This is a genomic window from Neorhizobium huautlense (assembly GCF_030811685.1).
Classification (GTDB): Bacteria; Pseudomonadota; Alphaproteobacteria; order Rhizobiales; family Rhizobiaceae; genus Neorhizobium; species Neorhizobium huautlense_A.
This window is the reverse complement of sequence record NZ_JAUSRF010000003.1, coordinates 1-412,302: the sequence shown is the minus strand read 5'-3', so window position 1 is coordinate 412,302 and position 412,302 is coordinate 1. Positions and strand designations below refer to the sequence as shown.

Sequence of the window (412,302 nt, the reverse complement as noted above, 5' to 3'; positions counted from 1 at the left end):
ATGGGGCGAGAGTTTGCTGCCAGGCGGATGCCCCTGCGTGGCAGGCTTCAGCGAACCAGATGAGCGATGCAGGATCATCATCTTGTTGACGAACCAAGGCGAAACGCGGAAATGGCGCGCGGCTTCGCGATTACTATTACCCTCATTCACAAACGCAACGACACGCTCACGCAACTCCATCGGATGCGGTTTGCCCATGGCGCTTCTCCTTCCATGGGCAAAGTGAAACACAGATCAAGCAAAACCGTAATCCCGAATCCTGTTAGATGCGACACGCTTTAGCAAACTACATGACGAGCTCCATCATCGCCGGACGGCGTTGACCGCGCGGAAGGCATGGGGCCGGCCCTCCAGCCGGTGTCGCAACGTAGCGGCTATTGTGGCACAGCCGAGAAAGCAGGAAAGAGAGAGGTGCCTCCAAGAACTGTGCTCCCTCCGGGCAGCCTGAAATGATCTGGCAGGACCATTTAAAGGCTGAGATCCGTTGCACCTGCAATCGTCAGATCGTCGGACATCCACCCGGGAAATCGGAAATTCTAGATCTTGTGGATGTGGATAGGCGGAATCAATCGTACCTGCCCCTCATCTCATCACCCAAAATAACCGGCAAGCGGATGAAGACGACCTGATCCGGCTGGCGCAGGCTGTTGACAGCGCCGACCACCGCGGATTGCCCTGGCCGAGAGGTTGTAGATGGCCTGATCGCGGAATTATTTGCCAAGGCGGTGTAGACGAGGTCACCTTCCAGTTCGGCACGTTCACGACTTTCAAGAACATCGGCGATCCGGCAGGTGGGATAACGTTCGCGTAATACGGCGCGAACACTCATTTCGCGCTCCTATTGGCCAATCACGCTGAACATCCCGGAAATAATGATCATACCGCCAACGTCCTTGCACAACGGTCGGGCGCCGTCGATGGCCGGACGCCGGATTTTTTGGTCTTTCGGGCAGTTATAGGCGAAGTTCGGCGGTGTGCTGCGGCAGAAGGCGGCACTGCGGTGATCTTCCCTCTCCGCCTAAGCAAAAAAGGATCTGTCCGCGATCTCTCCTTCTAGCAATGTGCCTGCCCCGCACCTCTCCCGATTTCTTTCTTCTAGCCCATTTCCGCCGTGTATGGCCACCAGGGTGCAATTATCCCAAGCCACAGATAAAGCTCATTGACAGTCGAATTCCGGGCCTGGCGAGGCTGTAACTAAGCCATAAAACACGCTTTCAACGAATCATTTTCTCACGCATTCCTTATCTGTACAAGGCACCTGAAATACGCGTGAGAAAACCATGGCACAACGGCCGAGCGCCAATCAGCCGCCAGCACCCAGACGTCTCATCGGTTATGCGCGCGTCTCGACCGACGATCAGGTTCATGACGCGCAGATTGACGAGTTGCGCGCCGCCGGTTGTGAGCGGATTTTTCACGAGCACGGCTCCGGCGCCTCACAGGCACGACCGGTGCTGACAAGATTGCTCGGCGACTGACTGCCGGCGACGTGCTTGTCGTCTTCCGGCTCGATCGACTAGCTAGTTCGGTCAGCCATCTGTTGCAGGTGATCGAGGAACTTGAAGAGCGCGGCGTTCATTTCCGATCGATCCGCGATCCGATCGACACGTCTACACCACAGGGGATGTTTTCTCTTCAGGTCCTCGGCGCTGTCGCGCAGCTCGAACGGGCCCTGATTGCCGAGCGAACAAAAGCTGGTATCAAGGCGGCGAAAGCGCGTGGCAAGCTGCCGGGTAATCCCGGACTACGAGAGCGGCGGCCCGAAGCCATCAAGGCAGTCTCGAAGGCGCGGATAAGCTTTATCTCGATGAGCTGATCTCCTCCGCCCAAACTTTGCTGCCGATGGTGCGGCAGCTCCGGCCCCAACACAGCTGGGACAATGTCGTCCGGGTGCTCAATCGCCGGGGCCATGACTGGACGGTAGAACGCCTGCGCCGCGCGGTGCATGGGATGGTCCGCGAGAAGCTGGCCGATCCCGAGCTTCTGGCACGCTCGCCCCGTCGTGCCCCAGAAGATCATCTGATGAAACTGGTTGCAGCCATTGCCATTGCTGATCCTGGCCTGTCGCTACGCGATATCGCCGCCCAACTGGATCAAATGGGTGAGCGACCGGCGCGCGGTGGGCGCAAATGGCAGCCTTCCTCTGTGCGTCACCTGCTGGATGAGGCGCATCGGTTTGGCCTCATTCGTAATTGAGGGCGGGGAGCATCAGCTTGCCGATTGCCCGGCTTCTCGCGCGGCCTGTTTTGGACGCAAAGATTGCCAGCCTCCGCTTATAATGATGTCGCGGACGAGCTCCTGGTATTCGGTTTCCGCACGGAGATTTACGACTGACACCGCCCGCGTTGGTCGAGGTGCCTGATGATACATTTCGCCCGGCCCGCGCTCGAAGTGTCGGAAAGCTTCGCGAACGGAGGAAGAGAGCGGGGCCGTTTTGGGAGCCTCCTGAAAGAGGAGGCCCGCAGTGGCCGTAATGGTCACGGCTCGCCATGCCGGTGGAAGCCTGGCCAGCGGCGCCGCGCCTGTCGTGACTGACAGCCGTGGACCATAAGGCAGTGATAATCCCAGTGCAGCGATGTATGGCATATCGGAAAACTGGTGGCAGACGCAAACCAGCTTGAGAGCGCCCTGCTAAATCTTGCCGTCAACGCGCGTGACGCCATGCCGGATGGTGGACGCCTGACCATTTCCGCAACGCGTGTGGTGATTGAAGAGAGCGACATCGACCTGAAATCAGGCACCTACATCGCCATCACGGTCCGGGACACCGGCGTCGGGATGCCGCCGGACATCATCGACAAGGTTTTTGATCCCTTTTTCACGACCAAGCCGATCGGCCAGGGAACCGGCCTGGGGCTATCGATGATCTACGGGTTTGCGCAGCAATCAGGTGGCGCCGTTCGTATCGACAGCACACCGGGCGAAGGCACCGGTATCACGCTCTATCTGCCAAGCTCGGAAAATTCTGCAGAACATGATGATAACCAGGACAAGGCCGACGCTCCTGAAGGCAGCGGCCAGGCGGTTCTGCTGGTCGAGGACGACGATTCCGTGCGGATGCTGATCTCGGAAGTGCTGACCAGTCTGTCCTACAAGGTGCTCGAGGCGGCAGATGCCAATCTTGCCGTTCCGATCCTGCAGGGCCGCGCAGTGATTGACCTGATGATTTCGGATGTCGGTCTGCCCGGCATGACTGGCAGGCAACTGGCGGAAATCGCCCGCCAGCATCGCCCGGACCTCCCGATCCTGTTTGTGACGGGATATGCGGAAAACGCGATGACGAAGGCGAGTTTCCTTGGCACCAACATGGCGATGATCAGCAAGCCATTCGCGATCGATGTCCTGGCTGCAAAGATCAACGAGATGATCTCTTCTCCCGCAGTTGAAAGGACACCGTGACTGGCGTTAGGGATGCCTTGATAGACATGGGGCCATCAAAGGTTCCGACGTCGGTGATGACCGAGAATTCGCCACCTCAAAACTATGCCGGCTTACCGATCAGAGTGATGGCCGGTACGCGCGCAGCCATAAGACGTCGTGCCGAACACCCCTTGGAATCGGTAACGGCATGCGAGAGGTTTTGGCAAACGCGCTTGCGTGGTCGATGCCACTGGGTGATCGATCACGTTGCCTGAACTGCTCACAAAAGAGGCGATACGGCTCGGTCCCGCACGCCAAAGCAGCCAATCTTTCGAAAATCAGGCACGAAAATGGATGGCACGCGGATTGCTTCTCCTCTGTAAAATCCACAGGGGACGATCCTTGACGCCGTATCTGCCATTCCTTTGCATCGCGATCGGCTTCAGCTGGACGGGTTTCGCCTCGGTCTTCACATCGCGACCGAATATGTCTCCGCCGCATCTGGCCCAGTCGACGGCTGCCAACGGCATATTCCTGTGTGCGCTCATGCTCGCATTCATGGGGCGCGGATTGTTCACGGGCACCATTCTTGTGGTCGCAGGCATGGCACTCGCGGTCCTGCTGGGTCACCGCATATCCTTGCCGTGGTCGATCCTGATCGCTGCCGGCGGTTTTGTAGCCTATCTCTACGGCGCCGTCGGGTAAAAAAGATGGCGATGACGAATTCCGACCTGACGATTCTGGTCATCGATGAAAACACCATTCGTGCTTCCATCATCGAGGAAGGGCTGACCGAGGCCGGCCACAGCAATGTCACCGTCATTCATGAAGTGCAGGGCGTCGCCCGTATCATCGAGACGCTGAAACCGGATGTCATCATCATCGACATCGAAAATCCCAACCGTGACATGATGGAACACCTGTTCCAGCTGACCCGCACCGTCAGCCGGCCGATCGCCATGTTCGTCGATCGCTCCGATACAGCCCTTATCGAATCCGCCATGGATGCCGGCGTTTCGGCCTATGTGGTGGATGGCCTCAAGAAGGAGCGGGTGAAATCCATTCTCGACATGGCCGTCAGCCGGTTCAACGCCTTCAGCCGCCTGCAACGCGAACTCGCCGAAGCCAGGTCTGCCCTGGAAGAACGCAAGGTGATCGAGCGTGCCAAGGGTATTCTCATGAAGATGCGCGGCCTTTCGGAAGAGCAGGCCTTTGCGCTTCTGCGCCAGACGGCCATGAACGAGAAAAAGAAGATGTCCGAAATCGCCCAGAGTGTTGTCACCGCAGCGGGGCTTTTGATGTGATGGTTTCAATCGAGCCAGGGTTCAGAAAGAAGCCGGAGTGAACATGATGATGATGATGACCACTCAGGACAGAGACAGATTGTCCGCGCCGATGACCATGCGCAGCGACAGGCAGCGTGTTCTGCGCGCCGGCTTCATACCGCTCGTCGATGCATCGGTGCTGATTGCCGCCAGCGAATTCGGTTTTGCCGCGAAGGAAGGGCTGACGCTGGAACTGGTGAAAGATGTTTCCTGGGCCAATGTACGGGATCGCCTGGCATTCCGGCAGTTCGACATCGCCCATATGCTGTCCCCCATGCCGGTCGCTTCGATGCTGGGGCTCGGTTCCAACCCGTCGCCGACGATCACGCCCTTTTCGCTGGGGCGCGGCGGCAATGCCATCACGCTTTCGGTCAAACTGTTCGAACGCATGCGCGACGTCGCTGACATAACCGAGGATGCAGACGCTCTCGCCAACGCCAATGCGCTCGCAAAAACCATCGGCCAGATGAAGGCCCGCGGCGAGCCGTTGCTGACATTCGGTGTCACCTATCCGTTTTCCTCTCACAATTACGAATTCCGCTACTGGCTGGCCGCCGGCGGCATCGACCCGGATCGGGACGTCAGACTGGTGGTCGTACCGCCGCCGCTGACCTCCGATGCGCTGGAAGCCGGTGCCATCGACGGTTTTTGCGTCGGCGCGCCCTGGAACATGATCGCTTCGGAAAGGGGTGTCGGGCGCATCGTTGCCGCCAAACAGGATATCTGGCCGTCAGCACCGGAAAAAGTCATTGCCATGCGACCGGAATGGGCCGCCGCTCAACCGGACACAGTTTCCCGGCTGATCGTTGCGCTCGATGCCGCGGCCCGCTGGTGTGATCGTTCGGAAAATCACGACGCACTTGCAGAAGCATTGGCCGACCAGCGTTTCATCGCAGCACCGGTCGAAATCATCCGACGCGTGCTGGCCGGCGAATTCAGCCTTGATGCCAAGGGAAACCGCCGGATCATTCCGGACTATTTCCAGTTCCATCGGGATTTTGCCAATTACCCGAAACCCGGCCATGCACTGTGGATCTACAGCCAGATGATTCGCTGGGGACAGGTGCCCTATGGCGAGACGGAGCTTGCCGCCGCAGCCGGCACCTATCGGCCCGACCTCTACCGGGAAGCGCTCGGCACCGGTCCTACCGGCGATGACATCATCACCGAAGGTGACGAGAGTGGCGATCATTTTCTCGACGGGCACGTTTTCGACCCGTCGGACATGCCCTCTTATATCGAAAAATTTGACGTAAGTGCCGCAAAATCGGCTGGATCGGACAGGCGCAAAGCCTGACTTCGTGCCTGTTTCTGCTGCGGTGCATTTTGCATATGCACAAATTCTTTGCAGTGCCGCAAATACGCTGGCTTGGAGGCATCGTTGGGCAAAGTGAAATTTCCCCTTTGTTTTCCGTGACCTAAAGTAACAATTTGAAATTGGCACGCCGTTTGCAAAGCTTCTAGCGCACAGGTCAACGGCGACCGCTGCGGATAAGCGCACGATAGGCGCTTAACAAAGACATCGACGTCGCAAGGTTTTTGCTGCCCGGAACCCTCCCTCCGGCAGACGCAAATTCCGAGCGGCGTTTTTTTTTGCCCGAAATCCAGAAAACCGACCGATAAAACCAAGGGGAACGCGCATGACCAAGATTTCGACACCGGGTTTCAGCCGGCGAACGCTTCTCAAGACCAGCGCCACGGCGGCTCTGGTCGCAGCCGTCAAGACGGCCTTCCCATCCGGTGCCTTCGCCGCATCTGCCGGCCCGGAAGTCACCGGCGCAAAACTCGGTTTCATTGCGCTGACCGACGCGGCACCGCTGATCATCGCAGCCGAAAAAGGCCTGTTCGCCAAACACGGCATGGCGGATGTCGAGGTCGGCAAACAGGCTTCATGGGGCGCAACCCGCGACAATCTCGTGCTCGGCGGCGCGGCCAACGGCATTGATGGCGCGCATATACTCTCGCCGCTTCCCTATCTCATGCACACCGGAAAGGTAACACAGAACAGCAAACCGGTGCCGATGGCACTGATCGCCCGCCTCAACCTCGACAGCCAGGGCATTTCGGTCGCGAAGGAATATGCGCAAACCGGTGTTCAGCTCGATGCCTCGAAACTCAGGGAAGCCTTTGCGAAAAAGAAGGCGGCCGGCAACGAGGTGAAGGTGGCCATGACCTTTCCGGGAGGCACGCACGATCTGTGGATCCGTTACTGGCTGGCCGCCGGCGGCATCGATCCGAACACCGACGTTTCGACCATCGTGGTGCCGCCGCCGCAGATGGTCGCCAACATGAAGGTCGGCAATATGGACGCCTTCTGTGTCGGCGAGCCGTGGAACGAACAACTCGTCAATCAGGGCATCGGTTTTACCGCCTGTTCCACCGGCGAAATATGGAAAGGCCATCCGGAAAAGGCGCTCGGCATGCGCGCCGACTGGGTGGAAAAGAACCCCAATGCCGCCAAGGCCATCCTGATGGCTGTCATGGAAGCCCAGCAATGGTGCGAGGATTTTGCCAACAAGGAAGAGATGGCCGCCACCCTCGGCAAACGCCAATGGTTCAACGTGCCGCCCAAAGATGTGCTTGGACGCCTCAAAGGCGACATCAATTACGGCAACGGCCGCGATGTGAAGGCGACCGGTCTTCAGATGAAGTTCTGGAAGGACGGCGCATCCTATCCGTTCAAGAGCCATGACAGCTGGTTCGTGGCCGAGAATATCCGTTGGGGCACGTTCGCGCCGGATACCGACATCAAGGCTATCGTCGATGAGGTCAACCGCGAGGATCTCTGGCGCGAGGCGGCAAAGGATCTGGGTGTGGCTGCAGCCGATATCCCGGTCACCAGTTCGCGCGGCAAGGAAACGTTTTTCGACGGCAAGGTTTTCGACCCCGAAAACCCGTCCGCCTATCTCGAAAGCCTGCCGATCAAGGCTGCAAGTTGATTTCCCCGCCTCCGGCGCGTGGACGCGCGCGCCGGCTTTTTCTTCCCGTCTTATGGAGCGAGCCAATGTCCGCCCTGGCCAAACAAGAAAAACTTTCAGCGGTGCAAACCGCCAAACCGCAAACAGATCACGCCAATGTCGTGGCCTTCTCCGGCAAGCAGGCCGCGAAATTCGATTTCAGGCGCATGTCGACGACCGTCGTGCAAAGCACCGTGCCGCCGCTGGTCGTGCTGGCGATCATGCTTGGCATCTGGCAGGTCCTCTGTTCGGCGCCGGACGCCTCCCTGCCCTCGCCCCTGCAGGTGTGGACCGACGCGCATGACCTAATCGTCGATCCGTTCTTCAACAACGGCTCGCAGGATATCGGTCTCGGCTGGCGGGTGCTGGTGTCGCTGCAGCGTGTTGCCTACGGTTTTGGCCTTGCCGCCATTGCCGGTGTCATTGTCGGCGCCATCATCGGCCAGTCCGTCTGGGCGATGCGCGGCCTTGACCCGATATTCCAGGTTCTGCGCACCGTGCCGCCGCTTGCCTGGTTGCCGCTGTCGCTCGCCGCCTTCCAGAATGCCAATCCTTCGGCCATCTTCGTGATCTTCATCACCTCGATCTGGCCGATCATCATCAACACCGCCGTCGGCGTGCGCAACATCCCACAGGATTACCGCAATGTCGCGCAGGTGCTACGGCTGAACCAGATCGAGTTCTTCTTCAAGATCATGCTGCCTTCGGCGGCCCCCTACATCTTCACCGGCCTGCGCATTGGTGTCGGCCTGTCGTGGCTTGCCATCGTCGCTGCTGAAATGCTGACCGGCGGTGTCGGCATCGGCTTCTTCATCTGGGACGCGTGGAACTCGTCGCGCCTCTCCGACATCATCGTCGCGCTTGTCTATATCGGCGTCGTCGGCTTCGCCCTCGACAAGCTGGTGGCCGCGCTCGGCAAGATCATCACCCACGGCGCTTCGGCCGGTTGAGGGGAGCAATCATGAACGCCTATCTGAAACTCGACCATATCGACAAAAATTTCGAGCGCGGTGGCGTGCGCACCGAAGTCCTCAAGGGCATCAACCTGACGATTTCCAAGGGTGAGTTCGTGTCGATCATCGGCCATTCCGGCTGCGGGAAATCGACAGTGCTGAACCTGATCGCCGGGCTTACCCCGGTCTCATCAGGTGCAGTGCTTCTGGAAAACCGCGAGGTCAACGCGCCGGGGCCGGAACGCGCCGTCGTTTTCCAGAACCACTCGCTGCTGCCCTGGCTGACAGTTTATGAAAACGTCAATCTCGCCGTTTCCAAGGTGTTCGGCTCGGTGAAAAGCAAGGCTGAGCGCCACGACTGGGTGATGAGCAATCTCGATCTTGTGCAGATGGCGCATGCCAGGGACAAACGTCCCTCGGAGATTTCCGGCGGGATGAAACAGCGCGTCGGCATTGCGCGTGCGCTGTCGATGGAACCAAAGATCCTGCTGCTCGACGAACCGTTTGGTGCACTCGATGCCCTGACCCGCGCCCATTTGCAGGACGCGGTGATGGAGATCCATGCCCGCCTTGGCAACACGATGGTGATGATCACCCATGACGTCGACGAAGCCGTGCTGCTCTCCGACCGCATCGTGATGATGACCAACGGACCGGCCGCCCATATCGGCGAGCTGCTGGACGTTCCGATCACCCGCCCTCGCAATCGCATCGAGCTGGCATCCGACCGCACCTACCTCAAGTGCCGGGAGGCCGTGTTGAAATTCCTCTACGAACGCCACCGCTTCGTCGAAGCCGCGGAGTAACCACCATGACCCAGAAACTCGTCATCATCGGCAATGGCATGGCGCCGGGCCGCATGCTGGAACACCTGTTCGAACAGGCTCCCGGCCAATACCAGGTCACCATCTTTAACGCCGAACCGCGCGTCAATTACGACCGCATCATGCTCTCGCCTGTCCTCTCGGGCGAAAAGACCTATGAACAGATCGTCATCCATGGCGACGGCTGGTACATCGATCACGGCATCATGCTCTACAAGGGCCACCGAATCGTCGCCATCGACCGCACGGCAAAAACCGTCACATCGGATCACGGCGTTACCGAAAACTACGACAAGCTGGTGATCGCCACCGGCTCGGTGCCCTTCATTATCCCCGTTCCCGGCAAGGACCTGCCGGGCGTGATCAGCTACCGCGATCTCGACGATGTAGAAGCGATGCTGCTTGCAGCGCAGTCACGCGAAAAGGCCGTCGTCATCGGCGGTGGTCTTCTCGGCCTCGAAGCCGCGGCCGGCTTGGCGCAACGCGGCATGGATGTGACCGTGCTGCATGTCATGCCGACGCTGATGGAGCGCCAGCTCGATCCGGCCGCCGGTTATCTTCTGCAGAAAGCGGTCGAGGATCGCGGAATCAAGGTCATCTGCAAGGCCAATACAAAGGCCGTGATCGGCGACGGCAAGGTCGAGGGCGTCGAGCTGGACGATGGCCGCATCATTCCGGCAACGCTGGTGGTGATGGCCGTCGGCATCCGCCCGAATATCGGACTGGCCAAGGATGCGGGCCTTGCCGTCAATCGTGGCATTGTCGTTGATGCCGGCATGCAGACCTCGGATGGCGATATCTATTCGCTCGGCGAATGCGCCGAGGTGGACGGCATGGTTTACGGCCTTGTCGCGCCGCTTTACGAAATGGCGCGTATCGCCGCTTCGCATCTGGCGGGAGACGGCAAACCCGCCTTCGTGCATTCCGATACCCCGACGAAGCTGAAAGTCACCGGCATCGATCTTTATTCGCTCGGTGATTTTGCCGATGCCGACGACCGGCAGGAAATCGTTCTGCGCGATGCCACGGCCGGCATCTACAAACGCCTTGTCCTGAAGGACAACCGTATCATCGGCACCGTGCTTTACGGTGAAACCGGCGATGGCGCATGGTTCAACGATCTGAAGAAAAAGGCCGTCGACATTTCCGACATGCGCGACACGCTGATCTTTGGCCAGGCCTATCAGGGGGGCGCTCCGCTGGACCCTATGGCGGCCGTTGCAGCCTTGCCGGATGATGCGGAAATCTGCGGCTGCAACGGCATATGCAAGGGCAAGATCACCTCGACGATCACGGCGAAAGGGCTGACCTCGCTGGATGAAGTGCGCGCCCACACCAAGGCGTCCGCCTCTTGCGGCACCTGCACAGGGCTTGTCGAACAGCTGATGAGCCTGACGCTGGGCGATGCCTATAATCCGAAAGCCGTACAGCCGATGTGCCCCTGCACCGAGCTTGGCCATGACGACGTGCGCCGCCTGATCAAGGCCAAGGGCCTGAAAACAATTCCGGCCGTGATGCAGGAACTGGAATGGAAGACCTCCTGCGGCTGCGCCAAATGTCGGCCGGCGCTCAATTATTACCTCGTCTGCGACTGGCCGGATGAATATGCCGATGATTATCAGTCACGCTTCATCAACGAGCGTGTCCACGCCAATATCCAGAAGGACGGCACCTATTCGGTCGTGCCGCGCATGTGGGGCGGCGTCACCAATGCTGCTGAACTGCGCGCCATCGCCGATGTGGTCGACAAGTTTGAAATCCCGATGGTGAAGGTGACCGGCGGCCAGCGCATCGATCTTCTCGGTATCGAGAAGGAAGATCTGCCGGCCGTCTGGGCCGATCTCGGCAAGGCCGGGTTCGTCTCCGGTCAGGCCTATGCCAAGGGCCTGCGCACGGTCAAAACCTGCGTCGGTTCCGATTGGTGCCGTTTTGGCACGCAGGATTCCACCGGGCTCGGCATAAGGCTCGAAAAATTCATGTGGGGTTCGTGGACGCCGGCCAAGCTGAAACTCGCTGTCTCCGGCTGTCCGCGCAACTGCGCCGAAGCGACCTGCAAGGACATCGGCGTGATCTGCGTCGATAGCGGTTTCGAGATCCATTTCGCCGGCGCCGCCGGTCTCGACATCAAGGGCACCGAGGTTCTTGGGCTGGTCCATACCGAAAACGAAGCGCTCGAACATATCGTGGCGCTTGCCCAGATGTACCGCGAACAGGGCCGTTATCTGGAGCGCATATACAAATGGGCCAAGCGTATCGGGCTTGAGGAAATCCGCCGGCAGATCATGGCGGATCACGACAAGCGGCGCACCTATTACGACCGCTTCGTTTTCAGCCAGAAATTCGCGCAGGTCGATCCGTGGTCGGAACGGGTGTCCGGCAAAGACAAGCATGAATTCAAACCGATGGCGACGGTCGGTTTCCATCAGGCAGCGGAATAGAGGAGATGGACATGAACTGGTTTCCGATCGGTAATATTGCCGACATCCCGCTTCTCGGTGCACGTTGCGTGAAGACGCCGAATATGAAGATCGCGGTTTTTCGCAGTGACGAACATACGGCGCATGCGATCGAAAACAGCTGCCCGCACAAAGGCGGGCCGCTATCGGAAGGCATCGTGCATGGCACGTCCGTTACCTGCCCGATGCACAACTGGGTGATCTCGCTCGAAACCGGCAAGGCGCTGGGTGCCGATGAGGGCGAGGTAAGGGTGATCCCGATCCGAAACGAAGACGGAAAACTGTTCATCGCACTCGAAGCGGTGATGCTGGAAGCGGCGGAGTAAGACGCCATGCCCGTCGAGACAAAAACAACCTGCCCCTATTGCGGCGTCGGCTGCGGCGTTATCGCCACGGTGGCCAATACCGGCACGGTCACCGTAAAGGGCGATCCGGAGCATCCGGCCAATCTTGGCCGGCTCTGTTCCAAGGGGTCGGCGCTTGCCGAAACGATCGATCTCGACGGGCGACTTCTCTATCCCGAAATCGGCGGGAAGCGGGCGGATTGGGACACGGCGCTGGATCTGGTGGCGGCAAAATTCTCGCAGACGATTGCCGAGCATGGACCAGATTCCGTCGCCTTCTACGTCTCCGGCCAGTTGCTGACGGAAGACTATTACCTCGCCAACAAGCTGATGAAAGGGTTTATCGGCTCGGCCAATATCGACACCAACTCGCGGCTGTGCATGGCCTCGTCGGTGGCCGGGCACCGTCGCGCATTCGGGTCGGACACGGTGCCCGGCACTTATGAAGACCTCGAACTCGCCGATCTGGTCATCCTCACCGGCTCGAACTTGGCATGGTGCCACCCGGTTCTCTACCAGCGACTGGCTGCGGCGAAAACGGCGCGGCCAGACATGAAGATAGTCGTTATCGATCCGCGCCGAACGATGACCTGTGACATCGCCGACTTGCATCTGGCGATCAGGCCCGACGGCGATGTGGCGCTGTTTCTGGGCCTGCTGGCGCATCTTGCAAAAAGCCCGGCACTGAACCCCGATTACGTGACGGCCCACACCCAGGGGTTTGGCGCGGCAGTCTCAGCTGCCGCGATGCTCTCCATGCCAGCGCTCACGGAACGCACAGGCCTGACACCGGAGGAATTACAGCGGTTTTTCCACCTGTTCGAGACCACCGAAAAAACCGTCACCTGCTACAGCCAGGGTGTCAATCAGTCGTCTTCCGGCACCGACAAGGTGAACGCCATCATCAACTGCCATCTGGCGACCGGGCGGATCGGCCGACCGGGCATGGGGCCGTTTTCGCTGACCGGCCAGCCGAACGCCATGGGTGGCCGCGAGGTGGGTGGGCTCGCAAACATGCTGGCCGCCCATATGGCCATCGAAAACCCGGAGGACCGCGACCGGGTGCAGCGCTTCTGGGCTTCTCCGACGATCGCGACAAAACCCGGCCAGAAGGCGGTCGATATGTTCAAGGCTGTCGCCGACGGCCGCATCAAGGCTTTGTGGATCATGGCGACCAACCCGGTCGTTTCCATGCCGGATGCCGATGCGGTCAGGGCAGCGATCGAAGCCTGCCCCTTCGTCGTCGTGTCGGACATCTTGCGCGAGACCGACACGACCCTACATGCACATGTGCTGCTGCCATCGCTCGGTTGGGGCGAAAAGGACGGCACCGTCACCAATTCCGAACGGCGGGTTTCACGGCAACGTAGCTTTCTGGCATCCCCCGGCGAGGCAAAGGCAGACTGGTGGCAAGTGGCCGAAATCGCCCGGCGTATGGGCTTTGACGGCTTTGCCTACACGACGCCAGTGCAGATTTTTGCCGAACACGCAGCGCTATCGGCCTTCGAGAATGATGGTAGCCGTGATTTTGATATCGGCGCCTACGCCGACATGGATGCAACGGCCTACGGCGAGCTCAAGCCATTCCAATGGCCACAGCCGACCGGCAGAGTAAGGCAAGAAACCCGTTTTTTCGCCGATGGCGGCTTTTACCATGCCGATAACAAGGCGCGTTTTATTGCCGTGGAGGCGCCGGTCGAAACGGATCGAAGGGATGCCCGATACCCGCTGACGCTCAATACCGGCCGCATCCGCGATCACTGGCACACGATGACACGGACAGGAAAGAGTGCTCGGCTTTCCGCCCATATCGCAGAACCTTTTGCCGAATTTCATCCACGTGATGCGATGGACATCGGCCTCCGCCCCGCCGATCTGGTCAAACTCGAAAGCCCGCACGGCACGGTCATCACCCGTGTTCTTGTGAGCGAACGACAGGCGCGCGGCGACGTTTTCGTTCCCATGCACTGGAACGACCAGTTCGCTGCCACGGCGCGGATCGACACGCTGGTGTCACCGCTGACCGATCCGGTCTCCGGCCAGCCCGCTGCAAAAAATGTCGCGATTGCCGCACGTAGATTTGAGGCGGAAGTTTACGGTTTCGCGGTTTCCTCTGCGAAACCCGTCGCCCTCTCGGCCGATTATTGGGCGATCGCCAAGGCGGAAGGTGGCTGGCGCGCAGAACTGGCATTTCAGGAACCTGTCGAGGATTGGACGAGGTGGTGCCGCGCGGCGTTCGGCATCTCGGCCGGTATCGAGCCGCTCGGTTATGCCGATCGACAATCCGGCGAACAGCGTCTGGCCTTTTTCGATGGTGAAAGGCTGCTGGCCACCATTTTTCTCTCGCGCCAGCCGGTCGCCGTCGCGCGCAACTGGGCAGTCGGCCAGTTGCAGTCGCCCCATTTCGACCTGCGCAAGCGCTTTGCCATTATCGCTGGCCGACCCGGAGCGGACCAGCCCGATCCCGGCGCCACCGTCTGCTCCTGTTATTTGATCGGCGTCAATCGCATCATCTCCGCCATTCGCGGCGGCTGCCACAGTGTCGAGGCCGTCGGCCGCGAAACCAATGCCGGAACGAACTGCGGCTCCTGCCGCGCCGAAATCAGGGGGATCATCGATGGATGTCTTGCAGCCGCCGCGGAATAAAACACCGGCGCGAATGGCGCCTTTGGCAAAGCTGCCCGTCTTCTGGGCGCTGGAAGGCCGTCGTGTCATCGTTGCCGGCGGATCGGAGGCCGCCGCATGGAAAGCCGAACTGCTGGCCGCTTGCGGTGCGCACGTCCATGTTCATGCCGCAAGCCTCTCTGAGACATTCGCGACCCTGATCCCGCGTGGTACGGATCATCCGCAGGGCTGTCTCATCCATTACCATACGGAATGGACAGCAGCCGCCTTCGAAGGTGCCACACTGGCCATTGGCGACTGCGAAACCGAGACAGAGGCGCAAGCCTTTTTCGACACCGCGCGCGAAATGGGCGTGCCGGTCAATGTGATCGACAAACCTGCCTTCTGCCAGTTCCAGTTCGGCTCGATCGTCAACCGTTCGCCGGTCGTGGTCTCGATCTCGACGGATGGCGCAGCCCCCATCCTCGCACAGGCGATCCGGAGAAAGATCGAGACATTGCTGCCGCTATCGCTCAGGGGCTGGGCCGAAATGGCCCAGCGGCTGCGGGAAACCATCAATGACCGGCTTCAGCCCGGTCCTCAACGACGCGCATTCTGGGAACGTTTCGTCGATCGTGCCTTTCGTGCTGCACCGGATGCGAGCAGCGAAGCCGCGGTTCTGGACGACGCCATGCATGGCGCGGCACCCGCGCAAGACAGGGGACAGGTGACACTCGTCGGTGCCGGCCCGGGTGATGCTGAATTGCTGACCCTGAAGGCCGTGCGCGCCTTGCAGGCCGCCGATGTCATCCTCTTCGATGATCTGGTGTCGGACGAAGTGCTGGAACTTGCCCGCCGCGAGGCAAAACGCATGCTGGTCGGCAAGCGCGGCGGCCGGGAAAGCTGCCGTCAGGACGATATCAACGACATGATGCTGACGCTGACCAAGGCCGGAAAACGCGTGGTACGTCTGAAATCCGGAGACCCGATGATTTTTGGCCGTGCCGGTGAAGAAATTGCGTGCCTGCAGGATGCCGGCATTTCCGTCGATGTCGTGCCGGGCATTACAGCCGCCTGCGCCATGGCTTCACGTCTCGGCATATCTCTCACGCATCGCGATCATGCACAATCGGTGCGTTTTGTCACCGGGCACTCCCGCAAGGGCGTCCTGCCGGATCATCTGGATTGGGCAGGGCTTGCCGACCCGCATACAACAACAATTTATTACATGGCCGGCCGGACAGCCCGCGAACTTGCCGAAAAGCTGCAGGATGCCGGCCTTTCCGCCAACACGCCGGTAGCCATCGTGCAATCACTGACACGCGAAAACGAAAAGAGATGGCTAGGAAATCTGGGTTCGCTGAGCGCGGGGATGCGCGATATCGGCTTTGACCAACCCGTCCTTGTGGGGGTCGGCGCCGTATTTCATGACCAGATGAGACATACCGATTTCCGTATCGCTCAGTCGCACTGCTGAGTGGGACTGTAATCCTTGGCCATGCTTTTTGTCTTTGCTTTAGCTTCCGAATGCCACGCTCGGTAGGCTTTTCATGGTGAGTTGAACTTGGGTGGAGCGAGCCACGCCATATGACCGACTGCGGGGTTGACGCGCCGCCCATTGCAGATGCCGTCGTTGGAGACAGCGGCCAAATAGCCCGAGGGCTAACGTATGTTCATGTGTGTGCAGTTCGGCAGATAAGGGTCGGAACTCCTGCCCCCTCCACCCTTTGAAAAGCCTTGGAGTGGAGAATTTTTCGGGAACAGGTCGTGACCCGCTCACCGCGACTATGCCGGTCTGAAGCTCGTCACCACGGCGGGATCGGTTTCGATATACCCTGCCCCGATCAGATCGAGGCAATATGGTATCGCCGGAAAAACGGCGTCCAGAGACATTTTTATGGCCGCTGGTTTGCCCGGTAGATTAAGAAAGAATGTTTTTCCGCGTGTACCGGCTGTCTGACGGGATAGGATGGCTGTCGGGGTCTGTTTTAACCCTTCACGCCGCAGTAACTCACCGAAACCCGGCAATTCTTTTTCCAGCACCTGCGCCATCGCTTCCGGTGTCTGATCGCGCGGCGATGGGCCCGTACCGCCGGTGGTCAACACAAGTTCCGCACCCTGGTTGTCACTCAGATCGACAAGCGTATCGCGGACCGACATCACGCCATCCGCAATGACCACCCGCGTCAGTTCATAAGGGCTGGTGATTGCCGCCCTCAGCCAGGTCTCGATCGCAGGTCCGCTGATATCTTCGTAGACACCACGGCTGGCGCGATCCGAAATCGTCACGACAAAAATTCTCATCTCAGCATCCGTCAATCAGCGGCGCGAGCGCGTGGCTTACCAAAACCCAATTGTCTTCGAAATGCATAAAATATGATCTACAATCACAAAAAAAAACCCTGTCGACCGATGAAACGCAAACCGGAACGCTTATAAATTCAGCATTTTGTCATTTCACATTGCTCTGGATCAAAGAGGCCTGGGCGCGTTTTGCATAAACCATAAGCAAATGTCTTCGATCCGTACGAAGTGGATGCCTGCATGAACGACACCAGAACACTAGCGGAGAAAGCCAGTTTCCGCCAACGGCGCCGCCGCGAACTCCTGACTTTCGTGGTGCTTGCGTTTGGAATCTGGCCTGTCGTCGCCGTTGGCACCGTCGCCAGCTATGGCTTCATGGTTTGGGCTTACCAGATCGTCTACGGCCCGCCCGGCCCGCATGACATCACGCCTGCCCGCCCGAATTCAGCGGAATGACGGCCATGGGTCAGGTCGCCAGCACACGTCGTGGTTTTTTGACCGGAAGCGCCTTGCGTCACCGGCAAGGTTATTATCCGCCGGGCGTCACGAATGCATCCATCGGCAATTGTTCCGGTTGCGGCGAATGTGCCGAAGTCTGTCCGACCAAGGTCATTCTGATGCGCGACGGCGTGCCGACGGTCGATTTTCAGGCCGGAGAATGTACGTTTTGCGGCAAGTGTTCCGCGCGATGTCCCGAGCGGGTTTTCCCGCCTGAACCTGCCGCATCGTTCGCCCATCACGCGATGATCGCCGACAACTGCCTGGCCTTGAATTTCGTCGATTGCCAAGCCTGTCGTGATGCGTGCCCGACAACGGCCATCCGCTTCAAGCCACGGCTGGGCGGGCCTTTCGTGCCCGTGCTCGACACCGATCCCTGTACCGGATGCGGCGCCTGCATATCGGTGTGCCCCACCCAGTCCATCACCATGACGGCAAATACAATGGAGGTGGCGCATGCGTGAGCCGCAGCATCACATATCGAGCGCGGTCGTCGTCGTGCGGCCAGAAGCGGTCGAACGCATGTCCGCAGCACTCACGGAGATCGAAGGTGTCGAGGTTCATGCCACCGGTGTCGGCAAGATCGTCGTCGTCATCGAGGGGCCAAGTTCCGGCTTCCTTGGCGAAACACTGATTGGAATTTCGGCGATGGACGATGTCATCGCCGCACACATGGTTTTCGAACAGACAATGGCAGAGAAGGAGATGTCGGATGACGGCAGAACTCACGCGGCGTGATGTGTTGAAGGCACAGGCGGCTGCGATCGCAGCCTCGACCGCCGGCATCGCCATGCCGGCTGCGGCTCAATCCGTGCCCGGCGGCGTGGCATCGCTGGAGATCAAATGGTCGAAGGCACCCTGTCGTTTCTGCGGCACCGGCTGCGGTGTCATGGTCGGCGTCAAGGAAAACCACGTTGTCGCTACCCATGGCGACATGGAGGCAGAAGTCAATCGCGGCCTCAACTGCGTCAAGGGCTATTTCCTCTCGAAGATCATGTACGGCAAGGACCGTCTGACGACCCCGCTTTTGCGCAAGCGCAACGGCGTGTTCGACAAGGAGGGTGAATTCGAACCCGTCACCTGGGAAGAAGCCTTCGATATCATGGCCGAAAAGGCCAAGAAGACCTTGAAGGAAAAAGGTCCGACGGCGCTTGGCATGTTCGGCTCCGGCCAGTGGACGATTTTCGAAGGGTATGCCGCCACCAAGCTGATGCGCGCCGGTTTCCGTTCGAACAATCTCGACCCCAATGCCCGCCACTGCATGGCCTCTGCGGCCTACGGCTTCATGCGCACCTTCGGCATGGACGAGCCGATGGGCTGCTATGACGATTTCGAGCATGCCGACGCCTTCGTGCTGTGGGGCTCGAACATGGCGGAGATGCATCCGATCCTGTGGACGCGTCTGGCCGACCGTCGCCTCGGCCATGAGCATGTGAAGGTTTCGGTCCTCTCGACATTCACCCATCGCAGCATGGACCTTGCCGACATTCCGCTGGTTTTCAAACCCGGCACGGATCTGGCGATCCTCAACTATATCGCCAATCACATCATCCAGACCGGCCGCGTGAACCAGGCGTTCATCAACAAGAACACCAAGTTCATGCAGGCAAGGACCGATATCGGTTACGGCCTGCGCGCCGAACATCCGCTGGAAGTCAAGGCAACCGGCGCCGCCAAGGCTGCCGAAATGACGCCGATCGATTTCGAGGCGTTCAAGAAGCATGTTTCCGAATATACGCTCGACAAGGTCGCGGAACTCGCCGGCGTCGACAAGGGTTTTCTGGAACAACTGGCGGAACTTTACGCCGACCCGAAGATCAAGGTCATGTCGCTCTGGACCATGGGCTTCAACCAGCATGTGCGTGGCGTCTGGGCCAACCAGATGGTCTACAACATCCATCTTCTGACCGGTAAAATCTCCGAGCCGGGCAACAGCCCCTTCTCGCTGACAGGCCAGCCTTCGGCCTGCGGCACCGCTCGCGAGGTCGGCACATTTGCACACCGCCTGCCGGCCGACATGACGGTGACCAACCCGGAACATCGCAGCCATGCCGAGGAGCTTTGGAAGATCCCGCACGGCATCATCCCGGAAAAGCCCGGCTACCATGCGGTTGAGCAGGATCGCATGCTGCATGATGGCAAGCTGAACTTCTATTGGGTTCAGGTGAACAACAACATGCAGGCCGCTGCCAACAATAGCAACGAGGCCTATCTCGGTTACCGCAATCCAGAGAATTTCATCGTCGTCTCGGATGCCTACCCGACCGTGACCGCCATGACCGCAGACCTGATCCTGCCAGCCGCGATGTGGGTAGAAAAGGAAGGCGCCTACGGCAATGCCGAACGTCGCACCCATGTCTGGCATCAGTTGGTCAATGCACCGGGCGAGGCCCGCTCCGACCTGTGGCAGTTGGTGGAATTCTCCAAGCGCTTCATCACCGAAGAGGTCTGGCCGCAGGACATTCTCGACCAGAACCCCGACTACAAGGGCAAGACACTTTACGAGGTCCTGTTCCAGAACGGTCAGGTCGATCGGTTCCCGGCCAGCGAGATATCGCCGGATTACGAGAACCGCGAGGCCAAGGCTTTCGGGTTCTACCTGCAGAAGGGTCTGTTCGAGGAATATGCCAGCTTCGGTCGGGGGCACGGCCACGACCTTGGCCCGTATGACCTCTACCATCAGGTTCGCGGCCTGCGCTGGCCGGTCGTCAACAACCAGGAGACCAAGTGGCGTTACCGCGAAGGTTACGACCCTTATGTGAAGGAAGGCGAAGGCGTCAAATTTTATGGCCAGAAGGATGGCCGCGCCGTCATTCTAGCCGCGCCTTACGAGCCACCGGCAGAATCGCCGGATGACGAATTCGGCTTCTGGCTGGTGACTGGCCGTGTTCTCGAGCACTGGCATTCCGGCTCCATGACCATGCGCGTGCCCGAGCTTTACAAGGCATTCCCAGGCGCCCGCTGTTTCATGAACGGCGACGACGCACGCCGCCTCGGCATCAATCAGGGCGGACAGGTGAAAATCCAGTCACGGCGCGGCGAAATCATCAGCCGAGTGGATATCCGCGGCCGTAACCGCATGCCGCACGGCGTGATTTTTGTCCCGTGGTTCGACGCCAGCCAGTTGATCAACAAGGTCACGCTCGACGCCACCGACCCCATTTCCAAACAGACGGATTTCAAAAAATGCGCAGTCAAGATCCTTCCCGTCGCCTGAGCCGGCGTCTCTGGACACTTTTCGCGCTCGCCCTGTGTCTGGTAACGGGCACGGTGGCGATTGCGCAGACTGTCCCGCAACTATCAGGCCGCCCGAGCCCGATGGAAAACACCGGTGCGGAACCACTGCCGCGCTGGATCGTCGACGACATACAGCGGATGCGTAACTATCCGGACCAGCCACCGGTCATTCCCCATTCGATCGAGGGTTACCAGCTTTCGGTCAACACCAATCGCTGCATGTCCTGTCACCGGCGCGAAATGACCGAAGGTTCGGGCGCTCCGATGATCAGCGTTACCCATTACATGACACGTGAAGGCCAGATGCTCGCCGACGTTTCGCCGCGTCGCTATTTCTGCACGGCATGCCACGTGCCTCAGGCCGACACGCGCCCGCTGGTTCCCAACATGTTCAAGGACATGAGCGAGCTCGGCTTCAAACCGGCAGGATCTGGCCAATGATCGGAAAATGCAAAGCGATTCTTCTGTGGGTCTGGCGCGTTCTTTCCACGCCCGCAGGCACCCTCAGCCTCGGTTTCCTGACACTCGGCGGTTTCGTCGGCGGCATCATCTTCTGGGGTGCGTTCAACACGGCGCTGGAAGTGACCAACACGGAAGCGTTCTGTGTCGGCTGTCACGAGATGAAGGATAACGTGTATGAGGAGATGACGCGAACCGTGCATTTCTCCAACCGTTCGGGCGTGCGCGCATCCTGCCCGGATTGCCATGTCCCGCACCAGTGGACAAACAAGATCGCCCGCAAGATGCAGGCATCGAAGGAAGTCTGGGGCAAGATTTTCGGCACCATCAATACCCGCGAAAAGTTCCTCGATCATCGGCTTGAACTCGCCCAGCACGAATGGGCACGTTTGAAGGCAAACGACAGCCTGGAATGCCGCAACTGCCATTCGTCCATTGCCATGGACTTTACCAAGCAGACAAAACGTGCGGCCGAAATTCACACACGGTATCTTCTGACCGGCAAGGCGACATGTATCGACTGCCACAAAGGCATTGCGCATGAGTTGCCGAACATGGAAGGTGTCGATCCGGGCTGGAAAGTGCCTGCCGAACTGATGGGTAAGGCAGGAACTCACGGCCTGCAGGATACAGACCAGCTTGCGGCGTTTCTTGAGGGTGTGGAAGGCTGACGATATCAGAGTGATTGCAGATCGCCCGCCAACCAAAAGGCCACGATTTTATTATCGACGGCACACCGACCGTACGTGTCAAGGCATATGAGCGTAACGGGTGCATAGGCTTTGCAAGCAGCCAGCGATGGCAAGGAGACCGAACTTTATTCGACGTTGCTTTCTGTCTCGCAACCGCCGTTTAGCCTGTTTCTGGTTTCCTTGCAAAATCGCGGTTTGACCAGCGGGCTCAGCAAGGTGTTGGGCTTCATTTCCCTGAGCGTTCTCTGTTTCCCGACCGCTTTGACCGAAACATCCTCAATGTCCAATAAAGTTCGCGTCCCAGCTCCGTGATTGCATCATCCGCCCCTGACGGATTCCCGCCAGACCAGATCAGGGGTCATTCTGCAGAACCGACCACTATCCGTCATTGGCTGGCTCAGCCATAAAACGGCTTCCTCGGCAATGCGGTCCACCGGTTGGGCAAACGTGGTGAGCTGATAGGATGACCAGGAGGTTTGCTCGATATCGTCGAAACCGACGACACAAAGATCATCCGGCACGGCCAGCTTGAACTGGTGGCGGGCAGTGTCCATCAGGCCGCAAGCCAGTAGATCGTTGGCGCAGAAAATCGCATCGGGTCGGACCTCCCGCGTCAACAATCGCTGCGCCAGAACGACGCCGCTCTGGTAACGTGTCGCCCCGAAACGTTCGACGATCACATCCACGCCGAATTCCCGTCCAGCAGCACAAAACCCCTCTTCTCGAGCCATCAGGCTGGGGGTTCCGACATCGGAATTGGCGAAAGCGAAACTGCGACAGCCGGCGCGCTGGAACGCGATAAAGGCTTGTCGCGCAGCCTCCTGGTCACGCAGATTTATCATCAATGCCCCTGCACGCTCCTCGTCGCGATTGATGAGAACAAGTCGCTGACCGCTTTTCACACACAGATCGGTAATCGATTTCTCCGGCATTCCCGACAGGACGATAGAGGCATCGGCACGATAGCTGATGGCAAGTTTCAGGGCTTCGTCGACGCTTCTATCCGATCGATCCGTATTGATCAGCATGGCAATTTTCGACGCATTTTGAAGATGCCGGGAGATCGCCCGGATCAGGCTCGCCCGGTAAGGCGTATCCATCTCCGAGACGATGAGACAGACAAGGCCGCTTTCGTTGCGCATCAGCCCGCGAGCGAGATGATTGACGTGATAACCCAGCGCTTCAGCCGCTTCCAGGACGCGGCGACGCGTCTCCGCCGACACGCTGGCGCCGGGCGTGAACGTGCGCGAAACGGCCGAGCGCGACACCCCTGCCCTGTCCGCCACTTCCTTCGCGCTCACGAATATTTTCTGGCTCACGTGCAGCCTCCTCCGCTTTAAGTGCCTCTTTTTGCAAGCGAGTGCAACATCCGTGTGACAGGCCTTCGTGACATTTCATGATTCTGTACGGTATTTACGTGTTGACAATTCCCATAAACGCATGGAACCATTGCACACGCTTGCAAAAGCGGGACGATGTGGAGGCATCGTCGGAAATCTGGGAGGATTGTCATGCGTCTTGCTTTGATGGCATCGGTCGCGTTTGCCGGCCTGATGATGAATGCGTCGGCGACCAAAGCCGCCGAAGACCTCAACCTAATATGTTCCGCCGATGTGGTTATCTGCGAAATGATGCAGCAGATGTTCGAGAAGGACACCAGCATCAAGGTCAACATGGTGCGCCTGTCCTCGGGCGAAACCTATGCCAAGGTGCGCGCCGAGGCCCGTAACCCGAAAACCGACATCTGGTGGGCCGGCACCGGCGATCCGCATTTGCAGGCCGCATCCGAAGGACTGACCCAGGAATACAAGTCGCCGCATCTCGATGAATTGCAGGACTGGGCGAAAAAGCAGGCGGAAAGCTCCGGTTACAAGACCGTGGGCGTTTATGCCGGCGCACTGGGCTGGGGCTACAATACCGATCTCTTCAGCCGAAAAAATTACAAGGAACCCAAATGCTGGGCCGACCTGCTGGACCCTGCCCTGAAGGGCGAGATCCAGATGGCCAACCCGAACTCTTCGGGCACCGCCTATACGGCGCTGGCGTCGCTCGTTCAGATCATGGGCGAAGACAAGGCCTTCGATTATCTGAAACAGCTCAACGCCAATGTCTCGCAATATACCAAATCCGGCTCGGCGCCGGTGAAGGCGGCGGCGCGTGGCGAAACCGGCCTCGGCATCGTTTTCATGCATGATGCCGTCGCCCAGACGGTCGAGGGTTTTCCGATCAAGTCGGTCGCTCCTTGCGAAGGCACGGGTTACGAGATCGGATCGATGTCGATCATCAAGGGTGCCCGCAATCTGGACAGTGCCAAAAAATGGTATGACTGGGCGCTGACGGCGCAAGTGCAGTCGCACATGAAGGAGGCCAAATCCTTCCAGCTGCCGTCGAACAAAACGGCGGAAGTTCCCAAGGAATCGCCGCGCTTCGAAGACATCAAGCTGATCGATTACGACTTCAAGACCTATGGCGACCCGACCGAGCGGAAGAAACTGCTCGAACGCTGGGACAAGGAAATCGGCGCCAACGCCAACTGATCCCATCCGTCTTTGCCGCGCTTCGGCTGGCCGTGGCGCGGCATGATCGACTTGTCACGTGATGAGGTCGCATCGAACCATGCACAATCGCAATCGCAGACTGGATATCGTGCTGGCCCTTGGGCTTGCCGCCATGGTGTTTTTGCCGTGGTATCGCATCGAGCAGGGCTTTTATGCCTTCACATGGCTCTCGGATTTTCCGGGTGAGCCGGAGGCGGCACCCGGCATCCTGCAGATCCTTCTGCATGGCCGGGTCTGGCTGATCGCCGTTCTGATCGCCTATGGTCTTGCGCTTGGCGCCCGTTTGACAGTCGATCCGATGCGGCGCGGAAAACTGCTCGCTTTTTCCGGCGGTTTCGGCGTGCTTTTCCTCGCACTGCAAGGGTTGGCAATCGGCAGCACCGGTTTCACCTGGACGATCAGCGAAACCATCTTTGGTCAGCTTGCCGACGGCCAGCAATCGATGGGGGCTGGCGCCGTTCTCTCGGCCATCTGCTTCGTGCTGATGTTTTCCTTCGGTCTTGCCGAACGCGGTGTCATGCGCGGCGATGCCTTCGTGGTCGCCACCATTTCCATGCTCGTCTTTCTCGTCGCGGTCTTCGTGTTTTATCCGATTGGTTCGATGTTTATCGGCGCCTTTCAGGATTTCGACGGCTCCGTGAACTTCGACGGCTTTTCCCGCAATTTCGTCGATCCGTCGATCTGGAGCCTCGATTGCGTCATTGGCGGGGCACGTTGCGGCGTGGCATGGCGCACGCTGTTTCTCGCCATCATGACGGCGGCGGGTTCCACCGCACTTGGTCTCGCCTTCGCGCTGGTCGCCACCCGCACCCGCTTTCCGTTCAAGAAAGGCCTGCGGCTGCTCACCATCCTGCCGATCATCACGCCGCCCGTCGTCATCGGCCTTGCGCTGACACTTCTGTTCGGTCGCGCCGGTATCGTTACGCAGGGCCTGTCCTCCACCTTCGGCATCGAGCCGAGCCGCTGGCTTTACGGCCTGACCGGCATCTGGATCGCGCAGGTCCTGTCGTTCACACCGATTTCCTTCCTCGTGCTGATCGGTGTCGTCGAAGGCGTGAGCCCATCGATGGAAGAAGCGTCGCAGACCTTGCGCGCCAACCGCTGGCGGACCTTTTGGCGCGTGTCGCTGCCGCTGATGAAACCCGGTCTCGCCAACGCCTTCCTGATCGGCTTCATCGAAAGCATGGCCGATTTCGGCAATCCGCTCGTGCTCGGCGGCAGCCACGGCGTGCTGTCGACGGAAATTTTTTTCTCCGTTGTTGGTTCCCAAAACGATCCGGCCCGCGCCGCCGTGCTCGCCATGATCCTGCTCGGCTTCACGCTGTCGGCCTTCCTTGCGCAGCGCATCTGGCTGTCGGGCAAAAATTTTGCCACCGTCACCGGCAAGGGTGACAGCGGCGCGCATATCGCCCTGCCCCGGCCGCTGTCGATCGGCGTGCATGCCGTGGTCATTCCGTGGATGATCTTTACGCTCGTCGTTTACGGCATGATCCTGTTCGGTGGCTTCGTCAAAACATGGGGTCTTGATAACAGCCTGACGCTTGCCCATTACGCCAAGGCCTTTTCCATCACCTTCCGCGATGGATCGCTGGTCTGGACCGGGGTTGCCTGGAACTCGTTCTGGACGACGATGGAGATCGCCCTGATCGCCGCGCCGCTGACGGCAGCCGTCGGTCTCGCCACCGCCTATGTCATCGTGCGGCAAAAATTCGCCGGGCGCGAACTGTTCGAATTTGCGCTGATGATGAGCTTTGCCATTCCCGGCACGGTCATCGGCATCAGCTACATCATGGCCTTCAACCTGCCGCCGCTGGAAATGACCGGCACGGCGCTGATCCTGATCGCCTGCTTCGTGTTCCGCAACATGCCGGTCGGCGTGCGCGGCGGCATCGCGGCGATGAGCCAGCTTGACAAGAGCCTCGACGAAGCCTCGATGACATTGCGCGCCACCAGTTTCCGCACCGCCCGCAAGGTCATCCTGCCGCTGCTGCGACCGGCGATCACGGCAGCCCTCGTCTATTCCTTCGTGCGCGCCATCACCTCGATCAGTGCCGTCGTTTTCCTTGTCAGCGCCCAATACAACATGGCCACATCCTACATTGTCGGTCTGGTTGAGAACGGCGAATACGGCGTCGCCATCGCCTATTCCTCCATGCTGATCGTGGTGATGATCACCGTTATCACCGGTTTCCAGCTTCTGGTCGGCGAACGGCGGCTGCGGCGCGAAACCCGTGTCGCCGGTCTCAACCAGCCGCCCCTTCCCGTCATCTCCGAGGAGAAAACCGCATGACCCGAAATGCCGGTTCGGTCACATTCCAGAATGTCCGCAAGACGTTTGGCGCATTCACCGCCATCGCCGACCTATCGCTGACGGTGGAGCCCGGTACGCTCGTGACGCTGCTTGGCCCTTCCGGCTGCGGCAAGACGACGACCTTGCGCATGCTGGCAGGTCTCGAACACCCGACCGCCGGCAGCATCCTGATCGGCGGCAAGGATGTGACCATGCTGCCCGCCAACGAGCGCGACGTCTCCATGGTGTTCCAGTCCTACGCGCTGTTTCCGCACATGAACTCGCTCGACAATGTCGCCTACGGGCTTGAATCCTCGGGCTTGCCGAAAAAGGAAGCGCGACAGAAGGCCGAGCACGGCTTGGAACTCGTCGGCCTTGCCGGCATGGGCGGGCGGCTTCCGGCCGAACTATCCGGCGGCCAGCAACAGCGTGTCGCCGTCGCCCGCGCGCTGGTTCTCGAACCGCAGGTGCTTCTGCTGGACGAGCCGCTGTCCAATCTCGATGCCCGCCTGCGCCGGCGGGTGCGCACCGAAATCCGCGAGCTTCAGCAGAGGCTGCAATTTACCGCCGTCTATGTCACCCATGATCAGGATGAGGCGCTGGCCGTCTCCGACCAGATCATCGTGATGAAGGATGGCGAGATCGCCCAGCAGGGTTCTCCGCGTGAACTTTACGAGGCGCCCGCCTCGCCCTTCATCGCCGATTTTATCGGCGAGGCCAATGTCGTGCCTTGCGAGGTCATCGATATAAGCGGCAACGAGGCAACGATCAGCATCGAGGGTCTGCAACATATGGTGCCGGCACGCGGTGCGCGGCCCGGCAAAAGCCAGCTTGCGGTGCGCCCCAGCGCCATCACGCTGGAGCCGGCGGAGACGGCCGCCTTTCCCGGCCGGATCAGCCATGCCGCCTATCTGGGTGATCATATCGAATACGAGGCGGAAACGAGCGGCGGGACCTTGTTTATCGTGGACCCGTCGGTCGACCGCCCTCTCGCACCCGGCACCAATGTCGCGATCGGCTTCAAGAACCGCGGCATCGCCATCATCGCGCAGTGACGCGCCTTCAACCTTTCAAAGGACGGATTGCCCATGACAGCAGAAGACGAAGAGATCATCGCGCGCTGGAAACTGGCGGAACGGATCGCCGTCGAGGCCGGCAGCCACGCGCTCGGATATTACAATCGCCGCGAGACATTGGTGATCGAAAGCAAGGGCGATCCGCAGGATGTCGTATCGATCGCCGATCGCGAGGTCGAGGAACTGATCCGCAGCCGCACCGGCGAGGCTTTTGGCGCGGATGGTTTTCTCGGCGAAGAATATGGCCTGACCGGCGGCAATAGCGGCTTTACCTGGGTGGTCGATCCGATCGACGGCACCAGCCCCTTCGTGCATGGCATGCCGAACTGGTGTGTTTCGATCGCCGTCCTCTACAAGGGTGAGCCGGTCATCGGCGTCATCCATGTCCCGTGCCATGACGAACTCTATTCCAGCGCGCTCGGACAGGGCGCGACGCTGAACGGCAAGCCGCTGAAACTTGGGCAGCAAAAGACCATACGCAACGCGGTGACCGGCATCGGCGCAAACCATCATGTGACGCCGCAATCGGTCGCCAAGATCGTCGAGGACCTGCTGGCAAGCGGCGGCAATTTCGTGCGGCTCGGCTCCGGCGCGCTGATGCTGGCCTATGTCGCCGCTGGCCGCCTTGTCGGCTATTATGAGCCCTACATGCATGCCTGGGATTGCCTCGGCGGCTATTGCCTCGTGCGCGAGGCGGGTGGCTGGTTTCTACCGTTCCCGAGCGATGGCGAGCGGCTGACCAAGGGCGCACCGGTTCTGGCAACCGGCCCCGGCGCGACTAACGACCTTCAACGCATCGCCGGCATCGAACAGACAGGCGTCGCCGCCGCGTGACGGCATCGAGAATGCCGAGACCGGGGAGGGTCTCGGACAATACCGCCGGACGGCGGCAGGATTATTCATGGAAAGGGAGGAAATCGACCATGAAAACCGTTTTCGCATCAGTTCTTTCAACCGCAGCCTTAACGCTGATGGCATCAAGCGCGCTCGCCGCCACGGAAATCTCGTGGTGGCACGCCATGACCGGCGCCAATAACGAGGTCGTCGATCAGCTTGCCAAGGAGTTCAACGAGAGCCAGGCCGATTACAAGATCGTGCCGGTGTTCAAGGGCACCTATCCGGAAACGCTGAATGCCGGCATCGCCGCCTTCCGCGCCAAGCAGCCACCGGCCATCATGCAGGTCTTCGATGCCGGCAGCGGCGTGATGATGGGCGCTCAGGGCGCCATCGTGCCGGTCGCCGATGTGCTGGAAAAAGGCGGCTTCAAGTTCGACAAGGCGCAATATCTGCCCGGCATCGTCGCCTATTATTCCAAGCCCGACGGCACGATGCTGTCCTTCCCCTACAACTCGTCCTCGCCGATCCTCTATTACAACAAGGACGTGTTCGAGAAGGCTGGCCTCAACGCCGACACACCACCGAAAACATGGGGCGAAGTGTTCGAGGCGGCCAAGAAGATCAAATCCAGTGGGGCGGCCAATTGCGGTTTTACCTCGACATGGCTGACCTGGATCCAGACCGAAAACTTTGCCGCCTGGAACAATCTTTCCTATGGCAGCAATGAAAACGGCCTTGGCGGCACGGACGTCAAGCTGGCGTTCAATGCCGAGCCGTTCGTCAAACATTTCCAGTCGATTGCCGATCTCGCCAAGGATGGCACGTTCCGTTATGGCGGCCGCACATCGGAAGCCAAACAGCTATTCACCTCCGGTGAATGCGGCATCCTGACGGAATCGTCGGGCGGTCTTGGCGACATCATCAAGTCCGGCATGAAATACGGCATTGGCCAGCTACCCTATGTCGAAGGCGAAGGCCGGCCACAAAACACCATTCCGGGCGGGGCGAGCCTCTGGGTGTTCGCGGGCAAGAGCGATGCCGAATACAAGGGCGTCGCCACCTTCTTCAACTTCCTGTCGCAGACCAAAATCCAGGCCCGCCTGCATCAGGTCTCCGGCTACATGCCGGTGACGATGGCGGCTTATGAAGAGACCAAAAAATCCGGCTTCTACGACAAGAACCCCGGCCGCGAGACCCCTCTTCTGCAGATGATGGGCAAGCCGCCGACCGAAAACTCCAAGGGCGTGCGTCTCGTCAACCTGCCGCAGGTGCGTGACATCATGAACGAGGAATTCGAGTCCATGCTGGCCGGCAAGCAGGATGCCAAGGCGGCGCTCGACAAGGCCGTCGAACGCGGCAATGCGGCGATCCAGCAGGCCATCGGCAACTAAGCAATCTCCAGCCGTCCGCATGTGACCCCGCATGCGGACGGTGTTCCCGTGATCCGAGGAGCCTGCCCGTGCAAAGCACCGTCTTTCCGAACAAGATCCTTCCCTATTTTCTGGTCGCGCCGCAGATCGTGCTGACCATCGTGTTTTTCTTCTGGCCAGCCAGCCAGGCGCTTTACCAGTCGGCCATGCGGGAAGACCCTTTTGGGCTGCAGAGCACTTTCGTAGGGCTCGCCAATTTCACCACGATCCTGTCGGACGCCAACTATCTGCATGCGCTGCGCGTCACCGTCGTTTTCAGCGTGGCGACCGCACTGCTCTCGATGGGCATCGCGCTGCTTCTGGCGACAGCGGCCGATCTCGTCGTGCGCGGCAAAGGATTTTACCGCACGATGATGATCATTCCCTATGCTGTGGCCCCCGCCGTCGCCGGCATGTTGTGGCTGTTCATGTTCAACCCGGCTATGGGTACGTTCGCCTATATTTTACGACGCAACGGCATCGCATGGGATCCGCTTCTGAACGGCGATCAGGCCATGGCGCTGGTGGTCGTGGCCGCTGCATGGAAACAGATCAGCTACAATTTCCTGTTCTTCGTCGCGGGTTTACAGGCAATCCCTAAATCGCTGCTGGAAGCGGCCTCCATCGATGGCGCGCGCGGGTCCCGGCGCTTCTGGACCATCGTCTTTCCGCTTCTCGCGCCCACCACCTTTTTCCTGCTGGTCGTCAATACCGTCTACGCGTTTTTCGACACCTTTGGCATCATCCATTCCGTCACCGGCGGCGGGCCTGCAAAGGCCACGGAAACGCTGGTCTATAAGGTCTATAACGATGGTTTCGTGAACCTCAATCTCGGCTCGTCGGCCGCCCAGTCGGTCATCCTCATGGTCATCGTCATTGCGCTGACCGCCTTCCAGTTCCGCTTCGTCGAGCGGCGCGTGCATTATGGGTGAGGTAAAACCATGATCGAAAATCGCCCCATAGCCAGCCTGATGGCGCATCTGATGCTGATCCTCGGCATCATCATCGTCGCCTTCCCGATCTATTACACGTTCATCGCCTCGACGGCGCCGTCCGGCGCCATCATCCGGCCGCCGCTGTCGCTGCTTCCCGGCGGGCACATGATGGAAAACTATTCGGAATCCATTTCCGGCGGCGTCGAGCGTGTCGTCGGCGTAAGTCTCGAAAGGCTGCTGTTCAACAGCTTTGTTGTCGCGGTAGCGATTGCTATCGGCAAGATCATCATCTCTTTCCTGTCCGCCTTCGCGATCGTGTTTTTCCGTTTTCCCTTCCGCATGGGCTTTTTCTGGATGATCTTCATCACGCTCATGCTGCCGGTGGAAGTGCGCATCCTGCCGACCTACAAGGTGATCGTCGATCTCGGCCTGCTGAATACCTATGCCGGATTGACCCTGCCGCTGATGGCATCGGCAACGGCCACCTTCCTGTTCCGGCAGTTTTTCCTCACCATTCCCGGCGAGATGCTGGAAGCGGCGCGCATCGACAATGCCGGTCCGTTCCGCTTCATGAAGGATATCCTTCTGCCGCTGTCGATGACCAATATCGCGGCGCTGTTCGTGATCCTCTTCATCTACGGCTGGACGCAATATCTCTGGCCACTGCTCGTCACCGACAGGGCTGAGATGAACACGATCATCATCGGCCTGCGCCGCATGGTGGATTTCGCAGATGCCTCGACGCCGTGGAACTACGTGATGGTGACGGCGATCCTGGCAATCATTCCTCCCGTTATCGTCGTGGTGCTGATGCAGCGCTGGTTCGTCAAGGGTTTGGTGGAGACCGAAAAGTAATGGCTACGATTGAACTGAAAGACGTCCGCAAGGTCTATGGCACCAATATCGAGGCCATCAAGGGCGTGTCTCTCGACATCAAGGATGGCGAGATGATCGTTCTGGTCGGCCCGTCCGGCTGCGGAAAATCGACGCTTCTGCGCATGGTGGCGGGGCTGGAAAGCATAACGTCCGGCGACGTCACCATCGCCGGACGCCGCGTGAATAATCTCGAACCGTCGGAACGCGATATCGCCATGGTGTTCCAGAACTATGCGCTTTATCCGCACATGACAGTGCGCCAGAACCTCGCCTACGGCCTGAAAAACCGCAACACGCCAAAAGACGAGATCGACCGCCGTATTACCGAAGCGGCGCGTGCGCTGGAAATCGAACAGTTTCTCGAACGAAAACCGCGTCAGCTTTCCGGCGGTCAGCGCCAGCGTGTGGCCATGGGCCGCGCCATAGTGCGCAAGCCGGCGGCTTTCCTGTTCGACGAGCCGCTGTCCAACCTCGATGCAAAGCTACGTGTGCAGATGCGGGTGGAAATCCGCCGTCTGCAACGGTCGCTCGAAACCACATCCATCTATGTCACTCACGATCAGATGGAGGCGATGACGCTGGCCGACCGGCTGGTCGTGCTCAATGCCGGGCGCATCGAACAGGTCGGCACGCCGATCGAACTTTATGAAAAACCGGCCACCACATTTGTCGCCACCTTCATCGGTTCGCCATCCATGAACCTGATGCCGCTGGCCGGCAAAAAGGGAACGGGCGTTAACTGGCCCGCCAACGTGGCCACGATCGGCATCCGCCCGGAAGACCTCGTGATCGCCGATACCGTTGCGGGGAGCGGTTTTCGCGCAAACGTGCAGGTCATGGCGGTCGAACTGGTCGGCGCGGAAAGTTATGTCCATGGCGTGACGGAGGATGGCAGCGCCATCGTGTTCCGCGTACCCGGCCGCTCGGTCATCGCCATCGGCGAAACGCTGTCGCTTACTGCCGCAGCGGATCGTTTTCACCTGTTCGACGCCGAAGGCCGGCGTGTGGATACATGAGCCCCGCGAACAACCCATTTCCTGCCGCCGCTTGATTACCGTGGCAGCAGGAATATCATTAGACGGCTAATAACAATTCGATAGCATTCGACTGGAATGTCCATGCCCGTCATCATCGCTCTCATCGCATTGGCCGGCCATATCGCGCTCCTTCTCTGGGGCACACGCATGGTGCAGACCGGCATCCAGCGCGCCTTCGGCCCAAGCTTGCGATCCTTCCTCGGCCATGCACTGAGCAACCGCTTCAAGGCCTTTATTGCCGGCATGGGCGTGACGGCGGTTTTGCAAAGCAGCACGGCCACGGGCCTGATGGCGACCGGCTTTGCTGCCGGTGGGCTTGTCGATCTCGTGCCGGCGCTTGCCGTCATGCTGGGTGCCAATGTCGGCAGCACGCTGATCGTGCAGGTTCTGTCCTTCAATGTCGCAGCCGCTTCGCCGGCACTGATCCTGATCGGCGTGCTGATGTTCCGGCGGGTGCAGAACCCGCAGGTTCACGATCTCGGCCGGGTGTTCATCGGCATCGGCTTCATGCTGCTCGCCCTGCACCAGTTGCTGGTTGTGCTTGAAGAATATGCCGATACGCCCGGTTTCGCCTATGTCCTGAACGCCATTGCAAAAGCGCCGGCGCTCAGCCTGCTGCTGGCGGCGATCCTGACATGGGCAGCGCATTCAAGCGTTGCCGTCGTGTTGCTGATCATGTCGCTGGCAGGCCAGGGCTTGCTCGATCCCTATCAGGCCTTCGCGCTGACGCTTGGCGCCAATCTCGGCACCGCCATCAACCCTGTGGTGGAGGGACAATCCGGTGCAGATCTGTCGGCCCGGCGCGTACCGATCGGCAATCTCCTCACGCGCATGGTCGGCATCGCCTTGACCTTCCTGTTTCTCGACCAGATCGCCGCTGCGATGACGGCGCTCGATGGCAATGGCGCACGCATGGTCGCCAATTTCCACACGGCCTTCAATCTTATCGTCGCTGTCGTGTTCATGCCGGTGTTGACGCCCTTCGCCAATGCATTGGTCAAATACATGCCGCGCAGAATAGACGAAAGCGATCCCGGCAATCCGCGTTATCTCGATCCATCCGCCAAGGAAACACCGATCGTCGCCCTGCAGGCAGCCGCTCGCGAAGTCCTGCGGCTCGTCGACATTCTGGAGGACATGCTGGCCGGCACAAAGATCGCGATGGCCAGCACAGACCGTAAGGCGCTCTCGTCGCTGCGAAAGCAGGATACGGTGCTGGACCGGCTCAATACCGCGATCAAATATTACCTGACCTCGATCGACCCGGACGAACTCAGCGATGCGGACAAACAGCGACTGGAAGAGATCCTGATCTTTTCGACCGGGCTGGAACATGCCGGTGACGTTCTGGACCAGAATGTGCTGCCGCATCTGGCAAAGCGCCTGAGGCGCGGCATGAAATTTTCAAAGCCGGCAAAGCGCGAACTCGATGACCTGTTTGATCGGCTGGCGACGAATCTTCGTACGGCGGCGGCTTTGTTCATGTCTCAGGATGAACGCATGGCACGCATGTTGGCGGAAGAGAAAGTCATCTTCCGAAAGTCGGAACGCGAGGGAACGCGAGCGCATTTCGAACGATTGCGACAAGGTGATCTTGCATCGGCGGAAAGCAGTTCGCTGCATCTCGATCTGCTGCGTGATCTCAAGCTGATCAATTCCCATCTCGTGGCCGCAACTGCATATCCGGTACTGGAACAGCAGGGCGAACTCCTGCAAAGCCGGATCAGCGCTCGAGGCTGATGTTTTACACCGAAAAGCTTCCACGTCACGAGAGGGCGTCGCAGCTATCAGCGACCGCGCCACACCCCCGAACGACAAATTTGCAGTGCCCGTGAAAAATATGAGTGTTTAATTCGTCTTTGAGTTCGTGACCTATCCAGGAACTCGACGAGGCACCGATATGACAATGAACGGACGCATCGAACTCGAAGCCGCTGGCTCAAACCTGCCCGACGACACCCGCCCCGGAGCCATAAGCTCTTGTCGTTCGAGGCGACACAGCCAGCGCCTGGCGAAGACTGACAGGTAAGATACCCATGTCTATAACCTGGAAAGCCGCCGAAACGGCCAGTTTTCAAAGTTTCGCCAACTGCTACATGCGCGAGATCGATCAGGGGAAGGCGATCAACCATATCGTCGGTTCCAAGGCTGTCGATTGCGCGGAATGGCTGCTGAATGGCGACCACATCCTGCTCCGGGCGGAAATAACATCGCCCTCTCTTTGCGGTCCCCAGCATTTCGGCAGGATCTGGCGGCGCGCCTTGTCGGCGACAGCATGGCACGAGCTTGCCCCCATGCCGGCTTTGCAGGCGCTGATGCGCGAAGCGTACCGGAAACTGAACGGTGCAGGCGGCAATGCGCTGCATGGCTGCGAAACAGAACTTCTGCTGCGGGTGATGGACAGCCATCAGCAGATCCAAGTCAATATCGAACACGCGCTGACGAAGCCGGAGGACGGCGATCATTTCATTGCCGCCGAGCAATCTCTGGTCTTCGGGCACTGGCTGCACCCGACACCGAAAAGCCGGCAGGGGATGACCTTCTGGCAACAGGAGACCTATGCACCCGAATTTCATGGGCGTTTCCAGTTGCATTATTTTGCCGCGAGAACCGACCTCGTCACGCATGCATCGGCAAACCTGCGCATGGCCGACAGGATCGTCGCCGATATAGCACGTTCCGGCCCGAACGAAATCCGCCTTGCGGATGGCGAGACACTGCTTCCTATGCACCCACTACAGGCACAGGCGCTGCTTCTTGATGCCGATATCCAGGCGATGGTTTCGGACGGAGCATTGCGCAGTCTCGGCCCCGCAGGCCCGCTTTTCACGGCCACATCATCCGTCCGCACCGTCTGGAGCCGCGATGCGGACTGGATGCTGAAATTTTCGCTGCCGGTGCGCATCACCAATTCCGTGCGCACCAACGGCCGCGATGAGCTGGATGCCGGGGTTGCCATGGCAAGGTTGGTGGACCGCCTGCGGATCGACAGCCTGCTGCCCTCCTTCCGCATCATCAGGGATCCAGCCTTCATCACGCTCAATATACCGGGTCGCCGCGAAAGCGGCTTCGAGACCATTCTGAGGGAAAACCCTTTTCGCACACGCGGTGGCCCCGGCATCGTCACGCTGGCGGCCCTGACCGCCGATCCCCTGCCCGGCCGCCTGTCGCGGCTGGAGCGGATCGTGCGACAGGTGCATGTATCGGAAAGCGGCGCCATCGCCTCGACCGCCGCCACATGGTTCAGGCTCTACCTCACCTGCGCCGTCGAACCGTTGATTGCTCTTTACGACCGGCACGGTATTGCACTCGAAGCGCATCAACAGAACAGTCTTGTGGATCTCGCCACCGGTTATCCGCGCCTCGGTTATTACCGCGACAATCAGGGATTTTATCTTTCCGAACGTCACAGGCCGCTGATTGCCAAGGCCGTGCCGGAGACCGAAACGATCGGCTCACTCTATTTCCCTGAAGCTGAAATCCGTGACCGGTTTGCCTATTACCTGATCGTCAACCAGGTGTTTTCCGTCATCAGCCGCATGGCGCATGACGGGCTTGCCGACGAGATGGCTCTGTTGCGGATCCTGCGTGAGCATCTCGAAAACCTCGCAGTCTCGCTCAACGGCCTCGGACGCGATTTCATCCGGCATATTCTCGATGAAAACGACATCGGCACCAAGGCGAACCTTGCGACCCGGCTGGTGGATGTCGACGAACTGAGTTCGGCCAACGGTCATTCGCTTTACCGAAAGATGCCGAACCCGCTCAATCTTCCTGCCCTCACCATCACAGAGACGGAGAGGCCGCATGCCATTGCCTCTTGAAATCCCGGCTGAACCGCAGGACAGGGTCTCGCGGCAACTGGTTGCCGCCATCCTGTTCGAAGGTCTGGTATCGTTCCGCCGCGAACCACCCGACAGGCTCATATGGACACTTGATGGCCGGGAATACCGTTGCCGCGCCGCGCTCAGCGCCTTTGGCCGGCCGCGCATCGTCCCGCATGCCATCGAGATGAAGGGCGATCACGGCGTTTGGGTCTCGGCATCGTTGCCTGCCATCGTCATGGGCCTGCCCGGCAACGGCATCACACGCGGCAAGCTTTTGCGCGAACTCGAACATACGGTGGCGCTTTGCCAATGGAACGAGGACAGCGTTCCTGCCCGTGACCGCCGCACCATGGGGTTTGCCGATCTCGATGGCGCGCTGCATGAAGGCCATCCCTATCATCCCTGCTTCAAGGCGCGTTACGGTTTTACGCTCGATGATAACCGGCTTTATGGCCCGGAATCGGCAAAACCCTTCCGGCTGGTCTGGATACTGCATGCCCGGCAAAACGTCCGTCAGGTTTTGGGCACTGACGAGCAGACGTTCTGGCGACAAGAACTCGGTGCTGAAATCTGGAATGAAATCGATGCCGCCCGACAGGCGCGCGGGTTGAGCTGGCAGAATTTTGCGCTTGTCCCCATGCACCCGTGGCAATGGCGGCGCCTCAAGGATGGCGCGGGCCGTGAACTGATCGCCACCGGCAGGCTGCATGGGCTTGGCCAGTTCGGCGACCGTTATCTTGCCAGCCAGTCGCTGCGCACGCTGCACAATCTCGATCGCCCGCAGGCTGCCAGCATCAAACTGCCGCTCGATGTCGTCAACACTTCGTCGCGGCGCATTCTTGATCCGCATTCGGTCTGCACCGCGCCGGTTCTCTCAACCTGGATTGCCGGCATGGTGGATGGCGACCCGGCATTTTCCGATCGCTATCCGCTCGGCATTCTCGAGGAATATGCCGGCATCCTGGCGGAACATGGCGGCGAGCTTGCCGGGCAGATCGGCGCCATCTGGCGTCAAAGCGCCGTTGATGGGCTGGAACCCGGCGAGGCCGTCATTCCGTTCAATGCGCTGATGATGCTGGAGGCGGATCACAAACCTTATCTTCAGCCATGGATCGAGCAATACGGCCTGATGCCGTGGCTGAACCGCCTGCTGGAAGTCACCATCCTGCCCGTCTGGCATCTGCTCGTTCGTCACGGGCTGGCGGTCGAGGCGCATGGGCAGAACATGCTGCTGGTGCATCGTGACGGCTGGCCGGTACGGCTGATCTTACGAGATTTCCACGAGAGCGTCGAATTCTGCCCTGCCTTCCTGCGCAACCCTGACGCGGCACCGGATTTTCTGTCGCTCGATGCCCGTTACCGTGAGGCAGCGCCCGACCAGTATTACTGGACCGACAATCTGGACAGTTTACGCGAACTCGTGGCCGATACGCTGTTCGTCTACAATCTCGCCGAAATCGCGCATCTTCTGGAGCATGTCTATCAATTGCCGGAAAAGAGTTTCTGGCAGCGGGTGGAAGCCATCCTTTCCGCTTACGCGACGGAGCACGATGCGGCAGACCGGATGGCGGCACTCGGTTACGACCGGCCGGATGTGCTGACGGAATCGCTGCTCACCCGAAAACTGCTCGCCCGCGAGCCGGAATATCACCACACCGTGCCGAACGTGTTTGCGAAAGCGACGGCCGAACGGAGGATCATGCCATGATCAGGATTGGCGACCAGTTTTATGACAAGGCGCATTTCGATAGACGGTCCGCCGAACTCGGTAACCTGACCGGCATTTCGCCGGGTCTGCGTTATGCCGTGTGTTTTGCCGATACCGCCGAATGGCTGGCTCTGTTTTTCGCGATCCGCGATGCCGGCGCCAGCGTGTTGCCGATCCACCCCGGCACACCTTATGCAGCCGCGCGAAAGCTGGCTGTGCAGGCGGGTTGCGAACGGCTGCTTTACAACAGTTTTACGGGCGAGATCCTGCCTGACAGCGCCCCGAGAACCCCGGAAGGTGAATTGCTGCAGATGAGTTCGGGCACGACGGGTGCGCCAAAACTGATCGCCCGCACGTGGCAAAACATCGAGATCGAAATCGCCAGTTATGTGCGCACGTTCACGCTGCCGGAAACCATGACACCGATCGTTGCCTGCCCGACGACGCATTCCTACGGGCTGATCTGCGGCATTCTCGTGGGCCTGCATCGCGGCGTGACCCCGCATATCGTCGATACCGCCAACCCGAAACATATCCTGAAAGTGATGCGCGAAAGCGAGCGGCCCCTGCTCTATTCCTCTCCGGCCATCCTGCACATGCTGGCGCAGCTTCTGCCGACAGGCCAAAGAATGCATGCGGCGATGACCTCCGGCACGCTTTTGCCGGATCCGTGGTTCGTGCGCATCCGCGAAAAATGCGACCATCTTTTCCAGCAATATGGCTGCTCGGAAGCCGGCTGCATCGCCATCAACCCCGACCTGACCGCCGCGAGCGACATGGGCTACATTCTGCCTCACGCGGAAGCGGAAACCGGCGAGGATTTGGCAAGTGCTGCCGAAATCGTCATTACCAAGGATACGGGGCAACCAATCCACACCCGCGATCTCGGTTATCGCCGTGCCGATGGCATGCTGGTCTTCGTGTCCCGCATGGATGATATGATCAATGTCGCCGGCCTCAACGTCTATCCGAAGGATGTCGAGGATGCGGTGACGGCCATGCCGGGCATTACCGATGCCGTCGCATTTCGCAAAAGCGACCGTTTTGCCGGCGAGCGTGTTGCGCTGCTGTTCAGCGCGGAGTGCCCGGTTTCACCCGGTGCGCTGCGGGAGTGGCTGAGCCGACAACTCGCGCCGCATCAACTGCCATCCGAGATGATCCAAGTGGCAGAAATCCCGCGTCAGCCAAACGGCAAGATCAGCCGCTGCGACGTTGCCGAGCGCCATGCCGCCGGCGCCTTTCTTCCAGTCCAGACCGGAGTGGCCTCATGACCCGCGACGACATCCTTTCCGCCATCGAAACCGTGCTCAGCCAGCATATGGCGCATCCGCACATGCACGGTTTTGCCCCCGATGCCCGGCTGAACGAGGATCTCTATCTCGATTCCGTGCTGATCCTGCAGGTGTTCTTGAACCTCGAACTGGAATTCAACCTGGCCATGCCGGAAGAGGCGATCGCCAGCGCGGATATCCAGACGGTCGATGATCTTGCCGGCCTCTATCTGCCGAAGACACTCGCCCTGCCTGTGCCAAGCTTCCCGATGACCGGCGGTGATACGGATGAGGGCGTGCATGGCGAGGCCTATTACGACATCAAGGTCCATTGCTTCGTCAGTTGCGTATGCGATGGCCTGAAGAAGCGCGGTCTCGACCAGCGACCTTTTTATTTCGGCGTCTGGGACGCGAAATTCGCGGTCAGCGAGCGGTATCAGCTGCGCTACCATGCCGAAGATATCAGCCAGGAGTTTTTCCGCTCATGGTTCGAACGCCTTTACGGGGTCAATATGCATGAGTGGTATGATCCCGGCTTGAGCCAGGCGGATAATCTGGCGGTCATGACCGATCTCGTGGCCGGCCGTGGGCCAACGGATTCCGTCATGGTCATGCTCGACATGTTCCACATGCCGGAGCGCGAAAACAAGTTCAACCAGAACCCCTTCCCGCATTACCTGATGCTGCAGGAAACCGGTGATCCACAAACATGGTTCGTGCATGATCCGGATTATCGCTGGGAAGGCGTGATGGAGCGCGACAAAGTGATCCACGCAATCATGCAGCCAACCGTCGGCGGAGGTTATGCCTTCGATATTGCGCAAGCGCGTGCACCCGAGCCGGAAGACCTAAAGGCCTGGTTCGATGCTTGCTTCGTTGCGGAACAGAACCCCATCGCCGATGCTGTCCGCAGCATCGTCACCGCCCATCTGGCGGGCACGGATGGCCTCTCGCTCGCCGATCTGGAACTCGCCGTTCGTGAGCTGCCGGTGCTGACCATCCGCAAATACGCCTACGAGCACGGCTTTGCCTTCTTCTGGCGCGCGCTGAAACTGCCGTCCGGTGAGTTCGAGCTTTGGTGCGAGGAGATCGAGGCACTCGTGCAGTCGCTCAAGAGCCTGCATTACGCCTGCATGAAACTCTCGCAGAGCAGCGATCCCCCCCATGCACCGGCCGTCTTCGGCCAGCTGGATGAGGCGGACCGCATCGAAACAAAACTCAAGAACCGGCTCGGTGAGGTTTTCGCGCAATGGTGCGACGAAAACTGCGTGCCCTCACAGGGCAATCTTCGGAGGCTTGCCGGATGAACATTTCGCTTTGCACCATCACCTTCCGGCATCAGCTGATCTCGCTTGCCGAGATCGCCAATTTTGCCCGTGAAAGCGGTTTTGACGGCATCGAACTGTGGGGCGCCCATGCCCGCAATCTTGCGCCCCAGATGGACAAGGATGCGGATTGGCTGGCGGATTACGGCCTTGCCGTTCCGATGATCAGCGATTACCTGCCGCTTGAAGGCGATGACGATGTTCTCCGCCGCAAGACCGTCGAACTCTGCCGCCTTGGCCGGCGCTGGAAGGCGAAAAAGATCCGCACTTTCGCAGGCGGAAAGGCAAGCGCCGATACGACCGCCGACGAACGCCGGCATCTGGTAACGCGCCTGCGTGAAGTCGCCAAGATCGTCGAGAGCTACGGCATAGATCTTCTTGTGGAAACCCATCCGAACACGTTGGCCGATACCGCCGCTTCCACCATCCGGCTGATCGACGAGGTCGACCATCCGGCACTGGCGATCAATTTCGACATCCTGCATGTCTGGGAAGCGGGTGATGATCCGGTCGCGCTGCACCGGGCAATCGGCCGGCATGTCCGGCATTATCACCTGAAAAACATATCCGACCGTCGCCATCTGCACGTCTTCAGCCCGGGCAATGTCTATTCCGCCGCCGGTGACCGCAACGGCATGACGCCCTTGTTGGAGGGTGCGGTCGATTATGCCGATGTCATCGTCGGCATCCCCGCCCTGGCTGAGGCGGATATCTCGCTTGAATGGTTCGGTAATGACGTGTTTCACGTCCTCCGCCGCGATTGCGAAACCCTTCGCGCGCAATTCGGCTTTGAAAAAGCTTATCAATTCATTCCGAAAGCACGGATTTTACAAGCAGCGCCATAAAGCGACAAAATATGACTTCATAAATCATGTTTTTGCTGTTAGAGAGGTGCTCCGCGATCCGGGAACGGGCGCGTGAGCAACCTTTCAGTCAATCGAACACCTATCGGAAGACAGCGTGCAAGAACGACAAGCCAAGCAGCAACTGGATATCAGCCTTGAGGCCGATCCCCTTTTCATGGGACATCGCTCGGCGCTGATCAATTATTCGGCTCGCATTCTCGGCTCGCGGGATACGGCCGAGGACATCGTGCAGGAAGCCTATCTGCGCTTCGGTCTCGGCAACCTGCCGACCGAGACGGCGCGTCAGGGCCTCGCTTACCTCTACCGCATTGTCCGCAATCTTTCTCTGGACACGGTCAAGCGCCGCAAGATCGAGCAGCGTGCCCAGAACGACGACCCGCCCTTCTGGATCGTTCCGCGTGCGAGCGAAACACCCGAGCAGACGACGATGTTTTGCGACGAAGTCCGTATCGCCCAGCAGGTCCTTGCCGACCTTCCGCAAGATGTCCAGATTGCCGTGGAAATGCACCGGCATGGCGGTTGTACGCTGGAAGTGGTGGCCGAGCATCTCGGCATCTCGGTTGCCACGGCTCACAGGCATGTTAAAACAGCGATGGTAAAGATCGCCATTGCGCTTGACAGAAAAAATGCCTGATCAATTGCCAAAAACGGAAAATTTCCCCGCTTTAATCGTTTCTACTTCTGACAGACAAATTCGGGTAAGTGATTTTAGAGAATCCGAAGCGGGTATGATGTGACGCGGCACGACCAGATAGATGAAGAACTGCTGGAAGAGGCGATGGATTGGTTCCTGCGCCTGCGCGAGCCGTCGCGCTCAAGCAGCGATGAACAGGACTTCACTGCCTGGATCCGGCGCTCTCCACTGCATCAGGCGGCCTGGACAAAAGCCTGTCGCACCTGGGAAGTGATGGGCGAGACCAGTCCGGTCAACATGCCGGAATGGCAGAATCTGCGCCAACCCCGTTACGCCAGACCGCGTGGTATCGGGAGGCGTATGATTATCGGCGCCGGTCTCGCTGCTCTTGCCGCATGTCTCATCGCCATCGTGGTCGGACCAACGATCCTGATGCGAAGCCAGGCCGACTATATGACTGCAACCGCGCAGGTTCGTCGCGTCACGCTGGAAGATGGAACGATCGTCGACCTGAGCGCCACGAGCGCCATTGCGGTTGATTTTTCCGATGATGGACGGCGCGTCAAAATTCTTTCGGGCGAAGCATTTTTCGATGTGAAGCCGGACCCGTCCCGCCCCTTTATCGTCAATGTCGGCGGCGAACTCGATATCACCGTGGTCGGCACCGCTTTCGATGTGAATGTCACGCCGCAGCTCGCCACCGTGCAACTGGCACATGGCGCTGTGGACCTGTCCGCACCCAAGAATGGCGCGAGGATGAAACTTCGCCCCGGCGATTTCGCCAGCCTTGACCGGGACAGCGGCCATCTATCGAAGAGCAGTGTGGATGTCGATGCCATCGCTTCATGGCGCGACGGCAAGCTGTTCGTGCAGGATGTGCCGATCTCGTCCGTCGTGGCCACGTTGCAGCGTTACCATCCGGCATGGATCACCGTCGCCAGTGGCGAGCTTGGCGCACGCCGTGTCACGGGGCTCTATGATCTGTCCGATCCGGACCGGGCGCTGGAAGCACTCGTCAGCCCTTATGGTGCCAGTGTGCATCACGTTTCGCCCTATCTGCGCGTCCTCTCTCTGTTCTGATCGAGCAATTTTTAAAAAATCTTCGTATCGCATGAAAAATCCAGGAGCGCTGATCGTCTTTAACCTGATGCAGGTGTGGCGTGCGCAACAGGCCGATGAGGGAGAAGGAGCGGCATGACGCTTCAGGCAGGCGGGGAATGGTGGCAAAGGTCGAAGAGGGAAAAGCTCCTGGCATTCAGACTTTTGGCATCAGCCACGGGAAGCGCCGCCCTGTTGATGCAGGCACCGCTGGTGATGGCGCAGGAGCCGAGCCCCCACTTCAACATTCCCGCACAGCCGCTTGCCTCCGCCATCAACGTCTATGGCAGACAATCCGGCCTGCAAGTATCGCTCGCTGCCGCGACGTCGCAGGGCGTCACCTCTCGCGCCGTGTCCGGAAATCTCTCTGCGCAGGCAGCGCTCGGCCAACTTCTGGAAGGCACCGGCATTCCCTTCAGCATATCCAACGGTACCGCAGTCATCGGCCGCATGGCTGAGACGTCAGGCGGTGATGACGGGCAGGACGGCACCGTCCTTTCCCCCATCACCGTCGAGGGACAGCCGGTTGGACAAGGCGATGTCAGCGAGACCGTTATCGGCGCGGAGCAGCTGGAGAGGCTCAATCCCATCAATATCGCCGACGCGTTCCGCCAAGAGGCGGGTGTGCAGGTCGGCAGTTCACTGCCCATGTCCCAGAAGGTTTATGTTCGTGGCGTTGAAGAAACCAATCTGGCTGTCAGCATCGATGGCGCACGCCAGAACAACAAGGTGTTTCACCACAACGCCACCAATCTGATCGATCCGTCGTTCCTGAGAGCGGTAGAGATCGATTCCGGTATCGCGCCCGCGGATGCCGGCCCCGGCGCGTTGGCCGGCTCAATCAATTACATGACGAGGGATGTTGCAGACCTTCTGGCCGATGGCCAATCCGTCGGCGGCTTCGTCACCTCCACCTATAACTTCAACAGCGACACGGTGGTCACGGGCCTTTCAGCCTATGGCCGGAAAGACGGTCTGGACGTTTTCGGCTATTTCACCTTCGGCAAGGGCAACGAATTCCGTGGCGGCAACGGCGATGTCGTGGCGGGAACCGAAACCAACATGCTGAGCGGTCTCGGCAAGATCGGTTATGAGTTCGAAAGTGGCCACCGCATCGAGATCAGCCATGATCGTGTCGTGGATGATGCCCAGCGCCCCTATCGCGCCAATGCCGGCTCTGTCGATTCGGGCAGCAGCTGGGAAGAGCCGGAAACCCGTAATTATCGTCTGGAACGGCAGAACACGGTCTTCACCTTCAAGGACACAACACCGGAAGGATGGTGGGACCCGACCATCAAGCTTGGCTACGGATCAACCAAGGTCAGGGTCGGCATCTATAACGCCACCGGCTATCGCTACGACGACACCGGCACGACCGCGACCCTGAACGGCAAGTTCGAAAACAGGTTCTCTTTCGATATCGGCAACGTTGTCGCCGGTTTCGATTTCTACCGCGATCAGGCCGAACTGGATGATCCCGTCGATGCCGGCGCGGAAAAATCCCGCAACATCGGGCTTTATGCGCAAGCGCGCCTCGATCCGTGGGATCGCACGCGTCTGTCCTTCGGTGCTCGTGCAGACCACCAATGGTTCATCGGCGCGGACGAGACGAATTTTACGAATGCCGGTGTCAGCGCCAATATTTCCGGCGAATACGACTTGACCGATATTTTCACTGCCAAGGCCGGTTTCTCCCATGTCTGGGCAGGCGTGCCGCTGACGGAAAACTTCGTCATCAATCCGGGATGGGATTACGGGCCAGAGGGTCCCAAACCGGTGACATCCAACAACTACCTGATCGGGCTTGAGGCTGACCATAATGGCTTTACGGCGCAGGCGACCGTTTTTCGAACGGAGATCGATAGCGCCCGCACGCCCTTCTACCGCTACAGTGCTGCCGTCCCGGCGCCGTTTCCGGGCGCGCTACCGGCGCTCAGGGCCCGCGACCTCGTATCGCAGGGTTTCGAGATCGGCGCCGGCTACGAGTGGGCAACCGGTTTTGTGAAGGTCGGCTATGTGCATATCGACGTGGATGTCGATGGCCTGCCTGCCAATTCGGACAGTGGCAATTATCTGGCCACGCCGGTGGGCGACATCATCACCGTTTCGGCTGCGCACAGGTTTGAGGAATGGAACCTGACGATCGGCGGCGACATCGAAATCGCTCCGGAATACGACCATGTCGTCTCCGGTGCACCGCCTTACAAAGCCTATGAAGTCGTCAACGTCTTCACCCAATGGAAGCCGGAGCAGATGCCGCATTTCACCTTCCGCGCCGAGGTTAAAAACCTGTTCGACGCGAGCTATGCGGACCGCGCCACATACGGACAGGAATTCGGCAATGTAAGGCCCCTTTTCGAGCCCGGCCGCAGTTTCCTGATGAGCGCGAAAGCATCCTTCTGACCCGACAGACAAAGCGCCGACGGTCAAAGCCGACGGCACGAAAGGAGAAAAAATGATCGAAACCACCGCCACGCTTGAGACCCCGCATGCGGCAAAATACATCGCTCAGCTTTGCAAGCATTTTGCCCACAAGGTGGACATTACGCATTCCGAAGGCCACGGCGAATGCCGTTTCGTCTGCGGCACCGCCATCATGGACGCGGATGATACCTCTCTGCTGATCCGCGTGAGCGCAGCCGATGAGGCCCAGTCGGCAGAAACGCAGGATGTGGTCGAAAGACATCTGGTGCGTTTTGCCTTCCGCGAGGAATTGCAGCCATTGCAGTGGCAGACCGTCGCGAACCGGCTCGATTCCGGCACAGTCACCAGCGAGGGTTGATCCCATGCGATTTTCAGCTGTCTGCATCATAAGCATTCTATTGATGAGCGTCGCCCATGCGGCGCAGATCACGACAGCGCGCGGCCAGGTCGATATTGCCGAACAGCCGCAGCGTGTCGCCGTGTTCGATCTGGCCGCACTCGATACGCTCGACGCCCTCGGCATCAAGCCCGCCGGTGTGCCGGAAAAGCTCTATCTTCCGCAACTCGACCATCTCAAATCCGGCGCGGAAGCGGTCGGCAATATTTTTGAGCCGGATCTGGAAGCACTCAGCGCGCTCGCGCCCGATCTCATCGTGCTTGGCGGACGCTCCTCGCCGAAACTCGAATCCACCACCCGCGTGGCGACCAGCATCGACATGACGATGGATGGCGACGACCTGGTGGAACAGGCAAAACATCGGCTTGCAGATTACGGCGCTTTATTCGGCAAGCAGGCCGAGGCTCAGGTGATCACCTACGAACTGGACAAGGTGATAGAGACGGCCCGCACAGCCGTTGCCGGCAAGGGCAGCGGCCTTATCGTCATGACCAATGGCCCGAAGGTGACGGCCTATGGACCCGGCTCACGTTTCGGCTGGGTGCACACCACGCTTGACCTGCCCCCCACAGTGCCGGACATGCAGGCAGCCACCCATGGAGAAGCGATCTCCTTCGAATTCATCCGCAAGGCCAATCCGGACTGGCTGCTGGTGGTCGATCGCGCGGCAGCCATAAGCTCTGGCGAACAGGGCGCCCGCGCCACACTGGACAATGAACTGGTGGCGGGTACGACAGCATGGAAAAAGGGGCAGGTCATCTATCTTCCGGCCGCCGATTTCTACATCGCCGCCGGCGGCATCCAGGCGACGACGCGCGTCCTTTCCGCCATCGGCGAGGCGTTTTCGTCGGCAAGATGATCGCTCTCACATTCCGCAATCCGGCAACACTGCCGATATTGGCGAGCATCATGCTCACCCTGTTGTGCCTGATCAGCCTTGGCGTCGGCGCCGGCGGTACCTCGCTCGCCGATCTGTGGCACGCCTCGGGCGACACCGAAATTCTGGCGATCAGCCGGCTGCCGCGCACGCTTGCCGCCGTACTTGCCGGAGCAGGCCTGGCGATCGCGGGCCTGATCATGCAGGCGATCGCCCGCAACCGTTTTGTCGAGCCGGCAACTGCCGGAACCGCGCAATCGGCCGAACTCGGTATTCTACTGGTCACCATTTTGTGGCCGGCCGCAGCGCTGGGCTGGAAGGCGCTTGCGGCAAGCCTTGCCGCCGTCACTGGAACCGCCCTGTTTCTGATGACGGCGCACCGGCTGCCTGCAACCCAGCCGTACCTCGTGCCGCTGTTCGGCCTCGTCTATGGCGGCGTCATCGGTGCCGCCGCGACCTTCATCGCCTGGCAGACGGACCTGCTGCAATATCTGTCGGTCTGGAGCAATGGCGATTTTTCCGGCGTGCTGCGCGGTCGTTATGAACTTCTCTGGCTTGGCGCCATTCTGGTTGCCGTCGCATGGCTGATTGCCGATCGCCTGACGATCATGGCGCTCGGCCGCGAAACCAGCATCGGCCTCGGCATCGATTATGCGCGCATGCTGCAGATCGGTCTCGTTATCATCGCCGTGATTTCCGCGGTCACCGTCGTCGTCATCGGCATCATCCCGTTCGTCGGGCTGGTCGTGCCCAACCTTGTTTCCCGCCTGATGGGCGACAACATGCGTGCGACACTGCCCGCAACGGCGCTGTCGGGTGCAATCCTCGTGCTCGGCTGCGATATTCTCGGACGACTGATCCGTTTCCCTTACGAGATTCCCGTCGGCACGGTGATGGGCGTGGTCGGCGCCATCCTCTTCCTGTTTCTCCTGTTCCGCCGGCACACCGATGCATAACCGTGGCCTGATTATCCTGGCTTTGTCGGCCCTTGCCTGCATCGTCTGTTTCATGACGCTCGGGCTGCGCGGCAATCTCGCCTTCGTGCTCGAATTGCGGCTGGTCAGGCTGGCAGCGCTGGTCGAAGTCGGCATCGCAATCGCCATCTCCACGGTTGTGTTCCAGACCGTTACCGCAAACCGCATACTGACGCCCTCGATCATGGGGATCGATGCCCTTTACGTGTTCGGGCAAATTCTCCTGGTCTTCCTTTTCGGAGGATTGGCCTATGCGACGCTGGACGCCCGCCTGAAATTTTTCGGCGAGATCGTGTTGCTGATGACCATGGCGTGTGGCCTCATTCTGCCGATGTTGCGGGCACGATGGGATACGGGGCTGATGCTTCTGTGCGGCGTCGTGGTGGGCGTGCTGTTTCGCAGTCTGCATTCGCTTCTGGCCCGGCTGATCGATCCCAATGATTACGCGGTCGTGCAGACCGGCAGTTTCGTCAACTTCAACGATGTCGAAACGGACCTCGTTCTCATCGCCTCTCTGCTGACAGCGGCAGCACTGGCCGGCATCTGGCGTGCGCGCCATATCCTCGACATCGTCGCGCTTGGCCGTGACGCGGCGATCGGCCTCGGTATCGAATGGCGCAAGACCCAGATCGCCTGCCTTCTTCTGGTCTGTGCGCTGGTGGCCGTCTCGACGACGCTGGTCGGCCCGGTCGCCTTTCTCGGGCTGCTGCTGGTCGCCCTGTCCGAACGGATCGTCAAAACCCGCCGGCATGCGGTTCTGATCCCAGCCACGGCACTGGTTTCCATCATCGTTCTGGTCGGTGGGCAAACGCTGTTTCAGCACGGTCTCGGCAACAGTTCGACGCTTGGCGTCGTCATCGAATTTGCCGGCGGCGTGGTCTTTCTCATTCTGCTCTGGCGCGGGAGCCGCACATGATCCGTATCGAACAGGTCTCTCTGCAATACGGGGCCGCGGAAATCCTGAAAAATGTTTCCCTGACCATTCCGAAGGGCGGTGTGACCGCGCTAATCGGACCGAACGGCGCCGGAAAGTCATCGCTTCTCAGCCTCATCTCACGCCTGCAGTCGTTGCAGGCCGGTTCGATCACCATCGATGACCTGCCCGTCGATACGACCCCGAGCCGCGAAATGGCGAAAAAGATCGCCATTCTTCGGCAGGACAATCAGGTCGGCAGCCGACTGACGGTGAAGGAGCTGGTCGGTTTCGGACGTTTTCCGCACAATCGCGGACATGTGACACAGGCCGACGCCGACATGGTGGGCGAAGCGCTGAAACTTTTCGATCTGACTGACCTCGCCGGCCGCTTTCTCGAAACCCTGTCAGGCGGCCAGCGGCAACGGGCACTGGTCGCAATGGCTTTCTGCCAGGACACCGACTACCTGCTTCTTGATGAACCCCTGAACAATCTCGACATGTATTTTTCGCGCGAATTGATGCGCCTGCTGCGATGGATCGCCGATGAAAGGGGCAAGACGATCGTCACCGTCCTGCACGACATCAATTACGGCGGCGGGTTTTCGGATCGCATCATTGCGATGAAACACGGCCAGGTCGTCGCCGACGGGCCACCGCGCGAACTTGTCACCACGGAGACGCTCAGGCTCATCTATGGTTTCGACATCCCCGTCACACTGATTGACGGGCAGCCGGTGGCGTTGCCTTTCACGAAGTGACACCGGGCTCTATCCCTCAAGCGATCAATCCCTGCATTTTCAGCAAATTTTCCGCATCCCGCTGAAAAATATCCTCCCCCCGATCGTCATTAGCCTGAACGCATGCATGACGCCTGCGGATCGGCCTAATTTTGGAACAGGGGACGAGGAATAGAAATGTCGAGGGGCAATTTTCATATAGGTTCGAGGGGCCGCAGCTACGCTGTTCTGGCGGGAGTATCGCTGCTCGCTATGTCGGCCGCCGCACAGGCGCAGGAGACGAGCCGCGCGGAGCGCGATCAAACCGCGTCCGCGACGACACTCGGACCGATCGTTGTGACCGCTACGTCAGATGGCGAGCCCCCGAAAACAGGCACGGTCGGCCAACCTTCGGCAGCATATGCAGGAAACCAGGTTGCCCAGGGCGCTCGCATCGGCGCACTCGGCAACCGCTCGGTTCTACAGACGCCATTCAGCGTGACATCCTATACGGAAAAGCTGATCCGCGACCAGCAGGCGCAGACCGTCGCCGACATTGCCCAGAACGATCCGTCCGTCCGCCTGGACGCGCCGGGCTATAGCGAGCGCGACTCCTTTTTCATTCGCGGCTTTTCCGTGGTCAATCTCGACGTCCTTTACGACGGCCTCCCCTATATCGCCAATCCAAGGCGCAGCTTCGCCGAAAGCATAGAGCGGATCGAGATCCTCAAGGGCCCGACCGCCTTTGTAAACGGCGGCATCGGGCGTGTCGGCGGCACCATCAACCTGATCCCGAAACGCGCGGCGGACCAACCGCTGACCCGGCTCACCACCACCTACATGAGCGATAGCCAGTTGTGGACCCATGCCGATGTGGGCCGTCGCTTCGGTCCCGCCGGCGAATGGGGCATACGCGGCAACGCCGCCTACCGCTTCGGCCAGACCGGCATGGATCATAATGACATCGAGGTCGGCGTTGCCTCGCTGGGGATCGATTACCGCGGCGAAGATGTTCGCGCTTCGCTGGACCTGAACCACTCGACCCAGAATATCGACGCGCCGACATCTCTCTTCAATGCCGCCCGCCCCGGCATTGTCATCCCGGACGCTCCTGATGGAAAGATAAACACCGCAAGCCCGTTTGAATATCATGACAGCACGCACAACATGGCGGCTGCCCGTATCGAATACGATATTCTCGACAACACGACGATCTATGCCGCAGCCGGCGCGAGCCGTTACCGCGAGGATTTTCTGACCTCGTCCTATACGATCCAGAATGCGAACGGCGACGCGATCTCGGAGCTGGCTATCCAGCCGCAACAGATTCAGGGCTTTTCCGGCGAGATCGGCCTGCGTTCGGAATTCGACACCGGCCCGGTCGGACACAAGGTCAGCCTCTCGCTGCAGCAAAGTCTCAACGAAAATTATAGAGGCGGTTTCGTTCCCGGTGCACTCGGCCTTCCCGGCTCCTACCCTACCAACATCTACAATCCGATTTATCTGCCGGACGGATCGGTCAACATCGGTGCCCTGCCGCGATCAAGCGATCTGCCGCTTTTTGCCGATCTGCTTTCCACCAGCTTGGCGATCTCGGATACCTTGTCCTTCTTCGACGATCGCCTGGAAGTGACGGTAGGCGGTCGCTATCAGCAGATTCGCTCGAGAGGTTTCAACACCCGGCCCGACAGAGGTCCGGTCGGCGTGCAAAACTACTTTTACGAGGAATCGCGGTTCAGCCCTGCCGTGGCGGCAAACCTGCGCGTGACCGACAATCTTTCCGTTTATGCCAATTACGTCGAGGCGCTGACGGAAGGACCAATTGCTCCGGCGACCGCCGCCAATGCCAACGAAGTGTTCTCGCCCTTTGTCCATGACCAGAAGGAAATCGGGATCAAATATGATTTCGGTTCGATGGCGGTTACTGCGGCCCTGTTCGAGATCACACAGGAAAGCGGCTACACTGATCCGCTAACGAACGTCTTTTCTGTCGATGGTCTTCAGACCAACAGGGGCGTCGAACTGTCTGCGTTCGGCGAGCCGATTGATGGCGTTCGCCTTCTTGGTGGGGTGACTTTCACGCAGGCGAAAGCCGCGGGTGGAAGCCGCGTACCGGGCGTTCCAAAAACCACGATCAGCCTCTATGGCGAATACGACACGCCCTGGGTGGAAGGTTTTACCCTGACCGGTCGTGTCCTCCACAGCGGCAGCACCTATTATGACCGGGCCAATACCCAGAAGGTCGATGGCTGGACACGTGTCGATCTCGGCGCGCGCTACAAGACGGAAGGGTTGAACGGCAAGCCGGTCGAGATCCGGGCAAACGTCCAGAACGTCTTCGATGAAAACTACTGGGCGTCTTCGGCCCGCGGCTTCCTCGCCGCTGGCGCTCCCCGCACGTTCAAGCTGTCCGCGTCGTTCGATTTCTGACGCTGCGAACCTTTAGGCTTGCTTTGAACAACGAGATGGCCGCATCTGTGATGGTGGGGCCATCTCGGCAATCGAACGGGCAACCGCCTGCGGCGGCGATGCTCCGGCCGGCGCGTCGAGGGTGATCAACACCCGGCGAACGGCATCGCTAATCTCGGTATCCGGCTCGACCATCGGCAACCTGACGCCGGCTGAATCGCCGTGCAGGATGGCGCAAGCCGTCTTGATCACGGCGGCATCCCACTGACCGTGCGTCGCATCGAGAAGTGCTGCCATTTCACGCCGAAACTGACCGACCGCGCCCGCAAAGCCGCGCCCGATGGCCGCCAGCCGGAAGGGAAAAAGATTGCCGTAGGATGACATCATCCCGTGGCCGCCGCAGGCCAGAAAGGCGGGAAGATCAATCTCGTCTGCGCAATAATGGTGATAACGCCGGCGCAGCACCGGCTCGAGTTGCGCAAAGGCGGCAAGACGGCCTGCGCCATGACGAACCCCGACGACATTCTGCACGTCCGAAAGTGCCGAAAGCAGCATGGCGCCACCTTCGACGACCGTCCTGAGCGGATCATCGTCGATGATGACCGGCAGATGGGTTGCGCCGGCAATGGCTCGAAAGTGGGAGACGATGCCGGCCCTGGTCGGCTTGGAATAATAGGGTACCGTCACCAGCAATCCGTCCGCGCCAAGTTCCTGCGCGCGCTGGGTCAACATGATGCTGCGTTCGGTTGCGTAAGTGCCCGTGGCAACCAGCACCGCGAGCCGGCCCTCGGCCCGTTCAAGGCAGGTGGAAAGGATAATGTCGCGTTCGTCGTCGCTCAACGCATAACCTTCGCCGATAACATCGCAGATGATGACCGCATCGATACCGGCCCTGCGCTGGCAATCGACAAACGTCGCAAGGGCGCGGCGATCCACGGTGTCACCGGTAAAAGGCGTGATCAGCGCCGTAACCGTTCTGATGTTTGCAAGTCGTGCAGTCACCTTCGTCTCCTCGTTTCGCAAGACGGCATGACGTACGCCCGATGCGCATAGGAAATCGAGTGTATGCACAACAGAACCGCATAAAGCTTCCATAGCCGAACGACCACCACAAAGCCGAGCGCAAGACAGTTTCGTGCAGGTTTGGGTTGTTAGGCCTTCCTCGGTTTCACGAGGATGTCGATTATGACGATCATTGGTAGCACCACCTATTCATACGCCATCTATTCAGGCCTGACGGCCGGCAAATCCCAGACAAACTCCACACCATCGGAAAGCCCGGCGAACACACGCAGCACCGTATCTTCCGCCCTGACTGGCGGGCAGATCGGCTCGGACGACGGCGCTTCGGCAAAACTGTCGAGCGCGCTCTGGGACCTAACGTCCAGCAATGCCGCGAGCGCCAAGCAGGAAGACGTATGGCAGGATGGCGGCGAGACCCGCACCGATGCCGAGCAGGAATTCGGCGATCTGGCCAACAGGAGCCTCGCCGAAATCCTGCGCGCCAAATATCTCGAAGAGAAAAACCTGACCGAGGAAGATCTTGCCAGAATGCCGGCGGAACAGCGCGAGGCTATCGAGGCGGAAATCCGCGAGGCCATCAAGCAGGCACTCGGTATCGACACGCAGGACGGCGCAGATACTGCCGGAAACAGTGCAGCATAACGCAACGGATTAAGAACCTTTCGGCTTCAGGCCTGCCGGCCGTAATGGCCGGCATCCTTCCAGTCGAGCTTGAGCGAGGTCTTGCCGATCCCCGGATTAAACACGTTGGTCGGATCGAGTTCGCGGTAAAACGCCTTCAGGCTTTCGGCGGCTCCATAAAGGTGGCCGACATTGTGCTCCGCCGGATATTCCGCGCCGCGCGCCTTCAGCAGCGCCAGAATATCGTGTTTGATCGCCTCGCAATCCTCGCCCTTCTTCACCTGATATTCCTGATGCAGAACATGGCAGAAGAAGTGCCCGCAATACATTGTGAAATCGATCTTTTTTGCAATTTCCGGCGGCAGGCGCTCGAACCAGTCGATTGTGTTGCGCGGCAGGGCGATGTCGAGCGCGACGATATCCTCCACCGTTTTCGGATGCACGGCGCGATAACGCACCATCGCGCCCCCCACGGAAAACCGGTTGAGCAGTGCCGCAGCACCTTCCTTGTCATCGCATTCGAAATAGTCGCCGTTTGCTGACGGAAAACGCTCTACCAGATAGTCCCGCGCTTCATCAATTCCGGCATCTCCCATCTTCAAAAGCAGATGATGTTCAAAGCGATCGCGATATTCGTTCATGCGGCGTGGCAGATGATTGGGCATGCGGTCGAAGATGAATTGCAGGATGCGATCGCTGATCGCGCCGCCAAGTCCCAGCTTTTCGGTCAAACCATCGAAGCGGCTTTTCCACGAAAACGCCAGCGGCACCTTATCCGTGCCAAAGGCCTGAATGTAGACAAACAAGTCCTTGCCGTAACGCGCACTCGCATCATAGGCGGAGCGGTGCATGTATTCGCCAGCAATCGGTAGGTTGGCAAAACCGCCAAGAATGTCGCGGCGGATGGTTTCGAGCTCTGCCGGATCGTTGCTGCCGATATAAAACACCTGCGCCTCATCATCGGCGGCAAACGTATCGAGCCGCAACGCAAAGACGGCGAGCTTGCCGGCCGAGCCGGAGGCCTCGTAAAGGCGGCGCGGATCGGCATTGAAGCGTGCCGGCGTATCGGCGGAAATATCGCGGACATGGTCGCAATATTCATGGTCGGAAGCGTGGAGGTTCGAGACCTCGACGATATCACCTTCGTCGAAACGGCCCTCATCGAGCCGTCGCAGGATGTCTTCGGGCGCATCCCCCAGCGTTATGCCGAGATTGTTGACCAGTCGTAGCTCGCCATTCGCATCGACGCGGGCATAGAGCGCAAACTGCGTGAAGGCGGGGCCGCGCCGGATCAGCGCGCCGCCGGAATTGTTGCACACACCACCGGTCACGGAAGCGCCGATGCAACTCGAGCCGATCACCGAATGCGGTTCGCGGCCGATCGGCCGCAGCGCCTTTTCCAGCTGGTCGAGCGTCACACCCGGATGCGACACCACCTGCTGGCCGCGATTGACGAGATCGAGCCGCCGAAGACGCAGCGTGTTGATCACCACCACCGGCCGGTCATACCCTTCCGGCACCGGTGTCGAACCGCCGGTCAGGCCGGTATTGGCGGCCTGCATGATGATGACGACGCCGGCCTGATGGCAGGCCTGCAGCGCGCGCCACATCTCCACCAGCGTGCCGGGCCGCACCACGGCCACCGCCGCACCGCCGCCATAGCGGTATCCCTGGCGGAAACGCCGGGTTTCCGTGTCGCCTGTCAGCACATGGCGACGGCCAACGGCATCGCGAAGTTTTTCGAGAAGATCGTTCATTCCCTTCCCTGCCCTCAATAACTGGTGACTTTCATGGGCTCGGCCCCACCATTCTTGTAGCGCCCCGAAAGCGAAGCCAGCGTCGTCAGAAGCACGGTAACATCGGCACCGACCGCCACGAAGCTCGCACCCCTGGCGATGAAGCGGCGGTTCAGTTCCTCGTCGAAGGTGAGGATGCCGGCCGGTTTGCCGGCAGCAACGATGGTTTCGATCGCCTGATCGATCGCCGACAGAACCTCGTCGCTTTTCAGCGGCTTTCCGATATCCGCAGAAAGATCGGCCGGGCCGATGAATACACCGTCGACACCATCGGTTTTTGCAATGGCTTCAAGGTTTTCCAGCGCTTCCTTCGTTTCGACTTGAACCAGAAGGCAGATCTCGTCGCTGGCCTGCGCGGCATAATCGCTCACCGTGCCGTAACGTGATGCTCGCGCGACAATCGCGCCCATGCCACGATCACCGTTTGGGGGATAACGCACGGAGCGCACGCATTCGGCCGCCTCTTCCGGCGTATTGACCATCGGGATCAGTAGCGTGCGGGCACCGATATCGAGCAATTGCTTGATCATCCATTTGGATCCGACCGGCGGCCGCACCACCGGCTCGACCGGCAACCCATCCAGAACCTGCAGCTGCCGCATGATGCTGCGCAGATCGTTCGGCCCATGCTCGCCATCGATCACCAGCCAGTCGAAACCGGTGCGGCCGACGATATCGGCGACGACAGCCTCGCCGGTAGAGAGCCAAAGCCCGATCTGCTGCTGTCCGCTTCCAATGGCCGTCTTGAACTTATTCTCGCTCATGTCGCTCCCGTCACTCCTCGAATTTCGTGCATGAACACCTCCGATCAGACCGTCCTCAGCCCCGTGATCGGCGGCTTGAACACAATCGTCTTGGGGCCTGTTTCGCTGGCATTTCGCATGATGTCGGTGATCAGCCGTGCCGCGGCCTCTCCCATTGCCCGGCGCGGGGATTTGCTGGTCGCGATCGGTGCCGGCAGTGCCTCGGTCAGGTCGAGACCGTTGAAGCCGGCAAGCACGATCTGCGAGGGCACCGGAATGCCCATTTCCATGCAACAGAACAAACCGCCAGCCGCCATGTCATCATTGGAATAATAGATACAATCGATATCCGGGTTCGATGCCAGCAGCCGGGCGGTCAGCCGCTTGCCACGCGCGATAGACGAAAAACCGTCATCCACCTGCTCCGCCACGAAGGACAGCCCCTGGGCGGCCAGCACACCCGCGAACGCGGTCATGCGCTTCACCGCGCGAAGATCCTTTTCAAGGGCGCTGCCGACATAGGCGATCTTTCGGCGCCCCGCCGCCAACAGTGCCACCGCCATGTCGCGACCGGCCTCTCCGTGTGACAGGCCGACATTAAAATCCACCGGCGTGCCATCGAGATCCATCAGCTGGATGATAGGAATTCCCGCGCTTTTCAGCATGGCGACGGTATCGTCCGGCTGATCGAGCCCGGTCACGATGATCGCCGATGGCTGCCAGGACAGCATGTCGCGAATGATCTCGCGCTCTTTTTCTTCATCGTAATCGGAGATACCGAAAACCGCCTGCATGCCGGACCCCACCAGCCCCGCATTGATGCCCGACAGCACCTCCGGGAACACGGTATTGGACATGCTGGGCACGACCACCGCGACAAGATTGGTGCGCTGTGACGAAAGGGAAAGCGCCAGCCGGTTGCCGACATAACTCAACTTTTCGGCCGCTTTTCGAACCCGTTCACGGGTATCATGCGCGACATCGGAAGCACCGCGCAACGCCCGCGACGCCGTCATCTTGCTGACGCCGGCGAGTGCTGCAACTTCTTCCAGAGTGGATCTGCGCATCCCGAAAGGATCCCCGAAATTCCAGAGGCCGCATCGTGAGCGGCTGAGATAGTCATAGGGCGTTTGTGATCGAAGGAAAACCGTCCGCGCTTGACATAAACCAAAAAAATCGCCCATGTTACCGATACCGGTACCGTTATCAGGTGCCGAAACTTGTGTGGCTCCTGGGGAGGAAGCGCCGTGCAGGATACCGAAAAATCGACGATCATGACTGCCGCGCGGGCTGTTCGCCGCGCCAATTCCACATGCATGTCTTGCGTGAGAGAGATGGTGCGCGCACCGGCGCGGGCGGCTGCCGGCACCGGTGCAATCCGACATTCGTCCGATTGCACCCTGCCCCCGTTCGTGCATGCTAGGATGACCCACAGGTTGCAGGAAGCACCGGGAGCCCAGGGAGCATTATCCATGGCCGCATGAATGCCACGTGGTTTGAAACGAGGAGCGAACCACGCGGCGAAAAGATCGACGATGACATTGAGGCGACACTGGGAGGAGAAGCCGGAATGCATGTAATGATTCTGGGCGCGGCAGGCATGGTCGGTCGCAAGCTCACTGAACGAATTGCATCGAGCCCGCAGGTTCTGGGTGGCGAGATCACCCGGCTGACGCTGGTGGATGCCTTCCAGCCGCCGGTTCCGGCAGCACTGCAATCCATCACTAACGCGCAGACGGCGGATCTGGCCGATGCGACCATAGCCCCGAAACTGATCGCCACGCGTCCCGACCTGATCTTTCACCTCGCCGCCATCGTTTCCGGCGAGGCGGAAGCCGATTTCGACAAGGGATATTCCGTCAATCTCGACGGCACACGCGCCCTGTTTGAGGCGATCCGCCGTGAAGGCCTGAAGGAGCATTACGTTCCGCGTTTCATCTTCGCGTCGTCCATCGCCGTGTTCGGCACGCCCTTCCCGGACATCATCCCGGACGATTTCTTCACCACACCGTTGACCAGTTACGGCACCCAGAAGGCGATCGCCGAACTGCTGCTCGCCGATTATTCCCGTCGCGGCATTTTCGATGGCATCGGCATCCGTCTACCGACCATCTGCGTGCGACCCGGTGCGCCGAACAAGGCAGCCTCGGGCTTCTTTTCCAACATTCTGCGCGAGCCGTTGATCGGCCAACCGGCCATCCTGCCGGTCAGCGATCAGGTGCGCCACTGGTTCGCCAGCCCGCGCTCGGCGGTCGGCTTTTTCGTGCATGCGGCAACGATCGACAGCCAGAAAATCGGACCGCGCAGAAACCTGACCATGCCGGGGCTTTCGGCTCTCGTCGCTGATGAGATAGAGGCGCTGCGCCGTGTGGCTGGTGACAAGGCGGTGGCGCTGATCCGCCGCGAACCGGATCCGGTAATCGAGCGCATCGTCGCCGGTTGGGCCACGCAGTTCGATGCACGACGAGCCTCTTCGCTCGGTTTCAAGGCGGAAACGAATTTCGAAGACATCGTGCAGGCGCATATCGAAGACGAGTTGGAAGGCAGGATTGCATGACATTGGCGGATAAAAACGGACAGATCGCATTGGTCACGGGTGGCGGCACCGGTGTCGGGCGGGCGATTGCCAAGGCGCTCGGCGGTGCAGGCTACACCGTGGTCATCTCCGGTCGCCGCGAGGATGTGCTGAATTCAGCAGCGACAGAATTGGCGAATGAAACCGGAGCCGAGTTTCTGGCCGTTTCCGCCGATGTCGGCGACCCCGCCTCGGTGCGTGCACTGTTCGACAGGATTTCCGAAAAATACGGCCGGCTTGACCTTCTGGTGAACAATGCCGGTATCAACGTGCCCAACGTGCCGATGGAAGAACTCTCCTTCGAAGACTGGAACGCCATCGTCGCCGCCAACCTCACCGGTGCGTTTCTCTGCACCCAGCAGGCTTTTCGCATGATGAAGGCGCAAAATCCCCGCGGCGGTCGTATCATCAACAACGGCTCGATTTCAGCCACCACGCCGCGCCCCAATACGGCACCTTATACCGCCACCAAACACGCCATCACCGGCCTTACCAAATCGACTGCGTTAGACGGTCGGCATTTCGACATCGCTTGCGGTCAGATCGATATCGGCAATGCCTCGACCGAGATGACCCGCAAAATGGCGAAGGGCGTGGCGCAGGCCAATGGCGAGATCGCCATCGAGCCGACCATCGATGCCAGTCATATCGCCAATGCCGTCACCTACATGGCGAGCCTGCCGCTCGATGCCAATGTGCTGACGATGACGGTGATGGCGACAAAAATGCCCTTTGTCGGACGCGGCTGATCCATCCGCCAACGATCGCATGCAGCAGCAAGACAGGAATTCGTAAAATACCCAGGGAGGGAGCATGGCAGACGTTCAATTCACCGATGTCCGCAAATCGTTCGGCGCATTTCCGGTCATCAAGGGTGTGGACATCGAAATCGCCGATGGCGAATTCGTCATCCTTGTCGGGCCCTCCGGCTGCGGAAAATCCACGCTGCTGCGCATGCTGGCAGGCTTGGAAAACATTTCCGGCGGCGAGATCAGCATTGGCGGCAAGGTGGTCAACACGCTGCCGCCCAAGGAACGCGACATTGCCATGGTGTTCCAGAACTATGCGCTTTATCCGCATATGACGGTCGAGCAGAACATGGCGTTTTCGCTGATGCTCAACAAGGCACCGAAGGCGGAAGCCGACAAGCGCGTCAAATATGCCGCCGGCATTCTGGGTCTCGACAAGCTGCTGGAACGGTATCCACGCCAGCTTTCCGGCGGCCAGCGCCAGCGTGTCGCCATGGGCCGCGCCATTGTGCGCGATCCAAAGGTGTTTCTTTTCGACGAGCCGCTCTCCAACCTCGACGCCAAGCTTCGTGTCGCCATGCGCGCGGAAATCAAGGAACTGCACCAGCGGCTGAAGACCACCACGGTCTACGTCACGCACGACCAGATCGAGGCGATGACCATGGCCGACAAGATCGTCGTCATGCATGACGGCATTGTCGAGCAGGTCGGCAGCCCGCTGGACCTTTACGACCAGCCGGCCAACCTTTTTGTCGCCGGTTTCATCGGCTCGCCGGCCATGAACATGATCAAGGGAAAACTCGATCCGCAGGATCGCAGCCGTTTCATCGCCACTGACGGCACCATTCTGCCGGTCGCCAATGCCCCGGCAGAAGCCGTTGGCCGCGATCTCGTTTACGGCCTGCGTCCTGAATATATTTCGCTCGACGCCGACGGCATGCCCGTCGAGATCGTCGTGATCGAACCGACCGGTTATGAAACGCATCTGATGGTGCGGCTCGGCGGCATCGACGCCAATTGCGTTTTTCGCGAGCGCGTCAGCGCAAAGCCGGGCGAAGACCTGCGCGTCTCGATCGACGCCGCTAAAGTTCATCTCTTCGACGCAGAGGGCGGCAAGAGACTGACCGACTGATACCGCGCGGATGGCAACAGGCAGGAAGAGGAGCCTTCCCGTTTCATCATCCCCGTCGGCGCATTCTGCAAAACGAGAATGCAATGGCCGCCATTCACCAAGCGGGAGAGTGAATGCCGGGGAGCCTTTCCCGCATTTTGGAGGAGGAATATCATGACGATCAGAAGACGTGACTTTCTCGCAGCAACCGCCGCCACCGCCGGTGTCGCCGGTCTTGGCATCCGCCCCACATTTGCGCAGGCCGAACCGGCCTACAAACCGGAGAGCGGTGCAACCCTTCGGCTCTTGCGCTGGACGCCGTTTGTGAAGGGCGATGAAGACGCCTGGCTTGCCAATACCAAAAAGTTCACCGAGGCGACCGGCGTCGAAGTCCGTGTCGACAAGGAAAGCTGGGAGGATATCCGCCCCAAGGCCGCCGTTGCCGCCAATGTCGGCTCCGGGCCAGACCTCGTGATGTGCTGGTTCGACGATGCCCACCAGTATCCGGACAAGCTGGTGGATCTGACTGAACTCGCCAATTATCTCGGCGGCAAATACGGTGGCTGGTATGACGGCATGCGCGGTTACGCCGCTCGTGGCGACCAGTTCATTGCCATGCCGCTCGCCGCCATCGGCAATGCCGTGGTTTACCGCGACAGCCATATGAAGGCCGCGGGATTCAGCGAATTCCCGAAGGATACGGCCGGCTTCCTGGAACTGTGCAAGGCGATGAAGGCCAAGGGCACGCCGGCCGGCTTCCCGCACGGCAAGGCCGTCGGTGACGGCAACAACTATGCGCATTGGCTGCTTTGGAGCCACGGCGCGCAGATGGTGGATGCCGAGGGTAAGGTGACGATCAACAGCCCGGAAACGCTGGCCGCGATCAACTACGCCAAGGAGCTTTACGCTACCTTCATTCCGGGCACGGAAAGCTGGCAGGACGTCAACAACAACCGCGCCTTCCTCGCCGGACAGGTGTCGCTGATCGCCAACGGCGTTTCGGTCTATTACACCGCCAAGGGCGACCCGAAACTGGCGGAAATTGCTGCCGACATCCGCACCACCAATTTCCCGATCGGCCCGGTCGGCAAGAGCGTGGAACTGCACCAGACGAGTTCGCTGCTGCTGTTCAAGCACACCAAATACCCGGAGGCGGCCAAGGCCTATATCAAGTTCATGATGGAAGCCGACCAGATGAATGCGTGGCTGACCGGCTCCAGTGCCTATTGCTGCCAGGCACTCAAATCTTTCGCGTCCAACCCGATCTGGACCGCCGACCCGATCCACGCGCCCTATTCGCGTGCGTCCGAAACCCTGCGCCCGAACGGTTATGCCGGCCCGCTCGGTTACGCCTCGGCCGCCACCATGGCGGATTACGTTCTGGTCGACATGTTTGCTGCCGCCGTCACCGGCCAGCGTTCGCCGGAAGACGCCATGAAGGAGGCCGAACGCCGGGCCAACCGTTATTACCGCGTCTGACCTGACCACATGACGTCACGCGGCACGCCGAAACCTCCAAAGGTCGGCGTGTCGCCATCGCTGATCTGGAGGCCCTATCAGGAGGTTTGTCATGGCGACGGTGATTACCAAGGAAACGCGGGGGCCATTCACCTCGCTCTTGCAGAACAACAATGTGCTCGGCGCCCTGTTCATGCTGCCGGCGGCGATCTTTCTTTTGTGCTTTCTCACCTACCCGCTGGGATTAGGCGTCTGGCTCGGTTTCACCGATACCCGCATCGGCCGCGACGGCATTTTCATCGGGCTGGAAAACTACCAGTTCCTGATGGAAGACGACGTGTTCTGGCTGTCGGTGTTCAACACCGTGCTTTACACCTTTGTCGCCTCGGTGCTGAAATTTGCGCTCGGCCTCTGGCTGGCGCTGCTTTTGAACCAGCATCTGCCGTTCAAATCCTTCTTCCGCGCCATCATCCTCCTGCCCTGGGTGGTGCCGACCGTGCTGTCTGCGCTCGCTTTCTGGTGGATCTATGACGCACAGTTTTCGATCATCTCATGGTCGCTGATGCAGATGGGCATGATCGAAAGCCCGATCAACTTTCTCGGCGATGCCACCAATGCCCGCATCTCGGTGATCCTGGCCAATGTCTGGCGCGGCATCCCCTTCGTGGCGATCTCGCTGCTTGCCGGGTTGCAGACCATTCCCGCCTCGTTGCAGGAGGCTGCCTCACTCGATGGCGCCAGCGGATGGCAACGCTTTCGCTATGTCACCCTGCCGATGCTCACCCCGATCATCGCCGTGGTCATGACCTTTTCGGTGCTGTTCACCTTCACCGATTTCCAGCTCATCTACGTGCTGACCAAGGGCGGCCCGGTCAATGCCACACATCTGATGGCGACCTTGTCCTTCCAGCGCGGCATTCCCGGCGGCCAGCTGGGCGAAGGTGCAGCGATCGCCGTTGCCATGGTGCCCTTCCTGCTCGCCGCCATCATGTTCAGCTTCTTTGGCCTGCAACGCCGCAAATGGCAGCAGGGCGGACAGGATTGAGGGGGATAGACCGATGAACACGCAAACCACGACTACTCGCCCGACTGATACCGTCCTGACCGACAATGCCGAGGGTATGAGCTATCTCAACCGTCTGCCGCGCCGCGTCGTGACGCTCTACCTGCCGATGGCGGTCTTCACCTTCGTACTGCTGTTCCCGTTCTACTGGATGGCGATCACCGCGGTGAAACCCAACGACCAGCTGACCGACTACAACAATTACAGCCCGTTCTGGGTGGTCGGCGCCACGCTCGACCATATCAAATACCTGTTCTTCGAGACCTCCTATCCGGGCTGGCTATGGAACACGATGCTGGTGGCGGTCGGCTCCACGGCGCTGTCGCTGGTCGCCTCGGTGCTCGGCGCCTATGCGATCGAGCGCATCCGTTTCACCGGTTCGCGGCAGGTCGGACTGGTGATCTTCCTCGCCTACCTGATCCCGCCGTCGATCCTGTTCATTCCGCTCGCCTTCATCGTTTTCAAGCTGGGCATCTATGACAGCCGTCTGGCGCTGATCTTTACCTACCCCACTTTTCTCATCCCGTTCTGCACCTGGCTGCTGATGGGTTATTTCCGCTCGATCCCGTTCGAACTGGAGGAAAGCGCGCTGGTGGATGGCGCAAGCCGCTGGCAGATCCTCGTCAAGATCATCCTGCCGCTAGCAGTGCCGGGCCTGATTTCGGCCGGTATCTTTGCCTTCACGCTGTCGTGGAACGAATTCATCTACGCGCTCACATTCATCCAGTCCTCGGAGAACAAGACGATCCCGGTCGGTGTCTTGACCGAACTGGTGCGCGGCGATGTGTTTGAATGGGGATCCCTGATGGCCGGCGCGCTGTTCGGCTCGCTGCCGGTGGTGATCCTCTATTCCTTCTTCGTCGATTATTACGTGTCGTCGATGACCGGAGCGGTGAAGGAATAGGAGCAAGCACAAGCCGGGCGGTCGTCATGCCAACGTGAAGGCCGCCCGAAATGCTTCCAATGCGGCAACCGGATCACCCTTGGCAAAACTCTCCAGCGCTACCGGGCCGCGATACCCCATCTCGGCAAGTGCCCGGGCAATGCCGGAATAATTGATCTCGCCGGTTCCCGGCTCATACCGCCCCGGCACATCGGCCACCTGGACTTCGCCAATGAAGGCCAGGCAGGTGCGGCAGGTTTCGATCAGGTTCCCCTCGCCGATCTGCACATGATAAAGATCGAGATTGAGCCGCAGGCTTGGATGATTGACGCTTTCGACCAGTGCCAGCGTATCCTCCGCCCGACCAAAAGGCGTGCCGGGATGATCAACGGGCAGATTGAGATTTTCCAGCGTGTAAACGACGCCTTCCTCCGCCGCCATGTCGGCGATGCGTGCCAGCGTGTCGCGGGCTTTCAGCCACATGCGCCCGGTCGTGATTTCGCTCGGGGAACAGGCAAGCCCCCTTCGCCAAGACCGGTGCCATGCAGATTAAGCCGTGCGACGCCGAGCCGCTTGCCGACCTGTGCTGTCTCCCGCGCAGAACTTAACAATTCATCGGCACTTCCGTCATCGGCCAGACGGCCCGTCAGATAGCCGTTCATGATGGAAACCGGCTGTTCCTCGGCAAGCTCATGGTGCGCGAGAGCGCGTGACCACGCCCGGCCGCCACGCGATGGCGACAGCCGGGCAATCGAAAAGTGATTTCAGTCGCAATTCAATGCGCATACCAAGGCGTGGGTGCATACCCTTCGACCACGGCCGACATGCGCCCATCGCTGTGCTGGCGTTTGCGCACCAGCACACCCATGACCCGAGCCGCGGTCGAAAACGTCATCTCGTCCAAGGGACCTTCGCCTTGCCATGGTTTTGTCAGTTGTTCCGTCACGCCGCCAACGACATTGGCCGGCACGACATCCGTGCAGCCGCGCAGCGCGACAAACACGTCGGATATGGGGACAGAATCGGAACCGACGGCCAGAGCCGGCTCCGGATCGCCGATCTGCCAGTCTTCGTATGCTTCAAGTGAGTCGCGAAAATACTGCTGCAGGGTGATCGGCGCGTGACCATTTTCAAGCGCGGGAAGGATATGAGCCATCAGCTTTCTCCGTTTCTGCGTTGTGGGGGCAAGTCGACCAGTCCAGTCGTTTTACACGCCAATTGCCTTATCGTGAAGCCCCCGACCAAAGGCATGGCTCACGTCACGATACCCGGCTGGCGCTCAATGGTTTATGCGGTCAGCGAAAACATTCGCTGTGTCAGCCATTTACCGCAATAACGCTTCCGCTTGGCGCTTATCAGATGCCGGGGGGAAATTTTCCGGGCGTCGGGCAGCGAAATTCCATCCCCAAAAGATGGTGCGGCGCAACAATACATTTCCATAGATCGGCATGGATCATAGAAAGACTGATTTATTTTACAAATACCGGCGCATTTTCATTGAATGTACAGCAATGCGACTGTAACTTTTGCATCGATCACACCAACCAGGGAGATGAAAAATGATTGTTCGCACCGAAAAAACGCACGCTCTTTCCATCATTAACCTTGGCTGGTCCACCCTCCGTTGCTGCCAATCCGATTTTTGGCGAATGCAAAACGCATTCGACGCCAATCATTCAGAAGAGCAATCGGTTTTAGGCCCGGATGGGCAGGGTGAGCATCATGAACAGACAAGTCATTGAACACGCCGGAGTTCCTGTCGGCATTGCCGTTCAGCAGGGTGGCGATTATCGCTTCATCGCGGTGAAATTTCAGGTCATCGATCTTGACGAGCGCCGTTTCAACAGCCTGCTTGACCTCAGGACTGCGATCCGCGACCATGTCGCTCAAAACAGGGGCGCATTGGCAGCATGACCGATATCGATTTCGAAACGTCGCGGCGACCGAACGGCCACCGCAGCTTCCTGAAAGACAATAGCGGCAGCAACCGTTCCAAAGCGCCGTTGCTTCGCCGGTTGTTCTGCCTCAGTTCTCTGGTGCTGATCGGTTTCGGTGGCGCACTGCTGGTCGCCGGAGCACTTTGCAGGAGTGCATCGACGCTTCCCGAATGGATCGGGGCTGCCTTGCTGACCGCAGGCATGGTGGTGATGATTTTCGTGACGGGACGCACCGCAAAAACCACGAACAATCGTCGGCTTTAGCCCCTATCCTTCCGCGGTGGCTGCTCATCTTCATCACGGAATTTCGTCTCGTATGGCATGGTCATAATAGCCGTGGCGGCTGCCGCGGCTCCGAACAGCAATACGAGCGGAAACACGACCAGAAACGCCGGCAGGACCGGGTTCGATGCGCGCCCCAGCAAGCCCATCAGGCCACCGACATCCAGCAGGATGAGGGCCGCGCCAACAACAAGGCCGATCGTCATTCCGCCAAGCGCATTGAGCGCCATGAAGCGCAACATGTCACGGTGATCACGCCGCGCCGCCTCCGGGCTCATGCGCGGTTTGCGGTCGTTATGCAGACATGTCTGGTGCCCGCGCTGTCGATCCGCCCACCTCTTCAGAGGTCCGAGCGGATCGAAAAACCTTGCCATCTGAACGATCGGTACAAGCATCACGTCTCCTCCGCAGCCTGTCGATCGTCGATGTATATCAGATCTCGAAGAAGTTCTCGAACGATTCCGGGAAACTCTTGCGCGCCACCCGTTCGTCGATCCTGAGCATGGTCTGGTAGGAAAGCGGATCGAAATCCTTGTCCGCGGCCACGACTTCGCGACCCAGAAGAAGGTTGAGACGTGCGGCATCGAGATTGCCGCGCTCAAAGGGTTCGGCACCGAAGTGGTGCCACAGCGCATGCAGAAACGCCCCGTCGACGCGATGTTCGGCCATGCCGGGGCGTTTGCGCCGAGGGATTTCCTTCAGCGGCGTCACACCCTTGGGGTTGGCGCGGCGGATGGTGAACTGGATCCCCGTGCTTGGCATCCCGCCCGGAAAACCGCGATGTTTGGTCATTTCGGGCAGGTTTGCCATCGTCTTGATCCTTAAGTGTTTGCGACCTTGTCGGCCGTCTTGGTGTCGAAATCGGAAGCGTCGTGACGCTCGCGCAGCTGTTCGGACGGCTCACCGGATGTCCGGTTGACCATGCGCCCACGCTTCACGGCGGGACGCGCGAAAATCTCCGCCGTCCAACGTTGCAGGTGCTTGTAACCTTGAACTTCGAGAAAGTCACCGGCATCGCCATAGGCTTGGCCGAGCGCGAGGTTGCCATACCACGGCCAGATCGCCATGTCCGCAATCGTGTATTCGCTTCCGGCCATGAACTGGTTGTCGGCAAGGTGACGATCGAGCACATCGAGCTGGCGTTTGGTTTCCATCGCATAGCGGTCGATCGCATATTTGATCTTGATCGGCGCATAGGCATAAAAATGGCCGAAACCGCCACCGACGAACGGCGCAGAGCCCATCTGCCAGAACAGCCAGTTCATGGTTTCCGCGCGGGCACGCAGATCGGTCGGCAGGAAGGCGCCGAATTTTTCCGCTAGATAGATGAGGATGGAAGCGGATTCGAACACACGGATCGGCTCGCCACCACCCTTCGGGGCACGATCAAGAAGGGCCGGAATCTTTGAATTCGGATTGATTCCGACAAAGCCCGAGCCGAATTGGTCGCCCTGACCGATATTGATCAGCCAAGCATCATATTCGGCGTCCCTATGACCGGCTGCCAGCAGTTCCTCCAGCATGATAGTGACCTTGACGCCATTCGGCGTGCCGAGCGAATGAAGCTGCAGCGGATGTTTGCCGACCGGCAGTTCCTTGTCATGCGTAGGCCCGGCGATCGGGCGGTTGATATTGGCGAACTGACCGCCATTGCCCTTTTCCCAGGTCCAGACTTTTGGCGGCTCATAACCTGCGGGAAAATTGTCGGCGGAAGATTTTTCGGTCATCAAAACGGTCCTTTGCCTGGATAGCAGTTGGCGGATGAAAAACGCTGAAACCGCTATATAGGCAATCGGCCGCGTGGATGCACAGGTCAGACACCTGATCCACCGACAAAAATTGGAAATTTATTCCGTCACCGGCCCCATCAGGCCAATTCGACATCGCCTTCATGTGCGCTCGACAAGGTGCCGCCGGCCTGATGTACACGATGAGAGGCGGCAAGCCCGATATGCACGTTACCGGGTTTGCGCGCCGTTCCCTTCACCACATTCCATATTGCGCATGCAAAAGCGTGCGCTCGATGCCGCGCAATTCGGCCAACCCTTTCAGGCGACCGATGGCCGGATAGCCGGGCTGCGCGCCACGCGTCACGTCATCCAGAATTTCCTGACCATGGTCGGGACGCATCGGAATTTCGTGATCCTCCCGGCCCTCGTCACGGCGGCGTTTTTCTTCCTTCAGGAGAGCTGCGATGACCGCAACCATATCCGTCCCGCCTTCCAGATGTTCATCCTCGAAGAAAGAGCAAGGCAGGCTGTCTTCATCGCGTGTGACATTGCGCAGATGGACGAAGTGGATACGCGAGGCGAACCGGTTGGCAATTGCCGGAAGATCGTTGTCGGCACGCGCACCGAGAGAGCCGGAGCACAGTGTCATGCCGTTTGCTCGGCTATAGACCGTGTCGAGAATATAGGCGTAATCGGCCTCCGTGGAGAGAATGCGCGGAAGGCCGAGCAGCGGCCACGGCGGATCATCCGGATGGGCGCAGATGTTGATGCCGACCTGTTCGGCCACCGGCACGACCTCGCTCAGGAAATCGATCAGATTGGCCTGCAGTTTCTGCGCCGTGATGCCTTGATAGGTCCGCAGTTTTTCCAGCAACTGCTCGAGCGTATAACCATCCGCGGAACCCGGCAGGCCGGCACCGATATTGCGCCCGAGTGCTGCGATTTTCGCGTCGTTCATTTCGGAGAAACGTCGGGCCGCTGCATCCTGCAGGGCTTCCGGGTAATCGGATGCCGCATCCGGCCGTCTCAGGATGTTGATGTCGAAGGCAACGAAATCGGTCAGATCGAAACGCATGGCCCGCGCCGCATGGCGGGTTTCCCAGCGCAGGTCGGTGCGTGTCCAGTCCAGCACCGGCATGAAATTGTAGCAGACCGTGCGAATGCCGCTCGCCGACAGGCGGCGCAGGGTCTCTTTCCAGTTGTCGACATGCGTGCGCCAGTCACCGGTCTGGGTCTTGACGCTTTCTGAAACCGGCACGCTTTCCACCACATCCCAGAACAGGCCGCCGGCCTTGATCTCGGCATGGCGTTTGGCGATCTCCTCCACCGGCCAGACATCGCCGGTCGAAATGTGATGCAGCGCGCTGACAATGCCTTTTGCACCCGCCTGCGCCGCATCCTGCACGGTCACCTTATCGACCGGCCCGAACCATCGCCATGTATGTCTCATGCGTCTTGTCCCTTGATATTCATTTCAAAAATTGATGCAGTGAGAAGCCCGCGCCCTCCTCCGGCGCGGGCATGATCGATCAGCGGATCAGGCCCATCTCGGTCGGCAACCACAATGTGATGGCCGGGATGAAGGTGATCAGCACCAGCGCGATCAGCAGCGGCACAAGCCAGGGCAGGATCGCCATGGTCGTGCGTTCCACCGATAGTTTGGCAACGCGCGATAGGACGAACAACACCATGCCAAGCGGCGGGTGCAAAAGACCGATCATCAGATTCAGTGTCATGATCAGGCCGAAGTGAACCGGATCTATGTCAAACTGAAGCACGATCGGCAGCAGGATCGGCACGAGAATGGTGATTGCCGCGATCGTATCGAGGAAGCAGCCGACGAACAGCATCAGCAGATTGACGAGGATCAGAAAGATCCATTTGCTGTCCGTCAGACTTGTAATGGCAGTAGAGAGCAGCTGTGCCGTCTGGCTGACCGTCAGCAACCACGCGAAGACCGAGGCGGCAGCGACGATGAACAGCACGGATGCCGTGGTTTCGATCGTGTCGAAGGTCGCCTTGGCAAGTGTCTTGAACGTCATCGTGCGATACCGCACGAGTCCGAGGAAAAGCGACCAGAGCACGGCGGCAACCGCCGCTTCCGTCGGCGTGAACCAGCCCATGGTCATGCCGCCGATCAGGATGACCGGGGTCATCAGCGCCATGACGGCGGAGAAATCAAAGTACCAGTCGCAGGCGATCAGTACCGTGAGAGCGATCAGGATGGCCCAGTTGAGCGACAGACCGACAAGCGTCAGCAGATAGATGCCGAGCGGCACGGCCATGACAATCAGCACTTCCAGCGAAGCGCCGAAAAGGTTGCGCAGGCTGAACGGCGTGTCCGAACCCCATTGTTTCACATAGGCGAAGATCGCGACGGTCAGCATCATCAGCACGGTCATGACAACGCCCGGCACGATGCCGGCCATGAACAGTGCGCCGATTGAGACGTTTGCCATCATGCCGTAGATGACGAAGGGCAGTGATGGCGGAAAGATGGGCCCGAGCGTTGCGGACGCGGCCGTGACGCCGACAGCGGCCTCGACCGGATAACCATGATCCTTCATGGCCTTGATCTCGATCGTGCCGATGCCGGCGGCGTCCGCCAGCGCCGTGCCGGACATGCCGGAAAACACCACTGAGCCGATGATATTCACCTGCGCCAGGCCACCCTTCATCCAGCCGACCAGAGCGACCGCAAAGGAGTAGATGCGGCCGGTGACGCCGGCCGTGTTCATCAGGTTGCCAGCAAGGATGAAGAAGGGCACGGCCAGCAACGGAAAACTTTCCACGCCGGCAATCAGCCGCTGTGCGGCAATGATATCGGGGGCAACGCCGTAAATGACGATGTAGAGCAGTGATGACGTTGCCATGGAAACGGCGACGGGCAGGCCGAGCACCATCAGAAGCAGAAATGAACCGATAAGAAGAAGCATGGATCAGACCTCGGCGTGCTGGAATTCTTCGGGGCGCTCAAGCACCGAATAACCACGGCGCATGTTGGCAACGAACACCTGAATGGAGCGCAGGAACATCAGCACGAACGCGGCCAGAACAGTGTAGAAGACGATGTTGCGGGGCAGCTGGACCGTCACCATTTCCTCGTCCGCAACGATTTCCATGTACCGCCACATCAGCCATGAGCCGTAGGCGAAGAAACCGATACGGATGAGATCGACGACCGTTGCCATGATGCGGGTCACATGCGCCGGCAGGTAGTGGTAAAGCACATCCACCTGGATATGGCGCGACATGCGCACGCACGCGACGGATCCCAGAAACACCACGCCGATCAGGCAGTTGACGGCAATTTCCTCGGTCCAGGCATAACTGTCGTTGAGCACATAGCGGGTGAAGAACTGCAAGAATACGCAGGCCGTCATGGCCCAGAACAGGGCGAGCGTCACCCAATCCTCAATTGCGTAGATTTTCAGATCGACGTCGGCTGGCGCTTCATCGAAAGTATGCGCAAGCTCCTCAGGCGTCACCTGAGTGTGAATTTCCGGCTGCGTTGACATGGATTTCATCCCGTTAGATGAGGGGATGGCGCGGCCCGCCAGGAGCCGCGCCGGACGCCTTTACCTGATGGCGCGGATGGCTTCCCAGTCGGATTTTTCGTAACCGAACTCTTCGAACGTCACCTTTTCCAGAACGTTCTTTTCGAAGTCGGCCTTGTCGACTTCAACGACGTTCAGGCCACGCTTCTTGAAGTCATCAACGAGAGCCTTTTCACGCTCCTCGATGATTTTCGTGGTGCGCTCGGCAGCCTGCAGCATCACCTCGGTGAAGATCTTCTTGTCTTCATCCGAAAGGCTGGCCCAGCGGCTCTTGGAAATGACCGTGTTGAGGTGGTCAACGATGTGACCGGACAGAACAATGTTCTTCTGCACTTCGAAGAATTTTTTCGCCTCGATCGTGGTCAGCGGATTTTCCTGCGCATCGACCGTGCCGTTCTGCAAAGCCAGATAGACTTCGGCGAATGCAATCGGCGTGGTGTTGGCGCCGCAGGCGCGCGGCATGGCGAGATAGGCCGGAACATCCGGCACGCGCATTTTCACGCCTTTCAGGTCGGCGCAGTTGGCGATCGGCTTGTTCGACGTCGTGTGGCGGGTGCCGTAATAGCTGACGGCCGTGATGACGTTGCCCGTCTTGTCCTCATAGCCCTTGGCAAGACGCTTGAAGACATCGCTCTTGGTATAGGCGATCAGGTGTGCCGGATCGCGGAAGATGTACGGAAAGTAAGTGACGCCGATCGGCTTGTAGTCACGCGAGGCAAAACTGGAGCCGGAAATGATCATGTCGACCGTTCCGAGCTTCAGGCCCTGGTTGATATCGGCTTCCTTGCCCAGCTGCGATGCCGGAAAGACGTCGATCTTGTAGCGATTGTCGGTGCGCTTGGCGATTTCTTCCGCCGCCCAGACCGATTCCGTGTGGAACGGTTCGGACGTCTCGTAGACATGCGCCCATTTCAGCGCCGTCTGCGCCTGCGCGGTCATGGACGACGCCACGATCACTGCCGCTGCTCCCAGCAGCGTCTTGAACCTGAATGTCATGCTCTCCTCCCGAGTTGATTTCAGATCTGCATGGATAAAAATCCGCCGCCTCCTCGCGGCCGGATCAGTCTTCCCGTACCGGCTCCTCTCCAAAGCTTTCCGAAAATCTCTTCTGCGAGCGGGTCAGATGCTCGCGCATGGCGTGGCGCGCGGCTTCCGGGTCACCGGCAGCGATCGCATCACGAATGGCCGTATGCTCCTCCAGCGCCATCTGCCATGTGTGCGGTCCCTCGAAATAGCTTGCGAGCTTTTCAAAATAGGGAGACAGGCGGCGGTCGTAGATCAGGCCGGTAAAACGGTTAAGCGCCGAGTTACCGATAATGTCGGCAATCGCGGTATGAAAGGCGCGGTCGATGGAAAGCGCCTGATGTGAATCCTCCAGCGTCACGGCCATTTCCGCAAGAAGCGCGTCCAGCGCCGCAATATGTTCGGGACGCGCGATCCGTGCGGCCTCTTCGGCAATGGCACTTTCGATCAGGCAACGCGCCTGCAGAAGCTCGAACGGGCCGTCGCTGTCATCCGCCGGCAGAACGGCTTTCGTCGGTGGCTTGCGACTGACATAGACACCTGATCCCATGCGGATCTGGATCAGCCCCTCGACCTCCAGCACGATCAACGCCTCGCGCACGGTCGGCCGCGACACGCCCAACCGTTCCGCAAGCTCACGCTCCGCCGGAAGACGCTCGCCGGTCGGCAGCTCTCCCGTTTCGATAAGCGCGCGCAACTGTTCCGCGACCTGCCGGTAAAGGCGGCGCGGCTCCAGAGCCACAAACATGAAATCCTCCCGGCGCCGACAGTTCCTCCTCCGCAGCGCGTGTGGTCAGATTGTCTGACCAATTTACAGATGTCAATATTTCGTGAAGAAATTTGACCATTCCTATAGAGACACTACAGGAATGGTAAGTTACGGCGAGCGCGCGCGCTATCCGGCGGTCAAGCCAGCAGCGTCACACCGTATTTCAAGCCCAGCGCCACAAAGGCCTCACGCGTTGCCGGGTCGATCACCACCCCGTTTCTCTCGCGTTCGGCGGCCACCGCCCATTCCCTGTCACCGGGCGCCATCACCCGCTGGCCTTCGCGAACCGGCGAATTGCGCAGAACATCCAGATAACGCGTCATGCCGACATCAAATGTCGTCTGATCGCCAAATGCATCCGGCTTGATGGCGATGACGAAGGCACCCAGCCCACGCGGCGTCGCCATGTCATCCGACATCATGCCGGGAATATCGAAACTCAGCCGCATGCCGGTGACAACGGCGCTCAAGATCTCCGAAAGTCCGGCAAGCCCCGCGCCTTTAAAGCCGAATTCACCGCCGAGCGGCGCCAGCATGTCCACCGCTTCCGCGTCCCGCGTGTCGATGCCGCTGGCATCCGACGCCACGGCCTGCGGCAGTTCGGTCTCGGTGCTGCGATAAAGAAGCACGCGGTTGAACGGGATGGCGCTGGTCGCCATGTCCAGCAGCCACGGATTTTCCTGGGCCGACGGCACCGCGACGGCAATCGGATTGGTGCCATGAAACCGCTGCGCGCCCCCATGCAGACGCACAAAACTGTCGGAATTGCAGAAGGTGAAGCCGATAAAACCTTTTCGCGCCGCCTCCATCGAATAGGCGCCGGCCGGGCCGAAATGCGAACTGTTGCGAATGGCGACCGCACCGATGCCGAACTTGCCGGCAAGTGCCACGGCATGATCCATGGCCGTATAGGTCGCCAGTGCCCCATGCCCGTCGCCGGCATCCAGCGTTTCGATGGCGCCGAAGGCATTCACCACCTTCAGTTCCGGCGCCTTTTTGATACGACCACCCTCCAGCGCCCGGACATAATGGTCGAGCAGCCGCACACCATGGCTATCCACCCCATGGCGGGTGCCATGCATCATCGCCCTCGTTACCGCGTCGGCAGTCGCGTCATTGGCACCGCAAGCGACAAGCACCGACCGGCAGAAGCGATCAAGCTCCACCAGCGAAACATTTTTCGCACTCTGTTGATCCACCTTCTCATTTCCTCCCTTTTGCTCCTCTGATGCAAAGCTAGCGCACGGATGCGAAAACAGGAATGGTTTCGATGATGGCGCACGGTAGCATTCGACGCTAATGCTTCTGCAGCCCGCGTCGCTCCATCCGAAGGTTTGCCATGTCCAACCAGCCGTCCTCTCCTCTCGACCTCTCCACGCGGTTTCGCGGCTTTGATGCGCTGAACGAACCGCGCGTGGTCATCGACGAAGCGGTTCTCCGCCGCAATATCGAGGAGATGACAGCGCTTGTCGGCGGGCGTGCGGCGCTGCATCCGCATATCAAGACCCACAAGAGCCTCGAAATCGCCCGGTTACAGAAGGAAAATGGCGCTGCGGGCTTCACCACGGCGCGACCTTATGAAGCTGCCATGCTGCTGCGTGATGGCCTTTTCCCCGTCACTCTCGCCTATCCGCTCCTCAATCCGCAGATCATTGCCGGGCTTCTGCGCGAAGCGACAAGCGCCGAAGACATCCGCTTCATCGCCGATAGTGATGAGACCGTGGATGCCCTCATCGCCGGCGCGAAAGAGGCGGGCCGCAAGGCCACCGTCTTCATGAAGGTCGATGTCGGCCTGCATCGCTGCGGCGTAGATCCGAGCACGGATACGGCACTCAAAATCGCCGCCGCGATCACCGGCAATCCGGACCTCACCTTTGCCGGTCTTCTTTCCCATGCGGGCCATGCCTATGGCGCGGGCAATGCCGCCGCTGTCACCACGATCGCCGAAAGCGAGTTGGCGATCATGACCGCGATGCGCCAAAAACTTCAGAACGCAGGCATTGAAGTGCCGCGCGTATCCATCGGCAGCACGCCGACGCTGGTCAAAAATGCCGGTTTCGAAGGCGTGGATGAAGTCCGCCCCGGCAATTACGTGTTTTATGATCTGACCGCCGTCCGACTGGGACTGGTGGAACGCAACAATCTGGCGCTCGGCGTCGCCGCCCGGATCATCGCCGTCAACGACCATTATGCCATCGCCAATGTCGGCTCCAAAACCCTGTCATCCGATCTCGGGCCCCACGGCACCTCGGCGACAAAATCCTTCGGCGAAGCCTGGATGATCGGCCATGACACGCCGCTGCCGGTGGCCAAACTATCGGAAGAACATGCGTTTCTGGAGTTTTTCGACACACGTCCGAAGGTCGGCACGCCGTTATTGATCCTGCCGAACCATTCCTGCCCTGTCGCAAATCTCAGCGGCGGCATGTTGGCATTGGGTGGAGAAGACAGCCCGGCGCGGGAAATTCATGTCGAAGGCTTTGTCGGGAACTGGCGCTGACGGATATCCGCCATGCGCCATTCTTGGCGAGCACTGCACATGTGCTGCCCTGGCATCTCAATCTAAGCAACTGCGAATAAATGGCAGAAAAGTGACAGTTTGGATGCAATAAATAAACATGACAAATTTACTCAGATTCAAACTTGACTCTTTGATGCATGATTTCCTAGCTAGCCCTGAACACTTTCGGTGGGGAAACCAACTCGATTTCGGGGCACAGAATGCAATCAGGAAACTTCAAGTCGCGCCTACTCGTCTGCAGCACGGCAATGGCGTCGGTCATGTGCGCAACGACCGTCTTCGCTCAGGACGCAACGCAGCAGGATACCACGCAACTCAGCCCGATCGTGGTCGTCGGCCAAAGCGGCGGCATCAGCGCAGCCCCGGCATCCCCTTTGACCAAACGCACGGATCGGGCCGTGATCCAGCAGCGCATGGTCACCGATTTCAAGGACTTTGCCCGTCGTGTCGATGCCGGTGTCAACTTCAATCGGCAGACGAGCAGCATCAACCTGCGTGGCCTGCAGAACGACCGTGTCCTCACCGCCATCGACGGCATACGCGTGCCATGGCTGACGGATCCGCGCGATTCCGCCCGTGGCGGCTTGAACTCCTACGATTTCGATAGCCTGTCAGCGGTCGATGTCACCAAGGGTGCAGATTCCAGTCGTTATGGCTCCGGTGCCCTGGGAGGCGTGGTGCAGCTGAGAACGCTGAATCCGGAAGACCTGATCGACGGCAACAAGAACTGGGGCGCGCTCGCCAAGAGCACCTATGACAGCGCAGACAAAAGCTGGGGCAACAACGGCGCCATCGCCGGTCGTTTCAACGACACCTGGCTACTGGTTCAGGGCAGCTACAAGAACGGCAACGAAACAGGTAATGAAGGATCTGTCGGCGGCTACGGCCTCGCTCGCACGGAGCAAAATCCGGCCGATTTCGATCAGCGCAACCTTCTCGTCAAGATGCACCAGTATATCGATGGCGGTCATCGCTTTGGCCTGACAGGTGAACTTTTCAACCGCGACGAAGATGTCAGCAACATGCGCGACGTCGAAGGCGACAGTTCGATGCTTTACGAGCCGGGCACGCTGAAAACCGGCAACGAGACCGACCGCAAACGCATTTCGGCTTCCTACGACTTCATCTCGCCCGACAATTCCGACTGGGTGGATCAGGCAAGCATCGTCGCCTACTGGCAGAAGCAGACGCTTAACAACACCACCGATGGCATTCGCCTGCGTGATCCGCGCGCCGTCATTCCCGGAGACCCCTTCTATTACGGTTTTCCAGAAGGCGTCTACAAGCGTGACAACATGCTTGAACAGACCACTTACGGCTTCAGTGGCAATGCCGAAAAGCAGACGGAACTGGGCGGTGTATCGAACACATTCCGTTTCGGTGGCGAGATCTACTGGCAGGATACCCATCAGTATTCCGCAGGTGTCGACAATTGCCCGGATATCGACTGGACAACCATTCCGCAGATCATGGGGCCGCAGAGCTGCCGATTCCTGCATTCCAATTCGTCCGACATGCCTGATGTCGACAGCTTTGCGTTCGGTATGTATGTCGAGGACGACATCAAGCTTCTCAACGATCGCCTGACCATCACACCCGGCCTGCGTTTCGATTATTACGAACATTCGCCGAAAAACACCGCCGCTTACCAGGACAGCCCACTGTACGACACGGACTATCTGGAAGGCACAAGCGACGCCCGGTTTTCTCCGAAACTCCGTGCGGCCTTCAAGGCAACGAACGAACTCGAACTGTTTGCCCAGTGGTCGCAGGGTTTCCGCGCCCCGACGGCGCGTGAACTTTATCAGACCTACGGCGCACCGGGTTCCTATGCACGCGTCGGCAATCCGGACCTGAAGACCGAAACCAGCAATGGTTTTGAAATCGGTGCGAACTACAAGGCGACCGACTACAGCCTCTCGGCAACGGTCTTCAACAACTACTACCGCAATTTCATCGACACGGTGCAGCTTCAGCCGCCGGGCGGCGATTTCCCGATCAACGGTATCGAAGGTTACGCCAACCTCAACCGCGTGCGCATCTACGGCGTCGAGCTTTCCGGCGAATGGCGATTTTCTGACAACTGGCGCACATGGGGCTCGTTCGCCTGGTCGCATGGCAAGGACACCGGTACCGACAAGTACCTGAATTCGGTTGCACCGCTGCGCGCGATCACCGGGCTCGGTTATGCTGCCGAAAACTGGGGCACCGACGTCTCGCTGACCATGGCTGCTGCCCGCAACAAGACCAGCGACAACGGCTTCAAGGCACCGGGTTATGGCTTGGTGGATGCCACCTTCTGGTGGGAGCCCGAACAGGTCGAGGGCCTGAAAATCCAGGCCGGCGTCTTCAATATCTTCGACAAGAAGTATTTCAATGCCACTGACGTTCCAGACCTTGCGCCGGCAAGACTGGCCGCACAGGATTTCTACAGCGAAACCGGCCGCTCGTTCCGGGTATCGGTCACGAAGAAATTCTAAGTCCGCTCGGCTAAAAGACACAAGATCGGCCGGTCGTTGCACAGCGACCGGCCATTCCTGTTTTAGGCGCTCACAACCGCGCCTTCGTGCTGCGCGGCGTTGCCAAGAGCAGGTTCGTCTCGCTGGCGGTGATGCCCGGCACCAGCCGGATGCGCCGCAGAACATTGTCGAAATCGGCCAATGTCGCCGTACCAAGCTCGACGATCAGGTCCCAGCGTCCATTTGTCGTGTGGATTTCGGAAATTTCCGGAAAACCGCCAAGCGTCAGGATGACGCGATCCGCGACACGTCCCTCGATCTCGATCATCATGATGCCGCGCACCGGCAGTTCCACAGTGTCGGCCCGGAGGATCACCGTGTAGCCGATGATGTTGCCGCTCTTTTCCAGCTTTTCCATGCGCGCGCGAACGGTCGCCCGCGATGTTTTCAGATCGGCGGCAAGATCGGATATGCTGCGGCGTGCGTCGTGACGCAAAAGCGTCACCAGCTTGTGGTCGAATTCATCCATTGGCAGATTGATAAACCATGCCTCCGAAATGGAAAGCCATTTCAGCTTATTTGGCAAATATATCTATTCAATCTGCCAGCCTTCCATGATCTTTTTTCACCGAACGGAGTTTTCACATGCATTGCAGATTGATCGGTATTCCCCTTCAGGACGGCGCATCGCGGCTCGGCTGCGAAATGGGTCCGAGCGCGCTGCGTGTCGCCGGCATCCGCACGGCCCTGGAGGAACTCGGTCACGATGTGACGGATATCGGCAATGTCGTCATCGATGATGTCTCCGACATGCGCCATCCCAACCCTGCCCTGCGCAACTTGGCCCAGATCGTCGCCTGGACGAAACTCCTCACCGAAGTCGCCTATCGCGAAAGTGGCAACGGCATGCCGATCTTCATGGGCGGAGATCACGCTCTTTCCGCCGGCACGGTGCCGGGTGTGGCGCGGCGCGCCGCCGAACAGGGGCGCCCGCTCTTCGTGCTCTGGCTTGACGCGCATACCGATTTCCATTCGCTCGATTCAACGACCAGCGGCAATCTGCATGGCCTGCCGGTTGCCTATTATACCGGACGCGCCGGTTTCGACGGCTATTTCCCGCCGCTCACCCACAAGGTCGATCCGGCAAACGTCTGCATGATCGGCATTCGCAGCGTCGATACGGCGGAACGGGAGGCGATCAGGCAGACGGGCGTGACCGTTCACGACATGCGCACGATCGACGAACACGGCGTTGCCGTCCTGCTGCGCCGGTTTCTGGAACAGGTGGAAGCCGTTAACGGCCTGCTGCATGTCAGCCTCGATGTCGATTTTCTCGATCCGGCCATCGCGCCCGCCGTCGGCACCACCGTGCCGGGCGGCGCCACCTTTCGCGAAGCGCATCTGGTGATGGAAATGCTGCATGACAGCGGCCTCGTCAGCAGCCTCGACCTCGTCGAACTCAACCCCTTTCTCGACGAGCGCGGTCGCACCGCCACGCTTCTCGTCGATCTCACCGCCAGCCTGATGGGTCGCACCGTCATGGACCGTCCAACAAGGAGTTTTTGATGTCTGCCGAACAGAACCTCAACATCGTCCCCTTCGTCAGCGTCGAGAACATGATGGATCTCGTGCTTGCCACCGGCACGGAGACCTTCCTGCGTGAACTGGCGACCTATGTGGAAGAGGATTTTCGGCGTTGGGAACTGTTCGACAAGGTGGCCCGCATCGCCTCGCATTCGCGTGACGGCGTCATTGAGCTGATGCCGGCAAGCGACGGCCGGCTTTATGCGTTCAAATATGTCAACGGCCACCCCAAGAACACCCGCAGCGGTCGCCAGACGGTAACAGCCTTCGGAGTGCTTTCGGATGTCGACAGCGGTTATCCGTTGCTGCTCTCCGAAATGACCATCCTGACGGCACTGCGCACCGCCGCCACTTCCGCAATCGCCGCAAAATATCTCGCGCCGAAGGGCGCAAAAACCATGGCCTTGATCGGCAATGGCGCCCAGAGCGAGTTTCAGGCGCTTGCCTTCAAGGCCCTGCTGGGCATCGACAATCTGCGTCTCTACGATCTCGATCCAGCCGCGACGGAACGCTGCCGCAACAACCTTGCCGGTCTCGGCCTGACGATCACCGCCTGCCGATCGGCGGAAGAGGCGGTCGAAGGAGCGCACATCATCACCACCGCCACGGCAGACAAGCGCAACGCCACCATTCTCACCGACAACATGATCGGCCCCGGTGTGCACATCAATGCGGTCGGCGGCGATTCACCGGGCAAGACCGAACTGCATCGCGATATCCTGCTGCGCGCTTCGATCTTCGTCGAATATCCGCCGCAGACCCGCATCGAGGGCGAAATCCAGCAATTGCCGGCGGATTATCCGGTCACGGAATTCTGGCAAGTGGTGACGGACCAGAAGACCGGGCGTGACAGCGATGGCCAGATCACCCTGTTCGACAGCGTCGGTTTTGCGACCGAAGATTTTTCGGCGCTTCGCTACGTCTATGATAAGCTGCGCGGCAGCAATCGTTTCGAAAACCTCGATCTGGTGGCGGACCCCGACGAACCGCGCGACCTTTTCGGCATGCTGTTGCGGCGTGCGGCAATGCCGGCAATCAGCAAGTAACGTCGAGGCCATTTCTCGCAACGCAGCCGTTGATTGCACCGGCATGGAAACCTGCGCAATCAGCGGCAAGTATTTCATGACAAGCACGCGAAAATAAAAACAAATTTAGCCCTTCGGTGCCCCCGCGCAGATACATGCCCATATTCTTTAATTCAAATTTAAACTGAATGCCGTTCTGTCCGGCCCAGTGCTGCAGATTTCCTGACACCGCGCGCATGAAGCGTTGCGACCAAGCCCGTGCGGGCATGCCTTCATATCCCCTGCCCCACCGTCGCTTTCGTCGTCGAAGGAACATCTGCTTGTCCAAAAAAACCAATCTGATGACGCGCATCCTGCTTGCTGCGTCTTTCGTCGTGGTCGCCGCTTTCGCCGGCTTCTCGCTTTACATCGACAGCCTGCAGCGTCAGGCGGTCGCGGACTCTGTCGAACACAACATCGAATCCTCCGGCAAACAGGCCGCCCAGAGCATTGCCAACTGGCTGAACGGCCGCGTCATGCTGACGGACAATGTCGCCAAGGGCATGGAACAGGCTGCCGATGATGATGCGAAGCTTCTGATTTTGCAGAACGATGTGCTCAAGAGCCAGTTTCTCTCCACCTATTTCGGCGCAGCTGCAGACGGCAAGTATATCGAATGGCCGATGACCGGCGTCCCTGCCGGTTATGATCCGCGCAAGCGCCCGTGGTACCAGGCCGCCGCCAATAGCGGCCAGTCTATCCTGACAGAACCCTATATCAGCGCATCGACCAACAAGCTCAACGTCACGGCTGCCGTGCCTGTGAAGGTCAATGGCCAGATCGTCGGTGTAACCGGCAGCGATTTCTCGCTGGAATCGCTGGTCGCTGCAATCAAGTCGATCGACGCCGGTCCGAAAGGATACGCATTTCTCGTCAACAAGAGCGGCAAGGTCCTCATTCACCCGGATGAAAAGATGGTCGACAAGACATTGTCCGACCTTTTCCAGGGCAGCGTGCCGCCGATGTCGACAGCCGTCAGCGAAACGGCAAGTGCCGGCGAAACCAAGCTCGTCAGCTTCCTGCCCATCGCCGGCCTGCCGGGCGCGGAATGGAGCGTCGGCTTCGTCGTCGATGAACAGACCGCCTATGCCTCGATCGGCGAATTCCGCATCGCCGCCACGATTGCTACCCTGCTCGGCGTTGCGGCGATGATCGGCTTCCTCGCCACGCTGCTCAGCAGCCTCGTCGTCAAGCCCGTGACGCATATGACGGCTGCCATGGAAGAACTCGCCAACGGTCATCTCAACGTCGCCATTCCGGGTGAAAAGCGCACCGACCAGATCGGCTCTATGGCTGCGGCTGTTGCCGTCTTCCGCACCAATGCCCGCGAACGCCTGCGCCTGGAATCGGACGCCGAAGAGAACCGTTCGCTGACTGAGCAGGAACGCGCCGAACGGGAACGCATCGCTTCGCGCAACACCGCCGATGTCAGCTTCGCGGTCGATGCACTGGCCAAGGGACTTGCCCATCTGTCCGATGGCGATCTCGAATATCGCATCTCGACGCCCTTCGTCGCGGACCTTGATCGCCTGCGTGAAGACTTCAACACCTCCATCACCAAGCTCAACGCTGCGCTGACCAAGGTCGGCCACAACGCCCGCGCCATCGACGCCGGCGCCAGCGAAATCCGTCATGCGGCCGACGATCTCGCCCGCCGCACCGAACAGCAGGCCGCTTCGGTGGAACAGACGGCAGCAGCGCTCGAAGAGATCACCACCACGGTCAAGGATTCCGCACGCCGCGCCGAAGAGGTCGGCCGTCTGGTCAACCGCACGCGCGACAATGCCGAACAGTCCGGCAATGTGGTGCGCAACGCTGTCCGCGCCATGAGCGGCATCGAACAGTCGTCTTCGGAAATCTCCAACATCATCAGCGTCATCGATGACATCGCCTTCCAGACCAACCTTCTGGCGCTGAATGCAGGCGTCGAAGCCGCCCGTGCCGGTGAAGCCGGCAAGGGGTTTGCCGTCGTCGCGCAGGAAGTCCGCGAGCTTGCCCAACGTTCCGCCAAGGCCGCAAAAGAGATCAAGGCGCTCATCACCACGTCAGGCACGCAGGTGCAGGAAGGCGTGGCACTGGTCGGCGACACCGGCAAGGCGCTGGAGGCGATCGTTGCCGAGGTTCAGGAGATCAACGGCCATATCGCCGCGATCGTCACCGCTTCGCGTGAACAGTCCACCGGCCTTCAGGAGATCAACACCGCCGTCAACACCATGGACCAGGGCACGCAGCAGAATGCCGCGATGGTCGAGGAACAGACGGCGGCAAGCCACGGCCTCGCGTCGGAAGCCTCTGCGCTTAAGGAATTGCTGGCGCAGTTCCGTCTGGGGAATGCTTCGGTAGCACGAACCGCCTATAGCCGCGCGGCATAACTGCCCTTCGCATCAGAACGAAAAGATGGCCGGCGTCAAAACCGGCCATTTTTATTTGCCTGTGGTTGCTGAGACAGCGCAAGCGCCCGCGAGGCCGGGCATGTAGCGGCATGTGTAGATCTATCGATTGGGGAAAGGTTGCGCGCCACAAAGGCGCAAAACTTGCGCGTGGCGGCAGGAGAAGGTAGCGCGTACGCAATACAATAAAACGCGCAGGGGCTTTATGGCCTGCAAATCCTCAACGAAAGATAAACCGGAAGAAGATTTTCATGGAAACCGTCACTATCGAAACGCGCGCCGATTTTGCCCAGTGGGCCATCGAGCGGGCACGCGCCATCGTCGCGGATCAGGGTGGCAATCTGGCACTCGCCGCACGCGACATGCAGGACGACAAAATCGCCGAGACCGGCAATGCGCTCGGTCAGGCGATCGTCGATGCCCTGCTGGAAGTGTTTGACGGCCTTGCGCCGGAAGAGTGATCAAAAACCTTCGTAGGCACAGACCTACGAAGCAAGCTGCGCCGGATAAGTTTGCCGGTCGGCGGCAAGAAACAGCATTTCGCTGGCATCACACCAGCCATCCGGGCGCATTCCCCTGATTGCGTCCGGCCACTCGGCAATGCCGGCGGCGTTGACATAGCCCAGGCAATCGCCACAGGCGGCATCTTCGAAATGAAGGTAAGCCAGCCGGCCCGAAACGAGCTTTTCAATCGGACGCCACATAAAAACTCCTGAAAACTTACGTAATGCAGAACTGACAATGCATAGCGACGCTTGCGCGGGTCTGGTGACACGAATGTGACAATGGATCGCCGTTCGCTGTCATAATGCCGTCGCATGCTCGAATTCGTGAAGGGCATCGCACCGCTGCGGCTTGCAAAGCAAACAAACTTGAGTATCAGTGTCCAATTATAAGATCGGTGCAGCGGTTTTCCTAGCCGAGATCGCCGGCAGAAAGGGCATTTTCGTGGTCTCTCGTCGTCTCATTCGCTTTGTTTCTCTTGCTTTTCTGGGATTTGTTACCGCTTCCGGCGCCGCCCTGGCGGCCGAAAAAGGCAATCCGGACGCCAAACGCATCGTCTCGATCGGTGGCACGATCACCGAGATCCTTTATGATCTCGGCGCGCAGGACCGTATCATTGCCCGTGATTCCACCAGTTTTTACCCTGCTGCCGCCAATGCCAAACCGGATGTCGGTTACATGCGCGCCCTTTCCGCCGAAGGCATCCTCGGCCAGAAGCCGGATCTGATCCTGATGGAGGAAGGCTCCGGCCCGCCGCCTGTCATCGAGATCCTGAAAGCCAGCGAAGTGCCGATGGTGGTCGTCCCGACGCCGCCGGAAGCTGACAAGATCGGTCAGAAAATCCGTGACGTCGGTGCCGCTGTCGGCCAGTCCGACAAGGCGGAGACCTTGGCGACCCAGACCGAAGCCGGCCTGAAGGCACTTGCCGCCGACGTGGCGAAGATCAAGGCGGACAAAAAGAAGGTTCTCTTTGTCCTGTCGCTGTCGAACGGCCGCGTCATGGCCGGTGGTGCCGACACCGAGGCGGGCGCCGTCATCGAGATGGCCGGCGGCATCAACGCCGCGCCGACGATCAACGGCTACAAGCCATTGTCGGACGAAGCGGTCATCGCCGCCGCACCCGACGTCATCCTGTCCATGTCGCGTGGCGATCACTCCATCACGCCCGAGCAGGTGTTTGCGCTCCCCTCCATGCAGACGACGCCGGCTGCGCAAAACAAGGCGCTGATCTCCATGGATGGCCTGCTTCTCCTTGGTTTTGGCCCACGCACGCCGGAAGCGGCCCGCGCGCTTGCCGCAAAACTCTATCCGGAAGAGATCACGGCACCATGAAGGCGCTCTCCATGCCGCTGCGACCCGCGATCGATGGGGACAGAACCCATCAGGGCATTTTTGTCCTGATGGGCCTCGTCGTGCTGCTCGTCATCGCCTGTCTGGTCTCGCTCGGCGTCGGCCCGACCGGCGTCGGCCTTGCCGATCTCTGGTCCTATCTCACCGGCAATGCCGACAGCCTGACCACACAAGAACGCGTCATTCTCGAAGCCGTCCGCCTGCCGCGCACGGCACTCGGCCTTCTGGTCGGTGCAGGGCTTGCCGTCTCGGGCGCGATGATGCAGGGCCTGTTTCGAAACCCGCTCGCCGATCCCGGCATTGTCGGCGTCACCGCCGGCGCCGGCCTTGCGGCAGTTGCCGCCATCGTGCTTGGCAACGGCATTCTGGCGCCACTTGCATTGCTGCTCGGCGCCCAGTTCCTGCCGCTCATGGCCTTTTTCGGTGGCCTCTTCAACACCTGGGCGCTTTACGTGATCGCCACCCGTGACGGCCGCACCTCGACCACCGCCCTCATCCTCTGCGGCATCGCCATCGGCGCGCTGGCCATGGCACTGATGGGCCTGCTCATCTTCATGGCCGACGATCGCCAATTGCGCGACATCACCTTCTGGAATCTCGGATCGCTCGGCGGCGCAACCTTTGAGCGCGTCTTCTCCATCCTGCCATTCGTCGGCGCTGTGCTGGTCATCATTCCCTTTGTCGCACGCGGACTAGACGCGCTCATTCTGGGCGATGCCGCCGCTTTTCATATGGGCATACCGGTGCAGAGGCTGAAAAAGATCGTCGTTATCGCGGTGGCTGCTGCCTGCGGCTCCACGGTTGCGGTCGCCGGCTCGATCGGTTTTGTCGGCATTATCGTGCCGCATCTGTTGCGCCAGATCATGGGGCCGTCGCACCGTTTCCTGCTGCCTGGTTCGGCGCTCGGCGGCGGCGCGCTTCTGCTGATCGCCGATAGCGTGGCGCGGACCGTCGCGGCACCCGCCGAACAGCCGATCGGTGTCATCACCGCGCTTTTCGGCGCACCCGTCTTCCTGTTTCTGCTGCTCGGCAAAAACGGCATCAGCATGCGTGACCTGCCATGATCCTTGCTGAAAATCTCACCGTTTCCCGTGGCGGCCGCAACCTCATCACTTCGGTCGATATTGAACTGCGGCCCGGTTGCTTCACGGTCGTGATCGGCCCGAACGGCGCCGGCAAATCGACGTTGATGAAGGTTCTGTCGGGTGAAATGCAGCCGGACGCGGGTTTCGTTACCTATCACGGCAAGGATCTGCAAACCTGCCGGCCGGAAGATCTCGCCAAATGCCGTGCAGTCCTGCCACAAGCAACACAACTGGCCTTTCCGTTCACGGCGCTGGAAATCGCCCGCATGGGGGCAGTGGCACACGGCGCGCTGGACCCGACAGGACAGGCGAAAAAAGCGCTGACGCGCGTCGGCCTGCACGGTTTCGAACGCCGACCCTACCCTTCGCTGTCAGGCGGCGAGCAGCAGCGCGTGCAGTTCGCCCGCGCGCTTGCACAGGTCCCGACGGCCGTCAGCGATGGCGTGCCGAACGCGCTTTTCCTCGATGAGCCGACCGCAAGCCTCGACCTTGGCCACCAGATTTCGGTCCTGGAAACCGCACGCGATTTTGCTTCCGCCGGTGGTATCGTGCTGGCCATCCTGCACGATCTCAATCTGGCCGCCGAATTCGCCGATCACCTTGTGGTTCTGCATGGCGGACGGGTCATCAAGGCGGGCGTCTGCACCGACACGATCACCGACGACGTGATCGCAAAAGTCTACGGAATCGGCGGTGCGGTCGGCCGTCTGCCGGCGGCCCATATGCCGTATGTGCTGCCGCAATCACGGCACCGGTAACCGTCAGCCCTGAGGCCCGGAGCGAACCGTTTTTCGCCAGACAGGCAGCGCCTTCAGCGTCGTCACGGCACCGGCTTCGGGAAAGTCGCGGCCTTCGGTAACACGCAGCGCAATCATCTCGGCGATTTCCTCGATCGGCTGGCGAAAAGTGGTCAGCGCATAGCCGTCCCAGCCCGCCTGCTCGATATCGTCGAAACCGAGCACGCAGATATCCTGCGGGATGCTCATGCCAAAATCCTGCCGCGCGATATCCATGAAACCACAGGCCAGAAGGTCGGTGACGCAGAAAACGGCATCCGGCCGCGCAGCACCCGGCAGCAGCAGCCGTGCCGCTTCCGCGCCGCTGCGATAACTCGTGGCGCCGGTCTTGATCACCGGCGGCGGCTCGAAACCCGCCTTGACGGCGGCGGCGCTGAACAGGCGCTCTCGCGCCAAGAGGCTCGGCGAATTGTTGGTGGAGGAGACGATGGCAAAGGACCGGCAGCCGGCACGCGCGAGCATGTGCCAGGCGTCGTTCATGGCGCTCTCGTGGTCGAGATTGATGTGGTCGGCTTCCTCGATCTGCCCCTGCCGGTTGACGAGAATGACGTGCTGGCCGCTTTCTATACAGGTGCGCACCAGCGAGACAGGCGGTGCGCCGGACAGAACGATGGTGGCGGAGGCGCGATAGTTCAGCGTCTGGTGCAGCGCCGCACGGGAATCCGCCTCGTTGCCGGACGTATTGATGACCATGACGGCACGGCCGGCCGCCTGGATACGCCGGGTCAGCGCTTCCAGAAGTGCGGACTGGTAAGGCGCATTGAGGTCACCCCCGAGAATACAGATCGGCCGGCTTTTTTCCTGCGACAGGCCACGCGCTAGATGGTTGACGTGGTAGTTCAACTCTTCAGCGGCGGCCAGAACCTTGGCGCGGGTTTCGTCCGAAACGCTTGCCCCCGCAGTGAAGGTGCGCGAGACGGCCGAGCGGGAAACCCCGGCCCGGCGCGCAACCTCGCTTGCACTTGCAAAATTCTGCGGCGGCCGGTTGGTCATGCGACAGCCTTGTCCTTGTTTGCCTCGATCAGACGGATCATCTCCGCTGCGCGTTCCACCGCGTAGATCAGTTCCGGCTTCGGGGTTTCGAACCATTCGTCAGGATGCAGTTCACGCTTGTCACGCACATGGGCGATGGCCGATGCCAGTGTCGGATAAAGCTCCGGCATTTCCAGATGCAGGAACAGCGCGACGAGCGACACCGACCGGCTGCGGCCGGCGCGGCAATTGACGAGCACATTGCCCTTGTCGCGACGCGGATAGGACGGCTTGTCCGGAAAAGTCTGGCTGAGCGCGCCGCGCAGCAGATAATATCCCGCCAGCAACATCGTATCGGCATTACCCGCACCATCGACAAGGCCGAGCTTGTAATAACGCACAACACCGGGACCCGACCCGACCCGTCCATCTTCGACAGGCTGTTCGTCATCAACGAGGTTGACGTCAAGATTGACGGCGCAATTGACGATCACCTTGACGCCATGGCGTTCAAGAAGATCCGGGGAACTGGCCGCCTCACGACCGCCGATATAAAGATCGACATCCCAGCCGGGAAGGTTTTTCTGGATCAGGCTCAGATGAGGACGCTCGTAAATCGGAGAGGACGTCATGCCGCTTCTCCCTTGCGCTCGACCGGTGTGACGGCGATCTTCATCGCTTCGGAAAAGTCCGCGGCAATGCCGGGGGCTGCAGCAAAAATCTCGCCGCCCGTCAGCAATTCGCCTTCCACTGCCGGATAAGCACCTGTCACGCCGCCCGCTTCACGCACCATCAAAAGGCCGGCAAGGCAATCCCAGGCGTTCATGTAATATTCGGCATACCCATCGGTGCGGCCTTCGGCCACCCAGGCAATGGCCAGCGCACCCGAGGCGCCACGACGGATATTGGCGCCATTGGCAAACACGCGTTCCTGTGCGGCCAGATAATCCGCTGTCGCCACGCGCGGCGACCAGCCGATTTCGACAGAAGCGTTGGCGATCGTCTCTGTTGCAGCAACCGAGATGGACGCGCCGTTTTTGGACGCGCCAGCTCCCTTAGCTGCAAAATAGAATTCATCCGTGACGGGATTGAAGATCGCCCCCAGCAGCGTTTCACCCTTTTCGCAGAACGATATGCAAACGCAAAAATGTGGAATGCCGCGCGCAAAATTGGCGGTGCCGTCGATCGGGTCGATCACCCACAACCGCTCAGAAAGCGCACCACCGGCTTCCTCACCAAGAATGCCATCCTGTGGGAAGGCAGCGGTTATGGCGGCGCGAACATGGGCCTCCACCGCGCCATCGGCCTCGGTCAGGAAATCCTGACGGCCCTTGAGGGTAAAGTCGCCGGGTTTGCGGGTGCGAAAAGCGTCGAGCGCCAGCGCCCCGGCAGAAGCCGTTACGGTGCGCAGCAGGGCTTCGCGTTGGTTCAATTCATCGACAGTCAGCATGGGGTCTTTCGGCAGAGGGGTGGCGGGGCATCGTATGAGGAGCCCCGCCCTGTTTCGAATACGGAATATGCGGCGATTACTTCTTGTAATTCAAGGACCAAAGATCCTGCCAGTCCTGGCGGGCTTCCCAGTCGGCCTTGCCGGTGGAAGCGTTGTAGGACTGGATCTGATCGGCAATCTTGCCGACGCCCGACGGTTCGCCGTCCGGAAGACCGACGGTGGTGTTGGTCGACATCTTGCCGTCGATTGCCTGGGCGGCCATGCCTTCTTCGGTCATCATGTAATGGATGAACAGCTTTGCGGCATTCGGGCTTTTGGTGCCCTTTGCGATCAGTCCCAGCGACGGATAGTTCCAGCCGGAATAGGGGTTGATGCCGGCGCAGAGGCCGAGCTTCATGCCATCCTTGTTGTCGCGGAACTTCGCGGTCGAAAGCATGCCGACGAAGTTTTCCTTTGTGTCAGGCGCACCGACGGCTTCCGCAGCGGAGCTGTCGCTGTCGGTCAGAAGCGGGCTGTTGGCGGCAAGAGCCTTGACCCAGGCGGCGGTGGCGCTGTCCTCGCCGGTTTCCAGCGGCTTGCCGTAGAGTGCCTGATAGGCATCGGCGATCTTCTTGTCGGCATGGGCTTCCAGCTGGTTGAACCAGTCGGTGTAGGACGGCTTGCCGAGCGGATCCTGCATTGCCACCTTGCCCTTCCACTTCGCCTCCGTCAGCTGCCAGATATTGGTGATCGGGCAGCTGTCGTTGAGCGCGGTGTTGTAGCTCCAGACGGTCGGCTCCTGATAGACGACGAGCGGGTTCTGGAAGATTTCCGGGATGTCCTTGGCCAGATCCGCCGGCAGCCAGCTTTCGGCATAACCGGTCTCGATCAGCTGCGAGATGCCGGCCGGCGCATCGAGCAGGATCATCACGTCGGCCTTGATGTTGTTGGCCTGGGCTTCGCGGATGGCGATTTCCAGCGTGGTCGGCGCGTTGGCCTTGATGCCGGTCGCCTGGACGCCGTATTTTTCCGAAAAGGTTTTCGCCTGGGCGACGATCTTGCCACTGGAATTGTAGACGGTGATCGGCGCTTCCTTTTTCGCGGCTTCGATCAGGGCATTGAGGTCAAAAGCCTCTTCCGCGACAGCGCTTGTGGCACCCAGCGAAACGGCTACGGAAAGCATCAGGGAGGAAATCAGAGTGCGGGAAATTCTCATCGGTATTCCTTTGAGTGATGGAAACTAGGATTATTGAGGAGGTTATGCGGGTAAAAGTGCCGGACGGCTGATGCCGGCCGGTTGTGCCGCGCCTGTGGCGCGGATTTCGTTTTCCTCGATACGCCGGCCCTTCGCATCGAACAGATGCAGGCCTTCCGGCATGGCAAAACACGCGACCATATCGCCGGGCCTTGCCATCGGGCGCAGATGGGTGGCGTGAAACAGGCGCTCAGCGCCCAGCGAGAACTCCATGATCCAGCTGCCGCCGGTGGGCATGATGCTCTCGAGCCGGAGCAGGCCCAGCGGCACCGCATCTGCATTGGGCACAAGCGTGATCTCTTCCGGCCGGATGCCGACGGCGGTTGCGCCCGCAAGCGGCCGGTCACTGAACAGCCGGGAAGCGAGACCGCCCTGTGAGGATGTGTCGCCGAGATCGATCATGTTGATCGGCGGGTTGCCGATGAATTCCGCCACGAAACGGTTGACCGGCCGCGAATAGATATCGTCCGGCGCACCCACCTGCTGCAGGCGTCCGCCATTCATCACCGCAATCGTGGTCGCCAGCGTCATCGCTTCCCACTGGTCGTGGGTGACAAAAACGATCGTCGTGCCAAACTCTTCATGCAGGCGGCGCAGCTCGGCGCGCATTTCGAGCCGAAGCGTTGCATCGAGGTTGGAAAGCGGCTCATCGAGCAGCAGGATGTCCGGGTTGACCGCCAGCATGCGGGCAAGTGCCACGCGCTGCTGCTGACCGCCGGAAAGCTGTGCTGGATACCGCTTCGCGTAATCGCGAATCCGTAGTTTTTCCATCACGTCATTGACCTTGGCGCGACGCTCCGCTTCCGGCAGTTTGCGCAGGCGCAGGCCGAAATCGATGTTGCGTTCGACGGTCATGTGCGGCCAAAGCGCATAAGACTGGAAGACGAGGCCAAGGCGACGCTGTTCCGGCGGCACGAACGTGCCGCTGCCGAGACTGTCGACCACCCGGTCGCCGATCCTGATCTCGCCATCGCTTAGGTGTTCGAGACCGGCAATCATCCGTAATGTCGTCGTCTTGCCGCAGCCGGAAGGGCCGAGCAGGCACATGAACTCGCCGTTCGCGATCGTCAGATTGAGACCGTCGACCGCCAGCTGGCCGTGGCTGCCATAATTCTTGGTAACGTGAGTGAGGGTGATATCGGGCATGTCAGCTCTCCAGTCCCTTGGCAATACCGTTGCCGGTGAGACGGTTGATGAGAATGGTGCCGGCGAGCGCCAGAAGTGCGATCATCAGCACGACAGCGTTGGCAGCCTGGGTGTAGTTGTAATCGACGAGACGCAGCGAATAGGTGGTCAACACGTCGGTTGCCGGCACGGCGAGGATGATAAACAGGCTGACGCCCTTGATGCCGGAAATGAAGGGAAGCAGGATCGCGCTCGCAAGTGCCCGTTTCTGGATCGGCAGTACGATGCTGACCATGCGCCGCCACCAGCCGGCACCGGCAACACGCGCCGCCTCTTCCGGCTCCTTGCCGAGCTGCGCCATGGCCGCGATGCCGGAGCGGGAGGCAAACGGCATCTGATCGGCAATCAGCGCCAGAATGAGGATGATCGACGTGCCGTAAAGCGCCGGGATAGGGCCGCGCGGCACGGCAAACAACGTCAGAAAGGCGGCGGCGAAGGCAATGCCGGGCACCAGATAAGGCATGAAGGTAATCTGCCGCAGAAAGGCGCCAAGCGTGGCAAACGGGCTGCGGATGACGACATAACCAACCAGCAGGCCAAGCACGCCGGACGCAAGCGAAGCGGAGCCGATGATGATCAGCGTATTAAGTCCGGCGCTCCAGAATTCCGGCGTCAGGAGAATGCCATCGCGCAGCGCGACCGTATCGAGATTGGAGCCGATCCAGTAATCGAAGGTGAAATTTTCCGGCGTGAAACGGCCCGGTATGCGCATGATCGTGGACAGGAACAGCGTACCCAGCGGGATCACCACGCCGATCGCGAAAAAGACCAGAGCAAAACCCGTGGCCGGAAATTGCCAGCGACCGAGCGGCCGGCGGCGGTCCATCGCGCCCTTGCCGCCGACAATGGCGAAACGCCGTGCTTCACGCATCATGCGCGTATCGATGTAAAGCGTCAGCACGCCGATCGTCATGATGACAGCCGCCATCACCGCCGCCATGCCGGTCTGGCGTGTCGAGATCGCCCGGTAAAGCGAGGTGGACAGCGTATCGAAACCGACCGGCAGGCCCAGCACATAAGGCACGGCAAACTCACCGATACAGTCCGCGAGGATCAGCAGACCGCAGGACAGCAGTGCCGGGCGCATCAGCGGCAACACGATCTGGAAAGCGACGCGGCGGCGGCTGGCGCCGAGAATGCGCGCCGAATCCTCCAGCTGCGCATCCAAGCGCTGCAGGGCGCTGCCGAGAATAAGGATCACGAAGGGCGCATAATGCAGCGACAGGATGACGATCATCGGCAGGCGGCCATAGGCCAGCCAGTCGGGCGTCGCAAAACCGAGATTTTCCAGCCAGCCGGGCTGTCCGCCGACGGTGCGGTTCTTGAAAATCGTCGTCCACGCCAGCGCCAGCGTCCAGGTCGGCAGCATGAAGGGAATGATCAGCGCCGTCGCCAGCCAGCCGCGCCCGGCAAGTTCCGTGCGGTTGATCAGCCAGGCAAGCACGCCACCGACCGACATGGACAAAACGATGGCACCCAAGGCGACCGAGGCCGTGTTGAGCAGCGGCTGCCAGAGAAGAATGGACGACATGCGCGAGGCAAAGGCCCGCGTGAGATAATAGAGCGTCCAGGCGCCTTCCGGTGCCCTTGTGCGCGCCGCATCGCCGATCTGCACGATCGCCACATTGATCAGGATGGAGATGACAGGCGCGAGGATGAGAAACTAGAAGACGGCTGCAAGCAGAAACCCGATGGCAATCACCGGATCACGCATCGCGACGGCAAACCGATGGCGCAGTTTTTGGAACCGGAAACCGGCGTCCTGACGCCTTACTTGTTTGTCGATCGCCACCATGATGGCCGCCCCTTTTCTCATCTAACGAGGCAGGACCATAAGAACGATCAATGACAGCAGGATGACAGTTTGCACGTATGTGCATCAATCAATAATGCGATTTTTAGACTATTCCTGCGAATTTCAGGGAATTACGACAGGTTTTGAGCGACAACGCTGCTCTGCAGCAGGACAAAGATGCTCATATGTACAAGTGAGCATTTCCAGATTCTTGCCATGCACAGTTCATGACATGGCTTTAAATGACCGCGCCCGCATCATCCTCGATGACCTCACGATCATTTCTCCAGCAGCCTTTTTGGCCAGAGAAGTGGTAAGCGTAGAAATTACTGCTCCCGCCCAAAACCGCCGGAACGTTATCGATGCGCTCAGCAGAGCTTCGGATGCCGGGCTTTCGCCGATCAAGGGCTTGGTTTTGATGCAATCAGCCAGCGGGGCAAGGAATTCCACATGGAGGACCCACGAAGCGGCTATGCTTCGCTTTTTCCATCATCGCCTAAATCGCTGATTTTCATAATTAATATAGGCAATGGCTGGGGCGCCAGGATTCGAACCTGGGAATGCCGGTACCAAAAACCGGTGCCTTACCGCTTGGCGACGCCCCATCATCGGTTCGGCCCACATCACGTCCCAAGGGAATCTGCGAGCCGTTCGGATGCAGCCCATTAGCAAAGCTTTTCCGGCTAGGCAATCCATGTGATGGCAGCTTTTTCGAAAGCGGCCTTAACGCGTTGCCACACCGTCATTTTCGCTCAGGTTGCATCTTCACTAAAAGCGCTCCTGCCCTAACTTCCGCTGGTATCGCCGCCGGTCGGCGGTTCCCGGTGCGCATGCGCGGGAAAGGCGTTTGAAGTCGGCATGTTTGTGCATGGTGGAATTTGTTCATAAGCAAGCCCCTAAGAAAGCCTTATTGACTCTGGAGTGCGACGTTTTACCCATGAGCCAATGCGGCTAACAGCATAGAGGACCTTCATGAAATTCGGCACGAGCGGGCTGCGCGGCCTCGTTACTGATCTTCAGGGGCCTGCCACGGTTCTATATGTCACAGCGTTTGCCAGACACTTGCTCGACGCCGGTTTCGTGAAACCGGGAGACCGGATCTTTGTCGCCGGTGATTTTCGCCCGTCGACCCCATCGATTGCTGCGTCATGCATGGCCGCACTTCAACATGCAGGCCTGCAACCCATCAATTGTGGCGCTATCCCCACCCCGGCCCTGGCGCTTTATGCGATGTCTCAGCACTGCGCCTGCCTGATGGTCACCGGTTCGCATATTCCGGCGGACCGCAACGGTATCAAATTCTACAGGCCCGACGGTGAAATCGACAAGTCCGACGAAGAGGCGATCACCCGGATTGCGGCACGGATAGGCGACGAAATTTCCGACCTTTCGGCACTCCCCTCCACCAATCCGGACAGCAAGGCGGAAGAGCTTTTCCTGCACCGTAACGCCTCCATTCTTCCGGCGGGCGCGCTATCGGGATTGAAGGTTGGCGTCTATCAACACAGCACTGTCGCACGCGATCTGCTTGTCGACGTGATCGCCGGATATGGTGCACAGATCGTTCCGCTCGGCCGCTCCGACCATTTCATCCCGGTCGATACCGAAGCCGTCTCGACGGAGACGATCGACCTCATGACGGGCTGGGTTCGGGAACACGCGCTCGACGCGATCGTATCCGCCGACGGAGATGGAGACCGCCCGCTGATCGCCGACGAGACAGGCGCACCGCTGCGCGGCGATCTGCTCGGCCTGATTGTCGCACGTTTTCTCGATGCAAAACGTGTTGTAACCCCGGTCACATCCAATTCCGGGATCGAGAATGCCGGTGATTTCCGGGTCGTCAGAACCAGGGTCGGCTCACCGTTCGTAATCGAAGCGATGAACACGGCCATTGCCGCCGGTGACCAGGCTGTGATGGGGTTCGAAGCAAACGGCGGCGTGCTGCTGGGATCGCGTTTCACCACCCCGAATTCTACTTTAAGCGCGCTTCCGACACGCGACAGCTTTGTGCCCATTCTGGCGGCTCTCCTGCTTGCCGCCAAGGAACGTCGCCCGCTCTCGGAGATCGCCGCCGGTTTTCGCCTGCCCTATGCTCTTGCGGATCGCCTTGAAAACACTGCCGTTGAGAAAAGCGCTGCCTTGATGGCCCATCTGCGTTCCGCGCGCCGGAATCTGGATGCATTCATGGCGCCGGTCGGAACCGTTTCGGATATCAGCGATATTGACGGCCTGAGGATCACCCTTTCGGATCGATCCATCGTGCATTTCCGCCCCTCCGGAAATGCACCGGAAATGCGGTGTTATGTCGAATCCGAGGATGCCAAGACCGCCGCGTCGCTACTCGAAAAAAGCCTTGCCCTTGTCAGGAACTGGATGCGTAATCACTGATGTGCCAACATCCGCTCTCTCCTTCAGTTCAGACGTTTCAAGACCGGAGCCACACATGAGCCAGAAAATCATTCCCGTCATCATGGCCGGTGGCAAGGGAACGCGCCTTTGGCCGCTTTCGCGTTCGAGTGCACCGAAACAGTTCATTCAGGTCGTCGACGAAACCTCGCTGTTTCAGCAGACACTCGCGCGCGTCGCCGACAAGGCGATATTCGAGGCGCCTGTTGTCATCACCAACCAGGATTTTCGCTTCAACGTCGCCGAACAGGCGCGTGAAGCCGGTGTCGCCCTGTCCGCCATCCTGCTCGAACCGGTCGCTCGCAACACCGCCGCAGCCATTGCCGCAGCCGCCTATTACCTCGGCAGCCGGTTCGGAGACGGCGCATTGCTGCAACTGCTCGCCTCGGATCACGAAATCGACCCGGGTGAGGCATGGCAGGCGGCCATTGCCACTGCCCGCGATACGGCCATGTCCGGCAAGATCGTCACCTTCGGCATCGCCCCGACCGAGCCGGCAACCGGCTACGGTTACATCGAGCAGGGCGAACCGCTTGCCGGCGGCGCATATGCGGTCAAGCGTTTCGTGGAAAAACCAAACCTGTCCGTGGCGGAAGATATGCTGTCGTCGGGCGGCTTTCTGTGGAATTCCGGCATATTCCTGTCGCGCGCCGACCTTCTGCTCAGCGAATTGCAAACCTTTGCCCCGCAGGTCTGCAAGGCGGCCAAAGCGGCCGTGGAAAAGGCGACCGTCGACCTCGATTTCGTGCGCCTCGACCAGGAAACGTTCCAGACGAGCCCCGACATCTCGATCGATTACGCTGTCATGGAAAAGACCACCAATGCCGCAGTCGTGGCATCTTCCTTTGCCTGGTCTGATCTCGGCAGCTGGGATGCGGTGTGGAAACTCGGCGACAAGGATGACAAGGGCAATGTCGTCATCGGCAACGCGACCGTCGTGAACACGGAAAACTCGCTTGTGCTTTCCCGTGCATCCCACCTCGCCGTTCAGGGCGTCAAGGATGTCGCGGTCATCGCCAGCGAGGATGCCGTTTATGTGGGCCGTCTTGACGAGGCTCAGGAGGTCGGCAAGCTGGTCAGGCAACTGGCGGCGGTGAAGGCAACATCAAACCTGACGGAAACCCACCCGACATGTTATCGTCCCTGGGGTGGTTATACGTCCATTCTCAACGGCGACCGTTTCCAGGTGAAGCGCCTGTTCGTGTTGCCGGGCAAGAAACTGTCGCTGCAAAAACATTTCCATCGCTCCGAACATTGGATCTGCGTTAAGGGCACGGCGGAAGTCACGATTGGAAACACCGTCAGCATCGTTCGCGAAAACCAGTCGATCTACATTCCGCAAGGCGACCTGCATCGTCTCTACAATCCGGGCAGGATCGTTCTGGAAATGATCGAGGTACAGACGGGCTCCTATCTCGGCGAAGACGACATCGTGCGCGTCAGCGATGAGTTTGGCCGAGAATGACCCGACCATCATGACGCGGCTTTACAAGGCACGCGAGGGCATCCATGTCTGATGGCTCCATTGCGCCTGCGCACCTCACCGTGTGTGTCGTCGTTTACAAGCCTGACCGGCAGGATCTTGCGCGAACACTCGCGAGCCTTTCTTCAGCAATCGCTCACGCCGTGGATCTCGACGTGTCCGTGACGATCGTGGACAATTCGCCCGCTCCCGATCTGTCATCCTGGCTCAACGAAAACTTCGCCCAACTCCGCAGCACGTTGATCGAAGGTCACGGCAATATCGGCTTCGGGCGAGCGAACAATCTCGTACTACCGGATACGGGCGATTTTCATCTGGTGCTGAACCCGGATGTCGTGATGGCATCCGATGCACTCGGCAACGCTGCCCGCTTCATGCAGACACATACAAACTGTCTGCTGCTCACGCCGCTTGCCCGTTCCGGGGATGGCACGCGTCACTATCTGTGCAAGCGTTTTCCAAGCGTGCTGGACCTTGCCCTGCGCGGTTTCGCGCCGCGTTTCATCCGTGACCGGTTCCGATCGCGCCTTGATCGTTACGAAATGCGCGACGTGCAAAAGCACGGCGTTTATTGGAACCCACCGATCGTCGGCGGCTGCTTCATGTTTTTCCGTGGGCATGCAGTCCGGAAACTGGGCGGCTTTGACGACCGTTATTTCCTGTATTTCGAGGATTTTGATCTGTCGCTGCGTGTAGGTTCCGAAGGTGATATCGCCTACGCACCTGACGTTACTATTGTCCACGGCGGCGGCAATGCATCCCGCAAGGGCATCTGGCACATATATCAATTCAGCAAATCAGCCTTCAGCTTCTACCGAAGATGGGGCTTCAAGTTTTTCTAAACCTGTCGAAAAGTTGGTCACCGGCCTGCATTTACATTGTCACGTGTGGAGCATGGCAGCGGCGTTTTGCCGATATCTGACGACTGAAAAAATGCCGCACTGATTTTACTCCGAACCTCCCGATTCACGAGATGGGGGCTCTCGATTTCATGCGTGCAATCCGACCAATAGTCACGTATCGGTTGCCGCAGTTGCCGAAAGCCGCTAACTGAATGGGTAATCGTCACGAAAAAGGCCTTGCGATGTCATCCTTGCGGCCTATTTGGCGAATGGAATGCCGACGGACTATCGGATGTTGTGAGTTGCCGACGCGGCAATTCCGCGAAAACCAAGAGGAGTGCCTCAATGCCTATCGCAATGATGACGTCAGGCTGCGCGCTCCTTGGCCCTGACATGATCAGGAGATGATCCTCGCCGGCAACCGCCGTTCGCTTTTGGATAGAGAGCCCGCAAGTGCTGCTATCTGCCGGCTCGCGGACGATGCGCAATCGCGCAGATTGACCCCGGCGCGCTCAATAAATCTGCCTAATTCATTGTTTGATATCGATAATTGCACTCTGTCCCTGCAGGGGCATCTGGTGGGCTTTCAACAAGAGAAAGAGGACTGATGGCGAGGTTTGCGATCACGGGTGGAACGGGTTTTCTCGGCTCCGCATTGGCTCTGGAACTGCGTGCGCTTGGCCATGAGGTCATCTTTGCGACGCGCGGGCGGCATCCCATGTATGATACGCAGCGCTGGGTGGAATATGACCTGCAAGATGCGGCAACCGTCGCAAATATCATCGAGGCAAGGCCGGACGGCATTTTTCACTTGGCATGGTCGACCACGCCGGGTTCCGCTGAAAACGATCCTTCCGCGGATGCCAAGACCAATCTCGGCGGTCTTCTGGCCGTCTTCCAGCAGATCGCCAAGACCATGCCGGTGCCGCTGGTTTTCGTCTCGTCCGGCGGCACGGTCTACGGCAAGGCCAGACGACTGCCGATCCCGGAGGATCATCCGCTCGACCCGCTCAGTATCTACGGCGTCACCAAGGTTGCAGCCGAACAATACGCGGCCAATTTCCGCAAGCTGCAGGGGCTGGATGTTCGTGTCGCCCGGCTGAGCAATCCGTTCGGCGCCTCGCAATCACCGGCAAAGCTGCAGGGGGCTGCGTCGATTTTCGCCAGACAGGTGGTGATGGGCGAACCGGTCACAATCTGGGGCGATGGCAGCGTGGTCCGCGATTATATCGATGTTGGTGACGCGGCACGCGCACTGATCGCCATCATGACCGCACCGCCTTTGCCGATGGATCGGGTGCCGACCTACAATGTCGGCTCCGGCGATGGTGCCAGTCTCAACGAGCTTCTGCGCATGATCGGCGTCGCGGCAGACACGGAACCGAACGTGTCCTACGTAAAGGGCCGTTCGTTCGACATTCCGGCCAATGTGCTGGATATCGCGCGGCTGAAGGCAGACACCGGCTGGAAACCGCGATATTCGGTTCAGGAGGCCCTCGACCGGATGGTCGCGACCCTGAAACGACAGTTGAAATGAACGGAAATTCTGCCGCTGAGGTCCGCATCGCCGGGGTGATTGTTAGCTACAAGCCGGATCATCAGGCGTTGCTCGAACTCATCGAAGCGATAAGGCCGCAGGTTTCCGAACTCCTGATCGTCAACAATGGCGTTGCGACAGACCTGCCTTCATTGTCGCCTGAACTGCGCGTCGCCACGGAAAACCTTGGTGACAACCACGGCATCGCGCATGCACAGAATGTCGGCATCCAACATATGCTTACCGGTGGCGCAACGCATGTCTTGTTGTTGGATCAGGACAGCATACCGGCGCCGGATATGGTGCAGCACCTGTTGCTGGCGCTAGAGCGATTGCAGGCGTCCGGAAAACGCGTCGCGGCGGTCGGCCCCAGTTATACGGACGAACGGCAAGGCGAGGTAGCCCCTTTTGTCTACCGCAAGGGTCTTTCCATCGCACGTCGACCGATGTCTTCGGAAAATGACATGGCTGAAGCCGACTTTCTCATCGCGTCAGGATGCCTGATCCCGGCCGAGGCCTTTGCAAGGGTCGGCCTCATGGAAGAGGCGATGTTCATCGATTACGTGGATATCGAATGGGGTCTGCGCGCACAAATGCTCGGCATGAACTCTTTCGGGGTCTATACGGCAAAGATGCAGCACTCGCTCGGCGATGAATGGTTTTCATTCCGGGGACGGCGCATTCCGGTGCACAGTGCCCTGCGACACTATTATCATTTCCGCAATGCGCTGTGGCTGTGTCGTCGCCCTTGGATTTCGACGGCATGGCGGGTAATCCTGCTTTATCGCCTGCTGAAGCAATTCGCCTTTTTCAGTATTGTCGCCGAGGATCGCCGCCAGCAAGCCAGGATGATGACGCTCGGCATCTGGCACGGCCTGCGCAACCGCATGGGCAAGCTACAAGCTCAGTCAGCGATGGCTTCCAGAAACATGTCGCCATAACGTTTGAACTTGGTATCGCCCACACCGGCAATGCCAAGCATCTCGCGTTCGCTGGATGGCCGCTCGCGCGCGAATGCCACCAGCGTCGTATCCGGAAAGACCATGTAGGGCGCGATACCGGCATCCTTGGCGATTTCCAGACGCAGTTTTCGCAGGCGCTCGAAGAGAACGGCTTCGACCTCCGAAAGTCCCGCCCGGCTGTTGGCACCGGAACTCGAACCTGATGCCCTCGCCGCCTTGCGGTCGGCCCGCGTCTTGTCCTTGCGGAAAATCACCTGACAGCGTTTCTTGAACACATCGGCAGCGCTTTCGCGCAGGACCACAGCGCCGTAATTGCCGTGGTCGATACCGATATGGTCGAAGGCCAGCAACTGCCGGAACACCGACTGCCATGTCTGCACGGAATGTTCGCGCCCCGCACCAAAAACCGGAAACGCCGTGTGGCCGAATTTCTGCGTCTTCTCCGTCTCCTTGCCGATCAGGACGTCGATCAGATGGCCTGTGCCGAAACGCTCGCCGGTGCGGTAGACTGCCGCCAGCGCCTTGATCGCCGCATCGGTGCCGTCCCACTGTTCAACCGGCTGTCGGCAGGTATCGCAATTGCCGCAGCGCTGGCTAAAACGCTCGCCGAAATGCGACAGGATGGCGGTGCGGCGGCAGCCGGCGGTTTCGCAGATTGCCAGAAGCGCGTTCAGCTTGGCGCGCTCGATGCGTTTGGTCTCGTCGGAGGATTCCGCATTTTCCTCGATCATCCGGTGCCGCTGGACGATATCCTGCATGCTGTAGGTCATGAAGGTCGATGACGGCAGGCCGTCGCGGCCGGCGCGGCCGGTCTCCTGATAATACCCTTCCACGGAGGCCGGCAGGTCAAGATGCGCGACATAACGGACATTGGGCTTGTTGATGCCCATGCCGAAAGCGACGGTGGCGACGAGGCAAAGCCCTTCTTCCATGCGGAACGCTTCCTGAACCTCCGCCTTCAGTTCGGGCTCCATGCGCGCATGGTAATAACGTGCTCGAAAACCCTGTTCGTTCAGCCAGTTGCAGGTTTCTTCTACCTTGTTACGTGAAAGGCAGTAGACAATACCACTCTCGCCCTCGAATTTGTTCAGGAACTCAAGCAGTTGCTGGCGTCCGTTCGAGCGTTCGACGATTTCGTAATAGATATTGGGGCGATCAAAGCTGTCGACGAAAACCTTGGCATCGCCAAGGTCCAGAAGACGGATAATATCCTCGCGCGTGTGCGGATCGGCGGTCGCGGTCAATGCAATGCGCGGCACACCGGGGAACAGCGTTTTCAGCGTTCCGAGTGCCAGATAATCCTTGCGAAAATTGTTGCCCCACGTGCTGACGCAGTGACATTCGTCCACGCAGATCAGCGACACCGTTGTGCGACCAAGCATGTTCTGGAACGATGGCAGGACGATGCGCTCAGGCGTCACATAAAGCAGCTTCAGTTCGCCTGCATGCAGTCGCCGCCGCACCTCCGCATTCTGCTCGTCGCTCTGGGCGGACGAAAGGCAGGCGGCGGCGACACCGAGTGCCTTCAGGTCCTCCACCTGATCATGCATCAACGCCACAAGAGGCGAAACGACAATGCTCAGGCCATCGAGGCAGAGTGCCGGGATCTGGAAGCAGAGCGATTTGCCCTTGCCGGTCGGAAACAGCACGAGCGCGTCGCGCCCCTGCAAGACGGTGCGGATGACCTCTTCCTGCTGCCCGCGAAAAGACTTGTAACCCCAGACGGTTTCAAGCGCTTCGGTCGGATCGGAAAAAGGGCGCTGCATAAAACTCTCGTTTCGGAAACGTCAACGGCATTGCCGCTCCAGAAGGGACCGGCCGGCGGCAGGCACCTGACTCGGCACCAAACAATGAATGCCTGATCTAACCCGCCCGGTAGCCCGTTGCAAATCCGGGCTCCGGCAAAAACCACTCAAAAACCCAGAGTTGCACAACGCCCTGCAAGCGACAATAAATGGTTTTGCCGATTGATCTGCTGGGAGGAGTTCGAATTGGTTGATGTGCAGACCGACGTGGTTGTTGTCGGCGCCGGCCTTGCGGGCCTGGTCGCCGTGTGTGAACTGGTCAGGCGTGGCCGAAAAGTCATTCTTCTGGATCAGGAGCCGGAAAGCAGTTTTGGCGGACAGGCCTTCTGGTCGCTCGGTGGCCTTTTCATGGTGGATACGCCCGAACAGCGACGACTCGGCATTCGCGACAGCCTTGATCTTGCCCGTCAGGACTGGCTCGGCTCAGCCGGTTTCGACCGCGCGGAAGATTTCTGGCCGAAACGCTGGGCCGAGGCCTATCTACAATTCACCGCCGGCGAGATGCGCCCGTGGCTGCATGGGCTCGGCATGCGCTGGTTCCCGGTGGTCGGCTGGGCAGAACGTGGTGGCGGTCTGGCCGGGGATCATGGCAATTCGGTTCCGCGCTTTCATGTCACATGGGGCACCGGCCCCGGCACATTGGCCCCGTTCGTCGAAAGGGTGCTGGCCGCACGGGCCGATGGCCTCGTCGATATCCGCCACCGCCACCGTGTGACCGGCCTGCAGGTAACCGCCGGGTCCGTGACAGGTGTCACGGGTGAGGTTCTGGCACCCAGCGATGCCGAGCGCGGAAAACCGTCAAGCCGGGAGGTGCTGCAGAGTTTTGAGATTGCGGCTGCTTCGGTCATCGTTGCCAGCGGCGGCATCGGTGGCAACGAGACGCTGGTGCGCCAAAGCTGGCCAAGGGACCGGCTCGGCGAACCACCCAAAACGATGGTCTGCGGCGTGCCGCAGCATGTCGATGGATTGATGCTGCAACATACGGCGGCAGCCGGCGCGAACATCATCAATGCCGATCGCATGTGGCATTATACCGAAGGCCTGAAGAACTGGGATCCGATCTGGCCGAATCACGGCATCCGCATCCTGCCCGGCCCGTCTTCCCTGTGGTTCGATGCAGCCGGCAACCGGCTGCCGCTGCCCGCCCTCCCCGGCTTCGATTCGCTCGGAACATTGAAGGAATTGTGCAGGCGCGGATATTCGCATTCCTGGTTCGTGACCACACAACAGATCATCAAGAAGGAGTTCGCCCTTTCCGGTTCGGAGCAGAACCCGGACCTGACAGGCAAAAACATCCCGCTACTCCTGAGAAGCCGGTTGGGCCGATCGGCAACGCCGCCTCTGGAGGCGTTCAAGAACCATGGCGAGGATTTTGTCGTGGCCGATTCGCTGGAAATGCTGGTCGAGGGCATGAACCGGATCGGCGAGCGCCCGATCTCGCTGGGTCATCTGCGAACACAGATCGAGGCCCGTGATCGCGAACTGCAGAACACCTTTGCCAAGGACCTGCAGATCGTCGCCATGCGACAGGCGCGGGCCTATATCGGCGATCGTCTGATGCGTACGGCAAAACCGCACAAGATCCTCGATCCGAAAGCGGGACCATTGATTGCCGTGCGTCTGCACATCCTGACACGCAAAACGTTGGGCGGGCTGGAAACCGATCTGGATGGCCAGGTTTTCGGCAAGGACGGAAAGCCGATAATCGGCCTTTATGCCTGTGGCGAAGCGGCCGGTTTCGGCGGTGGCGGTTATCATGGATATCGCGCGCTGGAAGGCACGTTTCTCGGCGGCTGCATCTTTTCCGGCAGGGCCGCCGGACGCGCGGCATGAGGCCATTTCCAGTCACGCCATCTCAGCCCTCCATATTCATCAAACGCTCCTGCTCCGCCTCGTCGAAACGAAGCAGGCCGCCATTGCGGTTCCGCTTGACGCGCTTGACGTGATCCCGCGGACTGAGGCCCATCGTTCTGCGGAACATTCGTGAGAAATAATAGGGATCAGCATAACCGACTTCCGCGGCCGCCGCGGCAACCGGCATTCCGGTCTCCAGCAGGTGCATGGCGCGCTCCATGCGCTTGAGCTCCTGATATTTGCGCGGCGTCTGCCCAACCCTCTTCTTGAACTCACGCAGAAAATAATCGTCATTGAACGGCGACGCCTCAACGGCGTCCTCGGCGATATCCACATCGAGCGGATTGGCAGCAATCATCGCGACAGCCTTCATCACGGCCAGATCGAGCGCATCCGCTCCCTCGGCCTGATAGGTCGCGCTGTCCTGCCAACCGATAAACGCGTCCTCGATATAGGCGATCAGCAGATACATGAAGAGATGGTGCTGGCTGAGCGTGATCGATGATGGCGGCGCCGTCTGGCGATATTGTCGCACGAGCGGCTCCAGCAATGCCCATTTCTTCAAACGCACAACTGGCCGCAATCGCATCTGCGCGATGAGGTCATGTTTGCCGTAGATGTCGAGCGTAAAATGCTGGGCGATGCCGGTGTAGTTCATCTGCCCCTGATTCCATCCGCGAAACCGCTGGCCGCGCCGAACGAGCATCGCGTCGCCCGGCTGCATGACCCGGCGTTCCCCCTCGATCACATATTGCCCGCTCCCTTCCAGACAGATCACGAGATCCTCCACGGGGTTGGTCTTGTCGATCCTCCAGGTGCGTGAATGCTCCATCTTGATGGTGGCGCGCGTCAGGTTCAGCGCCAGCGCGGACGGCGTTATGCTGGAGAGAATACCACCTTCGATTTCGTCCATCTTTTTTCCCGCCTTTGTTTATTCATTCTGGGACGAAAATCCCATTATGTCACGAGTATTACAGCTCAAACGAGCAAATTGATCTTTGTTTAGATTGATAGCTAAGTGCCTGACGCATAACAGCCCTGCACTTTCCGGCTGGAGGAGGAATTGGATTTGCACAAAAATGTATTTGCCTTGAAAGGCCGGTTTTTGCCGCCCGGAGGCATGACATGAGGTCACAACGTTTGTTAGGTTACGCCTATCTGGCGCCCTATCTGATCGGCCTTGTCATCTTCACGGCCATACCGTTTCTGTCGTCGCTTTATCTCAGTTTCACCAGCTACGACCTGATGAGCAGCCCGCAATGGACCGGGCTTTCCAATTACCAAAGACTTTTCACCCGCGACCGCACTTTTGAAAAATCACTGAGCGTCACGCTTCTTTACGTGTTCAGCACGGTACCGCTGAAGCTGGCCTTCGCGCTCTTCATCGCGGCAATCCTGAATTACAAGCTGAAGTTCATCAACGTTTTCCGCACGGCCTTTTACGTGCCGTCGATCCTCGGCGGCTCGATCGCCATCGCCGTTCTGTGGCGTTACCTGTTTTCCACCGAAGGCCTCGTCAACATGGCGATCGCCACGCTGGGTTTCGGCCCGGTGGACTGGTTCGGCGATCCGACCAATGCGCTGTTCACCATCACGCTTCTGCGTTGCTGGCAGTTCGGCTCTGCGATGGTGATCTTTCTGGCCGCCCTGCAGTCGATCGACAAGTCGCTCTATGAGGCGGCCTCCATCGATGGCGCCGGCAAGGTCACGACCTTCATCTTCGTCACCCTGCCGCTTCTGACGCCGGTCATCTTCTTCAACCTCGTCATGCAGATGGTTCAGGCATTCCAAGAGTTCAATGGCCCCTACATCATCACGCAGGGCGGCCCGCTGAAATCCACCTATCTCCTGCCCCTCTACATCTACGAGGAAGCCTTCAAGAAGTTCAACATGGGCTATGCCTCGGCGATCGCCTGGGTGCTCTTCGCCATCATCATGGTCCTGACCCTCGTGGCCTTCTGGTCGTCGAAAAAGTGGGTCTATTACGCCGGCGACAAGAGGAGCTGAGCCATGACAGACATCCATTTGTCCAACACAACATCGATCCGCACACAAGACGAGGCCGCCGCCGCAAAGCGGGCTCGCATGGACCTGATCTCTTCGGTCGTCCGCTACGCGCTTCTCTTCGGCGTCGGCTTTCTGATGCTCTACCCGCTGATCTGGCTGGTCGGCGCGAGCTTCAAGACCAATTCGGAAATCTTTTCCGGCGCAGGCTTCCTGCCGAACAGCCCGACGGTGGAGGGTTATGTTCGCGGCTGGCAGACATCGACGCCCTATACGTTCGGCCGGTTTTTCTGGAATTCGTTCCTGATCATCCTGCCAAAGGTCATCGGCACGGCGATCTCCTGCACGATGGTGGCTTACGCCTTCGCGCGCTTCGATTTTCCGTTCAAGAAAATCCTGTTCGGCTCGGTCATCGCCGTCCTGCTTCTGCCCAATGTCGTCACCCGCATCCCGCAATATATTCTCTTCCGGGATCTCGGCTGGCTCGACAGTTTTCTGCCGCTCTGGGTGCCCTCGGCACTCGCGGGTGATGCCTTCTTCGTCTTCATGCTGGTGCAGTTTTTGCGCTCGCTGCCGACGGATATGGAGGAAGCGGCCCGTGTCGATGGGGCCAACAGCCTGCAGACGCTGGTCTTCATTGTCGTGCCCATGCTCGGCCCGGCGCTGGTCTCGGTCTGCCTGTTCCAGTTCATGTGGACGATGAACGATTTTCTCGGACCGCTGATCTACATCTCGTCCGTCGACAAATATCCGGTGAGCCTCGCGCTCAAACTCTCAATCGATACAACCGAAGCCTTCGAATGGAACCGCATCCTGGCGATGTCGGTACTGACGATCACGCCTGCGCTCGTCGTGTTCTTTGCAGCGCAACGCTACTTCATCGAAGGGATTTCTGCGGGAGGCAGGAAGGGCTGACATGGCACAGGTACAACTGAAAAATCTCGAAAAAACCTATAACAAGACCAACAAGGTCGTTCACGGCCTCAACCTCGATATCCATGACGGCGAGTTCATGGTTCTGGTCGGCCCGTCGGGCTGCGCCAAGTCGACGACGCTGCGCATGATCGCCGGCCTCGAGGAAATCACCGGCGGCGACATCCTTATCGGAGACCAGCGCGTCAACGACCTGTCACCAAGCAAACGGCAGATCGCCATGGTCTTCCAGAACTATGCGCTCTATCCGCATATGAAAGTGCGCGGCAATCTCTCCTTCGGCCTGCGGATCGCCGGCCGGCCGAAAGCGGAAATCGCAGCGGCAGTCGACAAGGTCGCGGAAATTCTGGAAATCGAACCTTTGCTCGATCGCCTGCCAAAACAGCTTTCGGGCGGGCAGGCCCAGCGTGTTGCGCTCGGCCGTGCACTGATCAAGAACCCCGGCGTCTTCCTGTTCGACGAGCCGCTGTCGAACCTCGACGCGAAACTGCGTGCCTCGATGCGCGTTCGCATTACCGATCTGCATCGCCAGATGAAGGCGGAAGGCAGTTCACCGACCGTCGTTTATGTCACGCATGACCAGACGGAAGCCATGACCATGGGCGACCGTATCTGTGTCATGCAGGCCGGACGCATCATGCAGGTCGCAACCCCGAAGGAACTCTACAACGCGCCGGCAAACCTGTTCGTCGCCGGCTTCATCGGCACGCCGGAGATGAACCTCATCGAAGGCGCCATGGAAGGCGGCGAATTCGTCATGGGCGGCCAGCGTCTGGCGCTCGGCAATGAACTGGGCGGCCGACTTTCCGGCCAGCCGGACCAGGCCGTGCTCGGGATTCGGCCCCAGCAGTTTTCGCTGGTGTCCGAAGGCCCGGCGCTGCGGGCCAAACTCGTCAACGCGGAGTTCATGGGCCACGAAGTCTACATGCATGCCGACTGCGAGGGGCATCGCCTGATCAGCGTCGTGGGTGCTGCGGAATTCGAGGCACGCGCGGAATCGGATGTCGTGCGCCTGCGCCCGGATCCAAAGACACTTCACATTTTCGATAAATCGGACGGCCGCAACGTTTCGCTGCTTGGAGGCAGCATCGCGGCCTAATTTCAAAGAGGAGGAAAACTTATGAAGGGCATATTGAAAACATCGGTCATCATGGCCGGTACGGCACTCGGTCTCATCGCCATGGCACCGTCAGCGGGAGCGGCGGAACTGCGCATGTCGTGGTGGGGTGGTGAGAGCCGGCATGTGGCGACACAGAAGGCGATCGCGGCATGTGGCACGAAATACGGTCACACGATCAAGGGCGAATTCACCGGCTTTGACGGCTATCTCGAAAAGCTGACCACCCAGATGGCCGGCAAGACGGAGGCCGACATCGTTCAGGTCAACTGGCCGTGGCTGCCGCTGTTTTCCAAGGACGGCACCGGCTTTGCCGATCTACGGACGCTGAAGGGCATAGACCTTTCGAACTGGACGGAAGCGGATCTGGCTTCCGGTTCGACGAACGGCGTGTTGCAGGGCCTGTCGGTCTCCACCAGCGGCCGCGTGTTCTTCTTCAACACGACAACACTCGAAAAGGCCGGCGTCGCCGTTCCGAAAACCTGGGACGAGTTTTTCGAAATGACCAAGACGGTCAAGGAGAAGCTGGGGCCGGATTATTACACGCTCAATGCCGTCAAGGAGACCGCGCATCTGCTGATGGCGCTGGTCATCACGCAGGCAACAGGCAAGGACATGGTCGACCCGAAGACCAACCGTGTCGCTTGGACGCCTGAGGAACTGGCCGCGGGCATCGGTTTCCTCGGCAAGCTGGTGGAAACCGGCGCGATCCGCTCGCAGAAACAGGAAGCGGCGGATGGCAACGTCAATCTGTTCGAAAAGCCGGCATGGTCGGAAGGCAAGATCGCCGGTTCCTACGAGTGGGATTCCACCTATTCGAAATATGCCGACCCGCTGAAGGAAGGTCAGGTACTGAAGCCGGTACCGATGCTGACCATGGCCAATGGCGTCACCGAAGGCGTGTTCCGCAAACCGTCCATGGTGTTCTCCATTTCGAAAAACTCGAAAAATCAGGAAGCGGCAGCACAGATCACCAACTGCCTGCTGAACGAACCCGAGGGCATCGATATTCTCGGCACCTCGCGTGGCATTCCGGCATCCAAGGCAGCCATGGCACGTCTGGCCAATACAGGCGAACCGGAAGTCCGCGCCGCCAACGATATCGTCATGAAAGCCAGCGGCCCGACGATTTCGCCCTTCAACGAAAACCCTGTCATTCGCGGCATCATCATCGATACGCTTGAAGAATATGCCTACGAGCAGATCGATGAAATGGAAGCGGCCGAACAGATCATCGAGGGCGTCAACGACGCGCTCCAGAAGTTCGACTGAGCGACAATGACGCCAGCCACCCGGCGCCATGCCGGGTGGCCACTGACCCGAGAGAGCCAACATGAATGAAGCCATTGCAGTTGCGATCTCCGCCCGGATCGCGGCCATAAGATTGCCTGTGCCCGGCGCACGCTACACCTTGCCACAACCGCTTGCCTGGCGGCTGTTCAAGGCCGGCGAAAACGAGAGCGCGCAAGAGGGGACCACCGAAAAGGTCGTGACGCTGATCGACGGGCTGGACACCGACACGCGTTATCGGCTTGTCATCGAAGGTTTTTACGACTTTCATTTTCAGACGCTCCCCTGCGCCGGCATGGTCAATGCTGCATATTTTGGACTTGTTGCCGGTACGGACCTCAACGATCTGGCGGCTGCAAAGGAGAATGCCGACAAGTTCAAAGCCGCTTTGGCTTACGTTCCGAGCGGCGGAACCCTTTATGTCGGGGCCGGCACGTGGACAACGCTGCCGCTGGCACTTCGAAGCGACATGACATTGCATCTGGCCGAAGGCGCCGTTCTTCGCGCGCCCAGCCTGCGCGACGGTTGGCCGATTCTGCCCGCCCGTAACGATGCCGGAAACATGCTCGGCAGCTGGGAAGGCTTGCCGGAAGCCTGCTTTGCCGCACCCGTACACGCCATCGGCGCGCAAAACCTGACGATCGAAGGCAAGGGCATTCTGGACGGCTCCGGAAATGCCGGCGACTGGTGGACATGGCCGAAGGAAACCCGCGACGGTGCGCGTCGTCCGCGCGGCCTGCATCTCGTCGGTTGCACGGATGTCACGCTTCTCGGCTTCACCATCCGCAATGCGCCGTCATGGACAGTACATCCGCAAGGGTGCAGCAGGCTGAAGGCGGTTGGGCTGCACATTCAGGCGCCGCATGACAGCCCGAATACGGACGGCTTCGATCCCGAGGGCTGCACCGATGTGCTGGTCGAAGGTGTGCGGTTTTCAGTTGGCGACGATTGCATCGCCATCAAGGCCGGGAAACGTGGCTCGGACGGCGAGGCAGATCATCTGGCAGAAACCCGCAATGTCCAGATCCGCCATTGCCTGATGGAGCGCGGCCATGGCGGGGTCGTCATCGGCTCGGAAATGTCCGGTGGCGTGCATGACGTGACGGTCGAGGATTGCGACATGATCGGCACGGATCGCGGCCTGCGCCTGAAGACGCGGCGTGGCCGAGGCGGAGTGATCAGCAACATCAACATGCGCCGTGTCATGATGGATGGCGTGCTGGTGCCGCTATCCGCCAACGCCCATTACTTCTGCGATCCCGACGGCCACGCCGATTGGGTCCAATCTCGCCAACCGGCACCGGTCGTGGAAGGCACGCCACAGATCGATGGCATCCTCGTCGAAGATGTCGATGTGCACGATCTGGCGCTAGCCGCGGGCGTTTTCCTCGGCCTGCCGGAAATGCCGATCCGTAACATCCGTATCCGCCGCCTTCGCATTCACTCAAACGATCCGAACGCGACCGCCGCACCGCCGATTATGGCGGATGGTGTTCGCGACATGCGTCACCAAGGCATTCTCTGCGAATACGCGGAGGTCGATTGCGACGACCAGAAACTTCTCTCACCCGACCCGATTTCCCTCCCGAACCTATTGGCCGCCTCATGAAACCCATCGACTATTTTGACCAATATTGCAGCCGCTATGAAGCCTACAAGAACGGCTCCTGGTGTTATGAAGACGGTTGCATCTATCGCGGCCTGGAACTGCTCTACAAGGCAACCGGCGAACAACGCTGGCTCGATCATCTCCTGCGTCTCATCGCCCCGCAGGTGGGAGCCGATGGCAGCCTCGCAGGTTACACGCCCGACGAGTTCAATATCGACAATATCCTGCCCGGTCGTGCCCTGCTGTTTCTCGGCCGGGAGACCGGCGACCCGCGCTACATGACTGCCGCAAAACGCCTGATCGACCAGCTGGACGCCCATCCTCGCATTCCCGCCGGCAATTACTGGCACAAGAAACGCTATCACTCGCAGGTCTGGCTGGACGGCCTCTACATGGGTCTGCCCTTCCAGGTGGAATATGCGCTGGCGACCGGAGAAACGTCGCGGATCAGCGATGCCCTGCAGCAACTGGCAACAGCCCTTGCCCTGACCGCCATCGGCGGCGGCATGCATGTGCATGGTTATGACGACAGCCGCGTGGAAAAATGGGCCGATCCCGTCACCGGCAAATCCCCGGCTGTCTGGGCTCGCGCCATGGGCTGGCAGGCGATGGCGCTGGTCGACATTTTCGCGGTTCTGCCGGACGACCATGCCACTGCGGCGCTCAGAAACCAGACTGCCCTTATCTTGAAGGCGATTGCCCAGCGACAGCAAGCATCCGGCCTCTGGCCGCAAGTTCTCGATGCCCCGGACCTCGAAGGCAATTACGAAGAAACATCTGCCTCGGCCATGTTCGCTTATGCACTGCTGCGCCCCGAAGGTCTTCATCTTGCACCATCGGAGGAGCAGGCACTTACCGCGGCCGGTCAAAAGGCAGTCGAGGCGCTGGTCGGTACTCGGCTTGTGACAGAAGCCGGAGAAACACGTCTCACCGGCATTTGTCAGGTTGCGGGTCTCGGCCCCTTCAATGGTCGGTATCGTGACGGCTCGCCCGCCTATTATCTCGTCGAGGAGGTCGTGGCGGACGACGCGAAGGGTGTCGGTCCGTTCATGATGGCCTATGGGCAAGCTGTCGCAGCCCTGCAGGATCAGGTTGCGCCAGCACGCCACTTGGCCTCTAACTGACGCCGCGATCCGACAAACGGGATCGCTTCGGAAAACTCGTGCTCCGCGCCTCGAAGGCTCGCACGGAGCATGATGTCAACTGAGCCTTGCCGGTGAATGATTTCCTGTCACGCAGTGGCAGGTCGCTCACCGAGGACAGCATCACGGTATGCGCAGCCATGGGAGGCGGGCATGTCTAGAAAGGGTATCGAATGACCAAACAGTTTTCACTCCATCCGGATCGGCTTTTTCCCGATGCGCCGGCGACCAAGGAGATCGCCCGCAGCCTCTACGCCAAGGTCGCCGATCTGCCGATCATCAGCCCGCATGGCCATACCGAACCGTCCTGGTTCGCCGACAATGCGCCGTTCGGTGACCCGTCCAGCCTCTTCATCGTTCCGGACCATTATGTTCACCGCATGCTCTACAGCCAGGGCATCCGGCTCGAAAGCCTTGGCATTCCGACCATTGACGGCACCGAGGTCGAAACCGACAAGCGCAAGATCTGGCGGATCTTTGCCGAGAATTTCCATCTGTTTCGTGGCACACCGTCCTGGCTCTGGCTGGCGCATGCCTTCACGGAAGTTTTTGGCATCAAGGAACGCCTGACTGCAGAAAGCGCCGACCGTTATTACGACCACATTTCCGAAGCCCTGCAGCGCCCGGAATTCCTGCCGCGCGCGCTCTTCGAGCGTTTCAACATCGAGGTGATCGCCACCACCGAAAGTGCGCTGGATGACCTGCGCCATCATCGAAAACTGTCGGAAAGTGGCTGGAAGGGCCGTGTGGTCTCGGCCTTCCGCCCGGATGCCGTAGTCGATCCGGAATATCCGAACTTTGCCGGAAACGTTGCAGAGCTTGGTCGCATCACCGGCAGCGACGTCTCGAGTTTTGCCGGATACCTCGCAGCGCTGCAGAACCGCCGCCAGTATTTCAAGGACGTGGCCGGGGCCACCTCGACCGACCACGGTCACGCCACCGCCCGCACCGAAAACCTGTCCGATGAAGACGCGGCGGCACTTTACCAGCGCGTGATCAGCGGCGCGGTTTCACCAGCCGATGCCGAGACTTTTCGTGGCCAGATGCTGACGGAAATGGCCAAGATGAGCGTGGCCGATGGGCTGGTCATGCAGATCCATCCCGGCGCATTCCGCGATCATAACCAGCAAATCTTTGCCCGTTACGGCAAGGACAAGGGCGCCGACATTCCGAAGGCGACCGATTATGTCAACAACCTCAAGCCACTGCTCGACCGGTTCGGTAATGATCCGCGCCTTACCGTCATCCTGTTCACGCTGGATGAAACCAGTTACGCCCGCGAACTGGCGCCGCTCGCCGGCCATTATCCGGCTCTGCGCCTCGGCCCGGCATGGTGGTTCCATGACAGCCCGGAAGGCATCCGCCGTTACCGCGAGCAGGTGACGGAAACGGCCGGTTTCTACAACACGGTCGGCTTCAACGACGACACCCGCGCCTTCCTCTCCATCCCTGCCCGCCACGACGTCGCGCGCCGCATCGATTGCGGTTTCCTTGCAAGGCTGGTGGCCGAGCATCGTCTGGAAATCGACGATGCCCACGAACTGGCCTGGGAACTGGCCTATAATCTCGCAAAGACGGCCTACAAACTTTAATTCTGCTGTCGTAATCGAGACCTGCATCCGCGTCCTGCAAGGGGCGCGGATTTTTTTCGCCCGCAAACACCGCGACACGCCACTGCGGCAAAAGATCGTTTGACAATAAGTATGATTTATTTAGCTTCGGCTCCGCAGGCATCGGAGGATGCCGCGATAAACGACGATATCGAAATCCTGTCGCGTTGCAGGTTGCGCGCCAATCCCTCGTGATCCGGCGCGAACGGTTCTGCGTGCCCGCATTGCAGACCATGACCGCTGACGCGTGCAGCAATTCCGGCTTTCGCCGGGCAACGGGTATAGACGCATGAAAATCACCAAGCTCACCACCTATATCGTTCCGCCGCGCTGGCTTTTCCTGAAGATCGAAACCGATGAGGGCATTTTCGGCTGGGGCGAACCGGTCGTCGAAGGCCGCGCGCTGACAGTTCAGGCCGCCGTGCACGAACTGGAAGACTATCTGATCGGCAAGGACCCGTTCCTGATCGAGGACCACTGGCAGGTCATGTATCGCGGCGGTTTTTATCGCGGCGGCGCGGTTCACATGTCGGCAATCGCCGGCATCGATCAGGCACTGTGGGACATCAAGGGCAAGGCGCTTGGCCAGCCGGTCCATTCGCTGCTCGGTGGCCAGGTGCGCGACCGAATAAAAGTCTATTCATGGATCGGTGGCGACCGCCCGTCGGACGTTGCGAACAATGCCAAGGATGTGGTCGCCCGTGGCTTCAAGGCGATCAAACTCAACGGCTGCGAGGAAATGCAGATCGTCGACACCAATGAAAAGGTCGAGAAAGCGGTCGAGACCATTGCCATCATCCGCGAGGCGGTCGGCCCGCATATCGGCATCGGTGTCGACTTCCATGGCCGCGTGCACAGGCCGATGGCCAAGGTGCTCGCCAAGGAACTCGAACCCTACAAGCTGATGTTCATCGAGGAGCCGGTGCTTTCGGAAAACCGCGAGGCACTAAAGGAAATCGCCAATCATTGCTCGACACCGATTGCATTGGGCGAACGCCTCTTCTCCCGCTGGGATTTCAAGCAGGTCCTGTCGGATGGTTATGTCGACATCATCCAGCCCGACCTTTCCCATGCCGGCGGCATTACCGAATGCCGCAAGATCGCGGCCATGGCGGAAGCCTATGATGTGGCGCTCGCCCCCCATTGCCCGCTCGGACCTATCGCCTTGGCTGCCTGCCTGCAGGTCGATGCCGTCAGCCACAATGCCTTCATTCAGGAACAGAGCCTCGGTATCCACTACAACAAGGGCAACGACATTCTCGATTACATCTCCAACAAGGAGGTGTTCCATTATGCCGATGGTTTTGTCTCGATCCCGCAGGGACCCGGCCTCGGCATTGAGGTGGACGAGCAATATGTGATCGAACGCGCCAAGGAAGGCCATCGTTGGCGCAATCCGATCTGGCGCCACGAAGATGGCAGTGTTGCGGAATGGTAGGATAACGGCGTAGCATGACAACGTTGGCCGGCGAGGAGGCTGGCCGACGTTTGCATTGTTATCGTCCGGCTTTCCGGTCGAGCCTGAGGGAGGATTGTATGAGAAACAGTTGTGCGGCGGGCGTGTCCCGCCGCTTTTCATGTGGTGGCGCATGAAAGCCGTCGTCATTCACAAGGAACACGACCTGCGTATCGAGGAGCGTGATGTCGGCGCACCCGGTCCCGGCGAAGTCCGCATCCGCCTGAAAGCGGGCGGCATCTGCGGTTCGGACCTTCATTATTACCACCATGCCGGTTTTGGCACGGTGCGTGTGCGCGAACCGATGATTCTTGGCCACGAAGCCTCTGGGGAAATCGCTGCCATCGGCGAAGGCGTCACCAATGTGACCGTTGGTCAGCGCGTTGCCATCAATCCCAGCCGACCGCAGGGTGATTGCGAGTTCATGCGCGAAGGCCAGCGGCAACACGCCATGGAGATGCGTTTCAACGGTTCCGCCATGCGTTTTCCGCATGTGCAGGGCCTGTTTCGCGAAGAAATCGTCGTCGAGGCCGAACAGGCCATCCCCGTTGCAGCCGACACGCCTTTCGAGGAAGCGGCGTGCTGCGAACCGCTTGCCGTTTGCCTGCATGCCGTCGAGCAGGCCGGATCACTGGTCGGCAAACGTGTTCTCGTCACCGGCACCGGCACGATCGGTTGCCTGACGATCCTTGCAGCCCGTTTTGCGGGCGCCGCCGAAATCATTGCCACCGACGTCTCCGACTCGGCGCTTGCGATCGCCAGAACGGTCGGTGCCGATACGGTTCTCAATGTGGCAACCCAGCCGGGGGCGCTAGCGCCTTATGCGGAAGGCAAGGGCCAGATCCACGTGGCTTTCGAATGCTCGGGCAATGGCACCGTGCTTGCCGGCCTTTTGAAGGTCGTGCGACCGCGCGGCACGATTGTTGCAGTCGGCATGGGAAATGACGTGACGCTGCCGATCAGCGCCATCGTCACCAAGGAACTGGTCGTGCGCGGCACATTCCGCTTCGATGCAGAATTCGCGCTGGCGGCAAAACTGATCTCGGATCGACGTATTGATGTGCGCGCCCTGCTGAGCGCACGGATCCCGATGGAAAGGGCGGTGGAAGCCTTCGATCTGGCCAGCGACCGCACGAAATCGATGAAGGTTCATCTAACCTTCTGAAACGCGATGACCAAGGCCGCGGCATCAGCCACCTTGGTCATCCATCAAAAAAATCAACCCGGCTCGCCGGGATGTTTGTGTATCGAGTCAACCCAATAGACTTGTTCGGGCTGTTCCACCGGCTCGATATCGGTGATGTTGACGACGACAGCTTCATTGTCGGAGCGCACCAGAACGCATTCCAGCACATTGTCCGGGTCGGCATTGATTTCCTGATGCGGCACATAGGGCGGCACGAAAATGAAATCGCCGGGTCCGGCCTCCGCCACATATTCCAGCCGGTCGCCCCAGCGCATGCGGGCCTTGCCGCGCACCACAAAAATCACACTTTCCAGCGCGCCGTGATGATGCACGCCGGTCTTGGCGTTGGGCTCGATCGCCACCGTTCCGGCCCAGATTTTTTGCGCACCGACACGGGCGTGGTTGATCGCCGCCTGCCGGTACATGCCGGGAGTCTGCGCGGTGTTGTCGTCCAGCTGGTCGCCCTTGATGACGCGGACACCATTGTGTTTCCAGCGGTCCTCCCCGTGGTGAGGATCGTGCTGATGATCATGGTGGTGATCGTGGCTTTCCGTCATGCAATCTCTCCCTTATCGCGACAGACGGAAACATCCTGCGTCAACGAATTGCTGAACGCAACCTTTGCGACCGGCAACCATGCCATTGAAAAAGCCGCCGGATTTACTGAGCGCTGCCCTGCCCAGCCTGCGCAATCAACGCATCCATGCGCGTCTGTGCGCGGGGTGGGAGCTTGATGGATGCGTAAGTCTCCGGCACGGTCGCTTCCCCCACCTTGATCATCATCACCATGCCCATGCCGATATGCGGCGAGCATTTGATGCCGTAGAAACCGACCTGATCAAACGTGGTTTCGAACTGCTCGTTGATCTTGCTTTTGAACCCTTCAGCACCCTCCGGGATCATCTCGTCAATGGTCGCGGCATTGTGGCTCTTGTGGGTGGGAACGAACACAACCTTGTCGCCGGGCTGGATTTCCAGATAATCCGGCTCGAATACCATCGGTCCCTTTTCACCGCGGTTCAGCATCTTGACCTCGAATGTCTCGGCCAAGGCACTGCCGGCGAATGCGAACAGGACAAGCGATGCAAGAAGGGCGGAAAAGGTTTTCATCATGTCAAATCGTCCTTTCTGGAAATAACGCGCTTGCGACCGTTTGGCCGGAATCGGACATGGCAGACGCCATCCTCGTCAGGCGCAACAATTGCATCCACGCCGAATACCGAGCTGATCATGTCAGACGTCAGCACTTGCTCTGGCGCACCGATGGCCGAAAGCCGGCCATGGTCCATGATCGCGATACGATCGCAGAACATGGCCGCGTGGTTGAGATCGTGCAGCGCCGCAACGACCGTCAGGTCCTGCCGGCGGACCAGATCGAGCAGGTCGATCTGGTGGCCGATATCGAGGTGGTTGGTGGGTTCATCGAGCAGGAGCACCTGCGGCTGCTGCGCCAGCGCCCGGCCGATATGCAGCCGCTGCCTTTCGCCGCCGGAAAGATGGTGCCAATGACGCTCGGCCTTGTCGACCATATCGACATTTTCGAGCGCGCCATCAACGATCGCATCGTCCTCCACCGACCAGCCGGACAGGGGCCCGAGATAAGGCGTGCGCCCGAGCTCGACAGCCTGACGGGCGGTGATGCGCTCCGCCGTTTCCGCCTGTTGCTCCACGAAAGCCAGTTTTCGCGCAACCTCGCGGCTGCCGATGGAGCGGATGGGCTGACCACCCATCAACACCTGCCCGGAAAGCGGCTTGCGAATGCCCGCCAGCATGGAAAGAAGCGTGCTTTTGCCCGAGCCGTTCGGGCCGATAATGCCGAGAAATTCGCCCGGTGCGACATCGAAGGAGACATCCCGGACGATATCCAGACTGCCGGCCGACCAGCAGAGGTTTTGAGCGGAAAGCTTCATGGCCGCGCCCTCTTCTGCCCGAGAATGAAGGCAAAGGCGGGTGCTCCGAACAGGGCGGTAATGACGCCGATCGGTAGAACCTGACCGGCGATGATGGTGCGTGACAGGATATCGGCAATGATCATGAACACGGCGCCGACCAGCGCCGTCACCGGCAGCAGGCGTCCGTGCCGGACACCGACGATCAGGCGTGCCGCATGGGGAATGACAAGGCCGACAAATCCGATGGAGCCGACCAGCGACACCATGGCCGCCGTCATGGCCGCCGCCGTGCAGATCAGGATGATCTGAACCCGGCGCACGCGAATGCCGAGCGAGGCCGCCGCCTGATTGCCGAAGGCAAAGGCATCGAGCGCGCGCACATGCCAGAGGCAGACAAGCAGACCGACAATGGTGACCGGCAGTGCCAGACCGACATCCGGCCAGCGCACGCCGGAAAGGTTGCCGAGCAGCCAGAACATGATGCCGCGCGCCTGTTCCGCCGTCGCCGATTTTGTGACGATGAAGGAGGTGATGGCATTGAACATCTGAGAGCCGGCAACGCCCGCAAGAATGATGGCATTGCTGCCGCTGCCGGCCCGCATGGCCAGCAAGCTGACGAGAACGAAGGCAGCGAGCGCACCCGCCAATGCGCCCATCGGCATGGTCAAGAGACCGGCACCCAGACCGAGAAGTGCGACCGCAACCGCACCGGTGGAAGCACCGGCTGAAATGCCCAGAATATAAGGATCGGCCAGCGGATTGCGCAGCAATGATTGCAGAACCGCACCCGCCAGGGCCAGCGATGCACCACAGCAGGCCGCGACAACGGCACGGCTGAGGCGATAACTCCAGACAATACCCTCATCCAGTGGTTCCAGCGGAAAGCCGGCATTGAACAACCGGTTGGCAATGGTTTTTGCGACCACATCGAAAGGAATGGCAGTTTCGCCGATCGCCGCGCCGGCAATCAGCGCGACGATGAGGAGAACAAGCGCCGTGATTGCGGCACCCGTCCCTCCGATTTTTGATGGAATGCGTTTCACGATAACCGCTTTATTTCGCCAGACCGGCAGCGGCGATGGCATCTGCCAGAACTTCCAGTCCTTCGATCGTGCGGATGGTCGGGTTCATGGCCTGTGCATCCATGTCGAAGACGTGACCTTCCTTGACGGCCGGCATCAGGCTGGCGACCGGATCTTCCTTGAGGAACTTGTGCTTGACGGCGACATCATCCGCCTGGAAGCGCCGACGATCCATCTTGCCGGCGATGATCATGGTCGGGTTGGCCTTGGCAATGGTTTCCCAACCAACCGTCGGCCACTCCTCGTCGCTTTCGATGACATTCTTGATGCCGAGCGCGGACATGATGTAACCCGGCGCACCGTGACGGCCGGCAACATAAGGATCGATATCCATTTCCGCGCTCGAGAACCAGAAGACGGCAGATAGCTTGCCTTCGGCGGATGCGATCTTCTTTCGCGCCGCTTCTTCTCGCGTCTTCAGGTCGGCAACGACTTCCTCGCCGCGATCCTGAACATTGTAGATTGCAGCCAGATCGCGGATTTCCTGATAGATCAGTTCCATCGAAAAGACGCCAGTGCGCACGCCATCGCCACCGCCGGAATTGTCCTTGCCGACGCAATCGGCCGGCGAAGTATAGACAGGTACGCCAAGCTCGGCGAACTGGGCCGGTGTTCCAACCACGCCTTCCGGGCCGATCTGCCACTGGAACTGTGTCGTCACCAGATCCGGCTTCTTGCCGATCACCGCTTCGAAACTCGGGTCGTTGTCGGCAAGGCGTTCGACCCTGGCATTGGTTTCCTCAAACCCTTTCAGAACCGGGCTGACCCAGAGCGCGGTGCCGACAACCTTGTCCGAAAGGCCGAGCAGATAAAGCACTTCGGTGACGCTCTGGCCGACGGACACGGTGCGCGACGGGGCCCGCTTGAAAGTCAGATCAAGGCCGCAATTCTTGATCGTCAGCGGATATTGGGTTTCGGCAGCGACGGCTGCGGTGGGCAAGGGAAGGCTGAAAATCGCGGATGCCAACAGGCCCGCGCAAGCCGAAAGGCGCGTGAGGTGGAACATGGTCTCTCCTAGAAGGGCACAATCAATGGAAAACAGCGGGACGCATCAGCGCGTCTGTCGCCAAAAGACAGCCGATATCGACGGACAAGGGATAAAGACCATGGAGTGCGCAAAAGCGCGGATAAATGTCATAACGTGATCCTCTTCCGGGCATCCCCGCCCGTAACGATAGCTCTCTGCTTGACGGCAGGTCTCCTGGCTCACGAACATGCTGTTCATCGGCCTTCCCATGCCGGTGAGGACACAGTGGCCAGATACCCGAAGGGCATCTCGAGGATGAACGGTGATCCGCTTACAGTTGCGGGGGCAGCCACGGCATTGGTCCTCATCAGGTCCGCACCGTATTCCCTATTAATTCCATTGCTTTCACGCTCTGGAAACCGTCGACGCTGACATAAGCGGCCGAAGTGCTTGCCGTCAATGCGAATAATGTATGTTATGTAATATCATTACATGTCAAGCGATGATGAGCGCCATCAACCGACATTGATGGAGGACAGCATGGTGGAGCGGGCGGTATGCAGATGCACCCGGCAGCTTTCCCGCGCCCTGGCAGGATCGCCGCTCTTCAGCCCGTCGATATAGGCGAGATGCTCGGCCAAAGCCCGATGATTGCGGTCCACCTCGTCCTTCTTGTTCCACTGATAGTGATAGTGGAAAATGACCGACATCACGCCCTGGATATTGCCGAGAAACCGGTTGGGGACGGCGCTATCGACAAGCTTGTGGAAACGGTGGTCGAGATCGGAAAATTCGCGGTTACGCCGATCGAAATCGGCGAGAAACGCCTGATGTTCCTCTTCCAGCAATGATAACTCGGCCCAAAGCGGATCGTCTTTCGGCAGCGCCACAAAACGATCGACGGCGCGAAATTCGATCAGCTCGCGCATGTCGAAAAGCTCGGCGACAAAATCGACAGTTAGCCCGAGCGTGCGCCAGCGCCCGTTGCTCTGCCGTTCCAGCAGGCCGAAATGGCTGAACTTGTTGAGGCAATCGCGGATGGCCGAGGTCGACACCCCGAACTGGCGGGCGAGATCAAGCCCGTTGATCACATGGCCGGGGCTGCAATCCGGCCCCACCAGCCAGGCCATGAATTTTCGCTCCACCATATCGGCCAGCGGCTCCAGATCGGCATCGGCGAGATAATCGCTGCGTTTCGGCAGGCGCAATTGGCTCTTGGCCCGCCCGTCGATGGTGATGATCTGCCGCATGGCCAGCGCCGAAAGCACGGCACGCACCGTGGTGCGGCTGATACCGAGTGTGGCCGCCATGGCCGGTTCCGATGGCAGAGGCGCACCCTCCCCCGCTCCGGCCAGCATATCGAGGGCCTGATTGTAGCTGCGCTTGAAAAGAGCGTTTGTTTTCATGACCGGGAGAGCGCCTTGAAACGACATTTGGCAGAAGCTGTTTTTTATGGCTGCTCTTTTTATATAAAAAACAAATTGCCTGCAAGGCGATTGTCTTTTATCCCAAAAGAACAGTTTTGACGCATGTTACGGGAGAGGAAGACATGCCACGCGGATTGTGCTGCCTGCTGCCTGCCAAACCTCAACCGGTCATTATTTCAAACAGTTATCAGACCAGGGCGGAGCATCCATGACCGGCATCATTTTACAGTTCGGCACCAGCCGTTTTCTCCAGGCGCATGCGGATTTTTTCCTGCATGAGGCAAGGCAGGAAGGGCAGAATGTTCTGCCGGTCATCATCGTGCAGACATCGGGATCGGCCGAGCGCGCCGGGCGGCTGGCCGCCTTTGCCGATCCAGCCGGTTTTCCAGTCATCATCCGGGGCCTGGAAGACGGCCAACCCATCGAGCGCACCGTTGCGGTGAAAAGCGTCGAGCGCGGCCTGTCGGTTGCCGGCAACTGGACGGAAGTCGTCGATCTGTTCTGCGAGCAGGCAGAATACGTGCTCTCCAATACCGGTGATTCCGGCTATGACATTTCTTCCGAAGCCAACGGCGCCGACCTGGACATTCTGTCGCCACGCCCGTCCTTCCCCGGCAAGCTTGCCCAGCTTCTTTTCGCCCGTTTCCAGAGAACCGCAAAGCCGCTCACGGTTCTCCCTTGCGAACTCATCAACGGCAACGGCCCGCTGCTGAAAGGCATCATCCGCGACCTTGCCCAGAAGAGCGGAGCGGATGCCGCTTTCCTGACATGGCTGGAAGAAAAGGTCATCTTCGCCAACACATTGGTGGACCGTATCGTTTCCGAACCGATCGAGACGGTTGGCGCGGTTGCGGAACCATATGCGCTCTGGGCCGTCGAACGCGCGCCGGGCCTCATCATGCCCTGCACACATCCATCGATCGTGCTCACCGACAAGCTTGAACCGTTCGAGCGACTGAAACTGCACATCCTCAATCTCGGCCATACCACGCTTGCCGATATCTGGCTGAAGGAAGGCCGGCCGAAAGGCGAAACGGTGAAGGAAATCCTTGCCGACCCGGCCATCCGCCAGCGGCTGGATGCCGTCTATCGTGATGAAGTCGTTCCCGGCTTTGCGGCCCACGGCATGGGTGAAGAAGCAAAAGCCTATGTCGAAACAACGATGGGCCGTTTCCTCAATCCCTATCTCGAACACCGCATCGCCGATATCGCCGGCAATCACGCCCTGAAGATCGAGCGACGCATCAAAGCCTTTCTCGACTGGGCGGGCACGCCCGCTCCGACCCTTGAAGCCATCGTCCACGCCACCGACAGGAAATCCGCATGAAGGCACTCGTCTGCGATGAACCCGGCCACCTCTCCGTCGTCTCGCGCCCGGAACCGGTGCGTGGAGAAAACGAGGTCAAGGTCCGCATCCGCCACATCGGCATTTGCGGCACGGATTTTCACATCTTTGCCGGCAAACATCCCTTTCTCGACTATCCTCGGGTCATGGGCCATGAATTGTCGGGAACGGTCGAAGAGGCACCGGCGGATAGCAGGCTGAAGACAGGCGATCCGGTCTATATCGTGCCTTACCTTTCCTGCGGCACCTGCAAGGCCTGCCGCAAGGGGCTGTCCAATGCCTGCTGCAATATTCAGGTTCTGGGCGTGCACAAGGACGGCGGCATGGCGGAATATCTCTGCGTGCCGGAACAGAATGTTGTCCCGACCGGCAATATTCCGCTCGCCGATGCGGCGATGATCGAGTTTCTGGCGATCGGCGCCCACGGCGTCAAACGCGGCATGATCACCTCTGAAGATCGTGTGCTCGTGACCGGTTCGGGGCCGATCGGCATGTCGGCGATCATTTTTGCCAAGGCGCGCGGCGCGCATGTGACCGTCATGGACACGCGCGAGGACCGGCTGAAATTCGCCGTCGATCAGCTTGGCGCGGATGCTACGATCTTTGCCGATGAAAATGCCGAGGCGGAAGCCGAACGCCAGACCGGCGGCGATTGGTTTGACGTTGTTATCGATGCCACAGGCAATGCCGTCCCGATGCAGCGCGGCTTTGGTTTTCTTAGCCATGGCGCGCGTTACGTGCTTTTGTCGGTCGTGCGGCAGGACATCACCTTTTCCGACCCGGAATTTCACAAGCGCGAGGCGACATTGATTGCCAGCCGCAACGCCCAGCCTGACGATTTTGCCGAAGTGGTTCGGCAGATCGAGGCCGGCAAGGTGCCGACCCGCGCGCTCAACACCCATACCGGACGCCTGGAAGATGGCGTTTCGCTTTTCGCCGATTGGTCGAAGCCGGAAGCCGGCGTGATCAAGGCGATATTGGAGATCTGACATGACAGTGAAAAAGACGCTGCGCCTCAACCCGCAGGACAATGTGGTGGTGGCTACCGCCGATCTGCCCACAGGCACGCCGATCGAGGGCGATGTCGTGGCCGTTGCGCGCGTGCCACGCAGCCACAAGGTATCGACCCGCCCCATCACCAAGGGCGAACCGATCCGCAAATTCGGCCAGATCATCGGGTTCGCCTCCACCGACATCAATCCCGGCGAATGGGTGCACGAAAAGAACGTTACCATGGGCGAGGATTTTGAGCGTGATTACGCTTTCGCCGCCGAAGCGAAACCGAAGGAAGTGCTTCTGCCCGGTGAAACACCAGCCTTTTTCCAGGGTTTTCGCCGCGCAGATGGCCGCGCCGGCACCCGCAATTTCATCGGCATCCTGTCGTCGGTAAACTGTTCCGCCACGGCGGTGGACTACATCGCCGAAGAAATCAACCGCTCCGGCATTCTGGACGATTACCCGGATATCGACGGTATCGTCGCCCTGCCCCACAGCCAGGGCTGCGGCATGGCCAACAAGGGCGAAGCCTTCGACGTGCTGTCGCGCACCCAATGGGGTTACGCCAGCCATCCGAATTTTGCAGCGACGCTACTGGTCGGCCTCGGCTGCGAGGTGTTTCAGATCCCGCGCATGAAGGAAACCTACCAGATTGCCGAGGGCGAACACTTTCAGTCGCTGACCATTCAGGAAACAGGCGGCACGCGCAAGGCAGTCGAGGCGGGTGTGGCAAAGATCAAGGAAATGCTACCCTTCGTCGCCCGCTCGCGCCGCGAACCGATTTCTGCATCGGAACTCTCGCTCGCGCTGCAATGCGGCGGCTCCGACGGCTACTCCGGTCTCACTGCCAACCCGGCGCTCGGTGTTGCCGCCGACATGCTAGTACGCCAGGGCGGCACGGCAATCCTTTCGGAAACGCCTGAAATCTACGGCGCCGAACACCTGCTGACCCGCCGCGCTGAAAGCGTCGAGGTCGGCCAGAAGATCGTCGATCTCATCGCATGGTGGGACGAATACACGACCCGTAATGGCGGCGAGATGAACAACAACCCCTCGCCCGGCAACAAGGCAGGCGGCCTCACCACCATTCTGGAAAAATCGCTCGGCGCCGTTGCCAAGGGCGGCAATTCCACTCTGCGCGGAGTCTACCGCTACGCCGAACGCATCGACCGCAAGGGGTTTGTCTATATGGACACGCCCGGTTACGACCCGGTGGCGGCCACCGGCCAGGTCGCCGGCGGCGCCAACATCCTCTGTTTCACCACCGGTCGCGGCTCCGCTTACGGTGGCAAGCCGGTACCATCGATCAAGCTCGCCACCAATAACGAGCTTTACGCCCGCATGACCGAGGACATGGACATCAATTGCGGTGATGTCATCGACGGTGTGAGCCTCGAAGACAAGGGCCGCGAGATTTTCGAGGTCATCCTCGACGTCGCCTCCGGCAAGAAGTCAAAATCGGAACTGCTGGGGTATGGCCGCCACGAATTCGTGCCATGGCAGATCGGCGCGGTGATGTGATTGCCGATGGGCCGTCGCTTTGTGGCGGCCCTCCGCCAGACGTCAAGGCACTGTTTCCAGATCTGTCTGCCGAAACTCGTCATGTGTGGCGAGTATCGGCACCTCATAGTATTTGGCACAGGCATAATGCAGGCAATCGCCAAGGTTTAGCCGGTTCGCGCCGCGCCCGAACTTATCAGCAGCCATAAGCACCAGACTCGTTGCCGTTTTCGCCGGCGGCAGATCACGTAGATCAATCCCCCGCTCTTTGAGAAAAGCCATCAGGAACGGCTCTATCTGTGAAACGGGTTGATTGAATTTGTCTGGCCGCGCCAAGGCCAAGGCGGCTTCAAGTACAGCGACCGCCGAAGTGATCGGCGCCTTTGCCGCGATCAACGCTTCCGAAATACGCTGAGCCTCCTGCTCATTGGATGCCAAGGCAATGATCGCGCAGGCATCCACATACATCAGCCTTCATCCCACATGCCGTCGAAAACGGATTTCGGCAAAGGTTTCGTAGCTTGCTCGGAAAGCGTGATACCGAATTTTTCTCTCAGCCGCTCAGCTGTTTCAATTGGCGTCTCGGCTTTGCGGCGCCGTTCGATCGCCTCCGTCATCGCGATCACGATGGCGTCGGTGATGCTGACATCCGCCATTTTCGCAAATTCGCGCGTCAATGCATCAGCTTCGCTGTTGTTGACATTAATAGGCAAAGCCACCTCCATGTAGATGAGCCGCAAGATCAATGTAGATCTTGCGACCACCAATGGCAATTGCGACCTACAAAAGCCCCCGCGCTGCCAGATTGCGCATCAGCGCGCCGACGCCAAATGTCCAGGGCGGGCAATCGGCGCAACGGGCCATGCGATTGACCAGACGGCCGAGTTCCGGCGCGCTGATTTCCACCCGGTCGCCCACTTCGTGGGTAAAACCCTGGCCGGGACCTCGGCGATCCTTGACCGGCGCGAACATCGTGCCGAGGAAAATCACCGCGCCATCGGGATATTGATGGTTGGGATTGAGCAACTGGCCCGCTAGGTCGGCGGGATCACGGCTGATGGCGTTCATGCGGCTGACGCCGTCCATGACAAAACCATCCTCGCCGGTCACTTTCAGCGAGACTTCGAGATTGCGCACCGTATCGAGCGTAAATGTCTCATCGAACAGGCGGATGAACGGGCCGATCGAGCAAGAGGCGTTGTTGTCCTTGGCCTTGCCGAGCAACAGTGCGGAGCGTCCCTCGATATCACGCAGGTTGACGTCATTGCCGAGTGTCGCGCCGACGATCGTGCCATCGGAACGGATGGCCAGCACCACCTCAGGCTCCGGGTTGTTCCATTCCGATTTCGGATGCAGACCGGCGAGAGCACCAGAACCGACGGACGACATCGGCTGCGCCTTGGTAAAAATCTCCGCATCCGGGCCGATGCCCACTTCAAGATATTGCGACCATAGTTTCATCTCGGTCAGCAGTGCCTTCACCTCGGCAGCCTTCTCCGACCCCGGCACAAGACCGGTGAGCTTTTCGCCCAGAACCGGCGCAAGGCGCTCGCGAACATTGGCGGCTTCGGCCGGATTGCCGCGCGTAAATTCCTCGATCACCCGTTCCAGCATCGAACCGGCAAAGGTGACACCCGCCGCCTTCACCGCCTGCAGGTCCACCGGCGCCAGAAGCGCGCCAAGACTGCCATCGAGAAAGTTTTCGAGCGCGCCGATCACCGGACCGCTTTCGTTCACCAGACGCGCGGCGATACCGTCGATTTCCAGCAGCGCGCTGGAGGTCGAGGCAATGGCCGAAATATCGTGCAACTGGCCGTCGCGATACAGAACCGGCAACGGGCCGCCGGCAGTTTTTGACCAGACACGGCCGATCAGAATCGCTTTGTCGGCATCTTTTGGCAGTATGGTTTCAGCCGAAAGTTTCAGAGCCAGAATATCGTTCGTCATCCCAAAATCCTCAAGCAGCCTTCGGACGGCCGAATGTGTAATCGGCAATCGATTGCGGTTTCATCTCGATCGAAAAACCGGGCGTCGATGGCGGCATGTAGGCGGCGTCCTTGATCACGCAGGGATCGACGAAATGTTCGTGCAGATGGTCGACATATTCGATCACCCTGCCCTCCTTGGTGCCCGATACAGCGATATAATCGATCATCGACAGGTGCTGCACGTATTCGCACAGGCCGACGCCACCGGCATGTGGCCATACCGCCTTGCCGAATTTGGCGGCGATCAGCAGCACGGCCAGAACCTCGTTCAACCCACCCATGCGGCAGGCATCGATCTGCACGATATCGATCGCACCTTCGGCGATGAACTGCTTGAACATGATGCGGTTCTGGCACATTTCGCCGGTCGCCACCTTCACCGGCGCGATCGCCTCGCGGATCTTCTTGTGACCCGCCACATCATCCGGGCTGGTCGGCTCCTCGATGAAGAAGGGCTTTGCGAAGGCCAGCGCGTTGACCCAGTCGATGGCTTGATCGACATCCCAGACCTGATTGGCATCGATCATCATGTAACGATCCGGACCGATCACCTCCCTGCAAATGGTCAGGCGGCGGATATCGTCTTCGAGATCACGCCCCACCTTCATCTTCACATGATTAAAACCGGCATCGACCGCTTCTTGCGCGAGACGACGCAGCTTGTCATCCGGGTAACCCAACCAGCCGGCCGAGGTCGTGTAGCAGGCATAGCCTTCCTTCTCCAGCGTCTCAATCCGTTCCGCCTTGCCGCTCTCGGCCTTGCGCAGGATTTCGATCGCCTCGTCGCGGGTCAGTGCATCGGTGAGGTAACGGTAATCGACGATATCGGCGATCTCTTCCGGTGACATGGTGGAGACGAATTTCCACACCGGCATGCCCGCTTCCTTGGCGAGCGCATCCCAGAGTGCATTGACGACGGCGCCGGTCGCGAGGTGCATTGCCCCCTTGTCCGGCCCGATCCAGCGCAGCTGACTGTCACCCGTCAGGTGCCGCCAGAATTTGCCGGGGGCGGCGCGCATTTCGGACAGATCCTTGCCGACGACGAGATGCCGCATGGCTTCGATCGCCATGCAGCAAATGTCGTTGCCGCGACCGATCGTAAAAGTCAGGCCGTGGCCGGAAATGCCTTCGCGATCGGTTTCGAGAATGACATAGGCCGCCGAATAATCCGGATCCGGGTTCATGGCGTCCGATCCGTCCAGACTTTGAGAGGTCGGGAAACGCAGGTCGAAAACGCGGAGATTGGTTATACGGGTCATGAGGCGGCCTCGTCTGTCAGAATGATAGGTTTTTTGCTGGTTCAGCGGTCGGCGACAAAAGTCTGTTTCTGGGTGCCGAGACCTTCGATGCCGAGTTCGACGACATCGCCGTCCTTCAGGTAACGCGGCGGCTTCAGGCCCATGCCGACGCCTGGAGGCGTGCCGGTGGAGATGACATCGCCCGGATGCAGTGACATGAACTGCGACAGGTAGGACACGAGGAAGGCAACGCCATAAACCATGGTCTTCGACGAACCGTCCTGCTGCTGTTCGCCGTTCACCTTCAGCCACATGCCGAGGTTCTGCGGGTCCGGCACTTCATCCTTGGTCACCAGCCATGGGCCCATCGGGCCAAAAGTGTCGCAGGATTTGCCCTTGGTCCACTGGCCGGAACGCTCCGTCTGGAAGGCGCGTTCGGACACGTCGTTGGTGACGCAATAACCGGCCACATAATCCAGCGCTTCGGCTTCCGTCACATATTTTGCAGTCTTGCCGATGACGACGGCGAGCTCGACTTCCCAGTCGGTCTTCTCAGAGCCGCGCGGGATCAGAACATTGTCATTGGGGCCGACGATGGCGGAAGACGCCTTCATGAAGATGATCGGCTCCGGCGGCACGGTCGCGCCGGTTTCTGCGGCGTGGTCGGAATAGTTGAGGCCGATGCAGATGAATTTGCCGGTGCCGGCAACGCAGGGGCCGAGACGCGGATCACCGTCCACCAGCGGCAGGCTTTTTGCATCGATCGCACCAAGCTTTGCCAGTGCATCGGGCGCAAGGGCTGCGCCGGAAAGATCGGCAACATGGGCGGAAAGATCGCGGATCTTGCCATCGGCATCGAGAATGGCGGGCTTTTCGGCACCGGGTGCGCCGTAACGGAGAAACTTCATGTCATCATTCCTTTCAGTACAAAGTCGGCATTCGCTAGAAAATCAGATACCCCAGCCGCCGTCGATACCGACGGCCTGTCCGGTCGTGTAGGTCGCACCTGCAAGATAGACGGCGAGATCGGCAATCTCTTCCGGTGTGCCGAGGCGACCCATCGGCTGGCGGGCGATGAAGGCAGCGCGCGCTTCCTCGTAATTGCCCTGCGCGCGCATGCGGCTTTCCAGAGACGGGCTTTCCACCGTGCCGGGGCAAATGGCATTGCAACGGATGCCCTGCGCCACGTAATCGGCAGCGACGGATTTGGTGAGCCCGATCACGGCTGCCTTGGTGATGCCGTAGGCGGCACGGTTCGGCACACCCTTGGAGCTGGAAGCGATCGAGGCCATGTTGATGATCGTGCCGTCGCCGCGCTCCAGCATGCCGGGCAGTACCGCCTTGATGGTGCGCACCATGGCGCGAACGTTGAGATCGAAGGCGAAATCGAGATCGCTGTCCGGCATATCCAGAACAGAACCGGCATGCACGAAGCCTGCGCAATTAAAGAGAACATCGACGGCGCCGATCTTTTCGAAGAATGCCGCAACAGTGGCAGCGTCGAGCACGTCGAGATGCGCCGTCTGGATATTGGCCTCGCCATCGAGCGTTGAAAGCGCCGCATTATTGATATCCGTCGCCCAGACCGTTGCACCCGCAGCGGCAAAAGCCAGCGCGCTGGCGCGGCCGATACCCTGGCCTGCGGCGGTCACCACGACGGTTTTTCCTTCAATTTTCCCGGTCATTTCGTCATCCTTATCAATCGAGGTGAAATACGTTTTCCATCATGGCCCACCATTCACCCTCTTTGCGGGTTTCGAACGGTTTCTGGCAGGGAATGCAGAACGACCACCATTCCTGGTTCTTTTCGCTCGCCGCCATCTTTGCCATGTCGGCCTCAAAATCCGTGCCGTGATATTCCCAGTAACCGAACAGCAGGTTTTCCGGCTCTTTCAGAAAAATCGTGTAATTCTTGATGTTGCAGCTCGAAATCAGTGCCAGAATTTCCGGCCACACAGTGGCGTGCAATTCCTTGTAGGTCTCGACCTTGCCCGGCTGCACGCCGATGACCATTCCCATTCTCTGCATTCGAAAAAGTCCTCACAATCGATAGAAACGGCGGGCATTACCGCCAAAGACGGCGTCGTGATCGGCTTTCGGCACGATCTCGCGGCATTGCGCGAACCAGCTGCCGTAACAGCCTGCCAGAAGCAGGACCGGCCAATCGCTGCCCCAGATCACGCGTTCCGAGCCGAACAGTTCCAGAATGGTCTCGATATATGGCCGCAGCGCCCGCGGATCCTGATCGCCCGCCTCGGTCAGAAGGCCGGAAAGCTTGCAGGACACATTGTCCAGTTCCGCCAGCCGCAGCATCGCGTGGCGCCAATCTGTAAAATGTCCGCTGGCGATGCGCGGCTTGGCACCGTGATCGATCACGATCGGCAGGCTCGGATGGCGGCGGGCAAAGGCATGAAGCGCCGACAAATGCGGCTCCAGAACCAGTGCATCTAACACCAGATGGTTGGCTATCATCGCCTCGACGGCCGGTTCGAGTGTCGGATCGTCGATCCAGTTTTCGTCGGCAATATCCTGCAGCATAGGTCGCAGGCCCTTCAGCTTTTTCGCCTTCGCAAGGTCTGCGATCACGTCCGGCGCATCGGCAGCCTTCATATCCACCCAGCCGACCACACCGAGAATGAAATCGTTCTCTTGCGCCAGACCCAGCATGAAACGCGTGTCTTCGACGCTCGGCATCGATTGCACCAGAACCGTACCGGTCACGCCCACCTTTTTGATCTCCGGCAGGAAATCGGTTGGCAGGAAGTCGCGATAGATCGCTTCCAGATCCGGCGGAGGCCAGCCGCCACTGCGATCCTTCAGCAGCCAGAAATGCTGGTGCGCGTCGATGACCATGGTGTCATGCTCCCTCGATCGGCGCATCGGCGGAAATCACGCCCTTTTCCTTCAACCGCGTCCAGAAGGAGGCCGGAATGCCCTGCTCGAACCAGCCGACATTGGCCTTCATCTGCTCGCCATTGCGTGCGCCTGAAACGACGGTGACGACGGCCGGATGCAGGATGGGGAATGCCAGCGCCGCCGCCTGCATGGAAACACCTTCGGCCTCGCAGGCCGCTTCTATCTCGTTGACGCGGGCGAGAATATCGGCAGGCGCCTCGGCATAATTGAACTTCTTGTTGCCGGCGAGCAGGCCGGAATTGAAGGCACCGGCGACAACGATGCCGACACCTTCGCGCTGGCAACGGTCGAGCAGGCCGAGACTTTCATGTTCCAGCAGCGTGTAACGCCCGGCGAGCATGGAAACATCGATATCGAATTCATCCATGGCCTCGGACACCGCCTGCCACTCGTTGACGCCGAGACCGACAGCCTTCACCAGCCCACTCGACCGCAACTCACCCAGCGCCTTGAAACCACCGCCCCTGGTCAGTTGGTCCCAGTAATGCTGGTGCCGGTCGCCATGGGTGGCGCGGCCGATATCGTGGACATAAAGAATATCCGGCGCAAACACGCCGAGCCGCTGACGGCTCGCCTCGAACGAGCGCATGATCGCATCATAGCTGTAATCATAGGTCGGGCGGAAAGGCAGCGGCGCCACATAGGCATCCTCTTCCGCTCCAACAGTCTCGTCCGGCACCATGATGCGACCGACCTTGGTGCTGAGAAGGTAATTCGTGCGCTCATGATCGGTGAGCATCGTGCCGAGGCGGCGTTCCGAACGCGTGTAGCCGTAGAACGGTGCCGTATCGAAATAACGGATGCCCGCCTCCCAGGCGGCATCGAAGGCGGAGAGCGATTCGGCATAGCTGGTCAGCCGGTAAAGATTACCCATCTGGGCGCAGCCCAGGCCCATCAACGTAAACGAGACATCGCGGTTGCGCAGCTTGCGCCTGTCGGAAACCTTCATCTTCTCAAATCCTGCTCGTCATGCCCGATCACGGTGGAATGAGACGCGCGGACCACAAGCCCGCGCGTCAAAAATCTGGCTCAGTAAAGAACGTTCTTGGCTTCCGGCTTGTCTATATTGTCCTTGGTGACGACAACGACGCCGGTATCGATTGTCTTCTCGACCTTCTGCTTGTCGAGGATCTGCAAGAGGGCTTCGACACCCTTTTCACCCATCTGGTAGGACCCCTGCACGACGGTCGCATGCAGCGTGCCGTCCTTGACGAATTCCTGCAGATCCTGATTGCCGTCGAAACCGATGGCGACAACCTTGCCCGCCTTGCCCGCCTGCTTGATGGCGCGGCCCATGCCGATTGCGGTCGGCTCATTGGCGCCGAAAATGCCCTTGAGATCGCTGTTGGCGGCCAAAACGTCGGTGGTCTGGTTGAGCGCCGTCGCCATCTGCGACTGCGAATAATACGGACCGACGATTTCCAGCTTGGAATTTGCCTTGATGTAATCGGTAAAGCCGCCGACACGGCCTATTTCGGAGCCTGCACCGGCGACATAGGACATGACGGCGATCTTGCCTGTCGTGCCGACCTTGTCGATCATCGCCTGCGCCGCCAGTTCACCGGCCTTGCGATTATCGGTGGCGAGGAAGGACTGGTAATATTTGTCCGCACCATCGGCCAGTTGGCTGTCGATGATGACGACCGGAATGCGGGCTTCCCAAGCCTTTTTCACGGCAGGCACGAGCGCATCCGGATCGGACGGAGCCAGCAGGATCGCGCCGACCTTACGGTTGACGGCGTTTTCCACCATGTTGACCTCATCGGCGATGGCGGATTCAGCCGCCGGGCCCTGAAAAGTCATGGTGTGTTTACCCTTGGCGGTGGCAATCGCCGCATCCGCACCCTTCTGGACATTCTGCCAGAAGGTGGAATTGACGGTCTTCACGATGACGGCGATTTCGGCCGCAGACGCGCCGGTGGCACCGGCAAAGGCGATGGCAGAGGCCATCAGGGCAATCGTCAGTTTACGCATGTTTCATCCTCCTCTTATGTTCCGGCCCTGCCGGGGCCGTTGCGGGGGAAGGCTCCCTCCTTCCCGTGCGGCATTTCCGAGAGCGGCAAACCGCTCCGTCTTCCTCAACGGCGGTTGCGCAACTGGTCGATCCACACGGTGACCAGAATGACGAGGCCGATGATGATCTGCTGGGTGAAGGCGGAGACGCCGTTCATGTTGAGGCCGTTGCGCAGGATGCCGATCACGAAGGCACCGATGACCGTGCCGGAAATCGTGCCCACGCCGCCGATCAGCGATGTGCCGCCGATGACGGCGCTGGCAATCGCATCGAGTTCATAGGCCACGCCTTCGTTCGGCTGGGCGGTGACGAGGCGCGACATCAGCACGCAGCCGGTGAGGCCCGCCAGCGTCCCGGACACCACATAGGTAAACACCGTCACGCGCGAAACGTTGACGCCGGAAAGACGTGCGGCATCGGCATTCGAACCGACTGCATAAATATATCGTCCAAGCACCGTGCGGTTCAGAACGAAGGCAGCACCGATGCCGATGACAATCATCAGCACGACCGGATAGGGAATGCCGGGAAAGGTCACCACCGGAAAGCCCATGTCGTCGATGCTTTCGATGCGAAACAGCGAACCGTTGCCCAATTCGCCAAAGCTCTCGCCGAGACCGGACACGGCGCGCGCGCCGGTAATCTGCAAGGCGACACCACGGGCGATCAGCATCATGCCGAGCGTGGCAATGAAGGGCGGCAGCCGCAATTGCGTGATGATCAGGCCGTTGATCAGGCCACAGGCCGAACCGGTCAGAATGCCGAGCAACATGCCGATCCAGATCGGCATGTTCAACTCCTTTACCGCAAGGGCTGCAACGACACCGGCCAGCGCCAGCACCGAACCGACCGACAGATCGATGCCGCCAGTGATGATGACATAGGTCGCGCCAATGCCGAGAAGCGCAATCGACGTCACCTGCAAGGCAATCGTCATGCCATTGCCGACCGTCATGAAGGCGCTGCTGGTCGCCGAAAAGATCGCGGCCAGCACGACAAGACTGCCGAGTGCTGCAAATTTCTGGATAATGTCCTTCTGGCGTTCGCTGAGGCGACGCCCCTTTGCTTGGGGCTGTGGCTGAGATTGCGGCTGCGCCGGCTTTTCAGTGGTCATATCGGCCAAAACGCATCTCCCTAGTCCGCACGCCGGCCACTGCCGGATGCGTAATGCATGATTTCTTCCTGATTGGTGTCGCGCGTGGTGAGCGTCGCGGTGATGCGGCCGCCATGAAACACGGCGACGCGATCCGACATGCCGAGCACTTCCGGCAGTTCCGAGCTGATCAGCACGATGCCGATGCCGTTTGCGGCAAGCTCATCCATGATCTGGTAGATCGCGAATTTCGCGCCGACATCGATACCGCGTGTCGGCTCATCGAAAAACATGATGCGCGGCTCGCGAAACAGCCATTTGCCGATGATGATCTTTTGCTGGTTGCCGCCCGAAAGCAGCCGCACCGGCTGGCTGAGGCCGGGCGTGCGGATATTGAGCAAATCGACGTAACGCTGGCTCGCCTCGCGGTGTTTTCTGCGATCGATGACACCTGCCGAATTGCTCACCGCCGGCATGCGCGCCATCACCAGATTGGCATCCACCGGCATTTTCACCGCCAGCCCCTGCGCCTTGCGGTCTTCGGAGAGATAGGCAATACCGGCTTCGATGGCGCTGCGCGGATCGGTAATCTTGAGCGTATCACCATCGAGCATGATCGTGCCGGCATCCAGCGGATCGGCACCAAAAATGACACGCGCCACTTCCGTACGGCCCGCCCCCATCAGCCCCGCAAAGCCCAAAATTTCACCGCGACGGATCTCGAAATTCACATCGGAAAACACACCCGCCCGTGTCAAACCGGAAACGGAGAAGATGACATCCTGTCCCGGTACGCGCGTAGGCTCGGGAAACTTGTCCTCCAGCGAGCGGCCGACCATACGGGCAACAATATCGTCGAGGGTGAGGTCGGCAAATTCGTCGGTGGAAATATAGCGGCCATCGCGCAGCACCGTGACCCGGTCGACAATCTCCGCCATCTCGTCGAGACGGTGCGAGATATAGATGATGCCGGTGCCCTGCCGCTTCAGGTCGCGGATGACGTTGAAGAGAAGCTGCGCCTCCTGCTCGGTCAGTGAGGAGGTCGGTTCGTCCATGATCAGCACGGTCGCATCCAATGACAGCGCCTTGGCGATCTCAACCATCTGGCACTGCGCGACGGACAGCGTGCGAACCTGCACATTCGGGTCGATATCGACGCCGAGACGATCAAGGCACCGTTTTGCATCGGCAAACAGTTTTTTTCGATCGACCAGCCAGCCGCGGCGCGGCTCGCGCGCCAGATAGATGTTTTCCGCCACCGTCAGGTGCGGCACGAGATTGAGTTCCTGATGGATGATGGCAATGCCGGCGGCTTCCGACTGTAAGGTCGAAGCGAACTGCACCGGTTCGCCCTTGAAGGTGATCGACCCCTCGTTCGGCTGGTAGACACCACTGATGATCTTCATCAGCGTCGATTTGCCGGCACCGTTTTCGCCACAGACCGCATGCACCTCGCCGGCGCGCAGATCGAAGCTGACGCCGGACAGCGCCTTCACGCCCGGAAATTCCTTCGAGACATTGTCGAGCTTCAGCAGAACCGGCCGCGCATCGATCGTGTCTGCCGTTGCCGGCATTCCTCCCATCGCGATCTCCTCCTCGCGCAAAAGCCTCCCGAGCTTTCGATGGGCAAACTAGGCCGTGAAAATAATATTGGTCAAGCCAATTATTCCACGCCGGCTTGCATTTTCCCAATTTTGGTCATCTATTCAATTTCAGACCGTATTTTCCGATGATTGGCCAGACCACGATGACCGATGCACGCCGCCTCTACCAGCAGATCGCCGATCAGGTGCGCCAATTGATCGTCAACGGCCAATATCCGCCCGGCTCGCGCCTGCCGGCCGAGCGTGAACTGGCGCAGCAACTGGGTGTTTCGCGCCCTTCACTGCGCGAGGCACTGATCGCTCTGGAAATCGACGGCACGATCGAGATCCGCATGGGATCCGGGGTCTACGTGCTCAATGCGGCCAAGCCGTCGACAGCCGGTCGTTCGCTTGGTGAAAGCCCGACAGAACTGATGCAGGCCCGCGCGGTCATCGAAAGCGCGGTCATCGTGCAGGCCACAGCGACGATGCCCGAAGCGACGTTGAAAACACTGCGGGATATTCTGACGGCAATGCGTGACGAGATCACGCAGGGGCGCAAACCGCTGGAGCAGGATCGCCAGTTTCATCTGGTGATTGCCGAAAGTGTCGGCAATTCGGTGCTTCATGAAATCGTCGCCAGCCTGTTCGATGAAAGGCACAGCCCGATGTCGGACCACATGCGCGGCCGTTTCGAAACCCCGGAGACATGGCAATTCGCGCTCAGCGAGCACGAGGCCATTCTGGCAGCACTGGAGATGAAAGATCCGCTTGCCGCACAGGTTGCCATGCATGCGCATCTGATGGCATCAAGCCGCCGCTGGGTGGAAAACTGATCGATCAGCCGGCGGCCGACCTGTTGCTGCCGACGCGTGACAACAGCACGACCGGCAGAATGGCGATGGCAACGATGGCAAGGGCCGCGATGGCCGCCTCCTCATAGGTGCCACGCGCCGCCTCGCCATAAAGATGGGTGGCGAAGGTTTCCACATTGAGCGGACGCAAGAGCAGCGTTGCCGGCAATTCCTTGACGCAATCCACAAAGACCAGAAGTGCGGCCGCCGAGATGGCCGTTTTCGAAAGCGGCAGGTGCACGTGGCGAAACGTGCCGGAAACCGATTGCCCGAGCGTGCGCGAAGCATGATCCAGCGAGTGCGGAATGCGCGAAAGACCGGCCTCGATTCCACCGGCCGAGATGGCCAGGAACCGCACCGTGAGCGCATAAACCACGGCAGCGCCGGACCCCATGAACAAGAGACCGGTGGAGACACCGAACCAGTCGAGTGCCGTGCGATCAATGAACCGGTCGAGACCGGCAAGCACGATCAACACGCCGATCGCAACGACGGTGCCGGGTGCGGCATAACCCATGCTCGACAGCCGCAGCAGCGTGGCGGATTTCCTGCCGGGCCGTATGCGGGCCGCATAGGCGATGACGAGGCCGAGAAGGATTGTGATGACCGTCGCCACCGTGGCGATGACGATCGTGTTCACCGCTTCATCCAGAATGCGCGGCGAAAGACCGGCAAAACGATAACGTTTCCACGCTTCCGTGACGAGGTAGATGGCCGGCGCCACGAAGCCGAGAAGAAGGGGAAGGCAGCCAAGCGCAAGGAAAACAAGCCCTTTGGTCGTAGCCACCTTCTGTGGCGTTAGCCCCCTGCTGCGGCGGGCGTCCGTGGCATATCGCTGTTTGCGCCGCGCCCAGCGCTCGATCCCGACAAGCGCCACCACGATCAGCAGCAGGGCCAGAGCGATCTGGGAAGCTCCCGGCAGATCGGTGCGGGTAATCCATGTCGTGTAGATCGACACGGTCATGGTCCGCACGCCGAGAAATTCGGCCGCGCCGACGTCGTTCAGCGTCTCCATCAGCGCCAGCGCCACACCGATCGCCACCGCCGGGCGCGCCAGCGGCAGCCCGACACGCCAGAACACGGCGCGACGGGACACGCCCAATGTGCGAGCGGCATCGATGAGATTGCCGGACTGGGTGAGAAACATCGCCCGCGTCGGAATATAGACGTAAGGGTAAAGCACGAAACCAAGCAGAAAAATGCAGCCGGTCATGGAGCGGACATCCGGCAACCGAAACTGTCGCGGACTTTCATACCCCAGCATCCAGCGGATCGCCCCCTGCACCGAACCGATCGGGTGCAGGATATCGAGATAGGCATAGGCGATGATATAGGTCGGCACGGCAAGCGGCAGCAGCAGCGCCCATTCGAGCACCCGCCGACCGGGAAAATCATAAGCCGTCACCATCCATGCGGTCGTGGTGCCAAGGACGGCGGTCACGACGCCGACACCGACAAGAAGGATCACCGTATCGACCATGGCCACCGGCAGGATGGTGGAAAACAGATGCGCCCAGAGACCGGTTGAGCCCTTCATCGCCTCCAGTACAAGCCCGAGCACGGGGAGGCTGACCATCAACGCCGCAAGAGCAGCCAGCAGCAGCCAGGTTCGGCCGGAACGAAGGCCGCGCCTCGCGTTCACCGGAGTGGCGACCGGTTGGCCGGAGTGTATCACAATGTTCACTGGAGACGGCCCATCACACGACGACGAATTGAACGACGTCATCCTCGGGCTTGTCCCGAGGATCTGCTGAGCCCGAGACAAGTGGACCTTGGCAGATCCTCGGGACAAGCCCGAGGATGACGGAAAGTGAAGGCAGAGCGCCTTTCAAGAGATGCGAAGGCGCCGCTTTCGAGACGCCTCGCTGTCCGTTAGTTGTCGAAGCCGACCTTGTCGACCAGCTCGCTCGCCTGCTTGCGATGACCGACGATTTCCGACAGCGGCTTGCCGTCGACCTTCAGTTCGCCAAAGGAAGCGATGATCGGGTCGATGGAGGCGCCAGCCTTGACCGGATATTCATAATTGGCTTCTGCGTAGATCTTCTGGGCTTCGTCGGAGACGAGATATTCCAGGAATTTCACGGCTTCGGCCTTGTTGGGCGCGTTCTTGGCAACGGCTGCGCCGCTGATATTCACCTGCGTGCCGCCGTTCTTGAAGGTCGGCAGGATGACCTTGATGGCCTCGACCCACTTGGCCTGTTCTTCGCCGCCCTTGCCGGACTTCATCAGGCCGACATAATAGGAATTGGCGATGCCGATATCGCAAATGCCGCCGAGAATGTCCTTGGCCACGTCGCGGTCACCACCGGCAGCCTTGCGGGCCAGGTTTTCCTTGACGCCAGCCAGCCACTTTTCAGTGTCCTCAGCGCCGTAATGGGCGATGTAGTCAGCAAAAAGCGCGGTATTGTACGGATGCTGGCCAGCGCGGATGCAGACCTTGCCCTTCCACTTCGGATCGGCAAGATCTTCATAGTTGAAGGATGCCAGATCAAGATCCTTGGCCGCGTAAAGCACGCGGGCGCGGTAGGACAGGCCGAACCAGTGGCCCTTGCCGTCGCGCAGTTCTGCCGGGATGGCCGAGCTCAGCACGGACGACTCGACCGCCTGGGTCACGCCCTTTTCGGACAAGTCGACCAGATTGCCGGCATCGACCATCATCAGGATATCGGCCGGCGAGCTTTCACCTTCCGAAGCAACGCGCTCGGCCAGACCATCCTTCATGAAGACGGTGTTGACCTTGGTGCCGGTGGATTTGGTGTAGGCCTCGATCAGCGGCGCGATGAGAGCCGGTTCGCGGGTCGTGTAAACGTTGATTTCAGCGGCCGACGCAAGCGACGGTGCGACGAACATCGATGTTGCGAGAAGCGTGGAGGCCAGAATGGCGGACGGTTTCATGATAACTCCCCCGTTAGAGAAACACGGAGGGTTTGCACCATTTCATGACGATGTCGGTCAAGTTTATTTTGTCAATTACAGGTGGAAATCACGCAGACGTTATCGATTTTTTGGATGCATTTACAACTATTGATCCACCATCAGAAAACAGCCAGCCGCTCCGGCCGAATTGAAATTCTCACCTCGGCGGTACCTGTCGGCAGTCTTTCCGAGACAACGGCTCTCAGTGGCGTTTCGAGACCCTCCACGAACAGAACAAGTTGCTCCGTTTCGCCATAAAAGACGCGCTCGCTGATGCGGGCCAACATATCACCGCCGTCGAGAGAGACGGAGATGTCGCGCGGACGAATATAAAGCGTTGCCGATCCCGTCGCCTGCGCTCCCGGCGAGACGGCAAAGCTGCCGAGGATGGTCTCGAATTTCCCGTCACGCCATTGACCGGGCACCTTGTTGAAGGCGCAGAAGAACTCGGCGGCATAGGCATTTTCCGGCCGGTCATGCAGGTCGTAGGGACTGCCCGCCTGCACGATTTCACCGGATCGCATCAACACCACCCGGTCACCGACCGAAAGCGCCTCCTGCGGATCATGGGTCACCATGATGGCGGTGGCATCCAGAGAACGCAGCAGCGACAGCGTATCGTCACGCACCCTGTCACGCAGCCCCTGATCGAGGTTGGAAAAAGGTTCATCCATCAGAATGACGGCCGGACGCGGCGCAAGCGCACGCGCCAGTGCCACGCGCTGCTGCTCGCCACCGGACAGCGTATGCGAAAAGCGATCGGCCAGATGCCGGAGCCCGATACGATCGATGATGTCGTCCGCGAGAGCCGCAGCCTCTGCCTTTGGCCGGCGTTTCAGGCCGAAAAGAATGTTGTCACGCACATCCAGATGCGGAAACAGCGCATAGTCCTGAAACACGAAACCGACACCACGTGCCTCCGGCTCAACGAAAGTCGCGCCATCGACTTCGCCACCATCGAGAAAAACGCGGCCCGAATCGACCGTTTCAACGCCGGAAATGATGCGCAGCAGGGTCGACTTGCCGCAGCCGGAATGGCCGACGAGCGAAACGATCTCGCCCTTGGCGATGTCGAGAGAAATGCCGTTGACGGCAGCCGTTGTTCCGAAAGCGCGACTGACATTCGCCAGCCGCACCGCGATATTTCCATTCATGCGCAACAATCTCCCCTTGCGGCGCGGAAACTGCCACAGCGCATCTCGCCGGTGAAGACCGGGCGCATCACAATGCAGGGAATTATGCCCGTTCAGGCTGCCGAGCGCGCGCCGGTCAGATAGTTTTCCAGCGCATCCACGGCGTCATCCAGCCTGCCGGAATTATCGATGGTGACAATACGACCCGGAAGGTTCGGCACGGAAATCGGCATTTCGCGGGCGATGCGGCTGCGGATATCCTCAGCCGTTTCCCGTCCACGCGACAACAGCCGCTCGACACGAATGTCCGGGCGCGCGGTAATCTCCAGCACGTCCATGCGGGCAAACTGCGAGGCGGCCTCGGAAAGCACAGCGCGGGAAAGGTTGGCGATGAGAATACCGCCCTTCTCCACATGTTCCGCGGCTTCCCGGCGCAGCGAATAACAAAGACCGTGCGCTTCCCAGTCGAGGCAGAATTCGCCTTCCTGACGCGCATCGGCGAAATCTGCGCGGGAAAGAACCTCGTGGTCCTCGTTATCGGGATCGGCATCGCGGGTGATGACACGCTGGGCAAAACGGATATCCGGCCGGTCCTGAAGGCGCGCGGCCACCGCCCGCATCAGCGTATCCTTACCGGCGCCGCTCGGACCGACAACCGCGATGAACAATCCGGATCGGTCAGCAGACACGATTGCCCTCCCGCCACACACCGACGACCACCGGCGGCAGGTCGCGCTCAGCGCGCACGCGCACCAGATCGGCACGGCGACCGACTTCGATACGGCCGCGGTCAGCGAGACCCGCCGCACGGGCAGGATTGTCGGAGATCAGACGCACGGCCTGCGGCAGATCGGCCAGCCCCTTGTCGAAAAGCACAAAAGCCGCCTGCATCATCGAAAACGGGATGTAGTCGGACGAGAGAATGTCGAGCGCGCCTTTTTCCAGAAGATCGAGCGCCGAAACATTGCCGGAATGCGAACCGCCGCGCACCACGTTCGGCGCGCCCATCAACACCTGCAAACCGGCCTCGCGCGACAGGACAGCGGCCTCGATCGTGGTCGGGAATTCGGCAAGCGCGATGCCAAGCTCGACGCCTTCGGCGACATGGGCAGCGGTCGCATCGTCATGCGAGGCAATGGCAATGCCGGCGCCGTGGCAAAGCTCGGCGATACGCTTGCGGTTACGATCCGAATTGGCCTCGGATTCGGCGATACGGCGGGTGCAGAAGGCATCGAATTCAGCATTCGAGAGTTTCTTCTTGCCCTGATAATAGATGCGGTAAGCTTCGAGGCTGACGAACTGGCGCTGGCCCGGAGCGTGGTCCATCAGCGAGGCCAGACGCACGCGATCATTGCCTTCCATCATGTCGAACTGCTCGGCGACATCCGCCATCGACACTTCGCAGCGCAGATGGATGAAATGTTCAGCACGCAGACGGCCGGCCGCATTTGCCTGCGAAATTTTCGTCGCCATGGCGGCCATGTCGGCCGGACCAAGATCGGTGTCGTCATCGATGCCGACGCGAAGGGCATCGAACACGGTGGTGATGCCGGAGCTTGCCACCTGTCCATCATGCGCCTGCAGCGCCGCATCCATGTTCCAGCGTACCTTTGGGCGCGGCTGAAAGTGAGTCTCCAGATGGTCGGTATGCAGTTCGACGCAGCCGGGCAGAAGGTAATCGCCGTTGAGGTCGATACCGGCATTCGAATGGCCGGTAGAGATATCGGCAATCTTGCCGTCGCGCACCAACACTCTGCCGGTGACGATTTCATCGGCGAGAACGATGGCGCAATTGGTGAAGATGGTTTCTTGGGTCATGATGTGTTCACAGCTTACGGAGCGTTTTTGAAACGCTCAAGGGAAGAATGCGGAAAGTGTCAGATCACCAGCTTGCGCAGCTGCTGAGACAGAAGGTCCATCAGGCTGACGGTGATGATGACGATGATGAGCATGGCGGAGGCCTGCGGGTAATAGAAGCCGCGAATGCTTTCGAACAGGACCTGACCGATACCGCCGGCGCCGATGACGCCAAGCACGGTGGCGGAACGGATGTTGGATTCCAGGCGATAAAGCGACAGCGAGATCCACAGCGGCAGAACCTGCGGGATGACGCCGAACAGAACCTGCTGCACACGCGAGGCACCCGTGGTGCGGATCGCTTCGACCGGGCGCGGATCGATGGCTTCGACAGCTTCCGAAAACAGTTTGGACAGCGTGCCGGTCGTGTGGATGAACAGCGCCATCACGCCCGCAAACGGGCCAAGCCCGACGGCCACAACGAAAAGAACGGCAAACACGACTTCATGGATGGCGCGGAACATGTCCATCAGGCGGCGAACCGGCTGGTTCACCCACCACGGCGCCATATTGTGGGCAGACAGGATGCCAAGAGGAATGGAGAAAGCCACGGCCAGGAACGTGCCCCAGAGCGCGATCTGCACGGTCACCACCATTTCCTCGAGATAGAAACGCCACTCGCTGAAATTGGGGGAGAGAAAACCGCTGGCATATTCGGCCATATTGCCGGCATCGGTGAAGAGATAGGTCCAGCGGCCCATTTCGGCCGGGCCCCAGCTATAAGCAAGCGCGGCAATCACGGCCAGAAGAATAAGACCGTTGCGCGAGCCACCGGGTTGTTTTGGCAGCGGCTTGGTCGTGGCGGTGTTGGTGGTCATCGTCGCGTCGCTCATGATGTTGGTCCCGTGCTGGAAGAGAGGCAGGCCCGAAAGCCTGCCCCATGGTCGGTCAGATCAGAGATCGGATCAGTTGGTGCTGACCTTGGCGAGTTCGGCTTCGAACTTGGTCTTCTGTTCCGTCAGGTCCTTGATCTTGGCCTCCTTGGCGCTCGCGTCGAGCTTGGCATCGCCCTGCGTCTGGGCAATCGACTTGGTCAGTTCCATGACGCGGATCGGCAGAAGCTGCGCGTCGCTGGAGGCGCGGAACGGTGCCCATTTCAGGCCGGCGAGGATCTTCTTTTCTTCTTCGACATTGCCCTTGGAATCCTTGGTACCGTAGGTCAGGAAGAATTCGCGGATCTTGGTCTTGTTTTCGTCCGAAAGGTCCTTGCGCCAGACGATCGGGTCAGCCGGGATCAGCGGCGAACGCCAGATTTCGCGGATGTTGTCATAGGCCTTCGGGTTGTTCTGCTTGATCAGCGCCATGCTCTCGGTGTTGTTGGCAGCAGCATCCACCTGCTTGTTGGCAACAGCCATGGCATTGGTTTCGTGGTTGGCATTGGTGACGTTCTTGAAGCATTTTTTCGGGTCGATGTTCTTGCTGGAGAACACGAAGGTCATCGGAACGAGGAAACCGGAGGTCGAGTTCGGGTCGCCGAGACCGAAGTTCAGCGACTGGTCGCATTTCAGAACATCTTCGATCTTCTGGATCGGGCTGTCCTTTGGAACGATGACGACGGACCAGTAGCCCGGCTCACCAGTGGAGGCGACGCTCTGCACGAACACTTCGCCATCGGCGCGGTCGACGGCTTCCATGGCCGACTTGTTGCCGTACCAGGCCATCTGCACCTTGTTGAAGCGCATGCCTTCGATGATGCCGGCATAGTCGGACGCGAAGAACGGCTTGACGTCGAGGCCGGTCTTTTCCTTCATGGCGTCGAGCAGCGGCTGCCAGCTGGTTTTCAGGTTCTGCTGGGATTCGGTCGAGATGATGCCGAAATTAATCGTGTCGGCCGCAAAGGCTGCGGAACTCATGGTGAAGACGACAGACATCGCCGCCATGCTTTTCAGTAGAGCGTTCATCTTATTTCTCCGAGTTTTCAAAGAGTGATCAGGCGAGCTCCAGCTCGGCCCGAGGACGTTCTCGCTCCGCGGCATGGGCGGCAGGAGCAGCTTGACCGGCCGGTGCATCCGGCAGGACCAGTTCTTCCGAAGCCGCACCATAAAGTTCGGCCAGGAATTCGTTGGAAAGCGCTGTGGACGGGCCGTCGTAAACGATCGCGCCGTCGCGCATGGCGATGGTGCGCGGGCAATAGCGCCGCGCATATTCCACCTGATGCAGGGAGACGACCACCGTGATGCCATCCTGCGAATTGATGCTGGACAAAACGTCCATGACGCGACGGGCCGAGGATGGATCGAGCGCCGAAATCGGTTCGTCGGCGATCAGGATTTCCGCTTCCTGCACCAGCGTGCGGGCAATCGCGGCACGCTGCTGCTGTCCGCCCGAAAGCGTGGAGGAACGCTGGGCAAACACCTGCGGAATACCGACGCGCTCCAAAGCGCGGTGTGCAAGCTGCTTTTCGTCGCGATTGAAAAGACCAAGCGTGCCGCGCCAGCGCGGCGTGCGGCCCAGATGGCCGATCAGCACATTGGTCATCACAGACAGGCGGCCGACCAGATTGAACTGCTGGAAGATGACCGAGACACGACCACGCTTGAGGCGCGGATTGATGCGGCCACCATCCTGACAGAGTTCGCCCAGAACATTGATACGGCCACCTGCACTGTCGGCCGTTTCGAGACCGGCAATGGCGGATCAAAGTCGACTTGCCGGAGCCGGAGGCACCGATCAGGGCAACCATCTCGCCGCGCTCGACGGTGAGGCTCACCTTGTCGAGGGCGCGGTTTTTGCCGAACGTTTTCGACAGGTTGGAAACGGTAATCGCGGACATTCTTCTTCCCCTGACATTGCGGGCTTCAAGAAACTCTGACGATGTTTCGATGATGTTTCAGCGACACTTGAATGAAACTTCTGTGTCAGCCTTCGTATTTCCCCAGAAACTCCTCGGCAGACAGGTCGCGAAAATCCTGCAATGCTTGAAACAACTGGTCGTGACCCCAGTCCCACCATGCAAGCGCGTCCATGCGCTCGCCGATACCTGAGGCAAAACGGTCGCGGATCAGCCTTGCCGGCACGCCGCCGACAATCGTGTAAGGCGCCACATCGCGGCTGACGACTGCCCCTGCCCCGATCACCGCGCCATTACCGATCTTGATGCCCGGCAGCACGGTGACGCCGTGACCGATCCAGACGTCATGGCCGATGACCACACGTTTGGCGCGGCGGGCGGCAAAAAACTCGGCCTCGTTTTCGGCACCATCGAAATAATCGCCGGCGCGGTAGGTGAAGTGATGCAACGTCGCCCGTTCGGTCGGATGATTGGTGGCGTTGAGGCGAACGGCAGCGGCGATATTGACGAACTTGCCGATATCAACACACCACACCATGCAATTTTCCCTCACATAGGAATAATCGCCCATCGTGGTGTCGGTGACGCTCGAACCTGCCGCCACTTCGGTATAGCGGCCAAGCTGGCTGTCGGTGACAACAGCCGTCGGATCGATGAAAGAAACGGTTGCGGAAAGATGCTTTTTCATCACGCGGCCCTCCGTGCCGAAAAGGCGGAAACATCGATGGTGCGGGTGGCCACCGCATCGCGCACCGGCTGGTCATGGAAGATGCCGAGAACAGCGGTGCCGGCATCCAGCTTTTCGCGGATCATCGAGATGACGACATCGCGGTTGGCGGCGTCGAGCGAGGCGGTCGGCTCGTCGAGCAGCAGGATCGGGTGATCGGTGATGAAACCACGAGCGATGTTGACGCGCTGCTTTTCACCACCGGAGAAGGTGGCGGGGGGCAGGTCGAACAGCGCTTCCGGCAGATGCAGGCGGTTGAGCACGCCGGCAGCCTTTTCCGCCGCCACAGTGCGATCGACACCACGCGACACCAGCGGTTCGGCGACGATATCGAGCGCCGAAACGCGCGGGACTGCGCGCAAAAACTGGCTGACGTAGCCGATGCAATCGCGCCGCAGATCGAGCACGAGACGCGGATCGCCGGCACCGAGATCATGTGCCTCGCCGGACACCCGGTCGCGGATGAGGATTTCGCCGCTGTCTATGGAATAGTTTCCATAGACCATGCGCAGGATCGAGGATTTGCCGACGCCGGACGGTCCGCCGAGCACGACACATTCACCGGCAAACAGTTCGAAATTCACATCGTTGACGACCGGCAGGATAACGCCGTCGCGCAGATGCATGGTGAAGGACTTTGCCACGTCGCGAACCGAAAGCAGCGCGTTGCCTGTCTCGTTTGATGAAACACTCATGATCACGACTCCAGGATCGAGGCGACGAGAAGCTGGGTATAGGGATGATGCGGATCATCGAGCACGCGGTCGGTCAGACCGGTTTCGACGATGCGGCCACTCTTCATGACGATCATCCGCTGCGACAGCAGGCGGGCAACGGCCAGATCGTGGGTGACGATCACCACCGCAAGACCGAGATCGCTGACGAGACCGCGCAGAAGATCAAGCACACGCGCTTGAACTGAAACATCCAGACCACCGGTCGGCTCGTCCATGAAGATCAGCCGTGGGCGGGTGACGAGATTTCGGGCAATCTGCAGGCGTTGGCGCATGCCACCGGAGAAGGCGACCGGCTTGTCATCGATACGGTCACCGGCAATTTCCACGCGGCCGAGCCATTCGGTGGCCGTGTGGCGGATCTCACCGTAATGACGGTCACCGATTGCCATCAGCCGTTCGCCGACATTGGCGCCGGCAGACACCCGCATGCGAAGACCATCGGCCGGGTTCTGGTGCACAAAACCCCAGTCGGTGCGCATCAGGAAACGGCGCTCGGCTTCCGACAGGTCGGCCAGATCGGGGAAACGCCCGTCGCGCATATTGTAACGGATGCTGCCGCTCGAGCGGTCCAGACGGCCGGAAATGCAGTTGAGCAGCGTCGTTTTACCGGAGCCGGATTCGCCGACAATGGCGACCACTTCGCCCGGCCAGACATCGAAGGAAATATCGGTGCAGCCGATGAAATCCCCGTACCGGCGCTCAAGGTCACGGACGGAAAGAATGGGAGAGGTCATGCCGCGTCCTCCTTGACGGTTTGCGCCCCGGAGATCGGCAGGCCGGGTCCACGATGACCTTCCTCGCGGCGTGTTTCGCAATGGTCGGTATCGGAGCAGACATACATGCGACTGCCGCGATCATCGGTCACCACTTCGTCGAGATAGACGCCGGTGGCGTTGCAAAGCGCACAGGGCTGTTTGAATTTCTGGACTTCGAACGGATGATCCTCGAAATCGAGGCTGACGACATGGGTGAAGGGCGGCAGGGCATAAATGCGCTTTTCGCGGCCGGCCCCGAATAGCTGCAGGGCTGGCGAGCCGTTCATTTTCGGATTGTCGAATTTCGGGATCGGCGATGGGTCCATGACATAGCGATCCTCAACCTTGACCGGGTATGCGTAGGTCGTGGCGATATGACCGTGCTGGGCGATATCCTCGTAGAGTTTGACGTGGATGAGACCGTATTCCTCCAGCCCGTGAATGACGCGGGTTTCGGTCTCGCGCGGCTCAAGGAAACGCAACGGCTCGGGGATCGGCACCTGATAAACGATGACCTGACCGGCAGACAGCGGCGCTTCCGGGATGCGGTGACGCGTCTGGATGACGGTTGCATCCGCCGTTTTCGTCGTCGTCGCCACATTTGCGGTCTTTGCGAAAAAGGCGCGGATGGAAACGGCATTGGTGGTGTCGTCGGCGCCCTGATCGATGACCTTCAGCACGTCATCAGGACCGAGGATCGCCGCCGTCACCTGCACGCCGCCGGTGCCCCAGCCATAGGGCATCGGCATTTCACGCGAGGCGAACGGCACCTGATAACCGGGAATGGCGATACCCTTGAGGATCGAGCGGCGGATCATCCTTTTAGTCTGTTCGTCCAGATAGGCGAAATTATATTCCGGAAGCGTCATTCTGCGGCCTCCCTCATCTCATCGTTTTTGGCCTTGGCCGTGTTCAGCGTGCGCAACAGGTCGAGTTCTGCCTGGAAATCGACGTAATGCGGCAGTTTCAGATGTTCGACGAAACCCGTCGCCTGCACGTTGTCGCAATGGGCGAGCACGAATTCCTCGTCCTGCGCCGGTGCCAGCCGCTGTTCGTCGAATTCATCGGCGCGAAGGGCGCGGTCAACAAGACTCATCGCCATCGCCTTGCGTTCGGACTGGCCGAAAACGAGACCGTAGCCACGGGTAAACTTCGCACCCTCCTCACCACCGCCGGTGAACTGCGACACCATCTGGCATTCGGTGACGCGGACCTGACCGAGAGATACGGCAAAACCGAGTTCCGGCACATCGATCTCGACATCGACCAGCCCGATGCGGATTTCACCGACAAACGGATGCGTACGGCCATAACCGCGCTGGGTGGAATATCCGAGCGAGAGAAGAAAACCCTCGTCGCCGCGCGCCAGTGCCTGAAGACGAACATCACGATCGGCCGGAAAAGCGGTCGGATCGCGGGTCAGGTCGCCCGGCTCTTCGTCGGACAACACGTCGCGTTCGATCAGGCCTTCATCGTTCAGGATATCGGTCACCCGAGGCGCACGACGCTCGTCTTCACGGGCACGGCGCAACGGTTCATCGACCGGTTCGTCACCAGCCATGGCCGGATCGATCAGGCGGTGCGTGTAGTCGAAAGTTGGACCAAGCAACTGGCCGCCCGGAATATCCTTGTAGGTGGCCGACACGCGGCGTTCGATGCGCATTTTTGCCGTATCGATCGGCCGCGAATTGCCGAAACGGGCAAGCGTGGTGCGATAGGCGCGCAAAAGAAAGATAGCCTCGATCATGTCACCGCGCGACTGTCGCACGGCCATGGCGGCGAGATCGGGATCGTAAAGCGAGCCTTCGGCCATGACGCGGTCGACGGCAAGCGCCAGCTGTCCGGTGATCTGTTCCAGCGTCAGCGCCGGTACATCACGATCGCCGCGACGGCGATCGGCCAGCAGACGATGGGCATTGGCAATGGCGGCTTCCCCGCCCTTGACGGCTACATACATGGCTCAAGCCTCCTCGATACGAGTGGTGCGCGGCAGGCCGATCGCTTCACCGCCACAGACCAGAAGCACATCCAGCCCAAGCGGATAGGCGGCGCGGTTTTCCGTCATGAAGGCCTCAAAACCCTGCGGCAGCCCGAGCGGCGTGATCACCTTTTCAGTTTCGATGCCGGGACCCGTCAGCCTGAGCGGCTCACCGCCAGCAAGGCTTTCGACCGGCAGAATCAGGGTGGCGGAACGATCCGGGTAGTCGCTGGTGCCGATTGGAAACTTTGCCCACGCTTCGACCGGGCTCATCTTTTCGAGCACGGCAAATGCGGCGCGAAAAACATCCGCCGTGCGCGGTGCACCGGTGTGAAACGACATCCAGCCGATGGCATCGTCATTGTTTTCCGGCTTTTCGAACCAGACCGGCGTGTCGTAATCGGCAAGCGTCAAAAGGATTGCCGCGGCAGCCTGAGAGAGAGGCGCCGGCGGCGTCACGAAACCGGAAAGATCGGCAACCGTACCGGGTTCACCCAGCGCATTCATGACGCGGCGAAAAACGCCTTGGGAATCCATCACCGGGTTTGCGAAACCACCTTCGAAAACATGGCCTTCCGAACGGGTATTGATCGAAACACTCATCAGTCTTCTCCCCGCACCATGGTGAAGAAGTCGACGCGCGTCGCTTCTGTTTCTTCTGCCTGAAGTTTCGCCTCTGCGCGGGCATGTTCCAGAGCCGGCTCGACGATTGCCTTCTCCACGCGGCCGATCCAGTCCGGTAACTGACGCAGTGCGTCGAGATGGGCGATCATGCGGGCCTTGTCTGCATCACGGCCGAGCACGATCGAATGGCCAAGTTCGCCGCTGTCCAGCCGCACGGTCGCTCGGGTCACACTCGCCTCACCAAGATTGAACGGCGCACCGCCGCCACCGATACGGCCGCGCAGCATGATGGCCCCGATTTCCGGACCGCGCACCGCGATGGCACCGGGCGCACCGGCTGTATTTTCTTTGTAAAGATCGGAGAGCATGTTGGCCGGCATGGACGCCATCGCATCCAGTGCCCGCTTTCTCCGCGCATTCGCTGTTTCTGCCGTCATGTCGCACCTATTTGTCTATTTGTGTAGACAACTAATCTAATCGAGGTTATAGGGCCTGGCCAGTGACAGCTTGATGACATTTCGCATTTTTATTGGAGTAAGTTCATGCACGCCCTCGATGACGGCATTTCCCGCTGGCGCCGCGTCGCCGACGCCATTCGCGCCGACATCGCGTCCGGCGTCATCGCTCAGCAGCTTCCGCCCGAAGTCGAGCTTGCCGAACGCCACGGCGTCAACCGGCATACGGTGCGCCGCGCGATTGCGGCTCTATCGACCGAGGGCCTTTTGCGCGCCGAGCGCGGCCGCGGCACATTTGTAAACGCCCAGCCGCCGCGCGTGATCTATCCGATCGGCGAGCGGGTGCGCTTTCGGGAAAACATGATGAAACAGTCGATCGAGCCGTCAGGCCGTCTGATCGGCGCGGAGCGGGTGGCCGCGGATGCGCGGCAGGCGGCACAGCTGAATGTCGCGGTCGGCGCGCCGCTACACCGGTTGGAGCGGCTGGCCGTGGTGGATGGCATGCCGATGTCGCGCTCCACCTCGCTGTTTTCGGCGGAACGCTTTCCAGACATCATTTCGGCCTATGCGGAAACCGGATCGATCACCCAGGCATTGCAAAAGTCCGGCGTCAGCGATTATCGCCGTCGCGAAACCCGCATCACAGCCGAACGTGTATCCCCCAACGACGCCGAACTGCTGCAGTGCGCCAGCGACGCCATCGTGCTGATCAGCAACGCCGTGGATGTGGACATGGAAGGCAAACCGGTCCAGAGCGTGCGCACGCGCTTTCTCGCGGACCGGTTCGAGCTTTCGTTCAAGCCCGAAGGCGATTGAGCCTCATCAGGCCCAGCTGCGTTCGAGAACGGAAATCCAGTTCTCGTGGCCGATCTTCTTCAGTTCCGCGTCATTGAAGCCGTGGCTACGCAGCGCCTCGACCAGCTTCGGCAGACCCGCCGCATCCTTCAATTCCGCCGGAATGGTCGTGCCATCGAAATCGGAACCCAGCGCAACACGATCGATGCCGATCCGTTCGGCGATATAGGCGACATGACGAACCAGCAGATCGAGGCTGGTATTGGCATCCTTGATGCCATCGTCACGCAGGAACAGCACGCCGAAATTGATGCCGACAAGACCGTCCGTATCGCGGATCGCGTCCAGCTGGCGGTCGGTCAGGTTGCGGCTGTGGTTGCAAAGCGCATGCACGTTGGAATGCGAGGCGACCAGCGGCGCGTTGGAGAGCTTGGCAATTTCCCAGAAACCGGCCTCGTTCATATGCGACAGGTCGACCATGATCTTCAGCTCATTGCAGGCGCGGATCAGGTCGCGGCCGGCTTCGGTCAGGCCCGGACCGATATCTGGCGTCGACGGGTAACGGAACGGCACACCGTAAGCGAACACGTTAGGGCGGCTCCAGACCGGACCGAGCGTGCGCAGACCCGCCTGATAGAGAACATGCAGCGCATCGAGATCGGCGGCGACAGCTTCTGCGCCCTCGATGTGGAAAACGGCCGCAAAACTGCCGGTTTCGATCGAGCGGCGGATATCGCCGGCCGTGCGGCACACCGTCACGCCCCCTTCGGAGCGGGCCTCGATTTCGAACAGAAGCCGCGCCATTGCCAGCGTTTCGTTGATGGCGTCAGGCTGCGACGGCGTCGGGTAGTCGCCATTGGCGTCCTTGGTCATGCTCGGCGAAGGAACATAGATGGCACAGAGGCCTCCGGCCAGACCGCCTGCCTTGGCGCGCGGCAGGTCGATATGCCCGCCATCCTCGCCTTCGAGAAAACGCTTGACCGGATCAGCGCCGCCGTCGCGTCGCAGGCGCAGCAGCACGTCGTTATGGCCATCGAAGATCGGGAGCAAATTGTTCAACATTTTCTGAAGTGTCCTGCCTGCGGCTGAAAGTTTCGGATATCGTTAAGTAGCTGGAGCAGCGGTCGCAAATGCAATCCGCGCATAACCTATTCGAAAAATGGAATTGGTAGGGCTGTAAACGCACTGTTAAGACGCCGCGGAATTGCGGCAAAATCTTGCCACCCCTTAAATCCCGGGGGTGGCGCATCAAGGGGAATACAGCAATGGTATCAAGACGCAACTTTCTGATCGGCGGTGCAGCCGTTCCGTTCCTGTCCTATCTCGAACTGGCCGAAACCGCCTTTGCGGCCACGCCGAAGGACATTCTGGTCGTTGCACAGCAGCTCGACAACATGACCAGCCTTGACCCGCATGAGGGTTTTGAGGCCGTCGGCGGCGAGATGATCAGCAACATGTACCAGAAGCTGGTGCGCGCCAACAGCGACAACCCCGATACGGTTCTGCCGGTCATCGCCGCTTCCTGGGAAGCCGATGCCGACAACAAGGTTTTCACCTTCAAGCTGGCCGATGCCAAGTTCGCCTCCGGCGCTGCCGTCACGGCAGACGACGTTGCGTTCTCGCTGCAGCGCGCCATCAAGATGAACAAGAGCCCGGCCTTCATCATCAACCAGTTCGGCTTCACGGCTGAAAACGTTGAAGCCCGCATCGTCGCCAAGGACGAAAAGACCGTCACCCTGACGACCGAAGCCCCGACCGCGATCTCCTTCCTGCTGTTCTGCCTTTCGGCGAACATCGGCGCCATCGTCGAAAAGAAGACCGTTCTCGAAAACGAAGTGAACGGCGACCTCGGCAATGCCTGGCTGCAGAAGAACAGCGCCGGTTCCGGCCCGTTCAAGCTACAGGCCTGGAAGGCTTCGGAAAGCATTGCGCTGGCACTCAACGAACACGGCCCCTACAAGGGCAACCTGAAGCGCGTCATCATCCGCCACGTCGTCGATCCGTCTTCGCAGATGCTGATGCTGCAGAAGGGCGACGTCGATATCGCCCGCGACCTGACCTCGGAACAGCTGAAGGCTCTTCAGTCTGACGAAAACGTCACGCTGGTGCGCAAGCAGATCGCCTCGCTGGTTCTGATCTCGCTCAACCAGAACAATGCCAACCTTGCCAAGCCGCAGGTCTGGCAGGCCGTCAAGTGGGCGCTTGATTACGAAGGCATGCAGAAGAACATCGTGCCGCTCACGCACGTCGTTCACCAGAGCATGGAGCCGACCGGCTTCCCGGGCACGGTCACCGAAACGCCGTTCAAGCAGGATATCGAAAAGGCCAAGGCCCTGATGGCGGAAGCCGGTCTCGCAGACGGTTTCGACATCACGCTCGATCACTATGCCGCCCAGCCTTACCCGGACCTCGCTCAGGCGATCCAGGCCAACCTCGGCGCCATCGGCATCCGCGTAAAGCTGCAGTCGGCCGAAAACCGTCAGGTTCTCACCAAGATGCGCGCCCGCGGCCACGAAATGGCGCTGTCGGCATGGGGCACGGACTACTTTGATCCGAACTCCAACGCCGAAGTGTTCTGCATCAACAAGGACAATTCGGACGACGCCAAGAAGAAGCCTTTCGCATGGCGCTCCAGCTTCAAGAACGACGAACTGACCGGCAAGGCCGAAGCTGCCCGTGACGAAAAGGATCCGGCAAAGCGTCTGGAGCTTTACGAAGCCCTGCAGCGCGAATTCATGGAAAACAGCCCGTTCGCCATCATGTTCCAGACCACCAAGACCGCGGCTTGCCGCAAGAACGTCTCGGGCGTGACCATCGGCGTTCTGTCTGAAGGCAACACCTACCTCGAGACTTCCAAGTCGTGAACAAGCGTTTCAAAAGCCTTGCAGCAACACTGAGCAGCGTCCTCCTGACGCTGTTCGGTTTGACTGTGCTGACATTCCTCATCGGCCGGGTCATGCCGGTCGATCCGGTCATTGCCGCCGTCGGCGACAATGCACCGGAGGATGTCATTCTTCGCGTACGCGCCGAAATGGGCCTTGATCAGCCCATTCCGGTGCAGTTTCTGCATTACCTGAACCAGCTGATCCACGGCGATTTCGGCATGTCGGTTCTGACCAAGAACCCGGTCGCCGAAGATATTGTGCGCTTTTTCCCGGCGACATTCGAGCTCGCCACGGCCGCACTTCTGCTGGCAGCTTTGATCGGCATTCCGCTCGGCGTCTGGGCAGCCGTCCGTCAGGGTTCGGCCACGGATCAGGGTATCCGCGTATTCTGCCTTGCCGGTCACTCCGTGCCGGTGTTCATGCTGTCGTTGATCTCGCTGCTGATCTTCTATTCATGGCTCGACCTCGCGCCCGGCCCCGGCCGTCAGGACATCATCTTTGACGGAATGATCGATCCGGTCACCGGCATCCTGACCATCGACACGCTGATCGCAGGCGATTTCGATGCCTTTTTCGATGCGCTGGCGCATATGGCCCAGCCGGTCATCATCCTTGCCTATTTCTCGATGGCCTATATCGCCCGCATGACGCGCGCCTTCATGATCGACGCGCTGAAGGGCGAATACGTCATCACCGCCCGCGCCAAAGGCCTGTCGCTGACGACGGTCATCTGGGGACACGCCTTCCCGACGGTTGCCGTGCAGCTCGTCACGGTTATCGCGCTCACCTATGCCGGCCTTCTCGAAGGCGCCGTCGTTACGGAAACCGTGTTCTCGTGGCCGGGCATCGGCCAATATCTGACCGTCTCGCTTATGAATGCGGACATGAACCCGGTCGTCGGCACCACGCTTTTGATCGGCCTCATCTATGTCGGCCTCAACCTGATTGCGGACATTCTCTACCGCGTCCTCGATCCACGGGTACAATAATGATCGCCACCTTCCGAAACTGGGCGCTGGACGAAAATCCGTCCTCGCGCCGCCAGGCCGCCTGGGGCAACTGGTACCGCATCTGGCTGAACCTGCGCGGCAATCCGCTCGGCATGATCGGCCTCACCATCATCGCCATCTTCATCGCCATCGCCATCTTCGCGCCGCTGCTGGCAACGCATGATCCGGCGGCGCAGGAACTTGGCAACCGACTGGCCGCGCCAAGCGCTGCCAACTGGTTCGGCACCGACGAGCTCGGCCGAGATATCTTTTCGCGCCTGCTTTACGGTGGCCGCGTCACGCTCGGCATGGTCATCGCCGTCGTCGTGCTGGTCGCGCCGCTCGGCCTCGCCATCGGCTGCATTGCCGGTTATTTCGGCGGTATCGTCGATACGGTGCTGATGCGCCTCACCGACATCTTTCTGGCCTTCCCGCGTCTGGTTCTGGCTCTCGCCTTCGTGGCAGCGCTTCAGCCCGGCGTCGAAAGCGCCGTTCTCGCCATCGCGCTCACCGCCTGGCCGCCTTACGCTCGCATGGCCCGCGCCGAAACGCTCACCGTTCGCGGCAGCGATTTCATCGCCGCCTATCGCCTGACCGGTGCTTCGTCGTGGCGCATCATCTTCCGCCACATCATGCCGCTCTGCGTGCCGACCCTGATCGTGCGCGTCACGCTCGACATGTCGTCGATCATCATCACCGCCGCCTCGCTCGGCTTCCTTGGCATGGGCGCACAGCCGCCGTCGCCGGAATGGGGTGCAATGATCGCCACCGCAAAGCGCTTCATCTTCGAACAGTGGTGGGTTGCCGCCATTCCCGGCATCGCCATCTTCATGGTGTCGCTCGCCTTCAACTTCCTCGGCGACGCCCTGCGCGACGTCCTCGATCCGAAGGCGGCCTGATATGCTCGTAGAGATCAAGAACCTGCATATCGGCTTTGAAAGCCGCACCGGCTTTGCGCCCGCCGTGAAAGGCGTGTCGCTGACGCTCGGCACCGAAAAGCTCGGCATTGTCGGCGAAAGCGGATCGGGCAAGAGCCTCACCGCCCGCGCCCTGATGAAGCTTCTGCCCAAGCAGACCCGGATCGAAGCCGACAAGCTCGAATTCGACGGCATCGACATCCTGTCGGCATCGGAAAAGCAGATGCGCACGATCCGCGGCAAGCGGGCTGGCTTCATTCTGCAGGACCCGAAATATTCGCTGAACCCGGTGAAGACGATCGGCAGCCAGGTGGCCGAATCCTGGCGCGCCCACAAGGGCGGCAGCAAGCGTGCCGCTCTGGAAGCCGCGATCAACCTTTTGGAAATGGTGAAGATCCGCGACCCGAAAAAGGTAGCAAGCTCCTATCCGCACGAAGTTTCGGGCGGCATGGGCCAGCGCGTCATGATCGCCATGATGCTGGCGCCCGATCCCGAACTCTTGATCGCCGACGAACCGACATCGGCGCTCGACGCCACGGTGCAGGCGGAAATACTGCGCCTGATCGAGGAACTGGTGTCGGAACGTGGCATGGGCCTTCTGCTCATCAGCCACGACCTGCCGCTGGTCTCGCATTTCTGCGACCGCGTCGCCGTGATGTATTCCGGCCGTGTCATGGAAGAGCTGAAGGCATCCGAATTGTTGTCCGCGCAGCATCCTTATACGCGTGGCCTTTTGAACTGCATGCCCTCGCTGATCCATCCCAAGGAGCGCCTGCCCGTCTTGACCCGTGATCCGGAGTAGCTGAAATGACCATCGAGATCGACAATCTGCGCATCTCCTTCGGTGACAAGGAAGTCGTCAAGGGCGTGTCCTTCAACGTTGCCAATGGCGCCAGCTTCGGTATCGTCGGCGAAAGCGGTTCGGGCAAATCCACAGTTCTGCGCGCCATGGCCGGCCTCAACAACGAGTGGTCCGGCCGCATCGCCTTTTCCGGGCAAGACGCGCCGCTGGTCCGTCCGCCGGCCTTCTTCCGCAAGGTGCAGATGGTGTTCCAGGACCCATACGGTTCGCTGCATCCGCGCCAGACGATCGACCGCATCCTGTCGGAACTGCCGCTCGTGCACGGCATGGACGATATCGACGGCCGTATCGCCAAGGTTCTGTCGGCAGTCGCCCTGCCGCAGACGGCGCGTTTCCGGTATCCGCACCAACTCTCCGGCGGCCAGCGCCAGCGCGTGGCAATCGCCCGCGCGCTGATCGCAGAACCGGAAGTGCTGCTGCTCGACGAACCGACCTCGGCGCTCGACGTCTCGGTTCAGGCGGAAATCCTCAACCTTCTGGCCGATCTGCGCTCTGAGCGGAACCTCACCTATGTAATGGTCAGCCACAATCTCAGCGTCATCGCGCATCTGTGCACGGATGTGGGCGTGATGATCGATGGCCACATGGTCGAACAGGTCACCGCCGAAGACTTGAGGCTCGGCAATATCGAACACGCTCACACGCGCGAACTGCGCAGCCTGAGCGTGGAGTTGGAAGAACCGGCCTGATAACAAGGTCTTCGACCTTTCCGTCGTCATGCTCGGGCCTGTCCCGAGCATCTAACCACGTCGAATGCCTAGCTAGGGCCTAGATCCTCGGGTCAAGCCCGAGGATGACGGCGGTGGGGATGACGACGGAGAGCGATAAAACCGGTCATTGGAGATAACGAAATGTCGATCACAGCCAATTGGAAAGCCGCACGCAACGCCGTGAAGAAATTCACCGGCGCATGGGGAGCGGATCAACCCGGCGGCGCAGTGATCGGCTTCGATGCCAACGGCATTCGCTTCGCTGAAGCCGGTGGCGTCGAGAGCCTCTCGACCATGGCCCCCTTCTCCGCCGATACCGTCGTGCGTTACGCCTCCGTCACCAAACACGCCTTTTGCGCCATGGTGCTCTCGCATCCCGAAGCAATCTCGCTCGACGACACACTCGGCCAGCATCTGCCCGAGCTTCAGGAGCCGATGGCAAGCGTCACCGTCGGCCGCGCTCTCGACATGAGCGGCGGCCTGCCCGACACCCGCGAATGCCTCTCGCTTCTCGGTCTTTCGGTTTATACCGAAACCAAGGCCGGTCCGCTGATGGAATTTCTCGCCCGCCAGACGCGCCTCAACTATGAAGCAGGAACGGAAGTCTCCTATTCCAACACCGGATACCGCCTTGTCGAAGCGGCACTTGAGCGCAAGGATCTGTTCTTCCGCGATTTCATCCGCAAAACCGGCGCCAAGGCAGATGCCACGCTCGACGCCCCGGATGTCTGGAACGACGCCGTTGCCGGTCTCGTTCCCGGTTACTGGCACGACGGCCAGAAATGGCAACTCTCCGCCGCCGGCCTGCATATCTCCGCCTCAGGCAGCATGACCGGCAGCGCCACGAGCCTTGCCAACTGGGCCCGTGCCCTGATGATCGGACAGGGCGATTTCGCCGGCATTCTCGACCGCCTCGCCGCCCCCCGCGCCCTCGCTGATGGCTCCGAAAGCGGTTACGGCCTCGGCCTTCGTCGCACCGTCCTCGATGGCCGCGAGTTCACCGGCCACGGCGGCTCGCATCCGGGTTACAAAACCTATTTCCTCATCGATCAGGCAAGCAAAAGCGGTTTCGTCATCGTCTCCAACCGCGAGGACACGAACGGCAACAAGATCGCGCAGGAGGCCATGGCTGCCCTCCTCGATCTCTCCATGCCCGTCGCCTCCCCGGCCCTGACCGATGGTCTTTACGTCACGCAAACCGGTCCCTTCTGGATCGAGGTCAAGGGTTCCACCGTCACGTGGCTCGATGCCGATGATACGGCTTATGAAGACGAGGGCGGTTACGTCTCCTCCTTCTCCGCCTCTTCACCCATGCGCCTCAAGATGGACGGCGATGCGATTGTCGGCCAGATGGGTCATCCGCCGCGCAAATTTCTGCCTGCCGCCGATACCGGTGTTCCCGCCACGCTTGCTGGCCGCTGGTTTTCCGATGAAGGCGCGTATTTCGAGATCGATGGCGATGCCGTCGTCATGGGCGTCGGCCCGGTTCGCCACCGCATGCCATTGACGGCACTCGGCAATGGCCGTTTCCTGTTCACGCTTAGGGATGGGCCGTGGACCAAGCGCGTCTGCCTGCATGTTCTTGCGGAAAACCGTCTCGAACTGGTTCTGTCGCGCGCAAGAATGATTGAATATACCAGAGACGCGTGATTGCAATTTTCCGCCAACCGGACCAATGAAAAACCGCAGCCGGTTTTGTTTTGGAGTGTTCGGTGGAAGTCAAATGGCTTGAAGATTTTCTGGCGCTGGCCCAGACGCTGAATTTTTCCAAGGCGGCGGACGAGCGCAACGTCACCCAATCCGCCTTCAGCCGCCGCATAAGACAGCTGGAAGCCTGGGTCGGCACCAGCCTGATCGACCGCGCCACCTATCCGTCACGACTGACGGAAGCCGGCAAACGGTTCGTGCCCATCGCCGAACAGACGCTGCAAGGCCTCTATCAGGCGCGGCGCAATCTCCAGCACGAAGAGGGCAATGACGCGCGCACCGTCACGCTGACGGCGCTGCACACGCTGTCCTTCACTTTCTTTCCCAACTTGCTGACGGACCTGCGCGAAAAACTCGGGCCGCTGGTTTCCCATATGCGTCCCGATTCCGGCAGCATGGAAGAAAACCTCAACTCGCTGATCGACGGCGACAGCGATTTCCTGCTGACCTACCAGAACCTGCATGTGCCGATGCTGCTCGATCCGCAGTTCGAACATCACAGGCTCGGTGCCGAAACCATCATTCCCGTCAGTGCGGCGGATGCAAACGGCAAACCCCTGCACAGCCTGGAGCCCGGTTTCGCGCATGTCAGCTATCAAAAAACGTCGTTTTTCGGCCAGCTGATGGCCGGCACGCTGGCGACGCGCTTACCCGCAGACAACCGCGTCCATGTCGGCAGCCATTCAGTGGGGCTGAAGGCCATGGTCACATCGGGCTGGGGGCTGTCGTGGATCCCGGAAAGCCTCGTCAAGGCGGAGCTCGGCGATGGCCGGCTGGTGCGCGCGGCGGAACCGGAATGGGATATCGAGGTCGAAATCCGCCTCTATCGCTCAAAAGAAAACCGGCGGCCCATCGTCAGAAAAATCTGGGATGTTTTGGTGGCCGCCGGCTAGTTCCGTCCCGCTCCAAACGGGGATTGTTTTAAGGAGCGATCCGGTAAACTTTAAACTCAGACTGCCGTGCGGCGGGCATTGTCCATGTAAAGCGTGCGCAGGCGCGTAAACATCGCACCCGGCTTGCCATCGCCCACTGGCTTGCCGTCGATGAAGGTGATCGGCACGATGAAGTTGGAGGCGCTGGTCAGGCAGGCTTCGCGCGCAGCCATGGCTTCTTCCGGCGTGAACGGACGTTCTTCGATGGTCAGGCCCTGTTCGCGGGCGAGATCCAGAACGGCGAGACGCGTGCAGCCCGGCAGGATAGCCGTGCCATTGCCACGGGTGACGATCTTGTCGTCATGGGTGATGATGTAGGCCGTCGACGACGCGCCTTCGGTGACGAAACCGTCCTCCACCATCCACGCCTCATCACAGCCCTCGGCCTTGGCGATACGCTTGGCCAGAACCTGCGGCAGCAGACACACGGTCTTGATATCGCGCCGCTCCCAGCGCTGGTCCGGCACGATCTTGACCTTCAGACCCTTTTCGACGGCGGCCACATGTTCCAGCGTCTTTTCCTGGGTGAAGAGAAGCAGTGTCGGCTCAAGATTTTCCGAATAGAGGAAATTACGATCCTCGGCACCGCGCGTATATTGCAGGTAGATCACGCCTTCGGTCAGATTGTTTTCCTCGACGAGACGCTTTTCGATGGCGACGATCTCGTCCGTCGAAATCGGCAGATGGCCGCCGATTTCGCGCACGCTGCGCTCCAGCCGCGTCATGTGCAGCGGGCTGTCGATCAGCTTGCCATCCAGCACCGCCGTCACTTCATAAATGCCGTCGCCGAACAGGAAACCGCGATCGAAGATCGAGATATGCGCTTCGTTTTCGGGCAGGAAGGCACCGTTCAGATAAACGATGCGGGGCGTTGCGGCAGGCATAAAGAACTCCAGTCTTAAAGAATCAGCGACGCTTCAAGGCGTCGAGCGAAATGGCATTGATGGTCGAGGGCTTGTCGGTGCCGGCATTGTAGCCGTGCGTTGTCGTCGCCATCGTCATCGAGTTGAGAATTGCCTCTTCCGATGCCTCGATAACGGCCTCGAACAGCGGCGAAACGACATCGTTGGAGAGAACGGGATAGGTGGCGACAGCCTTGCGGCGTTCCGGCGTGCGACGAACCTCTTCGGCCGTGGAAAACGCCAGCGCATAATCGCCCGAACCATTGCTGAGTGCGGCACCGGTGCGCGCCAAACCGCCAAAACAGCGCTCGGCCAGACGTTTCAGGTTGCGTGAACACAGCGGCGCATCTGTCGCCACGATCATCACGATCGAGCCGTCCTTGTCATGTGTGCCATCTGCCTCATAGGGCTGGCCGGCAACCACCAGCTTGCCGCCGTAATTCGACTGCACCAGCACGCCGATCGTGTAGGACACGCCGCCGACAGAGACGACACGCGAACTGGTACCGATGCCGCCCTTGAGGCCAAAGGCAACCGTACCCGTGCCGGCGCCAAGAGCACCTTCCTCGACTGGACCGGTTTTCGCGCCAGCCAATGCCTGCGACATTTCTTCCACCGTCGGACGCGCGGCACGAATATCGTTGAGCCGCGAATCGTTGGTTTCACCGACCACGGCATTCAGCGAAACAACGCGCTCATTGCCCGACTGCGCCAGTGTATGGCGGTTGATCGCCTCGATGGCGCGGCCGACGCCGAGCGTATTCGTCAGCAGGATCGGCGTTTCGATCTCCCCAAGTTCGGCGATCTGCGTCGAGCCGGCAAATTTTCCAAAACCGTTGAAGACGGCGAGTGCTGCCGGCACCTTGTCCTGAAACACATTGCCGGCATGCGGCAAAATCGCCGTGGCACCGGTGCGTGTCCGCTCACCTTCGATACAGGTCACATGACCGACGGCAACGCCCGCGACATCGGTGATCGCGTTCAGCGCACCGGTCTCGTAATGGCCGACAGAGATGCCGAGCGCGCGCAGCCGCACGCGTGTTTCGCTGTTCATCAAAGGGGTCCCAGTCCGTAATTTTCCGCAACCCTACTGGAGCGCAACGCCGACTGGCACAACAAAAACGGAATAGTTTCATGCCGTGTTTGCAACAGCCATCCGGCTCAGACCCGCAACAGGTCCTGTCATCGCCACCATGGACGCGAACCTCGTTTAACATGACACCTGCACTCATGTTAATTTACTGATTACTAGGCGCATGATATCGTCAGGCTCAGACGGCAGGAGGGAGCCGTTGATCGTGATCAATGCCCGCAGCGACGCGGCCGCTAGGATCACGAACGAAGCACACGGCAGGATGTTTTGGCGTCAGGCTGTGGTGGGGAGGAGCCTTGACCACGTGTTTTAGAAAGACAGACAGATGGGCATCCTTTCCGACCGACTCATTGCGATTGAGCCCTGGCTGCAAGACAGCGCAGACCATGAGACGACCACGTGCGACAACCCGGAAGCGGCACCGCTGACCACAGGCGCAGCCACAGTGTTTCTGGATTGGCGCTGGGCCATGCCGGCAACACGCACGGCCGCGCCCTTGCCGGCACAGATGCCAGAACAGCCGCTGTTCGATGCACTCCACGCACCGGAAACATGGAGTGTCGAGGATGGCTCCCTTTTCGTCGAGCTTGATGGCTTTCTGATCGATCGACAGACGGCCGCCGCCGCGAGCGCCTATTTCAGCGCCCCTATTGCAGCGTGACAACCGCTTGAAAAAAGCCGGGCGGCCAACATCTCACACCCATCGAGGCCGCCTCGTCGTATCCATAGACCAAGAGATTATTTGACAAGGAAATTTTGCATGGCCGAAGCGCGTACGCATGTACTGGTTATCAATTGCGGCAGTTCGTCGCTGAAATTCAGCCTGTTTGCCGGCACCGATCGCGCCGCCATTCTTTCGGGACTGGCGGAAAATCTCGGCCAGCCGGAAAGCCGCCTGATCCTCAAGGAGAACGATGCCAAGGTAACCATTGCGCTCGACGGCGGCAGCCATGATACGGCATTGCGCCGCCTGATGGCCGAGCTTCAGGCACGCGGCCTGCTCGATGCCATTGGCGCGGTCGGGCACCGTATCGTCCACGGCGGCGAGCGCTTTGTCGAAGCCACCCGCCTCGATGCCGAGGTGCTGGCCGAGATCGACGCACTCTCCTATCTCGCACCGCTGCACAATCCGGCCAATGTGCTTGGCGTCAAGGTTGCCATGGAAGTGCTCGGCTGGGTGCCGCATGTTGCGGTGTTCGACACATCCTTCCACATGACCATTCCCGAGGCCGCCCATACTTATGCGATCCCGCAGGAATATCGCGACGCCGGTGTGCGCCGTTACGGTTTCCACGGCACCAGTCACGGTTTTGTGGCCAAGGAAGCAGTCGAGATGCTTGGTCTTGATCCGAAGGACCACGGCCTCGTCATCGCCCATCTCGGCAACGGCTCTTCGGCAACTGCCGTGCTCAACGGCAAAAGCGTCGACACGTCCATGGGCCTAACCCCGCTGGAAGGTCTCGTCATGGGCACACGTTCCGGCGATATCGATCCCGGCGCGATTTTCCACATCGCACGTCAGGACAACAAGTCGATCGACGATCTCGACACGCTGCTGAACCGCAAAAGCGGTCTGCTCGGCCTTTCCGGCCTATCCAACGATTGCCGCACGCTGGAAAGTGCAGCCGCCGAAGGTCATGAGGACGCGATCCTTGCCATGGAGGTCATGGTCCATCGCCTCGCCCGTTATATCGGCGGCCTTGCCACCTCCCTGCCGCGTCTCGATGCGGTGATCTTCACCGGCGGCATCGGCGAGAACTCCTCCTTCGTGCGTGCCAAAACCATCGCCCGTCTGGCAGCCCTTGGCATCAAGCTGAATGAAGAGGCCAATGCCGGCATGTTCGGCGGCCGTTGCGGCATCATCAGCGCTGACGGTTCGGGACCGAAGGCGGTCGTTATCGCCACCAATGAGGAATGGGCCATCGCCAACGAAGCTCGCCCCTATATCGGCCAGGACATCCGCAAGGCCGGCTGAGGCACCGTTTCACACAATTGCAGCGCCCGCCACTCATGATGCGCTGGCGTCTGCAGCCCCAAAATTTCCCGGCCATGCCGGAACGAAGAGACATATTGAAAGGCCAAAATTCATGACGGCACGTGTCATTTTCCTGGCGCCACTGGCGCAAGATGTCGGCCTCACCTCCGTTGCACTCGGTTTTGTCCGCGCTCTTCAGCGCGACGGCCTGAAGGTCGGTTTCGTCAAGCCGATCGCGCAGCCGACGGCGGGTGAACATCCCGGCTCCGACCACAAGACAACAGAAACCTCCAGCCATTTTGCCCGCACGCTCTGCCTCACCGAAGCGCCGGAGCCGATCGCCTTCACGTATGCCGAAGAACTGCTTCGCAAGGGCGAACTCGATCTGCTGCTCGAAGAAGTCGCCACCATGGCGGAAACGCTGCGTGCCGATCACGATGTGGTCGTGGTCGAAGGGCTGATCCCGTTTGCCGACCTGCAGATCGCACAGCGTCTCAATGTCGAAATCGCCCGCAGCCTGGGCGCCGAAGTGGTGCCTGTCGTCAACGGCACCGACAATGACGGCAAGCGCCTGACCGATGCCGTCGCCCTTGCCCGCCGCCAGTATATGCGCGAGGCGAACCGCCATTTCGCCGGCCTGCTGGTCAACAAACTGCCGGAGAAGGGCAACCGTCAGGCCCTGACACAAGCCCTGGCTGCTGCCGAAATGAGCGACAGTGAAATCATTGGCGCCATTCCCTACCGCCCGAGCCTCAACGCGCCACGCCTTTCCGACCTCGTCTCCTCGCTCGACCTTCAGGTGGAACAGGGCGGCGATCTCGATGCCGTGCGTGTCCGCGAAATCGTCGTGGTCGCCCGTTCGGTGGAAAACATGATCGACCGCCTGTTGCCGATGACGCTGGTCGTCATGCCCGGCGACCGCAGCGACGTGGCGCTGGCAACCGCGCTTGCGCATGAACGCGGCATCCCGATCGCCGGCATTCTGCTCACCTGCGGCGCGCAGCTTGCGCCGTCGATCGCCGACCTGATCACATCGGCCGGTCACAACACCCTGCCGATCCTGTCGACGCAGGACGACACCTATGCCACCGCCTCGCGCCTGTCGCATCTGAGCTACCATGTCAGCCGTGACGATGGCGGCCATATGGAACAGGTGATCGAATATATCGCCGAACATATCGACACCCGTTCGCTGCGACAGAAGATCGGCAAGCCGCACGAAGCCCGCCTGTCGCCGCCGCGTTTCCGCAACCAGCTGATCGAGTTCTCGCGCCGCGCCAACAAGCGTATCGTGCTGCCGGAAGGTGAAGAGCCGCGCACACTGCAAGCCGCCGTCATCTGCCACCGCAAGCGCATTGCCCGCTGCGTGCTGCTCGGCAATCCCGAAACCATCCACGCCATGGCCCGCGCCCAAAAACTCGATCTGCCCGCCGATCTCGAAATCGTCGATCCGCAGAGCGTTCGCGCCAATTACGTCGATGCCATGGTGGACTTACGCAAATCCAAAGGCATGACACCTCCGCAGGCGATGGCGCAGCTGGAAGATACCGTCGTTCTCGGCACGATGATGCTGGCAGTCGGCGAAGTCGACGGTCTCGTTTCCGGCGCCGTACACACCACGGCCAGCACCGTTCGCCCTGCGCTGCAGCTGATCAAGACCGAGCCGGGCCAGAGCATTGTCTCCTCGGTCTTCTTCATGCTGATGCCCGATCAGGTTCTCGTTTACGGCGACTGCGCCATCAATCCGAACCCCACAGCCGAACAACTGGCCGAAATCGCACTGCAATCCTCCGACACCGCCCGCGCCTTCGGCATCGATCCGCGCGTCGCGATGATTTCATACTCGACCGGCGCATCCGGCACCGGCGGCGATGTCGACAAGGTGCGTGAAGCCACCGCTCTCGCCCGCGCCAAGAACCCGGACCTGCTGATCGACGGACCGATACAGTATGATGCGGCAAGCGTCGAAAGCGTCGGCCGCTCCAAGGCGCCGGAAAGCCCAGTCGCCGGCCGCGCCAATGTCTTCGTTTTCCCGGATCTCAACACCGGCAACACGACCTACAAGGCGGTGCAGCGCTCTGCCGATGTCGTCTCGGTCGGCCCGATGTTGCAGGGCCTGCGCAAGCCGGTCAACGATCTGTCACGTGGCGCTCTGGTGGACGATATCGTCTTCACCATCGCCCTGACCGCCATCCAGGCGGATGCCCCGAAGATGATCGACGAACAGCCCTTGAAGAGTGCGGTCAACGGATGAGCGCGCTCGATCATCAGGAGGAAACCAAATCGGCCATCCGCGGGCTTGATGCAGGTCTCATCCTCGCACCGCATGAAATTGCGGTCGAAGCCGAGGAAATGGGTGTCAAGAAAAGCAAGAGCGACACCATCACGCTGCTGGCACTGGCGATCCTCGCCGGCGCCTTCATCGGGCTCGGCGCCATGTTCGCGACCACGGTCGCATCCGGTGCCGATGGTATTCTGCCTTATGGCGTCACCCGCCTGCTGGCCGGTTTCAGCTTCTCGCTCGGCCTGGTTCTGGTGCTGATCGGCGGCGCCCAGCTTTTCACCGGCGACATGCTGATGGTGATGGCCTGGGCCAGCAAACGCATCAGCACGGTCAAAATGATAAAAGTCTGGGTCCTCGTCTGGATCGGCAATTTCATCGGCGCGGCCGGGGTGGCCCTGCTGGTCTTCCTTTCCGGGCATTACAAGTTCGGCGGTGGCGCCATCGGCATCGCCGCCCTGCATTACGCCGAGGCCAAATCCGCACTGCCGCCGCTGGAAGCCTTTTCCCTCGGCATCCTCTGCAACATTCTTGTCTGCCTCGCCGTCTGGCTGACACTTGCCGGCCGCAGCGCCACCGACCGCATTCTGGCCATCGTCTTTCCGGTCACGGCCTTCGTTGCTGCCGGTTTCGAGCACTGCGTCGCTAACATGTATTATTTTTCGATCGGCCTGCTGATCCATTACGGCGGTTCGGAGAGTTTTCAGGCGATCGTTGCCGGCCATATGGCCCCAATCCCGCTCAGCGGCGTCGCCATGAACCTCGTTGTCGTCACGCTCGGCAACTGGGTGGGTGGATCGCTGCTGGTGGGCGGCATCTACTGGCTTATCTACCGGCGACCAAAACGCATGGCGAAATAAGACAACCTGTCTCGACCTCATCAGAGGTCTTCGATTTCGCGGGCATCTGTGTTCATGGAGAGCGGGAAAACGCCGCTCATCCAGCCACAAAACTTGCGACGCGGCGGCCTGATCGTGTTAGGTGAAACACAATCGCGAATGCACACAAAAGCATCCGCACGATAGTGAAATCCCATCATCAGGCAGAGCCCCGCATGAGCGCCCCCGTCTACAAATCCTTCGAACAATCGCTTTCGGAATTCGAAAACATCGCAGCCGACATTGCCCCCATTTCCACGCAGGAACTTGGCGCGCGCATCGCAAAACTGCAGGGCCTGATGCTCCAAGCCGATGTGAAGGCAGTTTATCTCGACACCTCCACCAGCCTCACCTATTTCACCGGCATCACGCTCGGCGCCAGCGAGCGCCTGCATGGCGCCATCATCCCCTCCTCAGGTGCGCCGATCTATATCAGCCCCGCCTTCGAGGAACCGAAAACCGTCACGTTGATCCGCATCGAAGGCGAGATCGCCTGCTGGGAAGAACATGAAGACCCGGCCCTTCTCGTCGCCAACCTGATCTGCGACCTCTCCGCGGAAGGCGATACGCTCGCCTTCGACCCCGCGACACCCTTTGCCTTCTTCACGCCGATCGCCGCCCATATCGGCACGCGCCTGAAAACCATCGGCGCCAAGGAATTGATTGCCGCCTTTCGGCAGATCAAGTCGGCCACCGAGATCGCCATCATCCAGACCGCAATGACAGCAAGCCTGCGGGTCCACAAGGCGGTATGGGAAGGTCTTTACGAAGGCATTTCCACCACCGAGATCACCGACTTCATTCAGGCCGCGCACGCCAAACTCGGCATGCGCCACGTTTTTGCCGCCGCCCAGTTCGGCGAGGCGACCGCTTATCCGCACGGCGTGCCCTACGCCCAGACGCTCAAAAAGAACGACATGGTGCTGATCGACCTCGGCGGCCATATCCATCGCTACAATTCGGACATCACCCGTACCTACATCTTTGGCACGCCGAGCGAACGGCAGCGCGAATTGTGGGACATGGAGAAAAAAGCCCACCGCGCCGGCTTCGAAGCCGCCAAAATCGGCACGCCCTGCGAAGAGGTTGATGCGGCCGCGCGAAAGGTGCTGACGGATGCCGGTTATGGCCCGGATTACCAGGTGCCCGGCCTGCCGCACCGCACCGGTCACGGACTTGGCATGGACCTGCACGAAGACCCGTTCATCGTTCGTGGCAACAAAACCCTGCTGGAGCCCGGCATGGTATTTTCCGACGAACCGATGCTCTGCGTTTACGGCGAATGCGGCGTGCGTCTGGAAGATATCATCTACATGTCGGATACCGGCCCGGTCTTCTTCACCGAACCGGCCCATTCGATTGAAAAGCCGTTTGGCTGAACGATCAACCGAAACGTTGCGGCGAGAAGGCGGCGATATCGATCGCCGCTGCCTGCCCGGTCAGCATGTCGGCCACGATCCGCGCTGTGCCCGCCGACTGGGTCAGCCCGAGATGACCGTGACCGAAGGCATAAACGACATTGGGCGTAACCTTCGCCCGGCCGATCGCCGGCAGGCTGTCCGGCAGTGACGGGCGAAAACCCATCCACTGCGTACCGCCCGCGGCCTTTAGGCCCGGCAGAAAGGTTTGCGCCTTTTTCAGCATGGCTTCCGAGCGCTTGAAATTCGGCGGCAGATCCAGTCCGCCGAGTTCGACGGCGCCACCGACGCGGATGCCGCTGGTCAGCCGCGTGACAACGAAGCCATGGCCGCCGAATGTCACCTGCATGCGCAGATCGAAGGCATCGGCAGGCAATGTCGTGTTGTAACCACGTTCCGTTTCCAGAGGAATGGTTTCACCCAGCGTTTTCGCGATGCGGTGTGAAAAGGCACCTGCCGACAGCACGACTTTTGCGGCGCTTCGCTTGCGACCGTCCGCAGTGGAAATCTCGACACCATCGGTGACCGGCTGCAGTGCCTTGACCTCGATTATCTCGATTGAGCCGCCGAGCGCATGAAAATGCTCGGCAAGCGCCAGCGTATAAAGCTTGGGATCGGCAATCGAATACCAGCCCGGCGTGAATGTGCCGCGAATGAAACGTGGCGCCAGACCCGGCTGAAGGGTCGCCATTTCGGCGGCATCCATATGCCGGAACTCGATACCGTGTTTTTGACGCGCTTCCCAGCCCGGCAACGACGCCTGAAACTCCGCATCGCTTTCATAAACCTGAAGATTGCCGTCCTTGCGCAACATCGACAGCGTGCCGGTTGCCGACAAAAAGCCCTCCAGCTCGGCCTTGGAAAGATCCATCAGCGATGTCTGGGCGCTGGTGGAATAGGCCACGCGAGACGGCTGGCAGGCACGCCAGAATTTCAGCATCCACGGCGCGATCTGCAGCGCATAAGCCGGCGGAATGCTGAGCGGCCCGAGCGGATCGAGCAGCCATTTGGGCGCCTTTTTCAGAATGCCGGGAGAAGCGAGCGGCAGGATATCAGTGAAAGCGAAGGCACCCGCATTACCGGCGGAAGCACCGGCGGCCGGGCCTTCGCGATCGATGACCGTTACATCCAGACCCCGCATCTTCGCGGCAATGGCAATCGACAGCCCGACCACGCCTGCGCCGATGACGACAACATCCGACCTGCTCATCTTCCCAAAACCTTCCGGCGGCCTTTTCGGCACGCTCTTGTTTCCCATCCCCAAAAGAAAAGCCCTCCGCGCGGAGGGCTTTTCATATCGAAATCAGGCTGCCTTGGCACTCTGAACCGCACCCGGAAGCTTGCTCCAGTCGGCATACCAGTTGTCGAACAGCGCAAGCTGCGTCTCGACATAACCGCGCTGGCTGTCGGAAAGCACATCGGTTTCGATGAAGTTCAGCGCGTATTCGGCGTCGCCCTTCAGCACCATCATGTGCTTGAAATAGAGCACCAGATCCGGGCCTTCATCGAAGGAGGAGAGCACGCCGAGCGCCTCTTCAAGTTCCTTGGCACGAACGCGCGCATCCGCATCACCCTTGGCGGCAGCGATGGCGAGATTGCACAGATGCAGCACTTCCTTCGGCAGCACATTGCCGATGCCGGTGATGGCGCCGGTCGCACCGCAATTGACGTAACCATGGTAGACGGCGGTATCGACACCGATCATCAGCGTGACATTGTCGTCGCGACTGGTGATGTTTTCAGCGGCATAACGCATATCGTTCGGGCCGCCGAATTCCTTGAAGCCGACAAGGTTCGGATGCTCCGAGCGCAGCGCGAAAAACAGGTCGGCGCGGGTGGCAAAACCGTAGTAGGGGCTGTTGTAAATGACCGCCGGAAGGTCCGGAGCCGCCGACAGGATGGCCTTGAAATGTGCCTTCTGGGCCGAGATGACCGAACCACGCGACAGAACGCGCGGAATGACCATCAGGCCTTGTGCGCCAACCTTCTGGGCATGCCCGGCAAGCGCCACGGCAGACGCCGAGTTGATGGCGCCGGTGCCGACGATGACCGGGATGCCGGCCTTCACCAGACGCTCGACACCTTCCATGCGCTGCGCGTCGGTGAGCAGCGGCCAGTCACCCATCGAGCCGCAATAAACCACCGCCGACATGCCGGCTTCGATCAACTGCCTGGCCTTGGAAACCAGCGCATCGAAATCCGGCGTGCGGTCCGCCTTGCAGGGGGTCATCAGCGCCGGCACGACGCCCGAAAAAATGTTTGCGGCCATTTACAAAACTCCTCGAAATCCTCTGGCGGGCGGCTATGCACACGCCTCTGGACAAGGAGAATACTCCTTCCGCATTCTTTGTCGACAAAAAAAATACAAGATTTTTAGAGTTCAATATCCTGCCGTTCGTGACGCGTCAGCAGGCGACCGATCTGCTCGACGATCTGCTCCCCATGCGCCTTGCCGAGCCGGTCGGCGGCAGCAACATCGCGCGCTTCGATGGCAGCGATGATCTCCTCATGCTCATCAACAAAACGGGTGGGCAACCGGTCCTCGTAGGACTGGTAATAAAGCCGCAGCATGCGCCGCCCCTCGCCCAGCAGACGATCGAAAAAGCCTGCGTAATAGGCATTGCGGCCCGCTGCCGCGATGGCCGAATGAAAGGCAGCATTGGTGGCGATCATCGCCAGCGCATCCTGCGAGCGCACGGCATCGCTGAATTCGGCCTGGTGAGTACGAATGTTTTCGAGGTCTTCCGCCCGGCGGTGCTGGGCTGCCAGCCGGGTGGTGACGCGGTACATCAGCACCAGCGCATCGAAATAAGCATGCATGCCGAGGAAATCGATATTCGACACCATGGTCGAGCGATTGGGCAGGGTCTCGATCAGCCCCTCCCCTGCCAACCGCACCAACGCCTCGCGGATCGGCGTACGCGACATGCCGAAGCGGCTAGCCAGCGCAACCTCATCGATGGCGCTGCCGGGCGCCAGTTTCAGGTCGAGGATTTCGTCGCGCAAGAGATCATAGACCAACTTGACGCCGGAACCGCGCTTGCGCTCCACCATCTGCTCGGAGTCGGAATCGGCCATGACGGAATCTCCTTGTCGACATGATGTCCCCAGCCTTTAGCGCATTGGCGGGCAAACGTCAGCCGGACGAAGGATATTCAGGTCTCGGACGTCACCCTTGCATAGGCGCCGAGAATGAAACGTTCGGCCCGCAGCAGGTAAGCTTCCAGCATTTCGGCAGCACCGGCCGCATTGCCTGCCTCAAGTGCCGTGACGATCTCGAGATTCTGATCGATGAAAGGGCCATGCAGGAATTCGGGATCCTTCAAAAGACCGAAAACAAGCCGCAACTCCAGCGCGATCTGCGCATAAAAACCGGCCATGCGCGGACTGTCGGACAATTCGACAATGGCCGCGTGGAAGGCGATATCGGCACTGCCGACGCCCAGCCAATCCTTGGCCTCACGGCAACGGCGCGCCTCTTCCACGGCATCGCGCATGCGGGTCACACCGGGATGACGCGGATGCGCATGCGCGAGCGCCGGACATTCGATAAAGCGCCGCACACGATAGATGTCGATGATCGTCGTCATGCTGGGCGTAGAAACGAACACGCCGCGATTGGCCTCGTAACGCAGCAGGCCTTCCTTGGTGAGCATGCGAAACACTTCGCGCAGCGTATTGCGCGAAACCTGCAATTCCTCGCTCAGCGTCTGCTCGGAAAGGTGGCTGCCGGGCGTCAGCCGCCCTGAAATCACCTGTTCACGAATGCGCGCCGCAACGGTTTCGGCCAGCGTCTGCACCTGTTCGGTGGCGCGCGAACCGGCCTGCATCCGGCCATCGGTCAAGACGGACGATTTCGCGCCCTCTACCTGTGGTTTGCGTGCAGCCAAGCCGTTCCCCTTCGTCTGTGAACCAGATTCGTCTTTCCGGTAAATTGCCCGCGGCTTCACCACAAGCGAAATGACGCGGGAGGTGCGCTGCCGGGCGAATAAAACCGTGCAAAAATTTAATCACGCCCACTTTATGAGCATCTGACGCTTTGTAGGGCAATACATAAAAATTGTTCAACACTATGGACAGCATTGTTCTCCTTTGTTAGCTTTTGTTCAGAATATGGCGAGGGAAGAGCGTTCATGATGAACATCGACATCAACAGCGACCTGGGCGAAAGTTTTGGTCCGTGGAAGATGGGCGATGATTCCGCCATGCTCGATATCGTCAGCAGCGCCAACGTCGCCTGCGGCTTTCATGCGGGCGACCCGGCCGGCATTCTCAAGACAGTGAAGGCCGCAGCCGAGCGCGGCGTCTCGATCGGCGCCCATGTCGGTTACCGCGATCTTGCCGGTTTCGGCCGCCGCAACATGGACCCGACAAGCGAAGAACTGATCGGCGACGTGATCTACCAGATCGGCGCGCTGCAGGGTCTCGCCAAGGCCGCTGGCACCCGCGTCACTTATGTGAAACCGCATGGCGCGCTCTACAACACGATCGCCATCGACGCCCGTCAGGCCAAGGATGTGATCGATGCCATTCTGGCCGTCGATCCGTCGCTGGTGCTGATGGCGCTTGCCGGCTCGCAGCTTGTCGAACAGGCCCGCGCCGCCGGCCTCACCGTCGTTGCCGAAGCCTTTGCCGACCGCGCCTATACGCCGGAAGGCAATCTCGTCTCGCGCCGCGAAAAAGGTTCCGTTCTTCACGATCCCGATCTGATTGCCGAGCGTATGGTGCGCATGGTGAAAGAGGGAGTGATCGAGGCGATTGACGGCACGCTCACTGGTGTCGATGCGCAGTCGATCTGCGTGCATGGCGACAGCCCCGGTGCGGTGGCCATGGCAAGACGTCTGCGCGAAGCATTTGAACAGTCGGGCTTGGCAATCCGATCCTTTACCGCGGCTGCCTGAACCATCATGCAGCCCGTCGCCCTCACCTCCTCCCGAGACACGTCGATGCGCATCCTACCGGTGCGTGGCGATTGTTTGCTCGTGGAACTCGCCGATCTCGGCGAGGCGCTGGCTTTGTTCGAGGCGCTGGAAAACAATCCGATCGAGGGCATCACGGAAATCATTCCGGCCGCACGCACGCTGCTTGTGTCTTTCGATCCATACACGATTTCCGACGAGGCACTTGTTGCAGCCATCGCGGCTCTGGCCGGTGGCGAACGCAAGGCGGCATCCGGTGCGCTGATCGAAATCCCGGTGCGCTACGACGGCGAGGATCTGGCCGAAGTCGCCGGCATTCTCGGCATCAGCATCGAAGATGTCATCCGTCTGCATGGCGAGAGCGATTACGTTGCCGCCTTCACCGGCTTTGCACCCGGCTTTGCCTATCTCTCGGGTGGCGATCCGCGCCTCACCGTGCCGCGCCGCAAATCTCCGCGCACGAAAGTACCGGCCGGTGCTGTCGGTCTTGCCGGCGAATTCAGCGGCATCTATCCGAAAACAAGCCCCGGTGGCTGGCAGTTGATCGGCACGACGCCGCTCGCCATGTTCGATATCGATCGCACGCCGGCTTCGCTTCTGCAGCCGGGCAGCCGCATCAAATTCTGCGACATGGCAAAAGATGTGGCATACGAGATCAAGCCATCGACCAAGGCCGCTGAAAAGCCAGAGATGGCCAGCACCGAAAATGCCGCTTCGGCAATCGAAATTGTTTCCGTCGGCCTGCCGGTCGTTTTTCAGGATCTTGGCCGCGCCGGACAGGCGAGCCTCGGCATCAGCGTTTCCGGCGCCGCCGACCGGGCAAGCTTCAAAGCCGCCAACCGTCTTGTCGGCAATCCGGCCGACACGCCTGCACTTGAGATCGCACTCGGCGGCCTCGCTTTTCGCATGCGCGGACAGGGCGTCATGGCGGTGACGGGCGCCACGGCCCCGATCACCGTTGCCGGCGCCAATGGCACAAAAATTTCGGGCACGCATCACACAGCCATCGCCCTCGATGACGGCGACGTGGTTACGCTCGGCACGCCTGCAGCCGGCATGCGCTCCTACCTCTCCCTGCGCGGCGGTTTCGATATCGCGCCGGTTCTCGGCAGCACCGCCACCGATACGCTGGCGCAGATCGGCCCCGCCGCCCTTGTTGCCGGCGATGTCGTCGCCATTCTGCCCGCACCGGCAAACGCACTCGTCTCATCGGAAGAACCGGCTTTCACCATGCCGCGCACCGACGAAACGGTGGTGCTGGATGTCGTCATGGGTCCGCGCACCGACTGGTTCACCGACGCTGCCGTCGAAAGCTTTTTGAGCCAGGAATGGTCTGTCACGCCGCAATCCAGCCGTGTCGGCATCCGCCTGTCGGGTGATGCGTCGGAACGTTCCAATCACGGCGAACTGCCGAGCGAGGCGACCGTTCGCGGCGCGCTGCAGGTTCCGGCCAGCGGCCAGCCCGTGCTGTTCCTTGCCGATCATCCACTGACCGGCGGTTATCCGGTCATCGCCAATGTCGCCGGCCATCATCTCGATCTCGCCGGCCAGATACCTGTCGGCGCAAAGATCCGCTTCAACGCGGTCAGCCGTTTCGCGCCCCGTTTCATTCCAGGAAAATGCCCATGAAAAAGGTTCTGATAGCTAACCGCGGCGAGATCGCGGTGCGGATCATCCGGGCCTGCAAGGATTACGGCCTGACCTCGGTCGCCGTTTACGCCGATGCCGATGCCGACGCGCTGTTCGTAGGCCTGGCCGATGAGGCCTATGCACTGAATGGCGTGACCGCCAAGGGCAGCTATCTCGATATCGACAAACTGATTTCCATCGCCAAACGCTCCGGCGCCGATGCCGTACATCCCGGCTACGGCTTTCTCTCGGAACGCAGCGAGTTTGCGCAGGCCGTCATCGATGCCGGCCTCATCTGGATCGGCCCCAAGCCGAAGGTTATCGAAGCGCTCGGCGACAAGCTGAAGGCCCGCGCGATTGCCCAGAAGGTCGGCGCACCTCTGGTTGCCGGTTCCGATGGGGCGATTTCCTCCCCGGCCGAAGCGCTTTCTTTCGCAAAGAAATTCGGCCTGCCGATCGCCATCAAGGCGGCGCATGGCGGCGGCGGACGCGGTTTGAAGATCGCGCGCGACCTTGGTGAAGTCGAAGAACTGTTTTCATCGGCCACGCGTGAAGCGGTGGCCGCCTTTGGTCGCGGCGAATGTTATGTCGAGCAGTTTCTCGACCGCCCGCGGCATATCGAGGCGCAGGTGTTGGCGGACCGTCTCGGCAATGTTCTGGTGGTGGGGACCCGCGATTGCTCGTTGCAGCGTCGCAACCAGAAACTTGTCGAGGAAGCACCTGCGCCTTTTCTCTCCGATGAACAGCGCCAAAAAATCCATTCTGCCGCTCGCGACATCTGCGCGGAAGCCGGATACACCGGTGCGGGCACGGTGGAATTTTTGCTCAGCGCCGATGGCGTGATCTCCTTCCTCGAGGTCAATACCCGCCTGCAGGTGGAACATCCTGTGACAGAAGAGACAACCGGTCTCGATCTCGTCATCGAACAGTTCCGCATCGCCGAAGGACTGCCGATCAGCGTGACGGAAATGCCGGAACCGCGCGGCCATGCCATCGAATTCCGCATCAACATGGAAGATCCGGGTCGTGGTTTTCTGCCGTCCGCCGGCGAGATTTCACAGTTCACGGCTCCGTCCGGCCCCGGTGTGCGTCTGGATTCCGGCGTCGTCACCGGCTCGGCCATTCCGCCGATGTTCGACTCGCTGTCAGCCAAGCTGATCGTCTGGGGGGCTACCCGCGACCAAGCGATTGCCCGCGCCCGCCGCGCTCTGGATGAATTTGCCATCGAAGGCGTGCCGTCCGTGTTGCCTTTCCATCGCGCCGTCATCGCGCATGATGATTTCGCCAGGGATTTTCGTGTCCACACCCGCTGGATCGAAACCGATTTCACTGAGGCGCTGGAATCCGTCAGCCGTCCCGCTCCTATAGCGAGCGCCGGCCTTCTGCGCGGCCAGATCGAAATCGACGGCAAGCGTGTGGAAATCGGCATTCCCGATGCATTCCTGCGTTTGCTGGGCCCACTTTCATCGGCCTCGAACAGTGACAAGACAAGTGAAGAGAACGATGCCGGAGCAGTGCTTGCACCCGTGCCCGGCCTTCTCGTTCACTGGAATGTTTCCGATGGCGCACTTGTCGAAAAAGGTGAAGTTCTGGCAATGATGGACGTGATGAAGATGGAAACGGCGGTCACCGCACCGGTTTCCGGCACCATCAGCATCCTCGCCGAAGCCGGTTCCTCCCAGACCGCCGGCGCCGTCATCGCCCGCATCGCCAGCGACAAAAATTCAACGACCGAACAGACCAAGCCGGAGACACGGACATGAGCGCAACCAACAAACCGCTTCTGTCGGTCGAAAATCTCAGCGTCGAATTCGGCTCCAGCCGCGTTGTCGATGATCTGTCGTTTACGGTCGAGGCCGGCAAGACGGTGGCCGTGGTCGGTGAATCCGGTTCGGGCAAGTCGGTCACCTCGCTGTCGACCATGCGCCTTGCCGACATGATGGGCGCGAAATACGCGACCGGTCGCATCCTGTTCAACGAAAAGGACCTGCTGAAGGCGTCGCAAAAGGAAATGCGGTCGATCCGCGGCAAGGAGATCGCCATGATCTTCCAGGAGCCGATGACCTCGCTCAACCCGGTCTTCACGATCGGTGACCAGATCTGCGAAGTGCTGATGCTGCACGAAAAGCTCGGCAAATCGGCCGCCATGGCGGAAGCCCAGCGCCTGCTCGACATGGTGCGCCTGCCGGATTCGGGCCAGCTTCTGCACCGTTTTCCGCACCAGCTTTCCGGCGGCATGCGCCAGCGCGTGATGATCGCCATGGCCCTTGCCTGCCGCCCAAAGCTGCTGATCGCCGACGAGCCGACCACAGCGCTCGACGTCACCATTCAGGCGCAGATCCTCAACATCATGCGCGACCTGCAGAAGACGCTCGGCATGGGCATGGTGTTCATCACCCATGACATGGGCGTGGTTGCCGAAATGGCCGATCATGTCGTCGTCATGTGGAAGGGCAAGAAGGTCGAGGAAGGCCCGGTCAACGAAATTTTTGCCAACCCGCAGCATCCCTATACCCGCACGCTTCTGTCTGCCGTGCCGAAGCTTGGCAGCATGTCCGGCGAAGAGTTTCCCAAGCGCATGCCGCTGACCGTTCTTCAGGATGGCGAGCCGACAGTCGTCGGCGAAGAGCGTGTGCAGAACACCGCGAAATACGACGAGAAGCCGCTTCTCTCGGTGAAGGACCTGCTGGTCCGCTTCGACATCAAGAAGAACCTTTTTGGCAAGGCGACGCATCGCTGCAGCGCCGTGCAGAATGTCAGCTTCGACATCCATCCGGGCGAAACGCTGGCTCTGGTCGGTGAATCCGGTTCCGGCAAGTCCACCATCGGCCGCACCATCCAGCAGCTGCAATCCTCCATGGGCGGCGAGATCGCCTTCAACGGCCGCACCTATTCGTCCATGTCGGCGGCCGAGCGTTTTCGCATGCGCCAGGAAGTCCAGTACATCTTTCAGGACCCGTTTGCCTCGCTTGATCCGCGCAAGACGGTTGGTTTTTCCATTGCCGAGCCGATCAACACCCATGGCCTGATCAATGACGGCAAGGCAGTCAAACGTCGCGTCGATGAACTGCTGGAACGCGTCGGTCTGCCGTCTTCGGTTGCCTCGCGTTATCCGCACGAATTCTCCGGTGGCCAGCGCCAGCGTGTGTGTATCGCCCGCGCGCTCGCTTCGGACCCAAAGCTGATCATCGCCGACGAAGCGCTGTCGGCGCTCGACGTCTCCATTCAGGCGCAGATCATCAACCTGTTCATGGACCTCCAGGCGGAGCGTGGTCTCGCCTATCTGTTCATCAGCCATGACATGGCTGTGGTGGAGAAGATGAGCCACCGCGTTGCGGTGCTTTATCTCGGCCAGATCATGGAAATGGGTTCGCGCCAACAGGTGTTCGAAAACCCGAGCCATGACTATACCCGTCGCCTTCTCTCCGCCGTTCCGGTTGCCGATCCGACGGCACCGCGCAACACGGCGCTGATCGAGGGCGAAATCCCCAATCCCGTCCGTCGCGTCGGCGACGAGCCGGCCATCCTTTCCCATGAGGAAATCAATCCGGGCCATTTCATCGCCAAAAGCGCCTGAGGAAACCCGGATCATAAACCGCGACACAATCGCAAAGCATCTGAAGAGGAACAGGTAAATGACAACGTTCAAAAGGGGACTGGCGTCGGCTTTCGTGGCTTTCGCTCTCGCCGGCACCGCACTTTCCGCCGCCCCGGCCTTTGCCGCCGGCAAGATGACCATTTCGACGCCGCAGGATCCGGGCAGCTGGGACCCGATCGACACGTTCCTCGTTCAGTGGTCCGCCGTTGCGACCAACATCTTTGACGGCCTGACCTATCGCGGTCCGGACCTCAAGATCGTCCCCGGCCTCGCTGAAAGCTGGGAAGAGCTGGACGAAGGCAAGCGCCTGCGCTTCAAGCTGCGCCAGGGCGTAAAGTTCCACAATGGCGAAGATTTCAACGCAGCAGCAGTCAAGTTCACTTTTGAGCGCCTTCTCGGCGAACAGGGTGCCAAGGGCCCGCAGCGTTCCAACTACACCTCGATCGAAAGCGTCGAGGTCATCGACGACTACACGGTCGATCTCAAGCTGAAGGCACCGGATCCGGTTCTTCTGACCAAGCTTGCCGGTTATGGTGGCATGATCGTTCCGCCGAAATACATCACCGAAAAGGGTGAGGACAACTTCAACCTCAACCCGGTCGGCACGGGCGCATTCAAATTCACGTCCTACCAGCCGAAGGTCAACATCAAGCTGGAAGCCAACCCGGATTACTGGGGTGGTGCACCAAAACTTTCTGAACTCGAATACCGCTTCATCGCAGAGCCGGCGACTGCCGTTGCCGAACTGCAGGCCGGTCGCGTCGACCTGGTGATCCCGCCGACCATTCCGATCGGCATGCTGCCGGTCATCGAAGCCGACAGCAAGCTCGAGATCCTTTCCGTTCCCGGCCCGACCGTTGACGCGCTGCGCTTCAACACCCGCGACGGCATCACCGCCGATCCGAAGGTGCGCCACGCGATCATCATGGCCGTTGATCGCGCCACGATTGTGCAGTCGATCCTCGCCGGCCAGGCATCGGAAATCGTCAGCTTCCAGAGCGCCCTTTCCTTCGGTTACGACCCGGAGCTCAAGGCTATCCCCTACGATCCGGAAGGCGCAAAGAAGCTGCTGGCTGAAGCCGGCGTGAAGGCCGGTACCGCCCTGCAGATCGACATCCGCGGCAATGACTCGACGATGAACGAAGTCGCGCAGGTTATTTCCAGCTACCTGTCGATGGTCGGCATCACCGCCACGATTAAACCTTATGAGACCAACGTCATTACCAATGACATCATCCCGCAGGGCAAGACCGGCGCGATGTTCCAGCAGAAGTGGGGCGGCTGGACGTTCGACTTCGATAACACCGCTTACGCGATGTACCATTCGGGCGAAAAGTGGAACCCCTACGACAAGGACGAGAAGATGGACAAGCTGCTGGAATCCCAGCGTCCGCTGACCGACCGTGCCGAGCGCGAAAAGATCCTCAAGGAAGTTGGCGCCTACGCTGCCGAACGCGCGCTGGAACTGCCGCTTTACAACACCAACGCCATCTTCGGCATCAACAAGCGGGTCAAGGGCTTCATCGCTCCTCCGGATAACCGGCTGAAGCTGAACGAAGTCACCGTCGACTAACCGACGTTACTTCAAACGAAACGATACCTCGCCCGCATCCCCGCGGGCGAGGCTGGACTTCTCTTTTAGGAACGAGAACTTGGCCGGTTTCCTCATCAAGCGATTGCTACAGGCGATTTTCGTCGTCATCGCCATCACGCTCGTCGTCTCTTTCGCCATTCGCCTGACGGGCGATCCAGCCCTCATGATGTTCCAGGGCGGCGGCAGCATGACGGAAGACGATCTGGCGCGTATTCGCGCTTCGCTCGGCACCGACCAGCCGTTCATCGTGCAGTACCTCACCTTCCTGAAAGGCATGGTGAGCTTCGATTTCGGCCGCAGTTTCAACGGAGGCACCTCCGTTTCGATGCTGATATCAGACGCATTGCCGGCCACGCTGCTGCTCGCCTTCATCTCGATGTTCGTGTCGATCGCGCTGTCGATCCCGCTCGGCATCAAGGCCGCCACCTCGCGTGGTTCAGCCGCCGACCAGGCGATCCGCATCTTTTCGCTGATCGGCCTCTCCTTCCCGAATTTCTGGCTCGCCACCATGCTGGTGCTCTTGTTCGCCATCACGCTCGGCTGGCTGCCGCCAAGCGGCATGGGCGGGTTTGCCAGCTACGTGATGCCGGCCATCACCATGGGCGTCATTCTGACGGCGACCAATGTCCGCCTCGTGCGCACCTCGATGCTGGAAACGCTGCAGTCGCAATACATCATGGTGGCGCGCGCCAAGGGTCTTTCCGAAAGCAAGGTTCTCTACAAACACGCGCTGCGCAACTGCGCCATTCCGCTGATCACCTACTTTGGCCTTCAGTTCGGCGGCCTGCTCGGCGGTATCGTCGTCATCGAGCGTGTCTTCAACTGGCCGGGTCTCGGCACGCTTGCATTCGATGCAGTGGCTGCCCGTGATTATCCGGTGCTTCAGGCCGTCATCACCGTTCTGTCGCTGATGATCGTCGGCATCAACCTTCTGGTCGACATCGCCTATGGCCTCGTCGATCCCCGCATCCGCACGGAGTAAACGACAATGGCAACAAAAACCTCCCGCCTGTCGCGCTTCGCGAGCCTCGAATTCATTCTCGGCATTTCGCTGACCGTCATCATCTGCCTCGCCGTGCTGTTTTCAGATCTGCTGTTTCCGGGCGGCGCGGAAAAGATCAACCTGATGGCGCGTCTGGCAAAACCGTTCACCAACCCGGCCTTCCCGTTCGGCACCGACCCACTCGGCCGTGACGTGCTGGCGCGCGTTGTCGCCGGCGGCAAGATTTCGCTTCTGGTCGGCTTCACCTCCGTTATCGGCGCCGTCATTTTTGGCGTGCTGATGGGCCTGATCGCCGGTTATTACCGCGGTTTCTGGGACATGCTGGTCATGCGTTTCGCCGACTTGCAGCTCGCCATGCCGTTCATCCTTCTTGCCATCACCTTCATCGCCATCGTCGGCGGCAGCCTCACCAACACGATCATCCTGCTGATCGTGTCGCAATGGGTGCAATATGCCCGCCTCGTGCGTGGCTCGGTGCTGACGTTGCGTGAGCGCGAATTCATACTTTCGGCCCGCGCAATTGGCGTCAAAGACTGGCGCATCATCTTCCAGCATCTGCTGCCGAACCTGATCGGCCCGGTGATCGTGCTGATGACGCTCAACGTTGCCAACAACATTCTGCTCGAAAGCAGCCTGACCTTCCTCGGCCTCGGCGTCGATCCGACCATTCCGAGCTGGGGCGGCATGCTGGCCGATGGCCGCACCTATCTGCAGACCGCATGGTGGGTCAGTGTCTTCCCGGGCCTCGCCATCCTGCTCACCGTGCTCGGCCTCAACCTGCTCGGCGACTGGCTGCGCGACAGCCTCGACCCGACCGGTCGCACTTCCAGATAAACATTTCGATACACAGCAAGGCATGACACCCATGACCACGATCTTCGAGACTTCAATCGAGCGTACTCTTGAAACTCTGGTCATGGGAGCCAAGCCCGGCCTGTCCTTCGAAGCATGGACATTCGACGACACGAAGAGCCGCCGCGCAACTGAGCAGGCGCTGAAGGACAAGGGCATCACCGCCCGCATCCGCAGCGCCTACAAGCCGCTTCTCTTCACCTTCCTCGAAGAGATCGACCTTGCCGGCGTGACAGCCATCGAAGTGCGTTATCCGGTGCATGCCAATGCCCCGGCCAACCGGTTTCGACTGGAAGCCTATCCGCTGGCATCGCTGGTGGGCGACGCAAAGATCGAGTTTGTCGCCCGCGAGGACGGCGAATTCTTTTACGACGTGACGCTGACCCGCAACGGCCAGAGCGAAACGCTGAAAGTACTGGTGCCGAACCGCGTGCATGAGGATGTCGTCGGCGAAACCAATGTCTCGCCGACCGGCTGGTATCGTGCCGAAGGCGATGCGTCGGGCGAGCGTCTGGAAACCGATTACGAAAAGCTGTTCCACAGTGCCATCGATGCAATTGCCGGTCACGACTGGGGCGCAACCGAACCCTATTTCGAAGAGCTGAACATCCGCGTTTCGCATCCGGCCGAGGATATGGACCTGCCGGTCGGCGATGAGGTGGTGAGCCTGCGGGAAGCGCTGCATGAAGACTTTTATTTCTCACTACTCGAGTTTTTCCAGAAAAAGTCCGGCCGTCCTCTCGGCGATCGTGGCCTGAAACCCGGCCAGATCGTACCCGAGATCGTCAAAAGCACAGGCGAGATCACGATCCGCGTCGAAACCCGCCCACTGACGACCGGATTCCTCGACGGCAAGGAACAGGCGATCGATACCGCCACCGAACCGCCGGCAGCCAGCCAGATGGCAAAGCTGCTGGCCGATATCGGCGGCGAAGAGTTTAACGCCAATTCCCGCTCAGGACGCTTGCTTTCGGCCCGATACATCAAGGGCCCGGAAGCTGCCGTGATGATCAGTGGCGGACAGCATCCGAACGAAACGACCGGCATCGTCGGCGCCATTCGCGCTGCCCGTGCCCTGAAGCAGCGCGCCAATGCGCATTTCACCATCTCGCCGCTGGAAAACCCGGATGGTTACGCGCTTCATCAGCGCCTGCGCGTCGACAATCCGCGCCACATGCACCATGCCGCCCGTTACACAGCCCTTGGTGACGACCTCGAATATCGCACCCGCGAAAATTCCGGCGAGCATCTAAACGAAAAGGCGATCCGTTTTGCGGCGCAGGACCTGAGCGGCGCAAAGCTGCATGTGAACCTGCACGGCTATCCGTCGCATGAATGGACGCGCCCGCTTTCCGGTTACGTGCCGCGCAATTTTGCCATGTGGACGCTGCCAAAAGGCTTTTTCCTCGTCATGCGCCATCACGCAGGCTGGACGGAACAGGCGGAAGCCATGCTCGACCACGTCACCCGCCATCTCGGCACCATTCCGGGCATTCTAGAATACAACAACCGCCAGATCGCGCTATACGAGACCCATGCCGGCGAAACGGGTTTCCGCATCATCAACGGTTTCCCCTGCCTGTCATCGATCGATGACCGCCACACCGTGCCTTTGACGCTGATCACCGAATACCCGGATGAAACGATTTACGGCGACGATTTCATCACCGGCCACACGGCGCAGATGGAAACGGTGATTTCTGCCTACGAATCCTGGCAGTTGCTGCAGGCTGACGCGCCTGCCGTATAACGGCACACAGAGAGATCATTTCAACCGGCCGAGATCCACGGCACGGTTGTCGATGATCGCTTCCATCGAGAAAAAGCCGGTGACCGTCGCCAGATCGAAATCGGTCACCAGCTTCTGATAAAAGGCGTCGTAACCGGCCATGCCTCTGGTGACGACCTTGATCAGATAATCCCAGTCGCCGCCGATACGGTAGAAATCGATCACTTCCGGCAGACGCTCCACATGGGCGCGAAAATCGTCGATCCATTGTTTCGAATGATGCCGGGTGCGGATCATCACGAACACCGTCAGATCGAAGCCCAGTGCCGACAGATCGATATTGCTGTGAGCGCCACGGATCATGCCGATCGCCGTGAGGCGCTGCAGCCGGCGCCAGCAGGCATTTTGCGACAGGCCAACCTTTTCCGCCAGTTCCCGCTGCGACAGATGTGCATCTGATTGCAGGAGTGTCAGAATCTTCAGATCAAAACCGTCTATTTTTTCTGCTTTGTCGATCATACGACAACAAAACATTGAATTTTGTAAAAAAACAAGTGATGTTTGCGCGCTAAATACCGATTAGATTCGCGGTCATGCCCCTCTTGACCGGAGCCGACCATGCAGACCGCCGCACTGGCAATCCCGAAGACACAGCTTTCGCCGCTCTCGCAGTTCCGTCAGGACTTAGCGGACAAGGCCGACCGGATCGCCCATCTGCATGACGACCTCGTGGGCGGGGAGGCGACACTCGATGGTCCCTACGGCGTAAAAAAGCTCGTTTACGCGGACTATGTGGCCTCCGGCCGAGCACTTCTTTCGATCGAGCGTTTTGTTCTGGAAGAGGTCCTGCCCTATTACGCCAACAGCCACACCGAAGCGTCCTATTGCGGTGGCTTCATGACCCGCCTGCGCCGCGAAGCAAGAGCCTTGATTGCCGGGTTCTGTGGCGCGGATCAGCGTCATGCGGTGGTTTTTACCGGTTCGGGCGCAACTTCAGGCATCAACCGGCTGGTCAAACTGTTCGGCATAACCGATGCCATCGCGGCAGGCCGACGGGCGCGTGTGATCATCGGCCCCTACGAGCACCATTCCAACATCCTGCCCTGGCGTGAAAGCGGCGCGGAGATCGTCGAGATCGAGGAATGTCCGTCAGGTGGCCCGAACCTCAGCCAGCTCGAGGCGGCGCTTCGCGATGATGCGCCTGCCCTCACCATCTGCAGCCTGTCCGCCGCGTCCAACATTACCGGCATCCTCAGCGACGTGGCCGGCATTACGGAGCGCGTAAAGGCGGCCGGCGCGAAAATGATCTGGGATTATGCCGGTGCAGGCCCCTATGTGCAGATGGCGATGACGCCAAAGGCCGGCGTGGAGATCGACGCGATCGTCACATCTCCACACAAGTTCATCGGCGGCCCGGGCTCGTCGGGCATTCTCATCCTGCGCAAGGATGCAGCCGCAACGACAAAACCATCTTGGCCGGGCGGCGGCACCGTGAAGTTCGTCTCGCCGGCTGGCCATGACTACAGCGACAATATCGAGGCGCGCGAAGAGGCCGGCACACCGAATGTGATCGGAGACATCCGCTCCTCCCTCGCCTTCATTGTCAAGGACGCAATCGGCTCTGCGATCATGGATCGTCGCAACCGCGAACTGGCCGCACGGGCGTTTACGGCATGGCGTGACGTGCCCAACCTCGAGCTTCTCGGCCTTGCCGAACCGCATCGATTGCCGATCTTTTCGTTCCGCATCCGCGACGGCAAAGGCGGTTATGTGCATCAGCAACTCGTAACCCGCATGCTGAGCGACCGCTTCGGCATACAGGCACGCGGCGGCTGCGCCTGTGCGGGACCTTATGTCCATCGCCTGCTGGAGATCGATACCGCGCAATCCGACGAGATGCGACGCGCCATTATCTCTGGTGAGGAAATCCGCAAGCCGGGTTTCACGCGTCTGAATTTCAGCGTTCTGCTGCCGGATACCAAGGTCGATTTCATTCTGGCCGCCGTCAGCCAACTGGCGGCAGATGCGGCCGATTTCGAAAACCAGTATGATTTCGATCCGGCAAGGGCGATCTTTTTCCCGCGCCAGGCGGCATAGTCTTGCTTGAATGCTCTCTTTTCCATAGGAACTTACTTTGAGTGACTATATGGAAAAACGATCATGACCACGCAGCAGCGGCCGGGCTTCACTACTGACGAAATGGCGCGCGCGGAGAGCTATAAGGCTCGCGACTATCCGAGTAATGTTGATCCGCGTATCGAAGGACTGGTGCGCGAGATGATTTCCGGTTTTGCCGACAAGTGGACCGTGGTCATTCTCGACACGCTTTGGGACGAAGGCACGCTACGTTTTTCCGATCTTGCGCGACACGTCACCGGCATCAGCCAGAAGATGCTGACCCAGACTTTGCGCCGCATGGAACGCGACGGACTGGTAGTGCGAAAGACATATGCCTGCGTGCCGCCCAAGGTGGAATACAGCCTTTCGCCACTCGGACTTACACTGGGTGCGGCCTTTTGCAACGTGTGGATATGGGCAGTTGAAAACCACGACGCCGTCGCGGCTGCCCGGACGGCGTTCGACGGAGAAGAATAGCTGAGCGCAACCGCTGGCCGCGCCCAGCATTCAGCCGGCGTCAGGCCGGGTTGATCAGGCCGAAAACCTTGTCGAAATTGCCGGTTGCCTCGGCGGTGCGTTGCGGCATCACGCGGCCGACCAGAACTTCAGGCGGGGTCGGCTGGGCGCACAGCAGGTCCACCGATTCCGACACGAAGTCCGCCAAGGGCATGGCACGCGGGTTCTGTGACTGGCCGGGCGTCAGGTCGGTTGCCACCAGAGGCGGCGCCAGTTCGACGACCGAAATATTGGTGCTGCGCAATTCGTGGCGCAGGCAGGTCGTCCAGGAATGGATAGCCGCCTTTGTGGCGCTATAGGTCGGCGTGTCGGCGCGCGGCACGAAGGCAAGGCCGGAGGATACGGTGACGATTGCCGCCTCGTCCTTTGTGCGCAGATGCGGAAGCAGGGCAGCGGTCAGGCGAATCGGTGCCAGCAGATTGGTGGCGATCGTCTTTTCGACGATGTCGAGGTCGTAAGCCTCTGCCAGAACCTGTTCGCTGACCATGATACCGGCATTGTGGATGACGGCATTCAGATCGGGATGATGTTCGGTGATATTGGCGGCGAACTGCGTGATGGCGTCGGGGTCGGTCACATCCAGTTCGTAACCGAGCATGCCGGGATTGGCGTAAAGCGTTTCCCTAAGACGCTTGTCGTCGCGGCCGGTGATGATGACCTTTGCGCCACGCGACATCAGCGCCTTGGCAAGACCCTTGCCGATGCCGGAATTACCGCCGGTGATGAGAATTGTTGCCTTCGAAAAGTCCATGGTTCCAGTCTCCAGATCGTTCTGAAGACAAAGTTAGAGCCAATAGTATCTTTTGGTAAGCAGGCACCTTTTGGTAAGTGTAACTTTTTTCACGAACCGCCTTCGACAGGCTGATAAAAGGTGCGCAACGTCCGTGGATCGCGCTTTATGATGGTCAGGTAGCCCGCCATTTCAGCCAGAGCATTGAGTTCGCGCAGGGCAAGCGCGTGCTCGATATCGAGTATGCGCGCAAATGTGCGGCTATCTCTTGCAATGCCGAGATCGGCGGCAACCATGATTGCCGCCTGAATAGGCGACAGCGCAGGGTCCCCCTCCTGCGCTGTCGCAACCAGCGCCAGAAAGCGCTCGGCTTCTGGCGCTTTTTCCGTCACGCGGCCTGCCGCTTGCGGAAAGACACCATGACCGATTTCGATGTCGGCGTATCGCTTTCGTCACCGGCGCTGCCAAGCGGCACCAGAACGTTCAGCTCCGGATAATAACCGGCAATGCTGCCACGCGGGATATCGTAGGGCACGAAGCGGAAGTTTTCCGCCACGCGTTCGATACCATCCGTGCTTTCGGTGACGACGTCGATGCGGTCGCCAGCCGTGGCATTCATCGCTTCCAGATCGGCCGGGTGGATGAAGATCACCTGACGCTCGCCGTAAACGCCGCGATAGCGGTCATCGAGACCGTAAACCGTGGTGTTGTACTGGTCATGGGAACGGAAGGTCTGCAGCGCGAAGATCCCACCGCCCTTGTTGGCCCGCTGGTGAACGGTTTCTGTCGGCAGAGCTACAGTCGAGAATGTTGCCTTGCCCTGCGTCGTGTTCCATTCGCGATGCGCTGCCGCATTGCGAAGATGGAACCCGCGCGGCTTGCGCAGACGTTCGTTGTAATTTTCGAAACCGGGAATGGTCGCTTCGATATGATCGCGGATCAGGTCATTGTTCTGCGCCAGTTCAGACCAGTTGACGACACCGTTTCCGACGGTCGCTTCGGCGATGCCGGCAACGATTGCCACTTCAGACTTGAGAAGCGGCGAGGCCGGACGGTTGATACCAGCCGATCCATGCACCATGCTCATGGAGTCTTCCACGCTGATCAACTGCGAAACACCCGCGGCGTTGACGTCCGTCTCGGTACGGCCGAGGCACGGCAGTACATAGGAGACGGCACCCGGCATCAGATGCGAATGGTTGGGCTTGGTGGCGATATTGACCGTCAGCTTCATGCGGCGCATGGCCTGCTCGACGATCGGGCTGTCCGGCGTCGCGCGGGCAAAATTGCCGCCGAGACCGATAAAGACCTCCGACGAGCCATCCAGCATGGCGCCGATGGCGGCGAGCACGTTGTGGCCGTTATGACGTGGCATGGCGACGCCAAAATGCTTTTCTAGGGCATCGAGGAAAGCCACCGGCGGCTTTTCATTGATGCCGACCGTACGGTCGCCCTGAACGTTGGAATGGCCACGCACGGGGCAGAGGCCGGCACCGGGCTTGCCGATATTGCCGCGCAGCAACATGAAGTTGGAGATTTCGCGGATGGTCGCGACCGAATGCACATGCTGGGTCACACCCATGGCCCAGGTGCAGATGACCCGGTCGGCCTTCATGTAGATCTGCGCGGCAGATTCGATCTGCTGACGCGTAAGGCCGGACTGGTCCTCGATCTGCGCCCAATCCGTTGCGTCAACGGCGGCACGATATTCGGCAAGGCCGAGGCTGTGCTCGGCAAGGAACGCGTGGTCGAGCACGGACGGCAGGCCTGCAGCAACAGCTGCATCTTCTGCGGCAAACACCACCTTGGCCATGCCGCGCACGGCCGCCATGTCACCGCCCAGGCGGGGCTGCAGATAATCGCTGGCGATATCGGTTGCGCCGCCGCTCAGCATTTCGAGCTTGTCCTGCGGATCGGTGAACCGCTCAAGGCCGCGCTCTTTGATCGGGTTGAACACGACGATCTTGGCGCCACGGATGGCGGCACGACGAAGGTCGCCCAGCATGCGCGGATGATTGGTGCCCGGGTTCTGGCCGATCACGAAGATGGCGTCAGCCTCTTCGAAATCCTCAAGCAGAACAGTGCCCTTGCCAACGCCGATCGACTGGCGAAGGCCGACGCCGCTCGCCTCGTGGCACATGTTGGAACAGTCGGGGAAATTGTTGGTGCCGTAAAGACGGACAAAAAGCTGGTAGAGATAGGCGGCTTCGTTGCTTGCGCGGCCGGACGTGTAGAATTCGGCGCGGTCCGGGCTGTCGAGCCCCTTGAGGATGCTGCCAATCTCGGCGAAGGCATCGGCCCATTCGACGGCCACGTATTTGTCGGTGGCTGCGTCGTAACGCATCGGATGCGTCAGGCGTCCGTGACGCTCGAGTTCATAATCTGTCAGCTTGCGCAGTTCGGTGACGGTGTTGGCCGCGAACAGTGCCGGCGTGGCGCGTTTCTCGGTCGATTCCCATGCGACGGCTTTCACGCCGTTTTCGCAGAACTCAAACGAAGAACCATGCGCTGGATCGCCCCACGCGCAGCCGGGACAATCAAAGCCATCCGGCTGATTGGCCTTCAACAGCGTGCGTGCGCCAGACAGCGGCGTACCACTTTTCAAAAGCTGCTTGCCGCAGCTTTTCAATGCACCCCATCCGCCTGCGGCGGACGATTTTTTACCGATAAATCCTGTGTCCATTTGCCGCATTTCTGACAAAGCGCAAAAATGATCAAGCGGATCAATTCCATAGGTCGATAGAAAAAATCTATCGCTGAGACAAAGACGGATTGCCGGCAGGGTGCATGACACGCAAAACGGGCCGATCCTGCGACCGGCCCGTTCCATACATTGATCGGATCAGCGATGATCAGGCAGCCTTCAGGGTCGCCATATCGATGACGAAACGGTAGCGCACGTCGCTCTTGATGACGCGCTCGTAGGCTTCGTTGATATCCTTGATATCAATGAGTTCGATCTCGCTGACGATGTTGTGCTGACCGCAGAAATCCAGCATTTCCTGGGTTTCCTTGATCGAACCGATCATCGAACCGGAAATGCTCTTGCGGCCCGGGATCAGCGAGAAAGCGTGAACGGGAATAGCGTTTTCCGGCGCACCGACAACCACGAACGAACCTTCGACCTTGAGCAGGCCCATATAGGCATTCCAGTCGATCTCGGCCGAAACCGTGCAGATGATCAGGTCGAAATACCCGGCCAGCTTGGAGAAGGTCTCCTTGTCGTTCGTCGCGTAATAGTGATCGGCGCCGAGACGCAGGCCATCATCCTTCTTCGACAGTGACTGGCTGAGCACAGTCACTTCGGCGCCCATGGCGTGGGCGATCTTGACACCCATATGGCCGAGACCACCCATGCCGACGATGGCAACCTTCTTGCCCGGACCGGCCTTCCAGTGGTGCAGCGGCGAATAGAGCGTGATGCCGGCGCAAAGAAGCGGAGCAGCAGCGTCGAGCGGAAGGTTGTCCGGAATGGACATGACATACCCTTCCTTGACGACGATGCTGTCGGAATAACCGCCCTGGGTCGGCGTCTTTCCGTCGGCTTCGACGCTGTTATAGGTCTGCACGAGGCCCGGCATATACTGTTCCAGATCGACATCACGCGTGGCGCAACCAACGCAGCTATCGACGAAGCAGCCGACGCCGACATGGTCGCCGACCTTGAACTTCGAGACCTTGGAGCCGATAGCCGTCACGACACCGGCAATTTCGTGGCCCGGAACGATCGGGTAGACGGCGCCACCCCATTCGTTGCGGACGGTGTGGATATCGGAGTGGCAGACGCCTGCAAACTTGATATCGATGACGACATCGTCGTCATTGGGTTCGCGGCGCTCGAAGGTGAAGGGAGCGAGGGGTTTCGACGCGTCCGTCGCGGCATAGCCTCTTGCAATAGCCATGATGAGAACCTTCCGATTTGAATGTGATGAAACGCAGCCCTTAGCAAGGGCAGACGCGCAAAACATAAGGCCACAAACGTAATCGGGCCAGTTCATTCCAACGAGATGATTGCACGATCCTCCAGCGCCGCCCTTAGGCGCTAATATGGCAGGCCAACATAGTTTTCGGCAAGCGACGCGGCGGCGGCAGTGGAATGCGTGAGATAATCCAGTTCCGCCTCCTGGATCTTCTGGTCGAATTCTCCACCGTCCGGAAAGCGGTGCATCAGCATCGTCATCGACCATGAAAACCGAACGGATTTCCACACGCGTTTCAGCGCGCGCGGCGAATAGACGGCGAGGCCCGCCTCCGAATTTTCCAGATAGTGGTCGCGCAGACCTTCGAACAGATAATGCACATCGCTGGCGGCAAGGTTCAGGCCTTTAGCGCCGGTCGGAGGAACTATGTGTGCTGCATCACCGACGAGAAACAGCGATCCGAAACGCATAGGCTCCGCCACGAAGGAGCGAAGCGGCGCGATGGATTTTTCGAAGGACGGCCCGGTAATCAGTGCTTGTGCATGGATCTCTGGAAGGCGCCGGCGTAGCTCATCATAAAAACGGTCATCGCTCCAATCCTCGATCTTTTCGTCGAGCGGGCACTGGATGTAATAACGGCTGCGGCTGGCGGAACGCATCGAACACAGCGCAAAACCGCGCGGATGATTGGCATAGACAAGCTCGTGGGCGACCGGCGGCACATCGGCCAGAATTCCGAGCCAGCCGAAGGGATAGATCCGTTCGAAGATAGAGATCGATTTTTCCGTAACGGATTTGCGGCTGATGCCGTGATAACCGTCACAGCCCGCGATGAAATCGCAATCGATGCGGTGGGATAGCCCGTCCTTCTCATAGGTCACGAACGGCTTTTGACCGTCGAAATCATGCGGTTGAACGTTTCCCGCCTCATAGATCGTGATGCCGTTGGTTCGCTCGCGTTGCTCCATCAGATCACGGGTCAGTTCCGTCTGGCCATAAACCATGACGCGTTTGCCGGTCAGCGCAAACAGATCGATACGGTGATCGCGGCCATCGAATGCGAGCGAAAAGCCATCATGAGCAAGCCCCTCCGCCTGCATTCTGGCGTCTGCGCCGACCTTCTTCAGCAGGTCGACCGTCCCCTCCTCCAGCACACCGGCGCGCACGCGGCCCAGAATGTAATCCTTGCCGACGCGATCGAGGATGACATTGTCGATGCCGGCCTTGGTGAGCAACTGTCCGAGCAGAAGGCCTGATGGGCCTGAGCCGATGATGGCGACTTGGGTACGCACGATATCCTCCCAGTACGGTGCCCGCAAAGATTGACGAATGACAACCCGATCCACAATGGACATATGAAACTCATTCCTGCACAAATCGAACATCGACAGAGGATGCAGGCGATGTCGCATTTCATTCCAACCTTCGATCTTTACGGCGAAGATCGCGGTCATGAGCCTGATTTCCGGCTGCATTGCGAAACCATCGCCTCACGTAGCAGCACCTATCACTGGGAAATCGGCCTGCATCGGCATGAACATTTCATGCAGTTTCTCTACATATGGCACGGGTCGGGAGACGCCATTCTGGATGGGCAGACCACGACACTCACCCCGCCTTGTGTCGTCTTCGTGCCGCCTGGCCCTGTCCACGGCTTTCGATTTTCGCGCGACATCGCCGGCCACGTGATCACCGCCGCAACGGCATCGCGAACCGACATGGCCGGGCGCGATGCGCGAGTCATCCAACTTGAGGAAAAATCTCCGGACGCGGACTATCTTCACCGGACCTTTCATCGCATCGCGGACGAATATGACGCGGCACGCCCGGGACGGATGGATATTCTCGACGCCTATCTTTCAATCGTGACAGCGCTCATCCATCGTTCGGACGCAGCGGCAACAAAAGCCGGCTTCATCGATGACGCGCAACGCCATGTGCTCGCACTGAACGAACTGATCGGCCGGCATTTTCGCCAGCAGATGACGGTGAGCGAATATGCCGCTCGCCTCGGCCTTTCACCAACGCATCTCAATCGCACCGTCCGCAAGGTCACCGGCATGACGGCGCACGAACTGATCATCGGCCGTACGATCGACGAGGCCAAGCGCGCGCTCGCCCTGACTGGCGCCAGCATCCGGCATATTTCGGAAAATCTCGGTTTTTCCGATGCCACCTATTTTGCCCGCTGCTTTCGTCAGCGCACCGGCATGTCGCCCCGCGACTACCGCAGAAACCAGCGGATGCAGGCCGGCAACGGGTCGTGACAATTGCACAGGTTGTTAACCTTTTTTCTCCCGCCGCCCCGAAAATGCCATCGGCATGGATCGAATTGGCATCGGATTCGTTAACCGATCGCCAAGTCGCCTCATGACCGGAATGAAGGTGGCGGCAACAGGGATTACTAAGGAGACTGACATGAAGAAGATTATTGCCTTGGCACTGGCCGCCACACCGGTCCTGACCAGCGCCGGCGCCGTTTATGCCGCCGACGTTGTCCGCGCCGAACGCCCTGTGGTCGTTCAGGAAGGCGCACGAAACGGTGTGAAAATCGGTTACCTCGACTGCAATATCGGCGGAGGTGCCGGTTACGTTCTCGGCTCAGCCAAGGAAGTCGATTGCGTGTTCAAGTCGACCATCGATGGCGAACCGCTTGATCATTATTCCGGCGCGATCCGCAAGCTCGGCGTCGATATCGGCTTCACCACGCGCAGCCGCCTGATCTGGGCCGTTCTTGCCCCGACCGCCGGTTACCACCATGGTTCGCTCGGCGGCATCTATCAGGGTGCAACGGCCGAAGCCACGGTTGTTGCTGGCGTTGGCGCGAACATTCTGGTCGGCGGAACGACGGGCTCCATCCATCTTCAGACCGTCAGCGTGACCGGCCAGCTTGGCCTGAACATCGCTGCAACCGGGACGTCGATGACGCTGGCATCGGTCAACTGATACCGCCATCACGGATCGTCAGACATGGGGCAATTCCGAAAGGAATTGCCCCGTTTTATTTTCAGAACAAGTGCTTCTCGGTTTATTGCAGTTGAAGCGGCGCGCGGTTTCGGCAAGACTTGCCTCTCAGAACCGCATGAGGAGCGCCCCGATGTCCCGAATTGAAGTCAGTGGTCTTTCGATCGACAAAACCCTTCACGACTTCCTTCTTTCCGAAGCATTGCCGGGCACGGGCGTGGATGCGGACCATTTCCTTACCGAATTTTCCAAGATCGTCCACGATCTCGCGCCGCGCAACCGCGAGCTCTTGGCAAAACGCGATGCGTTTCAGGCAAAGCTGGACGACTGGTATCGCCAGAACGGTGCGCCCGCCGATATGGCCACTTACGAAGCCTTCCTGCGAGAAATCGGCTATCTCCTGCCTGAAGGTCCCGATTTTTCCGTTTCGACAGAAAACGTCGATCCGGAAATCGCCGTCATTGCCGGGCCGCAGCTCGTCGTGCCGGTCATGAATGCCCGTTATGCCTTGAACGCGGCGAATGCCCGCTGGGGTTCGCTTTACGATGCGCTTTATGGCACGGACGCGATCCCGGAAGCCGACGGTGCTGAAAAGGGCAAAAGCTACAATCCTGCACGCGGCGCCAAGGTCATCGCCTGGGTGCGTGAATTTCTCGATCGGTCCGCGCCGCTTTCCGGCGCAAGCTGGAAGGAGGCTGCGTCTTTCAGGATCGAATCCTCGGCCCTCTTCGTGACGCTGACCAGCGGTGACATCACCGGCCTCAGCGACCCCTCGCAACTTGCCGGCTATCTCGGAGAAGCGTCGGCGCCGACACAGATCCTTCTCCGGAAAAACAATCTCCACACCGAAATCCTGATCGATCCGACCACCGCAATCGGCAAGGACGATCCGGCGCATATTTCCGACGTCTGGGCGGAATCGGCCATCACCACGATCATGGATTGCGAGGATTCCATCGCCGCCGTGGATGCCGAGGACAAGGTCGTTGTTTACCGCAACTGGCTCGGCCTGATGAAGGGCGATCTGACGGAAGAGGTTTCCAAGGGCGGCAAGAGCTTTACACGCAAACTCAATCCCGATCTCGATTACACCGCGCCGGATGGCACCACCTTCGAGCTGAAATGTCGCTCGCTGATGCTGGTGCGCAATGTCGGCCACCTGATGACCAATCCGGCGATCCTTGATCACGACGGCAAAGAAGTACCGGAAGGCATCATGGATGCGATGATCACGGCGCTGATCGCACTCCACGATATCGGTCAGAACGGGCGCCGCAAAAATTCTGCCGCCGGCTCCATGTATGTGGTCAAACCAAAGACGCACGGGCCGGAAGAGGTCGCCTTCGCCGGCGAGATTTTTTCGCGCGTCGAAGCCGTGCTCGGCATGCAGCCCAACACGATCAAGATGGGCATCATGGACGAGGAACGCCGCACGACGGTGAACCTCAAGGAAGCCATTCGCGCAGCAAAGGACCGCGTTGTCTTCATCAATACCGGTTTCCTCGATCGCACCGGAGACGAGATCCATACCTCGATGGAGGCCGGCCCGATGATCCGCAAGGGCGACATGAAACAGGCGGCATGGATCGCCGCTTACGAAAACTGGAATGTCGATATCGGGCTGGAATGCGGACTTTCCGGCCATGCGCAGATCGGCAAGGGCATGTGGGCCATGCCTGACCTGATGGCAGCGATGCTGGAACAGAAGATCGGACATCCGAAGGCCGGCGCCAACACCGCCTGGGTTCCCTCGCCGACCGCCGCAACCCTGCACGCCACCCATTATCACACGGTCGATGTCGCCGCCGTGCAGAAAAGCCTGAAGAGCCGAGAGCGTGCCAAACTGTCGGACATCCTGTCCGTGCCGGTCGCGCCGCGCCCCAACTGGACACCTGAAGAAATAAGCCGCGAACTGGACAACAATGCGCAGGGCATTCTCGGTTATGTCGTGCGCTGGATCGACCAGGGCGTCGGCTGCTCGAAAGTGCCTGATATCAACAATGTCGGCCTGATGGAGGACCGCGCGACATTGCGCATCTCCGCCCAGCACATGGCCAACTGGCTGCACCACAAGGTGGTCACCGAAGACCAGATCGTCGAGACCATGAGGCGCATGGCGAAGGTCGTGGATGACCAGAATGCAGGTGATCCGCTCTACAGGCCAATGGCAACGGATTTCGACGGTTCGATCGCCTTCCAGGCCGCTGTCGAACTCGTACTGAAGGGGCGTGAACAGCCCAACGGTTATACGGAACCGGTCCTGCATCGCCGACGGCTGGAACTGAAAAAGGCAACAGGCGCCTGAGACATAGGCACGACCGGATAATACCGGTCGCGCCAAATGTCTTTTCTGATTGTCAGGCCGCCTTCAACCTGCGGCCCTCAAGCCAGCCGACCTCTTCATCCGAGAGCGTGATGGCCAGCGCCGACAGGCTGTCTTCCAATTCGCCGACCGTGCGCGGCCCGATCAACGGGATGACAGGGAACGGCTGGGCGATCACATAGGCAAGCGCGATGTGGATCGGGCTGACGCCGAGCCTGTTGGCCAGTTCGATCGCCCTGTCGCGCCGCTCGAAATTGCTGTCCGAATACCAGCAACGCACGATTTCCTCGTCGTCGGTTTTATCGCGCCCCGCCCTGTCCGTGAAAAAACCACGTCCCTGGCTGGACCACGCGAAATTGGGGATTTGCCGCTCGTTCAGCCACTGTTTCCACTCGTCTGTCGAAGACGTCACGCAGCCGGGCCAGATCGGATCGAGCATTTCCGCCAACGCAAAATTGTTGGAGAGCGCCGCCGGTGCTGCCTTGCCGGTCTTAGCCGCGTATTCCACAGCGGCGTCCAAACGTTCGCGCGTCCAGTTGGAGCCGCCATATATGCCGCGAATACGGCCGCGTTTGACCTCGGCATCGATCGCATCGACAAATTCGCCGATCGGAATATCCGGGTTATCGCGGTGCATGAAATAGACATCGAGATAATCCGTCTTCAGCCGCTCCAGAGACTGATCGAGCTGCTTGGCAATCACATCCGGATAGCAAAGCGGCGAATGGGCGCCCTTGCCGATCAGCACGACCTCTTCGCGCGGCACTTTTCGGCTGGTGTGCCAATCACCAAAAATGCTTTCGGTCTTGCCGGCGCCGTAAACGAAGGCCGTGTCGAACAGGTTGCCGCCCGCCTCGTAAAAGGCGTCCAGCGTGAGAGAAGCGGAGGCGAAATTGGGAAAGAACTCGAAACCGAGCGCGACGACGGACGCCGGCTTGGCAAGGCCGGGTATCTGCCGTTTCGGCACGCCGTTTCCGGCGACAACCGTTTCTCCGACGATGTTCCTCGCGCGTTGCGCTGCCTTTTCCACCCCGTATTCCAGACCAACTGAAGCACGCCAGCGATCCAGCACACGAAGATTGGCAAGCGTTTGCGCAGCATTCATACCCGGATAGCCAAAAGTCTTCTCGCCGGCACGGATGGCAGCCGTCACCGCCTCGACTTCGAAGGAATAGAGATGGCGGTTTTCTGTGACCTCGACCACCTCATGTTCATTGCCCTTGAAAATCTCGATTTTTCCGGTACCGCCCTTGCGGCCGCCGGCGAACCAGAAGTCCTTGACCTCGATACGACCCTTGGAGCCGATGATGCGCAGCGTATTGTCCTGGTTCGCCATGATCGAGCACGAGACTTCCGCCACAATGCCGTTTGCGAATTTCAGGACGGCGGATGCCCATTCATCGACGCCGGACTGGCCAAGATGGGCGGCGCCGGACACGCTGACCGGTTCGGCATAGGATGAACCGCTGACGGAACCGGCCAGAAGCCGCACCATCGAGACAGGATAACCGCCGACATCCAGAATGCCGCCGCCGGCGAGATCGTTGGAGAACAATCGATGTTCCGGCCGGAAACCGCCCATGTCGAAACCGAAACTGGAGCGGATCAAACGGACATCCCCGATGACGCCCTGTTTGACAAGCTCGATGAGCCGCGTCGTCTGCGGGTGAAAGAGATACATATAGGCTTCGCCGACAAACACGCCGGCTTTTTGCGCCTCGTAAAAAATCACGTCGGCATCATAGGCCGAAAGCGCCATCGGCTTTTCCACCAGCACATGTTTGCCGGCGCGCACGGCCTTGATCGCCCATTCGGCATGGCCGGTATGCGGCGTGGCGATATAGACCGCATCGATGCCGGGATCGGCCAGCAACGCCTCGTAACCGTTGACAATGCGGGCGCCGGGAAATCCATCACCAAGCCCCGGCTTGTCGGGGTTGCGGGATGCGATGGCGACGAGCGCGCCGGTGGAGGAGCCGGCGATGCCTTCGGCAAACGTTTTGGCGATGGTGCCGGGGCCGATAATACCCCAGTGGATTTTTTGCTCTGCACTCATGGCGTGTCCTTTTCAATCTGTCGAGTTGGGCCGTCTTGGGAGCTAAAACGAGAACAATCAGCGAAGGCGCTCGCCTTCGGCGTCGAACAGGAAACAGCGTTTCGCCGGCAGGCCGACGGTGAGCGTTTTCTGGTCGCCGGCATGGCGAGATTCCGGTCGCTCTATGATCAGCGGTTCCCCGGAAACCCCGGCGTAAACATAGCTGGTATGGCCGAGGTGTTCGGCGACATGGACCGCCACCGTCAGGTCCGCCTCGCCAGTGCCGGCATCGGAAAAATGTTCGGGACGAATACCCAGAATGACGGGGGAGCCGATATCGGGGCGGCTGGATATCGGCAGCGTCAGCCTGACGCTTGGATCCGCGATCAGAGCCGCCGTCACACCTTCCTGCCCGACGGCATGAATAGTCGCCTTCAGAAAATTCATCTTTGGCGAACCGATAAACCCGGCGACGAACTGGTTGGCCGGATCATCATAAAGATCGAGTGGCGCCCCGACCTGTTCGATGCGGCCGGTGCGCAGCACGACGATCTTGTCGGCCAGCGTCATCGCTTCCGTCTGGTCGTGGGTTACGTAAATCATCGTCGTGCCGAGCTGCTTGTGCAGCTTGGAAATCTCCACCCGCATCTGCACGCGCAATTCCGCATCGAGGTTGGAGAGCGGTTCGTCGAACAGAAACACCTGCGGTTCGCGCACAATGGCGCGGCCGATGGCGACACGCTGGCGCTGGCCGCCGGACAGCTGGCCGGGACGACGATCCATCAGCTCGTTGATCTGCAGAATGTCGGCCGCATGCGCCACGCGACGCTGCGTATCGGCCTTTGGATTGCCGTTCATCGTCAGGCCGAAGGAGAGGTTTTTGCGCACCGTCATGTGCGGATAAAGCGCATAGGACTGAAACACCATGGCGATATGCCGTTCCGACGGCTCGACGTCGTTGACGACATTTCCGGCAATGGCGATCTCGCCGCCGGACACGTCTTCCAGTCCCGCGATCATGCGCAGCAGCGTCGATTTTCCGCAGCCGGAGGGGCCGACGAACACGACGAATTCGCCGTCTTCGATGTCCAGATTTGCACCATGGACGACCTGCAAGGCGCCAAACCGCTTGATGACATTTGTGAGGGCGAGCCCGGCCATGAAGCCTCCGATTACTTGACTGCGCCGGCGGTGATGCCGGAAATGAAATGACGCTGAAGGAAGATGAAGACGAAGAGGATCGGCGCAGTGAGCAGCACCGCGCCCGCCATGATGCCGCCCCAGGAAACCTTCGTGAGACCGATCAGCGTGCCGAGCGCGACCGGCGCCGTCATCATGCCCGGCCGCGAATTGATCAGCAGCGGCCAGAGATAATTGTTCCACGAGGCAAGGAAGAGAATGATCGACAGCGCCGCCATGGTCGGCCGCGCCAAGGGCAGGGCGATGTGCAGAAAGATGCGCCATTCCTTGACGCCCTCGACACGCGCGGCATCGAACAGTTCCGACGGCATCATCGAAAATGCCTGCCGCATGAACAGCACGCCGAGCGAATTGAACAGCGGCGGCACGATGAGCGCCACCCAGGTATTGGCGAGCCGGAACTCGCGCGCCACCATGATAAATTGCGGAATGACGACAACGGCGAAGGGAAGTGTGATGGTGCCGAGAATGATGGCGATGACGACCGAGCGCCCGGCAAACCGGTAGCGCGCCAGAGCCCAGCCGGCCATCGAAGTCAGCATCACCGACAGGATTGTATAGATGACGGCGACGGTGATGGAGATGAACATCGCCCGCAGGAAATCCGTATCGGCCTGCAGGTTCTGAAAGTTTTCGATGAACTGCGTCGAGGGCCAGAGCACGATATCGGGGCTGAAAATGCCGTAGTCCGACATGGTGGAAAACACGAACATCATCCACAGCGGAAATAGCCAGATGATGGCGAGTGGCGTGAGTGCCGCGTGCAGCGCCAGCCGGCGCATCAGCAGCGAACGGGATTTCGATCTCATTTCGTCTCCCTCCCGAAAAACAGATTGAGAAGTGAAATGGCGACGGCGAGAGCTGCGATCGTATAGGCGATTGCCGAGGCGTAACCGAAATTGAGCGAGGTAAAGCCCTGCCGATACAGCAGCAGACCCAGCGTTTCGGTGGCCCCACCCGGCCCGCCGCGATTGGTGATGAGGAAAGGTTCGGCGAAAAGCTGCATCGTGCCGATAACGGACAAAACGATGCAGAACAGGATGATGGGTTTCAAGAGCGGCAGCGTGATGTGAAAGAACTGCTGAACCTTGCCGACGCGGTCGAGCGTTGCCGCCTCATAGACATCACCGGGAATGGATTGCAGGCCCGCCAGAATGATGATGGCGTTATAACCGGCCCAGCGCCATGTGACGGCCATGATGAGCAGCGCCATTGCCGCCGTACCGTTGTCGAACCATGAGACAGGCGAGATACCGACGGTGCCGATGATCTTGTTGATGATGCCGAAATCGGCGCTGAACATCAGGCGGAACACGGCGGCATAAGCCACCTCCCCCACCACGACCGGCACGAAAAAGGCGAAACGATAGAGCGGCCGCGCCTTCAGGAGCGGCGAATTCAAAAACACCGCCATGACGGTGGCGAGCGCGATCATCACCGGCACCTGAATGACGAGAATGATCAGTGTGTTGTAAAGCGCGTTATAGAAGGCCGGATCGCCGACCAGCCGTCCCCAGTTCATCGAAGGGGCGAACCGCCACGGATTGACGCGGGTATTCTGGAACGAGATCAGGAACGAACTGATGATCGGCCACAGCCAGAAGGTGGCGAAAATCAGCAGATATGGGGCCAGGAACGCATAAGCGATCCTGTTGTGCACACGCATGGCATCCTCCGGTCATCATCGGCGGTCGAGGGTCGGCCGGGCACGACAAGGCGCCCGGCCGGATTGCTCATTCCGCGATGGGAAGGCCGGTGGCCGTCTCGATCTGCTTGGCGGCATCGTCGAGCGCCGTCTTGGCATCCGGGTAGCCATTGGCAAAATATTTCGCCTGCACCGCCTTGTAGACACCATCCGCATCCGCCTGGAATGCGGTGCCGCGCGCCGGCTTGATCTTTGGCAGGGTGGCGAGAATATCGGCCCATACCGCCTGATCGCCCCAATAGGCCTGCTTTTCCTTGACGAAGGGATCCTCGACCGCCGACAGAAGCGACGGTACGAGACCGAAGGATTTCAGCATCGAAACCTGGCCTTCATTGGTGGTCAGCGCATATTCGATGAACTTGAAAGCGGCTTCCTTGTTTTCCGAAGCCTCGCTGATGGCAAGCGACGAACCGCCGAGATTGGCGGCGCGCGGGCCATCGGCCGTCAGGCTCGGCATGGGATAAACGCCCCATTTACCGGCAAGATCGGGCGAGCCCGAACGGATCGTGCCTTCATACCAGGCACCAAAAACCTGGCTGGCAGTGCGGCCGGCCGTGTTCGCCTGGATCTTTTCGTCCCAGATGGCGGCGGTGATGATGCCGGCATCCTTCATCTGCTTGATCTTGTCGAGCGTGGCGACGCAGGCCGGCTGATTGATGGTGATCGCCTGTCCATCGGTCGAAAAGTAACCGCAGCCCTGCTCGTTGGAGAGCATGCGGAACCATTCGCTGTCGCCGTTGAAATCGGCCTGTGCCATCACCGTGCCGGGGTTGGCCTCCATGACCTTCTTGCCGGCGCTAAGAAAATCGTCCCAGGTCTTGATCGTGGCCGGATCGACGCCTGCCTTTTCATAGAAGTCACGGCGATAGAAGACTGCGACCGGACCGGAATCCCATGGCATCGCATAGGCCGCACCATCGACCTCCAGTTCGGTCCGTTTGAACTCCGGGAAAAGCGCCTGCTGTTCCGGCGTATAACCGAGCGCTGTCAGATCGGTGAAACAATCCGGGAACCGATTCCAGAACAGCTCCGCCTCAAAATTCTCGATGGTGACGATATCCGGCAGGCCATCACCGCCAGCCGCACAGGCAGCCAGTGACTTGTCAAAAACCTGGTCATTGCCGAGGTCCTGCACCGTCACCTTGATATCGGGGTATTTCTTGTTGAACCCCTCAAGCGTGGATTTCAGTGCCGAAGCGGCAACGTTCCAGCTCCAGATGGTAATTTCCGTCGACTGCGCGGCGGCCGGCCCGGTTGCCAGAAGAGCAAGCGATACCGTCGCGCCAAGAAACCTGTAGCGCATTGAAAACCTCCCTTTTTTCAATTGCTGTTCCTCCACGAACATGAGCAGATTACCGATCGGCATAACTCTGTCTCGTACAAAGGGAACACGGACCTGTCGGAAAGTAAGATCGACGAAAAGGCTTTTTACCAGCCGGGTGCGAGCAGCATCGAAGGCATGCCGACAACGCTGCAATTCTTTCACGGGCATCCACGCGTCATGCTGCGGCCGCACTGGCACGCGCAGGTCGAGGTCAATTATATCATGCGCGGGCATGTGCATTACCGCATGGGTGGGCATGATCTGACGCTGCACGCCGGGCAGATCGGCTTGTTCTGGGGCGGACAGCCGCACCGGATGGACGAGTCCTCACGCGATTCCATCTATGCCGGCGCGCATCTGCCGCTCGTGCATTTTTTCCGCATGCGCCTGCCCGCCAGCGTTTCCGCCATGCTGATGGGAGGCGCGACGATGCTGACCTCGCAGACCGACGCCGCCGACCGCGAAAATTTTCCGCGCTGGTTCCGCTATGTGACATCGGGTGAAGAGATGAAGGCGCAACATGCGGTGGAAGAACTGCTTCTGCGCGTCGAACGGATCTTTATGGAACCCTACGAGACGATTGCATCCGGAGAGATGCGCGCCTCATCGACGGAAACCGGTGCGCCCTCGCCCGCCGTCGTAAAGATGTGCGACTTCATTGCCGCCAATTTTCTCGAAGAACTGGATGCGACGGACATTGCCGAGGCGGCAAAACTGCATCCCAAATATGCGATGAACCTGTTTCGCAAATCGACCGGCATGACGCTGATCAAATATCTGACGCTGCTCAGGCTTTCGCATGCGCAGGCAAAACTGATGCATAGCGGCGACAGCATTCTGCAGGTGGCAATGGACAGCGGCTTCGGTTCTGTGAGCGCTTTCAACAAGGCGTTTCGCTCCACCGCCGGCATGCCGCCCTCGGATTTCCGCCGCGACACGCGTGCCGCGGCGGGTTGAAGCAGGCTGGTTGGGTCAGCTTGCCTTTGCCTGACGGACGGGTGCGCTCTGCGTCCATGCCGGCAGCCAGTCGCGGTGTGCCTTCAAAAGATCCTCGGTCAGCGACCAGATCTGGTCGAGATCGAGTTCGGCGGCCGTGTGCGGATCCATCATCGCGGCATGGAAAATGTGCTCGCGATTTTCCGTCATCAGTGCCTGAACGGTCAGTTCCTGCACGTTGATATTCGTGCGCATCAGCGCCGTCAGCTGCGGCGGCAGATCACCGACAAATGTCGGCTGGATGCCGTTGTGATCGACGAGGCAGGCGACTTCCGCGGCGCAATTGAACGGCAGCGAGGTGATGCAACCATTGTTGCGTTGGTTGCCGTAGATGACCGAGGGTTCGCCCGTCCAGACCGAGTTGATGATCGAGGACGCATATTCCTTGGACTGCTTGACCTCGATCTTTTCAGCCGAGCGATAGGCATCCGCCTGGTTTTTCCACTTGTCGATCTGCTCGATGCAACGTTTTGGATATTCATCGAGCGGAATGCCGAATTTCTCGATCAGGTCCTCGCGGCCTTCCTTGATGAAATAGGGTGTGTATTCGGCAAAATGCTCCGAGCTTTCGGTGACGAAATACCCGAGCCGCGTCAGCATCTCGTACCGCACCTTGTTGGGGCAACGCGGGTTCCATGTGGGCTTTGGTGCCTTGCCCTCGCGGTAACCGCGCAACAGGTCCGGATAGAGGTCGCGATAGCTGCCGTCCTTCTGGCGATGCTCGAATTCCAGATAAAACGCCATGTGGTTGATGCCGGCCGAACGGTAGCGGATTTCCTCATAAGGAATATCCAGATCGTGGGCGAGTTCCATCGCAGTGCCCTGTACCGAGTGGCAAAGCCCCACCTGCCGGATGGTCGGGTATTTTTCCGCGATCGCCCAGGTATTGATCGCCATCGGGTTCACATATTGCAGCATGATCGCATTCGGGCAGACGGCGAGCATGTCCTCACAAATCTTCCAGAGATGCGGCACGGTGCGAAGCCCGCGCATGATGCCGCCGACGCCTAAAGTATCGGCAATCGTCTGGCGTAGCCCGTATTTTTTCGGCAGTTCGAAATCGGTGACGGTGCAGGGTTCATAACCGCCGATCTGGAAGGCGACGACGACGAAATCGGCATTGGCCAGTGCTTTGCGCTGATCGGTAAACGTTTCCGCCGTCGCCTTGACGCCGAGCGTCGAGATCAGCTTGTTGACGACGATGGCGCTTTCTTCCAGCCGCTGCGGATTGATGTCCATCAGCGCGATATGCGCCTCGGAAAGGGCCGGCCGCTGCAATACGTCGCCGATGATGTTCTTCATGAACACCGTCGAACCGGCGCCGATGAATGTGATTTTGGGATGTCCTGTCATGCGTTCCTCCGACAATCAGGCGATTTCGAAAGCGGCCTTCACCAGCCGCTGCGTGTATTCGGTTTTGGGATTGGTCAGCACATCTTCGACAGACCCCTCTTCCACGATGTGGCCGTTCTGCATGACGATGACGCGGTGGCAGAGTGCGCGTACCACTTTCAGGTCATGGCTGATGAACAGGTAGCTGAGGCCACGTTCATCCTGCAGCTTTCGCAGGAGTTCGATGATCTGCGCCTGCACCGACAGGTCGAGCGCCGAGGTCGGTTCATCGAGCAGGATGAATTCCGGCTCCAACGCCACCGCGCGGGCAATGGCGATACGCTGCCTTTGGCCACCGGAAAATTCGTGCGGAAAACGCGACAGGATATTGGTCGGCATGCCGGCCGCATCGAGCGCCTCGCGCACGCGGTCCAGCCTTTCCGCTCTCGTCTTGCCAAGCCCGTTGACCACCAGACCTTCCTCGATGATCTGGCCGATCGTCATGCGCGGGTTGAGCGAGGAAAACGGGTCCTGAAACACGATCTGCATTTTCGCCCGCAAGGGCCGCATCTGTGTGCGCGTATGACCGTCGATCCGTTCTCCTGCAAAGGTGATTTCGGCCTTCGTCGGTTGGTTCAGCCGCAGCAACGACTGGCCGAACGTGGTCTTGCCCGAGCCGGATTCACCGACAATGCCCAACGTTTCATGCCGGCGGAGCGTGAGGCCAAGACTGTCGACCGCCACCAGTTCGCGCAGGTCCGGCTTGAAGACGCCGCCATGGCGCATCATGAACGACACCCTCACGCCATTGGCGGATAGAAGCACATCGGCATCGGTCGGCAGTGGTCCGGCGCGGCCATGCGGCTCCGAGCCAAGCAGCTTCTTGGTGTAGGGATGGCGCGGATCGGCGAAAATGCGCTCGGTCGTGTTGTGCTCGCGCATTTCCCCGTGCTGCATGACGTAAACGTAGTCGGAAAACTTCTTCACGATCGTCAGGTCGTGGGTGATCAGCACCACCGCCATGCCGCGCTGTTTCTGCAGCTCGCGGATGAGGTTGAGGATCTGCGCCTGCACCGTCACGTCGAGCGCCGTGGTCGGTTCGTCGGCGATCAGCACGTCTGGATCGTTGGAGAGCGCCATGGCGATCATCACGCGCTGGCGCTGGCCGCCGGAAAGCTGGTGCGGATATTGTTTCAACCGCGCTTCCGGCTCGGGAATCTGCACCTGTTTCAGCAGATCGAGCGCCTTGGCTTCCGCATCATTTCGGTTGACCCGGTTATGAGCGCGGATGGCTTCGACGATCTGACTGCCCACCGTGTAGAGCGGATTGAGCGAACTCATCGGCTCCTGAAAGATCATCGAAATACGGTTGCCGCGCAGCGCACGGCGGGCACGCGGCGAAAATTTCAGGATATTGTCGCCGTTGAAACCAACCGTCGCCTTGGGCGATATGGTCGCGCGTTTCGACAATAGCCCCATCACCGTGCGCGCCGTCACCGATTTCCCCGAACCGGACTCACCGACGATGGCGATGGTTTCGCCGCGATAAAGCTGGAAGGAAATATCCTTCACCGCTTCCACCGTGCCATGCTCCACCTTGAAGGTGACGCCGACATTGCGGGCATCGATGATCGGGGTGCCCTTCTGTGCGTCATGATCGAAGCGGTCGAGCGGTGCGTAATTGTTGACGATTGCCAAAGCCATGTTCTGTCCTCCGCTCAATAGGGATCGACCGCATCGCGCAGACCGTCACCCAGCGCATTGAACGCAAAAACGGTGACCAGCACGAAGCCGACGGGGGCGAGGATCCACGGATAGGACCCGATGACGGAATAGGTGGATGTATCCTGCAGCATCAGGCCCCAGGAGATGAGCGGCGGTTTGACCGCAAAGCCGAGGAAGCCGAGAAAGGATTCCAGCAGCACGACGCTCGGAATATGCAGCGTGACCGACACGATCACGTGGCTCATCACATTGGGCAGGATGTGCTGGAAGATGATGCGGCGATCGGTGGCGCCGACAGCAATCGCGGCAAGCACATAATCGATGCGGGACAACGCCATCGACTTGCCGCGCACTTCTCGCGACATCTGCGCCCAGCCGAGCGCCGACATGACCACGACCACGAATGTCAGGAAGACATGCGTTGGTGCCGTGACCGGGATGAGCGAGGTCAGCGCCAGATAAAGCGGCAGTTGCGGGAAGGCCAATACGACCTCGACGAAACGCTGGATCCAGGTATCCGCCGCGCCACCGAAATAACCGGAGACGAGGCCGACCGTGGTGCCGATGACGGTGACGATGAACACCACGCTCAGCGCGATGGCGAGCGAAATGCGCGAACCGTGGATGGCGCGCGACAGAACATCACGGCCGAATTTGTCGGTGCCGAGAAAATGCACCGGCTGGCCATCGGTGGCGCCAAAGAAATGGCGGTCCACCGGGATCAGGCCAAACAGATTGTATTCCGCGCCTTTCACAAAGAAGCCGAGATAATGCGGGTTGTCGTAATCCGGGCCGACAATCGGCTGAAACGTGACGGGATCAAGCTCCTCTGTTTCCGCCGTGGCATAAACGCGCGGGAAAATGCTGAAGGCGCCTTCCTTGTCGGTAAAGCTGATGGCCTGAGGCGGCGAAAAGCTCGCATGGGTTTCCATCGGGTCCATCGGCGCGAAAAAATTGGCGAAGACAGCGATGAGAAACAAGAGGGCGACAAGCGCCAGCCCGATCATGCCGGTGACCGAGCGGCGGAAACGACGCCAGACCAGCGCGACATAACTTTCGTTGGCATGCTGCGGTTCGGCAGCCGGCGTGATCATCTTGGTGGTGGTTTGATCGATTGCGGTCATCTCACGCCCTCCCGAATTCGCGAACGCGCGGGTCGAGCAAGGCGAGCAGCATGTCGGCGATGATATTGCCGACGACCAGCGTTGCCGCGAGCACCATCATGAAGGTGGCGGTGACATAAACGTCGCCCACCGCCATGGAACCAACGATGGCGGGCCCGACAGTCGGCAGAGAGAAGATGATGGCGGTCTCGATTTCACCCGACAGCATGTAGGGCAGCACGACACCCTGATACATGACGAGCGGATGCACCGCATTGGGCACCGCGTGGCGCATGATGACAGCACCTTCCGACAGCCCCTTGGCCCGTGCCGTCTCGACATATTGGGCGTTCAGCGTATCCAGCAGGTTGCCGCGCATGACGCGCATGTTGTAGGCAAGGCCACCGAACACGGCGATCGCCACCACCGGCCAAACATGGCTGACCAGATCCACGAATTTTGCCCAGGACCACGGCGCGCCGCCATATTGCGGCGAGAAGAAACTGCCGATCTCCGAAACGTCGTAGTGAAACACCATGAAATAGACGAGCACCAGCGCCATCAGGAAGCGCGGAATGGTCATGCCGAGGAAGGAGACGACCGACAGGACATTGTCGATCCAGGAATACTGGCGGGTTGCCGCCCAGATGCCGAAACCGATGCCGAACAGCGATGCGAGGATATGGCAGACGACGGCCAGCGCCAGCGTGCGCGGCAGGCGTTCCCCCACCACTTCGGCAACGGGCTTGTTGTAATAAAAGCTGTAGCCGAAATCGCCGCGGGTGATGATGCCGGTGATCCAGTTGAAATACTGCACCACCATCGGCTGATCGAGGCCGTGTTCGACACGATAGGCCTGCGCCTGCGCTTGCGCCTGTTCGAAAGATGCGCCGCCTTGGTTCATCAGCTGCGAGCGGATGTAATCGGCATAATCGCCGGGCGGGGCCTGAATGATGGCGAATGTTACCACGCTCAGGATGAGCAGGACCGGGATGGCCGAGCCGATGCGGGTCAACAGAAATCTCAACATTTCCGTCTCTCTCCTTTCTACGGGTGCGTGATAAGCGCCCGAACAATGTCCTCTCCGGCCGCGCTTCACGCGCGACCGGGACTTCTTCTGGGAGGGAGATTACTGGGTCGGGCCCTTATCACCGGGCTTGCCGGGCAGCTGTTCGGCAAACAGTTCGTATTTGCCCTGCTTGTCTTTCGCCACCCACATGCGCTCGCGGATGATGGCGTCCTCGGCCCAGTTGAACATGTTGATCGGCGTGCCGGCGGGAACATTGGAGAAGCGCTTGTTGATGATGAGAGCGCCCGGATATTCCGTCAGGCCGATCGTGTAGAGATTTTCGGTGTAGAGTTTTTGGTACTGCTTCATCAGTTCCGCCTTTTCGGCATTGTCCTGCGAGGCAGTGAACTTGTTCACGACATCCACCATGTCCTGTTCGAACGGCATCATGTCGACCGGCTTGCCCTCCGGCGCGCGGTGGTTCCAGCTGGTGCGCGGGCCGACCGGTGCCAGCTGTTCCGAGTTCTGCACCACTGAAAACAGTTCTGTGCTGTTGCGGCGAACCGCCCAATCGAACTGTCCGCCGTAATGTTTTGCATCACGCTGGTTGGAATCGAGCGTATTGAGAACGATGCGGATACCGAGCTTGGCCATCTGGCCCACCAGCCCTTCGGCAAGGCTCTTGTCGGTGGCATAACCATTGTTGACCAGCAGCACGATCTCGACATTCTTGCCGCCCGCGGTCCCTGCCGGGAAATTGACGAAACCGTCATTGTCGGTATCGACCAAGCCGATCTTCTTTAGCGCCTCCTTGGCCTCCTCGAGGTTGAAGGGGTAATAGACAGTGGATGCGCGATCGTAAAAACTCGTGCCGGAGGAAAGCCCGCCCGGATAGATGGCCGTGAACGGCCCCTTCACCAGCGAGTCACCCACCGCCTTACGATCGATCGCGGAGGTGACGGCCTTGCGGAATTCCGGATTGCGGTTGAGTTCGCGGATCGCCTGACCGCGTTCATCCGGATCACCCCAGCCGTTGGCGGAAAAATTCATCAAGAGATTGTAGCCGGTGAGGCGCGGGCCGAAGGCGAGACGCGCCGGCGCGTTTTCATCCGCTGCGCGTTTCAGCGAGGCGACAAAGTTTTCCGGCTGCTCGAGGTTGGAAATGTCACCGGAACCGGCCACCGCCTGCACGTCACGGTCGGCCCATGTCGAGAGCTTGTAATGCAGCTCATCGAGATAAGGCAGCTGCTGGCCCTTCTCATCGACCTTCCAGTAATACGGGTTACGCCGCAGCACGATGATATCATCCGACCGATAGCTGACGGGCACCCAAGCCCCCATGACCGGCATGTTCATGAACTCCGGCGGGAAGGCGTTCTTGAACTGGTTATAGGTGTTCTTGGAATATTTCGGATGCTGCGGCTTCAACAGATGCGACGGACCGGGGCAGAAGGTCGGATAGGCCATCGTGTAGAGATACTGTTTCGGAAACGCCGCCTTGAACGTCCACTCGACGGTGTAGTCGTCGATCTTCTTCAGCGTCGTGCCCTCGCCAAATGCTTCCGGCGACGCACCGCCGCCCAATGGCGAGACCTGCGGATCGAGAACGGCATCCTCCCAATAGAACATCACGTCATCGGCGTTAAAAGCTTCGCCATCCGACCATTTGGCACCCTTGACCAGATGCATGGTCAGCTTGTGACCGTCCTCTGACCACTCCCAGCTTTTGGCGAGGTTGGGCAGCGGTTCGGTATCGGCGGCATTGACCTGAAACAGCGGCGCGGTGCGCGTCAGGCACTCGGAAAGCGCGATATCGATGCCGCCCCAGCCCTGGCTCTGGCCGGCAATATAGTTCCAGCCTTCCGGCCGACCGCCGACCACATGGCGCATCGTATCGCCGTAAACGCCGACGCCATCCGGCATGTTGCCGGTCTTGTAGACCAGCGGCTCTTCCGGCAGACGGTCCTTCAGCGGCGGCAGCTTGCCGGTCTTTTCGAATTTTTCGGCAACCCATTCCGGCTGGCTGTATTGCGGCAGCGCCTTGAATTCGAGAATGGAATCGCGCGGCACATAGGTGGCCTTGCCTTCTGCCGGAAACTTTGGCGGCTCCGGCGGCGTGGTCGGCTCGAACGCATGGGCGCTTACAGCGATGAACGAAACGCCGAGACTGAGCGCGGCAATGGTCGAAATTCTGGTCTGAAACGGCATCGTCATTCCTCCCTGACGGCAGTCGGCCTGCCTTGCCTTCATGGCGATGAGGCCGTGACCCGCTCCTCCGGGGCACGGCCTTTTAAAAGTTCTAGCCTGCCTTTTTCATTGCGGCCTTTTCTACGCGAAGCTCTTCGATGGACCGGACATTGCGGCGTGCGGCACCCTGCCAGTCACGTGTCTTGACGGTGGAATGCGCGAGCCTCTCCTTGGCAGCCGGTACGGCATCGGCATATTGCGGCAGCCAGCGGGCCTGCGCCACAACCATCTCGTCGACCATCTGCCAGACCTCCTCCGGAGTGGCGACGGCACCGACCAGCGGATCATGCAGCACGGCGAGTTTCAGAAGATCGATATCGCCGGTCACGGCGGCATGAACCGACATGCGCTGGACATTGATCGATGCCATGCAGGTGGCAGCACACGCTTCCGGAATGGTGATGCCCGAGACCATGTTGATGCCAAAGCGATCGACAAAACCGGGGGATTCGATGATCGCATCGGCCGGCAGGTTGGTGATCACGCCATTGTTCTTGACGTTGAAATGGCCGCGATAGACACGTCCCGTCTCCAGCGCCTCGATAATGTGGCTGGCATGTTCGTTGGAGCGTTTGGCGGGATCGATCGGCTTTTTCGCCTGCTCGAGAAACTGCGGGAACTCGGTTTCGAACCAGTTGCGGGTTTCGGTCGAGTGACGCAGGTAACCGCCGGTTTCTCCGTGGATCCAGTCCGACATGTCGATCCAGCGGGAAATTTCCTCCGGCCGCTTGCGATACCATGGCAGGTATTCCGACAAATGGCCGTTGCTCTCGGTCGAATAGACGCCAAACCGTTTCAGCACATCGATGCGCAGCTTTTCCTGCTGCGAGAACACCGGATGCGTTTCGAAGGCGGTAACCAGTTCGTCCTTGCCGATCTTTCGGCCATTCAGCTTGAGTTCGGTGAACCATGTCTGGTGGTTGATGCCGGAGCAGATGTAATCGAGTTCATCGAGCGATTTGGCCCCTAAAACCTCGGCGATCTGTTCGGCGCCATGCTGCACGCCGTGGCACAGCCCCACCGTATCGACCTTGCCGTATTCGATCGCAGCCCATGTATTCATGGCCATCGGGTTGGCATAGTTTAGGAATTTCGCGCCCGGCTCGGCGACTTCGCGGATATCCTTGCAGAAATCGAGAATGACCGGAATGTTGCGCTGTCCATACAGAATGCCGCCGGCGCAGATCGTGTCACCCACGCACTGGTCGATACCGTATTTCAGCGGGATGGCGATGTCATCCGCATAGGCTTCCAGCCCGCCGACCCGCACGCAGCTGATGATGTAGCGCGCGCCCGTCAGCGCCTGACGGCGATCGGTCGTCGCCGTCACCTTGGCGGGCAGTTTGTTGGCGTCTATTATCGTCTGCAGGATCTCGCGGATCATGCCCAGATTACGTTCGCTGAGATCGGTCAGCGAAAATTCGACGTCCTGAAATTCCGGAACGCAGAGAATATCGGTGAACAGTTTTTTGGTGAAACCGACGCTTCCCGCGCCGATGATAGCGATTTTGAAACCCATCGGGCAATTCCTCCTAGCGATCCTCAAAAGGTGGCGCACGCAAACACGGCAACATAAAACCGATCGCATTCCAGTAGACGGAACGCCGATAAGTGACTGTATTCCGCGAAATTCGTTTGCGCAGGCCCTCCCTTAACCTTCTCCTCGGAATGCGATTATGCGTATTATCAAACGACGGACCAGAGAAGGATTATGCTATCATGGGTAATTTTGTGCTCAAAAACCTGATCGATGCCGGTCCGGCCACCCGCTCCGTCACACTGCCACGCGGTCGCCAGACGTTGCACACGATGCCGACCAGCAGCGGTTACGAGATCAGGCGCGACATTGCCTACGATTGGGATGGGCGTCGGCGCGGTCAGGCTCCCTTCACCGTTCTGCAGCACTGCATCAGCGGGCGCGGCAATCTGCGTTATGAAAACCGCAATATGCAGGTGAAACCCGGCGAGACCCTCTTGGTGCTGGTGCCGCACAATCATCGTTACTGGCTGGAACCGGGCGACGAGTGGGAGTTCTTCTGGATTTCCATGAACGGCGAAGAGGCCCTGCGCATCCATCGCTCGATCCTGTCGATCACCGGACCGATCCTGCACTTGCAGCCGCAGACGATCGATCATCTCGCCTATTGTTGCCACCGTCTGGTCACCGGTGGCGAAACGCCGGGCCTGGCATCCGCCATCGCCTATGAAGCAGCGATGACGCTGTATGACGATGTTTTTGGCTCGCACCCGAATTTCAGCCAGGAATACCGGACCATGCAGCACGTGCTGAGCCACATCGAAAGCCATCTCGACCAGCGGCTTTTAGTGAGCGATCTGGCGGAGGTGGCGGGCCTCAGCCGCGCCCATTTTTCCCGCATCTTTGCCGCCAACGAAGGCCTGCCGCCCGCCGAATTCGTACTTCAGCGACGCCTGCGCCGCGCCGCCAAACTACTGACCAAGGCCGCCGACATGCCGATCAAGGAGGTTTCGGCGCTCTGCGGCTTTGATGATGCAAACTATTTCTCAAAAGTGTTCCGGCGGCTCTACGGCACCAATCCCAGCGATTTTCGAACCACCGGCATGTATGCGAGTGTCGCGAGCGACCGCAAACGCAGCTGATCAGACGGCGAGAAAACCACCATCGACGCTCAAGACCGCGCCATTGACCATCGCCGTGTCCGGTGACAGCAGCGTCGCAATCGTGCGCGCCACATCATCCACTTCGGCAAAACGGCCGATCGGATGACGCACCATCATCGGCGCGGATTTTGCCGGATCACTCCATGCCGCAAGCGCCAGTTCCGTCAGGGTGATGGTCGGGGCCACAGCATTGACGCGAATGCCATGTGGGCCGAATTCCTTGGCCAAAACGCGGGTGGCGCCTTCAAGACCGGCTTTAGAAGCGGCGTAACAAAGGTGCTCGGTAAACCCGCGATGACCGGCGATAGATGTGATGTTGACGATGGCGCCACCACCGCCGGCCGCCACGCGGGCGCGACCAAACTCCTGGCAGGTGATGAGAGCGGCCCGCAGGTTGATGCCCATCACGGCTTCATACCCGGCCTCGGTCATGTCGAAACTCGATTCCAGCACGTTGATGCCGGCGCTGTTGATCAGGAAATCGGCCGTACCGGCTTCCGCCATCGCCCGGCGTGTCGCCGCCGGATCGGCAAGATCGACAGCAATCGAACGACCGCCGATTTCCTCACGCAAACTGTCGAGATCCGACGCCGTGCGACTGAGCGCAATCACCTCGGCGCCCCGCTCCGCCATGATACGCGCGCAAGCACGGCCGATGCCCTTGCCGGCCCCGGTGATGATGACGGATTGTCCTGAAAATTGCATGATTTCCTCCCTGTTATAAATATCGGAGCCCGCAATGCCGGATCGCGCCATGCCCGCAGGCACGGCGCGACGGCATGTGCAAAAATCAGACGCGATCGAAATTGGTCGGCAGAACCAACATGTCGCGGATCGTCACGTTGCGATTGCGGGTGAGGATATATTCAATGGCATCGGCCACTTCGGACGGCTCGATGATGCTGCCCGATTCCTTGGCCTTGCGCAGGTTTTCTTCCGGCCAATCGGCCAGCAGCGCGGACAAGACCGGGCCGGGAGACACCTGCGACACACGCACGCCATGCGGGATCATCTGGCGGCGCATGGTCTGCACGAAGCAGGTGATCGCCCATTTCGAACCCGCATAAACCGGCTCCCAATGGGTCGGGAAATGGCCGGCGATCGAGCTGGTGACGATGATGTCGCCGGTCTTGCGTTCGCTCATATGTGGCACGACGGCATGCACGTTCTTCATCACGGCGTTGATGTTGAGGTTGAGCATGCGGTCGATTTCTTCGGCCGTCGTCTCCGTCAGGTCGCCACCGATATAAGTGCCGGCATTGCAATAGAGGATGTCGATATGATCGACCTTCTTGAGGATTTCCGGGATCATCGCGGCGCAGCTATCGGCATCGAGCAGATTGGTGACCTGCGGGATGGCCTTGTCTCCGAGCTTGGCGACCAGTTCGTTCAGCGCCTTTTCGTTCCAGTCGACCATCACAACCGTGCAGCCGTTCTCCAGAAGCTTTTCAGTGGTGGCGAGGCCAATGCCGGAAGCGGCACCGGTGATGACGGCAATCTTGCCCTCGAGGGATTGAGCCATGGTGTTTCTCCTGTGTTTGAAAATGGATTGATGGTGTGGTGGATCAGCGCCATTCGCGGGCGATGTAGATGGCAAGCAGGATGATGAAGCCGCGAATAATGTCCTGCAGGTACGGGTTGATGCCCATCAGGTTGAGGCCGTTGTTGAGGATGCCGAGCAGCACCGCACCGATCAGCGTTCCGAGGATAAGGCCACGACCACCGGCAATCGCCGTGCCACCGAGAACGACGGCGGCAATGGCATCGAGTTCGAAACCGACACCGGCATTGGGCTGGCCGGACATCAGGCGGCCTGTGAGAATGATGGCGGCGAGACCCGCCGTCAGGCCGGAAATGACGTAAACGGCGATCTTGATGCGGCCGGTTTTTACGCCCGAAAGCTTTGCCGCCGTCTCGTTGCCGCCGATCGCATAGACATGGCGGCCAAAGGCGGTGCGTTCCAAGAGAACCCAGGCGAGTGCATAAACGATCACCATGGCGATGACGGGCACCGGAATGATGCCGATGCGGCCGACGCCGAACCAGGAAATCCACGAGGGCAGGCCCGAGATGGGATAACCGCCGGAATAGATCAGGCCGGCGCCACGGGCGATGCCCATCGTGGCGAGCGTGACGATGATCGCCGGCATGCGGCCATAGGCGACCAGAAGGCCGTTGAACAGGCCAAGCCCGACAGCGATGCCGATGCCGGCCATCAGCCCCGCCCAGCCGGGTAAGCCGAAATGCACCATCATGCCAGCCGCCATCGTGCCGGCCAGCGCCATCAAGGCACCGACGGACAAATCGATACCGCCGGTGAGGATAACGAAGGTCATGCCGACGGCGAGGATTGCGACGATCGAGACCTGCCTCAACACGTTGAGGATGTTCGACACGGAAAAGAAATTGTCCGAGGCAAAGCCCATCAGGACCGAAACGACGATCAGGCCGGCCAGCGGCAAAGCCAGTGGCGAATGGATCATCGATTTCCAGATTGGCGTGGCGGAGGTGTCCGCCTGTCCGCCGGTGATAGTGTCAGCGTCATGCGACATGGTGTGTCCTCCCGGTTGTTGCGTGGGTCATGATCTCTTCGGAATTGATGGCGTCACCCTCGACTGTCGCGACGATGCCGCCCGAGCGGAACACACAGACCCGGTCGGACATGCCGATGACCTCAGGCAGTTCCGACGAAATCATGATGATGGAATAGCCACGCGCGGTGAAATCGCGCATGAGCTGATAGATCTCTGCCTTGGCGCCGACATCGATGCCGCGTGTCGGCTCGTCGAAGATCAGCACTTTCATTGAGTGGTTGATCCAGCGGGCGATCACGACCTTCTGCTGGTTACCGCCCGACAGCGTATCGACGCGGGCAAACGGGCTTGGCGCCTTCACACGCACCTGCTGCATGGCCTTTCGTGTATCCCCCAGCTCGCGGGCGCGATTGATGAAGAAATGGCCAAGCAGATATTTGCCATAGTTGTTGAGAGAGACATTGTGCAGGATCGGGAAACTGGTGATCAGCCCCTGTTCCTTGCGGCTTTCCGGCAGAAGGCCGATGCCCGCTTCCAGCGCCTGTGACGGATCGGCAAACCGGATTTCGATACCGTTCATCCGCAGCTTGCAGCGCGCAGCCGAATAGGCTCCGAGCATGGCGAGAACCGTTTCCGTGCGGCCGGAGCCGACGAGGCCGGCAAAGCCCAGAATTTCGCCTTCCCGAACGGAAAAACTCGAAACCGGCCCACCCTTGGCAAGCTGCACTTCCTCGATCTCGAGAACGTTTTTTGCGTCAACGGCGATGGCCGGTTTGGGCGGAAAGCTGTTTTCGATCCGGCGTCCGACCATCATTTCAACGAGCCGCGCCTGATCGACATCGCTGACGTCACACGAGGCGACATATTCGCCATCGCGCAGCACGGTGATGCGATCGCAAATCTCGAAGATTTCTTCGAGGTGATGCGAGATGAAGATGATCGCCACGCCCTGCTCTCGCAAGCTACGCATGACGTGGAACAGGTGCTCGACTTCTGCCGGCGTCAGCGTTGCGGTCGGCTCGTCCAGCACCAGAATGCGCGCATCGAGCGCCAAGGCCTTGGCGATTTCGACGAACTGCTGTTCGGCAACCGAAAGATTGCGGATCGGCACGTTGAGCGGAATGGAAATGCCGAGCTGTTTCATGATTTCGGCTGCCCGCTTGCGCATCGCCGCCCGCCTGATGAAGCCTAGACCATTGCTCAACTCGCGGGCCAAAAACATGTTTTCGACGGCGTTCAGGTAAGGAACCAGCGAAAATTCCTGGAAAACGACGCCGACACCAGCATCGATCGCTTCATTGTAATCGCTGAAATTTCGGACCTCGCCATCGATGCGAACTTCGCCTTCGCTCGGCTTGATAAGACCGCACAGGATCTTCATCAGTGTCGATTTACCGGCGCCGTTTTCACCCAGCAGCGCGTGGACCTCGCCCGCCTGCACGGTGAGATCGACCCCATGCAGGACCTCGATACGCCCGAAACTTTTCTTGATGCCACGCAATTCCAGCATCGCTTCCTCCCACATTCTGTTTGGAAAAGTCGCCCCCGCCAAAAAGCGAGGGCGCTCGGGAGGCGCTTACCAGCTGAATTCGGCAGCGTTTTCCTTGGTGACAGGGCGAACATCGATCGGCACTTCCTTCGGCACGACGCGGGCACCCCATTTCTGTGCAAGCGCCATGGCGAGGCCGACGCGGATCTGGTCACGCGGGAACTGTGCGGTGGTCTGGATGAACGGCGTGCCATCGGCGATCGCCTTTACCGCTTCTGGTGCACCGTCGACCGAGGTCAGCTTGACGTCGCGGCCGGAGCCCTGGATGGCCGCAAGCGCACCCATGGCACCACCGTCATTGACGGAGAAGATGCCCTTCAGGTTCGGACGGGACTGCAGCATGTTTTCGACGACGCCGAGCGCGACCGAGCGGTCCTGACGACCATTCTGCGTATCGACCAGCTTGATGCCCTTGAACTCGGCCAGTGCTTCTTTGCAGCCTTCGACGCGCTGCAGGATCGGCACGACCGGGATGCCATCGAGAATGGCAACTTCGCCCTCGCCGCTCAGCGCTTCGCCGAGCGCCTTGCAGGACTGGTAACCGGCATCCTTGTTCTTCGAGCCGACAAACGTGTCGACCGGACCATTGGCATTGGCATCAACGGCTACGACGATGACATCCTGCGCCTTGGCGGCGTTGACGGCCGCCTCGACACCGGCGCTGTCCGTCGGGTTGAGCAGCAGGATGTCGATCTTCTGCTGCAGCATGTCCTCGACATCGGAAATCTGCTTGGCAACGTCATGGCCGGCATCGGTCACGACGACTTCCGCGCCCAACGACTTCGCTGCCTCGTCCAGTGCTTCCTTCATCGAGACAAAATAGGGGTTGTTCATTTCCTGAAAGGTCATGCCGATCTTCAGCTTGGCATCCTGCGCCAGGGCCGAGCTTGCGGTCAGCGTGGCGACGGCGATCGACAGCGCGGTCAGTGTCTTTTTCATCCGATATTCCTCCCTTTGGACAACGGCAGGCAACACCTGTCCGCTTCCGGAAAGCACCACGCTTTCCGAATTGATCTTCCCCGATCTGGGGCATTCAGTTGTCTGGCCTATTCGGCGGCTTTGAAGGCTCCATTGGCCGCGAAAGTCGCGCGGAATTGCGAAGGCGGCATTCCCTTGAGCTTCTGGAAATGCCGGTTGAAATTGGAAAGATTGGAGAAGCCGATTTCATAACAAATTTCGGCAACTCTCACGTCGGGACGTGTCACCAGAGCCAGACAGGCAAGGTCGACACGTAACTGATTTCGGTAGCGCACCAGCGTCGTGCCGGTATGGCGCTTGAACGCCCTCGAAAACGAACTCGGGCTGTGCCCGACCATATCGGCCAGATCGCGTTCATCGATATCGTCGGTCAGGTGCTCGCGAAGATGGGCGATGGCGCGGTTGATGCCGCTTTCATTGATGTTGGAAAGGTCGAGTTCGTAGCTCAGGCTGGCCAGCACTTCCGGTTCCGGCGCGGTCGCCAGAACGTCGAGGATTTCCCAGAACAGTGCCAGCCGCCGAATGCCGCGTGTTTCGATCAGTTGTTCGATCAGCGGCCGCACCCGGTCACTGGTGGCATTGTCGAACAGCAGGCCGCGATGGCTGCGCTCGAGAAGCGGTACGATCGCCTCCATCTCCACCATGCCGGCAATACTGTCATCGATGAATTTTTGCGGGAACTGGATGACCAGAGAGCGGGCCGGCACGATTTCATCCGGTTCGATTTCGGAGATCCAGTTCTGCGGCAGGTTCGGCCCGGTCATGATCAGCTGGCCCGGTCCGAAGCGGCCGATATGATCGCCGATGTAAAAACGGCCGGAGGTCGCGACGACGAGATGTATTTCGAATTCGGGATGATAATGCCAGCGAACCGTGCGGAACGGATAGCCATGCGTCCAGGCTGCGAAAGATTCGCCCTTGCGGATATGGACCAGTTCCAGATCGGGTTGCACAGCATCTCCTCCCAAAGAGCGCACGGATATTCATCGAAATCTGCAAACCTCCGACTTTGCAGATTTGATCTTTGGCAGGATCATAAACATCGGAATATCAGGCGATCTACATCATGACCAAAATTTAACTGATACTTTTTTGAGATGCATTTGTTCGCACCTGCAAACATCAAATCCGTGAACGGAACCGGCATTCGGTCATTCTAAACACAGCCGTTCGGGTCGAAAAACCGCGACTTCAAGAGTCTTTCGGCTAATTCAACTCGTCCAGAAAATCGCGCTCGGCGCGCTCGACAGCGCTCGCATTCAGAACGCGCCGCATCAAGGCGACGGCGACAGCGCGCGTGCGGAGATTGTACCGGCTCTCGTCATCGCCGGTCTCCTGATAGACCTCGAGTTTTTCATAAAGCTGCTGCAGGCGGTTCTGCACGGTGCGCAGCGAAAGCTTTTTGCGGCTTGCGATGGTCTTGTCGGTCAGACCCAGCGCAACATCGACAAGGATCTCGTATTCGGCATCGCTCAGCCCGTGCCCGGACCCCATGCCCTTCTGCTGGATGCCGCGCACCTCGCGATCGATCACGCATTGCGATTCCAGAAAAACGCTGCGCAAGGCCAGTTTCAGGCGCTCTTCGGATGTGGATTTCAGCACATAACCATAGGTCGCACCTTCCGGAACGATCCGCGAAACACCACGCACATAGGCCTCGTCGGAATAATTGGACCAGAACAGGATTTTCGTATCCGGCCTTTCCCGCCAGATGGTACGCGCGGCCTCGATGCCGTTGCGCTCGCTCATTTGCAGGTCCATCACCACAAATTCGGCACGCAGTTTTCGCGCATCGACCTCCCCCAGCCGACCGTTTTCGCTCTCCGTCACCGCATCGCATTCCGGCAGCGCCGCGCGCACCGCTTCATTCAGATAGGAGCGATGCAGAGCGTCATCCTCGATGATTAGCACCTTCATTCCGCAGCCTCCGTCTTTACTGCATGTTTGAGCGGAAGCGTCACCTTCACCATCGTACCCTTTCCCCCGGCATTTGCCGCCATTTCCAGTCGGGCCGAAATCAGCCTTGCCCGTGTCTTCATGTTGTCGATACCGCGCCCCGGCAGATCATGAGACGACACCCATCCGCCCCCATCATCGCTGACCTCAAGCGAGACCGCACTATCGGCGGCCCGCAAGGTCACGGTCACCATGCCCGGCTGCCCATGGCGGATGGCGTTATTGACCGCCTCCTGAACGATACGAAACAGCGCAGTCGCAACGGTGCGGTCGAGATCGACAAGCGTATCGCCCGCCAGATCGATCACCTGCCAGCGTACCGGCAGACCGCTTTCGCGCACCGAACGTTCCAGATGGTTTTCGATCGCTTCGGCCACGCCGAAAAGCTGCAAGACGGTGGGTTTTGCCTCCTCGATGATCTGACGCAGGTCGTGCATGCATTGCTGCAAGGCACGGCAGAACGGTTCCAGCGCGTCGCCCTGTATCGTCCCCTCACCCGTCAGCCGCTCGATGCGACGGGTCAGGCGCGTCAGATCGGCCAGTGTCTGGTCGTGCAGGTCCATGCCGATGCGCTGCCGTTCCGCCTCAAGTGCTTCGGTCAGTTTCAGTGCACCCAGCCGCAAGCCTTCTTCCCGCGCCCGCGCTTCGGTTTCGATCACGGCCGAAAGCTTGGCCTGTTCGGCGGCACGTAGCGCGAAGAAATAGGGCGCCAGCAGGTCCGCCACCGCACGCGCCTTTTCGACATCCTCCATACCGTAGCGACCGATCTGCCGCGACGAACAGCTCAACGCGCCGATCACATCGCCCTGCGCCTTCAGGGGGACATGCACGCGACTGTGTAGGGAAAGTTCGATGATCGGGCTGGAAAAAGCGCCCTCGAAATGAAAGCGCGGATCGTTGCAGGCGTCATCAGCCAGCAGAAAATCCACCTCGCCGGCCAGCAGCGTGCGGATGGGACTGCCGCTCAGGAGCGCTGGCGGCTGTCGGCTCCAGGCGGTTTCAAGCCCGCTTTCATAGGCGATATGGTATTTGCCGTGCACCATCTTGATGCAGACATCGAGATGATCATGCGGAATGATGTGCCGGATTTCCTCGGCCACCGCCTGGATGATCGCGTTGAAATCCAGCTGACCCGCCAACAGCCTCGAAATGCCGAGATAGCGGTCGAACAGCGCATTGCGCCCCAGATCGAGCATGGTTTGGACCTCCTCCCAGTCCTTCACATCATTTAGAGTGGTTCATTGTTAAATGGAACCAGTTCTGCCGGAGCAGGTTTTCGTCGGGGCAGTGGCGATTGGCGAAGCGCATACCACGTGTGTACGTGCGAGCCGATCGCCGCTGATCCCGGCGGAAAGATGCCCGGCCCTACGGGTTGGCTGAAACGGGCCGTCTGATCGCATGGCCGGCTTGGCCGTATGCTTTGGCTACGGCGCGCGCCGGCCATGCGCCCAGCCAACTCCGTTTGAGCCAACAGAACTGGTCCCATTTAACAATGAACCACTCTAACGCCAGCTTTTTCAGCTTGTCCTGCGGGAACCCGCAGATCGTTGACGTACTCCCGCAAAAGCGGTGCTCATATGCGCCTATACAACGTGAAAATTCTCCTCCATTCTCGATTTACTGAGCAAGAGGGGCTCAGGGCAATGATTATCTGCGGACAACCGTTGAGGAGCGGCCCGAAGATATTTTGGGATTTTTGGGAGGAAATCATGACCATCAGAATAATGCTGGCGGCATCCGTCGCCTTCGCTTGCCTTGGCGGCACGGCCTTTGCCGATACGTCGTCCAAGAAGATCGCACTGTCCAACAACTATGCCGGCAATTCCTGGCGTCAGGCGATGCTGACCAGCTGGGACAAGATCACCAAGGAAGCCGTTTCCAAGGGTGTGGTCGCGGCAGCCGATCCGTTCACCACGGCGGAAAACCAGGCGACCGAACAGGCAGCGCAGATCCAGAACATGATCCTGCAGGGTTATGATGCGATCGTCATCAACGCCGCATCGCCGACCGCGCTCAATGGTGCCATCAAGGAAGCCTGTGATGCCGGCATCACCGTCGTTTCCTTCGACGGCATCGTGACCGAACCCTGCGCCTGGCGTATCGCCGTCGATTTCAAGGCGATGGGCGAAAGCCAGATCGATTACCTCGCCAAGAAACTGCCCAAGGGCGGAAATCTTCTCGAAATCCGCGGCCTTGCCGGCGTGTCCGTCGATGACGAAATCCATGCCGGCATCGAGGTCGGCGTGAAAAAGAACCCGCAGTTCAAGGTGGTCGGTTCCGTCAACGGCGACTGGGCGCAGGACGTTGCCCAGCGCGCCGTCGCCGGCGTTCTGCCGAGCCTGCCGGAAGTGGCAGCCGTCGTGACCCAGGGTGGCGATGGTTATGGTGCGGCACAGGCTTTCGCCGCCGCCAAACGCCCGACCCCGACTATCGTCATGGGCAATCGCGAGGACGAACTCGTGTGGTGGAAGACCCAGAAGGACAAGGACGGTTACGAGACCATGTCGGTCTCCATCGCGCCTGGCGTCTCGACGCTCGCCTTCTGGGTTGCGCAGCAGATCCTCGACGGCAAGGAAGTCAAGAAGGACCTCGTCGTGCCCTTCCTGCGGATCGACCAGGACAATCTGGAAGACAACCTGAAGAACACCCAGAAGGGTGGCGTAGCGAATGTCGAATATTCGCTTGAAGATGCCCAGAAGGTCATCAACGCCAAGTAAAGGCATTTCAGGCCGCCGGGGCGAAAGCGCCCGCCCATCGTCCCGGCACACCCTTGCGACACAGAAACGATAGCGATCGCATGACAGAACCCTTGCAACGCAAAGAGGTGGTGGCTGCCCGTGCCATCAAGGTGACGTTCGGTGCCGTCAAGGCGCTCGATGGCGCCGACCTCGTGATCCATTCCGGCGAATGTGTCGGGCTTGTTGGCCATAACGGCGCCGGCAAATCGACCATTGTCAATGTCATTAATGGCGGGCTTTCTCCGCATGAGGGCACGCTCACCTATGGCGGCAGTGCCGTCCATGGCATTTCGGCGGCCCGTGCGAGCGGCGTGCGCTGCGTCTTTCAGGAACTGTCGCTCTGCCCCAATCTCACCGTCAATGAAAACGCCCGTATCATGCATGCGGAACTGAAGGGCTGGAACTGGCGCAGCCGCGCTGGCGAACTCGTCCGAGGCCAGTTGCAGAAAATTTTTCCCGGCCACGCCATCGATTGCGACAGCACGGTCGACGACCTGTCGATCGCCGAACGGCAGATGGTGGAAATCGCCATCAGTTTTGCCGGGCTGAACCAGAGGCCGAAACTCGTCATTCTCGACGAACCGACCTCCTCGCTGGATGCCGGCCTTGCCGCCCAGTTGATGACCTATATCCGCACCTTTATCGGCGAAGGCGGCTCGGTGCTGCTGATCTCGCATATTCTCGGCGAAATCCTCTCCACCTCCGACCGCATCGTGGTGATGAAGGACGGCCGCGTGGTGGCCGATCGTGCGGCAAAGGCGTTCAACACCCATAGCCTTGTGGAGGCGATGGGCAATGTCGTGCGCGAGCAGGAGTTTTCACGCAAGGTGACCGAGCGGACAGGCGCTCCGGTATTGTCCATGCCGCCGCATCCACGGCACGGCATCGCTTTTCAAGCCTATCGCGGCGAGATGATCGGCCTTGCCGGTCTCGGCGGCCACGGCCAGACCGACGCCCTGCTGGACCTCTATCTTGAACACAACAGCAACTGGTGGCCGAGCCGCAAACGCGAGATCGCCTTCGTTGCCGGCGACCGCAGCCTCAACGGCACGTTTCCGCTCTGGAGCATTCTGAAAAACCTGTCGATCGCCTCGCTCGGACAGCTGTCGTCCCGAAAGATGGTGAGTGACAGCCGGGAAGCCACGCTTGGCTCCGGATGGAAACAGCGTATCGAGATCCGCACGCCGGACATGCAAAACCGCATCCTGTCGCTTTCGGGCGGCAACCAGCAAAAGGTGCTTTTTGCCCGGGCGCTGGCGACCACCGCCTCGACAGTGCTGATGGATGATCCGATGCGCGGTGTCGATATCGGCACCAAGCAGGAAGTCTACGAAATCCTGCGCTCCGAGGCCGCCAATGGCCGCACCTTCATCTGGTATTCGACCGAAATGGACGAGATCCGCCTTTGCGACCGTGTCTACGTCTTTCGCGAGGGCGCCATCGTTGCCGAACTGGTTGGCGATGAGATCAGCGAAAAAAACGTGCTCGCCGCATCCTTCAGCGAAGGAGAAGCCGCATGAAACTGTCTTCCGGCACCATCCGCCTGATCATTCCCGCCGCCTCGCTGGCATTGCTGCTGGCCGCCGTCTTCTACATGCAGCCGCGGGCGATGAGCTATACCGGCCTCAACCTGCTGTTCAACCTCGCCGTTCCGATCGCGCTGGCGACGATCGCGCAGATGCTGATCATGTCCGTCAACGATCTCGATCTGTCGATGGGCACATTCGTCAGTTTTTGCGCCTGCGTGGCCGCCACCGTATTGCAGACCTCGCCGCTTCTCGGCGTGCTGATCTTCATCGGCGCCATCGCCGCCTATGCCGGCATCGGCGTACTCATCCATGTGCGCGAACTGCCATCGATCGTCGTCACGCTCGGCATGAGTTTCGTCTGGGGCGGCCTTGCCGTGCTACTTCTGCCCTCGCCCGGCGGTACCGCTCCTTCCTGGGCGCGCGCCATCATGACCGCCAAGCCGCCGGTCGTGCCAATGGCGATCGTTGCCAGCATCCTGATCGCAGCCGTCACCCATTACATCGTCATTCGCTCGTCGTTTGGCGTTCTGATGCGCGGCACCGGCGGCAATGACCGTTCGGTGGAACGCGCCGGCTGGTCGGTGATCGGCATCCGCGCCGCCACCTATGCGCTGGCCGGCCTATTCGCCATCCTCGCCGGTATTGCGCTGGTGGGTCTCACGACCTCGGCCGACGCCAATATCGCCCTGCGCTATACGCTGCTGTCGATCGCCGGCGTCATTCTCGGCGGCGGTGAATTCGTCGGCGGCAAGGTGTCGCCGATCGGTGCCGTCATCGGCGCGCTGACGCTGACGCTCGCCGGCTCCTTCCTGTCCTTCATGCGCATCTCGCCCGACTGGCAAATCGGCGCACAGGGCGCCATCCTCATCGTCGTTCTGGCCCTGCGCCTTGCCCTCAACCGGCTGGAAAAGCGGGAGAAACATCAATGACCCTGCAGAAATTCCTCACCGAAAAACCGTGGGTCTGGTCGTTTGCCGCCACCATCGTCGTCTGGGTCACCACCGTCCTTTTCACCGGCGGCGCCAGTTCCTTCGGCCTGTCGCAGGCAGCCCTGACATTTGCCGCCTTTTCGGTGATCGTCGGCATCGGCCAGATGTTCGTCATCACGCTGGGACCGGGCAATATCGATCTCTCGGTCCCCGCCACCATGACGCTGTCCGGCACGCTGGCGCTCAAGCTGATGGACGTGCAGGACGGCATGATCCTTTTCGGCCTCATGGCCTCCATCGGCATCGGCCTCGTGATCGGGCTCGGCAATTACATCCTGATCAAGCTCCTGCGCATACCGCCGATCATCGCCACGCTGTCGATGAGTTTCATCGTCCAGTCGGTGGCGATCTGGAGCAATCGCGGCCTGCGCATCAAACCGCCGGAAACGCTTGCCGGTTTTGCGACATCGGGCCTGTTCGGCATTCCCAACATCGCGCTCGTGGCACTGGTGCTCTCCGTCATCGCCTGGGTTCTTCTGGAAAAATCCATCTATGGCCGCTGGATTTCGGCCATCGGCCAGAGCCGCTTCGCCGCCCGCATGGCCGGCATTCCGGTCGACGGAACTCGGCTTGTCACCTACATGCTCTGCGCCGTGCTCGCCTCCGTCTGCGGTTATCTTCTCGCCAGTTTTTCCGGTGGGGCGGCACTCAACATGGGCTCGGAATATCTGCTGATGTCGATCGCCGTCGTGGTGATCGGCGGCACGGCGGTTGCCGGCGGCAATTCCAACATTCCCGGCATCTGGGGCGCATCGCTCTTCATGTTCCTCGTGGTGTCCATGCTCAACACCTACGGGTTTGGCGCCGGTTTCCGCCTCATCCTCACCGGCTTCATCATCATCGCCGTCATCCTGCTTGCCGGTGGCAAAAAATCGAACCGCTGATCACTCGTTTCGAACCTATCGATTGGATTTGAAAACCATGTCGCAGCCCTCTTCCATCTACGAGATCCACGACGACCGTTTCCGCCACCTTATCGTGGGAACCTCCGATCTGGAGGAGCTTTATTCCGATTGCCGCTGGGCCGAAGGACCGGTCTGGTTCGCCGATCTCGGCTGCCTGATCTTCAGCGACATCCCCAACCAGCGCATGTTGCGCTGGACTGAAGGCAGCGGCATTTCCACCTACCGTTCACCCTCCAACTTCGCCAATGGCAATACGCGCGACCGGCAGGGACGACTTGTCTCTTGCGAACATGGCGGCCGCCGCGTCACCCGCACCGAAATCGACGGCACGATCACCGTGCTGGCCGACAGCTATCAGGGCAAACGCCTGAATTCGCCGAACGATGTCGTGGTCAGATCCGATGGCAGCGTGTGGTTCACCGATCCCACCTACGGCATCAAATCCGATTACGAGGGTTATCGCGCCGAGCCGGAACAGGCGACGCGCAACGTCTACCGGCTCGATCCGGCAAGCGGCGAACTCGACGCCGTGATCACCGATTTCGGCCAGCCCAACGGACTTGCCTTTTCGCCCGACGAAAAGACGCTTTACGTCGCGGATTCATCCTCCAGCCACGACACCAGCGCCCCGCGCCACATCCGCGCGTTCGATGTGGCTGAAGACGGCCATGTCGGCAACAGCCGGGTGTTCTGCGAACTCGACAACGGTCTGCCGGATGGCTTTCGCCTCGATGTCCATGGCAACCTGTGGACCAGCGCCGGCGACGGCGTGCATTGTTTCGGGCCGGATGGAAAACTGCTCGGAAAAATCCTCATCCCCCAGACCGTCGCCAATCTCACTTTTGGCGGGCCACGCAAGAACCGGTTGTTCATCACGGCAACGCGGTCTCTTTATGCCGTCTATACGGCGACCAACGGCCATTCGCTCGGCTAACCCTCCTTCGTGGACGACGGCTAGCCAAGCGTCTTCGCCGCCTCATAGATATCCGATTGGAGCGATCAACTCGTCTTCTGCCTGCACTGTTTTAGCCTCGATGACGAGACCGGTTACAGGTCCAGATGAAGATCCCCGCCCTCGCCGGGAACCGAACAGCAGATCAACGCCTCGCCCTCCGCAACCGGATAGCTTGGTGGGGAAGGATAACTGACCCCGCCCTTCAAAATCCTTGTCCGGCAATCGCCACATTGGCCGGCCCGGCAACCGTAAGCGGGGTTAAGCCCGCGTTCTTCCGCAAGGTCCAGAAGCGGGCCATCGCCGGGCTTCCAGCGTGCTCCCTTTGCCGATTGGGTGAAGATCACGCGCGTGGACACCGAGGCCGGCGGCGCGGCAGTGATCGAGGCAGTGCCTGCCGAACTGTCACGCTTCAGGCCCGATGGCCCGAATGCCTCGGCATGAATTCGGTCGTCGCTGATGTTGTGCCTGCGCAGGCCGTCATAGATTTCCTGCATGAAGGGTGCGGGCCCACAGACATAAAAGTCGTAGTCGCCGAACGGCAGGTGTTTCTTCAGCAGGTCCATGTCTATGCGGCCCACGACATCATGGCTCGCTGTATCGCCGCTATCCGGCTGGCTGAGTACCCTGACATCGTGGATCGTTTCTTCGTTGCGCTCCACGAGTTCGCCGATCTCGCGATCGAACGCTCGTTCCTCCCGCCTGCGCGCTGACCTGAACAGCCATACCGGGCGGCGATGGCGGGTCCTGTCGCCCTCGTGAACGACATGGCGCAGCATGGATAGAAGCGGCGTGATGCCGATGCCGGCGCCGAGCAGCACCGCCGGCCGGCCGCGTTCCATCGCATCGATCGTGAACGCGCCGGCAGGCGCAAGTGCCTCGATCTCGTCGCCTTCCCGCAGGCCGTGCAGAAACGTGGAGGCCCTGCCCTCGCGCTTGATGCTCAGCCGAAAATAGCCGTCGGACGGCGCACTTGAGATCGTGTAACTGCGGCGGATGACATCATCGCCATCGATGATGCGGATCGGCAGATGCTGACCGGCCATATGCGGGACGAGTGCCTCGCCATCCGTGGCTACCAGATGCAATGAGCGAATGGTGGCACTTTCTTCCACGACCTTGCCGATGCGCAGCCGGCGCCATGTGCCGGCCTTTGCCGCGGCCTGAAGGCGAGCCTGCGCCTCGCCCCAGGTCCCGGTCATCAGGCTGCTCGGCGACATGCCGTTTTCAGCAAATGTCCAGCGCAGCGGCAGTGCATCCCGGCGCATCACGATCTTTTCGGGCATCACGCGCCACAGCCGTTCGGCCCCCTCGAAGGCGGCGATTTCGGGCGAATCCAGAATGACCTCGACGCTGCCCGCCAGTTGCAGCACATCACCCGTTTCGTGATCGACAAACAGCAGTCCTGCCTTCGGATTGACCAGAAAATTGCCGAGCGTGTTGAAGAACAGGTTGCCGTTGAAATCCGGCACCGTCAGGCCGCCATCCGCATCAATGCGCACGAAGCCCGGACGGCCTCCACGATGGGAAACATCCACCTGCCGCCCTTCCTCGTCTCGGTCCACATAGGACGCGACAAAAAACGAGTCGGCGGCTTCGATGATCCGCCGCGCCTGATCGTCGAACCGATCGGATACGGTCACGTTCGGCACATGCGGCAATGCCGGATCGCGCTTGAAGGCAAACTGCCGGTTCTGGATGTAACGCGGGCAGTTCCCAAAGCTTTGCTCGACAGCAACGGAAAAACCATCGCCTTCGCCACGGTTGATCGTGCCGTTCATGCGGTTTCGGCGACGAGTGATGAGGTCGATGCCGAGCAGGCCGATCGCATCGCCGTTTTTCATCCCCTCCTGCGCCGGATCCGACGGATCGCCGACCGCATTGACATCGAGCGTCAGTGGATCCGGGGATTGCAGGAAACCGGGCTCACCGCTGCGAATGGTCGCCCAGGGAACACCCTGCGCATCAACGGCGCCGATCACGATAAAGGGCAACAGCGGATAAAATTCCCGATGTTGGTCGAGCAGGAAGCGGCGCAGAAATTTTCGGCCGACGCCGTCCATCTGTTCCGCAACACCCGCATGGCGTTGCAATTTGAGCTCGCCTTCATGCCATGGCGAAGACGGCGTCAGGATGGCTTCGTGGTCCTGTAGCTTGTCGAGCATGCCTGCCTCCATTCGTTGGAAAAAAATGCGGCCGGTGGGTGGTCGGCCGCATGTCACTTACAGATCGCAGTTTCAGGCGACGAGACCGATTGCGGTCTTGGGGAACGGCACAAAACCCGGCAGCGCCTCGATCCGTGCCAGCCAGTGACGGACTTCCGGATGTGGCGCGAGGTCCACATTGCCTTCCGGCGCACTGACGATGTAGCTGTAGAGGGCAATGTCCGCGATGGTCGGGCGATTGCCGGTGATAAACGGCTCCTGCGTGAGCTCGGCATTGATCAGGCCAAGAATGTGGTGTGCACGGGAAATCACTTCGTCGGCACGGAAATCCGCACCGAACACGGTGATCAGCCGGGCAGCGGCCGGGCCATAGGCGATCTCGCCAGCGGCGACGGACAGCCATTTCTGGACCTTTGCAAGGCTCACCAGATCATCCGGCAGCCAATCCTTGCGGCCGAGCTTGGTCGCGACATAAACGAGGATGGCATTGGAATCACTGACGGCAACGCCGTCGTCTTCCAGCACCGGCACCTGGCCGAACGGATTGAGCTTCAGGAAATCGGGCTTCTTGTGCTCGCCGTTTGCCAGATCGACATCGACGATTTCGGCCTTCACGCCGAGCAGCGAGAGAAACAACAGAGCACGGTGGGCATGGCCGGAAAGCGGAAAATGGTAGAGTTTCATGAGTGGCTCCTTCAGGTGACGGAGCGCTGGCTCCGATGACTTGAGAAACCTAGCAACATCCAGATTCCTGATGTAGGCATTCATTTCAGAAGGTTTCCTCTCATTTTCCGGAAGGCTCATGGACCGTCTCGATGCAATGGCCGTGCTTCTGGCCGTGGTGGAAACCGGCAGCCTCAGCGCTGCCTCCCGCGCCCTGCACTCGCCGCTTCCCACTGTCAGCCGCAAGATGTCGGAACTAGAAGCCCATCTCGGCGTTCGCCTGATCACCCGGACAAGCCGCCGGATCATGCTGACCGAGGCCGGGGAGAGTTATGTTGCCGCCGCCCGTGAAATTCTTGGACGTGTCGAAGAGGCAGAACGCCGCGCCTCGGGGGAATATATCGCGCCGCGCGGGGACCTGATGATGACGGCACCGATCGTTTTCGGGCGCTTGCATGTCCTGCCGATCGTCACCGATTTTCTGAAGGCATTTGCCGATATCAATATTCGGCTCACGCTGAGCGACCGGACCGTCAGCCTTGCGGATGACCAGATCGACGTGGCACTGCGCATCGGTCGGCTTCCCGAAAGCAATCTGGTTGCGACACGTGTCGGCACCATGCGCACGATGGTTTATGCCCATCCAGATTATCTGAAACGCCATCCCCGGCCGCTTCATCCCCGCGACCTCTGCGATCATGACTGTATCGCTTTCGAGGGTGTGCTCTCGCACCGGTTCTGGACCTTTCGCGATGGCAAACAGGAAATATCGGCGGCCATCCGGGCGCGCCTCTCGGTCAACACGGCCGAGGCTGCAGTGGATGCAGCAGCGGCCGGCATCGGCGTGACCCGCGTCATGGCCTATCAGGCAAAACGGGCGGTCGATGCGGGCCTGCTTGAGCCACTCCTGGAAGATTTTGAGCTGGAGCCCTCGCCCGTGCACCTCGTTCATCTTTCTCAGGGATCGATGCCGCTGAAGCTCAGGGCATTTCTGGACTATGCGGCACCACGGCTGAGGAAAGCATTGGGGTAGGACACGCTCCCAAGTCTTTCAAACTTCTCGCAATTGACAAGACATGCCCCATCAGACACGTTGACGCCATGAATGAAACGGCTGATTGGTTGTCAGAAACCAGCCCGATCAGTCGAGTGAATGCGGCTGAGGCGGTCTTCGAGGATTTGCGCCGGGCGATTACGGCCGGGCGGATCGAAGTCGGCACACGCCTGCCGTCGGAAGCACATCTCGCCAAAAAATACGGCGTCAGCCGCCCGGTGATCCGCGAGGCCCTGCGCTCGTTGCAGACACTCGGCATGACGCAGACGCGCACCGGCAGCGGCACGTTTGTCACCACGGCTTCGCCTTCCAGCGATCTACGCTATAGCGGTTATTCCGCCCGCGATCTCATCGAGGCCCGCCCCTTCATCGAAGTGCCCGCCGCAGGCTGGGCGGCCGTGCGTCGCAGCCCCGAACAGGCGCGCGACCTTCTGAAACTTTGCGATGCCATGGATCGCGAAGAGGACCCGCACCGCTGGGTGCAGCTCGATTCGGAATTTCACATGGCGCTGGCAAGATCCTCCGGCAACACGCTGTTTGCAAAGATCGTCACCGATGCGCGCGATGCCCTGATGCAGCAGTCGGAACTGGTCAACCTGATGGCTAGCCGTCGTCTCGCGTCCAACCGCGAACATCGACAGATCGCCGTGGCCGTGGATGCCGGCTCGCAAGAGGATGCCTCGCGAGCCATGGAACTTCACCTGGGTGAAGTAAAACAGGCCGTCACCGAGATCATCGGCAAGGCCCAGCCGGGCCGCTGAGCTATTTGCCAGCCTGCTCGACATTCGGCGGCTGCACATTGGCGAGCACTTCCGGACGCAGGGCCTTATCCAGCTGTTCGGCCGTCAGGTGGCCGCGCTCCAGCACGACCTCAACGATTGTCCGGCCGGTTTCCAGCGCCTCGCGCGCAACCTGGGTCGCGGCATAATAACCGATCAGCGGGTTGAGCGCGGTGGCGAGCCCGAGCGATTGCTCCAGACGCAAAGCCATGATGCCCGGATTGGCGGTGATGCCATCGACGCAGCGTTCCGCCAGAATGCGGCAGGCCGCTTCCAGATGAGCAATACTGTCGGAGAGCGAGCGCACGATCACCGGCTCGAAGGCGTTGAGCTGCAACTGCCCGGCTTCGGCCGCCATGGTGATGGTGATGTCGTTGCCGATCACCGAAAACGCCACCTGATTGACCACTTCCGGAATGACCGGATTGACCTTGCCCGGCATGATGCTGGACCCTGCCTGCATGGCCGGCAGGTTGATTTCGCCGATGCCGGCGCGGGGACCGGAAGACAGCAGGCGCAGGTCGTTGCAGGTTTTTGACAGTTTTACCGCAACGCGCTTCAGCACGCCGGACAGATGCACGAAGGCACCCGGATCCTGCGTCGCCTCGATCAGGTCCGCCGCTGTCTTCAGCGGCCGACCGGTCAGCCGCGCCAGATGCGAGCAGGCAAGTGCCGCATAACCGGCAGGCGCATTGAGGCCGGTGCCGATCGCGGTCGCGCCGAGATTGATCTCGTGCAGCAGGCTTGCCGATTCCAGCAGCCGCGCGCGGTCCTCGCCAAGCATGACGGCAAACACGCGAAACTCCTGGCCCAATGTCATCGGCACGGCATCCTGCAGCTGGGTGCGGCCCACTTTCAGGATGGCATCGAATTCCTTTGCCTTGCGCTCAAAAGCGTCCTGCAGAAACTCCATCGCAGCCGCCAGCCCGTCGATCGCCTCGATCGTGCCGACATTGATCGCGGTCGGATAGGCATCGTTGGTCGATTGGCTGAGATTGACGTGGTCGTTGGGGTGCAAATGCGCGTAATCACCCTTGGCATGGCCAAGCAGTTCCAGCGCGCGATTGGCGATCACCTCATTGGCATTCATGTTGGTGGACGTGCCGGCCCCACCCTGAATGACGTCGACGACGAACTGGTCGTGCAGCGCCCCTGCCCTGATCTCCCGGCACGCGGCGACGATCGCATCGCGACGTTCGCTGTCCAGATGACCCAGCTCGTGATTGGCCTCTGCTGCTGCCTCTTTCACATAGGAGAGCCCGCGAATGACATGCGGATACCGGCTGACCGTGATGCCGGTCACCGGAAAGTTGTCGACGGCGCGGGCCGTGTGGACACCCCAATAGGCGTCTGCGGGAATGTCCTTGGGACCAAGAAGGTCCTTTTCAATGCGTGTTGCCATCGCTGGCATCCTCCACCAAGATTAAATCTGTCATGCTGTAAGACAGATTTAATCCAATACTCCTCTCGATTGGAAATCGTCAAATGGTTTTCATCGAACTTGACGAAACCCTAATCATGGCCGTATGAAGGCAAAATCTGTATGACAGCATTACAGGCGTACCGACGACATAAACGCATGAACGAAAACGTCCGGCCCAAAGTGCAACAAGGACGTGGAAGCTCTAGGGAGGAGCGTTTCAGTGGATAAATCGATACAGGCCAAGGCGGAGAAGGGCATCGAGTTCGCCGAAGAACTCGGCTATCAGAAAGCCCTCAAACCCCGCCAGATCCAGATGATCGCCATCGGAGGCGCAATCGGCACCGGCCTCTTTCTCGGCGCCGGTGGACGCCTGGCCGCAGCCGGCCCCGCGCTCATCTTCGTTTACGCGCTTTGCGGCTTCTTCGCCTTTCTCGTCCTGCGCGCGCTCGGCGAACTGATCATGCACCGCCCGACTTCGGGCTCGTTCGTCTCCTACGCCCGCGAATTCTACGGCGAGAAAATGGCCTTCGCCGTCGGCTGGATGTACTGGCTGAACTGGGCGATGACCGCCGTTGCCGATGTCACCGCCGTCGCCCTCTACATGAACTTCTTCAAGCAGTACGTGCCATTCCTTGTCGGCATCGATCAATGGGTGTTCGCGCTTGTGGCGCTGCTGGTCGTGCTGGCCATGAACATGCTGTCGGTCAAAGTGTTTGGCGAACTGGAATTCTGGTTCAGCCTTATCAAGGTTCTGGCACTCGTCACTTTCCTGATCGTCGGCGTCTATTTCGTGATTTTCGGCACGCCGATCGAAGGTCACGTTACCGGTTTCAGCGTCATCACCGATAATGGCGGTTTCCTGCCCAATGGCATATTGCCTGCCTTCGTCATCATTCAGGGCGTGATATTCGCCTATGCCTCGATCGAGCTGATCGGCACCACGGCCGGCGAAACAGAAGATCCGCGCAAGATCATGCCAACCGCCATCCGCACCGTGGTCGTGCGCCTGCTGGTGTTTTATGTCGGATCGGTCGTGCTCTTGTCGCTGCTCCTGCCCTACAGCGCCTACAAGGCCGGCGAGAGCCCGTTCGTCACCTTCTTCGGCGCCATCGGCATCGAAGGTGCCGATATCATCATGAACCTCGTTGTCCTGACCGCCGTCCTCTCCTCGCTGAATGCCGGCCTTTATTCCACCGGCCGTATCCTGCACTCGATGGCCGTTTCGGGGTCGGCACCTGCCGTACTGGCAAAAATGAACAAGGCCGGCGTGCCTTATGGCGGCATCGCCGTCACCGCCGGCGTCACCGCGATCGGCATCGTGCTCAACGCCATCGTCCCGGCAATGGCCTTCGAGATTGCCCTCAACCTCGCCGCACTCGGCATCATCAGCGCCTGGGCGGTCATCGTGCTCTGCCAGCTGAAACTCTGGCACCTCGCCAAGCAGGGCAGGATGCAGCGGCCGGATTTCGCCATGTTCGGCGCCCCCTATACCGGGATCATCACGCTCGTCTTCCTCGCCAGCGTTCTGGTTCTGATGGCACTGGATTATCCGGTCGGCAGCTGGACGATGGGTTCACTGATTATCATTGTTCCCACACTGATCATTGGCTGGTATCTGGCGCGTGACCGTATTGCTGCCGTCGCAGCCGAAAATGCGGCGAAACAGACAGCAGCAACGGATCGGACCCAATCGTGAATGCCGAAATGAAAAAGCCTCTGGTGGCGGTCATCGCCACCGGTGGCACGATTGCAAGCGAACGTGGAGCCGATGGTTCCAGCAAGCCGAGCCTCGGCGGGGATAGCCTCCTCGATCTTGTAAGCGACCGCGACATCGACCTTCGCGCGGTCGACCTGATGGCAAAGGATTCGTCCAGCCTGACGCTTTCGGACATGCAGGCGATCAGCTCGGCGGTCGAGGACCTGCTGCATGATCCGGCCATCGATGGCGTGGTCATTCTCCACGGCACCGATGCCATGGAAGAAACGGCCCTGCTCGTGCAATTGCAGAACAGGCTGACAAAGCCGGTGATCTTGACCGGCGCGCAGTTCACGGCCGATCATCCGCAGGCGGATGGACCGGGCAACCTGGCCGCCGCCGTTGCAGCCGCCGCCGAGAGCAGCAATGCGCAGCGTGGCGTGCTGGTCTGTTTCGGCGGACAGACCTATCCGGCCTGGGGTCTTTACAAACACTCGGCCGATACCGTGACCGCCTTCAGGCAGTCCATGCCGCTGGAAAACGTTTCTCTCAATCTGCCCGGCAATGTTGGCGATCTGCGTGTCGATATCATCGCCATCTATCCGGGCTGCGACGGCGCGCTGGTGGATGCCAGCCTTATAGCAGGCGCCAAGGGCGTCGTGCTGGCAGCGCTCGGCTCCGGCAATGCCACGCCCGCCGTGGTGGATGCCGTGCGACGCGCGACAACATCGGGCATCCCGGTCGTGGTGTCGAGCCGCGTGCCGCAGGGTCTGCTCGTCGCCAGTTACGGCGGCGGCGGCGGCGGACATGACCTCGCTTTGGCCGGCGCCGTTCATTCGGACAACCTGCGCCCCGGCCAGGCCCGCATATTGCTGGCCAGCCTCATCGCTGCAGGCGAAAGCACCGAGAGCATCAAAGCCGCGTTCAGCGCCGGCTGAACACTCCCATCCGTCTCCCGGCCTTGCGCCGGGATCCGGCAGCGCCGCGTCTACGGCGCGTCAGGTTCACGGCCGGGCCCTGTTGGCCCGACCGCACCCCGCCTTACGACATGCCGCTGCTCGTTTCCGGCCATGCCTCGTCCGGAACATCGAATATGTCGCCGTTCGGCACGCCGTCTATCTCGTATTTGGTCAGATAGTCGCCCAGCAGATCGCCAAAATTGTTCTGCTTGGTCTGCTGTTTGCCCTCCGCAATCAATGCCGGCAGGAACATCGCGATGGCACCGACACCGGCCGCCGCCATGCCCAGAACGCCGGCAATACCCGCAACCGGAGCCATGACCGCTCTCAGCGCTGCCGAGCCAAAGGCACCGACCCCGCCCTCGACGGCGGAAGCCAGACCGGCAAGCGCACCGAGTGAGCCGGCGGTGATGTTGATGCCGCCGGTCACATCGTCGCCACGACGGATCGCCTGAACACCATCGAAAATGCCATAAGCACCGGCAACGATACCGGCCAGACCGCCGACGCCCTTGGCGACGTTCTCGACCTTGCCGACACCCGCCATGTACTCTTTCAGCTGCGCGTCGGTCATTTTGCCGATCTTCTTACCGAGCGCGCTGTCCGGGTGCTTGTCCGCGACGGTTTTCAGGTAGTCCTTGTAGGCTTTGGTGCCACCTTCCGTGAGCAATGTGACGGTCTGGACGGAGCCGGTGGCGATATCCACCTTGGCCTTTTCCGTCAGGTTGCCACCGCTGCCTGCACCCTTGGCAATGGTGACGCCGGCCATGAAGATACCGCTGACACCGTGAAGCACGCCCTTGTCGGCGAGGTTTTTAACATCAGGGTTCAGCCAGTCGGATTTCATTTCCGCCAGAGATTTCGTTCCCTGACGCAGCACATCCCAGCTGCCCCTGATGCCTGCCAGGATCTGATCTGCCGTGGCCACGGTGCCATTCGGGTTGGTCACCAGTTCCGGATTGGTCTTGATGACCTCCTCGATCATCGACTTGACCTTCGCCTCGTCGAGCTCGTCACCTCCATTGACACCGAAGGCGGTTTTCAGATCATCGAAAGTGCCGTCCTTGAAGGCGTTTTCCTGCGCAATCCTGGTGAAGTTGTCGTTGATCTTCTCGTCGAACTTGGCCGTGAATTCCGGATCGAGAGCACCGTTATAGAGTGCAATTTCGGCAGTATAGGCGGCGATGGCTTCCTCGAACGTGTTGTCCTTCATCAGCTCGTCGAGACGGTCGCCTGACGCCAGTGACTTCTCGTAGAAATCCTTGAATTCCTGCGCATGTTCGGAGGATGCGACCGCCTTCTGGATTTCGGCGGGATCCTTGATGCCGAGCATTTCCTGGTATGATCCGGCAGAGGCATAAAATTCGGCAAGCGCGGCCGCCTGATCGGTCTTGCCGTCCTTGGTATTCTTGTCCCACAGCTTGTCGAGCGCGGCACCCGACTTGACGTCCTCGTAGTTCTTCTCGAGCGCGTCTTTTAGGCCAGGATTATCCTCCAGCAGCGTCGTCATCTGTTTGGAGACGTTTTCATTGAGGAACTTGACGACTTCGGGATCGCTTTCGAGAATGCTGATCTTGTCGTCGAGATCCTTGAGGATCTCGTTCGGATCGGGATGGGTGCGGGCGCGGTTGGAAACGGCAACCTTGCCGTAATCGTCGCTCCACATGCCCGCCTCGGCGCCACTGATGACCAGCTGCCGGGCCGCGAGCAATTCCTGCAGCGCAGCAGCCTTGTCCTCGGTAGAGTGATTGCCCGGGTTCTCGAAAATATCCTTGTTCAGCTTGCTGGTATCGACATCACCCACCGTGTTGCCGTTGGCAACGCCGGAGAGGAAAGTAACCGCGGCATTGGCATCCTTCGGCGCCTGCGTCTTGATCCAGTTGCTGATGTCACCCGTGCTGACCTTACCGTCGGGTGCGAACTTCAACGGGTCGGCGGCGGTTTCCAACTGGTCGAAGGCGCCCGGCTTGGACCAGAAATTCAGCGCTTCCTTGAAGTCGTCGCTGATCTGCGGGTTCTCATCCATGTAGCGCTTCAGGTCATCGGCCGTCAGCTTGTCATCCTGCCCCATCTTGCCCTTGATGGCATCGTAGTTCTCGCCAAGGATGGCGGCATATTTGGCAAAGGTCTTGGATGCTTCATCGGCATCCGGGTTGGCCTTGAGGAAATCCTTGTAGCTGCCGATATCGTCGGTCTTCTTGGTCTCCGGCAAGTTTTCAAAACCGTATTTACCAAAATCCTGAAGACGGCCGGCTTCCGTGCCGTTCCTCGCCTCGCCGCTTTTGGTGAAGCCGTCGATGCTTGTGTTAGAAACATCACCGCCGGACTGGGCCTCGCCCTTTTCGTTATACATGGTCACGCGGTCGAGCACCTGTGCGGCACGATAGGCCGCATTGGCATCCGTTTCGAAATCACCGACCCGCTCTTTCAGCATGTCCTTGACGCCACTCTGGTTGCCAAGGTTTTTCAGAAGCGGATTGTCCTCGATAATGTCCTGGGCAGAGCGCTTATCGTCCTCGGGAAGCTCCCACTTGATCCCGGCCTTCTCGGCCGCCTCACGCGCTTCCTTGTTGTCGCCGACGTCGGAGGGGCGCTCCATCTTGCCCTTAAGGGCGTCAAACCCGTCCTTGCCGAAATCCTGAAGGCGACCGGCCTCCGTATTCGGTTTCGCTTCGCCGCTTTTGGTGAACCCGTCGACCTTGCCGTTGTTGACATCATTGCCGGCGACCCGGTCACCGCCTGCGGTGTAATTCTCGATGTGTTCGAGAACCTGAACGGCACGGTAGGCGGCATCGGCATCCTTTTCGAAATCGCCGACCCGCTCCTTGAGCATGTCCCTGACATCGCTCTGGTTGCCCAGGTTTTTCAGAAGATCGCTCTTGCCGATTATATCCTCTGCGGAGCGATCATCGCCTTCCGGACGTTCCCATTCGATGCCGAGGGCTTCGGCTTTCTCGCGTTCCTTCGGATCTTCGACCGCGGTCGTCACATCGTTGAGCTTGCCTTCGAGATTGGAGAAACCGTATTTGCCGAAATCCTGCAGGCGGCCGGCTTCCGTATCAGGTCGCGCCTGACCACTGTTGGTAAAACCATCAACCCTGCCATTGTCGATATCATTGCTGGCAAGACGATCGCCCTTTGCGTTGAACTGTTCGATATGTTCGAGAACCTGGACGGCGCGATAGGCCGCATCGGCGTTATCGGCAAAACTCTCGCCTTCCTTCAGGCCCACACGCTGGCCCAGAGCGTCCTTGGCACCCGCCTGGTTGCCCAGATTTTTCAGCAGTGGACTGTCATCGATGATCTGCTGCGCGGAACGATTATCGTCCGAAGGACGATCCCAACGGATGCCTGCATCCTTTGCCTGCTGCTGTGCCTCCTCCCAGGCTTTCGTATTGCCGGGATCAACCGATGACGAGTCAACCGGGCTGCTGGCGGATTTGGTCACCTTCGACATGGGATGCATCTCCTCTATAGCATGACTTATCGCTTAAATATCGTTTATGATTGCGTTAACCTTACAAGTCCGCGCATGAAGCGGATGTGACATGACGTGATTTTTCTCTGGAAGCTGATCACAACAGGCAGCGCGGCGGAGCGAAAACCCGGGCGCAGCAAGCGTCGTCCGCTGCATCACGGTGCCAATCGGAGATGAGACTGGCCGCCCATCACGGACGACCACATTTCAAGGCGATTTCAAACGATGGATCGCCTGTGCCGCGCCAAGACTAAACAATTGCCAGACAAGCACAAAAGGTAAATATCCCCATGGCGTTGCTATGGATGTCATGGTTTCCTGCCCTAAATCCATGGCGTCCAAGACAGGTCGACGGGTCCCCATGCAAGACAAGAACAGCACTGCCGCCATCCAGCGTCCTCCAGCCGAAATAGCCTATCGCGATGAACTGGAGGCGTTGAGAAAAGCCGACAGGGGACCGCGCCCGCCCGGCTGGGGCCTTTCGCTCAAAAGCATCAAATCCTTCATCCTCGGCGGCAATGGTGCATCGGCGAAGCTGGTCGCCTCGCCTTCGCTGGTGGAGCGCGCGATGGTGACACTCGCCACCTCCCGCGCGCTGCTCCTGATCGGCGAACCGGGCACGGCAAAAAGCTTTCTCTCCGAATTGCTGGCAGCCGCCATCAGCGGTGATTCCAAATTGACCATCCAGGGTGGCGCCTCGCTGACGGAAGACCAGATCAAGTATGGCTGGAACTATGCGCTGCTGGTGAGCGAAGGGCCGACGCCGCGCGCCCTTGTGCCAGCACCGCTTCATCAGGGCATGTCGGCCGGCAAGATCGTGCGTTTCGAGGAGATCACCCGCTGCCCACTGGAAGTGCAGGACAGCCTGCTCTCCATCCTGTCGGATCGCGTCATGGCGGTGCCGGAACTTTCCGGCGAGCACGGCATGGTCTTCGCGCAGGAAGGTTTCAACATCATCGCCACCGCCAATACCCGTGACCGTGGCGTCAACGACATGTCGGCGGCACTCAAACGTCGTTTCAATTTCGAGACCGTCTTTCCGATCCGCAATGCCGATGAGGAACTGGATCTCGTGAAACGCGAGGCGACAAAACTGCTGGCCCGTTCCGGCGTGCCCGTCGTGCCGAGCGACGAGGTTCTGGAAGTGCTGGTCACGTGTTTCCGTGAATTGCGCGAAGGGCTTTCCAGCGAAGGCAGCATGGAAAAACTGAGTTCGGTGATGAGCACGGCCGAGGCCGTGAGTGTTGCCCATGCGGTCGGCGTGCGCGGTCATTATCTGCGCGGCGATGGCGGACGGCCGGAGGATATCGTCGAATGCCTTGCCGGCACCGCGGCAAAGGACAATGCCGAGGACCTGAAAAAACTGGCGCGTTATCTGGAACAGAAGGCGTCGAAGCGACCGGGAGCAGCATGGAAGGCCCTCTATGAGGCTCGGCATCTTCTCACGCCGTGAGGCGGAAAAACCGCATGACAGGACCGACCGGCTGACGGTGATCGGCGTACGCCATCACTCGCCGGCCTGTGCCCGGCTGGTGGCGGAAACCATCACCAGACTGCGCCCGGCCTATGTGCTGATCGAGGGGCCGGCGGACTTCAATCCGCATATCGACGACCTGCGCCTGCCGCATCAACTGCCGGTGGCGATCTTCAGTTTCCATGCCACGCCGGAGCGGACATTCGCCTCCTATTCGCCATTCTGCAGCTACTCGCCGGAATGGGAGGCTTTGCAGACCGCATGGAAGACCGGTGCAACGCCGCTTTTCTGCGACCTGCCGGCATGGCACCCGGATTTCGGCGATCGCGCCAACCGTTATGCCGACCCGCATTCGGCACGCGCGACCGCCGCCGACGCGGCGCTCGGCAAGGCCATGGGCGAGGATGGGCTTGATGCCGTCTGGGACGCTTTGGCCGAACAGGCACCGGCACCGCAGCTTGCGGAAAGGCTTCACCGCTATTTCGATCTGCTGCGGCCCGAGGGCATTGAAGATCCGAAAGAACATGCGCGTGAAAATTTCATGGCAGCGCATGCCGCCTGGGCTCTCGACAAGGCGAAAAACGGCAAGGTCGTTCTGGTCTGCGGCGGCTGGCATGCCGAGGCAATCCGCCGGCTGACGCGTGAGATGAGCGGTGACAAACCCGACATGCCGATGCCGGCAGAAGGGGAACGCGCCGGAAGTTATGTCCTGCCCTACGAATACCAGCGACTGGACCGTTTTACCGGTTATGCATCCGGCATGCCCTCACCGGCCTATTACGAACATGTGCGCGAACGCGGGCTGGATGCCGCCGCCGACTGGGCGGGCAATGCCATTGCTGCCGCCATGCGCGCAAGCGGTCAGGTCGTTTCCACCGCCGACCGCATCGCCTGGCAGACCCATGCCTTGGCTCTTTCCCGCACGCGCGGCCATGCCGCCATCCTGCGCGCCGACCTTCTGGATTCGGCGCTCGCGACAGTGGTGAAGGACGGGCTGGAGGCACCCGCGGCCTGGACGCAGGCAGGCGCCGTTCGTGCGGGAACCCATCCGGCCCTCGTTGCCATGCTGAAAGCCATGACCGGCGATCGCCGCGGCCGCATCGCCGCCGGCACACGCCGGCCACCCCTGCTCGATGATGTCGATGCCCGGCTGGAGCAACTCGACCTGATCCCGCAATCGAGCGCCCGAAAGCTGGAACTGGACTGGAACGTATCCGACGATCGCAGCCGGGCACAGGCGCTGCATGCATTGCGGCTTTTGAAAATGCCGGGGCTGGAACAGCTCGAAGGACCGTCCGGCGCCGAAACGAAAGCACCACGCGATGTTTTTCGCCTCGTGCGCCACCGCGATGCGGAAGGCATGCTGATCGAAGCCTCGCGCTGGGGCGGCACATTGCCGATGGCCGCCGCCAGCCTGCTGGCCGACCGGGTGAGCCACGCGGGAGACAGACTTCCGGTTCTTTCCTCCTGCCTGTCCGACGCGCTTTTCGCCGGCCTGCTGGCGCTGGAAACCGACCTAACGGCAAAGATTTCCTCGGGTCTCGGGCAGTCACGCGATATCGGCCAGATCGGCGGTGCCGGTCTCGACATCACAAGGCTTTACCGGTTTGGCAGCATTTTTGGCCGCCAGGCCCATCTCGGCCTCGGCCAATTGTGCGAGCATGTGTTTTCCCGAGTCCTGTGGCTAGTCGATGCCATCAGAAGCGAGGAGGAAGGCCGCCATGTCATTCATGCGCTGATCGCCTGCCGCGATATGATCCGCGATTGCCCGGATCTCGACATAGACCGTGATGCACTGCTCTCAGTGCTTGGCCGCTGCCTCGCCAATCGTGAAACGGCGCCGACGCTTGCCGGGGCCGCACTCGGCCTGCTGGTTGCCTGTGGTCGGAGCGACGCCGCCTCTATCGCCTCCCACATGCGCCATTTCAGCCGGCCGAGCCAGCTCGGCGATTTTCTATCGGGCCTCTTTGCCCTCTCGCGTGAAGAAATTGCCGACGATCTGCCGGTCATCGATGCGGTAGCGCAGATGATCGAGGGCTGGAGCGACGAGGAATTTCTGCTGGCACTGCCGGCGCTGCGGCAGGCCTTTGCATTTTTCCCGCCGCGCGAGCGCGAAAAACTGGCGCAGGCTGTGTTGCGCAACCACGGCCGCGGCGACGCGCAGGCGCAAGTTGAAGCCTTGCAATGGATGCGCCAGCGCAGCGACGTCGGCAGCCAGGCGGCCGCCATGGCGCTGGAGGCGGCGGCCGCACGACGATTGAAACAGGCCGGATTGTTTTGACAAAGGGATAGGGACGGGAAGATGGAACGGTACGAACTTGTTGAAGGAAAATCCTCGAAATTCTGGGAGGTTTCCATCGAGGGAACGACGCTGACGGTCAATTACGGCCGCATCGGCACGCAGGGACAGAGCAAGGAAAAGGAATTCGACACAGCCGATGCGGCGCTGAAGGAAAAGAACAAGCTGGTGAAAGAAAAGACCGGCAAGGGATATAGCCTGATCGGTTCGGGACTTGCTGCTCCGGCAAAGAAACAGGCGGAGCCGGCCAAGCCGAAAGAAACGGTGGAAGAGGCACAGACTTCCGCCCCCGCTGCCAGCGCCAGCGCTGAGGTCCCGACTGCGGAAGTATCTGAGCCTGTTGCACCGGTTTTTCCCGCAGAGCAACTCGCCAAGCCCGCCGTGAAATCAGTGCCATCCGTGGCGGCTGCGCAGGCACCGGCTTCTGGCCCCTCGCCCGTCCTAAAATCGTTGATCGGCCTTGCCCTGCCCACCCGCAGCCGATCGCAGGGTTCGCTCGACCCGGCCCGCGCCTGGGACAATTTTGCCGACAATATCAAGCTCCTGACGGCATCTCCCAAAGCCGAAGCCAAGGACGCAGCCCAGTGGATCAATGAAAGACTGGGCGAAAACGGCCCCAAACCAGTTGGTGGTGGCGCCGTACGCTGGCTCAAATCGAAGATCGGCGGACAGGCCGAGATGAAACTCGAGGCGGCCGACGTCATCAACTGGCTGCAACATATCGGCACCGTCTCGCACGGGAAGGTGATCGAGGGCCCAAAAATCCGCAACGGCAAGCAGCCCGCAAGCCTGTTGTGCCTGATCGATTTTCAGGAATGGCTGCTGACTGTTGCCGGGGCCTCGTGGGTGCTGCAAATCCTGAGGCCATTGATCGGCGCCAATACAAACGATCGCCGTGCCTATGGCAATTCGTGCTGGAGTTCGCCGCTGGAGCTTGCACTGAGGTTCGCGCTGACAAAGCTTTCCGACGAGGAATATGAGGCCGCAATCACCACGCTGACGGAAGACCTTGATGATCAGGTGCCATGGGAAGTGCGTGCATCGCGCGCCTTCGTGCTGGGTGACGACCGCTCCATCGAACATGATCTCAAGCCGCTTGCCGTGCTGCGCGGCGCCGAGGCTGCGGGCGTGGAAGTCGGCGCGCAGCTGGCCTTTCTGCCGCTCATTGCCGAACTGGCGCCATCGGACGGTACACGCTGGCGCACGAAACGCAGCTATTTCTTCTATTTCAGCTATGTGGACATCTCGATTGAGGATGTTCTGGCGACCGTGATCGACACGGCAGCGCATCACAATCAGTCCCCCGCCCCGGCCCTCGATTGGTTCCTGCATTACGCCTATGACGATCGGAAAACCGTGATCGCCAAGACGATCCTGGCAACGGGTGATGACGGCGCGATGGCGGTGCTTGCTCCCATTCTGCACGACAAATGGATCCGCGCCGCGCTCGATGAATTCAGCGAGGCCGATCCCGCCACGAGCTTTCGCCTTTTCGTCATCGCACTTGCCTCCGGCCGAACCGAACCCGTCATTCGTGCCCGGGTGATGGATTTTCTGAAAGCACATCCTGAGGAAACCCAGCGCCAATGGCTTGCCGGCAACGACCGTGCGCTGGCCTATCTCGACCGTTTGCACGAAGTGCAAAACGTGCCGCTGGCCGTTGCGGATAATGTTCCGGCCGTTCTTCTCGATCCGCCATGGCGCAAGAAGAAAAAGAAGGTCGAGGACATCGTCCTTGCGCTGAAGCCCGCGCCGACGCCGTTCGTTTACGTGTCCGAACCCATCGCATCCGAGAGGGGCTATTGGCGCAATCATGGTGCCGTGATCGCGGAGACGACCGACGACCTGGTCAAAGCCATCGCCGAGATCGAGGCAAATCCGCTACCGGACTGGTACAAGGTGCCGCCCGTTTCAAAGCCGCTGCCGCAGATCGGCGACGATCATGCGGATGTGCTCGGTTTTGCCTATGAGCGCATCATGCAGATCTACCGTGCCCGTTCCTGGGGGCTTCGGTCCAGCGGTTGGGGCAAGCTGCTCGACGGAATCGACAAACAGCCGGATTCGCTGGCGCTGATGTTGTGGAGTTGCCCGGGCGCAGCCACCGGTTATTATGCCGACGACGTTTATACCCGCATGATGGACCGTTTTGGCGAACGCGGCCTGCCGGGCCTGCTGCGGCAGATCGAAAACGACCCGATCGTGATGATCGACCTTGCGAAGAATATCGATGCGGGAGAAATCGCGCCGCATGCGGCGCGTGCACTCATCAAGCTGAAGAAGGCGCGTGTGGCGGCCATGCAGTGGATGCGGCGGCATCGCGAGACGGCCATCATCCGGCTGATCCCCGATGCCACCGGCCCGAAGGGTGCTGTGCGCGACGCCGCCGAATTTGCGTTGCGCTGGATTGCCACCGACCGCGAAGACGGGCGTGTCGCTATCGAAGCGATCGCGCAAACCTATGCCGCACAGGATGCCAAGGCGCCGGAAGCCGTCGTGGAAGTGCTGGAGCGCGATCCTCTCCAGCGTTTCCCCGCCCGCATCGCCAAGGTGCCGGACTGGTTCAAGCCGTCGTCCTTCACGCGTCCGGTCCTGAAGGACGGCGGCGCACTTTCGGACGAGGCCATGGTGGCGATCGCCGAAATGTTGTCCTTCTCCACACCGGAAGCCATTTATGCCGGCATCGATGTCCTGAAGGAAAAGACCACGGCGGACAGCCTTGCCGCCTTCGCCTGGGACGTATTTGCCGCATGGCTGGCGGATGGCGCGCCCTCCAAGGAGGGCTGGGCCCTGCGTGGCATCGGCTGGCTGGGCGATGACGAATGCGCCCGCAAGCTCACCCGTCTGGTGCGCAAATGGCCGGGCGAAGCCGCCCATGCACGTGCCGTTACCGGCCTCGATGTGCTGGCCGATATCGGCACCGATGTCGCGCTGATGAACCTCAACGGCATTGCCGAAAAACTGAAGTTCAAGGGCTTGCAGGAAAAGGCCCGCGAAAAGATTGCCCAGCTTGCCGAAGCGCGCGATCTCACACCGGAAGAACTGGCAGACCGTCTGGCGCCCGATCTCGATCTCGACGATCGCGGCGGCATGGATCTCGTGTTCGGCGAAAGGCAGTTCCGTGTCGGTTTCGATGAATTCCTCAAACCCTGGGTGAAGGACGAAACCGGCAAACGCCTGAAGGATCTGCCCAAGCCGAACAAATCCGACGATCAGGAACTTGCCGGAGACGCGGTCAAGCGCTGGTCGGCCCTGAAGAAGGACGCACGCGCGGCCTCCAGCATCCAGATCACCCGCCTGGAAAACATGCTGTCCATGTCGCGCCGCACGACGCCGGACGTGTTTTGGATGTTCTTTGCCAGCCATCCGCTGATCCGCCACCTGACGCAGCGGCTGGTCTGGGGTGTGTATGCAGACCGCGATCCGCGCACGGCACCGACCACCATCTTTCGCGTGTCCGACGATCTGTCCGTCACCGATGCGCAGGACGACACGCTCGACCTCGATTTCTCCGTCGAGGCAACAGGCGTGATCGGGCTTGTGCATCCGCTGCACCTGCCGGCCGGCGGGCTGGATGCCTGGGGCGCGCTTTTCGGCGATTATGAAATCTCCCAGCCATTCCCGCAGCTTGGCCGTGAAATCCATGAACTGACCGAGGCGGAAAAGCAGGTCAGCGAAATCACCCGTTTCGAAGGCCTGAAGGTGGAAAGCCCGCGCCTACGCGGCATGGGTTCGCGCGGCTGGGCGCTTGGGGCACCACAGGATGGCGGTTGCATCTGGTGGCTGGAGCGTCCGGTTCGCCTGCTGAACGGCAAAACCATGGATGCCATGTTCTATTTCGAGGACGGCATCTTTACCGGCGGCGGAGACTGGGAAGACAAACTGCAGACACTCGGCAAGCTTTCCCTGGAACCGCCCTATGGCCGCAACAAGGGCAATGCGCCGACATTCGGCCAGCTTGATCCGGTCACGGCCAGCGAAACCTTGCGCGGTCTGGCACTTCTGGCCGAAACGGCGGTGAAATGAGCGATCCCGGCATCCTCGATCCCCTGACGCGCTGGCGTCTCGTCCTCGGCGAGGCGTCCGACGGCGCCTGCCGCGCGGCGGGTGGGAACATGTCTGCCGACGCCATTGCGATGGATGCGGCGCTGGACTGGCTTTACGGCCGCGACGAGGATGGCGGCGACCGCAATATCAGCCGTCAGGGCGGGCGTGGCGCATCTGCCCTGACCACGCCGGACTGGATCAACGATATCCACCGGCTGTTTCCCAAGGAAACCATCGAACGGCTGGAACGGGATGCGATCGAAAATTACGCGATCGAAGACATCATCACCAATGCCGATGTGCTGGCGCGCGCCGAGCCGAACGAAACATTGCTGAAAGCCGTGTTGCGGACAAAACACCTGATGTCGCCGGACATTCTCGTGATGGCGCGAAAACTGGTGCAGGAAGTGGTACGTCAGCTCATGGAAAAGCTGTCGCGCGACATGGCGCTGGCCTTTTCCGGCGTGGTCGACCGGCGTCGTCACAGCCGTTTCAAGATCGCCAGCGATCTCGATTTTCGCCGTGTCGTGAAGGACAATCTGAAACATTACGACCCGGAAAAACGCCAGTTGACGGTGGAGCGACTGCACTTCTTCGCGCGCAACCAGCGCCATATGAAACAGTGGCAGATCATTTTGCTGGTCGACCAGAGCGGCTCGATGCTGGATTCGGTCATCCACTCCGCCGTGACGGCCGCCTGCCTGTGGGCATTGCCGGGCGTGAAAACGCATCTTGTCGCCTTCGATACCGAAATCGTCGACCTGACCAGCGATGTCGATGACCCTTGCGAGCTGCTGATGAAAGTGCAGCTTGGCGGCGGCACGGATATCCAGCGCGCCGTCGGTTATGCCGCCGAACTGATCACCCAGCCGGAAAATGCGATCGTGGTGATGATCTCGGATTTTTATGAGGGCTCGAGCGAGGCCATGCTGATCAACCGTGTTGCGGAACTGACGGCGCAGCGCACATTGGTGCTGGGTCTGGCGGCTCTCGATTCCGCCGCCGAACCGGCTTACTCGCGTGAAACGGCGCGCAAGCTGGTGGCAGCCGGCGCCGAAGTGGGCGCGATGACGCCGGGCGAGCTGGCCGGCTGGCTGGCCGCCAAGATCGGACGATGACATGGTTCGCAATGATCTCATCGCCCTCACCGACGACGGCCTGACCCAGCTTTCCAATACCGGTATCGTCAAGCGCTCGCAACGCGACCTTGCCGCCGGCACAGGACCGGTTCTGGATGTGGCCGGGGACGGCACGATAGAGGCACGTTTCAGCGATGGGACATTGACCCGACTGGCGGCGGGCAAGGAAATCGCCGATGCCAGTTGCACCTGCCCCTCGTCCGGGGTCTGCCGCCACCGCATCATGCTCGCCATGGCCTATCGTGACGGCCAAACTGCCGACGCTGCCACATCGGCACCCGAGCCGGCGGGCTGGAACCCTGCGACACTCGATCTCGATGGTTTCGAAAGCGCATTGGGGCCGTCAGCCAAGTCGGAACTGACACGACTGATGACGGCGCGCCATACCGTGCGGCTGGATTACGGACAGGTGCCGGCGGCGCGTCTGCCGATGGCAAGCGTGCGTTTTCTGGTGCCGAACGATCTGGGTTATGCGCGCTGCGACTGCGTGCAGGGGCGCGGATGTGTGCATGTGGCACTGGCAATACGGGCTTTTCGCGCGGCCGACGGTGCCGGCGAAGCCGGGATTGGTGGCGAGACCGGACCGAAGACCACCGTCGACACGACGTCCCTGGCGATGGCTTGCGAAGAGGTCGTGGCAAAGCTGCTCGATGTCGGTGTTCTGGCCGGCATGGCGGCGCATGTGCAGCAGCTGGAACACTGCCGCCGACAGGCGGAGCTTCTGGGGGCATCACAGGTATTGCTGGTCATCGACGCCCTGAGAGAACAGGTCGAGGCTTACGAAGCGAGAAGCGCGCGGCATGACGAGCGCGCCGGTTTGAGGCTGGCGACGGAACTTTTGGCGCGCGTTCGGGCCAGCGATACCGCCATGGCGCTGGGCTTGGGCGAGCCCTTCGAAACGGCGATGGCGAAAACCCGGCTGGTTTCGCTCGGTGCCCGACTGCGGCAGGAAGGCGACGACATCAGTGCCTCCGTCCTGCTGGCCGACAGCGATACCGGCGCGACCATGCTGATGGAAAAGCTGTTTTCTCCCAACCCAAACGAGGCGGATTTTCATTCTTCCGTCCTGCGACGACAGTTCGGCGCGGGCCTGCCGGTTCAGGGTGTCGGCCGCGGCCAGATCCTGACCAGTGTTGCTCGCCGCCGCGCCGACGGGTTGCTGGCGCTGGGCAGCGGCACCGGCGGCAAGACGCAGGTCATGCCGCGCGACGGCAATTTTTCGTGGTCAGCCCCGCTGATGGCCAGCCGCACCGAAAACGTGATCCGGGATTTCGCCGAACGCCCGCTGTCGCTGATCAGGCCGCGCAAACGTGTCGATGATGTCCATATGTTCGAGGTCGAGGCCGTGCTCGGCCAATCCTGGTCGGCCGGAACGCAATATTGGCAGGCTGCCGTCCAGCTGGCGAATGACGGCGGAACGCTGCATCTGGAACGCGAATTCGATTCCGGCGCACCGGCAGCGCCCGGCATCCTGTCCGCCGCATTCGACGGCCGCTGGGGCGAAGTCCGCCAGATCGCCGGGACGGTGCGGCTTGAGGATGGTGTGCTGGTCTGCGAACCGTGGTCGATTTCCGCCGACCGTTTCATCGTGCCGGATCTCGATGCGCTCGATGATCAGGCAGCCCTCACCCCTCCACAAGCCATGGCCGGCCAGTCCGGCCTGCTCGATGATGTGGAGCGCCTGCTCAGCGGTGCGATCCATGCCGGCGGCCGGGCACGCGGCAGCAGACAGGCCATTGGAAAACCGCTTGCGGCAAAACTGGCAGCGGCCGGCTTTGGCACGCTTTCTGTGCGGTTGGGACAATGGCTGGACGCATCCCCGGATGCCGAAGCGGCCAGTTTCCGTGATGTTGCGATCTGGCTTTTGACGCTGAAAGAAACCCGAGAAGGCCAGCCGACGTGAAACAGCCCCCGCCTCAGCACGTGACCGCGGGCAAAATACCCTATCGCGTTGAAAGCATTTCCTTTTGCTCGTAAAGCCATATGTGTGCCCCGAAGAAATGAGCGAGACGGTTTGGCAGGCTTTCCCTGCTCTTTCCTTTTCGCTCACAAGGCACTCAAAGGGGCATCCATCCATGCCGGTTCCAGACATGTCCAATTCCGCCATCAGGACAACAGCCATACGGCCGTTCTTGATGATGATCATCGCAACGCTGTCCCTGCTGGCCGCGTTTTTCGTCGCCAACCCGGTGCGCGCGCAAGACGCCGGAACTCTGAGCGAAGCGCCCTCGCCCACATCGCCCCCGAAGATCGCGACCAGCCGCGCCGGTTTCGACGTCAAGATGCTTGAGCCCGTCAATGGCGTCGATTATCAGGCGTACGGCCATATCACCTATGCGATGTTCATGGATCCGGATGGCGACCATGAAGCGATCTACAAGAAATTCGGGACCGACAAGGCGAGCTTTGACGCCGCGACCGAAGCTTTCGGCGAGCGCATGAAGACGGACACGACATTCGCGATGATCGAGATGTTCGGTGCCTATTTCGCGGAAACGGCGCAGGGAACCTATGCAGCACTTGGCCGGGATGTCGCACAATCCGTGCTGAACCAGAGCCCGCTGAAGGAAGCGGAGCCGATGCCGGAAGAAAAATTTCGGGAGATCCAGGGTTATTATGGCCGAAAGGCATCCGTGGCTGGAACGGCCCTCTCCCAGCAGGATGAAGTGCTGAAACCATACCACATCACCTTCAACGATTTTAACATCATGGGCGCGTGGTTCGGGCGTCGGCTGGCGCTGCAGTCCGCCGCCTATTCCTCGCCGGATGATGAGCCGCGCGCACGCCCCGCCCAGGCACCGCCGACGGAAAAACCGGAATGGGGCGGCCTGTGGCGCTTCACCTGGAAGACGCTGCAGCGCACCGAGACGGAAATGAAAGTGGTCGAAAGCTCCCACGACATCTGCGTTCGCGACGACATGACGGCAGAGACACTACCGCTGATGCCAAAACCGTCCGGGGTCAAATGTGTGCTGATGGACAAGATCCATTTCTACGAGAGCGGTGTTTCGATGAATGTCCAATGCGATCATGGCGGCATCGGCGCCCTTTGGGGCATGTACCTGCAACCTGACGATGACGGCGAGAATTTTTCCGGCCAGATTTCCTATAACGAAAGTTATGAAGGCGACCTGGAGATGCCGCAGCCGTCGACTGATGTCACCGTCAAGCGTTTGGGAGAGTGCCAGTGATCAAGCTCGATTTCATCAAAGCCGCTCTCATGACCGCCACCGTGCTGATGGCCGAAAACCCGGCCGCGGCACAGGAAGCCGGCTTCCCCGAAGGTCTGTGGCAGGTGCGGATATTCACGCCCGTGCCGACGCCTGAACTGAAAAACGACGAGCAGGTGTTTCAGGTCTGCTACGACAAGGCAGCTGTCAAAAGCCGCATGGACCCGGTTCTTCCAGCAGCGCAGGCGGGCAAATGCAAGCGCGCATTCACGGATATGGGCGACCTTGCCTTTGATGCCATGTGCAATGACGGCGACCATCGCCTGCGCATATCCGAGGCGGCGGATGGCCTGTGGCGCGGCACCTACAGGTTCGTCGGCAAAGAGGGCGGCGTCATGCTGGAGCCGGCCGTCGAACTGAAGCGCATCGGGAAAACCTGCGGCTGAAGCTGCATGAAGGCAGAGGCGGAGATTGGGCGGCATGGACATTCTGGAACACAAGATTCTCGCCTGCCTGAATGCTGCCGACCCCGACGAGGGCTACGAGCGTCCTGCGCCGATCGTCGGACTGGCGGCGGCGGTTCCAAAACGGCTGCTCAATCGAGCTTGATGCTCAGGTCCGTTCGCATCTGGTCCAGCAAGACGGCAATCTTTTCCTTCAGTTCCGGTGTTCCGAGGCTTGCCGGATAGGAAATCGCCACGCCAAAAATCTCCAGCGTTTCGGGATCGCGAATGGCCACACCTTGCGAGGACACCCCCTCGACGATCTCGTTCGAGGCATAGGATCGACCGGTGGCGCGCACCTTGCCGATCCTCTCCTTCAGCTCCGCATGATCCTTTGGTGAATTTTCCGACACGTAAGGCAGTGGTTCGGGCACGCGGCTCTTCCACACGTGATCTTCCAGCATGGCCAGCATGGCGCGGCCGTTTGATGTCGCATAGGCGGGGGACTTGTAACCCGGGGTCGAGGCAATCGCCAGCGGGTTCGAACCGCGCACGACACGCAGCACCATCAGGTCGAAACCGTCGAAAACGGTGATATAGCCGGTATGTCCGCCGATATCGCAGATCTGTTTCACCCGCGTATAGATCATGTCGAGAAAATGGTGGCGCGAGCGAAAGATCTGGCCGAGTTCGAACAGGCGCATGCCTGGCGCATAAAGGCGTGTGGAGTGATCGTATTCCAGTAGACCCGACGCGACGAGAGTCTTCAAAGCGCGATGCACGGTGGCCTTAGGACGGTCCAGTCGGCGCGCCAGATCGGCCTGGCCGATCGCCGGGTCCTCCAATGAAAAACAGCCGAAAATTGCAACGGCATCATCAAGAACGCCCATCAAACTACTCCACGTCGTAGATTTATATCATTTTGTTTCATTATTGAAATTCGGTGTCAATGTTGAAACAGACACTGGACTCTCTAAAATTCGCCGCCTAGTCTTTGCTCAAAGACAAGAGAAGCTGAATTTTGAGGCAAACGCCCTTCGCGGCGATAATTGCCCAAAAGCACAGCTCGGGAACATCGGGCACGGACCAGAATGGCCGGCTCACTCGCGTGATCTAGGATTGATAAATGCAAGCTACTGGCCAGACGACCGGTAAGCGCCTGCGTGCGGGCGTGGATATCGGCGGTACGTTCACCGACTTTATTCTTTTCGACGAGAGCGCGACTGCGATCCGTCTGCACAAGTGCCTGACCACCCCAAAAGACCCCTCCCAGGGCGCCTTGGGCGGTCTCGGAGAACTGGTCGCGGCTGCCGGCATCGGCATTTCCGACCTCTCCGAGATCGTCCATGGCACCACGCTGGTCACCAATGCCGTCATCGAGCGCAAGGGCGCTCCGGTCGGCCTGATCACCACCGAGGGTTTTCGCGATATTCTCGAAATCGGCACCGAGCAGCGTTACGACATCTATGACCTGACGCTGGCTTTTCCGGCACCGCTGGTCGAGCGTTCGCGCCGTTTGGAAGTGTCAGAGCGTATCGACGCCGATGGCAATGTCATTCTCGAGCTCGATGAAGTCGCGGTTCTTCGGGCCGCCGAAGCCCTGAAGAAGGACGGCGTCGAGGCGATCGCCATCTGCTTCATGCATTCCTATCGCAACCCTGCCCACGAGCGCCGCGCCCGCGACATCATCGCCAAGGCGCTGCCCGAGCTTTCGATTTCGATTTCCTCGGAAGTCGTTGCGGAAATTTCCGAATACCAGCGTTTTGTCACCACCTGCGCCAATGCCTATGTGCAGCCGCTGATGGACCGTTACCTGCGCCGCTTCGAAGGCGAACTGGCAAAAATGGGCTTTGCCGGCGATTTCCGTCTGATGCATTCGGCCGGCGGCCTGGTTTCGCTGGAAACCGCCCGCGCCTTCCCGATCCGCCTTCTGGAATCCGGCCCGGCTGGTGGCGCGCTTGCCACCGCCTGGTTCGGCAAGAATGCCGGCCACGACAATGTCATCGCCTTCGATATGGGCGGGACCACAGCAAAAGCCTGCCTGATCGAGGACGGCAAGATCGACATCGCCTCCTATCTGGAAGCCGGTCGAGAACATCGTTTCAAGAACGGTTCCGGCCTGCCGATCAAGTCGCCTGTCGTGGACATGATCGAGATCGGCGCCGGTGGCGGCTCGATTGCCTCGATCGACGGCGTCGGCCTTTTGCAGGTCGGTCCGCATTCCGCAGGTTCAGAGCCCGGTCCGGCCTGCTACGGGCGGGGCGGCGCGCGGCCGACCGTCACGGACGCCTCGGTCGCGCTCGGTTATTACGATCCGTCCTTCTTCCTCGGCGGACGCATGACGCTCGATCTCGATGCCGCTGAGGCGGCGCTCGGCACGATCGCAAAGCCGCTCAACATCTCGGCTGTCGAAGCTGCATGGGGTATCCATCAGGTCGTCAGCGAAAGCATGGCGAGCGCTGCCCGCATCCATCTTGTCGAAAAGGGCAAGGATCCGCGCGGGTATTCGATGATCGGTTTCGGCGGCGCCGGCCCGGCCTTCGCCGCCAAAGTGGCGCGTATTCTCGGCGTTTCGGAAGTCATCATTCCGCCGGCAAGCGGTGCGGCCTCGGCCTTCGGCTTCCTCACCGCCCCCCTTTCCTTCGATATCGTCCGCTCGCACCCGATCGCGCTGTCGAAAAACCTCGAAGCCGACAAGCTCAACGCCATTATCGAGGAAATTTCCGAGGATGGCCGCGTGCAGCTGCGCAGCGCCGGTGTCGCCGATGCCGACATTCTGGTCGAACGCTCCGCCGACATGCGCCTCGTTGGCCAGCTGCATGAAATCAACGTGCCGCTGCCGGCCGGCAAACTGGATGCCGGCGCCTACGCCGACATCCGCAAGGCTTTCGAGGCTGTCTACAGCGCGCGCTATACCCGCGTGCCGTCCGAAGCAAAACTCGAAATCCTCTCCTTCCGCATCCGTGCCTCCGGTGCGGTGCCGCAGTTGACCGTCCGTCAGGCCGGTATCGAAGGTGGCGCGACCGAAGCGAAAAAGGGGACGCGCAAGACGTTTTTCGGCAGCGACTGGGTCGATGCCGGCATTTACGATCGTTACGCGATGCGTCCGGGCATTCTCGTCGAGGGTCCGGCCATTATCGAGGAGCGCGAATCCACCACCATCATCCCGCCGGGTGACAAGGTGACGGTCGATGAGACCGGCAACCTGCGCATCCAGATCGCCGAAACCGCCAAGGGCGCGACCATTGTCGACGAGACGATGTCGCTGGAAGAGGCAGGCCGCCGTATCCAGTCCGATCCGATCGCGCTGGAAGTGATGTGGAGCCGCCTCGTCAACGTCGCGGAAGAAATGTGGTCGACGGTCTGCCGCACGGCGTTTTCGCTGATCATCTCCGAAAGCCAGGATTTCGGTTGCGCCATTCTCGATCCGGATGGCGAGACGCTTGCCCACTCCGCCCGCGTCATGCCGGTCTTCAACCTCACCCTGCCGATGGCGGTGAAGGCGATCATCGAGCGTTACCCGATCGAGACAATGAAGCCGGGCGATGTCTATATCACCAATGATCCGTGGCTCTGCGCCGGTCATCTCTTCGACCTCGCCATCGTCACCCCGGTCTTCCATCGCGGCCGCGTTGTGGCGCTTATGGGTACGGTCGGCCATGTCGGCGATATCGGCGGCAGCCGTGACGGCCTGAGCGTGACCGAGCTTTACGAGGAAGGCATCCAGATCCCGGCCATGAAGCTGGTGCGCGAAGGCGAGGAAAACGAAGACCTGTTCCGCCTGATGGCGGACAATATTCGCGACAGCGATCAGGTTCTCGGCGACATAAGATCCTTCATCTCGGCCAACGAAACAGGCTCTGCCCGCATGCGCTCCTTCATGGAGGAGTATGGCATGCATGACCTGAAGGCGCTGTCGCATGTCGTGCAGTCGCTTTCGGAAAAGGCCATGCGCGATGCGGTGACCAAGCTGACAGACGGCGTCTACCATTCGGAGATTTCCAACAATCCGATGGGCTCGACCATGACCTTCCCGCTGAAGGTGACGGTGAAGGGCGACGAGATCGAACTCGATTTCGAAGGCGCACCGCCACAGACGGTGAAGGGCGGCATCAACTGCACGCTTTCCTACACGACGGCACATGCCACCTACCCGATCAAGTGCATGCTGACGCCGGGCATTCGCGGCAATGCCGGCTGCTATCGTCCATTCACGGTAAAGGCGCCGAAGGGCTCGATCCTCAACTGCGAAAAGCCGGCTCCGGTTTCGCTGCGCACCCGCACCGGCTGGTATCTCGCGCCCAACGTTTTCCGCGCTCTTGCAGAAGCGGCACCGGATACGGCGCAATCCTTCTCCGGCCTGCCGAGCCTGATGAGTTTTTACGGCAAGTCGATGGAAACCGGCGCTTTGTTCTACGAACTGCTGCTGCTCGGCGGCGGTCAGGGTGCATCACAGGCAAAGGACGGCAAATCCTCGCTTCTGTGGCCGACATCGGCGGCGACCTCGTCGCTGGAAATGTTCGAGACCCGTTCGCCGATCGTCATCTGGGAAAAGAGCCTGATGACCGACAGCGGCGGTGCCGGCGAAAACCGTGGTGGCCTCGGCGTTCGCGTCCGCATCTCGCGCCGTAATGCCGAGGGCCATCCGATCAAGGCGATCGTGTCGCCCGAAGGCGTCGACCTTCCGGTCGAAGGCCTGTTCGGCGGCAAGCCGGGCAAGACGGCAACCGGCAAGATCCTGTCGCATGCCAGCGGCGAGACCGTGCAGGATTGCGGCACCGGCGCGATCGTCGATCTCGTTGATACCGATGCGGTCGTGGAACTGACGCTGGCCGGCGGGTCCGGTTACGGCGATCCGAACAAGCGCGATCTCGACAAGCTCGATGACGACGTGCGTCAGGGATACGTCAGCGCTGAAGCGGCCGAAACCATCTATGGCCGCACGGCGCGCAGCGGGGAACGCAAGAAGTCCGATACCGCAGCCTGACCAATAAAAATTCCGGCCGTCTTAAGGGGAGACGGCCGGTTCTCAAAAAACTAGGAGACCATTCGCATGCAGATGACCAGACGTTCGTTCATGGGATCGGCGGTTTCCGCTGCCGCGCTCGCTTCGATGCCGCTCGAAAGCTTTGCCGCCGGCCGCAAGATCCTGATCATGGCCAGCAGTGTCGATATTCCGAATTTCGACCCGCATGTCGCCACCGGTTATGCCCCGGCCATGCTGTTCCGCAACACCTATGATGCGCTGGTGCGCGTCGTCGGCACGCCGCCGGAAGTCAAGCCCGGCCTCGCCGTCAGCTGGACCGTTTCGGAAGACCAGAAACACTACGAATTCAAGCTGGATCCGACAGCAAAATTTCAGGATGGTTCGCCGGTCACTGCCGAATCCGTCGTCTATTCCTTCAAGCGTATCGTCAAGCTGAAGCGCGGTCCCTCGTGGATGATGGCCGGCATCGTTGATGCCGACAGCGTCAAGGCTGTCGATGCCCAGACCGTTGCCTTCGACCTAAAGGCACCGTTTGCACCCTTCCTGCAGGTTCTGCCGTGGATGTTCATCGTCAACCAGGCCGTGGTCGAAGCCAATATCGGCGGCGATGACGGTCAGGCCTATCTGATGAAGAACACCGCTGGTTCCGGTCCGTTCAAGATGGGCCGCGTCGCCCCGGGCAATCTCTACGAATTCATCCGCGTCAAGGACGACTGGCATCAGGGTGGCGGCAATCTCGAAGGCGCGATCTGGAAGATTGTCCGCGAGGCCTCCACCGAGCGCATGATGCTGCAGCGCAAGGAAGCGAATATCGCGCTCGAGCTTTACGCCGAGGATATGGCGGCCCTGAAGGACAATCCGGCCGTCGTCAGCGTCATCGAGCCGGAATACCGCACCTTCTCGATCAAGATGAACACCGCCAAGGGACCGCTTGCCGACAAAAACCTGCGCAAGGCGATTTCCTACGCCTTCAACTATCAGAGCATGCTAGATGCAGCAGGTCCGGCCGAACTGATGGTCGGCCCGCTGCCGACCGGCATTTTTGGCCACGACCCGAGCCTCACCGTCTACCGTCACGACATGGAGAAGGCCAAGGAGTATCTGGCGAAATCCGAATACAAGGATGGCGGCATAAAACTTTCCGTCATGCATGCGACCGGTTACGAAAACCAGCGCCGCTGGTCTCTGCTGCTGCTCGAAGCGCTGAAATCGCTCAATATCGAACTCGACATCCGCCCCGCCACATGGCCGGACACGGTTGCCGCCGCCCAATCGCCCGACACGATGCCGAGCTTTATGTGCCTGTTCCAGACGGCCAATTACGCCGATCCGGACAATGTCGCCTTTGCCGCCTATCATTCGTCGCGCAACGGCCAGTGGCAGAACCCGGTCTACAAGAACGAGGAGGTCGACAAGCTGATCGAGGCGGCCCGTATCGAAATCGACCAGACCAAGCGCGCGGAGCTTTACAAGAAGTTCCAGGAACTGGTCATCGACGACGCGCCGGATATCTTTGGCGTGCTCGAAAAGCGCAAACTCGGTTTTGGTGCCAATGTGAAGAACTTTGTCTTCACACCGGTTGCCGCCAACGCCATCGAGCTGCTGCCGCTGTCGCTTGATTGATAGGGACGATCGCAGGGAAAGAAGACCCCTCCCAACCCTCCCCACAAGGGGGAGGGCTTAACCCAGCCGCCCCGCCGTGGCACGATTGAGGCGAAGCGGGTGCGGCAAGCTTTCTCCCCCCTCGTGGGGGAGATGGCGGCAGCCAGAGGGGGACTTTTTCCATGCGATCGCCGAAAACTACTGACCACCGGAAGCGCCCATGATCCTTTACACCCTGCGACGCCTCGTCCTTTTGATCCCGATGCTGATCGGGCTGACGATGATCGTTTTCGCCATCGCCCGCCTTCTTCCCGGTGATCCGGTGGCGCTTGCCGCCGGTCCCAATGCCACGCCCGACGTGATCGAAAGCGTGCGCCAGGAATTCGGCCTCGATAAATCGCTGCCCCTGCAATACTGGGCATATGTGACGGGACTGGTTCAAGGTGATTGGGGTGTTTCCATCTTCACGCGCCGGCCGGTGTTCGAGGACATCATGACCTTCCTGCCGGCAACGCTGGAACTGGTGGCCGCGGCCATGCTGATCGCCATCGTGCTCGGCATTCCGCTTGGTCTCGCCGCCGCCGTCTACCGCAATGGTCTTGTCGATTACCTCACACGCACCGTGGCGCTTGGCGGCATCGCCATGCCACGCTTTTTCCTCGGCCTGCTGCTCCAGCTGATGTTCGTCTCCTGGCTCGACATCCTGCCGCTATCGGGCCGGTTTCCGCTGATCGAGATCCCGCCGGAAGGGCCGACCGGTTTTTACACGATCGACTCCATTCTCGCCGGTGACTGGTATTCGCTGTCGATCGCCTTGCAGCACCTCGCTCTCCCCGCTTTTGCCATGTCGCTTTCCCCCTTGGCGACCATCATGCGCATGATGCGTGCCTCGACGATCGAGGTGCTGCAGCAGGATTTTGTCATGACGGAACGGGCGCTCGGCATTTCCAACACAAAAATCCTGTTCAAATACGTGCTGAAAAACGCCATGACCTCGACGCTGACGGTCATCGGTCTCTACGTGTCCTGGCTGCTCGGCGGCACGGTTCTGGTCGAGACGGTGTTCGATTGGCCGGGTCTTGGCCTCTACGCCACGCAGGCGATCCTTTCCCAGGATTTCATGCCGGTCATCGGCGTCACGCTGGTCATCGCCATGATCTATCTCGTCACCATGCTGATCGTCGACTTGCTCTACGGCGTCTTTAACCCGAGGGTTCGTTACACATGACCACAACGCCCGTAACCCTCCCGAAACGCGACCAGTCGGCCCGGCTGGAAAACTGGTCCCGCGCTTTCTACCGTTTTCGCCAGAGCTGGCTTTCGGTCATCGGCCTCGCCATCGTCGTGGCGCTCGTTCTCGTGGCGCTGTTTGCCCCCTTCATCGTGCCGCATCCCGAACATGTCGCCGGCGGCACCAATACATCCGCCCGTTTCATGGCACCCGGAGCAGACTACTGGTTCGGCACCAATGCGCTGGGACAGGACGTGTTCTCGCTGGTTCTCGTCGGCTCGCAGGTTTCGCTGTTTTCCGGCCTTGCTGTTGTGGTCATCGCCATCGTGGTCGGCGGCGTCATCGGTGCGATTGCCGGTTATTTCGGTGGCTGGATCGACGAGATCCTGATGCGCATCACCGATCTTCTGCTCACCATCCCGAGCCTGATCCTCGCCATGGCGGTGGCGGCAGCGCTTGGCACCGGTGTCACCAACATGATCATCGCCATCGCGATTACCTGGTGGCCGGCCTATGCCCGCCTCGTGCGCGGTGAAGTGATCGGCAAGAAGGAAGAGCAGTTCATCACTGCCTCAAAGGCGCTCGGAGCGGGCTGGCCGCGCATCCTCGGCCGTCACATCCTGCCCAACATCATGTCGCCGATCATCGTCAAGGCGTCGCTCGACATGGGTTTTGCCGTTCTGACCGTCGCCTCGCTCGGTTTCGTCGGCATCGGTGTGAAGGCACCGACACCGGAATGGGGCACGCTTTTGTCCGTCGCCCGCGCCGACATGCCGGATTACTGGTGGACGGCGGTCTTTCCTGGCTGCGCCATCTTCCTGGCAGTTCTTGCTTTCAACCTCCTTGGCGACGGCCTGCGCGACGTCATGGACCCCAAGGCACGGCGGTGAGGTGACGACATGACATTGCTCGAGATCAAAAACCTCAACCTCTCCATGCGCAGTTTCGAGGGCGAAACGCAGATCCTGCACGGCATCGACCTGACGGTCGAACGCGGTCAGATCTGGGGCATGGTCGGCGAGACCGGCTCCGGCAAGTCGCTCACCGGCCTTTCCGTTTCGCGCCTCATTCCGCCGGCAACCGGCCGTTATCTTGCAGGCTCGATCGCATTCGAAGGCCGCGACGTGCTGAAGGCCAGCGAGAAGGACATGCGCACGCTGCGCGGCCGCAAGATCGGCATGATCTTTCAGGACCCGACCACCAACCTCAACCCGGTCTTCCGCATCGGCACGCAGCTGGTCGATGTGGCGCTGCATGCCGGCCATGCGGACCCGACCGTGCTCGGCCTCGAACCCGGCGCATCCTCCCGCGATCTCAAGAAGGCAGCCAAGCGCGTTTCCGTCGAAATGCTTGACAAGGTCGGCATTCCGAAGGCAGCGGACCGCATCCACGATTATCCTCACCAGTTTTCCGGTGGCATGAAACAACGCGTGCTGATCGCAATGGCAATGATCGGCAAGCCGGACCTGCTGATCGCCGACGAACCGACCACGGCGCTCGACGTTTCGGTACAGGCGCAGATCCTGAAACTCATCCACGAACTGGTCGCCGAGAGAAACATCGGCGTGTTGATGATCACCCACAATCTCGGCGTCGTGGCGCAGATCTGCTCCCATGTCGCAGTCATGTATCGCGGCCGTATTCTGGAAAGCGGACCGGTCACGGACGTTCTGAAACGCCCGTCCCATGTCTACACGCAGGCGCTTCTCAATTCCATTCCGACAGCCCATACCAGACGCGGCGAACTGCGCGGCCTTGGCGGCGTCATGCCGGAGGTTCAGTAATGCTTGAGATCAACAACGTCTCGAAAATTTTCCCGGGCCAGCGCAAGGGCCTGTTCGGCCATACCGAGGGTTTCAAGGCGCTCGACGATGTCAGTCTGCGGGTCAGAAAAGGCAAGAGCTTTGGCCTTGTCGGCGAGAGCGGCTCCGGCAAGACCACGCTGACGCGCTGCATTCTGCGGCTGGAAACGCTGACATCCGGCAATATCCTTTATGAAGGCGCCGACATCGGCAAGCTGACATCGACCGAGATGCGCCGCCTGCGCGCGCGCCTGCAGATCGTCTTTCAGGACCCTTACGCCTCGCTCGATCCACGCATGACGATCCATGACATCATCGCCGAACCGCTGGTCATCCACCGCGATATCGTGCCCATGACGGCGCGCCAGCGCACCGAGCGTGTGCTGGAACTGCTGTTGCAGGTCGGCCTGCGGGAAGAACATCTCTTTCGGTATCCGCACGAGTTTTCCGGCGGTCAGCGCCAGCGCATCGGCATCGCCCGCGCACTGGCCGCAAAGCCCGAATTCCTCATCCTCGACGAGCCGACCTCGGCGCTCGACGTGTCGGTTCAGGCCGATGTGCTCAACCTCCTGCACCGACTGCAGGAAGAACTCGGCCTCACCTATTTCTTCATCAGCCACGATCTCGGCGTCATCCGTTATATTTGTGATGAGGTTGCTGTGATCTATCGTGGAAAGCTGGTTGAAAGCGGCCCGGTTGAAGATATCTTCGAGCGGCCGGCAAACGAATATACGCGCATGCTGCTCGACGCGATGCCGGATCCCGATCCGGATCGTTCGCCCTTCCGGCAGAAAGTATCCGCGTAAAGACATTGGAGTTCGCATGACCGAGGCCGCCGCCGTTCATCTTGCCTATGCCGATCTGGTTTCATTGCTTGAGCGGATTTTTGTTCGCCACGGCGTATCGGAACACAACGCAAAAATCCTCGCGGAAAACTGCGCAGGCTGCGAACGCGACGGCTCGCTCAGCCACGGCATTTTTCGCATGGCGGGGTATGTCTCATCGCTCAACAGCGGCTGGGTCGATGGCAAGGCGGTGCCGGAGGTCGAGGATGTAGGGCCGGCCTTCGTGCGCGTCGATGCCAAAGGCGGCTTTACGCAGCCGGCGATGCTGGCCGCGCGTCCTTTGCTGATCGAGAAGGTGAAAGCAAATGGCGTGGCCGTTCTTGCCATCCGCCGTTCACACCATTTCAGCGCGCTGTGGCCGGACGTTGAGCCTTTCGCGGAAGAGGGTTTTGTGGCGCTCAGCGTCGTCAATAGCATGGCTTGCGTTGTGCCGCATGGCGGCAAAAAGGCAGTATTCGGCACCAATCCTGTCGCCTTTGCTTCACCGCGTGCGGGTGCCGCACCCTTCGTGTTCGATCAGGCATCTTCCGCCATCGCGCATGGCGACGTGCAGATTGCCGCACGTGCCGGTCACGACCTGAAACCCGGCATGGGTGTCGACCGCGATGGCCAGCCGACCAATGATCCGAAGCAGATTCTGGACGGCGGTGCGCTTCTGCCCTTCGGTGGCCACAAGGGTAATTCGATTGCGTTGATGGTGGAAATCCTCAGCGCGGCCCTGACCGGCGGTTATTTTTCCGGCGAGTTCGACTGGAGCGGCCACAAGGGCGCGCAGACACCGTTCACCGGCCAGTTCTTTATCGTCATCGATCCGGCCCGCGGCGGCAATGACGTGTTTGCCGAACGTGTCGCCGGCATTTGTGATCTTGTGCTGGAGGCCGGTCAGGAACGCCTGCCGGGTGATCGCCGGCATGTGACCCGTGCGAAGGCAGAGAAGGATGGCATTCCGCTCTCCGCGGAAAACCATGAAAAGCTGAAGGCGCTGGCAGAAGGCTGATCGATCTGTTCCGGGAGGAGCCGACATCGTCGGTGGTGTTGCCTCTCCTCTCCGCGATATCCGCTGATTTCCGGCCGCGCCTGGATTACCAGCACATCAACCGACGCTGAACCCGTCAGATCCCTCACCCGGCGCTTATAGCGCCGCCTTGGGAAGACGGGTCAGAATCGCGACATTGTCGGTTTTGAAAACCGAAGCGGCATGTGCCCGCAACACCTGATCGGTCAACTTATCACCAAGGCCGATCATGCGTGTGAGATAACCGGCGTCACCATACCGCCTGTAGCTCAAAGCCAGCCGTCGCAGCCATGTGTTCGGATCCCGCAGTCGCCCCTCTTCGGCAAAGGCGATATCGGAACGCATCCGCGCGGTATCCATCCCGTCGGCCTGCTGCGGCATGTCCTTCAGAACCGCCAGTGCCGCTTCGGTCAGTTCCTTTGCGCGTTCCGGCGCGCAATAAAAAGACAGCGTGCCGATGGCGCGATTGGTATCCGCATCGAGTTCCAGCTCGAACTGCAGGGTATAGAGACCAGCCAGGCGATATCGCAGTTCATTCTTCAAGGCCTGCTGCGCCACGGGCGTCAGCGCAGAGACCAGAAAACTTGCCTCCGGTGTCCAGTCCATCGGCGTGAAAAAGGAGAGCTGAACACGGGCGCGATCTTTTGCCGAGCCTTCGACTTCAGCGATGCGAAGCCCCTCGACCTGTCGCGGCGGGGTTGCCTCCAGCGGTTTCGCGCGCGGCACGGCACCGATCAAGCCCGCAAATGTTTCGCGTATGGAACCATCCGGCGCCGGCCCGACAGCGAACCACTTCACCGGTTGCGAAAGCAGCGCATCCGCGGCGGCATTCAAGTGCTCGACCGTTAGCAAGCTGCCCGGATCCTGCTCGTCGCTTTGGGGTCCATAAAGCAGGCGGCCATAGGCATCCTCGCGCGCGCCGCCCACAATGCCCTCATCCTTCACCGCCTCGACAGCGTCCTCACGAATCTCGGCATAAATCAGATCGCGCGCGTAGCGTTCAAGCGCGCCGGGCAGTGCGTCGGGTTTCGTCGCAATGGCAACATCCAGCAGGCCGGCCTTGAGCGCGTAACTCCAGCGCCCGGACGCCGGCTGGGCCGCATCCCAGGCATCGAACTGCGCCTGCGTCCAGAACCGATAACCGCTCTGCGCGCGAAGTTGTATGGCGACCTGCGAAATCGTGCTGCCATAGCGGGCGTTCATGAAACCGGGAGAGGATTGCCCGGAGAGATAGACCTTGCCATCCGGCGTGTCCCGGACCAGCCATATCACCCGGTCACCATTGGATAATGTCCATTCGCGGATATGCGGTGATTGCAGCTCATTTTCCGAGGCGATTTTGCCGGAGCGGGGCACGATCGCCTCCGCAGGCAGGGTTGGAATTTCCGTCGACGGACTGGCTGGATCAGACTTCAGGGCCGGCAATGGCGGAAGCGCGGCACGTGCTGCCAGGTCGTCACGCATGGCTTGCACCTTGGCGACATCCGGCAAGCGACGCTCGAAACCGCCCGGAACCTGATAGAACAGAATCTGATCAGGCGCCGCCAGCATGTCGCGCATGCGCGCCTGCAAGCTGTCCAGCGTGATCCGATCCAGCAGTGCGCGTGTCCGCTCGGAACGCCTGGCCGGGTCATCCAGCACCGAGCCCATGAGGACGGCGGAGGTGATGCGATCCTCCCATTCAGCATAGGTCCGCTGACCGGCGGCATCGATATTGTTTCCGTTCACACGCCGCGCCGCCGCCATTGCGGCATCGAAAGCCTTTTGCGAAATGCCCTCGCGCCGAACACGCTCGATCGCCTCAAGCAGGATGGGCAGCGCCGCGTCGTGATCCGGGCCAGAGGCATTGAAGGCCAGGATCAGCCGATGTTCCGTCGTTTCCTGTGCCACGAACCCCATGCTTTTGATCGTATCCGCATAATGCGGTGCCTGCGTCTGGATGGCATCCCGGATCAGGCGGCTCAGCAGATATTTCTGCAGATAGGCCAACTGCCCCTCTTCGCTCGTCCGGTCGGGCATGGCCATGCGGAATGCATAGGTCGTCTGCGAGGACGAGCCGGCCGGATCCTGCACCAGACCGGTGCTGAGGCCAGCTTTCAAGGGCAGATCGACATAGGCGCGATCCGGCTTCGGTGCCTTGGGGGCTGCGCCGAACAGACGTTGAATGGCGGCTTCGGCCGCGCTGCTGTCGATCCTGCCGGAAACCACCAGGGTCATGTTGGATGCGACATAGAAGCGGTCGTAAAATGCGCGAATATCCTCGATCGAGGCCGACGCGATACTCTCCCGCGTGCCGATCGTCGGGCGATCGACATAACGCGAGCCGACGCGAAGGACCGCCTTCTTCTGGCGGCTGATGCGGTCGGCAACACTGTCGCCCTGTCGCAATTCCTCCAGAATGACAAAGCGTTCCTTTGCCCAATCATCGGCGCGCAGTTCCGCACCGAAAACCAGATCGGCAGCCAGCGCCAGCGACGCGGTCAGGTCCAGTGCATCCTTGCGGCGTGTGCGGATCATGTATTGCGTTTCGGTCTCGCGCGTCACCGCATTGACCTGCAGACCCTGCCGCCAGCCGATTTCCTGAATATACCTATGGATGCTTTGCAGATGCGCACGGTTCGACTGGAACACCATATGTTCCAGCATATGGGCGACGCCGCTCGGGCGCTCCTCATCCACCGAACCGGCATGGACCACCAGCCGGATGTTGAACGGATCACCGGGCTTGCCGCTGTCATGCAGGATATAAGTCAGCCCGTTTTCGAGCGTGCCGCGCGTCAGGCGCGGATCCCACTGTGCGTCTGACGCCGAGGCGAAAGGAGCGATCAGGACGAAGGCGACAAAAACAAAAAGGCGTGCGGTAACGGTCATGATCAGAACGACGCCTTTGCGCCGACCCAGAGCGTGCGACCCAACAGCCAAGGACGCGTAACGGATGCGTTGGCATTTCCGACCTGATCGAACACATTGTCGACGCGCAGATTGAAACTCAGCCCAACATCATCTTTCTTGTAGACCTCATAACTGGCTGCCAGATTGAAGGTCAGAAGCGATTTGAAATCGAAATCATCGTAGATTTCGTGCTGCTTTCCATCGATCGTGACATTTTCATCTGTGTAGAGAGCTGCTGTATAGCCCAGATTGTAGTTAGCCGTTACGTCGACCTTCAGCGTTTCGTCCAGCCAACTGCTGGACAAACCGGCCTGCAAACGGACCGGAATGTCCATATTGCCTGTCACGACACTGAAGCCTGCTCGCGTATAGGATTGGCCCTTGTAATAGATATATTCGTCTTCGAAGGAATCCTCGTAATAGCTGTTGTTGGAGACTTTCCGCTTCGACCATGTTGCCGATGCGTTGAACAACAACGCATCCAGGCCGGGTACGGGCGGAGCCTTCAGTTCCTTGGAATATTCTCCCGCCACCGATTGATAACCACCGCTGCCATCATTGGTCAGCTCGTAGTTCACGCCCGTCTTGACCGAGGCAAACTGGTCCTTGGAGCTGCGATCGGTGAAGCGAACACGCCACTGGCCGCCGAGCAACGGCTCGATGCCCTGCAAGCCAATCGTCAACTCATCCGTATAAGGCGTATCCAGCCCGGAAGCGCTGCTGGAGAACAAGCCGGTCTGGCCAACAGCTGTCCACGTATCGTCGACCGTCGCACCATTGTGCTGGCGTTTGTAACTCAATGTTCTCGGCTGCCGGTCCCGAAGTGCGAATGCCAGACTCTGCGCGTTGTAATACCGATTGGCGCCGACCGAGATCGAAAAGTCCTCCCAAGGCGTCACCGTTGCGACAACACGAGGAGCGATATCGAGATTGCGCATGTAATCGTCATAGGTGACGCGCGCACCGGCCCTCAGATTGAACCAGTCCCAGGTTTGCTCAAGTTCCGCATAGGCGGCGAACTGGTTCAGATAGGCATGCGTATCAAATGCCGAATAGACGGCTTTCGTGCTGGCATACTGTTCGAGGCTGCATTCCTCGGACGTATTGCAGATGAACCCGGAAACTCCGGCTGTTTTGTTGGTCGTGGAAGAACCGTAATAAATGGCCTCTTCCGGCCGCCGCCGGTAGGCGTCCGTATAGCTGTATTCGCCCCCAAGCTTGAATTTTCCCCGCAACACCTCGCCGGTCAGTTCCTGTGACCATGTCAGCTGATCCTGCCCCTGCTCCTTGTCCCCCGTCGCACCGTCATAACAATATGTGGTCGTAATGGCCGGATTCGTGCGGCACCAGTCAGACAGTTCGGTCGACTCGAAAAAAATCGCTTTATTCTTGTAGATCGCCTGCGTGTAATTGCGGGCAACATTGCCATTCATGTCGTTTGCCGTTGAAGAACTGCCATAGGTCAGTTTGGAGTTCAGCTTGACCTTCGAAAGTGCGAGACCACCGATGGTGAAATCCTCAAACGCATAATCGTGCTGCAGCTTGGCGTTCAGGCCACGCGCGACCTGATCCACCTGCATGTTACGCCACTGGCTGTTTTCCCAGACCTGACTGTAATCAGTGTAAACACCTTCCAGCGTGAAGTCGCCGAGGTCCGTGTCAGCCTTGATCTGGGCACGGTAAAAGTCGTTCCTGGATTCCTCCTCGACACGGCGTTTTTCCGTATACTGGTAGGTCTTGTCCTTCTGGGTCGAAGCGGTCTGACGGCTGAACTGCCCCATGATGGAGATATTGTCGGTGATCGGTCCGGTGAGGGTGATCGCATGGCGTCGCTTCAGATAGTCGGGCGTGGCGACCTCGTTCGGATTGAGGCCATCCTCCGTGCCGATGTGATATCCGGTCCAGCGACTGGTGGTAAAATCCGAGCTGACATTGCCTTTCCAGCGATCGGTTGCGGCATCCTGCATCTTGTAGGAAACGACTCCACCCTGGAAGTTGCCGTAGGCCGCGGAGGCATTACTATCGATGATCGTCGCGCTTTCAAGGAAATCCGTCGGCACATAAACCGACTGCGAATGCAGGCCAAAAATTCGCTCCGGCGCCGGCGAGCTTCCGCTGGCCGTCAGTTCGTCGAGTTCCTTCGCCGTGCCATAGGCCTCCTCCGTGCCCGTCACCGTATTGATCGGCATGCCTTCGAGAATGAAATTGTTCTCGTAAACGCGGGCACCGGCAATCGACACTTCACGCGGTTTCAGGTCGATCACATCCTGATCGGAAACACCGGCATCATCGTCGATATCGTTCTGGTACTGCACATTCGGCAGGTTACGCAAAACATCGTTGGCGTCGTTGCCGGCAGAACGGGCCACGATCTGACCGGCCGAAATGGTGGTGGTGCCCGTGTCGGAAACGCTGTCGGTGCCCAGATACACACCCTTGACCGTGCCATCGACAGTGATCGTGCCAAGAACGGTGCTGTCTTCGCCAATGATTGCGGCAGCAGCGGCATCATCCGTCAATGTCGCCGTTTCAGGGCCGGTGATGCGCAGGCCGACACCCGACCCCGCCAACATAGCGCGCAGCGCTGCCTCCGGCGACATGCGGCCGGAAATCCCGGCGGACGATTTATTCTGCAGAAGTGCTGAGGGATAACCGACCTGCCAGCCGGTGGCGCGGATGAAGGCCTTGATCGCCGAGGCCAGCGGCTGCGCCGGAATGGCGAACGTGCGTTCTCCGCTGCTTGCGGCGACAGGATTGGCGGTCTGCGCCAGCGAAACATCCGCGGCCGGAAGGATGATCGCCGCGGATGCCAGCAGGAGTGCCAGAGGTTTCCCAACCTTCGCGCCATAAGCTCCCGCTCCGCGCATCAATCCCGCCTGCACTGCCATTTCCATCTCCTGAACGCCCCTCGCCATCCGTCATGGGTGGCAAGCACTACCGGTACAAAGCGATGAGCCCCCTCGGCTCACCGGTGGCCCGATGCGTTGCAGCAGGCCTTCAGTAGCGGTTGACGTTCGAGATCGATCGATCTCACAAAAAAACTTGAGAATTTACCGAATGATTATGTAGCCGCCCGGAAGCCGGGTGATCTTGCCGCCCGCAGCCGCCGCCAGACTGGCGACCGCTGCCTCTGCGCGGTCGGTGCGATAATCGCCGCTGACCGTGACATTGATGAGTTCCCGATTGAGAACCATGATCCGCCCGTCGAAATAACGGCCGACTTCCGCCAGCGCCGCACCCAGCGGTTTCGCATCGATCACCACGCGGCCCTGCAGCCAGCCAAGCTGCTGATCGGCGTCGAAGGTTCTGGCAGCGGACATGGCGTCTTTGGAAGCCGTCACCATTTCGCCCGGCACGAGGTGAACGACGGCAATCGCCTTATTCTCATGAACGGCATCGACCGCGCCACGCTGCAGCGACACGGTGTCGGCATCGCCTTCGACCTTCACGGCAAAGGCGGTGCCCTTTACCTCAACATCGCTGTAATGCCCGGCGACGTGAAATGGCTTTGCCGCATCATGCACGACATCGAACCATGCCTCGCCCTCGATCAGCCGGACGCCGCGTTTGCCTTCGGAAAACGCAAGTGTGGCGGCACTGCCAGTGTTCAGAACCATGCGCGAGCCATCCGGCAGCGTGATGTCCCTACGCTCTCCGGCTTCGGTCGTATAATCCGCCAGCATGCGCGGCATGGCGTGCCACGCGAGATAGGTTGCGCCGACCAGGGCCACCAGACAGGCTGCGGCGGCGAAGGCCTGCCGCCCCCAGCCGATTTGCGGCGTTCTTGCGGCTTTGCGCAGCGGAATGGGCTGGCTGCCGATATGCATATCCAGCTGTTGCGCGGCGACCAGCGTTTCCGGCGCGGCCCAGACCGTTTTGACCTCTGCCCATGCCATGCGGTGAGCGGGTGCCGCATCCAGCCATGTTTCAAACCGGGCCTTTTCGGCAGGCTTCACGAAGCCGCCGGCTTCCAGACGGACCAGCCAGTTCAACGCCTCGTCCATCACGGCATCCGGATGCTGAAAACCGTTGTCCAATTCCTGTCCCGCTGTGATCTCACGCATGGCAAATGCCCAATGGTCCGTTCATCAGATGGCCATATGAAAGAAGACGTGCGATCCCCGCCTTTCTCACAAAAAAACAATCGGGACACTGCGATAAATCCGGCGTGACGGACAAAGGGGACTGAAACATCATTCGGCATCCATCTTTCGGCGCAGGTCCATGAGCAGGGCCATCACCATTTTGATGTCGTTGAAAACGGTATTCGGAGACACATCGAGATGTGCGGCAATACGGGGATAAGGCCAGCCTTCCACGCGACTCAATATCCAGACTTTTTGCGCACGCGGCGGCAGCTTTTGCAATGCGTCCCCGACCACGCGCAAATTGTCCTTCTGGATGACATGGTCTTCTGCGGAAGGCTGAGGGTCGGCGAAAACCTGTTCGGCACCGGTGACATCATCGAATGAGGCGGTACCACCGCGCACCTTCTTCCAGCGCATATGGTCCAGCGCCAGATTGCGCGCGGTCTGCCACAGGAAAGCCTCCAGATGACGTGGCGTGGATGTTTCCAGCGCCTTACGGGCACGCAGATAGGCGTCGTGCGTCAATTCCTCCGCCACCGCAGCATCACGAACGACACGCAGAACGGATTGCAGCAGGGCCTCCCGCATGTCGGAAAAGATCGCGTCGAGCCGCGTTATGTCGCGGTTCATGGTCAGGCGATGCTTTCGTCGGCGATTATCACAGTTGGCTCAAACAAATCTGGAGTTTTGCAGTCTTGTTTGGTTATCGTGTCGAAATGTGCTTTTCAATCACCCTGAAGGCGGCCTTCCAGCCATGACAAACAACCCATGGATGCGCATTTCTCGTGTATGCGGGGATATCGCAAGGTTTGACGATCAACAACACGTTGTCGGTTGACAGACATCGTAGGACATCATATCTCTTAATTCGGTTTTACTGCCTTGGAGGAGGCAGTCGTGATTGGGAGGATCTATGACGATGAAACCATCCATAAAATTGCTCGGCGCCGCTCTTTTTGCCTCGACCCTGCTTTCTCAGCCCGTTTACGCCGAAACCCCACCGACCATGCTGGTCGTCGGTTTTTCGATGAACAACATCCTGACACTGGACCCGGCCGCGATTACCGGCAAGGAGACCGTGCAGGTTCTCGCCAACATATATGACAACCTCGTTTCGCTGAACCCGGTCGACCGTGCCAAGGTCGATCCGCAGCTCGCCGAAAGCTGGACGATCGCCGACGATAACGGCTCGATCACCTTCAAGCTGCGCGAGGGCGCAAAATTCGCCTCCGGCAATCCGGTCACGTCGGAAGATGTCGTCTGGTCGTTCAAGCGCCTGATGAAACTGAATCTCGCACAGGCATCGTTCCTCAAAACGCACGGGTTTACTGCCGCAAATGCGGATGCCAGCTTCACCGCTCCCGATGCGCAGACGGTCGTCGTCACACTGCCGAAAAAGCTTGATCCGCAGATCATCGTTCAGACGCTCGGCATTGTCGGCCCCGGCTCCATTCTCGACATGAAAACCGTGATGGAGAACGAAAAGAACGGCGATCAGGGAGCAGCATGGCTGACCAACAAGTCCGCCGGTTCAGGCCCGTTCACGCTCGGCCAGTGGGCTTCCAACGAACGTGTCATTCTCGACCAGAACCCGGAATACTGGGGTGAAAAGCCGGCGATGAAGCGCATCATGATGCGCCATCTGGCCGAATCCCAAAGCCAGCGCCTGATGCTGGAAAAGGGCGATATCGACATCGCCTTCTCGATGTCGGCCGCCGACCTGAAGGCACTGGAAAAAGACGAAAACGTCGAGATCCAGACCAATGGCGGCAGCGGTTTCTATTATCTCGCCGTGTCGATGAAGGACGAAAAATTTCAGAACCCGAAGGTTCGCGAGGCGCTGCGTTATCTCATCGATTATCAGGGCCTGAACGACAGCGTTCTCCCTTATTTCGGCAGGTTGCGTGATCGTCCGATCGCAAGCGGCATTTTTGGCTCGCTGCCGAATGCCGGTTACGAGTTCGACGTCGAAAAGGCGAAGGCGCTGCTGGCTGAAGCCGGTTATCCGAACGGCTTTTCGACCACCCTGCGCGCGATTTCCGACGTACCCTTCATGAGCGCGGCCACCGCCATTCAGGCAACGCTTGCCCAAGGCGGCATCAAGGCCGAGATCATCACCGGCACCGGCGACCAGATTTACGGCGCCATGCGCGAGCGTAAGTATGAACTGCTTGTCGGTCGCGGCGGCGGCGGTCAGTTGCCGCACCCGGACAGTAACCTGCGCGCCACGGTCTACAATCCGGATAATTCGGATGCGGCCAAGCTCACCAACTTCCAGGGCTGGCGTACGTCCTTCTATGACGAGAAGATCAACAAGATGATCGACGATGCTCTCATCGAGGGCAACAAGGATAAGCAGATCAAGGACTACGAGGCGATCCAGACCTATTACGCCGACATGGTCCCTGCCCTGCAGCCCTTCTCCGAAGTCGTCGACAGCGTCGGCTTCCGCGCCGACATCAAGGGGCTGCAGCTGAACCCGTCGTGGTCCACCCAGCTGCGCACGGTCACCAAAGAGCGGTAATCCGCTACAGCCGCGGCGCTGCCCGCGTCTTCATCTTCGGCAGCGCCCCGGCCTCCCACACCATTTTGAGGAGGCTCCATGAAGTCCGAGAGTTTCACCGCCTTTGGGCGGCAGGCCGGCACGATATTCGTTACCCTTGTCGGCCTGCTCGTCCTGACATTTACCATCGGGCGCATGATGCCGGTCGATCCCGTTCGCGCCATCATCGGCGAGGAAGCGGACCAGGCGACCTATGAAATGGTGGCGGAGCGCATCGGCGCCAACCTGCCGATCTACCAGCAGTTTTTCCGTTACGTGACCGATCTGGCCCAGGGCGATTTCGGCACCTCGATCCGCACCGGCCAGCCGGTCATCAATGACATCCTGCATGTGATGCCGGCGACGATCGAACTTGCCACATTCGCGATCCTGTTCGGTGCGGGCCTCGGCATTCCGCTCGGTATTCTGGCCGCCGTCAAACGCAACAAGCCGATTGATCACGTCATCCGCTTCCTGACGCTGATCGGCCATTCCATGCCGATCTTCTGGACCGGCATGATCGGTCTGATCATCTTTTATGCCGTGCTCGATCTGGTCGGCGGTGGCGGACGTATCTCCGACTTCTATATCGGTCTGGTGCCGGAAACGACCGGTTTCCTTCTGATCGACAGCCTGATCGCCGGTGACTGGGAAGTGTTCTGGGATGCGGTGAACCACCTCCTTCTGCCGGCCAGCATCCTCGGTTATTCGTCGATGGCCTATATCACCCGCATGACCCGCAGCTTCATGCTGGACCAGCTGAACCAGGAATACATCACCACTGCCCGCGTCAAAGGCCTCTCCAAGCACCGCACCATCTGGCACCACGCATTCGCGAACATCCGCGTGCAGCTGGTGACCATCGTGGCGCTTGCCTATGGCAGCCTTCTCGAAGGCGCGGTGCTGATCGAGACCGTGTTCTCCTGGCCGGGCTTTGGCCAGTACATCACCAACAACATGCTGATCGGCGACATGAACGCGGTCATGACCTGCGTGCTTCTTGTCGGCATCATCTTCATCGCGCTGAACCTTCTGTCCGACGCGCTCTACAAGATTTTCGATCCGAGGACGCGGTGACATGGCCACACAGACACTCAACTCTCAGGACACCGTCATGCCGGCTTCGCTTTCGAACCCCAACTCGGCCCTGCGGCGGTTGCTTGCGGTCATTCGCGAACTGCTCGGCAACCCGTCCTCCGGTTTCGGCCTGATCGTCATCTCGATCCTGCTTCTGACCGCACTCGTCGCTCCGCTTCTGGCGCCATTCGACCCGAATGTGATCAACCTCAACAACGTGTTGCAGCCGCCGAATGCGACGCACTGGTTCGGCACCGACGAACTCGGCCGCGACATCATGAGCCGCATCATCTACGGCACGCGCATCAGCCTGACGATCATCACCATCGTCTCGGTCATCGTCGGTCCGGTCGGCCTTCTGGTCGGCACCACCGCCGGTTATTTCGGTGGCTGGTACGATACGGTGATGATGCGCATCACCGATATTTTTCTGTCCTTCCCTAGCCTGATCCTTTCGCTCGCCTTTGTTGCGGCTCTCGGCGCGGGTCTGGAAAACGCCATCATCGCCATCGGCCTCACCGCCTGGCCGCCAATCGCTCGTCTGGCACGCGCCGAAACACTGACCTTCCGCAACGCGGATTACATCTCGGCTTCGCGCATGCAAGGCGCATCTTCCCTGCGCATCATCGTCAAGTCGATCGTGCCGATGTGCATGCCGTCCGTTCTGGTGCGCATCACGCTATCGATGGCGACAGTCATCCTGACCGCCGCTGGCCTCGGTTTCCTTGGTCTCGGCGCACAGCCGCCGCTGCCGGAATGGGGCGCGATGATCGCCACCGGCCGTCGTTACATGCTCGACAACTGGTGGCTGGTCGCCTTTCCCGGCGGCGCCATCCTGCTCGTCAGCCTTGCCTTCAACCTTCTGGGCGACGGCCTGCGCGATGCGCTCGACCCGAAACAGCACTAAGGAGCGACAGCGATGGACAACAACCAGCCTCTCCTGAAAGTCGAAAATCTGCAGGTCAGCTATCGCAGCGGCAAGAGCTACAACAATGTGGTCAAGGGCGTTTCCTTCGATCTCGGCCGTGAACGACTTGGTATTGTCGGCGAGTCCGGCTCCGGCAAATCCACCATCGGCCGCGCGCTGCTGAAACTGCTGCCGACTGCAAAGATCGAAGCCGATCGCATGGATTTCAGCGGCACCGATCTTCTCGCCGCAAGCGAAAGGCAGATGCTGACCATTCGCGGCCGGCGCATTTCGATGATCCTGCAGGACCCGAAATTTTCGCTCAACCCTGTGCATCCGGTCGGCGATCAGATCGCGGAAGCCTACCGTGTGCACTACAGCGCTTCGGCAGCTGTCGCCAAACAGAAGACGCTCGACATGCTGGAGGCGGTACAGATCCGCGATCCGGAACGGGTTTACGGCCTTTATCCGCACGAAGTTTCCGGCGGCATGGGCCAGCGCATCATGATCGCCATGATGCTGATCCCCGAGCCGCAGATCATCATCGCCGACGAGCCGACTTCGGCCCTCGACGTGACGGTACGCATGCAGGTGCTGAACATTTTGAACGAACTCGTCACCAACAAGGGTATCGGCCTGATCATGATCAGTCACGATCTCAATCTGGTGCGTAATTTCTGCGACCGCGTTCTCGTCATGCGCCACGGCGAAGTGGTGGAAGAACGCGCGGCACGCGACATGAAGAATTGCACGCATCCCTATACCAAGGGCCTGCTGGCGGCGCAGCCGCATATTGGCGGCAATCGCCAGCCCCTGCCCGTTCTCAACCGCCAGCCGCAGGCACTCTCACCGCAGGAGACGAGCGTATGACCGCGATTGAAGTCAACCAGGTTTCGATCAGTCTCGGCCACGGCCCCGCCAAGCGGCGCATTCTCGGCGACGTGTGTTTTTCGGTCGCTGCCGGCGAATCCTTCGGGCTTGTCGGAGAATCCGGCTCGGGCAAATCCACCATCCTGCGCTGCATTGCCCGCCTGCTGAATTCCTGGGAAGGCGATGTGAAGCTGGAAGGCACTTCCGTCAATGACATGCCGTTTGCCGATTATTGCCGTGCCGTGCAGATGGTGTTTCAGGACCCCTACGGTTCGCTGCATCCGCGCCAGTCCATCCGCACGGCGTTGCAGGAACCGCTGCGCATTCACCGTATGGACCGGCAGGTGGAGCGCATGGAAAAGGCGCTGATCGATGTCGGCCTCAACCCCGACTTCCTTTCGCGATATCCGCACGAACTGTCGGGCGGCCAGCGCCAGCGTGTGGCGATTGCCCGCGCCCTCATTCTCGAACCCCGCATCCTGCTGCTCGACGAGCCGACCTCGGCTCTCGACGTATCGGTGCAGGCGGAAGTGCTGAATCTGCTTGCCGATTTGCGGACGAAGCGTAACCTCACCTATCTGTTCGTCAGCCATGACCTTGCGGTTATCGACCATATGTGCGAGCGGCTGGCAGTGATGCAGCATGGCCGGATCGTCGAAGTGATGAGCCGGGACGTGCTGGCAACCGGCGCGGCAAAAGACCCTTATGCCCGTGAACTCATTCAGGCCAGCCTCGAATACGATCAGGCGGTTTGATTTTTTTAGATCGGAGGCCTCGCGATGACTGCTGATGCTTCGCCAACCATGTTTGCCCGCCGGGAAAGCCTGAGCTCGCAGGTCGTGCGCGTGCTGTCCGAGCGGATCAAGCAGGACGAATACCCGCGCGGTTCCAAGCTGCCGACGGAAAAGGCATTGATGGAAGAACTCGGCGTCAGCCGAACCGTCGTGCGCGAGGCTGTCGCCAATCTGCGCGCAAGCGGTCTTGTTTCCATCCAGCACGGTATCGGCGTGTTTGTCCGTGATGATGCGGGCGTGGCACCCTTCCGGCTTGGCGACGCCGACCTGATGCAGGCCGGCAATATGATCAAGGGACTGGAACTGCGCATCGGCATCGAGTCCGAAGCCGCAGCGCTTGCCGCAGAGCGCCGCAACGCGGCAGACCTGAAGGCCATGAAAACCGCCTGCGACACGATGGATGAAGCGGTGAAAAACGCGACGCGCAACACGCTGGCGGATTTCGAATTTCACTGCGCGGTGGCGGCCGCCAGCCATAACGAGCATTTCTCCGGCATATTCAACTATCTGGGAGAAACCCTGATGCCGCGCATGCGCCGCACCACGCATGCGGTCGACGACGAGACATTGTCCAATCTGCTTGCCCGCGTGAACAACGAGCACCGCGCCATTCTTGTCGCCATCGAGGCGCGCGATGCCGACGGCGCGCGGACCGCGATGCGCGCTCACCTGATCGCCAGCAAGGACAGGACACTCGCCAAGATGCGGCAGGACTGATGATCGACGCGGAGAATATGTGCGGCATCGCCCATCGTCTCCGCGATCGCAATCAGTTTGTCTGGAATTTTGATCTCGAAACCGCGGATTTTCAGGCCTGGAAATCCGATATCCGTGAAAAAGTGCGGGCAGCACTTGATCTCGAGACCCTGTTGCCGGCGGCGGCCTCCATCGTTTCCGAGTGGTCGGACAGTGACACGCTTGGCCAGGAGTTGCGGTTAAGCTTCTCCAACGGCGAAACCACCCTTGCCCGTCTGCTGCGCCCGAGAACAGCACACCATACGCCGGCCGTTCTTCTTCTGCACGACCACGGCTCGTTCTTTTCGATCGGCAAGGAAAAGCTGGTCGGCCGATCGGATGAGGATCCTGACCGGTTGGCAGATATCGAAGTGTGGACCCAAAAACTTTATGGCGGCCGGTTTATCGGCAATGAACTCGTTCGGCGTGGCTATACCGTGCTTTGCGCCGATGCACTTGGTTGGGGCAGCCGCAGAGGCAATGGTTACGACACACAACAGGCGCTGGCCGCCAACCTAATGCAATTCGGCATTTCCTACGCCTCGGTCATTCTCTCCGAAGATCTGGAAGCGCTGGCTTTCCTGCGTGATGTGCCGGGCGTGGATAAAAAACGGATCGCCAGCTTCGGTTATTCGATGGGAGGCTCGCGCGCCTGGCAGCTGGCGGCGCTTTCCGATGATATCAAGACCTGTGTTTCAGGTGGCTGGATGGGCACGCTGCATGGGCTGATGCAGGCGGGAAACAACCAGCTACGCGGTCAATCCGCCTTTTCCATGCTGCATCCGCAGATCGCTGGAAAACTGGATTACCCGCATTTCGCGGGCCTTACTGCGCCGAAACCGGCGCTGATTTTCAGCGGCGCAGACGACCGGCATTTTCCGTTACCCGCCGCGACCGAGGCGCATCGGCAGCTTCACGGCATATGGTCCGCCTCAGGGGCTGCGGCGAAGCTCGAAACACAGCTTTGGCCCGGAGCACATTGTTTTAACGTCGAGCAGCAGGACCACGCATTCGACTGGCTTGCAAAAAATCTGTGACACGGAAAAGCCCGGCGCCTTCTGAGCGCCGGGCTTTTTCTCTTCTCGATCAGCCGACGATATTCGCGTTGATGAAGTCGAAATTGATGTCCTCACCCAGACCCGGCTTGTCGGAGATGTGAACGAAACCATCCTCATCCATCGGGTCGACAAGCTCGTTCAGGTATTCGAAACCGTCGTCATATTCGAGGAACGGATGCAGCAGGCCGCGCTCGTACCATTTTGCGTTCTTCACGCAGGCGGCGACGATCAGGTTCGGCGCGCCATTGCCATGGATTTCGCAGTTCATGCCAAAAGATTCGGCCAGATGCATGCACTTCATCGCCGGGCTAATGCCACCGACATCGTGAACACCGGTGCGCAGGATGTCGCAGGCCTTGGAGGTGATCCATTCGGCGCGGTTGAAATGTTTGCCATGCGCGCTTTCCGGTCCGACGACCGGGATATCGAGATTTTCGGCAAGCCAGGCATAAGAAGCCGAACTCTGCTCATCCATCGGCTCCTCGATCCAGGCGAAATCGAGCTTTTCGAGGCCACGGCCGAGTTCGAGCGCTTCCGTGCGGGTGTACCAGTGGAAGGCATCGATCATCAGATGGATATCCGGACCGACCGCCTCGCGCACCGCAGCACAGGCCTTCAGGTCCATCTTGACGTCAGGCGCCCAGGAAACCGGCGGCATCCATGTATGCAGCTTGATGCCCTTGTAACCACGCTTCACCAGCTTCTCGGCAAAACGACCGTAATCTTCCGGGGTGGCCAGACCGTTTTCGAGCTCGTCACCACACATGATCGAACCATAGGCCGGCATTTTTTCACGGTAGCTGCCGATCAATTTGTGGACAGGCATATTGAGCTTGCGGCCCGCCAGATCCCACAGCGCGCAATCGACGATCGCAAGCGTGCGGTCCGTCAGCTGCATGGCGCTGCCGCGCTGCCAATGGGCCAGATCCTGCCACAAGCGTTCACGCGCAAAGGGATCTTCGCCGATCAGCACCTTCTTGACGAATTTATCGATCACATGCGGACGCACAACTTCGGGTGCAGCGAAACAATAACCTTCCGTGCCATCATCGGCGATAATGGTCAGGATCGCCAGGTTTACCTTGTGCGGCGGACCCGGATGGGCATGACCGGCCGTATCCTGATGCCGCTGCGTCGTATGGGAAAACACCCGTACATTGACGTCTACAATCTTCACGATTTCCTCCTCTTCAGCGTAAGCCGGTACGCCACTCTCTTGCTGTCATTCGCCTCGCATTTCCTCACCACAGGGTTGAAAATGCGCTCGCTCCGGCGATTGCGTCCATGTCATCATACATCAGACGTCCTGTCATAGTATAGTTATCATCACCAAGGTCAACGAATTTCTGTTTTCGTCCTTGACAAGACGCGGGCGCATTCCGTCATTAAGTCACTGAAATGATGGAAACCGGAGAGCGGTGAACCTTGTCGATATCGGATGACACCACGGGGAAAGCCCCTGCCCGCAAGGGCCGCAACCTCGTTGAGACGGTCGGACGGCGCATACGTGATGCTATCACCAGCGGCGAACTGAAGCCCGGCGACAAGCTGCCGACCGAAAGCGGAATGACGGAACAGCACCAGGTCAGTCGCACAGTCATCCGCGAGGCAATCGCCTCCTTGCGCGCCGACAGCCTTGTCGAAGTGCGCCACGGCGTCGGCGTTTTCGTTCTTCCCCCGCAGGAAGGACTGCTGCAGAACGGACTGCGCAATGTCGATGCCGGCCGCGTGTCTTCCATCATTGAAATGCTTGAGGTTCGCGCCGCTATCGAGATCGAGTCCGCCGGGCTGGCAGCGTTGCGTTCATCCCCAGCGCAGCAGGAAATCATCTTCGAATGTCTCGAGGCAATCGAGCAGCAGATAGTGGTTGGCAATCCGACGGTCGAAAGCGATCGCGCCTTTCACTTTGCCATTGCCGATTCCACCAACAATCCGCGCTTTCGCGAATTGCTGGAGGCGATCGGCAAGCAGATGATTCCGCGTTCTCTGCTGAGCGAAGGCGACGCCTCGCCCTCTCCTGCGGACTACATGGCACAGATCCAGAAGGAACATGCCGCCATTGCCCGCGCCATTGCCGATGGCGATGATTCGGCAGCGCGGGATGCCATGCGCACCCACCTCAAGGGCAGCCAGCAGCGCTATCGGTCCTTGATCCGTCGGCCATGAGCAACTGAAATATATTATCTCAATTGACAGTCATAATATCTCTTGCTAGCTTTCGGGAAATCGCAAGCAACAGAGGTGCGCAATGTCGATGGAACCGAATGAACTGAAAAAGGCGCTGGGCGCCGGCCTTCTCTCCTTCCCAGTCACGCCGTTCGGACAGGATGGCCTGTTCAACCGTTCGGCCTATGAAAAGCATGTCGGCTGGCTGGCCGGCTTTGACGCCACCGTTCTGTTTGCGGCCGGCGGCACCGGTGAGTTCTTCAATCTCGAGCCTTCGGAAATCCCGGAAATCATCGAGGCTGCCAAGGCATCCGCCGGCTCGACGCCGATCGTTGCAGGCTGCGGTTATGGCACGCGCATCGCCGTTTCCATTGCCAAGGCCGCAGAAAAGGCCGGCGCAGACGGCATTCTCCTTCTGCCACACTACCTGATGGATGCCAGCCAGGAAGGCCTCTACCAGCACATCAAGACGGTTTGCCAGTCGGTCGGCATCGGCGTCATGGTCTATAACCGCGACAATTCCATCCTGACGGCGGAAACGCTGGAGCGTCTCTGCGAGGTCTGCCCGAACCTCGTCGGCTTCAAGGATGGCTCCGGCGATATCGGCCTTGTTCGCAAGATCACCGCCAAGATGGGCGATCGCCTCACCTATCTCGGCGGCATGCCGACAGCCGAACTGTTTGCCGATGCCTATCTCGGCGCCGGCGTGACAACCTATTCCTCGGCCGTCTTCAACTTCGTGCCCGGCCTTGCCCAGGATTTCTACAAGGCGCTGCGCGCCGGCGACACCGCCACCACCAACAAGATCCTGATCGACTTCTTCTATCCGTTCATGGAAATCCGCAACCGCCAGAAGGGTTATGCGGTTTCCGCCATCAAGGCCGGCGTGCGCCTGATGGGCTTCGATGCCGGCCCGGTTCGCGCACCGCTGACCGATCTGACGGCAGAAGAAGTGAAAATGCTGGAAGCGCTGTGTGAGCCTTACCGCAATGCGGCGCCAAAACTGCAGGCAGCCGAATAACGCCGATCCCGTTCAAAAGATGACAAAGGCCGGCAGCGATGCCGGCCTTTTGCGTTTGTGTCATGGCGTGGCGATGTCAGTCGCCTGCGATCTCGCCACCATATTGCTCGTGCGAGACCTTCTCCATCCAGTCAGCGGTACGACCGTCCAGCTCTTCCTGAATGGCAATATGCGTCATGGCCGTGGTTGGCGCCGCGCCATGCCAATGTTTTTCGCCCGCCGGAAACCACACGACATCACCCGCACTGACACGGCGGATCGGCCCGCCCCATGTCTGCACCAGACCGGCGCCCGTGGTGATGACCAGCGTCTGCCCAAGCGGATGCGTGTGCCAGGCGGTCCGCGCCCCCGGCTCGAACGTGACGCTGATGATCCGGGCCCGCCCCGGCGCCTCGGCGGCATTCAGGGGATCCTGCCGCACATGGCCCGTGAAGTAATCGGCGGACGGCGTGATGGAAGGGCGCGTTTCGCTGCGAGTGATCTTCATCAAATGGCTCCTTTAGCAAACGAGAGTTTTAGAGACATCACTTCAACCACCCTCACCAACCCGCAGTTCCATGCAGGTCAAATCCAGCCAGCGGCCGAATTTGGTTCCGACTTCCAGAAATGTGCCGGTGGTGCGGAAGCCGAGCTTTTCATGAAGCCGGATGGATGCTTCGTTCTTCGCTTCGATACAGGCCACCATGACATGGACCCGGCCTTTTTCCGCCCGCTCGATCAGCGAATGCATCAAAAGCCGGCCGAGACCGTGCCCACGTGCGTGCCTGTGAACATAGACGGAATGCTCCACCGTATGGCGAAACCCTTCAAAGGCGCGCCAGTCTCCATAGGAGGCGTAACCCGAAAGCCTGCCATCGACCTCGGCGACGAGAATGGGGAAACCGCGCGCCATGCGGGCGGCAAACCAGTCCTGTCGATTGGCGAGATCGACCACATTGTCGTTCCAGATCGCCGTCGTGTTCAGAACGGCGTCGTTGTAGATTTCCATGATGTCGGCAAGATCGGCTTCGGTGGCGTCGCGAATGGTGATGGTCGCGGGCTGGGTATCGGGCATGACTGGCATCCGTCAAAAGAACATGCCGCCATGTAAGAGAGGTGACACGCCTCTGTCCAGCGCGATAGGCGTGGCTGTCACGCGCCGGAAAGGCTGAAACAGGTCATGACCGCGGAATAATGTACGGCGGCAGCGGCAATGACAAACGCATGCCAGATGGCGCGCTGGAAACGCAGCTTTTCCCAGACATGAAAGATCACGCCGAGCGAATAGATCAGCCCGCCCACCACGATCAGCCAGACGGTGACCGGCGGCAGATATTCCGAAATCGGCCCGGCCACCATCACGCCGCTCCAACCCATGGCGAGATAAAGCAAGATAGCCAGCCGGTCATACCGACCGGGAAACAGACATTTCAAGGCAATGCCGCCGATTGCGACGAACCAGATGGCGCCCAGCATCACGGCGATCATCGGCTCATGCGCGCCGCGTTGCAGAAATGGCGTATACGTGGCCGCGATCAGCACGAAGATGGCGGAATGATCGAAACGCCGCAGTATCCACTTGGTCCGCGACGTCGGCCAGATATTGTAGGTGAACGAAACCGCGATACACAGAACAAGGCCCAGTCCGTAAATCCAGGCGGCAGCGAGTTCGCCATGACTCGACCAAAGCGTGGCGTAAAAGATCAGGGCGGTCACGCCGATCAGCGCAAAAACGAGCCCGACGCCGTGGACGATGCCATCGGCGACGATTTCCGCAAAATCATGCGCACGCCCGAAATCGAAAAGCTCGCTCATCGGCCTGGCAAACGCGCCACCGAGTTTTCTGGTCTCGGCCTTGTCCATTGCTGTGGTCATGGTCGCTCCGTTTCATTGCGTATTAGAATGACCAAGCCTTTCCGACACGGCAATGACTTTGCGGCATTGCCTGAATCACATTGCGTTGCAGACTGAAAGGAGCGTCACCTTCTCAGCGATCGATCAACACCGAACAACGGGCGTGACGGACAACCCGATCGGCGGTCGCGCCGATGAAATAGTTGGAAACATCCGGCACATGCGACGCGATCAATATGAGGTCGGCTTGATGCTGTTCAGCCGAGGCAAGAATTTCACGCGCCGCCGCACCCTGACGGATTTCGATATGGACGTTGACGCCGAGACTTTCGCAGAGCGCTGTCAAGGTTTCATCCGCCGCCTTGCGCGCTGCAACGGCCAGATCGATCGGCTCTGAAACGGAAATATAGCTCGGCACATCTTCGACGGCGTTGACGAGAACGAGCGCGCCGCCCGGTGCCAGCATGCGCATCGCGCGCTTCAGGATACGTTCGCCCTTGTCCATCTGGACGGTATCGATGGCGACGATGATCTTCTCGTACATGAATTTCCCCGCAACGCCGGCTGCGCTTCGAAAGCTGGTTTTCCACGGCGATTGTCAACAATGAGCGAACGTTTAATCGCCAATAACTTACCTATCGTGAATGTCGAAAAACAAACATAAGTCATGGCGAAGCCGTGGCGGAACGCCACAGCGATGAGGATCGATGATGAGTGATAGCGCCCTGCCCTTTGCCCTGACGAGACCAGCTCATGTCAACCGGACGCATCTGGTCGTGGCGGATCTGGACACCGTTTCCGCCTTCTATCGGAGCATTATCGGCCTCAGGACACTGGAAAAATCCGCCAGCGGTGAAGTGCTGGGCGTAAACGGCACGCCGCTTTTGACCCTGACGACAGGTGGTGACGTGGTGCGCGCGCCCAGAACGGCCGCCGGCCTGTTCCACACCGCCTTTCTTGTGCCGGACCGTGCAGCCTTGGCCGCCTGGCTGGCGCATGCCGCCCATGCCGGCGTCCGGCTCGACGGGGCCTCAGACCATCTTGTCAGCGAGGCAATCTACCTGTCCGACCCGGAAGGCAACGGCATCGAAATCTATCGGGATCGCCAGCCCGATGAATGGACCATGTTCCCCGACGGCACCGTGCAGATGGCCACCGAAGGACTGGACCTTCAGGCGCTCTACGACAGTGCCGACAAGGGCAAATGGGACGGCATGCAGGATGGCACGGCGATCGGCCATATCCATCTTCAGGTCGGCAATGTGCCTGAAGCGGAAGCTTTTTATCGCGATGTCTTAGGCCTCAAGGTGATGGCGCGATACCCCGGCGCCAGCTTCTTCGCCACCGGTGGTTATCACCACCACATCGCTGCCAATATCTGGAATAGCCGTGGCGCCGGCGCGCGTGCCGACAGCATGACCGGCCTGTCGGATTATTCCCTGCGCTTTACCGACAAAGCGGCGCTGGACGAAGCGGCGGCAGCGCTGGACAGACAGGAGATTGCCACCTCCCGGACTGCGGATGGCATCGTCCTGAAGGACCCCTGGGGTATAGGCCTGACTTTATCCGCATGACATTGCTGCCGATCGCGGCTTCCACGGAACCTGACAGACCTTTCCGCGTTGACGGGCGTCAAGGGGAACGGTGGATCATGGTCGCGGTCAACATTCGCAGCAATAAATACAAAAAACTCAAGGCGGAACCGGCCGTTTTGCGGGCGGATAACCTGCCGGAGGATGATGGCGATCCGACCGCGTTCACCCCGCTTGGCCGTGAGGCGCTGGAGGTTGCAAGCTCCTGGTCGATCATCGGCATATTCCTCATTATCGGCTTTGCCATCGTCAATCACATGTCGCTGATCCTGATCCCGCTGACACTGGCGGTTGTTGTCGGTATGATTCTCGGCCTGGCGGCCGAACGGCTTGGGCGGGCGGGCGTGCCACGTTTCGGCACCGCCCTCATCCTCTCATCACTCGTGGCCGCCGCCGTTTTCCTGCTGATCAACGCGCTAGCCGAACCGGTGGCCACGCTGGTCGATGAGGGTCCGAATTTCGTCGAACGCACTATCGACAGGCTGATGCCGTTTCTGGAACGCCAGCACTGGCTCAATATCAGCCCTGCAAGTTTTCAATCCGGGCCGATGTCGATGCAGTCGCTGATCGACAACAGCGGCAATATTCTGGGCGTCGTGACATCGAGCCTGACGCCGGCAATCGTTCAGGGCCTGATCTTTTTCGCCGCGCTGCTGCTGTTCCTGCTTGGTCGTCTGCGCTTGCGGCGCACCATCATTCTGGCTTTTCCGCGCAGACGTCAGCGTTTGGTGGCCATCCGTGTCATCAACTCGATCGAGGAAGTGCTGGGTTATTATTTCGCCACGGCCACGATGATCTATGCCGGCCTTGGTGTGTCGATGACCGTGATCGCCTATATCGGCGGGCTGGCCGCACCGATCCTGTGGGGTGTGTTCGCCTTCGTCTCGAGCTTCGTGCCGTTTCTCGGCATTACATTGATGACGCTGGCCGTCGCCGTTGCCGGCATCATCACCCATGACTCGCTTATCCTCGCGCTTGCGCCGGCTGCCGTTTTTTTCGCCGTCCACCTCGTCGTCGAAAATCTCGTATTCCCCTCAGTCATGGGACGCCAATGGGAAATCAATCCATTCGTCGTTTTCGTCGCAATCCTGTTCTGGACATGGATGTGGGGCGCGGTCGGCGCCATGCTGGCGCTGCCGCTTTCCCTGATCATGGTGACGGTTCTTTCGGAACTGTTTCCAGAGCGCAAGACGGTACCGCGCCTGCCCGGCTAGACGTGAGTTTTGGGGAGATTGTCCAGCCGGAGCGGATTTAGGAGACTGGAGTTACCACACCTCAGTCTTCCAGGATCGCTCCGAATGAGCATTTCGACTTAGATTCCGCTGGACCAAACGCCACGAAAAATTGGGGCGGGTGGCGGTGACGCCGTTTCGGATGTCCTGACAAATCTGCAATCTGAACGGTCTCGAATGCCAAAAATATGGTTCTCGGGGCTTCATGACCCGTTCTCTGGTCGAAGCCCGTATTTCAAGGCGCTTTTCCAGTGTGTGTGTCGGCCGCATAAAAGCCGATGCGCCACCTTCCACTCGCCATAAAGCCCTCGCGGATGGCGCTTAAAACAAGCGCTAGCGACATGAGAAAACAGACAGATAGTCATAAAAAATCAACAGATGCCATCCACAGTATCACCATTGAAATAGAAAGTGTAACAATCGGAACACCTCCCCTTTCCCGTTCCATTATAGCTCTATCTGCCTGCCGCATAAATTCAAATCCCAGCACGTGCCTCATGTAAATTTGCGAATATTGCTGTGTCGATCAGGGACACCGGCATAACAATTCGAAAATTTACACATGTAAAATATTTTATACTTCGCATAACGCTGCACTACATAAAATTTTTCCAACAAAACGCATATTGTCGTCGATTGTTTTCTTATTTTTCATGACGACAATCTTATCAAGAGGGATTTTTAATGAGGGGTCACCCTAAATCTCATCCGCTTTCGATTGCGCAAAAAGGCATCTGGATTAAGGAAAAATTTGCCGAACCCGATTTCAGTTTTATTCTTGCTGAAGCTCTTGAGATCAACGGCCCCGTCTCCCCTCAGATATTCTCTCAGGCCTTGCAACAATTGTCGCAGGAGGCAGAAGCAACGCGCTCCTGCATCGTTGCAGTCGATGACAAGCCAAGACAGGTCATCCTCCCTCCTTCGTCGAAAAGTTTTGAGTTTCTGGATTTCAGCGCCCATGCGTCTCCCCGCGAAGAGGCGTTTACCTGGATGCGGAGCGAAATCAGGCATCAGCATGATCTCGCAATGGACGACCTCTGGTTCAATGCCCTCATCAAGCTTAGCGAAGAACACTGGATCTGGTACCACAGGGTTCATCACATTCTCTTCGACGGCTTTTCAGGCGGCCTGCTCGCCGGCAGGCAGGCTGAAATCTACAGCGCGATGATGCGCGGCGAAGAAGCGCCCCCCTGCAATTTCGGGTCACTCGAAGAACTGCGCGAGAACGAGAACAACTATCGCAGTTCCAGCCATTTTGAACGCGATCGCGCCTATTGGCTCGAACAGATGACGGATCTGCCGCCGCCGGCAACGCTCGCGCGCACCAATGCGGTGCCATCCGGGGGCTTCCTTCGGCAGGGCATGACGGTCGACCGAAATGAAATCGGTCTGCTGCGCGCCGAAGCGAGTAAACTGGGGGCAAGCCTACCCCAGGCACTGATTGCCGTTGTCGCGGCTTATTACATGCGCGCCACCGACAGCCAGGACCTGACCATGGTCACCATGGTGACGGGCCGCATCAGCGGCGCCATGCGCCGTATCCCCGGCATGATGGCAAATGCGGTTCCGCTGCGCTTCCGGATCACGCCTGAAATGACCTGGAGAGATCTTGTCGGGCAGACATCCAGCCAGATGATGCGCGCTCTGCGGTATCAGCGCTATCGTTACGAAGATCTCCGACGCGACCTGAACCTTGCCGGGCCGGAAGAACAGGTAGCAAGACTTGCCGTCAATATCGAGCCCTTCAATTACGACCTGCGCTTCGACGGTCATTCGGCGACCGCCCACAATCTTTCAAACGGCACGATGACCGACTTCACGGTCTTTGCCTATGATCGCGGTGATGGCGAAGATCTGAACCTCGATCTTGATGCTAATCCCGCCCTGTACACGCCGGCGGAAATGGAAGAGCACAAACAACGGTTCCAGAACCTCGTAAAGACGATCATAGCTTCCCCCGATCGCCCGATCAGCGAGATTTCGCTGGTGACACCGGAGGAGCGCCACCAGCTTCTGGAAGGCTGGAACGATACCGCACAACATTTCTCCGAACAGACCTGGCTCGACCTCTTCAAGCGGCAGGTGGCGCTGCGCCCCGACGCGACCGCCGTCGTGTTCAACGAACGCAGCTTGAGTTATGCGGCGCTCGAAACGGTTTCCGACGATTGGGCCGCCATCTTGCAGGAAAACGGCGTCGGACCGGGAGAGCTGGTCGCGATCGGATTGCCGCGTTGTGAAAAAATGCTGATCGCCATCCTTGCCGTCCTGAAGACGGGGGCAGCCTATATCCCGCTCGATCCGGCCGACCCCGGCGAGCGCATTGCCGGCATCCTGGCAGATGGCCGACCGAGCCTTGCACTGTGCACGGCTTCCACAGCCACGTTGTTTCCGGAAGGCATTCCGCGCCTCATGTTCGACCGCGATCCTCCGCCGCGAAAGGACAACAAGGCAAAGCTTGCCGGCCCTTCGGCGGATGACACCGCTTACGTCATCTTTACATCGGGCTCGACGGGGCAGCCGAAGGGCGTGGAAATCGCTCACGGCTCGCTGCTGAATTTCCTGCATGCCATGCAGTCGGAACTCGCGCCGACATGCGATGATCGTATTGTGGCGGTCACCACCATCGCCTTCGATATCGCGACGCTAGAACTGTTCCTGCCATTGACGGTCGGAGCGGCGACGGTCATTGCCACACGAGACACGGTCAGGGATCCCGCATCCCTGTCACGCCTGATCAAAAACAATGCTGTTTCCATCATGCAGGCGACCCCTTCGCTTTGGCGCATGTTGCTGGCCGATCATGCGCAAGACCTGCAAGGCTTGCGCCCGCTTGTCGGCGGCGAAGCACTGCCGGCCGACCTCGCCCATAGGATGCGCGCACTCGGGCATCCGGTGACGAACCTCTACGGCCCGACGGAAACAACGGTCTGGTCGACCTGCATGCGGCTGGACGGTGCGGACCTCGACAACGTGCCGATCGGACGGCCGATCGCCAACACGCAGGTCTATGTGCTGGATCGCATGTTGCAGCCGGTCCCGCCCGGCATGATCGGCGAGCTTTACATCGCCGGTGCGGGGGTTGCGAAAGGTTACCTCAACAGGCCCGAGATGACGGCAGAGCGCTTTTTTGCCAACCCTTTCCTTGGCGAAGGGCAAGGCCGCATCTACCGCACCGGCGATCTTGCACGCTGGCGTGCCGATGGCGTGCTGGAGTATCTCGGACGAAACGATCACCAGATCAAGATCCGCGGTTTCCGCGTCGAACCCGGCGAAATCGAAGCCGCACTGATGTCGGTCGAGGCCGTTCGGCAGGCGGTCGTCGTGCTGAGGGATGACGGACGCAAGGGGCAGCAGCTCGTTGCCTATCTGGTCACCTCGACAGCAGAACCGATCGACACGTCCTGGCTGTCCAAAAAGCTCGCCGACACAGTGCCGGCCCACATGATCCCTGCAAGCTACGTATTCCTCGATGCCTTGCCGCTGAATACCAACGGCAAGATCGACAGGAAGGCACTGCCTGCACCACAACAGCGCGTGGCGACGGATCATATCGCACCAAGCACCCCGACGGAGCTGGTGATTGCCGAAATCTGGTGCCAGATCCTCGATATCGAAAGCGTCGGCATCAACGACAATTTCTTCCAGCTGGGCGGAGATTCTCTCGCCGCGGCATCGATGATGTCGGCGCTCAGCCGGCAGATGGGCGGCCAGATGACCTGGTCGCAGCTCTCCGAGGCACCAACCATCGCCAACCTCGCTCGACATCTCGAGAAGCCTGACGAACAACGCATGTCCATCGAGCCGGTGCTTTCGATTCGGCCCAATGGCAGCCAGCCGCCTCTATTCTGCATCCATCCGATCACGGGACTTGGCTGGGCATTCGCATCACTGGCGCAGCATGTTCACGAGAACATCCCGATCCATGCCCTGCAAGCTGATTGGGCAACGGATATTGATCTGAAACCGCAATCCATTCAGGAACAGGCAGAACGATATCTGCAACACATCCGGCAGATACAGCCTGAAGGGCCGTATCACATGCTTGGATGGTCGTTCGGTGGCCTGATCGCGCACGAGATTTCCAGAATGATCGAGCAGGACGGCGGCGAGATCGCCTTCCTCGCGCTTCTGGATTCCTATCCGTTCCTGCCGCCATCCGGCACGAGCTTCAATGATGAAGTCGTTCTGGCAAAGGCAGCACTGGGCTTCCTCGGCTTTGACGAGCGTGCTTTGGGCGATCAACCGGCATTTTCCGCGCTCAGCGAGTTTCTGACGAAGGAATATCAGTCGAACGGCAATGCGCTTTTTGACATGATGATCCGGCATGATGCCGACTTCATCGATCGCCTGCGCACCGTTATCCTGCATCATCTGGATATCGCCCAGCACTTCGTTCCGGGCAGGCTTCGAAGCGAGTTGCACTTCTTCCGCGCCCAGCCGGCGCCTTCCAGGACCATTCACGAAATCCTGAATTTCCAAGTAGAAGCCTGGCGCCCCCATACCGACGGCGCCATTCACAGGCACGAGATGGATTGCACGCATGAGGAGATGCTTCTCAGCAAAAATGCCGCCAGTGTCGCCGGCATCTTCATGGAGAAAGCGCTTCAGGCCTTTATATCCGGCAAGCCATCAGAGGCCTTGTTGCAGAAATCTTTCTGAGGCCGGATTGAGCGCAGGCAATGTTCTGCGCGACCTTTGAAAACATTCGGGAGGCGGCAATACGAGCCGCCTCTTTTCAACGTCTGCCCCCTGCCGCCACGCAGCGGGATCAACGTCCTGACAGGCTTGAAATTCAGTTCAGTTTTTAAGCGACTGGATCATGGCCGCAAGACGGTCGCAGGCATCCTCCAGCTCGCACTCCGACGCAGCGATTGACAGGCGGATGAAACCCGGCGCACCGAAGGCGGCGCCCGGCACGCTTGACAGACCGAATGCATGAAGAAGATGGGCAGCAAAGCCGGTATCGTCCTCAATCACCCCGCCATTCAACGTCTTGCGACCGAACAGTCGCCCGACACCGATAAAGGCGTAGAAAGCACCATCGGGGGCAATAAAATCAAGGTCGTCGAGTAAAGACAAACGATCGACCATGATCCTTGCGCGACCCGCAAATCTCCGTGCGCCTTCGGCCACAAAACTCTGATCGCCCGTCAGGGCGGCAAGTGCGGCCGCCTGGGCCACGGCAGATACGCATGATACGCTTTGCGACTGGATCTTGTTGAGTGTGGAGATCAGCGCCGTCGGGCCGGCCGCATATCCGAGACGCCAACCCGTCATCGCATAGGCCTTGGAAACGCCGTTCACAATCAGCGTCCGCTCCTTCAGGTCCGGACAGGCCTGGACGAAGGACACAAACGGCGTGTCATTCAAAAGCACATGCTCGTAGATTTCATCCGACACGATCAGCACCTGAGTGTGGCGGGCCAAAACCTCCGCCAACCGCCGATATTCCTCGGAGGAATAGATCGCACCCGTCGGATTGGATGGCGAATTCAGCATCAGCCACCGGGTTTTCGGCGTCATGACAGCTTCCAGTTGTTCGGCCGACATCTTGAAACCCGTATCTGCACCACATGACACATAGACTGGACGGCCACCATGCAGGGAGACGATATCCCCATAGGACACCCAGCAAGGCGTGGGAATGATCACCTCATCGCCGGGTTCAAGGGTTGCCAAAAAGATGTCGAACAGGATTTGTTTGGCGCCATTGGCCACCATCACATCACCCGTGGCATAGTCCAGTCCGTTTTCCCTCTTGAATTTTTGGACGATCGCCTGGCGCAGACTGTCCATACCCGCCGGTGCGCCATAACGAATACCGCCCTTGCGGATGGCGGCGATCGCGGCTTCCGCCACATGCGCAGGCGGCTCGAAATCCGGCTCCCCAAGCGACAGATCGATGATGTCGTGACCTTCCGCTGCCAGCTTTTTTGCCGCCATGGCAATCGCCATGCTGGGCGACGACTTGATACCGGCGGCACGCCTGTTCTCGAAATCCATGTCCGCTGTCCCTGGAAGATTTTTTGATCGAAACCGGGCGAAGCCTTCTGCTTCGCCCGGTCCTCGGAAGTGTTATTTGGAAGAAACGTAGTCGAAGGCCGTATCGCGTTCGGCAGAAGCGGCATCACGCTTGTCGGCCGGGCCGTAACCGCCGCCGCCCGGCAGTTCCAGAATCAGCCTGCGGCCGGCCGGAACATGCTGACGCCCCTTGGAGGCCAGACGGGTGCCGTCATCCAGCAACACAGCACCGGCGGCGCCGTTTTCGCCACCTTCACGTCCGCGCGGCGGGTGATCGACACGGTCGAACATGGCGTTGAAATGCATCTCGTGACCTTCGGTCGGCGAGATTTCCACCACCTGACCCAGACCGCCGCGGAACTGGCCCGCACCACCGGAACCGTCACGCAATTCCTTGCGCCAGAAGATGACGGGACCGACATGCTCGGTCGCCTCGATCGACATCGAATGCACGCCGCTTGGAAAAGCCGTGGCGCTCATGCCGTCGAGTGTCGGGCGCGCACCGGAGCCACCGCTGTTGAACAGCAGAACCTCGGCGCGCTGGCCGCCATCTGCAGGCGCCTTTTCGCCTTGCAGCGGACGAACGCTGACATGCAGGTTCCAGAGCGCGCCCGCCCCTTCAGCCGGGATTTTTCCCGGCAGCATCTTGTGAACCGCGCCAAGCACGGCATCGGGCACAAGATGGCCAAGCACGTGGCGAACGGAAACCGGTGCGGGATACTGCGCATTCAGGATGCAATCCTTCGGCGCCACAACGCGGAACGGCAGAAGCGAGTAGTGGTTGTTTGGAATATCGGGTGCGATCGCGACCTTCATGCCATAGCAGGCATAAGCTGCCGAATAGATGATCGGGCAATTGATGCCCTTCGGGCTTGGTGGCGATGTGCCGTCGAAGTCGGCGAGGATATGATCGCCTTCGACATCGAGACGCACGGCGATATCGATCGGCGAACCGTAACCATCGACCCGCATCGTGTTGGAATAGGAGCCCTTCGGCAGCGCGGCAATCCGCTCGATCGTCGCGTCATAACTGCGCTTGAAGATGAATTCGCCGAGCGTTTCCAGATCGTCGAGTTCGAACTCTTCCATCATGTCCATCAGGCGGCGATGGCCGATCTCGTTGCAGGCGGCCAGCGAATAGACGTCACCGACGACCTGATGGCTTTCGCGCACGTTGTTGTGCAGGATGTTGACGAGATCCGTGTTGACCTTGCCACGTTCGGCGAACTTCATGATCGGGACAAAAATGCCCTCTTCGTAGACCTCGTTGGCATCCGGGCCAAACCCACGACCGCCGACATCCACCACATGCGCTGTGCAGGCGAAATAACCGACGAGTGCGCCATTGCGGAAGCTCGGCGAGACGACGGTGAAGTCGTGCAGATGGCCGGTCCCCTTCCAGGGATCGTTGGTGATGTAAACGTCGCCCTCAAAGATGTTCTCCGGCCCGATATCGCGGATGAAGTGGCCGACGGCTTCTGCCATGGCGTTGACGTGGCCGGGCGTGCCGGTGACCGCCTGGGCAATCATCAGGCCGCCGCGATTGAAGACACCGGCGGACAGGTCACCGGATTCGCGCACGCTGGTGGAAAATGCGGTGCGGATGAGGGTGATGGCCTGTTCTTCGACGACGGAGATCAGCCGGTTCCACATGATCTGCATGTGAACGTCGGAAAGTGCGTTGGTTTTCATGTCAAATCCTCCGTTCAAGCGTTCTGCTTGACGCGTACGAGCAGGCAGCCATCGGCCTGCATGATGACTTCGCGGCTGGCGGTGATGATGGTCGAGGTTTCGCGTTCGGTGATGACGGCCGGACCGGAGACAAAATCTCCCGGTTTCATGTCGGCCCGATCAACGACCGAAGCCTTCTGGAAACTGCCTTCCTGCACATCGAATATGTCGCGTGTGCCACGCACCTTCGCTTCGCCAGCCTTTGCCGTCCTGCCGATCCGCTCCGGCGGCGCGACCTTGGATGTTGCCCGCAATGACCAACTGACGATCTCGACATCGAGACCATCGATGACGCGGCCGAAGAAATGTTCGTATTGCTCGTCGAACAGCTTGCGGAACAATTCGCCATCGGCATCCGCATAATCACGGACCTCGATCGTGACCGGCACTTCCCAGCCCTGACCGACGTAACGCATGTAGGCGATGCATTCGAGATCCGGATCGGCATCCGGCGCGCCGGAGCGCACGAAGGACGTTGCTTCCGCGATCAGATCCGCCATCGTCTGGTTGATGGCCACGGCATCGAAACGGCTGAGACGGCTATAGGCGCTGCGTACACTTTCGAAACCGAAGGGAGCACGCAGGAAGCCGATGGCCGAGCCGACCCCTGCCCCCGGCGGGATCAGCAGTTCGGCCATGCCGAGTTTTTCGCACAGGCGGCTGGCATGAATGGGAGCCGCACCGCCGAAGGCGATCATGGTGAACTCGGAGAGTTCCTTGCCGTTCTCCACCGCATGCATGCGAGCGGCATTGCTCATGTTCTCATCGACCACTTCGCTGAGGCCGTAAGCGGCTGTCGCAATGTCGGTTTCAAGCTTCGAGGCGAGATCCGCATCCATCGCCTTGTCGGAGGCCGGGCGGTCGAGCTTCATCGCACCACCGGCGAATTCGTCCGGATCGAGGCGACCGAGGATGAGGTCGGCATCCGTGACCGTCGGGTTCGCACCGCCGCGACCGTAGCAGGCAGGACCGGGTTCCGAACCGGCACTGTGCGGCCCGACGCGGATCTGGCGCATGCTGTCGATCGTGGCGATCGAACCACCGCCGGCGCCGATTTCCACCATCTCGATCACCGGGATGGAGATCGGCATGCCGCTGCCCTTCTTGAAGCGCCAGGTGCGCGCCACTTCGAAAGTCTTGGAGGTTTTCGGTGTCTGCTTTTCGATCAGGCAGATTTTTGCGGTCGTGCCGCCCATGTCATAGGAAAGCACCTGATCGAGACCGTAGCTGCTGGCGACATGGGCCGCGAAGATGGCGCCGCCGGCGGGGCCGGATTCCAGCAGGCGCACCGGAAACTCGACAGCGCTTTCTACGCTGATGATGCCGCCGCCCGAATGGATCATGAAGACCGGGCAACACGTGCCTTCCTGTGTCAGGCGACCGACCAGTCGATTGAGGTAGGATGCCATCAGCGGCTTGACGAAAGCATTGGCGCAGACGGTGTTGAAACGCTGGAACTCGCGCATCTGCGGCGACACTTCCGACGAAATCGACACGGAAATATCGGCCTTCTTGGCAAGCAGCCTGTCGCGGACGGCCTTTTCATGCGCGCCGTTCAGATAGGAATGGATGAAGCCGATGGCCACGCTTTCATAACCGGCCGCAATGATGCGATCGCAGAGTACATCCACCTCGGCCAGATCCAGCGGCTTCAATACCGAACCATCGGCGCCGATACGCTCGTCGATGACAAATCGTTCGTTGCGCGGCACGAGCGGTGCGGGCAGGACGATATCGAGATCATACTGTTCGAAACGGCTTTCGGTGCGCATCTCGATGACGTCGCGAAAACCCTTGGTGGTGATGAAGGCCGTGCGTGCGCCGCGTCGCTCGATCAGCGCATTGGTGGCAAGCGTCGTGCCGTGAATGATCGTGTCGATCTCGCAAAGTTCGACCCCGGCCACTTCAGCCACCTGCCGGATGCCTTTGACGATCGCACTTTCGGGGTAGGAATAGTCGGTGAGAACCTTGATCGAATGGAGCGTGATGCCTACCTCCATCGCAACGTCGGTGAAGGTGCCACCGATATCGACACCGACCCTGATCTGCTTGCCATCTTTCGCCATTGTCTGTCTCATGCTCCATAAGCGAGCTGTTGTTTGCCCTGTCTGAAAACCCGGTTTTCGGCATGGCAAGGCCTGTCCCCGCCCGCACTTACAGGCGGGGGCCAAAAGCTCTTCAGTTGTTGATGTTTGGCTGTCCGGCGCGGCGGCGCTTGCCAGTCGCGCGGGACCGAAGTGTTACTGCTTGCCTGTGAAATCGACGCCCGGCAGTGTTGTCGGGAGTTTTGCGCGATCGACGCCGATCCACTTCTTGTAGAGGGCGTCGAGTGTGCCGTCCGCGGTGTGACGGGCCACGAAATCGTTGAGGAAATCGAGCATTTCCTGATCGCCCTTGCGAACGGCCATGCCCTGGAAATTATCGGCAACCTTGTATTTGCGTCCGAACGATGCGTCGTTGCCGGTCTGCTTGATGACAAGGCCATAGGTCACGCTGCCGACAATCGCATCGACCTGACCGGACAGAAGTGCCTGCACCGTCGTCGCGTCATCATCGAAGCGCTTGATCTGGGTGTCCTTCGGCGCGACCTTCACGAGCAACGGCTCGAAGGCGCTGCCGCGATTGACGCCAATCACATATTTGGAGAGATCCTCATTGGCCTTGATGTCCGCATCCGTTTTGCCCCAGACGGTGATATCGTTCGAAGCGTAAGGGATGACGTACTGAATGACCTTGGCGCGTTCTTCGGTGATCGTCATCGACGGCACGAGGAAATCGACATTGCCATTCACCAGGAGCGGAATGCGGTTCTGGCCGGTGATACGCTCGAACTTCAGCTGGATGCCGAGTTCCTTGGCGATCAGCTTGGCGACTTCGATGTCATAACCGTCGTTCTGGCCGTTCTGATCGATGAAACCCCAGGGGAACTGGTCCATCTGCACGCCGATGGTGGCGCTTCCCTTGGCCTTGAGCTCTTCCGGCGTGACGGCAAGCGCCGTGCTGGCAAAAGAGGTCGCGGCCAGAAGCATGGCAGCGAAGCCGCCCAAAACTTTCGAACGCGAAAGGGTCAATGCTGTATTGAACATGTGGTCACCTCTGGTTGATTTTTTTGGCATGCGTTCTTGTTTTACCGCGCGGCGTTGAGACGCCGTTCGATCCGTGCACTGCAATAGGTCAGGGGTATGCAGATGAAGAAGTAGATCAGTGCGACCGCCCCATAGACCTGCAGCGGCTGAAAGGTGATGTTGGCCATCAGCTGGCCTGAGCGGGTCAGCTCTGTGAGGCCGAGCAAGGCGGCAAGCGCCGTGCCCTTGATCAGGTTGACGAGGAAGCTGATGGTGGCCGGCAGACCGATGCGGAACGCCTGCGGCAGCACGACATCAAACATCCGGTGAAGATAACCGATGCCCAGTGCAGCCGCGGCCTCATTCTGCCCGTTCGGCACGGCCTGGATGCTGCCGCGCCAGATTTCTCCCAGAAAGGCGCTGGTATGCAGCGACAGGCCGATCGTGAGCGCCACCCAGACATCCACCTTGAAGCCCAGAAGCGGCAGGCCGAAATAAACGAAGAACAGCTGGATGAGCAGCGGCGTGCCCTGAAAGATCTGGATATAGGTGGCCATCAGGATGCGCAGCCAGGCCCATTTGCTGGTCCGGCCAAGCGCCACGGCAAGCCCGAGCGCGCCGCCGACGGTGAAAGCGAGAAGCGAAAGGACAACCGTCCAGCGTGCGCCTTCGAGCAGAAAGAGGAATTCACCCCAACCGAATTGACGGATCATCTGAACGCCTCACTTTGCCGGATAGGAGAAATAGACCCGGCCAAGCACGCCGAGAGCGATGGAGACGAACTGGGACAGAGCCAGGTATATGATGCCGAGCGTCAGGTAGATTTCGAAGCTGCGGAATGTCTGGGAATCCAGCGTCTGGGCGAAATAGGTCAGTTCTTCGGCCGAGACCGACGACATCAGGCTGGAATTCAGCATCATCAGGATGAACTGGCTGCAGAGCGCCGGATAGACCGCCCGGATCGCCGGACGAAAGACGATGAAACGATAGATATCAAGGACACGCATGCCGAGCGCCCTGCCCGCCTCGATCTGGCCCGGCCGGATGGATTGCACGCCGCCACGCACGATTTCTGCCGCGTAAGCCGCGCAGTTGAGTGTCATGGCAAGGATGGCGGCCTGTTCACCGCTCAGGCGGATGCCGAGCGCCGGCATGCCGAAGAACACGAAAAACACCTGAACGAGGATCGGCGTATTGCGGATCAGTTCGATGTAACCGATCGCGATCGCCTTCAACGTCCGCTGCTTGCTCATGCGCATCAGCATGAAGACGATGCCGAGCGACAATCCGAAGATCATCGAGAGCGACGACATTCTCAGCGTGCCGAGAATACCATCGACAAGCATCGGCCAGGCGGCAAGAACGGGGGCGAAGTCGAATGTATAATTCATCGGCCCCTCCTCAGTGATTGAGGATCTGGCTGAGGAACGCTTTGGTGCGTTCATGGGCCGGATTGCTGAAGAACACATCCGGCTTGGCGCTTTCGATGATCTCGCCGCGATCCATGAAGATGACCCGGTGCGCAACGGCGCGGGCGAAACCCATTTCATGGGTCACGCAGATCATCGTGATGCCGTCATCGGCGAGCGAAATCATCGTATCGAGAACTTCCTTGACCATTTCCGGATCGAGCGCCGAAGTCGGCTCATCGAACAGCATGATCTTGGGGTCCATGCAGAGCGCACGCGCAATCGCCACGCGCTGCTGCTGGCCGCCGGAAAGCTGGGCCGGATGTTTCTGCGCCTGCTCGGCAATATGCACCCGCTCGAGATGGTACATCGCCTTTTCCTTCGCTTCGGCGACGGACGTCTTGCGAACCCGGCGCTGCGCAAGCATGCAGTTTTCCAGAACCGTCAGATGCGGGAAAAGATTGAACTGCTGAAAGACCATGCCGACATCGCGGCGGATATGATCGGCATTGCTGCCCTTCTGGTTCAGAACCGTGCCATTGACGGAAACGCTGCCCTGCTGGATTTCCTCCAGATGGTTGATACAGCGGATGAGCGTGGATTTGCCCGATCCGGACGGCCCACACAGAACGATGTGTTCGCCGCGCCCCACTTCCAGATCGATGCCCTTCAGAACCTGAAGATGGCCATACCATTTGCTGACGCCGCTTATGGCGATGGCTTTTTCCGACATGCTGGTCCCGTTCATGGCCAGTTCCCTTCTTCTTCTTCCGTCAGGCTTTTGGTGCGACTTCAAAAATGGCATCGACCTCGACCGAGGACCCGCGTGGCAGCGAGCCGGCGCCGAGCGCGGTGCGGGTGTGGCGACCCTTTTCGGCAAAGATTTCGACCAGAAGGTCGGACGCGCCATCGATGACGGCCGGATGCCCTCTGAAACCCGGTGGAGCGTTGACGAAGCCACGCAGCTGGGCACAGGCGAGAACACGGTCGAGATCACCATCAAGCGCAGCATTCACCCGCGCCACGATGTTCAAGGCGCAAAGCCGGGCGGCCTTGTAGCCATCTTCGGGCGAGATATCCTGGCCGACAACGCCGACATAATGCTCGACACCGTCGATCCGCGGGATCTGGCCGGACACGAAGAGCAGGTTTCCGACAAGGCGATGTGGTATGTAATTTCCGGAGGCAGGGGCAATCGAAGGCAATACGATACCCAGCTCGGAGAGACGTGCGGCGACGACACTCATAGCGGCTTTCCATCTGATTGTAATGAACGCACCAAAGGCGCGAACCATGTTCCCGGATCAGATCGCCATCCTTTTCTACCGGGATGGTCGTCTGTTCGCTTCTTATGGTTTGAGCTTATTGAAATACTATCTCTTGTCAATATCCAATCTAGTGATGATATCACTTCAGGGGCGTCGAGAGAATAAACGATTTAAAACACTGACAAGACACGCTTTTATGTGATATCACCACCAACGCATTGGTGAAGAAAAATCTGAACGTCACAAAATTTTTTTGTGCAATCCGTGCAGAAATTCGCGTTTTTCGCCCGCCAAATGGCTTCAAATGAAGAGTGCGCACTGTTTCAGATGGAAATATGCAATCAGGAGGTAGCACCACAATATGAGGTCGTGCTACCTTATCGCGATTAATGACATTACAGGCGCCGATGGCGTCAGGTTGGACGGGTGATTTCTTGGATACTTTGACAGGCCGCACCATTCGGGCTCTGAAGGCACATATCAGCGACAGCCAGCTTGAAAAGGGTTTCAAGCTGGGGTCGTTGAACGAACTGTCACAGCAGTTCGGCGTCAGCAGGACGGTCATCCGCGAAGCTGTCTCGGCGCTGCGTTCGGATGGGGTCGTTGAAGCCCGGCACGGTGTCGGCGTTTTCGTGTCTGAACCACCGCGCGCGGAAACGGACGACCCCAACACTTTCGATGCAGATGTCGCGCTTGCCCCGCTTTCCCGCCTGAAAACGTCCTTCATGGATCTGCTTGAACTTCGCATGGCCTTCGAGGTGCACGCGGCCGGATTGGCGGCGGTGCGGCGCTCATGGGCGCAGGAATCCAATATCTGGAATGCCGCGCGTCAGTTCGAGTCGTCGCTGGATGACGAAACCGCGCTCGATCACCTCGATTTCGTTTTCCATCGCTCGATCGCCGAAGCCACCAACAATGGCGCCTTCATCGAATTCTTCAGCCTGATGAGCCTGCAGATCCTGCCGCAGCCGGCGTTTTCAAAGGAGTTGAATCCGGGGCTCATCACGCATGAGTATGTGCAAAACACCGTCGTTGAACATCGCGCGATCTGCGAGGCGATCAGCAGCGGCAGTTCGGAAAATGCACGCGAGGCAATGCGCTCACACCTCAACCGGAGCCACTTGCGTTATCGAGGTTTTGCAGACGGCGACACTTCGCCGCTCAGCAATATAGCGAGGGAAGACTGACCCGCTCGCCACGGCGGGCTATCGCGTATTGATGCGACATGGACCCGCGCCCCGGCTCTGACGGGGGTGGAACGAGACGAGGCAAGCGACCCGTCCCCGGCAGGTGTCGGCAGGCGGACAAGGGACAAATCTCAAACTCAGCGTCTGCAGCACCGTCCCATTCCCTCGCAATCGCTCCGGCCCCCTCTCTGCATTCAGGGAGAAAAGGCAACCGGCACTATCTCAATCCCATATACGATCGCCTGAAATCGGCGGGGCCGTACACGTTGGCGCGGCTCCATCAAGTTCTCGTCGGACTGTGCCATCAGCGACTTCGGAACAAACCCTGTCGCCGATCTCGCGCATGCACTTGGCGAGGCCTTGCAGTACACGCCCGAGCCGTTCCGGTCGGTATTGCCGACCGGATTGCGGTGATCTTCGATCTTGCCGTATGGCACTGCGCGATGGCGTCCCACCGCCCGGCGCGACATCAGGCCGGCAGCGCCCCTGATTTTTTTGCCACCCAGGTCGCGACATAATCCATGAGGCCCGGCGACAGGCAATCATAAGGCTCGAGCCCGACTTCCTTCAATCGCGCCCGGACACCGTCCATGCGTCCCGGATCCACACCGGATTCGATGATCGACGACACGAAGGCGGCGAAGCCCGGAGGTGCCCAGCCGGGCTCCTGAAACCGTTCGGGATGGACGAAGGACAGCCCCTGAAAAGCATGTTCCCTTTCGACCGGTCCATACATATGCACGCCGCATTGTTTGCAGGCATGCCGCTGGATCAGCGCGCTCGGATCGACGACGGCGAGCTTGTCGCCGTTTTCCAGAACGCTCACCTTGTCGGTCGGGGCGACAGCGACGACCGAAAAATCGGCGCCCTTCGGTTTCCAGCATTTGGTGCAGCCGCAGGCGTGGTTATGGGCCACCTGCCCGTCGATCTTCACCTTGACCGGCCGGTCGGCACATTCGCACACAAGCGTACCGCCGGAAAAGCCGGGACTGGCCGGCTTGATGCCACCATCCACCACGGGATGGATGCGAATTTGAACTGCACTATCCATTCAGATCTCCTCCTCTTCTCCTCAAGGTCCGTCCGATCACCGGCGGCTACCTCACCTCAATAAAACAAGGCCATGGAAGCATGCTCCCGGGCATCCATTCAGCACGCGGTGCTGCCCCCCCCTGCCCGACACCGGCTTTAGCCGTAAAGCACCACGCCGCGGATGCTCTCGCCCGAATGCATCAGCTCGAAACCCTTGTTGATGTCTTCCAGCGGCATCGTGTGGGTGATCATCGGATCGATCTGGATCTTGCCTTCCATGTACCAGTCGACAATCTTCGGCACATCGGTGCGGCCGCGCGCGCCGCCGAAGGCCGTGCCCATCCAGTTGCGGCCCGTCACCAGCTGGAACGGACGGGTGGAGATTTCCTGGCCCGCGCCGGCAACGCCGATGATCACGGACTTGCCCCAGCCGCGATGCGAACTTTCCAGCGCCTGGCGCATGACCTTGGTATTGCCGGTGCAATCGAACGTATAGTCGGCGCCGCCGATCAGGTCGCCGTTGCGCTTCGTCATGTTGACGAGGTAGGGCACGATATCGTCGCCGACTTCCTTCGGATTGACGAAATGCGTCATCCCGAATTTTTCGCCCCAGGCCTTGCGGTCGTTGTTGATATCGACGCCGATGATCATGTCGGCACCGGCAAGGCGCAGGCCCTGCAGCACGTTGAGACCGATACCGCCGAGGCCGAAGACGATCGCCGTCGAGCCGATCTCCACCTTGGCCGTGTTGATGACCGCACCGATGCCGGTGGTGACGCCGCAGCCGATGTAACAAACCTTGTCGAAGGGCGCGTCAGGATTGATCTTTGCGAGCGCGATTTCCGGCAGAACGGTGAAGTTCGCAAACGTCGAGCAACCCATGTAATGGTGGATCTTGTCCTTGCCGATGGAAAAGCGCGACGTCCCGTCGGGCATCACGCCCTGTCCCTGCGTCGAGCGGATCGAGGTGCAGAGGTTGGTTTTTCGGCTCGTGCAGGAATAACACTCGCGGCATTCCGGCGTGTAGAGCGGGATGACGTGATCGCCCTTTTTCAGCGACGTGACGCCGGGGCCGACATCGACGACGACGCCCGCACCCTCATGGCCGAGGATGGCCGGAAACAGGCCTTCCGGATCGGCGCCGGACAGCGTGAAATCGTCGGTGTGGCAGATACCGGTCGCCTTGACCTCGATCAGCACTTCGCCGGCCTTGGGGCCTTCGAGCTGAACCGTCATCACTTCCAGCGGCTTGCCGGCCTGAACGGCGACTGCGGCGCGTACGTCCATTCTCTCACTCCCCTCTGGACAGATTTGGCTGTGACCGGAGGCATTTCGCCTTCCGGCAACAGAAAGATTTCAGGCGGATGCGCCGTTTCATTGGGTGATCCTCCGGTCACGCTCGTCGAGCAGCGGCACGCCGTAATCGAGCAGAAGCTTGTCGATCTTCGACTGGTTTTCCCGAATGAAGGTGTTGAGCGTGCGTTTCCAGTTCTGGTCGGAGGGGCGCACGCCCATGGTGATGCGATAGATCATCCGCTGGCCGCCCTTTTCGTGGATCAGCGGCACAACTGCCAACTCGGCGTCTGATCGGGCCGCGTAATAACCGGCCATCGGCCCCCAGACGACGGCGGCATCGATCACGCCTGCCTGCATGTCGCGCATCATCACCTCCGCCATTGAGGGCGCAGCCCTTGTATCGATCATCAGCGGATAGATTTTTGCTTTTTCGAGCAGCCGCATTGCGGCCATTTTCGCGGTCGGCGGTGTGCTTTCGACGACACCGAGCCGCTTGTCCTTCAGCCTCGGATCGGCCAGCGTATCGACGCCGGAAAGATCGCCATCCTTGCGATAGATGAGGACATAGGAAGAGCGGTAATAGGCATTGGTGTTCTGCACCAGTTCATCACCCTGCGCATAGCCCATGACGATATCGCATCGGTTGGCGCCGAGCGTATTGCGCACGAAACCCATGACCGACGGAAACCAGGTATAGGAGACCGATTTTCGGCCCGTGCCTGCGGCGACCATCTGCGCCAGCTTGTCCTCGAAACCATCGCCGCTTTCATCGGAAAAGGGCATGTTGGAAGGGTCGGCACAGACACGCAGAATATCGGGATCGACCAGTTCGCCGGCCGCTCCGAGGCCTGCTGTCTGGGCATGGGCGATGTCCGAAACCGCAGGCGCCACGATCGCGACGGCCACCAGCAAAACACAGCGCAAGCAGGCCGCTGAAACCGATCGCATGAAAATGCCCGCCATCTCAGCCTCCCATGCAGGAGGCTTCGTAATCCTTTGCCCCCTGCGGCTTGTCGGCTTTCTTAGGCGGACGTCCGCGCGGCGCGGCCTCCACCGCGCGTGCACGCAGATAAACGTAGATATCGTCGAGATAACAATAGACGTTCTTGTTGTCGCCAAAGGCCGGCATGACGTTTTCCTTGCCGCCGCCGACATTCTTGCGACCTTCCGCCACGATCGACAGGAAACTCGCATAATCCAGCTTTTTCAGGCTGTTGGCCAAGGCGGGCGCATAACTGGAACCGACGCCATCGGGCCCATGACAGGTGTGACAGTCGGAATGGTACCGTCGGTAACCACTGAACGTGTACCAGTCGACCGTGCCATCGGCGGAAATGCGAAAGGTCGGATTGCCGTCCTTGTCGAAGAACTTTCCGTCCTCCTCCGTCGCCACCGCCGCCTTTTGCTTGTCGTCGTCGGCGAAGACCGTTCCAAAACTCGAAAAGGAGAATGTCGCTGCACAAAACGCGAAAACTGCCATGCGAAAAGCCATTGAAAAACCTCACACGTCAAACATTTTGCATGCACGGTCTGGCGCCTGTTTCGGGCCTCTTATGCCGCGAAAGCCGCAAACCACGTTATTACCCTAAATGATGCACTGATCCCGTGGCGGGCCGCGCCTCGTTGAGCGCGACCCGTCTGCTCAGGTCCGTCAGTCGGGAAGACCGAAAACCGTCAATTGGCCACCGAGCGTCGTATAATCGGCAAGGGCGGCATAACCGCCGACCGCACCGAGGCCGGCCGTGCCGACCACTGCGGCCTCATCCTGTCCACCGCGGCCCTGATCGACCGCACCATGCCATGCGGCCGCATTTTCCGGCGACAGAAGACCGCCGGCGAGACCGATACCGGCCCAGCCACCGACGCCCGAGAGCACGGCGATATATTGCTTGCCGCCATGTTCGAACGTGTTGATGTTGCCGATGATGCCGGACGGCGTCTTGAACCGGTAGAGTTCCTTGCCGTCCAGATTGACCGCCTTGATGTAACCTTCCAGCGTGCCGTAGAAGACCACATCGCCGGCCGTTGCCAGCGCACCGGACCAGACGGAGAACTGTTCCGGGACCGACCAGACGATCTCGCCCTTGGCGGCATCCCAGGCGATGAAATTGCCCATGCCGCCATGGCTGTCCGGAGCCGGATACATGGAGACCGTTGCCCCGACATAGGGCTGGCCTGCCGTGTAACTCACCTTGTAGGGCTCGTAATCCATGCAGACATGGTTGGTCGGCACGTAGAACAGGCCGGTTTTCGGCGAATAGGTGGCCGGTTGCTGGTCCTTGGAGCCGAGCGCTGCGGGGCAGATGCCGGTGGAGTTGACGTCCTCGCCATTCTGGTGCGTCGAATATTTGGCGACCACCTGCGGGCGGCCATATTGCTCGCTTTTCGGATCCATCACCACTTCGCTCGCCCAGTTGACCTTCGGGTCGTATTTCTTGGCGACCAGCAGCTCTCCGCTCACCCGGTCCAGCGTGTAGCCAAAACCGTTGCGGTCGAGATGCACCAGCACATCATGTTTTTTGCCGCCGATCTCCATACCGTCGACAAGGATGTTTTCGTTGACGCCGTCATAATCCCATTCGTCATGCGGGGTCATCTGGTAGAGCCACTTGGCTTGGCCGGTATCGGCATCGCGGGCCATCAGCGTCATCGACCATCTGTTATCGCCGGGACGCTGCACCGGGTTCCAGGTCGAGGGGTTGCCCGTGCCGTAATAGACGAGATTGGACTTGGCATCATAGGAGAACCAGCCCCAGGTCGTGCCGCCACCGGTCTTCCACTGTTCGCCTTCCCAGGTGTTCATGCCGGAATCCTTGCCGACCGGCTTTCCCAGGTGGGTGGTCTTTTCCGGATCGATCAGGGTTTCGGCATCCGGTCCAGTAGAATAGGCTTTCCAGGCAAGCGAACCATCTTTCAGGTTATAGGCAGCCGTCCAGCCGCGCACGCCGAATTCGGCACCGGACACGCCGATGATCACCTTGTCCTTGATGATCAGGGGGGCGGCCGTGCCGGATTCACCCTTGCTGCCATCGGTCTGGTCGCCGTTCTTCACCGACCAGACCACCTTGCCGGTCTTGGCATCGAGCGCCACGACGGTCGTGTCCGCCTGGTTGAGGATGATCTTTCCGTCACCATAAGCCACGCCGCGATTGACCGTGTCGCAGCACATGATGCCGATGACGTTCGGATCCTGCTTCGGTTCGTATTTCCAGAGGATCTTGCCGTCGTTGTTGAGATCGAGCGCATAGACGATATTGGGGAACGGCGTGTGGATATACATCACGTCGCCGATCACCAGCGGACCGCCTTCATGGCCACGCAGGACACCCGTGGAAAAGCTCCACTTCACCTGCAGGTTCTTCACGTTGTCCTTGGTGATCTGGTTCAGTTCCGAATAACGATGATTGGCATAGTTGCCTGCAGGCATTGCCCAGTTCTTCGGGTTGGCGGACAGGGTCGTCAACTCGTCGTTTGCCAGAGCGGCTCCGGCAAATCCGGCGGCGAGACATCCCGTCGCTGCCAGCATCAAAAATGCATGTCTCGCAATTACGCGTTTTCCAGATAAGCGCATGTGAAATCCTCCCGATGCTTATCACTCACGCGAAGTTCGGCACAGCGAACCTCCGCATGCTCCAGGGCAGCCAAAGCGATTTTCTCAACTATGCGGGAAATATTTCCGGCAGCGTGTCACGGCACATGGACGGCCAGTTGGCACCGTTATTCTCCATCCACGAACCTGCGGGTCTCGCCCCTCCCAAAAGCCAGACCTTAAAGCCGGAAAACGAGTGAAAGATAGGTTATTAAGTTGGCATAAGCAAATTTATTATGGATACATTAGTGCCACACATATAAATGCTGTAATGCATCATTATATATTGCAAAAGCTCACAAATATTACATTTGACAATGAAGCAACAACACGAACATGATCAGAGGGCACATTTAGGCTTACGCAAACACAAATCCGCTAACAGGGAGATTTATGAATGAATATCGGATTTATTCGCATTGCGATTTGCTTCGTTTCACTCGGCTCCGCTGGCGCCGCATTGGCAACCGAACACTACCCATCGGTTGCAATCGTTGAGTATGTTGGCGGATGCATGAAAGCCAATGGCGAAACGCGAAAAGCACTCAATAGCTGTTCTTGCTCGATCGACGTGATTGCGTCGATCATTCCTTACGATCGCTACGAGGCGGCGGAGACTTTTCGCAGCATGGGCCTGGAAACGGGCGAGAGGGGGGTGCTTTTCAGGCAGGGAGCTGCGGCAAAAAACGCCATCTCCGAATTGCGGCGCGCACAGGCGGAGGCCGATGTACGGTGTTTCTGACGGGACCCTTTCAGGCGGCGCGGCATCCTTTCAGATTTGCCGACCATTGTCCGGAAAGGCACATCTCCAGCGCTTTATAAGCAAGGCGGGGTGCTCTTCCGACCATTTGGCGATTTCCGTCGGCGCCAGGATCATGCACTGGAACAGCGAGCCGCGGCTTTCGAAGAGCAGATGTTCCTCGCGGCAACTCGTCGGATTGGCCAGAAGACATACCGTCAGGATGAGATCGACCATGTTCATCGAATACCCCCACCCATATGGCGGACGGGCTCCTCCTTCCGAGGCGCGTCATTTCGAAAAAATACGCCCGGCCCGAAGCGGCGTCAAGTTGCCCCTGGGGCAAGCCATCGCAAGGCGATTTCGCAAAAAGCCGGAAACAGTGATGTTGACTTACGGCAACCGATAACTACCCTTGCGTGTGCCGCAGTGTATGGGGGAGAGGACCTGTGGTCTCGATCGCGGCCGTATTTTTGGGAGGAATTCTATGCGTGCCATCTGTTATGTTGGCGCCATCGGCCTGATTGTGCCGATGGCGAGTCATGCCTTCGGGCAAGATGCCGCCCTGGGTGAAAAAGTATTTCTCAAGTGCAAGGCCTGTCATGTTCCCGATACAGATCAGAACAAGATCGGCCCCTCGCTGAAGGGGCTGCTCGGACGGACAGCCGGGACCCAGGCGGGGTTCAAATATTCCGCAGCGATGGCGGACGCCGGCAAGGGCGGCATGGCGTGGGACGAGGCCACGCTCGCTTCCTATCTTCACGATCCGAAGGGCGTCGTCAAAGGCACGAAAATGGCCTTTCCCGGCCTCAAGCAAGACAAGGATGTCGCCGATGTCATTGCCTATCTGAAGCAGTTTTCGCCGTAGAGCGGTTCATTGTTAAATGGAACCAGTTCTGCCGGAGCAGGTTTTTGTCGGGGCAGTGGCGATTGGCGAAGTGCATACCACGGGTGTACGTGCGAGCCGATCGCCACTGATCCCGGCGGAAAGGTGCCCGGCCCTTCGGGTTGGCTGAAACGGGCCGTCTGGTCGCATGGCCGGCTTGGCCGTATGCTGTGGCTACGACGCGCGCCTGCCATGCGACCATCCGACTCCGTTTGAGCCAACAGAACTGTTTCCATTTAACAATGAACCGCTCTAAGCAACGGCAATCGAATTCAAAGCCGACAGAGAGGCGTTACCGCGCAGGCGGCGCCTCATCCCCCGCCTTGAGCAGCGTCTGGACCAGCGCATAAAGGCGCTGTTCGATCAATGTCGGCACTTCGCACACGAAGGTCAGCGACTGTACGCGCTCCTGAAAAATCCGGGTCTGGAATTTCAGCCTTTCGGTACGAACGGCCACCTCGTTGGCATTGGCATCCGGCTTTGCGCGCAGCGCATCTATCTGGGAGGCTTCCCGCCTTAGGCTCTCCGCCATGGTTCGCTGGCTATGAGCATAACGGGCGATGCCGGAGATCACCTGGCTGCGCTCGCCATTCATCCTGTCGAACAGGCCCTGGACCAGCATGGCGATCTGCTGCGCTTTCCTGTCCTGCCCCAGCCCGTCACGATACGTCCTTATCCGTTGCTCCGCATCCGCCAGCGGCATACGGCGGGCCGAAAGCGCCTCGATCAACGCTGCAACCGTTGGATCCTGCGACCAGTCCCGAGCTTCGGGCGGAAGCTCTGCCCCTGTCCAGATCTGGCCGATCGAAAGTTCCGGCACCTTGCGCTGGATGCAGGGCCAGTCCGGATCGTCACCCTGCGCGGCAAGCGATGGGCAGACGGCGCAAACCACGAGCGCGAGGCCAGAAAGGATCAAGCGTAGCATCAGGTATTCCCTCCCGTATCCTGCCGCCGGGCGAGAAGTCCGTTGGACGGGTCATAGGCCAGAATGGCGGCTCCGAGGAAAAGCGCGGTAAAGCCGGCCACCACGCCAAGCGACAGCCAGTCGATCTGGCCATAAAGTGCAAACCGGATCAGCTCGACCGCGTAGGTGAACGGGTTTGCCTGACAGATGTGGTAAAGTAGCGGGCTGGATTCCTGCACCCGCCACAGCGGATAAAGCGCCGAAGAGGCGAAATACATCGGAAAAATTACGAAGTTCATGATGCCGGCAAAATTCTCGAGCTGCCGGATCATCGAGGACAGGAACATGCCGAGCGAACACAACATCATGCCCGACAGGCAAAGCGCCGGCAAAACGAGGAGATAACCAAAGGGCGGTGGTTTGACGCTCCAGAACCAGGCGATCGCCAAAAAGGCATAGACCTGAACGATCGACACCGCGACACCCGCCAGCAGTTTTGACACAAGCAGAAACCAGCGCGGAAACGGACTGACCAGCAGGATGCGCATATTGCCCATTTCGCGGTCATAGACCATCGACAGCGACGACTGCATGCCGCTGAACAGCAGGATCATGCCGCAAAGGCCGGGGGTGATATAGACCTCGTAAAGGACATAGGTCTTGTAGGGCGGGATGATCGAGACGCCGAGCACCTGGCGGAAACCGGCGGCAAACACGAATAGCCATAGCATCGGCCGTACCAATGAGGAGATGAACCGTTCGCGCTGATTGAGAAACCGCACCCCCTCGCGCGTCATGATGCCGGCGAGACAGGAGAGGTACTGTGCGGGGCCGAAACTGCGGCGCGCCGTGCCGTCCAAAATACCGGTTCGCATGTCTGTTTCCATGGTCATCGTCTTGCTCCAACGGCAGGCAGGGTCGGCGCGCCACCACCTAATGGTACGGCTGTAAGGCCGCTCAACGCGGCAAAGGCCTGCCTTATATCCGCCGTTCCGGTTTTGGTGACGATCTCGGTCACCGGGCCGGCGGCCAGAACCCTGCCCTTGTCGAGGATCACCACCTCGTCGCGATCATCCACCTCGTCGATCAGATGGGTCGCCCAAAGAACACTGATACCTTTTTCCGCAACAAGCGCCCGGATCGTCGCCAGAATGTCGGCGCGCGAGCGGATATCGAGGCCGACCGTCGCCTCGTCGAGCAACAGCAGAGACGGGTCGTGCAGCAGGGCCCTGACGATTTCCACCCGCCGCATCTGCCCGCCGGATAGGCTGCGCGCTTTGTCATGCAGGCGATCGGCCATATCGATCTGTGAGAGAAGTGCATGGATACGCGCCTTCGCCCGCAGCCGTCCGATGCCGTGCAGGGCTGCGTGATAGGCAAGGTTCTGACCGACGGAGAGGTCGAGATCGAGTGTGCGGGCCTGGAAAACGATGCCGAGCCGCCGCAGCGCCTCGCCAGGCGTCTGCCTGATATCATGCCCGAAAACGCGAATTGCGCCCTGACGGGTGTCGTAGAGATGGCTGATCAGCGAAAACAGCGTGGTTTTGCCAGCGCCGTTCAGCCCCAGCAGCACAGTTAACCGGCCGAGCGGGATCGCAAAGGAAACCGCATCCAATGCCTTTTTCTGCCCATAGGAATGGCTGACCGCCGAGACTTCCAGAGCCGGCGGCCCGTTCTCGCCCTCACGCATGACCATATCCTCCACGGCCAGCCCTCCCCCCATACTGTAACGCAACTATTTGATGGTGATCGTGCCCTTCATGCCCTTATCGGCCAGATCCGGCACCGACCAGGTGTAGCTGCCCGGACGAACGGCGGTGAACTGCACCTGGATCGTGCCTTCGCTGTCGAATTCCAGCCAGGCAGGCGCACCGTTCATGTGGACTTCGAGATCCTCGATGACGATCTGGTTCATCCAGACATGGCGGAAAAGATCGGTGACGAACTTGTATTCGAGGCCCGCCGCAGAGGTAATCTTCCAGCGATACCCCTGGCCGGAGACCAGTTCGAAATCCTTGCGGTTGACGGCAAACTGATCCTTTGCCGAGCCCAGAACGAGTTCCGGCAGGTCCTTGCTTGCGCGCGTCACCTTTTCCGTTGCCGTCGTTGTCTGTGCGGCGGGCTTGTCGTCGTCATCGTCATCCTTCTTTTCCTGCGCCATCCCGGCGCAGATCGGCAGCAGGATCGTCGCAAGCGCTGCAAGCGCAAAAGTCCGGTATGTCTTCATCACTTCCTCCTCCTCTGTTGATGCCTGAAATTTCCGGTCACTCCGGCGAGACGACCACGCCCCAAGGCAAAGCCCCGACCGTTACCGATTGCACCGCCTCGTCGGAGGCAACATCGATGAAGGTGATGTCGTTGGACACACCATTGGTGCTGATGATAGTCTTCTGATTGGGCGTGAAGGCGAGCTGCCAGACGCGCTGGCCAACCAGAATGTATTTTTCCACCGCATAGGTCGCGGTATCGATAACCGCGACACGGTTGGCGGGGCCGAGCGCCACATAGGCCTTTTTGCCATCGGCGGTGATGCGGATGCCAACCGGCTGGATTGCCTCGGAACGCAAACCGGGAATGGCAAAGGTGATCCGGTGTTTGACCGTTCGGCTGGCATTGTCGATGACCGAAACCGTGCCGCCGATCTCCGCACTGACCCAGACTTCCGAACCATCCGGCTTGAACTCGGCGAAGCGCGGCCGGGCATCGACGAGAATGTTGTCGGTGATCTCGTAACTGTCGGTATCGATGAAATGCGCCATGTTCGTCGTTTCCGACGTGTTAACCATGACCTTGCCGTCGGGGCTGATCCCCATGCCCTCCGGCTCGACGCCGACGGGCACTTCCGCCAGCACATCGCGGCTTTCGATGTCGATGACGGTGACCAGATTATCGTCCTCGTTGGCGACATAGAGCCGCTTGCCGTCTGGCGAGAGCACGAAAAGCTCCGGGTCCGGACCGGACGGAAGCGTGCCGACGATCTTGCGGGTGGCGGTATCGATCACTTCGATCGTGTCGTCGTCGCTGGCGCAGAGATAAACGAGTTTTCCGTCATGCGAGATGGTAATGCCCCGCGGTCGCTGGCCGACTGGCATCGTTTCGATGACCTTGCCGGTCTCGGTATCGACGATGCTGACTGTATTGTCCTTTTCGTTGGAGACATAGGCCGTAAAGGCTTTGGCGGAACCCGGCCCCTCCATCAGCACGGCAAGCACGACACCGGTAAAAATCACGCTGCGATACATATCTCTCCCCTTCTGCTTCCTTTTGCCCCTTGGCTCACTTCAACACGCATGTCGTCTCGGGCCGGTCTATGCCGAGCGTGTCGAGCTCCGAAAACTGATGCAGAAACCCCTCCTGCGGCGAGGTCGAAATCACCGAACGGCCGTCACCGAGGAAGATCGGCTGGCGCAATTGCCAGTTCCATGGCCGAAAGGTCAGCTTCTGCCCCTTGAAGGCGGCTATCGAAAAATCGTCCGAACGGATGAAGGCGGCGATCTGCGTCACGTCGGCGCTTGCGGTGCGGGTCGCGGCCTCGCCTAAAATGCGGACGGCCGTCCAGGCAGACATGTCCTTCGACAACATGCGCCGACCCGAAGCCTTGGCAAAGCGGTTCTGGATCTGCGTGCCGCCCCATTGTTCGCTGGCCGGATGCCAGGCGGACGCGATCAATCCCGCCGAGCCGGCGACCGGCCGCGGCTGCCATGTGCGAAACGGCACATAGGTGCCGAAAACCTCGCTTTCATCGGCGACCAGAAGCACGTCGTGATCCGGCAAGCCTTGCGTAAAGACCGGCATCTGTCGCTGGATCTGCACCACGCCGCTATCGGTGCGGCGTGCCGTGCCGGTATCGGCAAACTCCTTCTCCGCAACGATCTCGCCGCCGAAACGGGTTGCCGCCCGGCGCAGGGCATCGGCGAACAGATGGTCGCGTTCATGCGAGCCTGACACCAGTACCCAGCGCCGCCATTGTTTCCAGATCAGATATTGCGCCAGCCCGTCCGCCAGCATGCTGCGCGTCGGCGCGACATGGAAAACATTGGCGCGGCAATCCTCTTCACGCAGGCGGTCGTCGGTTGCCCCAACATTAAAAACAAGGATGTTTTTCGCGCGGGCTGCATCCGCCAGCACCAGAAGCTGCGCGGCTGAAAGGTCGGCGAGGATATAGGAAACGCCCCTGCCCGCCATATCGTTGAAGGCTGGCAGGATGTCGGCATCCGGCTTCACCTCCACTGTGTCGAGTGAAAATTTCTGCCCCAGAAAACGACCGGTCGTGTTGTTGTCGGAGATTGCCACATTGGCCCCTGCGACACCTTCATCACGCGACGGCACGTCGAGAACCGACAGCGCCAGTTGCGGCGCATAGGCACGAATGTAACCAATCCTGACCTCGGATGTTTCGCGCTCGGTTCGCGCCAAACCAGGCGTCGTGGCTTTGGGCAAAGCCTGGGCATTAGACTCTGCGACAGGTAAAACCGCTAGAAAAAGCGAAACAAGTAAAAAAAGAAAAACAGCCACCACACATCCCATATGCTCGCAAAAGAACACGCATCTCCGAACTCTGTTCGGACCTGCCATGGATTATCGGTGCCGCAGTCAGCTTAGCGAAGACCGAGCAAATCACAACCTGAAAATGCGACACCCATTCAACTTCGCGTTCATTGGCAGTTGTGCATCGTGGAATTGCGGGTATGATGATCTCGGTCGATAAGGCCCTTTATCAGAAGGAGAAACTTATGAAGAAGACCTGGAAAAAGCCGGCGATGTGCACCGTTGCTGTCGGCATGGAAATGTCACGCTACTTTCCCGCACAGCTTCCGTCGAAAAAATAAGCAATAATAACAGCCTCATCCGGAGACCGGGTGAGGCGCCTTTCAGATATGATTTTGAGCCGTGACGAAATCTCGTCAATGGATGGTTTTATGCGACTGAAAGTTGTGGGGTCCGCCGCCGGGGGTGGCTTCCCCCAATGGAACTGTAATTTTCACTTAAGCCGCAATGCCCGCAAAGGTGTGGACAATATCCGTCCCAGAACACAATCGAGCCTTGCCGCAAGCGCAGACGAGGCGCAGTGGGTGCTGTTCAACGCATCACCGGATATCCGCGAACAGATTGCCGCCACGCCGGAACTGCAGCCTGCCGAAACCGCGCCACCACGCTCCACTCCGATTTCGGCGGTGGTGCTGACGAATGCCGATGTCGATCACATTGCCGGCCTGCTCAGCCTGCGAGAGCGGCAACGGTTCGTCATCTATGCCACGGCCCGCGTTCTGGCGGTGCTGGAGCAGAATGCGATTTTTAATGTCCTCGATCCGGCGCTGGTCGAGCGCCGTGAGCTGGCACTGCACGCGGTCACGCCCATTCTGAACTGGGAGAACAGGCCGACCGGCATTTCGGTGGAAACATTCGTGGTGCCGGGCAAGATTGCGCTTTTTCTGGAGGATCAGACAAGGGCCGAACAAGGTTTCGGGACAGAGGAAGGCGATACGATCGGCCTGAAGATCATGTCGGATTATACGGCGTCGTCCGTTTATTACATTCCGGGCTGTGCCCGCATTGATGACGCTCTGAAAAAACGCCTGGATCGGGCGTCATGCCTTCTTTTCGATGGCACCGTCTATACCGATGACGAGATGCTGACATCCGGCGTCGGTGCAAAAACCGGGCAGCGCATGGGCCACCTGCATATGTCCGGCCCCGAAGGTTCGATGCAGGCTCTCGCCGACCTTGCGATCGGTCGACGGATTTATGTGCATATCAACAATACCAATCCCATCCTCGACGATCGCTCCCCTGAAGCGGAGACAGTACGAAAGAACGGCTGGGAGATTGGATATGACGGAATGGAGATCCGCCTGTGAATGAGTTTTCTGCTGCCGCACGCGATGGGCTGACGCCGGATGCACTGGAAAACGTCCTGCGCGAAATAGGCCTGTCCCGTTACCATAACCGCCATCCGCTGCATCACAAGATGATCTCCGGCGCGCTTTCGAAAGGGCAATTGCAGGCCTGGGCGCTGAACCGTTATTGTTATCAGGCGGTCATCCCGCGCAAGGATGCGATGATCCTGTCGCATGCGGAAGATCCCGCCTTTCGTGCGGAATGGCGGAAACGGATCGAGGATCACGACAGCGATGACGGCTGGAATGGCGGCATCGCCCGCTGGCTGAAACTTGCGACAGGCCTCGGGCTCGACCGGGATCTTGTGATCAGCCAGCGTGGCGCGCTGCCTGCCACCCGCTTTGCCGTCGGCGCCTATCTCTCTTTCTGTACCGACAGAAGCCTTCTGGAGGCGGTGGCCTCCTCCCTGACCGAGCTTTTTTCGCCGGTCATCATCAGCGAGCGCGTCCCGGCCATGCTCGCGCAGTATGATTACATCAACGAGGATATCCTCGAATATTTCAAGCCGAGGCCCGTGCAGGCGTCGCGTGATGCCGATTATGCGTTGGCCTATGTCCGGCAGCACGCGAATACGCCTGAAAAACAGCAGGCTGTGATCGATGCGCTCGTTTTCAAATGCGATATTCTGTGGGCCATGCTGGATGCATTGGAACAGGCTTATGGCGAGCACGGCCACATCCCGCCGGGCGCCTTTGATCCGAAACAGCCATGATGACACCGCAAAGGCAGCGCATCCTTGTCTCTCCCGGGGCAATGCCGAGGCTGAAGCCGCATGTGCGACTGCAATACGACAAGGTCCGGCAAGCATGGGCCCTGCTCTCGCCGGAAAAGGTATTCTGGCCGGATGAGGTGAGCCTCGATATTCTGAGGTTATGTGACGGAACGCAATCGGTGAACCAGATCCTGAAGGAGCTGTCGATGCAATACGACGCCCCCATCGAAGAGATAATCGCCGACGTCGAGACCTTTCTGCAGGACTGGTCCGACCGGTCGCTGGTGGCACTATGAGCGAGACGATCCTTCCTCCGATCGGCATGCTGGCCGAGCTGACGCATCGATGTCCACTGCAATGCGCCTATTGTTCAAATCCGGTCGAGCTTCTGAAGGCAAACCGGGAAATGGCAACGGAAGACTGGTTGTCCCTGTTCGATCAGGCAGCAGATCTCGGCGTGTTGCAGATCCACCTTTCGGGCGGCGAACCGACGCTGCGTCCGGATCTTGCAATCCTTATCCGCCGGCTGCGCGATCGCGGCATCTACACAAATCTGATCACCGCCGGCGTCGGAATTCGCGAAGGCCGGATGGAGGACCTCGTGGAAGCCGGTCTGGATCATGTCCAGATCAGTTTTCAAGGGGCCGTTGCCGCCACCACCCAGAAGATCGGCAATTATCGCGATGCGCATGTCAAGAAGATCGAGACCGCGAAAAAGGTACGTGCCGCTGGTCTGCCCTTAACCATCAATGCTCCCATTCATCGCCACAATATCGATGAGATACCAGCCTTCATCGAACTGGCGCTGGAGCTTGACGCCGAGCGGCTGGAGATCGCAAATGTGCAATATGCCGGCTGGGCGCTTCTCAACCGCAATGCCCTGATGCCGGACCGTGCGGCCGTCGAACGCCAGGTGCATGTCGTGCGGGAGGCGCAGGAACGGCTTCACGGCATTCTTGCCATCGATTTCGTCACGCCCGATTATTTTGCGATCTACCCCAAACCCTGCATGGGCGGCTGGGCACGCGACGCCTTCATGGTCGCGCCTGATGGCACCGTTCTTCCCTGCCATGCGGCCGGCACCATACCGGGCCTTGTTTTCGATCGTTTCGGGGAGAAAAGCCTGGCCGAAATCTGGCGCGACTCTCCGGCATTCAACGCGTTTCGGGGAACGGACTGGATGGCTGACCCCTGTCGAACCTGCGACCGCAAGGAAATGGACTGGGGCGGCTGTCGTTGTCAGGCCATGGCAATCGCCGGCAATGCCGCCGCAACCGATCCCGCCTGCATCAAGTCTCCATTGCACGCCCGTATGGCCGCGTTGATCGAGGACGCGACACGGTCCAGCCAGGATGGCTTTCATTATCGCCGCATATGAAGCGGTGTGGCAAACCACGCGCAGCCAAATGAATCATCGCACTCCCCGGTCGCGACGCTTGTTGCAATCATTGCAATGACCAGACCCGCTTTCGCGTTTTCATCTTCGCGCTTGGCGACGATCTATGCGGCTATACGGATTGCCCTGCCAAGCTTACGGTTATCGACACGGCACCAAAATTGTTCCAATGCATTGCCGGGATGTCGTTTACAACACAGCAGAGCATGCCGTCTCGCTTCGGCGTCCAGGTCTTGCGGCGACCGATTGCGAAGAAGCTGTCATCGTCACGGTCCATTGCCCCCAACAGACAGAACCACCGGTCCAACGGCGATCGCTTCAGATGTGCTACCGGCTGAAGCAGTTTCCCCTCATAGCCGTCCGGCCCACAGCGGACGAACCAATCCCACCACGTTCCCGTTGCCGACAGTTCATAGGTTTTGCCGGCCTGCACCTGGCAGATATCGTTCCAGTTCGCTCGCGCAAAGACTTTCACTGTCGACATTTCCTGTTTCCTCGACATCGGCTGTGCCGATCGCGCCTGAAGACATTCGTTGACACATATTTTCACTCGGCACAGCGCCCGTCGCGAACCTAAGCGAGATCGACCTCGACCCACAGTCCGCCGGGGCCACGTTTCGGATCGCGGGCACAACTGCGGATAGCAAGAATGGATCCGGACGGGCAGGCGAAATCGGGCCTGCCATTATCAGTGGCCAGCCACGCGTCGTCGGCACGGATAACGCGGCCGCTGGTCCTGGTTGAAAGGGCATGCAATATCGCATCGTAGGGCATAGCGTGCCACCGGACCTTCACCGCATCCTCCTTGTTCGTCGGGATGAATGCCGAAAGATCCGGGTTCGTCATCAGGCCAAGTCCGTTTCTGTCGGGCGTCGCGTTTTCACTGCCGTGATGCGACACCTTGAGATAGACCGTACGCGCCATCAGATCGGCAGCGCTGACTTCCGTTTGCCCGATTGTCCATTTGGCATCCTTCCAGCTTAGCCAGTTGCCGATCTGCGCATCGCCCGGAAACAGGAAGACACGTCCGGTGTCGATCATTTCAAAGGCCAGCACGAGGCTTGTATTGTTGACGCCACGGTCGAGTTGCAAGGCAAGATCGGCGGCAATGCCCAGCCAATCTGCGTCGATCCGGCGCCAGGACTGGCCCCTCACCGGCGCGTCGTCGCCGTCGGGCTCGGGACCGGTTGCCGGCAGGTTTTCGGAGTAATGTCTTCGAACGAAATCGGATATGCCTCCATCGATATTTCCATTCAGGATGTCGGAAAGCGGCGTTCCGATATGCGGATCGAAAGGGCATGCATCATCTGCGGAATAGGCGCGACCGTCCCCATTGTTGGCATCCAGCGCTGCACGCAGGGGCTTCAGGAATTGAGGAGCACTGTCGGAGGCCAGTGGATATTGCTCACTCGCCCTGCTCTCGAGCTTCAGTGCATCCTTGCTGCGTGGCGGGCCAAGCACGTAGATGCGCATATTCGGCAAGCCGGGAATCGAGAAAGGCGCGATTTCGGGCCCCAGATAAACAGGCGGCTGCTTTTTCGAGAGTGCCGCAGCGGCATCCCGGGCCGCCCGAACCTTTTCGCCGGCTGCTCCGAACTGGAACCCCAGAACAGAGTTCAGTCCATTGCGCAGCCCCCCTATATAGTTTTCCGGTCCTTTGACGGCATCCAGCATCGCGCTCGCGCCCTGCAGCGCAGAAAGAGCCTGGGCCTTGAACCTGTCGAACGCAATGGCATCTGGATCCTTGGGGTTTTCACTCCAAGCCATCCAGACCTCATCGACGGCGAATTTGTCCTTGTGAAAAATCTGTGCCGCACTGGTAAAACCGGATACGTGGTCCCAATGTTCGTGTGTCACCACCAGAACGTCGATCTTTCCACCTGTCTCGTCACTGATATCGGCTGCTATATCCCGGATGAGATCTCCACCGCCGGTAATGGAGGTGTGAACGCCGCAGTCGATCAGCATCCGAAACAGGGAACCGTCGGACTTGCGGAAGGTCAGGAGATGACTGTCACCGATGCCCTGGCAATAATGGCGAACGGTGACGGCGGGAAGATCGCCGGTCACCGCGGCAGCCGCAGCTGATGCATTCGCGGCCGCCCTTTTTCTTGTCTTTGCAGGCGCCTTAGCCATGGTCATGTCCTCCATGATCTGCATGCAGCATGGCGAACGGTTCGGACTTGGTTTCCCCGAAATATAAGGCTCTCAGCGGCGACATGTAATGGGCCGCGGCATCCTTCGCCTGCCGCTGCCGGCGCGCGTCGCTTCCCGTGTTCTTGACGATGGCGTAACGGATTTCCTCCTGCCCCTTGCGCGGATCGATGATCACCGTGGCGCCTCCGCGGAACCAGAGGAATTCCTCGCCAGCTTTCACGCCCTCGAGCGCCATCGTACCATCCATTCGCAACGGAACACGCTGCTGGATCGTGACGATCACCTCGGTGCGGAACGATCCGTCCGGTTCGACGCGGCGTGTAGGCCGCACGCCGAAAACATCGAAGGTCGTCTCGCCCTCGCCGGGCTTCTTGAGCAATGTCCCATCGCCCTTGTAACGCGGCAGGTCGGGCAGCAGGCCGAAATGCGCATAAAGCTCCGGGTCTTCCCGGAACACCTTTTTCAGCGCCTTGAACAGCTTATAGCGGTTAACCTCGTTAAGCTTGAATAGCTCCGATCGGGTGGGCTTCCGATTGCAGGCGAGGTCGATGTCTTCAAGGATTTTTGCCAGCCATGGCGTATCAACCGCCGGTGTATCCCAGGTCAGCGTCTCCTCAGAAACGGTCCTTACGTCGCGCGGCAGAAGTTTCCACTTGCGGAAGCCATCCATGAAGGCCAGCCGATAGTTATAAGTATCCTCGGGAAACAGATCGAGATCGGCCGTGATCACGGCCCTCAGATATTCGCCGAATGTGATGTCGACCGCCGGGCAGTAGTCGAGCGCCCGAATGCACATGTCGAGCATGCTGCGCGCCGTTTTCACGATGTCTTCCGTCAGACGTTCGACCAGACCCGGATGCAGGGCGCCGGCTGGCAGGATGCCGCTCCCTCCCGTTGCAAGCTGGACAAGGTTATCCACGCGCCGTGCGACAATGGCCAGGAAGGCGTCGTAGACCGCAAAGACGAGTATGGAACCCCTGTCATGGGGCGCGAAGGTCTTGTCATAATCGAGTTCGTCCATCTTGGGCTTGGCATAATCGCGCAGAGGCCCGGAACGGCCGCTTCCTTCTCCGAACTGGAGAGCGAGGCCCGACAGGAGATTGACGGCCGACAGATTGCCGTGTGTTCGCGCGATCTCGAAGCTGACGAGTTCCTTCATGGTGAAATGCTGGAAGAGCGCAACGATATCGGCGAAACCCTCGTGAAATGCAGGCACATCCGGATTTGAGGCCTCCTGAAATCGGCGATGCAAGCCATCCAGCAGGGCATGCGAGGTCTCGTGGACGATGATGTCGAAGGACAGGCAAGAGAAGACCATCGAACCCGGCGCCGTCGTGTCCCGCCCGTCGTTGCTGGCCGGAAAATAACCGAACAACAGGGCCTTCTTGTCCGGGCTGTAATAGGCGTTTTCCATACGCAACCCGTGCGGATAAATGCGCAGGCGCGGCACTTCATGCCCCTCCAACCTCGACTGGCCATCGGCCCCGACATGGCTGACATAACGCGGCGCCCAGAGAGCACGGCGCCCCAGCGCCCGCTCGAAATGACCGATCGTCGTCATCGCTACGGCATAGACCATCTGCTGATGGAATTGCGGATTGCCTTCCGACGGCGCAAGACCATCCTGGGCGAGCAGGTGCTTGTCATTGAGGTCGACGGGATCATAGACTCGGTTTGAAGCCGGATCGACATCGACCACTTCGATATATTCACCGACCGGGCCGGGCATGAGGCCCCCATCAGGCCGGTCATCATCCCATGGCACCGAAAGGGTCGCTTGGTGGACTGCAACCGATTCTACCCTCTTCCCGACCGAAGGATCGAGCGCATAGACGCGCAACCGCCGTGCCGGCGGTGAAACGGCCCGAGGCTTGCGCAGGACCCTCGGGGTTGCGGGCTTGGATGATACAAACGCGGAGCCCGTGGCGGCTCGACCGAGAGCGGCCTCCAGCACGGCGCGCAGGGGCCTGGACGGATTGCCCTCATCAAGGGCGGCCTCCAGATAACGATTACGGGCGGCGGCCGATATTTGCGCCGGATCCGCATCCGGATCGGAGATCGCCTGGTCGACAGAAGCGACACGCTGCGCCATCTGTGTCAACTCAAGCGCGAGCATCTGTTGTTTCTGACGCACCTGTGGTCCGTCCGGCGCCAAGCTGACGCCGCCACCGATCAGGAGATTGAGCCAACTCCAGGAGTCGCTCGCGGGCTTCAGTTTCTTCAGCTTGTTCGCGGCCAGCGGCAATACGGAAAGCGCGTCCTGCGCCCGAAGGACGCCCTGTCCGATTTTTTCCCGGGTTTCCTGCGCGTTCATTTTGGCAGTCGATTTCAGGGCTTTTGAGAACAGCGCGTGGCGAACCGCCTCGACGCGCATCCAAGGCTCGGGATATTGCTTCACCGTGTCCCAGTGTTGCGCCAGCCACAGGGCAGCAGCGGCGGCAATCTGTGGCGTCGCGGCAGAGGTGCCGGCACCGTCCATGTCGACGATCTTGCCGCAGTCGATTTCCGCCCAGGGAACGTTCGGCGTATATGCCCCCAACGCCGTGGCCATTTTGCTGTCGGGGCCGTAATTGCCTTGCATCGTTCCTGATTCCAGCCCGGAATAGGAACGGCCGTCGCTCATGACGCCACAGGCCGCCAGCACGCGCTGGTATCGAGCCGGAAAAACAATGCTCTTGGGTGTAGGCCACCCGGCAAAATTGTTACCGGCAGCGGTGACCATTACCACGCCGTGCTCATAGGCCAGATTGACGGCATCGACGAGCGCTGCCGAGGAAAGACCACCCATGCTCATGGAAAGCACATGAGCGCCCTGCTGGCGGGCGTAATCGAAACCCTGCACGAGTGTCGAGGTACTGAAACGCACAACCCAGTCTGCCACTCTCACCGGAATGATCTGCACGAGGGGAGCGCCGCCCACATAATCGGAAAATCCCGGCCAGCCCGGTGAGGTGCCATTCAGCCGGTTGCCGGCAAGCAGGCTGAGCGTCCCGGTGCCGTGCCCACGATTGCTGGTCAGCGTGCCCGCGGGCGCATGATCGACCGCATCATTCGGACCATGCCCGTCATCGACGAAATTGCGCCAGAGCGCCTTGTTGACGAGCCCTGCGGGTAGGGTCTGATGTCTCGGATCAAGGCCCGTATCGAGGTGAGCAACGAGAATTCTTTCCTGCTTGCTGCCGACCTCACGACGAGCCGCCTCGAACTGACTGAAGGCCGCACCGGCATTCCAGGCTGGCACTCCCTTATTGACCGCCTTCCGGCCGCTGCCGTCCTGATCGTTGAAAACGCACACCGGGCTCGCGCTTGCCGCAATGCCGAGATCGCCATTGGCACCTTCGTAATCCCATTGCTGCGCCAGATCTGGTTCAATCGCCAGCATCGGCGTGCCACCCGCGGCGGCAAAGGCCGACCCGCGATCAAAGACGGCGTGGGCGTCGTCCCATGGATTTTGCGAGTCCCTGAAATCCGCACCTATCTTGAGCCACGTGGCACCTTGCCCTGCCTGGGCTGCCATTCCGGGTGCCGGCTCGGCAGGCATGCTCAAGATCGTTTCTACCGCATCCGCTTTTATACCGAGAGTTCGCTTGTTCTTCGTGAACCCGGAACCGTCGCCTGCGACCTTGATAAGTAGACCTGCAATACCCGTCATGTCTTAGCCCCCCAGCTGAAACATTCACCGCGATGAAACGTCGGCTCCCTCAAAGAAAATCTGATCTTGTAACAAACAATAGTCAACCCAAAAGGGAGTCGCCAATAGTTGCTACCAAAAATAGAATTCGTTCGAAAACTCATGATTGCCCTGCGATACGTCTGATGAGTGTCATCACGGACGCAGCATGAAGGAACGCCTCGGGGCTTGATTGTCGCTTCCCGGTTTTCCAGAGCAGCCGGTTACGGCTGATCCAGACAAAGAAGCGCGACCACCCATCGCGGCGGATGAACCGCAAAGCCGACCTGTCCTTATGGGCCTCGACTACTTAATCGAGGGGATCGTAACGACAGCTCTGATTACATAGCGTTCGTCGTCAGCCGTTCCATTTACTTAATCTACAATCTTGAACGCTAATTTTGCCAAATGTTATTTCGGTGGGGGCCGAATGCTCTCGAGGATCGCGCAATCCGATTGCAGCGACACACTATCATGGCGCCTTGATGCTTCAGCAGGTTACAGACGACGTTTCGACACAGAGCGATATTGCTGCCTTCGAACAAACCATGGCACGCATCGCGATATCGGCCGACGGAACGATACTTCGCACCAATATGCTGTTTCTGACCATGTTCGACTATCGCGCCTGGGATCTTGCCGGCCGCAGCAGGAGCATATTTCTTCCCTCCGATCCCGATCCGAAAACCGAGGAGGCAATTCGCCAGGTCTTCGAAAACGGCACTCCGTTTCACGGCGACATCAGACGCGTGACGCGTGATGGAACCGAAATGGTGGCGGAAGCCTTCTTCCATCCCGTGAAGGATGCGACCGGCAAGGTCGAGGAAGTCGTCGTCCTTCTGCGCGACATTACCGAGCAGACACGTCGCACAGAAGATGAAGGCGGTCAGATCGCCGCAATCAACACGTCGCAGGCTGTCATCCATTTCGCCCTCAACGGCACGATCATCGATGCAAACCCGCATTTCCTGCAGACAATGGGATATGGCCTTGCCGATGTCGTCGGTCGCCACCACAGCATGTTTGTCGATGCAGACGATGTCGCATCGCCCGAATACACGGCATTCTGGGAGGCGCTCGGCGAAGGTCATTTCAAGGCCGGCGAATTTCGGCGACTGGACAAGAATGGCCGCCCGGTGTGGTTGCGCGCAACTTACAGCCCTGTTCTCGATTCCGACGGAAAGCCATTCAAGGTTGTCAAATACGCAACCGATGTGACGGCGGAAAAGCTGAGCCAGGCCGATTACGAAGGCCAGATCGCCGCCATTCACAAGTCCCAGAGCGTCGTCACGTTCGACATGGACGGCACGATCGTCGATGCCAACGACAATTTCTTGCGGGCTGTCGGCTACAGGCTGGAAGAGATTGCAGGACGCCACCATCGCATGTTCGTCGATCCATCCTATGCGCATGGACTGGAATACGAAATCTTCTGGAGCGATCTCGGGGAGGGGCGTCACCGGTCGGGCGAGTTTAAACGTATCGGCAAGTCGGGCCGCGAATTGTGGCTACAGGCCACCTACAATCCGGTCTTCGACCAGTATGGAAACCCCTTCAAGGTCGTCAAATACGCGACGGTGATCACCCGCGAAAAACTGCGACAAGCGGACCATCAGGGTCAGATCGCCGCAATCCACAAATCGCAAAGCGTCATTTCTTTCGGCCTCGACGGCACGATCATCGATGCCAACGACAACTTTCTGACCCTGACCGGCTACCGCCTTTCGGACGTCCGCGGCCAGCACCACCGCATGTTCGTGCCGCACGAGGATCGGGAGGCTGCGACCTATCTGGATTTCTGGCGCCGCCTCTCAGCCGGAGAACACCAGAGCGGCGAGTTCAAGCGCATTTGCCGGGACGGAACGGAGATCTGGCTGCAGGCAAGCTACAATCCGATCTTCGACATGAACGGGCGGGTATTCAAGATCGTCAAGAATGCCGTCGATGTCACGGCCGAAAAACTGCGGCAGGGTGATCACGAAGGCCAGATTGCGGCGATCAGCCGTTCGCAATGCGTTGTCACCTTCGACATGGACGGCATCCTGCTCGACGCTAACGACAACTTTCTCCACGCCATGGGTTATGCGCTCGACGAAATCCTCGGCCAGCATCACAGCATTCTCGTCGAACCCAGCTTTGCCGAAAGCGAGCAATACAGGCTGTTCTGGAAGAACCTGCGTGACGGCACCTTCCTGTCATCCAAATTTCGCCGCACCGGCAAGGATGGGCGCGAGGTCTGGATACAGGCATCCTACAACCCGATCCTCGACCTCAACGGCAAGCCCTTCAAGATCGTCAAGATCGCCACCGACATCACTGCCGACGTGGCGCTTGCAGCAGATCTGTCAAAGGCGCGGCAGGAGGTTCTGCATGACGGCCTGACCGGGCTGCCCAACCGGATGGGCCTTGCCGATTTCATGCGTAAGAACCTTCAGGCTATCGACGCAAAGCTCTCGCTGCTTTATCTCGACCTCGATCACTTCAAGCCGATCAACGACACTTTTGGCCACCATGTCGGCGACCATGTGCTCAAGGAAATCGCGGCGCGCCTGAAGCTGACGCTTGAGGCCGACCAGATCGTGGCGCGTGTCGGCGGCGACGAATTCGTCGTTGCAGCCCCCGATCTTTCGCGTGAAAAGGCAGCAGCCCTCGCAACCCGCCTCATCAGCGTCGTCAAGGACCCGATCCGCCACGACAGCAGCAGCCTGACGGTCGGCCTTTCGATCGGCATCGCTCAGGCTCCGCACGATGCAAAGGCCGAGGACGAATTGCTGCGCTTCGCAGACGTCGCGCTCTACCGCTCGAAAGGCGGCCAGAAGGGCACATACAGTTTCTTCTCCGACCCGGACGATCATCGCAAGGAAGAAGACCGCCACCTGGCGCACGAAATGCAGTTCGGCATCAAGGCACATCAGTTCCGGCTGTTCTTCCAACCGCGTTTCAGAGCGGAGGATGGTGTTCTCGATGCTGTCGAAACGCAGGTCGAATGGGATCATCCGGATCGCGGCAACCTCACGGCCGACCGCTTCCTTCCGCTCGCGGAAGAGAGCGGCCTGATCGTCCCGCTGGGCGACTGGACGTTGCGTGCAGCCTGCAAGGCGGCGCTCGACTGGCCGCTGATCGTCGTGTCGGTCGCTGTCTCGCCGGTGCAGTTCATGAGCGGTGACCTGCCGAGAACAGTCAAACTGGCCCTGCGTGAAACCGGCCTCCCGGCAAAGCGGCTGGAACTGCGTATTGGCCAGGGCATCGGCACCAGCGAGATCGTGCATCTGCGCAACGAACTCGAGGCGCTCAAGAAACTCGGCGTTTGCATCGTTGTCGCGGGCCAACTTGTCGGCGAAGACGCGACAAGCGGACGCGAAGCCTGGCCGGTCGATTACGTCCAGATCGACGAGCGGACAAGAGCCAATCTCGAGCGGCAGACGCATGAGAGCCTGAAGGAGATCGCCAAGATCGAGGCCGCACTCGACGTTGCCGATAACGGCCATTCGCCGGAAGATGTCAGAAAACGCCTGAGCCTTCGGCTCGACCGGAACGCCAAGCTGCAGGCATTTCTATCCACCCCGCCACGATCAGCCAAAGAAGTTCCCGCACTTCTTTCAAAAAGATCCGCGTAATTGTCGTCCCGGCTTTCCGGTTATCAATGCGACGCTGCTCTGAACCGTTCGCCGCTATGATCGCCTACCTCGGCTCGATGCACATCAGAACGACAGTTGCACCTTCATGGAGCGGCTTCTGTCGCCAGCCGTCTCGAATGCGTGGATTGCGTCTTCAAGAGGGAAGGTTCCGGTCATCAACGGCTTGAGGTCGACACGGCGCTTGCCGATCAAATCGACGGCCAATCCGAACTCCTCGTGGAAACGGAACGTGCCCTTCATCTCGATTTCCTTGGCAACCACCATGTTCTGCGGAATGGAGACATCGCCGCCGAGGCCCAGTTGCACCACGGTCGAACGCGGACGCAGGACTTCGAGACCCGAGCGCACAGCCCGCTCATTGCCGGATGCCTCGAACTGCACGTCGAAATACCCCTTGCCCGCCGCATAGGCAGACAGCTCTTCCGGGTTTTCGGCAACGTTGATGACGCGGTCAGCCCCGACCTCAAGCGCCTTCGCCAGAACCGCGCCCATCACATCGGTGGCAACGATCTCACGGGCACCGTGGGCACGCGCGGCGATGATGGCCAACGCCCCGATCGGGCCGCAGCCGGTCACCAGAACACGCTTGTCGGTCAACGGGCCGGCGCGGTTGACGCCGTGCAGGGTGACGGCGAACGGCTCCGCCATCGCCGCCTCGTTGATCGACACGCCGTCGGCCACCTTGTGGCACTGCCAAGCTTCAGCCACCAATCGCTGGCGGAACGCGCCCTGGATATGCGGCATCGGCATGGCCGAGCCGTAAAAGCGCATGTTCAGGCAGTGGTTCTGCTGGCCCTTGAGGCAATATTCGCAATGGCTGCAAGGCCTGCTGGGCGAAACTGCCACCCGATCGCCGACGGCAAGACCGGAAACACCTTCGCCCAGCGCCTTGATCGTGCCCGCAACCTCGTGGCCGAGGATCATCGGCTCGCGAACGCGCACGGTGCCGAAACCGCCGTGATTGTAATAATGCAGGTCCGAACCGCAGATGCCGCCCGCCTCGATGGCGACCTCTACCTGTCCTGCACCGAGGCTTTCGACCTCCCGCTCTTCAACCCGCAAATCCTTGGCTGAATGAATGACGACGGCTTTCATGGCACTCTCCTTACAATACCGGTGTCGGCAGGGCGGCGCCGGCAAAATGCGCGGCGAGATTGTCGCGCACCAGCTTGCCCATCGCCTTGCGGGTCTCGATCGTGCCAGACGCGTGATGCGGCTGCACCAGCACGTTGTCGAGTTTCAGGAAGCGCGGATTGAGCTTCGGTTCGCCCTCGAACACGTCGAGTGCAGCAGAGCCGAGCGCACCGCTTTCCAGCGCCGACAAGAGCGCTTCCTCATCGATATTGGAGGCACGCGAGATGTTGATCAGCATGCCTTCCGGTCCAAGTGCCTCGATCACGTCCTTCGAGACGATATGCTTCGTGGCTGCCGAGGCGGCGAGCGTCACGAACAGGAAGTCCGCGTGCCGGGCAAGTTCGACCGGATCGGCAATGAAGATCATGCCCTCGGCATAGGGTTTTGCGCTGACATCGCTATAGGCGATATCCATGTCAAAACCCTTCAGGCGCTTGGCAACTTCGAAGCCGATGCGGCCAAGCCCGAGCACGCCGGCCTTGCGGCCCCATACGCGACGTTTCAGCGGGTAAAGCCCCTTGGCTTCCCAGCTGCCGTCCCTCACCCAGGTTTCCGCACCGATCATGCCGCGCGACTGCACGAGCATCATGGCCACACCGAGATCGGCCACGTCATTGGTCAGAACGTCGGGCGTGTTGGTAACGCGGATGCCGCGCTCGCGGCAGGCCTGCAGGTCGACCGCATCGTAACCGACGCCGTAGACCGAGATGACCTCGAGCTTCGGCAGCTTGACGATCAGGCCGGCTGCAGCACCGAGTTCGCCACGGGTGGCGACGGCGCGGATATTGGGCCCATGCAGTTTCAGGAACGCCTCGCGATCGTCTGCCTCATAAAGCTTGCGCACTGCGTATTGCGCTTCGAGTTCGACCAGATCCCATTCCGGGTAAGGGCCGACGAGCAGAATTTCCGGCTTGGTCACCGTTTCCTCCATGATGATTTTATTGATTGTGTCTTGCCGACGCAAAACCGGTCGCGGTGATGCGGGCGATGGCGTCGGAGACGATCCGTTCAAGCGGCTGGTCGATTTCGACCGTCACCACGTCGCGCTCGCCAATCGGCAGTTCGAGCGTTGCCAGCTGGCTGTCCAGCAGCGACAGCGGCATGTAATGCCCTGCGCGCGCTCCCATGCGCGATACAAGCAGTGTTCGTGTTCCTTGCAGAAACACGAAAGTCATCTGCCGCCCTGCCCTTACCCGCAACAGGTCGCGATAGGACCGCTTCAGCGCAGAGCAGGAGATGATTGTCCGCGCATCCTCGCCGAGCTCGGCGCCAAGCACGTCCAGCCAGGGCCAGCGGTCGGCATCGTCGAGCGGAATGCCCTGGCGCATCTTCTCGACATTTGCGACAGGATGACGGCTGTCGCCCTCGATGAAGCGGCAGCCGAGCATGGACGCAAGCCTTTCGCCGACGGATGTCTTGCCGCAGCCGGAGACCCCCATCACGACGATCGGCCCAATGACACCGGCAGTTTCAGAGGGACGTGGTGATGCCGCCGTCGACATAAAGCGTGTGTCCATTCACGAAAGAGGAAGCCTTGCCGGAGAGGAACACTGCGGCACCGACCAGTTCATCGACATTGCCCCAGCGGGCAGCCGGCGTGCGCTTTTCCAGCCAGGACGAGAACTCCGCGCTGTCGACCAGTGCCTGATTGAGCGGCGTCTTGAAATAACCGGGTGCGAGCGCGTTGACCTGCAGGCCATGTTTGGCCCAGTCGGTGCACATGCCGCGCGTCAGGTTTTTGACCGCACCCTTGGTGGCCGTGTAGGGCGCGATGCCCGGACGGGCGAGCTCACTCTGCACCGAGGCGATGTTGATGATCTTGCCGCGACCGCGACCGATCATGTGTTTCGCAACCGCTTGGCCGACGTAAAACACGCTGGAGACATTGGTCTTCAGCAACTGCTCCCAGCGGTCGACCGGAAAATCCTCAAGCGGGGTGCGGAACTGCATGCCGGCATTGTTGACGAGGATATCGATCGGCCCGATGCGGGTTTCGATCTCGTCTACACCCTTGCGCACCGCTTCGGCATCGGTCACGTCGAAATCGGATGCCGACACTTTTGCACCTGCGGCAGTCAACTGGTTGACCGCCGCATCGAGTTTTGCCCTGTCGCGGCCATTCAGCACCACTTCGGCGCCATGGGCCGCAAGCCCTTCCGCCAAAGCGAAACCGATACCCTGCGAGGAGCCAGTCACGAGCGCACGAAGGCCCGAAAGATCAAAAAGGGGGAAAGTCATTCGTACCTCCGGCACATGTGAAGATCAGGGTTCGTGTTGTCGTCAGATATCGACGACCAGACCCTTCGCTTTCAGGACCGGCTCGAGCTTGCTGACTTCGATGACCGTAGCACCATTCTTGTAAGCCTGGATAAATCCTGCCTCGGCATCTTCACGCGCCTGCGAAAGTTTCGCGACTTCTGCCACTTCATTCCGACGCACGACAACCAGGCCATCGGCATCGCCAACGATGACATCGCCGGGATTGATAATCTCACCGCCGACGATGATGCTGTCATTGGTCGTACCAATGGTTTCCTTGACGGTACCCTTGATGCAGGTGCTGAGCGAGAACACCGGGAAGCCCAGCTCGCGAAGCTGGAGCGTATCGCGCACGCCGGTATCCGTCACAAGGCCACCGATACCCTTTGCGAGGCAGGCATTGGCCAGCACGTCGCCGAAAGAGCCGGCTTCCTCATACTCTCCGGCGGAAACGACGATGATGTCGCCCGGCTTGGCGTAGTTGATCGCCAGCTGCAGCATGATGTTGTCACGCGGCGAGGATTTCACGGTGAAGGCCGGGCCGCAAAGCTTCATGCGGTAATCGACCGGCTTCAGGCGAGACGACAGCGCGCCGCGACGCCCTTGCGCCTCATGAATGGTGGCGGGCGAAAATTTTGAAAGCGCTGCCAGATCCTCGTTGGAAGGACGTTCCGGAATGTCTTTGATATGTGCCATTGGGCCCTCCTCGAGGCCATAGATGAACCGCACGGCGGCAAGACTGCCGCCGTCGGCAATTCTTCGATTGTGGATGAATTGAAATCCGAGGCGCTATGCGCCGCTGGATTACGGGATCGGGTCGAACTTCAGTTCGGACAGCGGGACGACCTTGTCGGTGCGGGTCATCTTGTATTCGGTGCCCTGACCGAGCCACTTGTCCCAGATCTTGTTGATCTCGCCATCGGCGTCCAGCTTGCGCAGGATTTCGTTGATCTTGGCGGTCAGCGCCGGCTGGTCCTTCTGCATGCCGATACCGATCGGCTGGTACAGCATCGGCTCCTCGATCATGCGCATTTCCTTGCCGCGGCTTTTCGACTCGTTGACGAACTTCGTCGTCGTCATCGTGTTGGCGACCATGCCGCGCGCCTTGCCCTGCTGAACGGCGAGATAGGCGGACGCTGTATCCTGGAAGGTCAGCGGCTCGGACTTGTTGAGCTTGATCGACATTTCCGACGTCGAACCCTTGGCCGAAGCGATGCGCTGGCCGACATAATCCGCCTTTGCCTTGCCTTCGTCCGTGGTCGGAACGATCAGCATTTCCTTGGCGAGGTAATAGGGATCGCTGAACTGGATCTGTTCAGCGCGGCTCTGGGTATAGGCAAGGTTGGCAACGGTGATATCGACGCGGCCAAGTTTGACTTCCGGCACGCGGGCCTCGACCGACACCGGCTTTACTTCCGCCGTTACGCCGAGTTCCTTGGCGATGGCATTGCAAAGGTCGACGTCGAAGCCGGCCATTTCACGGGTCTTCGGGTCCGGCGCCGAGAAAGGCGGCACGTCGGCAAAGGTTGCGCAGCGCAGCTTCTTGGCCGACAGGATGTCGGCAAGCTGATCTGCCTTGGCAGGCGCGACGGCAGCGGTGCTGGCGACGAGGGCTGCGAGAGTTGCGAATTTCCAGTTCATTTGCTGTTCTCCATTGTTATTTTGTGTTGAAGGCAGTCAGTGCCGCAGATCAGCGAGGAAACGCTGAGCGCGCGGATGTCGTGGATTCTTGAAAAACTCTTCGGGAGGCGCGGTTTCGAGAATTTCACCGGCGTCGATAAACCAGATACGATCGGCGACATCGCGGGCAAAACCCATTTCGTGGGTCACGCACAACATGGTCATGCCTTCGGCCGCCAGGCTTTTCATGACGCTCAGCACTTCACCCACCATTTCCGGATCGAGCGCGCTGGTCGGTTCGTCGAACAGCATGACAGGCGGTTCCATGGCCAGAGCACGGGCGATCGCCACGCGCTGCTGCTGGCCACCGGACAACTGACCGGGATAGGAATTTGCCTTGTCGGCCAGACCGACGCGGTCGAGCAGTTTCAGCGCCTTTTCATGGGCGGTAGCCGGTGATACGCCCTTCACGCGGATCGGCGACATCGACACGTTCTCGACGACCGAGAGATGCGGAAAGAGGTTGAAACTCTGGAAAACGAAGCCGATACGGCTGCGCAGCTTGTTGAGTTCGCTTGAACGCATTGCCGCGTGGATATTCTGGCCCTCGAAGCTGATGCCACCGCTGTTGATCTCTTCGAGACGGTTGACGGTGCGGATCAGCGTCGATTTGCCGGAGCCGGACGGGCCGCAGATGACCACCACTTCGCCACGTGCCACTTCGGCATTGATGTTCTTCAGGACCTGATAATCGCCATAGCTCTTGCACACATCGGCAATGCGGATCGCCTGCGCGGCCTGCGGTTCGGAAACTGAGGTGCTCATAGCTGCTCCGTGATGGTTTTGAGAGGCGCGGCTTCAGCCGGCAGGCGTGGATTGCGCGGCCCGGCGCGTCGGCGCGCGATCCGTCGCTCGACACTGTTGGCGACATAAGTCAGGCTCCAGCAGAGGATGTAATAGACCACTGCGAGAATGAGGAAGACCTGGAAAGGCTGCGTCAGGAGCTGGTTGTTCACCTGGCTTGCCGCAAACGTCAGGTCGGGCACGTTGATGACGTAACCGAGCGTGGTGTCCTTGATCGTCGAGACGAAGGTGGAGATCATGCTCGGGATCATGTTGTAGAGCGCCTGCGGCAGGATCACGAAGCGCATCGCCCCCATGTAACCGTGGCCGAGCGCACGCGCCGCATCCATCTGGCCCTGCCCCAGCGAAACAATGCCGGCGCGGACAACTTCGCTGAGAAACGCGCCCTGATAGATGACCAGCGTCACCAGCATGATCAGGAAGCTCGGCACATCGGCACCGGTCCAGAGCGGAATGACGAAATAGCACCACAGGATGAGCATCAGCAGCGGCACGCCGCGGGTGACATAGACCAGCGCGGTCATCGGCCAGCGCAGGAACCACCATTTAGACAGGCGGGCGAGCGCCATCAGGATGCTGACCGGGAAGGCAAAAGCGATGGCCAGGGCCGAGAGGATGAGCGTGTTGGCGAGACCGCCGAGCGGGCCGTTCGGGTATTGGCCGATCAGAAGAAGCAGCCAGTAATCCTGAATGATGGCGATAAAATCGTGGATCATGCGCGTGCCCTCCGCGCCGGATCGGCTCGCATGGCGATATAGGCTCCGATACCCATGATGATGAGCGAGAAGAACAGATAGGTGACGGTGCCGATCATGTAGATTTCGAAGGTGCGGAAACTGATGTTTTCGATTTCCTTGACGGCATGGGTCAGTTCAGGCGCACCGATGACGATGGCAAGACTGCTGTTCTTGAACAGCGAAACACTGTGATTGATCAGCGGTGGCAGCGCATTGCGCACGCCCTGCGGCATGATCACGAAACGCATCGCCGAGGCGTAACCGTGGCCAAGCGCCTGTGCCGCCTCCATCTGCCCGGGGCTGACCGAGCGCAGACCGGAACGAAGGTCTTCGCTGAAATAGGCAGCCTGACACAGGCCAAGACCGATGACTGCAAAAATCGCTTCGGCATTGTTGTTTGCCAGCCAGTCCGACAGGCCCTGCGGCATCAGCGTGAAAATGCCGAAATACCAGAGCATCAACTGAACCAGTGTCGGCACATTGCGATGATACGAAACATAGGCCGCTACGATCGGCTCACCGATGCGCAGTGGCGAGACGCGCAGCGCAAGGAGAAGGATGGCCAACGTCATCGCCAGCGTCCATGAACCGATATAGATGATGAAGGTCATCTCGATGCCGTGCAGGAGCATCGAGATGTATTCCGGGTTGGTCAGGATTGCAGAAAGATCAAACCCGCTCACCGCTTGGTCCCTTCGGAACTGGCGGCAGGGGTCTGCGGCTTGGCCGTCTGCAGGCCGCCCATGACCTGAAGCGTCGGGGTGATTTCCATATGGCCGATATTCACTGCGACGGGCGCGGCAATCGCGAAGGCGATCGCATCGGCGATATCGGAGGCCTGCGGCAATTCGAAACCATCGATGAAGCGCTCGCGGATGGACGGGTCGTTGCCGTGGACGTGGTTGAATATATCGGTCGCGACGCGGCCGGGGCAGATCTCCGTTACCCGCACGCGCTTGCCAAAAGTGTCGATGCGCAACTGGTTCGACAGCATTGCAACGCCGGCCTTTACGGCATGATAGGTCGAGTTGCCGCCGAAATTATAATTGCCGGCAATCGAGGAAATGTTGATGACGTGACCGCGATCACGCTCTGCCATGCCCGGCACGACCATGCGGCAGAGGTGCAGGACGGCACGCAGGTTGACGTCGATCAGCAGATCGATATCGCCCTCTTCCGCTTCGAGGAATTTCTTCGGACGATCGACGCCGGCATTATTGATGAGAATGTCGAATGCCACGCGGCCGGTCAGTTCGGCGAGCGCTTCCCTGTTGGTCACGTCAACCGCGTGAGCGATGCAGCCGGTGCGTTCGGAAAGTTCGCGCAGCGGCTCGGCACTGCGGGCAACCGCATAGACCTCCAGGCCTTCGCGGCACAGTCTTTCCACGACAGCAGCGCCAATTCCCGAGGAGGCACCAGTGACAAGAGCGGTCTTGTAATCGGAAAACGGCATTCAGATCCCCTTTGTTGAGATGAGACTAGCGAAGCTTTTTTCACTTGCCTAAGACCGATTAGTTTTGGGCTAATAAGGAAGCGTTATGGAGAGGCACGCATGTTGCAGCAGGCGTGATTTGCGCGTTACAAATCAATCAGCTAGGTTCTCTCTTCATGCGCCAAAGGACTGCTGGTAAACCTCCAGCAAGCGTCCGAATAGGCGGCAACAACACAGGCAGCATCGACCACAATGGATATCCGGCGCCTCAAATCCTTCATCGTCATCGTCGATAGCGGCAGCATTACGCGCGCCGCCGACATCCTTCACCTTGCCCAACCGGCGCTCAGCCAGCAGCTGGCAGCGCTCGAAGATCATTTCGGGCAGAAGCTGCTGATCCGCAGCCAGCAGGGCGTGACGATGACCGATGCCGGCCAGGCAGTCTATCGCCACGCGCAGATCATCCTGCGGCAGATGGAGCAGGCACAGTCCGATGTTGCAACGGCGGGCAAGTCACTGGCCGGCCGCGTGTCTGTCGGTCTGGTACCATTCAGCAGTGCTGCAACTCTTTCAGTCGAGCTTCTGGCGGAAACGCGAAAACGCCATCCGGGCATCCTGCTGCACCTGACCGAAAGTGTCGGCCAGACCTATAGCCAGATGATCATGAACGGCCGCCTCGAAATGGCGCTCATTCACGGTGTTGGTCCGATCAAGGGCGTGCGTTTCGAACCGCTGTTGAAGGAAGAGTTTTTTGTCGTCGCACATCCGGATTTTGCAATCGAAGCAGGCGACGCGCCGGTGCCGGTGACGGCGCTCGACGGGCTGCCGTTCCTGATGCCGCCAGCCTACAATTTCGTGCGTCGTGCGGTCGACACCGCGTTTTCACGCAGCAAGGTCGAGCTGAAAGTGGTGGCGGAAGTGGAGATCGTCAGAACACTCAGCCGTTCCGTCGATCGTGGCCTTGGGGCGACGATCATGCCCAAGGCAATTGCCGATCGGCTGATTGCCGAATCCGGAGAAAATCTGGTTTGCCGGCTTGTTTCCCCGAGGATCGAGGAAACCTTGTCGCTCTGCGTTTCCGATCAGACGCCGCTATCGCAGCCGGCCGTCGCGGTCAGGGATATTCTCGTCGAGTTGACGGCCAGGCTGAAGGCCTGACCGTCACGGCAGGTATCAAAGCCGCTTACTTCATGTCCTTGCAGTACTGGGCAATGCGGTTGCAGCCCTCTTCCAGCATTTCCATGCTCGTCGCGTAGGAAATACGGAAATACGGGCTCATGCCGTAGGCCGCCCCCTGCACGGTGGCGACATGGTGTTCCTCGACCAGTCCCATGACGAAATCGACATCGGTCTCGATCTTGCGGCCGCCCTTGGTGGTCTTGCCGATCAGTTCGGACATGTTCGGGAAAATGTAGAATGCGCCTTCCGGCTTGTGGGCGCGCAAGCCTTCGATTTCGGCAAGACGACCAAGCACGTAGTCGCGACGGGTCTTGTAAATCGATGAACGTTCCTTCAGCAGATCCTGCGGACCATCCAGCGCGGCAACGGCAGCGGCCTGCGTCAGGGTCGAAGTACCGCCGCTGTTCTGGCCGTTGACATTGCTGATCGCGGCGATGAGGTCTTTCGGACCGCCGCAATAGCCCAGGCGCCAGCCGGTCATGGCATAGGCCTTGGACACGCCATTCATGGTCAGCACGCGATCATAAAGGCGCGGCTCGACCTCGGCGATCGTGCAGAATTCGAAACCGTCATAGACGAGGTGTTCGTAGATATCGTCTGTCAGGATCCACACATGCGGATGGCGCAGCATGACCTCGGCAATTGCTGCCATTTCCGCGCGCGAGCAGGCCGCACCCGTCGGGTTATTCGGGAAATTCAGGAACAGCCACTTGGTGCGCGGGGTGATCGCCGCTTCGAGATCCTCGGCGCGCAGCTTGAAACCGGCGTTTTCCGGGCACGGCACCGATACCGGCACGCCGCCGGCAAATTTCACGATATCGGCATAACTGACCCAGGACGGCGCCGGAATGACGACTTCATCGCCCGGATTGCAGGTGGCCAAAACGGCATTGAAGATAACCTGCTTGCCGCCGCCCGAAACGACGATCTGGTTCGGCTCATAGGTCAGGTTGTTTTCGCGTTTGAACTTGCGGATGATCGCCGCCTTCATGGCCGGCGTGCCGTCCATGGTCGGGTATTTCGTGTCACCGGCGAGTGCGGCGGCATACGCAGCTTCGATGGCATGCGGAGGCGTCGGGAAATCCGGCTCGCCCGAGGACAGGCTGACAACCTTGATGCCCTGGGCGGCAAGTTCGCGCGCACGCTGCGTCATCGCAGCGGAAGCGGAGATGGAGACGTTTTTCAAACGGTCGGCGATGGCGGGCATGATCTGGTCTTCCGGTTTTGAATTCTGGGTGGAATGGGAAAAGCTGCGGCGTCAGCCGGCAACCTGCGACGCAGGTGCGAGCGTGCCGCCGGCGACCTCGATTTCGCTGCGAACGATCCGCGCCAGTTCGAGCGAACCCGGCGTATCACTGTGAACGAGAATGGACTTTGCCGGCATGGCGATGGTTACGCCGTCAATCGTCGCAACGGTTCGATCGACGAGGAACTGGCGCACACGGGCACGCACCGCCACCTCATCCTTGACCAGCGCGCCCGGCAATCCCCGCGCGACGAGACGCCCCTGTGCGTCATAGGCACGGTCCGCCAGGAACAGCAGCAGGGTCTTGAGCGAGGCGCGCCTGGCGGCAGCTTCGATCTCGCTGCCGGGCATGGCAAAGATGATCAGTTCGGGATCGACGGCGCGGATGGCATCCATCATCAGGTCGGCCAGTTTCGGGTCGCGGTTGACCATGTTGCCCATGGCCGCGTGGAAGCTGAAATGCGCGACACGCTGGCCTTCGCTGGCGGCAATCGCCTTCAGCGCTCCCAATTGATAGAGCATCTGCTGGCGCAATTCATCGTTGGAATAGGGAATTTCGCGACGCCCGAAACCGGCGCGATCCGGCAGACCGGGGTGAGCACCGATGCCGACGCCGTTCGCCTTGGCAAGGCGCACCATGCGGGCCATGGTGTCCGGATCGCCGCCATGGAAACCGCAGGCGATATTGGCCGAGGATACGACCTTCATCATCGCCTCGTCATCGCACAGGCTATAGGGGCCGAACCCCTCGCCCATGTCGGAATTCAGATCGATCTTCATTCCTTTTTCCCTCAATTCATCGTCTGCAATGCGCGGCAAACCATGCGCGAGGTCCTGCCGACGTCGTCGATAAAACCGGCTACGGCCCTCTCGATCCCTGCTGCCTCGGCATGCGTCACACGGACAAAACGCAAACGGCTGCCGATACGCGCCTGCCCGAGCCGCCACAGGTCGGCCTCGATCACCCCTGCGATCTTGGGATAACCGCCCGCCGTGTTGGCATCGGCCATCTGGATGATCGGTTCACCGCTGGGAGGCACCTGCACGACGCCGGAGACAACACCATGTGAACGCATCTCGACCGGTGTCGTCGGCTTGATCGGTTCCCCCGTCAACCGATACCCGGTGCGATCACTCTGGGTGGAAATCTTCCATGCCTGCGACCAAAAACGCTCGGCATCCGTACCGAACAACCCATATTCCCCCGCTGGAATGGCGCGAATGACAAGTGCACCGTCTTCATGGGCGGGATAGAAGTCGGCAAGCGCATAGGCCGGATCGACGACAGAGAGGCCTGTGGCGGGAAGGTCAAGGGGACTTGAAACCTCACCCGTTTGCAGGGTGTCACCCGTGATCAGATGACGTCCCTCTCTGCCGCCGAAAGCACCGCGAAGCGAGGTGCTGCGCGAACCCATGACCGGTGCCACATCGATACCGCCGGCAATGCAGATGTAGGCACGCGTGCCGACGCGCGGCTGGCCGAGCTCCAGCACCTGCCCGGCCTCGACCGATAGAGCGCACCAGGGCTGAACCGTCCGCCCGTCGAGAGAAGCCCCGCAGTCGGCGCCTGTGACGACAAAAGCGGTCGCCTTCGAAAAACGAAGCTTGAACGGATAGATCTGGATTTCAATCGCGGCCGCGCCGGTCTCGTTACCGAGCATGCTGTTGCCGATCTTGAGCGCCAAGGGGTCCATCGCGCCACTGGTGGTGACACCGATATTGCGAAACCCGGGCCGGCCAAGGTCCTGCACCGTGTTGAACGGTCCTGTGTGGATGATATCTATCATAGCTCTATGCTCGCTGGCACGAAACGCACCGTATCTCCCGGAGCCATGACGGCCGGTGTGGAGGACATCGGGTCGAACATCTGCAATTTTGCAAAACCGATCGAATTCCAACCGTTTGGCCCGGTCAGGACGGCCACACCCGTCTGCATGCCGCCGATGGTGACGCAGCCTCTCTCCATGTTAAGCGAAGGCACCGTCTTGCGCGGCATGTAGATGCGCGGGTCAAGGCCGTGGAGGTAACCGAAACCCGGAGCACTACCGAGTGCGAAGACCCGGTAAGTCCCTTCGTAGTGAATACGGATCACTTCACGGTCTGACAGGCCTGAACGGTCACAAAGTGCGGCGAGATCGGTGGCATGTTCTCCGCCATAGGTGACGGAAATCTCAATCATCCTTCCGGCAAGATCAATGGTCTCGGCCTGTTCCCAAGCCTCCAGCAGGCGCAGGGCCAAAATTTCCGGATCCTCGGGCGTCACCTTCAGCACGACGAGAAGGTTGGTCATGCCGGGCACGATTTCGAGCGTCTCGCTCCACAGTTCCACGGCACGGGACAGGGCCCAGATCCGCCGCTGCGCGGCCAGATCGAAATCTCCGGTCGCCTCGAGAAGAAAGGCGCGCGAGCCGATCGGGGAAACGCGGGCACCATTGCGGTCAAGCACGATCGCTTCAACAGGCTGGATGATCTTTGCGGCTGAGGCACTCATGCTTCTGGCTCGAATTCTGCAATCGGATCGCCGAAGCCGACGACCGTTCCGGGTTCAACGAGGTGGCGACGCAGGCGCTTCGACGGACCGGCTGCAATCGGCAGCAGGATCGGACCGACCCGCAGGAAGCCGACCGTGTCGCCTGCCGTCGAGGACGCTGACGCGCCGCTGCGGGACGGATCGGAAGGCCAGAATTCACCGGCCATCGGCGACTTGACGACCGCCGGCCTTGCCGCCGCATCCGGTTTGCCGGAAGAGAATTGGCGCACAGGCCCGTTGGCCGATTTCGCAACGCGGATCAGCAGGCTCTGGTCGGGGCGGGTGATCTCGATTCCATCGACACCGGCCGCTTCAAGGGCTGCAGCAAGCCGCTCGATGATGGCGGGGTCGCTCAAATCCGGCTTGGTCATGCTGCCCCCCGTGTCTTCAACCATTTTTCGAGGTAATGAATATCCGTTTCGCCCTCGGCGAAGGCCGCATCTTCGAACAGTTCACGCAGCAGCGGCAGATTGGTGGCGATACCTTCCAGCTTGAAGGAGGCCAAAGCCGCCCGCATCCGCTGCATGGCATCGGTCCGGTCGCGACCATGGACGATCAGCTTTGCAATCAGGGAGTCGTAATAGGGCGAGACCTTGTAGCCGGCCTCGACATGGGTATCGACGCGAACCCCCTCACCCTCAGGCAGTTCAAGTGCCGTGATGACGCCGGCCGAGGGCATGAAGGTCGCAGGGTCCTCGGCATTGATGCGGCATTCGATGGCATGGCCGATGCAGGTGACGTTGCCCTGCTCCATCGACAACGTTTCGCCCTGCGCCACGCGCAATTGCTGTTGGACGATATCGACGCCGCTTGTTTCCTCGGTGACCGGATGCTCAACCTGCAGTCGGGTATTCATCTCGATGAAATAGAAAGCGCCGTCCTCATAGAGAAATTCGAATGTGCCGACACCGCGATATCCGATCTGCTTGCACGCCTTGACGCAGGCAGCACCCACCGGGCCGATCAGTACATCGGAGATGCCGGGAGCCGGCGCTTCTTCGACCACTTTCTGATGGCGACGCTGCATCGAGCAGTCACGATGACCAAGCCAGACGGCATTGCCATGCGTGTCGCAGAGAACCTGGATTTCGATATGACGCGGATGCTGGAGAAACTTCTCCATGTAGAGTGCCGGCGTTCCAAAAGCCTTGCGCGCCTCCTCGCGTGTCAGCGCCACAGCCTGCAGAAGCTCGGCCTCATCCAGCACCACGCGCATCCCGCGCCCACCGCCGCCGCCGGCTGCCTTGACGATCACCGGGTAACCGATGTCGGCAGCGGTCTTACGGATCGCTTGCGGTTCGGAGGCAAGTTCCGTATCCGGCCCCGGCACACAGGGCACACCCGCCGCCACCATGGCACTCTTGGCGGCAATCTTGTCGCCCATCGTGGCAATGGCATTGGCATCCGGCCCGATGAAGGTCAGACCTGCCGCTTCCACCGCCGCTGAGAAGCGGGTGTTTTCCGAAAGAAATCCATAACCCGGATGAACGGCACCGGCGCCGGTGAGGCGCGCCGCCAGAAGGATCGCGTTCTGGTTCAGATAGCTTTTCGAGACAGTAGACGGGCCGATGCAGATCGATTGATCCGCGCTTCTGGCATAGGCGGAATCGCGATCCGCTTCCGAACAGACGACAACAGCCTTCAGGCCCATCTCGCGGCAGGCGCGCACCACGCGCAAGGCGATTTCACCACGATTGGCAATCAGAACCGTATCGAAACGCTGATGTGACTGCATCATGCGATCTCCGCCAGCATGTCCCCAACCTCGACCTCTGCACCGTTCACATCCGTCAGGCGCGTGATCTTGCCGGCGCGCGGCGCGACGATCTTGTTGAACACCTTCATTGCCTCGATGATGAACAGTGTCTGGCCCTCGACTATCTCGTCACCGATAGCGACGAAAGGTGGATCCCCGGGCGCGGGAGCGAGATGCAGGACACCGAATATGGGCGCTTCAACGACCAAGCCTTTGACTGATCCACCTGTTGACGCTTCAGCATCCGGCACTGGCGCGTCGACGTCCTTGCGCGTTGACAGATGAGCGTCATTCACACTGTCGCGAAGGATCCGTACGGTTGTATCTTTCTCGGTAACGATGAGCTGAGAGATATTGGATCGACCGACAAAATCTATCAGCGTTTCTATTTTTGCGAGATCCATTACCCGGTCCATATTTGCACTGCACGCTCCGGACACGTGATCGAACGATCCACTGTCACCTTCAACGTGGTATCATAGGCATTGGGATGATGGGGTCAGACGAAGTTTGTATGGAAGGCCTTGGTGGATGGGCGGCACAGCAGGTCTTGATAGGGTCCGAACCACGCCCGCGATTGTGATGCACGAGGCAGAGGACGTGCAGAAACCACGGCATCCGGCCTTTTTCCGGGAATATCCGAAGCATACGATGGCCAGTCCTCAGACCTGCGCAGTGAATAGCCCCGAGATTTGCAGAGGCCTTCTTTCCGGTGGCTGAGTTTCCCAGCGCCTCGGCGTCAGCCAGCATTCCCTGTATGAATGGAAGAGGAAATTTGCGGCTTCCAACACCAAGGGCAACGACGAGGCCGAGGGGATCATGCGGCCGAAAACGAAAGGTGCTGTTTCATTCGGAACAGGGTTCGCAGGTCACGCGAGGAAGTGCGCCGGGATGTGTTCGACTACATCGAGATGTTCTACACCCCGAAACGCAAGCACGTCAGAGATTCCCGCTGAAATGGGTTGCCCGCTGGGCATGGTCATGTTGTTCGGCGCAGTCATCAGCGCGCCATGCCTGTATTTTGATTGGGCAACTCCCTGATGGCATGGAACCGCCAAGACCCGTTCTTCTGCAATACGGGACGCCAGCTGTGGCAACTGGATGCATGAGCCGGAAACTCCAGTTGCCACCGGCCCTATCGTCATTTTCAGTCGCCAGTGCCAAGCAAAACCGACATGAAGGCAAGGACGTCTAGTCGATTTGCAGGCAGAGGTATTTGACCTCGACGTAATCCTCGATGCCGTATTTGGAACCTTCACGTCCCTGGCCGGATTGCTTGATGCCACCGAAGGGCGCGACCTCGGTCGATATGAAACCGGTATTGATGCCGACCATGCCGTATTCCAGAGCCTCTGCCACCCGGAACACGCGGGAAAGATCCTTGGCGTAAAAATAGGAGGCGAGGCCGAACTCGGTATCGTTGGCCATCTCGATGACCTCATCTTCCGTCTCGAAACGGAAGAGCGGTGCGACCGGCCCGAATGTTTCCTCCCTCGCAACCTTCATGGCTGACGTGACGCCGGTCAAAATGGTCGGCTGGAAGAACAGGCCGCCGCGCACATCGCGTTTGCCGCCCACGGCAACGACGCCGCCCTTCTCGAGAGCGTCGGCAATGTGCTCCTCGACCTTTTCGATAGCCTTTTCGGTGATCAACGGCCCGGCAACGACGCCTTCCTCGAACCCGTCTCCGACCTTCATTGCCGAGACTTTGGCAGCCAGCTTTTCGGCAAATGCATCATAGACACCCGCCTGCACGTAAAGCCGGTTGGCGCAGACGCAGGTCTGCCCGTTATTGCGATATTTCGAAATCATCGCGCCTTCGACGGCGGCATCGAGATCGGCTTCATCGAACACGATGAAGGGGGCATTGCCGCCGAGTTCCAGACCGAGCTTCATGATCTGCTCGGCGCCCTGACGCATCAGGATTTTTCCGACGCCAGTCGACCCGGTGAAGGTCAGTTTGCGAACCTTCTCGTTTTCCGTGAATTCCAGCCCGATATCGGCGGATTTTTTCGAAGTGACGACGTTGAAGACCCCGGCCGGCAACCCGGCACGCTCGGCCAGAACTGCCAGAGCCAAAGCCGAAAGCGGTGTTTCGGCAGCGGGCTTCGACACCATGGTGCAGCCGGCGGCCACGGCCGGCGCAAATTTTCGAGCCAGCATGGCATTGGGAAAATTCCACGGCGTGATAGAGGCGACAACGCCAATCGGCTGTTTCAGCACGATGATGCGCTTGTCCTGCTGGTGGCCGGGGATTGTATCGCCATAAACACGCTTGGCTTCTTCGCCGAACCATTCGACATAGGATGCGCCATAGAGGATTTCGCCCTTGGCCTCGGCCAGCGGCTTGCCCATTTCCATGGTGAGGATTGCGGCCAGATCATCGGCATTGGCGACCATCAGGTCATAGAGTTTTCGCAGAACGGCAGCGCGTTCCTTGCCGGTCTTTTTTGCCCAGAGTTTTTGCGCCTTGTGGGCAGCATCAATCGCACGTGCCGCGTCGGTGCGCGTCATATCCGGAAGCGTGGCGATCACGTCGCCGGTCGAGGGATTGGTGACCTCGAATGTTGCACCACCCTCACCTTCCGAGCACCATTCGCCTGCAATCAGGGCCTTGTCGGTGGCAAGTGACGGATCTTTCAGTTTCGCGAGAAGTGTGTCGGACAGGGCCATGGCGCCGGCCTCCTTGGATGGGCTGATTGCGGCAATGGTTGCCGAGGTTCGACCTGATCGAACCTCGGCACCGGGATCAGGCAAAAGCGTGAGTCGATTTCGGTTCGAAACTCAGCCATGCCTGATCGCCACGGCTGATGCTGGAAATCGCCTCATGACCGAACGGCAGGCGAACGGACAGGCTTTCGCCATTCCCGGTCTGGGTGCTCACCTCGATATTGTTACCAAGGAAAGTAATATCGTTGATCGTCACGGCAAGCCCGTTCGCAACCTGCATGCCCGACAGAGACAGGCGCTCCGGCCGCAGCAGAAGCGAAGCGGATTTGCCCCCCGCCTTGCCGGCATGCATCGGCACACCGTCAATCACCGTGCCGCCCGGCAGAGCCAGCTTTGCCTTGCCGTCGGCGCTGGACAGCACTTCCGCATTGATGAAATTGCTGTCACCGATAAAGCCAGCGACGAAATGTGTGGCCGGATTGGCATAAAGCTCCTGACCGGTGCCGATCTGGTCGATCTCGCCCTGGCTGAACACGGCGATACGGTCCGAAAGACGAAGCGCTTCTTCCTGATCGTGGGTGACGTAGAGAATTGTCACGCCGGTTTCCTGGTGGATGCGGCGGATCTCGAACTGGATCTCTTCACGCAGCTTCTTGTCGAGGGCAGAAAGCGGTTCGTCCATCAGCAGCACGGGCGGATTGTAGACCAGCGCGCGGGCAAGCGCGACACGCTGCTGCTGACCGCCGGACATCAGGGCCGGCTTGCGGTCTTCAAAACCTTCGAGGCGAACCAGCTTCAGCGCCTTTTTCACACGCTCAGTGATTTCGGCCTGACCGATACGGCGGATGCGCAACGGAAAGGCGACGTTTTCGCCAACCGTCAGATGCGGGAACAGCGTGTAGCGCTGGAAGACCATGCCGATATTGCGTTTGTGCGACGGCGTCGACAGCAGGCTCTGGCCGTTGAGCAAGATATCGCCGTCGGTCGGGTCCTGAAAGCCCGCCAGAATGTAGAGCGTGGTTGACTTGCCCGAACCGGACGGCCCGAGGAAGGTCATGAACTCGCCCTTGGCAACGTCCAGGCTCACGTTCTTGACGGCAGTGACCTGACCATATGTCTTGCGAATGCCTTGGATGGAGAGGAATGGCTGGGTCATGCTTTGCGTCCCTTGCGAAAGAGTGCGGCCAGGACCATCAGCAGGATGGTGAAGGCAATGAGAATGGTGGAGGCGGCGGCAATGACAGGCGTCAGGTCCTGCCGGAGCGTTGCCCAGATCTTGACCGGCAGCGTCTGCAGCGTCGGGCTGGCCATGAAGATGGCGAGAACGACCTCATCCCACGAGGCGAGGAAGGAGAAGATCGCGGCGGCGAAGATGCCGTGGCTGACGGCGGGCACCGTCACCCTTATGCGTGCTTCCCACGGGCTTGCACCACACAGGATGGCCGCATCCTCGATCGATTTGTCGAAACCTTCCAGCGCATTGCCGATCGAGATGATCGAGAACGGCAGCGCGATCAGCAGATGCGCGATGATGAATCCTACCGTGGTGCCCGCCAGTCCGAGCTGCAGAAACAGCGCGTAAAGGGCGACGGCGAGCACCACGACGGGGAGGATCATCGGAGTGAGGAACAGGGCACGCAGGGCTTCACGTCCGGCAAAACTGCCGCGATTAAGGCCAAGCGCTGCGAGAAAACCGAGGATGACGGAGAGAACCGTGACGATGGCGGCGATCTTCAGGCTGGTCAAAGCCGACCACAGCCAGCGCGGATCGGCAAACAGCATCTGGTACCATTTGAACGTCCAGGACGGCGGCGGAAAGATCAGCCATTGCGACGAACCGAAGGAGAGCGCCGCGATGAAGACGATCGGCAGGATCAGGAACAGACAGACCAGAGCCGTAAGGCCGATCAGGAACGGCTTCAAACCGCCGAGCTTATCGAAATCGAGCAGCATGATTGTTACCTCGCCCGATTGGGGTTCAGGAATTTGAGCTGGATGGCGTAAAGCACCATGGTCACCAGCAGGAGAACGAGCGCGGCAGCACCACCCATGCCCCAGTTGACCAGCGACTGCACGAATTGCGCCACGAGTTCGGCCAGCATCATGTTTGATGTGCCGCCGAGAAGGGCCGGCGTGACGTAATAACCAAGCGACATGACGAACACCATCAGCGCGCCGGACGCGATGCCCGGCAGCGACAGTGGCAGCAGAACACGGGTGAAACACTGGCGCTTGTTGGCGCCACAGAGGGCCGCCGCGCGCAGGATGGCCGGATCGATCGCCTTCAATATGCCGATCAGCGGCAGGATGACGAAAGGCAGCATGATATAGGTCATGCCGATGGTCACACCGACGAGATTGTTCACCAGCGCCAAGGGCTTGTCGATGATGCCAAGGCTCATCAGCATCTTGTTGACGACGCCGGTGCGCTGCAGAAGCACCATCCAGGCATAGGTACGGGCGAGAAGGTTGGTCCACATGGACAGCACGATGATCGCCATCACCAGCCGCGACCATTTATCGGGCATGATGGCGAGCAGCCATGCCACCGGAAAACCGATCACCACCGCCACCACGGTGACCAGACCGGCAACCGTGAACGTGTTCAAAAACACCCGCAGATAGGTCGTGGAGCCGAGAAGCTCCTGATAATTCTGGAGACCGGGCGTGGGTTCGAGCACGCTGCGCATCAGCAGCATGAGAACGGGAATGATAAAGAAAAACGCGATGAGCAGCAAAGCCGGCACGACATAGCCGAAACTGCCGTTGCGCCTGATCTTTCGCTCTCCACCGTCAGTCGTTGCCGACAGAACCATTACAAACCTCCCGGTTCCCTTAGGGACTTCACGGGCCGGCACGACCGGCCCGTGTCACACTTGTCTTCAGGTGAAATTATTTGGCCTGCCAGGCGTACCAGCGGGTGCCGATCTCGTCGCGGTGCGCTGCCCAGTAGCTCATGTCGGCATTGACCTGGGTTTCGGCCTGCTGGTCGGGCAGCGTCTTGCGCAGGTCCTCATCCATCAGCTTTGGCGAGTCCGTATTGATCGGCGCGTAACCGGTCATCGTTGCGAATTCGGCCTGTGCCTTGTCGCTGGTGGCATTGGCGATGAACTTCATTGCCGCTTCCTTGTTCTTCGTGCCCTTGGGAACGACGAGCGCATCGGCAGCGGTGATGTTGTTGGTCCAGGATGTCTCGACCGTGACGCCGGTCTGGGCAAGTGCCGTCAGGCGACCGTTCCAGAAGGAGCCGAACGGCGCTTCGGCCGATGCCAGCAGCTGCTGCGACTGCGCACCGCTATCCCACCAGACGATTTCCGACTTGATGGTATCGAGCTTCTTGAAGGCGCGATCGAGATCGAGCGGATAAAGCTTGTCGGCCGGCACGCCGTCGGCCAGCAGTGCTGCTTCGATCACGCCCGGAGCCGACCATTTGTAGAAGGTGCGCTTGCCGGGGAACTTTGCCAGATCGAAAAGATCGGCCCAGCTTTGCGGGCAGGCATCGACAGCATCCTTGTTGCAGCCGATGACGAAGGAATAATAGAAGCTGCCGACCGAATAATCGGTCACGAAACGCGGATCGAGTTTCGTCTTGTCAATGATGGAGAAGTCCAGCTTCTCCAGAAGGCCCGCATTGCCGGCCTGAACCGCATAGTCGCCTTCAACGTCTACGACGTCCCAGGCAACGTTCTTGGATTCCACCATGGCCTTCAGCTTGCCGTAGTCGGTCGGGCCGTCCTGGGTCACGTTGACGCCACCTTCAGCACTGAAAGTGTCAGCCCAATGCTGTTTTTGCGCATCCTGCGTGGTGCCGCCCCAGCTGGTGAATACCATGTCGGCGGCATAAGCCTGTCCGGCGAAGGCAACGGTGGCGGCGAGAACTGCGATGATCGTCTGCTTTTTCATGTTTTCTCCTCCCTGAGAAAAACCGTGATCTGCGAATGGGTGTTTTGTCTCTAGACCGGCGTTGTGCCGCCCAGAGGCGAGAATGCTGCGGGCGACATGATCTTGTTGTCGGCGGTGACGATCAGATCGCGTATTTTTGGTAAAAAGGCCTGCCATTCCGGGTCAGCTGCCAGCCGGGCGCGCCGGGCCTGGCGATCATCGAGGCTCTCGAAACCCCAGATGTGGACGATCTCATTGATCGGTCCGATTTCCGAGGAAAAATATCCGACAAGATTACCGAGATGTTTTTCCTGAATGGTGATACCGATCTCGCCGACCACCTTCAGGTATTCGGGGATGGCACCGTTCTTCAGCCGATAGGTTCTGATCTCGTAGAACATGGCGCTCACCGCATCACAAAGGGGTCGGGGAACGGCTCGTCGGATGTTCTTAGCCACACTGTCTTGGTGCGTGTGAAATCGAGCGCGGCGGCAAGGCCACCTTCACGACCATGACCGGACTGGCCATAACCGCCGAATGGCGCAATCGGCGACACGGCGCGATAGGTGTTGATCCAGACGATGCCGGCACGGATGCGTTTTACCATGCGATGCGCCCGCGTCAGGTTCCGGGTGAACACGCCGGAGGCAAGGCCGTAGCGGGTATCATTGGCCAAAGCGACCGCTTCATCCTCGGACGTAAAGGACACGACCGAAAGCACCGGACCAAACAGTTCTGTTTCGACCGACGGCGAATTGACACCGTCGCAATCGAGAATGGTCGGCAGGTAATAGAAACCGTCGCCCTCACCTGCACGGCCACCAGTGACAATCTTCGCGCCGGCATTGACCGATGCGGAAACGACCTGCTCGACGTGGTCACGCTGGCGCTTCGTGCAGAGCGGCCCGACTTCCGTCGCCATTTCCAGCGGTGTACCGATGCGGATCGCTTCGGCCTTCGCCTTCAGAAGCGCGATGAACTGATCCTTGACCGAGTGCTCGACGATGAGACGCGAACCGGCAACGCAACTCTGGCCGGTGGCGGCAAAAATGCCGGCGACCTGCGCATTGGCGGCGCTTTCAAGATCCGCGTCGGCGAATACGATGAACGGCGACTTGCCGCCGAGTTCCAGCGAAGTGCTGGCAAGGTTTTCTGCCGAATTGATAACCACATGTTTTGCCGTCACCGGGCCACCGGTAAAGGCAATATGGGCGACGCCCGGATGACGGGTGAGCGCGCTGCCGCAGGACGGGCCGAAACCTGTAATGACGTTCAGCACCCCTTTGGGGAAACCGGCTTCATGCACGAGACGGGCGAATTCCAGCATCGGCGCCGGACCATCTTCGGACGCCTTGACCACCAGCGTGCAGCCGGCCGCGAGCGCCGGTCCGATTTTCACGGCAGACAGAAACAGCTGGCTGTTCCACGGCACGATGGCGGCAACGACACCGACGGGCTCACGCCGCGTCCAGACATCCATCTCGGCCTTGTCGATCGAAAGCGTCGAGCCTTCGATCTTGTCGGCAAGGCCGGCATAATAACGATAGTAGTCGGCGACATAAGCGATCTGCGCCGAGGTCTCGCGGATGATCTTGCCGGTATCGCGGGTTTCCAGCCCGGCAAGACGCTGGGCGTTGGCCTGCACAAGGTCCGCAAGTTTGTAGAGAAGTTTTCCGCGGGCGGACGCCGTCAGCGCGGGCCACTCGCCATTCCACAAGGCTTGCTCGGCAGCCTTCACGGCACGGTCAACGTCCGTCTCGCGGGCTTCCGGCATGGAAGCCCAGACCTTGCCGGTCGAGGGATCTATGCTGTCGAAGCGGGCAGAGCCATCTTCGAAAACACCATCTATATATTGTTGAAAATCGTGCATCTCAGCCTCACCGGAATGCTGGCATGACGTCGGCGATAAAGCGCTCGAGCGACGCCTTCTTGCGCTCGAAACTCATGCCGGTATCGATCCAGAACGAATATTCGTCCCAACCCTGTTGTTCGTAAACCTTCAGGCGATCAATGACGGTTGCCGCAGTGCCGATCGGCATGTTGGTGATCATCTTTTCGGGTGCAAGGTTCGGGTTGGCCGCCAGTTCCTCTTCGGTGAGGTTCTGGATCAGGCCCTGGCTGATCGGGCGTTCGTTCTTGAACCAGGCGAAGAAGTAATTGTAGTAAGTGCTGATTTCCTTTGCAGCTGTGGCAATATCAGCCTCGTCAGATCCGACATAGGTGTGCTGCAGCAGCATGATTTTCGGACGCTTCACGTCCGGCGCCTTTTCGCAGGCCGCATCGAAACGTTCCATCAGGCTGGCAATCTCGGCCTCGCCATTGGCAAGCGGCGTACACTGCACGTTGCAGCCATTGGCGACCGCGAATTCGTGGCTGTTCGGGTCACGCGCCGCTACCCAGATCGGCGGATGCGGCTTTTGCACCGGCTTGGGCGCAGAGGTTGTCGCCGGGAATTTCCAGAACTCGCCATCATGGGCGTAATCGCCTTCCCAGATGCCCTTGATGGCCGGGATCAGTTCGCGCATGCGCTGGCCGGCGCCCCATGGGTCGAGACCCGGCAAAAGGCGCTCGTATTCGAAACTGTAGGCACCACGAGCAATGCCGAGATCGAGACGACCACTGCTGATGAGATCGGTCATCGCCGCTTCACCGGCCAGCTTGATCGGATGCCAGAAGGGGGCGATCACCGTGCCGGTGCCGAGACGCACATTCTTGAAGCGTGCGGCGAGGTCGGCAAGATTGACGAACGGGTTCGGCGCAATGGTGAATTCCATGCCGTGGTGTTCGCCGGTCCAGATGGCATGCATGCCACCCTTGTCGGCAATCTCGCAGAGCTTGATGAACTCTTCGTAGAGTTCCTCATGGTTCTGGCTGGCATTCAGCCGTTCCATATGAACGAAAAGCGAGAACTTCATGGGGTCACCCTTTTTTGGCCACGGCGTGAACGCGGCCCTTTTCCTGATTGCCGAAATAGATGCCGAAATTGCCAAGCGTGCTTTCCTGGGCGTAACGCTTCACCGTCTCGCGAACGGCAGAATCCGAGATCTTTTCGAGTGGCAGTTGCTGGAGTGGGAACATCTGGCCGATTTTCGGCGCACCCTCACCTAAAGCGGCGCGATAGACGATGTGCTGGCGCCCGGCCTTGGTGTCTTCGTAGATGGAATAAAGCAGGCCGGTCTGGATCGAGAGGCCGATCTCCGCGGTGAATTGTGGCTCGAGCGCCTCCATGCCTTCGCTTTCGGCCTTGTCGACGAAAGGAAGCGTCCAGCCGCCATTCGCATCCGGCACCAGCAGGATCTCGCCGGCCCGCTCGGCAACGGCGCCAACGGACAGGCTGCCCTCGACATTGGCGAGCAGGTTCTTTTCGGTGAGCGCCGGCGTGAAATATCCGCCTCGTGCATAACCGAGACCGGTCTTGCCAGAATTTTCGAAACCTTCGATCCTGCCGATCAGGATGACATGGTCGCCGGCATCGACGCGTTCATGTGCCGAACAGTCGAACCACGCGGCGACGTCGGAAAATACGGGCGAACCGAACGGCCCCTTCTGCCAGTCGACGGCGGCAAAACGATCTTCCACCGGGCGGGCAAAAGTGTTCGAAACATCCTTCTGGTCTTCGGAGAGAATGTTGACCGCAAATCCCTTCGTGGTCATCAGCGTCTGGTAATTGCGTGATGTCTTCGCCAGGCAGACCAGAAGCAGCGGCGGATCCAGCGAAACACTGGTGAAACTGTTGGCGGTGAAACCGATCGGGGCACCTTCGTCATTGAACGTGGTCACCACGGTGACACCGGTCAGGAATGCACCGAACGCATCGCGTAGCGCTCTTGGATCCAGCGTGTTGGGATCAATCGTGTTGGGATCACTCATCGTCATTCCTCCCATTCCTCCTTATCGCGCCGGCTGCCAGGTGAGCCAGTCGGCCAGTGCCTCACTCACCTCCTCCGGCGCCGTGAGATTGACCATGTGTCTATGGCCCCTGATGACGACCGCCCTTCCTTGAGGTGCCGCCTTGGCCATGTCTTCGGCCATTTCGGCCGTTGAATTCTTGTCGCCATCGCCCGTCAGGAACAAGGCCGGTGCTTTCACCTGCGGCCAGCTGTCCGAATAGACGGCATCGCCGGTGGCAAAGGCCCGATAGGCGGCGGCATAACCGCCGGGATCGACCTGTTGCAGCAGGTCATGCACGAGACGATAGGCGGCATCATCCGCTTCTTCCGGCGAAAACCATCGCTCCAGCGGCGCTTCACGGTCGAAGGCACCGGAAAAGATCTCGTCGGCACGGGCTTCCACGGCCTCGCGCGCTGCCGGCGTCCGCTTGTAGACGCCATTCAGAAGGGCGACCCGACGGAGCTTTGACGGCTCCGTTACGGCAAATCCGGCTGCAATCAGCGCGCCCATCGAATGACCCGCAACATTGACCGCTTCAAGCCCCAGATCATCGACCAGCCTTGCGAACCAGGCGACGAAATTGGGCAGTTCCGGCCGCGCATCCAGCGGGGCCGAAAAACCGTGGCCGGGAAGATCGACCGCGATGACGCGGTGATCTTTGGAGAGCCGCTCAATCTGCGGCCCCCAGGCTTCGACACGCATGCCCACCCCGTGGATGAGGACGAGCGTTTCGCCCCCCTGACCACGATCGACATAGGCCGCGCCGGAAGATGTCCTAGACCGATGCAGGGTTTGCAACATCGTGGCCAAGCTCCTTGAGGTCCTGGTAGCGATCGCCGATGCGGTGATGCGGACGGCCACCGATTGATGCACCAAGCGCGACGACGATTTCATCGGCAGCCGGCGCATCCGGAATAGCGCACTGGATCGTCAGGTAATGCGAGCGACGGCCTTCGTCGTTCTTGTCCATCAGCGGGATCATGATCGGCGCATTGGCCGGACCGCGCGTATTGCAGAAGGCGAGGTAGGATTTTGCACCGACGGCGGTGCGGTAATGATTGCCGAAACGCAGCGTGTGGATCAGCGCCGAACCGTGCTCGATCTCGCCATCAAGACCGACGACGGCGGACTTGCCGTAAGCTTCCACGGCTTCGCCGGACCCGACCGTGTCGATGATCATCTTGGTGAGCAGCTCACCGAGAACCGGAGCGACTTCATGAATTTCCGGCTTCAGGTTTTCGACGAAACCGCGACCTGCCCAGGGGTTCTTCACCACGGCCAGTGCCGCGATCAACTTCAGCGGCGTCGCCGCTTCCTTGCCGCCCTCAACGAGCGTCGTCTCGATCTGCAGAAACGTCTTGCGGATCACCGGTGCCATGGAATGCCTCCCTGCAATTTCATCTGCCTGTATGATGGTATACCATAAGACCGAATGTCAAGCGCTTGCCGGAATCATTTTTTGACGATAAAAGGGACACATGATCAAAAACGCCGATCCCCTCGCCGCCCTGCGCATCGAAACGCCGCCTGCAACCCTGCGGGAAATGGCACTGGAGCGCATGCGCCGCGCCATCATCAGCGGGCTGTTCGAACCGGGCACGCGCCTGGTGGAACGGACGCTTTGCGATCAACTCGGCGTGTCGCGTTCGGTCATCCGCGAGGTGATCCGACATCTGGAAGCGGAAGGCCTGGTGGAAATGCTGGCCAAGCAGGGGCCGATCGTTGCCCGGCTGGAATGGGACGATGCGCGACAAATCTATGAGATTCGCGCAGCTCTCGAGGCAACTGCCGTTGCCGATTGCGCACGCGTGGCGGATGAAAAGGTCAAGGCGGAACTGCGTCAGTCTCTCGATGAGCTGGACCGGACCTCACAGCAGAATTCGCCGCTTGGCATTCTTGACGCAACGACGAGTTTTTATCGCACGATCTTCCGCGCCGGCGGGCATACGATCGCTTGGGACATCGTCAGCCGCCTGAACAGCCGCATCTCACGACTGCGTGTGATGACGCTGTCGACACCCAGTCGCACCACATCCGGCCCAAGCCAGATTCGTGAGATTTTCGCGCGGATCGAGAAAAACGAACCGGAAGCTGCCGCTGCGGCATGCCGAGCGCATGTCGCAGCGGCAGCGGCCATCGCCGAGAGCATTATCGGTCAGTAACAACCCGGTGCAGACCGCAATCCTTAGAGCGGTTCATCGACAATCAGCTCATTCAGCCGCCTGCCGCATTGTGTCGACATCCAGCAGGTGACCCGACCGCCTCGCCTTGGTTGCCAGGTAGTTCCGGTTCTCGGCGGTCACGACGCCCATGACGGGCGTGCGGCGATGAACGGTGAAACCAGCTGCTTCAAGAGCCTTGAGCTTGCGCGGGTTGTTGGTCAGCAGTTCCACGGAACCAACCCCGAGCGCCACCAGCATGGCGACGGCCGCATCGTAGCGACGACCATCCTCCTCGAAACCGAGCACCGCATCCGCATCGACCGTATCCAGACCCTGATGCTGATATCCATAGGCGCGCATTTTCGCAGCAATGCCTGTTCCCCGTCCTTCCTGGTCGAGATACAGGAGCATACCGCCGCCGCGCTGTTCCAGGAGAAGCAGCCCTTCTCGCAACTGATCACCGCAATCGCATTTCAACGAACCGAAAAGGTCGCCCGTCAGACAGGAAGAGTGGATCCTGACGGGAACCGGGCGAGACAAATCCGGCGTACCGACCACGATCGCAACCTGATCGCGCTGCGCGACGCCGCCCCGGAAGACGACGAACTCCGCGGCTTCGATGCCCTTCAGCGGCACACGCGTTCTGGCAACGATCGCAAAATCCGCTTCCGCCGCTGGTGTGTGGTCGAACGTATCGGCGGCAAGTCGGGCACAGCCGTCAAAACGGCCATCGGCGGACTTGATGGCGAGGCAAACGAAGGCCGGAAGAAGCAGTGCCGCACGCGCCAACCGCTCGAACATCTCGCCCTGTCGGGACGCCAGCAGCCATTCCGGCAAACGCTCCGCGCCTCGGCCATAGGCAAGTTCGGTCGTTTCTTCATAGGCGAACCCGTCAATGGAAAAAAACAATCCTGATGGCGCGTCGATGTCGAGCACGGCTGATCGCGCGTGCGTCACGAAAAGCGTATGTTCGCCGTTGGCCAGCGCGGCGAACCGATGGAATGTTTCCGGCGTCGCGGTATCCAGGGCCAGCACGGCATAAGTGATATCTTGCCCCTCGATCACCACGGGCCGGCCGTACCGCATTTCGGAAATCGCCCGTTCGCAAGCAATTTGTGAACGGTCATCGGCGGAAAAGAAGCTGGCAGACGATGGCTGAAACATTGTGTCTCCTTCGGATCACATCTATGCACAAGAATGACCAGAGGCATCCGGCACGGGTGACATTTCCTGAGGTAGGGCGTCTGCAGCGGAATCCGAGGGCAAAGATCTCAGGTTCGCCGAAATTTCGAGTTTCGAACCCGGCTATCACGCACATGTTAAAGTGTTGCGATTTCTGACACTTGATCATTTTCAGCCGCAGCTAAAAGGATCCCGCCCAGCCATCACCAGACACGATACAGTGTCTCGAAATCTCCGTAGAAACTCGGCTTGTTTAAGCGTGATCGAGGCCTAGTTGGCTTAACGACTGCGAAAAATCGAAAGCTTCGCCATGGATTTGCAGACGCGCCAGCCCACCTCTTCAGCCTTGGCTCAAAATCGGGCCGGGACGCGGCTGGCCAATGATGGGAAAAAGCAAGCGACAGAGGTCCTGCGCTATACCGGCATCCCGGTTCCATGGCGGCGATTTATCGTCCTGGTCCTGAACGTCGCCACGCTTATTGGAGTTGGCAGTGTGGTTTTCCGGCTTCTGTCACCCGGAGGCATCGATGCGGCAGAAGCCGTCATGCTGGGCGGCTTCCTCATCGCAGCCCCATGGACGGTTCTGGGCTTCTGGAATGCGGTGATCGGTCTCATCCTCCTGCATGGGCCGGGCGACCCGGCGCGCAGCGTCTATCCTTTCTATCCGCAGGGCAAAGGTACACAGCCCCGTCACCTGTCCTCGCAAACGGCGCTGACGGTGTTTTTGCGCAACGAGGATCCGCATCCGGTTTTCGCACGCCTGGAAGCCATGTCGCGCAGCCTCCGCGCTACCGGCCTCGACGGGCATTTTCGCTTTTTCGTGCTGAGCGACACGTCCGATCCACATGTCGCAATTGCGGAAGAACAGGCATTCACGCGGTTTTCGGCAGATCTGATCGAGCGGGGTGGCAATGTGCCGGTCTACCGCCGCCGCACTGTCAATACAGGCTTCAAGACCGGCAATATCCGTGATTTCCTGGAGGAATACGGCCACGCCTACGATTTCTTCCTGCCGCTGGACTCCGACAGTGTCATGTCTGGCGACGTGATCACGCGTCTTGTGGCAGCGATGGAAAGCCGCAGCGAAATCGGCCTGCTTCAGACCCTGGTGGTGGGCATGCCGGCAACGAGCGGCTTTGCGCGCATGTTCCAGTTCGGAATGCGCCACGGCATGCGCTCGTTTACCATGGGATCTGCCTGGTGGACGGCCGATTGTGGTGCATATTGGGGTCATAACGCGTTGATCCGCACGACGGCATTTCTGGCCCATTGCGAACTGCCGGTTCTTCCTGGTTCACCGCCGCTCGGGGGCCACATCCTCAGCCACGACCAGCTGGAAGCGGCCTTCTTGCGGCGCGGCGGTTACGAAGTTCGTGTCCTGCCTGTCGAGACGCGCAGTTTCGAGGCCAATCCGCCGACCCTGCCGGATTTCGCGCAGCGCGATCTGCGCTGGTGCCAGGGCAACATGCAATATTGGCGTTTCCTGTTCGAACCCGGCCTCAAGCCCGTCAGCCGTTTTCAGGTCTTGCAGGCGATATTGATGTATCTTGCCCCGCCAGCCTGGATATTGGCCACGTTCGCGGCGACCTACAAAGCCGTCTCGTCCGGCTTCGACAGCAGCTACATGCAGCTCGGCTTCTGGCTGTTCATCTCGATCTTCCTGCTGTCGATCGCGCCGAAACTCGCGGGCATGCTCGATGTGCTGCTGACGCGCGGCGCAGTCAGGAGTTATGGCGGCGGATTGCGGTTCGGGCTCTCGGCGATCATGGAAGTCCTCGCCTCCATGCTGATGGCGCCGATCATGGCCGTCTACGTCTCGATCTTCCTGATCGGCCTGTTGTTCGGACGGTCTGTCACCTGGAGCGGCCAGAACCGCGACCAGCTGGGAATCTCATTCCTGACGGCTGTGAGGACGATGGGTGTCCAGACAGTGATCGGGCTGTCCCTTGCCGTGATCATCTATTTCGGCTCAGGAGGATTGGCCCTGCTCTGGGCTTTGCCGGTTGTTGCCGGCCTTTGTCTCTCCATCCCGTTCACGATGGTGACGGCCTCGTCAGCCTTCGGCAGATGGTCGGCCCGAAAAGGCATGTTTGCCATTCCCGAAGAAGGGCATTTGCCGCGCGTGCTCAGCAGGCTGGTACCGAACGGTGCAAGGCGCTGGCGCCGCCCGATGCGTAATGCCGGCGAAGCGGCGCCGAATGTCGCAGCACAGACACAGACGGATGGACGCGCATGACCGGCACGCGCGCCCTTTGGCTGACGGATAAGGAGCAGGCAGAACTTCGCGGCGAAAACCTGCCGCCGCTTTGCGAAGGTCACGTGCGGATCGAAAGCCTGTTCGGGGCGATCAGCCGCGGTACGGAAGCACTGGTGTTTCGCGGCGCCGTTCCGCCAAGCGAATACGAAACCATGCAGGCACCCCTGCAACAGGGGCAGTTCCCCTTCCCCGTCAAATACGGGTATGCCGTGGTGGGCAGGATCATCGCCGGCCCGAACGAACGTCTGGGCCAGACGGTATTTTGCCTGCATCCGCACCAGAACGTCTTTGATGCGCCGATGGGCATGGCTGTTCCGGTGCCTGCTGCCGTGCCCCCATCAAGGGCGGTCCTCGCAGCAAACATGGAAACGGCCTTGAACGCGGTGTGGGATGGAGGCATCCTGCCCGGCGACAAGGTTGCGATCGTCGGCGGTGGGCTTGTCGGTCTGCTCGTCGCATATCTGGCCGCAAAAATTCCCGGCACCGACGTCACCATAATCGACGTGAATGAGAGCCGAAACGTTTTGTCCGGGGCATTCGGCTGCGGCTTTGCCACACCTTCCGAGGCCGAAGCAAAAGCCGGCGGCTGCGATATCGTTTTTCACACATCGGCCAGCGCCGCCGGGCTTGCCACGGCGATCGCCCTCGCCGGCTTCGAAGCCCGGATCATCGAGATGTCGTGGTATGGCGACCGCATGCCGGGCGTACCGCTGGGCGGTCGCTTCCACAGCCAGCGCCTTTCGATCATCGGTTCGCAGGTCGGGCATGTGCCACCATCCCGCCGTGCCCGCTGGCCTTTAGGCCGCCGCATGACCAAGGCGCTGGACCTGCTTGCCGACGACCGGCTCGACGCGCTGATGTCCGGCGAAACGGCATTTGCAGATCTCGACCGGAACTACGCATCAATCCTCGCCAATCCCGGCACGCTTTGCCACCGCATCCGTTACCGCTGAACCCGAAGGAAAAAGCATGTTTGCAGTAGAAGTCCGCGACCACATGATGATTGCCCACAGCCTCGCCCGGCCGGTCTTCGGCCCGGCCCAGGGCATGCATGGCGCGACCTTCGTGGTCGACGCCGCCTTCATGACCGAGGATCTCGACGAGGATGGTCTGGGTGTCGACATCGGTCTTGCGACGACGATCCTGAAGGAGACACTCGCCCCTCTAAACTACCAGAACCTCGATGAACTCGATGTCTTTCGCGGCAAGGTCACCACGACCGAAGTGCTGGCCAAGCATGTTTTCGACCAGTTGCGTGACCGCATCCTGTCGGGCGGGCTCGGAGCAGGCGGCGCGCGCATCAAGCGCCTGAAAATCACCCTGCACGAAAGCCATGTGGCACGCGCCTGGTACGAGGCGGCGATTTGAGCGGGGCAGCCGAAAACCGCCATCTGGTCTTCGCCATCCCCGGCGATCTGAACACGGCGAGCGGTGGTTATGGGTATGACCGCCGCATGATCGCCGAACTCCGCGCACTGGGCTGGACGGTCGACCATCTGCAATTGCCGGCCGGCTTTCCCGATCCGAGCGCGGCGGATCTCGCGCTGTCAGCCGGGCAATTGGCGGATCTGCCGGAAAACAGTCTCGTGCTTCTCGACGGGCTGGCATTCGGGGCGATGCCGCAGATCGCCTTGAACGAAAAACAGCGGCTGCGCATGGTCGCGCTTGTGCACCACCCTCTGGCGCTCGAAACCGGCATCACCGCCGAAACAGCGCAAAAGCTGACGGAAAGCGAAACGACGGCACTTGGTGCCACGCGCGGCGTGGTGGTGACCAGCCCGGCAACGGCGCGGACACTGGTCGCGGATTTTGGCGTTTCGGACGAGCATATCCACATCGCCCTGCCCGGAACGGAACAGGCGGCGCCGGCTGGGGGAAGTGCCGCTAGAACCGAATGCGACGGGCCGCTTATCCTCTCGGTCGGTTCGCTGACGCCGCGCAAAGATCACGCAACACTGGTATCGGCACTTGCGCAGCTTGCCGACAGGGCGTGGCAATGTCGCATCGTCGGCAGCGACAGGATGAACCCGCAATCGGCGGCGGCACTGCGGCAGCAGATCGCCAAGGCTGGTCTCGTTGACCGTATAGTCGTGACGGGTGAAGTCGAAGATGTAAGCGACGAATATGATCACGCCGATATCTTTGCGCTTGCCAGCCGCTACGAAGGTTTCGGCATGGCCTTCGCGGAGGCTATGGTGCGCGGCCTGCCGATCGTCGGTTGCCACGGTGGCGCCATTCCCGATCTCGTTGATCCACGAGCGGGCATTCTGGTCGAACCGGGAAATGTCACCCTCTTCGCCGATGCCTTGGCGCGACTGATCGACAACCCGCAGCAGCGAAGCGAGTTCGCCAATGGATCGCTCGCCACCGGACTGCGTCTGCCGGACTGGCCAAAAACGGCGGCGACACTCTCCGATTTTCTGAAAGGTATTTCATGAGCGGGTTTGATACACGCTGGCTCGATCTGCGCGAAAAGGCGGATCATGCCGCACGCGATGCAGGCCTGCTTGAAAAGGCGACCGCACATGCGGATGCCGGCGGCCAGACTGTCTCCGTTGTCGATCTCGGCTGCGGTACCGGCTCGACGATCCGGGCATTCTTGCCGGCTTCAACACGATGGCAATGGCACCTTGTCGACAATGACACTCGGCTTCTGGCCGAAGCCGCAAGCCGCCATAATGGCAATGTGCACCTGACCTGCATTCAGGCAGACCTCAGCGACCCCTCACTTGCGCTGTTCAGCCAAGCACGACTGGTGACGGCATCGGCACTGTTTGACCTCGTATCCGCCAGTTTTCTCCAGAGGCTGGTGACCTCGCTGGAAAAACCGGGATGCGGTTTGTACACGGCGCTGAACTATGACGGGCACTGTATCTGGGAGCATGCCCACGAGGCGGATGCTCGCATCGTGACAGCGTTTAATGCCCATCAAAGGCGCGACAAGGGTTTTGGGCCGGCACTTGGGCCTGTCGCGGAGGGCGTGTTGCGCGATATCCTCCAGACAGCCGGTTTTCGCGTCTGTGTTGCCAAAAGCCCCTGGCGGCTCGGAGCTTGTGAGGCCGAACTGCAACGGCAATTCATTTCCGGCCTCGCGACGGCCGCCGCCGAAACGGGATTGCTGGATCAGGCACTGGTGGAAGACTGGCGTAGCTATCGGCTCGATCATGCCGATAGCGCTTGCGAAGTCGGTCATTGGGACATGTTTGCCCTGCGCTGAGGGGATGGGCAGATACTGTTGCCGCCTATTCGGCGGCGATGCCGCTTGCCGGCTCCGATCGGAGATCGTGTGCTGCGTCGGCGCGAAAATCGCAGTCGAACAGGATGTCGCTCCCCAGATTATAGGTGGTCACCCGTGGGCGCAGCGCCTGCGACAAAACCTTGATCGGCGGCAGGCTCAGGCCCGGCAAGCCGGAGCCGACGATGATCGGCGAGATACAGACATGCAGACGATCCAGCAGCCCCTGACAGAGAAAATGCTCGATCGTCGTCGCGCCGCCCTCGATCAGGATATTGGCAAAACCTCTTGCCGTGAGTGCAGCTAAAATATCCGCCGGTTCCAGCTGGCCGGCTGCATTGCGCGGCAATGTGATCGTCTCGACATCGTCACGCGGGGCGGTGTCCTCCGCCTGAACGATGATCGTCTCCGCCTGGCCATTGAGCAGTTTCAGGCCGAGAGGGATACGGCCATTGGGATCGATGGCGACGCGCACAGGGTTCGGGCCACGCACATTGCGCACTGTCAGCCGGGGGTCGTCCGCCAACACGCAGCCGACGCCGACGACAACCGCATCGACAAGCGCGCGAATGCGGTGAAGGTGATCGAAACCGTCCTGCCCGGAAAGATCGCGGGCATCGCCATCGACGGTGGCAACGCGTCCATCAAGTGACTGGCCAACCTGCGCAATCACCATCGGCCTGCCGGTTCTTCGTGCAAGAGGAAGATAAAGCTCATGTGCCGCAACACCCGTCGAGCCAAGCCATTGCGAAGGTTTTCCTTGCCGCTCCTCCAGCAGAGCGCCCCAGGTTCGATCGCAAAGACGGGTGATATCCATGAGCCTGCTCCTTGAGACCTGCGGGCAGGCCGAAGATTTGCGTGTTGCCTTCAGCGCTATATGAAGCGGCAACCGGATCTCTCAAGCAAAGTGGCCGTGATTTCTTTCGGTTCACGGGGTGTTGTTTTCAGCGCGGTCGAACTTCGTCGTCCCGCACCATTCCTGCTCACTCCAACATCTGCGACATTTCCGCCTCGAATTCGCACCAAAGGAGTACCGCCCGCAGGCGGCACTCAGTGAATCATGGATAGGCGGTCCCGCCATCCGGCTTTCGGGTCACCTTGCGCTCCCAGTGAACATAGTCCTCCCTCTCGAGCACTTTTTCGTCGATCTCGATGCCCCAGCCGGGGCGATCCGGGCGCAGCTCCATATGGCCATCAACCGGCATGTAAGGATCGAGCGCCCAGGGCGCATGGACATGCGTCTTGAATTCGAGAACATGGAAATTCGGCTGCGCCGCGCAGAAATGCACGTTGACGGCGGTGGCGAGCGGCCCCATGGGATTATGCGGCGCGACCGTCACGTAATGGGCTTCCGCGATGGTTGCGATGCGGCGCATTTCCGAGACGCCACCGACCACGCAAATATCCGGCTGGATGATATCCGCCCCCTGGTTCGACAGCAGATTGAGGAACTCGAAACGGTTGTATAGCGACTCGCCGGTGGCGAGCGGCACGGTCACCTTCGACTTCAATTCTTTCCAGGCCGGAATATGCTCCGGGCGGATCGGCTCCTCGTAGAACATCGGATCATTCGGCGCGATCGCCGCTGCGAGCTGCACAGCCTTGTAAGGCTCGAAGATTTTCGCATGCGCATCGAAGGCGAACTCGAAATGCGATGGCGTGATCTCGCGGATGCGGCCAAACCAGTCGCCTGTCTCCTTCACCAGTTCTCCCCAACGCCCGGAATGAAGGTCGCGGCGGTAGGGGCTGAGCTTGAAGGCGGTATAACCGTAATCCGCGTTGAGCTTGAGGGTCTGGTCGAGCACCTGTTCGGGATCAGGTGCGGTATAGACGCCGCAATAGACCCGCACCCGATCACGCACACTGCCGCCGAGCAGCATGTAGACCGGCAGGCCCGCAGCCTTGCCAGCGATATCCCACAATGCGTGATCGATTGCGGAAATCGCGGCAAGACCGAGGGCTCCAGGAGGAAAGCGGCATTGCTGGTTGAGTTTCAGCACGAGGAATTCGACGCGGCGCGGGTCTTCCCCCTCGATCTGGTGAAAGAGGTAGTCGAGAAGCGGTGGCAGCGCCCAGTCGGGGCCGTGATTGTAACATTCACCCCAGCCGGAAATGCCTTCGCTCGTCTCGATCTTCAAAAGAAGGCGCGGGCGCTCGTCCACGCGCTGCATGTAGGTCTTGATACCGGTAATGTGCACGTCTTGTCTCCGATCAGGCAGCCAGCGCTTCGGCTTTGACACGATCGACGATGCCGCGAAGGATGTTTCGCTCCTCGTCGTTGAGCGCGACCACGCCTGGCAGTCGGACCGGTCCGACATCGGTGCCGAGCATGCCCAGCGCTTCCTTGACGACCGTTACATTCGCGCCGTTATTGTATTTCGTGCGCAACATCTCGAAGCCTGCAATACCGTCGATGAGCGCGCGGGCCTGGGCATAATCACCCGCTTCGAGCGCCTGGTGTACGGCATGGGAGCGTTCCGGAAAGACATTGACGAGGCCGGATGTGAAGCCGCGCGCACCCATGGCGTAAAAGGCCGGAGCCCAGCCTTCGGCGAGACCGCAGACCCAGATGGCAGGCGCATCCTGCGTGGAGCGAATGACCTCCGACAGCAGCATGAGGTTCGGCGATGCGAACTTGATGCCGGCGATGTTGGGATGAAGAGCGAGCTTTCGAAAATCGGCGACTGAGAAGCCGTCACTGCGGACATAAGCGATGACCGGCACCGTCGAAAAATCGGCCAGTTCGAGAAAATACCCGGCCTGATAGGATGGTCCGGCAAAGGGGTCCATCGGATGATGGCCCATGATCGCGTCGGCACCGGCTGCGATCGCATCTTTCGCAAGCACCTTGGCATCCGTCAGCGAGCGCCCCACAGCGGCACTGACCAGCGCCTTGCCATCCGCAGCCTCGATCGTCGCGGCATGCACCTCCCGCACTTCATCCATCGTCAGCGTAAAGAATTCGCCTGTATTGCCGGCAGCCATGAGGTTGTGCACCCGCGCCTGCGCCATTTTCTTGATCAGCGTCTTCAGCTTGGCGATATCGATAGAACCATCGCCCTTGTAGGGTGTCACCGGGACACCGGAAATTCCGGTTAGTGCCTTCCTGACGGTATTCATTTTATCACTCACGTCAGACCTCTCCCTTTTTCTTGAAAACGATGCTCAGATACGTGTCGCCGGATCGCACGACATGGTCGCGCATGGTCCGTTCCGCCTTGTCGGCGTCGCCTGCGGCGATCGCTTCGGCAATGGCGACATGTTCATCCAGCGCCTTTTGCCGTTCGGTCGGATCGAGATGAATGACGCGGCGAATGCTTGCGTCATAAAACTGCTGCCGTTCGATCAGCTTGGCGAGATATCCACATTGCGAACTTTTGTGGACGTGATCGTGAAACGTCTCGTTGAGCGCAATCAGACTGTCCGCATCGCCGGAAGCGGTCGCTTCCTTCATGCGAGTGGCGATCACCGAGAGTGCAGCCTTGCCCTTTTCATCGATACGTTTTGCCGCCAGATGCGCGATCATCGATTCCAGCGCGGCGCGGGCGAGAATCATTTCCTCCGCCCAGGACATGCTGAAGCGGATGACCACGCCGCGGCGCGGTAGCGCCTCCACCAGCCCTTCCGTCTCAAGCTGGCGCAACGCCTCCTTGATGGGGGTCGTGCTGACCCCGAACTGCTCGGCAAGATTACGTTCGTTGATCTTCTGGCCCGGCTGAAAACGCCCCGAGATGATGGCGCTGCGCATGGCGCGATGGACATGATCACGCACCGTCATCTGGAAGCTGGCGTCGATTTTTTCGAACTCGGCCTGACTTGATGAAGAGGGGTTGGCAGCGGTCATTTTCCGAAAATCCGTTGACGACGATCAATTTGTGTGAAACTTGATATATCAGATTTGAAATCCATGTCGATACTGAAATTTCGATATGGCGAGGTTGAGGAGCCTTGGGAGGCAGATATGAAGATGTTGAAACGTGCGCTGCTTGCGTGCGCCATGACGGCAACGGCCTTCGGCCCTGCGGCCATTGCGGCCACCCCGAAGGATGAGCTTGTCATCGCGATCACCATGACGACGATGCGCGGTCTCGATCCGCATGAGATCAACCAACTTGAGGCTGCGGAGGTGGTCGCGAACCTCTACGATCGCCTGATCGCCCTGCCGCCCGACAACATCACCGATCCCCAGCCATCCCTTGCGGAAAGCTGGACCATTTCCGAAGACGGCAAGACCTTCACCTTCAAGATCCAGCAGGGCGTGACCTTCCATTCGGGCAATCCGGTGACGGCGCACGATGTCGAATGGTCGCTGCATCGACTGGTCAAACTGGGCCTCGCCCCCTCCACGGATCTTCGCCAATGGGGTTTTTCGGCAAAGAACGTGGATGAACTGATCCGGGCAGAAGACGACCACACGCTGGTACTGCAGACACCGGAAGTCTGGAATCCCAATCTCATCCTCTATTCCCTCGCCAGCTATTCCACCTCCATCGTCGATGCCACGTTTCTCGCCGGCAAGGAAAAGGACGGCGACTGGGCACGCAACTATTTGCAGACGGCAGACGCGGGTTCCGGCCCCTATTCCCTCGTCACCTGGCGCTCCAACCAGTTGCTGATCGCCGATGCCTTCAAGGATTACTGGAAGGGCATGCCGGCAATGAAGCGCGTCTATATGGGACATGTGCCGGAATCGTCCGCGCAACGCCTGCAGATCGACGCCGGCGACGTTGACGTTGCCACGCGTCTGTCATCGACGGATCTTTCCGGCCTCGAAAGAGACGGCAAGGTGACTGTTCAGAAGGTGCCGGGCTTCGGGTTTTATTATCTGGCGCTGAACCAGAAGGACGAGATCCTTTCCAACCCCAAGGTTCGCGAGGCCTTCCGCTATCTCATCGATTATGACGGCCTGGCCAATTCCGTGATGAAATATTACGGCACCAAACAACAGACCATCATCCCCGCCGGTCTGCCCGGCGCATCGGACGAAATGCCGTACAAACTCGATGTCGACAAGGCCAAGCAACTGCTTGCCGAAGCGGGTTATCCGGACGGTTTCTCGAAGGTCTATTTTGCCCAGCCCGGCACGCCGGAATCCGAACTCGGCGTTTCGCTCCAGAACAGTGCCGCCAAGGCCGGCATCAAGCTCGACCTTCAGATCGGCGACCAGATCGGCAAATTCCGCTCGCGCCAGTTCGAATTGTTCTCGTCGCGCACCGGCGAGCGTCTGCCCGACCCGCATGCGGTCCTGCAATCCTACGCCACCAACGCAAACAATGCCGACGACGCAAAACTGTCCGGTCTGGTGGCCTGGCGATCCGCCTGGGACGTTCCGAAAGATATTCAGGACATGGTCATAGCGGCCGCCCACGAGACCGATGCGGAAAAACGCGACGCGCTTTATGCACGGATCAACGAAACCTATCTGCGCGCATCACCCGCACTCGTCACCTCTTTCCAGCGCACCGACCCGAAAGCGGTCCGCCATGAAGTGAAAGGATATGTCGGCCATCCGACATGGCTGACCCGCTGGGACACGGTGACCAAGTCCGAGTGACCTCATAAATTTCAAGGATAGCGGTATGAGCATTATCCAGACCTCAGAACCCTCTGCGCCCCGAAAGTCCGCGCTTCCAAAAGCTGCGGGCAAGGTCGCGACATCGTTCGTGGTGATCCTGACGACCTTGCTGGGCCTGATGATGATCACCTTTACAGTCGGCCGCATGGTTCCTGCCGATCCCGTCATCGCGGTGATCGGCGATCAGGCGGATCAAGCCACCTATGATCGCGTTTACAAGGAAATGGGGCTGGACAGGCCGATCTATGTCCAGTTCGCCGGTTATCTCAGCGATGTCGTCCGTCTGGATTTCGGCCAGTCGATCATCACCAAGCAACCCGTCTCAACGGATCTCGCACGCGTCTTTCCCGCCACCATCGAGTTGGCGACGCTGGCAACGATCATCGGCGCAGGGCTGGGCATTCCGCTTGGCGTCATCGCCGCCGTGCGCAAGGGGACATGGGTCGACCATGTTGCTCGCGTTGTCGGGCTTCTCGGCTATTCGACACCGATCTTCTGGCTCGGCACGATCGTCATCCTGGTTTTCTACGCTCACCTCGGCGCCATTCCGCCCGGTGGACGCATCTATCTTTATGACGAAGGCATCGTGCAGGCACGCACGAACTTCATCCTGATCGATGCCGCTCTTGGTGGCCATTGGGATGTGTTTCGCAGTGCGCTGCATCACATCATCGCACCGGCCGTCATCCTCGGTTATGCGTCGATGGCCTATCTCAGCCGCATGACACGCAGCTTCATGCTGGAACAGATGCGTCAGGAATACATCCTGACCGCACGTGCCAAAGGACTAGGTCAGCGTCCGATCGTCTGGCGGCATGCGTTTCGCAACATCCGCGTCCAGCTTCTGACCGTTATCGCACTTGCCTATTGCGGCCTGCTGGACGGTACGGTGCTGATCGAGACGGTTTTCGCTTGGCCCGGACTCGGCTCCTATCTCACCTCGGCGCTGTTCTTCGCCGATATGAACGCCGTGCTCGGAAGCGTGCTTTTGATCGGCATCATATCGATCGCGATCAACCTTCTGTCCGACATCGTCTATCGCTTCATCGATCCGAGGACCCGCTAAATGGCAAAGTCCGGCACTTTCTCAAATCTGCATGACTGGCTGATCAGCGAGGACTTCACCTCGGCGCGTCAGGCAAGACTGCACACCGTCTATCTCGGCTGGTTGAGCCTCGTTGCGAATCCCCTTGCTTTCGCGGGTTTTGCCGTCGTCCTCCTGCTCGTCATCGTCGCAGCGTTTGCTCCAATGATCGCGATCCACGACCCCTTCGCGCAGGATTTCGCGATGGCGCTTCAGGCTCCGTCCGCGGCGCACTGGTTCGGCACCGACGAATTCGGGCGCGATGTCTTCTCGCGCCTGATCTACGGCGCACGGACAACGCTCTATATCACTATCCTCGTCACGGTCATCGTCGCGCCAATCGGCTTTGTCATCGGCGCCACCGCCGGTTATCTCGGCGGCTGGGTAGATGTCGTGCTGATGCGCATCACCGACATCTTTCTCTCCTTCCCGAGCCTCGTCCTGGCGCTGGCTTTTTCGGCAGCGCTTGGCCCCGGCATCGAAAACGCGGTCATTGCCATCGCGCTCACCGTCTGGCCGCCGATCGCGCGTCTGGCGCGTGCCGAAACGCTGACCTTCCGCAATGCCGATTTCGTCATCGCCGCCGAACTTCAGGGCGCCGGCACCGGACGCATTCTCCTGCGCCACATCGTGCCGCTTTGCGCACCATCGATCATTGTGCGTCTCACGCTCAACATGTCGAGCATCATCCTGACGGCTGCCGGCCTCGGCTTCCTTGGGCTTGGAGCTCAGCCGCCGATGGCAGAATGGGGCGCGATGGCCGCATCCGGCCGCCAATATCTGCTCGACGCATGGTGGCTGACAACGGTTCCAGGCATTGCGATCCTGACCGTCAGCCTTGCCTTCAACCTGCTCGGCGACGGGCTGCGCGACATCATGGATCCCCGCAATGGCTAACACATCCGATACCATTCTGACGGTCGAAAACATGTCCGTCGAGTTCCCGACGCTCTCCGGCGTCACCACCGCCGTGCGCGACGTATCCTTCACCGTTGGCCGCGAAAAGATCGGCATCATCGGTGAATCCGGTTCCGGCAAGAGCACGACCGGCCGCGCTATCATGCGGCTGCAACCGCCGCAGGCGATCGTCAAGGCCAACCGCATGCAGTTCGAGGATATCGATCTTTTGACGGCGAGCGAAGAGGAGATGCGCTCCATTCGCGGACGGCGCATCGCCATGATCCTGCAGGACCCGAAATATTCGCTGAACCCGGTGATGACGGTGGGCGAGCAGATTTCCGAAACGGTGATCCTGCACGAACGCGCCACGTCGCAGGAGGCGCGCAGCCGCACGCTTGCCATGCTGGAACGCGTCAACATCCGCGATCCGGAACGCGTCTTCGATCTTTATCCGCATGAGGTGTCCGGCGGCATGGGCCAGCGCATCATGATCTCGATGATGCTGATCGCCCAGCCATCGCTGATCATCGCCGACGAGCCGACTTCCGCGCTCGACGTGACGGTGCGCCAGCAGGTTCTGTCGATCCTCGACGACCTCGTGGTGGAGCGCAATATCGGCCTGATCTTCATCAGCCACGACCTCAATCTCGTGCGCAGTTTCTGCGACCGCGTCATCATCATGTATGCCGGACGTGTCGTCGAAACGATCGCCGCCGCCGATCTCGATCAGGCGCAACATCCCTATACGCGCGGTCTTCTCAACGCTCTTCCAAGCCTCGACCATCCGAAGGACAGGCTGGAAGTGCTGCGGCGTGACCCCGCATGGCTGGAGAACTGAACATGTCCATGATCAAGGCCCATCATCTGGCCGCTTCTTACGGCCACGGCGACACCGCCCTCAAAGTCGTCAAGGACGTCTCCTTCGAGGTGCAGAAAGGCGAAACCTTCGGCCTCGTCGGTGAAAGTGGTTGCGGTAAGTCCACCATTCTGGGGGCGCTTGCCGGGCGCAACAAACAATGGACCGGCTCGATAGAGATCGATGGCGAGACCATCGGCCAGAAACGCACTCGTGCGCAACTCGCCAAGCAGCAACTGGTGTTTCAGGATCCGTTCGGCTCCATCCATCCACGCCACACAATCGGCCGCACTCTCCTGGAGCCGCTGGAAATCCACGGCAAGGACCGCCGGCAGGAGCGCATCGAAAAGGTGCTGACCGATGTCGGCCTGCCGCTGAATTTCCGCTACCGTTATCCGCACCAGCTTTCCGGCGGCCAACGGCAGCGCGTGGCCATTGCCCGCGCCCTCATCCTTGAACCGAAAATCCTGCTGCTGGACGAGCCGACCTCTGCCCTCGACGTGTCAATTCAGGCGGAAATCCTCAATCTGCTCAAGGATCTTCGACAGCGCGAGCAACTGACCTATATCCTCGTCAGCCACGATCTCGCAGTGGTCGCGCATCTGTGCGATCGGGTGGCCATGATGCAGAGCGGCGGCTTCGTCGAGATTGCCACACGACAGCAACTGCTCGAAAATACCGTGGAGCACGCCTACACGCGCATCCTGATGGATGGCAGCCGCGGCTATGTGAGCGAGAGACGGAACAATAAGGGAGAGGCATTGCCCGTATAGTTTTTTTTCAACGCGCCCGAACATGACGAGCGTGCTCAGAATTTCAAACAGCCGAGACAGATATGATCCAGAACCCTATTCTTCCCGGTTTCCACCCGGACCCTTCCATCTGCAGGGTCGGCGATGATTATTACATCGCCACCTCCACATTCGAATGGTATCCGGGCGTTCAGATCTACCACTCACGCGACCTTCGGACCTGGAACCTGGTGAACCGGCCTCTCGACAGGGCGGAACAGCTTGATTTGCGCGGCGTGCAGGATTCGTGTGGCGTATGGGCGCCGTGCCTGACACATGCAGACGGTCGCTTCTGGCTGATTTACACGGACATGAAACGCCGATCCGGCTCCTTCAAGGACTGCCACAACTACCTCGTGACCTCCAACACGATTACCGGACCGTGGTCCGCCCCGATCTATCTCAACTCCTCGGGTTTCGATCCCTCGCTCTTTCACGACGAGAATGGCCGAAAATGGCTGGTGAACCTGACATGGGATTATCGTCGTCGGCCATCAGCCTTCGGCGGCATCGTTCTTCAGGAATACGACCACGGCCAAGGCAAGCTGGTTGGTCCGGTTACCAACATTTTCCGCGGATCCGCACATGGTCTGGCGGAGGGCCCGCATCTCTACCAGCGTGATGGATGGTATCATCTTCTGGTCGCCGAGGGCGGCACCGGCATGCGCCATGCCGTGACGATGGCGCGCGCACGCGATCTGACGGGACCGTATGAGCTGCACCCCGACACCCACGTCGTCACCAGCCGCTTTCATCCGGACGCGACGCTGCAACGCGCCGGTCATGGCGATATCGTCGAAACGCCGGCGGGTGAGACGTATATGGTGCACCTCTGCAGCCGTCCGTTGCCGGGCATAAGGCGCTCTGTTCTTGGTCGCGAAACTGCCATTCAGAAATGCAAGTGGGGTGATGATGGCTGGCTGAGGCTTGAGGGAAAGCCCTTGCTGCCACAGGAACGCATCCCGATGCCGAAGGGCGTCGATGCGGCCGATCCTACCGCGCGAACCAAGCGCTATACATTCGCGTCCACTGCGGGGTTGCCGGCCGATTTCCAATGGCTGCGAACGCCGTATCCGGAACGCCTGTTCTCCCTTCAGGCGCGACCAGGTCACCTCAGGCTGACAGGACGAGAAGCGATTGGCTCTTCATTCGAGCAATCCCTTGTGGCACGGCGTCAGACGGACTTTGATTTCGATGCGGAAACGGAAGTGGACGCAAAGCCCACCAGCTATCATCAGATGGCCGGACTGGTCGCGTATTACAGCAGCTTTTCCTATCACTATCTTTGCCTGACGCATGACGAAACGGCTGGTCGTGTGCTGCAGATCCTGTCCTGCGCCGGCGGTTGGCCAAAAGGCATGGCGGATGTGGTGCTGGAGGAGCCGGTGTCCGTGCCTGATGGTCCCGTGCGCATGAAACTGGAAGTGAGAGGGGCGGCAGGGCGCTTCTATTTCTGGAAAGATGATGATTGGGCAAGGATCGGTCCGGTACTGGACCATTCCGTCCTTTCGGATGAAGGTGGCGAAGGGGAGCATGCCAATTTTACCGGCGCGTTTGTCGGCATGTCCGCCAATGACACAAGCGGGCAGGCCATGGCCGCCGACTTCTCCTGCTTCATCTATCGCGTGAAAGAAGAGCAAGGGATATGATGGCAAGCCGATCCTGAAGCAAATCGGAGATCAAGACGGCAAGAGAGTTGGCCGAGCCGATAGCGGTTTATGAAACCGTTCGACAAGTTGGCCGATCGCCAGATCTCTCGCCAGCAGGCAAGCACCCAGAACGGTCGCCTCGGCACCCTTTTGCGATATCTCCAGTTGCGTGTCCTGATTTCGGCTCTGGAATTCATCGAGGATGATCCGGGCAAAGGCCTCGTTGCGGGTGAGACCGCCGCCCAGAACGATGATCTCGGGATCGAGAATGGTCGCCGCGGCGGCCGCAAGGCGACCGAGCGCCACGCCGTGTTCCGCCATCAACATCCGTGCCGTCTCATCACCGCCGGCCGCGAGCAGAAAAAGCGCTTCGGGCGAGGCGGGTATACGATCGCCTGCGAAGGCCCCGGACACCGACTGCATGAGCCCGAACGAACCATATCTGCGTTCAATGGCATCGACCCCGGAAACAACGTCGTTTCTCCAGGACAGAGGTATCTGTGCAAGCTCACCGCTACCGCCCTGCCCGCCCCTGATCAGCGCACCATCCGCAAAAAATCCAAGACCGATACCGACGCCGATCTGCATATAGGCCGCATCATCATGCCCGCGCATGCGCCCGTCCTGATGTTCGGCAACTGCGGCACAATTGACGTTGTTTTCCAACAGAAACGGAATGTTGCGCGGCAAATGCGATGCCGCCACGAACATTTCGGCAATTTCAAGCGCCAGTGGACGCGGTTTGCCCTCGCGCAGCAGTTGGCGCGGCACGACCTGGTTGAGCGCAAGCGCGACCGCGAGCGGCGGCGTTTTTATCGTCTTCAGCGCGGCAGAGTTCGCAACCAGCTGTCCCGCCAGCCCACCGAGCTTTTCCGCCCCTCCCTCGTGCTTGCGGCTTTCATGCGCCAGAATGCGCCCGTTGAGTAGACGGGCGGAAAAACTGACCTGAGTCGAACCGATATCGACACCCAGAATCCAGCCGGAATCATCGCTCACGCCATAGACGATCGTGGCACGGCCGCGCGCGCCCTGCTCGCGGCGCAACTCGCAGACCATGGATTTGGCCGTCAGCTCCGCCAGCGCCACGGTTACCGTCGGAAAACTCAACCCGGCGGTCTCGGCAAGCAGTTTTCGTGTCGCCTCGCCCACATCCAGAAGATGCGAGAAAACCAGCTGCGCCACTTCCGAGAGGGCACGATCCGCAGCAGCGCTCATTAATTTCTCCATCAAATCACACCCTTGTGTAACCGACACGGGGATTTCGCAAAAGATGCTTGACGCATTTATTAAAGTCGATAACTTTAATTTATCTCAAGGAGGGGTGGAGAATTGAATACGGCGGTTTTTCCCAGACGCGAATGGATTTCGGCGCAGGCATCCTATGCCACGCAGGCCGACGAACTCGTCGCCATGGTCGACAGGCTCGATGGTCAGTTCCGTCAGTCGCGTCTTGAGAGACCGTCACGTGTTTCCGTCGTCGGCATCGGTGCAAGCCATGCGGCCGCCGCCACCGCCGTATATGAAATGCGCCGCCATGGACTGGATGCTCATCGTTTTCTCCCAAGCGAGCTTCCGGCAGGACTGTCGGGCCATAACGGCCTGACAGTCCTGATTTCCCAGAGCGGTCGGAGCGCCGAGGTTGTCGACCTCGTGCGCCAAGGCACCGGCGCCGATCAGGTCGCCATCACCAATTACACCCCCTCCCCGCTCGGCGCGCTGTGCGGCCGGGAAATCAATCTCGGCAATCTTTCCGACAGTTCCGTCTCCTTCGTCAGTTTCACCGGCACGATACTGGCGCTGGCCATGTTGCTCGACCAATGGACGGACCGGAACCGGACCGAACACTGGAAGCAACAGATCACGCTCGCCGCCGAAACGGCTGATCGCCTCGATGCGAAAATCCGCAGCATGGCGGAAATGCTTCTTTATTCGGCGAGCATCGATATCGTCGCACCTGCCCCTCTGATGTCGGTCGCCGAAGAAGGCGTGCTGATGCTGCGTGAAGGGCCAAGACTGTTTGCGACGGCGATGGAGACGCGGCAATACCTTCATGGACCCATGGATGCCGCCGGTCCGGGCGCACATTTGCTGTTTGGCGGAAACCGCGAAGAACAACTTGTTTCGCAGCTTTCCGAGCGGACGAAACGCCTTGCCCTCGTGACCGATGCGAACACGGTTGCGGATGCGAAGCACGGCCATCAACTGGTTCTTCCATTCGACCTGAGCGATGCCCTGCCCTTTGCGATCGCCTCCACTTTTATTGCCCAGAAACTGACGCTTCACGCTGCAGACATTCGCGGCTTCGACATTAACGAGCCGGCGTTTCAGCGCGTCGACACCAAAACTGACAGTTTGACGAATATATAATGAACGATTTTCAAACCCCTCTGCTGGTTGGCATCGATGCCGGTGGCTCCAAGATGCATATCCAGATCGCTTCGGCGCTGGATGGCCAGGTGTTGGCCGACGAGGTTCAGCCGAATACCGGCTGGGCCAATCTGGACGATGCAACGCGCGCCGATACTCTGCTATCGGTCGTGCAGGCATCGACCGCAGCCCACGGGCAACCTGTCGTGATCGTGGCCGGCGTGCATGGCAATGACAGTCCCGAACAGGAATCCGTCTTGCGCGCTCCGCTCGCAGCCCATTATCCGATTGTGCGCATTCTCAACGATTCCAACCTGCTGATCCTTGCCTATGGAAAATCCACAGGCACCGGCGTGATTGCCGGCACGGGATCGTCTGCGACGGCCACCATTGGCGATACGGCATTGACCGTTGGCGGCTGGGGTTGGGTGCTTGGAGACGAAGGTGGCGCGGTCGGCATCGTCCGTGATGCCGCAAAACAGGTTCTGGACGCCTATGACAAGGGTGAACAGGATCCGCTACGCGAAGACCTTCTTGCCCATTTCGGCGTTGATCACCCGCATGGCCTGACCCACGCATTCTCGACCATCGATCCGCGCATCTGGTCGCAAGCCGCACATCTGGTGTTCGAGGCCGCTGAACGCGGCTCGGCGCGTGCCCAAAAAATCATTGACGATCATGCGCTGGCACTTGCCGAACTCGTCGCGCTTTTGCAGCGGCGCGGCGGCGACGTCGAAACGGTCGTTTGCGCCGGCGGCGTCATCACCGGCCAACCTGCGCTTTTCAACGCGTTCACCAGAGAAGTCCGCCGCCTGCTCGGCGCTTCGACGGAAACCGCGCTTCTGACCGATCCACCGGTCAGAGGTGCGCTTAATCTTGCCAGACATATCCACATAACATCGCAATCGGGAACTACGAGATCCGATCGGCCTGTGGCAGATCGCATTTCAATCTGAACGGAGGAAATTTCATGCAACATTTCAGCTCGAAGCTGCTGACCGGCGTCGCCTTCGCCATCGCGCTTTCCACGGCATCGGACACCATGGCGGCAACGCCCAAAAACCAGCTGGTGATCGGCACTTCGCTGGCGCAGGTCCTGTCGGTCGATCCGCAGCAGGGCACGGAAGCCAAGACGCAGGAAATTCTGGCGGCCACCTATGACCGTCTTGTCTATTCCGATGACGCCGACGGCAACACCATCAAGCCGCAGCTGGCCGAGCGTTGGGAAGTCGATGAGAAGGGTGTCACCTTCCACCTTCGCGATGCAGAATTCGCCTCTGGCAATCCGGTCACGGCAAACGATGTCGTCTTCTCGCTTACCCGTCTTCTGAAGCTGAACCAGTCCGCATCGCAGTATCTGAAGAGTGCCGGTTACACCGCCGACAACATCGAGACGCTCGCCAAGGCGGTCGATGACAAGACCTTCCGCATCGAACTGACCGACCGCGTGATTGCCGAAGACCTGATCTACCGTCTCGCCATGGGCGTTTCGAGCGTGGTCGACAGCGTGGAAGTGCAGAAACACGTCAACAACAACGATTACGGCAACGAGTGGCTACGCACCAACACCGCCGGCTCCGGCCCGTTCGTGCTGCGCCGCTGGGTTCCGAACGAGACCGTCATTCTCGAAGCCAACAAGTCCTATTGGGGCAAGGCACCGACCATGACGCGCGTCATCATGCGTCACGTGCCGGAAAGCCAGACCGCCCGCCTGATGCTGGAACGCGGCGATATCGACATCGCCAACGCGCTGAGCGCGCCCGACGTCAAATCCTTCATGACCAACACGAAGTTCAAGATCGAGCAGATCAAGATCGGCGGCTTCTTCGTTCTCGCCATGAATGCCGGCAAGGAGCCGCTTTCCAACCCGCAGGTTCGTGAAGCGATCGCTTACGGCATCGATTACAAGGGTATCGCCGACACCATTCTCGGCCCCTATGGCCGCCAGCGCAACGTGCCGGTACCGGAAGACTGGAAGGGCGCGATCGCCAACCCGGATTATTCGCTGCAGCCGGAAAAGGCCAAGGAAATGCTGGCCAAGGCTGGCTACCCGGACGGTTTCTCGCTGACGCTGAAGACGATCGCCCAGGCGCCACGCGTTGACATCGCCACCGCTCTTCAGGCAAACCTTGCTCAGATCGGCATCAAGGTCGAGATCAAGCAGGGCAATGGCGCCGATATCGTCGCTTCGCACCGCGCCCGCGATTTCGATCTGCTTCTGCCGCAGGCGACTGCCGTCATGCCGAACGCTCTCGGCTCGATGAACGATTTCGTGACCAACCCGGACAACCGTCTGGAAGCCAAGAATGCCGGCAATTTCGTCTGGCGTTCGGCCTGGGACATCCCGGAACTGAACGATCTGCGCAACAAGGCCAATAGCGAGCGTGACGAAGCCAAGCGCGCCGACATGATCAAGCAGCTGCAGGAAATGTTCATCGCCCAGAAGCCTGCCGTTCTGCCGATGTTCGAATCCTTCACGCCGATCGTTCTCAACGCCGGCGTTGAGGGCTACGCCACGAACCTCTGGTCGCTCAACCGACTGGAAAACGTAACCAAGACTGACGCGAAGTAAGCGAGACGGCCGGTCATGAAGGAATTTACCCTTTTGGAAGTCGCGCGGCGGCTCGGACAGCTGGTGGTCAGCCTGTTCGCACTGCTTGTCGTGACCTTCGTGATCGGCCGGGTTCTCCCGACCGATCCGGTCGGTGCTATTGTCGGCGAGCTGGCGGACCCTGCCGCATTCGAAGCGATGCGGCAGAAGCTCGGTCTCGATCTGCCGATTTACCAGCAGTTCTGGATCTATCTGACATCGCTGCTGCAAGGCGATCTTGGAACGGCGATCCTGACCGGCAATCCGGTCACCCAGGATCTGGCACAGGCCTTTCCGGCCACGCTGGAACTGGCGACGCTTGCCGTCATCATCTCGACGGTCATCGGCGTACCGCTCGGCATGGTCGCCGCCTTCTACCGCGATACCTGGATCGACCAGTTCGCCCGCGTCATTTCGCTGGTCGGACACTCCATCCCGGTCTTCTGGTTCGGCGTCGTCGGCCTCGTCATCTTTTACGCGGGCCTTGCCTGGGTTGGCGGACCGGGCCGTGTCGATACCTATCTCGATGGCCTCATCGAGCCGCAGACCGGCCTGCTTCTGGTCGATAGCCTGCTGGTCGGTGATACGGAAACCTTCTGGAACGCCGTCCACCACATCATACTGCCGGCCTGTATCCTTGCCTATTCGGCGATGGCCTACATCACCCGCATGACCCGCAGTTTCACGCTCGAGCAGCTGAACCAGGATTACGTGACGGCCGCCCGCGCCAAGGGCGCATCGAGTGGCCGTATCGTTGTCGGTCATCTTCTGCCCAATATCGCCGTGCAGCTCGTTACCGTGCTGGCGATATCCTACGGTACCCTGCTGGAAGGCGCCGTTGTCACGGAAATCGTCTTCTCCTGGCCCGGCATCGGCCAATACATGACCAATGCCCTGATGATTGGCGACATGAACGCCATCCTTGCCGGCACCCTCATCATCGGCGCCATCTTCATGGCCCTGAACTTCATTTCGGATCTGGCCTATCTGGTTCTCGATCCCCGTACCCGCGAGGTGACGCAATGAGCGCGCAACATCTCCCCGCCGACACCGTTACCCGCCCGCGTTCGGCGATCCTGTCGGCACTTGCGCCGATCTGGGAAAAGCTGTCACGCGAGCCGGTCGGTCTTTGCGGTTTCTTCGTCCTGTTCGTACTGGTCGTCTTCGCGGTCTTCGCACCGCTGATCGCGCCCTACGATCCGGCCGTGCAGAACCTGCAGGCCGCCTTCTTAGCCCCAAGCTGGTCGCATCTGGCCGGGACCGACGAATTCGGTCGCGACATCTTTTCTCGTCTGGTCTATGGCGCGCGTATCACCATCACGACGATCATGTCGGTCACGCTGATCGTCGGCCCGATCGGGCTGATCGTCGGCGTGGTATCCGGCTTTGTTGGCGGACGCACGGATGCGATCCTGATGCGCTTCACCGATATTGTCCTGTCCTTCCCGTCGCTGATCCTGGCGCTGGCCTTTGCGGCAGCGCTCGGCGCTGGTCTCGGCACGGCCGTCATCGCGATTTCACTCACAAGCTGGCCGGCGATTGCCCGTCTTGCTCGAGCAGAAGCGCTGATTGTGCGTAATACCGATTATGTGCAGGCGGCCCGGCTTTATGGTGCGTCACCGATGCGCCTGCTCTTTCTCTATATCGCGCCAATGTGCATTCCCTCCGTGGTCGTGCGCCTGACGCTGAACATGGCCGGCATCATTCTCACCGCCGCGTCGCTCGGTTTCCTCGGCCTTGGTGCCCAGCCGCCGGCACCGGAATGGGGCGCGATGATTTCGAGCGGACGCAAGTTCATGCTGGATCACTGGTGGGTAGCGGTCATGCCGGGCCTTGCCATCCTGATCACCAGCCTTGCCTTCAACCTTGTCGGCGATACGCTGCGCGACCTTCTGGATCCCCGCCATGCACGCTCCTGAACAAGACACCATTCTTTCGGTCAAAAACCTGTCGGTGCATTTTGGCCGCTATGCGAAACCCGCCGTCGATGGCGTCAGCTTCGACCTGAAGGCCGAACGTCTCGGCATCGTCGGAGAAAGCGGCTCGGGCAAATCGACGCTCGGCCGCGCCGTGATGCGGCTTCTGCCGCCGATCGGCCGTGTCACAGCGGACACGCTGACCTTTGACGGCATGAATGTTCTGGCAGCAAAAGAAAAACAGATGCGCTCGCTGCGTGGCAACAGCATGGCGTTGATCATGCAGGATCCGCGTTATTCACTGAACCCGGTCCTGCCGATCGGCAAACAGGTGGCGGAAGCGGCGATCCTGCATCTCAACGTCGGCAAGACCGAAGCCTACAAGATGGCGGCGACCATGCTGGAACGCGTGCGCATTGCCGATATCGAACGCACGATGAAGCTCTATCCGCACCAGATTTCCGGCGGCATGGGCCAGCGCGTGATGATCGCCATGATGCTGCTGGCCAAGCCGCGCATGGTCATCGCCGACGAGCCTACCTCGGCACTCGACGTGTCGGTGCGCGGCGACGTGCTGAAACTGCTCGATGAACTGGTGCGCGAAAACAATGCCGGCCTGATGCTGATCAGCCACGACATCCGCATGGTTGCCGCATTCTGCGAGCGCATCATGGTCATGTACAAGGGGCGGGTCGTGGAAACGCTGACCAGCCTCGAAGAGGCAAAACACCCGTATACGCGCGGCCTGATCGCCGCCATGCCGGACCTGAAGGCACCGGTGCGACGTCTCAAAACCCTCGACAGAAACGCCATTGATGCGGTGGAGGTGCGCCCATGATCGACGTTCAGGATCTCTCGGTTTCCTTCGGCAGCGGCGCTTCCGCCAAGCAGGTCGTGAAAGGCGTGTCCTTTTCTGTCACCAAGGGGGAAACGCTCGGCATTGTCGGCGAATCCGGTTGCGGCAAATCGACGGTTCTGCGTTCGCTGGCCGGTCTCGACCGCCACTGGACGGGAAAAGTCAGTCTTTCCGGCACGGAAGTCGACAAGGTGCGGACCCGCGAACAGATGCTGCTGACGCAGATGGTGTTTCAGGACCCCTATGGTTCCATTCATCCGCGCCACCGCATCAGCCGCATTCTGGCCGAGCCGATCCGCGCCATGGATCGCGGCAAGGGCTGGGACATGGTTGCACCGGCACTGGAACAGGTCGGCCTGCCGACCGCTTTTGCCGACCGGTTTCCGCACCAGCTCTCCGGTGGCCAGCGCCAGCGTGTGGCGATTGCCCGTGCCTTGATGCTGGAGCCTGAAATCATCCTGCTCGACGAGCCGACCTCGGCGCTCGACGTTTCGGTTCAGGCGGAAGTGCTCAATCTTCTGGCCGACCTCAAGGAAGCGCGCAACCTGACCTATGTACTGGTCAGCCATGACCTGAGCGTGATCGCCCATATGTGCGACCGCGTTCTGGTGATGAAGGCCGGTGTCTTTGTCGATGAACTGACGAAGGACGACCTTTATCAGGGCCGCACCCATCACGATTATTCGCGCATGCTTTTCGAGGCGAGCGCTCTTTAAAAACAGCGGTTTCACCCCGGTGGAACCGCGCTCATTCAGATCGATAAAAATGACGAGGCCAATATGTATCTCGGAACACAGGTGGATGCCCGCGACGACGACGAGTTTCGCGTCTGGGCGCAGCTCGGCATCAAGAACGTCTGCGCCGACCCGCCGGGAAAACCGGCAAGCTGGACCTTCGACGATATTCTTCGCCAGCGCGAGAAGGTCGAAAGCTTTGGCCTGACGCTGGACATGATCCAGCTGCCGATGTCGTCGCGCCCGATCGAAGAGACGCCTTATCAGGACATCCTGCTCGGTGGCCCGGATCGCGATCGCCAGATCGACGCCGTCTGCACGATGATCGAGAACATCGCCAAGGCCGGCATTCCGGCGGCAAAATACAATCTCAACATCATCGGCATCCCGCGCACCGAGATGGAGCGTGGCCGTGGCGGTTCGCTCAACGAGGCATGGCGCTGGGACAAGGCCGATCATGATGCCGCACCGGGTCTTGCCGGCGTGCTGTCGGAAGATGAGAACTGGGAACGCATCGACTATTTCCTCGAGCGCGTCGTGCCGGTTGCCGAAAGCAACAAGGTGCGCCTCGCCTGCCACCCGCACGACCCCTATACGCCGCCGGGCTACAAGGGCGTCACCCGCGTTCTTGGTTCTGTCGAAGGCTTGAAGAAGTTCGTGCAGATGCGCGAAAACCCGTATCACGGCCTGAATTTCTGCCAGGGCTCGATCGGCGAAATGCTCGACAATCCGCGTGATGAAATCGACGACATCATCCGCTGGTTCGGCAGCCGCGAAAAAATCTTCAACGTCCATTACCGCAACATCCGCGGCGGCAAGCTTTCCTTCATGGAAACTTTCCCGGACGAAGGCGACATGGACATGATCCGCTCGCTGAAGATCTACAAGGAAGTCGGCTACAAATACATGATCATGCCCGATCACGTGCCGACCATTTCCGGCCGCGACCCGGTCGGCGTCGCCTTCAGCTTCTGCTACGGCTATATCGCAGCCCTTCTCGAAGCGATGGACAAGGGCCACATCTGATCATCGGGCAGCCGGTTCTTGCCGGCTGCAATTCCGCCTCCAAATTTTCAAAAGGTTTCAGTCTGATGGATAACAATCCTCGGATCGCGCCCGCGCGCGCCGCCAAGATCACCATTCTGCCGACGGCGGAAGAGGCAAGCCAGTTTGTCGCGGAACGGCTTGTCACACTGGTGCAGGCAAAGCCTGCCTGCCGGTTGGGGCTTGCAACCGGGCAGACACCCCGCCGTGTCTATGCGAAGCTGGTTGCGGCCGTACAGGAAGGAAAGGTTTCCTTCGCAGAAGTCGAGACCATCAATCTCGATGAATATTGCGGGCTTGGACAATCGCACCTGGATTCATTCGCAGCCTACATGCATCGCGAACTGTTTTCCGGCGCGGGTTTCGACCCATCGAAAATCAACCTGATCGACGGCGCTGCGGCGGATGAAACGGCCGAAGCCGCACGTTATGCCGCGCTCGTCCGCTCTCGTCCCGCTGACCTGCAGCTGCTCGGCATCGGCACCAATGGCCATATCGGCTTCAACGAACCGGGTTCGCCGGCGACAAGCCGCGTGCGGGTGGTTGAACTTTCGCAGGAAACGCTGGACGCAAACCAGCCGACATTGCTGGAACTCGATCGGGTTCCGAAGCACGCCATCACCATGGGCATTGCCGACATTCTCGACGCCCGCGAAATTGTCGTTCTGGCAACAGGGACAGCCAAGGCGGAGGCCATCCGAAAGAGCCTTTCCGGGCAGCAGGACGAAGCCTGTCCGGCCTCTCTTCTTGGTGCACATGGCAACGTACACTGGGTGCTGGATGAAGGTGCCGCAAAACTCCTATGATCGTGTGAGGAAACGCATTCGCGCTTCTGAACCACTCCTTCGGCAGCGCTTACCAAGTCATCTGTTCTTGAAGACGGCAGGCCGCTTCTCCACGAAAGCCGCCATGCCTTCCTTCTGGTCTTCAAGAGCGAACGTGGAATGAAACAACCGACGCTCAAAACGAAGGCCCTCTGCCAGGTCGACCTCGTCGGCGCGATTGACGGCTTCCTTCACCATCATGGCGGCGGGAAGTGACATGGAGGCGATCGTCTCGGCGGTCGTCATGGCATCGGCAAGCAGTTCGGCAGCCGGGACGACACGCGAGACAAGACCGGCACGTTCTGCCTCGGCTGCATCCATCATGCGGCCGGTCAGGCACATTTCCATTGCCTTTGCCCGGCCGATCAGCCTTGTCAGACGCTGGCTGCCACCCATTCCCGGCATCACGCCGAGCTTGATCTCCGGCTGTCCGAACCTCGCCGTATCGGCAGCGAGAATGAAATCACACATCATCGCCAACTCGCATCCGCCACCCAGCGCGAAACCCGCGACTGCGGCAATCGTCGGCTTGCGCAGCCGCGGCAGACGTTCCCAATCGGCAAACCAGTCAGCGCCGTACATGTCGATGAAGGAGCGATCCTGCATCTCCTTGATATCGGCACCAGCCGCGAATGCTTTTTCTGAACCGGTGATCACGATGCAGCCGATATCCGGATCTGTCTCGAATGCAGTGGCAGCATCAAGCACCTCCTGCGTCAGCTGGCGATTGATGGCATTGAGCGCTTTCGGGCGGTTGAGCGTGATCAGGCCGACCCGCCCTTTCTTTTCTGCGATGATTGTCTCGTAATGCATATTGGACATGGTCTCCGGTTCAGACGGACTGGTCTCGAACGTAATGGATGAACGATGAAAAATCTTCGCCGCCATGCCCAAGCTGATCGAACAGATCGTAGAGCTGCGTCGCATGCGCGCCAAGCGCCGTTGCCGTTCCTGTCGATTTCGCCGCCTCCTGCGAAAGCCGCATGTCCTTGAGCATCAATGCGGCGGCGAAACCCGGCTTGTAGTCCCTGTTGGCCGGCGATGTCGGAACGGGACCGGGAACCGGGCAATTGGTGCTGATCGACCAGCATTGACCTGACGACGTCGAGGCGACATCGAACAGGGCCTGATGCGAAAGCCCGAGCTTTTCACCGAGCACAAAGGCCTCGCAGACACCGGCCATGGTGATGCCAAGGATCATGTTGTTGCAGATTTTTGCGGCCTGTCCGGCACCGGCAGAACCACAATGGACAACCCGTCGACCCATCGCTTCCAATAGCGGCTGGCCTCGAGCCAATGCGTCCGCCTCACCGCCGACCATGAAGGTGAGCGTTGCAGCACCCGCCCCGGTCGTTCCACCCGACACCGGTGCATCGAGCGACAGGCAACCGGCCTCGCCTGCAAGCTCATGGACTTTGCGGGCACTGTCGACATCGATCGTCGAGCAGTCGATCATCAATGTGCCCTTGTCGATTGTCCTGACGAGATCGCGCCAGACGGACAGGACATGATGGCCGGCCGGCAGCATGGTGATCACCACCGGCGCGCCGGCAAGGGCGTGTTCAGCTGTATCGCAGAGAATGATCCCGTTGCCGATCGCGGCCTGCCGCGCGGGTTCGGCGAGATCAAAACCCCGGACCGTGAAACCAGCCTTGACGAGATTGGCAGCCATCGGGCCGCCCATATAGCCGAGGCCAATGAATGCGATCGTCTCAGACATGTCGGCTTTTCCTTTCCTCAAGAGCGAAGGGTGGCGCCGGATGCGGCGCGAAGAAGGGTGCAAGATCGGCATCCTTCACGTCGGAAAGTGCTGCGGGCGACCAGCGCGGTTTGCGATCCTTGTCGATCACGGCGGCACGAATGCCCTCATAAAAATCCGCAAGACCAAGAACAGCCATAGATCCGGAAAATTCCCGGTTGAGGCAATCTTCCAGGCTTTCGCTCTCTCTGGCCCGCCGCAACATGCGTAACGTGATCTTGAGCGAAGACGGGGACCGGGTCAAAAGCGTGGCATGCGTCTCGGCTGCGAAAGCGGATTTTTCCCGCGCGAGAGCCACCATAATATCCTCCACCGTGTCGAAGGCGAATGTGCGGTCGATCAACGGCTGATGTGCGGCCAACATACCGGCAGAGGGTGTCTGCGCCAGAGCGTGGATCACCGCAGAGACCGCATGAGCATCCGCTCCGGCGGGCAATGCTGACAGTTTTTCGCGTAAAATATCGATGCCGGCGAAAGGCACCATCACATCGGCAAACCCTGCATGGATGGCGTCGGCAGGACCGATAATGCTGCCCGTCAGGCCGAGATAGGTGCCGACCTCTCCGGGCGACCGCGACAGAAGAAAGGTGGCGCCGACATCCGGAAAAAAACCGATACCTGTTTCCGGCATGGCAAGGCGCAACCTGTCGGTGGCGATACGATGGCTGCCATGGGCGGAGATGCCGACGCCACCACCCATGGTGATCCCGTCGAGGATCGCGACATAGGGTTTTGGAAAACGGGCGATCCGCCCGTTCAGCCGGTATTCCTCCCGCCAGAAGGTCGCGGCATCCTCACTCCCCGACTTGCCGCTCTCATAGAGCATGCGGATGTCGCCACCGGCGCACAGGCCCCGCTCCCCCGCACCCTCGACCAAAACGGCGGCGATAGCCGGGTCCTTCTCGAAATCGTCAAGCGCCGCGTCGATCATGCGCACCATGGACAAGGTCAGTGCATTCAGTGCCTTCGGCCGATTGAGGATGATCCGTCCAAGCGCACCCGAGGTCTCGACAAGGATCTCGCTGGTGTCGGTCGTTGACATGAAGGCTTGCTCCTTGACGGTTACGATCGGGGACTTCCCTTAAGAGACATGGCGCTGCATCTGAATTTCTAAAGGTTGCGCGCGATCACCATGCGCTGCACGTCACTGGTGCCCTCGTAAATCTGGCAGATCCGCACATCCCGATAGATCCGCTCGACGGGGTAATCGCTCATATAGCCATAACCACCGTGGATCTGGATGGCATCCGAGCAGACGCGTTCGGCCATTTCCGAAGCGAACAGCTTGGCCATGGAGGCTTCCGAAAGGCACGGCATTCCGGCCTCCCGCAGCGCGCCGGCATGCCAGACGAGTTGCCGCGCGGCCTGGATCTGGGTCGCCATGTCCGCCAGGCGAAAGGCAACCGCCTGATGTTCGGCAATCGGCTTGCCAAAGGCCTTGCGCTCAAGCGCGTAATCGCGGGCGGCCTCGAACGCGGCCTGCGCCATGCCGACCGACTGCGCGGCGATGCCGATGCGCCCGCCCTCCAGATTGGCGAGCGCGATGCGATAACCCTCGCCCTCTTCGCCAAGCCTGAATTCGGCAGGGACCCGCATCGCGTTGAAGGCAATCTGGCAAGTATCCGAGGCATGAAGCCCGAGCTTTTCCTCGACGCGCACGACCTCGTAGCCGGGCGTATCGGTCGGCACGATGAAGGCGGTGATGCCTTTCTTGCCGGCGTCAGGATCGGTGACGGCGAAGACGATGATGACGTGACCATTCTTGCCCGAGGTAATGAACTGCTTGGCACCGTCGATGACATAGTGATCGCCGTCGCGTCTTGCGCGGGTTTTCAGGTTCGAGGCATCGGAGCCGGCCTGCGGCTCCGTCAGTGCGAAACCACCGATCCATTCCCCGCAGGCCAGTTTCGGCAGAAAACGCTGCCGCTGCTCTTCCGTCCCGAATTTGAGGATCGGTACGCAGCCGACCGAGCTGTGGACGCTCATGATCGTCGAACACGGGCCATCTCCGGCGGCGATCTCTTCAACCGCAACGGCATAGGCAAGCGCACCGGTATCGGACCCTCCATAGGTTTCCGGCACCAGCATGCCGAGAAGACCGAGTTCCCCCATTTCCTGCAATTCCTCGCGCGGAAAGCGGCGCTGTCGATCGCGTTCGGCTGCACCCGGTGCCAACCGTTCGCGGGCAAAGCTGCGCGCCATGTCGCGGATCTGCTGTTGAAGCTCCGTAAGGATCATGGGCGTCCTCCAATCAGGGCCGTTCGATGGCGATAGCCGTCGCCTCGCCGCCGCCAATGCACAATGCGGCAACGCCGCGTTTCAGATCATATCGTTCGAGCGCCGCAATCAGCGTCACCAGAATCCGCGCGCCGGAAGCGCCGATCGGATGGCCGAGCGCGCAGGCACCGCCATGGATGTTGACCTTGTCATGCGGCAGGTCGAGATCACGCATCGCGGCCATGGCGACGACGGCAAACGCCTCGTTGATTTCGAAAAGGTCGACATCGGAAAGCGGCAGGCCGGTGCGATCGGACAGTTTCTGCAGGGCGCCGATCGGCGCAGTGGCAAAGAGATTGGGCGCCTGTGCGTGTGTGGCATGCCCGAGGATCGTCGCGACAGGGGTCAGGCCGCGCCGTTCCGCTTGCGAACGCCGCATCAGCACCAGCGCCGCCGCACCATCGGAGATCGAGCTGGAATTGGCGGCCGTTACCGTGCCGCCTTCACGAAAGGCGGGTTTCAGCGTCGGGATCTTGTCAGGTCTCGCCCTGCCCGGCTGCTCGTCGCGACTTACGATATGCTCTGCCTTGCCGGACCCGGCCGTGACCGCAGTTATCTCACCATCAAACGCTCCGTCGGTTATCGCCTTTTGCGCCCGCATCAGGGACGTGACGGCATAAGCATCCTGCGCCTCGCGCGTGAACTGGTAGGCCTCGGCACAATCTTCCGCAAAACTGCCCATCAGCCGGCCCTTGTCATAGGCATCTTCAAGCCCGTCGAGAAACATGTGGTCGAGCATGCGCCCATGGCCCAGCCGATATCCGGCGCGCGCGCGATCGAGCAGATAGGGCGCATTGGTCATGCTCTCCATACCGCCCGCAATGGCGACAGATGCGCTTCCAGCGGCCAGCAGGTCGTGGGCGAACATGGTGGCCTTCATGCCTGAACCGCACATTTTGTTGACGGTCGTCGCACCAGCTGAGACCGGAAGGCCCGCATGGATCGCCGCCTGCCGCGCCGGTGCCTGCCCCTGCCCAGCCGACAGGACGCAACCGAACACGATCTCCTCGACCGCTTCGGCCGAAAGGCCGCTTCGGTGAAGCGCGGCGCGGATCGAGGCCGCGCCAAGCTCAGCGGCACTCACATCCTTCAGCTCGCCCTGAAAACCTCCGATCGGCGTTCGGGCAGAACCGACAATGACGACAGGATCCTGCAATCTCATCTCTCCTCCTTCCGCAATGTTCAGCGCGCGCCCATGCGTATGGCACCGTCGAGGCGGATGACCTCTCCGTTGAGCATGTTGTTTTCGAGTATGTGGCGGACAAGTGCTGCGAACTCGGCAGGTTTTCCGAGCCGCGGCGGAAACGGCACGCTGGCACCAAGCTTTTCCCGCACTTCCGCCGGCATGCCCGCCATCATCGGCGTTTCAAAGACACCTGGAGCGATCGACATGACGCGAATGCCGGAGCGCGCAAGTTCGCGGGCAATCGGCAAGGTCATCGCGGCGATGCCGCCCTTGGAAGCAGAATATGCGGCCTGCCCGATCTGGCCGTCGAAGGCAGCAACCGACGCGGTGTTGACGATCACGCCGCGTTCGCCTTCGGCATCAGGCGCGCCCAACTGGATGGCGGCAGCCGCAAGGCGGATCATGTTGAATGTTCCGACCAGATTGATGCTGATTGTCCGCTCAAAGCTTTCCAGCCCATGCGGCCCGTCCCGCCCGACGACCTTCTCTGCCGGGGCGACGCCCGCGCAATTGATCAATCCGCGCAGGCTACCAAAAGCTTGGGTCGCGACCACGATGGCGGCAGCGCCATCTTCTGCGCTCGTGACATCCGTGCGGACGAAAAGCACGTTTTCACCGAGCTCGGATAAAAGCGCTTCGCCGCCATCCCGATCAAGATCGGCGATCACGACACGACCGCCGGCCTCAACGATCGTCCGAACCGTCGCGGCCCCGAGGCCGGAGCAGCCGCCAGTGACGACGAAACAGGCATCCCGGATGAGCATAGGACTTCCTCCCTTGCGATCAGGCCTCCGCACCTGACCACGGGCAGGACTTTATTGCGTTTCAGTGTTGCAAACGATGACGAAACTGATCCATTCTTCCGGCCAGTTTTACCAGTTCCGAGGGAAAACATGGCCGAAATCGAACGTCTGATGATATCGACCGGCCTCGTCCAAGAAGCGCTCGACAGCCTGCGGCGGGCCGGGCGCCCAACCGAACCGCTTCTGTCCCGGCTCGGCCTGCCGCCGATTATCGACCAGCCGGTTTCAACGCAAACCTTTGGCCAGTTATGGCTCGCCATCGCCGAGGAACTGGATGACGAATGTTTCGGCCTCGGTGCCCGCCCGATGCAGCGCGGCAGCTTTACCCTGCTGTGCCATTGCGTGATGCATGCGCCAACGCTCGACCGGGCCCTAAGACGAGCGCTGCGTTTTCTCAATCTCGTTCTGGGCAATCCGACCGGACGCCTTCTGGTGCGTGACGGGATCGCCGAGATCGAACTGAGCGAAACCGGAAGACCGCGATCCGCCTTTGCCTATCGCAGCTACTGGATCATCCTGCATGGCCTGACCTGCTGGCTGGTGGGACGGCGCATCCCGATCAGGCTCGTCGATTTCCGCTGCAGCGAACCAAAACACAGCGCCGATCATCGCCTGTTTTTCGGCGCGCCCATCCGGTTTTCGCAGCCGGTCAGCCGTCTCGGCTTCGATGCCGCCATGCTCGCCTTGCCGATATCGCGCAACGAACAGGCTCTCAGGCAGTTTCTGAGGGGCGCCCCCGCGAACATATTGATCCGCTATCGATATGACGCAGGCACGGCGGCGGCCGTCCGACGCCGTCTCAGCCAGAAGGGTCCTGCCAATTGGAGCGGTTTTGCCGAGCTTGCCCGCGACATGCGCATGTCCTCTTCCACACTGCGCCACCGTCTGCACGACGAAGGTCAAAGTTATGCCGGCATCAAGGACGACATCCGCCGCGAGCTGGCACGTGACATGCTGACGGGCACGCAACAGACGGTGAGCGATATCGCCACCCTTCTCGGTTATTCGGAACCGAGCGCCTTCTATCGCGCCTTCAAGAAATGGATGGGCGTGAGCCCCGAGGCTTTTCGGAAAAGCCCGACATCCGCCTGAACCACTATGTCGCCACGGCCCCGGCCTGTGGCAAAACTGGCCGATTATTTCAAGGCAGTTTTGTCATGGCTTGCCATTTGCAAGACGAATACCATTCCCTCAATTGACCTGCTTCTGAGGAGAGGAGCAGGCTCAACGGGAGGAAATTGATGGTGGAATCCACACATCTGAGCCTGCACGTGCCCGAGCCAGCCGTGCGGCCGGGCGGTCAGCCCGATTTTTCCAACGTCAAGATTGCCAGGGCCGGCACCGTCCCCAGGCCGGAGGTGGATGCGGCGCCGGAAGACATTAGGGACCTCGCCTATTCGATCATCCGTGTCCTGAACCGTGACGGTGAGGCCGTCGGGCCATGGGCTGGCCTTCTGTCCGACGATGACCTGCTTTCCGGCCTGCGCAACATGATGAGACTGCGCGCCTTCGATACCCGGATGCTGATGGCACAGCGGCAGGGCAAGACATCATTCTACATGCAGCATCTGGGCGAGGAAGCGGTCAGCAGCGCCTTTCGCAAGGCCCTCCAGAAGGGCGACATGAATTTTCCGACCTATCGGCAGGCCGGTCTCCTCATCGCCGATGACTATCCAATGGTCGAGATGATGAACCAGATCTATTCCAACGAGGCAGACCCGTTGCGCGGCCGGCAATTGCCGATCATGTATTCCTCAAAGGACCATGGCTTTTTCACCATTTCCGGCAATCTCGCCACGCAATATGTGCAGGCAGTTGGCTGGGCCATGGCGTCTGCCATCAAGAATGACAGCCGCATCGCAGCTGCCTGGATCGGCGATGGCTCGACGGCAGAGTCGGACTTTCACTCGGCACTGGTTTTCGCCTCCACCTATCGGGCACCGGTGGTCTTGAATGTCGTCAACAATCAATGGGCTATTTCCACCTTTCAGGGCATTGCCCGCGGCGGCTCCGGCACGTTTGCAGCCCGTGGTCTGGGTTTCGGCATTCCAGCCCTCAGGGTCGATGGAAACGACTATCTTGCCGTTTATGCCGTCGCCCGCTGGGCGGCGGAGCGGGCACGGCGCAATCTGGGGCCGACCCTGATCGAATATGTCACCTACCGCGTCGGCGCGCATTCCACCTCGGACGATCCAAGCGCCTACCGGCCAAAGACGGAATCGGAAGCCTGGCCGCTCGGCGATCCGGTCCTGCGGCTGAAAAAGCACCTGATCGTCAGGGGCGCGTGGTCGGAAGAGCGACATGTGCAGGCAGAAGCCGAGATCATGGACGAGGTCATCTCGGCCCAGCGGCAGGCCGAGGAGCACGGTACGTTGCATGACGGCGGCAAGCCTTCCGTGCGCGACATATTTGAAGGCGTTTACGCCGAAATGCCGCCGCATCTGCGCCGCCAGCGCCAGAAGGCGGGGTACTGACATGCCCAGAATGACGATGATCGAGGCGGTGCGCAGCGCCATGGACGTTTCGATGGAACGCGACGATGATGTCGTCGTTTTTGGAGAAGATGTGGGGTATTTCGGCGGCGTGTTCCGCTGCACACAAGGGCTGCAGGCGAAATACGGAAAAACCCGCTGCTTCGACACGCCAATCAACGAATCCGGCATTGTCGGCGCGGCCATCGGCATGGCCGCCTATGGGCTGAAACCCTGCGTCGAGGTCCAGTTCGCGGATTACATGTATCCCGCTTATGACCAGTTGACGCAGGAAGCGGCCCGCATCCGTTATCGCTCCAACGGCGATTTCACCTGCCCGATCGTGGTGCGTATGCCGACAGGCGGCGGCATTTTTGGCGGCCAGACCCACAGCCAGAGCCCGGAAGCGCTGTTCACCCATGTCTGCGGATTGAAAGTCATCGTGCCTTCCAATCCCTATGATGCGAAAGGCCTGCTGACCGCCGCGATCGCCGACCCGGACCCGGTGATCTTTCTCGAGCCGAAGCGACTTTATAACGGCCCCTTCGATGGCCATCACGAACGCCCGGTAACGCCATGGTCAAAACATGCTCTCGGCGAGGTACCGGCGGATTATTACACGATCCCGATAGGCAAGGCCGAGATCCGCCGTTCAGGCTCCGCGGTGACCATCATCGCCTATGGCACGATGGTGCATGTAGCGTTGGCGGCCGCGGAGGATACGGGCATCGATGCCGAGGTGATCGATCTCAGGAGCCTGCTGCCGCTCGATCTCGAGACGATCGTGGCCTCGGTTTCCAGGACCGGGCGCTGCGTCGTTGTCCATGAAGCGACACTGACCTCCGGTTATGGCGCGGAGATCGTTTCGCTGATCCAGGAACATTGCTTCTACCACCTGGAAGCACCGATCATGCGCGTTGCCGGCTGGGACACACCATATCCGCATGCGCAGGAATGGGATTATTTTCCAGGCCCGGCGCGCGTCGGCCGCGCCCTGACCGAAGTCATGGAGGCCTGAGCCATGAGCGAGTTCACGATCAAGATGCCCGATGTCGGCGAAGGTGTCGCGGAAGCGGAAGTCGTCGAATGGCATGTGAAGATCGGCGATCCGGTGCGCGAGGATATGGTCGTCGCGGCTGTCATGACCGACAAGGCAACGGTCGAAATCCCTTCGCCCGTCGCCGGCACGGTGACCTGGCTTGGCGGCGAGATCGGCGACAGGGTCGCGGTCAAGGCCCCGCTGGTGCGGATCGAGACCTCTGCCGAGGTAGGCATGGCCGAGGGCAGCCCGGTCGCAGATGGCGCATCGTCTGCGGTCAAACCGGACGAAACCGCGCCGCCGACAGACGAACCTGCCAAGGCTAAACTCAAAGAGGGCGGCTCGCGAACAGCAAGCCCGGAAAAGCCAACTGAAAAGGCCATTGCCGCCCCTTCAGTTCGACTGTTCGCGCGCGATAACGGTGTCGACCTCCGTCAGGTACAGCCATCGGGGCCGGCGGGCCGTATTCTGCGGGAGGATGTGGAGCAGTTTCTGGCGCAGGGCGCGCCCAGCCCCGTGACACAACGCGGCCATGGCAAGAAGACCAAAACCGAGGAGATCAAGCTGACCGGCCTGCGCCGCCGCATCGCCGAAAAGATGGTGCTTTCCACCTCCCGCATTCCCCATATCACCTATGTCGAGGAAGTGGATGTTACGGCGCTGGATGAACTGCGCGCCACCATGAACAGGGACCGCAAATCCGATCACCCCAAACTCACCATTCTGCCCTTCCTGATGCAGGCTCTGGTCAAGGCGATCGGCGATCAACGCCATGTCAACGCCACCTTCGATGACGATGACAATATCATCACCGTTCACGAGGCGGTGCATATCGGCATTGCCACGCAGACGCCGGGTGGGCTTGCCGTACCCGTTATGCGCCATGCGGAAGCGCGCAACATCTGGGATTGTGCCACGGAAATGAACCGGCTGGCGGAGGCAACCCGCGCCGGCACCGCGACACGGGACGAGCTTTCCGGCTCGACCATCACCATCAGTTCTCTCGGCGCTCTGGGTGGCATCGTCTCGACGCCGGTCATCAACCACCCCGAAGTGGCCATCATCGGCGTCAACAAGATCGCCACCCGGCCGGTCTGGGACGGCACGCAATTCATCCCGCGCAAGATGATGAACCTGTCTTCGAGCTTCGATCATCGCATCATTGACGGATGGGATGCCGCGACCTTCGTCCAGCGCATTCGCACACTCCTCGAAACGCCCGCCCTCATATTCATCGAAGGCTGAGCCATGAAAGAGATATCCTGCAAACTGCTTGTCATCGGCGCCGGTCCCGGTGGTTATGTCTGCGCCATCCGGGCCGGCCAGCTCGGCATCGATACCGTCATCGTCGAGGCGGGCAAGCCTGGTGGCACCTGTCTGACGGTCGGCTGCATTCCCTCCAAGGCGCTGATCCATGCAGCCGATGAATTCGATGCGACAAGACATGCAGCCGCCGGCAGAAGCGTCCTCGGCATCCGAACCGAAAATCCGTCGATCGATCTCATAAAGACAATTGCATGGAAGGATGGCATCGTCGGCCGTCTGACCACCGGCGTCGCAAGCCTCATGCAAAAAGCGCGGGTGAAGATCGTGCATGGCCGCGCCCGTTTTCGCGACGGCAAGACGGTCGAGGTGGAGACCGAGACCGGGCAGCAACTCATTCGCGCCGAGACGATCGTGATAGCGACCGGTTCCGATCCGGTCGAACTCCCGGCACTTCCTTTCGGCGGCCGCGTGATTTCATCAACCGAAGCACTGTCGCTGAAAGAGGTGCCGAAAAATCTCGCCGTGGTCGGCGGCGGTTACATCGGGCTGGAACTCGGCACCGCCTTCGCGAAATTGGGCTCGGCAGTGACCATCGTTGAAGCGACCGAGCAGATATTGCCGCTCTATGATGGCGATCTGGTCAAGCCGATCCTGCGCAAACTGGGTCAGATTGGCGTCAACGTGCTGACCTCGGCCAAGGCCATGGGGCCTTCCGCCAATGACGAGGCGCTCGTTGTGGAAACTGCGGACGGCCAGCGCCGGGAATTGCCCGCAGATCGCATCCTCGTCACCGTGGGTCGACGGCCGCGCACCATAGTATCGGGGCTGGAGGAACTCGACCTTGATCGCAGCGGCCCTTATCTCAGGATCGACGATCGTTGCCGCACCTCCATGCGCGGCGTCTATGCCATCGGCGACGTGACCGGCGAGCCCATGCTGGCGCATCGCGCCATGGCACAGGGCGAAATGGTGGCGGAAATCATTGCCGGGAAAAAACGGGCCTGGGACAGGCGCTGCATTCCGGCAATCTGCTTCACCGATCCGGAAATCGTCAGCGCCGGCCTGTCACTGGCGGAAGCACGGGCTCAAGGTTACGAGGTGAAGATCGGGCAGTTCCCCTTCTCCGCCAATGGCCGGGCGATGACGATGAGTGACGAAGACGGGTTCGTCCGTGTTCTTGCCCGCGCCGACACCAATCTGGTGCTGGGCATTCAGGCGGTGGGCTCCGGCGTTTCCGAGCTTTCGGCCGCTTTTTCGCTCGCCATCGAAATGAGCGCGCGGCTGGAAGACATTGCCGGCACGATCCATGCGCATCCGACCCGGAGCGAAGCGCTGCAGGAGGCAGCACTGCGCGCATTGGGACATGCATTGCATATCTGAACGACCAGATCGCCGGGAGGATCCATGGCTGATTTAGACTTCGCGCTGACCGAGATGGCAGACCAAATCCGCGAAACGACATGCCGTTTTGCCACCGATCGCATTGCGCCGCTGGCCGTCGGGATCGACAGGGATGACCGGTTTCCGCTGGAACTCTGGCCGGAGATCGGCGCGCTCGGCCTGCACGGCATCACCGCGGAAGAAGAGTATGGCGGTCTCGGCCTCGGTTATCTCGAACATGTCGTAGCCTGCGAGGAAGTCAGCCGCGCATCGGCATCCGTCGGCCTGTCCTATGGCGCCCATTCCAATCTCTGCGTCAACCAGATCTCGCGCTGGGCCTCGCCAGACCAGAAGCGGAAATATCTGCCGAAACTCATCTCCGGCGAGCATGTCGGCAGCCTCGCCATGTCCGAAACGGGCGCCGGATCGGATGTCGTTTCGATGAAACTTCGGGCCAATAAGGTTGCCGGCGGTTTTCGCCTGAACGGCACCAAATTCTGGATCACCAACGCGCCTTACGCGCAGACACTGGTGGTTTATGCCAGAACCACGCAGGATGCAGGCGCGAAAGGCATCACCGCCTTTCTGATCGAGAAGGATTTCCAAGGCTTTTCGATCGGCCAGAAGATCGACAAGGTCGGAATGCGTGGCTCGCCGACATCAGAACTCGTCTTCGACGATTGTTTCGTACCGGAAGAGAATGTCATGGGGCCGCTCGACGGCGGCGTGAAAGTGCTGATGTCCGGCCTCGATTACGAGCGGGTGGTGCTATCCGGCATCCAGATCGGCATCATGCAGGCCTGTATCGATGTGGTTTTGCCCTACGTGCGCGAGCGAAAACAGTTCGGCACGCCGATCGGCAGTTTCCAGCTCATTCAGGCCAAGGTCGCCGACATGGTCGTCGCGCTGAACTCCGCCCGCGCCTATGTCTATACCGTCGCCAAGGCCTGCGATGCCGGCAAGACGACAAGACAGGATGCGGCGGGCGCCATCCTTTATGCCTCCGAATGCGCGGTGAAAGTGGCTGAACAGGCGGTGCAGGCGCTGGGCGGCGCGGGTTATACAAAAGACTGGCCGGTCGAGCGTTTCTGGCGTGATGCCAAGCTTCTCGATATCGGCGCCGGCACCAATGAGGTGCGCCGGATGCTGATCGGCCGCGAAGTCATCGGCAGCGAGGCGCGCGGCTGATGACAGAACTTCGGACCATGCTGGATCGCCAGTCGGACAGTTTCGCGGCCAATGCGGCGCATCACCGCGCGCTGGCCAAGGAATTGCGGGCAAAGGTTGCCGCAACGGCGCGGGGCGGACCGGAAACACATCGCGAGCGACATGTCGGGCGTGGCAAGCTGTTGCCGCGCGACCGGGTGCGGCGGCTCCTCGATCCTGGCTCGCCCTTTCTGGAAATCGGCCAGCTGGCGGCCGGCGGCATGTATGGCGACGAGGCGCCGGGGGCCGGCATGATTGCCGGCATCGGCCGCGTTTCAGATCGCGAATGCATGATTGTCGCGCATGACCCGACGGTGAAGGGCGGCGCCTATTTTCCGATGACGGTGAAAAAGCATCTGAGGGCACAGGAGATTGCCTCGGAAAACCGCCTTCCCTGCATCTATCTGGTCGATTCCGGTGGAGCCAACCTGCCGCATCAGGCAGAGGTCTTTCCCGACCGCGATCATTTCGGCCGCATCTTCTACAATCAGGCGCAGATGTCGGCGGCCGGCATTGCACAGATCGCCTGTGTCATGGGAAGCTGCACGGCGGGCGGCGCCTATGTGCCGGCCATGTCCGACGAAACCGTCATCGTCCGCAATCAGGGCACCATTTTCCTTGCCGGCCCGCCGCTGGTGAAGGCGGCAACCGGCGAGGTGATCTCGGCCGAAGAACTGGGCGGAGCCGACACGCATGGCCGCAAGTCCGGCGTGGTCGATCATGTCGCGGAAAGTGATGAACATGCGCTGCTGATCGTCCGCGATATCGTCGCGACGCTCAACCGGGTCAAGCGGGTAGATGTCGAACTGACTGAGCCCAGACCGCCCAAACTCGATCCTGCCGATCTCTACGGCGCCGTGCCGCATGATATCCGAACGCCCTATGATGTGCGAGAGGTGATCGCCCGCATCGTCGACGGATCGGAGTTGCAGGAATTCAAGCCGCTCTATGGCACGACGCTTGTCTGTGGTTTCGCACGGATCTGGGGGATGCCGGTGGCGATCCTTGCCAATAACGGCGTGCTGTTTTCCGAAAGTGCGCTGAAGGGCGCCCATTTCATCGAACTCGCCTGCCAGCGCCGCATTCCGCTGCTGTTCCTGCAGAATATTTCCGGCTTCATGGTCGGCGGCAAATACGAGGCGGAAGGCATCGCCAAACACGGCGCCAAGCTGGTGACGGCGGTATCGACCGCGCAAGTGCCAAAAATCACCGTGCTGATCGGTGGCAGTTTCGGTGCCGGCAATTATGGCATGTGCGGCCGCGCCTACCAGCCGCGCTTCCTCTTCACCTGGCCGAATGCGCGCATTTCCGTGATGGGCGGCGAGCAGGCTGCATCTGTGCTGGCAACCGTCCATCGCGACGCAGAACACTGGACGCCGGAGGAGACCGAGGCCTTCAAGGCGCCGATCCGCCAGACATATGAAAACGAGGGCAACCCCTATTATGCCACCGCCCGGATGTGGGATGACGGCATCATCGATCCGGCCCAGACCCGTGATGTGCTGGGCCTCGCCTTTTCCGCAACGCTGAACGCGCCGATCCCCGAGCGGGCGCAGTTCGGCATTTTCCGGATGTGAGGAGGAGCGATGATCGACAGCCTTCTGATCGCCAATCGCGGCGAAATCGCCCGGCGGATCATCCGCACCGCAAGGCGGCTTGGCATTCGCACGATCGCGGTCCATTCCGATGCCGATGCTGCCATGCCTTTCGTGCGCGAGGCCGATGAGGCGGTTCCGATCGGCCCGGCTGCGGCGCGCGACAGCTATCTGCGGCAGGATCGTATTCTCGACACTGCAAAAAGGACGGGAGCGGAAGCGATCCATCCCGGCTACGGTTTTCTGTCGGAAAATGCCGAATTTGCCGAGGCCGTGATGGCTGCCGGCCTTGTCTGGGTCGGTGCGCCACCGGCCGCCATTCGCGCCATGGGCCTGAAGGATGCCGCCAAACAGCGGATGATCGCCGCCGGCGTGCCGGTGACACCCGGTTATCTCGGCGAGGATCAGGACCCGGCCCGACTGCAGCGCGAGGCCGATGCAATTGGTTATCCGGTCCTCATCAAGGCCGTTGCCGGCGGTGGCGGCAAGGGCATGCGGCGTGTCGAACACTCGGCGGATTTCGGCGTAGCGCTTGCCGGTTGCCAGCGTCAGGCGGCTTCCGCCTTCGGCGATGACCGGGTGCTGATTGAGAAATACATCCTCTCACCGCGCCACATAGAGGTCCAGGTGTTTGGCGACAGTCAGGGCCATGTCGTGCATCTGTTCGAACGCGATTGCTCGCTGCAACGCCGCCACCAGAAGGTGATCGAGGAAGCACCGGCACCGGGAATGGATGCCGATACCCGCGAGGCGGTCTGCCAGGCGGCGGTGAAGGCGGCGCGCGCCGTGAATTATGTCGGCGCCGGCACGATCGAGTTCATCGCCGATGCCTCGGAAGGCCTGCGCGCCGACCGGATCTGGTTCATGGAAATGAACACGCGGCTGCAGGTGGAACATCCGGTCACCGAGGCGATTACCGGTCAGGATCTGGTCGAATGGCAATTGCGCGTCGCCTCGGGCGAGCCGCTGCCGCTCAGCCAGGATCAGCTTTCCATCAACGGCTGGGCGATGGAGGCCCGGCTCTATGCCGAAAACCCCGCGACCGGTTTCCTGCCATCCATCGGTCGGCTGGACCATCTGCGCCTGCCGGACACGCTTCGCATCGACAGCGGCGTCGAACAGGGCGACGAGATCACTGCGCATTACGACCCGATGATCGCTAAGCTCATCAGCCACGGCGCAACCCGCAGGGAAGCTGCCAGAAAGCTCGGCGAAGGTGCCGCCAAGGTCGAGGTCTGGCCGGTGCGCACCAATGCGGGCTTTCTGGTCCGCACGCTGCGCCATTCCGATTTTCTCTCCGGCGCGGTCGATACGGGCTTTATCGAGCGTCATGCGGATGATCTGGTTCCGGCACTCGAACCGGACGAAACGGTTTTGCAGACAGCTGCATTCGCCCTGTTGCCGAAACAGACAGGTAATGTCTGGACGGCATTGACCGGCTTTCGCCTCAATGCCGAAAACGACCGGCAGGTCATGGTGGAGGTGGGTGAAAGGCCCTATCTGGTCGAGGTCACCGGCACACAGCCAACCGGCCGCAGCGAAAACGGCGTGCTCTTCCTCGATGGCGAAGCCTGGCCCTTCGGGCCGCACCGGGCCGGCCATACGGCAAGCAGTGCCGGCGCCAGCGACGGAGCGATCATCGCCCCCATGCCGGGCAATATCATCGCCGTCTCGGTTGCTAGAGGCGACAGGGTCAAGCGCGGCCAGCCGCTGGTCGTCATCGAGGCGATGAAGATGGAGCAGACCTTGAATGCGCCCTTTGACGGCGTGGTGGCGGAACTGAAAGCCACCGAGGGGAGCCAGGTGGTTGAAGGTGGCCTGCTCGTCAGGATCGAGGGAGGAGAATGATGGCCGGGCGATATTTCGAAGACTGGACACTGGGCGATCGCATCACCCACGAGATCCGCCGTACGGTGACCGAGACGGACAATCTGATGTTCACGCTCATGACCCACAATCCGCAGCCGCTGCATCTCGATGTTGAAGCGGCCAAGGCAAGTGAATTCGGCCAGATTCTCGTCAACGGCACCTTCACCTTTTCGCTGATGGTCGGCCTGTCTGTCGGCGACACGACACTCGGCACGCTGGTCGCCAATCTCTGTTACGACAAGCTCGTCATGCCGAAACCCGTCTTCATCGGCGACACGATGCGGGCAGAAACCGAGATCACTGAGTTGAAAGACAGCCGCTCGCGCCCATTGGCCGGCATCGTCACCTTCCGCCATGAACTCTTCAACCAGCGCAATGAAGTGGTCTGCCGGTGCCTGCGCTCGGCGCTCGTCCATCGGAGACAGCAATGAGGCTGCGTTCGCTGCTTTTCGTACCCGGAGACAGACCGGAGCGAATGGAAAAGGCACTCGGCTTGAACGCCGATGCACTGATCCTTGATCTCGAAGATTCCGTCGCCCCCAAAGCCAAACCCCATGCCCGGCAAGCCGTGGCCAACTTTCTGCGTTCGGCCGAGCGCAGGACCAAACTGCTTGTCCGCATCAACCCGCTCGACAGCGGTTTTCTCGATGAGGATCTGGCGGCGGTGCCGGAGGCACGACCGGACGGTCTGGTTCTGCCGAAAGCGGAAGGTAACATGAGCGTCGAGGCCTTGGCCGGCAAGGCGCCCGGCATCCCGATCCTGCCGATCGCCACCGAAACGCCAGCAGCAATCTTCCGGATTGGGACCTATGCATCGGTACGCGCCCATCTTTTCGGTCTCACCTGGGGCGCGGAAGACCTGCCGGCGGCGATCGGCGCGCTTGGCGCACGAGACGAGACCGGTCGTTATACCTCACCTTACGAACTTGTCCGCTCGCTGACGCTGTTCGGCGCCCATGCCGCCGGCGTACCGGCCATCGAAACGATCTATCCGGCCATCCCCGATCTGGCGGGACTGGCCGCCTATGCGCAACGGGCCCGCTTCGACGGTTTCAACGGCATGATGGCCATCCATCCTTCACAAATCCCGATCATCAATCAGGCGTTCACGCCAACGGCGGAGGAACTGGCAAGGGCGCAGACCGTCATCGAGGCCTTCGCGGCCAACCCCGGAAAGGGCACGCTTCAGATTGACGGACGCATGGTCGATGCGCCACATCTCAAACAGGCGAAACGGCTGATTGAATCGGGCAAAGACCTCCCATAAAGCCTATCGGTAACATCAATCACGGCTTCAGGTGTAAACATGCTGCAATTTGAAATCCTCAAGAACCCCAACCCGATGCCTGAAACCGATCGGGCCAAGGCCTTCGAGAACCTCGGTTTCGGAACCCTTTTCAGCGACCACATGTCGGTCATTCACTGGAGCGCTGAAAAAGGATGGCATTCGGCCAAGGTGACGGCACGCGCGCCCTTCGCTCTCGATCCCGCTTCCAGCGTTCTCCATTACGCGCAGGAAATCTTCGAAGGCATGAAAGCCTACCGCGCAGCTGACGGTCAGATCGTGCTGTTCCGTCCCGAGGAAAATGCCAGGAGGTTCAATGCCTCTGCGCGCCGGCTTGCCATGCCGGAACTGCCGGAGGAGGATTTTCTCGCCGCCATCGAGAAACTGGTGGCGCTGGATTCGGCCTGGGTACCCGGCGGAGAAGGAAGCCTGTATCTGCGGCCCTTCATGTTTGCCAGTGAAGCATTCCTAGGCGTTCGTCCCTCTCGCGAATATATCTTCTGCGTAATCGCGTCACCCGTCGGCCCCTATTTCAAGGGCGGTGCAAAACCGGTCAAGATCTGGGTCTCTGAAGATTATAGCCGCGCTGCGGTGGGCGGAACCGGCGCTGCCAAATGCGGCGGCAATTATGCGGCCAGCCTTCTCGCGCAGGCCGAGGCCACACAGCATGGATGTGATCAGGTTCTGTTTCTCGACGCTGCCGAACGCAAGTGGATCGAAGAACTCGGTGGCATGAACATCTTTTTCGTGCTCGACGACGGCTCGATCATCACTCCGCCCTTGGGAACCATTCTTCCGGGAATAACCCGCAATTCCATCATGACGCTCGCGGCAGACAACAACATCACCGTCCATGAACGCCCTTATTCCTTCGAGGAACTGCAGGCAGATCTGTCATCCGGCCGCCTCGTCGAGGCTTTTGCCTGCGGTACGGCCGCTGTCGTCGCCGGCATAGGCGAACTCAAGCACGGCAACGGATCGCTGACGATCGGCTCCGGCGAAATCGGGCCGGTCACCAAACTGCTGCGAGAAAAGCTGATCGGAATCCAGAAACAGGACTTGGCCGACACGCATGGATGGCTTCGACGCATAGCGGTATAAGTGATCGTTCAGATGGCGTGAGGATCGGCGCAGGGACTTCACCCACGCGCCGATCCTGACCGAGCGCCAGAGCGATACCGGTGACGGCATCGTCTTGATGCTCATGGGGCTGCTCATCTCGGCATCTAACCATTTTCAGGTATGTGGTGCCACACGACCCGCTCGGCTAAAGCAACGCAATGGAAAAAATCGGGAACACTGCGATCAGGAAGAGGCCGATGAGCAGTGCCCCGATATAGGGCCAGATTGCCTTCATTGCTTCGTCCGGTGCAACGCCTCCGATCTTGCAGGCAATATAGAAACCGATGCCGATCGGCGGGGCAATCAGGCCGACATTCATCGCGGTGACGACGACCATGGAGTAGTGCACATCGTTAATCCCGAGGCTTTTGGCGATCGGGAACATGATCGGCGCCATCAGCACGATCGCCGGAAGGCCTTCCAGCACACAGCCCAGCACCATGAACATCAAAACGGTCACGCCCATGAAGGTGAGCCAGCCGCCGGGAAGATCAGTCACCGCTTGCGCCAGTTTGAAGGCGAAGCCCGTCTGGGTGAGTGCCCATGCCATCGCAGAGGCACAGCCGAGAATGATCAGGATTGCGCCCGACAAGGCCGCCGTCTCGACCAGCATGGTATAAAGTTTCTTGAGGCTGATACCGCCATACAGTGTTGCACCGATGATCAGCGCATAGAGAACAGCGATCGTCGAGACTTCCGTTGCGGTTGCCACGCCTCCGCCGACGGCGCTGCGGATCAAGAACGGCAAAAGCAGGGCCGGCGCCGCGATGACCACCGCCTTCCAGACCGTTTTGACGGAAGCCCGCCTGACGCCTTCCATCGATTCATGCCGTGATTTCCATCTGGCGAGAACGGCCAGCACCAGCAGCAACACCATGGCGATGGCGAAGCCGGAGGTGAACAGGCCGGCAATGGAGACACCTGCGGTCGAACCGAGCACGATCAGCACGATCGAGGGCGGAACGGTCTCCGCCATTGCAGCGCCAGTCGCCAGTAGCGCGATCATCTCAGGTGGCTTGTGGCCGCGCCGTTTCATCTCCGGAAACAGCGCCGGCGCGACCGTCGCCATATCGGACACCTTTGATCCGGAAATGCCCGAGACAAGAAACATGGAACCAAGCAGGACATAGGACATGCCCGCTTTGACATGACCGAGCAGCGAGGCCAGCACTTCGACGATCGCCTTGCCCATGCCGGTCGCATCCAGCACGCACCCCAGCAGGACGAAGATCGGAACAGAAAGAAGGATGATGCTGGACATGCCTTCGTCCATGCGTCCGATGATGACGAAGGTCGGCATGGAGGTGGTGAAGGTCAGAAACGACAGCGCGCCGAGACCGAAACAGAAAGCGATCGGCACGCCCATGGCCAATAACAGGCCCACGCCGAAGACGAGAAAGATGACGATATTCCAGTTGCCGAAATAGGTGAATACCGGCTCCAGCGCAAAAAGTGCTCCTCCGGCTGCTCCGACAAGAACCGCCGCGCCGATCAACATCCGGGCGTTCCCTATGCGAACCCCGTGGAGGATGACGATCGCCATCATCAATGCCAACCCCACAGGCAGCGCCGAAGCGCGATAACTCATCGGGATCAGCAGAGACGCCGATGTTACATAACTCTCCTCCATTGCGTAATCGAATGCGGGATAAAGCAGGCTGCCAAGAAAAACAGCAGTGAGAAGCAGACCAACAGACGCAACGAATGCCTGCTTCCGTTCGTCAAGGAGATGCAGAAAGACCGTCAGGCGCAGGTGTTCGTGTCGGTCGATGGCGATTGCTGCGCCAAGCATGGCGAACCAGAGAAATGCGAAGGATGCGCTTTCATCCACCCAGATGAGTGGCGACGAGAATACGTAGCGTGCGATCACGCCGACAAGCAGGATCGTGATGATGAATGTCAGCAGGGCCGCACAGACAATCTCGACCGGCCTCATCCAACGCGAACCCGGCACCGACTGCTGAAGCTCCATCGCCGGCAGGTCGTCCAACACTTCGGAACTCATCGCCATCTCTCTCCTCCTCAATGGCAACCGATCCGCCAACTCCGCCTCCTCCAAGCCGAGCGTCGGTCCGGGTCTAACAAACCGTCACGGCAGGTTCTCCCGGAAGATCACCTCGCTGCGCAGCGGGTCGATATCCTCGTCGGCAGGTCGGCCTTCTCGTAGATTGTTGAATACCCGGATAGCGCGATTGATCGTCTCGCCGGGGTTCTGGGTAATCACCGCATCCATGGTACCGTCGATCAGGAACGCGCGGGTATCCGGCGTCAGGCCATGGCCTACGAACACAAGAGATTGTTCACGCCGCGCATCCTTGATTGCCTTGCCGACACCGCTCGCACCGCCGCCAATATTGTAGATACCGGCAAGATCCGGATGCTGGCTCAGCAACATCCGCATCTGCCGGTAGTTGAGCGCCTCGTCGTCCTGTCCTTCCCGGATGCCGACGACCTCGATATTCGGATGGCTTTCCTGCAGGACATGGAGAAAGCCCATCTCGCGTTCCTCATGAGCCCTATAACTCAGGCTCCCCGCGATCATCGCAACCTTGGCCGCCGCATTGCCGACAAACCGCGCGATCAGATATCCGGCAAGCCGTCCGATCGACCGATTGTCGAGACCGAGATACATCGACCGCTGGGCATTGGCGATGTCGGAGATCAGCGTGACCGTCGGAACGCCCTTTTCCGCCAGACGATTGACCGCTTCGCGCACAGTCGGGTGCTCGAGCGCCATGAAGGCGATGCCATCGGCGGATTTTCCATGCCTGATCATTGCAGCGGCCAGCGCATCCGGGCTGAAGCTCTTGATGTATTCAACTGTCGGCCTGATGCCGTTCTTCTGGAAAAGCGGTGTGTGCTCGATAACAAGTTTGCCGAGATGCGTGAGATAACGGTTGTTACCGGCCGGAAGCAGGAACGAGATATTTGCCGGCGCGGTCGCGATCGTCTCTCCCAGCAGATCGCCTTCGACATATCCGAGTTGCGCGGCTGATCGCATCACGCGCTGCACCGTCGGCGCGCGAACACCCTGGCGCCCGTTGAGCACACGATCGACGGTCGCCGTCGATACGCCGGCATGGTGCGCGACATCGACAATCGTCGGACGCCGGCTGGTTTCGGGCTGGTCAGCGGGTTCTAACAACATAGAAATACATCAAATTACATCAGATTTCACGTTTGACTTCATCATTCATATGATTGAATTTTGTCAATGGGAAGAGACTTTTTTCAAGGGAGGGAACAGATGATAACGACATTGAGCCGCCGTACGCTCCTCAAGGGGCTGGCCGCAGCACCGGCAGCAGGCGCCGTATTTTCAATTCCGCGCCTTGCCGGAGCCGCAGAGATCCAGCTCCGCTACGGCAATAACCTACCGCTCAGCCATCCGCTGAACATCCGCGCCAAGGAAGCCGCCGACCGGATCGCAAAAGAAACCGACGGCAAAGTGGAAATGCTGATCTTCCCGGCAAACCAGCTCGGCGGCGACACCGATATGCTGTCGCAGGTTCGCGGTGGCGCGCTGACCTTTTTCACACCGTCCTCGCTCGTCATCGCGACGTTGGTACCGACCGCGGCCCTCAATGCCGTCGGCTTTGCCTTCAAGGATTATGCGCAGGTATGGAAGGCAATGGATGGTCCCGTCGGCAAGCTCGTGCGCGGCAAGATAGAGGGCTCGCGCCTCTATGCCCTGGAAACCATGTGGGACAACGGCTTCCGTCAGACGACCACCAGCGGCAAAGCAATCACCAATGCCGATGGCATGCAGGGCCTGAAGATCCGTGTGCCGGTAAGCCCACTCTCGGTCGACATGTTCTCCGCACTCGGTGCCTCGCCGACCAGCCTTCAGTTCAGCGAAGTCTATTCCGCCCTGCAGACAAAGGTGGTCGACGCCCAGGAAAACCCGCTGCCGATCATCCAGGTCGCGAAACTCTATGAAGTGCAACAAAACTGCGCGCTCTCCAACCATATCTGGGATGGCTATTGGTTCATAGCCAATGGCCGGCAGTGGTCCGACCTGAAGGACGACATCAAAACAGTCGTGGCGCGCGCAATCAACGAGGCCGGACTGCAGCAGCGCCAGGATATAGCCGCACTCAATGCCGGCGTGCAGGCAGATCTCGAGAAAGCCGGCATGGCGTTCAACAAGGTCGAAACAGAGACATTCCGCGCCAAGCTGAAGACCGGCGGCTTCTATTCCAAGTGGAGCAAGGAATTTGGTGACGAGGCTTGGAGCGCGCTCGAAAGCGTTGTCGGCTCACTCGCCTGATCCTGGAGATATACGACGGCGGGCATGCGCCTGCCGCTCTCCATCAATTTCAATCAGAATGACGAGCAAAACATCAGATGAGCCGTTTTTTTGGAAAGATCCGCCAGGCGGGTTATGTCGTGGATGATATCGAAGCGGCGATGCAATACTGGAGCGATACGCTTGGCGTCGGTCCGTTTTTCTACAAGGAGCGGGTTCCGATCGTGAACTACCGCTATCGCGGCCAAGGCTACGAGCCACATAATTCTGTGGCGCTCGCCAATTCAGGCGAGTTGCAGGTCGAGCTGATCCAGACCCGCAATAACGTGCCTTCGATGTATAAGGATTTTCGCGACGCGGGACACCGCGGTCTGCAGCACGTCGCCTACTGGACGGATGCCTTCGATGCAGACCTTGATCGGCTGACGCAGCAGGGCTTCAAAGTGGTGATGGAAGGCGAAGTCGGCGAGAACGGCCGCTTCGTCTACTTCGACACGCATTATCATCCTGGCACCGTGATCGAATTGTCGGAAGTCGCAGGCCCCAAGGGTCGCATGTTCGACGCGATACGCAAGGCGGCGGAAGACTGGGACGGCAGCGCCCCGGTTCGTCCCTTTCCCGACCTCTCGAAAATCTGAGGCTCCCGTGACGGACACGCATTTCACGGCGGATTACCTGATAGAAACGCCGCTTCCTCTGGAGAAAGTGGCTGAGATCATGGCCGGGGAGCAATCTTCCGGCACGTTCATCCGCGTCGAAGGCGAAACGGACGATCTTCGCGCGCGCGCGCGCGCGGAGGTGCTCGGGGTGGTCGACTTGGGGGAGATCGACCACCCGACACTGCCGAGCGCCTGGCTCAGTCGCCGCGGCATCACCACAAGGCCGCATCGTGCGACCGTCAGTATCCGTTTTCCGATCGACAATATCGGCATCAATCTTGCCGCACTTGCCTCAACGGTTGCAGGCAACCTCTACGATCTCGGCGAGGTCACAGGCCTTCGGTTGGAAAACATAACTCTGCCAGCCTCCTGGCGCCGCGAATACCTTCTGCCGAAACAAGGTATTGCAGGCACACGCAGGCTGACGGGCGTTGCCGAAGGACCGATGATCGGTTCGATCATCAAGCCGAATGTGGGATTGACCCCGGAAGATACGGCGGGGCTGGTTGGGCGGCTTTGTGATGCCGGCGTCGATTTCATCAAGGATGACGAGATTTCCGCCAATCCGGTCCACGCTCCGCTGGCCAAACGCATTCCTGCCGTCATGGCAGCGGTCAAGCGTGCCGAGGACAGGTTCGGGCGGCGCGTCATGGTCGCCTTCAACATCACCGACGAAACGGACGCCATGCGCCGGCACGCCGATCTGGTCGCAAGCGCGGGCGGCACCTGTGTGATGACCAACCTCAACTGGTGCGGCTTTTCCGCAGTCGAGACGCTCCGACGTTCCACCGATCTGGCGTTGCACGGTCATCGCAATGGGTTCGGCGCCTTGTCACGCTGCGATGTTCTCGGCATAGGCTTCGGTGCCTATCAGGTCCTTTGGAGGCTGGCGGGCGTCGACCACATGCATGTGCATGGCCTCGACGGCAAATTTGCGCAGAAGAACAGCGAGGTCATCGAAAGCACGGCCATGTGCCTGACCGCACTCGACGATCAGTCCGACGACCGCGTGCTTCCCGCCTTCTCGTCGGGCCAATGGGCAGGCACCGTTCCTGTCACATGGAAGGCGGCTGGCGGTGATGACTTCCTGTTCATGGCAGGCGGTGGCATTATGGGCCACCCCGAAGGCCCCGTTGCGGGCATAGAAAGTATCCGCGCGGCCTTTCAGGCCATGAAAAATGGCAGGACGCTGGAAGACGCCGCTGACACGTCGGAGCCACTTCGCAAGGCTCTGGCGTTTTTCGGTACGGCTGCATGACTGCCGACATCAACGCGCCTTTCTACGGCTGGTATGGCGACGACTTCACCGGCGCCACGGATACGCTCGCAACACTTTTCAAGAGAGGCGCGAAAGCATTTCTTTTCCTTGGCGTGCCCTCTTCCCGCCATCTCGCGATGGCCGGCGCGCTCGATGCCGTCGGCATAGCCGGTTCGGCGCGCGCCATGACGCCTGACGCCATGAAAGCGGAACTCCGCCCGGTCGGACAATTCTTTGCGCGGGCGGGCATAAAAGTGATGCACTACAAATGCTGCTCGACCTTCGACAGCGCCAGGCATGTCGGCAATATCGCAACGGCAATGGATATCCTGCGCGCTTTCGTCGATCAGCGGCAGGCCGTGATCCTTGGCGGGCAGCCGTCCCTCGGCCGATATTGCGTCTTCGGCAATCTCTTTGCCTCGATCGGAACGGAGGCGGCCGTTCATCGCCTCGATCGCCATCCGACCATGAGCCGGCATCCTTCTACGCCGATGGCGGAAGCGGATATCAGGCGTCACCTGCAGCAGCTCGGAGCCGACGCAGTCGGACTTGTCGATTGGACCGCGCTGGAAAACGAGCGGCTCTTCATCGGTGACGAACCGAACATCCTGTTCGATGTCCTCACGCAAGAACACCTTGCAGCGATCGGGATTGAACTGAAACATCGCGCCAGACAGGGCTCGCTTCTTGTCGTCGGCGCAAGCAGCGTGGCGGAGGCTATTTACGGCGATACATCATCACCCGTCATCGAGCCACAACCGACGAATAATGGGCCGGTGCTCGCCATCGTAGGCTCGCTTTCATCATTGACGCGCCGACAGATTGAGGCTGCGACATCCTTCATCCGCATCAGCGCCGATGCCGGCAGGTTTGTCAAGGAAGAGAGCTATCGGGAAGACATGGCCAGGCAGATCGCCTCCGCACTTAGAGACGAATGCAACGTGCTTTTGTCGACTGCGCCGCAGGACCCGGCTTCGATTGCAAGCGCGGATACGCGGCTGGCACAGACGGTCGGTCGCTTCACGGATCGATTGCTGAGCGAAGTCCCGGTCAGGCGCCTTATTGCCGCCGGAGGCGATACATCGAGCCATATGGCGCAAAACCTCAATCTGTGGGGGCTTGCCTATGGCGGTCTGCTTTCGCCGGGTGTCGCGCTTTCGATCGGACGCAGCGACGATCCGCAGCGAGACGGGATAAGCCTGATGTTGAAGGGCGGCCAGATGGGAAGCATAGATCTCTTCGACCAGTTCGCGGCAGGTGTCGCGTAGCCCCTGATTGGTGTGCTCTGGCTCCTAAAAACTGCATCGTTTCTGTGTGAGTTTTCGCCCGGTGATTTCGCCGCTGAGAACATGATCGCAAGCATGGAGGTCCCGAAGTTCCAGGGCTTCCAGAAAGCGTTCATTTTGAAGCATGGCGATGATGGTGTGCCGGTAGCGAGATCTGCCGGAAGGCAGGAACAGCTAGCCGACCTATTTCAATTGGCGCAAGAAGTATGTGGGCCTGCTGCCCGACGAGATGTCCCGTTTGAAGGCTCTGGAAGATGAGAATTCCAGGCTCAAGAAGATTATCGAGGATCTGACACTGGACCGCGAGATGTTGCAGGATGTCATCCGCCGAAAGCTCTGAGGCGTGTCCGGAGGCACAAGCTGATCGACGGGATCTTGGTGTATTGGGGCATATCGGTCCAACGCGCCTGCAAGGTCCCGAGGATCGACACGTCGACCTACCATTACAAATTCCGCCGCACCGGACAGGCCCCGCTGGAACGATGCATCAAGGAGATTTGCGATACACGCCTGGAGATTTGTTTGCGGTTTCAGGCTTTGCGCCGTCCTTCGGCCCCTTCAGGTTATGGTGCGCAGGACGATGCGCTACGATCGCCCGGGAAGATGAAGCGTGAGCGTCCGGCGATATATTTGTTTGTTTCGGGAGATTTGGTTGCGGGGGCAGGATTTGAACCTGCGGCCTTCAGGTTATGAGCCTGACGAGCTACCGGGCTGCTCCACCC

General features: G+C 60.0%; 359 protein-coding genes, 1 tRNA gene, 5 pseudogenes and 1 riboswitch. Of the genes and pseudogenes, 188 read left to right on the top strand and 177 right to left on the bottom strand.

Going from position 1 to position 412,302, the window contains the following annotated elements; translation table 11 throughout:
- Together J2T09_RS06605 and J2T09_RS06600 are read right to left on the bottom strand one after the other, a co-directional pair.
- Nucleotides 1-198, bottom strand: a pseudogene (locus tag J2T09_RS06605) (IS630 family transposase); the annotation flags it as partial.
- Nucleotides 199-565: 367 nt separating this feature from the next.
- Nucleotides 566-829, bottom strand: a complete 264-nt coding sequence (locus tag J2T09_RS06600) for a hypothetical protein (RefSeq protein WP_306832412.1) — start codon at nucleotides 827-829, stop codon at nucleotides 566-568.
- Between the two features lie 451 nt (nucleotides 830-1,280).
- Between J2T09_RS06600 and J2T09_RS06595 the strand changes: the two are divergent.
- The 12 genes and pseudogenes from J2T09_RS06595 (at nucleotide 1,281) to cysG (ending at nucleotide 16,300) form a co-directional block, all read left to right on the top strand.
- Nucleotides 1,281-2,196 (top strand): annotated as a pseudogene (locus tag J2T09_RS06595) (recombinase family protein).
- A gap of 402 nt (nucleotides 2,197-2,598) precedes the next feature.
- On the top strand, nucleotides 2,599-3,399 hold the full coding sequence (locus J2T09_RS06590) for an ATP-binding protein (protein WP_306832411.1): 801 nt from the start codon (nucleotides 2,599-2,601) through the stop codon (nucleotides 3,397-3,399).
- A 363-nt stretch (nucleotides 3,400-3,762) separates the two neighbouring features.
- Entirely contained in the window at nucleotides 3,763-4,065 is a 303-nt protein-coding gene (locus tag J2T09_RS06585; protein ID WP_306832409.1) for a hypothetical protein, read from the top strand.
- A gap of 11 nt (nucleotides 4,066-4,076) precedes the next feature.
- Entirely contained in the window at nucleotides 4,077-4,664 is a 588-nt protein-coding gene (locus J2T09_RS06580) for an ANTAR domain-containing response regulator (protein WP_306832466.1), read from the top strand.
- A 46-nt stretch (nucleotides 4,665-4,710) separates the two neighbouring features.
- Nucleotides 4,711-5,982: a CmpA/NrtA family ABC transporter substrate-binding protein gene (locus tag J2T09_RS06575; protein ID WP_373458391.1), complete on the top strand. Its 1,272-nt coding sequence runs from the start codon at nucleotides 4,711-4,713 to the stop codon at nucleotides 5,980-5,982.
- Between the two features lie 343 nt (nucleotides 5,983-6,325).
- Nucleotides 6,326-7,624, top strand: a complete 1,299-nt coding sequence (locus J2T09_RS06570; protein WP_306832407.1) for a CmpA/NrtA family ABC transporter substrate-binding protein — start codon at nucleotides 6,326-6,328, stop codon at nucleotides 7,622-7,624.
- 65 nt (nucleotides 7,625-7,689) lie between these two features.
- On the top strand, nucleotides 7,690-8,592 hold the full coding sequence (gene ntrB / locus J2T09_RS06565) for a nitrate ABC transporter permease (RefSeq protein ID WP_306832405.1): 903 nt from the start codon (nucleotides 7,690-7,692) through the stop codon (nucleotides 8,590-8,592).
- A gap of 11 nt (nucleotides 8,593-8,603) precedes the next feature.
- A complete protein-coding gene (locus tag J2T09_RS06560; protein ID WP_306832403.1) occupies nucleotides 8,604-9,401 on the top strand; it encodes an ABC transporter ATP-binding protein in 798 nt (265 codons plus the stop codon).
- Between the two features lie 5 nt (nucleotides 9,402-9,406).
- Nucleotides 9,407-11,857: a nitrite reductase large subunit NirB gene (gene nirB, locus J2T09_RS06555; RefSeq protein WP_306832402.1), complete on the top strand. Its 2,451-nt coding sequence runs from the start codon at nucleotides 9,407-9,409 to the stop codon at nucleotides 11,855-11,857.
- Nucleotides 11,858-11,862: 5 nt separating this feature from the next.
- Nucleotides 11,863-12,201: a nitrite reductase small subunit NirD gene (gene nirD, locus J2T09_RS06550; protein WP_306832399.1), complete on the top strand. Its 339-nt coding sequence runs from the start codon at nucleotides 11,863-11,865 to the stop codon at nucleotides 12,199-12,201.
- Nucleotides 12,202-12,207: 6 nt separating this feature from the next.
- On the top strand, nucleotides 12,208-14,865 hold the full coding sequence (locus J2T09_RS06545) for a nitrate reductase (protein WP_306832397.1): 2,658 nt from the start codon (nucleotides 12,208-12,210) through the stop codon (nucleotides 14,863-14,865).
- Nucleotides 14,837-16,300 carry a siroheme synthase CysG gene (gene cysG, locus J2T09_RS06540; protein WP_306832395.1) on the top strand — a complete coding sequence of 488 codons (1,464 nt, stop codon included), beginning with the start codon at nucleotides 14,837-14,839 and terminating at the stop codon, nucleotides 16,298-16,300. Before J2T09_RS06545 ends, cysG begins: the two co-directional genes overlap by 29 nt.
- A 308-nt stretch (nucleotides 16,301-16,608) precedes the next feature.
- Here cysG and mog read toward each other — a convergent pair whose 3' ends face one another.
- Nucleotides 16,609-17,127, bottom strand: a complete 519-nt coding sequence (gene mog / locus J2T09_RS06535; protein WP_306832394.1) for a molybdopterin adenylyltransferase — start codon at nucleotides 17,125-17,127, stop codon at nucleotides 16,609-16,611.
- A 240-nt stretch (nucleotides 17,128-17,367) separates the two neighbouring features.
- Here mog and napE point away from each other — a divergent pair, with 240 nt between their 5' ends.
- Genes napE through J2T09_RS06505 form a run of 6 tightly spaced genes read left to right on the top strand, consistent with a single transcriptional unit; the run spans nucleotide 17,368 to nucleotide 21,992 of the window.
- Nucleotides 17,368-17,583, top strand: coding sequence for a periplasmic nitrate reductase, NapE protein (gene napE / locus J2T09_RS06530; protein WP_306832392.1), 216 nt, complete (start codon nucleotides 17,368-17,370; stop codon nucleotides 17,581-17,583).
- A 5-nt stretch (nucleotides 17,584-17,588) separates the two neighbouring features.
- Complete coding sequence (gene napF / locus J2T09_RS06525) at nucleotides 17,589-18,089, top strand: ferredoxin-type protein NapF (RefSeq protein ID WP_373458386.1); 501 nt, start codon at nucleotides 17,589-17,591, stop codon at nucleotides 18,087-18,089.
- On the top strand, nucleotides 18,082-18,363 hold the full coding sequence (locus J2T09_RS06520) for a chaperone NapD (RefSeq protein ID WP_306832387.1): 282 nt from the start codon (nucleotides 18,082-18,084) through the stop codon (nucleotides 18,361-18,363). The genes napF and J2T09_RS06520 overlap by 8 nt, the downstream gene beginning before the upstream one ends.
- Nucleotides 18,338-20,842 carry a periplasmic nitrate reductase subunit alpha gene (gene napA, locus J2T09_RS06515; RefSeq protein WP_306832384.1) on the top strand — a complete coding sequence of 835 codons (2,505 nt, stop codon included), beginning with the start codon at nucleotides 18,338-18,340 and terminating at the stop codon, nucleotides 20,840-20,842. Before J2T09_RS06520 ends, napA begins: the two co-directional genes overlap by 26 nt.
- Nucleotides 20,812-21,303 (top strand): nitrate reductase cytochrome c-type subunit, encoded by a 492-nt coding sequence (locus tag J2T09_RS06510; protein WP_306832383.1) that lies wholly within the window; start codon nucleotides 20,812-20,814, stop codon nucleotides 21,301-21,303. The genes napA and J2T09_RS06510 overlap by 31 nt, the downstream gene beginning before the upstream one ends.
- Nucleotides 21,300-21,992, top strand: coding sequence for a cytochrome c3 family protein (locus J2T09_RS06505; protein WP_306832381.1), 693 nt, complete (start codon nucleotides 21,300-21,302; stop codon nucleotides 21,990-21,992). Before J2T09_RS06510 ends, J2T09_RS06505 begins: the two co-directional genes overlap by 4 nt.
- Nucleotides 21,993-22,330: 338 nt before the next feature.
- Here J2T09_RS06505 and J2T09_RS06500 read toward each other — a convergent pair whose 3' ends face one another.
- On the bottom strand, nucleotides 22,331-23,332 hold the full coding sequence (locus J2T09_RS06500; RefSeq protein WP_306832379.1) for a LacI family DNA-binding transcriptional regulator: 1,002 nt from the start codon (nucleotides 23,330-23,332) through the stop codon (nucleotides 22,331-22,333).
- A 192-nt stretch (nucleotides 23,333-23,524) separates the two neighbouring features.
- Here J2T09_RS06500 and J2T09_RS06495 point away from each other — a divergent pair, with 192 nt between their 5' ends.
- The 23 genes from J2T09_RS06495 (at nucleotide 23,525) to J2T09_RS06385 (ending at nucleotide 52,494) form a co-directional block, all read left to right on the top strand.
- Entirely contained in the window at nucleotides 23,525-24,550 is a 1,026-nt protein-coding gene (locus J2T09_RS06495) for an ABC transporter substrate-binding protein (RefSeq protein WP_306832377.1), read from the top strand.
- Nucleotides 24,551-24,629: 79 nt separating this feature from the next.
- A complete protein-coding gene (locus J2T09_RS06490; RefSeq protein ID WP_306832375.1) occupies nucleotides 24,630-26,861 on the top strand; it encodes an ABC transporter permease in 2,232 nt (743 codons plus the stop codon).
- Complete coding sequence (locus tag J2T09_RS06485) at nucleotides 26,858-27,916, top strand: ABC transporter ATP-binding protein (RefSeq protein WP_306832373.1); 1,059 nt, start codon at nucleotides 26,858-26,860, stop codon at nucleotides 27,914-27,916. The genes J2T09_RS06490 and J2T09_RS06485 overlap by 4 nt, the downstream gene beginning before the upstream one ends.
- Nucleotides 27,917-27,949: 33 nt before the next feature.
- Nucleotides 27,950-28,771: an inositol monophosphatase family protein gene (locus J2T09_RS06480; RefSeq protein ID WP_306832371.1), complete on the top strand. Its 822-nt coding sequence runs from the start codon at nucleotides 27,950-27,952 to the stop codon at nucleotides 28,769-28,771.
- A gap of 89 nt (nucleotides 28,772-28,860) precedes the next feature.
- A complete protein-coding gene (gene ugpB, locus J2T09_RS06475; RefSeq protein WP_306832369.1) occupies nucleotides 28,861-30,165 on the top strand; it encodes a sn-glycerol-3-phosphate ABC transporter substrate-binding protein UgpB in 1,305 nt (434 codons plus the stop codon).
- 68 nt (nucleotides 30,166-30,233) lie between these two features.
- On the top strand, nucleotides 30,234-31,115 hold the full coding sequence (gene ugpA / locus J2T09_RS06470; protein ID WP_306832367.1) for a sn-glycerol-3-phosphate ABC transporter permease UgpA: 882 nt from the start codon (nucleotides 30,234-30,236) through the stop codon (nucleotides 31,113-31,115).
- A 9-nt stretch (nucleotides 31,116-31,124) separates the two neighbouring features.
- Entirely contained in the window at nucleotides 31,125-31,973 is an 849-nt protein-coding gene (gene ugpE, locus J2T09_RS06465; RefSeq protein WP_306832365.1) for a sn-glycerol-3-phosphate ABC transporter permease UgpE, read from the top strand.
- The gene (locus tag J2T09_RS06460) at nucleotides 31,973-33,010 is read left to right on the top strand and encodes a sn-glycerol-3-phosphate import ATP-binding protein UgpC (RefSeq protein WP_306832363.1); all 1,038 of its coding nucleotides are present in this window, start codon (nucleotides 31,973-31,975) and stop codon (nucleotides 33,008-33,010) included. Before ugpE ends, J2T09_RS06460 begins: the two co-directional genes overlap by 1 nt.
- Nucleotides 33,011-33,112: 102 nt before the next feature.
- A complete protein-coding gene (locus J2T09_RS06455; RefSeq protein WP_306832361.1) occupies nucleotides 33,113-34,771 on the top strand; it encodes a Na/Pi cotransporter family protein in 1,659 nt (552 codons plus the stop codon).
- Nucleotides 34,772-35,067: 296 nt separating this feature from the next.
- A complete protein-coding gene (locus J2T09_RS06450; protein WP_306832359.1) occupies nucleotides 35,068-36,855 on the top strand; it encodes an IucA/IucC family protein in 1,788 nt (595 codons plus the stop codon).
- Entirely contained in the window at nucleotides 36,839-38,566 is a 1,728-nt protein-coding gene (locus tag J2T09_RS06445; RefSeq protein WP_306832357.1) for an IucA/IucC family protein, read from the top strand. Before J2T09_RS06450 ends, J2T09_RS06445 begins: the two co-directional genes overlap by 17 nt.
- Nucleotides 38,563-39,837, top strand: a complete 1,275-nt coding sequence (locus tag J2T09_RS06440) for an AMP-binding protein (RefSeq protein WP_306832355.1) — start codon at nucleotides 38,563-38,565, stop codon at nucleotides 39,835-39,837. Before J2T09_RS06445 ends, J2T09_RS06440 begins: the two co-directional genes overlap by 4 nt.
- Nucleotides 39,834-41,144 (top strand): DUF6005 family protein, encoded by a 1,311-nt coding sequence (locus tag J2T09_RS06435; RefSeq protein ID WP_306832352.1) that lies wholly within the window; start codon nucleotides 39,834-39,836, stop codon nucleotides 41,142-41,144. The genes J2T09_RS06440 and J2T09_RS06435 overlap by 4 nt, the downstream gene beginning before the upstream one ends.
- On the top strand, nucleotides 41,141-42,007 hold the full coding sequence (locus tag J2T09_RS06430) for a sugar phosphate isomerase/epimerase family protein (RefSeq protein WP_306832350.1): 867 nt from the start codon (nucleotides 41,141-41,143) through the stop codon (nucleotides 42,005-42,007). Before J2T09_RS06435 ends, J2T09_RS06430 begins: the two co-directional genes overlap by 4 nt.
- Nucleotides 42,008-42,122: 115 nt before the next feature.
- The gene (locus tag J2T09_RS06425) at nucleotides 42,123-42,662 is read left to right on the top strand and encodes an RNA polymerase sigma factor (RefSeq protein ID WP_306832349.1); all 540 of its coding nucleotides are present in this window, start codon (nucleotides 42,123-42,125) and stop codon (nucleotides 42,660-42,662) included.
- Between the two features lie 99 nt (nucleotides 42,663-42,761).
- A complete protein-coding gene (locus J2T09_RS06420) occupies nucleotides 42,762-43,742 on the top strand; it encodes a FecR family protein (RefSeq protein WP_306832347.1) in 981 nt (326 codons plus the stop codon).
- A gap of 114 nt (nucleotides 43,743-43,856) precedes the next feature.
- Complete coding sequence (locus J2T09_RS06415; RefSeq protein ID WP_306832345.1) at nucleotides 43,857-46,163, top strand: TonB-dependent receptor domain-containing protein; 2,307 nt, start codon at nucleotides 43,857-43,859, stop codon at nucleotides 46,161-46,163.
- Nucleotides 46,164-46,215: 52 nt separating this feature from the next.
- Nucleotides 46,216-46,542: a DUF2218 domain-containing protein gene (locus J2T09_RS06410; protein WP_306832343.1), complete on the top strand. Its 327-nt coding sequence runs from the start codon at nucleotides 46,216-46,218 to the stop codon at nucleotides 46,540-46,542.
- A 43-nt stretch (nucleotides 46,543-46,585) separates the two neighbouring features.
- Entirely contained in the window at nucleotides 46,586-47,440 is an 855-nt protein-coding gene (locus tag J2T09_RS06405; protein ID WP_306832340.1) for a siderophore ABC transporter substrate-binding protein, read from the top strand.
- Nucleotides 47,437-48,414: an ABC transporter permease gene (locus J2T09_RS06400; RefSeq protein WP_306832338.1), complete on the top strand. Its 978-nt coding sequence runs from the start codon at nucleotides 47,437-47,439 to the stop codon at nucleotides 48,412-48,414. Before J2T09_RS06405 ends, J2T09_RS06400 begins: the two co-directional genes overlap by 4 nt.
- Nucleotides 48,407-49,348, top strand: coding sequence for an iron chelate uptake ABC transporter family permease subunit (locus J2T09_RS06395; RefSeq protein ID WP_306832336.1), 942 nt, complete (start codon nucleotides 48,407-48,409; stop codon nucleotides 49,346-49,348). The genes J2T09_RS06400 and J2T09_RS06395 overlap by 8 nt, the downstream gene beginning before the upstream one ends.
- A complete protein-coding gene (locus J2T09_RS06390) occupies nucleotides 49,345-50,106 on the top strand; it encodes an iron ABC transporter ATP-binding protein (protein ID WP_306832333.1) in 762 nt (253 codons plus the stop codon). The genes J2T09_RS06395 and J2T09_RS06390 overlap by 4 nt, the downstream gene beginning before the upstream one ends.
- Nucleotides 50,107-50,337: 231 nt before the next feature.
- Nucleotides 50,338-52,494, top strand: coding sequence for a TonB-dependent receptor (locus J2T09_RS06385; RefSeq protein WP_306832331.1), 2,157 nt, complete (start codon nucleotides 50,338-50,340; stop codon nucleotides 52,492-52,494).
- Between the two features lie 12 nt (nucleotides 52,495-52,506).
- On the opposite strand, the gene J2T09_RS06380 is transcribed toward J2T09_RS06385, so the two are convergent.
- Nucleotides 52,507-53,475, bottom strand: a complete 969-nt coding sequence (locus tag J2T09_RS06380; protein WP_306832329.1) for a dihydrodipicolinate synthase family protein — start codon at nucleotides 53,473-53,475, stop codon at nucleotides 52,507-52,509.
- Nucleotides 53,476-53,658: 183 nt separating this feature from the next.
- On the opposite strand from J2T09_RS06380, the gene J2T09_RS06375 reads away from it, so the two are divergent.
- Nucleotides 53,659-54,138 (top strand): hypothetical protein, encoded by a 480-nt coding sequence (locus tag J2T09_RS06375; protein ID WP_306832327.1) that lies wholly within the window; start codon nucleotides 53,659-53,661, stop codon nucleotides 54,136-54,138.
- A 26-nt stretch (nucleotides 54,139-54,164) separates the two neighbouring features.
- Here the strand turns inward: J2T09_RS06375 and dld are convergent, their stop codons facing one another.
- From dld to J2T09_RS06360, 3 genes are read right to left on the bottom strand one after another with little or no spacing between them, the layout of a single operon-like run.
- The gene (gene dld, locus J2T09_RS06370) at nucleotides 54,165-55,874 is read right to left on the bottom strand and encodes a D-lactate dehydrogenase (RefSeq protein WP_306832326.1); all 1,710 of its coding nucleotides are present in this window, start codon (nucleotides 55,872-55,874) and stop codon (nucleotides 54,165-54,167) included.
- 14 nt (nucleotides 55,875-55,888) lie between these two features.
- Complete coding sequence (locus tag J2T09_RS06365; protein WP_306832323.1) at nucleotides 55,889-56,677, bottom strand: HpcH/HpaI aldolase family protein; 789 nt, start codon at nucleotides 56,675-56,677, stop codon at nucleotides 55,889-55,891.
- 44 nt (nucleotides 56,678-56,721) lie between these two features.
- A complete protein-coding gene (locus J2T09_RS06360) occupies nucleotides 56,722-57,723 on the bottom strand; it encodes a LacI family DNA-binding transcriptional regulator (RefSeq protein ID WP_306832320.1) in 1,002 nt (333 codons plus the stop codon).
- A 503-nt stretch (nucleotides 57,724-58,226) separates the two neighbouring features.
- Here J2T09_RS06360 and denD point away from each other — a divergent pair.
- From denD to J2T09_RS06330, 6 genes are all read left to right on the top strand, one after another.
- A complete protein-coding gene (gene denD, locus J2T09_RS06355) occupies nucleotides 58,227-59,213 on the top strand; it encodes a D-erythronate dehydrogenase (protein ID WP_306832318.1) in 987 nt (328 codons plus the stop codon).
- The gene (locus J2T09_RS06350) at nucleotides 59,210-59,980 is read left to right on the top strand and encodes an SDR family oxidoreductase (protein ID WP_306832317.1); all 771 of its coding nucleotides are present in this window, start codon (nucleotides 59,210-59,212) and stop codon (nucleotides 59,978-59,980) included. The genes denD and J2T09_RS06350 overlap by 4 nt, the downstream gene beginning before the upstream one ends.
- A 64-nt stretch (nucleotides 59,981-60,044) precedes the next feature.
- The gene (locus J2T09_RS06345) at nucleotides 60,045-61,112 is read left to right on the top strand and encodes an ABC transporter ATP-binding protein (RefSeq protein ID WP_306832314.1); all 1,068 of its coding nucleotides are present in this window, start codon (nucleotides 60,045-60,047) and stop codon (nucleotides 61,110-61,112) included.
- Between the two features lie 153 nt (nucleotides 61,113-61,265).
- On the top strand, nucleotides 61,266-62,570 hold the full coding sequence (locus tag J2T09_RS06340; RefSeq protein ID WP_306832311.1) for an ABC transporter substrate-binding protein: 1,305 nt from the start codon (nucleotides 61,266-61,268) through the stop codon (nucleotides 62,568-62,570).
- Between the two features lie 91 nt (nucleotides 62,571-62,661).
- Nucleotides 62,662-63,594: a carbohydrate ABC transporter permease gene (locus J2T09_RS06335; RefSeq protein ID WP_306832309.1), complete on the top strand. Its 933-nt coding sequence runs from the start codon at nucleotides 62,662-62,664 to the stop codon at nucleotides 63,592-63,594.
- A gap of 13 nt (nucleotides 63,595-63,607) precedes the next feature.
- Nucleotides 63,608-64,516 carry a carbohydrate ABC transporter permease gene (locus J2T09_RS06330; RefSeq protein WP_306832307.1) on the top strand — a complete coding sequence of 303 codons (909 nt, stop codon included), beginning with the start codon at nucleotides 63,608-63,610 and terminating at the stop codon, nucleotides 64,514-64,516.
- A gap of 24 nt (nucleotides 64,517-64,540) precedes the next feature.
- On the opposite strand, the pseudogene J2T09_RS06325 reads toward J2T09_RS06330, so the two are convergent.
- From J2T09_RS06325 to J2T09_RS06315, 3 genes and pseudogenes are all read right to left on the bottom strand, one after another.
- Nucleotides 64,541-65,163, bottom strand: a pseudogene (locus tag J2T09_RS06325) (TIM barrel protein); the annotation flags it as partial.
- Nucleotides 65,164-65,270: 107 nt separating this feature from the next.
- Nucleotides 65,271-65,651, bottom strand: a complete 381-nt coding sequence (locus J2T09_RS06320) for a hypothetical protein (RefSeq protein ID WP_306832305.1) — start codon at nucleotides 65,649-65,651, stop codon at nucleotides 65,271-65,273.
- Between the two features lie 443 nt (nucleotides 65,652-66,094).
- The gene (locus J2T09_RS06315; protein WP_306832303.1) at nucleotides 66,095-66,385 is read right to left on the bottom strand and encodes a hypothetical protein; all 291 of its coding nucleotides are present in this window, start codon (nucleotides 66,383-66,385) and stop codon (nucleotides 66,095-66,097) included.
- A 20-nt stretch (nucleotides 66,386-66,405) separates the two neighbouring features.
- Between J2T09_RS06315 and J2T09_RS06310 the strand changes: the two genes are divergently transcribed.
- Nucleotides 66,406-66,696, top strand: a complete 291-nt coding sequence (locus J2T09_RS06310; protein ID WP_306832301.1) for a hypothetical protein — start codon at nucleotides 66,406-66,408, stop codon at nucleotides 66,694-66,696.
- On the opposite strand, the gene J2T09_RS06305 is transcribed toward J2T09_RS06310, so the two are convergent.
- The 9 genes from J2T09_RS06305 to J2T09_RS06265 form a co-directional block, all read right to left on the bottom strand.
- Complete coding sequence (locus tag J2T09_RS06305) at nucleotides 66,693-67,109, bottom strand: hypothetical protein (RefSeq protein ID WP_306832299.1); 417 nt, start codon at nucleotides 67,107-67,109, stop codon at nucleotides 66,693-66,695. The genes J2T09_RS06310 and J2T09_RS06305 overlap by 4 nt on opposite strands.
- Before the next feature lie 37 nt (nucleotides 67,110-67,146).
- Nucleotides 67,147-67,524, bottom strand: coding sequence for a hypothetical protein (locus tag J2T09_RS06300; protein WP_306832297.1), 378 nt, complete (start codon nucleotides 67,522-67,524; stop codon nucleotides 67,147-67,149).
- An 11-nt stretch (nucleotides 67,525-67,535) separates the two neighbouring features.
- Complete coding sequence (gene yghU / locus J2T09_RS06295; RefSeq protein ID WP_306832294.1) at nucleotides 67,536-68,441, bottom strand: glutathione-dependent disulfide-bond oxidoreductase; 906 nt, start codon at nucleotides 68,439-68,441, stop codon at nucleotides 67,536-67,538.
- A gap of 256 nt (nucleotides 68,442-68,697) precedes the next feature.
- Entirely contained in the window at nucleotides 68,698-69,894 is a 1,197-nt protein-coding gene (gene uxuA / locus J2T09_RS06290; protein ID WP_306832292.1) for a mannonate dehydratase, read from the bottom strand.
- Between the two features lie 79 nt (nucleotides 69,895-69,973).
- Nucleotides 69,974-71,380 carry a TRAP transporter large permease gene (locus J2T09_RS06285; RefSeq protein ID WP_306832291.1) on the bottom strand — a complete coding sequence of 469 codons (1,407 nt, stop codon included), beginning with the start codon at nucleotides 71,378-71,380 and terminating at the stop codon, nucleotides 69,974-69,976.
- A 3-nt stretch (nucleotides 71,381-71,383) separates the two neighbouring features.
- Nucleotides 71,384-71,962, bottom strand: coding sequence for a TRAP transporter small permease (locus J2T09_RS06280; RefSeq protein ID WP_373458385.1), 579 nt, complete (start codon nucleotides 71,960-71,962; stop codon nucleotides 71,384-71,386).
- Between the two features lie 60 nt (nucleotides 71,963-72,022).
- Nucleotides 72,023-72,997 (bottom strand): sialic acid TRAP transporter substrate-binding protein SiaP, encoded by a 975-nt coding sequence (locus J2T09_RS06275; RefSeq protein WP_306832287.1) that lies wholly within the window; start codon nucleotides 72,995-72,997, stop codon nucleotides 72,023-72,025.
- Between the two features lie 64 nt (nucleotides 72,998-73,061).
- Nucleotides 73,062-73,772 carry a FadR/GntR family transcriptional regulator gene (locus J2T09_RS06270; RefSeq protein ID WP_306832285.1) on the bottom strand — a complete coding sequence of 237 codons (711 nt, stop codon included), beginning with the start codon at nucleotides 73,770-73,772 and terminating at the stop codon, nucleotides 73,062-73,064.
- Nucleotides 73,773-73,930: 158 nt separating this feature from the next.
- On the bottom strand, nucleotides 73,931-74,992 hold the full coding sequence (locus tag J2T09_RS06265) for an Ldh family oxidoreductase (protein ID WP_306832283.1): 1,062 nt from the start codon (nucleotides 74,990-74,992) through the stop codon (nucleotides 73,931-73,933).
- Nucleotides 74,993-75,132: 140 nt separating this feature from the next.
- Here J2T09_RS06265 and J2T09_RS06260 point away from each other — a divergent pair, with 140 nt between their 5' ends.
- Together J2T09_RS06260 and J2T09_RS06255 are read left to right on the top strand one after the other, a co-directional pair.
- Nucleotides 75,133-76,293 (top strand): alanine racemase, encoded by a 1,161-nt coding sequence (locus J2T09_RS06260; RefSeq protein ID WP_306832282.1) that lies wholly within the window; start codon nucleotides 75,133-75,135, stop codon nucleotides 76,291-76,293.
- Nucleotides 76,294-76,574: 281 nt separating this feature from the next.
- Nucleotides 76,575-78,794: a TonB-dependent hemoglobin/transferrin/lactoferrin family receptor gene (locus J2T09_RS06255; RefSeq protein ID WP_306832280.1), complete on the top strand. Its 2,220-nt coding sequence runs from the start codon at nucleotides 76,575-76,577 to the stop codon at nucleotides 78,792-78,794.
- A gap of 70 nt (nucleotides 78,795-78,864) precedes the next feature.
- Here the strand turns inward: J2T09_RS06255 and J2T09_RS06250 are convergent, their stop codons facing one another.
- Nucleotides 78,865-79,302, bottom strand: coding sequence for an Lrp/AsnC family transcriptional regulator (locus J2T09_RS06250; protein ID WP_306832278.1), 438 nt, complete (start codon nucleotides 79,300-79,302; stop codon nucleotides 78,865-78,867).
- 116 nt (nucleotides 79,303-79,418) lie between these two features.
- Here J2T09_RS06250 and rocF point away from each other — a divergent pair, with 116 nt between their 5' ends.
- Both rocF and J2T09_RS06240 read left to right on the top strand, forming a co-directional pair.
- The gene (rocF, locus tag J2T09_RS06245; protein ID WP_306832276.1) at nucleotides 79,419-80,339 is read left to right on the top strand and encodes an arginase; all 921 of its coding nucleotides are present in this window, start codon (nucleotides 79,419-79,421) and stop codon (nucleotides 80,337-80,339) included.
- A complete protein-coding gene (locus J2T09_RS06240) occupies nucleotides 80,339-81,403 on the top strand; it encodes an ornithine cyclodeaminase (RefSeq protein ID WP_306832274.1) in 1,065 nt (354 codons plus the stop codon). The genes rocF and J2T09_RS06240 overlap by 1 nt, the downstream gene beginning before the upstream one ends.
- On the opposite strand, the gene J2T09_RS06235 is transcribed toward J2T09_RS06240, so the two are convergent.
- Nucleotides 81,393-81,650: a hypothetical protein gene (locus tag J2T09_RS06235; protein WP_306832272.1), complete on the bottom strand. Its 258-nt coding sequence runs from the start codon at nucleotides 81,648-81,650 to the stop codon at nucleotides 81,393-81,395. The two genes, J2T09_RS06240 and J2T09_RS06235, sit on opposite strands and share 11 nt — an antisense overlap.
- 52 nt (nucleotides 81,651-81,702) lie before the next feature.
- Here J2T09_RS06235 and mcpU point away from each other — a divergent pair, with 52 nt between their 5' ends.
- A complete protein-coding gene (mcpU, locus tag J2T09_RS06230; RefSeq protein WP_306832270.1) occupies nucleotides 81,703-83,793 on the top strand; it encodes a methyl-accepting chemotaxis protein McpU in 2,091 nt (696 codons plus the stop codon).
- 269 nt (nucleotides 83,794-84,062) lie between these two features.
- Entirely contained in the window at nucleotides 84,063-84,272 is a 210-nt protein-coding gene (locus J2T09_RS06225; RefSeq protein WP_306832268.1) for a hypothetical protein, read from the top strand.
- A 24-nt stretch (nucleotides 84,273-84,296) separates the two neighbouring features.
- Here the strand turns inward: J2T09_RS06225 and J2T09_RS06220 are convergent, their stop codons facing one another.
- Entirely contained in the window at nucleotides 84,297-84,515 is a 219-nt protein-coding gene (locus tag J2T09_RS06220) for a hypothetical protein (RefSeq protein ID WP_306832266.1), read from the bottom strand.
- 244 nt (nucleotides 84,516-84,759) lie between these two features.
- Here J2T09_RS06220 and J2T09_RS06215 point away from each other — a divergent pair, with 244 nt between their 5' ends.
- Genes J2T09_RS06215 through J2T09_RS06205 form a run of 3 tightly spaced genes read left to right on the top strand, consistent with a single transcriptional unit; the run spans nucleotide 84,760 to nucleotide 87,508 of the window.
- Complete coding sequence (locus tag J2T09_RS06215; RefSeq protein WP_306832462.1) at nucleotides 84,760-85,647, top strand: heme/hemin ABC transporter substrate-binding protein; 888 nt, start codon at nucleotides 84,760-84,762, stop codon at nucleotides 85,645-85,647.
- Between the two features lie 11 nt (nucleotides 85,648-85,658).
- Nucleotides 85,659-86,729, top strand: coding sequence for a FecCD family ABC transporter permease (locus J2T09_RS06210; RefSeq protein ID WP_306832264.1), 1,071 nt, complete (start codon nucleotides 85,659-85,661; stop codon nucleotides 86,727-86,729).
- A complete protein-coding gene (locus J2T09_RS06205; protein WP_306832262.1) occupies nucleotides 86,726-87,508 on the top strand; it encodes a heme ABC transporter ATP-binding protein in 783 nt (260 codons plus the stop codon). Before J2T09_RS06210 ends, J2T09_RS06205 begins: the two co-directional genes overlap by 4 nt.
- A gap of 3 nt (nucleotides 87,509-87,511) precedes the next feature.
- On the opposite strand, the gene J2T09_RS06200 is transcribed toward J2T09_RS06205, so the two are convergent.
- The 7 genes from J2T09_RS06200 to J2T09_RS06170 all read right to left on the bottom strand — a co-directional run bounded on the left by J2T09_RS06200 (nucleotide 87,512) and on the right by J2T09_RS06170 (nucleotide 94,183).
- A complete protein-coding gene (locus J2T09_RS06200; RefSeq protein WP_306832260.1) occupies nucleotides 87,512-88,540 on the bottom strand; it encodes a LacI family DNA-binding transcriptional regulator in 1,029 nt (342 codons plus the stop codon).
- A complete protein-coding gene (locus J2T09_RS06195; RefSeq protein ID WP_306832258.1) occupies nucleotides 88,537-89,151 on the bottom strand; it encodes a dual specificity protein phosphatase family protein in 615 nt (204 codons plus the stop codon). Before J2T09_RS06195 ends, J2T09_RS06200 begins: the two co-directional genes overlap by 4 nt.
- Entirely contained in the window at nucleotides 89,148-89,969 is an 822-nt protein-coding gene (locus tag J2T09_RS06190) for an inositol monophosphatase family protein (RefSeq protein WP_306832256.1), read from the bottom strand. The genes J2T09_RS06195 and J2T09_RS06190 overlap by 4 nt, the downstream gene beginning before the upstream one ends.
- 76 nt (nucleotides 89,970-90,045) lie before the next feature.
- Nucleotides 90,046-91,164: an ABC transporter substrate-binding protein gene (locus J2T09_RS06185; protein ID WP_373458384.1), complete on the bottom strand. Its 1,119-nt coding sequence runs from the start codon at nucleotides 91,162-91,164 to the stop codon at nucleotides 90,046-90,048.
- A gap of 42 nt (nucleotides 91,165-91,206) precedes the next feature.
- Nucleotides 91,207-92,349 (bottom strand): ABC transporter ATP-binding protein, encoded by a 1,143-nt coding sequence (locus J2T09_RS06180; RefSeq protein WP_306832254.1) that lies wholly within the window; start codon nucleotides 92,347-92,349, stop codon nucleotides 91,207-91,209.
- A gap of 1 nt (nucleotide 92,350) precedes the next feature.
- Nucleotides 92,351-94,045, bottom strand: a complete 1,695-nt coding sequence (locus tag J2T09_RS06175; RefSeq protein ID WP_306832456.1) for an ABC transporter permease — start codon at nucleotides 94,043-94,045, stop codon at nucleotides 92,351-92,353.
- Nucleotides 94,046-94,051: 6 nt separating this feature from the next.
- On the bottom strand, nucleotides 94,052-94,183 hold the full coding sequence (locus tag J2T09_RS06170) for a hypothetical protein (protein WP_306832252.1): 132 nt from the start codon (nucleotides 94,181-94,183) through the stop codon (nucleotides 94,052-94,054).
- Nucleotides 94,184-94,415: 232 nt separating this feature from the next.
- Here J2T09_RS06170 and J2T09_RS06165 point away from each other — a divergent pair, with 232 nt between their 5' ends.
- Nucleotides 94,416-94,691, top strand: a complete 276-nt coding sequence (locus J2T09_RS06165; RefSeq protein WP_306832250.1) for a hypothetical protein — start codon at nucleotides 94,416-94,418, stop codon at nucleotides 94,689-94,691.
- 22 nt (nucleotides 94,692-94,713) lie between these two features.
- On the opposite strand, the gene J2T09_RS06160 is transcribed toward J2T09_RS06165, so the two are convergent.
- Nucleotides 94,714-94,788, bottom strand: a tRNA-Gln gene (locus J2T09_RS06160).
- A gap of 367 nt (nucleotides 94,789-95,155) precedes the next feature.
- Here J2T09_RS06160 and J2T09_RS06155 point away from each other — a divergent pair.
- The 5 genes from J2T09_RS06155 to J2T09_RS06135 all read left to right on the top strand — a co-directional run bounded on the left by J2T09_RS06155 (nucleotide 95,156) and on the right by J2T09_RS06135 (nucleotide 101,395).
- Nucleotides 95,156-96,574, top strand: coding sequence for a phosphomannomutase (locus J2T09_RS06155; RefSeq protein ID WP_306832248.1), 1,419 nt, complete (start codon nucleotides 95,156-95,158; stop codon nucleotides 96,572-96,574).
- A 55-nt stretch (nucleotides 96,575-96,629) separates the two neighbouring features.
- Complete coding sequence (locus J2T09_RS06150) at nucleotides 96,630-98,057, top strand: mannose-1-phosphate guanylyltransferase/mannose-6-phosphate isomerase (RefSeq protein WP_306832246.1); 1,428 nt, start codon at nucleotides 96,630-96,632, stop codon at nucleotides 98,055-98,057.
- Nucleotides 98,058-98,101: 44 nt separating this feature from the next.
- On the top strand, nucleotides 98,102-98,917 hold the full coding sequence (locus J2T09_RS06145; RefSeq protein WP_306832244.1) for a glycosyltransferase: 816 nt from the start codon (nucleotides 98,102-98,104) through the stop codon (nucleotides 98,915-98,917).
- Nucleotides 98,918-99,524: 607 nt separating this feature from the next.
- Entirely contained in the window at nucleotides 99,525-100,454 is a 930-nt protein-coding gene (locus J2T09_RS06140) for an NAD-dependent epimerase/dehydratase family protein (RefSeq protein WP_306832243.1), read from the top strand.
- Entirely contained in the window at nucleotides 100,451-101,395 is a 945-nt protein-coding gene (locus J2T09_RS06135; RefSeq protein WP_306832241.1) for a glycosyltransferase family 2 protein, read from the top strand. The genes J2T09_RS06140 and J2T09_RS06135 overlap by 4 nt, the downstream gene beginning before the upstream one ends.
- On the opposite strand, the gene recQ is transcribed toward J2T09_RS06135, so the two are convergent.
- Nucleotides 101,359-103,182 carry a DNA helicase RecQ gene (gene recQ, locus J2T09_RS06130; protein WP_306832239.1) on the bottom strand — a complete coding sequence of 608 codons (1,824 nt, stop codon included), beginning with the start codon at nucleotides 103,180-103,182 and terminating at the stop codon, nucleotides 101,359-101,361. The genes J2T09_RS06135 and recQ overlap by 37 nt on opposite strands.
- Before the next feature lie 234 nt (nucleotides 103,183-103,416).
- Between recQ and J2T09_RS06125 the strand changes: the two genes are divergently transcribed.
- On the top strand, nucleotides 103,417-105,054 hold the full coding sequence (locus J2T09_RS06125; RefSeq protein ID WP_306832455.1) for an FAD-binding dehydrogenase: 1,638 nt from the start codon (nucleotides 103,417-103,419) through the stop codon (nucleotides 105,052-105,054).
- Between the two features lie 22 nt (nucleotides 105,055-105,076).
- Here the strand turns inward: J2T09_RS06125 and J2T09_RS06120 are convergent, their stop codons facing one another.
- A complete protein-coding gene (locus tag J2T09_RS06120) occupies nucleotides 105,077-105,988 on the bottom strand; it encodes an AraC family transcriptional regulator (protein ID WP_306832236.1) in 912 nt (303 codons plus the stop codon).
- A gap of 212 nt (nucleotides 105,989-106,200) precedes the next feature.
- Between J2T09_RS06120 and J2T09_RS06115 the strand changes: the two genes are divergently transcribed.
- From J2T09_RS06115 to J2T09_RS06075, 9 genes are all read left to right on the top strand, one after another.
- Nucleotides 106,201-107,082: a carbohydrate ABC transporter permease gene (locus J2T09_RS06115; protein ID WP_306832234.1), complete on the top strand. Its 882-nt coding sequence runs from the start codon at nucleotides 106,201-106,203 to the stop codon at nucleotides 107,080-107,082.
- Between the two features lie 3 nt (nucleotides 107,083-107,085).
- The gene (locus tag J2T09_RS06110) at nucleotides 107,086-107,994 is read left to right on the top strand and encodes a carbohydrate ABC transporter permease (RefSeq protein ID WP_306832232.1); all 909 of its coding nucleotides are present in this window, start codon (nucleotides 107,086-107,088) and stop codon (nucleotides 107,992-107,994) included.
- A 1-nt stretch (nucleotide 107,995) separates the two neighbouring features.
- Nucleotides 107,996-109,111, top strand: a complete 1,116-nt coding sequence (locus J2T09_RS06105; RefSeq protein WP_306832230.1) for an ABC transporter ATP-binding protein — start codon at nucleotides 107,996-107,998, stop codon at nucleotides 109,109-109,111.
- A 51-nt stretch (nucleotides 109,112-109,162) separates the two neighbouring features.
- Nucleotides 109,163-110,401, top strand: a complete 1,239-nt coding sequence (locus J2T09_RS06100; RefSeq protein WP_373458389.1) for an ABC transporter substrate-binding protein — start codon at nucleotides 109,163-109,165, stop codon at nucleotides 110,399-110,401.
- Between the two features lie 61 nt (nucleotides 110,402-110,462).
- Complete coding sequence (pglA, locus tag J2T09_RS06095) at nucleotides 110,463-112,028, top strand: polygalacturonase PglA (protein ID WP_306832226.1); 1,566 nt, start codon at nucleotides 110,463-110,465, stop codon at nucleotides 112,026-112,028.
- A complete protein-coding gene (locus J2T09_RS06090) occupies nucleotides 112,025-113,152 on the top strand; it encodes a glycoside hydrolase family 88/105 protein (protein ID WP_306832223.1) in 1,128 nt (375 codons plus the stop codon). The genes pglA and J2T09_RS06090 overlap by 4 nt, the downstream gene beginning before the upstream one ends.
- A 191-nt stretch (nucleotides 113,153-113,343) precedes the next feature.
- Nucleotides 113,344-114,762 carry a glucuronate isomerase gene (uxaC, locus tag J2T09_RS06085; RefSeq protein WP_306832222.1) on the top strand — a complete coding sequence of 473 codons (1,419 nt, stop codon included), beginning with the start codon at nucleotides 113,344-113,346 and terminating at the stop codon, nucleotides 114,760-114,762.
- Nucleotides 114,763-115,069: 307 nt separating this feature from the next.
- Nucleotides 115,070-116,218: a galactonate dehydratase gene (gene dgoD, locus J2T09_RS06080; protein WP_306832219.1), complete on the top strand. Its 1,149-nt coding sequence runs from the start codon at nucleotides 115,070-115,072 to the stop codon at nucleotides 116,216-116,218.
- Nucleotides 116,219-116,369: 151 nt separating this feature from the next.
- Nucleotides 116,370-117,401 (top strand): L-idonate 5-dehydrogenase, encoded by a 1,032-nt coding sequence (locus J2T09_RS06075; RefSeq protein ID WP_306832217.1) that lies wholly within the window; start codon nucleotides 116,370-116,372, stop codon nucleotides 117,399-117,401.
- Between the two features lie 53 nt (nucleotides 117,402-117,454).
- On the opposite strand, the gene J2T09_RS06070 is transcribed toward J2T09_RS06075, so the two are convergent.
- The 6 genes from J2T09_RS06070 to J2T09_RS06045 all read right to left on the bottom strand — a co-directional run bounded on the left by J2T09_RS06070 (nucleotide 117,455) and on the right by J2T09_RS06045 (nucleotide 122,769).
- Complete coding sequence (locus tag J2T09_RS06070; RefSeq protein ID WP_306832215.1) at nucleotides 117,455-117,979, bottom strand: cupin domain-containing protein; 525 nt, start codon at nucleotides 117,977-117,979, stop codon at nucleotides 117,455-117,457.
- Between the two features lie 103 nt (nucleotides 117,980-118,082).
- Nucleotides 118,083-118,535 (bottom strand): pseudoazurin, encoded by a 453-nt coding sequence (locus J2T09_RS06065; RefSeq protein WP_306832213.1) that lies wholly within the window; start codon nucleotides 118,533-118,535, stop codon nucleotides 118,083-118,085.
- A complete protein-coding gene (locus J2T09_RS06060) occupies nucleotides 118,532-119,332 on the bottom strand; it encodes an ABC transporter ATP-binding protein (RefSeq protein ID WP_306832211.1) in 801 nt (266 codons plus the stop codon). The genes J2T09_RS06065 and J2T09_RS06060 overlap by 4 nt, the downstream gene beginning before the upstream one ends.
- Nucleotides 119,329-120,399: a FecCD family ABC transporter permease gene (locus J2T09_RS06055; protein WP_373458383.1), complete on the bottom strand. Its 1,071-nt coding sequence runs from the start codon at nucleotides 120,397-120,399 to the stop codon at nucleotides 119,329-119,331. The genes J2T09_RS06060 and J2T09_RS06055 overlap by 4 nt, the downstream gene beginning before the upstream one ends.
- Nucleotides 120,368-121,402 carry an ABC transporter substrate-binding protein gene (locus J2T09_RS06050; RefSeq protein WP_306832207.1) on the bottom strand — a complete coding sequence of 345 codons (1,035 nt, stop codon included), beginning with the start codon at nucleotides 121,400-121,402 and terminating at the stop codon, nucleotides 120,368-120,370. Before J2T09_RS06050 ends, J2T09_RS06055 begins: the two co-directional genes overlap by 32 nt.
- A 168-nt stretch (nucleotides 121,403-121,570) precedes the next feature.
- Nucleotides 121,571-121,802, bottom strand: a riboswitch (cobalamin riboswitch).
- Between the two features lie 76 nt (nucleotides 121,803-121,878).
- Nucleotides 121,879-122,769, bottom strand: a complete 891-nt coding sequence (locus J2T09_RS06045; protein ID WP_306832205.1) for a GntR family transcriptional regulator — start codon at nucleotides 122,767-122,769, stop codon at nucleotides 121,879-121,881.
- A gap of 229 nt (nucleotides 122,770-122,998) precedes the next feature.
- Between J2T09_RS06045 and J2T09_RS06040 the strand changes: the two genes are divergently transcribed.
- From J2T09_RS06040 to J2T09_RS06030, 3 genes are read left to right on the top strand one after another with little or no spacing between them, the layout of a single operon-like run.
- Entirely contained in the window at nucleotides 122,999-124,117 is a 1,119-nt protein-coding gene (locus J2T09_RS06040; RefSeq protein ID WP_306832203.1) for a mannitol dehydrogenase family protein, read from the top strand.
- Nucleotides 124,114-125,124 carry a zinc-binding alcohol dehydrogenase family protein gene (locus tag J2T09_RS06035; RefSeq protein WP_306832201.1) on the top strand — a complete coding sequence of 337 codons (1,011 nt, stop codon included), beginning with the start codon at nucleotides 124,114-124,116 and terminating at the stop codon, nucleotides 125,122-125,124. Before J2T09_RS06040 ends, J2T09_RS06035 begins: the two co-directional genes overlap by 4 nt.
- A 1-nt stretch (nucleotide 125,125) precedes the next feature.
- Nucleotides 125,126-126,652, top strand: a complete 1,527-nt coding sequence (locus J2T09_RS06030) for a UxaA family hydrolase (protein ID WP_306832199.1) — start codon at nucleotides 125,126-125,128, stop codon at nucleotides 126,650-126,652.
- 42 nt (nucleotides 126,653-126,694) lie between these two features.
- Here the strand turns inward: J2T09_RS06030 and J2T09_RS06025 are convergent, their stop codons facing one another.
- From J2T09_RS06025 to J2T09_RS05970, 12 genes are all read right to left on the bottom strand, one after another.
- Nucleotides 126,695-127,099 (bottom strand): type II toxin-antitoxin system VapC family toxin, encoded by a 405-nt coding sequence (locus J2T09_RS06025; protein WP_306832197.1) that lies wholly within the window; start codon nucleotides 127,097-127,099, stop codon nucleotides 126,695-126,697.
- Nucleotides 127,099-127,371, bottom strand: coding sequence for a type II toxin-antitoxin system VapB family antitoxin (locus J2T09_RS06020; RefSeq protein ID WP_373458382.1), 273 nt, complete (start codon nucleotides 127,369-127,371; stop codon nucleotides 127,099-127,101). Before J2T09_RS06020 ends, J2T09_RS06025 begins: the two co-directional genes overlap by 1 nt.
- A 40-nt stretch (nucleotides 127,372-127,411) precedes the next feature.
- A complete protein-coding gene (locus J2T09_RS06015) occupies nucleotides 127,412-128,578 on the bottom strand; it encodes a fumarylacetoacetate hydrolase family protein (protein ID WP_306832195.1) in 1,167 nt (388 codons plus the stop codon).
- 10 nt (nucleotides 128,579-128,588) lie between these two features.
- Entirely contained in the window at nucleotides 128,589-129,878 is a 1,290-nt protein-coding gene (locus tag J2T09_RS06010; RefSeq protein WP_306832192.1) for an L-fuconate dehydratase, read from the bottom strand.
- Nucleotides 129,879-129,919: 41 nt separating this feature from the next.
- Nucleotides 129,920-130,765 (bottom strand): fumarylacetoacetate hydrolase family protein, encoded by an 846-nt coding sequence (locus J2T09_RS06005; RefSeq protein WP_306832190.1) that lies wholly within the window; start codon nucleotides 130,763-130,765, stop codon nucleotides 129,920-129,922.
- 42 nt (nucleotides 130,766-130,807) lie between these two features.
- Nucleotides 130,808-131,542, bottom strand: a complete 735-nt coding sequence (locus J2T09_RS06000) for an SDR family oxidoreductase (RefSeq protein WP_306832188.1) — start codon at nucleotides 131,540-131,542, stop codon at nucleotides 130,808-130,810.
- A 13-nt stretch (nucleotides 131,543-131,555) separates the two neighbouring features.
- Nucleotides 131,556-131,885 (bottom strand): L-rhamnose mutarotase, encoded by a 330-nt coding sequence (locus J2T09_RS05995; protein ID WP_306832186.1) that lies wholly within the window; start codon nucleotides 131,883-131,885, stop codon nucleotides 131,556-131,558.
- A gap of 12 nt (nucleotides 131,886-131,897) precedes the next feature.
- Nucleotides 131,898-132,710, bottom strand: coding sequence for an amidohydrolase family protein (locus J2T09_RS05990; RefSeq protein WP_306832184.1), 813 nt, complete (start codon nucleotides 132,708-132,710; stop codon nucleotides 131,898-131,900).
- Nucleotides 132,711-132,714: 4 nt separating this feature from the next.
- A complete protein-coding gene (locus J2T09_RS05985) occupies nucleotides 132,715-133,722 on the bottom strand; it encodes an aldo/keto reductase (protein ID WP_306832182.1) in 1,008 nt (335 codons plus the stop codon).
- Nucleotides 133,723-133,802: 80 nt separating this feature from the next.
- Complete coding sequence (locus tag J2T09_RS05980) at nucleotides 133,803-134,747, bottom strand: ABC transporter substrate-binding protein (RefSeq protein WP_306832180.1); 945 nt, start codon at nucleotides 134,745-134,747, stop codon at nucleotides 133,803-133,805.
- A gap of 104 nt (nucleotides 134,748-134,851) precedes the next feature.
- Nucleotides 134,852-135,910: an ABC transporter permease gene (locus J2T09_RS05975; RefSeq protein WP_306832178.1), complete on the bottom strand. Its 1,059-nt coding sequence runs from the start codon at nucleotides 135,908-135,910 to the stop codon at nucleotides 134,852-134,854.
- 11 nt (nucleotides 135,911-135,921) lie between these two features.
- On the bottom strand, nucleotides 135,922-137,463 hold the full coding sequence (locus tag J2T09_RS05970; RefSeq protein WP_373458381.1) for a sugar ABC transporter ATP-binding protein: 1,542 nt from the start codon (nucleotides 137,461-137,463) through the stop codon (nucleotides 135,922-135,924).
- A 146-nt stretch (nucleotides 137,464-137,609) separates the two neighbouring features.
- Here J2T09_RS05970 and J2T09_RS05965 point away from each other — a divergent pair, with 146 nt between their 5' ends.
- Entirely contained in the window at nucleotides 137,610-138,299 is a 690-nt protein-coding gene (locus J2T09_RS05965; RefSeq protein ID WP_306832176.1) for a FadR/GntR family transcriptional regulator, read from the top strand.
- 4 nt (nucleotides 138,300-138,303) lie between these two features.
- On the opposite strand, the gene J2T09_RS05960 is transcribed toward J2T09_RS05965, so the two are convergent.
- From J2T09_RS05960 to phnG, 15 genes and pseudogenes are all read right to left on the bottom strand, one after another.
- Complete coding sequence (locus tag J2T09_RS05960) at nucleotides 138,304-139,893, bottom strand: ABC transporter permease (RefSeq protein ID WP_306832449.1); 1,590 nt, start codon at nucleotides 139,891-139,893, stop codon at nucleotides 138,304-138,306.
- Nucleotides 139,894-140,189: 296 nt separating this feature from the next.
- The gene (locus J2T09_RS05955) at nucleotides 140,190-141,167 is read right to left on the bottom strand and encodes a Fe(3+) ABC transporter substrate-binding protein (RefSeq protein WP_306832447.1); all 978 of its coding nucleotides are present in this window, start codon (nucleotides 141,165-141,167) and stop codon (nucleotides 140,190-140,192) included.
- Nucleotides 141,168-141,352: 185 nt separating this feature from the next.
- On the bottom strand, nucleotides 141,353-142,387 hold the full coding sequence (locus J2T09_RS05950) for an ABC transporter ATP-binding protein (RefSeq protein WP_306832174.1): 1,035 nt from the start codon (nucleotides 142,385-142,387) through the stop codon (nucleotides 141,353-141,355).
- 92 nt (nucleotides 142,388-142,479) lie between these two features.
- Nucleotides 142,480-143,055, bottom strand: a complete 576-nt coding sequence (gene phnN, locus J2T09_RS05945; protein ID WP_306832172.1) for a phosphonate metabolism protein/1,5-bisphosphokinase (PRPP-forming) PhnN — start codon at nucleotides 143,053-143,055, stop codon at nucleotides 142,480-142,482.
- Nucleotides 143,045-144,184 carry an alpha-D-ribose 1-methylphosphonate 5-triphosphate diphosphatase gene (locus tag J2T09_RS05940; RefSeq protein ID WP_306832169.1) on the bottom strand — a complete coding sequence of 380 codons (1,140 nt, stop codon included), beginning with the start codon at nucleotides 144,182-144,184 and terminating at the stop codon, nucleotides 143,045-143,047. Before J2T09_RS05940 ends, phnN begins: the two co-directional genes overlap by 11 nt.
- 59 nt (nucleotides 144,185-144,243) lie before the next feature.
- Nucleotides 144,244-145,056 (bottom strand): phosphonate ABC transporter, permease protein PhnE, encoded by an 813-nt coding sequence (gene phnE, locus J2T09_RS05935; protein ID WP_306832168.1) that lies wholly within the window; start codon nucleotides 145,054-145,056, stop codon nucleotides 144,244-144,246.
- Nucleotides 145,057-145,128: 72 nt separating this feature from the next.
- A complete protein-coding gene (phnD, locus tag J2T09_RS05930; RefSeq protein WP_306832165.1) occupies nucleotides 145,129-146,124 on the bottom strand; it encodes a phosphonate ABC transporter substrate-binding protein in 996 nt (331 codons plus the stop codon).
- 28 nt (nucleotides 146,125-146,152) lie between these two features.
- A pseudogene (locus tag J2T09_RS05925) lies at nucleotides 146,153-146,906 on the bottom strand (phosphonate ABC transporter ATP-binding protein).
- Between the two features lie 175 nt (nucleotides 146,907-147,081).
- Complete coding sequence (locus J2T09_RS05920) at nucleotides 147,082-147,702, bottom strand: DapH/DapD/GlmU-related protein (RefSeq protein WP_306832163.1); 621 nt, start codon at nucleotides 147,700-147,702, stop codon at nucleotides 147,082-147,084.
- A complete protein-coding gene (gene phnL / locus J2T09_RS05915) occupies nucleotides 147,702-148,436 on the bottom strand; it encodes a phosphonate C-P lyase system protein PhnL (protein WP_306832160.1) in 735 nt (244 codons plus the stop codon). The genes J2T09_RS05920 and phnL overlap by 1 nt, the downstream gene beginning before the upstream one ends.
- A gap of 2 nt (nucleotides 148,437-148,438) precedes the next feature.
- Complete coding sequence (phnK, locus tag J2T09_RS05910) at nucleotides 148,439-149,212, bottom strand: phosphonate C-P lyase system protein PhnK (protein WP_306832158.1); 774 nt, start codon at nucleotides 149,210-149,212, stop codon at nucleotides 148,439-148,441.
- Entirely contained in the window at nucleotides 149,209-150,102 is an 894-nt protein-coding gene (locus J2T09_RS05905; RefSeq protein WP_306832155.1) for an alpha-D-ribose 1-methylphosphonate 5-phosphate C-P-lyase PhnJ, read from the bottom strand. Before J2T09_RS05905 ends, phnK begins: the two co-directional genes overlap by 4 nt.
- On the bottom strand, nucleotides 150,099-151,190 hold the full coding sequence (locus J2T09_RS05900; RefSeq protein ID WP_306832153.1) for a carbon-phosphorus lyase complex subunit PhnI: 1,092 nt from the start codon (nucleotides 151,188-151,190) through the stop codon (nucleotides 150,099-150,101). Before J2T09_RS05900 ends, J2T09_RS05905 begins: the two co-directional genes overlap by 4 nt.
- Before the next feature lie 3 nt (nucleotides 151,191-151,193).
- Nucleotides 151,194-151,814, bottom strand: a complete 621-nt coding sequence (gene phnH / locus J2T09_RS05895; protein WP_306832151.1) for a phosphonate C-P lyase system protein PhnH — start codon at nucleotides 151,812-151,814, stop codon at nucleotides 151,194-151,196.
- A complete protein-coding gene (gene phnG, locus J2T09_RS05890) occupies nucleotides 151,814-152,272 on the bottom strand; it encodes a phosphonate C-P lyase system protein PhnG (RefSeq protein WP_306832148.1) in 459 nt (152 codons plus the stop codon). Before phnG ends, phnH begins: the two co-directional genes overlap by 1 nt.
- A 105-nt stretch (nucleotides 152,273-152,377) precedes the next feature.
- On the opposite strand from phnG, the gene phnF reads away from it, so the two are divergent.
- Complete coding sequence (gene phnF / locus J2T09_RS05885) at nucleotides 152,378-153,106, top strand: phosphonate metabolism transcriptional regulator PhnF (protein WP_306832146.1); 729 nt, start codon at nucleotides 152,378-152,380, stop codon at nucleotides 153,104-153,106.
- 6 nt (nucleotides 153,107-153,112) lie between these two features.
- On the opposite strand, the gene J2T09_RS05880 is transcribed toward phnF, so the two are convergent.
- Nucleotides 153,113-154,147 carry a dipeptidase gene (locus J2T09_RS05880; RefSeq protein WP_306832144.1) on the bottom strand — a complete coding sequence of 345 codons (1,035 nt, stop codon included), beginning with the start codon at nucleotides 154,145-154,147 and terminating at the stop codon, nucleotides 153,113-153,115.
- Between the two features lie 203 nt (nucleotides 154,148-154,350).
- Between J2T09_RS05880 and J2T09_RS05875 the strand changes: the two genes are divergently transcribed.
- From J2T09_RS05875 to J2T09_RS05845, 7 genes are all read left to right on the top strand, one after another.
- A complete protein-coding gene (locus J2T09_RS05875; protein WP_306832142.1) occupies nucleotides 154,351-155,949 on the top strand; it encodes an ABC transporter substrate-binding protein in 1,599 nt (532 codons plus the stop codon).
- Nucleotides 155,946-156,959: an ABC transporter permease gene (locus tag J2T09_RS05870; protein ID WP_306832140.1), complete on the top strand. Its 1,014-nt coding sequence runs from the start codon at nucleotides 155,946-155,948 to the stop codon at nucleotides 156,957-156,959. The genes J2T09_RS05875 and J2T09_RS05870 overlap by 4 nt, the downstream gene beginning before the upstream one ends.
- The gene (locus tag J2T09_RS05865) at nucleotides 156,956-157,858 is read left to right on the top strand and encodes an ABC transporter permease (RefSeq protein ID WP_306832445.1); all 903 of its coding nucleotides are present in this window, start codon (nucleotides 156,956-156,958) and stop codon (nucleotides 157,856-157,858) included. The genes J2T09_RS05870 and J2T09_RS05865 overlap by 4 nt, the downstream gene beginning before the upstream one ends.
- 1 nt (nucleotide 157,859) lies before the next feature.
- Complete coding sequence (locus J2T09_RS05860) at nucleotides 157,860-158,678, top strand: ABC transporter ATP-binding protein (RefSeq protein ID WP_306832137.1); 819 nt, start codon at nucleotides 157,860-157,862, stop codon at nucleotides 158,676-158,678.
- A 5-nt stretch (nucleotides 158,679-158,683) separates the two neighbouring features.
- On the top strand, nucleotides 158,684-159,427 hold the full coding sequence (locus J2T09_RS05855) for an ABC transporter ATP-binding protein (protein ID WP_306832135.1): 744 nt from the start codon (nucleotides 158,684-158,686) through the stop codon (nucleotides 159,425-159,427).
- A gap of 162 nt (nucleotides 159,428-159,589) precedes the next feature.
- Nucleotides 159,590-161,098: a serine hydrolase domain-containing protein gene (locus J2T09_RS05850; protein ID WP_306832133.1), complete on the top strand. Its 1,509-nt coding sequence runs from the start codon at nucleotides 159,590-159,592 to the stop codon at nucleotides 161,096-161,098.
- Nucleotides 161,099-161,160: 62 nt separating this feature from the next.
- On the top strand, nucleotides 161,161-162,048 hold the full coding sequence (locus tag J2T09_RS05845) for a LysR substrate-binding domain-containing protein (protein WP_306832132.1): 888 nt from the start codon (nucleotides 161,161-161,163) through the stop codon (nucleotides 162,046-162,048).
- Between the two features lie 56 nt (nucleotides 162,049-162,104).
- On the opposite strand, the gene J2T09_RS05840 is transcribed toward J2T09_RS05845, so the two are convergent.
- Both J2T09_RS05840 and J2T09_RS05835 read right to left on the bottom strand, forming a co-directional pair.
- Entirely contained in the window at nucleotides 162,105-162,971 is an 867-nt protein-coding gene (locus J2T09_RS05840; RefSeq protein WP_306832129.1) for a D-amino-acid transaminase, read from the bottom strand.
- A 22-nt stretch (nucleotides 162,972-162,993) separates the two neighbouring features.
- Nucleotides 162,994-164,043: a DmpA family aminopeptidase gene (locus J2T09_RS05835; protein ID WP_306832127.1), complete on the bottom strand. Its 1,050-nt coding sequence runs from the start codon at nucleotides 164,041-164,043 to the stop codon at nucleotides 162,994-162,996.
- A gap of 364 nt (nucleotides 164,044-164,407) precedes the next feature.
- On the opposite strand from J2T09_RS05835, the gene J2T09_RS05830 reads away from it, so the two are divergent.
- The 5 genes from J2T09_RS05830 (at nucleotide 164,408) to J2T09_RS05810 (ending at nucleotide 170,595) form a co-directional block, all read left to right on the top strand.
- Nucleotides 164,408-164,743, top strand: a complete 336-nt coding sequence (locus J2T09_RS05830; protein WP_306832124.1) for a hypothetical protein — start codon at nucleotides 164,408-164,410, stop codon at nucleotides 164,741-164,743.
- Between the two features lie 99 nt (nucleotides 164,744-164,842).
- Nucleotides 164,843-166,057 (top strand): acetate/propionate family kinase, encoded by a 1,215-nt coding sequence (locus tag J2T09_RS05825; protein WP_306832122.1) that lies wholly within the window; start codon nucleotides 164,843-164,845, stop codon nucleotides 166,055-166,057.
- 112 nt (nucleotides 166,058-166,169) lie between these two features.
- The gene (pta, locus tag J2T09_RS05820) at nucleotides 166,170-168,311 is read left to right on the top strand and encodes a phosphate acetyltransferase (protein ID WP_306832120.1); all 2,142 of its coding nucleotides are present in this window, start codon (nucleotides 166,170-166,172) and stop codon (nucleotides 168,309-168,311) included.
- Complete coding sequence (locus tag J2T09_RS05815; RefSeq protein WP_306832119.1) at nucleotides 168,308-169,198, top strand: formate/nitrite transporter family protein; 891 nt, start codon at nucleotides 168,308-168,310, stop codon at nucleotides 169,196-169,198. Before pta ends, J2T09_RS05815 begins: the two co-directional genes overlap by 4 nt.
- Before the next feature lie 194 nt (nucleotides 169,199-169,392).
- Complete coding sequence (locus J2T09_RS05810) at nucleotides 169,393-170,595, top strand: M24 family metallopeptidase (RefSeq protein ID WP_306832117.1); 1,203 nt, start codon at nucleotides 169,393-169,395, stop codon at nucleotides 170,593-170,595.
- A gap of 4 nt (nucleotides 170,596-170,599) precedes the next feature.
- Here J2T09_RS05810 and J2T09_RS05805 read toward each other — a convergent pair whose 3' ends face one another.
- The 4 genes from J2T09_RS05805 to J2T09_RS05790 form a co-directional block, all read right to left on the bottom strand.
- Nucleotides 170,600-171,844, bottom strand: a complete 1,245-nt coding sequence (locus J2T09_RS05805) for an NAD(P)/FAD-dependent oxidoreductase (protein ID WP_306832115.1) — start codon at nucleotides 171,842-171,844, stop codon at nucleotides 170,600-170,602.
- Nucleotides 171,845-171,937: 93 nt separating this feature from the next.
- Nucleotides 171,938-172,903, bottom strand: a complete 966-nt coding sequence (locus J2T09_RS05800) for a dihydrodipicolinate synthase family protein (protein ID WP_306832113.1) — start codon at nucleotides 172,901-172,903, stop codon at nucleotides 171,938-171,940.
- Nucleotides 172,904-173,007: 104 nt separating this feature from the next.
- A complete protein-coding gene (locus J2T09_RS05795; protein WP_306832110.1) occupies nucleotides 173,008-173,712 on the bottom strand; it encodes a GntR family transcriptional regulator in 705 nt (234 codons plus the stop codon).
- A gap of 77 nt (nucleotides 173,713-173,789) precedes the next feature.
- Nucleotides 173,790-174,464 carry a GntR family transcriptional regulator gene (locus tag J2T09_RS05790; protein ID WP_306832443.1) on the bottom strand — a complete coding sequence of 225 codons (675 nt, stop codon included), beginning with the start codon at nucleotides 174,462-174,464 and terminating at the stop codon, nucleotides 173,790-173,792.
- Nucleotides 174,465-174,767: 303 nt separating this feature from the next.
- Here J2T09_RS05790 and J2T09_RS05785 point away from each other — a divergent pair, with 303 nt between their 5' ends.
- From J2T09_RS05785 to J2T09_RS05750, 8 genes are all read left to right on the top strand, one after another.
- Nucleotides 174,768-175,535 carry a LamB/YcsF family protein gene (locus tag J2T09_RS05785; protein WP_306832108.1) on the top strand — a complete coding sequence of 256 codons (768 nt, stop codon included), beginning with the start codon at nucleotides 174,768-174,770 and terminating at the stop codon, nucleotides 175,533-175,535.
- Nucleotides 175,536-175,580: 45 nt separating this feature from the next.
- Nucleotides 175,581-177,182, top strand: a complete 1,602-nt coding sequence (gene pxpB, locus J2T09_RS05780; protein ID WP_373458388.1) for a 5-oxoprolinase subunit PxpB — start codon at nucleotides 175,581-175,583, stop codon at nucleotides 177,180-177,182.
- Complete coding sequence (locus J2T09_RS05775) at nucleotides 177,179-178,945, top strand: acetyl/propionyl/methylcrotonyl-CoA carboxylase subunit alpha (RefSeq protein WP_306832104.1); 1,767 nt, start codon at nucleotides 177,179-177,181, stop codon at nucleotides 178,943-178,945. The genes pxpB (J2T09_RS05780) and J2T09_RS05775 overlap by 4 nt, the downstream gene beginning before the upstream one ends.
- Entirely contained in the window at nucleotides 178,942-180,759 is a 1,818-nt protein-coding gene (locus J2T09_RS05770) for an ABC transporter ATP-binding protein (RefSeq protein ID WP_306832102.1), read from the top strand. Before J2T09_RS05775 ends, J2T09_RS05770 begins: the two co-directional genes overlap by 4 nt.
- A gap of 58 nt (nucleotides 180,760-180,817) precedes the next feature.
- Entirely contained in the window at nucleotides 180,818-182,353 is a 1,536-nt protein-coding gene (locus J2T09_RS05765) for an ABC transporter substrate-binding protein (RefSeq protein WP_306832100.1), read from the top strand.
- A 79-nt stretch (nucleotides 182,354-182,432) separates the two neighbouring features.
- A complete protein-coding gene (locus tag J2T09_RS05760; RefSeq protein ID WP_306832098.1) occupies nucleotides 182,433-183,356 on the top strand; it encodes an ABC transporter permease in 924 nt (307 codons plus the stop codon).
- A 6-nt stretch (nucleotides 183,357-183,362) separates the two neighbouring features.
- Nucleotides 183,363-184,211, top strand: coding sequence for an ABC transporter permease (locus J2T09_RS05755; RefSeq protein ID WP_306832095.1), 849 nt, complete (start codon nucleotides 183,363-183,365; stop codon nucleotides 184,209-184,211).
- A 22-nt stretch (nucleotides 184,212-184,233) separates the two neighbouring features.
- The gene (locus J2T09_RS05750; protein WP_373458380.1) at nucleotides 184,234-185,979 is read left to right on the top strand and encodes a M14 family metallopeptidase; all 1,746 of its coding nucleotides are present in this window, start codon (nucleotides 184,234-184,236) and stop codon (nucleotides 185,977-185,979) included.
- A gap of 15 nt (nucleotides 185,980-185,994) precedes the next feature.
- Here the strand turns inward: J2T09_RS05750 and J2T09_RS05745 are convergent, their stop codons facing one another.
- Entirely contained in the window at nucleotides 185,995-186,477 is a 483-nt protein-coding gene (locus J2T09_RS05745) for an Lrp/AsnC family transcriptional regulator (RefSeq protein WP_306832091.1), read from the bottom strand.
- A gap of 99 nt (nucleotides 186,478-186,576) precedes the next feature.
- Between J2T09_RS05745 and J2T09_RS05740 the strand changes: the two genes are divergently transcribed.
- Together J2T09_RS05740 and J2T09_RS05735 are read left to right on the top strand one after the other, a co-directional pair.
- Complete coding sequence (locus J2T09_RS05740; protein WP_306832089.1) at nucleotides 186,577-188,055, top strand: aminotransferase class V-fold PLP-dependent enzyme; 1,479 nt, start codon at nucleotides 186,577-186,579, stop codon at nucleotides 188,053-188,055.
- 63 nt (nucleotides 188,056-188,118) lie between these two features.
- Nucleotides 188,119-188,553: a winged helix-turn-helix transcriptional regulator gene (locus tag J2T09_RS05735; protein WP_306832087.1), complete on the top strand. Its 435-nt coding sequence runs from the start codon at nucleotides 188,119-188,121 to the stop codon at nucleotides 188,551-188,553.
- A gap of 40 nt (nucleotides 188,554-188,593) precedes the next feature.
- Here J2T09_RS05735 and J2T09_RS05730 read toward each other — a convergent pair whose 3' ends face one another.
- The 5 genes from J2T09_RS05730 to pobA all read right to left on the bottom strand — a co-directional run bounded on the left by J2T09_RS05730 (nucleotide 188,594) and on the right by pobA (nucleotide 194,534).
- Nucleotides 188,594-189,343, bottom strand: coding sequence for an SDR family oxidoreductase (locus J2T09_RS05730; RefSeq protein ID WP_306832085.1), 750 nt, complete (start codon nucleotides 189,341-189,343; stop codon nucleotides 188,594-188,596).
- Between the two features lie 89 nt (nucleotides 189,344-189,432).
- Nucleotides 189,433-189,714 carry a hypothetical protein gene (locus tag J2T09_RS05725; RefSeq protein ID WP_306832083.1) on the bottom strand — a complete coding sequence of 94 codons (282 nt, stop codon included), beginning with the start codon at nucleotides 189,712-189,714 and terminating at the stop codon, nucleotides 189,433-189,435.
- Nucleotides 189,711-192,005 carry an FdhF/YdeP family oxidoreductase gene (locus J2T09_RS05720; RefSeq protein ID WP_306832081.1) on the bottom strand — a complete coding sequence of 765 codons (2,295 nt, stop codon included), beginning with the start codon at nucleotides 192,003-192,005 and terminating at the stop codon, nucleotides 189,711-189,713. The genes J2T09_RS05725 and J2T09_RS05720 overlap by 4 nt, the downstream gene beginning before the upstream one ends.
- Before the next feature lie 169 nt (nucleotides 192,006-192,174).
- Nucleotides 192,175-193,224, bottom strand: a complete 1,050-nt coding sequence (locus J2T09_RS05715) for an NAD(P)-dependent alcohol dehydrogenase (RefSeq protein ID WP_306832078.1) — start codon at nucleotides 193,222-193,224, stop codon at nucleotides 192,175-192,177.
- A gap of 140 nt (nucleotides 193,225-193,364) precedes the next feature.
- Entirely contained in the window at nucleotides 193,365-194,534 is a 1,170-nt protein-coding gene (pobA, locus tag J2T09_RS05710) for a 4-hydroxybenzoate 3-monooxygenase (protein WP_306832076.1), read from the bottom strand.
- Between the two features lie 111 nt (nucleotides 194,535-194,645).
- On the opposite strand from pobA, the gene J2T09_RS05705 reads away from it, so the two are divergent.
- From J2T09_RS05705 to J2T09_RS05695, 3 genes are all read left to right on the top strand, one after another.
- Nucleotides 194,646-195,509: a helix-turn-helix domain-containing protein gene (locus J2T09_RS05705; protein ID WP_306832073.1), complete on the top strand. Its 864-nt coding sequence runs from the start codon at nucleotides 194,646-194,648 to the stop codon at nucleotides 195,507-195,509.
- A gap of 151 nt (nucleotides 195,510-195,660) precedes the next feature.
- Nucleotides 195,661-196,188: a DUF992 domain-containing protein gene (locus J2T09_RS05700; protein ID WP_306832071.1), complete on the top strand. Its 528-nt coding sequence runs from the start codon at nucleotides 195,661-195,663 to the stop codon at nucleotides 196,186-196,188.
- A 151-nt stretch (nucleotides 196,189-196,339) separates the two neighbouring features.
- Nucleotides 196,340-198,511 (top strand): malate synthase G, encoded by a 2,172-nt coding sequence (locus J2T09_RS05695; RefSeq protein ID WP_306832068.1) that lies wholly within the window; start codon nucleotides 196,340-196,342, stop codon nucleotides 198,509-198,511.
- A gap of 52 nt (nucleotides 198,512-198,563) precedes the next feature.
- Here J2T09_RS05695 and J2T09_RS05690 read toward each other — a convergent pair whose 3' ends face one another.
- The 5 genes from J2T09_RS05690 to J2T09_RS05670 form a co-directional block, all read right to left on the bottom strand.
- Nucleotides 198,564-200,585, bottom strand: a complete 2,022-nt coding sequence (locus J2T09_RS05690) for an aldo/keto reductase (protein WP_306832066.1) — start codon at nucleotides 200,583-200,585, stop codon at nucleotides 198,564-198,566.
- Between the two features lie 57 nt (nucleotides 200,586-200,642).
- Complete coding sequence (locus J2T09_RS05685) at nucleotides 200,643-201,725, bottom strand: ABC transporter ATP-binding protein (RefSeq protein WP_306832064.1); 1,083 nt, start codon at nucleotides 201,723-201,725, stop codon at nucleotides 200,643-200,645.
- A gap of 11 nt (nucleotides 201,726-201,736) precedes the next feature.
- Complete coding sequence (locus J2T09_RS05680; protein WP_306832063.1) at nucleotides 201,737-202,573, bottom strand: carbohydrate ABC transporter permease; 837 nt, start codon at nucleotides 202,571-202,573, stop codon at nucleotides 201,737-201,739.
- Nucleotides 202,570-203,430, bottom strand: coding sequence for a carbohydrate ABC transporter permease (locus tag J2T09_RS05675; protein WP_306832059.1), 861 nt, complete (start codon nucleotides 203,428-203,430; stop codon nucleotides 202,570-202,572). The genes J2T09_RS05680 and J2T09_RS05675 overlap by 4 nt, the downstream gene beginning before the upstream one ends.
- Nucleotides 203,431-203,497: 67 nt before the next feature.
- Nucleotides 203,498-204,772, bottom strand: a complete 1,275-nt coding sequence (locus J2T09_RS05670; RefSeq protein ID WP_306832057.1) for an ABC transporter substrate-binding protein — start codon at nucleotides 204,770-204,772, stop codon at nucleotides 203,498-203,500.
- Between the two features lie 93 nt (nucleotides 204,773-204,865).
- On the opposite strand from J2T09_RS05670, the gene J2T09_RS05665 reads away from it, so the two are divergent.
- Entirely contained in the window at nucleotides 204,866-205,750 is an 885-nt protein-coding gene (locus tag J2T09_RS05665) for a helix-turn-helix domain-containing protein (protein ID WP_306832441.1), read from the top strand.
- 15 nt (nucleotides 205,751-205,765) lie between these two features.
- Here J2T09_RS05665 and J2T09_RS05660 read toward each other — a convergent pair whose 3' ends face one another.
- The 6 genes from J2T09_RS05660 to J2T09_RS05635 form a co-directional block, all read right to left on the bottom strand.
- Entirely contained in the window at nucleotides 205,766-207,142 is a 1,377-nt protein-coding gene (locus J2T09_RS05660; RefSeq protein ID WP_306832055.1) for an alpha-glucosidase/alpha-galactosidase, read from the bottom strand.
- A gap of 15 nt (nucleotides 207,143-207,157) precedes the next feature.
- Complete coding sequence (locus J2T09_RS05655) at nucleotides 207,158-208,825, bottom strand: ABC transporter ATP-binding protein (RefSeq protein WP_306832053.1); 1,668 nt, start codon at nucleotides 208,823-208,825, stop codon at nucleotides 207,158-207,160.
- Between the two features lie 14 nt (nucleotides 208,826-208,839).
- Nucleotides 208,840-209,970 (bottom strand): ABC transporter permease, encoded by a 1,131-nt coding sequence (locus tag J2T09_RS05650; protein ID WP_373458379.1) that lies wholly within the window; start codon nucleotides 209,968-209,970, stop codon nucleotides 208,840-208,842.
- A 1-nt stretch (nucleotide 209,971) separates the two neighbouring features.
- Nucleotides 209,972-210,979: an ABC transporter permease gene (locus J2T09_RS05645; RefSeq protein WP_306832051.1), complete on the bottom strand. Its 1,008-nt coding sequence runs from the start codon at nucleotides 210,977-210,979 to the stop codon at nucleotides 209,972-209,974.
- A 99-nt stretch (nucleotides 210,980-211,078) separates the two neighbouring features.
- Nucleotides 211,079-213,166: an ABC transporter substrate-binding protein gene (locus tag J2T09_RS05640; protein ID WP_306832049.1), complete on the bottom strand. Its 2,088-nt coding sequence runs from the start codon at nucleotides 213,164-213,166 to the stop codon at nucleotides 211,079-211,081.
- A 91-nt stretch (nucleotides 213,167-213,257) separates the two neighbouring features.
- Nucleotides 213,258-214,724, bottom strand: coding sequence for an alpha-glucosidase/alpha-galactosidase (locus J2T09_RS05635; protein ID WP_306832047.1), 1,467 nt, complete (start codon nucleotides 214,722-214,724; stop codon nucleotides 213,258-213,260).
- A 200-nt stretch (nucleotides 214,725-214,924) separates the two neighbouring features.
- Here J2T09_RS05635 and J2T09_RS05630 point away from each other — a divergent pair, with 200 nt between their 5' ends.
- A complete protein-coding gene (locus J2T09_RS05630; protein WP_306832046.1) occupies nucleotides 214,925-215,824 on the top strand; it encodes an AraC family transcriptional regulator in 900 nt (299 codons plus the stop codon).
- Here J2T09_RS05630 and J2T09_RS05625 read toward each other — a convergent pair whose 3' ends face one another.
- The 8 genes from J2T09_RS05625 to J2T09_RS05590 form a co-directional block, all read right to left on the bottom strand.
- The gene (locus J2T09_RS05625; RefSeq protein ID WP_306832044.1) at nucleotides 215,825-216,550 is read right to left on the bottom strand and encodes an SDR family oxidoreductase; all 726 of its coding nucleotides are present in this window, start codon (nucleotides 216,548-216,550) and stop codon (nucleotides 215,825-215,827) included. It abuts the gene before it with no gap.
- 85 nt (nucleotides 216,551-216,635) lie between these two features.
- On the bottom strand, nucleotides 216,636-217,367 hold the full coding sequence (locus J2T09_RS05620; RefSeq protein WP_306832042.1) for an SDR family oxidoreductase: 732 nt from the start codon (nucleotides 217,365-217,367) through the stop codon (nucleotides 216,636-216,638).
- Nucleotides 217,368-217,410: 43 nt separating this feature from the next.
- Nucleotides 217,411-218,397: an ABC transporter permease gene (locus J2T09_RS05615; protein WP_306832040.1), complete on the bottom strand. Its 987-nt coding sequence runs from the start codon at nucleotides 218,395-218,397 to the stop codon at nucleotides 217,411-217,413.
- The gene (locus tag J2T09_RS05610) at nucleotides 218,387-219,889 is read right to left on the bottom strand and encodes a sugar ABC transporter ATP-binding protein (protein ID WP_306832037.1); all 1,503 of its coding nucleotides are present in this window, start codon (nucleotides 219,887-219,889) and stop codon (nucleotides 218,387-218,389) included. Before J2T09_RS05610 ends, J2T09_RS05615 begins: the two co-directional genes overlap by 11 nt.
- 66 nt (nucleotides 219,890-219,955) lie before the next feature.
- A complete protein-coding gene (locus J2T09_RS05605) occupies nucleotides 219,956-220,867 on the bottom strand; it encodes an ABC transporter substrate-binding protein (protein WP_306832035.1) in 912 nt (303 codons plus the stop codon).
- Between the two features lie 107 nt (nucleotides 220,868-220,974).
- On the bottom strand, nucleotides 220,975-221,859 hold the full coding sequence (locus J2T09_RS05600; protein ID WP_306832033.1) for an AraC family transcriptional regulator: 885 nt from the start codon (nucleotides 221,857-221,859) through the stop codon (nucleotides 220,975-220,977).
- 253 nt (nucleotides 221,860-222,112) lie between these two features.
- Nucleotides 222,113-222,823 carry a response regulator transcription factor gene (locus tag J2T09_RS05595; RefSeq protein WP_306832031.1) on the bottom strand — a complete coding sequence of 237 codons (711 nt, stop codon included), beginning with the start codon at nucleotides 222,821-222,823 and terminating at the stop codon, nucleotides 222,113-222,115.
- The gene (locus tag J2T09_RS05590; RefSeq protein ID WP_306832028.1) at nucleotides 222,820-224,058 is read right to left on the bottom strand and encodes a GAF domain-containing sensor histidine kinase; all 1,239 of its coding nucleotides are present in this window, start codon (nucleotides 224,056-224,058) and stop codon (nucleotides 222,820-222,822) included. Before J2T09_RS05590 ends, J2T09_RS05595 begins: the two co-directional genes overlap by 4 nt.
- Nucleotides 224,059-224,571: 513 nt before the next feature.
- Between J2T09_RS05590 and J2T09_RS05585 the strand changes: the two genes are divergently transcribed.
- From J2T09_RS05585 to J2T09_RS05565, 5 genes are all read left to right on the top strand, one after another.
- The gene (locus J2T09_RS05585; RefSeq protein WP_306832025.1) at nucleotides 224,572-225,579 is read left to right on the top strand and encodes an ABC transporter substrate-binding protein; all 1,008 of its coding nucleotides are present in this window, start codon (nucleotides 224,572-224,574) and stop codon (nucleotides 225,577-225,579) included.
- 80 nt (nucleotides 225,580-225,659) lie between these two features.
- On the top strand, nucleotides 225,660-227,120 hold the full coding sequence (locus J2T09_RS05580; protein WP_306832023.1) for an ATP-binding cassette domain-containing protein: 1,461 nt from the start codon (nucleotides 225,660-225,662) through the stop codon (nucleotides 227,118-227,120).
- Nucleotides 227,117-228,058, top strand: a complete 942-nt coding sequence (locus J2T09_RS05575; protein ID WP_306832021.1) for an ABC transporter permease — start codon at nucleotides 227,117-227,119, stop codon at nucleotides 228,056-228,058. The genes J2T09_RS05580 and J2T09_RS05575 overlap by 4 nt, the downstream gene beginning before the upstream one ends.
- Nucleotides 228,055-229,002, top strand: a complete 948-nt coding sequence (locus tag J2T09_RS05570; RefSeq protein WP_306832019.1) for an ABC transporter permease — start codon at nucleotides 228,055-228,057, stop codon at nucleotides 229,000-229,002. Before J2T09_RS05575 ends, J2T09_RS05570 begins: the two co-directional genes overlap by 4 nt.
- A gap of 37 nt (nucleotides 229,003-229,039) precedes the next feature.
- Nucleotides 229,040-229,957 (top strand): SMP-30/gluconolactonase/LRE family protein, encoded by a 918-nt coding sequence (locus J2T09_RS05565; protein ID WP_306832017.1) that lies wholly within the window; start codon nucleotides 229,040-229,042, stop codon nucleotides 229,955-229,957.
- A gap of 113 nt (nucleotides 229,958-230,070) precedes the next feature.
- Here the strand turns inward: J2T09_RS05565 and J2T09_RS05560 are convergent, their stop codons facing one another.
- Both J2T09_RS05560 and J2T09_RS05555 read right to left on the bottom strand, forming a co-directional pair.
- Entirely contained in the window at nucleotides 230,071-232,140 is a 2,070-nt protein-coding gene (locus tag J2T09_RS05560; RefSeq protein WP_306832015.1) for a 2Fe-2S iron-sulfur cluster-binding protein, read from the bottom strand.
- Between the two features lie 72 nt (nucleotides 232,141-232,212).
- Complete coding sequence (locus J2T09_RS05555) at nucleotides 232,213-232,824, bottom strand: glutathione S-transferase family protein (RefSeq protein WP_306832013.1); 612 nt, start codon at nucleotides 232,822-232,824, stop codon at nucleotides 232,213-232,215.
- Nucleotides 232,825-232,942: 118 nt separating this feature from the next.
- Here J2T09_RS05555 and J2T09_RS05550 point away from each other — a divergent pair, with 118 nt between their 5' ends.
- Both J2T09_RS05550 and J2T09_RS05545 read left to right on the top strand, forming a co-directional pair.
- Nucleotides 232,943-233,836 (top strand): LysR family transcriptional regulator, encoded by an 894-nt coding sequence (locus J2T09_RS05550; RefSeq protein WP_306832011.1) that lies wholly within the window; start codon nucleotides 232,943-232,945, stop codon nucleotides 233,834-233,836.
- A 68-nt stretch (nucleotides 233,837-233,904) separates the two neighbouring features.
- A complete protein-coding gene (locus tag J2T09_RS05545; RefSeq protein ID WP_306832010.1) occupies nucleotides 233,905-234,618 on the top strand; it encodes a FadR/GntR family transcriptional regulator in 714 nt (237 codons plus the stop codon).
- A 1-nt stretch (nucleotide 234,619) separates the two neighbouring features.
- Here the strand turns inward: J2T09_RS05545 and J2T09_RS05540 are convergent, their stop codons facing one another.
- Nucleotides 234,620-236,038: an aspartate ammonia-lyase gene (locus J2T09_RS05540; protein WP_306832008.1), complete on the bottom strand. Its 1,419-nt coding sequence runs from the start codon at nucleotides 236,036-236,038 to the stop codon at nucleotides 234,620-234,622.
- Nucleotides 236,039-236,279: 241 nt separating this feature from the next.
- Between J2T09_RS05540 and J2T09_RS05535 the strand changes: the two genes are divergently transcribed.
- Together J2T09_RS05535 and J2T09_RS05530 are read left to right on the top strand one after the other, a co-directional pair.
- Nucleotides 236,280-237,755 carry an amino acid permease gene (locus tag J2T09_RS05535; RefSeq protein ID WP_306832006.1) on the top strand — a complete coding sequence of 492 codons (1,476 nt, stop codon included), beginning with the start codon at nucleotides 236,280-236,282 and terminating at the stop codon, nucleotides 237,753-237,755.
- Nucleotides 237,752-238,693, top strand: a complete 942-nt coding sequence (locus tag J2T09_RS05530; RefSeq protein WP_373458378.1) for an asparaginase — start codon at nucleotides 237,752-237,754, stop codon at nucleotides 238,691-238,693. Before J2T09_RS05535 ends, J2T09_RS05530 begins: the two co-directional genes overlap by 4 nt.
- A gap of 103 nt (nucleotides 238,694-238,796) precedes the next feature.
- Here the strand turns inward: J2T09_RS05530 and J2T09_RS05525 are convergent, their stop codons facing one another.
- On the bottom strand, nucleotides 238,797-242,171 hold the full coding sequence (locus J2T09_RS05525) for a type III effector HrpK domain-containing protein (protein WP_306832001.1): 3,375 nt from the start codon (nucleotides 242,169-242,171) through the stop codon (nucleotides 238,797-238,799).
- A 382-nt stretch (nucleotides 242,172-242,553) separates the two neighbouring features.
- On the opposite strand from J2T09_RS05525, the gene J2T09_RS05520 reads away from it, so the two are divergent.
- The 8 genes from J2T09_RS05520 (at nucleotide 242,554) to J2T09_RS05485 (ending at nucleotide 254,927) form a co-directional block, all read left to right on the top strand.
- Nucleotides 242,554-243,645: an ATP-binding protein gene (locus J2T09_RS05520; protein ID WP_306831999.1), complete on the top strand. Its 1,092-nt coding sequence runs from the start codon at nucleotides 242,554-242,556 to the stop codon at nucleotides 243,643-243,645.
- Nucleotides 243,617-245,947 (top strand): DUF5682 family protein, encoded by a 2,331-nt coding sequence (locus J2T09_RS05515; RefSeq protein WP_306831998.1) that lies wholly within the window; start codon nucleotides 243,617-243,619, stop codon nucleotides 245,945-245,947. Before J2T09_RS05520 ends, J2T09_RS05515 begins: the two co-directional genes overlap by 29 nt.
- A 21-nt stretch (nucleotides 245,948-245,968) precedes the next feature.
- A complete protein-coding gene (locus tag J2T09_RS05510) occupies nucleotides 245,969-249,988 on the top strand; it encodes a WGR and DUF4132 domain-containing protein (protein WP_306831996.1) in 4,020 nt (1,339 codons plus the stop codon).
- Nucleotides 249,985-251,127, top strand: a complete 1,143-nt coding sequence (locus J2T09_RS05505; RefSeq protein WP_306831994.1) for a VWA domain-containing protein — start codon at nucleotides 249,985-249,987, stop codon at nucleotides 251,125-251,127. Before J2T09_RS05510 ends, J2T09_RS05505 begins: the two co-directional genes overlap by 4 nt.
- A gap of 1 nt (nucleotide 251,128) precedes the next feature.
- A complete protein-coding gene (locus J2T09_RS05500) occupies nucleotides 251,129-253,051 on the top strand; it encodes an SWIM zinc finger family protein (RefSeq protein ID WP_306831992.1) in 1,923 nt (640 codons plus the stop codon).
- 172 nt (nucleotides 253,052-253,223) lie between these two features.
- Nucleotides 253,224-254,339 carry a hypothetical protein gene (locus J2T09_RS05495; RefSeq protein WP_306831990.1) on the top strand — a complete coding sequence of 372 codons (1,116 nt, stop codon included), beginning with the start codon at nucleotides 253,224-253,226 and terminating at the stop codon, nucleotides 254,337-254,339.
- Nucleotides 254,336-254,764: a hypothetical protein gene (locus tag J2T09_RS05490; RefSeq protein WP_306831988.1), complete on the top strand. Its 429-nt coding sequence runs from the start codon at nucleotides 254,336-254,338 to the stop codon at nucleotides 254,762-254,764. The genes J2T09_RS05495 and J2T09_RS05490 overlap by 4 nt, the downstream gene beginning before the upstream one ends.
- A gap of 34 nt (nucleotides 254,765-254,798) precedes the next feature.
- Nucleotides 254,799-254,927 carry a hypothetical protein gene (locus J2T09_RS05485; RefSeq protein ID WP_306831986.1) on the top strand — a complete coding sequence of 43 codons (129 nt, stop codon included), beginning with the start codon at nucleotides 254,799-254,801 and terminating at the stop codon, nucleotides 254,925-254,927.
- Here the strand turns inward: J2T09_RS05485 and J2T09_RS05480 are convergent.
- Complete coding sequence (locus J2T09_RS05480) at nucleotides 254,914-255,651, bottom strand: IclR family transcriptional regulator (RefSeq protein WP_306831984.1); 738 nt, start codon at nucleotides 255,649-255,651, stop codon at nucleotides 254,914-254,916. The two genes, J2T09_RS05485 and J2T09_RS05480, sit on opposite strands and share 14 nt — an antisense overlap.
- Nucleotides 255,652-255,887: 236 nt before the next feature.
- On the opposite strand from J2T09_RS05480, the gene J2T09_RS05475 reads away from it, so the two are divergent.
- From J2T09_RS05475 to J2T09_RS05445, 7 genes are all read left to right on the top strand, one after another.
- Nucleotides 255,888-259,748 carry a hydantoinase B/oxoprolinase family protein gene (locus tag J2T09_RS05475; protein ID WP_306831982.1) on the top strand — a complete coding sequence of 1,287 codons (3,861 nt, stop codon included), beginning with the start codon at nucleotides 255,888-255,890 and terminating at the stop codon, nucleotides 259,746-259,748.
- A 66-nt stretch (nucleotides 259,749-259,814) separates the two neighbouring features.
- Complete coding sequence (locus J2T09_RS05470) at nucleotides 259,815-261,371, top strand: ABC transporter substrate-binding protein (RefSeq protein WP_306831980.1); 1,557 nt, start codon at nucleotides 259,815-259,817, stop codon at nucleotides 261,369-261,371.
- 199 nt (nucleotides 261,372-261,570) lie between these two features.
- Nucleotides 261,571-262,578: an ABC transporter permease gene (locus tag J2T09_RS05465; protein ID WP_306831978.1), complete on the top strand. Its 1,008-nt coding sequence runs from the start codon at nucleotides 261,571-261,573 to the stop codon at nucleotides 262,576-262,578.
- A complete protein-coding gene (locus tag J2T09_RS05460) occupies nucleotides 262,575-263,471 on the top strand; it encodes an ABC transporter permease (RefSeq protein WP_306831976.1) in 897 nt (298 codons plus the stop codon). Before J2T09_RS05465 ends, J2T09_RS05460 begins: the two co-directional genes overlap by 4 nt.
- A 9-nt stretch (nucleotides 263,472-263,480) precedes the next feature.
- Nucleotides 263,481-264,365, top strand: coding sequence for an ABC transporter ATP-binding protein (locus J2T09_RS05455; protein WP_306831974.1), 885 nt, complete (start codon nucleotides 263,481-263,483; stop codon nucleotides 264,363-264,365).
- On the top strand, nucleotides 264,365-265,189 hold the full coding sequence (locus tag J2T09_RS05450) for an ABC transporter ATP-binding protein (RefSeq protein ID WP_306831972.1): 825 nt from the start codon (nucleotides 264,365-264,367) through the stop codon (nucleotides 265,187-265,189). The genes J2T09_RS05455 and J2T09_RS05450 overlap by 1 nt, the downstream gene beginning before the upstream one ends.
- 16 nt (nucleotides 265,190-265,205) lie before the next feature.
- Nucleotides 265,206-266,225, top strand: coding sequence for an Ldh family oxidoreductase (locus J2T09_RS05445; RefSeq protein ID WP_306831970.1), 1,020 nt, complete (start codon nucleotides 265,206-265,208; stop codon nucleotides 266,223-266,225).
- 135 nt (nucleotides 266,226-266,360) lie between these two features.
- On the opposite strand, the gene J2T09_RS05440 is transcribed toward J2T09_RS05445, so the two are convergent.
- The 4 genes from J2T09_RS05440 to J2T09_RS05425 all read right to left on the bottom strand — a co-directional run bounded on the left by J2T09_RS05440 (nucleotide 266,361) and on the right by J2T09_RS05425 (nucleotide 273,853).
- Nucleotides 266,361-269,114, bottom strand: a complete 2,754-nt coding sequence (locus J2T09_RS05440; RefSeq protein ID WP_306831968.1) for a M16 family metallopeptidase — start codon at nucleotides 269,112-269,114, stop codon at nucleotides 266,361-266,363.
- Between the two features lie 2 nt (nucleotides 269,115-269,116).
- On the bottom strand, nucleotides 269,117-272,023 hold the full coding sequence (locus tag J2T09_RS05435) for a TonB-dependent receptor (protein ID WP_306831966.1): 2,907 nt from the start codon (nucleotides 272,021-272,023) through the stop codon (nucleotides 269,117-269,119).
- 162 nt (nucleotides 272,024-272,185) lie between these two features.
- Nucleotides 272,186-273,199: a FecR family protein gene (locus tag J2T09_RS05430; protein WP_306831963.1), complete on the bottom strand. Its 1,014-nt coding sequence runs from the start codon at nucleotides 273,197-273,199 to the stop codon at nucleotides 272,186-272,188.
- Between the two features lie 129 nt (nucleotides 273,200-273,328).
- Nucleotides 273,329-273,853: an RNA polymerase sigma factor gene (locus tag J2T09_RS05425; protein ID WP_306831961.1), complete on the bottom strand. Its 525-nt coding sequence runs from the start codon at nucleotides 273,851-273,853 to the stop codon at nucleotides 273,329-273,331.
- 289 nt (nucleotides 273,854-274,142) lie between these two features.
- Between J2T09_RS05425 and J2T09_RS05420 the strand changes: the two genes are divergently transcribed.
- From J2T09_RS05420 to J2T09_RS05390, 7 genes are all read left to right on the top strand, one after another.
- The gene (locus tag J2T09_RS05420) at nucleotides 274,143-275,747 is read left to right on the top strand and encodes an ABC transporter substrate-binding protein (protein ID WP_306831958.1); all 1,605 of its coding nucleotides are present in this window, start codon (nucleotides 274,143-274,145) and stop codon (nucleotides 275,745-275,747) included.
- 78 nt (nucleotides 275,748-275,825) lie between these two features.
- A complete protein-coding gene (locus J2T09_RS05415; RefSeq protein ID WP_306831956.1) occupies nucleotides 275,826-276,842 on the top strand; it encodes an ABC transporter permease in 1,017 nt (338 codons plus the stop codon).
- Nucleotides 276,843-276,879: 37 nt separating this feature from the next.
- Nucleotides 276,880-277,749, top strand: a complete 870-nt coding sequence (locus J2T09_RS05410; RefSeq protein ID WP_306832437.1) for an ABC transporter permease — start codon at nucleotides 276,880-276,882, stop codon at nucleotides 277,747-277,749.
- A 12-nt stretch (nucleotides 277,750-277,761) separates the two neighbouring features.
- A complete protein-coding gene (locus tag J2T09_RS05405; RefSeq protein ID WP_306831954.1) occupies nucleotides 277,762-278,619 on the top strand; it encodes an ABC transporter ATP-binding protein in 858 nt (285 codons plus the stop codon).
- Nucleotides 278,616-279,374: an ABC transporter ATP-binding protein gene (locus J2T09_RS05400; protein WP_306831951.1), complete on the top strand. Its 759-nt coding sequence runs from the start codon at nucleotides 278,616-278,618 to the stop codon at nucleotides 279,372-279,374. Before J2T09_RS05405 ends, J2T09_RS05400 begins: the two co-directional genes overlap by 4 nt.
- A 24-nt stretch (nucleotides 279,375-279,398) precedes the next feature.
- Complete coding sequence (locus J2T09_RS05395; RefSeq protein WP_306831949.1) at nucleotides 279,399-280,130, top strand: FadR/GntR family transcriptional regulator; 732 nt, start codon at nucleotides 279,399-279,401, stop codon at nucleotides 280,128-280,130.
- The gene (locus J2T09_RS05390) at nucleotides 280,130-281,185 is read left to right on the top strand and encodes a dienelactone hydrolase family protein (protein WP_306831946.1); all 1,056 of its coding nucleotides are present in this window, start codon (nucleotides 280,130-280,132) and stop codon (nucleotides 281,183-281,185) included. The genes J2T09_RS05395 and J2T09_RS05390 overlap by 1 nt, the downstream gene beginning before the upstream one ends.
- Before the next feature lie 49 nt (nucleotides 281,186-281,234).
- Here the strand turns inward: J2T09_RS05390 and J2T09_RS05385 are convergent, their stop codons facing one another.
- Nucleotides 281,235-282,383, bottom strand: a complete 1,149-nt coding sequence (locus tag J2T09_RS05385) for a mandelate racemase family protein (protein WP_306831944.1) — start codon at nucleotides 282,381-282,383, stop codon at nucleotides 281,235-281,237.
- A 254-nt stretch (nucleotides 282,384-282,637) separates the two neighbouring features.
- Here J2T09_RS05385 and J2T09_RS05380 point away from each other — a divergent pair, with 254 nt between their 5' ends.
- Nucleotides 282,638-283,372, top strand: coding sequence for a FadR/GntR family transcriptional regulator (locus tag J2T09_RS05380; protein ID WP_306832434.1), 735 nt, complete (start codon nucleotides 282,638-282,640; stop codon nucleotides 283,370-283,372).
- An 88-nt stretch (nucleotides 283,373-283,460) separates the two neighbouring features.
- A complete protein-coding gene (gene kdgD, locus J2T09_RS05375; protein ID WP_306832432.1) occupies nucleotides 283,461-284,393 on the top strand; it encodes a 5-dehydro-4-deoxyglucarate dehydratase in 933 nt (310 codons plus the stop codon).
- A gap of 76 nt (nucleotides 284,394-284,469) precedes the next feature.
- Here the strand turns inward: kdgD and J2T09_RS05370 are convergent, their stop codons facing one another.
- The 4 genes from J2T09_RS05370 to J2T09_RS05355 form a co-directional block, all read right to left on the bottom strand.
- Nucleotides 284,470-284,880: a (R)-mandelonitrile lyase gene (locus tag J2T09_RS05370; protein ID WP_306831941.1), complete on the bottom strand. Its 411-nt coding sequence runs from the start codon at nucleotides 284,878-284,880 to the stop codon at nucleotides 284,470-284,472.
- Nucleotides 284,881-284,922: 42 nt separating this feature from the next.
- Nucleotides 284,923-285,447 (bottom strand): GNAT family N-acetyltransferase, encoded by a 525-nt coding sequence (locus tag J2T09_RS05365; RefSeq protein WP_306831939.1) that lies wholly within the window; start codon nucleotides 285,445-285,447, stop codon nucleotides 284,923-284,925.
- Nucleotides 285,448-285,524: 77 nt separating this feature from the next.
- Nucleotides 285,525-286,187, bottom strand: a complete 663-nt coding sequence (trhA, locus tag J2T09_RS05360; RefSeq protein ID WP_306832430.1) for a PAQR family membrane homeostasis protein TrhA — start codon at nucleotides 286,185-286,187, stop codon at nucleotides 285,525-285,527.
- A 172-nt stretch (nucleotides 286,188-286,359) separates the two neighbouring features.
- Complete coding sequence (locus tag J2T09_RS05355; protein WP_306831938.1) at nucleotides 286,360-286,770, bottom strand: universal stress protein; 411 nt, start codon at nucleotides 286,768-286,770, stop codon at nucleotides 286,360-286,362.
- Nucleotides 286,771-286,936: 166 nt separating this feature from the next.
- On the opposite strand from J2T09_RS05355, the gene J2T09_RS05350 reads away from it, so the two are divergent.
- The 3 genes from J2T09_RS05350 to J2T09_RS05340 all read left to right on the top strand — a co-directional run bounded on the left by J2T09_RS05350 (nucleotide 286,937) and on the right by J2T09_RS05340 (nucleotide 293,709).
- Complete coding sequence (locus J2T09_RS05350; RefSeq protein WP_306831937.1) at nucleotides 286,937-287,800, top strand: VOC family protein; 864 nt, start codon at nucleotides 286,937-286,939, stop codon at nucleotides 287,798-287,800.
- A gap of 77 nt (nucleotides 287,801-287,877) precedes the next feature.
- Nucleotides 287,878-289,032 (top strand): AI-2E family transporter, encoded by a 1,155-nt coding sequence (locus tag J2T09_RS05345; RefSeq protein ID WP_306831935.1) that lies wholly within the window; start codon nucleotides 287,878-287,880, stop codon nucleotides 289,030-289,032.
- Nucleotides 289,033-289,734: 702 nt separating this feature from the next.
- Entirely contained in the window at nucleotides 289,735-293,709 is a 3,975-nt protein-coding gene (locus J2T09_RS05340) for an amino acid adenylation domain-containing protein (RefSeq protein ID WP_306831933.1), read from the top strand.
- A gap of 138 nt (nucleotides 293,710-293,847) precedes the next feature.
- On the opposite strand, the gene J2T09_RS05335 is transcribed toward J2T09_RS05340, so the two are convergent.
- From J2T09_RS05335 to J2T09_RS05300, 8 genes are all read right to left on the bottom strand, one after another.
- Complete coding sequence (locus J2T09_RS05335) at nucleotides 293,848-295,053, bottom strand: pyridoxal phosphate-dependent aminotransferase (protein WP_306831931.1); 1,206 nt, start codon at nucleotides 295,051-295,053, stop codon at nucleotides 293,848-293,850.
- A 72-nt stretch (nucleotides 295,054-295,125) separates the two neighbouring features.
- Nucleotides 295,126-296,763 carry a hydantoinase B/oxoprolinase family protein gene (locus tag J2T09_RS05330; protein WP_306831929.1) on the bottom strand — a complete coding sequence of 546 codons (1,638 nt, stop codon included), beginning with the start codon at nucleotides 296,761-296,763 and terminating at the stop codon, nucleotides 295,126-295,128.
- A gap of 14 nt (nucleotides 296,764-296,777) precedes the next feature.
- On the bottom strand, nucleotides 296,778-298,868 hold the full coding sequence (locus J2T09_RS05325) for a hydantoinase/oxoprolinase family protein (RefSeq protein ID WP_306831927.1): 2,091 nt from the start codon (nucleotides 298,866-298,868) through the stop codon (nucleotides 296,778-296,780).
- A gap of 174 nt (nucleotides 298,869-299,042) precedes the next feature.
- Complete coding sequence (locus J2T09_RS05320) at nucleotides 299,043-299,888, bottom strand: transporter substrate-binding domain-containing protein (RefSeq protein ID WP_306831925.1); 846 nt, start codon at nucleotides 299,886-299,888, stop codon at nucleotides 299,043-299,045.
- Between the two features lie 41 nt (nucleotides 299,889-299,929).
- The gene (locus J2T09_RS05315) at nucleotides 299,930-300,580 is read right to left on the bottom strand and encodes an amino acid ABC transporter permease (protein ID WP_306831923.1); all 651 of its coding nucleotides are present in this window, start codon (nucleotides 300,578-300,580) and stop codon (nucleotides 299,930-299,932) included.
- 9 nt (nucleotides 300,581-300,589) lie between these two features.
- A complete protein-coding gene (locus J2T09_RS05310; RefSeq protein ID WP_306831921.1) occupies nucleotides 300,590-301,258 on the bottom strand; it encodes an amino acid ABC transporter permease in 669 nt (222 codons plus the stop codon).
- Nucleotides 301,259-301,268: 10 nt separating this feature from the next.
- A complete protein-coding gene (locus tag J2T09_RS05305) occupies nucleotides 301,269-302,024 on the bottom strand; it encodes an amino acid ABC transporter ATP-binding protein (RefSeq protein ID WP_306831919.1) in 756 nt (251 codons plus the stop codon).
- Between the two features lie 25 nt (nucleotides 302,025-302,049).
- The gene (locus tag J2T09_RS05300; protein ID WP_306831918.1) at nucleotides 302,050-302,523 is read right to left on the bottom strand and encodes a RidA family protein; all 474 of its coding nucleotides are present in this window, start codon (nucleotides 302,521-302,523) and stop codon (nucleotides 302,050-302,052) included.
- 455 nt (nucleotides 302,524-302,978) lie between these two features.
- On the opposite strand from J2T09_RS05300, the gene J2T09_RS05295 reads away from it, so the two are divergent.
- Entirely contained in the window at nucleotides 302,979-303,731 is a 753-nt protein-coding gene (locus J2T09_RS05295) for a FadR/GntR family transcriptional regulator (RefSeq protein WP_306831916.1), read from the top strand.
- Nucleotides 303,732-304,200: 469 nt separating this feature from the next.
- On the opposite strand, the gene gfa is transcribed toward J2T09_RS05295, so the two are convergent.
- The 5 genes from gfa to J2T09_RS05270 all read right to left on the bottom strand — a co-directional run bounded on the left by gfa (nucleotide 304,201) and on the right by J2T09_RS05270 (nucleotide 309,585).
- Nucleotides 304,201-304,782 (bottom strand): S-(hydroxymethyl)glutathione synthase, encoded by a 582-nt coding sequence (gene gfa, locus J2T09_RS05290; protein WP_306831913.1) that lies wholly within the window; start codon nucleotides 304,780-304,782, stop codon nucleotides 304,201-304,203.
- 137 nt (nucleotides 304,783-304,919) lie between these two features.
- The gene (locus tag J2T09_RS05285) at nucleotides 304,920-306,050 is read right to left on the bottom strand and encodes an S-(hydroxymethyl)glutathione dehydrogenase/class III alcohol dehydrogenase (RefSeq protein ID WP_306831911.1); all 1,131 of its coding nucleotides are present in this window, start codon (nucleotides 306,048-306,050) and stop codon (nucleotides 304,920-304,922) included.
- An 87-nt stretch (nucleotides 306,051-306,137) separates the two neighbouring features.
- Complete coding sequence (locus J2T09_RS05280; RefSeq protein WP_306831909.1) at nucleotides 306,138-307,022, bottom strand: quinoprotein dehydrogenase-associated putative ABC transporter substrate-binding protein; 885 nt, start codon at nucleotides 307,020-307,022, stop codon at nucleotides 306,138-306,140.
- A 1-nt stretch (nucleotide 307,023) separates the two neighbouring features.
- Nucleotides 307,024-307,539 (bottom strand): c-type cytochrome, methanol metabolism-related, encoded by a 516-nt coding sequence (locus J2T09_RS05275; RefSeq protein WP_306831907.1) that lies wholly within the window; start codon nucleotides 307,537-307,539, stop codon nucleotides 307,024-307,026.
- A gap of 171 nt (nucleotides 307,540-307,710) precedes the next feature.
- Nucleotides 307,711-309,585, bottom strand: coding sequence for a methanol/ethanol family PQQ-dependent dehydrogenase (locus J2T09_RS05270; protein WP_306831906.1), 1,875 nt, complete (start codon nucleotides 309,583-309,585; stop codon nucleotides 307,711-307,713).
- Between the two features lie 460 nt (nucleotides 309,586-310,045).
- On the opposite strand from J2T09_RS05270, the gene J2T09_RS05265 reads away from it, so the two are divergent.
- Entirely contained in the window at nucleotides 310,046-310,390 is a 345-nt protein-coding gene (locus J2T09_RS05265; RefSeq protein WP_306831904.1) for a hypothetical protein, read from the top strand.
- 30 nt (nucleotides 310,391-310,420) lie between these two features.
- Here the strand turns inward: J2T09_RS05265 and J2T09_RS05260 are convergent, their stop codons facing one another.
- Nucleotides 310,421-310,630, bottom strand: coding sequence for a hypothetical protein (locus tag J2T09_RS05260; protein ID WP_306831903.1), 210 nt, complete (start codon nucleotides 310,628-310,630; stop codon nucleotides 310,421-310,423).
- A 244-nt stretch (nucleotides 310,631-310,874) separates the two neighbouring features.
- Between J2T09_RS05260 and J2T09_RS05255 the strand changes: the two genes are divergently transcribed.
- On the top strand, nucleotides 310,875-311,255 hold the full coding sequence (locus J2T09_RS05255; RefSeq protein WP_373458387.1) for a c-type cytochrome: 381 nt from the start codon (nucleotides 310,875-310,877) through the stop codon (nucleotides 311,253-311,255).
- Between the two features lie 310 nt (nucleotides 311,256-311,565).
- On the opposite strand, the gene J2T09_RS05250 is transcribed toward J2T09_RS05255, so the two are convergent.
- From J2T09_RS05250 to J2T09_RS05225, 6 genes are read right to left on the bottom strand one after another with little or no spacing between them, the layout of a single operon-like run.
- Nucleotides 311,566-312,198 carry a hypothetical protein gene (locus J2T09_RS05250; RefSeq protein ID WP_306831901.1) on the bottom strand — a complete coding sequence of 211 codons (633 nt, stop codon included), beginning with the start codon at nucleotides 312,196-312,198 and terminating at the stop codon, nucleotides 311,566-311,568.
- Nucleotides 312,198-313,052, bottom strand: a complete 855-nt coding sequence (locus tag J2T09_RS05245; protein WP_306832425.1) for an ABC transporter permease — start codon at nucleotides 313,050-313,052, stop codon at nucleotides 312,198-312,200. Before J2T09_RS05245 ends, J2T09_RS05250 begins: the two co-directional genes overlap by 1 nt.
- Nucleotides 313,053-313,066: 14 nt before the next feature.
- Entirely contained in the window at nucleotides 313,067-313,867 is an 801-nt protein-coding gene (locus J2T09_RS05240) for an ATP-binding cassette domain-containing protein (RefSeq protein WP_306831899.1), read from the bottom strand.
- A 45-nt stretch (nucleotides 313,868-313,912) separates the two neighbouring features.
- On the bottom strand, nucleotides 313,913-314,404 hold the full coding sequence (locus tag J2T09_RS05235; protein WP_306831897.1) for a hypothetical protein: 492 nt from the start codon (nucleotides 314,402-314,404) through the stop codon (nucleotides 313,913-313,915).
- A gap of 37 nt (nucleotides 314,405-314,441) precedes the next feature.
- Entirely contained in the window at nucleotides 314,442-315,419 is a 978-nt protein-coding gene (locus J2T09_RS05230; RefSeq protein ID WP_373458377.1) for a YVTN family beta-propeller repeat protein, read from the bottom strand.
- Between the two features lie 34 nt (nucleotides 315,420-315,453).
- Entirely contained in the window at nucleotides 315,454-316,593 is a 1,140-nt protein-coding gene (locus J2T09_RS05225) for an ABC transporter substrate-binding protein (protein WP_306831895.1), read from the bottom strand.
- Nucleotides 316,594-317,096: 503 nt separating this feature from the next.
- Here J2T09_RS05225 and pqqB point away from each other — a divergent pair.
- Genes pqqB through pqqE form a run of 4 tightly spaced genes read left to right on the top strand, consistent with a single transcriptional unit; the run spans nucleotide 317,097 to nucleotide 320,165 of the window.
- Nucleotides 317,097-318,035, top strand: a complete 939-nt coding sequence (gene pqqB, locus J2T09_RS05220) for a pyrroloquinoline quinone biosynthesis protein PqqB (RefSeq protein WP_306831893.1) — start codon at nucleotides 317,097-317,099, stop codon at nucleotides 318,033-318,035.
- On the top strand, nucleotides 318,032-318,787 hold the full coding sequence (gene pqqC / locus J2T09_RS05215) for a pyrroloquinoline-quinone synthase PqqC (protein WP_306831889.1): 756 nt from the start codon (nucleotides 318,032-318,034) through the stop codon (nucleotides 318,785-318,787). Before pqqB ends, pqqC begins: the two co-directional genes overlap by 4 nt.
- Nucleotides 318,784-319,083, top strand: coding sequence for a pyrroloquinoline quinone biosynthesis peptide chaperone PqqD (pqqD, locus tag J2T09_RS05210; RefSeq protein WP_306831887.1), 300 nt, complete (start codon nucleotides 318,784-318,786; stop codon nucleotides 319,081-319,083). Before pqqC ends, pqqD begins: the two co-directional genes overlap by 4 nt.
- Nucleotides 319,080-320,165: a pyrroloquinoline quinone biosynthesis protein PqqE gene (gene pqqE, locus J2T09_RS05205; protein WP_306831884.1), complete on the top strand. Its 1,086-nt coding sequence runs from the start codon at nucleotides 319,080-319,082 to the stop codon at nucleotides 320,163-320,165. Before pqqD ends, pqqE begins: the two co-directional genes overlap by 4 nt.
- Nucleotides 320,166-320,295: 130 nt before the next feature.
- On the opposite strand, the gene J2T09_RS05200 is transcribed toward pqqE, so the two are convergent.
- The 3 genes from J2T09_RS05200 to J2T09_RS05190 all read right to left on the bottom strand — a co-directional run bounded on the left by J2T09_RS05200 (nucleotide 320,296) and on the right by J2T09_RS05190 (nucleotide 325,722).
- Nucleotides 320,296-320,667, bottom strand: a complete 372-nt coding sequence (locus tag J2T09_RS05200; RefSeq protein ID WP_306831883.1) for a hypothetical protein — start codon at nucleotides 320,665-320,667, stop codon at nucleotides 320,296-320,298.
- 89 nt (nucleotides 320,668-320,756) lie between these two features.
- Entirely contained in the window at nucleotides 320,757-322,319 is a 1,563-nt protein-coding gene (locus tag J2T09_RS05195; RefSeq protein WP_306831881.1) for an MBL fold metallo-hydrolase, read from the bottom strand.
- On the bottom strand, nucleotides 322,312-325,722 hold the full coding sequence (locus J2T09_RS05190) for a S8 family serine peptidase (protein WP_306831879.1): 3,411 nt from the start codon (nucleotides 325,720-325,722) through the stop codon (nucleotides 322,312-322,314). The genes J2T09_RS05195 and J2T09_RS05190 overlap by 8 nt, the downstream gene beginning before the upstream one ends.
- A 773-nt stretch (nucleotides 325,723-326,495) precedes the next feature.
- On the opposite strand from J2T09_RS05190, the gene J2T09_RS05180 reads away from it, so the two are divergent.
- Nucleotides 326,496-329,627: a sensor domain-containing protein gene (locus J2T09_RS05180; protein WP_306831877.1), complete on the top strand. Its 3,132-nt coding sequence runs from the start codon at nucleotides 326,496-326,498 to the stop codon at nucleotides 329,625-329,627.
- A gap of 84 nt (nucleotides 329,628-329,711) precedes the next feature.
- Here the strand turns inward: J2T09_RS05180 and J2T09_RS05175 are convergent, their stop codons facing one another.
- The 10 genes from J2T09_RS05175 to J2T09_RS05130 all read right to left on the bottom strand — a co-directional run bounded on the left by J2T09_RS05175 (nucleotide 329,712) and on the right by J2T09_RS05130 (nucleotide 337,715).
- Entirely contained in the window at nucleotides 329,712-330,743 is a 1,032-nt protein-coding gene (locus J2T09_RS05175; protein WP_306831875.1) for an L-idonate 5-dehydrogenase, read from the bottom strand.
- A 10-nt stretch (nucleotides 330,744-330,753) separates the two neighbouring features.
- Nucleotides 330,754-331,701 carry a 2-hydroxyacid dehydrogenase gene (locus J2T09_RS05170; protein WP_306831873.1) on the bottom strand — a complete coding sequence of 316 codons (948 nt, stop codon included), beginning with the start codon at nucleotides 331,699-331,701 and terminating at the stop codon, nucleotides 330,754-330,756.
- Between the two features lie 19 nt (nucleotides 331,702-331,720).
- Nucleotides 331,721-332,284, bottom strand: a complete 564-nt coding sequence (locus J2T09_RS05165; protein ID WP_306831871.1) for a gluconokinase — start codon at nucleotides 332,282-332,284, stop codon at nucleotides 331,721-331,723.
- Nucleotides 332,253-333,020 carry an SDR family oxidoreductase gene (locus tag J2T09_RS05160; RefSeq protein WP_306831870.1) on the bottom strand — a complete coding sequence of 256 codons (768 nt, stop codon included), beginning with the start codon at nucleotides 333,018-333,020 and terminating at the stop codon, nucleotides 332,253-332,255. Before J2T09_RS05160 ends, J2T09_RS05165 begins: the two co-directional genes overlap by 32 nt.
- 42 nt (nucleotides 333,021-333,062) lie before the next feature.
- Complete coding sequence (locus tag J2T09_RS05155) at nucleotides 333,063-333,737, bottom strand: 4-carboxy-4-hydroxy-2-oxoadipate aldolase/oxaloacetate decarboxylase (RefSeq protein WP_306831868.1); 675 nt, start codon at nucleotides 333,735-333,737, stop codon at nucleotides 333,063-333,065.
- A 108-nt stretch (nucleotides 333,738-333,845) separates the two neighbouring features.
- The gene (locus tag J2T09_RS05150; RefSeq protein ID WP_306831867.1) at nucleotides 333,846-334,682 is read right to left on the bottom strand and encodes an ABC transporter substrate-binding protein; all 837 of its coding nucleotides are present in this window, start codon (nucleotides 334,680-334,682) and stop codon (nucleotides 333,846-333,848) included.
- A gap of 36 nt (nucleotides 334,683-334,718) precedes the next feature.
- Nucleotides 334,719-335,486 carry an amino acid ABC transporter ATP-binding protein gene (locus J2T09_RS05145; RefSeq protein ID WP_306831864.1) on the bottom strand — a complete coding sequence of 256 codons (768 nt, stop codon included), beginning with the start codon at nucleotides 335,484-335,486 and terminating at the stop codon, nucleotides 334,719-334,721.
- Nucleotides 335,483-336,241, bottom strand: coding sequence for an amino acid ABC transporter permease (locus J2T09_RS05140; protein ID WP_306831862.1), 759 nt, complete (start codon nucleotides 336,239-336,241; stop codon nucleotides 335,483-335,485). The genes J2T09_RS05145 and J2T09_RS05140 overlap by 4 nt, the downstream gene beginning before the upstream one ends.
- Entirely contained in the window at nucleotides 336,238-336,945 is a 708-nt protein-coding gene (locus J2T09_RS05135) for an amino acid ABC transporter permease (protein WP_306831859.1), read from the bottom strand. The genes J2T09_RS05140 and J2T09_RS05135 overlap by 4 nt, the downstream gene beginning before the upstream one ends.
- Nucleotides 336,942-337,715 carry an SDR family oxidoreductase gene (locus J2T09_RS05130; protein ID WP_306831857.1) on the bottom strand — a complete coding sequence of 258 codons (774 nt, stop codon included), beginning with the start codon at nucleotides 337,713-337,715 and terminating at the stop codon, nucleotides 336,942-336,944. The genes J2T09_RS05135 and J2T09_RS05130 overlap by 4 nt, the downstream gene beginning before the upstream one ends.
- A gap of 231 nt (nucleotides 337,716-337,946) precedes the next feature.
- On the opposite strand from J2T09_RS05130, the gene nac reads away from it, so the two are divergent.
- On the top strand, nucleotides 337,947-338,852 hold the full coding sequence (gene nac, locus J2T09_RS05125) for a nitrogen assimilation transcriptional regulator NAC (protein ID WP_306831855.1): 906 nt from the start codon (nucleotides 337,947-337,949) through the stop codon (nucleotides 338,850-338,852).
- Nucleotides 338,853-338,877: 25 nt separating this feature from the next.
- On the opposite strand, the gene J2T09_RS05120 is transcribed toward nac, so the two are convergent.
- The 18 genes from J2T09_RS05120 to J2T09_RS05035 all read right to left on the bottom strand — a co-directional run bounded on the left by J2T09_RS05120 (nucleotide 338,878) and on the right by J2T09_RS05035 (nucleotide 356,226).
- Nucleotides 338,878-340,080: a pyridoxal phosphate-dependent aminotransferase gene (locus tag J2T09_RS05120; RefSeq protein WP_306831852.1), complete on the bottom strand. Its 1,203-nt coding sequence runs from the start codon at nucleotides 340,078-340,080 to the stop codon at nucleotides 338,878-338,880.
- 51 nt (nucleotides 340,081-340,131) lie between these two features.
- Nucleotides 340,132-340,899 (bottom strand): 5-oxoprolinase subunit PxpA, encoded by a 768-nt coding sequence (locus tag J2T09_RS05115; RefSeq protein ID WP_306831849.1) that lies wholly within the window; start codon nucleotides 340,897-340,899, stop codon nucleotides 340,132-340,134.
- A gap of 11 nt (nucleotides 340,900-340,910) precedes the next feature.
- Nucleotides 340,911-341,906 (bottom strand): 5-oxoprolinase subunit C family protein, encoded by a 996-nt coding sequence (locus J2T09_RS05110; RefSeq protein WP_306831847.1) that lies wholly within the window; start codon nucleotides 341,904-341,906, stop codon nucleotides 340,911-340,913.
- Nucleotides 341,903-342,610 carry a 5-oxoprolinase subunit PxpB gene (gene pxpB, locus J2T09_RS05105; RefSeq protein WP_306831845.1) on the bottom strand — a complete coding sequence of 236 codons (708 nt, stop codon included), beginning with the start codon at nucleotides 342,608-342,610 and terminating at the stop codon, nucleotides 341,903-341,905. Before pxpB (J2T09_RS05105) ends, J2T09_RS05110 begins: the two co-directional genes overlap by 4 nt.
- Nucleotides 342,607-343,020 carry an acetyl-CoA carboxylase gene (locus J2T09_RS05100; protein ID WP_306831843.1) on the bottom strand — a complete coding sequence of 138 codons (414 nt, stop codon included), beginning with the start codon at nucleotides 343,018-343,020 and terminating at the stop codon, nucleotides 342,607-342,609. The genes pxpB (J2T09_RS05105) and J2T09_RS05100 overlap by 4 nt, the downstream gene beginning before the upstream one ends.
- On the bottom strand, nucleotides 343,017-344,387 hold the full coding sequence (accC, locus tag J2T09_RS05095) for an acetyl-CoA carboxylase biotin carboxylase subunit (RefSeq protein WP_306831841.1): 1,371 nt from the start codon (nucleotides 344,385-344,387) through the stop codon (nucleotides 343,017-343,019). The genes J2T09_RS05100 and accC overlap by 4 nt, the downstream gene beginning before the upstream one ends.
- Nucleotides 344,384-344,809: an acetyl-CoA carboxylase biotin carboxyl carrier protein gene (locus tag J2T09_RS05090; protein ID WP_306831839.1), complete on the bottom strand. Its 426-nt coding sequence runs from the start codon at nucleotides 344,807-344,809 to the stop codon at nucleotides 344,384-344,386. The genes accC and J2T09_RS05090 overlap by 4 nt, the downstream gene beginning before the upstream one ends.
- Nucleotides 344,810-345,596: 787 nt before the next feature.
- Complete coding sequence (locus J2T09_RS05085; RefSeq protein WP_306831837.1) at nucleotides 345,597-347,078, bottom strand: NAD-dependent succinate-semialdehyde dehydrogenase; 1,482 nt, start codon at nucleotides 347,076-347,078, stop codon at nucleotides 345,597-345,599.
- A gap of 76 nt (nucleotides 347,079-347,154) precedes the next feature.
- Complete coding sequence (locus tag J2T09_RS05080; protein WP_306831834.1) at nucleotides 347,155-348,231, bottom strand: ABC transporter ATP-binding protein; 1,077 nt, start codon at nucleotides 348,229-348,231, stop codon at nucleotides 347,155-347,157.
- Nucleotides 348,228-349,028 (bottom strand): ABC transporter permease, encoded by an 801-nt coding sequence (locus J2T09_RS05075; protein ID WP_306831832.1) that lies wholly within the window; start codon nucleotides 349,026-349,028, stop codon nucleotides 348,228-348,230. The genes J2T09_RS05080 and J2T09_RS05075 overlap by 4 nt, the downstream gene beginning before the upstream one ends.
- A gap of 5 nt (nucleotides 349,029-349,033) precedes the next feature.
- On the bottom strand, nucleotides 349,034-349,891 hold the full coding sequence (locus J2T09_RS05070) for an ABC transporter permease (protein WP_306831828.1): 858 nt from the start codon (nucleotides 349,889-349,891) through the stop codon (nucleotides 349,034-349,036).
- A gap of 76 nt (nucleotides 349,892-349,967) precedes the next feature.
- Nucleotides 349,968-350,978, bottom strand: a complete 1,011-nt coding sequence (locus J2T09_RS05065) for an ABC transporter substrate-binding protein (RefSeq protein WP_306831825.1) — start codon at nucleotides 350,976-350,978, stop codon at nucleotides 349,968-349,970.
- A 50-nt stretch (nucleotides 350,979-351,028) separates the two neighbouring features.
- Nucleotides 351,029-351,358 carry an NIPSNAP family protein gene (locus tag J2T09_RS05060; protein WP_306831823.1) on the bottom strand — a complete coding sequence of 110 codons (330 nt, stop codon included), beginning with the start codon at nucleotides 351,356-351,358 and terminating at the stop codon, nucleotides 351,029-351,031.
- Between the two features lie 5 nt (nucleotides 351,359-351,363).
- A complete protein-coding gene (locus tag J2T09_RS05055; protein ID WP_306831821.1) occupies nucleotides 351,364-352,827 on the bottom strand; it encodes an aldehyde dehydrogenase in 1,464 nt (487 codons plus the stop codon).
- Nucleotides 352,828-352,834: 7 nt separating this feature from the next.
- Nucleotides 352,835-353,872 (bottom strand): LLM class flavin-dependent oxidoreductase, encoded by a 1,038-nt coding sequence (locus tag J2T09_RS05050; protein ID WP_306831818.1) that lies wholly within the window; start codon nucleotides 353,870-353,872, stop codon nucleotides 352,835-352,837.
- A gap of 4 nt (nucleotides 353,873-353,876) precedes the next feature.
- Nucleotides 353,877-354,827: a flavin reductase gene (locus J2T09_RS05045; RefSeq protein WP_373458376.1), complete on the bottom strand. Its 951-nt coding sequence runs from the start codon at nucleotides 354,825-354,827 to the stop codon at nucleotides 353,877-353,879.
- A gap of 21 nt (nucleotides 354,828-354,848) precedes the next feature.
- The gene (locus J2T09_RS05040; protein WP_306831816.1) at nucleotides 354,849-355,649 is read right to left on the bottom strand and encodes an alpha/beta fold hydrolase; all 801 of its coding nucleotides are present in this window, start codon (nucleotides 355,647-355,649) and stop codon (nucleotides 354,849-354,851) included.
- Entirely contained in the window at nucleotides 355,624-356,226 is a 603-nt protein-coding gene (locus J2T09_RS05035; protein ID WP_306831814.1) for an amino acid synthesis family protein, read from the bottom strand. Before J2T09_RS05035 ends, J2T09_RS05040 begins: the two co-directional genes overlap by 26 nt.
- Before the next feature lie 100 nt (nucleotides 356,227-356,326).
- On the opposite strand from J2T09_RS05035, the gene J2T09_RS05030 reads away from it, so the two are divergent.
- Nucleotides 356,327-357,010: a GntR family transcriptional regulator gene (locus J2T09_RS05030; protein WP_306831812.1), complete on the top strand. Its 684-nt coding sequence runs from the start codon at nucleotides 356,327-356,329 to the stop codon at nucleotides 357,008-357,010.
- A gap of 48 nt (nucleotides 357,011-357,058) precedes the next feature.
- Here J2T09_RS05030 and ribA read toward each other — a convergent pair whose 3' ends face one another.
- Nucleotides 357,059-358,174: a GTP cyclohydrolase II RibA gene (ribA, locus tag J2T09_RS05025; protein ID WP_306831809.1), complete on the bottom strand. Its 1,116-nt coding sequence runs from the start codon at nucleotides 358,172-358,174 to the stop codon at nucleotides 357,059-357,061.
- A 328-nt stretch (nucleotides 358,175-358,502) separates the two neighbouring features.
- On the opposite strand from ribA, the gene mdoH reads away from it, so the two are divergent.
- Genes mdoH through J2T09_RS05000 form a run of 5 tightly spaced genes read left to right on the top strand, consistent with a single transcriptional unit; the run spans nucleotide 358,503 to nucleotide 363,666 of the window.
- The gene (mdoH, locus tag J2T09_RS05020; RefSeq protein WP_306831807.1) at nucleotides 358,503-360,428 is read left to right on the top strand and encodes a glucans biosynthesis glucosyltransferase MdoH; all 1,926 of its coding nucleotides are present in this window, start codon (nucleotides 358,503-358,505) and stop codon (nucleotides 360,426-360,428) included.
- Nucleotides 360,425-361,402 (top strand): zinc-dependent alcohol dehydrogenase, encoded by a 978-nt coding sequence (locus J2T09_RS05015; protein ID WP_306831804.1) that lies wholly within the window; start codon nucleotides 360,425-360,427, stop codon nucleotides 361,400-361,402. The genes mdoH and J2T09_RS05015 overlap by 4 nt, the downstream gene beginning before the upstream one ends.
- Nucleotides 361,403-361,418: 16 nt before the next feature.
- Nucleotides 361,419-361,817, top strand: a complete 399-nt coding sequence (locus tag J2T09_RS05010) for a 6-pyruvoyl trahydropterin synthase family protein (protein ID WP_306831802.1) — start codon at nucleotides 361,419-361,421, stop codon at nucleotides 361,815-361,817.
- Complete coding sequence (locus tag J2T09_RS05005; RefSeq protein ID WP_306831800.1) at nucleotides 361,814-362,887, top strand: glycosyltransferase family 4 protein; 1,074 nt, start codon at nucleotides 361,814-361,816, stop codon at nucleotides 362,885-362,887. The genes J2T09_RS05010 and J2T09_RS05005 overlap by 4 nt, the downstream gene beginning before the upstream one ends.
- Complete coding sequence (locus J2T09_RS05000; RefSeq protein WP_306831798.1) at nucleotides 362,884-363,666, top strand: class I SAM-dependent methyltransferase; 783 nt, start codon at nucleotides 362,884-362,886, stop codon at nucleotides 363,664-363,666. Before J2T09_RS05005 ends, J2T09_RS05000 begins: the two co-directional genes overlap by 4 nt.
- A gap of 25 nt (nucleotides 363,667-363,691) precedes the next feature.
- On the opposite strand, the gene J2T09_RS04995 is transcribed toward J2T09_RS05000, so the two are convergent.
- The 4 genes from J2T09_RS04995 to J2T09_RS04980 form a co-directional block, all read right to left on the bottom strand.
- Nucleotides 363,692-364,501, bottom strand: a complete 810-nt coding sequence (locus J2T09_RS04995) for a RibD family protein (protein WP_306831796.1) — start codon at nucleotides 364,499-364,501, stop codon at nucleotides 363,692-363,694.
- 241 nt (nucleotides 364,502-364,742) lie between these two features.
- Nucleotides 364,743-365,882: a mandelate racemase/muconate lactonizing enzyme family protein gene (locus tag J2T09_RS04990; RefSeq protein ID WP_306831794.1), complete on the bottom strand. Its 1,140-nt coding sequence runs from the start codon at nucleotides 365,880-365,882 to the stop codon at nucleotides 364,743-364,745.
- 13 nt (nucleotides 365,883-365,895) lie between these two features.
- Nucleotides 365,896-366,804, bottom strand: a complete 909-nt coding sequence (locus tag J2T09_RS04985; protein WP_306832418.1) for a dihydrodipicolinate synthase family protein — start codon at nucleotides 366,802-366,804, stop codon at nucleotides 365,896-365,898.
- A gap of 13 nt (nucleotides 366,805-366,817) precedes the next feature.
- A complete protein-coding gene (locus tag J2T09_RS04980; protein ID WP_306831792.1) occupies nucleotides 366,818-367,528 on the bottom strand; it encodes a GntR family transcriptional regulator in 711 nt (236 codons plus the stop codon).
- Nucleotides 367,529-367,645: 117 nt separating this feature from the next.
- On the opposite strand from J2T09_RS04980, the gene J2T09_RS04975 reads away from it, so the two are divergent.
- The 6 genes from J2T09_RS04975 (at nucleotide 367,646) to J2T09_RS04950 (ending at nucleotide 374,539) form a co-directional block, all read left to right on the top strand.
- Nucleotides 367,646-369,238, top strand: coding sequence for an ABC transporter substrate-binding protein (locus J2T09_RS04975; protein ID WP_306831790.1), 1,593 nt, complete (start codon nucleotides 367,646-367,648; stop codon nucleotides 369,236-369,238).
- 25 nt (nucleotides 369,239-369,263) lie between these two features.
- Complete coding sequence (locus J2T09_RS04970; protein ID WP_306831787.1) at nucleotides 369,264-370,325, top strand: ABC transporter permease; 1,062 nt, start codon at nucleotides 369,264-369,266, stop codon at nucleotides 370,323-370,325.
- On the top strand, nucleotides 370,326-371,240 hold the full coding sequence (locus J2T09_RS04965) for an ABC transporter permease (RefSeq protein ID WP_306831786.1): 915 nt from the start codon (nucleotides 370,326-370,328) through the stop codon (nucleotides 371,238-371,240).
- Nucleotides 371,233-372,081, top strand: coding sequence for an ABC transporter ATP-binding protein (locus tag J2T09_RS04960; RefSeq protein ID WP_306831783.1), 849 nt, complete (start codon nucleotides 371,233-371,235; stop codon nucleotides 372,079-372,081). The genes J2T09_RS04965 and J2T09_RS04960 overlap by 8 nt, the downstream gene beginning before the upstream one ends.
- A gap of 2 nt (nucleotides 372,082-372,083) precedes the next feature.
- Nucleotides 372,084-372,872 carry an ABC transporter ATP-binding protein gene (locus J2T09_RS04955; protein WP_306831781.1) on the top strand — a complete coding sequence of 263 codons (789 nt, stop codon included), beginning with the start codon at nucleotides 372,084-372,086 and terminating at the stop codon, nucleotides 372,870-372,872.
- Nucleotides 372,873-372,934: 62 nt separating this feature from the next.
- A complete protein-coding gene (locus tag J2T09_RS04950) occupies nucleotides 372,935-374,539 on the top strand; it encodes a glycoside hydrolase family 43 protein (RefSeq protein ID WP_306831779.1) in 1,605 nt (534 codons plus the stop codon).
- A gap of 30 nt (nucleotides 374,540-374,569) precedes the next feature.
- Here J2T09_RS04950 and J2T09_RS04945 read toward each other — a convergent pair whose 3' ends face one another.
- The gene (locus J2T09_RS04945; RefSeq protein WP_306831776.1) at nucleotides 374,570-375,754 is read right to left on the bottom strand and encodes an ROK family protein; all 1,185 of its coding nucleotides are present in this window, start codon (nucleotides 375,752-375,754) and stop codon (nucleotides 374,570-374,572) included.
- Nucleotides 375,755-375,868: 114 nt separating this feature from the next.
- Here J2T09_RS04945 and J2T09_RS04940 point away from each other — a divergent pair, with 114 nt between their 5' ends.
- The 9 genes from J2T09_RS04940 (at nucleotide 375,869) to J2T09_RS04900 (ending at nucleotide 384,852) form a co-directional block, all read left to right on the top strand.
- Nucleotides 375,869-376,906 carry an SIS domain-containing protein gene (locus J2T09_RS04940; protein WP_306831774.1) on the top strand — a complete coding sequence of 346 codons (1,038 nt, stop codon included), beginning with the start codon at nucleotides 375,869-375,871 and terminating at the stop codon, nucleotides 376,904-376,906.
- On the top strand, nucleotides 376,906-377,862 hold the full coding sequence (locus J2T09_RS04935; protein ID WP_306831771.1) for an N-acetylglucosamine kinase: 957 nt from the start codon (nucleotides 376,906-376,908) through the stop codon (nucleotides 377,860-377,862). The genes J2T09_RS04940 and J2T09_RS04935 overlap by 1 nt, the downstream gene beginning before the upstream one ends.
- A 14-nt stretch (nucleotides 377,863-377,876) precedes the next feature.
- On the top strand, nucleotides 377,877-379,478 hold the full coding sequence (locus J2T09_RS04930) for an ABC transporter substrate-binding protein (protein WP_306831769.1): 1,602 nt from the start codon (nucleotides 377,877-377,879) through the stop codon (nucleotides 379,476-379,478).
- Between the two features lie 15 nt (nucleotides 379,479-379,493).
- Entirely contained in the window at nucleotides 379,494-380,522 is a 1,029-nt protein-coding gene (locus tag J2T09_RS04925; protein WP_306831766.1) for an ABC transporter permease, read from the top strand.
- Nucleotides 380,519-381,415 carry an ABC transporter permease gene (locus J2T09_RS04920; RefSeq protein WP_306831764.1) on the top strand — a complete coding sequence of 299 codons (897 nt, stop codon included), beginning with the start codon at nucleotides 380,519-380,521 and terminating at the stop codon, nucleotides 381,413-381,415. The genes J2T09_RS04925 and J2T09_RS04920 overlap by 4 nt, the downstream gene beginning before the upstream one ends.
- Nucleotides 381,402-382,250, top strand: coding sequence for an ABC transporter ATP-binding protein (locus tag J2T09_RS04915; protein WP_306831761.1), 849 nt, complete (start codon nucleotides 381,402-381,404; stop codon nucleotides 382,248-382,250). The genes J2T09_RS04920 and J2T09_RS04915 overlap by 14 nt, the downstream gene beginning before the upstream one ends.
- Nucleotides 382,247-382,984, top strand: coding sequence for an ABC transporter ATP-binding protein (locus J2T09_RS04910; protein WP_306831758.1), 738 nt, complete (start codon nucleotides 382,247-382,249; stop codon nucleotides 382,982-382,984). The genes J2T09_RS04915 and J2T09_RS04910 overlap by 4 nt, the downstream gene beginning before the upstream one ends.
- A gap of 63 nt (nucleotides 382,985-383,047) precedes the next feature.
- Nucleotides 383,048-384,028 carry a mannonate dehydratase gene (locus J2T09_RS04905; RefSeq protein ID WP_306831756.1) on the top strand — a complete coding sequence of 327 codons (981 nt, stop codon included), beginning with the start codon at nucleotides 383,048-383,050 and terminating at the stop codon, nucleotides 384,026-384,028.
- Nucleotides 384,029-384,093: 65 nt separating this feature from the next.
- Nucleotides 384,094-384,852 carry a glucosamine-6-phosphate deaminase gene (locus tag J2T09_RS04900; RefSeq protein ID WP_306831753.1) on the top strand — a complete coding sequence of 253 codons (759 nt, stop codon included), beginning with the start codon at nucleotides 384,094-384,096 and terminating at the stop codon, nucleotides 384,850-384,852.
- A gap of 57 nt (nucleotides 384,853-384,909) precedes the next feature.
- Here J2T09_RS04900 and J2T09_RS04895 read toward each other — a convergent pair whose 3' ends face one another.
- The 6 genes from J2T09_RS04895 to J2T09_RS04870 all read right to left on the bottom strand — a co-directional run bounded on the left by J2T09_RS04895 (nucleotide 384,910) and on the right by J2T09_RS04870 (nucleotide 390,856).
- The gene (locus J2T09_RS04895; protein WP_306832414.1) at nucleotides 384,910-385,683 is read right to left on the bottom strand and encodes an enoyl-CoA hydratase; all 774 of its coding nucleotides are present in this window, start codon (nucleotides 385,681-385,683) and stop codon (nucleotides 384,910-384,912) included.
- A 19-nt stretch (nucleotides 385,684-385,702) separates the two neighbouring features.
- Nucleotides 385,703-386,590 (bottom strand): 3-hydroxyisobutyrate dehydrogenase, encoded by an 888-nt coding sequence (mmsB, locus tag J2T09_RS04890; RefSeq protein WP_306831752.1) that lies wholly within the window; start codon nucleotides 386,588-386,590, stop codon nucleotides 385,703-385,705.
- Nucleotides 386,583-387,671 (bottom strand): enoyl-CoA hydratase/isomerase family protein, encoded by a 1,089-nt coding sequence (locus J2T09_RS04885; RefSeq protein WP_306831749.1) that lies wholly within the window; start codon nucleotides 387,669-387,671, stop codon nucleotides 386,583-386,585. Before J2T09_RS04885 ends, mmsB begins: the two co-directional genes overlap by 8 nt.
- Before the next feature lie 68 nt (nucleotides 387,672-387,739).
- Complete coding sequence (locus J2T09_RS04880) at nucleotides 387,740-388,867, bottom strand: acyl-CoA dehydrogenase family protein (RefSeq protein WP_306831747.1); 1,128 nt, start codon at nucleotides 388,865-388,867, stop codon at nucleotides 387,740-387,742.
- A gap of 13 nt (nucleotides 388,868-388,880) precedes the next feature.
- On the bottom strand, nucleotides 388,881-390,068 hold the full coding sequence (locus tag J2T09_RS04875) for an acetyl-CoA C-acyltransferase (RefSeq protein ID WP_306831746.1): 1,188 nt from the start codon (nucleotides 390,066-390,068) through the stop codon (nucleotides 388,881-388,883).
- A gap of 20 nt (nucleotides 390,069-390,088) precedes the next feature.
- A complete protein-coding gene (locus J2T09_RS04870) occupies nucleotides 390,089-390,856 on the bottom strand; it encodes a 3-hydroxyacyl-CoA dehydrogenase (protein WP_306831744.1) in 768 nt (255 codons plus the stop codon).
- Nucleotides 390,857-390,985: 129 nt separating this feature from the next.
- On the opposite strand from J2T09_RS04870, the gene J2T09_RS04865 reads away from it, so the two are divergent.
- From J2T09_RS04865 to J2T09_RS04815, 11 genes are all read left to right on the top strand, one after another.
- On the top strand, nucleotides 390,986-391,987 hold the full coding sequence (locus J2T09_RS04865; protein WP_306831742.1) for an AraC family transcriptional regulator: 1,002 nt from the start codon (nucleotides 390,986-390,988) through the stop codon (nucleotides 391,985-391,987).
- 149 nt (nucleotides 391,988-392,136) lie between these two features.
- Nucleotides 392,137-393,369, top strand: coding sequence for a 3-methyl-2-oxobutanoate dehydrogenase (2-methylpropanoyl-transferring) subunit alpha (locus tag J2T09_RS04860; RefSeq protein WP_306831739.1), 1,233 nt, complete (start codon nucleotides 392,137-392,139; stop codon nucleotides 393,367-393,369).
- A 1-nt stretch (nucleotide 393,370) separates the two neighbouring features.
- Nucleotides 393,371-394,384: an alpha-ketoacid dehydrogenase subunit beta gene (locus J2T09_RS04855; RefSeq protein ID WP_306831738.1), complete on the top strand. Its 1,014-nt coding sequence runs from the start codon at nucleotides 393,371-393,373 to the stop codon at nucleotides 394,382-394,384.
- A 3-nt stretch (nucleotides 394,385-394,387) separates the two neighbouring features.
- Nucleotides 394,388-395,650 (top strand): dihydrolipoamide acetyltransferase family protein, encoded by a 1,263-nt coding sequence (locus J2T09_RS04850; protein ID WP_306831735.1) that lies wholly within the window; start codon nucleotides 394,388-394,390, stop codon nucleotides 395,648-395,650.
- A 3-nt stretch (nucleotides 395,651-395,653) separates the two neighbouring features.
- The gene (gene lpdA / locus J2T09_RS04845; RefSeq protein WP_306831733.1) at nucleotides 395,654-397,051 is read left to right on the top strand and encodes a dihydrolipoyl dehydrogenase; all 1,398 of its coding nucleotides are present in this window, start codon (nucleotides 395,654-395,656) and stop codon (nucleotides 397,049-397,051) included.
- Nucleotides 397,052-397,075: 24 nt separating this feature from the next.
- The gene (locus J2T09_RS04840) at nucleotides 397,076-398,239 is read left to right on the top strand and encodes an isovaleryl-CoA dehydrogenase (RefSeq protein ID WP_306831731.1); all 1,164 of its coding nucleotides are present in this window, start codon (nucleotides 397,076-397,078) and stop codon (nucleotides 398,237-398,239) included.
- Entirely contained in the window at nucleotides 398,239-399,834 is a 1,596-nt protein-coding gene (locus J2T09_RS04835; protein ID WP_306831729.1) for a carboxyl transferase domain-containing protein, read from the top strand. The genes J2T09_RS04840 and J2T09_RS04835 overlap by 1 nt, the downstream gene beginning before the upstream one ends.
- 9 nt (nucleotides 399,835-399,843) lie before the next feature.
- Complete coding sequence (locus tag J2T09_RS04830) at nucleotides 399,844-401,700, top strand: acetyl/propionyl/methylcrotonyl-CoA carboxylase subunit alpha (RefSeq protein WP_306831727.1); 1,857 nt, start codon at nucleotides 399,844-399,846, stop codon at nucleotides 401,698-401,700.
- Nucleotides 401,700-402,152, top strand: a complete 453-nt coding sequence (locus J2T09_RS04825) for a MaoC family dehydratase (protein WP_306831725.1) — start codon at nucleotides 401,700-401,702, stop codon at nucleotides 402,150-402,152. The genes J2T09_RS04830 and J2T09_RS04825 overlap by 1 nt, the downstream gene beginning before the upstream one ends.
- A complete protein-coding gene (locus J2T09_RS04820; RefSeq protein ID WP_306831723.1) occupies nucleotides 402,149-402,988 on the top strand; it encodes an HpcH/HpaI aldolase/citrate lyase family protein in 840 nt (279 codons plus the stop codon). Before J2T09_RS04825 ends, J2T09_RS04820 begins: the two co-directional genes overlap by 4 nt.
- A 39-nt stretch (nucleotides 402,989-403,027) precedes the next feature.
- Complete coding sequence (locus J2T09_RS04815) at nucleotides 403,028-404,107, top strand: branched-chain amino acid aminotransferase (protein ID WP_306831719.1); 1,080 nt, start codon at nucleotides 403,028-403,030, stop codon at nucleotides 404,105-404,107.
- Nucleotides 404,108-404,273: 166 nt separating this feature from the next.
- Here the strand turns inward: J2T09_RS04815 and J2T09_RS04810 are convergent, their stop codons facing one another.
- Together J2T09_RS04810 and J2T09_RS04805 are read right to left on the bottom strand one after the other, a co-directional pair.
- Nucleotides 404,274-406,139, bottom strand: coding sequence for a TRAP transporter large permease (locus tag J2T09_RS04810; RefSeq protein ID WP_306831717.1), 1,866 nt, complete (start codon nucleotides 406,137-406,139; stop codon nucleotides 404,274-404,276).
- A gap of 78 nt (nucleotides 406,140-406,217) precedes the next feature.
- Nucleotides 406,218-407,276, bottom strand: a complete 1,059-nt coding sequence (locus J2T09_RS04805) for a LacI family DNA-binding transcriptional regulator (RefSeq protein ID WP_306831715.1) — start codon at nucleotides 407,274-407,276, stop codon at nucleotides 406,218-406,220.
- 99 nt (nucleotides 407,277-407,375) lie between these two features.
- Between J2T09_RS04805 and J2T09_RS04800 the strand changes: the two genes are divergently transcribed.
- From J2T09_RS04800 to J2T09_RS04780, 5 genes and pseudogenes are all read left to right on the top strand, one after another.
- A complete protein-coding gene (locus tag J2T09_RS04800; RefSeq protein WP_306831713.1) occupies nucleotides 407,376-408,398 on the top strand; it encodes a TRAP transporter substrate-binding protein in 1,023 nt (340 codons plus the stop codon).
- 77 nt (nucleotides 408,399-408,475) lie between these two features.
- Nucleotides 408,476-409,015: a VOC family protein gene (locus J2T09_RS04795; RefSeq protein WP_306831711.1), complete on the top strand. Its 540-nt coding sequence runs from the start codon at nucleotides 408,476-408,478 to the stop codon at nucleotides 409,013-409,015.
- A 7-nt stretch (nucleotides 409,016-409,022) separates the two neighbouring features.
- Nucleotides 409,023-410,294 carry a RuBisCO large subunit C-terminal-like domain-containing protein gene (locus J2T09_RS04790; protein WP_306831708.1) on the top strand — a complete coding sequence of 424 codons (1,272 nt, stop codon included), beginning with the start codon at nucleotides 409,023-409,025 and terminating at the stop codon, nucleotides 410,292-410,294.
- Nucleotides 410,291-411,562 (top strand): four-carbon acid sugar kinase family protein, encoded by a 1,272-nt coding sequence (locus tag J2T09_RS04785; protein WP_306831707.1) that lies wholly within the window; start codon nucleotides 410,291-410,293, stop codon nucleotides 411,560-411,562. The genes J2T09_RS04790 and J2T09_RS04785 overlap by 4 nt, the downstream gene beginning before the upstream one ends.
- A gap of 93 nt (nucleotides 411,563-411,655) precedes the next feature.
- A pseudogene (locus tag J2T09_RS04780) lies at nucleotides 411,656-412,093 on the top strand (transposase); the annotation flags it as partial.
- Between the last annotated feature and the right edge of the window lie 209 nt (nucleotides 412,094-412,302).

Excerpts from the sequence above, each read along its gene's own strand:
- J2T09_RS05415 (WP_306831956.1), top strand. The coding sequence starts at position 275,826 with ATGAAGTCCGAGAGTTTCACCGCCTTTGGGCGGCAGGCCGGCACGATA.
- J2T09_RS05590 (WP_306832028.1), bottom strand. The coding sequence starts at position 224,058 with ATGCTCGATCTGGGGCGCAATGCGCTGTTCGACCGCTATCTCGGCATT.
- J2T09_RS05810 (WP_306832117.1), top strand. The coding sequence starts at position 169,393 with ATGAGCGCCCCCGTCTACAAATCCTTCGAACAATCGCTTTCGGAATTC.
- J2T09_RS04825 (WP_306831725.1), top strand. The coding sequence starts at position 401,700 with ATGGCCGGGCGATATTTCGAAGACTGGACACTGGGCGATCGCATCACC.
- J2T09_RS04795 (WP_306831711.1), top strand. The coding sequence starts at position 408,476 with ATGAGCCGTTTTTTTGGAAAGATCCGCCAGGCGGGTTATGTCGTGGAT.
- J2T09_RS05140 (WP_306831862.1), bottom strand. The coding sequence starts at position 336,241 with ATGATCCACGATTTTATCGCCATCATTCAGGATTACTGGCTGCTTCTT.
- J2T09_RS04820 (WP_306831723.1), top strand. The coding sequence starts at position 402,149 with ATGAGGCTGCGTTCGCTGCTTTTCGTACCCGGAGACAGACCGGAGCGA.
- J2T09_RS06300 (WP_306832297.1), bottom strand. The coding sequence starts at position 67,524 with ATGGCAAACCTGCCCGAAATGACCAAACATCGCGGTTTTCCGGGCGGG.
- J2T09_RS06385 (WP_306832331.1), top strand. The coding sequence starts at position 50,338 with ATGTCGGCCGCCGCACAGGCGCAGGAGACGAGCCGCGCGGAGCGCGAT.
- J2T09_RS06210 (WP_306832264.1), top strand. The coding sequence starts at position 85,659 with ATGCCGCTGCGACCCGCGATCGATGGGGACAGAACCCATCAGGGCATT.
- J2T09_RS05010 (WP_306831802.1), top strand. The coding sequence starts at position 361,419 with ATGTTTGCAGTAGAAGTCCGCGACCACATGATGATTGCCCACAGCCTC.
- J2T09_RS05675 (WP_306832059.1), bottom strand. The coding sequence starts at position 203,430 with ATGCGTGTGCACAACAGGATCGCTTATGCGTTCCTGGCCCCATATCTG.
- J2T09_RS06395 (WP_306832336.1), top strand. The coding sequence starts at position 48,407 with ATGCATAACCGTGGCCTGATTATCCTGGCTTTGTCGGCCCTTGCCTGC.
- J2T09_RS06255 (WP_306832280.1), top strand. The coding sequence starts at position 76,575 with ATGTGCGCAACGACCGTCTTCGCTCAGGACGCAACGCAGCAGGATACC.
- J2T09_RS05315 (WP_306831923.1), bottom strand. The coding sequence starts at position 300,580 with ATGATCCGTCAATTCGGTTGGGGTGAATTCCTCTTTCTGCTCGAAGGC.
- J2T09_RS05240 (WP_306831899.1), bottom strand. The coding sequence starts at position 313,867 with ATGCGTGAGGGCGAGAACGGGCCGCCGGCTCTGGAAGTCTCGGCGGTC.
- pxpB (WP_306831845.1), bottom strand. The coding sequence starts at position 342,610 with ATGAGTGCCTCAGCCGCAAAGATCATCCAGCCTGTTGAAGCGATCGTG.
- J2T09_RS06115 (WP_306832234.1), top strand. The coding sequence starts at position 106,201 with ATGAGGTCACAACGTTTGTTAGGTTACGCCTATCTGGCGCCCTATCTG.
- J2T09_RS06520 (WP_306832387.1), top strand. The coding sequence starts at position 18,082 with ATGCGTGAGCCGCAGCATCACATATCGAGCGCGGTCGTCGTCGTGCGG.
- J2T09_RS05340 (WP_306831933.1), top strand. The coding sequence starts at position 289,735 with ATGAGGGGTCACCCTAAATCTCATCCGCTTTCGATTGCGCAAAAAGGC.
- nirB (WP_306832402.1), top strand. The coding sequence starts at position 9,407 with ATGACCCAGAAACTCGTCATCATCGGCAATGGCATGGCGCCGGGCCGC.
- J2T09_RS04970 (WP_306831787.1), top strand. The coding sequence starts at position 369,264 with ATGAGCATTATCCAGACCTCAGAACCCTCTGCGCCCCGAAAGTCCGCG.
- J2T09_RS05440 (WP_306831968.1), bottom strand. The coding sequence starts at position 269,114 with ATGACCGTTACCGCACGCCTTTTTGTTTTTGTCGCCTTCGTCCTGATC.
- J2T09_RS06285 (WP_306832291.1), bottom strand. The coding sequence starts at position 71,380 with ATGCTTCTTCTTATCGGTTCATTTCTGCTTCTGATGGTGCTCGGCCTG.
- J2T09_RS06350 (WP_306832317.1), top strand. The coding sequence starts at position 59,210 with ATGACATTGGCGGATAAAAACGGACAGATCGCATTGGTCACGGGTGGC.
- J2T09_RS06580 (WP_306832466.1), top strand. The coding sequence starts at position 4,077 with ATGACGAATTCCGACCTGACGATTCTGGTCATCGATGAAAACACCATT.
- J2T09_RS05655 (WP_306832053.1), bottom strand. The coding sequence starts at position 208,825 with ATGGCTTTGGCAATCGTCAACAATTACGCACCGCTCGACCGCTTCGAT.
- J2T09_RS05320 (WP_306831925.1), bottom strand. The coding sequence starts at position 299,888 with ATGTTCAATACAGCATTGACCCTTTCGCGTTCGAAAGTTTTGGGCGGC.
- J2T09_RS06015 (WP_306832195.1), bottom strand. The coding sequence starts at position 128,578 with ATGACGAACGATATTCTGGCTCTGAAACTTTCGGCTGAAACCATACTG.
- J2T09_RS05055 (WP_306831821.1), bottom strand. The coding sequence starts at position 352,827 with ATGCACGATTTTCAACAATATATAGATGGTGTTTTCGAAGATGGCTCT.
- J2T09_RS05045 (WP_373458376.1), bottom strand. The coding sequence starts at position 354,827 with ATGAGTGATCCCAACACGATTGATCCCAACACGCTGGATCCAAGAGCG.
- J2T09_RS06450 (WP_306832359.1), top strand. The coding sequence starts at position 35,068 with ATGTCTATAACCTGGAAAGCCGCCGAAACGGCCAGTTTTCAAAGTTTC.
- J2T09_RS06140 (WP_306832243.1), top strand. The coding sequence starts at position 99,525 with ATGGCGAGGTTTGCGATCACGGGTGGAACGGGTTTTCTCGGCTCCGCA.
- J2T09_RS06035 (WP_306832201.1), top strand. The coding sequence starts at position 124,114 with ATGAAGGCACTCGTCTGCGATGAACCCGGCCACCTCTCCGTCGTCTCG.
- J2T09_RS05990 (WP_306832184.1), bottom strand. The coding sequence starts at position 132,710 with ATGGTCATCGACGCGCACCAGCATTTCTGGCTGCTGAAGGATCGCAGT.
- J2T09_RS04910 (WP_306831758.1), top strand. The coding sequence starts at position 382,247 with ATGATCGACGTTCAGGATCTCTCGGTTTCCTTCGGCAGCGGCGCTTCC.
- J2T09_RS05715 (WP_306832078.1), bottom strand. The coding sequence starts at position 193,224 with ATGGCTATTGCAAGAGGCTATGCCGCGACGGACGCGTCGAAACCCCTC.
- J2T09_RS06405 (WP_306832340.1), top strand. The coding sequence starts at position 46,586 with ATGAGCGTCGCCCATGCGGCGCAGATCACGACAGCGCGCGGCCAGGTC.
- ugpE (WP_306832365.1), top strand. The coding sequence starts at position 31,125 with ATGATCGAAAATCGCCCCATAGCCAGCCTGATGGCGCATCTGATGCTG.
- J2T09_RS05300 (WP_306831918.1), bottom strand. The coding sequence starts at position 302,523 with ATGAGTGTCGTCGCCGCACGTCTCTCCGAGCTGGGTATCGTATTGCCT.
- J2T09_RS06280 (WP_373458385.1), bottom strand. The coding sequence starts at position 71,962 with ATGTCAACGCAGCCGGAAATTCACACTCAGGTGACGCCTGAGGAGCTT.
- J2T09_RS06055 (WP_373458383.1), bottom strand. The coding sequence starts at position 120,399 with ATGCCATCGCCGCTGCCGGTCTGGCGAAATAAAGCGGTTATCGTGAAA.
- phnE (WP_306832168.1), bottom strand. The coding sequence starts at position 145,056 with ATGAGCGACGCGACGATGACCACCAACACCGCCACGACCAAGCCGCTG.
- J2T09_RS05495 (WP_306831990.1), top strand. The coding sequence starts at position 253,224 with ATGCCGGTTCCAGACATGTCCAATTCCGCCATCAGGACAACAGCCATA.
- J2T09_RS05250 (WP_306831901.1), bottom strand. The coding sequence starts at position 312,198 with ATGCTACGCTTGATCCTTTCTGGCCTCGCGCTCGTGGTTTGCGCCGTC.
- J2T09_RS05970 (WP_373458381.1), bottom strand. The coding sequence starts at position 137,463 with ATGGGAGGAATGCCGGCAACGGCAGACACGATCGATGCGCGGCCGGTT.
- J2T09_RS05190 (WP_306831879.1), bottom strand. The coding sequence starts at position 325,722 with ATGCTGGCGATTGAACCAGATCTGGCGCAGCAATGGGATTACGAAGGT.
- J2T09_RS06065 (WP_306832213.1), bottom strand. The coding sequence starts at position 118,535 with ATGATGAAAACCTTTTCCGCCCTTCTTGCATCGCTTGTCCTGTTCGCA.
- J2T09_RS05515 (WP_306831998.1), top strand. The coding sequence starts at position 243,617 with ATGAGGCTCGGCATCTTCTCACGCCGTGAGGCGGAAAAACCGCATGAC.
- J2T09_RS05835 (WP_306832127.1), bottom strand. The coding sequence starts at position 164,043 with ATGAACAGCGAAACACGCGTGCGGCTGCGCGCGCTCGGCATCTCTGTC.
- J2T09_RS05030 (WP_306831812.1), top strand. The coding sequence starts at position 356,327 with ATGATCAAAAACGCCGATCCCCTCGCCGCCCTGCGCATCGAAACGCCG.
- J2T09_RS05830 (WP_306832124.1), top strand. The coding sequence starts at position 164,408 with ATGGGCATCCTTTCCGACCGACTCATTGCGATTGAGCCCTGGCTGCAA.
- J2T09_RS05000 (WP_306831798.1), top strand. The coding sequence starts at position 362,884 with ATGAGCGGGTTTGATACACGCTGGCTCGATCTGCGCGAAAAGGCGGAT.
- J2T09_RS05310 (WP_306831921.1), bottom strand. The coding sequence starts at position 301,258 with ATGAATTATACATTCGACTTCGCCCCCGTTCTTGCCGCCTGGCCGATG.
- J2T09_RS05695 (WP_306832068.1), top strand. The coding sequence starts at position 196,340 with ATGTCCCGAATTGAAGTCAGTGGTCTTTCGATCGACAAAACCCTTCAC.
- J2T09_RS05605 (WP_306832035.1), bottom strand. The coding sequence starts at position 220,867 with ATGAAAAAGACACTGACCGCGCTGTCGATCGCCGTCGCCACGCTGACC.
- J2T09_RS05070 (WP_306831828.1), bottom strand. The coding sequence starts at position 349,891 with ATGGTTCTGTCGGCAACGACTGACGGTGGAGAGCGAAAGATCAGGCGC.
- J2T09_RS06400 (WP_306832338.1), top strand. The coding sequence starts at position 47,437 with ATGATCGCTCTCACATTCCGCAATCCGGCAACACTGCCGATATTGGCG.
- yghU (WP_306832294.1), bottom strand. The coding sequence starts at position 68,441 with ATGACCGAAAAATCTTCCGCCGACAATTTTCCCGCAGGTTATGAGCCG.
- J2T09_RS05965 (WP_306832176.1), top strand. The coding sequence starts at position 137,610 with ATGATTGGCCAGACCACGATGACCGATGCACGCCGCCTCTACCAGCAG.
- J2T09_RS06145 (WP_306832244.1), top strand. The coding sequence starts at position 98,102 with ATGTCTGATGGCTCCATTGCGCCTGCGCACCTCACCGTGTGTGTCGTC.
- J2T09_RS06340 (WP_306832311.1), top strand. The coding sequence starts at position 61,266 with ATGACGATCAGAAGACGTGACTTTCTCGCAGCAACCGCCGCCACCGCC.
- J2T09_RS06415 (WP_306832345.1), top strand. The coding sequence starts at position 43,857 with ATGACGCTTCAGGCAGGCGGGGAATGGTGGCAAAGGTCGAAGAGGGAA.
- J2T09_RS06570 (WP_306832407.1), top strand. The coding sequence starts at position 6,326 with ATGACCAAGATTTCGACACCGGGTTTCAGCCGGCGAACGCTTCTCAAG.
- J2T09_RS05115 (WP_306831849.1), bottom strand. The coding sequence starts at position 340,899 with ATGAAGATCGATCTGAATTCCGACATGGGCGAGGGGTTCGGCCCCTAT.
- J2T09_RS05950 (WP_306832174.1), bottom strand. The coding sequence starts at position 142,387 with ATGAATGGAAATATCGCGGTGCGGCTGGCGAATGTCAGTCGCGCTTTC.
- J2T09_RS05995 (WP_306832186.1), bottom strand. The coding sequence starts at position 131,885 with ATGCAGAGAATGGGAATGGTCATCGGCGTGCAGCCGGGCAAGGTCGAG.
- J2T09_RS05670 (WP_306832057.1), bottom strand. The coding sequence starts at position 204,772 with ATGCGCTACAGGTTTCTTGGCGCGACGGTATCGCTTGCTCTTCTGGCA.
- J2T09_RS06235 (WP_306832272.1), bottom strand. The coding sequence starts at position 81,650 with ATGCCCGCACGGGCTTGGTCGCAACGCTTCATGCGCGCGGTGTCAGGA.
- J2T09_RS05150 (WP_306831867.1), bottom strand. The coding sequence starts at position 334,682 with ATGAACTGGAAATTCGCAACTCTCGCAGCCCTCGTCGCCAGCACCGCT.
- J2T09_RS05765 (WP_306832100.1), top strand. The coding sequence starts at position 180,818 with ATGACAACGTTCAAAAGGGGACTGGCGTCGGCTTTCGTGGCTTTCGCT.
- J2T09_RS04930 (WP_306831769.1), top strand. The coding sequence starts at position 377,877 with ATGCAACATTTCAGCTCGAAGCTGCTGACCGGCGTCGCCTTCGCCATC.
- J2T09_RS05510 (WP_306831996.1), top strand. The coding sequence starts at position 245,969 with ATGGAACGGTACGAACTTGTTGAAGGAAAATCCTCGAAATTCTGGGAG.
- J2T09_RS05015 (WP_306831804.1), top strand. The coding sequence starts at position 360,425 with ATGACCGGCACGCGCGCCCTTTGGCTGACGGATAAGGAGCAGGCAGAA.
- pglA (WP_306832226.1), top strand. The coding sequence starts at position 110,463 with ATGAATGAAGCCATTGCAGTTGCGATCTCCGCCCGGATCGCGGCCATA.
- J2T09_RS05175 (WP_306831875.1), bottom strand. The coding sequence starts at position 330,743 with ATGAAAGCCGTCGTCATTCATTCAGCCAAGGATTTGCGGGTTGAAGAG.
- J2T09_RS04900 (WP_306831753.1), top strand. The coding sequence starts at position 384,094 with ATGGATAACAATCCTCGGATCGCGCCCGCGCGCGCCGCCAAGATCACC.
- J2T09_RS05395 (WP_306831949.1), top strand. The coding sequence starts at position 279,399 with ATGACTGCTGATGCTTCGCCAACCATGTTTGCCCGCCGGGAAAGCCTG.
- J2T09_RS04965 (WP_306831786.1), top strand. The coding sequence starts at position 370,326 with ATGGCAAAGTCCGGCACTTTCTCAAATCTGCATGACTGGCTGATCAGC.
- J2T09_RS06455 (WP_306832361.1), top strand. The coding sequence starts at position 33,113 with ATGCCCGTCATCATCGCTCTCATCGCATTGGCCGGCCATATCGCGCTC.
- J2T09_RS05540 (WP_306832008.1), bottom strand. The coding sequence starts at position 236,038 with ATGGCAACACGCATTGAAAAGGACCTTCTTGGTCCCAAGGACATTCCC.
- J2T09_RS04860 (WP_306831739.1), top strand. The coding sequence starts at position 392,137 with ATGGTGGAATCCACACATCTGAGCCTGCACGTGCCCGAGCCAGCCGTG.
- J2T09_RS05660 (WP_306832055.1), bottom strand. The coding sequence starts at position 207,142 with ATGACAGGACATCCCAAAATCACATTCATCGGCGCCGGTTCGACGGTG.
- J2T09_RS05550 (WP_306832011.1), top strand. The coding sequence starts at position 232,943 with ATGGACCGTCTCGATGCAATGGCCGTGCTTCTGGCCGTGGTGGAAACC.
- J2T09_RS05280 (WP_306831909.1), bottom strand. The coding sequence starts at position 307,022 with ATGGCGGGCATTTTCATGCGATCGGTTTCAGCGGCCTGCTTGCGCTGT.
- J2T09_RS06480 (WP_306832371.1), top strand. The coding sequence starts at position 27,950 with ATGACAGCAGAAGACGAAGAGATCATCGCGCGCTGGAAACTGGCGGAA.
- J2T09_RS05445 (WP_306831970.1), top strand. The coding sequence starts at position 265,206 with ATGACCGAGGCCGCCGCCGTTCATCTTGCCTATGCCGATCTGGTTTCA.
- J2T09_RS05100 (WP_306831843.1), bottom strand. The coding sequence starts at position 343,020 with ATGACCAAGCCGGATTTGAGCGACCCCGCCATCATCGAGCGGCTTGCT.
- J2T09_RS06100 (WP_373458389.1), top strand. The coding sequence starts at position 109,163 with ATGGCCGGTACGGCACTCGGTCTCATCGCCATGGCACCGTCAGCGGGA.
- J2T09_RS05580 (WP_306832023.1), top strand. The coding sequence starts at position 225,660 with ATGACAGAACCCTTGCAACGCAAAGAGGTGGTGGCTGCCCGTGCCATC.
- J2T09_RS05815 (WP_306832119.1), top strand. The coding sequence starts at position 168,308 with ATGAGCGCGCTCGATCATCAGGAGGAAACCAAATCGGCCATCCGCGGG.
- J2T09_RS04885 (WP_306831749.1), bottom strand. The coding sequence starts at position 387,671 with ATGTCAACGACCGACACCAGCGAGATCCTTGTCGAGACCTCGGGTGCG.
- J2T09_RS04915 (WP_306831761.1), top strand. The coding sequence starts at position 381,402 with ATGCACGCTCCTGAACAAGACACCATTCTTTCGGTCAAAAACCTGTCG.
- J2T09_RS04815 (WP_306831719.1), top strand. The coding sequence starts at position 403,028 with ATGCTGCAATTTGAAATCCTCAAGAACCCCAACCCGATGCCTGAAACC.
- J2T09_RS05775 (WP_306832104.1), top strand. The coding sequence starts at position 177,179 with ATGAAAAAGGTTCTGATAGCTAACCGCGGCGAGATCGCGGTGCGGATC.
- J2T09_RS05060 (WP_306831823.1), bottom strand. The coding sequence starts at position 351,358 with ATGTTCTACGAGATCAGAACCTATCGGCTGAAGAACGGTGCCATCCCC.
- J2T09_RS05335 (WP_306831931.1), bottom strand. The coding sequence starts at position 295,053 with ATGGATTTCGAGAACAGGCGTGCCGCCGGTATCAAGTCGTCGCCCAGC.
- lpdA (WP_306831733.1), top strand. The coding sequence starts at position 395,654 with ATGAAAGAGATATCCTGCAAACTGCTTGTCATCGGCGCCGGTCCCGGT.
- J2T09_RS05130 (WP_306831857.1), bottom strand. The coding sequence starts at position 337,715 with ATGCCGTTTTCCGATTACAAGACCGCTCTTGTCACTGGTGCCTCCTCG.
- J2T09_RS05900 (WP_306832153.1), bottom strand. The coding sequence starts at position 151,190 with ATGTATGTAGCCGTCAAGGGCGGGGAAGCCGCCATTGCCAATGCCCAT.
- J2T09_RS06010 (WP_306832192.1), bottom strand. The coding sequence starts at position 129,878 with ATGACCCGTATAACCAATCTCCGCGTTTTCGACCTGCGTTTCCCGACC.
- J2T09_RS06390 (WP_306832333.1), top strand. The coding sequence starts at position 49,345 with ATGATCCGTATCGAACAGGTCTCTCTGCAATACGGGGCCGCGGAAATC.
- J2T09_RS05560 (WP_306832015.1), bottom strand. The coding sequence starts at position 232,140 with ATGCTCGACAAGCTACAGGACCACGAAGCCATCCTGACGCCGTCTTCG.
- J2T09_RS05630 (WP_306832046.1), top strand. The coding sequence starts at position 214,925 with ATGGGTAATTTTGTGCTCAAAAACCTGATCGATGCCGGTCCGGCCACC.
- J2T09_RS06045 (WP_306832205.1), bottom strand. The coding sequence starts at position 122,769 with ATGAAAACAAACGCTCTTTTCAAGCGCAGCTACAATCAGGCCCTCGAT.
- J2T09_RS06025 (WP_306832197.1), bottom strand. The coding sequence starts at position 127,099 with ATGTATGTGGATGCCTGCGCGATCATTGCCTTGGCATCCAATGAGCAG.
- J2T09_RS05585 (WP_306832025.1), top strand. The coding sequence starts at position 224,572 with ATGACCATCAGAATAATGCTGGCGGCATCCGTCGCCTTCGCTTGCCTT.
- J2T09_RS06410 (WP_306832343.1), top strand. The coding sequence starts at position 46,216 with ATGATCGAAACCACCGCCACGCTTGAGACCCCGCATGCGGCAAAATAC.
- J2T09_RS04840 (WP_306831731.1), top strand. The coding sequence starts at position 397,076 with ATGGCTGATTTAGACTTCGCGCTGACCGAGATGGCAGACCAAATCCGC.
- J2T09_RS06185 (WP_373458384.1), bottom strand. The coding sequence starts at position 91,164 with ATGAGAATTTCCCGCACTCTGATTTCCTCCCTGATGCTTTCCGTAGCC.
- J2T09_RS04855 (WP_306831738.1), top strand. The coding sequence starts at position 393,371 with ATGCCCAGAATGACGATGATCGAGGCGGTGCGCAGCGCCATGGACGTT.
- J2T09_RS04850 (WP_306831735.1), top strand. The coding sequence starts at position 394,388 with ATGAGCGAGTTCACGATCAAGATGCCCGATGTCGGCGAAGGTGTCGCG.
- ribA (WP_306831809.1), bottom strand. The coding sequence starts at position 358,174 with ATGTTTCAGCCATCGTCTGCCAGCTTCTTTTCCGCCGATGACCGTTCA.
- J2T09_RS05615 (WP_306832040.1), bottom strand. The coding sequence starts at position 218,397 with ATGTCGCATGACGCTGACACTATCACCGGCGGACAGGCGGACACCTCC.
- J2T09_RS06330 (WP_306832307.1), top strand. The coding sequence starts at position 63,608 with ATGAACACGCAAACCACGACTACTCGCCCGACTGATACCGTCCTGACC.
- J2T09_RS04785 (WP_306831707.1), top strand. The coding sequence starts at position 410,291 with ATGACTGCCGACATCAACGCGCCTTTCTACGGCTGGTATGGCGACGAC.
- J2T09_RS05230 (WP_373458377.1), bottom strand. The coding sequence starts at position 315,419 with ATGTATCGCAGCGTGATTTTTACCGGTGTCGTGCTTGCCGTGCTGATG.
- J2T09_RS05255 (WP_373458387.1), top strand. The coding sequence starts at position 310,875 with ATGCGTGCCATCTGTTATGTTGGCGCCATCGGCCTGATTGTGCCGATG.
- dld (WP_306832326.1), bottom strand. The coding sequence starts at position 55,874 with ATGAACGATCTTCTCGAAAAACTTCGCGATGCCGTTGGCCGTCGCCAT.
- uxuA (WP_306832292.1), bottom strand. The coding sequence starts at position 69,894 with ATGAGACATACATGGCGATGGTTCGGGCCGGTCGATAAGGTGACCGTG.
- J2T09_RS06150 (WP_306832246.1), top strand. The coding sequence starts at position 96,630 with ATGAGCCAGAAAATCATTCCCGTCATCATGGCCGGTGGCAAGGGAACG.
- napF (WP_373458386.1), top strand. The coding sequence starts at position 17,589 with ATGGGTCAGGTCGCCAGCACACGTCGTGGTTTTTTGACCGGAAGCGCC.
- J2T09_RS06485 (WP_306832373.1), top strand. The coding sequence starts at position 26,858 with ATGACCCGAAATGCCGGTTCGGTCACATTCCAGAATGTCCGCAAGACG.
- J2T09_RS05330 (WP_306831929.1), bottom strand. The coding sequence starts at position 296,763 with ATGAAAACCAACGCACTTTCCGACGTTCACATGCAGATCATGTGGAAC.
- J2T09_RS06110 (WP_306832232.1), top strand. The coding sequence starts at position 107,086 with ATGACAGACATCCATTTGTCCAACACAACATCGATCCGCACACAAGAC.
- J2T09_RS05545 (WP_306832010.1), top strand. The coding sequence starts at position 233,905 with ATGAATGAAACGGCTGATTGGTTGTCAGAAACCAGCCCGATCAGTCGA.
- J2T09_RS06105 (WP_306832230.1), top strand. The coding sequence starts at position 107,996 with ATGGCACAGGTACAACTGAAAAATCTCGAAAAAACCTATAACAAGACC.
- J2T09_RS06090 (WP_306832223.1), top strand. The coding sequence starts at position 112,025 with ATGAAACCCATCGACTATTTTGACCAATATTGCAGCCGCTATGAAGCC.
- J2T09_RS05090 (WP_306831839.1), bottom strand. The coding sequence starts at position 344,809 with ATGGATCTCGCAAAAATAGAAACGCTGATAGATTTTGTCGGTCGATCC.
- J2T09_RS06070 (WP_306832215.1), bottom strand. The coding sequence starts at position 117,979 with ATGACGGAAAGCCACGATCACCACCATGATCATCAGCACGATCCTCAC.
- J2T09_RS06240 (WP_306832274.1), top strand. The coding sequence starts at position 80,339 with ATGTCTGCCGAACAGAACCTCAACATCGTCCCCTTCGTCAGCGTCGAG.
- J2T09_RS05755 (WP_306832095.1), top strand. The coding sequence starts at position 183,363 with ATGGCAACAAAAACCTCCCGCCTGTCGCGCTTCGCGAGCCTCGAATTC.
- J2T09_RS05505 (WP_306831994.1), top strand. The coding sequence starts at position 249,985 with ATGAGCGATCCCGGCATCCTCGATCCCCTGACGCGCTGGCGTCTCGTC.
- J2T09_RS06220 (WP_306832266.1), bottom strand. The coding sequence starts at position 84,515 with ATGTGGCGTCCGATTGAAAAGCTCGTTTCGGGCCGGCTGGCTTACCTT.
- J2T09_RS06435 (WP_306832352.1), top strand. The coding sequence starts at position 39,834 with ATGACCCGCGACGACATCCTTTCCGCCATCGAAACCGTGCTCAGCCAG.
- J2T09_RS05650 (WP_373458379.1), bottom strand. The coding sequence starts at position 209,970 with ATGACCGCAATCGATCAAACCACCACCAAGATGATCACGCCGGCTGCC.
- rocF (WP_306832276.1), top strand. The coding sequence starts at position 79,419 with ATGCATTGCAGATTGATCGGTATTCCCCTTCAGGACGGCGCATCGCGG.
- J2T09_RS05705 (WP_306832073.1), top strand. The coding sequence starts at position 194,646 with ATGTCGCATTTCATTCCAACCTTCGATCTTTACGGCGAAGATCGCGGT.
- J2T09_RS06305 (WP_306832299.1), bottom strand. The coding sequence starts at position 67,109 with ATGCTTGTACCGATCGTTCAGATGGCAAGGTTTTTCGATCCGCTCGGA.
- J2T09_RS05195 (WP_306831881.1), bottom strand. The coding sequence starts at position 322,319 with ATGGCTAAGGCGCCTGCAAAGACAAGAAAAAGGGCGGCCGCGAATGCA.
- J2T09_RS05460 (WP_306831976.1), top strand. The coding sequence starts at position 262,575 with ATGACCACAACGCCCGTAACCCTCCCGAAACGCGACCAGTCGGCCCGG.
- J2T09_RS05905 (WP_306832155.1), bottom strand. The coding sequence starts at position 150,102 with ATGACGCTTCCGGAATATAATTTCGCCTATCTGGACGAACAGACTAAA.
- J2T09_RS05940 (WP_306832169.1), bottom strand. The coding sequence starts at position 144,184 with ATGACCCAAGAAACCATCTTCACCAATTGCGCCATCGTTCTCGCCGAT.
- J2T09_RS05465 (WP_306831978.1), top strand. The coding sequence starts at position 261,571 with ATGATCCTTTACACCCTGCGACGCCTCGTCCTTTTGATCCCGATGCTG.
- napA (WP_306832384.1), top strand. The coding sequence starts at position 18,338 with ATGACGGCAGAACTCACGCGGCGTGATGTGTTGAAGGCACAGGCGGCT.
- J2T09_RS06190 (WP_306832256.1), bottom strand. The coding sequence starts at position 89,969 with ATGCTGACTGTCGATGAATTGAACCAACGCGAAGCCCTGCTGCGCACC.
- phnL (WP_306832160.1), bottom strand. The coding sequence starts at position 148,436 with ATGAGTGTTTCATCAAACGAGACAGGCAACGCGCTGCTTTCGGTTCGC.
- J2T09_RS05160 (WP_306831870.1), bottom strand. The coding sequence starts at position 333,020 with ATGACTTTCCCCCTTTTTGATCTTTCGGGCCTTCGTGCGCTCGTGACT.
- J2T09_RS05485 (WP_306831986.1), top strand. The coding sequence starts at position 254,799 with ATGGACATTCTGGAACACAAGATTCTCGCCTGCCTGAATGCTGCCGAC.
- J2T09_RS06365 (WP_306832323.1), bottom strand. The coding sequence starts at position 56,677 with ATGAGCGAGAATAAGTTCAAGACGGCCATTGGAAGCGGACAGCAGCAG.
- J2T09_RS06320 (WP_306832305.1), bottom strand. The coding sequence starts at position 65,651 with ATGGCTCATATCCTTCCCGCGCTTGAAAATGGTCACGCGCCGATCACC.
- ugpB (WP_306832369.1), top strand. The coding sequence starts at position 28,861 with ATGAAAACCGTTTTCGCATCAGTTCTTTCAACCGCAGCCTTAACGCTG.
- J2T09_RS04865 (WP_306831742.1), top strand. The coding sequence starts at position 390,986 with ATGGCCGAAATCGAACGTCTGATGATATCGACCGGCCTCGTCCAAGAA.
- J2T09_RS05040 (WP_306831816.1), bottom strand. The coding sequence starts at position 355,649 with ATGTTGCAAACCCTGCATCGGTCTAGGACATCTTCCGGCGCGGCCTAT.
- J2T09_RS05700 (WP_306832071.1), top strand. The coding sequence starts at position 195,661 with ATGAAGAAGATTATTGCCTTGGCACTGGCCGCCACACCGGTCCTGACC.
- J2T09_RS05525 (WP_306832001.1), bottom strand. The coding sequence starts at position 242,171 with ATGTCGAAGGTGACCAAATCCGCCAGCAGCCCGGTTGACTCGTCATCG.
- J2T09_RS06460 (WP_306832363.1), top strand. The coding sequence starts at position 31,973 with ATGGCTACGATTGAACTGAAAGACGTCCGCAAGGTCTATGGCACCAAT.
- J2T09_RS05325 (WP_306831927.1), bottom strand. The coding sequence starts at position 298,868 with ATGGCGAAAGATGGCAAGCAGATCAGGGTCGGTGTCGATATCGGTGGC.
- J2T09_RS05245 (WP_306832425.1), bottom strand. The coding sequence starts at position 313,052 with ATGCGAACCGGTATTTTGGACGGCACGGCGCGCCGCAGTTTCGGCCCC.
- nac (WP_306831855.1), top strand. The coding sequence starts at position 337,947 with ATGGATATCCGGCGCCTCAAATCCTTCATCGTCATCGTCGATAGCGGC.
- J2T09_RS06225 (WP_306832268.1), top strand. The coding sequence starts at position 84,063 with ATGGAAACCGTCACTATCGAAACGCGCGCCGATTTTGCCCAGTGGGCC.
- J2T09_RS06575 (WP_373458391.1), top strand. The coding sequence starts at position 4,711 with ATGATGATGATGACCACTCAGGACAGAGACAGATTGTCCGCGCCGATG.
- pta (WP_306832120.1), top strand. The coding sequence starts at position 166,170 with ATGACGGCACGTGTCATTTTCCTGGCGCCACTGGCGCAAGATGTCGGC.
- J2T09_RS04920 (WP_306831764.1), top strand. The coding sequence starts at position 380,519 with ATGAGCGCGCAACATCTCCCCGCCGACACCGTTACCCGCCCGCGTTCG.
- J2T09_RS06075 (WP_306832217.1), top strand. The coding sequence starts at position 116,370 with ATGAAAGCCGTCGTCATTCACAAGGAACACGACCTGCGTATCGAGGAG.
- phnH (WP_306832151.1), bottom strand. The coding sequence starts at position 151,814 with ATGAGTGTTTCGATCAATACCCGTTCGGAAGGCCATGTTTTCGAAGGT.
- J2T09_RS06205 (WP_306832262.1), top strand. The coding sequence starts at position 86,726 with ATGATCCTTGCTGAAAATCTCACCGTTTCCCGTGGCGGCCGCAACCTC.
- pqqD (WP_306831887.1), top strand. The coding sequence starts at position 318,784 with ATGATGACACCGCAAAGGCAGCGCATCCTTGTCTCTCCCGGGGCAATG.
- J2T09_RS06170 (WP_306832252.1), bottom strand. The coding sequence starts at position 94,183 with ATGGTGGCGATCGACAAACAAGTAAGGCGTCAGGACGCCGGTTTCCGG.
- J2T09_RS06545 (WP_306832397.1), top strand. The coding sequence starts at position 12,208 with ATGCCCGTCGAGACAAAAACAACCTGCCCCTATTGCGGCGTCGGCTGC.
- J2T09_RS05795 (WP_306832110.1), bottom strand. The coding sequence starts at position 173,712 with ATGGCCGATTCCGACTCCGAGCAGATGGTGGAGCGCAAGCGCGGTTCC.
- J2T09_RS06335 (WP_306832309.1), top strand. The coding sequence starts at position 62,662 with ATGGCGACGGTGATTACCAAGGAAACGCGGGGGCCATTCACCTCGCTC.
- J2T09_RS05920 (WP_306832163.1), bottom strand. The coding sequence starts at position 147,702 with ATGAAAAAGCATCTTTCCGCAACCGTTTCTTTCATCGATCCGACGGCT.
- J2T09_RS05365 (WP_306831939.1), bottom strand. The coding sequence starts at position 285,447 with ATGCCCGATACCCAGCCCGCGACCATCACCATTCGCGACGCCACCGAA.
- J2T09_RS05410 (WP_306832437.1), top strand. The coding sequence starts at position 276,880 with ATGCCGGCTTCGCTTTCGAACCCCAACTCGGCCCTGCGGCGGTTGCTT.
- phnD (WP_306832165.1), bottom strand. The coding sequence starts at position 146,124 with ATGAACGCTCTACTGAAAAGCATGGCGGCGATGTCTGTCGTCTTCACC.
- J2T09_RS05850 (WP_306832133.1), top strand. The coding sequence starts at position 159,590 with ATGTCGATCACAGCCAATTGGAAAGCCGCACGCAACGCCGTGAAGAAA.
- J2T09_RS06200 (WP_306832260.1), bottom strand. The coding sequence starts at position 88,540 with ATGACCAACCGGCCGCCGCAGAATTTTGCAAGTGCAAGCGAGGTTGCG.
- J2T09_RS05690 (WP_306832066.1), bottom strand. The coding sequence starts at position 200,585 with ATGAGTGCAGAGCAAAAAATCCACTGGGGTATTATCGGCCCCGGCACC.
- J2T09_RS05475 (WP_306831982.1), top strand. The coding sequence starts at position 255,888 with ATGCAAGCTACTGGCCAGACGACCGGTAAGCGCCTGCGTGCGGGCGTG.
- J2T09_RS05275 (WP_306831907.1), bottom strand. The coding sequence starts at position 307,539 with ATGGCAGTTTTCGCGTTTTGTGCAGCGACATTCTCCTTTTCGAGTTTT.
- J2T09_RS05110 (WP_306831847.1), bottom strand. The coding sequence starts at position 341,906 with ATGATAGATATCATCCACACAGGACCGTTCAACACGGTGCAGGACCTT.
- trhA (WP_306832430.1), bottom strand. The coding sequence starts at position 286,187 with ATGAGCGAGCTTTTCGATTTCGGGCGTGCGCATGATTTTGCGGAAATC.
- J2T09_RS04960 (WP_306831783.1), top strand. The coding sequence starts at position 371,233 with ATGGCTAACACATCCGATACCATTCTGACGGTCGAAAACATGTCCGTC.
- J2T09_RS04955 (WP_306831781.1), top strand. The coding sequence starts at position 372,084 with ATGTCCATGATCAAGGCCCATCATCTGGCCGCTTCTTACGGCCACGGC.
- J2T09_RS05345 (WP_306831935.1), top strand. The coding sequence starts at position 287,878 with ATGGTCGCGGTCAACATTCGCAGCAATAAATACAAAAAACTCAAGGCG.
- pqqE (WP_306831884.1), top strand. The coding sequence starts at position 319,080 with ATGAGCGAGACGATCCTTCCTCCGATCGGCATGCTGGCCGAGCTGACG.
- mdoH (WP_306831807.1), top strand. The coding sequence starts at position 358,503 with ATGGATTTGCAGACGCGCCAGCCCACCTCTTCAGCCTTGGCTCAAAAT.
- J2T09_RS05435 (WP_306831966.1), bottom strand. The coding sequence starts at position 272,023 with ATGGCAGTGCAGGCGGGATTGATGCGCGGAGCGGGAGCTTATGGCGCG.
- J2T09_RS06000 (WP_306832188.1), bottom strand. The coding sequence starts at position 131,542 with ATGACCGGGAAAATTGAAGGAAAAACCGTCGTGGTGACCGCCGCAGGC.
- J2T09_RS05035 (WP_306831814.1), bottom strand. The coding sequence starts at position 356,226 with ATGGCACCGGTGATCCGCAAGACGTTTCTGCAGATCGAGACGACGCTC.
- nirD (WP_306832399.1), top strand. The coding sequence starts at position 11,863 with ATGGACATGAACTGGTTTCCGATCGGTAATATTGCCGACATCCCGCTT.
- J2T09_RS05750 (WP_373458380.1), top strand. The coding sequence starts at position 184,234 with ATGACACCCATGACCACGATCTTCGAGACTTCAATCGAGCGTACTCTT.
- pqqB (WP_306831893.1), top strand. The coding sequence starts at position 317,097 with ATGCGACTGAAAGTTGTGGGGTCCGCCGCCGGGGGTGGCTTCCCCCAA.
- J2T09_RS05740 (WP_306832089.1), top strand. The coding sequence starts at position 186,577 with ATGCAGACCGCCGCACTGGCAATCCCGAAGACACAGCTTTCGCCGCTC.
- J2T09_RS05165 (WP_306831871.1), bottom strand. The coding sequence starts at position 332,284 with ATGTCGACGGCGGCATCACCACGTCCCTCTGAAACTGCCGGTGTCATT.
- J2T09_RS05985 (WP_306832182.1), bottom strand. The coding sequence starts at position 133,722 with ATGAAGGTTTCCGACAGGCGCAAGCTGCGCAACCGCGATGTCTCGTTT.
- accC (WP_306831841.1), bottom strand. The coding sequence starts at position 344,387 with ATGATGCAGTCACATCAGCGTTTCGATACGGTTCTGATTGCCAATCGT.
- J2T09_RS06180 (WP_306832254.1), bottom strand. The coding sequence starts at position 92,349 with ATGCCCGATATCACCCTCACTCACGTTACCAAGAATTATGGCAGCCAC.
- J2T09_RS05075 (WP_306831832.1), bottom strand. The coding sequence starts at position 349,028 with ATGCTGCTCGATTTCGATAAGCTCGGCGGTTTGAAGCCGTTCCTGATC.
- J2T09_RS05455 (WP_306831974.1), top strand. The coding sequence starts at position 263,481 with ATGACATTGCTCGAGATCAAAAACCTCAACCTCTCCATGCGCAGTTTC.
- J2T09_RS05390 (WP_306831946.1), top strand. The coding sequence starts at position 280,130 with ATGATCGACGCGGAGAATATGTGCGGCATCGCCCATCGTCTCCGCGAT.
- J2T09_RS05680 (WP_306832063.1), bottom strand. The coding sequence starts at position 202,573 with ATGAGATCGAAATCCCGTTCGCTGCTGATGCGCCGGCTGGCGCTGCAC.
- J2T09_RS05610 (WP_306832037.1), bottom strand. The coding sequence starts at position 219,889 with ATGCTGGAATTGCGTGGCATCAAGAAAAGTTTCGGGCGTATCGAGGTC.
- J2T09_RS06050 (WP_306832207.1), bottom strand. The coding sequence starts at position 121,402 with ATGTTCCACCTCACGCGCCTTTCGGCTTGCGCGGGCCTGTTGGCATCC.
- J2T09_RS05065 (WP_306831825.1), bottom strand. The coding sequence starts at position 350,978 with ATGAAAAAGCAGACGATCATCGCAGTTCTCGCCGCCACCGTTGCCTTC.
- J2T09_RS06445 (WP_306832357.1), top strand. The coding sequence starts at position 36,839 with ATGCCATTGCCTCTTGAAATCCCGGCTGAACCGCAGGACAGGGTCTCG.
- J2T09_RS04835 (WP_306831729.1), top strand. The coding sequence starts at position 398,239 with ATGACAGAACTTCGGACCATGCTGGATCGCCAGTCGGACAGTTTCGCG.
- J2T09_RS04905 (WP_306831756.1), top strand. The coding sequence starts at position 383,048 with ATGTATCTCGGAACACAGGTGGATGCCCGCGACGACGACGAGTTTCGC.
- J2T09_RS04810 (WP_306831717.1), bottom strand. The coding sequence starts at position 406,139 with ATGGCGATGAGTTCCGAAGTGTTGGACGACCTGCCGGCGATGGAGCTT.
- J2T09_RS06005 (WP_306832190.1), bottom strand. The coding sequence starts at position 130,765 with ATGAAGTTTCTCCGTTACGGCGCACCCGGTGCCGAAAAGCCCGCCATT.
- J2T09_RS05235 (WP_306831897.1), bottom strand. The coding sequence starts at position 314,404 with ATGAAGACATACCGGACTTTTGCGCTTGCAGCGCTTGCGACGATCCTG.
- J2T09_RS05200 (WP_306831883.1), bottom strand. The coding sequence starts at position 320,667 with ATGTCGACAGTGAAAGTCTTTGCGCGAGCGAACTGGAACGATATCTGC.
- denD (WP_306832318.1), top strand. The coding sequence starts at position 58,227 with ATGCATGTAATGATTCTGGGCGCGGCAGGCATGGTCGGTCGCAAGCTC.
- J2T09_RS05260 (WP_306831903.1), bottom strand. The coding sequence starts at position 310,630 with ATGAACATGGTCGATCTCATCCTGACGGTATGTCTTCTGGCCAATCCG.
- J2T09_RS06510 (WP_306832383.1), top strand. The coding sequence starts at position 20,812 with ATGCGCAGTCAAGATCCTTCCCGTCGCCTGAGCCGGCGTCTCTGGACA.
- J2T09_RS05575 (WP_306832021.1), top strand. The coding sequence starts at position 227,117 with ATGAAACTGTCTTCCGGCACCATCCGCCTGATCATTCCCGCCGCCTCG.
- J2T09_RS05555 (WP_306832013.1), bottom strand. The coding sequence starts at position 232,824 with ATGAAACTCTACCATTTTCCGCTTTCCGGCCATGCCCACCGTGCTCTG.
- J2T09_RS05840 (WP_306832129.1), bottom strand. The coding sequence starts at position 162,971 with ATGCCTGCCGCAACGCCCCGCATCGTTTATCTGAACGGTGCCTTCCTG.
- J2T09_RS05735 (WP_306832087.1), top strand. The coding sequence starts at position 188,119 with ATGACCACGCAGCAGCGGCCGGGCTTCACTACTGACGAAATGGCGCGC.
- J2T09_RS04985 (WP_306832418.1), bottom strand. The coding sequence starts at position 366,804 with ATGAATACCGTCAGGAAGGCACTAACCGGAATTTCCGGTGTCCCGGTG.
- J2T09_RS05595 (WP_306832031.1), bottom strand. The coding sequence starts at position 222,823 with ATGAAGGTGCTAATCATCGAGGATGACGCTCTGCATCGCTCCTATCTG.
- J2T09_RS04895 (WP_306832414.1), bottom strand. The coding sequence starts at position 385,683 with ATGCATTACGAGACAATCATCGCAGAAAAGAAAGGGCGGGTCGGCCTG.
- J2T09_RS04980 (WP_306831792.1), bottom strand. The coding sequence starts at position 367,528 with ATGACCGCTGCCAACCCCTCTTCATCAAGTCAGGCCGAGTTCGAAAAA.
- J2T09_RS06430 (WP_306832350.1), top strand. The coding sequence starts at position 41,141 with ATGAACATTTCGCTTTGCACCATCACCTTCCGGCATCAGCTGATCTCG.
- J2T09_RS05635 (WP_306832047.1), bottom strand. The coding sequence starts at position 214,724 with ATGGGTTTCAAAATCGCTATCATCGGCGCGGGAAGCGTCGGTTTCACC.
- J2T09_RS06490 (WP_306832375.1), top strand. The coding sequence starts at position 24,630 with ATGCACAATCGCAATCGCAGACTGGATATCGTGCTGGCCCTTGGGCTT.
- J2T09_RS05565 (WP_306832017.1), top strand. The coding sequence starts at position 229,040 with ATGTCGCAGCCCTCTTCCATCTACGAGATCCACGACGACCGTTTCCGC.
- J2T09_RS06560 (WP_306832403.1), top strand. The coding sequence starts at position 8,604 with ATGAACGCCTATCTGAAACTCGACCATATCGACAAAAATTTCGAGCGC.
- J2T09_RS04950 (WP_306831779.1), top strand. The coding sequence starts at position 372,935 with ATGATCCAGAACCCTATTCTTCCCGGTTTCCACCCGGACCCTTCCATC.
- napE (WP_306832392.1), top strand. The coding sequence starts at position 17,368 with ATGAACGACACCAGAACACTAGCGGAGAAAGCCAGTTTCCGCCAACGG.
- J2T09_RS06310 (WP_306832301.1), top strand. The coding sequence starts at position 66,406 with ATGACCGATATCGATTTCGAAACGTCGCGGCGACCGAACGGCCACCGC.
- J2T09_RS05955 (WP_306832447.1), bottom strand. The coding sequence starts at position 141,167 with ATGTTCGTCGCACCGTCGCTTGCGTCGGCCGCTGAAATCAACGTTTAC.
- J2T09_RS05800 (WP_306832113.1), bottom strand. The coding sequence starts at position 172,903 with ATGGCCGCAAACATTTTTTCGGGCGTCGTGCCGGCGCTGATGACCCCC.
- J2T09_RS05500 (WP_306831992.1), top strand. The coding sequence starts at position 251,129 with ATGGTTCGCAATGATCTCATCGCCCTCACCGACGACGGCCTGACCCAG.
- pxpB (WP_373458388.1), top strand. The coding sequence starts at position 175,581 with ATGCGCATCCTACCGGTGCGTGGCGATTGTTTGCTCGTGGAACTCGCC.
- J2T09_RS05730 (WP_306832085.1), bottom strand. The coding sequence starts at position 189,343 with ATGGACTTTTCGAAGGCAACAATTCTCATCACCGGCGGTAATTCCGGC.
- recQ (WP_306832239.1), bottom strand. The coding sequence starts at position 103,182 with ATGCAGCGCCCTTTTTCCGATCCGACCGAAGCGCTTGAAACCGTCTGG.
- J2T09_RS05645 (WP_306832051.1), bottom strand. The coding sequence starts at position 210,979 with ATGTTGAGATTTCTGTTGACCCGCATCGGCTCGGCCATCCCGGTCCTG.
- mmsB (WP_306831752.1), bottom strand. The coding sequence starts at position 386,590 with ATGTCTGAGACGATCGCATTCATTGGCCTCGGCTATATGGGCGGCCCG.
- J2T09_RS05625 (WP_306832044.1), bottom strand. The coding sequence starts at position 216,550 with ATGCAATTTTCAGGACAATCCGTCATCATCACCGGGGCCGGCAAGGGC.
- J2T09_RS04925 (WP_306831766.1), top strand. The coding sequence starts at position 379,494 with ATGAAGGAATTTACCCTTTTGGAAGTCGCGCGGCGGCTCGGACAGCTG.
- J2T09_RS06505 (WP_306832381.1), top strand. The coding sequence starts at position 21,300 with ATGATCGGAAAATGCAAAGCGATTCTTCTGTGGGTCTGGCGCGTTCTT.
- J2T09_RS05180 (WP_306831877.1), top strand. The coding sequence starts at position 326,496 with ATGCTTCAGCAGGTTACAGACGACGTTTCGACACAGAGCGATATTGCT.
- uxaC (WP_306832222.1), top strand. The coding sequence starts at position 113,344 with ATGACCAAACAGTTTTCACTCCATCCGGATCGGCTTTTTCCCGATGCG.
- J2T09_RS05405 (WP_306831954.1), top strand. The coding sequence starts at position 277,762 with ATGGACAACAACCAGCCTCTCCTGAAAGTCGAAAATCTGCAGGTCAGC.
- J2T09_RS06155 (WP_306832248.1), top strand. The coding sequence starts at position 95,156 with ATGAAATTCGGCACGAGCGGGCTGCGCGGCCTCGTTACTGATCTTCAG.
- cysG (WP_306832395.1), top strand. The coding sequence starts at position 14,837 with ATGGATGTCTTGCAGCCGCCGCGGAATAAAACACCGGCGCGAATGGCG.
- J2T09_RS06440 (WP_306832355.1), top strand. The coding sequence starts at position 38,563 with ATGATCAGGATTGGCGACCAGTTTTATGACAAGGCGCATTTCGATAGA.
- J2T09_RS05720 (WP_306832081.1), bottom strand. The coding sequence starts at position 192,005 with ATGGACACAGGATTTATCGGTAAAAAATCGTCCGCCGCAGGCGGATGG.
- J2T09_RS04830 (WP_306831727.1), top strand. The coding sequence starts at position 399,844 with ATGATCGACAGCCTTCTGATCGCCAATCGCGGCGAAATCGCCCGGCGG.
- J2T09_RS06495 (WP_306832377.1), top strand. The coding sequence starts at position 23,525 with ATGCGTCTTGCTTTGATGGCATCGGTCGCGTTTGCCGGCCTGATGATG.
- J2T09_RS05745 (WP_306832091.1), bottom strand. The coding sequence starts at position 186,477 with ATGATCGACAAAGCAGAAAAAATAGACGGTTTTGATCTGAAGATTCTG.
- J2T09_RS06195 (WP_306832258.1), bottom strand. The coding sequence starts at position 89,151 with ATGACGTCCTCTCCGATTTACGAGCGTCCTCATCTGAGCCTGATCCAG.
- J2T09_RS06250 (WP_306832278.1), bottom strand. The coding sequence starts at position 79,302 with ATGGATGAATTCGACCACAAGCTGGTGACGCTTTTGCGTCACGACGCA.
- J2T09_RS05305 (WP_306831919.1), bottom strand. The coding sequence starts at position 302,024 with ATGAACGGGACCAGCATGTCGGAAAAAGCCATCGCCATAAGCGGCGTC.
- J2T09_RS04875 (WP_306831746.1), bottom strand. The coding sequence starts at position 390,068 with ATGAGATTGCAGGATCCTGTCGTCATTGTCGGTTCTGCCCGAACGCCG.
- J2T09_RS05960 (WP_306832449.1), bottom strand. The coding sequence starts at position 139,893 with ATGGTCAGCCTCCCCGTGCTCGGGCTTGTACTGGAGGCGATGAAGGGC.
- J2T09_RS06260 (WP_306832282.1), top strand. The coding sequence starts at position 75,133 with ATGTCCAACCAGCCGTCCTCTCCTCTCGACCTCTCCACGCGGTTTCGC.
- J2T09_RS04975 (WP_306831790.1), top strand. The coding sequence starts at position 367,646 with ATGAAGATGTTGAAACGTGCGCTGCTTGCGTGCGCCATGACGGCAACG.
- J2T09_RS05880 (WP_306832144.1), bottom strand. The coding sequence starts at position 154,147 with ATGTTGAACAATTTGCTCCCGATCTTCGATGGCCATAACGACGTGCTG.
- J2T09_RS05145 (WP_306831864.1), bottom strand. The coding sequence starts at position 335,486 with ATGAGCACCTCAGTTTCCGAACCGCAGGCCGCGCAGGCGATCCGCATT.
- J2T09_RS05425 (WP_306831961.1), bottom strand. The coding sequence starts at position 273,853 with ATGAACCGCGACATAACGCGGCTCGACGCGATCTTTTCCGACATGCGG.
- J2T09_RS05570 (WP_306832019.1), top strand. The coding sequence starts at position 228,055 with ATGACCCTGCAGAAATTCCTCACCGAAAAACCGTGGGTCTGGTCGTTT.
- J2T09_RS06275 (WP_306832287.1), bottom strand. The coding sequence starts at position 72,997 with ATGACATTCAGGTTCAAGACGCTGCTGGGAGCAGCGGCAGTGATCGTG.
- J2T09_RS05370 (WP_306831941.1), bottom strand. The coding sequence starts at position 284,880 with ATGAAGATCACTCGCAGCGAAACGCGCCCTTCCATCACGCCGTCCGCC.
- J2T09_RS06375 (WP_306832327.1), top strand. The coding sequence starts at position 53,659 with ATGACGATCATTGGTAGCACCACCTATTCATACGCCATCTATTCAGGC.
- J2T09_RS05480 (WP_306831984.1), bottom strand. The coding sequence starts at position 255,651 with ATGGGCGTTCTTGATGATGCCGTTGCAATTTTCGGCTGTTTTTCATTG.
- J2T09_RS05685 (WP_306832064.1), bottom strand. The coding sequence starts at position 201,725 with ATGGCCGGGCTCGCCCTCACAAATGTCATCAAGCGGTTTGGCGCCTTG.
- J2T09_RS05270 (WP_306831906.1), bottom strand. The coding sequence starts at position 309,585 with ATGCTGGCAGCGACGGGATGTCTCGCCGCCGGATTTGCCGGAGCCGCT.
- J2T09_RS05265 (WP_306831904.1), top strand. The coding sequence starts at position 310,046 with ATGAATATCGGATTTATTCGCATTGCGATTTGCTTCGTTTCACTCGGC.
- J2T09_RS06040 (WP_306832203.1), top strand. The coding sequence starts at position 122,999 with ATGACCGGCATCATTTTACAGTTCGGCACCAGCCGTTTTCTCCAGGCG.
- phnK (WP_306832158.1), bottom strand. The coding sequence starts at position 149,212 with ATGACCTCTCCCATTCTTTCCGTCCGTGACCTTGAGCGCCGGTACGGG.
- kdgD (WP_306832432.1), top strand. The coding sequence starts at position 283,461 with ATGGAACCGAATGAACTGAAAAAGGCGCTGGGCGCCGGCCTTCTCTCC.
- J2T09_RS05620 (WP_306832042.1), bottom strand. The coding sequence starts at position 217,367 with ATGGCTCAATCCCTCGAGGGCAAGATTGCCGTCATCACCGGTGCCGCT.
- J2T09_RS05420 (WP_306831958.1), top strand. The coding sequence starts at position 274,143 with ATGAAACCATCCATAAAATTGCTCGGCGCCGCTCTTTTTGCCTCGACC.
- gfa (WP_306831913.1), bottom strand. The coding sequence starts at position 304,782 with ATGGATAGTGCAGTTCAAATTCGCATCCATCCCGTGGTGGATGGTGGC.
- J2T09_RS04945 (WP_306831776.1), bottom strand. The coding sequence starts at position 375,754 with ATGAGCGCTGCTGCGGATCGTGCCCTCTCGGAAGTGGCGCAGCTGGTT.
- J2T09_RS05120 (WP_306831852.1), bottom strand. The coding sequence starts at position 340,080 with ATGCCCGCCATCGCCGACCGTTTGAAAAACGTCTCCATCTCCGCTTCC.
- J2T09_RS04870 (WP_306831744.1), bottom strand. The coding sequence starts at position 390,856 with ATGCTCATCCGGGATGCCTGTTTCGTCGTCACTGGCGGCTGCTCCGGC.
- J2T09_RS05855 (WP_306832135.1), top strand. The coding sequence starts at position 158,684 with ATGACCATCGAGATCGACAATCTGCGCATCTCCTTCGGTGACAAGGAA.
- phnF (WP_306832146.1), top strand. The coding sequence starts at position 152,378 with ATGCACGCCCTCGATGACGGCATTTCCCGCTGGCGCCGCGTCGCCGAC.
- J2T09_RS05350 (WP_306831937.1), top strand. The coding sequence starts at position 286,937 with ATGAGTGATAGCGCCCTGCCCTTTGCCCTGACGAGACCAGCTCATGTC.
- dgoD (WP_306832219.1), top strand. The coding sequence starts at position 115,070 with ATGAAAATCACCAAGCTCACCACCTATATCGTTCCGCCGCGCTGGCTT.
- J2T09_RS05355 (WP_306831938.1), bottom strand. The coding sequence starts at position 286,770 with ATGTACGAGAAGATCATCGTCGCCATCGATACCGTCCAGATGGACAAG.
- J2T09_RS06120 (WP_306832236.1), bottom strand. The coding sequence starts at position 105,988 with ATGGACGAAATCGAAGGTGGTATTCTCTCCAGCATAACGCCGTCCGCG.
- J2T09_RS06600 (WP_306832412.1), bottom strand. The coding sequence starts at position 829 with ATGAGTGTTCGCGCCGTATTACGCGAACGTTATCCCACCTGCCGGATC.
- J2T09_RS04935 (WP_306831771.1), top strand. The coding sequence starts at position 376,906 with ATGAACGATTTTCAAACCCCTCTGCTGGTTGGCATCGATGCCGGTGGC.
- J2T09_RS05450 (WP_306831972.1), top strand. The coding sequence starts at position 264,365 with ATGCTTGAGATCAACAACGTCTCGAAAATTTTCCCGGGCCAGCGCAAG.
- J2T09_RS06030 (WP_306832199.1), top strand. The coding sequence starts at position 125,126 with ATGACAGTGAAAAAGACGCTGCGCCTCAACCCGCAGGACAATGTGGTG.
- J2T09_RS05875 (WP_306832142.1), top strand. The coding sequence starts at position 154,351 with ATGGTATCAAGACGCAACTTTCTGATCGGCGGTGCAGCCGTTCCGTTC.
- J2T09_RS06270 (WP_306832285.1), bottom strand. The coding sequence starts at position 73,772 with ATGTTTGTGGCTCTGGAGCCGCGCCGCCTTTACCGGCAGGTCGCGGAA.
- J2T09_RS05860 (WP_306832137.1), top strand. The coding sequence starts at position 157,860 with ATGCTCGTAGAGATCAAGAACCTGCATATCGGCTTTGAAAGCCGCACC.
- J2T09_RS06135 (WP_306832241.1), top strand. The coding sequence starts at position 100,451 with ATGAACGGAAATTCTGCCGCTGAGGTCCGCATCGCCGGGGTGATTGTT.
- J2T09_RS04995 (WP_306831796.1), bottom strand. The coding sequence starts at position 364,501 with ATGGATATCACCCGTCTTTGCGATCGAACCTGGGGCGCTCTGCTGGAG.
- J2T09_RS05785 (WP_306832108.1), top strand. The coding sequence starts at position 174,768 with ATGATGAACATCGACATCAACAGCGACCTGGGCGAAAGTTTTGGTCCG.
- J2T09_RS05520 (WP_306831999.1), top strand. The coding sequence starts at position 242,554 with ATGCAAGACAAGAACAGCACTGCCGCCATCCAGCGTCCTCCAGCCGAA.
- J2T09_RS04805 (WP_306831715.1), bottom strand. The coding sequence starts at position 407,276 with ATGTTGTTAGAACCCGCTGACCAGCCCGAAACCAGCCGGCGTCCGACG.
- J2T09_RS05640 (WP_306832049.1), bottom strand. The coding sequence starts at position 213,166 with ATGCCGTTTCAGACCAGAATTTCGACCATTGCCGCGCTCAGTCTCGGC.
- J2T09_RS06345 (WP_306832314.1), top strand. The coding sequence starts at position 60,045 with ATGGCAGACGTTCAATTCACCGATGTCCGCAAATCGTTCGGCGCATTT.
- J2T09_RS06060 (WP_306832211.1), bottom strand. The coding sequence starts at position 119,332 with ATGAAGCTTTCCGCTCAAAACCTCTGCTGGTCGGCCGGCAGTCTGGAT.
- J2T09_RS05790 (WP_306832443.1), bottom strand. The coding sequence starts at position 174,464 with ATGCAGGCCGGTTCGCGCGCCACCGAACAGGTGCAGACGCTGGCCGAA.
- J2T09_RS06165 (WP_306832250.1), top strand. The coding sequence starts at position 94,416 with ATGGCTTTAAATGACCGCGCCCGCATCATCCTCGATGACCTCACGATC.
- J2T09_RS06360 (WP_306832320.1), bottom strand. The coding sequence starts at position 57,723 with ATGCGCAGATCCACTCTGGAAGAAGTTGCAGCACTCGCCGGCGTCAGC.
- J2T09_RS05825 (WP_306832122.1), top strand. The coding sequence starts at position 164,843 with ATGGCCGAAGCGCGTACGCATGTACTGGTTATCAATTGCGGCAGTTCG.
- phnG (WP_306832148.1), bottom strand. The coding sequence starts at position 152,272 with ATGACGGCAGAAACAGCGAATGCGCGGAGAAAGCGGGCACTGGATGCG.
- J2T09_RS05400 (WP_306831951.1), top strand. The coding sequence starts at position 278,616 with ATGACCGCGATTGAAGTCAACCAGGTTTCGATCAGTCTCGGCCACGGC.
- J2T09_RS05085 (WP_306831837.1), bottom strand. The coding sequence starts at position 347,078 with ATGGCCCTGTCCGACACACTTCTCGCGAAACTGAAAGATCCGTCACTT.
- J2T09_RS05050 (WP_306831818.1), bottom strand. The coding sequence starts at position 353,872 with ATGAAGTTCTCGCTTTTCGTTCATATGGAACGGCTGAATGCCAGCCAG.
- J2T09_RS05470 (WP_306831980.1), top strand. The coding sequence starts at position 259,815 with ATGCAGATGACCAGACGTTCGTTCATGGGATCGGCGGTTTCCGCTGCC.
- J2T09_RS05430 (WP_306831963.1), bottom strand. The coding sequence starts at position 273,199 with ATGCGTGAGATCACAGCGGGACAGGAATTGGACAACGGTTTTCAGCAT.
- J2T09_RS04800 (WP_306831713.1), top strand. The coding sequence starts at position 407,376 with ATGATAACGACATTGAGCCGCCGTACGCTCCTCAAGGGGCTGGCCGCA.
- mog (WP_306832394.1), bottom strand. The coding sequence starts at position 17,127 with ATGAGAATTTTTGTCGTGACGATTTCGGATCGCGCCAGCCGTGGTGTC.
- J2T09_RS05770 (WP_306832102.1), top strand. The coding sequence starts at position 178,942 with ATGAGCGCAACCAACAAACCGCTTCTGTCGGTCGAAAATCTCAGCGTC.
- ntrB (WP_306832405.1), top strand. The coding sequence starts at position 7,690 with ATGTCCGCCCTGGCCAAACAAGAAAAACTTTCAGCGGTGCAAACCGCC.
- J2T09_RS05285 (WP_306831911.1), bottom strand. The coding sequence starts at position 306,050 with ATGGACGTACGCGCCGCAGTCGCCGTTCAGGCCGGCAAGCCGCTGGAA.
- J2T09_RS05155 (WP_306831868.1), bottom strand. The coding sequence starts at position 333,737 with ATGGCACATATCAAAGACATTCCGGAACGTCCTTCCAACGAGGATCTG.
- J2T09_RS04880 (WP_306831747.1), bottom strand. The coding sequence starts at position 388,867 with ATGATCCTTACGGAGCTTCAACAGCAGATCCGCGACATGGCGCGCAGC.
- J2T09_RS05805 (WP_306832115.1), bottom strand. The coding sequence starts at position 171,844 with ATGAGCAGGTCGGATGTTGTCGTCATCGGCGCAGGCGTGGTCGGGCTG.
- J2T09_RS05980 (WP_306832180.1), bottom strand. The coding sequence starts at position 134,747 with ATGCGTAAACTGACGATTGCCCTGATGGCCTCTGCCATCGCCTTTGCC.
- J2T09_RS05080 (WP_306831834.1), bottom strand. The coding sequence starts at position 348,231 with ATGACCCAGCCATTCCTCTCCATCCAAGGCATTCGCAAGACATATGGT.